Source organism: Streptomyces nigra, from assembly GCF_003074055.1.
Classification (GTDB): Bacteria; Actinomycetota; Actinomycetes; order Streptomycetales; family Streptomycetaceae; genus Streptomyces; species Streptomyces nigra.
In genome coordinates this window covers 2,281,591-2,741,517 of the sequence record NZ_CP029043.1, presented here as the reverse complement: position 1 = coordinate 2,741,517, position 459,927 = coordinate 2,281,591, and the positions used below count along the sequence as shown (strand labels likewise).

General features: G+C 71.9%; 399 protein-coding genes, 10 tRNA genes and 10 pseudogenes (2 of these 419 cut by a window edge). 213 read left to right on the top strand and 206 right to left on the bottom strand.

Going from position 1 to position 459,927, the window contains the following annotated elements; all coding sequences use genetic code 11:
- The 3 genes in view from DC008_RS12655 to DC008_RS12645 are tightly spaced (at most 2 nt apart) and all read left to right on the top strand, a layout consistent with a single transcriptional unit that may run on beyond the window.
- On the top strand, positions 1–345 hold the 3' portion of the coding sequence (locus tag DC008_RS12655; protein ID WP_108707073.1) for a helix-turn-helix domain-containing protein. Its footprint begins 1,812 nt before the window's first position; 345 of the gene's 2,157 nt are visible here — the last part of the coding sequence; its start codon lies beyond the left edge, outside the window; it ends in the stop codon at positions 343–345.
- A 2-nt stretch (positions 346–347) separates the two neighbouring features.
- Positions 348–1,337 carry a hypothetical protein gene (locus DC008_RS12650; protein WP_108707072.1) on the top strand — a complete coding sequence of 330 codons (990 nt, stop codon included), beginning with the start codon at positions 348–350 and terminating at the stop codon, positions 1,335–1,337.
- Position 1,338: 1 nt separating this feature from the next.
- A complete protein-coding gene (locus DC008_RS12645) occupies positions 1,339–2,217 on the top strand; it encodes a DUF6339 family protein (protein ID WP_108707071.1) in 879 nt (292 codons plus the stop codon).
- Positions 2,218–2,250: 33 nt separating this feature from the next.
- Here DC008_RS12645 and DC008_RS12640 read toward each other — a convergent pair whose 3' ends face one another.
- The 4 genes from DC008_RS12640 to DC008_RS12625 all read right to left on the bottom strand — a co-directional run bounded on the left by DC008_RS12640 (position 2,251) and on the right by DC008_RS12625 (position 6,161).
- Positions 2,251–3,612 carry a DNA cytosine methyltransferase gene (locus DC008_RS12640; RefSeq protein ID WP_108707070.1) on the bottom strand — a complete coding sequence of 454 codons (1,362 nt, stop codon included), beginning with the start codon at positions 3,610–3,612 and terminating at the stop codon, positions 2,251–2,253.
- A gap of 11 nt (positions 3,613–3,623) precedes the next feature.
- Entirely contained in the window at positions 3,624–4,619 is a 996-nt protein-coding gene (locus DC008_RS12635) for a DNA cytosine methyltransferase (RefSeq protein ID WP_108707069.1), read from the bottom strand.
- Complete coding sequence (locus DC008_RS12630) at positions 4,616–5,017, bottom strand: very short patch repair endonuclease (protein ID WP_108707068.1); 402 nt, start codon at positions 5,015–5,017, stop codon at positions 4,616–4,618. The genes DC008_RS12635 and DC008_RS12630 overlap by 4 nt, the downstream gene beginning before the upstream one ends.
- Before the next feature lie 121 nt (positions 5,018–5,138).
- Positions 5,139–6,161: an SEC-C domain-containing protein gene (locus DC008_RS12625; protein WP_108707067.1), complete on the bottom strand. Its 1,023-nt coding sequence runs from the start codon at positions 6,159–6,161 to the stop codon at positions 5,139–5,141.
- A 131-nt stretch (positions 6,162–6,292) separates the two neighbouring features.
- Here DC008_RS12625 and DC008_RS12620 point away from each other — a divergent pair.
- Positions 6,293–7,086: pseudogene (locus DC008_RS12620) on the top strand (class E sortase); the annotation flags it as partial.
- Between the two features lie 22 nt (positions 7,087–7,108).
- Here the strand turns inward: DC008_RS12620 and DC008_RS12615 are convergent.
- The gene (locus DC008_RS12615; protein ID WP_108707066.1) at positions 7,109–8,530 is read right to left on the bottom strand and encodes an MFS transporter; all 1,422 of its coding nucleotides are present in this window, start codon (positions 8,528–8,530) and stop codon (positions 7,109–7,111) included.
- Positions 8,531–8,598: 68 nt separating this feature from the next.
- Between DC008_RS12615 and DC008_RS12610 the strand changes: the two genes are divergently transcribed.
- The 4 genes from DC008_RS12610 (at position 8,599) to DC008_RS12595 (ending at position 11,402) form a co-directional block, all read left to right on the top strand.
- Positions 8,599–9,126: a winged helix-turn-helix transcriptional regulator gene (locus DC008_RS12610; RefSeq protein WP_055623399.1), complete on the top strand. Its 528-nt coding sequence runs from the start codon at positions 8,599–8,601 to the stop codon at positions 9,124–9,126.
- A 104-nt stretch (positions 9,127–9,230) separates the two neighbouring features.
- A complete protein-coding gene (locus DC008_RS12605; protein WP_108707065.1) occupies positions 9,231–9,542 on the top strand; it encodes a DUF6412 domain-containing protein in 312 nt (103 codons plus the stop codon).
- A 119-nt stretch (positions 9,543–9,661) separates the two neighbouring features.
- Entirely contained in the window at positions 9,662–10,384 is a 723-nt protein-coding gene (locus tag DC008_RS12600; RefSeq protein ID WP_108707064.1) for a YidC/Oxa1 family membrane protein insertase, read from the top strand.
- Positions 10,385–10,544: 160 nt separating this feature from the next.
- Positions 10,545–11,402 (top strand): fumarylacetoacetate hydrolase family protein, encoded by an 858-nt coding sequence (locus tag DC008_RS12595; protein WP_108707063.1) that lies wholly within the window; start codon positions 10,545–10,547, stop codon positions 11,400–11,402.
- 46 nt (positions 11,403–11,448) lie between these two features.
- Here the strand turns inward: DC008_RS12595 and DC008_RS12590 are convergent, their stop codons facing one another.
- Both DC008_RS12590 and DC008_RS12585 read right to left on the bottom strand, forming a co-directional pair.
- Entirely contained in the window at positions 11,449–11,955 is a 507-nt protein-coding gene (locus tag DC008_RS12590; protein WP_108707062.1) for a heme-degrading domain-containing protein, read from the bottom strand.
- The gene (locus DC008_RS12585; RefSeq protein WP_108707061.1) at positions 11,952–13,025 is read right to left on the bottom strand and encodes a Gfo/Idh/MocA family oxidoreductase; all 1,074 of its coding nucleotides are present in this window, start codon (positions 13,023–13,025) and stop codon (positions 11,952–11,954) included. The genes DC008_RS12590 and DC008_RS12585 overlap by 4 nt, the downstream gene beginning before the upstream one ends.
- Positions 13,026–13,073: 48 nt before the next feature.
- Here DC008_RS12585 and DC008_RS12580 point away from each other — a divergent pair, with 48 nt between their 5' ends.
- The 6 genes from DC008_RS12580 to DC008_RS12555 all read left to right on the top strand — a co-directional run bounded on the left by DC008_RS12580 (position 13,074) and on the right by DC008_RS12555 (position 19,638).
- A complete protein-coding gene (locus DC008_RS12580; RefSeq protein ID WP_108707060.1) occupies positions 13,074–14,192 on the top strand; it encodes an ROK family transcriptional regulator in 1,119 nt (372 codons plus the stop codon).
- Between the two features lie 135 nt (positions 14,193–14,327).
- Entirely contained in the window at positions 14,328–15,146 is an 819-nt protein-coding gene (locus DC008_RS12575) for a hypothetical protein (RefSeq protein ID WP_267145968.1), read from the top strand.
- A gap of 1,175 nt (positions 15,147–16,321) precedes the next feature.
- Positions 16,322–17,101, top strand: coding sequence for an HAD-IIA family hydrolase (locus DC008_RS12570; protein ID WP_108707058.1), 780 nt, complete (start codon positions 16,322–16,324; stop codon positions 17,099–17,101).
- Positions 17,102–17,294: 193 nt separating this feature from the next.
- On the top strand, positions 17,295–17,858 hold the full coding sequence (locus DC008_RS12565; protein ID WP_108707057.1) for a hypothetical protein: 564 nt from the start codon (positions 17,295–17,297) through the stop codon (positions 17,856–17,858).
- 2 nt (positions 17,859–17,860) lie between these two features.
- Positions 17,861–18,529: a class F sortase gene (locus tag DC008_RS12560; protein WP_108707056.1), complete on the top strand. Its 669-nt coding sequence runs from the start codon at positions 17,861–17,863 to the stop codon at positions 18,527–18,529.
- Between the two features lie 77 nt (positions 18,530–18,606).
- Positions 18,607–19,638: a glycoside hydrolase family 6 protein gene (locus DC008_RS12555; RefSeq protein WP_108707055.1), complete on the top strand. Its 1,032-nt coding sequence runs from the start codon at positions 18,607–18,609 to the stop codon at positions 19,636–19,638.
- Positions 19,639–19,707: 69 nt separating this feature from the next.
- On the opposite strand, the gene glxA is transcribed toward DC008_RS12555, so the two are convergent.
- The 3 genes from glxA to DC008_RS12540 form a co-directional block, all read right to left on the bottom strand.
- Entirely contained in the window at positions 19,708–21,645 is a 1,938-nt protein-coding gene (gene glxA / locus DC008_RS12550; protein WP_108707054.1) for a radical copper oxidase GlxA, read from the bottom strand.
- On the bottom strand, positions 21,642–23,642 hold the full coding sequence (locus tag DC008_RS12545; protein ID WP_108707053.1) for a glycosyltransferase family 2 protein: 2,001 nt from the start codon (positions 23,640–23,642) through the stop codon (positions 21,642–21,644). The genes glxA and DC008_RS12545 overlap by 4 nt, the downstream gene beginning before the upstream one ends.
- Before the next feature lie 451 nt (positions 23,643–24,093).
- Positions 24,094–24,167: transfer RNA gene (locus tag DC008_RS12540), tRNA-Lys, on the bottom strand.
- A 196-nt stretch (positions 24,168–24,363) separates the two neighbouring features.
- On the opposite strand from DC008_RS12540, the gene DC008_RS12535 reads away from it, so the two are divergent.
- The 4 genes from DC008_RS12535 to DC008_RS12520 all read left to right on the top strand — a co-directional run bounded on the left by DC008_RS12535 (position 24,364) and on the right by DC008_RS12520 (position 28,339).
- Positions 24,364–25,791, top strand: coding sequence for a peptidoglycan-binding protein (locus tag DC008_RS12535; RefSeq protein WP_108707052.1), 1,428 nt, complete (start codon positions 24,364–24,366; stop codon positions 25,789–25,791).
- A 93-nt stretch (positions 25,792–25,884) separates the two neighbouring features.
- A complete protein-coding gene (locus DC008_RS12530) occupies positions 25,885–27,015 on the top strand; it encodes an SPFH domain-containing protein (protein WP_108707051.1) in 1,131 nt (376 codons plus the stop codon).
- A 119-nt stretch (positions 27,016–27,134) separates the two neighbouring features.
- Entirely contained in the window at positions 27,135–27,740 is a 606-nt protein-coding gene (locus tag DC008_RS12525) for a lytic polysaccharide monooxygenase auxiliary activity family 9 protein (RefSeq protein ID WP_108707050.1), read from the top strand.
- 95 nt (positions 27,741–27,835) lie between these two features.
- Positions 27,836–28,339 carry a DUF3592 domain-containing protein gene (locus tag DC008_RS12520; RefSeq protein ID WP_108707049.1) on the top strand — a complete coding sequence of 168 codons (504 nt, stop codon included), beginning with the start codon at positions 27,836–27,838 and terminating at the stop codon, positions 28,337–28,339.
- Positions 28,340–28,557: 218 nt separating this feature from the next.
- Here the strand turns inward: DC008_RS12520 and DC008_RS12515 are convergent.
- From DC008_RS12515 to ehuB, 6 genes are all read right to left on the bottom strand, one after another.
- Positions 28,558–28,631 (bottom strand) — tRNA-Lys (locus tag DC008_RS12515).
- Between the two features lie 107 nt (positions 28,632–28,738).
- A complete protein-coding gene (locus DC008_RS12510) occupies positions 28,739–29,497 on the bottom strand; it encodes an IclR family transcriptional regulator (protein ID WP_108707048.1) in 759 nt (252 codons plus the stop codon).
- A 169-nt stretch (positions 29,498–29,666) separates the two neighbouring features.
- A complete protein-coding gene (ehuA, locus tag DC008_RS12505; RefSeq protein WP_208645852.1) occupies positions 29,667–30,485 on the bottom strand; it encodes an ectoine/hydroxyectoine ABC transporter ATP-binding protein EhuA in 819 nt (272 codons plus the stop codon).
- Entirely contained in the window at positions 30,475–31,125 is a 651-nt protein-coding gene (gene ehuD, locus DC008_RS12500) for an ectoine/hydroxyectoine ABC transporter permease subunit EhuD (RefSeq protein ID WP_108707047.1), read from the bottom strand. Before ehuD ends, ehuA begins: the two co-directional genes overlap by 11 nt.
- Positions 31,122–31,826, bottom strand: a complete 705-nt coding sequence (gene ehuC / locus DC008_RS12495; protein ID WP_108710670.1) for an ectoine/hydroxyectoine ABC transporter permease subunit EhuC — start codon at positions 31,824–31,826, stop codon at positions 31,122–31,124. Before ehuC ends, ehuD begins: the two co-directional genes overlap by 4 nt.
- Entirely contained in the window at positions 31,823–32,728 is a 906-nt protein-coding gene (gene ehuB, locus DC008_RS12490; RefSeq protein WP_108707046.1) for an ectoine/hydroxyectoine ABC transporter substrate-binding protein EhuB, read from the bottom strand. The genes ehuC and ehuB overlap by 4 nt, the downstream gene beginning before the upstream one ends.
- Before the next feature lie 97 nt (positions 32,729–32,825).
- Here ehuB and DC008_RS12485 point away from each other — a divergent pair, with 97 nt between their 5' ends.
- Complete coding sequence (locus tag DC008_RS12485) at positions 32,826–33,320, top strand: DUF3830 family protein (RefSeq protein WP_164492299.1); 495 nt, start codon at positions 32,826–32,828, stop codon at positions 33,318–33,320.
- On the opposite strand, the gene DC008_RS12480 is transcribed toward DC008_RS12485, so the two are convergent.
- Positions 33,297–34,730 (bottom strand): amidase, encoded by a 1,434-nt coding sequence (locus tag DC008_RS12480; protein ID WP_108707044.1) that lies wholly within the window; start codon positions 34,728–34,730, stop codon positions 33,297–33,299. The two genes, DC008_RS12485 and DC008_RS12480, sit on opposite strands and share 24 nt — an antisense overlap.
- Positions 34,731–34,760: 30 nt before the next feature.
- Entirely contained in the window at positions 34,761–35,729 is a 969-nt protein-coding gene (locus DC008_RS12475) for a D-2-hydroxyacid dehydrogenase (protein WP_108707043.1), read from the bottom strand.
- 195 nt (positions 35,730–35,924) lie between these two features.
- Between DC008_RS12475 and DC008_RS12470 the strand changes: the two genes are divergently transcribed.
- From DC008_RS12470 to DC008_RS12460, 3 genes are all read left to right on the top strand, one after another.
- The gene (locus tag DC008_RS12470; protein ID WP_108710669.1) at positions 35,925–36,725 is read left to right on the top strand and encodes a maleate cis-trans isomerase family protein; all 801 of its coding nucleotides are present in this window, start codon (positions 35,925–35,927) and stop codon (positions 36,723–36,725) included.
- Positions 36,726–36,761: 36 nt separating this feature from the next.
- Positions 36,762–37,493 (top strand): maleate cis-trans isomerase family protein, encoded by a 732-nt coding sequence (locus DC008_RS12465; protein ID WP_108707042.1) that lies wholly within the window; start codon positions 36,762–36,764, stop codon positions 37,491–37,493.
- 120 nt (positions 37,494–37,613) lie between these two features.
- Entirely contained in the window at positions 37,614–38,717 is a 1,104-nt protein-coding gene (locus DC008_RS12460; protein ID WP_108707041.1) for an LLM class flavin-dependent oxidoreductase, read from the top strand.
- A 10-nt stretch (positions 38,718–38,727) separates the two neighbouring features.
- Here the strand turns inward: DC008_RS12460 and DC008_RS12455 are convergent, their stop codons facing one another.
- A complete protein-coding gene (locus DC008_RS12455) occupies positions 38,728–40,590 on the bottom strand; it encodes a putative bifunctional diguanylate cyclase/phosphodiesterase (RefSeq protein WP_108707040.1) in 1,863 nt (620 codons plus the stop codon).
- A gap of 303 nt (positions 40,591–40,893) precedes the next feature.
- Between DC008_RS12455 and DC008_RS12450 the strand changes: the two genes are divergently transcribed.
- Positions 40,894–42,258 (top strand): M6 family metalloprotease domain-containing protein, encoded by a 1,365-nt coding sequence (locus tag DC008_RS12450; RefSeq protein ID WP_208645851.1) that lies wholly within the window; start codon positions 40,894–40,896, stop codon positions 42,256–42,258.
- A 151-nt stretch (positions 42,259–42,409) separates the two neighbouring features.
- Here the strand turns inward: DC008_RS12450 and DC008_RS12445 are convergent.
- The 7 genes from DC008_RS12445 to DC008_RS12415 form a co-directional block, all read right to left on the bottom strand.
- Positions 42,410–42,483: transfer RNA gene (locus tag DC008_RS12445), tRNA-Lys, on the bottom strand.
- Positions 42,474–43,076 carry a bifunctional DNA primase/polymerase gene (locus tag DC008_RS12440; RefSeq protein ID WP_108707038.1) on the bottom strand — a complete coding sequence of 201 codons (603 nt, stop codon included), beginning with the start codon at positions 43,074–43,076 and terminating at the stop codon, positions 42,474–42,476. The genes DC008_RS12445 and DC008_RS12440 overlap by 10 nt, the downstream gene beginning before the upstream one ends.
- 148 nt (positions 43,077–43,224) lie before the next feature.
- A complete protein-coding gene (locus DC008_RS12435; protein WP_108707037.1) occupies positions 43,225–43,590 on the bottom strand; it encodes a hypothetical protein in 366 nt (121 codons plus the stop codon).
- 550 nt (positions 43,591–44,140) lie between these two features.
- Positions 44,141–45,475: an AAA domain-containing protein gene (locus DC008_RS12430; RefSeq protein WP_108707036.1), complete on the bottom strand. Its 1,335-nt coding sequence runs from the start codon at positions 45,473–45,475 to the stop codon at positions 44,141–44,143.
- Positions 45,472–47,079 carry a hypothetical protein gene (locus DC008_RS12425; protein WP_108707035.1) on the bottom strand — a complete coding sequence of 536 codons (1,608 nt, stop codon included), beginning with the start codon at positions 47,077–47,079 and terminating at the stop codon, positions 45,472–45,474. Before DC008_RS12425 ends, DC008_RS12430 begins: the two co-directional genes overlap by 4 nt.
- The gene (locus tag DC008_RS12420; protein ID WP_108707034.1) at positions 47,070–48,215 is read right to left on the bottom strand and encodes a hypothetical protein; all 1,146 of its coding nucleotides are present in this window, start codon (positions 48,213–48,215) and stop codon (positions 47,070–47,072) included. The genes DC008_RS12425 and DC008_RS12420 overlap by 10 nt, the downstream gene beginning before the upstream one ends.
- Entirely contained in the window at positions 48,166–49,143 is a 978-nt protein-coding gene (locus tag DC008_RS12415; RefSeq protein WP_108707033.1) for a phosphatase PAP2 family protein, read from the bottom strand. The genes DC008_RS12420 and DC008_RS12415 overlap by 50 nt, the downstream gene beginning before the upstream one ends.
- A 188-nt stretch (positions 49,144–49,331) precedes the next feature.
- Between DC008_RS12415 and DC008_RS12410 the strand changes: the two genes are divergently transcribed.
- The gene (locus DC008_RS12410; RefSeq protein WP_108707032.1) at positions 49,332–49,928 is read left to right on the top strand and encodes a histidine phosphatase family protein; all 597 of its coding nucleotides are present in this window, start codon (positions 49,332–49,334) and stop codon (positions 49,926–49,928) included.
- 22 nt (positions 49,929–49,950) lie between these two features.
- On the opposite strand, the gene DC008_RS12405 is transcribed toward DC008_RS12410, so the two are convergent.
- Positions 49,951–51,429 carry an NsdA family TPR-like regulatory protein gene (locus tag DC008_RS12405; protein ID WP_108707031.1) on the bottom strand — a complete coding sequence of 493 codons (1,479 nt, stop codon included), beginning with the start codon at positions 51,427–51,429 and terminating at the stop codon, positions 49,951–49,953.
- 281 nt (positions 51,430–51,710) lie between these two features.
- Here DC008_RS12405 and DC008_RS12400 point away from each other — a divergent pair, with 281 nt between their 5' ends.
- Both DC008_RS12400 and DC008_RS12395 read left to right on the top strand, forming a co-directional pair.
- Positions 51,711–52,163 carry a hypothetical protein gene (locus DC008_RS12400; protein WP_374207379.1) on the top strand — a complete coding sequence of 151 codons (453 nt, stop codon included), beginning with the start codon at positions 51,711–51,713 and terminating at the stop codon, positions 52,161–52,163.
- Between the two features lie 46 nt (positions 52,164–52,209).
- Positions 52,210–53,076: a spermidine synthase gene (locus DC008_RS12395; RefSeq protein ID WP_108707029.1), complete on the top strand. Its 867-nt coding sequence runs from the start codon at positions 52,210–52,212 to the stop codon at positions 53,074–53,076.
- Positions 53,077–53,111: 35 nt separating this feature from the next.
- Here the strand turns inward: DC008_RS12395 and DC008_RS12390 are convergent, their stop codons facing one another.
- From DC008_RS12390 to DC008_RS12375, 4 genes are all read right to left on the bottom strand, one after another.
- On the bottom strand, positions 53,112–53,609 hold the full coding sequence (locus tag DC008_RS12390) for a type VII secretion target (RefSeq protein WP_108707028.1): 498 nt from the start codon (positions 53,607–53,609) through the stop codon (positions 53,112–53,114).
- A 20-nt stretch (positions 53,610–53,629) separates the two neighbouring features.
- Positions 53,630–54,100 (bottom strand): hypothetical protein, encoded by a 471-nt coding sequence (locus DC008_RS12385; protein WP_108707027.1) that lies wholly within the window; start codon positions 54,098–54,100, stop codon positions 53,630–53,632.
- Between the two features lie 58 nt (positions 54,101–54,158).
- On the bottom strand, positions 54,159–55,889 hold the full coding sequence (locus DC008_RS12380) for an alpha/beta hydrolase (RefSeq protein WP_123954002.1): 1,731 nt from the start codon (positions 55,887–55,889) through the stop codon (positions 54,159–54,161).
- A gap of 102 nt (positions 55,890–55,991) precedes the next feature.
- Positions 55,992–56,519 (bottom strand): hypothetical protein, encoded by a 528-nt coding sequence (locus tag DC008_RS12375; RefSeq protein ID WP_108707025.1) that lies wholly within the window; start codon positions 56,517–56,519, stop codon positions 55,992–55,994.
- A gap of 110 nt (positions 56,520–56,629) precedes the next feature.
- On the opposite strand from DC008_RS12375, the gene DC008_RS12370 reads away from it, so the two are divergent.
- The 3 genes from DC008_RS12370 (at position 56,630) to DC008_RS12360 (ending at position 60,344) form a co-directional block, all read left to right on the top strand.
- A complete protein-coding gene (locus DC008_RS12370; RefSeq protein WP_108707024.1) occupies positions 56,630–57,361 on the top strand; it encodes a response regulator transcription factor in 732 nt (243 codons plus the stop codon).
- Positions 57,358–58,761, top strand: a complete 1,404-nt coding sequence (locus tag DC008_RS12365) for a sensor histidine kinase (RefSeq protein WP_108707023.1) — start codon at positions 57,358–57,360, stop codon at positions 58,759–58,761. Before DC008_RS12370 ends, DC008_RS12365 begins: the two co-directional genes overlap by 4 nt.
- 113 nt (positions 58,762–58,874) lie before the next feature.
- Positions 58,875–60,344, top strand: a complete 1,470-nt coding sequence (locus DC008_RS12360; protein WP_108707022.1) for a glycoside hydrolase family 18 protein — start codon at positions 58,875–58,877, stop codon at positions 60,342–60,344.
- 222 nt (positions 60,345–60,566) lie between these two features.
- Here the strand turns inward: DC008_RS12360 and DC008_RS12355 are convergent, their stop codons facing one another.
- The 4 genes from DC008_RS12355 to DC008_RS12340 all read right to left on the bottom strand — a co-directional run bounded on the left by DC008_RS12355 (position 60,567) and on the right by DC008_RS12340 (position 65,365).
- Positions 60,567–61,985 (bottom strand): GH1 family beta-glucosidase, encoded by a 1,419-nt coding sequence (locus DC008_RS12355; RefSeq protein WP_374207380.1) that lies wholly within the window; start codon positions 61,983–61,985, stop codon positions 60,567–60,569.
- 130 nt (positions 61,986–62,115) lie between these two features.
- Positions 62,116–63,018 carry a carbohydrate ABC transporter permease gene (locus tag DC008_RS12350; RefSeq protein WP_164492297.1) on the bottom strand — a complete coding sequence of 301 codons (903 nt, stop codon included), beginning with the start codon at positions 63,016–63,018 and terminating at the stop codon, positions 62,116–62,118.
- Positions 63,015–64,043, bottom strand: coding sequence for a carbohydrate ABC transporter permease (locus DC008_RS12345; protein WP_108707020.1), 1,029 nt, complete (start codon positions 64,041–64,043; stop codon positions 63,015–63,017). Before DC008_RS12345 ends, DC008_RS12350 begins: the two co-directional genes overlap by 4 nt.
- Complete coding sequence (locus tag DC008_RS12340) at positions 64,040–65,365, bottom strand: ABC transporter substrate-binding protein (RefSeq protein WP_108707019.1); 1,326 nt, start codon at positions 65,363–65,365, stop codon at positions 64,040–64,042. Before DC008_RS12340 ends, DC008_RS12345 begins: the two co-directional genes overlap by 4 nt.
- A 378-nt stretch (positions 65,366–65,743) precedes the next feature.
- Between DC008_RS12340 and DC008_RS12335 the strand changes: the two genes are divergently transcribed.
- Entirely contained in the window at positions 65,744–66,802 is a 1,059-nt protein-coding gene (locus tag DC008_RS12335; protein ID WP_108707018.1) for a LacI family DNA-binding transcriptional regulator, read from the top strand.
- Positions 66,803–66,869: 67 nt separating this feature from the next.
- Here DC008_RS12335 and DC008_RS12330 read toward each other — a convergent pair.
- The 4 genes from DC008_RS12330 to DC008_RS12315 all read right to left on the bottom strand — a co-directional run bounded on the left by DC008_RS12330 (position 66,870) and on the right by DC008_RS12315 (position 69,693).
- A tRNA-His gene (locus DC008_RS12330) sits at positions 66,870–66,942 on the bottom strand.
- Positions 66,943–67,049: 107 nt separating this feature from the next.
- The gene (orn, locus tag DC008_RS12325; protein WP_108707017.1) at positions 67,050–67,652 is read right to left on the bottom strand and encodes an oligoribonuclease; all 603 of its coding nucleotides are present in this window, start codon (positions 67,650–67,652) and stop codon (positions 67,050–67,052) included.
- A gap of 117 nt (positions 67,653–67,769) precedes the next feature.
- On the bottom strand, positions 67,770–68,999 hold the full coding sequence (locus tag DC008_RS12320) for a helix-turn-helix domain-containing protein (protein WP_108707016.1): 1,230 nt from the start codon (positions 68,997–68,999) through the stop codon (positions 67,770–67,772).
- A 376-nt stretch (positions 69,000–69,375) separates the two neighbouring features.
- The gene (locus DC008_RS12315) at positions 69,376–69,693 is read right to left on the bottom strand and encodes a hypothetical protein (protein ID WP_055623447.1); all 318 of its coding nucleotides are present in this window, start codon (positions 69,691–69,693) and stop codon (positions 69,376–69,378) included.
- 346 nt (positions 69,694–70,039) lie between these two features.
- On the opposite strand from DC008_RS12315, the gene DC008_RS12310 reads away from it, so the two are divergent.
- A complete protein-coding gene (locus DC008_RS12310; protein ID WP_055623448.1) occupies positions 70,040–70,567 on the top strand; it encodes a universal stress protein in 528 nt (175 codons plus the stop codon).
- Positions 70,568–70,676: 109 nt separating this feature from the next.
- On the opposite strand, the gene glmS is transcribed toward DC008_RS12310, so the two are convergent.
- The 3 genes from glmS to DC008_RS12295 all read right to left on the bottom strand — a co-directional run bounded on the left by glmS (position 70,677) and on the right by DC008_RS12295 (position 73,709).
- Positions 70,677–72,494 (bottom strand): glutamine--fructose-6-phosphate transaminase (isomerizing), encoded by a 1,818-nt coding sequence (gene glmS, locus DC008_RS12305; protein WP_055623449.1) that lies wholly within the window; start codon positions 72,492–72,494, stop codon positions 70,677–70,679.
- A 14-nt stretch (positions 72,495–72,508) separates the two neighbouring features.
- Positions 72,509–72,766 carry a hypothetical protein gene (locus tag DC008_RS12300; RefSeq protein WP_055623450.1) on the bottom strand — a complete coding sequence of 86 codons (258 nt, stop codon included), beginning with the start codon at positions 72,764–72,766 and terminating at the stop codon, positions 72,509–72,511.
- Positions 72,767–72,851: 85 nt separating this feature from the next.
- Positions 72,852–73,709, bottom strand: a complete 858-nt coding sequence (locus tag DC008_RS12295) for a DUF4429 domain-containing protein (RefSeq protein ID WP_108707015.1) — start codon at positions 73,707–73,709, stop codon at positions 72,852–72,854.
- 129 nt (positions 73,710–73,838) lie between these two features.
- On the opposite strand from DC008_RS12295, the gene DC008_RS12290 reads away from it, so the two are divergent.
- Positions 73,839–75,371: a beta-N-acetylhexosaminidase gene (locus DC008_RS12290; protein WP_108707014.1), complete on the top strand. Its 1,533-nt coding sequence runs from the start codon at positions 73,839–73,841 to the stop codon at positions 75,369–75,371.
- Positions 75,372–75,428: 57 nt separating this feature from the next.
- Here the strand turns inward: DC008_RS12290 and DC008_RS12285 are convergent, their stop codons facing one another.
- The 10 genes from DC008_RS12285 to DC008_RS12240 form a co-directional block, all read right to left on the bottom strand.
- On the bottom strand, positions 75,429–77,201 hold the full coding sequence (locus tag DC008_RS12285; protein ID WP_108707013.1) for an IucA/IucC family protein: 1,773 nt from the start codon (positions 77,199–77,201) through the stop codon (positions 75,429–75,431).
- Complete coding sequence (locus tag DC008_RS12280) at positions 77,198–77,740, bottom strand: GNAT family N-acetyltransferase (protein WP_108707012.1); 543 nt, start codon at positions 77,738–77,740, stop codon at positions 77,198–77,200. Before DC008_RS12280 ends, DC008_RS12285 begins: the two co-directional genes overlap by 4 nt.
- On the bottom strand, positions 77,737–79,020 hold the full coding sequence (locus DC008_RS12275; RefSeq protein ID WP_108707011.1) for a lysine N(6)-hydroxylase/L-ornithine N(5)-oxygenase family protein: 1,284 nt from the start codon (positions 79,018–79,020) through the stop codon (positions 77,737–77,739). The genes DC008_RS12280 and DC008_RS12275 overlap by 4 nt, the downstream gene beginning before the upstream one ends.
- Positions 79,004–80,446 carry a lysine decarboxylase DesA gene (desA, locus tag DC008_RS12270; protein WP_108707010.1) on the bottom strand — a complete coding sequence of 481 codons (1,443 nt, stop codon included), beginning with the start codon at positions 80,444–80,446 and terminating at the stop codon, positions 79,004–79,006. Before desA ends, DC008_RS12275 begins: the two co-directional genes overlap by 17 nt.
- A 138-nt stretch (positions 80,447–80,584) precedes the next feature.
- Positions 80,585–81,418: a siderophore-interacting protein gene (locus DC008_RS12265; protein WP_108707009.1), complete on the bottom strand. Its 834-nt coding sequence runs from the start codon at positions 81,416–81,418 to the stop codon at positions 80,585–80,587.
- Positions 81,419–81,559: 141 nt separating this feature from the next.
- The gene (locus DC008_RS12260; protein WP_108707008.1) at positions 81,560–82,606 is read right to left on the bottom strand and encodes an ABC transporter substrate-binding protein; all 1,047 of its coding nucleotides are present in this window, start codon (positions 82,604–82,606) and stop codon (positions 81,560–81,562) included.
- Positions 82,607–82,803: 197 nt separating this feature from the next.
- The gene (locus DC008_RS12255; RefSeq protein WP_108707007.1) at positions 82,804–83,964 is read right to left on the bottom strand and encodes an acyl-CoA dehydrogenase family protein; all 1,161 of its coding nucleotides are present in this window, start codon (positions 83,962–83,964) and stop codon (positions 82,804–82,806) included.
- Positions 83,965–83,970: 6 nt separating this feature from the next.
- Positions 83,971–84,906, bottom strand: a complete 936-nt coding sequence (locus DC008_RS12250) for a hydroxymethylglutaryl-CoA lyase (RefSeq protein WP_108707006.1) — start codon at positions 84,904–84,906, stop codon at positions 83,971–83,973.
- Positions 84,906–86,831, bottom strand: a complete 1,926-nt coding sequence (locus DC008_RS12245) for an acetyl-CoA carboxylase biotin carboxylase subunit (RefSeq protein ID WP_108707005.1) — start codon at positions 86,829–86,831, stop codon at positions 84,906–84,908. The genes DC008_RS12250 and DC008_RS12245 overlap by 1 nt, the downstream gene beginning before the upstream one ends.
- Positions 86,832–86,839: 8 nt before the next feature.
- Positions 86,840–88,456, bottom strand: a complete 1,617-nt coding sequence (locus DC008_RS12240; protein ID WP_055623462.1) for a carboxyl transferase domain-containing protein — start codon at positions 88,454–88,456, stop codon at positions 86,840–86,842.
- An 87-nt stretch (positions 88,457–88,543) separates the two neighbouring features.
- Between DC008_RS12240 and DC008_RS12235 the strand changes: the two genes are divergently transcribed.
- From DC008_RS12235 to DC008_RS12225, 3 genes are all read left to right on the top strand, one after another.
- Complete coding sequence (locus DC008_RS12235; RefSeq protein ID WP_055623463.1) at positions 88,544–89,158, top strand: SACE_7040 family transcriptional regulator; 615 nt, start codon at positions 88,544–88,546, stop codon at positions 89,156–89,158.
- Positions 89,159–89,254: 96 nt separating this feature from the next.
- Positions 89,255–90,412 carry an acyl-CoA dehydrogenase family protein gene (locus tag DC008_RS12230; RefSeq protein ID WP_108710668.1) on the top strand — a complete coding sequence of 386 codons (1,158 nt, stop codon included), beginning with the start codon at positions 89,255–89,257 and terminating at the stop codon, positions 90,410–90,412.
- Positions 90,413–90,447: 35 nt separating this feature from the next.
- Positions 90,448–91,320 (top strand): acyl-CoA thioesterase, encoded by an 873-nt coding sequence (locus DC008_RS12225; protein WP_108707004.1) that lies wholly within the window; start codon positions 90,448–90,450, stop codon positions 91,318–91,320.
- Positions 91,321–91,337: 17 nt separating this feature from the next.
- On the opposite strand, the gene DC008_RS12220 is transcribed toward DC008_RS12225, so the two are convergent.
- The 3 genes from DC008_RS12220 to DC008_RS12210 form a co-directional block, all read right to left on the bottom strand.
- Complete coding sequence (locus tag DC008_RS12220; RefSeq protein ID WP_108707003.1) at positions 91,338–91,721, bottom strand: nuclear transport factor 2 family protein; 384 nt, start codon at positions 91,719–91,721, stop codon at positions 91,338–91,340.
- A gap of 74 nt (positions 91,722–91,795) precedes the next feature.
- Entirely contained in the window at positions 91,796–92,590 is a 795-nt protein-coding gene (locus DC008_RS12215) for a phosphatase (RefSeq protein ID WP_108710667.1), read from the bottom strand.
- A 62-nt stretch (positions 92,591–92,652) separates the two neighbouring features.
- The gene (locus DC008_RS12210) at positions 92,653–94,134 is read right to left on the bottom strand and encodes a PucR family transcriptional regulator (RefSeq protein ID WP_108707002.1); all 1,482 of its coding nucleotides are present in this window, start codon (positions 94,132–94,134) and stop codon (positions 92,653–92,655) included.
- A 224-nt stretch (positions 94,135–94,358) separates the two neighbouring features.
- Here DC008_RS12210 and DC008_RS12205 point away from each other — a divergent pair, with 224 nt between their 5' ends.
- From DC008_RS12205 to DC008_RS12195, 3 genes are read left to right on the top strand one after another with little or no spacing between them, the layout of a single operon-like run.
- The gene (locus DC008_RS12205; protein ID WP_108707001.1) at positions 94,359–95,819 is read left to right on the top strand and encodes a sodium:solute symporter family protein; all 1,461 of its coding nucleotides are present in this window, start codon (positions 94,359–94,361) and stop codon (positions 95,817–95,819) included.
- A 57-nt stretch (positions 95,820–95,876) separates the two neighbouring features.
- The gene (gene speB, locus DC008_RS12200) at positions 95,877–96,857 is read left to right on the top strand and encodes an agmatinase (RefSeq protein ID WP_108707000.1); all 981 of its coding nucleotides are present in this window, start codon (positions 95,877–95,879) and stop codon (positions 96,855–96,857) included.
- On the top strand, positions 96,854–98,545 hold the full coding sequence (locus DC008_RS12195) for a thiamine pyrophosphate-binding protein (protein WP_108706999.1): 1,692 nt from the start codon (positions 96,854–96,856) through the stop codon (positions 98,543–98,545). Before speB ends, DC008_RS12195 begins: the two co-directional genes overlap by 4 nt.
- Positions 98,546–98,569: 24 nt before the next feature.
- Here the strand turns inward: DC008_RS12195 and DC008_RS12190 are convergent, their stop codons facing one another.
- Complete coding sequence (locus DC008_RS12190; protein ID WP_108706998.1) at positions 98,570–99,376, bottom strand: endonuclease I family protein; 807 nt, start codon at positions 99,374–99,376, stop codon at positions 98,570–98,572.
- Positions 99,377–99,590: 214 nt separating this feature from the next.
- Here DC008_RS12190 and DC008_RS12185 point away from each other — a divergent pair, with 214 nt between their 5' ends.
- The 3 genes from DC008_RS12185 to DC008_RS12175 all read left to right on the top strand — a co-directional run bounded on the left by DC008_RS12185 (position 99,591) and on the right by DC008_RS12175 (position 104,806).
- The gene (locus DC008_RS12185) at positions 99,591–100,466 is read left to right on the top strand and encodes a serine hydrolase (protein ID WP_108706997.1); all 876 of its coding nucleotides are present in this window, start codon (positions 99,591–99,593) and stop codon (positions 100,464–100,466) included.
- 98 nt (positions 100,467–100,564) lie between these two features.
- Positions 100,565–104,284: an ABC transporter ATP-binding protein gene (locus DC008_RS12180; protein WP_108706996.1), complete on the top strand. Its 3,720-nt coding sequence runs from the start codon at positions 100,565–100,567 to the stop codon at positions 104,282–104,284.
- A gap of 132 nt (positions 104,285–104,416) precedes the next feature.
- A complete protein-coding gene (locus tag DC008_RS12175) occupies positions 104,417–104,806 on the top strand; it encodes a hypothetical protein (RefSeq protein WP_055623472.1) in 390 nt (129 codons plus the stop codon).
- A 16-nt stretch (positions 104,807–104,822) separates the two neighbouring features.
- Here DC008_RS12175 and DC008_RS12170 read toward each other — a convergent pair whose 3' ends face one another.
- From DC008_RS12170 to DC008_RS12150, 5 genes are all read right to left on the bottom strand, one after another.
- Complete coding sequence (locus tag DC008_RS12170; RefSeq protein WP_108706995.1) at positions 104,823–105,461, bottom strand: hypothetical protein; 639 nt, start codon at positions 105,459–105,461, stop codon at positions 104,823–104,825.
- A 139-nt stretch (positions 105,462–105,600) separates the two neighbouring features.
- Positions 105,601–107,436: a glycoside hydrolase family 3 protein gene (locus DC008_RS12165; protein ID WP_108706994.1), complete on the bottom strand. Its 1,836-nt coding sequence runs from the start codon at positions 107,434–107,436 to the stop codon at positions 105,601–105,603.
- A 322-nt stretch (positions 107,437–107,758) separates the two neighbouring features.
- A complete protein-coding gene (locus tag DC008_RS12160; protein WP_108706993.1) occupies positions 107,759–108,994 on the bottom strand; it encodes an MFS transporter in 1,236 nt (411 codons plus the stop codon).
- A 135-nt stretch (positions 108,995–109,129) separates the two neighbouring features.
- Positions 109,130–109,930, bottom strand: a complete 801-nt coding sequence (locus tag DC008_RS12155) for a sugar phosphate isomerase/epimerase family protein (protein ID WP_108706992.1) — start codon at positions 109,928–109,930, stop codon at positions 109,130–109,132.
- Between the two features lie 58 nt (positions 109,931–109,988).
- Positions 109,989–111,035 (bottom strand): LacI family DNA-binding transcriptional regulator, encoded by a 1,047-nt coding sequence (locus DC008_RS12150; RefSeq protein WP_108706991.1) that lies wholly within the window; start codon positions 111,033–111,035, stop codon positions 109,989–109,991.
- Between the two features lie 321 nt (positions 111,036–111,356).
- Here DC008_RS12150 and DC008_RS12145 point away from each other — a divergent pair.
- The 3 genes and pseudogenes from DC008_RS12145 to DC008_RS12135 all read left to right on the top strand — a co-directional run bounded on the left by DC008_RS12145 (position 111,357) and on the right by DC008_RS12135 (position 114,492).
- Positions 111,357–112,508, top strand: a pseudogene (locus DC008_RS12145) (Gfo/Idh/MocA family protein).
- Positions 112,505–113,662 (top strand): dihydrodipicolinate synthase family protein, encoded by a 1,158-nt coding sequence (locus DC008_RS12140; RefSeq protein WP_108706990.1) that lies wholly within the window; start codon positions 112,505–112,507, stop codon positions 113,660–113,662. The pseudogene DC008_RS12145 and the gene DC008_RS12140 overlap by 4 nt, the downstream one beginning before the upstream one ends.
- Positions 113,663–113,694: 32 nt before the next feature.
- Entirely contained in the window at positions 113,695–114,492 is a 798-nt protein-coding gene (locus tag DC008_RS12135) for a sugar phosphate isomerase/epimerase family protein (protein ID WP_108710666.1), read from the top strand.
- A gap of 122 nt (positions 114,493–114,614) precedes the next feature.
- Here the strand turns inward: DC008_RS12135 and DC008_RS12130 are convergent, their stop codons facing one another.
- The 7 genes from DC008_RS12130 to DC008_RS12100 form a co-directional block, all read right to left on the bottom strand.
- The gene (locus DC008_RS12130) at positions 114,615–115,001 is read right to left on the bottom strand and encodes a DUF937 domain-containing protein (RefSeq protein ID WP_108706989.1); all 387 of its coding nucleotides are present in this window, start codon (positions 114,999–115,001) and stop codon (positions 114,615–114,617) included.
- 241 nt (positions 115,002–115,242) lie between these two features.
- Positions 115,243–115,632, bottom strand: coding sequence for a D-ribose pyranase (gene rbsD, locus DC008_RS12125; protein ID WP_055623479.1), 390 nt, complete (start codon positions 115,630–115,632; stop codon positions 115,243–115,245).
- On the bottom strand, positions 115,629–116,531 hold the full coding sequence (locus tag DC008_RS12120) for a ribokinase (RefSeq protein WP_108706988.1): 903 nt from the start codon (positions 116,529–116,531) through the stop codon (positions 115,629–115,631). The genes rbsD and DC008_RS12120 overlap by 4 nt, the downstream gene beginning before the upstream one ends.
- A gap of 174 nt (positions 116,532–116,705) precedes the next feature.
- Positions 116,706–118,658: an ABC transporter permease/substrate-binding protein gene (locus DC008_RS12115; protein WP_108706987.1), complete on the bottom strand. Its 1,953-nt coding sequence runs from the start codon at positions 118,656–118,658 to the stop codon at positions 116,706–116,708.
- Positions 118,648–120,168, bottom strand: a complete 1,521-nt coding sequence (locus DC008_RS12110) for a sugar ABC transporter ATP-binding protein (protein WP_108706986.1) — start codon at positions 120,166–120,168, stop codon at positions 118,648–118,650. Before DC008_RS12110 ends, DC008_RS12115 begins: the two co-directional genes overlap by 11 nt.
- The gene (locus tag DC008_RS12105; RefSeq protein ID WP_108706985.1) at positions 120,165–121,184 is read right to left on the bottom strand and encodes a LacI family DNA-binding transcriptional regulator; all 1,020 of its coding nucleotides are present in this window, start codon (positions 121,182–121,184) and stop codon (positions 120,165–120,167) included. Before DC008_RS12105 ends, DC008_RS12110 begins: the two co-directional genes overlap by 4 nt.
- 182 nt (positions 121,185–121,366) lie before the next feature.
- Positions 121,367–121,933, bottom strand: a complete 567-nt coding sequence (locus DC008_RS12100; RefSeq protein ID WP_108706984.1) for a hypothetical protein — start codon at positions 121,931–121,933, stop codon at positions 121,367–121,369.
- 144 nt (positions 121,934–122,077) lie between these two features.
- On the opposite strand from DC008_RS12100, the gene DC008_RS12095 reads away from it, so the two are divergent.
- Entirely contained in the window at positions 122,078–122,674 is a 597-nt protein-coding gene (locus DC008_RS12095; RefSeq protein ID WP_108706983.1) for a TetR/AcrR family transcriptional regulator, read from the top strand.
- Here the strand turns inward: DC008_RS12095 and DC008_RS35420 are convergent.
- Positions 122,655–122,813, bottom strand: a complete 159-nt coding sequence (locus DC008_RS35420; RefSeq protein WP_164492296.1) for a hypothetical protein — start codon at positions 122,811–122,813, stop codon at positions 122,655–122,657. The genes DC008_RS12095 and DC008_RS35420 overlap by 20 nt on opposite strands.
- 78 nt (positions 122,814–122,891) lie before the next feature.
- Positions 122,892–123,302 (bottom strand): ATP-binding protein, encoded by a 411-nt coding sequence (locus DC008_RS12090; RefSeq protein ID WP_108706982.1) that lies wholly within the window; start codon positions 123,300–123,302, stop codon positions 122,892–122,894.
- A gap of 214 nt (positions 123,303–123,516) precedes the next feature.
- Here DC008_RS12090 and DC008_RS12085 point away from each other — a divergent pair, with 214 nt between their 5' ends.
- The 4 genes from DC008_RS12085 (at position 123,517) to DC008_RS12070 (ending at position 128,422) form a co-directional block, all read left to right on the top strand.
- A complete protein-coding gene (locus DC008_RS12085) occupies positions 123,517–124,353 on the top strand; it encodes a helix-turn-helix domain-containing protein (RefSeq protein ID WP_108706981.1) in 837 nt (278 codons plus the stop codon).
- 5 nt (positions 124,354–124,358) lie between these two features.
- On the top strand, positions 124,359–124,535 hold the full coding sequence (locus DC008_RS12080; protein ID WP_108706980.1) for a DUF397 domain-containing protein: 177 nt from the start codon (positions 124,359–124,361) through the stop codon (positions 124,533–124,535).
- A 39-nt stretch (positions 124,536–124,574) separates the two neighbouring features.
- Positions 124,575–126,866 (top strand): SF1B family DNA helicase RecD2, encoded by a 2,292-nt coding sequence (gene recD2, locus DC008_RS12075; protein ID WP_108706979.1) that lies wholly within the window; start codon positions 124,575–124,577, stop codon positions 126,864–126,866.
- 266 nt (positions 126,867–127,132) lie between these two features.
- A complete protein-coding gene (locus DC008_RS12070; RefSeq protein WP_055623491.1) occupies positions 127,133–128,422 on the top strand; it encodes a citrate synthase in 1,290 nt (429 codons plus the stop codon).
- A gap of 630 nt (positions 128,423–129,052) precedes the next feature.
- On the opposite strand, the gene DC008_RS12065 is transcribed toward DC008_RS12070, so the two are convergent.
- The 3 genes from DC008_RS12065 to DC008_RS12055 form a co-directional block, all read right to left on the bottom strand.
- Positions 129,053–131,371, bottom strand: coding sequence for a heavy metal translocating P-type ATPase (locus DC008_RS12065; RefSeq protein ID WP_425276538.1), 2,319 nt, complete (start codon positions 131,369–131,371; stop codon positions 129,053–129,055).
- Positions 131,372–131,378: 7 nt separating this feature from the next.
- Entirely contained in the window at positions 131,379–131,618 is a 240-nt protein-coding gene (locus DC008_RS12060; RefSeq protein ID WP_055623522.1) for a heavy-metal-associated domain-containing protein, read from the bottom strand.
- 162 nt (positions 131,619–131,780) lie between these two features.
- Complete coding sequence (locus tag DC008_RS12055; protein WP_244221489.1) at positions 131,781–132,386, bottom strand: TetR/AcrR family transcriptional regulator; 606 nt, start codon at positions 132,384–132,386, stop codon at positions 131,781–131,783.
- A gap of 322 nt (positions 132,387–132,708) precedes the next feature.
- Here DC008_RS12055 and DC008_RS12050 point away from each other — a divergent pair, with 322 nt between their 5' ends.
- Positions 132,709–134,970, top strand: a complete 2,262-nt coding sequence (locus DC008_RS12050) for an MMPL family transporter (protein ID WP_108706977.1) — start codon at positions 132,709–132,711, stop codon at positions 134,968–134,970.
- Between the two features lie 50 nt (positions 134,971–135,020).
- The gene (locus tag DC008_RS12045) at positions 135,021–136,073 is read left to right on the top strand and encodes a zinc-dependent alcohol dehydrogenase family protein (RefSeq protein ID WP_108706976.1); all 1,053 of its coding nucleotides are present in this window, start codon (positions 135,021–135,023) and stop codon (positions 136,071–136,073) included.
- Between the two features lie 227 nt (positions 136,074–136,300).
- Here DC008_RS12045 and DC008_RS12040 read toward each other — a convergent pair whose 3' ends face one another.
- Entirely contained in the window at positions 136,301–136,879 is a 579-nt protein-coding gene (locus DC008_RS12040) for a GNAT family N-acetyltransferase (RefSeq protein ID WP_108706975.1), read from the bottom strand.
- Between the two features lie 75 nt (positions 136,880–136,954).
- On the bottom strand, positions 136,955–137,155 hold the full coding sequence (locus tag DC008_RS12035; protein WP_055623495.1) for a helix-turn-helix transcriptional regulator: 201 nt from the start codon (positions 137,153–137,155) through the stop codon (positions 136,955–136,957).
- A 401-nt stretch (positions 137,156–137,556) separates the two neighbouring features.
- Here DC008_RS12035 and iolC point away from each other — a divergent pair, with 401 nt between their 5' ends.
- From iolC to DC008_RS11985, 10 genes and pseudogenes are all read left to right on the top strand, one after another.
- Positions 137,557–138,507: a 5-dehydro-2-deoxygluconokinase gene (gene iolC, locus DC008_RS12030; protein ID WP_108706974.1), complete on the top strand. Its 951-nt coding sequence runs from the start codon at positions 137,557–137,559 to the stop codon at positions 138,505–138,507.
- Positions 138,504–139,385: a Cgl0159 family (beta/alpha)8-fold protein gene (locus DC008_RS12025; RefSeq protein WP_108706973.1), complete on the top strand. Its 882-nt coding sequence runs from the start codon at positions 138,504–138,506 to the stop codon at positions 139,383–139,385. The genes iolC and DC008_RS12025 overlap by 4 nt, the downstream gene beginning before the upstream one ends.
- A 242-nt stretch (positions 139,386–139,627) precedes the next feature.
- Positions 139,628–139,813 (top strand): annotated as a pseudogene (locus DC008_RS35930) (hypothetical protein); the annotation flags it as partial.
- A gap of 14 nt (positions 139,814–139,827) precedes the next feature.
- Positions 139,828–141,330, top strand: coding sequence for a CoA-acylating methylmalonate-semialdehyde dehydrogenase (gene mmsA, locus DC008_RS12015; RefSeq protein WP_108706972.1), 1,503 nt, complete (start codon positions 139,828–139,830; stop codon positions 141,328–141,330).
- Between the two features lie 200 nt (positions 141,331–141,530).
- Positions 141,531–142,928 carry an APC family permease gene (locus DC008_RS12010; RefSeq protein ID WP_108706971.1) on the top strand — a complete coding sequence of 466 codons (1,398 nt, stop codon included), beginning with the start codon at positions 141,531–141,533 and terminating at the stop codon, positions 142,926–142,928.
- A gap of 125 nt (positions 142,929–143,053) precedes the next feature.
- On the top strand, positions 143,054–145,714 hold the full coding sequence (locus DC008_RS12005; protein WP_164492295.1) for an alpha/beta fold hydrolase: 2,661 nt from the start codon (positions 143,054–143,056) through the stop codon (positions 145,712–145,714).
- The gene (locus tag DC008_RS12000; protein WP_055623500.1) at positions 145,711–146,574 is read left to right on the top strand and encodes an ABC transporter permease; all 864 of its coding nucleotides are present in this window, start codon (positions 145,711–145,713) and stop codon (positions 146,572–146,574) included. The genes DC008_RS12005 and DC008_RS12000 overlap by 4 nt, the downstream gene beginning before the upstream one ends.
- A 215-nt stretch (positions 146,575–146,789) precedes the next feature.
- The gene (locus DC008_RS11995) at positions 146,790–148,331 is read left to right on the top strand and encodes a vWA domain-containing protein (RefSeq protein WP_108706970.1); all 1,542 of its coding nucleotides are present in this window, start codon (positions 146,790–146,792) and stop codon (positions 148,329–148,331) included.
- An 80-nt stretch (positions 148,332–148,411) separates the two neighbouring features.
- Positions 148,412–150,331: an AMP-dependent synthetase/ligase gene (locus DC008_RS11990; protein ID WP_108706969.1), complete on the top strand. Its 1,920-nt coding sequence runs from the start codon at positions 148,412–148,414 to the stop codon at positions 150,329–150,331.
- Between the two features lie 89 nt (positions 150,332–150,420).
- A complete protein-coding gene (locus tag DC008_RS11985; RefSeq protein ID WP_108706968.1) occupies positions 150,421–151,707 on the top strand; it encodes a glycoside hydrolase family 26 protein in 1,287 nt (428 codons plus the stop codon).
- On the opposite strand, the gene DC008_RS11980 is transcribed toward DC008_RS11985, so the two are convergent.
- Genes DC008_RS11980 through DC008_RS11945 form a run of 8 tightly spaced genes read right to left on the bottom strand, consistent with a single transcriptional unit; the run spans position 151,698 to position 161,063 of the window.
- Positions 151,698–152,807, bottom strand: coding sequence for a GNAT family N-acetyltransferase (locus DC008_RS11980; RefSeq protein ID WP_108706967.1), 1,110 nt, complete (start codon positions 152,805–152,807; stop codon positions 151,698–151,700). The two genes, DC008_RS11985 and DC008_RS11980, sit on opposite strands and share 10 nt — an antisense overlap.
- Positions 152,804–153,487, bottom strand: coding sequence for a YveK family protein (locus DC008_RS11975; RefSeq protein ID WP_108706966.1), 684 nt, complete (start codon positions 153,485–153,487; stop codon positions 152,804–152,806). The genes DC008_RS11980 and DC008_RS11975 overlap by 4 nt, the downstream gene beginning before the upstream one ends.
- Positions 153,484–154,626 carry a glycosyltransferase gene (locus DC008_RS11970; protein WP_108706965.1) on the bottom strand — a complete coding sequence of 381 codons (1,143 nt, stop codon included), beginning with the start codon at positions 154,624–154,626 and terminating at the stop codon, positions 153,484–153,486. The genes DC008_RS11975 and DC008_RS11970 overlap by 4 nt, the downstream gene beginning before the upstream one ends.
- Positions 154,623–155,414 (bottom strand): polysaccharide deacetylase family protein, encoded by a 792-nt coding sequence (locus DC008_RS11965; RefSeq protein WP_108706964.1) that lies wholly within the window; start codon positions 155,412–155,414, stop codon positions 154,623–154,625. Before DC008_RS11965 ends, DC008_RS11970 begins: the two co-directional genes overlap by 4 nt.
- Complete coding sequence (locus DC008_RS11960; protein WP_108706963.1) at positions 155,404–157,131, bottom strand: lipid II flippase MurJ; 1,728 nt, start codon at positions 157,129–157,131, stop codon at positions 155,404–155,406. Before DC008_RS11960 ends, DC008_RS11965 begins: the two co-directional genes overlap by 11 nt.
- Positions 157,128–158,462: an O-antigen ligase family protein gene (locus tag DC008_RS11955; protein WP_108706962.1), complete on the bottom strand. Its 1,335-nt coding sequence runs from the start codon at positions 158,460–158,462 to the stop codon at positions 157,128–157,130. The genes DC008_RS11960 and DC008_RS11955 overlap by 4 nt, the downstream gene beginning before the upstream one ends.
- Before the next feature lie 7 nt (positions 158,463–158,469).
- A complete protein-coding gene (locus DC008_RS11950) occupies positions 158,470–159,927 on the bottom strand; it encodes an exopolysaccharide biosynthesis polyprenyl glycosylphosphotransferase (RefSeq protein WP_108706961.1) in 1,458 nt (485 codons plus the stop codon).
- Positions 159,924–161,063, bottom strand: coding sequence for a glycosyltransferase (locus DC008_RS11945; protein ID WP_108706960.1), 1,140 nt, complete (start codon positions 161,061–161,063; stop codon positions 159,924–159,926). Before DC008_RS11945 ends, DC008_RS11950 begins: the two co-directional genes overlap by 4 nt.
- 370 nt (positions 161,064–161,433) lie before the next feature.
- Here DC008_RS11945 and DC008_RS11940 point away from each other — a divergent pair, with 370 nt between their 5' ends.
- Together DC008_RS11940 and DC008_RS11935 are read left to right on the top strand one after the other, a co-directional pair.
- Positions 161,434–162,102 carry a hypothetical protein gene (locus tag DC008_RS11940; protein WP_108706959.1) on the top strand — a complete coding sequence of 223 codons (669 nt, stop codon included), beginning with the start codon at positions 161,434–161,436 and terminating at the stop codon, positions 162,100–162,102.
- 163 nt (positions 162,103–162,265) lie between these two features.
- Positions 162,266–162,547, top strand: coding sequence for a hypothetical protein (locus DC008_RS11935; protein WP_108710663.1), 282 nt, complete (start codon positions 162,266–162,268; stop codon positions 162,545–162,547).
- Between the two features lie 155 nt (positions 162,548–162,702).
- Here the strand turns inward: DC008_RS11935 and DC008_RS11930 are convergent, their stop codons facing one another.
- The 4 genes from DC008_RS11930 to DC008_RS11915 all read right to left on the bottom strand — a co-directional run bounded on the left by DC008_RS11930 (position 162,703) and on the right by DC008_RS11915 (position 164,648).
- The gene (locus DC008_RS11930; protein WP_108706958.1) at positions 162,703–163,023 is read right to left on the bottom strand and encodes a hypothetical protein; all 321 of its coding nucleotides are present in this window, start codon (positions 163,021–163,023) and stop codon (positions 162,703–162,705) included.
- A gap of 60 nt (positions 163,024–163,083) precedes the next feature.
- The gene (locus DC008_RS11925) at positions 163,084–163,404 is read right to left on the bottom strand and encodes a hypothetical protein (protein WP_108706957.1); all 321 of its coding nucleotides are present in this window, start codon (positions 163,402–163,404) and stop codon (positions 163,084–163,086) included.
- A 61-nt stretch (positions 163,405–163,465) separates the two neighbouring features.
- The gene (locus tag DC008_RS11920) at positions 163,466–163,816 is read right to left on the bottom strand and encodes a hypothetical protein (protein WP_108706956.1); all 351 of its coding nucleotides are present in this window, start codon (positions 163,814–163,816) and stop codon (positions 163,466–163,468) included.
- A 442-nt stretch (positions 163,817–164,258) separates the two neighbouring features.
- On the bottom strand, positions 164,259–164,648 hold the full coding sequence (locus tag DC008_RS11915) for a hypothetical protein (protein ID WP_244221347.1): 390 nt from the start codon (positions 164,646–164,648) through the stop codon (positions 164,259–164,261).
- Positions 164,649–164,851: 203 nt separating this feature from the next.
- Here DC008_RS11915 and DC008_RS11910 point away from each other — a divergent pair, with 203 nt between their 5' ends.
- From DC008_RS11910 to DC008_RS11890, 5 genes are all read left to right on the top strand, one after another.
- The gene (locus DC008_RS11910) at positions 164,852–165,622 is read left to right on the top strand and encodes a LamG domain-containing protein (protein ID WP_235072874.1); all 771 of its coding nucleotides are present in this window, start codon (positions 164,852–164,854) and stop codon (positions 165,620–165,622) included.
- A 101-nt stretch (positions 165,623–165,723) separates the two neighbouring features.
- Positions 165,724–166,314, top strand: a complete 591-nt coding sequence (locus DC008_RS11905; protein ID WP_108706954.1) for a vitamin K epoxide reductase family protein — start codon at positions 165,724–165,726, stop codon at positions 166,312–166,314.
- A 108-nt stretch (positions 166,315–166,422) separates the two neighbouring features.
- Positions 166,423–166,911: a tyrosinase family oxidase copper chaperone gene (locus tag DC008_RS11900; protein WP_108706953.1), complete on the top strand. Its 489-nt coding sequence runs from the start codon at positions 166,423–166,425 to the stop codon at positions 166,909–166,911.
- Positions 166,895–167,755 carry a tyrosinase family protein gene (locus tag DC008_RS11895; protein ID WP_108706952.1) on the top strand — a complete coding sequence of 287 codons (861 nt, stop codon included), beginning with the start codon at positions 166,895–166,897 and terminating at the stop codon, positions 167,753–167,755. Before DC008_RS11900 ends, DC008_RS11895 begins: the two co-directional genes overlap by 17 nt.
- A gap of 59 nt (positions 167,756–167,814) precedes the next feature.
- Complete coding sequence (locus DC008_RS11890) at positions 167,815–168,405, top strand: DUF2087 domain-containing protein (RefSeq protein ID WP_108706951.1); 591 nt, start codon at positions 167,815–167,817, stop codon at positions 168,403–168,405.
- Here the strand turns inward: DC008_RS11890 and DC008_RS11885 are convergent.
- Entirely contained in the window at positions 168,369–169,328 is a 960-nt protein-coding gene (locus DC008_RS11885; protein ID WP_108706950.1) for a D-2-hydroxyacid dehydrogenase family protein, read from the bottom strand. The two genes, DC008_RS11890 and DC008_RS11885, sit on opposite strands and share 37 nt — an antisense overlap.
- Before the next feature lie 93 nt (positions 169,329–169,421).
- Between DC008_RS11885 and DC008_RS11880 the strand changes: the two genes are divergently transcribed.
- Complete coding sequence (locus DC008_RS11880; RefSeq protein WP_108706949.1) at positions 169,422–170,294, top strand: NAD-dependent epimerase/dehydratase family protein; 873 nt, start codon at positions 169,422–169,424, stop codon at positions 170,292–170,294.
- Positions 170,291–171,073: an SDR family NAD(P)-dependent oxidoreductase gene (locus DC008_RS11875; protein ID WP_164492294.1), complete on the top strand. Its 783-nt coding sequence runs from the start codon at positions 170,291–170,293 to the stop codon at positions 171,071–171,073. The genes DC008_RS11880 and DC008_RS11875 overlap by 4 nt, the downstream gene beginning before the upstream one ends.
- A 93-nt stretch (positions 171,074–171,166) precedes the next feature.
- On the opposite strand, the gene DC008_RS11870 is transcribed toward DC008_RS11875, so the two are convergent.
- The gene (locus tag DC008_RS11870; RefSeq protein WP_108706948.1) at positions 171,167–171,445 is read right to left on the bottom strand and encodes a hypothetical protein; all 279 of its coding nucleotides are present in this window, start codon (positions 171,443–171,445) and stop codon (positions 171,167–171,169) included.
- Positions 171,446–171,459: 14 nt separating this feature from the next.
- The gene (locus DC008_RS11865; protein WP_108706947.1) at positions 171,460–171,825 is read right to left on the bottom strand and encodes a hypothetical protein; all 366 of its coding nucleotides are present in this window, start codon (positions 171,823–171,825) and stop codon (positions 171,460–171,462) included.
- A 576-nt stretch (positions 171,826–172,401) separates the two neighbouring features.
- On the opposite strand from DC008_RS11865, the gene DC008_RS35925 reads away from it, so the two are divergent.
- Positions 172,402–172,842 (top strand): hypothetical protein, encoded by a 441-nt coding sequence (locus tag DC008_RS35925; RefSeq protein ID WP_244221346.1) that lies wholly within the window; start codon positions 172,402–172,404, stop codon positions 172,840–172,842.
- A 186-nt stretch (positions 172,843–173,028) separates the two neighbouring features.
- Here the strand turns inward: DC008_RS35925 and DC008_RS11855 are convergent.
- From DC008_RS11855 to DC008_RS11845, 3 genes are all read right to left on the bottom strand, one after another.
- Positions 173,029–173,096: transfer RNA gene (locus DC008_RS11855), tRNA-OTHER, on the bottom strand.
- Between the two features lie 85 nt (positions 173,097–173,181).
- The gene (locus tag DC008_RS11850; protein ID WP_108706945.1) at positions 173,182–173,379 is read right to left on the bottom strand and encodes a hypothetical protein; all 198 of its coding nucleotides are present in this window, start codon (positions 173,377–173,379) and stop codon (positions 173,182–173,184) included.
- Between the two features lie 50 nt (positions 173,380–173,429).
- Complete coding sequence (locus tag DC008_RS11845; RefSeq protein WP_108706944.1) at positions 173,430–174,185, bottom strand: GntR family transcriptional regulator; 756 nt, start codon at positions 174,183–174,185, stop codon at positions 173,430–173,432.
- Positions 174,186–174,264: 79 nt separating this feature from the next.
- Here DC008_RS11845 and DC008_RS35920 point away from each other — a divergent pair, with 79 nt between their 5' ends.
- The 4 genes from DC008_RS35920 (at position 174,265) to DC008_RS11815 (ending at position 176,330) form a co-directional block, all read left to right on the top strand.
- Positions 174,265–174,543: a hypothetical protein gene (locus tag DC008_RS35920; protein WP_108706943.1), complete on the top strand. Its 279-nt coding sequence runs from the start codon at positions 174,265–174,267 to the stop codon at positions 174,541–174,543.
- Between the two features lie 523 nt (positions 174,544–175,066).
- Positions 175,067–175,291 carry a hypothetical protein gene (locus DC008_RS11825; RefSeq protein WP_108706940.1) on the top strand — a complete coding sequence of 75 codons (225 nt, stop codon included), beginning with the start codon at positions 175,067–175,069 and terminating at the stop codon, positions 175,289–175,291.
- An 8-nt stretch (positions 175,292–175,299) separates the two neighbouring features.
- Positions 175,300–176,031 (top strand): GntR family transcriptional regulator, encoded by a 732-nt coding sequence (locus DC008_RS11820; RefSeq protein WP_208645850.1) that lies wholly within the window; start codon positions 175,300–175,302, stop codon positions 176,029–176,031.
- The gene (locus DC008_RS11815; protein WP_108706938.1) at positions 176,028–176,330 is read left to right on the top strand and encodes a hypothetical protein; all 303 of its coding nucleotides are present in this window, start codon (positions 176,028–176,030) and stop codon (positions 176,328–176,330) included. The genes DC008_RS11820 and DC008_RS11815 overlap by 4 nt, the downstream gene beginning before the upstream one ends.
- A gap of 267 nt (positions 176,331–176,597) precedes the next feature.
- On the opposite strand, the gene DC008_RS35220 is transcribed toward DC008_RS11815, so the two are convergent.
- The 7 genes and pseudogenes from DC008_RS35220 to DC008_RS35205 form a co-directional block, all read right to left on the bottom strand.
- Entirely contained in the window at positions 176,598–176,924 is a 327-nt protein-coding gene (locus DC008_RS35220) for a hypothetical protein (RefSeq protein ID WP_123954001.1), read from the bottom strand.
- A gap of 544 nt (positions 176,925–177,468) precedes the next feature.
- Positions 177,469–178,326, bottom strand: a complete 858-nt coding sequence (locus DC008_RS11810; RefSeq protein ID WP_108706937.1) for a hypothetical protein — start codon at positions 178,324–178,326, stop codon at positions 177,469–177,471.
- A gap of 208 nt (positions 178,327–178,534) precedes the next feature.
- Positions 178,535–179,113: a hypothetical protein gene (locus tag DC008_RS11805; RefSeq protein ID WP_108706936.1), complete on the bottom strand. Its 579-nt coding sequence runs from the start codon at positions 179,111–179,113 to the stop codon at positions 178,535–178,537.
- Between the two features lie 191 nt (positions 179,114–179,304).
- The gene (locus tag DC008_RS35215) at positions 179,305–179,772 is read right to left on the bottom strand and encodes a hypothetical protein (RefSeq protein WP_123954000.1); all 468 of its coding nucleotides are present in this window, start codon (positions 179,770–179,772) and stop codon (positions 179,305–179,307) included.
- Positions 179,773–179,965: 193 nt separating this feature from the next.
- Positions 179,966–180,305 (bottom strand): annotated as a pseudogene (locus DC008_RS11800) (helix-turn-helix domain-containing protein); the annotation flags it as partial.
- Positions 180,306–181,965: 1,660 nt separating this feature from the next.
- Positions 181,966–182,739, bottom strand: a complete 774-nt coding sequence (locus tag DC008_RS35210; RefSeq protein ID WP_123953999.1) for a hypothetical protein — start codon at positions 182,737–182,739, stop codon at positions 181,966–181,968.
- 100 nt (positions 182,740–182,839) lie between these two features.
- Positions 182,840–183,523 (bottom strand): hypothetical protein, encoded by a 684-nt coding sequence (locus DC008_RS35205; protein ID WP_123953998.1) that lies wholly within the window; start codon positions 183,521–183,523, stop codon positions 182,840–182,842.
- Between the two features lie 590 nt (positions 183,524–184,113).
- Between DC008_RS35205 and DC008_RS11785 the strand changes: the two genes are divergently transcribed.
- A complete protein-coding gene (locus DC008_RS11785; protein ID WP_244221345.1) occupies positions 184,114–184,503 on the top strand; it encodes a site-specific integrase in 390 nt (129 codons plus the stop codon).
- A gap of 182 nt (positions 184,504–184,685) precedes the next feature.
- On the opposite strand, the gene DC008_RS11780 is transcribed toward DC008_RS11785, so the two are convergent.
- Positions 184,686–184,758, bottom strand: a tRNA-Arg gene (locus tag DC008_RS11780).
- Between the two features lie 321 nt (positions 184,759–185,079).
- On the opposite strand from DC008_RS11780, the gene DC008_RS11775 reads away from it, so the two are divergent.
- From DC008_RS11775 to DC008_RS11760, 4 genes are all read left to right on the top strand, one after another.
- On the top strand, positions 185,080–186,687 hold the full coding sequence (locus DC008_RS11775) for a dynamin family protein (RefSeq protein ID WP_108706933.1): 1,608 nt from the start codon (positions 185,080–185,082) through the stop codon (positions 186,685–186,687).
- A 3-nt stretch (positions 186,688–186,690) separates the two neighbouring features.
- The gene (locus DC008_RS11770) at positions 186,691–188,853 is read left to right on the top strand and encodes a YfjP family GTPase (RefSeq protein WP_108706932.1); all 2,163 of its coding nucleotides are present in this window, start codon (positions 186,691–186,693) and stop codon (positions 188,851–188,853) included.
- A gap of 312 nt (positions 188,854–189,165) precedes the next feature.
- A complete protein-coding gene (locus tag DC008_RS11765) occupies positions 189,166–189,633 on the top strand; it encodes a single-stranded DNA-binding protein (RefSeq protein ID WP_108710660.1) in 468 nt (155 codons plus the stop codon).
- A gap of 274 nt (positions 189,634–189,907) precedes the next feature.
- Entirely contained in the window at positions 189,908–191,326 is a 1,419-nt protein-coding gene (locus tag DC008_RS11760; protein WP_108706931.1) for a Cys-Gln thioester bond-forming surface protein, read from the top strand.
- A 64-nt stretch (positions 191,327–191,390) separates the two neighbouring features.
- On the opposite strand, the pseudogene DC008_RS36460 reads toward DC008_RS11760, so the two are convergent.
- Positions 191,391–191,588 (bottom strand): annotated as a pseudogene (locus DC008_RS36460) (DUF5959 family protein); the annotation flags it as partial.
- Between the two features lie 409 nt (positions 191,589–191,997).
- Between DC008_RS36460 and ettA the strand changes: the two are divergent.
- From ettA to DC008_RS11745, 3 genes are read left to right on the top strand one after another with little or no spacing between them, the layout of a single operon-like run.
- Positions 191,998–193,662, top strand: a complete 1,665-nt coding sequence (ettA, locus tag DC008_RS11755) for an energy-dependent translational throttle protein EttA (protein WP_108706930.1) — start codon at positions 191,998–192,000, stop codon at positions 193,660–193,662.
- 6 nt (positions 193,663–193,668) lie between these two features.
- Positions 193,669–194,097 carry an acyl-CoA thioesterase gene (locus tag DC008_RS11750; protein ID WP_055623919.1) on the top strand — a complete coding sequence of 143 codons (429 nt, stop codon included), beginning with the start codon at positions 193,669–193,671 and terminating at the stop codon, positions 194,095–194,097.
- On the top strand, positions 194,094–194,786 hold the full coding sequence (locus DC008_RS11745; RefSeq protein WP_108706929.1) for a DUF8010 domain-containing protein: 693 nt from the start codon (positions 194,094–194,096) through the stop codon (positions 194,784–194,786). Before DC008_RS11750 ends, DC008_RS11745 begins: the two co-directional genes overlap by 4 nt.
- A gap of 21 nt (positions 194,787–194,807) precedes the next feature.
- On the opposite strand, the gene DC008_RS11740 is transcribed toward DC008_RS11745, so the two are convergent.
- The gene (locus tag DC008_RS11740; RefSeq protein ID WP_108706928.1) at positions 194,808–195,221 is read right to left on the bottom strand and encodes a globin; all 414 of its coding nucleotides are present in this window, start codon (positions 195,219–195,221) and stop codon (positions 194,808–194,810) included.
- Between the two features lie 99 nt (positions 195,222–195,320).
- On the opposite strand from DC008_RS11740, the gene DC008_RS11735 reads away from it, so the two are divergent.
- Positions 195,321–196,310, top strand: a complete 990-nt coding sequence (locus DC008_RS11735; protein ID WP_108706927.1) for a methyltransferase domain-containing protein — start codon at positions 195,321–195,323, stop codon at positions 196,308–196,310.
- Positions 196,311–196,405: 95 nt separating this feature from the next.
- Here DC008_RS11735 and DC008_RS11730 read toward each other — a convergent pair whose 3' ends face one another.
- From DC008_RS11730 to DC008_RS11715, 4 genes are all read right to left on the bottom strand, one after another.
- The gene (locus tag DC008_RS11730) at positions 196,406–197,797 is read right to left on the bottom strand and encodes an FHA domain-containing protein (protein WP_108706926.1); all 1,392 of its coding nucleotides are present in this window, start codon (positions 197,795–197,797) and stop codon (positions 196,406–196,408) included.
- 94 nt (positions 197,798–197,891) lie between these two features.
- The gene (locus DC008_RS11725) at positions 197,892–199,232 is read right to left on the bottom strand and encodes a vWA domain-containing protein (protein WP_108706925.1); all 1,341 of its coding nucleotides are present in this window, start codon (positions 199,230–199,232) and stop codon (positions 197,892–197,894) included.
- Between the two features lie 96 nt (positions 199,233–199,328).
- Entirely contained in the window at positions 199,329–200,687 is a 1,359-nt protein-coding gene (locus DC008_RS11720) for a PP2C family protein-serine/threonine phosphatase (RefSeq protein ID WP_164492293.1), read from the bottom strand.
- Positions 200,688–202,880, bottom strand: a complete 2,193-nt coding sequence (locus DC008_RS11715; protein WP_425276537.1) for a serine/threonine-protein kinase — start codon at positions 202,878–202,880, stop codon at positions 200,688–200,690. It lies immediately after the preceding gene.
- 10 nt (positions 202,881–202,890) lie between these two features.
- Between DC008_RS11715 and DC008_RS36455 the strand changes: the two genes are divergently transcribed.
- Entirely contained in the window at positions 202,891–203,154 is a 264-nt protein-coding gene (locus DC008_RS36455; RefSeq protein ID WP_425276536.1) for a hypothetical protein, read from the top strand.
- Between the two features lie 39 nt (positions 203,155–203,193).
- On the opposite strand, the gene DC008_RS11710 is transcribed toward DC008_RS36455, so the two are convergent.
- The 11 genes from DC008_RS11710 to DC008_RS11660 form a co-directional block, all read right to left on the bottom strand.
- A complete protein-coding gene (locus DC008_RS11710) occupies positions 203,194–204,504 on the bottom strand; it encodes a coiled-coil domain-containing protein (RefSeq protein WP_108706923.1) in 1,311 nt (436 codons plus the stop codon).
- Between the two features lie 76 nt (positions 204,505–204,580).
- Positions 204,581–205,654, bottom strand: a complete 1,074-nt coding sequence (locus DC008_RS11705) for a glutamate ABC transporter substrate-binding protein (RefSeq protein WP_108706922.1) — start codon at positions 205,652–205,654, stop codon at positions 204,581–204,583.
- Positions 205,655–205,668: 14 nt separating this feature from the next.
- Positions 205,669–207,141 (bottom strand): hypothetical protein, encoded by a 1,473-nt coding sequence (locus DC008_RS11700; RefSeq protein ID WP_108710658.1) that lies wholly within the window; start codon positions 207,139–207,141, stop codon positions 205,669–205,671.
- A 220-nt stretch (positions 207,142–207,361) separates the two neighbouring features.
- Complete coding sequence (locus tag DC008_RS11695) at positions 207,362–208,327, bottom strand: N-acetylglucosamine kinase (RefSeq protein ID WP_208645849.1); 966 nt, start codon at positions 208,325–208,327, stop codon at positions 207,362–207,364.
- Entirely contained in the window at positions 208,324–209,589 is a 1,266-nt protein-coding gene (locus tag DC008_RS11690) for a 6-phospho-beta-glucosidase (RefSeq protein ID WP_108706920.1), read from the bottom strand. The genes DC008_RS11695 and DC008_RS11690 overlap by 4 nt, the downstream gene beginning before the upstream one ends.
- A gap of 7 nt (positions 209,590–209,596) precedes the next feature.
- Positions 209,597–210,487, bottom strand: coding sequence for a carbohydrate ABC transporter permease (locus DC008_RS11685; RefSeq protein ID WP_108706919.1), 891 nt, complete (start codon positions 210,485–210,487; stop codon positions 209,597–209,599).
- A gap of 2 nt (positions 210,488–210,489) precedes the next feature.
- Positions 210,490–211,431 (bottom strand): carbohydrate ABC transporter permease, encoded by a 942-nt coding sequence (locus DC008_RS11680; RefSeq protein ID WP_108706918.1) that lies wholly within the window; start codon positions 211,429–211,431, stop codon positions 210,490–210,492.
- Between the two features lie 6 nt (positions 211,432–211,437).
- Positions 211,438–212,766 (bottom strand): ABC transporter substrate-binding protein, encoded by a 1,329-nt coding sequence (locus DC008_RS11675; RefSeq protein ID WP_208645848.1) that lies wholly within the window; start codon positions 212,764–212,766, stop codon positions 211,438–211,440.
- Between the two features lie 94 nt (positions 212,767–212,860).
- Complete coding sequence (locus DC008_RS11670; RefSeq protein WP_108706917.1) at positions 212,861–214,072, bottom strand: ROK family transcriptional regulator; 1,212 nt, start codon at positions 214,070–214,072, stop codon at positions 212,861–212,863.
- A 170-nt stretch (positions 214,073–214,242) separates the two neighbouring features.
- A complete protein-coding gene (locus DC008_RS11665; RefSeq protein WP_108706916.1) occupies positions 214,243–215,508 on the bottom strand; it encodes an MFS transporter in 1,266 nt (421 codons plus the stop codon).
- A 108-nt stretch (positions 215,509–215,616) separates the two neighbouring features.
- Entirely contained in the window at positions 215,617–216,711 is a 1,095-nt protein-coding gene (locus DC008_RS11660; protein ID WP_164492292.1) for a mechanosensitive ion channel family protein, read from the bottom strand.
- A gap of 327 nt (positions 216,712–217,038) precedes the next feature.
- On the opposite strand from DC008_RS11660, the gene DC008_RS11655 reads away from it, so the two are divergent.
- The gene (locus DC008_RS11655; RefSeq protein ID WP_019760491.1) at positions 217,039–217,575 is read left to right on the top strand and encodes an HNH endonuclease; all 537 of its coding nucleotides are present in this window, start codon (positions 217,039–217,041) and stop codon (positions 217,573–217,575) included.
- A gap of 111 nt (positions 217,576–217,686) precedes the next feature.
- Here the strand turns inward: DC008_RS11655 and DC008_RS11650 are convergent, their stop codons facing one another.
- From DC008_RS11650 to DC008_RS11630, 5 genes are read right to left on the bottom strand one after another with little or no spacing between them, the layout of a single operon-like run.
- On the bottom strand, positions 217,687–218,286 hold the full coding sequence (locus DC008_RS11650) for a hypothetical protein (protein WP_108706914.1): 600 nt from the start codon (positions 218,284–218,286) through the stop codon (positions 217,687–217,689).
- On the bottom strand, positions 218,283–219,614 hold the full coding sequence (locus DC008_RS11645) for a hypothetical protein (protein ID WP_108706913.1): 1,332 nt from the start codon (positions 219,612–219,614) through the stop codon (positions 218,283–218,285). Before DC008_RS11645 ends, DC008_RS11650 begins: the two co-directional genes overlap by 4 nt.
- Positions 219,611–220,372, bottom strand: coding sequence for an ABC transporter ATP-binding protein (locus DC008_RS11640; RefSeq protein WP_235072823.1), 762 nt, complete (start codon positions 220,370–220,372; stop codon positions 219,611–219,613). The genes DC008_RS11645 and DC008_RS11640 overlap by 4 nt, the downstream gene beginning before the upstream one ends.
- A gap of 42 nt (positions 220,373–220,414) precedes the next feature.
- On the bottom strand, positions 220,415–221,323 hold the full coding sequence (locus tag DC008_RS11635) for a zf-HC2 domain-containing protein (protein ID WP_108706912.1): 909 nt from the start codon (positions 221,321–221,323) through the stop codon (positions 220,415–220,417).
- Positions 221,320–221,919 carry an RNA polymerase sigma factor gene (locus tag DC008_RS11630; RefSeq protein WP_108706911.1) on the bottom strand — a complete coding sequence of 200 codons (600 nt, stop codon included), beginning with the start codon at positions 221,917–221,919 and terminating at the stop codon, positions 221,320–221,322. Before DC008_RS11630 ends, DC008_RS11635 begins: the two co-directional genes overlap by 4 nt.
- Before the next feature lie 176 nt (positions 221,920–222,095).
- Here DC008_RS11630 and DC008_RS11625 point away from each other — a divergent pair, with 176 nt between their 5' ends.
- The 3 genes and pseudogenes from DC008_RS11625 to DC008_RS11615 all read left to right on the top strand — a co-directional run bounded on the left by DC008_RS11625 (position 222,096) and on the right by DC008_RS11615 (position 224,844).
- A complete protein-coding gene (locus DC008_RS11625) occupies positions 222,096–222,356 on the top strand; it encodes a hypothetical protein (protein ID WP_108706910.1) in 261 nt (86 codons plus the stop codon).
- Positions 222,357–224,464: pseudogene (gene malQ, locus DC008_RS11620) on the top strand (4-alpha-glucanotransferase). It begins immediately after the preceding gene.
- Positions 224,465–224,568: 104 nt separating this feature from the next.
- On the top strand, positions 224,569–224,844 hold the full coding sequence (locus tag DC008_RS11615) for a hypothetical protein (protein WP_055623897.1): 276 nt from the start codon (positions 224,569–224,571) through the stop codon (positions 224,842–224,844).
- A 115-nt stretch (positions 224,845–224,959) separates the two neighbouring features.
- Here DC008_RS11615 and DC008_RS11610 read toward each other — a convergent pair whose 3' ends face one another.
- Positions 224,960–225,538 (bottom strand): TetR/AcrR family transcriptional regulator, encoded by a 579-nt coding sequence (locus tag DC008_RS11610; RefSeq protein WP_108706909.1) that lies wholly within the window; start codon positions 225,536–225,538, stop codon positions 224,960–224,962.
- Positions 225,539–225,728: 190 nt separating this feature from the next.
- On the opposite strand from DC008_RS11610, the gene DC008_RS11605 reads away from it, so the two are divergent.
- On the top strand, positions 225,729–227,189 hold the full coding sequence (locus DC008_RS11605; RefSeq protein ID WP_108706908.1) for an FAD-dependent monooxygenase: 1,461 nt from the start codon (positions 225,729–225,731) through the stop codon (positions 227,187–227,189).
- Between the two features lie 17 nt (positions 227,190–227,206).
- On the opposite strand, the gene DC008_RS11600 is transcribed toward DC008_RS11605, so the two are convergent.
- The gene (locus DC008_RS11600; protein ID WP_108706907.1) at positions 227,207–227,695 is read right to left on the bottom strand and encodes a DUF1203 domain-containing protein; all 489 of its coding nucleotides are present in this window, start codon (positions 227,693–227,695) and stop codon (positions 227,207–227,209) included.
- Positions 227,696–227,807: 112 nt separating this feature from the next.
- Between DC008_RS11600 and pepN (DC008_RS11595) the strand changes: the two genes are divergently transcribed.
- Positions 227,808–230,387, top strand: a complete 2,580-nt coding sequence (gene pepN / locus DC008_RS11595) for an aminopeptidase N (RefSeq protein WP_108706906.1) — start codon at positions 227,808–227,810, stop codon at positions 230,385–230,387.
- A gap of 69 nt (positions 230,388–230,456) precedes the next feature.
- Here pepN (DC008_RS11595) and DC008_RS11590 read toward each other — a convergent pair whose 3' ends face one another.
- Positions 230,457–231,473 (bottom strand): aspartate-semialdehyde dehydrogenase, encoded by a 1,017-nt coding sequence (locus DC008_RS11590; protein ID WP_055623892.1) that lies wholly within the window; start codon positions 231,471–231,473, stop codon positions 230,457–230,459.
- Positions 231,474–231,812: 339 nt separating this feature from the next.
- Here DC008_RS11590 and DC008_RS11585 point away from each other — a divergent pair, with 339 nt between their 5' ends.
- On the top strand, positions 231,813–232,370 hold the full coding sequence (locus tag DC008_RS11585) for a sigma-70 family RNA polymerase sigma factor (RefSeq protein WP_370592164.1): 558 nt from the start codon (positions 231,813–231,815) through the stop codon (positions 232,368–232,370).
- 1 nt (position 232,371) lies between these two features.
- Positions 232,372–233,136: a hypothetical protein gene (locus DC008_RS11580; protein WP_108706905.1), complete on the top strand. Its 765-nt coding sequence runs from the start codon at positions 232,372–232,374 to the stop codon at positions 233,134–233,136.
- A gap of 50 nt (positions 233,137–233,186) precedes the next feature.
- On the opposite strand, the gene DC008_RS11575 is transcribed toward DC008_RS11580, so the two are convergent.
- The 3 genes from DC008_RS11575 to DC008_RS11565 form a co-directional block, all read right to left on the bottom strand.
- Entirely contained in the window at positions 233,187–236,474 is a 3,288-nt protein-coding gene (locus tag DC008_RS11575; protein WP_108706904.1) for a S8 family serine peptidase, read from the bottom strand.
- A 207-nt stretch (positions 236,475–236,681) separates the two neighbouring features.
- Positions 236,682–237,101 (bottom strand): hypothetical protein, encoded by a 420-nt coding sequence (locus tag DC008_RS11570; protein WP_108706903.1) that lies wholly within the window; start codon positions 237,099–237,101, stop codon positions 236,682–236,684.
- Positions 237,102–237,111: 10 nt separating this feature from the next.
- Complete coding sequence (locus tag DC008_RS11565) at positions 237,112–237,843, bottom strand: nucleotidyl cyclase domain-containing protein (protein WP_108706902.1); 732 nt, start codon at positions 237,841–237,843, stop codon at positions 237,112–237,114.
- Positions 237,844–238,079: 236 nt separating this feature from the next.
- Between DC008_RS11565 and DC008_RS11560 the strand changes: the two genes are divergently transcribed.
- The 4 genes from DC008_RS11560 to DC008_RS11545 all read left to right on the top strand — a co-directional run bounded on the left by DC008_RS11560 (position 238,080) and on the right by DC008_RS11545 (position 242,876).
- Positions 238,080–238,811, top strand: a complete 732-nt coding sequence (locus DC008_RS11560) for a Crp/Fnr family transcriptional regulator (protein ID WP_108706901.1) — start codon at positions 238,080–238,082, stop codon at positions 238,809–238,811.
- A gap of 167 nt (positions 238,812–238,978) precedes the next feature.
- Positions 238,979–241,339 carry an ATP-binding protein gene (locus DC008_RS11555; protein WP_108710655.1) on the top strand — a complete coding sequence of 787 codons (2,361 nt, stop codon included), beginning with the start codon at positions 238,979–238,981 and terminating at the stop codon, positions 241,337–241,339.
- Positions 241,340–241,357: 18 nt separating this feature from the next.
- Positions 241,358–241,573, top strand: a complete 216-nt coding sequence (locus DC008_RS11550; protein ID WP_108706900.1) for a hypothetical protein — start codon at positions 241,358–241,360, stop codon at positions 241,571–241,573.
- Positions 241,574–241,679: 106 nt separating this feature from the next.
- Positions 241,680–242,876 carry a serine hydrolase domain-containing protein gene (locus DC008_RS11545; RefSeq protein WP_208645847.1) on the top strand — a complete coding sequence of 399 codons (1,197 nt, stop codon included), beginning with the start codon at positions 241,680–241,682 and terminating at the stop codon, positions 242,874–242,876.
- Between the two features lie 79 nt (positions 242,877–242,955).
- On the opposite strand, the gene DC008_RS11540 is transcribed toward DC008_RS11545, so the two are convergent.
- On the bottom strand, positions 242,956–244,008 hold the full coding sequence (locus tag DC008_RS11540) for a hypothetical protein (RefSeq protein ID WP_108706899.1): 1,053 nt from the start codon (positions 244,006–244,008) through the stop codon (positions 242,956–242,958).
- 209 nt (positions 244,009–244,217) lie between these two features.
- Positions 244,218–246,800, bottom strand: coding sequence for an aminopeptidase N (gene pepN / locus DC008_RS11535; RefSeq protein ID WP_108706898.1), 2,583 nt, complete (start codon positions 246,798–246,800; stop codon positions 244,218–244,220).
- Between the two features lie 162 nt (positions 246,801–246,962).
- On the opposite strand from pepN (DC008_RS11535), the gene DC008_RS11530 reads away from it, so the two are divergent.
- Complete coding sequence (locus tag DC008_RS11530) at positions 246,963–247,601, top strand: mycothiol-dependent nitroreductase Rv2466c family protein (RefSeq protein WP_108706897.1); 639 nt, start codon at positions 246,963–246,965, stop codon at positions 247,599–247,601.
- Positions 247,602–247,604: 3 nt separating this feature from the next.
- On the opposite strand, the gene DC008_RS11525 is transcribed toward DC008_RS11530, so the two are convergent.
- Genes DC008_RS11525 through DC008_RS11480 form a run of 10 tightly spaced genes read right to left on the bottom strand, consistent with a single transcriptional unit; the run spans position 247,605 to position 257,507 of the window.
- The gene (locus DC008_RS11525) at positions 247,605–247,838 is read right to left on the bottom strand and encodes a hypothetical protein (RefSeq protein ID WP_108706896.1); all 234 of its coding nucleotides are present in this window, start codon (positions 247,836–247,838) and stop codon (positions 247,605–247,607) included.
- Positions 247,838–248,896, bottom strand: a complete 1,059-nt coding sequence (locus tag DC008_RS11520) for a glycerophosphodiester phosphodiesterase family protein (RefSeq protein WP_108706895.1) — start codon at positions 248,894–248,896, stop codon at positions 247,838–247,840. Before DC008_RS11520 ends, DC008_RS11525 begins: the two co-directional genes overlap by 1 nt.
- 50 nt (positions 248,897–248,946) lie before the next feature.
- Positions 248,947–250,371 (bottom strand): FGGY-family carbohydrate kinase, encoded by a 1,425-nt coding sequence (locus DC008_RS11515; RefSeq protein ID WP_108706894.1) that lies wholly within the window; start codon positions 250,369–250,371, stop codon positions 248,947–248,949.
- 20 nt (positions 250,372–250,391) lie between these two features.
- Positions 250,392–251,420 carry a 2-hydroxyacid dehydrogenase gene (locus DC008_RS11510; RefSeq protein WP_108706893.1) on the bottom strand — a complete coding sequence of 343 codons (1,029 nt, stop codon included), beginning with the start codon at positions 251,418–251,420 and terminating at the stop codon, positions 250,392–250,394.
- On the bottom strand, positions 251,417–252,496 hold the full coding sequence (locus tag DC008_RS11505) for an ABC transporter ATP-binding protein (RefSeq protein ID WP_108706892.1): 1,080 nt from the start codon (positions 252,494–252,496) through the stop codon (positions 251,417–251,419). The genes DC008_RS11510 and DC008_RS11505 overlap by 4 nt, the downstream gene beginning before the upstream one ends.
- Positions 252,474–253,298 (bottom strand): DeoR/GlpR family DNA-binding transcription regulator, encoded by an 825-nt coding sequence (locus tag DC008_RS11500; protein ID WP_108706891.1) that lies wholly within the window; start codon positions 253,296–253,298, stop codon positions 252,474–252,476. Before DC008_RS11500 ends, DC008_RS11505 begins: the two co-directional genes overlap by 23 nt.
- Positions 253,295–254,377 (bottom strand): ABC transporter ATP-binding protein, encoded by a 1,083-nt coding sequence (locus DC008_RS11495; RefSeq protein WP_108706890.1) that lies wholly within the window; start codon positions 254,375–254,377, stop codon positions 253,295–253,297. The genes DC008_RS11500 and DC008_RS11495 overlap by 4 nt, the downstream gene beginning before the upstream one ends.
- The gene (locus DC008_RS11490) at positions 254,374–255,204 is read right to left on the bottom strand and encodes a carbohydrate ABC transporter permease (RefSeq protein ID WP_108706889.1); all 831 of its coding nucleotides are present in this window, start codon (positions 255,202–255,204) and stop codon (positions 254,374–254,376) included. The genes DC008_RS11495 and DC008_RS11490 overlap by 4 nt, the downstream gene beginning before the upstream one ends.
- Positions 255,201–256,082 carry a carbohydrate ABC transporter permease gene (locus DC008_RS11485; protein ID WP_108706888.1) on the bottom strand — a complete coding sequence of 294 codons (882 nt, stop codon included), beginning with the start codon at positions 256,080–256,082 and terminating at the stop codon, positions 255,201–255,203. Before DC008_RS11485 ends, DC008_RS11490 begins: the two co-directional genes overlap by 4 nt.
- 3 nt (positions 256,083–256,085) lie before the next feature.
- Positions 256,086–257,507 carry an ABC transporter substrate-binding protein gene (locus DC008_RS11480; RefSeq protein ID WP_108706887.1) on the bottom strand — a complete coding sequence of 474 codons (1,422 nt, stop codon included), beginning with the start codon at positions 257,505–257,507 and terminating at the stop codon, positions 256,086–256,088.
- A 171-nt stretch (positions 257,508–257,678) separates the two neighbouring features.
- Between DC008_RS11480 and DC008_RS11475 the strand changes: the two genes are divergently transcribed.
- From DC008_RS11475 to DC008_RS35915, 3 genes and pseudogenes are all read left to right on the top strand, one after another.
- Positions 257,679–259,145 carry an FGGY-family carbohydrate kinase gene (locus DC008_RS11475; protein ID WP_108706886.1) on the top strand — a complete coding sequence of 489 codons (1,467 nt, stop codon included), beginning with the start codon at positions 257,679–257,681 and terminating at the stop codon, positions 259,143–259,145.
- Entirely contained in the window at positions 259,142–259,792 is a 651-nt protein-coding gene (locus DC008_RS11470) for a histidine phosphatase family protein (RefSeq protein ID WP_108706885.1), read from the top strand. Before DC008_RS11475 ends, DC008_RS11470 begins: the two co-directional genes overlap by 4 nt.
- A gap of 79 nt (positions 259,793–259,871) precedes the next feature.
- A pseudogene (locus DC008_RS35915) lies at positions 259,872–259,964 on the top strand (SAM-dependent methyltransferase); the annotation flags it as partial.
- A gap of 175 nt (positions 259,965–260,139) precedes the next feature.
- Here DC008_RS35915 and DC008_RS11460 read toward each other — a convergent pair.
- From DC008_RS11460 to DC008_RS11425, 8 genes are all read right to left on the bottom strand, one after another.
- Complete coding sequence (locus DC008_RS11460) at positions 260,140–260,781, bottom strand: superoxide dismutase (protein WP_108706884.1); 642 nt, start codon at positions 260,779–260,781, stop codon at positions 260,140–260,142.
- Between the two features lie 105 nt (positions 260,782–260,886).
- A complete protein-coding gene (locus DC008_RS11455) occupies positions 260,887–262,278 on the bottom strand; it encodes an amino acid permease (protein WP_108706883.1) in 1,392 nt (463 codons plus the stop codon).
- A 121-nt stretch (positions 262,279–262,399) separates the two neighbouring features.
- Positions 262,400–263,296, bottom strand: a complete 897-nt coding sequence (locus tag DC008_RS11450; protein ID WP_108706882.1) for a TauD/TfdA dioxygenase family protein — start codon at positions 263,294–263,296, stop codon at positions 262,400–262,402.
- A gap of 80 nt (positions 263,297–263,376) precedes the next feature.
- Positions 263,377–264,717, bottom strand: a complete 1,341-nt coding sequence (locus DC008_RS11445; RefSeq protein ID WP_108706881.1) for an LLM class flavin-dependent oxidoreductase — start codon at positions 264,715–264,717, stop codon at positions 263,377–263,379.
- A 50-nt stretch (positions 264,718–264,767) separates the two neighbouring features.
- A complete protein-coding gene (locus tag DC008_RS11440) occupies positions 264,768–265,481 on the bottom strand; it encodes an ABC transporter ATP-binding protein (protein ID WP_108706880.1) in 714 nt (237 codons plus the stop codon).
- Complete coding sequence (locus DC008_RS11435; RefSeq protein ID WP_108710653.1) at positions 265,457–266,305, bottom strand: ABC transporter permease; 849 nt, start codon at positions 266,303–266,305, stop codon at positions 265,457–265,459. The genes DC008_RS11440 and DC008_RS11435 overlap by 25 nt, the downstream gene beginning before the upstream one ends.
- Positions 266,306–266,310: 5 nt before the next feature.
- Positions 266,311–267,375 (bottom strand): ABC transporter substrate-binding protein, encoded by a 1,065-nt coding sequence (locus DC008_RS11430; RefSeq protein ID WP_108706879.1) that lies wholly within the window; start codon positions 267,373–267,375, stop codon positions 266,311–266,313.
- A 225-nt stretch (positions 267,376–267,600) separates the two neighbouring features.
- Entirely contained in the window at positions 267,601–268,839 is a 1,239-nt protein-coding gene (locus tag DC008_RS11425) for an ROK family transcriptional regulator (RefSeq protein ID WP_108706878.1), read from the bottom strand.
- 464 nt (positions 268,840–269,303) lie between these two features.
- Here DC008_RS11425 and DC008_RS11420 point away from each other — a divergent pair, with 464 nt between their 5' ends.
- Complete coding sequence (locus DC008_RS11420) at positions 269,304–269,885, top strand: biotin transporter BioY (protein ID WP_055623863.1); 582 nt, start codon at positions 269,304–269,306, stop codon at positions 269,883–269,885.
- A 77-nt stretch (positions 269,886–269,962) separates the two neighbouring features.
- On the opposite strand, the gene DC008_RS11415 is transcribed toward DC008_RS11420, so the two are convergent.
- Positions 269,963–270,682 (bottom strand): hypothetical protein, encoded by a 720-nt coding sequence (locus DC008_RS11415; RefSeq protein WP_108706877.1) that lies wholly within the window; start codon positions 270,680–270,682, stop codon positions 269,963–269,965.
- Between the two features lie 111 nt (positions 270,683–270,793).
- On the opposite strand from DC008_RS11415, the pseudogene DC008_RS11410 reads away from it, so the two are divergent.
- Together DC008_RS11410 and DC008_RS11405 are read left to right on the top strand one after the other, a co-directional pair.
- Positions 270,794–271,597: pseudogene (locus DC008_RS11410) on the top strand (serine/threonine-protein kinase); the annotation flags it as partial.
- Between the two features lie 1,204 nt (positions 271,598–272,801).
- Positions 272,802–273,440, top strand: a complete 639-nt coding sequence (locus DC008_RS11405) for a hypothetical protein (RefSeq protein ID WP_108706876.1) — start codon at positions 272,802–272,804, stop codon at positions 273,438–273,440.
- Between the two features lie 74 nt (positions 273,441–273,514).
- On the opposite strand, the gene DC008_RS11400 is transcribed toward DC008_RS11405, so the two are convergent.
- Positions 273,515–274,999 (bottom strand): amino acid permease, encoded by a 1,485-nt coding sequence (locus tag DC008_RS11400; RefSeq protein WP_108706875.1) that lies wholly within the window; start codon positions 274,997–274,999, stop codon positions 273,515–273,517.
- A gap of 220 nt (positions 275,000–275,219) precedes the next feature.
- Between DC008_RS11400 and DC008_RS11395 the strand changes: the two genes are divergently transcribed.
- Positions 275,220–275,711 carry a ribose-5-phosphate isomerase gene (locus DC008_RS11395; RefSeq protein ID WP_055623859.1) on the top strand — a complete coding sequence of 164 codons (492 nt, stop codon included), beginning with the start codon at positions 275,220–275,222 and terminating at the stop codon, positions 275,709–275,711.
- Positions 275,712–275,789: 78 nt separating this feature from the next.
- Positions 275,790–276,599, top strand: a complete 810-nt coding sequence (locus DC008_RS11390; protein WP_108706874.1) for an Fpg/Nei family DNA glycosylase — start codon at positions 275,790–275,792, stop codon at positions 276,597–276,599.
- A gap of 16 nt (positions 276,600–276,615) precedes the next feature.
- Here the strand turns inward: DC008_RS11390 and DC008_RS11385 are convergent, their stop codons facing one another.
- Positions 276,616–277,872 (bottom strand): GNAT family N-acetyltransferase, encoded by a 1,257-nt coding sequence (locus DC008_RS11385; protein ID WP_108706873.1) that lies wholly within the window; start codon positions 277,870–277,872, stop codon positions 276,616–276,618.
- Between the two features lie 162 nt (positions 277,873–278,034).
- Here DC008_RS11385 and DC008_RS11380 point away from each other — a divergent pair, with 162 nt between their 5' ends.
- Entirely contained in the window at positions 278,035–279,213 is a 1,179-nt protein-coding gene (locus DC008_RS11380) for a PP2C family protein-serine/threonine phosphatase (protein WP_055623856.1), read from the top strand.
- A 16-nt stretch (positions 279,214–279,229) separates the two neighbouring features.
- A complete protein-coding gene (locus tag DC008_RS11375; RefSeq protein ID WP_108706872.1) occupies positions 279,230–279,706 on the top strand; it encodes an HD domain-containing protein in 477 nt (158 codons plus the stop codon).
- A 15-nt stretch (positions 279,707–279,721) separates the two neighbouring features.
- Here the strand turns inward: DC008_RS11375 and DC008_RS11370 are convergent, their stop codons facing one another.
- Positions 279,722–280,924 carry an acyltransferase family protein gene (locus DC008_RS11370; protein ID WP_108706871.1) on the bottom strand — a complete coding sequence of 401 codons (1,203 nt, stop codon included), beginning with the start codon at positions 280,922–280,924 and terminating at the stop codon, positions 279,722–279,724.
- A 553-nt stretch (positions 280,925–281,477) separates the two neighbouring features.
- On the opposite strand from DC008_RS11370, the gene DC008_RS11365 reads away from it, so the two are divergent.
- The 4 genes from DC008_RS11365 to DC008_RS11350 all read left to right on the top strand — a co-directional run bounded on the left by DC008_RS11365 (position 281,478) and on the right by DC008_RS11350 (position 285,147).
- The gene (locus DC008_RS11365; RefSeq protein ID WP_004001285.1) at positions 281,478–281,672 is read left to right on the top strand and encodes a hypothetical protein; all 195 of its coding nucleotides are present in this window, start codon (positions 281,478–281,480) and stop codon (positions 281,670–281,672) included.
- 88 nt (positions 281,673–281,760) lie between these two features.
- Positions 281,761–283,896: a serine/threonine-protein kinase gene (locus DC008_RS11360; protein WP_108706870.1), complete on the top strand. Its 2,136-nt coding sequence runs from the start codon at positions 281,761–281,763 to the stop codon at positions 283,894–283,896.
- A gap of 16 nt (positions 283,897–283,912) precedes the next feature.
- Entirely contained in the window at positions 283,913–284,704 is a 792-nt protein-coding gene (locus DC008_RS11355; RefSeq protein WP_108706869.1) for an alpha/beta fold hydrolase, read from the top strand.
- A gap of 32 nt (positions 284,705–284,736) precedes the next feature.
- Positions 284,737–285,147, top strand: coding sequence for a VOC family protein (locus tag DC008_RS11350; RefSeq protein WP_108706868.1), 411 nt, complete (start codon positions 284,737–284,739; stop codon positions 285,145–285,147).
- A 237-nt stretch (positions 285,148–285,384) separates the two neighbouring features.
- Here the strand turns inward: DC008_RS11350 and DC008_RS36450 are convergent, their stop codons facing one another.
- Positions 285,385–285,642: a DUF7660 family protein gene (locus DC008_RS36450; RefSeq protein WP_108710652.1), complete on the bottom strand. Its 258-nt coding sequence runs from the start codon at positions 285,640–285,642 to the stop codon at positions 285,385–285,387.
- Positions 285,643–286,128: 486 nt separating this feature from the next.
- Between DC008_RS36450 and DC008_RS11340 the strand changes: the two genes are divergently transcribed.
- Both DC008_RS11340 and DC008_RS11335 read left to right on the top strand, forming a co-directional pair.
- Entirely contained in the window at positions 286,129–287,349 is a 1,221-nt protein-coding gene (locus DC008_RS11340; protein WP_164492291.1) for an outer membrane protein assembly factor BamB family protein, read from the top strand.
- A gap of 164 nt (positions 287,350–287,513) precedes the next feature.
- Complete coding sequence (locus DC008_RS11335) at positions 287,514–288,458, top strand: tyrosine-type recombinase/integrase (protein ID WP_123953996.1); 945 nt, start codon at positions 287,514–287,516, stop codon at positions 288,456–288,458.
- A 69-nt stretch (positions 288,459–288,527) separates the two neighbouring features.
- Here DC008_RS11335 and DC008_RS11330 read toward each other — a convergent pair.
- A tRNA-Gly gene (locus tag DC008_RS11330) sits at positions 288,528–288,598 on the bottom strand.
- 131 nt (positions 288,599–288,729) lie between these two features.
- On the opposite strand from DC008_RS11330, the gene DC008_RS11325 reads away from it, so the two are divergent.
- From DC008_RS11325 to clpX, 5 genes are all read left to right on the top strand, one after another.
- Positions 288,730–288,806, top strand: a tRNA-Pro gene (locus DC008_RS11325).
- 206 nt (positions 288,807–289,012) lie between these two features.
- Entirely contained in the window at positions 289,013–290,407 is a 1,395-nt protein-coding gene (gene tig / locus DC008_RS11320; RefSeq protein WP_108706865.1) for a trigger factor, read from the top strand.
- Positions 290,408–290,660: 253 nt separating this feature from the next.
- Positions 290,661–291,269, top strand: a complete 609-nt coding sequence (locus tag DC008_RS11315) for an ATP-dependent Clp protease proteolytic subunit (protein WP_164492443.1) — start codon at positions 290,661–290,663, stop codon at positions 291,267–291,269.
- Positions 291,270–291,319: 50 nt separating this feature from the next.
- Positions 291,320–292,000 (top strand): ATP-dependent Clp protease proteolytic subunit, encoded by a 681-nt coding sequence (locus DC008_RS11310; protein WP_108706863.1) that lies wholly within the window; start codon positions 291,320–291,322, stop codon positions 291,998–292,000.
- Between the two features lie 177 nt (positions 292,001–292,177).
- Positions 292,178–293,461: an ATP-dependent Clp protease ATP-binding subunit ClpX gene (clpX, locus tag DC008_RS11305; protein WP_062669900.1), complete on the top strand. Its 1,284-nt coding sequence runs from the start codon at positions 292,178–292,180 to the stop codon at positions 293,459–293,461.
- A 69-nt stretch (positions 293,462–293,530) separates the two neighbouring features.
- On the opposite strand, the gene DC008_RS11300 is transcribed toward clpX, so the two are convergent.
- A complete protein-coding gene (locus tag DC008_RS11300; RefSeq protein ID WP_055623848.1) occupies positions 293,531–294,472 on the bottom strand; it encodes a hypothetical protein in 942 nt (313 codons plus the stop codon).
- Positions 294,473–294,608: 136 nt separating this feature from the next.
- Here DC008_RS11300 and DC008_RS11295 point away from each other — a divergent pair, with 136 nt between their 5' ends.
- From DC008_RS11295 to DC008_RS11235, 13 genes and pseudogenes are all read left to right on the top strand, one after another.
- On the top strand, positions 294,609–297,233 hold the full coding sequence (locus DC008_RS11295; RefSeq protein WP_108706862.1) for a valine--tRNA ligase: 2,625 nt from the start codon (positions 294,609–294,611) through the stop codon (positions 297,231–297,233).
- An 88-nt stretch (positions 297,234–297,321) separates the two neighbouring features.
- Positions 297,322–298,824: a bifunctional tetrahydrofolate synthase/dihydrofolate synthase gene (gene folC, locus DC008_RS11290; RefSeq protein ID WP_108706861.1), complete on the top strand. Its 1,503-nt coding sequence runs from the start codon at positions 297,322–297,324 to the stop codon at positions 298,822–298,824.
- A gap of 6 nt (positions 298,825–298,830) precedes the next feature.
- Positions 298,831–299,187 carry a DUF4233 domain-containing protein gene (locus DC008_RS11285; RefSeq protein ID WP_108706860.1) on the top strand — a complete coding sequence of 119 codons (357 nt, stop codon included), beginning with the start codon at positions 298,831–298,833 and terminating at the stop codon, positions 299,185–299,187.
- Positions 299,188–299,258: 71 nt separating this feature from the next.
- The gene (gene ndk, locus DC008_RS11280) at positions 299,259–299,672 is read left to right on the top strand and encodes a nucleoside-diphosphate kinase (protein ID WP_019756227.1); all 414 of its coding nucleotides are present in this window, start codon (positions 299,259–299,261) and stop codon (positions 299,670–299,672) included.
- Between the two features lie 267 nt (positions 299,673–299,939).
- Positions 299,940–300,959 carry a rod shape-determining protein gene (locus DC008_RS11275; RefSeq protein WP_004001297.1) on the top strand — a complete coding sequence of 340 codons (1,020 nt, stop codon included), beginning with the start codon at positions 299,940–299,942 and terminating at the stop codon, positions 300,957–300,959.
- Between the two features lie 147 nt (positions 300,960–301,106).
- Positions 301,107–302,129, top strand: a complete 1,023-nt coding sequence (gene mreC / locus DC008_RS11270; protein WP_108706859.1) for a rod shape-determining protein MreC — start codon at positions 301,107–301,109, stop codon at positions 302,127–302,129.
- 9 nt (positions 302,130–302,138) lie between these two features.
- On the top strand, positions 302,139–302,810 hold the full coding sequence (gene mreD, locus DC008_RS11265) for a rod shape-determining protein MreD (RefSeq protein WP_108706858.1): 672 nt from the start codon (positions 302,139–302,141) through the stop codon (positions 302,808–302,810).
- A gap of 181 nt (positions 302,811–302,991) precedes the next feature.
- On the top strand, positions 302,992–305,250 hold the full coding sequence (gene mrdA / locus DC008_RS11260) for a penicillin-binding protein 2 (protein WP_108706857.1): 2,259 nt from the start codon (positions 302,992–302,994) through the stop codon (positions 305,248–305,250).
- Positions 305,247–306,446 carry a rod shape-determining protein RodA gene (rodA, locus tag DC008_RS11255; protein WP_108706856.1) on the top strand — a complete coding sequence of 400 codons (1,200 nt, stop codon included), beginning with the start codon at positions 305,247–305,249 and terminating at the stop codon, positions 306,444–306,446. Before mrdA ends, rodA begins: the two co-directional genes overlap by 4 nt.
- A 72-nt stretch (positions 306,447–306,518) precedes the next feature.
- On the top strand, positions 306,519–308,021 hold the full coding sequence (locus tag DC008_RS11250) for a CYTH and CHAD domain-containing protein (RefSeq protein ID WP_108706855.1): 1,503 nt from the start codon (positions 306,519–306,521) through the stop codon (positions 308,019–308,021).
- 88 nt (positions 308,022–308,109) lie between these two features.
- Entirely contained in the window at positions 308,110–310,083 is a 1,974-nt protein-coding gene (locus tag DC008_RS11245; protein ID WP_108706854.1) for a TIGR03960 family B12-binding radical SAM protein, read from the top strand.
- Positions 310,084–310,220: 137 nt separating this feature from the next.
- Positions 310,221–310,370, top strand: a pseudogene (locus DC008_RS36445) (TerD family protein); the annotation flags it as partial.
- 53 nt (positions 310,371–310,423) lie between these two features.
- Complete coding sequence (locus tag DC008_RS11235) at positions 310,424–310,864, top strand: hypothetical protein (RefSeq protein WP_108706852.1); 441 nt, start codon at positions 310,424–310,426, stop codon at positions 310,862–310,864.
- Positions 310,865–310,871: 7 nt separating this feature from the next.
- Here the strand turns inward: DC008_RS11235 and DC008_RS11230 are convergent, their stop codons facing one another.
- On the bottom strand, positions 310,872–311,444 hold the full coding sequence (locus DC008_RS11230) for a hypothetical protein (RefSeq protein ID WP_108706851.1): 573 nt from the start codon (positions 311,442–311,444) through the stop codon (positions 310,872–310,874).
- A 331-nt stretch (positions 311,445–311,775) separates the two neighbouring features.
- Between DC008_RS11230 and DC008_RS11225 the strand changes: the two genes are divergently transcribed.
- The 13 genes from DC008_RS11225 (at position 311,776) to DC008_RS11165 (ending at position 331,484) form a co-directional block, all read left to right on the top strand.
- On the top strand, positions 311,776–312,177 hold the full coding sequence (locus tag DC008_RS11225) for a hypothetical protein (protein WP_244221344.1): 402 nt from the start codon (positions 311,776–311,778) through the stop codon (positions 312,175–312,177).
- Positions 312,178–312,234: 57 nt separating this feature from the next.
- Positions 312,235–313,305 carry a phage tail tape measure protein gene (locus DC008_RS11220; RefSeq protein WP_108706850.1) on the top strand — a complete coding sequence of 357 codons (1,071 nt, stop codon included), beginning with the start codon at positions 312,235–312,237 and terminating at the stop codon, positions 313,303–313,305.
- A gap of 48 nt (positions 313,306–313,353) precedes the next feature.
- Positions 313,354–314,136: a TIGR03936 family radical SAM-associated protein gene (locus DC008_RS11215; protein ID WP_108706849.1), complete on the top strand. Its 783-nt coding sequence runs from the start codon at positions 313,354–313,356 to the stop codon at positions 314,134–314,136.
- 259 nt (positions 314,137–314,395) lie between these two features.
- Positions 314,396–318,403, top strand: a complete 4,008-nt coding sequence (locus DC008_RS11210; protein WP_108706848.1) for an Rne/Rng family ribonuclease — start codon at positions 314,396–314,398, stop codon at positions 318,401–318,403.
- Between the two features lie 246 nt (positions 318,404–318,649).
- Positions 318,650–318,970: a 50S ribosomal protein L21 gene (rplU, locus tag DC008_RS11205; RefSeq protein ID WP_003990208.1), complete on the top strand. Its 321-nt coding sequence runs from the start codon at positions 318,650–318,652 to the stop codon at positions 318,968–318,970.
- A 14-nt stretch (positions 318,971–318,984) separates the two neighbouring features.
- Complete coding sequence (rpmA, locus tag DC008_RS11200; protein WP_055620927.1) at positions 318,985–319,239, top strand: 50S ribosomal protein L27; 255 nt, start codon at positions 318,985–318,987, stop codon at positions 319,237–319,239.
- Between the two features lie 139 nt (positions 319,240–319,378).
- The gene (obgE, locus tag DC008_RS11195) at positions 319,379–320,815 is read left to right on the top strand and encodes a GTPase ObgE (RefSeq protein WP_108706847.1); all 1,437 of its coding nucleotides are present in this window, start codon (positions 319,379–319,381) and stop codon (positions 320,813–320,815) included.
- A 232-nt stretch (positions 320,816–321,047) separates the two neighbouring features.
- A complete protein-coding gene (locus DC008_RS11190) occupies positions 321,048–322,565 on the top strand; it encodes an FG-GAP-like repeat-containing protein (RefSeq protein ID WP_164492290.1) in 1,518 nt (505 codons plus the stop codon).
- Between the two features lie 42 nt (positions 322,566–322,607).
- The gene (locus tag DC008_RS11185; protein WP_108706845.1) at positions 322,608–324,095 is read left to right on the top strand and encodes an FG-GAP-like repeat-containing protein; all 1,488 of its coding nucleotides are present in this window, start codon (positions 322,608–322,610) and stop codon (positions 324,093–324,095) included.
- Positions 324,096–324,312: 217 nt separating this feature from the next.
- On the top strand, positions 324,313–325,872 hold the full coding sequence (locus tag DC008_RS11180) for an alkaline phosphatase D family protein (RefSeq protein WP_208645846.1): 1,560 nt from the start codon (positions 324,313–324,315) through the stop codon (positions 325,870–325,872).
- A 480-nt stretch (positions 325,873–326,352) separates the two neighbouring features.
- On the top strand, positions 326,353–327,852 hold the full coding sequence (locus DC008_RS11175; protein WP_108706844.1) for a bifunctional cytidylyltransferase/SDR family oxidoreductase: 1,500 nt from the start codon (positions 326,353–326,355) through the stop codon (positions 327,850–327,852).
- Between the two features lie 146 nt (positions 327,853–327,998).
- Positions 327,999–330,038 carry a hypothetical protein gene (locus DC008_RS11170; RefSeq protein WP_108706843.1) on the top strand — a complete coding sequence of 680 codons (2,040 nt, stop codon included), beginning with the start codon at positions 327,999–328,001 and terminating at the stop codon, positions 330,036–330,038.
- Between the two features lie 228 nt (positions 330,039–330,266).
- The gene (locus DC008_RS11165; protein ID WP_425276535.1) at positions 330,267–331,484 is read left to right on the top strand and encodes a glycosyltransferase family 2 protein; all 1,218 of its coding nucleotides are present in this window, start codon (positions 330,267–330,269) and stop codon (positions 331,482–331,484) included.
- On the opposite strand, the gene DC008_RS11160 is transcribed toward DC008_RS11165, so the two are convergent.
- Together DC008_RS11160 and DC008_RS11155 are read right to left on the bottom strand one after the other, a co-directional pair.
- Positions 331,456–333,498, bottom strand: coding sequence for a hypothetical protein (locus DC008_RS11160; protein WP_108710649.1), 2,043 nt, complete (start codon positions 333,496–333,498; stop codon positions 331,456–331,458). The genes DC008_RS11165 and DC008_RS11160 overlap by 29 nt on opposite strands.
- A gap of 125 nt (positions 333,499–333,623) precedes the next feature.
- Positions 333,624–334,958, bottom strand: coding sequence for a polysaccharide pyruvyl transferase family protein (locus DC008_RS11155; protein WP_244221343.1), 1,335 nt, complete (start codon positions 334,956–334,958; stop codon positions 333,624–333,626).
- 266 nt (positions 334,959–335,224) lie between these two features.
- Here DC008_RS11155 and proB point away from each other — a divergent pair, with 266 nt between their 5' ends.
- The 5 genes from proB (at position 335,225) to DC008_RS11130 (ending at position 340,661) form a co-directional block, all read left to right on the top strand.
- Positions 335,225–336,352, top strand: a complete 1,128-nt coding sequence (proB, locus tag DC008_RS11150) for a glutamate 5-kinase (protein WP_108706841.1) — start codon at positions 335,225–335,227, stop codon at positions 336,350–336,352.
- Positions 336,353–336,886: 534 nt separating this feature from the next.
- Positions 336,887–337,342 (top strand): hypothetical protein, encoded by a 456-nt coding sequence (locus DC008_RS11145; RefSeq protein WP_055620919.1) that lies wholly within the window; start codon positions 336,887–336,889, stop codon positions 337,340–337,342.
- Positions 337,343–337,422: 80 nt separating this feature from the next.
- Entirely contained in the window at positions 337,423–338,709 is a 1,287-nt protein-coding gene (locus DC008_RS11140; RefSeq protein WP_108706840.1) for a glutamate-5-semialdehyde dehydrogenase, read from the top strand.
- A 186-nt stretch (positions 338,710–338,895) separates the two neighbouring features.
- The gene (locus DC008_RS11135; protein ID WP_483027318.1) at positions 338,896–339,465 is read left to right on the top strand and encodes an SCO2584 family spore wall biosynthesis protein; all 570 of its coding nucleotides are present in this window, start codon (positions 338,896–338,898) and stop codon (positions 339,463–339,465) included.
- Positions 339,466–339,578: 113 nt separating this feature from the next.
- Positions 339,579–340,661, top strand: a complete 1,083-nt coding sequence (locus DC008_RS11130; RefSeq protein ID WP_108706838.1) for an SCO2583 family membrane protein — start codon at positions 339,579–339,581, stop codon at positions 340,659–340,661.
- A 21-nt stretch (positions 340,662–340,682) separates the two neighbouring features.
- Here DC008_RS11130 and DC008_RS11125 read toward each other — a convergent pair whose 3' ends face one another.
- Positions 340,683–341,792, bottom strand: a complete 1,110-nt coding sequence (locus DC008_RS11125) for a M48 family metallopeptidase (RefSeq protein ID WP_108706837.1) — start codon at positions 341,790–341,792, stop codon at positions 340,683–340,685.
- A gap of 126 nt (positions 341,793–341,918) precedes the next feature.
- Here DC008_RS11125 and DC008_RS35415 point away from each other — a divergent pair, with 126 nt between their 5' ends.
- The 10 genes from DC008_RS35415 (at position 341,919) to DC008_RS11080 (ending at position 347,156) form a co-directional block, all read left to right on the top strand.
- Positions 341,919–342,080, top strand: coding sequence for a hypothetical protein (locus DC008_RS35415; RefSeq protein ID WP_164492289.1), 162 nt, complete (start codon positions 341,919–341,921; stop codon positions 342,078–342,080).
- 129 nt (positions 342,081–342,209) lie between these two features.
- Positions 342,210–342,374 carry a hypothetical protein gene (locus DC008_RS11120; RefSeq protein ID WP_107096706.1) on the top strand — a complete coding sequence of 55 codons (165 nt, stop codon included), beginning with the start codon at positions 342,210–342,212 and terminating at the stop codon, positions 342,372–342,374.
- A gap of 76 nt (positions 342,375–342,450) precedes the next feature.
- Positions 342,451–343,089 carry a nicotinate-nucleotide adenylyltransferase gene (gene nadD, locus DC008_RS11115; protein ID WP_108706836.1) on the top strand — a complete coding sequence of 213 codons (639 nt, stop codon included), beginning with the start codon at positions 342,451–342,453 and terminating at the stop codon, positions 343,087–343,089.
- A gap of 25 nt (positions 343,090–343,114) precedes the next feature.
- Positions 343,115–344,779, top strand: coding sequence for an LCP family protein (locus tag DC008_RS11110; protein ID WP_108706835.1), 1,665 nt, complete (start codon positions 343,115–343,117; stop codon positions 344,777–344,779).
- Positions 344,780–344,875: 96 nt separating this feature from the next.
- Positions 344,876–345,322 carry a ribosome silencing factor gene (rsfS, locus tag DC008_RS11105; protein WP_108706834.1) on the top strand — a complete coding sequence of 149 codons (447 nt, stop codon included), beginning with the start codon at positions 344,876–344,878 and terminating at the stop codon, positions 345,320–345,322.
- Positions 345,319–345,990: a histidine phosphatase family protein gene (locus DC008_RS11100; RefSeq protein WP_108710647.1), complete on the top strand. Its 672-nt coding sequence runs from the start codon at positions 345,319–345,321 to the stop codon at positions 345,988–345,990. Before rsfS ends, DC008_RS11100 begins: the two co-directional genes overlap by 4 nt.
- 121 nt (positions 345,991–346,111) lie before the next feature.
- Positions 346,112–346,184: transfer RNA gene (locus tag DC008_RS11095), tRNA-Ala, on the top strand.
- Positions 346,185–346,510: 326 nt separating this feature from the next.
- Entirely contained in the window at positions 346,511–346,684 is a 174-nt protein-coding gene (locus DC008_RS11090; protein WP_107096705.1) for a hypothetical protein, read from the top strand.
- 3 nt (positions 346,685–346,687) lie between these two features.
- Positions 346,688–346,921, top strand: coding sequence for a hypothetical protein (locus DC008_RS11085; RefSeq protein WP_003976229.1), 234 nt, complete (start codon positions 346,688–346,690; stop codon positions 346,919–346,921).
- 162 nt (positions 346,922–347,083) lie between these two features.
- Positions 347,084–347,156, top strand: a tRNA-Ala gene (locus tag DC008_RS11080).
- A 153-nt stretch (positions 347,157–347,309) separates the two neighbouring features.
- Here DC008_RS11080 and DC008_RS11075 read toward each other — a convergent pair.
- Both DC008_RS11075 and DC008_RS11070 read right to left on the bottom strand, forming a co-directional pair.
- Positions 347,310–348,932 (bottom strand): NADH-quinone oxidoreductase subunit NuoF family protein, encoded by a 1,623-nt coding sequence (locus DC008_RS11075; RefSeq protein WP_108706833.1) that lies wholly within the window; start codon positions 348,930–348,932, stop codon positions 347,310–347,312.
- Positions 348,929–350,254, bottom strand: a complete 1,326-nt coding sequence (locus tag DC008_RS11070) for a ferric reductase-like transmembrane domain-containing protein (RefSeq protein ID WP_108706832.1) — start codon at positions 350,252–350,254, stop codon at positions 348,929–348,931. The genes DC008_RS11075 and DC008_RS11070 overlap by 4 nt, the downstream gene beginning before the upstream one ends.
- A gap of 446 nt (positions 350,255–350,700) precedes the next feature.
- Here DC008_RS11070 and leuS point away from each other — a divergent pair, with 446 nt between their 5' ends.
- The 9 genes from leuS (at position 350,701) to DC008_RS11020 (ending at position 362,119) form a co-directional block, all read left to right on the top strand.
- The gene (gene leuS / locus DC008_RS11060; RefSeq protein WP_108706831.1) at positions 350,701–353,574 is read left to right on the top strand and encodes a leucine--tRNA ligase; all 2,874 of its coding nucleotides are present in this window, start codon (positions 350,701–350,703) and stop codon (positions 353,572–353,574) included.
- A gap of 175 nt (positions 353,575–353,749) precedes the next feature.
- Positions 353,750–354,562, top strand: coding sequence for a hypothetical protein (locus tag DC008_RS11055; protein WP_108706830.1), 813 nt, complete (start codon positions 353,750–353,752; stop codon positions 354,560–354,562).
- 92 nt (positions 354,563–354,654) lie between these two features.
- A complete protein-coding gene (locus DC008_RS11050; protein ID WP_108706829.1) occupies positions 354,655–355,500 on the top strand; it encodes a DegV family protein in 846 nt (281 codons plus the stop codon).
- A gap of 161 nt (positions 355,501–355,661) precedes the next feature.
- Positions 355,662–356,711 (top strand): ComEA family DNA-binding protein, encoded by a 1,050-nt coding sequence (locus tag DC008_RS11045; protein WP_108706828.1) that lies wholly within the window; start codon positions 355,662–355,664, stop codon positions 356,709–356,711.
- Complete coding sequence (locus DC008_RS11040; RefSeq protein ID WP_108706827.1) at positions 356,708–359,332, top strand: ComEC/Rec2 family competence protein; 2,625 nt, start codon at positions 356,708–356,710, stop codon at positions 359,330–359,332. The genes DC008_RS11045 and DC008_RS11040 overlap by 4 nt, the downstream gene beginning before the upstream one ends.
- Positions 359,333–359,336: 4 nt before the next feature.
- Positions 359,337–360,164: an arylamine N-acetyltransferase family protein gene (locus tag DC008_RS11035; protein WP_108706826.1), complete on the top strand. Its 828-nt coding sequence runs from the start codon at positions 359,337–359,339 to the stop codon at positions 360,162–360,164.
- Positions 360,165–360,275: 111 nt separating this feature from the next.
- Entirely contained in the window at positions 360,276–360,521 is a 246-nt protein-coding gene (locus DC008_RS11030; RefSeq protein WP_108706825.1) for a hypothetical protein, read from the top strand.
- A gap of 96 nt (positions 360,522–360,617) precedes the next feature.
- Entirely contained in the window at positions 360,618–361,607 is a 990-nt protein-coding gene (gene holA / locus DC008_RS11025; protein ID WP_208645844.1) for a DNA polymerase III subunit delta, read from the top strand.
- 113 nt (positions 361,608–361,720) lie between these two features.
- Positions 361,721–362,119, top strand: coding sequence for a nuclear transport factor 2 family protein (locus DC008_RS11020; RefSeq protein WP_108710646.1), 399 nt, complete (start codon positions 361,721–361,723; stop codon positions 362,117–362,119).
- Positions 362,120–362,428: 309 nt separating this feature from the next.
- Here the strand turns inward: DC008_RS11020 and rpsT are convergent, their stop codons facing one another.
- Positions 362,429–362,695 (bottom strand): 30S ribosomal protein S20, encoded by a 267-nt coding sequence (rpsT, locus tag DC008_RS11015; RefSeq protein WP_053750780.1) that lies wholly within the window; start codon positions 362,693–362,695, stop codon positions 362,429–362,431.
- Positions 362,696–362,934: 239 nt separating this feature from the next.
- On the opposite strand from rpsT, the gene lepA reads away from it, so the two are divergent.
- Both lepA and DC008_RS11005 read left to right on the top strand, forming a co-directional pair.
- The gene (lepA, locus tag DC008_RS11010; protein ID WP_108706823.1) at positions 362,935–364,803 is read left to right on the top strand and encodes a translation elongation factor 4; all 1,869 of its coding nucleotides are present in this window, start codon (positions 362,935–362,937) and stop codon (positions 364,801–364,803) included.
- 238 nt (positions 364,804–365,041) lie between these two features.
- Positions 365,042–366,916, top strand: a complete 1,875-nt coding sequence (locus DC008_RS11005; protein ID WP_108706822.1) for an AMP-dependent synthetase/ligase — start codon at positions 365,042–365,044, stop codon at positions 366,914–366,916.
- Between the two features lie 30 nt (positions 366,917–366,946).
- Here the strand turns inward: DC008_RS11005 and DC008_RS11000 are convergent, their stop codons facing one another.
- Both DC008_RS11000 and DC008_RS10995 read right to left on the bottom strand, forming a co-directional pair.
- Positions 366,947–367,522: a response regulator gene (locus tag DC008_RS11000; protein ID WP_108706821.1), complete on the bottom strand. Its 576-nt coding sequence runs from the start codon at positions 367,520–367,522 to the stop codon at positions 366,947–366,949.
- A gap of 11 nt (positions 367,523–367,533) precedes the next feature.
- Positions 367,534–371,616: a HAMP domain-containing protein gene (locus DC008_RS10995; protein ID WP_208645843.1), complete on the bottom strand. Its 4,083-nt coding sequence runs from the start codon at positions 371,614–371,616 to the stop codon at positions 367,534–367,536.
- Positions 371,617–371,718: 102 nt separating this feature from the next.
- Between DC008_RS10995 and DC008_RS10990 the strand changes: the two genes are divergently transcribed.
- Both DC008_RS10990 and hemW read left to right on the top strand, forming a co-directional pair.
- A complete protein-coding gene (locus tag DC008_RS10990; protein WP_108706819.1) occupies positions 371,719–373,893 on the top strand; it encodes an ATP-binding SpoIIE family protein phosphatase in 2,175 nt (724 codons plus the stop codon).
- Positions 373,894–373,920: 27 nt separating this feature from the next.
- Entirely contained in the window at positions 373,921–375,153 is a 1,233-nt protein-coding gene (hemW, locus tag DC008_RS10985) for a radical SAM family heme chaperone HemW (protein ID WP_108706818.1), read from the top strand.
- A 28-nt stretch (positions 375,154–375,181) separates the two neighbouring features.
- Here the strand turns inward: hemW and DC008_RS10980 are convergent, their stop codons facing one another.
- Both DC008_RS10980 and DC008_RS10975 read right to left on the bottom strand, forming a co-directional pair.
- A complete protein-coding gene (locus tag DC008_RS10980; RefSeq protein ID WP_108706817.1) occupies positions 375,182–375,994 on the bottom strand; it encodes a DUF3097 domain-containing protein in 813 nt (270 codons plus the stop codon).
- A 31-nt stretch (positions 375,995–376,025) separates the two neighbouring features.
- Positions 376,026–376,769: an MBL fold metallo-hydrolase gene (locus DC008_RS10975; RefSeq protein ID WP_108706816.1), complete on the bottom strand. Its 744-nt coding sequence runs from the start codon at positions 376,767–376,769 to the stop codon at positions 376,026–376,028.
- Between the two features lie 166 nt (positions 376,770–376,935).
- Here DC008_RS10975 and hrcA point away from each other — a divergent pair, with 166 nt between their 5' ends.
- The 8 genes from hrcA (at position 376,936) to DC008_RS10935 (ending at position 386,323) form a co-directional block, all read left to right on the top strand.
- Positions 376,936–377,952, top strand: coding sequence for a heat-inducible transcriptional repressor HrcA (gene hrcA, locus DC008_RS10970; RefSeq protein WP_055620965.1), 1,017 nt, complete (start codon positions 376,936–376,938; stop codon positions 377,950–377,952).
- Positions 377,953–379,089 (top strand): molecular chaperone DnaJ, encoded by a 1,137-nt coding sequence (gene dnaJ / locus DC008_RS10965; protein WP_108706815.1) that lies wholly within the window; start codon positions 377,953–377,955, stop codon positions 379,087–379,089. It begins immediately after the preceding gene.
- A 78-nt stretch (positions 379,090–379,167) separates the two neighbouring features.
- Positions 379,168–380,295, top strand: a complete 1,128-nt coding sequence (locus DC008_RS10960) for a nitronate monooxygenase (RefSeq protein WP_108706814.1) — start codon at positions 379,168–379,170, stop codon at positions 380,293–380,295.
- Positions 380,292–381,047: a 16S rRNA (uracil(1498)-N(3))-methyltransferase gene (locus DC008_RS10955; RefSeq protein ID WP_108706813.1), complete on the top strand. Its 756-nt coding sequence runs from the start codon at positions 380,292–380,294 to the stop codon at positions 381,045–381,047. The genes DC008_RS10960 and DC008_RS10955 overlap by 4 nt, the downstream gene beginning before the upstream one ends.
- A gap of 85 nt (positions 381,048–381,132) precedes the next feature.
- A complete protein-coding gene (locus tag DC008_RS10950) occupies positions 381,133–381,669 on the top strand; it encodes a hypothetical protein (RefSeq protein ID WP_108706812.1) in 537 nt (178 codons plus the stop codon).
- Between the two features lie 75 nt (positions 381,670–381,744).
- Positions 381,745–384,960: a S41 family peptidase gene (locus DC008_RS10945; RefSeq protein ID WP_108706811.1), complete on the top strand. Its 3,216-nt coding sequence runs from the start codon at positions 381,745–381,747 to the stop codon at positions 384,958–384,960.
- A gap of 91 nt (positions 384,961–385,051) precedes the next feature.
- A complete protein-coding gene (locus DC008_RS10940) occupies positions 385,052–385,405 on the top strand; it encodes a histidine triad nucleotide-binding protein (RefSeq protein ID WP_108706810.1) in 354 nt (117 codons plus the stop codon).
- Positions 385,406–385,411: 6 nt separating this feature from the next.
- Positions 385,412–386,323, top strand: coding sequence for a ribonuclease Z (locus DC008_RS10935; protein WP_108706809.1), 912 nt, complete (start codon positions 385,412–385,414; stop codon positions 386,321–386,323).
- A 4-nt stretch (positions 386,324–386,327) separates the two neighbouring features.
- On the opposite strand, the gene DC008_RS10930 is transcribed toward DC008_RS10935, so the two are convergent.
- Together DC008_RS10930 and DC008_RS10925 are read right to left on the bottom strand one after the other, a co-directional pair.
- Positions 386,328–387,596 (bottom strand): MFS transporter, encoded by a 1,269-nt coding sequence (locus DC008_RS10930; protein ID WP_108706808.1) that lies wholly within the window; start codon positions 387,594–387,596, stop codon positions 386,328–386,330.
- A gap of 199 nt (positions 387,597–387,795) precedes the next feature.
- Positions 387,796–388,584, bottom strand: coding sequence for an IclR family transcriptional regulator (locus DC008_RS10925; protein WP_108706807.1), 789 nt, complete (start codon positions 388,582–388,584; stop codon positions 387,796–387,798).
- 98 nt (positions 388,585–388,682) lie between these two features.
- Between DC008_RS10925 and DC008_RS10920 the strand changes: the two genes are divergently transcribed.
- Together DC008_RS10920 and DC008_RS10915 are read left to right on the top strand one after the other, a co-directional pair.
- Positions 388,683–389,645: a 5-dehydro-4-deoxyglucarate dehydratase gene (locus DC008_RS10920; protein WP_108706806.1), complete on the top strand. Its 963-nt coding sequence runs from the start codon at positions 388,683–388,685 to the stop codon at positions 389,643–389,645.
- Between the two features lie 87 nt (positions 389,646–389,732).
- Complete coding sequence (locus DC008_RS10915; RefSeq protein WP_374207421.1) at positions 389,733–390,890, top strand: carbohydrate kinase family protein; 1,158 nt, start codon at positions 389,733–389,735, stop codon at positions 390,888–390,890.
- A gap of 6 nt (positions 390,891–390,896) precedes the next feature.
- On the opposite strand, the gene DC008_RS10910 is transcribed toward DC008_RS10915, so the two are convergent.
- From DC008_RS10910 to DC008_RS10900, 3 genes are all read right to left on the bottom strand, one after another.
- Positions 390,897–391,703 carry a VOC family protein gene (locus tag DC008_RS10910; RefSeq protein ID WP_108706805.1) on the bottom strand — a complete coding sequence of 269 codons (807 nt, stop codon included), beginning with the start codon at positions 391,701–391,703 and terminating at the stop codon, positions 390,897–390,899.
- A gap of 82 nt (positions 391,704–391,785) precedes the next feature.
- Positions 391,786–392,139: a cytidine/deoxycytidylate deaminase family protein gene (locus DC008_RS10905; RefSeq protein WP_108706804.1), complete on the bottom strand. Its 354-nt coding sequence runs from the start codon at positions 392,137–392,139 to the stop codon at positions 391,786–391,788.
- A gap of 28 nt (positions 392,140–392,167) precedes the next feature.
- Positions 392,168–392,989, bottom strand: a complete 822-nt coding sequence (locus tag DC008_RS10900; protein ID WP_164492441.1) for a helix-turn-helix transcriptional regulator — start codon at positions 392,987–392,989, stop codon at positions 392,168–392,170.
- A gap of 205 nt (positions 392,990–393,194) precedes the next feature.
- Between DC008_RS10900 and DC008_RS10895 the strand changes: the two genes are divergently transcribed.
- Entirely contained in the window at positions 393,195–394,589 is a 1,395-nt protein-coding gene (locus DC008_RS10895) for an MFS transporter (RefSeq protein ID WP_108706803.1), read from the top strand.
- Here the strand turns inward: DC008_RS10895 and DC008_RS10890 are convergent.
- The 5 genes from DC008_RS10890 to era all read right to left on the bottom strand — a co-directional run bounded on the left by DC008_RS10890 (position 394,551) and on the right by era (position 398,906).
- The gene (locus DC008_RS10890) at positions 394,551–394,910 is read right to left on the bottom strand and encodes an MmcQ/YjbR family DNA-binding protein (protein ID WP_108706802.1); all 360 of its coding nucleotides are present in this window, start codon (positions 394,908–394,910) and stop codon (positions 394,551–394,553) included. The two genes, DC008_RS10895 and DC008_RS10890, sit on opposite strands and share 39 nt — an antisense overlap.
- Positions 394,907–396,214 carry a hemolysin family protein gene (locus DC008_RS10885; protein WP_108706801.1) on the bottom strand — a complete coding sequence of 436 codons (1,308 nt, stop codon included), beginning with the start codon at positions 396,212–396,214 and terminating at the stop codon, positions 394,907–394,909. Before DC008_RS10885 ends, DC008_RS10890 begins: the two co-directional genes overlap by 4 nt.
- Entirely contained in the window at positions 396,211–396,708 is a 498-nt protein-coding gene (ybeY, locus tag DC008_RS10880) for an rRNA maturation RNase YbeY (RefSeq protein ID WP_055620879.1), read from the bottom strand. The genes DC008_RS10885 and ybeY overlap by 4 nt, the downstream gene beginning before the upstream one ends.
- 13 nt (positions 396,709–396,721) lie before the next feature.
- Positions 396,722–397,795, bottom strand: coding sequence for a PhoH family protein (locus DC008_RS10875; protein ID WP_108706800.1), 1,074 nt, complete (start codon positions 397,793–397,795; stop codon positions 396,722–396,724).
- Between the two features lie 142 nt (positions 397,796–397,937).
- Positions 397,938–398,906, bottom strand: coding sequence for a GTPase Era (gene era, locus DC008_RS10870; RefSeq protein ID WP_108706799.1), 969 nt, complete (start codon positions 398,904–398,906; stop codon positions 397,938–397,940).
- A gap of 104 nt (positions 398,907–399,010) precedes the next feature.
- Between era and DC008_RS10865 the strand changes: the two genes are divergently transcribed.
- The gene (locus DC008_RS10865) at positions 399,011–399,349 is read left to right on the top strand and encodes a P-II family nitrogen regulator (RefSeq protein ID WP_108706798.1); all 339 of its coding nucleotides are present in this window, start codon (positions 399,011–399,013) and stop codon (positions 399,347–399,349) included.
- Positions 399,350–399,381: 32 nt separating this feature from the next.
- Here DC008_RS10865 and DC008_RS10860 read toward each other — a convergent pair whose 3' ends face one another.
- On the bottom strand, positions 399,382–399,858 hold the full coding sequence (locus DC008_RS10860; protein ID WP_108706797.1) for a hypothetical protein: 477 nt from the start codon (positions 399,856–399,858) through the stop codon (positions 399,382–399,384).
- 172 nt (positions 399,859–400,030) lie between these two features.
- Positions 400,031–400,876 carry a helix-turn-helix transcriptional regulator gene (locus DC008_RS10855; RefSeq protein ID WP_108706796.1) on the bottom strand — a complete coding sequence of 282 codons (846 nt, stop codon included), beginning with the start codon at positions 400,874–400,876 and terminating at the stop codon, positions 400,031–400,033.
- A 119-nt stretch (positions 400,877–400,995) separates the two neighbouring features.
- Here DC008_RS10855 and DC008_RS10850 point away from each other — a divergent pair, with 119 nt between their 5' ends.
- Positions 400,996–401,850, top strand: coding sequence for an NAD-dependent epimerase/dehydratase family protein (locus DC008_RS10850; protein ID WP_108706795.1), 855 nt, complete (start codon positions 400,996–400,998; stop codon positions 401,848–401,850).
- Positions 401,851–401,866: 16 nt separating this feature from the next.
- On the opposite strand, the gene DC008_RS10845 is transcribed toward DC008_RS10850, so the two are convergent.
- The 3 genes from DC008_RS10845 to DC008_RS10835 are packed head-to-tail and all read right to left on the bottom strand — an operon-like array spanning position 401,867 to position 404,624.
- Entirely contained in the window at positions 401,867–403,222 is a 1,356-nt protein-coding gene (locus DC008_RS10845) for a GH1 family beta-glucosidase (RefSeq protein WP_164492287.1), read from the bottom strand.
- Between the two features lie 44 nt (positions 403,223–403,266).
- A complete protein-coding gene (locus tag DC008_RS10840) occupies positions 403,267–403,533 on the bottom strand; it encodes a protealysin inhibitor emfourin (RefSeq protein WP_108706793.1) in 267 nt (88 codons plus the stop codon).
- Positions 403,534–403,553: 20 nt separating this feature from the next.
- On the bottom strand, positions 403,554–404,624 hold the full coding sequence (locus tag DC008_RS10835; RefSeq protein WP_108706792.1) for a M4 family metallopeptidase: 1,071 nt from the start codon (positions 404,622–404,624) through the stop codon (positions 403,554–403,556).
- A gap of 348 nt (positions 404,625–404,972) precedes the next feature.
- On the opposite strand from DC008_RS10835, the gene leuA reads away from it, so the two are divergent.
- From leuA to DC008_RS10805, 5 genes are all read left to right on the top strand, one after another.
- On the top strand, positions 404,973–406,694 hold the full coding sequence (leuA, locus tag DC008_RS10825) for a 2-isopropylmalate synthase (protein ID WP_108706791.1): 1,722 nt from the start codon (positions 404,973–404,975) through the stop codon (positions 406,692–406,694).
- Positions 406,695–406,880: 186 nt separating this feature from the next.
- Entirely contained in the window at positions 406,881–407,579 is a 699-nt protein-coding gene (locus DC008_RS10820) for a TerB family tellurite resistance protein (RefSeq protein WP_108706790.1), read from the top strand.
- Positions 407,580–407,667: 88 nt separating this feature from the next.
- The gene (locus DC008_RS10815) at positions 407,668–408,078 is read left to right on the top strand and encodes a VOC family protein (RefSeq protein ID WP_108710643.1); all 411 of its coding nucleotides are present in this window, start codon (positions 407,668–407,670) and stop codon (positions 408,076–408,078) included.
- Positions 408,079–408,131: 53 nt separating this feature from the next.
- A complete protein-coding gene (locus DC008_RS10810) occupies positions 408,132–410,495 on the top strand; it encodes an ATP-binding cassette domain-containing protein (protein WP_108706789.1) in 2,364 nt (787 codons plus the stop codon).
- A gap of 180 nt (positions 410,496–410,675) precedes the next feature.
- Positions 410,676–411,092 carry a helix-turn-helix transcriptional regulator gene (locus DC008_RS10805; RefSeq protein WP_108710642.1) on the top strand — a complete coding sequence of 139 codons (417 nt, stop codon included), beginning with the start codon at positions 410,676–410,678 and terminating at the stop codon, positions 411,090–411,092.
- A 58-nt stretch (positions 411,093–411,150) separates the two neighbouring features.
- On the opposite strand, the gene DC008_RS35410 is transcribed toward DC008_RS10805, so the two are convergent.
- On the bottom strand, positions 411,151–412,080 hold the full coding sequence (locus DC008_RS35410) for a hypothetical protein (RefSeq protein ID WP_164492286.1): 930 nt from the start codon (positions 412,078–412,080) through the stop codon (positions 411,151–411,153).
- On the bottom strand, positions 412,077–412,601 hold the full coding sequence (locus DC008_RS10795) for a SigE family RNA polymerase sigma factor (RefSeq protein WP_108706788.1): 525 nt from the start codon (positions 412,599–412,601) through the stop codon (positions 412,077–412,079). The genes DC008_RS35410 and DC008_RS10795 overlap by 4 nt, the downstream gene beginning before the upstream one ends.
- Positions 412,602–412,682: 81 nt before the next feature.
- Between DC008_RS10795 and DC008_RS10790 the strand changes: the two genes are divergently transcribed.
- Positions 412,683–413,120 carry a phosphatase domain-containing protein gene (locus DC008_RS10790; protein WP_108706787.1) on the top strand — a complete coding sequence of 146 codons (438 nt, stop codon included), beginning with the start codon at positions 412,683–412,685 and terminating at the stop codon, positions 413,118–413,120.
- Here DC008_RS10790 and bla read toward each other — a convergent pair.
- Together bla and DC008_RS10780 are read right to left on the bottom strand one after the other, a co-directional pair.
- Positions 413,113–413,994: a class A beta-lactamase gene (gene bla, locus DC008_RS10785; protein WP_108706786.1), complete on the bottom strand. Its 882-nt coding sequence runs from the start codon at positions 413,992–413,994 to the stop codon at positions 413,113–413,115. The two genes, DC008_RS10790 and bla, sit on opposite strands and share 8 nt — an antisense overlap.
- A gap of 118 nt (positions 413,995–414,112) precedes the next feature.
- Positions 414,113–414,679, bottom strand: a complete 567-nt coding sequence (locus DC008_RS10780; protein ID WP_108706785.1) for a GNAT family N-acetyltransferase — start codon at positions 414,677–414,679, stop codon at positions 414,113–414,115.
- 180 nt (positions 414,680–414,859) lie between these two features.
- Here DC008_RS10780 and DC008_RS10775 point away from each other — a divergent pair, with 180 nt between their 5' ends.
- The 6 genes from DC008_RS10775 (at position 414,860) to DC008_RS10750 (ending at position 421,431) form a co-directional block, all read left to right on the top strand.
- Positions 414,860–415,654 (top strand): SCO2525 family SAM-dependent methyltransferase, encoded by a 795-nt coding sequence (locus DC008_RS10775; RefSeq protein WP_244221342.1) that lies wholly within the window; start codon positions 414,860–414,862, stop codon positions 415,652–415,654.
- A 72-nt stretch (positions 415,655–415,726) separates the two neighbouring features.
- Positions 415,727–417,577, top strand: coding sequence for an SCO2524 family protein (locus DC008_RS10770; protein WP_108706783.1), 1,851 nt, complete (start codon positions 415,727–415,729; stop codon positions 417,575–417,577).
- Between the two features lie 3 nt (positions 417,578–417,580).
- Entirely contained in the window at positions 417,581–418,498 is a 918-nt protein-coding gene (locus tag DC008_RS10765; RefSeq protein WP_108706782.1) for an SCO2523 family variant P-loop protein, read from the top strand.
- Complete coding sequence (locus DC008_RS10760; RefSeq protein WP_108706781.1) at positions 418,495–419,475, top strand: SCO2522 family protein; 981 nt, start codon at positions 418,495–418,497, stop codon at positions 419,473–419,475. Before DC008_RS10765 ends, DC008_RS10760 begins: the two co-directional genes overlap by 4 nt.
- 1 nt (position 419,476) lies before the next feature.
- Complete coding sequence (locus DC008_RS10755) at positions 419,477–420,451, top strand: SCO2521 family protein (protein WP_108706780.1); 975 nt, start codon at positions 419,477–419,479, stop codon at positions 420,449–420,451.
- A gap of 44 nt (positions 420,452–420,495) precedes the next feature.
- Positions 420,496–421,431 carry a DUF6879 family protein gene (locus tag DC008_RS10750; RefSeq protein WP_208645841.1) on the top strand — a complete coding sequence of 312 codons (936 nt, stop codon included), beginning with the start codon at positions 420,496–420,498 and terminating at the stop codon, positions 421,429–421,431.
- On the opposite strand, the gene DC008_RS10745 is transcribed toward DC008_RS10750, so the two are convergent.
- Both DC008_RS10745 and DC008_RS10740 read right to left on the bottom strand, forming a co-directional pair.
- Complete coding sequence (locus DC008_RS10745) at positions 421,415–421,609, bottom strand: DUF397 domain-containing protein (protein ID WP_055620859.1); 195 nt, start codon at positions 421,607–421,609, stop codon at positions 421,415–421,417. The two genes, DC008_RS10750 and DC008_RS10745, sit on opposite strands and share 17 nt — an antisense overlap.
- On the bottom strand, positions 421,591–422,421 hold the full coding sequence (locus DC008_RS10740) for a helix-turn-helix domain-containing protein (RefSeq protein WP_108706779.1): 831 nt from the start codon (positions 422,419–422,421) through the stop codon (positions 421,591–421,593). The genes DC008_RS10745 and DC008_RS10740 overlap by 19 nt, the downstream gene beginning before the upstream one ends.
- Before the next feature lie 86 nt (positions 422,422–422,507).
- Here DC008_RS10740 and DC008_RS10735 point away from each other — a divergent pair, with 86 nt between their 5' ends.
- The 4 genes from DC008_RS10735 to DC008_RS10720 all read left to right on the top strand — a co-directional run bounded on the left by DC008_RS10735 (position 422,508) and on the right by DC008_RS10720 (position 424,678).
- A complete protein-coding gene (locus DC008_RS10735) occupies positions 422,508–422,741 on the top strand; it encodes a hypothetical protein (protein ID WP_374207422.1) in 234 nt (77 codons plus the stop codon).
- Complete coding sequence (locus DC008_RS10730) at positions 422,738–422,953, top strand: hypothetical protein (protein ID WP_108706778.1); 216 nt, start codon at positions 422,738–422,740, stop codon at positions 422,951–422,953. Before DC008_RS10735 ends, DC008_RS10730 begins: the two co-directional genes overlap by 4 nt.
- 110 nt (positions 422,954–423,063) lie before the next feature.
- A complete protein-coding gene (recO, locus tag DC008_RS10725; RefSeq protein ID WP_055620856.1) occupies positions 423,064–423,810 on the top strand; it encodes a DNA repair protein RecO in 747 nt (248 codons plus the stop codon).
- Positions 423,811–423,838: 28 nt separating this feature from the next.
- Positions 423,839–424,678 carry an isoprenyl transferase gene (locus DC008_RS10720; RefSeq protein ID WP_055620855.1) on the top strand — a complete coding sequence of 280 codons (840 nt, stop codon included), beginning with the start codon at positions 423,839–423,841 and terminating at the stop codon, positions 424,676–424,678.
- Between the two features lie 138 nt (positions 424,679–424,816).
- Here DC008_RS10720 and DC008_RS10715 read toward each other — a convergent pair whose 3' ends face one another.
- From DC008_RS10715 to DC008_RS10700, 4 genes are read right to left on the bottom strand one after another with little or no spacing between them, the layout of a single operon-like run.
- On the bottom strand, positions 424,817–425,233 hold the full coding sequence (locus tag DC008_RS10715; RefSeq protein ID WP_055620854.1) for a Fur family transcriptional regulator: 417 nt from the start codon (positions 425,231–425,233) through the stop codon (positions 424,817–424,819).
- A 60-nt stretch (positions 425,234–425,293) separates the two neighbouring features.
- Positions 425,294–426,196 (bottom strand): metal ABC transporter permease, encoded by a 903-nt coding sequence (locus DC008_RS10710; RefSeq protein ID WP_108706777.1) that lies wholly within the window; start codon positions 426,194–426,196, stop codon positions 425,294–425,296.
- A complete protein-coding gene (locus tag DC008_RS10705) occupies positions 426,196–426,963 on the bottom strand; it encodes a metal ABC transporter ATP-binding protein (RefSeq protein ID WP_055620957.1) in 768 nt (255 codons plus the stop codon). Before DC008_RS10705 ends, DC008_RS10710 begins: the two co-directional genes overlap by 1 nt.
- A gap of 20 nt (positions 426,964–426,983) precedes the next feature.
- Positions 426,984–427,934 (bottom strand): metal ABC transporter substrate-binding protein, encoded by a 951-nt coding sequence (locus DC008_RS10700; RefSeq protein ID WP_108706776.1) that lies wholly within the window; start codon positions 427,932–427,934, stop codon positions 426,984–426,986.
- 163 nt (positions 427,935–428,097) lie between these two features.
- Between DC008_RS10700 and DC008_RS10695 the strand changes: the two genes are divergently transcribed.
- From DC008_RS10695 to DC008_RS10685, 3 genes are all read left to right on the top strand, one after another.
- Complete coding sequence (locus DC008_RS10695; RefSeq protein ID WP_108706775.1) at positions 428,098–429,480, top strand: glycine--tRNA ligase; 1,383 nt, start codon at positions 428,098–428,100, stop codon at positions 429,478–429,480.
- Between the two features lie 94 nt (positions 429,481–429,574).
- Positions 429,575–430,240, top strand: a complete 666-nt coding sequence (locus tag DC008_RS10690) for a maltokinase N-terminal cap-like domain-containing protein (RefSeq protein WP_108706774.1) — start codon at positions 429,575–429,577, stop codon at positions 430,238–430,240.
- Positions 430,241–430,247: 7 nt separating this feature from the next.
- Positions 430,248–430,760 (top strand): GNAT family N-acetyltransferase, encoded by a 513-nt coding sequence (locus tag DC008_RS10685; RefSeq protein ID WP_108706773.1) that lies wholly within the window; start codon positions 430,248–430,250, stop codon positions 430,758–430,760.
- Here DC008_RS10685 and DC008_RS10680 read toward each other — a convergent pair whose 3' ends face one another.
- Entirely contained in the window at positions 430,761–431,807 is a 1,047-nt protein-coding gene (locus DC008_RS10680; RefSeq protein ID WP_108706772.1) for a chitinase, read from the bottom strand.
- A gap of 162 nt (positions 431,808–431,969) precedes the next feature.
- Here DC008_RS10680 and DC008_RS10675 point away from each other — a divergent pair, with 162 nt between their 5' ends.
- Both DC008_RS10675 and DC008_RS10670 read left to right on the top strand, forming a co-directional pair.
- The gene (locus DC008_RS10675; protein ID WP_108710640.1) at positions 431,970–432,977 is read left to right on the top strand and encodes an aldo/keto reductase; all 1,008 of its coding nucleotides are present in this window, start codon (positions 431,970–431,972) and stop codon (positions 432,975–432,977) included.
- Between the two features lie 41 nt (positions 432,978–433,018).
- On the top strand, positions 433,019–433,618 hold the full coding sequence (locus DC008_RS10670; RefSeq protein WP_108706771.1) for a TetR/AcrR family transcriptional regulator: 600 nt from the start codon (positions 433,019–433,021) through the stop codon (positions 433,616–433,618).
- 4 nt (positions 433,619–433,622) lie between these two features.
- On the opposite strand, the gene DC008_RS10665 is transcribed toward DC008_RS10670, so the two are convergent.
- The 5 genes from DC008_RS10665 to DC008_RS10645 form a co-directional block, all read right to left on the bottom strand.
- Complete coding sequence (locus DC008_RS10665) at positions 433,623–434,246, bottom strand: GNAT family N-acetyltransferase (protein WP_108706770.1); 624 nt, start codon at positions 434,244–434,246, stop codon at positions 433,623–433,625.
- Positions 434,243–434,458: a hypothetical protein gene (locus DC008_RS10660; protein ID WP_108706769.1), complete on the bottom strand. Its 216-nt coding sequence runs from the start codon at positions 434,456–434,458 to the stop codon at positions 434,243–434,245. The genes DC008_RS10665 and DC008_RS10660 overlap by 4 nt, the downstream gene beginning before the upstream one ends.
- A 94-nt stretch (positions 434,459–434,552) precedes the next feature.
- The gene (locus DC008_RS10655) at positions 434,553–436,820 is read right to left on the bottom strand and encodes an ABC transporter permease family protein (RefSeq protein WP_108706768.1); all 2,268 of its coding nucleotides are present in this window, start codon (positions 436,818–436,820) and stop codon (positions 434,553–434,555) included.
- Positions 436,817–437,434 carry an ABC transporter ATP-binding protein gene (locus DC008_RS10650; RefSeq protein WP_235074183.1) on the bottom strand — a complete coding sequence of 206 codons (618 nt, stop codon included), beginning with the start codon at positions 437,432–437,434 and terminating at the stop codon, positions 436,817–436,819. Before DC008_RS10650 ends, DC008_RS10655 begins: the two co-directional genes overlap by 4 nt.
- 232 nt (positions 437,435–437,666) lie before the next feature.
- Positions 437,667–439,112 carry an MFS transporter gene (locus DC008_RS10645; RefSeq protein WP_108706767.1) on the bottom strand — a complete coding sequence of 482 codons (1,446 nt, stop codon included), beginning with the start codon at positions 439,110–439,112 and terminating at the stop codon, positions 437,667–437,669.
- A gap of 89 nt (positions 439,113–439,201) precedes the next feature.
- Between DC008_RS10645 and dusB the strand changes: the two genes are divergently transcribed.
- Entirely contained in the window at positions 439,202–440,344 is a 1,143-nt protein-coding gene (dusB, locus tag DC008_RS10640) for a tRNA dihydrouridine synthase DusB (RefSeq protein ID WP_108706766.1), read from the top strand.
- Positions 440,345–440,358: 14 nt separating this feature from the next.
- Here dusB and DC008_RS10635 read toward each other — a convergent pair whose 3' ends face one another.
- The 3 genes from DC008_RS10635 to DC008_RS10625 all read right to left on the bottom strand — a co-directional run bounded on the left by DC008_RS10635 (position 440,359) and on the right by DC008_RS10625 (position 445,711).
- A complete protein-coding gene (locus DC008_RS10635; protein ID WP_108706765.1) occupies positions 440,359–442,125 on the bottom strand; it encodes an alkaline phosphatase family protein in 1,767 nt (588 codons plus the stop codon).
- Between the two features lie 206 nt (positions 442,126–442,331).
- Positions 442,332–444,272 carry an amylo-alpha-1,6-glucosidase gene (locus DC008_RS10630; RefSeq protein ID WP_108706764.1) on the bottom strand — a complete coding sequence of 647 codons (1,941 nt, stop codon included), beginning with the start codon at positions 444,270–444,272 and terminating at the stop codon, positions 442,332–442,334.
- Positions 444,269–445,711, bottom strand: coding sequence for an MGH1-like glycoside hydrolase domain-containing protein (locus DC008_RS10625; RefSeq protein ID WP_108706763.1), 1,443 nt, complete (start codon positions 445,709–445,711; stop codon positions 444,269–444,271). The genes DC008_RS10630 and DC008_RS10625 overlap by 4 nt, the downstream gene beginning before the upstream one ends.
- Before the next feature lie 121 nt (positions 445,712–445,832).
- Between DC008_RS10625 and DC008_RS10620 the strand changes: the two genes are divergently transcribed.
- Positions 445,833–447,029 (top strand): ROK family transcriptional regulator, encoded by a 1,197-nt coding sequence (locus DC008_RS10620; RefSeq protein ID WP_108706762.1) that lies wholly within the window; start codon positions 445,833–445,835, stop codon positions 447,027–447,029.
- Positions 447,030–447,480: 451 nt separating this feature from the next.
- Entirely contained in the window at positions 447,481–450,201 is a 2,721-nt protein-coding gene (gene ppdK, locus DC008_RS10615; protein WP_108706761.1) for a pyruvate, phosphate dikinase, read from the top strand.
- A gap of 884 nt (positions 450,202–451,085) precedes the next feature.
- On the opposite strand, the gene DC008_RS10605 is transcribed toward ppdK, so the two are convergent.
- Positions 451,086–452,243 (bottom strand): alkaline phosphatase PhoX, encoded by a 1,158-nt coding sequence (locus DC008_RS10605; RefSeq protein WP_108706759.1) that lies wholly within the window; start codon positions 452,241–452,243, stop codon positions 451,086–451,088.
- Between the two features lie 390 nt (positions 452,244–452,633).
- Between DC008_RS10605 and DC008_RS10600 the strand changes: the two genes are divergently transcribed.
- Both DC008_RS10600 and DC008_RS10595 read left to right on the top strand, forming a co-directional pair.
- Positions 452,634–453,083, top strand: coding sequence for an excalibur calcium-binding domain-containing protein (locus DC008_RS10600; RefSeq protein ID WP_108706758.1), 450 nt, complete (start codon positions 452,634–452,636; stop codon positions 453,081–453,083).
- A 76-nt stretch (positions 453,084–453,159) separates the two neighbouring features.
- Complete coding sequence (locus DC008_RS10595; RefSeq protein WP_108706757.1) at positions 453,160–454,128, top strand: oxidoreductase; 969 nt, start codon at positions 453,160–453,162, stop codon at positions 454,126–454,128.
- Between the two features lie 74 nt (positions 454,129–454,202).
- Here DC008_RS10595 and nirD read toward each other — a convergent pair whose 3' ends face one another.
- From nirD to DC008_RS10580, 3 genes are read right to left on the bottom strand one after another with little or no spacing between them, the layout of a single operon-like run.
- Positions 454,203–454,553, bottom strand: coding sequence for a nitrite reductase small subunit NirD (gene nirD, locus DC008_RS10590; protein ID WP_108706756.1), 351 nt, complete (start codon positions 454,551–454,553; stop codon positions 454,203–454,205).
- Positions 454,550–457,162: a nitrite reductase large subunit NirB gene (gene nirB, locus DC008_RS10585; protein WP_108706755.1), complete on the bottom strand. Its 2,613-nt coding sequence runs from the start codon at positions 457,160–457,162 to the stop codon at positions 454,550–454,552. Before nirB ends, nirD begins: the two co-directional genes overlap by 4 nt.
- On the bottom strand, positions 457,162–458,373 hold the full coding sequence (locus DC008_RS10580; protein WP_108706754.1) for an NAD(P)/FAD-dependent oxidoreductase: 1,212 nt from the start codon (positions 458,371–458,373) through the stop codon (positions 457,162–457,164). The genes nirB and DC008_RS10580 overlap by 1 nt, the downstream gene beginning before the upstream one ends.
- A gap of 210 nt (positions 458,374–458,583) precedes the next feature.
- On the opposite strand from DC008_RS10580, the gene DC008_RS10575 reads away from it, so the two are divergent.
- Positions 458,584–459,366, top strand: a complete 783-nt coding sequence (locus tag DC008_RS10575) for a sulfite exporter TauE/SafE family protein (protein ID WP_055620828.1) — start codon at positions 458,584–458,586, stop codon at positions 459,364–459,366.
- 15 nt (positions 459,367–459,381) lie between these two features.
- Here DC008_RS10575 and DC008_RS10570 read toward each other — a convergent pair.
- A pseudogene (locus tag DC008_RS10570) lies at positions 459,382–459,927 on the bottom strand (class F sortase); it runs 83 nt beyond the window's last position.

Below are 459,927 nucleotides of genomic sequence, written 5' to 3'. Positions count from 1 at the left end.
AAGGCGCCCGGCGGTCCGGTCGTCCCCGTACTGGACGGGCTCGACGCGACGATCGGCGACGGCGGCGAGTGGCAGATCACCGCTGAGGTGAGCATCCCGCGCGGCGACGAGATCGTTCCGATGGTTCCGGTGGCGCAGCTGGACGTGCGTTCCGGCGGTCGCCCCCGACTGGACTGGGCGGAGCTCGTGGCCCTGGAGGGCTGCGAGGTGGAGGACGGCATCCTGCGCTTCCCGCCGGGCACCCGACGCGCCAAGTTCCGCGGCAGCACCGACGTCACCAGCCACCCGGTCCGGACCACGCTCACCCGTCTCGTCGTCGAACTCCGTGCCGGCAAGGGGGAGTGACCGTGAAGATCTACCCGTACAAGAGGCTCAACCGGCCGATCACGGTCAGGGTGACGTCGGTGTCCCTCAAGCTCTCCGACGGCACCCGCGACCAGCTGGAGACCACGGCGTACTCGACCCAGCAGCAGGCGGTGGCTCTCGGGATCGCCGGCCACACCGACTGGGTGAGCGCCACGATCGGGCTCTCCGCCACGCTGCCGCCCGGAGCGACCGCCGAGGAAGCGGCCTGGTCCGATCTGCGGGTCCTGGCGGTGCTGACGGACGGAGAGACCAACATCCGCACGGCCACGGACCTGACCCGGGACACGGGAGACGGTCGGGACTGGTCGGGCTCGGTGGAGGTGCTGCGCGACAACCACCTGAGCCGGGCGTCGCTCGCCGTGCACGCCGTCGGGACCGTGGACGGGGTGCGCGGGCGGTCGATCGCGGAGACGGACCGGAGCTGGATCGTCGACACGGTCTCCGAGGAACCGGTCCGCGGACTCCAGTTGGACGTGCAGAAGGCCTCGTTCAGCAGGAGCTCCCGGGACTGGCTGCGCGCCTATGCCGACGTGCCCTGGATCGTCGACACCTCGGCCCGGGTCCCCACCGTGTTCGTGAACACCGACATCGAGGGGTTCTTCGGGCTGCTGGACAGCAGCGGCTCGGGCGTGGACAGCAAGGTGCGCGACCTCCTGGTCGCCCAGATGGCCACCGACGTGTGGACGGCCGTGTTCCACGGTGCCATCGGCGACCTGGAGGTGGAGCCGGGAGGCGGACCCGTCTTCCCGACCGACTGGCAGGGCGAGGTGCTGCGGGAGATGCTCCCGGACGTCGTCCCCGGTGTGCACGTCGAGGAGGCCCTGAGGCAGGTACACCGCCGCCGCACCGGCGACTCGGGCTGGGTGGAGCTCCAGACCCGCATCCACTACGCGGCCGCACGTCGTGCCGATGCCACCAAGGCGCTCGCGTACGCCATCCGTGGTCTGGAACAGATGAACCGGGAGAAATGACGTGATCAGCAAGCCCAACCACGTTCCGGATCGCCTGGCGTTGCTCGCGGCCTCGGCCGTCGACCCGTTCCTGACCGAGGAGTTGCTCAAGGCCGAACAGGTCCATGGGGGCATCGACCTCGCCAAGGTCGTCGAGGAACTTCCCGAGGACGACATCAGATGGTCGGCCGAACCGATCCGGAGCCTCGTCGACGACGCCATGTACGCGTTCCGCGACGACCGCACCCGAGCCGACGCCTGGCTCGCGCCCCGGCTGCACGCCACGCTCCGGCTGACCCGGCGGGAGGCGGCGGACAGGCGCCTGTGGAACCACATCGCCCTGGCGATCGCCCCCGACTACGTGGTCTGGCGCCACTTGTCCGAGGCGACGGCGAACAGGCCGGTGCGACGGGTCTCCGCGGACCGCTTCCGGGGGCCGGCGGACCGGCAGTGCTTCTCGCGTCTGTGGTGGGCGGCGGAACTGTTCCGCAACGGACCGGACTACGCACCTGTCGAGATCGCGTGCGGCAACCAGGACCTCATCCACACGGTCCTGCGCATGGAAGTGATCGACCACCGCCCCACGGCCCAGGCGCTGGTACGCCTGCTGAAGAGCGGCCGGGTCACCACCGGACGGGAGATCAACGGTCTGAGCATGGCGATCAGCACGGCGGGCGCGACCCTGACCTACGACGTCCTCGGGCCGGACGAGCCCAGGGACCCCGTTCCGCTGCGGGAGTGGATCGCCGAGGCGAGCACTGCGCCCCCGGTCGCCCGACACGGGCTGCCGGAGGGACCGGACGAGGACCCCGTCCCGGAGGAGTCCGTAGACGCGCTCACGGACTACTTCATGGAACTGTTCGAGACCGCGCCGATCAGGGGCCGACGAAGCGGCGACTGACCGGGAACGCCGACGGCGCCGACGTCTCGGTGCCTAGTCCGCCTCCGACTTCGCGCGAGCACCGGCGGAGGAACGGGCCGGGGCCTGGTCCGCGGGGTCCGGGCAGCGGGCGGTGCAGGAGTCGGCGAGACCGCAGCCGTGACTGCGCAGCTTGGCCTGCTCCTCCTTCGTGGCCGGCACCCACGGCCGGCGCAGGACGTCCGGGTCCGGCACGGGAAGCCCGAGGGCGGCGCTCAGCAGGTGCGCACCGAACAGGGGCGGTACGGCGTTGCCCACCTGCTGGGCCTGTGCCGTACCGGACCACGGGTAGTCCGGGGGGAAGCTCTGCAGCATCCCCGCCTCGTTCATGCTGAACCGCGCGCCCTCGCGGACCACGTGCTCGTCGAGGTGCTCGAAGACCACGAACCGGGAGATCCGGCCGGTGACCGTGGCGGCGGGCTGCCGGTCGGTCCGCACACCACGCCTCCCGGGCAGCCCGGAACTGCCGTAGTTCGAGCGCACGAGGAACGGCGTGCGCCGACCCGGATGACCGCCCACCGGGTCGGCCAGGGTCTCGCCCATCGACCTCCAGGGCGCGAGGCCGCTGTCACCGCTGTCCGTGGGGTCCGAGTCCAGCGGCTCGATGTCCTGGTCGTCGAGGGTCGGTTGCAGGACCGCGTTCGCGGCCTCCGCGGCTTCCCGGTTCCAGGCCTTCGCCTCGTACGCGCGGTGGGTCGGCGGCGGCAGGGACGGCCGGCCGAGGCCCACGCGTCGAGCGATCAGCACCGCACGGGACCGTGTCTGCGGCACGCCGTACGTCTCGGTGGCGAGGACGTCGACGACGACCTCGTACTTGGTGCCGTCCGGAAGACCCGTCTCCCGCAACACCTTGGCGTAGTGGTTCCACACGGCCACCACGGCGGGGACCTGTTCCAGGACGATCACGTCGTACGGACGCCGGTCGCGGTTGGCGCTCCTGGTCGCCTGGATGGCATAGCGGAGGGGTTCGAGGACCAGCGCCGTGCGCGGGTCGGTCAGCTGCTCCAGGTCCGCGTCGATCTCGTCGTCGGGGTCACCGGCCATCAGGCGTTCGATGTAGCCCTTGACCTCCTCGAGCGCCTTGCGGCCCGCGCCCTTGCCGGCCACCGAGTACGTCTGGCACGGAGGTCCGCCGGCCAGGATGTTGATCTCCGGCGGCAGGGACTCGAAGGCGTCCCTGCGGACGGCGCTCACATCGGCGTGCAGGGTGTCCAACCCGGCCGCATAGCGCGTCAGGCAGGCGCTTCGGTCCCACTCGATGCCGAGGCTCGGGACATCGAGCGCGTGTCCGGCGACGTCCAGACCTCCGGGTCCCGCGAAGAGATCAAGGACAAAGGGCTTGTCGAGGATGGACTGGTGTGGCGCCGCGCTGGTCATGTGGCGGAAGTCTAGCCGGCGTGGACGGTCGCGGAATCCCCGTCCAGCGCTTCGACGAAGGCACGGCCCAGTGCCTCGCCGACCGGAGGGGGCGTCGCATGCCCGATCTGCCGGTAGCGGGCGGTCTTGCGCCCGGTCACGGCCCAGGAGTCGGGGAAGCCCTGGAGCAGCGCCGCCTGCTCGACTGTGATCCTCACCATGTGGTCCCGGCCGAGCGCAGGGTTCCAGACGAAGTCCGGGCCGGGAGTCTCGTCCCCCAGGCTGCCGGCGTTGACGCCCAGGGTCGCCCAGGTGCGCTTGGCCCCGGTGGGCCCCAGGTCGGCTCCGCCCCGGTTCTTCGAGCCCCCGACGAGGGTCGGCGCCGGTCGGTCGGCCTGCGCGGCCCAGCGGTCGGCGTCCGGCCAACCGCGCGCGGCCATGGACGCCTTCAGGGCGGCACCCACCGTCGCCGGCTCCGACACGGTCGGCGTCGGCGGGAGGAACGCACCGGCCCGATCGCGGTCGACCGCCACCAGGACGCCCTGTTTGCGGCTCTGGGGCACGCCGAAGTCGACGGCGTTGGTGACGAACCAGTTGAACTCGTATCCCAGGTGGGCCAGTTCCGCGTGGGCGAAGTCGCGGATCGGCCGGTACTCGTCGGCGTGGGCGAGTCCGGGGACGTTCTCGATGAGCACGGCCCGAGGCCGTATGGCGTGCACCAGGTAGACGGCGGCCTTCAGCAGGCGCTCCTCCGTGTGCGAGTCCGCCCGACCGACGGTCGCACTCGATCTGACCCGGGGCAGGCCCGCGGCCAGGAGATCCACGTCATGGCTGACGGGATGCTCGGCCGGGTCGAAGTCCAACAGATCGGTCTGCAGCACGTTCCAGTGCGGTCTGTTGTGGCGGAGGGTCCGGCATGCGTCGGCGTCCTCGTCCAGCAGCAGGACCGACCGGAACCCCGCGCGCTCCAATCCCAGCGCGAGCCCACCGCCCCCCGAGCACACGTCGACGAAGGTCGGAGCGGTCATCGATGTCTCCCCCGGATCGGTTCGGCACGGCGACGCTCCACGGTCGCCGCCACAGCCACCACCACGTCCTCCGGGGACTCGTGCTCCCAGAACCGGAGCACCTCCCAGCCGGCTGCCGTGAGATGCGCGGTGGTCTCCGCGTCACGCGCCATGTTGCGGTCGAGCTTCTGCCGCCACCACTCGGCGTTCGACTTGGGCTGTGTCGCGTGCACCGGGCAGCCGTGCCAGAAGCAGCCGTCGATCAGGACGGCGACCTTGACCGAGGTGAACGCGATGTCGATACGTCGACGCGCCATCCCCGGCACCGGGTACTCCACGCGATAGCGCAGTCCCGCCGCGTGCAGGAGGCGCCGTACCGCCAACTCGGCGGCCGTGTCCTTGCTGCTCTGTCTGCTCATCCGAGCCGACACGGCGGGGGAGGAGGGGATGGCACCGGACACAACAGCATTCTGCCGGCGCGCCGGGGGTGTGGGGCCGCCTTCCTCGGACGGCCGCCCCGCACGCGGATCCGGGCCGGCGTCAGCCCGTCGTGTCCGTCCCATGGCACTCCCCATACACCCGCCCCGACCCGCACCAGCAAGCCGCCCCCCGCTGCGGGGGCCAGGCGATGGCTCGGCCTCGGGCGGCCAGGGTGGTCGCGTACTGGGGGAGGAGGGTCGGGTCGTCCGGGGAGGAGAGTTCGGAGGCGGCGAAGGCCTCGTAGGAAGGGACCGTGCCGGTGACGATGCCCAGGTTCGGGGTGCCGGAGGCGGACAGTTCGCGCAGGGACGTCTCTATCGTCGCCAGGTGCTCGTCGTGCGAGGGGTACTCGGCGGACAGTGACGGGTACGCCGTCAGCAGTTCCGTCAGCTCGTCCGCCGGCCAGCGCAGCATCGCCACGGGGAACGGGCGCGACAGGGCCTCCCGGTAGGCGCCGAGCTCGGCGCGCAGGCGGGAGATCTCCGCCTCCAGCTCCGCCGGGTTGTCCGAGCCCAGGGACCAGACCCGCTTGGGGTCGTGCAGCTCGTCCAGGGACACCGGCATCGAGTGCAGGGTGTCCGCCAGCGCGTCCCACTCGTCGTGGGCCAGGCCCAGCATGCGGCGGACCCGGTGGCGCCCGAACAGCAGCGGATGCGTCGCGTACGGCGGTTCCTCGACGTCCCTCAGCAGCAGGCGGGCCGCCTCCGTGAACGTCTCCTGCGCCTGCTCCAGTTCGTCGTGCGCCTCCAGCGACTCCGCGACGATCACCCAGGGGGCCGGGTCCCGCGGCGCGGACGCGCGGACGCCGTCGATGATCGCCCTGGCCTCGGCCTCGTGGCCGTACTCCCAGAGGTTGGACGCCTTGAGGGCCCGTACCAGATGGGGGTTCTCCAAGGGAGCCGACGACGCGAGCAGGCGGTCGTAGAGGGCGGTCGCGGCGGGGCGGTCGCCGGACAGTTCCAAGTGGGCCGCGGCGCGCAGGAGCAGGGCCTCGGCGTCCTCGGGGTAGATACCGGCGGTTCGCTCCAGGCGTGCCGCCTCGGCGGTGTGGTCGACGTTTTCGGCAGGCGTGTCGGGGCGCATGGGGGACACCGTACTGCGCGTGGATGTCCGTGGAGAGGACGGAGGGGGGAGGAAAAGGGTCCCGAAGGGGCTGGGAACCGCGCGCCGTCGGCCCTATCGTGCGGGCGGCTTCGGCGGAGGGGGCGGCTGTGATGGCGGAGCGGGTGCGCGTCGTGCGGCACGGCCGGCTGCGGCGGCGTGCCGTGGCGCGGCGGGTGGTGTGGAGCGCGGGGGAGGTCCTCGTCACCGTGGGCGCCGTGCTCGCGCTCCTGGTCGTGCACCAGGTGTGGTGGACGAACCGCGAGGCCCGGGCGAGCGCGGAGCGCGAGGTGCGCGCCCTCGAGCGGGACTGGGGGATCAAAAAGACGGCGGGGATCAAAGAGACGGCGGGGATCAAAGAGACGGGCCACATACGCGTGGCCCTACCGCCGCGAGCGACGGTTCCCGTACGACCGTCCCGTCGGCCCCCGCCGACCCCCGCACCCCCTCCACCAAGGCCACCCGCACCCGCCCCCACGCCGTCCTCTCCATCCCCCGTCTCCATCTCCGCGTCCCCGTCGCCGAAGGCGTCGCCCGGCGTGGGGCGCTCGATCAGGGGTGGGTCGGGCACTATCCGCGCACCCAGCAGCCGGGGGAGGCCGGGAACGTCGGGCTCGCCGGGCATCGGAACACGCATGGGGAGCCGTTCCGGCGTCTCGACCGGCTCGGGGCCGGGGACGTGGTGCGGATCGAGACGCGGGCGGCCGTCCACACGTACGCCGTGGACCGGGTGCTGCCGCGGACCACGCCCGGGGACGGCGGTGTCCTCGCGCCCGTCCCACGTTCCGGCGTCGTGCCCGGGTACGGCTATACGACGCCGGGGCACTACCTCACCCTCACCACCTGCACCCCGCAGTTCACGTCGACGTACCGCCTGGTGGTGTGGGCGAAGCTCGTCTCCGTCCGGGGGGCGCTGACCCGCGGGGCGGTCAGGCCGTCCGCTCCCGGAGGGCCGCCACGGCCGCCGCCGCGACCAGGGCCAGGACCGCCGAGACGACCAGGGCGATGTCGCCGCCGTGGGCCAGGCCGCCCTTCGTCGAGGTGACGACGGCGATGGTCAGGGCCACACCGGCGCACGAGCCGATGTACCGGAAGGTCTGCTGGGCGCCCGAGCCCATCGCGGCCCGCTGAGGCGGCACCGACTCCACGGAGAGCAGGGGCAGCGCGGCGTTCAGCAGACCGCTGCCCACCCCGGCGACGATCAGGCCGGGCAGCAGCCGGGTCCAGGTGCCGGAGCCGAGCGCGCCCAGCAGGGCCAGGGCGCCGGCCGCGTGCAGCGCGAAGCCGAGGGCGAGCTGGAGGCGCGGTGCCATCCGGCCCGCCAGTCTGCGGGCCTGCAGGGCCACGGCGAAGGACAGGCCGGACCACAGCAGGAACAGCCAGGCCGTGTCCATCGCGGACAGGCCGAGCGTCTGCTGGAGCAGCGTCGGCAGAAGGCTGAACAGGCCGATCACCGCGAAGCCGGTGAACAGTCCGCCGGTGGAGGAGGCCAGGAAGCCGGGGCGGCGGAGCAGGCCCAGGTCGATCATCGGGGTCGCCGTGCGCCGCTCCACGACGGCGAACAGGCCGAGGAGGAGCACCGTCGCGAGGAGGAGCAGCGCGACGGGGGCGCGCAGCCAGCCGTCGCGACCCAGGGTCAGCGCCGCGACCAGGGAGACCAGCGCCAGGCCGAAGGTGACGGCGCCGGCCAGGTCGGGGCGGCCGCCGCGCGGGGCGCGGGACTCGGTGAGGGCGCGACGGGACAGGCCGGCCACGACGAGCGCGGCCGCGCCCAGGACGGCGTAGGTGACCCGCCAGTCGGGCATCGCCCCGGCGACGAGGGGGCCCACGGCGATGCCGCCGCTGACGAACGCGCCCCATACGCCGGTGGCGTGCAGCCGGCCGCGCGGGCTCGGGAAGGCGTGCACGATCAGGCCGAGGCTGCTGGCGAGAAGGGCCGCGCTCGCGCCGCCCTGCGCGACCCGGGCCAGCGTGAACAGCCAGGTCGAGCTGGTCAGCGCGCCCAGCGCGGTGGTGACGCCCAGCGCCAGGGTGCCCGCGACGAAGATCCGGCGCCGCCCGTAGTCGTCGGCGAGGCTGCCCGCCACCAGGAGGACGGCGGCGAGGCCCAGCGGGGTGCCGTTCAGGAGCCACGCCTGGGCGGAGAGCGGGGTGTGCAGATCGGCGGCGGTCTCGGGGAGCGTGACCATCGGGGCCGTGTACGTCATCAGGGCCACGGCGGTGGCGGCGCTGGTCAGCGCGAGGGTGGCCCGGCCCGAGCGGGGCGAGGCCTCCTCGGCGGGCGGCGAGGTCGCGACGGCGGTCGGCCCGGGGGCCGCGGCGACGTCGGTTCGTTCAGTGAACTTGGGCATGCGTCACACCGTAGCATCGTCGGTCTGTTCACCGAACCAAGGAGGTGGAAAGCTGTACAGTGGACGTCATGGCACTGGGCAAGGACTACGCGACGCAGGACTGCTCGATCGCCCGCGCGCTGGAGGTCGTCGGCGAGCGGTGGACGCTCCTCGTCGTCCGCGACGCGCTCTACGGCGTCCGGCGCTACAACGACTTCCTCGTCCACCTCGGCATCCCGCGCGCCGTCCTGGCCGCCCGCCTCCAGACGCTCACCACGGAGGGCGTCCTCGCCAAACGCCGCTACCAGGAGTCCCCGCCGCGCGACGAGTACGTCCTCACCGACCGCGGTGTCGCCCTGTGGCCGACCCTGCGGGCGCTCGGCATGTGGGGCCGCGAGCACTTCGGCGACCGGCCGCTGCGCGTCTTCCGGCACGCCCCCTGCGGGACCGGGCTCGGGGCGTACGGCGAATGCCCCGCCTGCGGGATCGTCGTACCCGCCGCCGACGTCGAGATGCTGCCGGGACCCGGGCTCGACCCGGAGCCGGCGGATCCGGTCAGCCGGGCCCTGCTGCGGCCCAAGCGGCTGCTGGAACCCCTCGAACTCGAGCCCGCCTGACGGCCGTCCCCAGGCTGGGCGGAACGAACCCCTCCCGTCGGACGTCCTGTATAACGAACGAACGAACGCGAGCAAGCGCCAGCAGCACCAGAGGGGGGCAGCCGATGATCCGCATCGCCGCGCGCCTGCGCCCCGCCGCCCTCCTGGTCGTCCTCTTCCTGGAGATCACGCTGCTCGACACGGGCAGCCTCTCCGCGACCGTCGCGCTCGCCGCCACCGCCGCCGCGAGCTCCGCGTTCGCCGCCTGTTCGCTGCTCGCCTCGCGCGCCGCGCCCGCCGTACCGCCCACACGCGTACGGACGGCCATCCGTGACCGGGCCCGCCGTACGGCCTTCCTGCCCCAACGCGACCCCGACGCCTCCGGCCGGCCACGGCCCCGCGCGCCCGGGCACGCCCTCCCGGCGACCACCGCGTAGGGCACGCACTCCCGACCGTCCGTCCTGACCGTGTGACCCGACGCGGGTCGTCATGCCGCCATGCCGTTCACCGGCATCCGCCCCACTCCGGCACGACGAGACCCACGGAGGGCTCACCCATGTCCGTTTTCGCCGACCTCGTTCAGCGGCTCGCCGATCTGCTCACCCCGCTGTTCGGTGCCACCGCGGCCGCCGCCGCGATCGTCCTGTTCACCGCGCTCGTACGACTGCTCGTGCACCCCCTGTCCCGGGCCGCCGCGCGCGGGCAGAAGGCGCGCACCGAGCTCCAGCCGAAGATCGCCGAGCTGCGCAAGCGGCACGGGAAGAACCCCGAGCGGCTCCAACGGGCCATCGTCGAACTGCACACCAAGGAGAAGGTGTCCCCGCTGGCCGGCTGTCTGCCGGGCCTGTTCCAGCTGCCCGCCTTCTTCCTCCTCTACCACCTCTTCTCCAACACCACGATCGGCGGTCACGCCAACGAGCTGCTGTCCCACGCGCTGTTCGCCGCGCCCCTCGGCGACCGCTGGGCCGACGCGCTCGGCGCCGGTGGGGCCCTCGGCCCGGCCGGGCTGGTCTACCTCGCGCTGTTCCTGCTGGTCGCCGTGGTCGCCGTCTTCAACTACCGGCGTACGAAGCGGATGATGGCCGCCAACCCGGTGGCGCCCGTGGCCGACGGGCAGGCCGTGCCCGGCATGGGGGCGATGGGCGCGATGACGAAGGTCATGCCGTTCATGTCCTTCCTCACCCTCTTCACCGTCGCCGTGGTGCCGCTGGCCGCCGCCCTCTACGTGGTGACCAGCACCACCTGGAGCGCCATCGAGCGCGCCGCCCTCTACCGATGACCCGATGACCCGATGCCCCGATGGCCACCGATGACTCCGAGGCCTTGGTCCAGTACGTGAACCGGGTCTTGCGGACTGGCTGTGCAGCTTGGAGGATCGACCAGTCCTCCGATGGCTGCACCCGTCGGAGGGCGCCCCACGATCGAGGGAGATTGTGACCATGAAGCTGCTGCGCGTCGGTACGGCCGGATCGGAGCGGCCCGCGCTGCTCGACGCCGAGGGGATCCTGCGGGACCTGTCGGGCCTCGTCCCGGACATCGACGGACCGCTGCTCGCCGACCCCGCGGCGCTCGGCCGCGTCCGCGCCGCCGCCGGCACGGGCGAGCTGCCCGCGCTGGACCCGGAGGGGCTGCGGATCGGGCCGCCGCTCGCGCGGATCGGCAAGATCGTGTGCATCGGCCTCAACTACCACGACCACGCCCGCGAGACCGGCGCCGAGCCGCCGTCCGAGCCGGTCGTCTTCTTCAAGGCGCCGGACACGGTCGTCGGCCCCGACGACACCGTGCTGGTGCCGCGCGGGTCGGCCAAGACGGACTGGGAGGTGGAGCTGGCGGTCGTCATCGGCCGTACGGCCCGCTATCTGGAGTCCGCCGAGGAGGGGCTCGCGCATGTCGCCGGGTACGCGGTGGCGCACGACGTGTCCGAACGGGAGTTCCAGATCGAGCGGGGCGGCACCTGGGACAAGGGCAAGAACTGCGAGACGTTCAACCCGCTCGGGCCGTGGCTGGTGACCGCCGACGAGGTGCCCGACCCGCAGGACCTGGCGCTGCGGCTGTGGGTCAACGGCGAGCTGAAGCAGGACGGCACGACCGCCGAGCAGATCTTCCCGGTGGGGGAGGTCGTGCGGTACGTCAGCCACTTCATGACCCTGTACCCCGGGGACGTCATCAACACGGGGACCCCGGCGGGCGTCGCGCTGGGGCGGCCCGAGCCGAAGCCGTATCTGCGGGCCGGGGACGTGGTGGAGCTGGAGATCGAGGGGCTGGGCCGGCAGCGGCAGGAGTTCGAGCAGGCGTGAGGGGCCGGGACCGCGTGCCCGATCACGCCACGCGGTCCCGCACCTCCTACTGCTTCGCCAGGAAGGTCTCCAGCGCCTCCACCACCATCCGGTGGTCTGCCAGCTGCGGCAGTCCGCTCACCGTGACCGCGCCGACCACGCCGACGCCCTCGACGGTGATCGGGAACGAGCCGCCGTGGGCCGCGTAGACGTCGGGGTCCAGCCGCGAGGAGTCCTCGAACGTCGTCCCCTTGGCGCGGCACCGGGCGCCCACCAGGTACGAGGAGGCGCCGTAGCGCTCCACGACCCGGCGCTTACGGGCGATCCAGGCGTCGTTGTCGGGCGTCGAGCCCGGCAGCGCGGCGTGGAAGAGCTGCTGGCCGGCGCGGTGGATGTCGACGGCGACCGGGGCCTGCCGCTCCCGGGCCAGCTCCACCAGCAGGGAGCCCAGCGCCCAGGCGTCCTCATAGGTGAACCGGGGGAAGACCAGGCGCCGTTCCTGGGCCTCCAGCTCCTCCAGGGAGGGCGTCAGCTCGGGCTGGAACTTCGGGGTCGGTCCGCTCGTGTGCGTCACAGGGTCACCGTCACTCCGTCACGGGCGGAGCGTCGCGCCGCCTCCAGTACGTCCAGGGCGGCGGCCGCCTCCAGGGCGGTCACCGGGTTGGGGCCGCCGTCGCGCAGGGCCGCCGCGACGGCCGCGTAGTACGCGGGGTAGTCGCCGGGCACGGTCGGTACGGGACTGCCGCCGCCCGTGACCGGGGACTCGCCGGCGCCCAGCCGGCCGTACAGCTCCTCGGGCTCGGTGCCCCAGTCGGCGCCGTCGCCGGGACGCCGGCCCTCGCGCAGCGCCGCCTCCTGCGGGTCCAGGCCGTGCTTGACGTACCCGGCCTTCGAGCCCAGCACCCGGAAGCGGGGGCCGAGCTGGGCGGTCGTGGCGGAGACGTACAGGTGGGAGCGGACGCCGCCGGCGTGCGTCAGGGCGAGGAAGGTGTCGTCGTCGGTCTCGGCGCCGGGGCGGCGGACGTCGGCCTCGGCGTACACCTGGGTGACCGGGCCGAAGAGGACGAGGGCCTGGTCGACGACATGGCTGCCGAGGTCGTAGAGCAGACCTCCGATCTCTGCGGGGTCGCCGGACTCCCGCCAGCCGCCCTTGGTCTGCGGGCGCCAGCGCTCGAAGCGCGACTCGAAGCGCCAGACGTCGCCCAGCTCGCCGTCCTCGAGAAGTCGGCGCAGGGTGAGGAAGTCGTTGTCCCAGCGGCGGTTCTGGAAGACGGAGAGCAGCAGGCCGCGCTCCTCGGCCAGCGCCGCCAGCTCGCGGGCCTCGGCCGCGGTGCCGGCGAGCGGCTTGTCCACGACGACCGGCAGGCCCGCCTTCAGGGCGGCGGTGGCGAGCGGGACGTGCGTCTTGTTCGGGGACGCGACGACGAGCAGGTCGAGGTCGCCGGCGCGGGCGAGCAGCTCGTCCGGCGAGGCGGCGACGCGCACGTCCGGGTGCTCGGCGCGGGCCTGCCGCTGCCGCTCGGGGTTCGAGGTGACCACCGTGTCGAGGGTGAGCCCCTCGGTGGTGGCGATCAGCGGGGCGTGGAAGACCGAGCCGGCCAGGCCGTAGCCGACGAGGCCCACGCGGAGGGGAGTAGCACTCATACGCCCCACTTTCGCAACGCTGTTGCCAAAGTGCAAGCGCCAGGGACAATGGGAGGCGTGAACAGGACGGAAAGCGGGGCCGGCGGGGTGAACCTGGGCGCCCTGCGCAGCCACAACACCGCGCTCGTGCTCGATCTGCTGCGCACGGCCGGCCCCGACGGCATCAGCCGACTCGAACTCGCCGAGCGCACCGGGCTCACCCCGCAGGCGGTCAGCAAGATCACGGCCCGGCTGCGGGAGGACGGCCTCGCGGCGGAGGCCGGCCGCCGGGCCTCCACCGGCGGCAAGCCGCGCACCGTGCTGCGGCTCGTCCCCGACGCCGGGCACGCGGTCGGCGTCCACCTCGACCGGGACGAGCTGACCGTGGTGCTCTGCGATCTGACCGGCGCCGTCGTGGCCCGGCGCGCCGCCCCGCTGGACCTCGGCGCCGACGCGGACTCGGTCGTCGACCGGCTGGTGGCCGAGGTGAACGGGCTGGTGTCCGGGGCCGCCCGGCCGGGCCCGGTGCTCGGTGTCGGCGTAGCGCTGCCCGGGCCGCTCGACCACCGGCGCGGCGTCCTGCACCGCGTCACCGGGTTCCCGGAGTGGAACGGCTTCCCGCTGCGCAGCGTGCTGCTGCGCCGCCTGTCGCTGCCCGTCGTCGTGGACAAGGACACCAACGCCGCCGCCCTCGCCCTCGCCGTCGGCCCCCCGGAGACGGCCGGCACCTCGTTCGCCTATCTGCACTTCGGGGCCGGCCTCGGCGGCGGGCTGGTCATCGGCGGCACCGTGCACCGGGGCACCCGCACGGGCGCCGGGGAGTTCGGGCACCAGGTGGTCCAGCTGGACGGCCCGCCCTGCGGCTGCGGCAACCGCGGCTGCGTCGAGGCCCTGTGCCTGGCCGCCGTCGCCCGGGGCGACACCGCGGAGGCGGCCCGCGTCCTCGGCACGGCCGCCGGCAACCTCGTCGCACTTCTCGACGTCGACCTCGTCCTTCTCGGCGGCCGTACGGTCGCCGCCGCCCCGGACACCTTCGTCGACGGCGTCACCGCAGTCCTCGACGCCCGCGCCGCCCGAGCCGGCGAGGAAGCGATCCCGGTCCGCCTGGCCCCGACGGCGGCCGACGCAGTGGCAGAGGGCGCGGCCCAACTTCTGCTCGCCCCACTGTTCGGCCGCGCGGAGGGGTGACCTGGGCGGGGGCCCGCCCCTGCTCGAATGGCTCACCCCCGCCCGGGTGCCCATCCGCCGATCGGGCGGACCCGCGTAGCCATCCCGGGGCGGCGTCGCCCGAAAGGCCCTCCCGTCCGGCATGGTCATGTGTTCATGCGACTGCACACACCCGTACCCCTCTGCCTCGCAGCGGCAGCCGTCCTCGCCGTCGCACCTCCGGTGCGGGCGGAACCCGTCGCGCCCGGCTGCGCCGGTGACGGCCGCTCCTTCCCGCTGGCCACCCGGCTGCACGGCGGACCGGAGTCCTACACGGCCGGTGGCGGGTTCGGCACCTGGTACCTGGACCTGGAGAACAGAACCGGGCGCACCTGCACCGGTATCCACCCGGTCGTCGTGCTCGTCGACGCCGGGCGCAGCCTGACGCCGTCCCAGCCGCGCCTGGAGTTCTACCCGGGCGGCCGGGACGACCGGCCACGCCCCGTCCGCTTCGAGACCACCGACCAGGACGAGCTCGTCGGCGCCTTCGACGGCTTCCCCGGGTTCACCGTCGGCCCCCGCAAGACCGTCTCCGTGAAGGTCCGGCTCGCCCTCACCTCCGACGCCGCGCCCAACGAGGTCACCGCCAACGCGGCCGTCGTCCAGCGCCACGACGGCGACGGCGACTGGGTCGGCCAGTCCAACGACTACCGGTTCAAGGTGGAGGCGGCCCCCACCGACGGGGACGATCCGTCCGCGGCGCCGGACCGGGACGGAACGGACGACCCGACCGGCCCCGCCGAGCAGGACGCCTCTGCCCCGCCCGCCGACCCGGACGCCTCCCCGTCCCCCAGCGAGCCCCCTCAGGAGCGCCTCACCCTCGCCGACGAACTGGCCCGTACCGGCCTCACCTCGCCGCCCGGCGTCACCTTCACCACCACCGTGGCCCTGCTGCTCGCCGGCGCCACCCTCCTGATCGCCCGCAGGCGCCGCTGAGCCACGCCGGACGCCGGGTACGCGGCATGCGCCCCTGGCGGCGGCCGGCTGATCGCCACCCGCCGTCGAGCCGCGCCGGACCCCGGGTATGCGGCACGGGCCTTCCCCCCCCCCCCCCCCCCCGGTGCGGCGGCCGGCCGACCGCCGAGCGCTGCCGGGCCGCCCCGGACCTCGGGCGCGTGGCACGGCCGGCGCCACCCTCCTGATCGCCCGCAGGCGCCGCTGAGCCACGCCGGACGCCGGGTACGCGGCATGCGCCCCTGGCGGCGGCCGGCTGATCGCCACCCGCCGTTGAGCCACGCCGGACCCCGGGTATGCGGCACGGGCCTTCCCCCCCCGGTGCGGCGGCCGGCCGACCGCCGAGCGCTGCCGGGCCGCCCCGGACCTCGGGCGCGTGGCACGGCCGGCGCCACCCTCCTGATCGCCCGCAGGCGCCCCTGAGCCACGCCGGACGCCGGGCGCGCGGCACCTTCCCCCGGTGGCGGCCGGTTGATCGCCGAGCGCCGCTGAGCTGCCCGGCCCCTGGACCCGCGGCGCGGGCCCCCGGGCGGCAGCCGAGCGCCGCTGAGCCGCGCCGGATCCCGGGCGCGCGGCATGGGCCTTCCCTCGGCGGCCGGTCGATCGCCCAGCGCCGTTGAGCTGCCCGGCTCCTGGACCCGCGGCGCGGGCCCCATGCGGCAGCCGGCCGATCGCCAAGCGCCAAGCGCCGATCGCCGATCGCCAAGCGCCGTTGAGCCGCACCGGACCCGGCGCGTGGCACGGGCCTCCCCGGCGGCAGCCAGTTGATCGCCGAGCGCCGCTGAGCTGCCCGGCCCCTGGACACGCGGCACGGGCCCCCGGCGGTAGCCGAGCGATCGCCGAGCGCCGCTGAGCCGTGCCGGACACCGGGTATGCGGCACGAGCTTCCCCCGGCGCCGGCCGGCCGATCGCCCAGCGCCGCTGAGCCGCCCCGAACCCGGGTACCCGGCACGGGCCCCAGTGGCAGCCGGCCGATCGCAAGCGCCGCTCAGCCGCACCCGGCCGCCCGGCACGGCCCTTCCCCCGGCGGCCGCCCGTCGCGCATGATCGGCGGGGTCGGGATCGGTCGGTCCTGGCTACGCTGGAGCCGCCGGGACGGCGTGGTTCCGGCGTCCGCAGCCCGTTCTTCGCACGCAGGCCAGGAGAGTCCCATCACCATGGCAGACCGCAAGCCCATCGAGTCCTGGCTCACCGACATGGACGGCGTCCTCATCCACGAGGGCGTCCCGATCCCCGGCGCCGACGCGTTCATCACCAAGCTCCGCGACTCCGGCAGGCCCTTCCTCGTCCTCACCAACAACTCGATCTACACCCCGCGCGACCTGCACGCCCGCCTGAACCGCATGGGCCTGAACGTGCCGCTGGAGAACATCTGGACGTCCGCGCTGGCCACCGCCCAGTTCCTGGACGACCAGCGGCCCGGCGGCTCGGCGTACGTCATCGGCGAGGCCGGTCTGACCACCGCGCTGCACGACATCGGGTACATCCTCACCGACCACGAGCCGGACTACGTCGTCCTCGGCGAGACCCGCACCTACTCCTTCGAGGCCATGACCAAGGCGGTCCGGCTCATCAACGCCGGCGCCCGCTTCATCTGCACCAACCCCGACGAGACCGGGCCCTCCGCCGAAGGCCCGCTGCCCGCGACCGGCGCGGTCGCCGCGCTGATCACCAAGGCGACCGGCAAGCAGCCGTACTTCGCGGGCAAGCCCAACCCGTTGATGATGCGGACCGGCCTCAACGCCATCGGCGCCCACTCCGAGACCAGCGCCATGATCGGCGACCGGATGGACACCGACGTCCTGGCCGGCATGGAGGCCGGCATGCAGACGTTCCTGGTGCTCACCGGGCTGACCCGGCCCGAGCAGGTGGAGCACTTCCCGTACCGGCCGTCCCAGGTCGTCGACTCCATCGCGGACCTGGTCGAGCGGATCTGAGACCGCCGGATCCCGACCCGCGGGATCTGAGACCGCCGGATCTGAGAAGCCGGATCCCGAACCGCCGGATCTGAGACCGCCGGATCCGAAACCCCGTACGGCCCTGATCCGACCCGTTCGGAGCAATGCGGGCCCCGCCCAGGATGCGGGGCCCGCCCCAGCGGGGGAGCCTCCCTGTATCTGGAGGTTCACGATGGGATCACTGCGCGTCACCCTGAGTGCTGTCGCCGTCCTCGGGGCGGTGAGCGCCGTTCCGGCGGCCCACGCGGCGGACGGGGGTGTCTCGGTCGGCCCGTCGACCGCCGCCCCCGGCGACGACGTCGCCCTCCGGGTGAGCGGATGCCCGGGCCGGACCGCCACCGCCGTCTCCAAGGCGTTCGTCGCCGACGCGCGGCTGACCGTCGGCGAGGACGGCGCCCTCCGCGGCGAGAGCCGCGTCCGGTCCACGCTGAAGGACGGCCGCTACGGCGTGCGGGTCGGCTGTGGGGACACCACCCGCACGGGCTCCGTCAGCGTCGCGCGCCGGGCGGCCCGGCCCTCCACCGCGCAGCGCCACGGGGCTCTGCCCTCGCCGGCCGCCGCCGGCCCGACCGCCCCCGTCCGGGCCGGCGGAGGCGGCGCCACCCGCCTCGCCATGATCGACGCCCGCGAGGACGGCCCCGGCACCGCGCACACCGTGACCGGCCTTGTCCTCGCCGGCGTCGCCGCCACCGCCGTGGCGCTGCGCAGCGCCCGCCGGAGCAGGCGCCCACGCTGACCGTGACCGCGCAACACGGACGCACCGGCCTCGGCGGCCGCGTGCTGACCGGCACGGTCTGGGCGGCGCTGCTGCTCGGGCTGTGGCTGTGGGGCTGGGAGGTCACCGACGTCCGGCCGCGCCCGTCCGCCCCGCCCACGGCCGGCACCCTCATCCCCGCCGGCCCGCCGCCCCACGTACGGCTGCCGCCCGCCGCGCGGCCGCTCGGCGACGCCGTGCCGCAGCGGATCGAGATCCCGTCGCTCGGCGTGCGCGCCCCCGTCGTCGCCCGCGGCCTGGACGCGCACGGCGCGATCGACCCGCCCCCGTACCGGCAGGCGGCCGCCGTCGGCTGGTACGCGGCCGGTACGGCGCCCGGGGCGGCCGGGCCCGCGCTGATGGTCGGGCACGCCGACACCGAGACCCGCCCGGCCGTCTTCCACCGGCTCGCCGCGCTCCGGCCGGGCGCCCGGGTGCGGGTGCTGCGCGCAGACGGCGAGGTCGCCGAGTTCACCGTGGACGACGTCCGCGTGGTGGAGCGCGACCGGTTCGACGCCCGGCAGGCGTACGGACCACACCACCCGGGCCGCCCCGAACTGCGGCTGCTCAGCTGCGCCGGGGTCTTCGACCGGGCCACCCGCACGTACGCGGCGAACGTGGTCGTCTCCGCCTATCTCACCGGCCGCGGATAGGGGCGGCGACCTCGACTCGCCCGCCACCGGGTATGTCAGGATTGAGCCTCGGAAGAGTGCACCCGAGGGGGAGCTGGATGTACCAGAAGAGGGGGGCCTGGGGAGTCGCTCGCGCGCGGACGTCCGCGGTGCTGCTGGGGGCGGCACTGCTGATCGCGGGGTGTTCCTCCGGGGACGACGGCGACACACCGGACGGCGAGAACGCCGCGGGGATCAGCCAACAGCCCAAGGAGAAGAACCCGTTCTGGGTGAACCCGGACGGGAACGCGGCCCAGCAGGTGGCCGCCTACGAGAAGGACGGCAAGAAGGAGGACGCCGAGCAGATCCGCAAGATCGCGGAGCAGCCGACCGGCGAGTGGATCGGCCCGGAGAAGCCGGAGGACGAGGCCCGCGGCTACACCACGGCCGCCGCCAAGGCGGACCGCACCGCGCTGCTGGTCCTCTACAACATCCCGCACCGCGACTGCGGCCAGTACTCCCAGGGCGGCGCCGCCGACGGCGACACCTACCGGGAGTGGATCGACGGGGTCGCCAAGGGCATCGGCGACCGGGGCGCCACGGTCGTACTGGAGCCGGACGCCGTGCTGCACCTGGTGGACGGCTGCACCCCGGACGAGTTCCACGAGGAGCGCTACGACCTGCTCAAGGGCGCCATCGCCAAGCTGAAGTCCCTGAAGAACACGAAGGTCTACCTGGACGCCGGCAACGCCGGCTGGGGGCACCCGGACCAGATCTTCGAGCCGCTGAAGTGGGCGGGCATCGACCAGGCCGACGGCTTCGCGGTGAACGTCTCGAACTTCTACACGACCAAGGACTCCATCGCGTACGGCAAGGAGCTCTCCGCACGCGTGGGCGACAAGCCGTTCGTCGTGGACACCAGCCGCAACGGCAACGGCCCCTACACGGGCGGTGATCCGAACGAGCGCTGGTGCAACCCGCCGGGCCGCGCGCTCGGCGAGGCCCCGACGACGAAGACGCCGGACCCGCTGGTCGACGCCTTCGTCTGGGTCAAGCGGCCCGGGGAGTCGGACGGCGAGTGCAAGGGCGGACCGAAGGCCGGCGAGTGGTGGGCGAAGTACGCGCTCACGCTGGCCAAGGCCAGCAAGTGACCCGCTGAAGGCGACGGCCCCGCACCTCCTCGGAGATGCGGGGCCGTCGTCCGCGCGGCCACGGGGGCGCTACGGCACCCGGACCCACTGCGCCTTGGACGGCGTGCCCTGGTCGTCCGTCACGAACAGCATGTACCAGCCCGACGGCACCAGATTGCGGTTCGTCGGCACGGTCACCGTGAGCTTGTCGCCCGACGCCTGGAAGTCCAGCTTCACCGACCGCTGATCGACGTCCGTGACGTGCGTGGACGCGCTCGGCCGGATCAGCCGTACGTTCTTCACGGCCGCCGCGTGCTGCGAGGTGAAGGTGCCCTTCCCACCGCGCTTGATGGTCTGCGGGCCGCCCGAAAGCGTCGGCTGCGCGTCCCGGTACAGATACGGCGGCGTGTAGATCTCGATGCGCTGCTCGAACTTGCCCGGCTTGGTGTTGGCCTTGTCCGCGTAGAGCGAGTCGGAGCCGAAGAACATCACGCGGCCGTCGGGCAGCAGGATCGAGCCCGAGTGGTAGTTGCGGCCCACCAGCGGATCGGCGACCCGGTCGAGCTCGTTCGCGCCCGGCCGGTACAGATGCGCCTGGAGGATGTCGGAGTCGCCGCGGCCCCGGTAGTCCTCCGAACCGCCCGACACCAGCACGGAGTCGTCCGGCAGCACCGAGGTCTGCGGATAGCGCGTGCCCTTCTCCAGCGACGGCCCGTCCACGAACCGCGGGCTGTCGTCCTTCAGGTCGATCAGCCGGGTCTTCTCGCTGGACTCCTTGGACTCGCCGACGCCACCGCCGCCGACCACCATGTACTTCTCGTCCTGCGCCGGCGGCAGCAGCACCGTGCCGGACGTCTCCATCAGCTTGGCGTCGCTCAGGCCGGGCAGCTTGGTGAACTTGTTGGTCTCCACGTCCCAGATGCCCGGGTCACGGCCCACGTCGTCGGGACCGTAACCGGCGTTCGACCCCGAGTAGAAGATCTTGCCGTTCAACATCGGGAAGAGCGCCGGGTACGTCGGGAACTGCCGGAGCTTGTCGAGGTACGTCCACTTCTTGGTCTTCGGGTCGTACACCTCGTTCTTGCCCGGCACCAGCTGCCCGATGTCGTCGAGGCCGGAGACGCTGAGGATCTTGCCGTCGCTCAGGGTGGTGAGCGTCGGGTACCAGCGGGCCTCGTGCATCGGGTCGACCTTGATGTACTTCTCGGCGACCGGGTCGAACTCGTAGGCGTCCCGGATGCCCTGGAAGTCCTTCTTGTCGAGGGCGAGCTTCTGCGCGATGCCGTACGTGTTGCGCGCGTCCGCGCCCGACAGGCCCTGGATGCGGTAGTTGTCCTGCGTGCCCGTCTCGTACTTGGCGCCGGACTTCTGCGCCTCGACGTAGATCCGGCCGAGACCGGGGTCGTTGCGCAGGAACTCGCCGGTCGCCTTGTCGAACACCTTCTTGGCGCGCGGCACCAGCACCGGGTCCTTGGAGACGAACGTCTTGCCGTTCGCCTTGCCGGTGAACTTGGTGCCCGCGGGCAGCGTGATGGGCTTGTCCGGGTTCTCGTTGTGGACGATCATCAGGCCGCCGGCCTTGGTGACGTCACCCTTGAGCTTCTCGTACCGCTTGGTGCCGCCCGCGATCAGCAGATTGCCGTTCGCGAGCTGCGTGTGGCCGGTGCAGAACAGGTCGTTCGGCGTCGGCACCTTCTTGATGGTGCCCTTGACCGGGTCCCAGATCCGGGTGTCGTACTGCTTCGCGTCGAAGTTGTCCTGGTTGTTGCCCGAGCCGGCGATGAGCAGCACCTTGCCGGTGTGCAGGAGCGCCGCGTGGATGGTGTTCTGGCGGTACTCCTCGGGAAATTCGACGATCTCCCACTTGCCGTTCTCGGCCTTATATTCGGGTCTGTTGATCTGGTACTGGTGGTATTTCTCGGTACCGACGCGATAGAGCCACGGCCCGTTCATTCCGGCCAGCGCGAGCACCACCGCCGTGCCTATCGCGAGTCGACGGGCGCGGCGGCGGCCTGCACGGTCGTTCATTCCTTACGTCCCCCAAGTCCACCAAGGGCGATCTGCATCGTCTGGTCGTTACCACCACTGCCCGACGCGGCCCACGTCGGTTTCTGCTGGCCGTGGGGCGCGTGCGGCGTGGCGTGCGCCGGCAGCGGCTGCGGCTGGTACGGGACCGCCGGGCCGGCCGCCGGTGCCGCGTCCTGCTGTCCGCCGGGCGGGGCAGCGTGCGCGGCGGGCTTCTTCTTCTCCTGCCGCAGCATGTAGCGCCAGGCGAAGATCGGCGTCGCGGTGATCAGCATGGCGAACGTCGCCCAGATGATCATCGCCGGGTGGGAGTGTCCGTAGACGAATCCCGCCGTGATCGAGGCGCCGAAGATCGCGATGAAGTACCAGTGGTACCGGAAGGTGCCGAACCAGCGGTCGGGGCTCGCGGAGTCGCCCTTGGGCGTGACCACGAACTTGCTCTTCTTCCGCAGCATCGAGTCGATCAGGGCCTTGGCGTACAGCGGAGCCGACAGCGCGGACATCACCATGCCGGCCACACCGCCGGAGCCCTCCGGCTCGTGCGGCGAGACGTTGTGGCGGCGGTTCCAGACGTACAGGCCGATCTGGAGGGCCGAGGCGTTGCCGTACAGCATCAGCCAGATCGTGGGGTCGATGTTCACACCCGAGGCGCCAAGACCCAGGAACAGCGCGCAGCTCAGCGCGGCCAGGATCCAGTTGAGGGCCGACATCGGGTAGAAGATGATCATCATCGTGTAGTTGAAGAGCTTGCTCGGCGGCAGCGAGTACCAGCCCTTCCAGTACTGCTTGAGGATCGTCTCGTACGTCCCTCGCGACCAGCGCATCTGCTGGGTGAAGAAGTCCGTCCAGGCGCTCGGGCCCTCACCGACGGCGAGTACGTCCGGGGTGTAGACCGAGCGCCACTTGCGGCCCGTGGCCGGGTTCTTGTGGCGGTGGATCTCGAAGCCGGTCGCCATGTCCTCGGTGATCGAGTCGTACAGACCGCCGATCTGCTTCAGCGCCTTGATGCGTACGGCGTTCGACGTACCCACGAACATCGGCGAGCCGTACTTGTTGCCCGCGCGCTGGATGAGGGCGTGGAAGAGGAACTGCTGGGACTCGGCGGCCTTGGTGACGAAGTTGTCGTAGTTGCCGTAGACCTGCGGGCCGATGACGAAGCCGACGTCCGGGTCGCGGAAGAAGCCGAGCATCCGCTCCAGGTAGTTGGGCAGGGGCACGTGGTCGGTGTCGACGGACGCGAAGAAGTCGTAGTCGTCGCCGTGGGCGTCGAGCCAGGCGTTGTAGTTGCCGTGCTTGGTCTTGGCGCGGTGCGGGCCCTTGGCCTGGTTCCACTTGGCGATGCCCTTGCGGGAGAAGTGGCGCACACCGAGGCGGGCGCACACCTCCTTGACCTCGGGGTCGTCACCCTCGTCGAGCAGCCAGACGTGCATGAGACCCCGGTGGCGCAGCTTGACGGCCGCCTCCAGGGTCTTGGTCACCATCTCCAGCGGCTCCTTGCCGGGCACGAAGGAGGTGAGGAAGGCGACTCTCGTCCCGGTCTCCGGCACCACCGGGATCGGGTCGCGGGCGACCAGCGTGGCGTGCGCGTTGGAGAGGACGTTCATGCAGCGGAAGAACTCGATCAGGCCGATCGAGACGAGCATGACGATGTCGAGCGCCGGCAGCCAGTCGAAGGCGGGGTAGTCCCGCTCGGTCCAGTGCTCGGGCTGCAGCAGCCAGAAGAGCAGGACCAGCGAGAGCACCGGGGCCGCGGCCAGCATCAGGGCGACCCGGATGCGGTGCGGCTCCTGCGAGATCAACGAGCGGTACTGGACCCGGTACGGCTTGTTCGGGTCGGGCTGGGTGAGGGGACCGGCCAGCCGGCTGTAGTGCTCGTAGTCGTACTTCGGCAGCGTCTTCTTTATCCGGCGAAAGGCCCCGGTCCGGTGCGTTGGCACCCTCAACTGGGTCGTTTGTGACGGGTCGAAGTCCCGCCGGGCGCCCGTCGGCGTCGACGTCATGAGTCATCCCCCCACACGCAGGTCACCGCGTGTCTGTCGGTTCCGTTTACGACTGTGCCGATCCCCCTCGACCTTCACAGGCGTATCAGTGGCGGGCCGCGGTCACCACATCTTCCACACGTTAGACATGGAAACGCGACCTTCCGGTTGCATCATGCCCCCCTCGGCATGCGGTCGTGAAACGGGGCCCCCTGCTCCCCGGAAAACCGGCAACCGGCTCCTTGCCCCCCAACTGCCGCGTATGCGCAGCATCGTGAAAAACCCCACCCCAGGGTTCTACGCGGGTCCGCATGATCGCAAGATGCGAAACGCGGTGTTTACCGGTCATACGCGCTCATTGTGGCAGCTGTGGAGGTCCTGTGTGGCTGTCGTGGGCACATCCGTCGTGGGCGTATGGGGGTCGGAAACGCCGGAAGCCCCTCGCGCGAGCGAAGGGCTTCCGGACCGTCTGTGCGCCGCCAGGGACTCGAACCCCGGACCCGCTGATTAAGAGTCAGCTGCTCTAACCAACTGAGCTAGCGGCGCCTGCTGACACCGCCACTCTACATGACCTTCGCGCGTGCTCCCGACCACCCGCCGCGGGGCGCCGGGGGCGGGGGAGGGCCGGCCAGGGGGCCCTGTAAACCATTCGGACCGTCAACATGCGGGTCCGGAGGACAGTTGGGAAACTGACCGGGTGCACAGCCGAGGAATGCTCCGTCCGGAGTGTGAAGGGAATCGCATGGAAACTCGGACCCCGGTGTTCGAGGAATTCGATCCGGCGAGTGACTGCGACTGCCCGGGATGCGTCCACTGGCGGCGCGTCCTGCCGTATTCCACGACCGGCCGCCACCCGGCGGCCTACCGGGCCCTGGTGCTCGCCGCCGCCGCGTCCACCACGCTCGCCGCCGGGCACGCCGCGGCCGCGGCCGCCCCCCAGGCACCCGACCGGCCGGGCGTTCCCGCAGGTGACGAGCCTGGTACCCCTCAGGGCCAGAAGGCCCCGCTGCACGGTCCGGGCGGTACGCCCGCCGCTCCGACGTCCGCGGCCGAGACACCCTCCACCACCCGGAAGGAGATCATCGACCGGGCGAAGAAATGGGTCGCGGCGAAGGTGCCGTACAGCATGTACAAATTCTGGTCGGACGGATACCGGCAGGACTGTTCCGGATTCGTCTCGATGGCCTGGAGCCTGCCCGGGAACGAATGGACGGGCAGCCTCGCCCAGTACGGCGTCCGCATCACCAAGAAGGATCTCCAGCCGGGCGACATCCTGCTGTTCCACAATCCGGCGGACCCCCAGAAGGGGTCGCACGTCGTCCTTTTCGGCGGCTGGGCGGACGACACCCACTCCTCCTACGTCGCCTATGAGTCGGCGCCCCCGCACGCACGCCGGCAGACCACCCCGTACGCCTACTGGAACCACTCCGACCGCTATCTCGCCTACCGGTACAAGGGACTGGTGAAAGGGGCGACGGGCACGAAGGCGGACACGAAGGCGGATACAGCCGGGCCGGAGCCGGATAAATCGGTCGAGCCGGCGAAGCCGGTGGAACCGGTGGAGCCAGACGGACCGGCGAAGCCAGAGGGACCGGAGAAGGCGCAGCCGCCGCGGGCGGCGGGGTCGGCCGGTGGGGCCGCCTACCCCGGGCGGGCCTACTTCGAGCCCGGCGCCAACAACAAGCACGTCACCCGGCTGGGCCGGATGCTCCTCGAGCGCGGCGCCGGCCCGTACCACACCTCGGGCCCGGGATCGCGCTGGACGGACGCCGACCGCCGTGCGACCCGGGCGTTCCAGCAGGCGCAGGGCTGGCGGGGCCAGGACGCGGACGGGCTGCCCGGCCCGGCGACCTGGAAGCTGCTGGTCACCGGTACGGGCAAGGACGTCCGGGCAGGGGCGGGCGGGCCGGAGCGGCCCGCGTCGCACGGGGTGCCCGGCTATCCGGGGCGGGCCGCGTTCCGGCCGGGCGCCGACAACGAGTACGTCACCCGGCTCGGCGAGCGGCTGGTGAGGAAAGGGTTCGGCAGGTACTACACGTCGGGTCCGGGGCCCCGGTGGGGCGAGGCCGACCGACGGGCCGTCGAGGCCTTCCAGCGCGCCCAGGGGTGGCGGGGCGGCGCGGCGGACGGCTACCCGGGGCCGGAGACCTGGCGGCGGCTGTTCGCGTGAGACCGCACCGGACCGAGGGGCGGTCCGGGCACCGGGTGCGTCCGCACCCCCCTATCCCTGTGACGCATCTGGCGCGGAGGCTGGAGGCAGCGCATGACCACGACCACTTCCCACACCCCTGAGCCCGACGGGCTCGAGGGGCCGGCCGAGGCGCCCGTGCGGCCCGCACGGCTGATCCAGAACGAGGTGACCACCGAGATCCCCGTCCATCTGCTCTTCCGCGACGAACCGGACCCGGTGGCGGTGCCGCTGCGCCCGACCGTCGTCGCCCGCCGGCAGGGGACGGGGGAGCAGCCCCGGGTGCGCAGGCCCGTGCAGACCAAGCCCCGGCCCGAACTCCGGGTGGACCCGGAGCTGGTGGAGCGGCCCGCCCGGGTGCTGCCGGGCGCGGTCGGGCTGATCGCGGGGATGTGCGCGGCTGCCGGGGCGCTGGTGACCTCGTGGTGGGCGGGGGTGCTGCCCCCGGCGGCCGCGCACGCGCTCGGGTTCCCGGCGGTGGCCGGCGCGGGGCTCGGGCCGGCGCAGTGGGCGGCGTACACCGGTGCCGGGGCGCTCGGCCTGTTCGGCTTCGGCGGGCTGGCGCGCGGGCGGACCGGCGGGGCCTGGGTGCTGGGGATGTTCGGCCGGTACCGGGGGACCGTGCGGCGCACCGGTCTGCTGTGGGTCAACCCGTTGCTGCTGCGCCGCCGGGTCGACGTACGGCTGCGGCACTGGCGCAGTGAGCCGATGCAGGCGGCCGACGGCAGCGGGGTCGCGTTGCGGGCGGTCGTGCTGGTGGTGTGGCGGGTGCGGGACACCGCGCGGGCCACGCTCGCCGTGGACGATCACGAGTCGTACCTGCGGGAGTGCGTGGAGGCGGCGCTGGCCCGGGTACCGGTGGAGACGCCGGGTGCGTCTCGGGGCGCGGTGGAGGCGTCCGGGGACGCGCTGACCCGGCTGGTGCTGCGGGACGCCGGGGCGGTGGGGCTCGAGGTGTTCTCGGTACGGCCGTTGCGGGTGGAGTACGCGCCGGAGGTGGCCGCAGCGATGAACCGGCGCCGGATCGCGGTGCTGGACGCGCAGAACCGGGCGACCGTGCTGACGTCGGTCGTGGACTCGGTGGAGGACACGGTGACCCGGCTGACCACGCGGGGGCTGGTCGATCTGGACGACTACGAGCGCAAGGCGCTGGTGAAGGACCTGACGGTGGCGTTCTGCTCGGGGCGGGGTGACACAGCCGGCTGACGGGGTGTCGAACAGGGTCCGTTATTGGTATGGACATGTTCAAGCGTCAGCAATAATCTGGGACTTGGTCTAGACCTGCAAGCTCACCGAACCTCCCCCACGTTCCCAGGAGCAGCAGCATGCGCAGAAGGACCAAGCTGTACGCCGCCGCGCTCGGACTCACCACGGCCGGAGCCCTCGCCCTGTCCACCCAGGGCGCGAGCGGGCACGGGTACACCGACCTCCCCATCAGCCGCCAGAAGCTCTGTCAGAACGGCAGCGTCGCCAACTGCGGTTCCATCCAGTGGGAGCCGCAGAGCGTCGAGGGCCCGAAGGGCTTCCCGGGCGGCGGACCGGCCGACGGGCAGATCTGCAACGCCGGACTCGGTCAGTTCAGCCAGCTCAGCGCGCCGAAGACGCCGTCCGGTGCGGCGTGGCCCACGACCAGGGTCACGGGCGGTCAGAACTACACGTTCCGATGGCAGTTCACCGCCATGCACGCCACGACGGACTTCCGGTACTACGTGACGAAGCAGGGCTGGAACGAGAACCACAACCTGTCCCGCTCCGACCTCAACCTGACGCCGTTCTTCACGGTGCCGTACAACGGGCAGCGCCCGCCGTCCACGCTCTCCCACAGCGGGCGGCTGCCCACCGGGCTGAGCGGCCACCACGTGATCCTCGCGGTGTGGACGATCGCGGACACCGGCAACGCGTTCTACGCGTGCTCGGACGTCACGTTCTGAGGTTCCCTTGAGTCGAGGTCCCGGCCGGCGTGGGTAGGTTCCCGACCACGCCGGCCGTTCGAGGCCGGCGCCGTTGACCACGGGGGACCATCATCATGGACGCACTTTTCTACGTCGTGCCCTGCCTGATTCTGGCGGGCGTGCTCTTCGTCGGGTACCGCGTGACGCGGCGCTCGGGGGAGATCCGCGCCGCCTGGAACAGCGGGCTGACGGCCGAGGGCCGCTGCCTGCGCACGTTCACGACCACGCACGGCGGCGGGAACGACACCTCGGTGCACACCACGCTGCACCATGTGTACGAGTTCACCGCCCGCGACGGCCGCGTCGTCCGCTTCGAGGAGGAGGGCGGCCAGGCGACGACGGTCGAGGGCGACATCGTCACCGTCCACTACACCGAGGGCGCCCGGATCGTCGCCACGGCCCGCAGGCCCTCCCGAGCCGGCCTCGCGGCATCCACGGTCGGCGTCCTGGCCATCCTCGGCGTGGTCGCCGCGATCTGCGTCGGCTTCATGATCACCTACCACGACATGTCCTCGGAGTTCCCCTTCGGAGACGACACGACCGACACGGGCGAGTCGGTGATCATCGAGGGCAGCTGACGCGGCAAGGACCCGAGGGCACCCGCCGACAATTCACGCACCGCCCGATGGCCGGCTCGTGGCGCTGTGCGTGCCGTGGCCGGCCGGGTGCACCGAAGGTGCTCGGTGGTGGTGGGGGTGCCGTGCCGGCGGGGTGGGCCGACGGCCTCGGCGGCGCCGAGGTGGCGTCTTCGGGCATGCCGAAGGGCCCCTCGCTCCCACGAGAGGCCCTTCTTGGGTGCGCCGCCAGGGACTCGAACCCCGGACCCGCTGATTAAGAGTCAGCTGCTCTAACCAACTGAGCTAGCGGCGCATGACTCACGCCGACCGCGTTTGCACTGCTCTCGCGGCTGGCGACGAAGAAAATAATACCCGGTTCTCAGGGGTGCTCCGAACACCCCGCCCGGACCACCGGCCGGCCTAGATCGCCAGGGAAAGGAGGACCGGGGCCGCGTTGCGGTTCAGGGCGTCGGCCGCCTGGCGCAGGCGGTGGGCGTGGCGGACCGGGAGCGACAGGGCCAGGCAGCCCACGGAGGAGCCGGCCGTGATCGGGACGGCCGCGCAGACCGTGCCCACCGCGTACTCCTGCAGGTCGAGGTGCGGGACCGTCGGCGGCTGGGACTCCAGGCGGGACAGCAGCACCTTGTCGCTGGTGATCGTGCGCGAGGTGAGCCGGGCCATCTTGTGCCGGGAGAGGTGGTCGCGGCGGCCGTTGTGGTCGAGCTGCCCGAGCAGGCTCTTGCCGATCGCCGTGGCGTGCGCCGAGTAGCGGAAGTCGACCCACTCGTTGACCACCGGGGTGGCCGGACCGGCCGCGAACTGGTCGATCCGGATCTCCCCGTCCACGTACCGGCTGACGTACACAGCCGCGCCGACCGAGTCGCGCAGCCGGTCCAGGGTGCGCTGGAGGTTCTCCCGCAGCGCCCGCTCCCGGCTCTCGGCGGAACCGAGGCGGGCCAGCGCCTCCCCGGCGACGTACGCGCCGTCCGTCACCTGCTCGACGTACCCCTCCCGGCGCAGCATCCGCAGGAGGCCGGTCAGGCGCTCCTGCTCGATGCCGGTCTGCCGGGCGAGCTCGGTGCCGGTGACGCCGGTGCCGTGCCGGACCACGGTCTCCAGGACGCGCAGGGCGTCCTGTGCCGAGTGGTACGGCGTCGTCGGCTCGTGCTGAAGCGCCACGGTCCCCCCTGCGGTCGCACATTGCTTCCCGATGCGGGTTCTGGTCAGCCGGTCCCCTTCACGATAGCGGCCAAGGGGGCCGTGGCGAGCGGCCGTTGACGAGATTCCGGCCCCCTCAACTGCGGCATCGCACTCTGGCACATGCCACCGTCATGGGACCGGCACGACGTCACAGCACAGCGCCGAGGAACTCCCGGGTGCGCTCGTTCTCGGGGTCGTTGAAGATCTTCTCCGGGCTGCCGGACTCGATCACCCGGCCGGAGTCGAACATCAGGACCCGGTCCGAGATGTCCCGGGCGAAGTTCATCTCGTGCGTCACACAGAGCATCGTGATGTCCGTGCTGCGCGCGATGTCCCGCAGCACGTCGAGGACGCCCGCGACCAGCTCCGGGTCCAGTGCCGAGGTGACCTCGTCCAGCAGGAGCACCTGCGGGCGCATCGCCAGCGCCCGCGCGATCGCCACCCGCTGCTGCTGTCCGCCGGACAGCTGGGTCGGGCGGGCGTCGCACTTGTCGGTCAGGCCCACCATCTCCAGCAGCTCCCGGGCCCGCACCTCCGCCTCGTCCTTGGACATGCCGAGGACGGTGACCGGGGCCTCGGTGATGTTCCGCAGCACGCTCATGTTCGGGAAGAGGTTGAACTGCTGGAAGACCATCCCGATCTTCTTGCGGATCTCCCGGACCTGCTTCTCGGGGGCCGGGTACAGCTGCTCCCCGTCGACGGTGATCCGCCCCTCGTCCGGCTTCAGCAGGGTCATCAGCAGCCGCAGGATCGTCGTCTTGCCCGAGCCGGACGGGCCGATGAGGGTGACGTGCTTGCCGGCGTCCACGGAGAAGTCCAGGTTGTCCAGGACGGTGTGGTCGCCGAACCGCTTGGTGACCCGCTCCAGACGGATCAGCTCGCCGGTGCTGCGCGGGGCCGCGGCGTCGCCGGTGCCCTCGGGCTTCTCGGGCTTCTTCTCGAACGGGGCGTGGGTATCAGTGGACAAGGCGTCGCTCCAGGGCTCGCAGGGCAAGGGAGGCCAGGTAGGAGATGACGATGAAGGCAACGCCGATCACCGTCACCGGCTCGGTGAACTGGAAGTTCTGCTGGGCGAACAGCCGTGCCTCGCCGAGCATCTCCAGCACGGTGATCGCCATCAGCAGGGGCGTGTCCTTCAGCATCGAGATGACGTAGTTGCCGAGCGCCGGCACGACCCGGCGGACGGCCTGCGGCAGGATCACCACGGCCCACGTCCGGTGCATGGGCAGGTTCAGCGCCGTCGCCGCCTCCCACTGGCCCACCGGCACGGCCTCGATCCCGGCCCGGTAGACCTGCATGGTGTACGTCGAGTAGTGCAGCCCGATGGCGAAGACGCCGGTGGTCAGCGCCGAGGCGGTGACCCCCCACTCGGGCAGCACGTAGAAGAGGAAGAACAGCTGCACCAGCAGCGGGGTGTTGCGGACGAACTCCGTGACGGCGCCCACCGGCCAGGTCACCCAGCGCGTGGGCACCCGCATCAGCAGCGCCCACACCAGTCCCAGCGCGAACGAGATCAGCGAGCCCAGGACCAGGATCTGCAGGGTGACCAGCAGCCCGTCCCAGAAGTACGGCATGAAGTCGGAGACGGCGCTCCAGTCCCACTTCACGAGACACCACTTCCCTCGGGCGCGCGCACGGCGGCGACGGTCTCCTTCATCGGCGCCTTGCCGACCCCGGCCTTCAGCCGCTTCTCCAGGCCGCGCATCACGCGGGTCAGCAGGAAGGCGATCACGAAGTAGATGAGCAGGATGTACGTGTAGATCTCGGCGCTCTCCTGGAGTGCGAGGCGCACCAGGTTGGCGCTGAACGCCAGGTCACCCATGCCCATGATCGAAACGAGGGCGGTGCCCTTCAGCAGTTCCACGAGCAGGTTGGAGAACGGCGGGATCATCTCCGGCACGGCCTGCGGCAGCAGGATGAGCCTCATTCGCTGCCAGGGCGTGAAGCTGAGCGCGATGCCGCCCTCACGCTGGGCCGGGTCGACCGCGGCGAGGGCGCCGCGCACGATCTCCGAGCCGTAGGCGCCGTAGGTCAGGCCGAGGGCGAGCGTGCCCGCCCACAGCGGCACCAGCTGCCAGCCGAAGGCCGTCGGCAGCACGAAGAACACCCAGAAGATCATCACCAGCGCCGAGGTCCCGCGGAACACCTCGGTGTAGAAGCCCGCGAGGAAGCGGACGAATTTCAGCCGGTGGGTGCGCGCGACGCCGACCACGAAGGACACGGCGGTGGCGAGCAGCGCGCTGAGGACGAGCAGCTGGATCGTGACCCAGACGCCCTTGAGTACGAGTTCCCAGAGTCCCGATGTCATCCGCCGCACAGCTCCTTCGCGGTCAGATCCGTCATCTCGTCCTCGGTGAACCCGAAGGGCTGCAGGATGCGCAGCAGTTCGCCGCTCTTCTTGAGTTCGGCCAGTTCCTCGTTGAAGGCGTCCCGGAGCCGGGTCTCGGTGGGCCGGAACGCGAACGCGCCGCCGTCGACGTGCGGTTGCCCGTCGACGAGCGGCTTGAAGGGTTCCGTGGACTCCGCCTTGGCGGACTTCTTGACGACCTCGCGGGTGGTCAGCGCGGTCCCGGCGAAGACGTCGACCCGTCCCGCCTCGACGGCGTTCAGGCCGGCGACCTGGTCGGGCACGATCAGGATGTCGCTCTCCTTGTACCCGGCCTCGACGGCGTACGCGATCTCGGCGTACCCGGTGCCGGTGGCGAACTTCGCCTTCTTCTCCACGACGTCCTTGTAGTCGCGCAGACCCATCGGATTGCCCTTGCGCACGATGAAGGAGTCGAGCATCTGGTAGTCGGGGTCGGAGAAGATGACCTGCTCGCAGCGCTCGGGGTTGACGTACATCCCGGCCGCGACGACGTCGAACTGCTGCGAGTTCAGGCCGGGTATGAGCGAGCCGAACTCCGTGGGCACCGGCTGGACCCGGTCCACGCCCAGCCGTTTGAAGATGACCCGAGCCAACTCGGGTGCCTCGCCGGTGAGTTCACCGTCCTTGTCGATGTATCCGAAGGGGATCTCACCCGCGATGCCCAGCCGGACCACGCCCGCGGCACGCAGCCGTTCGAGCAGGTCGCCGCCGTCCTTCGTCGACGCCGTGGCCACACGCGAGCAGCCCGCGGCCCCCAGCACACCGAGCGCCGCCACCCCCGCGAGCAGCGACCGGCGTGTGGTCCCTGATGTGTCTCTGTCGTTCCCATTAGGTGGAGCCATGGCGGCGCGGCTACCCGAAGCGATGCGAGTTATTCCGGCCACTTTCGGCCCCATTCGGCGGTCGGGCGGTCTTGACCGGCGCGGGACCATGGAGGGCATGGCCGACCGATACCTCGAGATCTCCCTGGTCAAGCGTGGAATCAGCTGTACGGCCCGACTCCTCGACGACCGGGCGCCGATCACGTGTGAAGCCGTCTGGAATTCCCTCCCGCTGTCCGGCGACGTCTATCACGCCAAGTACGCCCGCAACGAGATCTATGCCCTGTTCCCGCCCTTCGCGGAGAACGAGCCACCCCTGGAGAATCCGACCGTCACTCCCATTCCGGGTGATCTCTGCTATTTCTCCTTCGCCGGCGCCGAACTCGGCACCCGTGCCTACGGCTACGACCGCGAGGTCCACCCCGGCACGACCGTGGTGGACCTCGCCCTCTTCTACGAGCGCAACAACCTGCTCCTCAACGGTGACGTCGGCTGGGTGCCCGGCATCGTCTGGGGCCAGGTCGTGGACGGTCTGGAGGCGATGGCCGAGGGCTGCAACGACCTGTGGCGGACGGGTGCCGCCGGGGAGTCACTGCGCTTCCGCGGGCTCTGACCGGCCGGGCGCGGCGGGCGGCGCGGGCACACCGGCGACCCCCGCCTCGTACAGGGCGTGCGCCGCGCGCAGCACCAGGTCGTCCCGGTGCCGGGCGGCCACGAGTTGCAGCCCCACCGGCAGGCCTTCGGCGTCGGTGCCGACCGGGACCGACGCGGCGGGCTGCTGGGTCATGTTGATGGGGTAGGTGAACGGCGTCCAGCCCGTCCACCGCCGGTGCCCGGACCCCTTCGGCACCTCCGCGCCCGCCTCGAACGCCGTGACCGGCAGGGTGGGTGTGACCAGCAGGTCGTACGTCGTGTGGAAGCGGCCCATCCGGCGGCCGAGGTCCCGGCGCACATCCATCGCGGTCAGATAGTCGAGCGCGCTGTACCGGGCGCCGAGGGCGCAGATCTCCCGCAGCCCGGGGTCCAGGAGGGCGCGCTCGCGCGGTCCGAGGCGCTGCACGACCCGGGCCGCCCCCGAGAACCACAGGGTGTGGAACGCCTCCACCGGATCGGTGAAGTCCGGGTCCCGCTCCTCCACGTACGCCCCGAGGTGCGCCAGCCGCTCCACCGCCCGCCGCACCGCCGTCGCCACCGCCGGACGCACCGCCACCTGACCGCCCAGGGACGGCGAGTACGCGACCCGCAGGCCCCGCACCCCGCCCTCCAGAGCCGCCACGAAGGAGCCGGGCGCCGCCGGGAGCGCCGACCCGTCACGGGGGTCGGGCACCCCGATGGCGTCGAGCATCAGCGCCGCGTCGGCCGCGTCCCGGGTCAGCGGGCCGACGTGCGCGAGCGAGCCGAAGGCGCTCGCCGGGTACAGCGGGACCCTCCCGTACGTCGGTTTCAGCCCGAAGACACCGCAGAAGGCCGCCGGGATACGGACGCTGCCGCCGCCGTCGGTGCCCAGGGCGAGCGGCCCCGCGCCCAGCGCCACGGCCGCGGCGGCGCCCCCGCTGGAACCGCCCGCCGTCCGGGACAGGTCGTAGGGGTTGCGGGTGACGCCGGACAGCGGCGAGTCGGTGACGCCCTTCCAGCCGAACTCGGGCGTCGTCGTCTTGCCGAGGAACACCGCGCCCCGCTCCCGCAGCCGGGCCACGGACGGCGCGTCCTCGTCCCAGCGGCCGTGCTCCTGCACGGTCCGGGAACCCCGCAGCGTCGGCACGCCCCGCGTCAGCAGGATGTCCTTCACCGTGACCGGCACCCCGTCGAGCGGCCCGGCCGGGGTGCCGCGCCGCCACCGCAGCGCGGACTCCCCGGCCCGCGCGAGGGCCTCCTCGGCGGTCAGCCGGACGAACGCGTTGACCCGTGGCTGAATCCGCTCGGCCCGCTCCAGCGCCGCGCGGGTGGCGTCCACCGGGTCGAACCGCCCGGTCCGGTATCCGTCGAGCAGTTGTGCGGCGGTCAGTCCGGCGAGATCCGTCATACGCCCTCCAGGCCCGAGTCCGTGCGCGGTTCAGCGTCCGGGTACGTACCCGCGCTGTTTGTCCACCACGTTCAGCAGCGGTCTGCCCGCCTCCCAGCGCTCGTACAACTCCACGAACTGGGTGCCGAGCCGATCGCGCCAGCCGACCGTGTCCCCGCTCATGTGCGGGGACACGAGCAGCCCCGGCACCTCCCACAACGGGCTGTCGGGGCCCAGCGGTTCGTGCTCGAAGACGTCGAGCACCGCCCCCGCGATCCAGCGCCGGCGCAGCGCCTCGGCCAGCGCCTCCGTGACGACGAGCTGCCCGCGCCCGACGTTGATGAACCGGGCCGACGGCTGCATGACCCCGAAACGCCGCAGGTCGAACATCCCGCGGGTCCGCTCGGTCAGCGGCGCCGCCGCGATCACCCAGTCGGCGCGCGCGATCAGCCGGTCGAGGTCGTCGGGGCCGTGGATACCGGTCCGCGGGACCCGGCCCACCAGCGCGGTCGTCACGTCCAGGGCCTTCAGGGTGCGGGTGATCGCCCGGCCGATGGGGCCGGAACCGACGACACACGCGCGGGTGCCCGCCACCTGCTGCCCCTCGCGGTGCCGCCACTCCCGGGCGCGCTGAAGGTCCAGGGTGTGCGGCAGGTCCTTCGCCATCGCCAGCACCAGCGCGGCGACGTACTCGGCGATCGGCTGGTCGAAGACGCCGCGCGCGTTGGTGACCACCGTGTCGGACGCGGTGAGCTCCGGGCACATCAGATGGTCCACGCCCGCGCTCGCCGTGTGCACCCAGCGCGGCCGGGGCCCCTCGCCGGGCCACGCCTGGCGCACGGCGTGCGAGGTGAAGTCCCAGACGAGCAGGACGTCGGCGTCCGGCAGCCGGGCGGCGAGCGTGGTCTCGTCCGCGTGCTCGACCCGGACACGTCCGGTGAGACGGCCCAGGCGGGGGAGGGGGTCGGCGTCGAGGACGAGGAGCGTGGGCCGGGACGCGGGCGGGACGGGTGGCGTCATACGGGGTCGCTTCTTCTGGAGGTGTGGGGCGGCTGGCCGGGGCCGGGGGGCGGAGTCCGTTCGGTGGGTACGGGCCGTCTGACATGCGAGGTTTGACCACGCTCGCACCCGAACCTACCTTCGTCAACACGGGCGCACGCACGGTCCGTTGCTCAGCCGTATCTCGTAGTGAGGACGGTGCCCGCCATGGACGCCATGGACATCTCCTTCCTCGGCGGACCCCGCCCGCAGCGCGGTGTCGGTGTCGTCGCCCCCTTCGACTTCGCGCTGGACCGGGAGCTGTGGCGGTGGGTCCCGGACGAGGTCTCCCTGCATCTGACGCGGACGCCCTTCGTGCCGGTCGAGGTCGGCCTCGATCTGGCCCGGCTGGTCAGCGAGCACGAGACGCTGGGCGACGGGGTGCGTACCCTGACCGCCATCAGTCCCGAAGTCGTCGCCTACGCCTGCACCTCGGGCAGTTTCGTCGGCGGCGTCGCGGGCGAGCGCGCGCTGTGCGAGGCCATGACCCGGGCCGGCGCGGTGCCGGCGGTGACCACCTCCGGGGCGCTGCTGGAGGCGCTGGCCGAGCTGGGGGTCCGGCGCGTCGCGCTGGTGACGCCGTACACCGAGTCGGTGACCCGGTCGCTGGAGGAGTACGTGGCCGAGGCCGGGGTCGCCGTCACGGGCTGCGCCTACATGGGGCTGACCCGGCACATCTGGAAGGTGCCGTACCGGGAGGTGGCCGACATGGCCCGCCGGGCCGTGCGCACCGCGGCCGAGGCGCTCTTCATCAGCTGCACCAACCTGCCCACCTACGACGTGCTCCCGCAGCTGGAGGCGGAGCTGCGCATACCGGTGATCTCGGCCAACCAGGTGACGATGTGGGCTGCGCTGCGCCGGTTGGGTACCCGCGCGGTGGGACCGTATCAGGCGCTGATCGATCCGGCGGCGCGTGGCGGTCGGGTCCTCCCGGACGTGCCGGGCGTGCCGGACGTGCCCGAACAGGAACAGCAATAGCAGCCGACGTGAGCAGCGACCAGCAGAAAGGGCGACATGACCGCACTGGGATTCCTCTATCCGGGCCACTCCGCCGAGGACGACTACCCGCGCATCGAGCAGCTGCTCGCCGCCGACATCCGGCTCGACCTGGTGCACACCGACATCGGTGAGGACGCGCACCGGGTGGAGGCGCTGCGGCGGATGGGCTCGCCCGAACAGCTGGCGACGGGCATCGAGGAGCTGCGGCTGACCGGCGCCGAGGCGGTCGTGTGGGCGTGCACCAGCGGCAGCTTCGTGTACGGCTGGGAGGGCGCCCATGAGCAGGTGCGCTCGCTGGCCCAGGCGGCGGGCATGCCGGCGTCCTCGACGTCCTTCGCCTTCGTGCACGCGATGCGGGAGATCGGGGTGCGCCGGGTGGCGGTCGGCGCGACCTACCCGGACGACGTGGCCGGGCTCTTCGCGGAGTTCCTGCGGGCCGGCGGCGCGGACGTCGTCGGGGTGCGCGGCGCCGGGATCGTCACCGCCGCCGAGGTCGGCACCTGGGGGGAGAAGGAGCTGTTCGCCCTGGCGCGGGACGCCGACGACGCCGGCGCCGAGGCGGTCCTCCTCCCGGACACCGCCCTGCACACCGCCTCCCACATCCCGGCCCTGGAGGAGGCCCTCGGCAAGCCGGTCCTCACCGCCAACCAGGTCACCGTCTGGGAGGGGCTGCGGCTCGCGGACCGCCGGGTGAACGCTCCGGCGCTCGGCGCGCTCTTCACCCGGGAACCGGTCGTCCAGGTGTGACCCGCCCGACGGCCCGGCAGCGGCCCCGGCCCCGGCCCCGGCCCGGTCCGGGAATAAAGCGGAGACCCCCTCCTGTTACCGCCCTACGCACACCGCACGGCGATTCAGCAGGAGGAAGACGTGGCCGCAGACGACACCGGGGCCGACGGGATCCGGGGCACCGCACACGGCACGGCACCGACCCCGCTGTCCGTGCTGGACCTCGTCACGGTCAGTGCGGGCCACACCGCCACGGACGCGCTGCGCACCAGCGTCGAGCTGTCCCGGCTGGCCGAGGCGCGCGGCTTCCACCGCTACTGGGTCGCCGAGCACCACTCCATGCCGGGCGTGGCCTCCTCGTCCCCGGCCGTGATCCTCGCGCACCTCGCCGCCCACACCGAGCGCATCCGCCTCGGCTCCGGCGGCGTGATGCTCCCCAACCACGCGCCGCTCGTCATCGCCGAGCAGTTCGGCACCCTGGAGGCGCTGGCGCCGGGGCGCGTCGACCTCGGCCTCGGGCGCGCGCCCGGCACCGACGGCGCCACCGCGGCCGCCCTGCGCCGCACCGACCACCTCAACGAGGGCGCCGACGACTTCCCCGAGCAGCTCGCGGAACTGATCCGCTTCCTCGACGACGACTTCCCCGACGGGCACCCCTACCGCAGGATCCACGCGGTCCCCGGCCCGGTGCAGGGCACCTCGCCCGGCGGCGTCCAGTCCGTCCACCGGCCGCCCGTCTGGCTGCTCGGCTCCTCCGGGTTCAGCGCCCGGCTGGCCGGTGTCCTCGGACTGCCGTTCGCCTTCGCGCACCACTTCTCGGCGCGCAACACCGTCCCCGCGCTCGACCTCTACCGGGAGACCTTCCGCCCCTCCGCCGTCCTCGACCGCCCGTACGCCCTCATCGGCGTCGGCACCCTCGCCACCGAGGACGAGAAGGAGGCCCGGCGGCAGCTCAAGGCCGCCGCGCTCAGCATGATCCGGCTCCGCACCGGCCGCCCCGGCCTCGTCCCGTCCGTGGAGGAGGCCGAGGCCTACGAGTTCAGCGAGATGGAACGCGACTTCGCCGACTCCTGGAACGCCAACGTCGTCCACGGCACGCCCGACGAGGTCCGCGCCGGACTGGACGACCTCCAGAAGCGCACCGGCGCCGACGAGTTGATGCTCACCAGCAACGCCCCCGGCATGGACGTCAGGCTGCGCTCGTACGAACTCATCGCCGACGCCTACGGGTTGCCCACCGCCTGAATCCGGTCCGTCAGACCTTGACGCCGAGCAGCTCGGAGATGCGATCCGGGGACACCGGCCGGGAGTACAGCCACCCCTGGCCGGTGTCACAGCCGATCCGGCGCAGCCGGGAAGCCTGCGCCAGCGTCTCCACGCACTCCGCGGTGACCGTCAGGCCCAGCCGGTGGGCGAGCTGGATCATCGCCTCGACCACCACCTCGTCCGCCGGGTTCGGCGTCACCGCCGCCGTGTCGTCGCCCTCGTACTGGAAGCCCCGGACGAAGGCGCCGTCCAGCTTCAGCACGGACACCGGCAGCCGGCTCAGATACGCCAGGTTCGAATAGCCGGTGCCGAAGTCGTCGATGGCGATCCGGACGCCCATGTCGCTGAGCGCCTGGAGGTCCTGCAGCGGCCGTCCCGCCGAGCCCATCACGGCCGACTCGGTCAGTTCCAGCTGGAGCAACCGGGGTTCGAGGCGCGTCTCCTCCAGGATCCGGGCCACGTCCGTCACCAGGTCGGAGTCCCAGACCTGGCGGACGGCCACGTTCACGCTCACGAAGATCGGTGGCTCGCCGGGGTGCGCGGCCTGCCAGTCGACGGCCTGCCGGCAGGCCGTCGCGAGGATCCAGCGGCCCAGCGGCACGATCGAGCCGTCCTCCTCCGCCAGTCCGATGAACCGATTCGGCGCCAGGACGCCGAACTGCGGGTGGTTCCAGCGCACCAGCGCCTCCACCCCGCGCAGCCGTCCGTCCTCCATGCTGACCAGCGGCTGGTACTCCAGCGCGAACTCCCCGCGCTCGATGGCCGGCCGGAGCGTGGCCGCGAGTGCCTGACGGGTGATCAGGTGCGCGCTGCGCTCCGGGTCGAAGAGCGTCCAGCGGTCCTTGCCGTCGGCCTTCGCCCAGTACAGCGTGGTGTCGGCGGCCTGCATCAGGGCGGTCGGGGTGGTGCCGGCCGCGTGCCGCTCGACCACGCCGATCGACGCCGACACCGAAAGCCGCCGCCCGGGCAGGTCGAACGGTTCCCGGACGGCCTCCAGCAACGACTCGGCCAGGTCGGCCAGTTGCTCGGTGCCGGTCGAGTCCTCGACGAGCAGCGCGAACTCGTCCCCGCCGAGCCGCGCCACCAGCGGCGGGACGGACCGGGCGCGGCCCGCCTCCTCGGCGCACCGGGTGAGCCGTTCGGCGACGGCGGCCAGCAGCTTGTCGCCGATGCGGTGGCCGAGGGTGTCGTTGATCGCCTTGAAACCGTCGAGGTCCAGGTAGCACAGGCCGATCCGTCCGGTGCTGCCGCTCTCGTCGTACGACTCCACCTCCAGGGCGGCCGACAGCCGTTCGAAGAAGAGGGTGCGGTTGGGCAGCCGGGTCACCGGGTCGTGCATCTGCAAGTGCCGCAGCCGCGCCTGGAGTTCACGGTGGGCGCTGATGTCGGCGACGGACAGCAGGACCCGGTCCGACTCCTCGCCGGGCAGCCGCGCGACCGTGACCCGGGCCCACAGCGAGTGCCCGTCCGGGTGCTTGAGGCGGCGTGTACAGCGCAGTTCGGGCTGCCGGCCGCGCAGCACCTCCCGGTACGCGTGCCAGGTGCGCGCGTCGGAGGCGAGGTCCACCAGGTCGGCGGCGACCGACCCCGCCAGCTCGTCGTGACCCGTGCCGAGCAGGTCGGCGAAGCTCGGGTTGGCCCCGGTCACCAGGCCCTCGCGGTCGACCACCGCCATCGCCAGCGGGGCGGCCCGGAAGACTGCCGCATAGGGCTGCCGGCCGGTACCCCGGGATGGCTGTTCACCACTCTCTGTGACGGCCGGCCCGATGAGGTCTGCCGCGGGCGCCGGCCCTTCGGACGTTCCGCTCACCGCTCGCTCCCGCAGTGCACTCGATCTTCGGATGGGTCTCATCGGAATGGGTGGCCGGGTGGCGATCCGGTCGCCGGGCCGTGTCCGTGCAGGAAAGTGTCAGGAAAGTGTGCCGATCATAGAGGCTGGCCCAGGGCCCTTCCACTTACTGCTCAGTCTTCCCACGCGGTCCGCGCGTGCGCCAGATCGTTTCTGCCCGCACCTGGACGCCTTCTTTGGGCCCCCGACCAGTTGTGACGTTCCGTGAGCGATCCGGGGTGTCGCCCTGGCGGTTCCTGAGCACTCTCACCCGTCCGGTGCAGCTGAACAGGACGTAGTACGACAATCCGACACAGGCTGGGTGCGGTGTCCCGCGAACCGTTCCCGGAGGTCGTCGTGCCGCGTCAGTTCCCCCTGCTCCGTGGGACGGGCCTGCCGCGGGACCGGCGCCGACTGCGCAGTACGACAGCGGTGTTCACCACCATGTCGGCGCTCGCGGCCACCTGTCTGATCGCGAGCCCCTCGTCCGCCGAACCCTTCGATGCGGCACCCTGCGCCCTCGCCCGCACCGACGCCCACCACTCCGAGGGCGTGGACACCTGGAACGCCGCCTATCCGCGTCCGACCCGGGCGCTGGACGCGGTCATGGTGTTCCTGTCCTTCCCGGACTCGCCGCCGCAGACCACCCCCGCCGAACTGGCCGCCGACCACTTCCCGGCCACCAGCCACTTCTTCGAGCGTGCCTCCTACGGCCGGTTCAGCCTGCGCGCCCATCCGATGGGGCACTGGCTGCGCATGCCGAAGCCGTCGACGGCGTACGCCATACAGCGTGACTGGCGGGCCGCCGACCGGGCCGCCTATCTGCGGGACGCACTCGCCGTGACCGACCCGGAGGTGGACTTCTCCCAGTACGACATCGTGTACTTCGTCGCCGACCCGGACGCGCCCGGCGTCGACTCCGACGCCACGAAGGTCGTCAATCTGGAGACACCGCTGCAGGCCGACGGAGCGGACATCCGGCGGGTGGTCACCGTCTTCGAGAACCATCCGCCGGACCGCCTGGTCCTCGCCCATGAGACCGGCCATGTCTTCGACCTGCCCGACCTCTACCACCGCCCGGTGGACGGCAAGGGCGACTGGGACACCTATGTCGGGGACTGGGACCTGATGGGCAGCCAGTTCGGGATGGCGCCCGATCTGTTCGCCTGGCACAAGTGGAAGCTCGGCTGGCTGGAGCCCCGGCAGGTGGTGTGCGTACGGGGCCTGGGCGCCCGTCCCACCCGGCTCACCCTGGAGCCGCTCGCGGCCGGCGCGGGCGTCCCGGTGCCGGTGGGCGCCGCCGGGGCGCCGGGCTTCTCCGGCACGCCCGGCACCGTGCCGGGTTTCGGGCTGGGCAACGGCACCAAGCTCGCCGTCGTGCCCACCGGCGCCGAGAGCGCGCTGGCCTTCGAGGTGCGCAGTCCGGCGGGGAACGACGTCCAGGCCTGCCGGGAGGGCGTGCTCGTCTACCGGGTGCGCAGCCAGACCGAGTCCGGCGGCGGGCCCATGGAGGTGCTCGACGCCCATCCGGGCACCGAGGCCTGCTGGGAGGAGTCGGTCTATCCGCCGCTCGCCGACGCGCCGGTCGGGCTCGGTGAGAGCTTCACCGTGCCGGAGGACGGGGTGCGGGTGGAGGTGGAGGGGAGGACCGTCTCGGGGGCGTGGACGGTGAAGATCACGACGGTGGGGTAGCGCCCGCGCTCACTCCGGGGTCGCGCGAGCGGACCATGAACGCGCCGCGTGGGGCGGTGCGCCCGGTTGCGGAAGGGGCGGCGCTCTGCAACGGCGCCGCCGGACCCATACGAAAAGCCCCCCGCTCGCGCGAGGGGCTTCTCACTGTCTGTGCGCCGCCAGGGACTCGAACCCCGGACCCGCTGATTAAGAGTCAGCTGCTCTAACCAACTGAGCTAGCGGCGCCTGCTGACGTCGTAGACCTTAGCACCCTGATCGGCGTGGGGAAAAATCGATATCCGCACGGCCGCCCGAGCCGCCCGGACGGCCGCCCACAGCACCACCTCCGGGCCCGGTAACCAGGGATTACGTGTGTCCGGCGCCACCAGCCAGCGGGAGTCGCGCGGGGTGCGGGCGGCCGTCTGCGCGTCGGTCGCGGCGGGGACCGTCACGGCGTCCCCGGCGCCGTGGCACAGCAGCGGCGGGATGCCTTCGGTGCGGCCGAAATCCTCCCATCGCAGGAGGGACGGCAACCGCTGGGCGGTGCCCGGCGCGGCGAACATCAGCAGCCGGCCGCGGTGGGCGGCGACCGGGCCGGAGCCCGGGCCCTCGTCCCACAGCCGGTCGAGCATCCGGCGCCCGAAGACGGCGGGCGCGCTGACGACGTCGAAGACCGAGCCGCAGGGCAGGACCACGGGGGCCTCGGGGCGCTCCCGCCACAGGGCGAGCGTGCTGCGCGGATACGTTCCTGCGGAGGCGAGCCAGGCGGCGCCGTCGCGGGTGACCCCGGTGACGTCGCAGCGGTCGTCCTGGATGAGTACGTCCCGTGTGCTGCTCATGACGTCTACATCTACCGACGGTGAGCGCCGGATGCCGCTGTGTTGCCGAAAGGCGGGACAGGCGCGGACGCGACCGGGTATCGTGCCCGCCCGCCTGGCATATGCCGGTCGCCCGGTCACATGGTCGCCCGGTCAGCCGGTCGCCCGGTCACACGGGGTCGACGGTGCCCGCTCCCTCGACGCCCCGCAGCAGATCCCTGCCGAACTCGACCATCTTCTTGGCGTAGTCCTCGGTCCACTCCGCCCGCTCGGCGATGTCCGCGGCCGTCAGCCGGTCGAACCGCCGGGGGTCCGCGAGCTGGGCCGCCGCCATGGCCTGGAACTCCATCGCGCGGTCCGTCGCCGCCCGGAACGCCTGCGTCAGCTCCGTCGCCCGGGCCAGCAGCGCCCGCGGGTCGTCGATCGACTCCAGATCGAAGAAGTGCTCCGGGTCGGCCGCCGCCTGGGTGGGCTCGAAGAGCAGGGGCGCGGGGCGTAGCCGCGGTTCGTTCCTGCGCGGCGTGGGCTCCGCCATGTCGTGTCCTCCTCGTACGTCACCGATCCCCGGTACCGATACCCACCCTCGCGGGCGCGCACCGCGGCGAACCGGTCCATCGTCCATTGTCCCGCGCCCACGCAAGAGGGCACGGGGTCGCCCGGCCCGCCGATCCCCAGGATTTCCAAGGCACCCGGGCTCGCGGATGTTCCGCCCGGAGGACCGGGCTGGGGGTGACGTACCTCCCATGCGTTGACGCGTGCGCGGGCTTCAGGGCGAGAGGGCGCCGGGCGGGGCGGGGGTGTGCCATGGCCGTGTCGCGCCGGGCCGGCCGGGGTGTGTCGGGGCCGAGCGGCCGGGGTGTGTCAGGGCCCGTGGGGGACGCGGTGTTGGGCCAGGCGGGCCAGGACTGCGTGGTTGGCTTTCCAGCCGTCCGGGGCTGAGCCCTTCTACGGCCGCCTCCGGCGGCGTGCCGGACTCCGTCCGGCGGCCGGGCGGGGCGGTGGCGCCTGCTGGCCGGGCGGACGCGTCTCATTGCCGTGCCGGTCAGGCGGGGCGCGGTGTGTCGGGGCCGGGCGGCCGGGGTGTGTCAGGGCTGCCAGGGCACGCGGTGTTCGGCCAGGCGGGCCAGGACTGCGTGGTTGGCTTCCCAGCCGTCCGGGAACTTCACCAGGGTGCCGAGCTGGACCGGTTCCGTGGACGGGTAGTCGTCCAGGAGTTCTCCGACGCCTGCCCGGCACACCACGATGCAGGCGTGCCGGTGGCGGGAGGTCAGGACGCACAGGCGGCCCGTCTCCAGGTGGAACGCCGTCGCGTCGGGGCGGCCGGACAGCGGGTGCAGGACCACCGTCACGTCGTACTCCCGGCCCTGGAGCCGGTTCGCGGTGTCGACCGTGACGTCCGTCACCCCCAGCTCGGTCAGGGCCGCGCGGACCGCCGCCGCCTGGTCCCGGTGCGCGGTGCCGACCGCGATCCGGGCGGCCGTCAGCGGCACCGGGTAGGGGGAGCGCTCCGAGACGGCCGCGCCGCCCCGGTCCAGCAGACGTCGTACCACCAGCGCGACCGCACGCACCGCCTCCGGGTCCGTGCGCGGGGTGTGCCGCGCGGGGAGCTCCAGCAGCCCCCAGCCCGACTCGGCCGCCTCGTCGATCACCCGGTCCGGGCCGGAGCCGTCCGACGCCACGCCGAAGGAGAGCCGGCGGTCGCCGGGACCGGTGCCGCTGCGGAACGGCGTGTACGGGTAGAACGCGTCGGACACCAGGGGCGCCGCCGACGCGGGAAGCCGCCATGACACCGGGAGCCGGTGCTGGGGCAGCTCGGGGTTGTGGGCCAGCAGCGTGGTCACGGCGGACGCCGACGGGTCGTACGCCAGGCCCGCCCACTGCTCGCTGCCCACGATGGAGAACGGGTCCAGCTGCCCCGGGTCGCCGACGAACAGCGCCCGCTCGAACAGCCCGGCCACGGCGAGCAGCGCGTCCGAGCGCATCTGGTACGCCTCGTCGACGATCGCGTGCGGCCAGGGCTCGTCGGTCTTCACGTGCCCCCACTTGGCCGCCGTGGAGACGACGACCGGCAGCCCCGCCAGATCGCCCGCCTTCGCGGAGGTGCGGACCTGCGGCAGCTCGTCCAGCTTCTTGTCGTAGGCGTCGGCGTCACTGCTGTGCAGACGGCCCACGGGCAGCTCGGGACTCTTCGCGGCGAGCGACTGCACCAGGTCGTCCACCTGCGCGTTCGTCTGCGCCACGATCATCAACGGCCGCCCCGCCTCGACGAGTTCCAGCGCGGCGCGCACCACGAGCGTCGACTTGCCGGCGCCGGGCGGGGAGTCGACCACCACACCGCGCGCGGTGCCGTGCAGGGTGTCGTGGAGGATCGCGCCGGTGGCCTCGGCCGCCGCGGCACCCGGGTCGAACGTGACGGTCACAGGACGTCCTCCTCGGTCAGCGGATCGGCGGCCTCGGGCGCGTGCTCCCCGGGCGGGCCGCCGTGCGTCCACGGTGTCTGCTCCGGGTCGGGCAGCTTCGCCCCGCCCCGCTGCTCGTGCTCGAACAGCGTGAAGCACACCCGGTCGCCCTTCTGCGGCACCGAGCCCTCCTCCGGCTCCTTGCCGCGGCCCATCTTGTCCAGCACCCGCAGCACCACCAGGAGATCGCCGTCCGCGTCCGCCTCTCCCTCGTAGCCGACGAACTCGGCCGACTGCGGCTTGCCGCCCAGCGAGCGGAACACCTTGGCGCGCTCGCCCAGATGCGGCCGGTCCTCGGTGCGGACGGTGACCAGCGGCCGCGGGCTGGGCCGCTTGCCCTCGCTGTACGCCATCACGACATCGACGACCTCACCGGCGAACGCCTCCCCGGCCAGCCGCCGCCCCGCCATCACCAGCGGGTCGTCCAGCGCCTCCTGCGCCTCCAGGCGGGCCTGCTCGCGCTCGCGCGCGGCGAGTTTGTTCGCGGCGGTCACCGCGTCGTCGTGCCGCGGCTGCGGGGGCTCCCCGGCGAGCACCCGGTCCCGGTGACCGGTGAACGACCAGCGGTCGCGCGTCCACCGCTCCTCGACCCGGGAGCCCTCCGGCAGCTCCCGCACCAGGTCGAGGCCCCGCCACACCGCGTCCCAGGTGGGCCGGGTCCGGCTCTCGACGAGGGCGCGGATCTCCCGCTCGGCGGTGGTGAGGTCGCCGAGCCGGGCGTCGGCCTCCAGCCCGTCCTCGGCGGCGGCGAGGGTTGTCCGCGCGCGGTCGTAGCGCTCGATGGCCGGGGCCAGCAGCTTGTTGTCGAACGCCGGGTCGGTGGCGGGGCCGGCCGGCGGGCACAGCAGCTGCCCGTCCCGGTCCCGGGCCAGCTCCGCGAGCAGGGCCGCCTCCGCGCCGGACTCGGCCTCGGGCGGGTCGATCCAGGCGAGGAGCGCGCCCAGGTGCTGGTCCTCCAGAGTGGACTGGCCGGTCGCCCAGTGCCGGGTCAGGACGTCCGTCATGGCCAGCAGCAGCGAGGAGCCGGGCACCCGGGCCCGCTCGCCGAAGTGCGTCAGCCACCGCCCGAGCAGCGGCACGCGCGGGGGCGCCGGATAGGGCGTCTCCGGGTCCTGCTCGGCCGTCCGGCGGAACCGCATCGAGCGGCCCAGCAGCCGGACGAACTCGATGCCCGCGCGGCTCGGCACGATCAGCTGCGGGGCGTCCGCGCACAGGTCGACCTCGACCTTGACGCGCTTGCCGGTCTCCGGGTCGGTCTCGGTGCGCTCGGCCGCCTCCACCGCCTCGGCGTGCGCGTCGACGTACGGCAGCACGACGTCCGCCAGCTCGGCCAGGAAGGCGAACCGCAGGTCCCGGTCGCGCGGCTGCGGCACGACCAGCAGATGCGGGGCGTCCCGGTCGGTGCCGACCAGCGCGCCGAGCGGGGCGCCGGCCTCGCCCGCGGTGGTGAGCGGCACGAAGACCAGCGGACGGTCGGACAGATGCCGGTGCCGCACGGTCGCGGCGGGCTGGGCGCGGCCGGACTCGACGGCCTCCAGCCGGGCCAGCGTGGAGATCAGGGACACGGAGCCGCCTCCTTCGCCGCGAGGGCCTCGGCGCGCAGCCGGGCCGCCCGGCGCAGGGCCGCGACCGCCGGGTCGTCGGGGTCGCCGGAGGTGCCGCGGGCCGCCGACAGGACGTCCTCCACGGTGGTGAGGGCGCCGAGCTCGGCCCGCACCGAACGGCCCAGCGAGGTCACCGCGCCGGACGCGCGGGAGCGGGCCCGGCAGTGGAACGCCAGCTCGCACGCGGACAGGCACTCCGGCGCGTAGCTCGCCGGGACGGACTCCACGGCGGCCGTCAGCTCGGGGGCGGGCAGCTCGGGCGAGAAGCAGGTGCCCTCGGGCAGGGCGGCCGCGATGTCCTCGATCCGGGTCAGCCGGGCCAGCTGCCGGGCGGTCACCGCGCGCTGCTTGCGGATGTCCACGGCCGCGGCGGTGGGCAGGTTGGAGAAGTCCTTCGGGCAGACGAGCAGGACGCGGTGGCGCACCCGCGGGGCCGGGAGCCCGCCCGCGGCGAGGCGGCCGGCGGCCTCCTCGAGGGCGAGCACGTACACGGCCGCCTGCCGGGCCGCGGCGCCGACCTTCGCCGGGTCCGCCGAGCCGTCAAGCATCGGGAACGACTTGATCTCCACGACGGTCCAGCCGCCGTCCGGGTGCACGACGACCGCGTCCGGCTCCAGGTACGCGGGTGATCCGGCCACGTCCAGCGCGAGCATCGGGTGGTCGAGCAGGGTCCACTCGCCGGGCGCCTCGACGGCCTCGCGCAGCTCCAGCTCCGTACGGGCCGTCCGCCCCTCAGGGCCGGTCGCGGCCAGCTCGGGCACCCGCGCGCGGGTGGGCGGCTCGGCCCGGCGGTCCAGCCGCTCGTGCACCAGCCGCAGCAGCTCCGCGCCGCCGTCCGCCTTGACCTTGGCCTCGAAGGCGTTCCCCCGGGTGAAGGCGAACTGCGACTGGCCGAAGGCCGACGGGGCGCCCAGCGCACCGGCGAGCGCCGCCTTGTTCACCCCGGCGCCGTCCAGCAGGGCGCGCCGTCTGCAGCCCGGGTTGGCGGCGAGGGCCGCCAGGGCCCGGGCGTCCAGCGCCTTCGCGGGGACGTCGGGACCGCGCAGCTCAGCGAGCCGGTGCCGGAGCGCCGTCCCCCGCGTCCTGGGGGGCGGCACTCGGCTCGGCTCCGGATCCGAACCGGGACTCGCGCTGCCGTGGAATTCGCTCACCCGCGGAAGTCTGGCATCCGGCACTGACAACCGGGGCGGGGGCGTCGCCCGGGACCGCCGTGGCGGCGGCGCCGGACGCGGCGGAGGTGACCGCGCGCCGTGTGGCGTACCGGGCGCGGACCCGCTCGGCGGTGCGCAGCACGAACGGCGTCAGCAGCAGGCCGACGCCCATGACGGCCGCGCCCGCGACCGCGTCCAGGAAGTAGTGGTTGGCGGTGCCCATGACCACGATCGTGGTGATCAGCGGGTAGGCGACGGCGGCCGTCTTCGCGAGGCGCGTGCCGCCGTAGCGCCACAGCATGACCCCGCACCACAGCGACCAGCCGACGTGCAGGCTCGGCATGGCGGCGTACTGGTTGGTCATGCCGCCCATGCCGCGCGGGGCGCTCGCCTCGCCGCCCCACCAGCCGTACGAGCTGTACTGCGCCATCGTGTCCACGAACCCGTAACTCTCGGCGAGCAGCCGGGGCGGGCAGGTGGGGAGCAGCGTGAAGCCGATCAGGCCGATGAAGGTCGACGTCATCAGCCAGGTGCGGGCCGCGCGGTAGCGCACGGCACGGGACCGGAACAGCCACACCAGGATCACGGGTGTCACCAGGTAGTGCAGCGACGCGTACCAGAAGTCGGCCGGGATCCCGATCCACGGCTCGCGCGTGAAGAGCCGGTTGAGGGGGTGCTCCGCGTTGAGGAACAGCGCCTTCTCGATGTCCAGGATCGCCACGCCGTGGTCGACGGCGGTACTGACGTCGCCCCGGGCGAGCAGACGGCCCGCCGAGTAGCAGGCGTACACCAGCAGGATCAGCGGCAGCTCGGTCCACCAGCGCAGGCGGGTTCGAGGCGTCGCCTCCACGCCAGCTATGTCGGCGTGCGGCATCCGATCGCCTCCCCCTTCTCGTCACGGCGTCCGGTGGACAGGTCGTGACACTTTACGGTGTGCGCGGGCGCGCCGGTCGGGCGCCCTGAGCCACTAGACGCAGAGATCGCCCCGCGGGTTGCCCCGGCCGACCGTACGCGATGATGGACGGGTTCCACCGCTCGTAGCTCCCGGAAGGTCCCCCGCACATGGCACCGCGCATGCTGCTGGCCCGGCACGGACAGACGTCCTGGTCGCTGGCCGGAAAGCACACCGGAAGGACCGATGTCCCGCTGCTGGAGGAGGGCCGCCGGGGCGCGAAACTGCTGGGCGAGCGCCTGCACCGCGCGCCCTTCGACGGGCTGGCGGACGTCGAGGTGCGCACCAGCCCGCTCTCCCGCGCGCGGGAGACGTGCGACCTCGCCGGGTTCGGCGAGAGCGCGCGGGACTGGGACATGCTCATGGAGTGGGACTACGGCGACTACGAGGGCATGACGCCGGCGGAGATCCAGGCCGTCCGGCCCGGCTGGCTCATCTGGCGCGACGGCGTGCCCGGCGGCGAGAGCCTGGCCGAGGTCACCGCCCGCGCCGACGAGGTCGTCGCCTGGGCGCGCGAGGCGGACCGGGACGTGCTGGTCTTCGCGCACGGGCACGTCCTGAGGTCCATAGGGGCGCGCTGGCTGGGGCTGCCGCTGGACTTCGGGTCCCGGCTCCGGCTGAACCCCACCGCGCTGTCGGTGCTGGGCTGGGCCTACGGCGAGCCCGCGATCGAGAGCTGGAACGACCTGGGGCACCTCAGCCCCTGACGTCCGCCGTCCGTGGTGTTCCTCACGCCGTGCGCGGCAGCGACGCGTGCCGGTCGAGGAACGCCGACACCCCGCTCGCGCGCCGGTGCGGCAGCAGCACCCGGGCCGTGCCGGCCAGCATGGTCTGCACCCGCGACGACTGGACCTGGTCCAGCAGGTCCAGTACCCGCATCCCGGCCGCGGCCGCCTCGTCCGGGCTGCCGCCGCGGGCCAGGTCGTCCGCCAGCTCCGCAGTGTAGAGCGCGATGTTGCGGCTGAAGTGGGGGTCCTGCAGGTGCGCCGCGCGCCCCGCGTGCCGTGCCGCGCGCCGCCAGTTGCCCAGCGTCGACCAGCACTGCGCCTCCAGGATCTCCAACTCGGCCTCCCCGTAGAAGCTCATCCACTCGGGATCGGCCTCGGAGGGGCCCCGCTCGTAGAGGGCCTGCGCGCGTACGAGGGCCTGCTCGCAGCCGGTGCGGTCGGCGAGCCCGGCCCAGCCGCCCGCCTCGCGCAGCGACAGCAGGCTCAGCAGCCGGGACGAGCCCAGGGAGCGCGCCACGCGCTGCGCGGCCTGGGCGGCGCGGACCGCTTCCCGGGGCCGGCCCGCGTCACGGGCGAGGAAGGAGGTGTTGCAGAAGGCGTGCGCCTCCAGGGCCGGGTCCCCGGCCATCCGGGCGGTCGCCAGGGCCTCCGCGTAGTGCGAGCGCGCGTCGTCGAAACGGCCGGAGTCATGGGCCAGCCAGCCCACCGAGATGGCCAGTTCCCCCGCGCCGGAGTGCAGCCGGTCACCGGCCGCCTGCCGGGCCGTACCGGCGTCGAGCAGTTCGTACGCGGCCCGCAGCGGAGCGGCCGCGCGCCGGTAGAGGCCGTCGGCGCCGTGCCGGTCGTCCAGCAGCCGGATCCGGCGTACGGCGTCCTCGAGCGCGCCGGCCTCGCGGACCCCGACCCTTCTGTACGGGCGGTCCGTGGCAGCGGCGTCGTGGGCGAGGCCCAGGGGGCCCAGCGAGGCGGCGGCCACCGTGGCGCCCCCACCGGTCATGAATGCGCGACGCAGCACGTCGCTCTCCTCGTGGTTCTCGTGGTTCTGCGCGGTGCCGAACGGCACGTGCGCGGCGTACGGATCCTGCGGGTTCATACGGTCGTACGGCGCGTGGGCCCCTCTCGTCTCACCGGTGGCGTGTGCCGGGCGCGGGGTGTGTGCGCCGGGCGCCTCTTCGTCCGCGCGCGCCCGGCGTCCGCGTACGGACGAGCGGGGCGCGAAGCCGAGGTCGGTGAGCGTGCGGCCGGGGAACATGTGCAGGAACACCCGTTCGTACGCGTAGTTGGGGCAGCGGATCTCGCCGGCCTCCACCCGCCCGATGTAGCGCGCGTCGCAGCTCACGCGCTCACCGATCTCGCGACCCGCCCGGCGGACCGCCGCGGCGAACTCGGCCGGCGAGTGCTGCCCGCGCAGCTGCCGGAAGGCGGTGTTCGGCCGCGATGGCCTGGGGGGCTGGGACGAGGTCAGATCTGACGACGCCATGGCCGGGTCCTCTCGTGCGAACCGTCGAACCATGCCGGGGCGCGGGACGGGACGGACCGTGATCCGGTGATGCGTGAGCCGTGATCTCCGGTCCAGGAGACGGCCTTGTCCCCGGCGGGCATGAACGTACCTGCTGTAGCGAAGCCGCCACGCAGTGTTTAGCTACAAAACGGATATCTCATCCGTGATCTGCCATGAACTGCCATCCTTTGCGGCGGACTTCCGCCGTAGCCGTTGACGCCGTCCCGCGTTGAACTCTTCGGATCTGCTGAAAGGGTTCCGTGGTGGAGGTCGGGATGGAGACCAGCCGGAGCAGCGTTTCCCGGGCCGTGTCGACGGCGGCGGGACACACGCCGACCGGGGAGTGCAGTGAGCCGCCGGGCGCGGGGTGCGACGTGGTCACCGTCCCGGCGCGCCAGGGCCTCGAGGCGGTCGACATCCTGCGGCGCGGCGCCGGGGACGGGGTCGGGCCCGTCCTGCACGACGACGGCTGCGACACCCTCGGCTTCGTCGTCCCGCCCGGCACGGCCGCCGCCTGGGACGTTCCAGGCAGCACCTGTACCGAGACGGACGGCCGGGGTCTGAGCCTGGACGCGCACCCCCAGCCGCCCGTCGACGGCTCGGACTGGCTGCTGCCGCCCGGCGAGGCGGACCTCGCGACCGACCCCGCGGTGCTGCGGGCGGCACTGGGCGAGGCCGCCCGCCTGATCCGCGCGGCCGACGATTGCAGGTAGCCGCCGTCCGAGCCGTGGGGGCGGCGAGGGTCGCGATAATGGCCGCATGGCAAAGTCGAGGAAGTCCCGGCGCGGAGCCCCCGCGGCCTCCGTCGCCGAGACGGTCGACGGCGGGCTTGCGGAGCTCATACCCGACCCGGACCGGGCGCGGGCCTGGACGCTGCTCCTCGACGGGGCGCCCCAGTCGCACGTCGACCTGGACGACCCCGCCTTCCTCTCCTTCGAGTACCAGCGCCGGCTCGGCCATGTCATCGACCTCGTCGCCCCGCCCGGCAGGCCCGTACGGACCGTGCACCTCGGCGGGGGCGCGCTGACCCTCGCGCGCTACGTCGCCGCCACCCGGCCCCGCTCCACCCAGCAGGTCGTCGAGCGGGACGCGCCCCTCGTCGAGCTGGTCCGCCGGGAACTCCCGCTGGACCGGAACGCCCGCATCCGGGTGCGCTCCACCGACGCGCGCGAAGGGCTCGCCAAGGTGCCGGACGGCTGGGCCGACCTGGTCGTCGCCGACGTCTTCAGCGGTGCCCGCACCCCGGCCCACCTCACCTCGACGGAGTTCCTCGACGAGGTCCGCCGGGCGCTCGCGCCGGGCGGCTGGTACGCGGCCAACCTCGCCGACGGCCCTCCGCTCACACATCTACGCGGCCAGATCGCCACGGCCGCCGCCCGGTTCGCCGAACTGGCCCTGGTCGCCGACCCCACGGTCCTGCGCGGCCGGCGCTTCGGCAACGCGGTCCTCGTCGCCGCCGACCAGCCCCTCCCGGTCGCCGACCTCACCCGCCGCGCCGCCTCCGACCCCCACCCGGGCCGCGTCGAACACGGCCGCGCGTTGCGGGACTTCACGGGTGGCGCGACTCCGGTGACGGACGCGTCGGCGGTGGACTCCCCGGCCCCTCCGGCATCGGCCTTCACCTAGCCGGACGTCATCTGGTCAGAGCCGCCGCCGGGGCATCAGCCGAAGTCGTTCGTGCCGGGCGTGGGGCGGGTACTGACCGGCTCCTCGTAGGTCGGCATGGTGGTGCCGTATGAGGTGCGCGGGTCCAGGGGGCGGTCGCCGGGGCCGCGTTGCAGCGGCTGGGACACCGGGGGGCCGGCCGGGCTCGGGCGCAGGGCCGCGGGCATCACGCCGGGGGTGGCCTGGGTCGCGGTGTCCGTCTTCTCGAAGTCCTGGGAGGCCCGCTGGTCGTTCCACTCGTGGCCGTCAGCGGACGACCTCAGGTTGTCCCGGCCGGCCTCGATGCGGGCGTGCAGTCCGTCGAGGGCGGGCTTCCAGCTGGTGGCGATCTCCGTCAGGGCGGGGCCGAGGGACCAGCCGGTGAGGGAAGCGGCCGCCGTCCTCGACTCCTTGACGGCCTTGTCGGCCGGTGTCTTCAGGGTGCGTGCGATGCCGTCGCAGGCGCCGGCGGACGCGCGCAGTTCGGCCGGGTCGACGTCGGTGGTCCGGGACACGTTCGGCTCCTCTCAGCCGGTCAGAACTGCTGCTGCTTCACGCCGGGCGGGAGCATGCAGGGGGTGCGTACGGAGAAGGAGAGGGCTTGAGGCTTCGTCTTCCCGGATCCGACGGTTTCGGCCGTGACCCGATAGAAGTTCTTCTTGTTATTGGCCCTGAACACAGCAGACTCGTACGCGTCCTTGAACTCCCGGTACCCGGTGACCTCGTACCCCTGCTGGGTGAGTTTCTGGCGGAGAGTCCTCACGACGCGGGTGTGCTCCGAGACGGGCGCTGGGGAATCGACGTAGTAGTAGAGGCTGTACCGGCCATCCTCGGCAACCTCGTCGTTGACCCCGAGGCAGTTCTCGAAGTGCACAGTGGCCGTTGAGGGAGTGAGCTCGACATCGGTGATCTTGGCCATGTACGCGGTGTAGTCCTTGGCCCATTGCAGCGCATCGTTCTTTTCCATCCGCGGCAGCGGGGTGTTCGCGTCGTCACCCTGGGACACGCAACCTCCAGTTGAGAGCAGGATCGCCGAGACAGCGAGCAGCATTCGCAGAACGGGCCTAGAGGCCGGGGACGATGTAGCCCTCAGGCGGCAACTCGGAGCCCTCCTTCGGAGCCTCTGTGGGCTGCCTGCCCGCAATGATCGCTCCCTGGTTGTCGAGGGACTCGCTGGGTCCGTACGGCCCTCTGTCCCAGTAGCCGCTATGGCCATGGGTGTCGACGCTGAAGTTGTTGCCACCGAAGCCTCCCAGCGTCGGGTCGCGGCCAAGGGTGTAACCGGAGGTGTTGTTGGCGACCGCGTCGTCCTCGGCGGTACCAACCCACACGTGCTCAGGATCCATCTGTAGATCCTCGGCCTCATCGACGGTCATGCCGGGACTGCCAACCGCGATCACGTCGTCCGCGCCCAGGCCGGAGCCCTCGGCTGCTGCCGCCCCCACGACTGTGGAGCCGTAACTGTGCCCGATCACGGTGGTGTGACTCGGCGATCCGTCGTGTGCGGCATGTGTTCCTGCTACGAACTGGCGCAGGTCGGGGGCGGCGTCCTCGGCTCGCCCGGTCCCACCGACGCTGTTGAAGTCGGTCGTGGACGCCTCAGGGGCGTCGTAGCCGAGCCAGGTGATCATGGCGACGCTCTCACCATGGGATCGGCCCTGCGCAGCGGACTGCAGCCTATCGATACGCTCGAGCTGACCGGGGACGGCGTCCATCTTGGTATTGGTTCCCGGCACTAGAATGCCGGTGTGCGCCGCGGTGTCCGGGTTGCCCATCGCGATGATGGCCCGGCCGTCGTCCTTGGAGTCGTAGCCGAGAAGGTAGAGCTCCTTGCCCTCGGGGGCGCTGTCCGACGCTTCGAGCCGGTCATTGAGCATCAGCAGGTTGTCGAGGCGTTTGTTGACCGTCTCGTCGCTGTCCCCGGGGAACCCCTCGTCCCAGTTGCCTTCCTGGATCAGATTGAGTTCTTGGCCGAGCGCCGTGCGGTTGGCGTCGTCCCGTACGTCCGTCGGCAGGCCGTCGGTCGCTCCGATCTGCTTCGGATAGAGGGTGGTGTAGGCTTGGCGCTCCTCCGGGCTGAGGGCCTTCCACCACTCGGCGGCGGCCTTCGGATCGTCCGAGGGGATCTGCGGGGCCTGGACGCCCACGGCCTTCATCGCGTTCTTGACGTCCTGGGCGGACTCCGCCGCCGCGTCATGGCTGAGCGGGTCGGTGAGGATGTCGCCGTTCAGCTCCCCGAGGGCCCGGGCGCCGTCGTTGCTCGCCTCGTGCGCGGCGGTCAGGGCGTCGTCCATGGCGGCACGGTGCTCCGTGAGCAGCCTGTTGCGTTCGGCGATGAGCTGTTGGGCGTCAGGGTCCTGGCGGGGGAGGTCCGACGCCGTCCGGTCGCTCACCCAGCCGTCCTCGTCGACGTCGAAGCCGTCCTGCTCCGCCCGCCGCACCGCGTTGCGCAGATCGGTCTGGGCCTGCTCCATCCAGAACCGGGTGGTGTCGAGGACCTCGGCGATGGCCATGGCCTCCGTCTCGACCACAGCGATGCGCGACTCGACGTCCTCCAGGTAGAACAGGGCCGCGTCGGCGTCGTCGCCTTTCCAGGACTGGTGCAGCGGCCCGGTCACCTGCCGGCGGTGGCGGTCGGTGAGCGAGTCCGTGGTCGTCGACAGCCCGCGCCAGACCTTGACGGCGGCCTCGAGATCGGAGAAGTCCTGCTTCATCAGCCGCGAGAAAGTCAGAAGCCATATCGGCTCCCACCTCGTCGGCCGGAGCCTTCCCCGGAACATGGCAGAACGGCCCAACTGGCCATGAGGCAACCCCCGTTGCTACTCATTCATGAGTTCGAAGCACTCAGCGTAGCCGATGCGTTGCCGGGGACTCTCGGGGGTGCCGGGACGGATGGGTCAGTAGGTCCCGATCTCCACCCGCGGCGGCCCGTCGTGCCAGGTGCAGAACACCGACACCCGGTCCGCGCCCGCGCTGAACTCGATGCGGATCCACGACTCCGTCTTCCACACCTGCATCGACCAGCCGGCGCCGGGCGCTGCCGAGACGAGGGACGCCGAGGACGTGCCGATGTCGAAGACGACCCGTCCGCCCTCGGTGTCGTAGCTCTTGACCTGGCCCGAGGTGTCCGGGGAGGAGGCGGGGCTGGAGGTCTTCGGCGGTGGGGTCGAGGGGGCGGAAGTGCTGGGCTCGCGGGTGGGCTTGGGGGAGCGGGGCGACGGACTCGGCGACGGCGTCGGCCGGTTGGTGGACGACGCCAGCGGCTCGGAGTCCCTCGTCGTCACGTCCGCCGCCGTGATGGGCAGGGCGCGCGGCCGGTCGTAGACCGTCCCGGCCATGACCGTGTGGACGCCCCACCACGACAGCGTGACCGCCGCGCCCGTGGCGAGCGACCACGCGAGTACGTGTACGACTCCTCTGTGCATCGCGGGCCATACTGCCTCACGCGCCCCACGGGTGTCGCGTCCCCGTCCACAGAGGCCGAGTTGTCCACAGGCCCGGACCGGTCTCACCGGCATGGCGTACGGTGCGGCGCATGGCAAGTGTGCTCGTGGTCGAGGACGACCAGTTCGTGCGCTCGGCGCTCATCCGGGACCTGACCGACGCCGCCCACACGGTGCGCAGCGTCGGCACCGCGCTGGAGGCGCTGCGCGAGGTCGCCCATTTCCGTTTCGACGTGGTCGTCCTGGACCTCGGACTGCCCGATCTGGACGGCTCCGAGGCCCTGAAGATGCTGCGCGGCATCACCGACGTCCCGGTGATCATCGCGACGGCACGGGACGACGAGGCGGAGATCGTCCGGCTGCTGAACGCGGGCGCGGACGACTATCTGACCAAGCCCTTCTCCGTCGAGCATCTGTCGGCGCGGATGGCGGCCGTGCTCCGCCGGGCCCGGGCCGCCGGGGTGGAGGCGGCCCCCTCCAGCGTGCTGCGCGTCGGCGGGCTGACCGTCGACCCGCTGCGCCGCCAGGCCGAGTTGGACGGGGTGCGCCTCGACCTGACCCGGCGCGAGTTCGACCTGCTCGCCTTCCTCGCCGGACGCCCCGGCGTGGTCGTCCCCCGCAAGGAGCTGCTCGCCGAGGTGTGGCAGCAGTCCTACGGCGACGACCAGACCATCGACGTCCATCTGTCCTGGCTGCGCCGGAAACTGGGCGAGACGGCGGCCAGCCCGCGCTATCTGCACACCCTCAGGGGCGTCGGCGTGAAGCTGGAGCCACCGGCCGAGCGGTCCGTCGGCGCGGAGAGCGCGGGGGAGCCGCCACGATGAGATGGGCACTGGTCAAGGTCTCCCTGGCGGTCACCACCATGGTGGTGCTCGCCTTCGCCGTCCCGCTCGGACTCGTCATCCGCGAGATGGCCCGCGACCGCGCCTTCTCCAACGCCGAGCGCCAGGCCGCCGCCGTCGCCCCGGCGCTGTCCATCACCACCGACCGGGACCAGCTGGAGCGCGTCGTCGCCTCCGCCGGGTCCGACTCCGGCATGGCCGTCCACATCCCGGCGTCGGGGAAGACCGCCGCCGTCGACCTCGGCCGGCGGCGGGCCGCCGAAGGCGACATCGCGACCGTGCGCCGACTGGGCCGCGCCTCCACCACCGAGGTCCCCGGCGGGTCCACGCTGCTCCAGCCGGTCGCGCTGAGCACCGGCGAGATCGCCGTCGTCGAGGTGTACGTCCCCGACTCCGAGGTCACCAACGGCCTCGCCACCGCCTGGGCCGTCCTGGCCGGTGTCGGCATCGCCCTGATCGTCGGCTCGGTCGCCGTCGCCGATCGGCTCGGTGTCCGTATGGTGCGGCCCGCCCAGCGCCTGGTCGAGGGCGCGCACGAACTGGGCGAGGGCAAGCTCGGCGCCCGCGTCCCAGAGGAGGGCCCGACCGAACTGCGGCTCGCGGCGGTCGCGTTCAACGCGATGGCCGACCAGGTCGTCCAGCTCCTCGCGAATGAACGGGAGCTGGCCGCCGACCTGTCCCACCGGCTGCGCACCCCGCTGACCGTGCTGCGGCTGAACGCCGCCTCCCTCGGCGACGGCCCGGCGGCCGAGCAGACCCGGGCCGCCGTGGCCCAGCTGGAGGGCGAGGTCGACACCATCATCCGCACGGCACGCGAGGCCAAGCCGCAGACGGTCGCGGCCGGGCCCGGCGCGGGATGCGACGCGGCCGAAGTGGTGCGCGAGCGGATGGCGTTCTGGTCGGCGCTCGCCGAGGACGAGAGCCGCAAGGTACGCGTGGCCGGCGTGGACCGGCCGGTGCGGATACCCGTGGCCCGGGCGGACCTGGCGGCCGCACTGGACGCCCTGCTCGGCAACGTCTTCCGGCACACCCCCGAGGGCACCGCCTTCGCGGTCGACGTGCACAACGGCGAGGACGCCGTGATCGTGCTCGTCTCCGACGCCGGGCCCGGCATCGCCGACCCCGAGGCCGCCATGGCGCGCGGCCAGGGCTCGGGGAGCGCCGGCTCGACCGGCCTCGGCCTGGACATCGTGCGCCGGCTCGCGGAGTCCACAGGCGGTGACGTACGGATCGGCTCGTCGGTGCTCGGCGGGACCGAAGTACGCCTGTGGATACAGCTCGACGGCCGGGCACCGGTCCGCCGAGGGCACCGCGGGACCGTACGGCGCCGCAGGCCCGGCCGATTGGTCTCGACCTTTAACCGCTCCCGATCCCTTCCTTAAGCGCACCCTAAGGTCCCCGGCCATCGCCCGGATCAGGACCTTTGTCCGAATTCCGATCGCTAGCGTGCTGCCGCACCCACCCCCCACTCCCGAACAGCGAAGGCAGACACGCGATGAGCACCCACCGGCGCAGGATCAGCGGCAGGAACAAGGCGATCGGCGGTCTCGTCGCCGCGGCCGTGGTCGGCGGCGGCGCGCTCGTGGTCACCGGGACCGCCCAGGCGGCCGGCGCCGGCGCCGTCTACACGAGGACCAGCGACTGGTCGACCGGCTACACCGCGCAGTACGTCGTCACCAACGACACCGGCGAGGTGAAGAAGGACTGGACGCTGGAGTTCGACCTTCCGTCCGGCTCGAGGCTCAGCTCCCTGTGGAACGCCGAGTCGAGCGTCCGCGACGGCCATGTCACGGTCACCCCGCCGAAGTGGGACACCGACGGCCTCCAGCCCGGCGAGTCCGTCACCGTCGGCTTCGTCGTCAACGGCACCGCGTCGCCCAAGAGCTGTCTCATCGACGGCGCCAAGTGCTCCACGGACGACACCGCGACGCCCGAGCCCAGCGGCCGTCCCACCGAGTCCGCGACCCCGGAGCCGACCCCCACGGCGACGGCACCCGAGCCCACCGCGACCCCCTCCGGTTCCGCCACCCCCACCGGCAAGCCCTCCCAGAGCCCGGGCACCGGCACCAAGGCATCCGCCGGCTTCGCCCCGTTCGTCGACACCTCGCTGTACCCGGCGTTCGACCTGGCCGCGAGCGCGGCGGCGACCGGCGTGAAGGACTACAACCTCGCCTTCGTCACCGACGGCGGCGGCTGCACCCCGAAGTGGGGCGGCGTCACCGACATCGGCGCCGACGCGGTGGCCGCCCAGATCGGCGATTTGCGCGCCAAGGGCGGCGACGTCCGTATCTCCTTCGGCGGCGCGGCCGGCAGCGAACTCGCCACCACCTGCTCCTCGGCGGACGCGCTGGCGGCGGCGTACGGCAAGGTCGTGGACGCCTACCAGCTCACCAAGGCCGACTTCGACGTCGAGGGCGGCGCACTGCCCGACAAGGCGGCCAACACCCGGCGGGCACAGGCGATCGCCAAGCTCCAGAAGCAGCACCCCGACCTGGACGTCTCCTTCACCCTCCCGGTCATGCCGGAGGGCCTCACCCAGCCCGGCGTCGACGTCCTCGCCGACGCCGAGCGGAACGGCGTGCGGATCGGCGCCGTCAACATCATGGCGATGGACTACGGCCCGGCGTACAGCGGCGACATGGGCGACTACGCCGAGCAGGCGGCCACCGCCACCCAGGCGCAGATCAAGGGCGTGCTCGGGCTGTCCGACGACGCCGCCTGGAAGACGGTCGCGGTCACGCCGATGATCGGCGTCAACGACGTCGTCACGGAGATCTTCAAGGTGGACGACGCCAGGCAGCTGGTGGACTTCGCCAAGTCCAAGGGCCTGGGCTGGCTGTCGATGTGGTCGGCGACCCGGGACCAGCAGTGCGCGGGCGGCGAGAAGCCGGCCGCCGACGCCACCTGCAGCTCGATCCTCCAGGACAAGTTCGCCTTCTCGAAGGCCTTCGCCGCCTACAACTGACGGTCTGCGACTGTCCCTCAGTAGATGACGGCGTTCAACCGAAGGCCTGCCACCGACGTCGCCGGGCTCACGCCCGGCGACGCGCGGCCCGCGCGCGACCGAGCGGGCCGCGCCACCCACGGGGGGCGCGCCCCGGCCGGCCTTCCCCCCATCCGGCCGGGGCGCGGCGCGTCCCCTATCCGCGCCGCGCCCCGCCCCCCGCTCCCGGCCCGAAGGACCGGTCTAGAAGACCTCGTCGACCTCGGGCAGCGTGCCCGTGCGGGCGGCCTTGCCGTACCAGTGGGCGCTCGACTTCGGCGTCCGCTCGAGCGTCGTGTAGTCCACGTACACCGCGCCGAAGCGCTTCTCGTAGCCGTACGCCCACTCGAAGTTGTCCAGCAGGGACCACAGGTAGTAGCCCCGGACGTCCGCGCCGTCGGCGATCGCGCGGCGGACCTCCGCGAGATGGCCGTGCAGATAGGCGATGCGCTCCGGGTCGTGCACCCGGCCCTCGGCGTCGGGCTTGTCGTCGTAGGCGGCGCCGTTCTCCGTGATGTAGAGCGGCAGGCCCGGCACCTCGCGCTCGTACCGCATGATCAGGTCGTACAGCCCGGTCGGGTCGATCGACCAGCCCATCGCCGTACGGTCGCCGGGCGGCTGGTGGAACAGCACGTCGTCCGCGGCGGGCCACGGCGAGTGCTCGCTCGCCCCGTGCCCGTCGGCGCGCGGCCCGGAGTGGTCGGGGCCGGCCGCGGAGACCAGCGCGGGGGTGTAGTAGTTCAGGCCCAGCGCGTCGAGCGGCTGGTTGATCGTGGCGAGGTCGCCGTCCTGGACGTACGACCAGTCGGTGAGCTGCCGGGTCGCGGTGAACAGGCTCTCCGGGTAGGCGCCGTGCAGGATCGGGCCGTGGAAGATCCCGTTGGCCAGGTCGTCGATCTTGCGGGCCGCCGCCAGGTCCGCGGCGTCCTGCGTCAGCGGGCGCACGGTGGAGGAGTTCAGGCTCAGCGCCACCGTGTTGCGGGCGGGCATCACCGAGCGCAGCGCCTTGGCGCCGAGGCCGTGCGCGAGGTTGAGGTGGTGGGCGGCGCGCAGCGTGGCGACCGGCTCGGTGCGGCCCGGCGCGTGCACACCGGAGCCGTAGCCCAGGAAGGCGCTGCACCACGGCTCGTTGAGCGTGATCCACTGCTCCACCCGGTCGCCGAGCGCCTCGCCGACGATCTGCGCGTACTCGGCGAAGCGGTAGGCGGTGTCGCGCTCCGGCCAGCCGCCCGCGTCCTCCAGCTCCTGCGGCAGGTCCCAGTGGTAGAGGGTGACGGCCGGCTTGATGTCCTTGGCGAGCAGCTCGTCCACGAGCCGGCGGTAGAAGTCCAGGCCCCGCTGGACCGCGGGCCCGCGCCCCGTGGGCTGCACCCGGGACCAGGAGATCGAGAAGCGGTACGCGCCCAGACCGAGGCCGGCCATCAGCGCCACGTCGTCGCGGTAGCGGTGGTAGTGGTCGACGGCCACGTCACCGTGATCGCCGCCGGCCGTCTTGCCCGGGGTGTGGGCGAAGGTGTCCCAGATCGACGGTGTGCGTCCGTCCTCCCGCACCGCCCCTTCGATCTGGTACGCCGAGGTGGCGGCGCCCCAGAGGAAGGTGGAGGGGAAGGACACGGGGGACATGGGCTCAGGCATGGAAGCGCTCCCATAGGAGGTCGTGGAGACCGACGAGTACGGGTGGAGGGAGGAGGGGGATGGGCCGGGGGCCGGGCGACGGTGACGCGGCCCCCGGGTGGCCGACGGGGAAGCGGCGTCAGCCCTTGACCGCGCCCTGCATGATGCCGCCGACGATCTGCTTGCCGAACAGCAGGAAGGCGATCAGCAGGGGCAGCGTGCCGAGCAGGGCGCCCGCCATGATCACCGCCTGGTCCGGGACATAGCCGGTGCCCAGCGAGTTGAGCGCGACCTGCACGGTCGGGTTCTCCTGGTTCAGGGCGATGATCGGCCACAGGAAGTCGTTCCAGGCGAACACGAAGGTCAGCAGGCCGAGGACGGCCATGGCGGGTCGGGCCGCCGGGAACACCACGTGCCACACGACCCGCAGACTGCTCGCGCCGTCCACCCGCGCCGCCTCGATCAGCTCCGTCGGCAGCGCCTGGAGCAGGTACTGCCGCATGAAGAACGTGCCGAAGGCGGTGCACAGGGTCGGCAGGATGACCGTCTGGAGCTGGTTCGACCAGCCGAGGTCCGCCATCCACAGATACAGCGGCACGACCGCCAGCTGCGGCGGGATCATCATGGTGCCGATCGTCAGCAGCAGCAGGACGCCGGAGAACCGGAAGCGGAGCTTGGCGAAGGCGAAGCCGGCGAGCGTGGAGAACAGCACCGTGCTGATGGTGATCATGCTCGCCACGAAGATCGTGTTGAACATGGCCGTGCCGAGGCCGCCCTCCTCCCAGGCCCGCTCCATGTTCTTGAAGAGGTTCCCGCCGAACCACAGCGGCGGCGGTGTCTCGGCGAGGCGCTGGTTGGTGCGCGAGGCCGCGATGGCCGTCCACACCAGCGGCGCCAGCGAGATCAGCGCGAACAGCGAGAGCACGACATAGGTGAGCGGTCCGGCGTGCAGCTGCTTGCCGGCACCCATCACCCGGGGCCGCTCACGGCGGGTCTTCGCGGGCTCCTCGGCCCGAGAGGGCGTGAGTTCTGTCGCGGTCATTGGGACTTCCTCAGCCGTCGGGAGATCAGCAGCTGGATCACGGCGACTATCAGCAGGATCAGGAACATCGACCAGGCGATCGCGGACGCCTTGCCGAGGTTGCCGATGATCCAGCCCTGGTCGTACATGTACAGACCGAGCGTCTGGTACTGGTGCTCGGAGCCGCCCTTGGAACCGGAGACGCCGCCGAACAGCAGGGGCTCGCCGAAGAGCTGGGTCGCGCCGATCGTGGAGACGACCACGGTGAACAGGATCGTCGGCCGCAGCTGCGGGATCGTCACATGGATGAACTGCTGCCAGCGGTTGGCGCCGTCGATCGCCGCGGACTCGTACAGGTCGACCGGGATCGCCTGCATCGCGGCCAGATAGATCAGCGCGTTGTAGCCGGTCCAGCGCCAGATCACGATGGAGGACACCGCGAACTGCGAACCCCAGTCGGACTCCCGCCAGTTGACCGGGTCGATGCCGACGAAGTCGAGCAGCCAGTTGATCATGCCGCCGTCCCACGAGTACAGCAGGACGAAGACCAGCGTCGCCGCCGCCACCGAGGTGGCGTACGGGGTGAGCATCACGACCCGCCACACGGTCGAGCCGCGCAGCTTGTAGTTGAGCAGATGGGCCATGCCGATGGCCATGACCAGCTGCGGCACCGTGGAGATCACACCGATGGTGAAGGTGTTCCACAGCGCGTTCCAGAAGAAGTCCGAGGACAGCAGGTTCTCGTAGTTCTTCAGGCCGGCCCAGGTCTGGCCGTCGAGGTTGGCCAGCTGCACGTCGTGCAGCGAGTACCAGGCCGTGTACAGCAGCGGGACGAGCGAGAACGCCCCGAAGACGATGAAGAAGGGGGCGATGAACGCGTACGGCGACGCCTTCATGTCCCAGCGGTACAGCCGGCTGCGCCAGGAGTCGTTCCCCGGAGGCGGCGTACCGCGACCGTGAGCGCGGGGCGCCGCGCCCGGCTGATCACCGGGCGCGGCGTCGGCGCTCGACGCGGGATGCGCGAGGGCCTGCTTGGGACTGCTCACTGGCCGAGCACGTCCTTGATCTCCGCGGTGGCGGCGTCCCAGCCCTGCGCCGGGGACTTGCCCTTCTGCTCGACCTGGAGGATGCCGACGTCGGTGATCGCGGTGCCGATCGGCTGGTCCTTGGTGCCCAGGTACTGGGTCGGGATCGTCTTGGCGGAGTCCGAGAAGATCTGGGTGATCGGCGCGCCGGAGAAGTACTCCTGGGTGGCGGCCGCCGGCTTCAGGCTCCCGTACGCCGACGGGGTCGACGGGAAGCTGGCCTGCTTGGCGAAGACCTTGGCCTGCTGCTCGGGCGCGGTCAGCCACTTCGCCAGCTCGACGGCCTCCTTCTGGTGCTTGCTCGCCGTCGGCACGCCGATGAACGAACCGCCCCAGTTGGCCGCGGTCGGCGCCGCCGCCACGTCCCACTTGCCCTTGCCGGCCTCACCGGACTTCTCCTGGATGTAGCCGATCATCCAGGCGGGGCAGGCCACGGTGGCGAAGGTGCCGTTCGCGTAGCCCTGGTCCCACGGCTTGTCGAACTGCTTCAGCTTGGCGGACATGTCGCTGGTCGCCACGTCCATGGCGACGTTCCAGGCCTTCTTCACGCCGGCCGACTTGTCCCAGACGACGTTGCCGTCCTTGTCGTAGTACCGCTCGACCTCGCCGCCGAGGGCCGCGTTGTAGACGGAGGACGCGGAGTCCACGAACTTGGTGCCGCTCGGCGCCTTCTTCATGTACTTCTTGCCGAGGTCGACGTACTTGCCCCAGTCGCCCTTCCACTGCTCGGCGAGCTTGGTGCGGTCGGTCTCGAGGCCGGCCTTCTCGAAGAGGTCCTTGCGGTAGCAGATCGCCATCGGGCCGATGTCGGTGCCGAGACCGATGAGCTTGCCGTCCTTGGTGGTGGCCTGGGTGTTCTTCCAGTCCAGCCACTGGGACTTGTCGACCTCCTTGCCGAGGTCGACGAACTTGTCGGCCTGGGTCTGGACGGCCTCGGTGATGTTGCCGACCTCGATCGCCTGGATGTCGTCGGTGCCGGCGCCGGCCTGGAGCCGGGTCAGGGTCTTGGGCCAGTAGACGTCGGTCCGCGTGGTGACGTTCTCCTTGATGGAGATGTCGGGGTGCGACTTCATGTACTCGTCGTAGAGGCCGGCCTGCTTGTAGCCGAAGACACCGAAGGTGCCGATGGTCAGCGTGGTCTTGCCCCCGCCGCCGTTGCCACCGCCCTCGTTCGAAGAGCCGTCGTCCGAGTCCTCGGCGCAGCCGGCGAGCAGCCCTGTCGTCAGCGCGGCTATGGCCGCGAGGGCCATCAGCCGGCGGGACCCGCGGGTACTCGTGCGCATTGCGTCCTCCTGTTGCCTGACGTGCCGACCCCCCGGCCAACTGCACTGTTGGGCCCGTTCATCTTGCTAGCTGCGGCTCGGGCGGGGAACGTGCGGGACATGTATGTGTCAGGTACTGTGGGAGCGCTCCCACAGGTGATGAGTTGAAGGGTCGTCGGTCGGAGCGGGGGTGTCAAGGGACCGGACACGCACTTCTGCGTTCAGTTATCGGCCTGTTAACAAACGCCACCGCCCGGGGGCTCGGGGAGTCAAATCGGCCGATTTCGACGGCACTTGGCCGATGGGGGGAAGTCGATCACTGCCCCCCGCACCCGGCTCCGTCCCCGACGGGGCTGTTAAATTCCAGGCCGACGACACGGTCAACGGGAGGCGGAGCCCATGGCAACCCACGGAACGCGGGGCCGCAGCGGCGGCCGGCCCACCCTTGAAGAGGTGGCGGCCCGGGCCGGCGTGGGCCGTGGCACCGTCTCCCGCGTGATCAACGGCTCGCCGCGGGTCAGCGACGCCACCCGCGCCGCGGTGCAGGCGGCGGTCGCGGAGCTGGGGTACGTCCCCAACACGGCGGCCCGCGCCCTGGCGGCGAACCGCACGGACGCGATCGCGCTCGTCGTGCCCGAGCCGGAGACGCGCTTCTTCGCCGAGCCGTACTTCTCGGACATGCTCAAGGGTGTCGGCGCCGAGCTGTCCGACACCGAGATGCAGCTCCTGCTGATCTTCGCGGGCAGCGACAAGGAGCGGCGCCGGCTCGCCCAGTACCTGGCCGCGCACCGCGTGGACGGCGTCCTGCTGGTCTCGGTCCACGCCGACGACCCGCTGCCCGACATGCTGGCCCAGCTGGAGATCCCCGCGGTGATCAGCGGCCCGCGCTCCGCCGCGGAGACCCTGACCTCGGTCGACTCCGACAACTACGGCGGCGCCCGCTCCGCCGTCGAGCACCTGGTGTCCCACGGCCGGAGCCGGATCGCGCACATCACCGGGCGCCTCGACGTCTACGGCGCCCAGCGCCGCGTCGACGGCTACCGCGACGCCCTGCGGGACGCCGGCCGCCCGGCCGACGAGCTGCTGATCGAGGCGGGCGACTTCACCGAGGAGGGCGGGGTCCGGGCGATGCGGGCGCTGCTCGAGCGCTGCCCCGACCTGGACGCCGTCTTCGCCGCCTCGGACGTGACGGCCGCGGGCGCCCGGCAGGTGCTGCGCGAGGCGGGCCGCCGCATCCCGGACGACGTCGCGCTCGTCGGCTACGACGACTCCGCCATCGCCCGTCATATGGAACCGCCCCTCACCAGCGTCCGTCAGCCCATCGAGGAGATGGGCCGCAAGATGATAGATCTCCTGCTCACGGAGATCGCCGACCGGCGGCCCGCGGTCTCCCGGGGCCTGACGGAGCGGACGCAGGTGGTGCTGGCCACGGAGCTGGTGACCCGCGCCTCGTCATGAGCGCGCCACACGGAGCGGGAAAGCGATCAGCCGGTGACCTCCACGAGGTCACCGGCTGATCGGTGAGGGTGAGTGACGGGACTCGAACCCGCGGCATCCTGGACCACAACCAGGTGCTCTACCAGCTGAGCTACACCCACCATGACCGGCTCTGGGTTTCCCCGACCGGCCGAGAAAAAGTGTACAGGGTCCGAAGGGGTGCTCGCGCACACATTCCGCGGCGCCCCCCTGGACCCCCCTCACACCCCTACTGATCAGGCAGGACGTGCTTGGCGGCGATCGCCTTCGCGGTGTCCGAGTCGGGCCCCGGCTGCGGTACGAAGACGGCCTCGCGGTAGTAGCGCAGCTCTGCGATCGACTCGCGGATGTCGGCGAGGGCGCGGTGGTTGCCGTTCTTCTCGGGACTGTTGAAGTAGGCGCGCGGGTACCAGCGGCGGGCCAGCTCCTTGATCGAGGAGACGTCCACGATCCGGTAGTGGAGGTAGTCCTCCAGCGTCGGCATGTCGCGCAGCAGGAAGCCCCGGTCGGTGCCGACGGAGTTGCCGCACAGCGGGGCCTTGCCCGGTTCCTTCACATGCTCGCGGACATAGGCGAGGACCCGCTCCTCGGCGTCGGCGAGCGTCGTGCCGCCGGGGAGTTCGTCGAGGAGACCGGACGCGGTGTGCATCTGACGCACCACCTCCGGCATCGTCTCCAGCGCCGCGTCCGGCGGGCGGATGACGATGTCGACCCCCTCGCCGAGAATGTTCAGCTCGGAGTCGGTGACGAGGGCGGCAACCTCGATGAGCGCGTCGTCGGACAGCGAGAGGCCGGTCATCTCGCAGTCGATCCACACCATGCGATCGTTCATGCGACCACCCTAAAGCGGGCTCCCCCTTTTGGGAGGCCCGGCGTCCCTGCAGGCGCATCCGGCAAGCGGCGCCGGGACACCGGGCGGGCGGCGGTGCGCCCGCCCGGCGTCACGAGGTCATGCTCCGCTGCGCTGCCCGGGCAGGCTCGCCCGGCCGCCGACGTACAGCTCACGCCCGTGGTCGGCGGGTGAGGGCGACCCCACGGGAGCGGGGGTGCGCCGGGTCTGCAGCGGGACCGGTCCGCCCTCCGGGTACGGGCTGGGCGGCGGGCCCTGCGGTGTGTGCCCGGTGCCGACCGCGGGCTCCGGCTCGGTGGGCCGGTCGCCCTGCGGGCGCCGGGCGCGGTACGCCGCCCGGTACGCGGCCGGCGAGGAGCCGAGCTGGCGGCGGAAGTGCCCGCGCAGCGCCACCGGCGAGCGGAAGCCGCAGCGTCCGGCGACCTCGTCGACCGAGTAGTCGGACGTCTCCAGCAGGCGCTGCGCCTGGAGGACCCGCTGGGTGATCAGCCACTGCAACGGGGCGCTGCCGGTCAGCGAGCGGAAGCGGCGGTCGAAGGTGCGGCGGCTCATGTACGCGCGGGCCGCCAGCGTCTCGACGTCGAACTGCTCGTGCAGGTGCTCCAGCGCCCAGGCGACGACCTCGGCGAGCGGGTCGGCGCCGATCTCCTCCGGTAAAGACCGGTCGAGGTAGCGCTCCTGACCGCCGGTCCGGCGCGGCGGGACCACCAGACGGCGGGCGAGCGCTCCGGCCGCCTCGTTGCCGTGGTCCGTCCGCACGATGTGGAGACAGAGATCGATTCCGGCCGCGGTGCCGGCCGACGTCAGCACGTCGCCGTCGTCGACGAACAGCTCCCGCGGATCGACGTGGACCGACGGATAGCGCTTGGCCAGTGTCGGCGCGTACATCCAGTGGGTCGTCGCCGGACGGCCGTCCAGCAGGCCGGCCGCCGCGAGGACGAAGGCGCCGGTGCACAGCCCGACGATGCGGGCGCCCTCCTCGTGGGCCCGGCGCAGCGCGTCGAGCGCCTCCTCCGGTGGTGGTGAGGTGATCGAACGCCAGGCCGGCACGACGACCGTGCCCGCCCGTGAGATCGCCTCCAGTCCGTGTGGCGCGGTGAGTTCCAGGCCCCCTGTGGTCCGCAGTGGGCCTTCCTCGCCGCCGCACACCAGCAGTCGGTAGCGCGGCACGCCGGCGTCCTGGCGGTCTATACCGAACACCGACAGCGGTATGGAACTCTCGAAGATGGGGCCGCCGCTGAACAGCAGCACCGCGACGATCTCCTTGCGGCGTCGCCCGGAGAGTTTCCGGGCCGCGGCTTCCGGCGCGGCAGTGGAGTCGTGGCTCATCCTGCTAAGCCCCCCTCGGTGGTCGCGGCTCCTCGGTTGTGTCGCTCCTGCACGTTTCCCCTCGGTCCTGCACGAGTCCCCCGCCGTAACAGTCAAGATCGAATCTACTGTGTCGCGCGGTGCCGCAGTGGCCGGTTCGGCACTCGGCACATTGTCGACTTGGCAACTTGGCGTGAAGCATTCGATCACGAAGCGTTGCACTCACGGGCCGTGCAGGGAAGTACGCCTTGTGGCAGTGGCCGATCCCCATACGGTGCCCGGGGGCTTCCAGACCCTTTCCGTGCAGGTGGGGCGGGGGTTGGGGGGTGTGAACGGCCAGGGATGCCCGCGCTGCGGAAGTTGGCTGAAAAGCGACGTACGCGTGCGCGGAAACCGGTCAGCCGCCCGGTGTAATCCGCCCGGTGTGCCGTCCGCCCCGGTGCGCGCCGGTCCCGGTGCGATGGTGACGGCCGCGGCGGCGCGGCGAAGGGCCGGTGCGCTCCATGTCCCGCTCGCGGACCGCGCCCCGCTCCGACTGGCGCAGCAGCAGCCGGCAGGCGGCGGTGACGGCCGCGAGACCGAGGGCGGTGCCGGCGGCGCCGGCGAACGAGGTGCCGTACCAGAGGAGCACGACGGGGACCAGGACACAGCTGAAGGCCGCCCAGCGGACCACCTCGGTCACGCTGTCCTCGGAGGGGGTGCGGGGTCCGGTCATGCGTGCGTGTGCTCCTGGGCTCCCTGGGGTACGGCTCGTGGTGATCAACGCCGGGGAGGGGCGGTCGGTCACTGGTGGACGGCCGGCTTCTCGGCGGCGGAACGTGCATCCTGTGCAAACCGCCTGTACACCGCAGCAACCATTGCGTTACGGGCGCCCCCTCGTGCATGCTCCCTGGAACCCGTACGGACCTCGCGCGGGTATCTGGGCGAAGGAGGCGTGCCGCCGTACCCTTGGGGTATGGGCTTGGGAAGACCATTCCCGGACACCGCCACGCGCAGACCGCCGCATCCGACGAGCTCCGCTCGCGAGCCCATCCATAAAGGATCACAACGCCGAGACAGCCATGGCCGGTCACGAATTCTTCGAACCAGCGGACCGCAAGCGGCCCGTCGCCGATCCCACGGCGGCCGATCCCCTCGCGGCGGAAGAGTCACGCCACTCCTGCGATCCCGCCTTCAAGCACGGTGTCGTGGTGGGCTTCGACGGTTCCACGTCCAGTGAGCGCGCCCTCGCCTACGCCATCGGCATGGCCCATCGCTCCGGGGCGGGCCTGATCATCGTCCATGTCGCCAACCGGCTGCCCACCACGGTGTGGGCGGGCTGTGAGCCGCCGGTCTTCGTCGACGTCCCGGACCACCGCACCGAGGTGCTCGGCCTCGAACTGGCCTGCGCCGACTACCTCGCCGAAGTTCCCTGGATCCTGGTCGAGCGCGGCGGCGACATCTGCCACGAACTCGAGGAGGTCGGGGTGGAGTACGAGGCGGACGCGATCGTGGTCGGCTCCACGCACGGCCTCGTCGGCCGGCTCTTCGGCTCCGTCGCCGGGCGGCTCGCCAAGCGCGCCAAGCGCCCGGTCGTCGTCATCCCCTGACGCGGCCCCTCCCCGACGCGCCCTCGCGCGCCGGGCGTTCACCCCGTCCGACACGCACGAACCCCCCGCGCGCCGAAGCGTCACGAGGGGTCCGCGGGGGTCGCGCCGCCTACTCGACGGTGACCGACTTGGCCAGGTTGCGCGGCTTGTCGATGTCCCGGCCCAGCGCCAACGCCGTGTGGTAGGCGAGGAGCTGGAGCGGGATGCCCATGAGGATCGGGTCGAGCTCGTCCTCGTTCTTCGGGACCACGATCGTCTGGTCCGCCTTCTCCTGCGGCTGGTGTGCGACCGCGAGGATCTTGCCGCTGCGGGCCTTGATCTCCTCCATCGCGGCGCGGTTCTTCTCCAGCAGGTCGTCGTCGGGGACGATCGCGACCGTGGGGAGCGCGGGCTCGATCAGGGCCAGCGGGCCGTGCTTGAGCTCGGAGGCCGGGTAGGCCTCGGCGTGGATGTACGAGACCTCCTTGAGCTTCAGGGAGGCCTCACGGGCGACCGGGTAGCCCCGGACGCGGCCGATGAAGAGCATCGAGCGGGCGTCGGCGAACTGCTTCGCCAGCGCCTCGATCTCCGCCTCCTGCTCCATGATCTCGGCGATCTGGGCGGGCAGCTTGCGCAGGCCCTCGATGATCCGCTTGCCGTCGCGCACGGACAGGTCGCGGGTGCGGCCGAGGTGCAGGGCGAGCAGCGCGAAGGCCACCGTGGTGTTGGTGAAGCACTTCGTGGAGACCACGCAGACCTCGGGGCCGGCGTGGACGTAGACGCCGCCGTCGGCCTCGCGGGCGATCGCGGAGCCCACCACGTTCACGACGCCCAGCACCCGGGCGCCCTTGCGCTTGAGCTCCTGGACGGCCGCGAGGACGTCGTAGGTCTCGCCGGACTGGGAGACGGCGATGTAGAGGGTGTCGGGGTCCACGACCGCGTTGCGGTAGCGGAACTCGGAGGCCGGCTCGGCGTCGGCGGGGATCCGGGCCAGCTCCTCGATCATCTGCGCGCCGATCTGGCCCGCGTGGTACGAGGTGCCGCAGCCGAGGATCTTCACCCGGCGGATCTGCCGGGCCTCCCGGGCGTCCAGGTTGAGGCCGCCGAGGTGCACGGTGGAGAAGCGGTCGTCGATCCGGCCGCGCAGCACGCGGTCCACGGCCTCGGCCTGCTCGTGGATCTCCTTGTGCATGTACGTGTCGTGGCCGCCCATGTCGTAGGAGGCTGCCTCCCACTCGACGGTGGTCGGCTCGGCCGTGGTGCGGGTGCCCTCGGTCGTGTACGTGCGGAAGTCGTCGGCCTTGAGGGTGGCCATCTCGCCGTCGTCCAGGGTGACTATCTGGCGCGTGTGGGCGACCAGCGCGGCGATGTCCGAGGCGACGAACATCTCCTTCTCGCCGATGCCGAGGACGACCGGGGAGCCGTTGCGGGCCACGACGATGCGGTCCGGGAAGTCGGCGTGCAGGACGGCGATGCCGTAGGTGCCCTCGATGAGCCGGACGGTCTCGCGGACCTTGTCCTCGAGCTTCTCGGCCTCGGAGCGGGCGATGAGGTGGACGAGGACCTCGGTGTCGGTCTCGGAGAGGAACTCGACGCCGTCCGCCTCCAGTTTGCGGCGCAGGTCGCCGGCGTTGTCGATGATGCCGTTGTGGACGACGGCGACCTTGCCCTCGGCGTCCAGGTGCGGGTGGGCGTTCACGTCGGAGGGGGCGCCGTGGGTGGCCCAGCGGGTGTGGGCGATACCGGTGGTGCCCTTGAAGCGCGCCGGGACCTTGGCCTCCAGGTCGCGGACCCGGCCCTTGGCCTTCACGGTCTTCAGGCCGGCGGTCTTCGGGGAGGTGACGGCGATGCCCGCCGAGTCGTACCCGCGGTACTCCAGGCGCTGCAGGCCCTCCAGGAGCAGGGGTGCGACGTCACGCTTCCCGATGTATCCGACGATTCCGCACATATGAAGAGGTACCCCTAGCCGTAGACGATCCGGCGCAGCTGCCGGAGCGAGAGCTCCGGCGGTGCCACCGCCCGGTATTTCAGGTCCGCCTCGATCCGTTCGAAGATCGTCGCGTTCACCAGGCCCTGGGCCTGGAGCTCGCGGTGGCGGCGACGGACGAACTGCTCGGTCGTCTCGTCGAAGTAGGCGAGCACGTCCTGGATCACCCTCAGCGCCTCGCCCCGGTTCAGGGGCGTGCTGCGAGTCAGATGATCAACGAGGTCGTCGTGCACGGACTAGATCCTGGGGTATGCGAGATCCCTTCGCAAGAATTCTGCCCGATATCGGGCAGGCGGCCACCGATGGTGGGGTTCTCTGCTACATCCGCTTCAGAACGGCCTGCTTGGCCGCCGCGAACTCCTCGTCCGTCAGGACGCCCGTGCGATGCGGATCGCCCAGTTCGCGCAGCCGCCGCAGCAGGACGTCGTGGTCCTCGGGTTCCGGCTGCCGCGGGATCGCCTGTTCGGGTGCGGGGGCGGCCGGATGGGGGATGCGGGCCTGCACCGCCGCCGCGACCAGCGCCATCAGCGGGTCCTTCTTGAACCCCCACAGCTCCACCGCGTGCGGGTCGTACTTGGGCGGGGTCGTGGCGGACCCATGGCGCACGACGAAACGGAGGTGGCCGTTCTCCAGGCCGACGGCCGGCTGCCACTCCACCGCGCGGACGTCCGAGACATGGATGCTGCGCGGCCCGCCCGCGGCCTTGGCCTCCTCCGTCTTCCAGTTCCACTCCAGCCGCACCTGCTCGCCGTCGAAGCCGGCCGTGCCGTCCCCGGCGGAGAAGGACAGCGGCACCGAGGGGCCCGGCAGCAGATACCGGTCGACGGGGTCGGCCGGGACCTCGTCCAGCAGCAGCGCGTTGCGGACCTCGTCCACCAGGTACTCCGCGACGCCGTACCGGTCGGGCTCCACGACGAGCTGGTACGGGTCATGGGGCTCGGTGAGCCGCCCCCCGGTGGCCAGCAGCAGCGGGTCGGCGCCGTCGCGCAGCCGCAGCCTGAGCCGCCCGGACCGCTTGCCCTGCTCGAACGAGATCCCGGCCAACGCCCCCAGCGGCACCACGAGTTCGCCCAGCGTCGCGCGGAGCACACCGACGCTCTTGTCGCGGCCGGGGATCAGCCGCAGGGCGTCGCCGTCGAAGATCCACGTGCCGTCCCTCTGGATGATTTCCGCCATGGGGTGGATTGTTCCATCCGGGTCGCGAGAGAGTGGTCCAGACCTCTTGGAGCGTCAACGGCTCATCGAAGGGACGGTTTTGTGAAACACAGAACGCTGCGCCTTCTCGGTTCCCTGTTACTGGTCGCCATGGGCGTCTCGGTGACCGGGGCCGCGCCCGCCTCCCGCCCGACGGCACCCACCCCGCTCGACCGCGTCATCCCCGCGCCCGCGTCCGTCACACCGGGCAAGAGCCCGTACCGGATCACCCGCGGCACCCATATCCGGGTCGACGGCTCCCGTGAGACCCGCCGCGTCGGCGAGTACCTCGCCGACATCCTGCGCCCCTCCACCGGCTACCGTCTGCCGGTCACCGACCGCGGCGCCGGAGGCATCCGGCTGCGGCTGGAGCGGGGCCCGTCCGGCGCCGAGGGCTACCGCCTGGACAGCGGACCCGGCGGCGTCACCATCACCGCCGCGGCCCCCGCCGGCCTCTTCCACGGTGTGCAGAGCCTGCGCCAACTGCTCCCGGCCGCCGTCGAGAAGGACTCCGTGCAGCCCGGCCCCTGGCTGGTCGCGGGCGGCACCATCGAGGACACCCCGCGCTACGGCTGGCGCGGCGCGATGCTGGACGTCTCCCGGCACTTCTTCACCGTCGAGCAGGTCAAGCGCTACATCGACCAGCTCGCCCTCTACAAGATCAACAAGCTGCATCTGCATCTCAGCGACGACCAGGGCTGGCGCATCGCCATCGAATCCTGGCCCCGCCTGGCGACCTACGGCGGCTCCACCCAGGTCGGCGGCGGCCCCGGCGGCCACTACACCAAGGCCGACTACAAGGAGATCGTCCGGTACGCGTCCTCCCGGTATCTGGAGGTCGTCCCCGAGATCGACATGCCCGGGCACACCAACGCCGCGCTGGCCTCGTACGCCGAGCTGAACTGCGACGGCGTCGCGCCCCCGCTCTACACGGGCACCGCGGTCGGGTTCAGCTCGCTGTGCGTCGGCAAGGACATCACCTACGACTTCGTGGACGACGTGATCCGCGAGCTGGCCGCGCTCACCCCCGGCCGCTATCTCCACATCGGCGGCGACGAGGCGCACTCCACCAGCCACGAGGACTATGTGGCGTTCATGGAGCGCGTGCAGCCGGTCGTCGCCCGGTACGGCAAGACCGTGGTGGGCTGGCACCAGCTGACCGGGGCCACCCCGGCCAAGGGCGCGCTCGCCCAGTACTGGGGCCTGGACGGCACGAGCGCCCAGGAGAAGGAGCGGGTCGCCGCGGCCGCGCGCAACGGCACCGGGATCGTCCTGTCGCCCGCCGACCGGATCTACCTCGACATGAAGTACACCGCCGACACCCCGCTCGGGCTGGACTGGGCGGGCCTGGTCGAGGTGCGCCGGTCCTACGACTGGGACCCGGGCGCGTATCTGCCCGGGGCGCCCGCGTCGGCGATCCGCGGCGTCGAGGCACCGTTGTGGTCGGAGACGCTGACCAATTCCGACGAGATCGAGTACATGGCGTTCCCGCGGCTCCCCGGGGTCGCCGAGCTCGGCTGGTCGCCGGCCTCGACGCACGACTGGGACGCCTACAAGGTGCGGCTCGCCGCGCAGGCGGAGCGGTGGGAGGCGCTGGGCGTCGACTTCTACCGGTCACCGCAGGTGCCCTGGCCCACGGCCTGACACATATGACGACGGGCGCCCCCGGAGGACCGTCTCCGGGGGCGCCCGCGTATCCCCCTAGAACCCGGCGATGGGGTTCTTCAGGGTGCCGACGAGCTGGAGGGCGCCCGCCGGGTCCGTGAGGTCCACCATCTGCCGGTTGTTGCGCAGCTGGAGGCGGTTGAGGCAGGACAGCGCGAACTCCGGGACGAAGATGTCGTACCGCTCGAACTTCTCCGCGAGCTCCGGCACCGACCGCTGGTAGTCCCGGGTCACCTCGGCGACCGTCCGCCAGAAGGCGTCCTCGTCGAGGATGCCCTCGGTGGCCAGGTCGGCCGCGAGGAAGCGGAAGAAGCAGTCGAAGACGTCCGTGAAGACCGACAGCAGCTTGGTGTCCTCGGGCACGTCCACCCGCACCCGCTCGACCGCGGGCGGCAGCACCGCGTCCGGGTCCATGACGGCGATCTCCTCGGCGATGTCCTTGTAGATCGCGCGTCGCACCACCCCGTCCTTGAGGACGAGGATGACGTTCTCGCCGTGCGGCATGTACACCAGGTCGTAGGCGTAGAAGCTGTGCAGAAGCGGCACGAAGTAGGCCCGCAGATAGTGCCGCAGCCACTCCGCCGGGTCCAGCCCAGACCGCTCGATCAGGGCACCCGCGAAGGACGCGCCCTCGTGGTCGACGTGCACGAGCGAGGCCATGGTGGCCAGCGTCTCGCCGTCCTCGAGCCGGGACACCGGGCTCTCGCGCCACAGCGCCGCCAGCATCTTGCGGTACGGCGAGTAGCGGTCCGTCGCCGCCTCGTACTCCAGATGCCGGTAGCCGACGGCGGCCCGCTCCCGGATGATCGACAGGCCCGTCGACCGCAGCACCGGGTCGCCCTCGACGAGCTGGGCGAGCCAGTCGTTGATGGCGGGCGTGGCCTCCATGTAGGCGGCCGACAGACCCCGCATGAAGCCCATGTTGAGGACGGACAGGGCCGTCTTCACATAGTGCTTCTCGGGGCTCGTGCTGTTGAAGAACGTCCGGATGGACTGCTGGGCCAGATACTCGTCGTCGCCCTCGCCCAGCACGACCAGGTGCTCGCGGGCGACCTCGGCGGCGAAGGTGACGGCCAGCTTGTTCCACCACTGCCAGGGGTGCACCGGGATGAAGAGGTAGTCGCCGGGGTCGAGGTCCCGTGCGCGCAGCACCCCGTGGAAGCGGTCCACCGTCTCCGAGCCCAGCTCCTCGCGCAGGAACGACTCGTACTCCACGCCGACGCCGGCCGTGAACGCGGCACGCGAGCGGTGGGCCGCCAGCCACACCAGCCGGACCGGACGCGCGGCCTCCGGGGCGTACTCCAGGTACTCGTGGACGCCGAAGCCGAGCCGCCCGTTGTTCGCGACGAAGCAGGGGTGGCCCTCGGTCATCCCGGCCTCGATCGCCTGGAAGCCCGACCGGGCCAGCTCGGCGGCCGGGACCTGCGGCCTGGTCAGCTTGTAGCAGGTGCCCGAGAGGGTGGAGGAGATCTCCTCCAGGTACACGGGCAGGATCTCGTCGCTCAGCCCCAGGGACTTCTGCAGCTCGACGAAGAAGTCGAGTGCTTCGAGCGGGAGTTCGGTGTCGTCGCGGTGACGGGCGATCGAGTCGGCGTCGATCTGCCAGTGGTCCAGGGCGCGGCGCACGGCGGTGAAGGTGTACCGGGTGCGCCCGTCGTCGCTGCGGACGGTGTGGCGGCCGTCGCCGGTCGCCTCGGGGATGAGCAGGCGCTCGTGGGCGAACTCGGCGAGCGCCTTGCGGATCAGAAGGCGGTTGGCCCGCGCCCAGCGGTGGGGGGACAGATGCGCCACGGCCTCGGACAGGGTCATACGGCTGCTCCTCGGGCTGCCTCGAACTGCTCACGGGTGCAGAAGCTCAGCAGCGCCTTCTTCTCGGGCTTCTGGATCTCGCGCTCGGGCACGAATCCCACGGCCGCGTTCAGGGCGTGGACGGCGGTGTTGGCGACGTCCGGTTCCACGACGACCCGCCGGACCGCCGGGTCCTCGAAGAGGTGCTCCATCACGGCGGTGATCACGGCCCGGGTGAAGCCGTGCACGGGGCGGTCGGTCGGCGGCGTCAGGAAGTGCATGCCGACGTCCCCCGGCTCCGGGTCGTACAGGCCGGTCAGCTCCCGGTGCGCGGGGTCGTACCTCTCCATCAGGAAGGCGGGCGCCCCGCGCTCGTCGAGGCCGAGCAGGGCGTGGTGGTGCTCGTCGGCCGCGATCTCCATGTAGGCGCGCTCGACGTCCTCCAGCTTCGCGTCCTGCATCATCCAGAACGCGGCCTTGGGGTGGGTCACCCAGGAGTGCAGGAGCTCTGCGTCCCTCAGCGGGTCGAGGGGGCGGAAGGTGAAGGCGGGGCTGGTCATACGGAGAACTCCTGGAACGCGATGGTCTTCTCGACCGGGTAGTACTCGGTGCCGAGCAGCTCGCGGATGATGTACGCGTTCCGGTACGGCCCCATGCCCAGGTCGGGGCTGGTGATGCTGTGCGTGTGGACACCGGCGTTCTGCAGGAACACCCCGCGGCCGGTGACGTCGACGGCGTAGTTGCGGGCGACGTCGAAGTTGCCCCGGCCGTCGTAGACCAGACGGTCGCGGACCGGGCGCAGGAACTCGGGCTCGGCGTACCTGTAGCCGGTCGCGAGGACCAGGCCCTGCGACTCCAGCGTGAAGTCCCTGCCCTGCTCCTCCTGGCGGAAGGACAGCGTGTACGTGCCGTCGTCGTACCGGGCGCCGGTGAGGGCGGAGTTGGTGAGCAGCCGGGTGGGGACCGGGCCGCCGAGGCTCTTCTGGTAGAGCAGGTCGAAGATCTCGTTGATCAGATCGCCGTCGATCCCCTTGAACAGGCCCTTCTGCTCGGCGGTCAGCCGGTAGCGGGTGTCCTCCGGCAGCTCCCGGTAGTAGTCGACGTACTCCGGGGACGTCATCTCCAGGGTGAGCTTGGTGTACTCCAGCGGGAAGAACCGCGGGGAGCGGGTGACCCAGTTCAGCCGGTAGCCGTGGACGTCGATCTCGCTCAGCAGGTCGTAGTAGATCTCGGCGGCGGACTGCCCGGAGCCGACCAGCGTGATGGAGTCCTTCTTCTGCAGCTCCGCCTTGTGCGGCAGATAGCGGGAGTTGTGCAGGAAGTCGCCGCCCAGGCCCTGGCACGCCTCGGGTATGTGCGGCGGGGTGCCGGTGCCGAGGACGAGATGGCGGGCCCGGTAGAGGTCGCCGGCCTCGGTGCGCACGGCGTAGACCCCGTCCGCCTCCTCGTACGTCACCTCGGTGACCGTCGTGTTGAACCGGATGCTGCTCAGCCGGTTCGCGGCCCAGCGGCAGTAGTCGTCGTACTCGACGCGCAGCGGGTAGAAGTTCTCCCGGATGTAGAACGAGTACAGCCGGCCCTTCTCCTTCAGATAGTTCAGGAAGGAGTACGGCGAGGTCGGGTCGGCGAGAGTCACCAGGTCCGACATGAACGGCGTCTGGAGGTGGGCGCCGTCCAGGAACATGCCCGCGTGCCACTCGAAGTCGGGCTTCGACTCCAGGAACACGCCGTCGAGTTCGGCGATGGGCTCGGTCAGACAGGCGAGGCCCAGGTTGAACGGGCCGAGCCCGATGCCCACGAAGTCGTGGATCACGGACGGGTTGTCAGGACGCGCGGTCAAGGGAGTCTCCCAGGTACTGCTCGGCGTGGCCGGCGATCAGGTCGAGGACGGCGGCGATGTCTTCGGTCGTCGTCTCGGGGTTGAGCAGGGTGAACTTCAGATAGTGGCGGCCCTGGACCTTGGTGCCCGCGACCACGGCGTCGCCGGAGGCGAACAGGGCCTTGCGGGCGTACAGGTTGGCCCGGTCGATCTCGGCCGGGTCGGTCACGGAGGCCGGGACGTAGCGGAAGACGAGGGTGGACAGGGTGGGCTCCACGACCACGTCGAAGCGGGGGTCGGCGGCCAGCAGCCGCCAGCCCGCCGATGCCAGGTCGCACACCTCGTCGAAGAGCTGCCCGATGCCGTCGGCACCCATGGTGCGCAGGGTCATCCACAGCTTGAGCGCGTCGAAGCGGCGGGTGGTCTGCAGGGACTTGTCGACCTGGTTGGGGATGCGCTCCTGGACCATCCGGCGCGGGTTGAGGTACTCGGCGTGGTAGGTGGCGTGCCGCAGGGTCGCGGCGTCGCGGACCAGCACGGCGGACGAACTGACCGGCTGGAAGAAGGACTTGTGGTAGTCGACGGTGACGGAGTCGGCGCGCTCGATGCCGTCGATGCGGTCCCGGTACTTCACCGAGGCCAGCAGCCCGCAGCCGTAGGCGGCGTCGACGTGCATCCAGGTGCCGTACTGCGCGCACAGCTCGGCGATCTCGGGCAGCGGGTCGATGGAGCCGAAGTCGGTGGTGCCTGCGGTGGCGACGACGGCCATCGGGACCAGACCGTCCCGGACGCAGCGCTCCAGCTCGCGGGCGAGCGCGACGGTCCGCATGCGCTTGTCGTGGTCGACGGGGATGGTCACCACGGCGTCCGGGCCGAGCCCGAGGAGCTTCGCGGACTTCTGCACGCTGAAGTGGCCCGCCTCGGAGGCGAAGATCCGCAGGTCGCCCAGCCGGTCGGTCTTGGCCTCCTCGCGGGCCAGCAGCAGCGCCTGGAGGTTGGACTGGGAACCGCCGGAGGTGAACACGCCGTCGGCGGCCGGACCGAGGCCGACGCGGGCGGCCGTCCAGTCGATCAGTTTGCGCTCGATCAGGGTGCCGCCGGCCGACTGGTCCCAGGTGTCCAGGGAGGAGTTGACGGCGGACAGGACCGCCTCGCCGAGCACCGCCGGTATGACGACGGGGCAGTTGAGGTGGGCGAGGTAGCGCGGGTGGTGGAAGTAGATGGCGTCCCGGAGGTATACGTCCTCCAGCTCGTCGAGCACGGCGGCGGTGTCGTGCAGCGGGCGGTCCAGGTCGATCGCGTCCACGGCGGGGGCCAGGGCGTCGACCGTGACCCCGGTGAACGGCCGGTCGGTGGCGGCGAGTTTGGCGGCCACCCGCTCGATACCTTCGGTCACGGAGCGGCGGTACTGCTCCGCGGTCGTGTCGTTGAGCAGGTGCGAGCGCATGGGGAGGTCCTCCGGTGGGGACGGGGCTCTGGGACGAGGAGCTTGATTAACTTAGGTTAGCCTAACCTAAGTTGACATTGCTCGTGCCCCGGTGGGGACGTGACCGCGATCACGGAGGGCGCCATCGGGCGCCGGACGTCACGCCGTCGCGCGCAGTTGTTCCTCGCTCATGCCGTGGCGCCAGTAGCCCACGAAGGTGACCCGCCGCCGGTCCAGGCCGCGCTCGGTGACGAAGTGCCGCCGCAGCGCCTTCACGCTGCCCGACTCGCCCGCGAGCCAGACGTACGGCCGGTCGGCGGCGGGGAGATGGGCGGCCCGAAGGGAGTCCAGGGCCAGGGGGGTCCCCTCGGGACAGGCCCCGTCGCGGATCAGCCAGGTGATCTCGGCGTCGGCGGAGGTCGGCAGGTCCTGGACGTCCCCGGCGTCGCGCACCTCCAGCCAGACCTGGGCGGGGGTGCCGGCCGGCAGCGTCTCCAGGACGGCGGCGACGGCGGGTACGGCGGTCTCGTCGCCCCACAGGACGACCTGCCCGGTGTCGGCGGGCGGCCGGAAGCGGATCGCCCGGTTGTCCGCGATCGCGGGGCCGAGCACCAGCACCCGGTCGCCCGCGGCGGCCCGCGCGGCCCAGGAGGACGCCGGGCCGGCCGGGGTGTGCAGCACGAAGTCGATGTCGATCTCGCCGGGGTCGCGACGCAGCGCGCGCAGTGTGTACGACCGCATCACCGCCCGTACGTCGTCGGGCAGTTCGCGCCAGGCCTGCCACCAGCCGTCGCCCAGCTCCACGGGCACTCGGGGTTCGCTCTGCCCCGGATGCGGCAGGAACAGCGACAGGGACTGGTCGCACCCGTCGGAGTGGAAGTGCTCCAGGTCCGTGCCGCCGAAGGTGACCCGGACCAGGGACGGGCCGAGCCGTCGGGTCCGTACGACATGGAGGGCGAAGAAGCGGAAGGGGGCGGCGACGGCGGTGGTCATGGGGGCGACTCCCGGATCGGCGTCAGATGTGCCTGCTCGTGTCTGCTGTGGGCCGTACGGACACGGCCCTGGGGGTGCGGGGCGCCGCCCGGCCGGTCACCGCCGGTCCGCGGCCGCCCCGCGACCCCATGTGACCGCCGGTCAGGCGACCTTCTTGGCCTTCTCGATGGCCTCGGCCAGGTTCGTCAGCAGCGGGGTGCACTTGGCGTAGGACAGGATCGGCTCGGGGGAGCGCGGGATGACCTGCCCAGCCTTCACGGCGGGCAGCTTCTTCCAGGTGCCCTCGCTGATGTCGGCGGGCTGGATGGTCTGGGAGCGGTCGTCCATCATGATGATGTCCGCGGGGTACTTGTCGACGTTCTCCCAGCTCAGGCTCTCGTACCAGCCGCCGCCCTCCTTCTTGGCGCTCTCCGGCGGCTCCACGAAGTTCACGCCGAGGGCCTTGAAGTACTCCAGGTCGATGGAGAGGTTGGTGCCGGAGACGTAGAAGATGTCCTGGCTGGCGGAGCCGGCCATGACCTTGATCTCCGGGCGGGCCTTGGCGGCCTTGCGCAGGCGCTCGGCGGCGGCCTCGAACTCCTTCTTGTCCTGGGCGGCCTTGCCGCTCTTCAGGTCGGCGCCGAGGGACTCGGCCAGCGCCCACACCCGCTCCAGCGGCTGGGTCAGCTGACGGTCGTAGACGGAAACGGCCACGCTCGGGGCGAGCTTGGCGATCTTGTCCTTGGACGCCTCGGGGACGTACCAGAGGGTGCCGGCGCTGTCGAAGGTCGTGGAGATGAGGACCTCGGGGGCGAACGCGGCGTACTTCTCGACGCTGAACTGGTCCCAGACGTTGCCGAACACCGTCAGCTTGCTGACGTCCATGTCGCCGGCCTGGACGTCGGCCTTGCCGTCCTTGGTCTTGGTCGGGCCGAAGACGCCCTTGACCTCGATGCCGTAGTCGTACAGGGCGGCGGCCACGCCGACGAAGGCGACGATCTTCGTGGGGACCTTGTCCAGCTTCACGGTGGTGCCGCGGTCGTCCTTGAACGTCCAGGGGCCGGACTTGCCCGCGCCCGCGGCCTCGTTCGACCCACCGCTCTTGGCGTCGTCGTCCCCGCAGGCCGCGAGCACGGCCCCGAGGCCGAGGGCGCCGCCGACGGCGAGGATGCCGCGACGGGTGAGGTGGGTGGCTCTGGCGTTGGACATGGCTTCGCTGCTTTCGAACAGGGCTGATCACCGCTGGACAGTTCGAAGGTAGGTTAGCCTAACCTGAGCTGTTGTCCAGGGGTGGGGCGCTGTGATCGATCTCGCGCCCGGCCCGTGAGGCGGGCCCGGTACGGCACGAGGCCCAACGCCCCGGGGACTCCAGGACGTTGAGCCTCGTTCGGATCGTGCGCGGCGGGTCAGCCCGCCAGGCCCAGCTCCCGCGCGATCAGCATCCGCTGCACCTCGCTGGTGCCCTCGCCGATCTCCAGGATCTTGGAGTCCCGCCACATCCGGGCCACCGGGTACTCGTTCATGAAGCCGTAGCCGCCATGGATCTGCGTGGCGTCCCGGGCGTTGTCCACCGCGACCGTCGACGAGTACAGCTTCGCCAGCGCCGCCTCCTTCTTGAACGGCTCCCCGGCCACCAGCCGCGACGCCGCGTCACGCCAGGCGAGGCGGGCGGTGTGCGCCTTCATCTCCATGTCGGCGATCTTGAACTGGATGGCCTGGTTGGCGCCGATCGGACGGCCGAACGCGTGCCGCTCCTTGGCGTACTTCACCGACTCGTCCACACAGCCCTGCGCCAGACCCGTGCCCAGCGCGGCGATCGCGATGCGGCCCTCGTCGAGGATGCGCAGGAACTGCGCGTAGCCGCGGCCCTCCTCGCCCAGCAGATTGGCCGCCGGGACCCGGACGTCCACGAAGGACAGCTCGCGGGTGTCGGAGGCGTTCCAGCCGACCTTGGAGTAGGGGGCGGCGACCGTGAAGCCCGGGGTGCCGGCGGGCACGATGATCGAGGAGATGAGCGGCTTGCCGTCCGGCTTGCGGCCCGTCACCGCGGTCACCGTCACCAGACCCGTGATGTCGGTACCGGAGTTGGTGATGAAGCACTTGGTGCCGTTGATGACCCACTCGCCGGTCGCCTCGTCCAGGCGGGCCGTCGTCCGGGTCGCGCCCGCGTCGGAGCCGCCGTCCGGCTCGGTCAGACCGAAGGCGCCGAGGATCTCACCGGAGCACAGCTTCGGCAGCCAGGTGCGCTTCTGCTCCTCGGTGCCGAACAGATGGATCGGCATGGCGCCCAGCGAGACACCCGCCTCCAGCGTGATGGCCACCGAGGAGTCGACCCGGGCCAGCTCCTCCAGGGCGATGCCCAGCGCCAGGTAGTCGCCGCCCATGCCGCCGTGCTCCTCGGGGAACGGCAGGCCGAACAGCCCCATACGGCCCATCTCCCGCACGATCTCGTACGGGAACTCATGACGCTCGTAGAAGTCGCCGATCTTCGGCGCGACGACGTCGTGGGCGAACTCCTCCACCGTGCGGCGGAGGTCCTCCAGTTCGGGGGAGAGACGGTGGTCCATGGCGGTTCACTGCTCCTTGTGGGAGAGGGCTCGTACGGTGCGGGAGGGGCTGGGCCGTCCCAGGTGGCCGGCCATCCACGCGCTCGTGGCGACGAGGTGGCCGAGGTCGACCCCGGTGTCGATGCCGAGGCCGCGCAGCATCCACACGAGGTCCTCTGTGGCGAGGTTGCCGGTCGCGGACTTGGCGTACGGGCAGCCGCCCAGACCGCCCGCGGAGGCGTCGACGGTGGTGACACCGTGCTGCAGTGCGGCGTAGGTGTTGGCGAGGGCCTGCCCGTAGGTGTCGTGGAAGTGCACGCCGATGACGTCGGTCGGCACGCCCTCCTCGTTCAGCTCGGAGAGCAGCGCGCGGACGTGGCCGGGTGTGGCCACGCCGATGGTGTCGCCGAGGCTCAGCTCGTCGCAGCCCATCGCGACGAGCGCCTTGCAGACCCGGACGACCTGGGGGAGCGGCACGGCACCCTCCCAGGGGTCGCCGAAGCACATCGAGACGTACCCGCGCACCTGGGCGCCCTCGTCCTTGGCGCGTGGCACCACCGGCTCGAACACCGCGAGGGACTCGTCGAGCGTCCGGTTGAGGTTGGCCTTGGCGAAGGACTCGGTGGCGCTGGCGAACACCGCGATACGCCGGGCGCCCAGGGCAAGCGCCCGGTCCAGGCCGCGGTCGTTGGGGACCAGGACCGGCAGCTCGACGCCCTGGAGGTCGGAGACGAGCGGGAACAGCTGCTCGGCGTCCGCGAGTTGGGGCACCCACTTCGGGTGGACGAAGCTCGTCGCCTCGATCGTCGTCAGACCGGCCGCGGCGAGCCGGCGGATGAACTCGGCCTTGACCTCGGTGGGCACGGTCGACTTCTCGTTCTGCAGGCCGTCGCGCGCGCCGACCTCGTGGATGCGCACCCGGGCCGGCAGACCCGGCGCCGGGACGGTCATGGGCAGCGTCATCAGTCCTCCTCCGCCGGGGTGACGACCGCCAGGACCTGGTCCATGGCGACCGTCGTGCCGGGTGTGACGTCGAGTTCGGCGACGGTGCCGGCGTGCGGGGCGGAGATGACGTGCTCCATCTTCATCGCCTCCACCACGAGCAGGCTCTGGCCCGCCGTCACCTCGTCGCCGACGGCGACCTTCACGACCGTCACCGTCCCGGGCATGGGCGCGGTGAGCGAGTCGGCGCCCGCGTGGGCGGCGCCGGTGAGCGAGGCGGCCACCGGGTCGTGGTCGCGTACGTGCCAGGCGTCGCCGTCGCGGCCCAGCCAGTCGGCGGCCCGCCGGAAGGTGTGCCGGACGCCGTCGAGGGTCACGGACACCTCTTCGCCGGTGACGGTCGCGGAGCCGCGCGGGGTGTACTCCACGGGCTCCTGCACCCGCAGATGGAAGCTCACGGGCCGAGGCGTGCCGCCGAGCCGCCAGCCGCTCGGCACCGCGAACGGGTCCGTCCAGCCGTCGCCCCGGGGGCGCAGCGCGTCGAGGCGGACGGCCGCCGCCGCCTCGTACACCTCCTCGGGCACCTCGGTGGAGACCAGGTCGTCCACCACCCGCTCGACCAGGCCGGTGTCCAGTTCGCCCGCCACGACCGCCGGATGCGCCAGCAGCCGCCGCAGGAACCCCGCGTTGGTCGGCACGCCCAGCGTGACCGTCTCCGCCAGAGCCGCCCGGAGCCTGCGGAGCGCGGTCGCGCGGTCGGGGCCGTACGCGATCACCTTGGACAGCATCGGGTCGTACAGGCTGCCGACCTCGGTGCCCTCGCTGAGCCCGGAGTCGGTGCGCACCCCGTCGCCCTGCGGCTCCCGCAGCCTCAGGACGGTGCCGCCGGACGGCAGGAAGCCGCGCGCCGGGTCCTCGGCGCAGACGCGGGCCTCGACGGCGTGCCCGGTGAGCCGGATGTCGTCCTGCCCGAAGGCCAGCCGCTCCCCGGCCGCCACCCGCAGCTGCCACTCCACCAGGTCGATCCCGGTGATGAGCTCGGTGACCGGGTGCTCCACCTGGAGCCGGGTGTTCATCTCCATGAAGTAGTACGAGGACGGGTCGCCGCCCGGCACGATGAACTCGACCGTGCCCGCGCCCCGGTAGCCGCAGGAGCGGGCCGCCTGCACGGCCGCCTCGCCCATCCCCGCGCGCGTGGCCTCGTCGAGGAGCACGCTGGGCGCCTCCTCGATGATCTTCTGGTGCCGGCGCTGCAGCGAGCACTCGCGCTCGCCGAGGTGCACGACGTTCCCGTGCCCGTCGGCCAGGACCTGGATCTCGATGTGCCGGGGCCGGTCGATCCATCGCTCGACGAGGAGGGTGTCGTCGCCGAAGGAGGCGCGGGCCTCGCGGCGGGCGGCGGCGATCTCGTCCGCCAGCAGCGCCGCGTCACGCACCAGCCGCATGCCCTTGCCGCCGCCGCCCGCCGACGGCTTGAGCAGCACGGGCATGCCGATCTCGCGGGCGGCCTCGGCCAGTTCGGCGTCGGTGAGGCCGCTGCCGCTGGAGCCCGGCACCACCGGGACTCCGGCCGCCTTCACGGTCTCCTTGGCGCGGATCTTGTCGCCCATCAGGGAGATGGCGTCGGCGGGCGGCCCGATGAAGACCAGCCCGGCGTCGGCGCAGGCGCGCGCGAAGCCGGCGTTCTCCGCGAGGAAGCCGTAGCCGGGGTGGACGGCCTGGGCGCCGGTGCGGGCGGCGGCCTCCAGCAGCCGCTCCACGGACAGATAGCTCTCGGCCGCCGGCGCCGGGCCGATCCGCACCGCCGTGTCGGCCTCGCGGACATGGCGGGCGTCGGCGTCCGCGTCGGAGAAGACGGCCACGGAGCGCACGCCCAGCGCGCGCAGCGTCCGGACGACCCGGACGGCGATCTCACCCCGGTTGGCCACGAGCACGGTGTCGAACATGGTCCCCCTCACATCCGGAAGACGCCGAACTGGGGGTCACCCAGGGGCGCGTTGGCACAGGCGGTCAGGGCCAGACCCAGCACCTGGCGGGTCTCCAGGGGGTCGATGACCCCGTCGTCCCAGAGCCGGGCGGTGGCGTAGTAGGCGTTGCCCTGGCGCTCGTACTGCTCGCGGACGGGCGCCTTGAACGCCTCCTCGTCCTCGGCGGGCCACGACTCGCCGCGCGCCTCCAGCTGGTCGCGCTTGACGGTCGCGAGGACCGAGGCGGCCTGCTCGCCGCCCATGACGGAGATCTTGGCGTTCGGCCACATCCACAGGAAGCGCGGCGAATACGCCCGGCCGCACATCGAGTAGTTGCCCGCGCCGTACGACCCGCCGACCACGACCGTCAGCTTCGGTACCCGGGTGGAGGCGACCGCCGTCACCATCTTGGCGCCGTGCTTGGCGATGCCGCCGGCCTCGTAGTCCTTGCCGACCATGAACCCGGAGATGTTCTGCAGGAACACCAGCGGGATGCCGCGCTGGTCGCACAGCTCGATGAAATGGGCGCCCTTCTGGGCGGACTCGGAGAACAGGATGCCGTTGTTGGCGATGACGCCGACCGGGTGCCCGTGGATCCGGGCGAAGCCGGTGACCAGGGTCTGCCCGAACTCGGACTTGAACTCCGCGAACCGGGAGCCGTCGACCACGCGCGCGATGATCTCGCGGACGTCGTACGGCGTGCGGGAGTCGACCGGCACGGCCCCGTACAGCCCGGCCGGGTCGACCTTGGGCTCGACGGCGGCGGTGACCTCCCAGGGGAGGTCGCGGCGGGCGGGGAGGGTCGCGACGATGTTCCGCACGATGCGCAGCGCGTGCGCGTCGTCCTCCGCGAGATGGTCGGTCACGCCGGACACCCGGGAGTGGACCTCGCCGCCGCCGAGCTCCTCCGCGGTGACGACCTCGCCGGTCGCGGCCTTCACCAGCGGGGGCCCGCCGAGGAAGATCGTGCCCTGGCCGCGCACGATCACGGCCTCGTCGCTCATCGCGGGGACATAGGCGCCGCCGGCCGTGCAGGAGCCGAGGACCGCGGCGATCTGGGGGATGCCCGCGCCGGACATCCGGGCCTGGTTGTAGAAGATCCGCCCGAAGTGGTCGCGGTCCGGGAAGACCTCGTCCTGCATCGGCAGGAAGGCGCCGCCGGAGTCGACCAGGTACAGGCAGGGCAGCCGGTTCTCCAGGGCCACCTCCTGCGCGCGCAGGTGCTTCTTGACGGTCATCGGGTAGTAGGTGCCGCCCTTGACCGTGGCGTCGTTGGCGACGATCACGCACTCACGGCCGCTGACCCGCCCGATCCCGGCGATCACGCCGGCCGCCGGGGCCTGTCCGTCGTACATCCCGTCGGCGGCGAGGGGGGCGAGCTCCAGGAAGGGCGAGCCCGGGTCGAGCAGGGTGTCGACCCGGTCGCGGGGCAGCAGCTTGCCGCGCGCGGTGTGCCGGGCGCGGGCCTTCTCACCCCCGCCGAGCCGCACCGCGGCCAGCCTGGCGCGCAGTTCCTCCCCGAGTGCCCGGTGGGCCTCCTCGTTGGCCCGCCAGGTCTCCGACGCGGGATCCGCCGCGCTCTGGAGCTCCGGTGCCTCGTGCATCCTCGCGGTCCCCTCACCTTGTTAATGAGCGTTAACGCATTTCCAACAGGTTAACGACCGCTAACCTCCCTGTCTAGAATCGTTCCCATGGCCACCAGAACCGACGCCCCCACCCGCCGCGAACAGATCCTCAAGGAGGCCGCGCGGCTCTTCGCCGAGCGCGGCTTCCACGGCGTCGGTGTCGACGAGATAGGCGCCGCCGTCGGCATCAGCGGCCCCGGTCTCTACCGGCACTTCGCCGGCAAGGACGCGATGCTCGCCGAGCTGCTGGTCGGGATCAGCGGCCGGCTGCTGACGGGCGCGAAGCGGCGCCTGGCGGAGGCGGACGGGGTGCCGGCGGAGGAGGTCCTCGACTCCCTGATCGAGGGCCACATCGACTTCGCCCTCGACGACCGCCCCCTGATCACCCTGCACGACCGCGAGCTGGACCGCCTGCGCGACAGCGACCGCAAGCTCGTGCGCCAGCTCCAGCGGCAGTACGTCGAGCTGTGGGTGGAGGTGGTGCGCCGGGTCTATCCGGAGCTCACCGAGCCGACCGCCCGCTCGGCCGTCCACTCGGTCTTCGGCCTGCTGAACTCCACCCCGCACCTCGGCCGTCCGGGTGCCCTGCCGGGGCGCGGGACGACCGCGGGGCTGCTGCACCGGATGGCCCGGGGTGCCTTCGGTGCGGCCGGGGACGGGGCGCGCCCGCCGGGGGAGTGACGAGCGTTACGGTCGTTCCACCCTGGACGTTCTTCGCTACTCGCCGGTACCTTTGATGAGCAAGCGCTTAGACATGTACCGGTGGAGGTGGACGGCGTGCGCCGTACTGTGTTCAACGAGGACCACGAGGCGTTCCGGGAGACCATCCGCGCCTTCATCGAGGCCGAGGTCGTACCCGTGTACGACGAGTGGTTCGCGGCGGGCCAGGCGCCCCGCGACTTCTACTACAAGCTCGCCGAGCTCGGCGTCTTCGGCATCCGCGTCGACGAGGAGTACGGCGGCGCCGGCATCGACTCGTACAAGTTCGAGGCGATCATGTACGAGGAGACCGCCCGCGCCGGTGTGCAGTTCGGCGGCTCCGGTGTGCACGTGCTGCTCGGCCTGCCGTACATCAAGATGCTCGCCACCGACGAGCAGAAGAAGCGCTACCTGCCGAAGTTCGTCTCCGGCGAGGAGATGTGGGCGCTGGCGATGACCGAGCCGGGCACCGGCTCCGACCTCGCGGGCATGAAGACCACCGCCAAGCTCTCCGAGGACGGCACGCACTACGTCCTCAACGGCGCCAAGACCTTCATCACCGGCGGTGTGCACGCCGACCGTGTGATCGTCTGCGCCCGCACGGCGGCGCCCACCGCCGAGGACCGCCGCCACGGCATCTCGCTGTTCGCCGTGGACACCAAGTCCGAGGGCTACTCCGTCGGCCGCAAGCTGGACAAGCTGGGCCTGCGCACCTCCGACACCGCCGAGCTGGCCTTCGTCGACGTCAAGGTCCCCGTCGAGGACCTGCTCGGCGAGGAGAACAAGGGCTTCTACTACCTCGGCCACAACCTCGCCTCCGAGCGCTGGGGCATCGCCTTCGGTGCCTACGCCCAGGCCAAGGCCGCCGTCCGGTTCGCCAAGCAGTACGTCCAGGACCGCACCGTCTTCGGCAAGCCGGTCGCCGCGTTCCAGAACACCAAGTTCGAGCTGGCCGCCTGCCAGGCCGAGGTGGACGCCGCCGAGGCCGTCGCCGACCGCGCCCTGGAGGCCCTGGACGCCGGTGAGCTGACGCCCGCCGAGGCCGCCTCCGCGAAGCTGTTCTGCACCGAGGTCGCCCACCGGGTGATCGACCGCTGCCTCCAGCTGCACGGCGGCTACGGCTTCATGAACGAGTACCCGATCGCGCGTCTGTACGCGGACAACCGCGTCAACCGCATCTACGGCGGGACCAGCGAGATCATGAAGACGATCATCGCGAAGGACATGGGCCTGTAAGGCTCCTGACATTCCCTGCCAGTAGAAAAGGTGCCATGAACGAGGCACTTCAGAGCCTCCTCGATCTGCTCGACCTGGAGCAGATCGAGGTGGACATCTTCCGCGGCCGGTCCCAGTCCGCCGTGGTCCCGCGCGTCTTCGGCGGACAGGTCGCGGCCCAGGCGCTCGTGGCCGCCGGCCGCACGGTGCCCGCGGACCGGCCCGCCCACTCCCTCCACGCGTACTTCCTGCGTATGGGGGACCCGGGCGCGCCCATCGTCTACAACGTCGACCGCATGCGCGACGGGCGTTCCTTCACCACCCGCCGGGTGGTCGCCGTCCAGCACGGCAAGCCGATCTTCGCGCTGTCGGCGTCCTTCCAGACGTACGAGGAGGGCCTGGACCACCAGGCCCCGATGCCGTCCTCGCCCGACCCGGCCTCGCTGCCCACCTCCGAGGAGCGGCTGCGCGGCTACGGGCACCTCGACCCGGCGGTCGTCGAGCGGTTCCTGGAGGCGCGCCGGGCCGTCGATCTGCGCTATGTCGACGAGCCGCCGTACGGCCGCTTCGGCGAGCCGCGCGAACCGCACTCCCAGGTGTGGTTCCGCACCAACGGCAAGCTCGCCGACGACCCCCTGCTGCACGTCGTGCTGGCGACCTACGTCTCCGACATGACCCTGCTCGACTCGGTGCTGCTCGCGCACGGGCGCGGCGGCTGGGCGGTCGGCGACGTCGTCGGGGCCTCCCTGGACCACGCCATGTGGTTCCACCGTCCGTTCCGCGCCGACGAGTGGCTCCTGTACGACCAGGAGTCCCCGTCGGCCCACGGCGGCCGCGGCCTCGGCCAGGCCCGCATCTACACCCAGGACGGCCGCCTCGCGGTCTCGGTCATCCAGGAGGGCGTGGTCCGCGTCCCGCGCGCGGACTGACCCCCGTGCGGGCGCGGTCAGGCGCCCGCCGCGGCGGGTTCGATGTCTCCCGCGAAGACGATCATCTGGTCGATCAGGCCCCGCCGCAGATGGACGACGTCCGTCCCGGCCAGACGCGGCCCGCCGCCGGGTGTGGTGAAGACCCACCGGTAGCGGGCCCACTCGTCGGGCATGTCCACCCCCGAGCTGCGCACCATGGTGCCGGGCCCGGCCGGGTGGCGTCGCAGCTCCAGCACGAACCGCTCGACCGCCTCCACGCCCTCGCTGCGTCCCAGCGGTCCCCAGAAGACCACGTCGGACGTGAGGGCCTGGGCCAGCAGTTCGGTCACGTGCCGGTCGTCCGGGACGTTGAAGGCGGACAGGAACATGTCGATCGCCGACTCGGCGGCTGCTTCCTCCATGCCCTCAGTCATATCAGCCGCCGCGTGCCGCCCGGCCCGAACGGGCGGGTGCCGTGCGCCGGTTCGGGCACGCCTCAGGCGTCGCCCAGGCCCGCCTCCGACAGGAGGTACGCCGTCATCGGGTCGTAGTGGCGGGGGCTGACCACGTGGTCGTCTAGGGGGACGACGACCTGGACCGTGCCCTCGGACTCGGCCAGGAACAGGGCCGGGTCGTTGCAGTCGGCGTAGCCGACGGAGTCCACGCCGTGCTGTCCGGCGTATCCCGCCCAGCCGTGGTCGGCGACGACCAGGTCGGGCAGCGGGCGGCCCTCGCGCTCCAGGCCGGTGAGGATCGCCTTCATCGGGTCGCCGGAGTGCGTGTGCCACAGGGAGGCGCCGTGCTCCAGGACGGCCACGTCGGCGAACTGCATGACGTAGCCCTCGTCGGTCTGCAGGCCCTCGGGGATCACGACGATCTCGCAGCCGGCGGCGCGCAGCGCGGCGGCCGTGGCGCGGTGCACGTCCAGCAGGCCCCCGGGGTGCCCGGTCGCGAACAGGACCCGCTGGGTGCCGTCGGCCGCCTTGCGCAGCCGGGCCGCCATACGCTCCAGCGCGGCCACCGTCAGCTCCGGGTCGATGGTGTCCTGGCCGTGCCGGTGCTCGGCGTCGTCGTTCACGCCGACCCGCTCCGCCATCACCGCCAGGACGTCCTGCTCGTCGGTCCAGCGGTCGCCGAGCTCCAGGCCCAGCCAGTAGTGGCGGTTGCCGTTCGCCAGCTGGCGGTAGTGGGAGAGGTTGTTCTCGCGGGGGGTCGCGACGTCGCCCGCGATGCGGGTGCGGACGAGGTGGTCGACGAGCTCGGCGCGGCTGGGTGTCCCGGGTATCGGCATGGTTCCCATTGTGAGGCAGACGACGGGCCCGGTGGCCTGCTCCGGAGCGCGTGCGACGCGGGTCACTGGCCCGAATCGGACGGTTCGGCATGGCGCAGGGCGAACCACAGCTCCATCCGGACGTCCGCGTCGTCCAGGTCCGCCTCCAGCAGCGCCGCGCACCGGGCGATCCGCTGGCGGACGGTGTTGCGGTGCACGGCCAGCGCCACCGCCGTACGGTCCCAGCTGCCGTGCAGCGACAGCCAGGTGCGCAGGGTCTCCGCGAGGGTGCCGGTCAGCGGCGCGAGCAGGGCGCGCGCGTGCGCGCGTGCCGTGTCGCCGGGGACCAGGTCGGCCAGGGCCGGGCGGTGTGCGCCGTGCCGGGCCAGGGGCGTGCGGGTGGCCCGCGCCCGTGCCAGCGCCCGGGCCGCCTGGGTGTCCGCCACGGGCCACTCCCCGGCCGGCACCGGGGAGCTCACCCCGAGCGTCCAGCCGGTCTGGGCGTCCGGCGCCCGGTCCGCCGGGACGAGGACGCGGACGACGTCCTGCCCCAGGTCGACCAGGGGCGAGCCGAGGGCCGCGCCCAGCGCGGACGCCGCCACCGGGTCGCACGGAGGCGTGTCCGGCGCCGCGTGCACCACGAGCCAGGTCTCGGCGCCGAGCAGCGGGGCCACCGTGTGCGGTTCGGCCCCGAGCAGCAGCCGTACGAGGGCGGAGGAGCGGGCCGCCCCCGAGCCGCTCTGGTGCTCGCCGGTGAGCAGGGACAGCAGGACGGCGGCCACCGAGGCGACGGTGTGGTCCCCGGACCGGTGCTGCTCGGCGGCCACCCCGAGGACGAAGCCGTGCCCGGCGCCCAGCGCGTAGGCGGCCAGCCTCGTGTCGCCGGCCGTGTCGGCGGCGGAGGTGGGCGTGCCGGACCCCGTGGGCCGGACGACCTCCGCGAGCGCGGCCAGCGCCCGCCCGGCCGCCGGTTCCACCGCCCGGCCCGCAGCCGCGACCCGGGTCCCCTCGGGGCCGTAGAGGACGGCGTGCCCGCCCACCCGCTGGGCCAGCTGCCGCAGCACCGCCCGCACCGGGTCGGGGCGCGCGGCGGCCGCCGCCAGGCTCTGCTGGGCCTCCGTCACCCGCCGCAGCTCCGCGAGCCTGGCCTGTGCCATGAGCTGCCACACCGCGCGCGCCACCCCGGAGAACGTGGTGCGCGGCGGCACCTCGAGCAGCGGCAGCCCGTGGGCGTCGCAGGCCTCGACGAGGGCGCGCGGCACGGTGTCGTGCACGGGGGCCAGCCCGAAGCCCAGGGCGGCGCCGCCGGCCGCGACGATCCGCCCCACGTAGTCGTCGAAGTACGTCCCGGTGCCGGCCGCCTCCGGGACGTGCACGCCCGCCGACAGCAGCAGCTCGCCGCCCAGCAGATAGGGATAGGGATCGGCCATCTCCGAGGTGTGCGCCCAGTGGATCACCGTGTCCGCGTCCACGGGCCCGGCGATCTGGCGCAGACCCAGGTCCTCGCGGGCCAGCAGGGCCGCCAGCGGCACGGGCGGCGTCGGCGGAACGGCGTGGTCCGGCATGGATGCTTCCTCCACTCGCGGCGTTCCGAATGGATGAAACGTACACTTCGCAGCCACTTTCCGGCCACCTACTGTCGTTCCAGTCCGGCAGCCGCGGATGGGGGTCCCCCCGCGCGAGCGGGTTCGAGCGTGGGGGAGGGCGGTTGTCCCCGCGGTCCGCTGCCGGCCGTCCCCACCCCATCTGCACGACACGCCACCGGGATGTGCGCGAAGGAGGCCCCACCATGGCCGTCGACTACACAGTGATCGTCGTCTATCTGGCCGGCATGCTGGCCATGGGCTGGTGGGGCATGCGCCGCGCCAAGTCCAAGAGCGAGTTCCTGGTGGCCGGGCGCCGCCTCGGCCCCGCGATGTACTCCGGCACCATGGCGGCGATCGTCCTCGGCGGCGCGTCCACCATCGGAGGCGTCGGCCTCGGCTACCAGTACGGCCTCTCCGGCGCCTGGATGGTCTTCACCATCGGTCTCGGCCTGCTCGCCCTCTCGATCTTCTTCTCCGCGCGGATCGCCCGGCTGAAGGTCTACACCGTCTCCGAGATGCTGGACCTGCGCTACGGCGGCCGGGCCGGCGTGATCTCCGGTGTCGTCATGTGGGCGTACACCCTGATGCTCGCGGTCACCTCGACCATCGCCTACGCCACGATCTTCGACGTGCTGTTCGACATGAACCGCACCCTCGCGATCGTCCTCGGCGGCTCGATCGTCGTCGCCTACTCGACGCTCGGCGGCATGTGGTCGATCACCCTGACCGACATGGTGCAGTTCGTCGTCAAGACGATCGGCGTGCTGCTGCTCCTGCTGCCCATCGCCGTCGTCAAGGCCGGTGGGTTCAGCGAGATGAAGGCGACGCTGCCGACCGAGTACTTCGACCCGCTGGGCATCGGCGGCGAGACGATCTTCACCTACGTCCTGATCTACACGTTCGGCATGCTCATCGGGCAGGACATCTGGCAGCGCGTGTTCACCGCCCGCAGCGACACCACCGCCAAGTGGGGCGGCACCGTCGCCGGCACCTACTGCCTCGCCTACGCCCTGGCCGGCGCCGTCATCGGCACCGCGGCCAAGGTGCTGTACCCGAACCTCGCCAGCGCCGACGACGCCTTCGCGACCATCGTCAAGGACGAGCTGCCCATGGGGGTGCGCGGCCTGGTGCTGGCCGCCGCCCTGGCCGCCGTGATGTCGACCTCCTCCGGCGCGCTCATCGCCTGCGCGACCGTCGCCAACAACGACATCTGGTCGCGGCTGCGCGGGGTGGTCCGCCCGGACGGGGAGGCGCACGACGAGGTGAAGGGCAACCGCTTCTTCATCCTGCTGATGGGTGTCGCCGTGATCGCCACGGCCATCGCGCTGAACAACGTCGTCGAGGCCCTGACCGTCGCCTACAACCTGCTCGTCGGCGGGCTGCTCGTGCCGATCCTCGGCGGACTGCTGTGGCGCCGCGGGACCGCGCAGGGCGCCCTCGCCTCGGTCGTGGTCGGCGGTGTCGCGGTGATCACCCTGATGGCGACCTACGGCATCCTCGCCAACGAGCCCGTCTACTACGGCCTGCTGTCCTCCCTCGTCGCGTACGTCGCCGTCTCGCTCCTGACGACGCCCACCGACGCGGCCGTCCTCGCCGCCTGGCGCGAGCGCCTGGCCGGACGGGATCCCGAACTCGTGTCCGAGCCGGTGCCGGCCGGCCAGTAGAGTCATTGGCACATATCCCGCATACGCCATGCAGCGTAGGAAAGAAGGCATTTCCCCATGACCAGCAACGAGACGCCCCGCGGCCCCGTCGACTCCTCCCGCGTCCCGCGGTACGCGGGCCCCGCGACCTTCGCCCGGCTCCCGCGCCTCGACGAGGTCGGCCGCGCCGACGTCGCCGTGGTCGGTGTGCCGTTCGACTCGGGCGTCTCGTACCGGCCGGGCGCCCGCTTCGGCGGCAACGCCATCCGCGAGGCGTCCCGGCTGCTGCGTCCCTACAACCCCGCGCAGGACGCCTCCCCGTTCGCCCTCGCGCAGGTCGCGGACGGCGGCGACATCGCCGTGAACCCGTTCGACATCAACGAGGCCGTCGACACGATCGAGGCCGCCGCCGACGACCTCCTCGGCACCGGCGCCCGTCTGATGACCCTCGGCGGCGACCACACCATCGCGCTGCCGCTGCTGAGGAGCGTCGCGAAGAAGCACGGCCCGGTCGCCCTCCTCCACTTCGACGCGCACCTCGACACCTGGGACACGTACTTCGGCGCCGAGTACACCCACGGCACCCCGTTCCGCCGGGCCGTCGAGGAGGGCATCCTCGACACCTCCGCCCTGTCCCACGTCGGCACCCGCGGCCCGCTCTATGGCAAGCAGGACCTCACCGACGACGAGAAGATGGGCTTCGGCATCGTCACCTCCGCGGACGTCTACCGCCGCGGCGCCGACGAGGTCGCCGACCAGCTGCGCCAGCGCATCGGCGACCGCCCGCTGTACATCTCCATCGACATCGACTGCCTCGACCCGGCCCACGCGCCCGGCACCGGCACCCCCGAGGCGGGCGGCATGACCTCCCGCGAGCTGCTGGAGATCCTGCGCGGCCTGGCATCCTGCAACCTGGTGTCGGCCGACGTCGTCGAGGTGGCCCCCGCGTACGACCACGCGGAGATCACGTCGGTGGCCGCGTCCCACACGGCGTACGAACTGACCACGATCATGTCCCGCCAGATCGCGGCGGCGCGCAAGGAGGACGAGGGCAAGTGACCCACGACCACGACCTGGTACTCCGTCCGACGCAGGAGCAGATCACCGCCGCCCTGAACCCGCCGGCCGGCCGCAACGGCGGAGACCTGGTCGTGGAGACGCTGGCCGGGCTCGGCGCGACGACCGTGTTCGGACTGCCCGGCCAGCACGCGCTCGGCATGTTCGACGCGCTGCGCCGCAGCGACCTGCGCTATGTCGGGCTGCGCGTGGAGAACAACGCCGGGTTCGCCGCCGACGCCTACGGCCGGATCACCGGCGAGGCGGCCCCGCTGCTGCTGTCGACGGGACCGGGCGCGCTGACCTCGCTCGCCGCGCTCCAGGAGGCGGCGGCGGCCTCGGCCCCGGTGCTGGCGATCAGCAGCCAGATCCCGACGGCGGGCCTCGGCGGCGGCCGCCACGGCTATCTGCACGAACTCCCGGACCAGGCCGCCTCGTTCCGGGGCGTCGTGAAGTCGGTCCACACCGTGCGCACCCAGTCCCAGATCCCCTCCGCGATCGAGGCGGCCTGGAAGTCCGCGCTGACCGCCCCGCACGGCCCGGTGTGGGTGGAGATCCCGCAGGACGTGCTGCTCGCCGAGACGTCGATCCCGGTCGTCAGCGGCGGCGACGCCTTCCCCGAAGAAGTGGTGCCGCGCCCCGAACTGACGGCGGTGGCGGCCCACTTGCTGTCCGGCGCCGAGCGCCCGGCGATCATCGCGGGCGGCGGAGTGGTCCGCTCGGACGCCTCCGGGAAGCTGCTCCGGCTGGCGGAGACCCTTAAAGCGCCGGTCGTCACCACCCCCGGCGGCAAGGGCGCGTTCCCCTGGGAGCACCCGCTGTCGCTCCAGTCGTGGATCGAGGACCGGCACACCACCGACTTCCTGGAGGACGCCGACGTCCTGCTGGTCGTCGGCTCCGGTCTCGGTGAACTCTCCTCGAACTACCACACGTTCAGGCCGCGCGGCCGGGTCGTCCAGATCGAGGCCGACCTCGGCAAGCTGGAGTCCAACCACCCGGCGCTGGGCATCCACGCGGACGCCCGGCTGGCCCTGCAGGCGCTCCTGGAGACCGTGTCCGAGCGGCAGGACGAGAGCGCCCCCGAGCGGGTGCGCGAGGTGCTCGCCAAGGTCGCCGCCCGGATCGCCGGCCAGGAACTCACCCTGGAGCAGGAGGTGCTGGCGTCGGTGCGGCGGGCGCTGCCCGCCGACTCCCCGTCCTTCTGGGACATGACGATCCTGGCGTACTGGGCCTGGTCGGCGTTCGACGCCAAGGGTCCCAACCGGATGCACTCCGCCCAGGGCGCCGGCGGCCTCGGCTACGGCTTCCCGGCGGCGCTCGGCGCGGCGGCCGCCGACCCGACCCGCCCGGCGCTCGCGGTGTCCGGCGACGGCGGCGCGCTCTACTCGATCGCCGAGCTCGCCACGGCCCGGCAGTACGGGCTCAACGTCACCTGGCTCATCGTCGACGACGGCGGCTACGGCATCCTGCGCGAGTACATGAACGACGCCTTCGGCGAGGCCACGGCGACCGAACTGACGCGTCCGGACTACGTGGCGCTCGCCGAGTCCTTCGGCGTCCCCGGGGTCAGGACGACCCCGGAGACCCTGGAGGCGGACCTGGCCAAGGCCCTGTCCGAGCCCGGCCCCTCGGTGGTCGTGCTCCCGGCGCTGCTGCGCATGTTCGCCCCGACGCACCTCGGAACGGAGTGATCCGAGGGGCCGCCGGCCGGAGGGCTACCAGATCGACTCGACCCACTCCGGGTGGTCGATGAACGGGTTCCGGTTGCCCTGGTAGGACGAGTGGATGACGTCGTTGCGGCGCTGCTCGACGGCGTCCGGCGGGTCCTCGTCGTTCCACTGCTTCAGCACGGACAGTCGCCCGTGGTACGGGACGCTGCCGTTGATGGAGTCGTTGGCCTCCAGGTCGGGCCGGCCGTCGTCGCCCTCGTAGCGGACGGCCATGTAGAGGATCATGCGGGCCACGTCGCCCTTGACGGCGTCGCGGGGCTCGAAGGAGTTCGAGTCGGTCAGGCTGCCACCGGAGTTGGTGAAGCTGCTGCCGCCGTTGTCGAAGTCCTTGTTGCCGCGCGTGGAGTTGACCTGGACGTCCTCGGGCCGCAGATGGTGCAGATCGGTACCCGGCCCGGCCGAGGTGCCGAAGTCGCCGTGGGACTGGGCCCACACGTGCTCGCGGTTCCAGTTGCCGGTGTTGCCGCCGTTCAGCGCCTTGCTGCGGGAGATGCCGCTGTAGAGCAGCTTGACGTTGTTGCTGTTGGCCGGGTCCTGGTCGGTGACCTTCAGGGCGTCCCAGACGGCCGAGTAGGACAGCTTCGTCTGGTCGCTGATGATGTCGTGGAGGGCGTCCTTCAGCGCGGGCCCGGTCTTGCCGAGCGCGGCGGCGTAGTACGTGTCGTCGTACGCCGTCGTGGTCGCGGCGGCCGGGGCGGCGGTCAGGGCCGGGGCGGTGAGCCCGGCCAGGAGGGCGGCCGTGGTCAGGGCCACGGAGGTCCAGCGGCGCTGATGTGGGGATGTCGCCGGCATGGGGGGTCTCCTCTCGCGTGTGTCTACGCGGGTTGAGCGAAGGCGGCATCCGGAGCGTGACATGGGCATGAAGGCGTGTCGAGATCCTCCGTGTGTCCATCAGGTGAAGGAGCGTCTCAATTCGGGACGAACACGGGCGAGTTGCGCTCGTGTGGCGTCAACTCCGAGCCCGTACCCGTACAACCATTCCCGCGTCCTCGTTGGTCAACAGACCATGACTCACGGGACAGCGAGCGAGAACTCCAAGGGCGCCGCCGGGCGCGCGCGAGCGGTCGTCGCGGCGGGCCTCGGCGCCGGCCTCGTCATAGCGCCCCTCGCCGCCGCCGCACCGGCCGCCGCGGCGACCCCCGCCGTCAGCTGCACCTCGGCCAAGGCGGGGCTGGCCGACAAGCTGAAGCGGGACATCACCGCCGCACTGGCCGACCGCAAGGGCACCGTCGCGGTCGGCCTCTACGACCGCTCCACGAAGACGACCTGCACGCTCCGGGCCTCCAGCGCCTTCGACTCGGCCAGCGTCGTCAAGGTCACCGTGCTGGCCACGCTGCTGTGGGACGCCAAGAAGCACAACCGCTACCTCACCGACCGTGAGGCGTCCCTCTCCAAAGCCATGATCACCAAGTCCGACAACGCGGCCACCACCACCCTGTGGAAGCAGCTCGGCATGACCAAGATCAAGGGCTTCCTCGCAGCCGCCGGCATGACCCAGACCAAGCCGGGCGCCAACGGCTACTGGGGCCTGACCCAGATCACCGTCACCGACGAGCAGAAGCTGCTCAAGCTCGTCACCGCGAAGAACGGCGTGCTCAGCGACAACTCCCGCGCCTACATCCTCAAGCTCATGGGCCAGGTCGTCTCCTCGCAGCGCTGGGGGACCCCCTACGGCGCGTCCGGCGTCTCCGTGGCCGTGAAGAACGGCTGGCTGCAGCGCGCCACCCACGGCTGGCGGGTGCACAGCGTCGGCGCCTTCAAGGGCGGCGGCCACGACTACATGATCACGGTGCTCAGCCACGGCAACAGCACCATGAACTACGGCATCACCACCATCCAGGCCGTCGCCAAGGTGATCCACAAGGACCTCAAGGCGAGCTGACCGCCCTCACGCGCCGCCGGATTGTTGCGGCGGGATGAAATCCGAGCTCACCGGCGTTGGTGCCTTCCGGTAGACCAGGACCAACGGGAGGCATCGGCGTGGCAGCGCAGCCAGGATGGGCACGACGACTGTGGGGCTACGCCTGGCGCCACCCGAAGGACGTGGTCCTCGCCCTGGGCTCCTCCCTCGCCGGCATGGCCGTCATGGCGCTCGTCCCGCTGATCACCAAGGTGATCATCGACGACGTGATCGGTGCCGACACCCGCAGCATGGGCGTCTGGGCCGGAGCGCTGATCGCCGCCGCCGTCGCCGTCTACGTCCTCACCTTCCTGCGCCGCTACTACGGCGGCCGGGTCGCCCTCGACGTCCAGCACGACCTGCGGACCGAGATGTTCGAGACGATCACCCGGCTCGACGGGCGCCGACAGGACGAGCTGTCCACCGGGCAGGTCGTCGGCCGGGCCACCAGTGACCTCCAGCTGATCCAGGGCCTGCTCTTCATGCTCCCGATGACCATCGGGAACTTCATGCTCTTCCTGATCTCGCTCGGCATCATGGTCTGGCTGTCGCCGCCGCTGACCCTGGTCGCCCTCGCGGTCGCCCCCGCCCTGTGGTGGATCGCCCGGCGCAGCCGCAGCAGACTGCACCCCTCCACCTGGTACGCCCAGGCCCAGGCCGCCGCCGTGGCCGGCGTGGTCGACGGCGCGGTCAGCGGAGTGCGCGTGGTCAAGGGCTTCGGGCAGGAGGAGCAGGAGACCGGCAAGCTCCGCGAGGTCGGCCGGCGGCTCTACGCGGGACGGCTGCGCACCATCCGCTTCAACGCCCGCTACACCCCCGCCCTCCAGGCCGTCCCGGCGCTCGGCCAGGTCGCCATGCTCGCCTTCGGTGGCTGGCTCGCCGTGCGCGGGCACATCACGCTCGGCACCTTCGTCGCCTTCTCCGCCTACCTCGCCCAGCTCGTCGGCCCGGTCCGGATGCTCGCCATGGTCCTCACCGTCGCCCAGCAGGCCCGCGCGAGCAGCGAACGCGTCCTGGAGCTGATCGACACCGAGCCCTCGATCAAGGACGGCACCAAGACCCTCCCGGCCGACGCCCCCGTCACCGTCGAGTTCGACGACGTCTCCTTCGGCTACGACGAGGAGCGCCCCGTCCTCGACGGGCTCAGCCTGGAGATCCGCGCCGGCGAGACCCTCGCCGTGGTCGGCTCGTCCGGCTCCGGCAAGTCCACCGTCTCCCTGCTGCTCCCGCGCTTCTACGACGTCACCCACGGCGCCGTCCTGGTCGGCGGCCACGATGTGCGCGACCTGACCCTGGACTCGCTGCGCGCCGCGATCGGGCTGGTCCCCGAGGACTCGTTCCTCTTCTCCGACACCGTCCGCGCCAACATCGCCTACGGCCGCCCCGACGCCACCGACGAGCAGATCGAGGCCGCCGCCCGCGCCGCCCAGGCCGACCGCTTCGTCGCCGACCTGCCCGAGGGCTACGACACCAAGGTCGGCGAGCACGGCCTGACCCTCTCCGGCGGCCAGCGCCAGCGGATCGCCCTGGCCCGCGCGATCCTCGCCGACCCCCGTCTCCTCGTCCTCGACGACGCCACCTCGGCGGTGGACGCCCGCGTCGAGCACGAGATCCACGAGGCGCTCAAGCACGTCATGGAGGGCCGCACCACCCTCCTCATCGCCCACCGCCGCTCCACCCTCGGCCTCGCCGACCGCATCGCGGTCCTGGACGCCGGCCGGCTCGCCGCCATCGGCACCCACGAGGAACTCCAGGCAAGCTCCGCCCTCTACCGCCGGCTGCTCACCGACCCCGACGAGCTGGGCGGCGTCTCGCCCGGCCACACCCAGCCGTCCTGTCCCCAGGAGGACACCTCCGTCCGGGACGAGCTGGACGCCGAGTTCGACGCCGAGCGCGGGGTGACACCCCGGCTGTGGACCGGCGACCGCGAGCCCAAGGACCTCGCGCTCGCCCAGTCGCCCGCCACCCCGGAACTCCTCGCCCAGGTCGAGGCCCTGCCCCCGGCGCTCGACGTCCCCGACGTCGACGAGGCGAGCGCGGTCCGCCCGGAGCGGTCGTACGGGCTGCGGCGGCTGCTGCGCGGCTTCGGACGGCCGCTGCTGATCAGCCTCGCCCTGGTCGCCGTGGACGCGGGCATGGGCCTGCTGCTGCCCATCCTGATCCGGCACGGAATCGACTCGGGCGTCGGCCGGGCAGCGCTGGGGGCGGTGTGGGCGGCGGCCCTGCTGGGGCTGCTCGCGGTCACCGTCCAGTGGGCCGCGCAGGTCGGCGAGACCCGGATGACCGGGCGCACCGGCGAGCGGGTGCTGTACGCGCTGCGGCTGAAGATCTTCGCCCAGCTCCAGCGGCTCGGCCTGGACTACTACGAGCGCGAGCTGACCGGCCGGATCATGACCCGGATGACGACGGACGTGGACGCGCTGTCCACGTTCCTGCAGACCGGCCTGGTCACCGCGTTCGTCTCGGTCGTCACCTTCTTCGGCATCATGGGCGCCCTGCTGGTTCTCGACGTCGAGCTGGCGCTGGTGGTCTTCGCGACGCTGCCGCCGCTGATCGTCGCGACGTACTTCTTCCGCCGGGCCAGCGTGAAGGCGTACGAACTGGCCCGCGAGCGGGTGTCGGTGGTCAACGCCGACCTCCAGGAGTCGGTCGCGGGCCTGCGGATCGTGCAGGCGTTCCGGCGCGAGCGCGACGGCGGCGCCCGGTTCGCGGAGCGCAGCGACAGCTACCGACAGGCCCGGATCCGCGGCCAGTGGCTCATCTCGATCTACTTCCCGTTCGTGCAGTTCCTGGCGTCGGCGGCGGCCGCGGCCGTGCTGATCGTGGGCGGGGTGCGGATCGACGCGGCCACGCTGACGACCGGCGCGCTGGTGGCGTACCTGCTCTACATCGACCTGTTCTTCGCGCCGGTCCAGCAGCTCTCCCAGGTCTTCGACGGCTACCAGCAGGCCACGGTCTCGCTCGGCCGCATCCAGGAGCTGCTGCGCGAGCCGACGTCCACGCGGGCCGCCGAGGAGCCGCGCGAGGTGCGCGAGCTGCGTGGCGAGATCGCCTTCGAGGACGTGCGCTTCGCCTACGGCGACGACGAGGAGGCGCTGAGCGGCATCGACCTGCGCGTCCCGGCCGGGCAGACGGTCGCGTTCGTCGGCGAGACCGGCGCGGGCAAGTCGACGCTGGTGAAGCTGGTCGCCCGGTTCTACGACCCGAGCGGGGGCCGGGTCACCGTCGACGGCACCGATCTGCGGGAGCTGGACCTCACCTCCTACCGGCACCGGCTCGGCGTCGTCCCGCAGGAGGCGTACCTCTTCCCCGGCACGGTCCGGGACGCCATCGCCTACGGGCGGCCCGACGCCACCGACGCCGAGGTCGAGGCGGCGGCACGGGCGGTGGGCGCGCACGAGATGATCGCGACCCTCGACGGCGGCTACCTCCACGAGGTCGCCGAGCGCGGCCGCAACCTCTCCGCCGGGCAGCGCCAGCTCATCGCGCTGGCCCGTGCCGAGCTCGTCGACCCCGACATCCTGCTCCTGGACGAGGCGACCGCCGCCCTGGACCTGGCCACCGAGGCACAGGTCAACCAGGCCACGGACCGGATCGCGGGCCGCCGTACGACCCTGGTGGTGGCCCACCGGCTGACGACGGCCGCGCGGGCCGACCGGGTCGTGCTCATGGACCACGGCCGGGTCGCCGAGGACGGCACGCACGACGAACTCCTCGCGCGCGGCGGACGGTACGCCGAGCTGTGGCGGACCTTCCTCGGGGAGGCCGAGCCGGAGGAGAAGGTCGGAGTGGCGCGCTGAGGGGCGGCCCGCTCAGAGGCCGTCCGCCGAGGGGCGCTCCCGCGCCGGCGTGACGGCCGTGCAACCATCCGGCATACGCCAGGCGTCCGTACACCAGTACGCTCATCGCCGGTGTACGGGGAGGACTTCACAGTGGACAAGGGTGGGATACGCCGACGACTGGCCGTCTGCCTGGCGCTCGTGACCGCGTCCGGGCTGCTCGCGATCGCCGTGCCGGCGCAGGCGCACGCCGCGCCGACCCGCTGCGAGGGACGCAAGGTCAGGACGTACTCGTTCTCCACCGGGACGCTGCACGTGTACAAGAAGGGCGGCTACGTCTGTGCCGTCACCTACGCCAAGAACCCCGGGCGCAAGCAGCGGATGATGGTCAGCGTGCGGGCGTACCGGGCCACCGCGGTCACCGACGAGGGCCGCTACAGCCGCCGCGCCGGACCGGTCACCGTCCACGCCGGACACCGCTGTGTGTGGGTGAAGGGCCAGGTGGGCGGCGGCTCGGTCAGCAAGGGCTGGATCCTCTGCTGACCCGCGCGGGCCGCCGTCACAGCCGCCGGGCGCAGCCGACCGGCTTCTCGCCGCCGACGTCGACGTAGAGGGCCGTCGACGAGGGGCACTGGGACCGCCGGTCCACGATCCGCGTCACCCGGTAGCCCGGCTCGTGCCCGCCCGCGCCGTCGCAGGCCGTCTCCCGGACCTGGCCGTCGCCCGAGCCGTACACGCAGTCGCCGACGATCGTGCGCGGGCCGCCCCCGCCGCCCGGGTCGCCGGGGTGGGGCGGCGTGAGGTTGCGCATACAGGCGTAGCCCTGCGGGACCGCGCCGTCGCCGTCCTCGTCGGAGGTCCGGTTCTGGGCGCTGATGTGCAGCACGAAGTCCGTGGTCCCCGGGCAGGGCGGGCCGTCGCGGACCGTGCCGTCGTGCCGGGCCACGACCCGCGCGGCCGCCCGCTCGCTCGCGCACGGCACCTCGGTGAAACTGGTCCTGCCGAACGAACTGCACTCGTCCACGTCGAGGAACACCGCGCCGTGCCCGCCGGGCAGCGACGCGCCGGCCGGCTTCCCGCCCGCGCTCGTGGACGGGCTCTCCTCCGGGGTCCCCGACAGGCCCTGGCACCCCGTCAGCAGTGCGGCGAGCAGCACCGGCACCGCGCACACGGCCGCCCCACCCCGTACTCCACGCATCGCACCCCCCCCGTACACCCCCGCCCAGCGTGACCCGCGACCGCGGGTACACGCCAGACATACGGGGTCCTTTGCGCCGGTCGGTGGTGAGTGCGCCCGTTGTGTGGCGTACGGGCGCTACGTCCGATGCGTCAGGAGGTCAGCCGCGGCGGTACGACAGGCCATGGCCGACCGGGAACAGCACCTGGGCGGGGTCGTCCGCCCGCTGCACCGGCACCGGCAGGCTGCCGCGCGGCGCCACCCGCCCGGCGATCACCCGGGCCGCCGCCCGCAGTTCGACGTCCGTCCAGGAGTAGGCGGCCACGAAGGCCCGCACGCCCGGAAGATGGGCCACGTCGTAGGGGTTGCGGACGGCCACCGCCACCACCGACCTCCCCGTCGCGAGCAACTGCTCGACCAGGGTCTTCTGCGCGCTGCCCGCCGTGACGTTGTACGTCCCGACCACCACCGCGTCCGCCTCGCGTGCCGCCTCCACGGCCCGGGCGATCGTCGCCGCGGAAGGCGCCGTCCCGGTCGACAGGGCGGTCGCCGTGAAGCCCAGCTCGGTCAGGGCCGCGGCGAGCACCCCGGTCGGCGGGCCCGTCGTGCCGGACGGGGAGGCCGGATCGGCCCCGACGACCAGCACCTTGCGGTGCGACCGGCGCGAGAGCGGCAGCAGCGACCCCTCGTTGACCAGCAGGGTCGTGGTGCGCTCGGCGATACGGTCGGCGGCCCGCAGATGCGCGGGCGTGCCGACGGAGTCGTCCACGCCGGACTGGCTGACGTACGGGTCGTCGAACAGGCCGAGCCTCGCCTTCAGCCGCAGAATGCGCAGGATCGATTCGTCGAGCCGCGCCTCGGTCAGCTCGCCGTCCTGTACGGCCTTCAGGACCGCGTTCCAGGCCACGTCGAGGTTCGGCGGGTTCAGCAGCTGGTCCACGCCCGCCTTGAGCGCGAGGACCGGGACCCGGTCGTCGCCGTACTTGGTGCGGACGCCCTCCATGCCGAGCGAGTCGGTCACCACCACCCCGTCGTAGCCCAGCTCCTCGCGCAGGATGCCGGTGAGGATCGGGTGGGAGAGGGTGGCCGGGTCGCCGGAGTCGTCCAGGGCCGGGACCATCAGGTGCGCGGTCATGATCGAGTCGATGCCGGCCCGGATCGCGGCCCGGAACGGCGGCGCGTCCAGCTTCTCCCACTGCTCCCGGGTGTGCGTGATGACCGGGAAGCCGGTGTGGCTGTCGACGGCGGTGTCGCCGTGGCCGGGGAAGTGCTTGGCGGTCGCCGCGACCTGCCGCGCGTGCTGGTACCCGGCCACCTCGGCGGCGACCAGGCCGGCCACCGCGTCCGGCTCGGAGCCGAAGGAGCGCACGCCGATCACCGGGTTGGCCGGGTTGACGTTGACGTCGGCGACCGGGGAGTAGTTCTGCCGGATGCCGAGGGCGCGCAGCTCCTGCCCGGCGAGCCGGCCGAGGGTGCGGGCGTCGGAGCGGGAGCCCCCGGCGCCGAGGGCCATGGCACCCGGGAAGAGCGTGGCGGGCTCGCCGACCCGGCACACGATGCCGTGCTCCTGGTCGGTGGAGATGAGCACGGGCAGGCCGCGCGGCTGGGCGAGCGACGCTTTCTGGATGCCGTTCGACAGGCCGGCGATCTGGTGCGGGTCGCGGGTGTTGTGGGCCCAGGTGAAGTAGATGATGCCGCCCACCCGGTACTTCGCGAGCAGGTCGGCGGCCGTGCGGACGCCGATCTCCTTGAGGTTGGCGTCGATGTCCGCCTGGTCCGGGGCGGTCGCGGAGTGGCCGTAGACCCGCATGACGAAGAGCTGGCCGACCTTCTCGGGCAGCGTCATCCGGTCGATGAGGGCGCGCAGCCTCCTGTCGTCGTGCGGGGCGGCGTGCGCGGTGCCGCCGAGGGCCAGGGCGCCGGTGAGACCGGCGGTGGCCGCGAGGACCGAGCGTCTTGAAGGCGATGCGGTGCTTCCCGTGCTGGTGTCGGGCACGTGCGCTCCTTCCGGAGGTGGCGCTGTGAAGGAAACTTCCGAGGAGTCACCAATATCCGGGAAGTTTCTGCCAGTCAAGGGAATGGACCGTAACCGAAGAGGGCCGCCATCGGCGCAGTTGGAGGGGGGCGCGCCGATGACGGCGTGCTGCCGGCCGTGGCACGGCTGGAGAGGGTGGTCAGCGATCGCAGCCAGCAGCGAGGGCCGACACCGAGCCACGGTGACTCTCCGGCAGCTTGCGCTTTGGACGACCGGGGGAGGGGCTGGGTTCCCGGCAGCGGGCACCGGACGCGAAGTCGGGACGGGGGTGACGGGTGGGGTCCTACTGGTCCTCCGTGGGAGTGCCGTCCCGCAGTTCCGGTGTGGTCGTGCCGACGTACGTCACCGCGAGGACGCACAGCAGGCCGCCGAGGACGAGGGCGGTCGCCCCGGACGTCCAGCCCGCGACCAGTCCGCCGCGCAGATTGCCGAGGTGCGGGCCGCCCTGACCGACGATCTGCTCGGCGGCGGTGACCCTGCCCAGCAGGGCGTCCGGGGTCCGCGTCTGGACGATCGTGACCCGGGAGACCACCGACAGGGAGTCGGCGCCGCCCGCCACCGCCAGCAGCGCGAGCCCCGTCCACGGGTCGCTCACCAGGCCGAACAGGGTCAGCGCCACACCCCACGTGCCGGCCCCGCACAGCATCACCAGGCCCGGCCGGCCCAGCCGCGTGACCGGACCCGACAGTGCCGTCGCCGTGACCCCGCCGAGCGCCAAGGCCGACATGAACAGGCCGAGGGTGCGCGGATCGCCGCCGAACCGCTCCGCGTTGACGAGCGGGAAGAGGCTGACCGGCATCGCCAGCACCGTGGCGGCCAGATCCGTGATGAGGGCGCCGCGCACCACACGGTGCCCGGTCAGAAAGCGCACCCCGTCCAGGACGCCCCGCACACCGGCCCGCGACGGCTCGCCCTCCGGCGGCAGCGCGGGCAGCCCGAAGGCCCCGTAGAAGGCGCAAGCGAAGGTCAGCGCGTCGAGCAGATAGCAGGCGCCGACGCCGAACCAGCCGAGGAACAGCCCGCCGAGGGCCGGGCCGAGCAGCATCATCGCCTGGCCGGACACCTGGTTGAGGGCGAGCCCCGCGGCCACCTGCTCCTTCGGCAGCAGCCGCGGTACGAACACCCCGGCCGCCGGGCCGCCGATCGCCCCGAAGCAGGAGCTCGCCGCGACGAGCACGAGGACCCCGGCCACCGGCACCCCGCCGGTGAAGCCCTGCACCGCCAGCAGCAGCGCGCAGACCGCCTGGCCGACGGTGGCGATCAGATAGATCCGGCGCCGGTCGCCCCGGTCCACCCACGATCCGGCGAGCAGCCCCACCATGACCATGGGGATGACCTGCGCGAGACCGACCGCGCCGCTCCAGACCGCGCTGTGGGTCATGTCCCAGACCTGGTACAGCACCGTGACCATGGTCATGAAGCCGCCGAGCACGGACACCGTCCGCCCGATCCACAGCCGCCGGAAGACGGGCGAGCCGCGCAGCGGCCCCACGTCGATCAGGGCACGCGTGAGGCTCATGACGGCGGGACGGGGTGGGGGGCGGGTTCAGGCACGAGGGGGTACGTTATAGCGCCCCTCGAAGCCCGGCCACCGAATATCGCGGTCGGTGCCGTATCGGGCCCGTGCCGTATCAGGGCCCGGCGCCCGTCCCGCCTACGCGGACTCGTTCAGCAGCCGCGACAGATGCTCCCGGCCGCCGTCGAGCAGGCCTTCCAGCGGGGCGGCGTCCTCGTACCAGCGCTTCTCGTACTCCCAGCACAGCCAGCCGTCCCAGCCGTGCCGGGACAGGACCTCGACGCACTCGGCGAGCGGCAGCACCCCGGCGCCGAGCGGCAGCGGCGTGGTGTCGTCGGCGCCGGCGATGTCCTTGACCTGGACGTAGCCCAGATGGGGTGCGAGCGCCGCGTAGCTCTCCGCGGGCTGCTCACCGGCCAGCCAGGTGTGCATGACGTCCCACAGCGCCCCGACGTTGCGGTGCCCCACCAGGCCCAGCACGCGCATCGCGTCGGCGGCCGCCCGGTGCGAGTCGTGGGTCTCCAGCAGGACGCCGACCCCCATGTCCGCGGCGTACTCAGCCGCCGTGCCGAGCCGCCGCGCGGCGATCGCGTCGGTGGCCTCGGACGTCTGCTCGGGGTCGGCGCCGGGGAAGATCCGCACGTAGGGCGCGCCGATGTCGTGGGCGAGGTCGACGAGTGTGCGCACCTCCTCGATGACCGGCCCGTCGTCGCCGGGCGCGGCGATCCTCGTGTACCCGGCGACGCCCAGCGGCTCCACGCCGGCCGCCTTGAACTCGGCGGCCACGTCCCTCCGTTCGCCGGGGCCGAGGCCCGGATGCACCGGCTCCTCGGGGTGGGCGCGCAGCTCCACGCCGTGGTAGCCGTGCGCGCTCGCGAGCCGCAGCACGTCGGGGAGGGGGAGACCGGGGACGCCGAGGGTGGAGAACGCCAGCTTCATGTACCTCACCTTGCCAGGGAAACGAGGTCCACACATCCGGCCGCACGCCGGGTGGGTCTCAGCCCCGGGGCACCCCCGAGGACCCCCGGACCATCAGCTCGCCCCGGATGGTCGCCATGCCGCCGGGCGGCGGCTCCTCGCGGCCCATGGCGATCCGGCCCGCGCGGGCGCCCGCCTCGGAGAGCGGGAGGCGGACCGTCGTGAGGGAGGGCGCAGCGTCGATGCCGAACGGCAGGTCGTCGAAGCCGGCCACCGAGACGTCGTCCGGGGTGCGCAGACCCGCGTCGCGCAGCGCCGCGCAGGCGCCCAGCGCGACGGAGTCGTTCGCGGCGACCACGGCCGTCAGGGACGGGTCGCGCCGCAGCAGTTCCAGCGTGGCCTCGTAGCCGGACTGCCGGTCGTAGCGGCCGTGCACGGTCAGCCGGTCGTCCACCGGTATGCCGTGCGCCTCCAGCGCGGCCCGGTGCCCCTCCAGCCGGTGCCGGGTGGTCGTGCGCTCCTGCGGTCCCGCGATGTACCCGAGCCGCCGGTGCCCGAGTCCGACCAGATGTTCCGTCAGCTCGCGGGCGCCCCCGCGGTTGTCGAAGGCCAGCGCGATCGCCCCGGTGTCCGGTGCGGGCGGCCGTCCGCACAGCACCACCCGGGTCCCGGCGTCCGACAGCTTGCGCAGCTTCGCCGCGACGGCCTCGGCGTGCGGCGCGCTCTCCACGGCACCGCCGGTCAGCACCACCGCGGCCGCCCGTTGCCGCTGCAGCAGGGTGAGATAGGTCAGTTCGCGTTCCGGCGAGCCGCCCGTGTTGCAGACGACCGCGAGCCGCTCGCCGCCGGCCCGGCCGCCGGGGCCGCCGATCTCCGACTGGATGGCGCTGGCCATGATCCCGAAGAACGGGTCGGCGATGTCGTTGACGAGGATGCCGACGAGGTCGGAGGTGGCGGCGGCCAGCGAGCTGGCGGGGCCGTTCAGCACGTAGTCCAGCTCGTCCACCGCGCGCAGCACCCGTTCCCGGGTCGAGGCGGCGACGGGATAGTTGCCGTTCAGTACGCGCGACACCGTCGCGGGCGAGACCTGGGCGCGGGCCGCCACGTCCGCCAGGGTCACCGTCATCTCGTCGTCCTCCGGTCGCGCATGTGTCGTGGAACCCCCCTGGGGCCGCCCGTGCCCGGGCCGCCCCCTCGTAGACAGGCCGATCGCGGCCGCGGTTCCGTGTGTGTCGAGCAGACCTTAAGGCCAACCACCCCCGTTGTTCGTCCCCTCGAACAACTCAACCCCGTCACGGTCTTGTCTCCGGTGCTGCTCGGGGGCTAGCTTCAGCCTCGTGTAGAAAGCGCTTGCAGTGACGCTCCGAGAGGGGCGGTGTACGCAGCGCGCGCACCCGCGCGAGGAACGCGTACGGACGCCGTGTTCGGCACCTACGAAGGGAACGACGTGACACGCAAGACGGTGCGTATCGCCATGAACGGTGTGACCGGGCGGATGGGTCACCGCCAGCACCTGGTCCGCTCGATCCTGGCCCTCCGCGAACAGGGCGGCCTCGACCTGGGCGACGGCACCGTGCTGTGGCCGGAACCGGTCCTGGTCGGCCGCCGCGAGCACGCCCTGAAAGCGCTCGCCGAACAGCACGGACTGGAGCACTGGTCCACCGACCTCGACGCGGTCCTCGCGGACCCGACCGTCGACATCTACTTCGACGCCCAGGCGACCTCCGCCCGTGAGGAGGCCCTGCGCAAGGCCATCGCCGCGGGCAAGCACCTCTACACCGAGAAGCCGACCGCCACCGGGCTCGCGGGCGCCCTGGAACTCGCCCGGCTCGCGACCGCCGCCGGCGTCCGGCACGGCGTCGTCCAGGACAAGCTCTTCCTGCCGGGCCTGCGCAAACTCAAGCGCCTCGTCGACGGCGGCTTCTTCGGCCGGATCCTGTCCGTGCGCGGCGAGTTCGGCTACTGGGTCTTCGAGGGCGACTGGCAGGACGCGCAGCGCCCGTCCTGGAACTACCGCGCCGAGGACGGCGGCGGCATCGTCACCGACATGTTCCCGCACTGGGAGTACGTGCTCCACGAGCTCTTCGGCCGGGTCACCAGCGTGCAGGCCCTCGCCACCACCCACGTCCCGCAGCGCTGGGACGAGAACGGCAAGCCCTACGACGCCACCGCCGACGACGCCGCCTACGGCATCTTCGAACTGGAGGGCGGCGCGATCGCCCAGATCAACTCCTCCTGGGCGGTCCGCGTCCACCGCGACGAGCTGGTCGAGTTCCAGGTCGACGGCACCGAGGGCTCCGCCGTCGCAGGACTGCGCAACTGCCGCGTCCAGCACCGCTCCGCCACCCCCAAGCCGGTCTGGAACCCGGACATCCCCGCCACCGAGGTGTTCCGCGACCAGTGGCAGGAGGTCCCGGACAACGCCGAGTTCGACAACGGCTTCAAGGCCCAGTAGGAGCTGTTCCTCAAGCACGTCCACGCCGGCGCCCCCTACCACTGGGACCTCCTCGCCGGCGCCCGTGGCGTCCAGCTCGCCGAACTGGGCCTCAAGTCCTCCGCCGAGGGCCGCCGTCTCGACGTACCGGAGATCGCCCTGTGACCCTCCGCCTGCCCGACGCGCACGGCGCCCTGCGCGCCTACGAACCCCGCACCGAGCCCCTCACCCTCACGCCCGGCGCCCCCTTCACCTCCCGTACGGTCTTCTCCGCAGCCCACGTCGTCGCCGACCCGTACGCCGACACCACCCCCGACTCGCCCGCGGCCGTCGACTGGGACGCCACCCTCGCCTTCCGCCGCCATCTCTGGGCGCACGGGCTCGGCGTCGCCGAGGCGATGGACACCGCCCAGCGCGGCATGGGCCTGGACTGGGCGGGCGCGGCCGAGCTGATCCGCCGCAGCGCCGCCGAGGCGAAGGCGTCCGGCGGCCGGATCGCCTGCGGGGTGGGCACCGACCAGCTCACCGGGGGTCCGGCGACCCTTGCCGAGGTCCGCGCCGCGTACGAGGAGCAGCTCGCGGTCGTCGAGGAGTCAGGGGCGCAGGCCATCCTCATGGCGTCCCGCGCCCTCGCCGCCACCGCGCGCGGCCCCGAGGACCACCTGGAGGTCTACGGGCATCTGCTCCGCCAGGCCGCCGAGCCGGTGATCCTCCACTGGCTCGGCCCCATGTTCGATCCGACTCTGGAGGGCTACTGGGGCTCGTCCGACCTGGACGCCGCCACGGACACCTTCCTCGACGTCATCGCCGCCCATCCCGACAAGGTCGACGGCATCAAGGTCTCGCTGCTCGAAGCGCGGCGCGAGGTCGAGATCCGCCGCCGCCTCCCGAAGGGCGTGCGCTGCTACACCGGCGACGACTTCCACTACCCCGAGCTGATCGCAGGCGACGAGCAGGGCTTCAGCCACGCCCTGCTCGGCATCTTCGACCCGCTCGGCCCGCTGGCCGCGCAGGCGGTGCGGATCCTGGACACCGGGGACCACGAGGGCTTCCGCGCCCTCCTCGACCCGACGGTCGAACTCTCCCGCCACCTCTTCCAGGCGCCCACCCGCTTCTACAAGACCGGCGTGGTCTTCCTGGCCTGGCTCGCGGGCCACCAGAGCCACTTCACGATGGTCGGCGGGCTCCAGTCGGCGCGCTCCCTGCCGCACTTCGCCCGCGCCTACGAACTCGCCGACACCCTGGGCCTGTTCCCGGACCCGAAACTCGCGGAGGAACGGATGAGGAACCTGCTGAGCCTGTACGGGGTGCACCGGTGACCGGGGACCTCGCGCGCTTCTCCCTCAACCAGATGACCGTCAGGCAGCTCCCGCTCCCCGACCTCGTCGCCGCCTGTGCCGACCTGGGTGTCCCGGCCGTCGGCCTGTGGCGCGAGCCCGTCCAGGAGTACGGCGTGGAGGCCGCCGCCAAGCTCGTGCGGGACGCCGGACTGGCGGTCACCACGCTGTGCCGGGGCGGCTTCCTCACCGCCATCGACCCGGCCGAGCGGGCCCGCGCCCTGGACGACAACCGGCGGGCCGTCGACGAGGCGGCCACGCTCGGCACCGACGTCCTGGTGCTGGTCTCCGGCGGACTGCCCGCCGGCTCCCGGGACCTGCGGGGCGCCCGGGAGCGGATCGCCGACGCGCTGGCCGAGCTCGGGCCGTATGCCGAGGCGCACGGCGTACGGCTCGCCGTCGAGCCGCTGCACCCGATGTTCGCCGCCGACCGCTGTGTGGTGTCGACGCTGGCCCAGGCCCTTGACCTCGCGGAACGCTTCCCGGCCCGGCAGGTCGGCGTCGCCGTCGACACGTACCACGTGTGGTGGGACGACGACGCGCCCGCGCAGATCGCCCGGGCCGGCGCGGGCGGCCGGATCCACACCTTCCAGCTCGCCGACTGGGTCACCCCGCTGCCCGCCGGCGTCCTCAACGGCCGGGGCCAGCTCGGTGACGGCGCGATCGACCTGCGGGAGTGGCGGGCCCATGTGGAGGCGGCCGGCTACACCGGGCCCATCGAGGTGGAGCTGTTCAACGACGCCCTGTGGGCCCGCGACGGCCATGAGGTACTGGCGGAGACCGTGGACCGCTTCAACGGGCACGCCCTCTGAGACAGGCACGCTCTCCGAGACACAGGCACGCCCTCTGAGGCACAGCCCCGTCCTTCGAGGCACACGTACGCCCCTGACGTCGGCACCGGCCGTCCGGTGCCGGCGTCGCGCGGGACCGCGGCCTACCGCCTCGCCGCCCGCCGGTTCAGCGCCGTCAGGACCGCCGGGACCACCGCGCCCACCGTCCGGGACACGGCCGGCCGGGGCAGCCCCGTCCTGGCGGCCACCGCGGTGGTCAGCGGGCCCGCCTCCGCGGCGAGCAGGCCGGCCATCAGACCGCCGGTCGCGGGACCGCCCACGGTGGCCACCCCGGTCAGCGGGGCGTCGTGCGGGGTGGCGACCGTCTCCGCCTCGTCGGACAGCGCCGCGACCGTCGTGCAGATCACCTGCCGCGCCCCGGTCTCGTCCGTCCCCAGCAGTCTCGCGATGTCCCCGACCGCCTCGTCGCCGAGCTCGTCGAGCACGTCGTCCTGGAGGGACACGAGGGGGTTCTCGTCCAGCTCCTGCATATCTCAAACGCTACGTCCGCCCAGGTGGAACGGCATGCCGAGGGCGGGCCCGGAAGACGGCGAAAAAAATATCGGCGAGCCGTGCAACCCTCCCCGCACCTCGCGGGTCGTACTTCGCGTCAGGACCTTTGGAGGGGGATCTGGGGGGATCGCGGGGGTTCTGACGGGAGGGACGCGAGGGGCCCGGTCGACGGACCGGGCCCCTCGAAACGTCTCCGCAGCCGAATCAGCGGTCGCCGCTTCAGAAAAAGACGCCGCAGCGCAGCAGCACGTTCGCGTACGGCCGGGCCTCGCCGGTCCGCACCACCAGCCGCGCGCCCGCCGACAGCTCCTTGAGCCGCTCGTGCGGGACCAGCTCCAGCGCGGGACACGTCCGGTCGAGCAGGGCCGCCGCCTCGGGGTTCGCGTCCCGGACCTCCTTGGCCGCCGTCGCGCCCTCCACCACCAGCTCTTCCAGCAGCCCGTCCAGCACCTCGGCGAACGACGGCACCCCGGCCCGGAACGCCAGGTCCACGACCCGCGGCCCGTCCGGGATCGGCATCCCCACGTCACAGACGAGGACCCCGTCGCCATGGCCCAGCTCGGCCAGCGCGCCCGCGAGATGGCGGTTCAGTATTCCGGCCCGCTTCACAGCGCCTCGACCTCCGCCGCCGTCGGGAACGACTCCTGCGCGCCCTCCCGGGTCACCGCCGCCGCGCCGACCCGGGCCGCGTACGCCGCCGCCTCGGCCAGGGTGGCGCCCGTGCCCAGCCGCCAGGCCAGCGCCGCCGTGAACGCGTCGCCCGCGCCGGTCGTGTCCACCGCGTCCACCGCCACCGACGGCACGCGCGTGACCCCCTCGGCGGAGGCCACCAGCGCGCCCTCGGCGCCGAGCGTCACGACGACCGAGCGGGGTCCCTTGGCGAGCAGGATCCGCGCCCAGTCCTCGGGGGAGTCGCCGACCGCCGCGTCCCCGAGGATCACCCGCGCCTCGTGCTCGTTGACGATGAGCGGGTCGCATGCCGCCAGGATGTCCGCCGGAAGCGGCTGCGGCGGGGACGGGTTGAGCACGAACCGGCTGCCGTCGGCGAGGTCGCGCACCACCTCCGCCACCGTCTCCAGCGGGATCTCCAGCTGCGTCGAGACCACCCGCGACGCCTGGAACAGGCTCGCGGCGGCCCGGACGTCGGCCGGGGTGAGCCGCCCGTTGGCGCCGGGCGAGACAACGATGCTGTTGTCGCCGGACGGGTCCACGGTGATCAGCGCGACGCCGGTCGGCGCCCCGCCCACCAGCACGCCCACCGTGTCCACGCCGGCCGCGCGCTGCGAGTCCAGCAGCAGCCGGCCGTACGCGTCGTCGCCGACCCGCGCGAGCAGGGCCGTACGGGCGCCGAGGCGGGCCGCCGCGACGGCCTGGTTGGCGCCCTTGCCGCCCGGGTGGACGGCGAGATCGGTGCCGAGCACGGTCTCGCCGGCGCCGGGCCGGCGCTCCACACCGATCACCAGGTCGGCGTTGGCCGACCCCACGACCAGCAGGTCGTAGTCGTACATGAGGTTGCTCCCCTGAATCCGGTCCCCGTGTGCTTCCGGTCCCCGTGTGCCCGTGGTCCCCGTGTGCTTCCGGTCCCCGTGTGCTCCGGTCTCCGTGATGACGCCGGGACGGGCGGCCGCCACCGGATCCATGCTCCGGCAACGACCGCCCACCCGTGGGCCGTTCGGCCGATGTCAGCCCTTGAAGCCGGCCACGTTGTCCTTCGTGACCACCTTCACCGGGACCTTCACCGTCTGCTGGACCTTGTCGCCGTCGAGGGCCTTGAGGGCGTTGTCCACGGCGATCTTCCCGAGCTGGCTCGGCTGCTGGGCGACGGACGCGTACAGCGACCCGTTCTCGACGGCCTTCAGCCCGTCCGGGGTGCCGTCGAAGCCGACCACCGACACCGACTTCCCGGCCTTCGACCCCAGCGCCTTGATCGCGCCGAGCGCCATCTCGTCGTTGGCGGCGATGACGCCCTGGACGTCCGGGTGCGCCTGGAGCAGGTTCGACATCACGTCGAGGCCCTTGGTGCGGTCGAAGTCGGCGGGCTGCTGGGCGACGACCTTGATGCCGGGGAAGGCCTTGAGGCCCTGGGCGAAGCCCTGGGCGCGCTCACGGGCGGCGGAGGTGCCGGCCTGGCCCTGCAGGATCACGATCCTGCCCTCGCCGCCCAGCTTCTCGGCGATCGACTTGGCGGCCAGCTCACCGCCGGCCACGTTGTCCGAGGCGACCAGCGTGGCGGTCTTCGCGTTGTTGACCCCGCGGTCGACGGCGACGACCGGGATGCCGGCCTTGTCGGCGGCGTTCACGGAGTTGCTCGCCGCGTCGGAGTCCACCGGGTTGACGACGATCGCCCCGACGCCCGAACTGGTGAAGTTCTGCAGCTGGTTGGCCTGCTGCGAGGCGTCGTTCTGGGCGTCCGTCACGGTGAGGTCCACGCCCAGCTTCTTCGCCTCGGCCTGGGCACCGGCCCGGATCTGCACGAAGAACGGGTTGTTGAGCGTCGACAGCGACAGCCCGATCCGCTGGTCCGACGCCTTCGAGCCGTCGTGCAGGAACGAGGTCGCGCCGACGATCGCCACGGTGACGACGGCCGCGAGCGCGTACGTCCCCGCCTGCTTGCCCTTTCCGCCGCCCGAGCCGGTGCCCGCGGCGAGCGGGGTGGCGCCCGCCTTGCGGCGCAGCGTGTCGAAGAGCACGGCCAGCGCGATGACGACACCGATGACGACCTGCTGCCAGAACGCGGAGACGTTCAGCAGGTTCAGGCCGTTGCGCAGCACGGCCAGGATCAGCGCGCCGATCAGGGTGCCGGACGCCTTGCCGGTGCCGCCCGCGAGGGAGGCGCCGCCGATGACGACCGCGGCGATCGCGTCCAGCTCGTAGCCGTCGGCTGCCTGCGGCTGCGCGGACGACAGCCGCGAGGCCAGTACGACACCGGCGACGGCGGCGAACACGCCGGACAGCGCGTAGATGGCGAGCTTCTGCTTCTTCACCCGCAGGCCGGACAGGCGCGCGGCCTCCTCGTTGCCGCCGATGGCGTACATCGAGCGGCCGATGTAGGTGCGGCCCAGCACGAACGCGGCGATCAGACCCATGACGATCATCACGAGGACCGGCACCGGCAGCCAGCCGCCGAGCGTGTCACCGAGGTGCGAGACCGAGTCCGGGAACGGGATCGGCGAGCCCTCGGAGATCACCAGCGACAGACCGCGGGCCACCGACAGCATCGCGAGCGTCGCGATGAACGGCGGGAGTTTGCCGTAGGCGATGAGGAAGCCGTTGACGAGTCCGGCCGCGATACCGGTGGCCACCGCCAGGAGCACCGCTATGACGACCGGCACCCCGTGCGAGGTGGCGGACCAGGCCAGCACGGTGGCCGACAGGGCCGCCACCGATCCCACGGACAGGTCGATGCCGGCCGAGACGATGACGAAGGTGACGCCGAAGGCGAGGACGGCGGTCACCGCCGCCTGCACACCGACGTTGAGCAGGTTGTCGGTGGTCAGGAAGTCGCCCGACAGCGCCGACATGGCGATGACCAGGACGATCAGCGCGGTGAGCGCGCCGTTGTCGAGGAGCAGGCGGCGCAGCCCGCCGGTCGCGCCACCGGCGCCCGGGTTCCTCTTGAGCGTGTCAGTGGCCACGAGCGGCCTCCTTGTCGGTCGTGGGGTTGCTGACGGCGAGTGCCATCACGGAGTCCTGGGTGGCCTCGTCGGCGGACAGTTCGCCCGCGATCCGGCCCTGGGCCATCACCAGCACCCGGTCGCTCATGCCGAGCACCTCCGGGAGGTCGCTGGAGATCATGAGGACGGCGGCGCCGTTCGCGGTGAGTTCGTTGATGAGCTGGTAGATCTCGACCTTGGCGCCGACGTCGATCCCGCGCGTGGGCTCGTCGAGGATCAGCACCTTGGTGTCGGCGAGCAGCCACTTGCCGATGACGACCTTCTGCTGGTTGCCGCCGGACAGGGTGCGCACATGCTGGCCGAGCCCGGCCATCCGCACGCCCAGCTGCTTCGCGATCCGCGCGGCCGCCTCCTGCTGGCCCTTGCGGTCGACGAGCCCCGCGCGCGTGGCGGCCCGCAGGGTCACCAGGCCGAGGTTCTCCTCCACGGACTGGTCGAGGACCAGCCCCTGGCCCTTGCGGTCCTCCGGGATCAGCCCGATCCCGGCCGCCATGGCGGCGTTCACGTCGTGCCCCTTCAGGGCCGCGCCCGCCACCTTCACGGTGCCCTTGTCGTACGGGTCCGCCCCGAAGACGGCCCGGACGACCTCGGTACGGCCCGCGCCGACCAGCCCGGCGATGCCGACCACCTCTCCGGCGCGCACCTCGAAGCCGACGTCGTGGAAGACGCCGTCCCGGGTGAGCCCCTCGACGGTGAGCAGCGCGGGTCCGGCGTCGGCCCGTTCGCGCGGGTACTGCTGCTCGATGGAGCGGCCCACCATCAGCCGCACGAGCTCGTCCTGCGGGGTGGAGGCGGGCACCTGCCCGACGCTCTTCCCGTCCCGGATGACGGTGACCCGGTCGCCGAGGGCGGCGATCTCCTCCAGGTGGTGGGTGATGAAGACGATGCCGACGCCGTCCTCGCGCAGCCGGCGCACGATCGCGAACAGCGTCTCGACCTCCTCGGAGGTCAGCACGGCGGTCGGCTCGTCCATGATGAGCACGCGCGCGTCCAGGCTGAGCGCCTTGGCGATCTCGACCATCTGGAGCCGGGCGATGCCCAGTTCACGCACCCGCGCGCGGGGCGACACGCTGAGGCCGACCCGCTTCAGCAGGACCTCGGCGTCGGCCTCCATCCGGCCCCGGTCGATCATCCCGAACCGACGCGGCTGCCGCCCCAGGAAGATGTTCTCGGCGACCGTCAGATCGGGGACCAGGTTGAACTCCTGGTAGATCGTGGCGATCCCGAGGCGCTCGGAGTCCTGCGCCCCGTGGATGCGCACCTCCTCGCCGCCGGCCAGGATCCGCCCGGCGTCGGGCGTGTACGCGCCGGAGAGCATCTTGATGAGGGTGCTCTTCCCGGCGCCGTTCTCACCGAGGAGCACATGGACCTCGCCCCGGCGCAGGTCGAAGTCGACGCCGTCCAGCGCGACCACGCCCGGGAAGGTCTTCCGGATGCCCTCGATGCGCAGCAACTCCTCGGGGTCGCTCACGACGTGCTCCTTTGCACTGCGGTGGGGTGCGCGCCGCAGGAGCGGCGCACCACGAGTCGGGCGGGCAGGGTGACGGACGCGCCGGCCCGGCCCTCGACCCGGTCGATCAGGGCCCGTACGGCGGCCCGGCCCAGCTCGCCGGTCGGCTGGGCGATGGCGGTGATCGGCGGATCGGTGTGCACGAACCAGCGGATGTCGTCGAACGCCGCGAGCGCGATGTCGTCGGGCACGCGAAGGCCCCGCGCGCGTACGGCGTCCAGCGCGCCGAGCACCATCAGGTTGTCGGCGGCGAAGACGACCTCGGGCGGCTCGGGCAGGTCGAGGAAGCCCTCGGTGACCCGGCGCCCGCTCTCGGCCTGGAAGTCGCCCTGCCCTATGTAGACGTCGGGGAGTTCGAGCCCGAAGTCGGCCAGCGCCTCACGGAAGGCGTCCACGCGCTCGCGGCCGGTGGTGGTGGCCGCGGGGCCCGCGATGATCGCGAGCCGGCGGTGCCCGAGCGCGTGCAGATGGGCCACGAGGTCCCGCACGGCCTCCCGTCCGTCGGCGCGCACGACCGGCACGTCCACGCCCGGGATCCACCGGTCCACGAAGACCATCGGCGTCCCCGCGCGCGCGGCGTCCAGCATCAGCGGGGAGCCGCCGTCGGTGGGGGAGACGAGGAGCCCGTCGATACGGCGGTCCAGCAGGGTCCGTACGTGGTGGTCCTGGAGGTCGGGGCGCTCGTCGGCGTTGCCGATGATCACGCTGTACCCGAGGGCCCGGGCCTCCTCCTCGACGGAGCGGGCGAGTTCGGTGAAGTAGGGGTTCAGCACATCGCTGATGACCAGGCCGAGCGTGCGGGTCTGGTCGGTGCGCAGGGACCGGGCGACGGCGTTCGGGCGGTAGCCCAGGGCCGTCACGGCGGCGGTCACGCGCCGGCGGGCGTCCTCGCTGACGGAGGGATGCCCGTTCAGGACGCGCGACACCGTGGCGACGGATACGCCTGCCTCGGCGGCGACGTCCTTGATGCTCGCCATGACCGTTCCACCTCCTCGTGGAATCGATTACACGGAGGAATTGGAATCGATTACACGAGCAGAAGCAAGAGTCGATGGTTGGCCGAAACCAAAGCTTTACCGGCGGGTGGCCGACCCGAGAGCCGGGCCGGCCGCGCGCGTGGGGCGGTGGGTCGGGTATGTCGGGCGGCGGGCGCGCCGCGTCAGGCGGTCGGCCGGGTACGGCCCAGGCGCAGGGCGGAGACGAGGAAGAACACCCCGCCGAGGAAGGCGTATCCGGCGAGGGCGCCCAGAGCGGGATCGGCCTGACCGGCCTGCCCGAAGAACGACGCACCGGCGAGGGTCGAGATCCCGCCACTGGCGATCATGGCCCACTGCCCGCCCATCCGGCGCCGAGAGACCCCCACGAGCAACTGGACCAGCCCGGCGGTGATCGCCCATACGCCCCAGACGCGCAGCACGGCCGGGATGCCGGAGGTGGCGGCTACGGCGAGGCCGATCGCGGTGAGGCTGCTGAGCGCGATGTTCACGTAGAGCTGCCGTACGGGGCCGTCGGCCGCGCGGGCGGAGCGCAGATCGACGACGGCGCAGGCGACGTCGAAGAGGGGGTAGATCACGAGGAGCGCGGCGGAGGCGGGGGACAGCTCACCGGCGGTCGCGAAGAGCGCGGCGGCCCAGATGGCGGCGAAGGCGAAGCGGAGGAGGTAGAGGCGGCGGAGGTCGGCGGTGGCGGTGGCTGTGGGTGATGTGCCGAGGGCGGTGGTGTCCATGGCAGGGCCTTTCGGGGGCTCGCGGGAGTGGGGCGGCGAGAGGTGAGGGAGAACGTTCGGTCTCTTTGGCTCTCATCCAAGGCCCGGCCGGGGGTGGCTGTCAAGACCGAACGTTCTCCCTCATCGCTTGGTAGCCTCGGAGCCATGAGTCAGGGCACAGCGAAACGGGGCACGTCGGGTGGCGTGTCGGAGGCGCGGGCGCGGCTGCTCGGCACGGCGACGAAAATCTTCTACGCCGAGGGCATCCACTCGGTCGGGGTCGACCGGATCATCGCCGAGGCGCAGGTGACCCGAGCGACCCTCTACCGGCACTTCACGGGCAAGGAGGAACTGGTCCTCGCCTACCTGGGCGTGGCCGACGAGGGCATCCGGGCGCAGGTGGCGAAGGCGCGCGAGGGCGCGGGGTCCCCGGCGGACGAGGTCCGGGCGGTGGCCGGCGCGATCGCCGACGGCATCCGCTCGCCCGGCTTCCGGGGGTGCGCCTTCCTCAACGCGGTGGCGGAGTACCCGGATCCGGCGCACCCGGTCCACCAGGCGGTGCTGGCCCACCGGCAGTGGTTCCTGGAGACGATGACGGAGCTGCTGGCGCGGGCCGGCCACGAGCCGGCCGACGAGGCGGGGCGCCATGTCGTGATGCTGCGGGACGGGGCGATGGCGGCAGGGTGCCTGTTCGACCCGGAGCTGGTGTGTGCGACGTTCCTGCAAGGTGTGGAGGGCGTCCTCAGCCGGCGAGCCGGATAAGGCCGTTGCCCCAGTTCCCGTCGGGCAGTGCCGGTTCGGGGTCGGCCCCGCCCTCCACCAACTCCCCGGCGAAGGCGGAGTCGAACGCGGCGATGGCCGCGCACAGCTCCTGGACGGCGTCCACCAGCTGTCGGCTCAAGCGGCTCTCCCTCGTGTGAGACGAAACGCCGAGCATCGGCCGCGTTGCGGCGCCGGGCACCTGGTTTTCGTACGGGGGTCAGCCCGCCGCCGGCTCGCACCAGACGTACTTGCCCCGGTTGCCGTCCCGGGCGGAGGGCTGCCACCCCCACACATCGGCGCAGGCCCGCACGAGGGCGAGACCGCGCCCGTCCTCGTCGTCGGTGGTGTACGCGAACGCGCGTGGGGGCCGCGGAGGTTCGGGGTCGGCGTCCCAGGCCGCGAGGCGGAGGGTGCCGGGCGGCGCCCAGCGGACGCGGAGGGCGGCGGGGCCCTTGGTGTGCCGTACGGCGTTGGAGACCAGCTCGGCGGCGAGCAGTTCGGCGACGTCCACGAGTCCGATGAGCCCGTGCATGGTCAGGATCAGCCGCAGGGTGCGACGACTGACGGTGACGGCACGGAGGTCGTTGGGGAGGTGGAGGGAGTACTCCCAGGGGGCACTTTCGGGCATGCGGAAGTCCGTCTCGGTGAGGGGTGGTCGGGGGCGAGCCCCGGTGTCATTGCCGCACCCGTCAGGGCATGACGGGGCGGTGCGCTTCCGGAGCGCAGCGTGGCTGTTACGTCACTGAAGGTAGGCCTTAAAGTTTCGGCGCGACAAGTCGGTCGCGTAATCTGACCCCGAACGAGTCGCGTCGCCGGGCGCGTTGGGAGTCGAGGAGCGTTCCATGCCAACGAGGCGCGAACCGACGGCGCGGCAGCTTCGCCTTGCGACGGAGCTGCGGAAACTCCGCGAGGCGGCGGGTCTCACGGCCCGGCAGGCCGCGGCCATGCTGGGCGTGAGCAACGTCCAGATCAGCCAGATCGAGTCGGGCCTGTCAGGCGTGAGCGAGCAGCGGCTACGCCGGCTGGCCGCGCACTACGCCTGCACGGACGAGGAGTTCGTAGACGCACTGGTGGCGATGGCGACGGACCGAACACGGGGCTGGTGGGAGGAGTACCGCGGACTCCTGCCGACGTCGTTCCTGGATCTGTCGGAGCTGGAGCATCATGCTTGCTTCCTCCGCCATGTGGCCATCCTGTACGTGCCAGGACTTCTGCAGACCGAGGACTACTCGCGCGCAGTCTTCTCGTCCCGGCTCCCCGAACTGACGCCCGAGGAACTGGAGCTGCGCATCGAGCACCGGAAGGCGCGCCAGCAGTTCGACATCCCCTACGAGGCGGTGATCCATGAGGCGGCACTCCGCATCCGAGTCAGCGACAGGGCGACCTCAAGAGCACAACTCGCCCGCCTTCTGGAGCTGTCGGAGGCACCGCACATCACCTTGCGTGCCATCCCGTTCGACTTGGACGGCTTCGCCATGGCGTCCAGCACGATGACGTACGCGGGAGGGCCGTTGCCCAAGCTGGACACCGTGGTTCGCGACGCCCTGCATGGCTCCAACTTCATCGATTCCGAGGCTCAACTCAACACCTATCGAACGAGCTTCCATAAGGTGGAAGGTGCGTCGCTCGCCCCTGGGCGGACACGTGACCTGATCCACGCTCTCGCGAAGGAGCTGTAGACCCCATGGACAACTGGCACAAGTCGTCCTACTCAGGCCCGGGCGACGGCAACGAGTGCGTGGAGATCGCCAACTCACCCACACATGTGGCCGTCCGCGACTCCAAGGCCCCCCACCGGGCCACCCTCACCTTCCCCAGCACCGCATTCTCCGCGTTCGTCGAAGACCTCAAGCGGCGCTGAGGTGCCCCCACTGTCACACCCCACCGGTACCGTCGGATCATGGCCAACCAGTCCGGACCGGACGCCGGGGAGCGGCGGCTTGCCACGCTCGAAGGTGTGCTGGAGCGCATCACCTACGCCAACGAGGAGAACGGCTACACGGTCGCCCGTGTCGACACCGGCCGCGGCGCCGGTGACCTGCTGACCGTCGTCGGGGCGCTGCTCGGCGCGCAGGTGGGGGAGTCCCTGCGGATGGAGGGCCGCTGGGGCTCGCACCCGCAGTACGGCAAGCAGTTCCACGTCGAGAACTACACGACCGTGCTGCCCGCCACCGTGCAGGGCATCCGGCGCTACCTCGGCTCGGGGCTGGTGAAGGGCATCGGGCCCGTCTTCGCCGACCGGATCACCCAGCACTTCGGCGTGGACACGCTGCGGATCATCGAGGAGGAGCCCAAGCGGCTCATCGAGGTCCCCGGGCTCGGGCCCAAGCGGACGAAGAAGATCGCCGAGGCCTGGGAGGAGCAGAAGGCGATCAAGGAGGTCATGCTGTTCCTCCAGACCGTGGAGGTGTCCACCTCCATCGCCGTGCGGATCTACAAGAAGTACGGGGACGCCTCCATCTCCGTCGTGAAGAACGAGCCGTACCGCCTCGCCGCCGACGTCTGGGGCATCGGCTTCCTCACCGCCGACCGGATCGCCCAGTCCGTCGGCATTCCGCACGACAGCCCGGAGCGGGTCAAGGCCGGTCTGCAGTACGCCCTGTCCCAGGCCACCGACCAGGGCAACTGCTACCTCCCCGAGGAGCAGCTGATCAAGGACGCGGTCAAGCTCCTCCAGGTCGACACCGGCCTCGTCATCGACTGCCTGGCCGAGCTCGCGCAGATCCCCGAGGACGGCTCCGACCCCGGTGTCGTACGGGAGAGGGTGCCGGGCCCCGACGGCGCCGACGAGCCCGTGACGGCCGTCTACCTGGTGCCGTTCCACCGGGCGGAACTGTCCCTGTCCGCGCAGCTGTTGCGGCTGCTGCGGACCGACGAGGACCGGATGCCGGGGTTCGGGGACGTGGACTGGGACAAGGCGCTGGGCTGGCTCAGAAGCCGTACCGGCGCCGACCTCGCCCCCGAGCAGGAGGCCGCCGTGAAGCTGGCCCTGACCCGGAAGGTCGCCGTCCTGACCGGCGGCCCGGGCTGCGGCAAGTCCTTCACGGTCCGCTCGATCGTGGAGCTGGCCCGCGCCAGGAAGGCGAAGGTGGTGCTCGCCGCGCCGACCGGCCGCGCGGCCAAGCGCCTCGCCGAGCTGACCGGCGCCGAGGCGTCCACCGTCCACCGGCTCCTGGAGCTCAAGCCGGGCGGCGACGCGGCGTACGACCGGGACCGCCCGCTGGACGCCGATCTGGTCGTCGTCGACGAGGCGTCCATGCTGGACCTGCTGCTGGCGAACAAGCTGGTCAAGGCCGTACCGCCGGGCGCCCACCTGCTGTTCGTCGGGGACGTCGACCAGCTCCCCAGCGTCGGCGCCGGCGAGGTGCTCAGGGATCTCCTCGCCGACGGCGGCCCCGTCCCGGCCGTGCGCCTCACGCGCGTGTTCCGACAGGCCCAGCAGTCAGGCGTGGTGACCAACGCGCACCGGATCAACGCCGGGCAGCACCCGGTCACCGACGGCATGAAGGACTTCTTCCTCTTCGTGGAGGACGACACCGAGGAGGCCGGCCGGCTCACCGTGGACGTGGCGGCCCGCCGCATCCCGGCCAAGTTCGGCCTCGACCCGCGCCGGGACGTGCAGGTGCTGGCGCCCATGCACCGCGGCCCGGCCGGCGCCGGCACGCTCAACGGCCTGCTCCAGCAGGCGGTCACACCCGGCCGCCCCGACCTGCCGGAGAAGCGCTTCGGCGGTCGCGTCTTCCGTGTCGGCGACAAGGTCACGCAGATCCGCAACAATTACGAGAAGGGGGAGAACGGCGTCTTCAACGGCACCGTGGGCGTGGTCACCTCGCTCGACCCGGTCGACCAGCGCCTGACGGTGCTGACGGACGAGGACGAGGAGGTGCCGTACGACTTCGACGAGCTGGACGAGCTGGCGCACGCGTACGCGGTCACGATCCACCGCTCCCAGGGCAGCGAGTATCCCGCCGTCGTGATCCCCGTCACGACCGGAGCATGGATGATGCTCCAGCGGAACCTGCTGTACACGGCGGTGACCCGCGCCAAGCGTCTGGTCGTCCTCGTGGGTTCGCGCAAGGCGATCGGCCAGGCGGTGCGCACGGTGTCGGCGGGACGCCGCTGCACGGCCCTCGACTTCCGCCTCGCGGGCGGGACGGCGGGCGGACCCGCGAGCGGACTCACGGGTGGCTGAACCCCGCCGTCCGGCCCCCGCACACAGCCCCCCGTGACCAGGACTTTCGTCAGCTCGCGAAAAAAATGATCGATCAAATGAGTCGCGAAGGTCACAGACCACTTCCAGATGGGCAAGACAGGGGGCAGGATGGCAGGTTGGCGGCACTCAGTGCCGCCAATAGGCCCAATGGTCGACCCCGAGTGCACTCTCCTGAGCCGAATGGGGGAGGGTAGAGACAGTCAGGGCAACCTCGAAGATGAGGCACAACGTCGGTGAGGGAAGACGTGAGCGACAACTCTGTAGTAGTGCGGTACGGCGACGGCGAGTACACCTACCCGGTGATCGACAGCACCGTCGGCGACAAGGGCTTCGACATCGGCAAGCTCCGCGCCCAGACCGGTCTGGTGACGCTGGACAGCGGCTACGGCAACACGGCCGCGTATAAATCCGCCATCACCTACCTCGACGGCGAGGCGGGCATCCTCCGCTACCGCGGCTACCCGATCGAGCAGCTGGCCGAGCGCTCCACCTTCCTGGAGGTCGCCTACCTGCTCATCAACGGCGAACTGCCGACGGTCGACGAGCTCTCGTCGTTCAAGAACGACATCACGCAGCACACCCTGCTGCACGAGGACGTCAAGAACTTCTACAAGGGCTTCCCGCGCGACGCCCACCCGATGGCCATGCTGTCCTCGGTCGTCTCCGCGCTGTCCACCTTCTACCAGGACAGCCACAACCCGTTCGACGAGACGCAGCGCAACCTCTCCACGATCCGGCTGCTCGCCAAGCTTCCGACGATCGCCGCGTACGCGTACAAGAAGTCGATCGGCCACCCGTTCGTCTACCCGCGCAACGACCTCGGCTACGTCGAGAACTTCCTGCGTATGACGTTCTCGGTGCCGGCGCAGGAGTTCGAGCTCGACCCGGTCGTCGTGGCCGCCCTCGACAAGCTGCTGATCCTGCACGCGGACCACGAGCAGAACTGCTCGACGTCCACGGTCCGCCTGGTCGGCTCGTCGCAGGCGAACATGTTCGCGTCGATCTCCGCCGGTATCTCCGCGCTCTGGGGCCCGCTGCACGGCGGCGCCAACCAGTCCGTGCTGGAGATGCTGGAGGGCATCCAGGCGTCCGGCGGGGATGTCGACTCCTTCATCCGCAAGGTGAAGAACAAGGAGGACGGCGTCCGCCTGATGGGCTTCGGCCACCGGGTCTACAAGAACTTCGACCCGCGCGCCAAGATCATCAAGGCCGCCGCGCACGACGTCCTCTCCGCTCTCGGCAAGTCCGACGAGCTGCTGGACATCGCGCTCAAGCTGGAGGAGCACGCGCTCTCCGACGACTACTTCGTCTCGCGCAGCCTCTACCCGAACGTGGACTTCTACACCGGCCTGATCTATCGGGCCATGGGCTTCCCGACCGAGATGTTCACGGTCCTGTTCGCCCTCGGCCGGCTGCCGGGCTGGATCGCCCAGTGGCACGAGATGATCAAGGAGCCGGGTTCCCGTATCGGCCGCCCGCGCCAGATCTACACGGGCGTCGTCGAGCGCGACTTCGTCCCGGTCGAGGAGCGCTGAGCCGCCCCCACCGCGTCCTGGAGCCCCGTGTCCGACCGAGCAGGTCGGGTGCGGGGCTTCCGTGCGTCATGGAAGACACGTACGCGTTCCGGAAGAACACGGATGAGGGCATAGAAGAAGGCGCCCTGGCGGCGGTCCCCCCACGGGCCGACGTCCAGGGCGCCTTCCCATGTCCCGGTGCGGATTCCCCCCACGGGATCCGGCCGGGCGTCTGTGAGGACAGCGCCTGAATCGCTGTTGAGCACAATGAGCAGAACTCGACGTACTCATCTATGCGGTTGTTCTGTGCGGTCTGCCGGGACAGCGCACACTCGGGAGGGCCGCTCAAAGCTTCCCGAGATGCGTGCCCCGGCAACGCAACTCTGAGGAAGTCCCCCAAGACATCCTCAGATGCCAGTGGGCGCCCCCCAAGACGCCGCCTGACATCGTCAACTTAGACCTTCGAACCCCTTCGATGGTTACGTTCACATCACTGTGATCTGCGTCTCTTGCATATGTCCGTTAGGTGCGCAAGAGACCCGATACGGCGACCGGGGCTCCAGCGTAAGGATGATGCGTGAGCCTTGTGAAGAGCTTATGTGAGCCCGGCGCAGGACTCCAGGGGGGTCCGGGGGGGTTCTTCCTACGAATTCACCGGAACGTCCGCAGACGCAGGCTGTTGGTCACCACGAACACGGACGAGAAGGCCATGGCGGCCCCCGCGATCATCGGGTTCAGCAGCCCCGCCGCGGCCAGCGGCAGCGCGGCGACGTTGTACCCGAAGGCCCACACCAGATTGCCCTTGATGACGGCCAGCGTCCGCCGGGACAGCCGGATCGCGTCCGCGGCCACCCGAAGATCACCTCGCACCAGCGTCAGATCGCTCGCCTCGATCGCCGCGTCCGTGCCCGTCCCCATCGCGAGCCCCAGATCGGCGGTGGCGAGCGCCGCCGCGTCGTTGACGCCGTCGCCGACCACGGCCACCGAACGCCCCTCGCGCCGCAACCGCCGTACGGCCTCCACCTTCTCCTCGGGCAGGACCTCCGCGATCACCTGATCGATACCGACCGAGTGCGCCACCGCCTCGGCCACCCGCCGGTTGTCGCCCGTCAGCAGGATCGGGGTGAGCCCCAGCGCGCGCAGCCAGCGGACCGCCTCGGCGCTGCTCTCCTTCACCGTGTCCGCGACGGCGAGGACGCCCCGCGCCCACCCGTCCCAGCCGACCACGACGGCCGTACGGCCCTCCCGCTCGGCCTTCTCGGCGGCGCGGGCCAGCTCCTGGGGCAGGACGGCGGTGTTCTCGGCGAGGCGGCCCACGGCGACGTCATGGCCCTCCACACGGCCGCGTACGCCCTTCCCGGGCACGTTCGCGAAGTCTTCGACGGCGGGCAGTCGTCCGGCCCGCTCCTCGGCACCGGCGGCGACCGCACGGGCCACCGGGTGCTCGGAGGCGTGCTCCACGGCGCCCGCGAGCCGCAGCAGCGTCCCCTCGTCCACTCCGTCGGCGGGGTAGACGCCCTGAAGCGTCATCCGGCCCGTGGTGACCGTGCCGGTCTTGTCCAGCAGGACGGTGTCGACCCGGCGCGTGGACTCCAGCACTTCGGGGCCCTTGATGAGAATGCCGAGCTGCGCGCCGCGCCCCGTGCCGACCATCAGGGCCGTGGGCGTGGCCAGGCCCAGCGCGCACGGGCAGGCGATGATCAGGACCGCGACGGCGGCGGTGAACGCCGCGGCCGTGTCGTCGGTGACGCCGAGCCAGGCGCCGAAGGTGGCGACCGCGAGGACGATGACCACGGGCACGAAGACGGCGGAGATCCGGTCGGCGAGCCGCTGCACCTCGGCCTTGCCGTTCTGCGCCTCCTCCACGAGCTTCGCCATGCGGGCCAGCCGGGTGTCCTCCCCGACCCGGGTCGCCTCCACGACGAGCCGGCCGCCCGCGTTGACCGTGGCCCCGGTGACGGCGTCCCCGACGCCCACGTCCACCGGCGCCGACTCCCCGGTCAGCAGGGCGGCGTCCACGGCGGAGGCGCCCTCGACGACGGTGCCGTCGGTGGCGATCTTCTCGCCGGGCCGTACGACGAACCGGTCCCCGACGGCCAGTTCGCCGACCGGCACCCGGACCTCGCGCCCGTCCCGCAGGACGCCGACGTCCTTCACGCCCAGCTCCATCAGGGCGCGCAGCGCGTCGCCCGCGCGGCGCTTGGCGCGTGCCTCCAGATGGCGGCCGAGGAGGATGAAGGTGACCACCCCGGAGGCGACCTCCAGGTAGATCTGCGAGGCGCTCTCCCCGCGGGACACCGTGAACGAGAAGCCGTCGCGCATCCCGCTCATCCCGGCGTCGCCGAGGAACAGCGCCCACAGCGACCAGCCGAACGCCGCCAGCGTGCCCATCGAGACCAGCGTGTCCATGGTGGCGGCGCCATGCCGGGCGTTGGTGAACGCGGCCCGGTGGAAGGGCCGGCCGCCCCACACCACGACCGGGGCGGCGAGGGTGAGCGCGAGCCACTGCCAGGAGTCGAACTGCAGGGCCGGGACCATCGACATGAGGATCACCGGCACGGTGAGCAGCGCGGAGACGGTCAGGCGCTGCCGGTAGGAGTCCGGCCCGGTGTCCCCGGTGTTCTCCGGGGTTGCGCCTGGCTCCTCGGGTGCGGGCCGGGGCGGCTCCGGCTCGCGCGCGGTGTACCCCGTCCGCTCCACGACGGCGATCAGATCGGCGACCGAGACCTCGGCGGGCCGGCTGACCTTCGCCTTCTCGGTCGCGTAGTTCACCGAGGCGGTCACGCCGTCCATGCGGTTGAGCTTCTTCTCGACGCGGGCCGCGCAGGACGCGCAGGTCATCCCGCCGATGAGCAGCTCGACCTCGGAAGCGGCGGCCGCCTCGGAAGCAGCGGCTCCCTCGGGGGCGACGGCCGCCTCGGGGGAGGCCGGGGCCTCGGCTATCGCCGGATCGCCGGTGGTGCGGGGCACGGCGGGATCAGATCCGGCCGACCAGTTCGAAACCGGCCTCGTCGACGGCCTCGCGCACGGCGGCCTCCTCCAGCGGGGCGGCCGAGACCACGGTGACCTCGCCGGTCGAGGCGACTGCCTTCACCGAGCTGACGCCGGGCAGCTCGGAGATCTCGCCGGAGACGGCACCCTCGCAGTGCCCGCAGCTCATGCCGCTCACCTTGTAGACGGCGGTGACGGAACCGGTCGTGTCGGTCTGGGCGGTCATGTCGTTCTCCTCGTCGAGGCGTGTGGGGCCGAGGGGGCCCAGGGGGACCCCATCACGTTCAACCGTATACCCCTATGGGGTACTGCTCCAAGAGAGGTCGGCCCTGTCGGCACAGCACGCCTGTTCGGCGGGTACCGCGCCCACGCGCCCCGATGCGGGGTGTCACACGCCGGGCAGGGGACCCGCGGCCTCCGCGTGGCCCATCCGGTCGCCCACCAGCGGCGCGAGATAGCGGATCAGGACGTTCTTCAGCTCCCGCACATAGGCCTCGCGCTCGGCGCCCTCATGGGCGAGCACCAGCTCCAGGCCCGCCTTGTACAGGCCCAGGCACATCTGGGCGGTGCGGGTGAGGTCGGCCGGGGCGGCGTCGGGGAGCAGGGACGACAGCAGCGCCTCGATGCGACTCAGCAGGGTCGCGTGCAGGGCGTCGTGGTCCTCCGCGATCCGGCCGGGGACGTCGGGGCCGTGCATCAGTGTGAAGAACACCGGGTGGTCGCAGTTGAACGTGATGAACCGGTCGACGGCCGCGGTGACCGCCTCCTCCAGGGAGGTCGTGGGGTCCACCGGGGCCAGCGCCTCGCCGTACGTCTCGCGCATCTGCCGCATGAGACGCCCGCCGAGCTCGATGGCGATCGCCTCCTTGTTCGGGAAGAACTGGTACAGCGTGCCGGGCGAGACGCCGGCCTCACGGGCGATGGCGTTGGTGCTGGCGGCCGAGTAGCCGGTGGTCGTGAAGACGGCGGCCGCGGCCTCCAGCAGCTGGGCGATACGGCGCTCGCCGCGGGCCTGGCGGCGGCGCGGCTGCTCCTTCTCGCGACCGTCCTGGCCGCCCGGACCTTCCCGGCCGCCTCGGCCGTCCTGACCCTCCCGGCCGTCCTGGCTGTCGCGGTCTTCCTGGCTCTGTGGGCTGTCCTTCTCCCGGTTGGCGGACACGCGTATCCCCAGCTTCCTGAACGCGATTGACAAACGCGAGTCACCGCTCGCATTCTTGAAACGCGAGCGGTCGCTCGTGTTTGCCAGTCTATGGCAGTGACGCTTCCATGCTGCCCTCCTTGCGCACAGCCGGATCAGGGTGAAGGGGACCCGCACCATGAAAGACGCCGACAGCTCACCCCGCGTCGGAGGCTGGACCCGTTTCGTGACGGCACGCCCCCGGCTCTCCCTGCTCGTGGCCCTGGTGATCACCGCGCTCGCCGTGCTGGCGGGCAGCGGGGTCGCCGACCGCCTGGGCAGCGGCGGCTGGGAGGACCCGGACGCCGAGTCCACCTACGCCACCCGGGCCCTGGAGCGGGCGTTCCCCGCCTCCCAGCCCAACCTGCTGCTCCTGGTGGACGCCGGTGAGGCCTCAGTGGACGACCCGGGTGTCGCCGCGGAGGCCGAGAAGCTCACCGCGCGCCTGGCCCGCGAGAAGGGCGTCGTCGGCGTCGGCTCCTACTGGCGGGCGGACGCCGCCTCGGCCCCCGCCCTGCGCGCCGAGGACGGGCACGAGGCGCTGATCGCCGCCCGTATCACCGGCGACGAGACGCGGATGGGCGAGACGCTGGACCGCATCGCGCCGGAGCTGCGGGGCGCCCACGGCCCGGTGCAGGTCTCCGTCGGCGGCCCCGTCGCCGTACGGCACGAGATGCAGACGACCATCCAGGAGGACCTGATCCGGGCCGAGGTGATCGCCCTGCCGGTCACCCTGGTGCTGCTCGTCATGGTCTTCGGCAGCGCGGTGGCGGCCCTGCTGCCCCTCGGCATCGGCATCGTGGCGATCCTCGGCACCAACGCGGTGCTGCGCGGACTGACCGAGTTCACCGACGTGTCGGTCTTCGCCATGAACCTCACCACGGCCCTCGGCCTCGGGCTCGCGGTGGACTACGCCCTGTTCATCGTCCGCCGCTTCCGCGAGGAGCTGACGGCCGGAGCGGAGCCGCTGACCGCGGTCGGCACCACCCTGCGCACCGCCGGGCGCACAGTCCTGTTCTCGGCGCTCACCGTCGCCGTCTCCCTCGCGGCGATGCTGCTCTTCCCGCAGTACTTCCTGCGGTCCTTCGCCTACGCCGGTATCGCGGTCGTCCTGCTGGCGGCGGCCGCCGCGCTGATCCTGCTGCCCGCGGCCCTCATCCTGCTCGGGCACCGGGTCAACGCGCTCGACCTGCGCCGGCTGTTCCGGCGCGGACGGAGGCCCGAGGCCGCGGGGGCCGACGAGACCGCCGGGGACCCCGCGCGGACCCAGGGCGGGGCATGGGCCGGCACCGCGCGGATCGTCATGCGCCGCGCCCCCTTCTTCGCCCTCGGCACCACCGCGGTGCTGGTCCTGCTCGGGCTGCCCTTCCTGGGCGTGAAGTTCGGCACCGCCGACGACCGGCAGCTGCCGTCGAGCGCCGAGTCCCATGTCGTCCAGCAGCACATCCGGGACGGCTTCCCGGGCAGCCCCGGCGGCGGCCTGGAGGTGCTCGCCGAGGGCCGCGCCACCCCGGCCGAGTACACCGCGTACAAGGAGCGGGTCTCCGCGCTGCCGCAGGTACTCCGGGTCGACGGGCCCCTGGTGCGGGGCGAGTCGGCATACTTCACCGTGCTCCCCAGGGGCGAGGCGGTGGACGACCCGGCCCAGGCCCTCGTGCACGAGCTGCGCGCCGCACCGGCACCGTTCGACACCAAGGTGACCGGCGCCGCGGCGGTCCTCGTCGACTCCAAGGACGCCATAGCCGAGCGCCTGCCGGCGGCCGTCGCCTTCATCGCCGTCGTCACCCTGCTGCTGGTGTTCCTGCTGACCGGCAGCGTGCTGATCCCGCTCCAGGCCGTGGTGCTCAACGCGCTCAGTCTGACGGCGATGTTCGGCGCGGTGGTCTGGGTCTTCCAGGACGGGCACCTGTCCGGGCTGCTGGGCTTCACCAGCCCGGGCTCGATCGAGACGACCCTGCCGGTGCTGATGTTCTGCGTCGCCTTCGGACTCTCCATGGACTACGGCGTGTTCCTGCTGTCCCGCATCAAGGAGGAGTACGACGCGACGGGTGACCACGAGCAGGCGGTCCGGCACGGGCTGCAGCGCACCGGCGGACTGATCACCGCCGCCGCCGTGATCCTCGCCGTGGTGATGGTCGCGATCGGCACGTCCCGGGTGACCAACACCAAGATGCTGGGCCTCGGGATCGCGCTGGCCGTGCTGATGGACGCGATGATCGTCCGCAGTCTGCTCGTCCCGGCGGTCATGCGGCTCACGGGCCGGGCGACCTGGTGGGCGCCGGGGCCGCTGCGACGGTTCCACGAGCGCTTCGGTGTCAGCGAGTCCGACGGTGCACCCGCGGGCGAGACGGGCGCCGGGAAGCAGGACCCGGCCCGGGACAAGGTGACCGCACGCGGATAGCGTGACGCGGGCCCGCCGGGGAGCGGGGGCCGAGGTCAGGAGGAGTCGGGATGCGCGCTGTGGTGTTCGAGCGGTTCGGTGAGCCGGCGCGGGTGCGGGACGTGCCGGACCCGGTTCCCGCGCCGCACGGCGTGACCGTGCGGGTCGAGGCGACCGGCCTGTGCCGCAGCGACTGGCACGGCTGGCAGGGACACGACCCGGACATCGTGCTGCCGCATGTTCCGGGGCATGAACTGGCCGGGGTGGTCGAGGCCGTCGGCGACCGGGTCACCGGCTGGCGGCCCGGCGACCGGGTCACGGTGCCGTTCGTCTGCGCGTGCGGCGCCTGCGGGGCGTGTGCGGCGGGCGACCAGCAGGTGTGCGAGCGGCAGACCCAGCCCGGCTTCACCCACTGGGGCTCCTTCGCCCAGTACGTGGCCCTGGACCACGCCGATGTGAACCTCGTCGCGGTGCCCGAGGAGATGTCCTTCGCGACGGCGGCCTCCCTGGGCTGCCGGTTCGCCACAGCGTTCCGGGCGGTCGTGCAGCAGGGCCGGGTGGCGGCGGGGGAGTGGGTCGCCGTGCACGGCTGCGGCGGGGTCGGTCTGTCCGCCGTGATGATCGCGGCCGCGTCGGGCGCCCGGGTCGTCGCGGTCGACGTGTCACCGCAGGCCCTGGACCTCGCGCGGAAGTTCGGGGCGGCGGAGTGCCTGGACGCGTCCGCCGTACCCGACACGGCGGCGGCGGTCCGCGACCTCACCGGCGGCGGCGCGCACCTCTCCCTGGACGCCCTCGGATCGCCAGTCACCTGCGCCGCCTCCATCGGTGGCCTGCGCCGCCGCGGGCGGCATGTCCAGGTGGGCCTGCTGCCCTCCGAGTCCGGCACGACCCCGGTCCCCATGGCCCGCGCGATCGCGCTGGAGCTGGAGATCCTCGGCAGCCACGGCATGGCGGCCCACACCTACCCGCCGATGCTGGAGCTGGTGCGGGCCGGCGTGCTGCGGCCGGATCTGCTGGTGACGTCGTCGATACCGCTGGACGACGTGCCGGCCGCTATGGAGGCGATGGGCTCGGCGCCGGGCGCCGGGGTGACGGTCGTCGAGCCGTGGGGCCGGGACAGCTGACGTCCGCGCGGCCCGCCAAGCGAGTACAGGCCGCAAGCCGACCGACCCACACGCCGGCAGCCGACCCACACGCCGGCAGCCGACCCACACGCCGGCAGCCGAGCCGCAAGCCCACGGGGCCGACCGACACGCCGGCGGCCGAGCCGCAATCCCACGGGGCCGAGCCGCAAGCCTGCAGCCGAGCCGCAAGCCCACGGGGCCGAGCCGCAGGCCACCTGCGCCACCCGCTAGACGGGATCCAAGCGGGGGTGCCCCCGATGCCCCGCCCACTCCCGCTCGAGCATCGCCATCAGCACCCAGTCCCGCCAGATGCCGTCCCGGAGGTCGGCCTCTCGTCGGACGCCCTCCCGGACGAAGCCGACCTTCTCGTACACGCGCAGGGCACGGGCGTTGTGGCCGTACGCCTCCAGCTGGATCCGGTGCAGGCCGAGCTGCTCGAAGCCGTACCCGGCGATGAGCCGGGTGGCCTCGGTGCCGAGCCCCCGCCCGCGCCCCCGGGGTCCGATGAGCGTGCGGAACGTACAGCCGCGGGCGTGCGCGTCCCACTCGAACAGCACGACCTCGCCGACGAGTTCGCCGGTGGTCCGGTCGGTGACGGCGAGGTCGAGACGGTCGGTCTGCTCGGACCGTGAGCCGTACCAGGAGCGCAGCCGTTCCTCCGTCAGTTCGGCGGAGGGCTCGCCGGTGAAGCGGACGACGTCGGGGTCCTCGATGATCTCCGCCATCACGGTGGCGTCGGCCTCGGTGAACGGCCGCAGCACGGTCCGTTCGCCGGTCAGTACGGGTTTGACGGAGAAATCGCTCATGGGGACGACTGTGCCCCACGGGTCAGGTGGGGCACAGGTGGTTTTCCGGGTGGCCGTCCGTCCGTAACCCGGGGGTCAGTCCGGCCGCAGACCCCGATTGCGGGGCCGTGACGCCACCCAGGCGCGGACGGTGTCGGGGTGCCAGAAGGGTTTGCCGTTCTCGACATGGTCGGGTGGGGGCAGCAGTCCGTGTTTGCGGTAGGAGCGCACGGTGTCGGGCTGCACCTTGATGTGCGCCGCGATCTCCTTGTACGACCAGAGCCTTCGGTCGGTCATCGGTGGCACCTCCTCGCGCGCCCGGTGGCGACCGGGAGCGGTCGTCGGGGGGACCGGGCGCTGTGTCGGCGATCACAAGCCTGTGTCCGGTCAACGACGCAGCGTGACCATGGGCAGGGCCTGTGCGTCGGGTGTGACGCAGGTCGCGCGGACCTGCGACACCCGTGACACGGAGGTGGTCTTTGTGACGCGTGTGCAGCAAAGGCGCACGCGGGCGTATCGGCGCGGCGCGTTGACGGAGGGGTCGATCACCGGCGCACGGCCGACACCTCCTCACCACACCCTCGTTCGAATGTCTGGACAAAACATTGACATGCTCCCCCGGGCGGGCTACAAAGCCGTGGAGGGCCGTGCCTCACCGCCGGCCCGAGGACTCGTGACGAGGGAGACCGAGGGCACCGATGGCGTACGACGTGATCACCATGGGCCGGATCGGGGTGGACCTCTACCCGCTGCAGACGGGGGTCCCGCTGTCCCAGGTCACGTCCTTCGGCAAGTTCCTCGGCGGCTCGGCGACCAATGTCGCGGTCGCCGCGGCCCGTCTCGGGCGCCGGACCGCCGTGATCACCCGCACCGGCGACGACCCCTTCGGCGCCTACCTCCACGAGGCCCTCCAGGGCTTCGGCGTCGACGACCGCTGGGTCACCCCGGTCCCCGGACTGCCCACCCCGGTCACCTTCTGCGAGGTCTTCCCGCCGGACGACTTCCCGCTGTACTTCTACCGCCGCCCCAAGGCCCCCGACCTGGAGATCGACGCGCACGAGCTCGACCTCGACGCCATCCGGGACGCCCGCGTCTTCTGGGTCACCGGCACCGGCCTCAGCGAGGAGCCGAGCCGTACGGCGACGCTCGCGGCCCTCGCCCACCGCGCGAAGTCCGGCGTCACGGTCTTCGACCTCGACTGGCGCCCCATGTTCTGGCAGGACCCCGACGAGGCCCGCCCCTTCTATGCCGAGGCGCTGAAGCACACCACGGTCGCCGTCGGGAACCTCGACGAGGTGGAGGTGGCGACCGGCGTCCGCGAACCCCATGCCGCAGCCCGGGCGTTGCTGGACGCCGGGGTCGAACTGGCCGTCGTCAAACAGGGCCCCAAGGGCGTCCTCGCCGTCGACCGGGACGGGCGCGTGGCGGAGGTGTCACCGCTGCCCGTCACGGTCCTCAACGGCCTCGGCGCGGGCGACGCCTTCGGCGGTTCCCTCTGCCACGGCCTGCTCGAGGGCTGGGACCTGGAGACGGTCATGCGGCACGCCAACGCGGCCGGCGCCATCGTCGCCTCCCGCCTGGAGTGCTCCTCCGCCATGCCGACACCCGGCGAGATCGAGGCCGCGCTCGCCGCCGGGGCGGTCCGGTGAACGTCGACGTCGCGGAGCTGGTCCGGCTGCGCGCCCGGCACCCGCAGGCCGTCGCGGAGGCGGCGGAGCGCCGTACCCGCAGGCCGCTGCTCGGCGACTCCGGCCGGCTGATGATCGTGGCCGCCGACCACCCGGCCCGAGGAGCCCTCGGCGTCGGTGGCCGGGGACTCGCGATGGCCGACCGCGCCGACCTGCTGGGCCGCCTCCGCCTCGCGCTGTCCCGGCCCGGCGTGGACGGGGTCCTCGCCACCGCCGACATCCTGGACGACCTGCTGCTGCTCGGCGCGCTCGACGGCAAGGTCGTCATGGGCTCACTGAACCGCGGCGGTCTGGCCGGGGCGTCGTTCGAGATGGACGACCGCTTCACCGGCCACCGGCCCGAGGACCTCGAACGCCTCCGCTTCGACGCCGGGAAGCTGCTGCTGCGCGTCGACTACGCCGACCCGGGCTCCCTGGCCACGCTGGAGTCGGCCGCACGAGCCGTCGACGCGATGGCCGCCCGTGAACTGCCGGTGTTCGTCGAGCCGTTCATCAGCCGGCGGACCCCCGGCGGCACGATCGCCAACGACCTGTCCGCCGAGGCGGTCACCCGGTCCATCGCCATAGCCTCGGGCCTCGGCGGCACCTCCGCCTACACCTGGCTCAAGCTGCCGGTCACCGACGACCCCGACCACATGGCCGAGGTCCTGGAGACCTCCACGCTGCCCGTCGTCCTGCTCGGCGGCGAGGTCGGCGCCGACCAGGACCGGGCATACGAGAAGTGGCGGGGCGCCCTGCGTCTGCCCACCGTGCGCGGCCTGGTGGCCGGCCGGTCGCTGCTCCACCCGGCCGACGGCGATGTGGCCGCCGCCGTGGACACCGCGGTGGGACTGCTGTGAGCCCGCCATGACGACGTGCCGGACGCCCCGCCCCGCGCCCCCGCGGACCCACGGCCCCCGTCCGGCCCGGCACGACCCCGCCGGCCCGCCCAGCGCGGCCCCGGCGACCCGAACGCCTCCGGCGCGGGAGGCCGCTTTGCTTTGGCAGGAGCGAAGAGCGAGCGATGACTCCCCGCCCGCTACGGCCCCGCGCCGGAGGTCCCCGCACAGCCCGGTCGTCCCGCACCATGGAACTGTGCCGGGTGCTCGCCGCCGACACTCCCACATGTGTCTACGACGGGACCGAAACGGCCGACACTGTGTCGGGCCCGTCGCCCGCGCCGGCCTGGTGGGATGTACCTGTGGCCGAGACCGCGACCGGAGCGTCTGCGGTCAGGGGCCGAGAGCTGTACGAACGGCACGTGTCCTCCCGACGCCGCCATCTGTGAAGGAGTAACCGGGCATGACGAAGATCGTCAACCACTGGATCGGCGGGAAGACCGCCGAAGGCGCGTCGGGCAATCACGGGCCGGTCACCGACCCGGCCACCGGCGCGGTCACCACGAAGGTCGCCTTCGCCTCGGTCGAGGAGGTGGACACGGCGGTAGCCGCCGCCAAGGAGGCGTTCCTGACCTGGGGCCAGTCCTCGCTGGCGCAGCGCACCTCGATCCTGTTCAAGTTCCGCGCGCTGCTGGACGCCAACCGTGACGCGATCGCCGAGCTGATCACCGCCGAGCACGGCAAGGTGCACTCCGACGCCCTCGGCGAGGTGGCGCGCGGCCTGGAGATCGTGGACCTCGCGTGCGGCATCACCGTGCAGCTCAAGGGCGAGCTGTCCACGCAGGTCGCCAGCCGCGTCGACGTGTCGTCGATCCGGCAGCCGCTGGGTGTCGTCGCCGGCATCACGCCGTTCAACTTCCCGGCGATGGTCCCGATGTGGATGTTCCCGATCGCCATCGCGTGCGGCAACACCTTCGTGCTCAAGCCGTCCGAGAAGGACCCCTCGGCGTCCATCAAGATCGCCGAGCTGCTCGCCGAGGCCGGTCTGCCCGACGGCGTCTTCAACGTCGTCCACGGCGACAAGGTGGCCGTCGACCGGCTCCTCGAGCACCCGGACGTCAAGGCCGTCTCCTTCGTCGGCTCCACGCCGATCGCCCGCTACATCCACACCACCGCCTCCGCCAACGGCAAGCGCGTACAGGCGCTGGGCGGCGCCAAGAACCACATGCTGGTCCTGCCGGACGCCGACCTGGACGCGGCGGCGGACGCGGCCGTGAGCGCCGCCTACGGCTCCGCGGGCGAGCGCTGCATGGCCATCTCCGCGGTGGTCGCCGTCGGCGCGATCGGCGACGAGCTGGTGGACAAGATCCGTGAGCGCGCCGAGAAGATCAAGATCGGCCCCGGCGACGACCCGGCCTCCGAGATGGGCCCGCTCATCACCGCCGTGCACCGTGACAAGGTGGCGTCCTATGTGAAGGGCGCCGCCGACGAGGGCTGCGAGGTCGTCCTCGACGGCACCGGCTACACCGTCGACGGGTACGAGGACGGGCACTGGATCGGCATCTCGCTGCTCGACAAGGTGCCCACGTCCGCGAAGGCCTACCAGGACGAGATCTTCGGCCCCGTCCTGTGCGTGCTGCGCGCCGAGACGTACGAGGAGGCCCTGGCCCTCATCAACGCCTCGCCGTTCGGCAACGGCACCGCGATCTTCACCCGGGACGGCGGCGCGGCCCGCCGCTTCCAGCTGGAGGTCGAGGCCGGCATGGTCGGCGTGAACGTCCCGATCCCGGTCCCGGTCGGCTACCACTCCTTCGGTGGCTGGAAGGACAGCCTCTTCGGCGACCACCACATCTACGGCAACGACGGCACGCACTTCTACACCCGCGGCAAGGTCGTCACCACCCGCTGGCCCGACCCGGCCGACGCCCCCACCGGCGTCGACCTGGGCTTCCCGCGCAACCACTGACGCTGGCCAGGAGGGGGCCGTCCGCATCGCGGACGGCCCCCTTTTTTCGCGCGCGCCCACTGCGGTTCCCGCAGCTGCGAAATCCTTACGGGGATGGGCCGCAATGCGACGTCAACGCGCGAAATCAAGATCGCTGACAACGAATTCCGTAGGGAAACACCCATTGACGTGATGGTTTCCGTCGATGTTGCATCCCCCTCGTGACCGACACCCTCACCCCCGCCGAGGCCCCCGCCGTCGAGGCGTCGGACAGTCCCCGGCAGCTCAAGCGCTCCATCGGCGTGGTCGGCGGCACGCTGCTCACGCTCTCCTGCGTGACGCCCGCCTCCACGCTCTTCGTGGTCGTCCCCGACCTGTTCGGCTCGCTCGGCACCGCCACCGCCCTCACGATCGCCGTCGGCTCCCTGCTCTGCGTCGCCGTCGCCTTCTGCTACTCGGAGCTCGGCACCCTCGTCCCGAGCGCCGGCGGCGAGTACGCGATGGTGTCCACGCTCGCCGGACGGGTCGCGGGCTGGCTGGTGTTCGTGCTGTCCCTGCTGGTCGTCATGGTCGTACCGCCGGTGATCGCGATGGGCACCGCCGACTACCTCGCCCCGATCGTCCACCTCGACCCCGCCCTCACCGGCGCCGGCGTCATGCTGCTCGCCACCCTCGCCGGCCTGCTCGACCTGCGCGCCAACGCCTGGATCACCGGGATCTTCCTGGTCCTCGAGGTCATCGCGGCGGCCGTCGTGGCCGTGCTGGGCTTCGCCCACGCCGAGCGCGGCCCCGCGAGCCTGGTCTCCCTCGAGGTGGCCGGCGCCGACGGCCGTACCGACACGGTGACGGCGCTGCTGGTCGTCTCCGGGCTCGCCATCGCGCTGTTCATCACCCAGGGCTTCTCGACCGCCGTCTACCTCTCCGAGGAGCTGGAGAACCCGCGCCGCAACGTCGCCCGCACGGTCCTGGCCACCCTCGCCCTCTCCACCGTCATCATCCTGGTGCCGGTCGTCGCCCTCACCCTGGGTGCCTCGGACGTCGCCGAACTCACGGGCGGCGATCTGTCCGCCATGGTCACCGCCTGGTCGAACTCCGCCGTCGGCACCTTCGTGAGCCTCTGCGTGGCGCTGGCGATCGTGAACGCGGGGATCGTCATGGTCATCCAGAACTCCCGCGTCCTGTTCGCCTCGGCCCGCGACAAGGCGTGGCCCCGGCCGGTCAACGACGTCCTCTCCCGGCTCGGCCGCTTCGGCTCCCCGTGGGTCGCCACGCTCGCCGTCGGCGTGCCCGGCGCCGCCCTGTGCTTCGTCGACCTGGACACCCTGTACGGCGTCACGGGCGTCTCGGTCACCGGTATGTATCTGCTCGTCGCGGTCGCCGCCCTGCTCGCCCGGCGCGGCCCGCACCGCCGCACCGCGGCCTGGCGGATGCCGCTGTGGCCCGCCGTGCCGGTGCTGCTGATCCTGGTCCTCGGCTACATCCGCACCCAGCAGGAACCCGCGCATCTGCTGTGGACCGGCGGCATCACCGCCGTAGCCACCCTCTACTGGGCCCTGTATCTGCGCCCGCGCCGCGCCACCCGCTGGCTGGTGACCCTGCCGGAGGACGCCCGGGACTGATCGGCCGGCCCGCCCGCGTACCGCGCCTGGTGTACGCGGGCGGCACGGCGTACCTCCAGAGGAGGTGACGGAGTTCGGTCCCCGGTCGACAACGGACCGACAGCTTCGACCCGTACCGTTGACGCATGGATCTTCGACTGCCCGGACGGGCCGCACTGCGCGCGCTGCGCGGGCCGCGACGGCTGACGGCCGCCGCGGCCGCCGTCGTGGTGCTGGCCGGCGCCGGGACCTGGACCGCCGCCGCCTCCGGCGACGACGCCCCGAAGGTGCGGCGCGCCGACCGGGTCATGGCGATGGACGGCGGAGTGCGCGTCGACACCTCGTTCTTCACCACGCCGGGCGGCGGGCGGCGCCCCGCCGTCCTCCTCGGGCACGGCTTCGGCGGCAGCAAGGACGACGTACGGCAGCAGGCCGAGGACCTCGCGCGGGACGGGTACGCCGTCCTCACCTGGTCCGCACGCGGCTTCGGCAGGTCGACCGGCGCGATCGGCCTCAACGACCCCGAGAGCGAGGTCGCCGACGTCTCCCGGCTGCTGGACTGGCTCGCCGAGCAGCCCCAGGTCCGGCTCGACAAGCCCGGCGACCCGCGCGCCGGCATGGCGGGCGGCTCCTACGGTGGCGCCATCGCCCTGCTGGCCGCCGGACACGACGACCGGGTCGACGCCATCGCCCCGGCCATCACCTACTGGAACCTCGCGGACGCCCTCTTCCCGAACGGCGTCTTCAAGAAGCTGTGGGCCGGCATCTTCGTCAACTCCGGCGGCGGCTGCGCGAAGTTCGAGCCGGCGCTCTGCGCGATGTACGAGCGGGTGGCCGAGTCCGGTGTCCCCGACGCCGAGGCCCGCGCCCTGCTGGAGAAGCGCTCCCCGTCCGCCGTCGGCGACCGGATCAAGGTGCCCACCCTGCTGTTCCAGGGCCAGTCCGACTCCCTCTTCCCGCTCGGCCAGGCCGACGATGCGGCCCGCGCGATCCGCGCCAACGGCGCGCCCGTGGACGTCGACTGGATCGCCGGCGGACACGACGGCGGCGACATGGAGACGTCCCGTCTCCAGACCCGCACCACCGCCTGGTTCGACCGGTACCTCAAGGGCGACAAGGGCGCCGACACCGGCCCCGCCTTCCGCGTCACCCGCACCGGGGGCATCGACACCACCGATGGCGAGGCCCAGCTGCGCGGCGCGAGCGCCGACACCTACCCCGGACTCGGCAGCGGCATACGCCGGGTGCCGCTCACCGGCGGCGAGCAGTCCGTCGCCAACCCGGCCGGCGCCAGCCCGCCCGCCGTCTCCGCGCTGCCCGGCCTCGGCGGCTCCGGCGGCCTCGCCCAGCTGTCCTCGCTCGGCGTCGGCGTCTCGCTGGACTTCCCCGGCCAGTTCGCCCGCTTCGAGTCCGCGCCCGTCGCGGACAACCTGCACATCACCGGCTCCCCGACGGCCACCGTGCACGTCCGCTCCAGCGACGGGGACGCGGTCCTCTTCGCCAAGGTCTACGACGTCGGCCCCGGCGGCCGGCAGCAGGTCCTGCCCTCCCAGCTGGTCACCCCGCTGCGGGTGACGGACGCCAAGTCCGGCAAGGACGTGCGGATCACCCTCCCGGCCGTCGACCACGACATCGAGAAGGGCCACCGGCTGCGTCTGGTGCTCTCCTCCACCGACCTCGGCTACGCCTCCCCGGCCGCCCCGGCGACGTACACCGTCTCCCTGAAGAGCGCGCTGTCCGTGCCGACCGCCCCCGGTGTCAGCAGCGCCGCCGCCCCCCTGCCGTCCTGGGTGTGGTGGCTGCCCGCCACCGGCGCGGCCGTCGCCCTGGCCCTGCTGCTGACGGCCCGCCGCCGCACCGTCGCCCCCGCGCCCGACCCCGGACTGGCCGAGGTCCCGCTGGAGATCACCGGCCTGAGCAAGCGGTACGCCCGCGCCCAGGACCGGTACGCGGTGCGCGAGCTGTCGTTCCGGGTCGAGAAGGGGCAGGTGCTCGGCCTCCTCGGACCCAACGGCGCCGGCAAGACGACGACCCTGCGCATGCTGATGGGCCTGATCAAGCCCGACGCCGGGGAGATCCGCGTCTTCGGGCACGCCATCCGCCCCGGCGCCCCGGTCCTGTCCCGGGTCGGCGCCTTCGTGGAGGGCGCCGGCTTCCTGCCGCACCTGTCCGGCCGGGAGAACCTGGAGCTGTACTGGAAGGCCACCGGCCGCCCGCCGGAGGACGCCCACCTGGACGAGGCCCTGGAGATCGCCGGTCTCGGCGACGCCCTGGCCCGCGCCGTGCGCACCTACTCCCAGGGGATGCGCCAGCGCCTCGCCATCGCCCAGGCCATGCTCGGGCTGCCGGACCTGCTCATCCTCGACGAGCCGACCAACGGCCTCGACCCGCCGCAGATCCGCGAGATGCGCGAGGTGATGATCCGGTACGCGGCCGCGGGGCGCACGGTGATCGTCTCCAGCCATCTCCTCGCGGAGGTCGAGCAGTCCTGCACCCATCTCGTGGTCATGGACCGCGGCCGGCTGGTGCAGGCCGGCCCGGTCGCCGAGATCATCGGCTCCGGCGACACCCTCCTGGTCGGCACGGCCACGGTCCCGGACGGACCCGTCGTCGAGAAGGTCGCCGCGCTGCCCGGGGTGGTCTCGGCCGTCCCCACCGACGACGGGCTCCTGGTGCGGCTCGACGCCGACGGCAGCGCCGAGCACCTGGTCGCCGAACTCGTCCGGCTGGAGGTGCCCGTCCGCTCGGTCGGCCCGCACCGCCGGCTGGAGGACGCCTTCCTCACCCTGATCGGAGGTTCCGCATGAGCACGCTCACCGAGCGCACCGAGGTCGCCTCCGGCTACCGGGCGGGCCGCACCCTGCCCGTGCGGGTCGAACTGCTCCGCCAGCTCAAGCGACGCCGGACGCTGGTCATGTTCGGCATCCTCGCCGTGCTGCCGTTCGTGCTCGTCGCCGCCTTCGCGATCGGCGGCGAGCCGGACGGCCGCGGCGACCGCATCACCCTGATGGACACGGCCACCGCGTCCGGCGCCAACTTCGCCGCCGTGAACCTCTTCGTGTCGGCGGGCTTCCTGCTGGTCATCCCGGTCGCCCTGTTCTGCGGGGACACCGTCGCCTCGGAGGCCGGCTGGTCCTCGCTGCGCTATCTCCTCGCCGCCCCCGTGCCGAGGGTCCGGCTGCTGTGGTCCAAGCTCGTCGTCGGCCTCGGGCTCAGCCTGGCCGCGATGGTGCTGCTGCCGGTGGTCGCGCTGGCCGTCGGCACGGCCGCGTACGGCTGGGGGCCGCTGCAGATCCCCACCGGGGGCTCGCTCGGCACGGGCACGGCGGCCCAGCGCCTGCTGATCGTCGTCGCGTACGTCTTCGTGTCCCAACTGGTCACCGCGGGACTGGCGTTCTGGCTGTCGACCCGGACGGACGCCCCGCTGGGCGCGGTGGGCGGCGCGGTCGGCCTCACCATCGTCGGCAACGTCCTGGACGCCGTCACCGCCCTCGGCGACTGGCGCCACTTCCTGCCCGCGCACTGGCAGTTCGCCTGGGCGGACGCCGTCCAGCCGCGCCCCGAGTGGTCCGGCATGATCCAGGGCGCCGCGGTCTCCGTGACCTACGCGCTGGTCCTGTTCGCGCTGGCCTTCCGGGGTTTCACCCGCAAGGACATCGTGTCGTAGGGGCGTCTTGTCGATCGGGCCGGATCAGCGACGTCGGGAGCCCGGCGTGATCGGCAAGACACCCCTAGGTCAACGGAGGGTCACCCACCGGTCTCGGCGGGGGCCCGCCGTGCCCGCTTCGAGACCCATCCGCAACACTTCGTCACGCACGTTCCGGCCCCCTGGCCCGTCACAGTCACAGAAGTCGACGTCAACGGACCAAGGGGGAACGGACGATGGAGCGACACCACGTGCGACGGCTGAGGGGCGCGCTGCTCGCACTCACGGCGGGCGGCCTGCTGCTCACCGGCTGCAGCGCACAGGACGGCGGCATGTCGAAGGCGGACCGGAGCACCGACGAGAGGGGCTTCCCGGCCGCCCCCGAGTACGACGGCGACAGCGGTCCGGACGAGCAGAAGAACGGCGACGACAGCCGCGAGTTCGCGCCCGAGCCCGACCTGCTCTCCACCTTCGCCCTGGACGTCGACACCGCCTCCTACGGCTACGCCCGCCGCACGCTCGCCGAGGGCCGCCTTCCCGACCCGTCCACGGTCCGCCCCGAGGAGTTCGTCAACAGCTTCCGCCAGGACTACGACCGCCCCGACGGTGACGGGTTCACGGTCACCGTCGACGGTGCCCGCACCGCGCGCGAGGACTGGTCCCTGGTCCGGGTGGGGCTCGCGACCCGGCCGGCCGAGGACTCCGGCGAACGCCCGCCCGCCGCCCTCACCTTCGTCGTCGACATCTCCGGATCCATGGCCGAACCGGGCCGTCTGGACCTCGCCAAGGACTCCCTCGGCGTGATGACGGACCGGCTGCGCGACGACGACTCGGTCGCCCTGGTCACCTTCAGCGACGAGGCCGAGCGGGTGCTGAGGCCGACCCGGGTCGGCGGGCACCGGGACGAGATCCACGACGCCATCGACAGCCTGGAGCCCACCGACTCCACGAACCTCGGCGCCGGTGTGGAGACCGGCTACGAGACCGCCGAGGACGGCCTGCGCAAGGGCGCCACCAACCGGGTCGTGCTGGTCTCCGACGCCCTGGCCAACACGGGCGACACCGACGCCGACACCATCCTGGAACGCGTCGCCTCCGAGCGCCGCGAGCACGGCATCACCCTGTTCGGGGTGGGCGTCGGCAGCGACTACGGCGACGCCCTGATGGAGCGCCTCGCCGACAAGGGCGACGGCCACACCGTGTACGTCTCCGGGGAGCGCGAGGCGCACAAGGTCTTCAGCCAGGACCTGCCCCGCAACGTCGACCTGACCGCCCGCGACGCCAAGGCCCAGGTCGCCTTCGACCCGAAGACGGTCAAGGAGTTCCGGCTGATCGGCTACGACAACCGGCAGGTCGCCGACGAGGACTTCCGCGACGACCGCGTCGACGGCGGCGAGGTCGGCCCCGGCCACACCGTCACCGCCCTGTACGCCGTGCGCACCGCACCGGACGCCGACGGCCACCTGGCGACGGCGAGCGTCCGCTGGCTCGACCCGCGCACCCGCGCCCCGCACGAGAAGTCGGGCGACATCGAGACCGGCGCCCTGGAGGACTCGGTGTGGAGCGCGAGCCCCCGCTTCCAGGTCACGGCGACGGCGGCCTACTTCGCCGACACCCTGCGCGGGAGCGGCGACGGCCGTACGACCCTGCCGGGCCGGGTCCGGCTCGGGGAACTGGCCGAGCGGGCGGACGAGTTGGCCTCCACCACCGAGGACGGGGACGTCTCCCGGCTCGCGGAGGCGATCCGGCGGGCGAGCCGCCTCACCGACCGGGACTGAGTCGTGCCGGACCCATTGACGTCTACTTACGCTTGAGTAAGTTTACTCTCCAGTAAGTACGACGGGCACCGGGAGCCGACATGGGCGTACGCAGGGATCTGAAGCGGGCCGCGCAGCGAACCGAACTGCTGGAACGCGGCGAGGTCGAGGTCGTGAAGGACGCCGGGGGCGTGGTCCGCGAGGCCCGCACCCCGGCGCTCGTGCCCCGCCCGGCGACCGGCAGCATCGCCGACCTGCCCCACACCAACGCGGCCGAGGCGCCCGACGCCGTCGTCCTGCGCCGGCACACCGGCGACGGCTGGCGGCCGATGACGGCGGCGGAGTTCGCCCGCGAGGTCACCGCCGTCGCCAAGGGGCTGATCGCCGCCGGACTGGAACCCGGCGGCCGGGTCGCCGTCATGTCCCGCACCCGCTACGAGTGGACCGTGCTGGACTTCGCGATCTGGGCGGCCGGCGGGCAGAGCGTGCCGGTGTACGCCACCTCGTCCGCCGACCAGATCGAGTGGATCGTCCGCGACTCCGGCGCCCGGCACGTCGTCACCGAGACCGCGCAGAACACCGCCACGGTCACGACGGGCACCGCCGGGCACGAACAGCCCCCGCACATCTGGGAGCTGGACGACGACGCCCTCGGCACGCTCACCGCGCTCGGCCGCCACCTGTCCGACGAGGAGGTCGTCAAGCGCCGTGCCGCCCTCACCCCCGACACGGTCGCGACGATCTGCTACACCTCCGGCACCACCGGCCGGCCCAAGGGCTGCGTCCTCACCCACGGCAATCTGCACGCCGAGGCGGCCAACACCGTGGAACTGCTGCACCCCGTCTTCCAGGCGGTCACCGGCCAGACCGCCTCCACCCTGCTCTTCCTCCCGCTCGCCCACATCCTCGGCCGCACCATCCAGATCGCCTGCCTGATGGGCCGAATCGAGATCGGCCACTGGCCCAGCATCAAACCCGACGAACTGCGCCCCGCGCTCCGGGAGTTCCGGCCCACCTTCCTCGTCGGCGTCCCCTACCTCTTCGAGAAGATCCACGACACCGGCCGGGCCACCGCCGAGAAGCTGGGCCGCGGCGCCTCCTTCGACCGCGCCCACCGCATCGCCGTCCGCTTCGCCGAGGCCCATCTGAGCCGTTTCCTCGGCACCGGCAAGGGCCCCGGCATCGGACTGTGGGCCGCCTGGGCCCTGTACGACCTGCTGGTCTACCGCCGGGTCCGCAAGGAGCTCGGCGGCCGGCTGCGCTACGCCATCAGCGGCGGCTCCCCGCTCGACCGCGACCTCAACCTGTTCTTCTACGCCGCCGGCATCCTCGTCTACGAGGGCTACGGCCTGACCGAGACCACCGCCGCCGCCACCATCGTCCCGCCGCTCAGGCCCCGCCCCGGCACGGTCGGCCGGCCCGTCCCCGGCACCGCCGTCCGTATCGCCGACGACGGCGAGGTGCTCATCGAGGGCGGCATCGTCTTCGGGGCCTACCGCAACGACCCGGCCGCCACCGACGCCGTGCTGCGCGACGGCTGGTTCGCCACCGGCGACCTCGGCGCCCTCGACGAGGACGGCTACCTCACCATCACCGGCCGCAAGAAGGACATCCTCGTCACCTCCGGCGGCAAGAACGTCTCCCCGGCCGTCCTGGAGGACCGGCTGCGCAGCCGCCCGCCCGTCGGCCAGTGCCTCGTCGTCGGGGACGGGCGCCCCTTCGTCGGCGCCCTCATCACCCTCGAACCCGACGCGGTGGCGCACTGGCTCGCCGTCCGCAAGATGCCCGCCGGCACCCCGATGTCCGAGGTCGTCCAGGACCCCCGGATGCTCGCCGACGTCCAGAAGGCGGTCGACCACGCCAACGCGGCCGTCTCACGCGCCGAGTCGATCCGCGCCTTCCGGCTCGTCGAGGGGGAGTGGACCGAGGACAACGGCCTGCTCACCCCGTCGCTGAAGGTCAAGCGGCAGGCCGTCACCCAGGTGTACGCGGCCGACATCGAGGAGCTGTACGGCAGCTGATGGCCCGTTCGGCGGCGCTCCGATGGTGCCGTCCCGGCGGATATGACTTCCTGTCACCTACAGGGGAGGTGCCCCGCCGAGGAGGACGCATGGCCCGTGACCGCCGACGGTCCGCCCTGAGAGGACCGGCGCTGATCACCGCCGCCGTGATCGCCGCGGCGGCCCTGACACCGGGCCCGGCCCTCGCGGCGGACTCCGCCTCCCACCCCGACCCGGCCCGCCCGGTGCCCGTGGCCCAGCCCACGTCGCCGCCCGCCGCACCGCAGTCGTCCGGGGGTGCGCACGCCCCGGCCGGAGTGCCCGCGCACGCGCCCGCGTTCGGGGCCTATCTGCACTACGGGCCCGCCGGAGTGCAGCGGATGAAGCAGCTCAGCCGGTGGCTCGGCGGCCAGGAGCCCCGCGTGGGGCACACCTATCTGCCGGGCGATCTGTGGACCAACATCGAGGGCGGCCACGGCTTCCTCGACAGCTGGGCCGCCTGGCGGCGCGCCAAGTCCGACCGGATGCTCGTGCTCAACGTACCGATGATGGAACGCAACGAGCGGGGTCTCCCCGACACCGCCGTCCGCACCCTGCTGCGCCGCGCCGCGTCCGGCGCCTTCGACGAGCACTTCGAGGCGCTCGCCGAACGCCTGGTCGACCTGGGCATCCCGGACACGGTGATCGTGCTCGGCTGGGAGATGAACGGCATCACCTACACGCATCGCTGCGGCCCCGACCCGGAGAGCTGGAAGCAGTACTGGCGCCGGATCGTCCGGGTGATGCGCGCGGTCGACGGGCAGCGCTTCCGCTTCGACTTCGCCCCCAGCCGCGGCGTGGACGCCATCCCCTGGCCCGAGTGCTACCCCGGCGACGACGTCGTCGACATCATCGGCATGGACGCCTACGACCAGCCGCGCGGCCTGAGCTTCGACGAGCAGGTCTCCGAGCCGTACGGCCTGCAGTACCACGTGGACTTCGCCCGCCGGCACGGCAAGCCGATCTCGTACCCGGAGTGGGGCCTGTTCCGCAACGGCGACAACATCACGTACATGCTGCGGATGCTGGCCTGGATGGACCAGCACAAGCCGCTCTACAACACCATCACCGACTACTGCCCGCACGGCGTGTGGCTGTGCTCCGACAACCCCCGCGCCTCCGCCCTGTACCGCCTCCTGCTGTCCGCCCCGCTGTACTCCCGCCCCCGGCCGGTCCCCTCGCTGCCGGAGGCGACCGCGTCCCCCGCGCCGGAGCCGGCCGCCGCGGCGACACCGGCCCCGGCGCCCAGCCCCGCGCAGGCCCCGCACTGCACCCTGCTGGACCTGGAGAAGTGGCTGGAGCAGCAGATCGGCGGCCGGCTCTCCGCGTGCCTGCAGTGGGCGGAGCGCTACCGCTGAGCCGCCGGTTCGGCCTCCCTGCGCAGCATCTCCTTGGCGCGCCGCCGTGCCGCCGCCTCCGCGAGCGCGGCCCCCAGCAGCGGCGCGGTGCGGTTCCGGGCCAGCAGGTACCGCTGGTTGACGACGGTCGTCGGCAGCCAGCGGTACTTGTACGGCTCCGCGCCCCGCAGCAGGCTCAGCGTGCGCAGCCCGCCCGAGCCGAGGTGCCCGGTCGCGCCGTGCAGCAGCATCGTCGCCACGTCCACCCGGCGCTGCCGCAGCTCCGGGTCGAAGCCGTACAGGTACATGCCGGCCAGCGCGCCCGACAGCAGCGAGATGTTGACCGCCACCACCGAGCCGTCCAGCACGAACTCCGTCGTCGCCGCCTCCCCGGAGCGGGCCAGCGGGACCGCCGCGCGCACCAGGTGCTCCATGAACCGCGGCCGCAGATGCTCGGGTGACACCTGCCGGCCCTGCCACTGCAGCCGGTGCAGTTCCAGGAGCCGGCGCAGCGCGGCCTCCGTCTCCTCGTGCGGCACGACCCGCCACTGCACGCCCAGCCGGGACAGCTGGTTGACCTTGCTGCGGATCCGCCGGGCCCGGCCCGTCGGCAGCCGCCCGACCAGGTCCTCCAGGGGCAGCGCGGGCAGTTCCAGGCAGAGCGAGTCCCGCAGCCGCCGCCGCGGACCGCGCCAGCACAGGAACACCCGCTCCATCGCACCGCCCGGCCGCACCTCGCGGAAGTCGACCAGCGCGGTGCGGGCCAGGTCGGCCAGGGCGTCCGCGAGCGCCGCCGCGGCCGGCACCCCCGCCGACTCGTCGACCAGCACATCGCAGAAGTCGGTGATGGCACCGCCGAGCGGCACCAGCGCGGGCAGCGGGCCGTGCACCCGCATCAGCGGCGCCGCCGCCACCAGTTCACCGCCTCGGCGCACCAGGACCAGGCGGAGCCGGCCCGGTGTGCCGTACGACAGCCACCAGGAGTGCAGCCAGGCGTGGCTCTGGAACGCCGTCGCCGACGGGCACGCCCGGTGCAGGCGCCCCCACGGCTCGGCCAGCCCCGCGAAGGTGTGCTCGTCGGTGCACACCTCCACCGTGAGCCTTCGGGCGGACGCGGTCATCCGCGGGTCTCCTGGGCGTCGGCGGCACCGGCGGGCCCGGGAACGGAGGCCCGTCCCAGGTCGTCGTCCTCGCCCGGCCCACCGGGCCGCCGGCGCGGCCGGGCCAGCAGCGCGAGCCCCCCGAGCAGCCCGCCGGCGCTCGCGCCCACCAGCGCGGTCAGCCCCGGCGACGCCGACGACGGCTCGCTCGGCCGCAGCGCACGGGAGAGGTTCTCCAGGCGGATACCGGTGCGCTCCTTGGCGTAGCCGGCCTCGTTGACGAGCGCGCGGGTCACCGCGTTCGCGATGTCGACGGCCTGTCCGGGGCTGGCCGCCGTCGCCGACACCGCGACCATCGGCGCGTCCGGCGAGGTGGCCACCTCCACGCTGTCCCGCAGCGTCGACACCGGGACGCCCGCCCACATCTGGGCGTCCCCGAGCACCGCGAGCTGCGTGGCGACCCGGCCGTACGCCTGGGCGAACCCGAGCGCGTCGGTGCAGTCGGCCTCGGTCGTGCCGTTCGGCACGGCGACGACGGAACTGGTCGCCGTGTACTGCGCGGGCTTCACCAGCCCGTACGCGCCGCCGGCCAGGGCACCGGTCAGTGCGGCGGCGGGCACCAGCGCCCACACGGGCAGCCGTCCGAGCCGGGTCCGGGCCCGGTCCCACAGCGGAGCGCGCTCGGCGGGGTTGTCTGTCATGAGGAACTCGCTTCCAGGTTCGAGCCGGCCGAAGCGGCCGTGTACAGGTCCATCAGCTGCCGCGCGGTGCGCGCGATGTCGTAGTGCCGCACGACGTCCGGGGCGCACCGCTCGCCCGGCCCGGCCGCCCGCAGCCGCAGCAGTTCCCGCGCGTACTCCCCGGCCCCGCCGGTGACCCGCCGAGCGCCGGGCACCGCCCGCGCCGGCAGGTCCTCGACGGCCGGGCAGCTCGCGTACAGCACGGGCAGCCCAGCCGCCAGCGCCTCCAGCACCGCCAGCCCGAAGGACTCCTCGGGCGACGGTGAGGCGAGCACGTCCATCGCGCAGAGCAGACCGGGCAGATCGGGCGCCCCGTCGTACGGATCGGGCAGACAGGGCCGCTCACCGGTGAGCACCAGCCGGTCCTCCACGCCCAGTTCGCGGGCGGCCCGGCGCAGCGCCGCCTCCTCGGGCCCGCCACCGACCAGCAACAGCCGTACGTCGTCCGGGAGCTGGGCCAGCGCGGCCACGAGCAGACCGAACCGCTTGCCGGGCGCCAGGCGCCCCACACCGCCGACGACGTAGGCGTCCTCGGGCAGCCCGTAGTAGGCCCGCGCCTCCTTGCGGCGCACCTCGTCGTAGCGGAACCGGGGCGCGTCGATGCCGTTCGGGATGACCCGGATGCGCTGCCCCGGCACCCCCCAGCGCCGCAGCCGGTGGGCCACCGTCGGGGAGACGGCGACCGTCACCTGCCCGAGCCGCTCGCCCGCCAGATACAGCGCCCGCACCCCGGCGCTGTGCGGGCGCCCCTCCAGACGGGTCGCGCCGATCGAGTGCTCGGTGGCCACGACGGCCCGCACCCCGGCGAGCCGCGCGGCGAGCCGCCCGTACAGACAGGCCCGGTACAGATGCGTGTGCACCAGGTCGTAGCCGCCGCCCCGGATCAGCCGGGTCAGCCGCGGCAGGGCCTCCAGGTCCCGGTTGCCGCCCATCCCCAGATGGGCGACCCGCACCCCGTCGGCGGCCAGACCGGCGGCCACCGGACCGGGGTTGGTCAGGGTCACCACGTCGCAGCGCGCCGGGAGGTGCCGCAGCAGCAGCCGCAGCTGCTGTTCCGCGCCGCCGACGCCGAGGCCGGTGATGACGTGCAGGACCCTCACGCCGCCTCCAGCGCCCGGCCGTAGACGCGGGCCAGCCGTCGCTTCAGCTCCAGCCGGAGCGAGCCGTCCGCCTGCCCCATGTGGATACGGGGGAGCACCAGGTCGCCACGGCCCAGCGGGGAGGGCGCGATCGCGCAGGCGTAGCGGTACCCGGCCATGCGCACGGCGTCGACGGCCCGCTCGTCGTGGTGACCGTACGGGTAGCAGAACCCGGCGACGTCCTCGCCGAGCAGGTCGGCGAGGACGTGCCGGCTCCCGGCCACCTCATGCCGGAGCACGTCGTCCGGGGCCTGGGTCAGATCGAGGTGCGTCATCCCGTGCGAGGCGACCTCCATCCCGGCCGCGGCGGCCCGCCGCACCCCGTCCTCGTCCAGCAGCGGTTTACGGGGGCCGGTCCGCTCCCACACGTTCGCGCCGCCGAGCAGCCCGGGCAGCACGAACACCGTCGCCGTGAAGCCGTGGCGGCGCAGCACGGGCACCGCCTCGGTGACGAAGTCGGTGTAGCCGTCGTCGAACGTCAGCCCGACCAGGCCGCGTTCGGTGCCCCGGTCCCGGGCCTCGAGCAGCTCGCGCACGCTCACCCCGCGCAGCCCGCGCCCGGCCAGCCAGCCGAGCTGCCGCTCCAGCCGGGCCGGGGTCACGGTCACGTCGTACGGGTCGTCGGGGCAGGTGGAGACCGAGTGGTACATGGCCACCCAGGCGGCGGAGTCCCGCCTGCGGCGGCCCTCGACGGCGGTCTGGGGCACGGGTTCGGCCACGCGGGGCGCGGCGGAGATGTCAGCGACCATGGCGGAGCTTTCGTGTGAGGGGGCTGCGGACGGAATGCGGAACGGGAAACGGCAGGGACCGGACGCCCGCCGCGTTCAGGAGCCACGCCAGCGCCAGGAACACGACGCTCGCGCAGGCGCAGCCGGCGGCGGTGGACGCCGCGGGCCCGTCGGCCAGACCGGCGCCGGCCAGCCCGGCCGCGGTGGCGCCCACGGCGGCGGCCACCGGGCGGGCCAGCGCGCCGGCGACCCGGGGGATCCGCACGGGCACGGACTGCGGGCCGAGGCCGAGCAGCAGGAGCAGCGCGGTCAGGGTGATGCCGGCCGCGTTGGCGCCGGCGATCCCGCGCGCCCCCCAGGGCCCCACGGCCCAGGCGCTCAGCCCGATGGTGGCGACCACGCCGATGCCCATGACGGCCGGCGGGTACCAACTGGCGCGGCCCGTCGAGAAGTACGACCGCACGAGCGCGCCCACCAGGGTGTGCCCGAGCAGCCCGAGCGCGTACACCCGCATCACGGCGGCGGTCGCGGCGGTGTCCCCGGCGGTGAACGCGCCCCGCTGGAAGAGCAGTTGCACGATCCCCGGCGCGCAGGCCACCACCACGCTCGTGCCGAGCAGCACCAGGCAGGCCATCAGCGCCAGGTCCCGCTCGACCCGGTCCCGGGCCCGCCGGACGTCGCCCTCGGCGATCGCCCGCGCCACCACCGGGAAGGTCACGACGCACACCATCATCGCGAGCGACATCGGCAACTGGGCCACCTTCTGCGCGTAGTTGAGGTGCGAGATGGCCCCGGCCGGCAGTCCGGACGCGAAGTACCGCTCGATGAGGACCTGCGACTGCCGGCCCACCGCGAACAGCAGCACCGCGCAGACCAGCCCCACCGTGAACGCCCGCCCGCCGTCCCGGTCGGCACCCGCCGCCCGCGTGACGCCGGGCCCGCCGTCCCGGCCCGCACCCGCCGCCTGCGGGACACCGCTCCCGCCGGGCCGCCGCGCCAGGCGCCGCCACAGCGAGGGCGCCTGCGCGAGCGCCATGGCGCAGCCGCCGAGCGCGACCCCGAGCGCCGCCGCCCGTACCCCCCAGCGCGCGGCGAGCACGACCATCGTCGCGATGATGACCGCGTTGTACGCGATGTAGATGGCGCCCGGCGCCAGATAGCTGCGGTGCGCGCGCAGCGCCGCGCTGCAGTACCCGGCCAGCCCGAAGCTCAGCACACAGGTCGCCGTCAGCCGGGTGCAGGCCACCGCCAGGGACGGGTCGGACAGCCCCGGCGCGAGGAACGCGACCAGCAGCGGCGCCCCGAGCACGAGCAGCGCGGCCGCCCCGGCGAGCGCCAGACACAGCCGCGGCAGCGAGGCGGCCACCAGGGCGCGCACCGGGTCGGGCCCCGGCGTCCCGCGCCCCCGCCGCGCCAGCGCCAGGCTGAACGCCGGCACCAGCACGAACGCCATGCCGTCCTCGATCAGCAGCGTCGACGCCATCTCCGGCACCGTCCAGGCCACCAGGAACGCGTCGGTCTCCGCGCCCGCGCCGAACAGATGGGCGAGCGCCTGGTCCCGGCCCAGGCCGAGCACCGCGGCGGCCATCGACAGGGCGGCCGACAGCAGCGTCGCCCGCGCGAGGAAGCGGCCCGAGACGGCACCGGGGGAGCGGGGCGCCCCGGCCGGGGCGGGAACAGCGGGACGCGGGCCGCTCCCGGCCGCCGTGTCCGCCTGCTCCGTCGCGCCCGACCTCACCGGGCCCCCGCTTCCCGGGCCGCGTCCCCGGACAGCGCCCACCACGCGGCCAGCCCGAGGCAGACCGCCGTCAGCACGGTCGAGGGCCCGCCGATGTCGGCGTACAGGAAGTTGACGAGCTGCCACATCAGCAGCCCGCAGGCCGCCAGCGCGCAGTCCCGGACGGGCCCGGCGCCGCGCCGCAGCCGGCGCAGCGCGCACACCAGCAGCGCCAGCCAGCCGCCCGCCACCGTGACCACGCCCACCAGCCCCTGCTCGCTGAGCAGCAGGAGGTACATGTTGTGCGGCGACAGCAGCGGCTGCCGTACGAACGCCTGCCCGGCGCCCTCGGTGTCGCTGCCCGACGACAGCGCCAGCGAGGCGTGCCCGTCGCGGTGCGCCGGAAAGCCCTTCAGACCCACACCGGTCAGCGGATCCGCGCTCCACATGTCCGCCGCGGCCGCCCACATCGTGTACCGGTCGACGACCGACTGGTCCGGCGCGTCCGTGACCCGCGTGATGCTGGTCAGCCGCTCCTCCAGCTGCGCCGCGCCCACCCCGAACCCGCCCACCAGCACCACGGCCGCCGCCACCACCGCGGCGAACACCCCGGCCGCCCGACGCACCCCCGCCAGCAGCAGCACCATCCCGCAGGTCACCGCCGTCGCGATCCAGGCGCCCCGGCTGAACGACACCGCGAGCGGCACCAGCAGCACCGCCGCGCACCCGACCGCCACCAGCCGCTGCCGCGCCGACCGGGTGCCGAGCGCGAGACCGGTCGCCGCCACGATGCCGAGCGCCACGACGTTCGCCATCCCCATCACGTCGGAAGGCCCGAACGTCCCCACCGCCCGGACGAACGCCCCCTGGTACGACGCCCCCGTCCCGGTCAGGTACTGCTTGACGCCGATCCCGCCCTGCCACAGCGCCAGGCCGACCAGCGACCACAGCACCAGCCGCGCCCCGCGCCGGTCCCGTACCAGCAGCGTCACCGCGACCGGGATCAGCACGAACACCTGGAGGTGCCGGGCCAGTCCGGTCAGCGCGTCCCCCGGGGTCGCCGCGCCCGTCGAGGCCAGCGCGATCCCCACCACGGGCAGTCCGAGCACCAGCACGGCCGTCCGGGGCAGCCGCCGCCCGCGCAGCACCGCCTGTCCGAGCGCGCACAGCACGGCCAGCGCCGACGCCGCGTCCGCGGGCGTGACGGAACCGCCCGCCCGGACCGGCAGACCGAGCAGCACGACGATCGCCACCACCGGCAGCACGGGCAGCAGGGGCAGGACCGGGCGCAGCCGGGGCGGCACCGGCCGCGCGGGGGTGGTCCGGGTCAGGACGGCGGGGGACGTGGTCATCGGTGCCTCAGCTCCCCGTCGGCCGGACGAACTGGGCCGCCGTGCGCAGCAGGACGCAGACGTCCTGCCACAGCGACCAGTCGTCGATGTAGGCGTTGTCGTAGCGGGCCCGGTCCTCGATCGAGGTGTCGCCGCGCAGCCCGTTGATCTGCGCCAGCCCGGTGATCCCGGTGCGCATCCGGTGCCGCTCCGGATAGCCGGGGTGCGCCTGGCTGAACTGCGCCACGAAGTAAGGCCGTTCGGGCCGCGGACCGACCAGGCTCATGTCTCCGCGGAAGACGTTCCACAACTGGAGCAGCTCGTCCAGCGAGGTACGCCGCAGGAAGTGGCAGAACCGGCTCATGTCCTGCTGGTTCGCCACGCTCCAGCGGGTCGCCGCCTCGTGCTCGCTGGCGGGCCGGTGCGTGCGCAGCTTCAGCATCGTGAACGGCCGCCCGTCCCGCCCGATCCGCTCCTGCCGGAAGACGACACCGGGCCCGTCCATGAACCGCAGCGCCAGCGCGCACCCCAGCAGCACAGGGCCGGTCAGCACCAGCAGCGCACCGGACAGCGCCACGTCCAGCAGCCGCTTCAGGCCCGCGCCGGGCTTCCGCCCGTCCTCCCGCCGCAGCGGCCGGCGCGGGAACCCGGCCAGATGCCCGGCCCGGCCACCCACCGTGTACGGCCCCCGGTCGGCGTCCAGCTCCCACAGCGCACAGCCGGACGCGGCCAGCCCTCGCAGCACCGACGCCCGCTCCACGCGGGTTGCGGCCCCCACGACCAGAACCGCCCCGACCCCGTCGCGGCCCACGGCCCGGCGCGCCTCCAGCGCCGTCGTGAACACCGGCAGCCCCGTCTCGTCGGCCATCTCATCGAGCGCGTCCGGGCCTTCGGCGACCAGCCCGACCGGCCGCACCCCGCACTCGGGGCGGCGCAGCAGCGCGGCGGCCACCTGCCGGGCCGTCACCACCGGGCCGACGACCAGCGCCGGACAGGGCCGCCGGCGCAGCGCGCGGCGCCGCAGCCCCAGCACCACCGCCCGGCCCGCGCACGCCGCCGCACAGTGCGCGGCGACCACGGTGAGCAGCACCGACGGCGGCACCGACCGCAGCGGCGACAGCGCCGCCGCCACCGCCCAGCCGACGGCGATCCGGCCGCAGACCGCCGGCACGTCGTCCAGCGCCCCCGGCATGAGAGAGACGTCGTACAGCGAGGCCCGCCGGTTCAGCGCGAACACCCCGAGCGCCAGCAGGGCCAGGACCAGCGGATGCCGGTGCGCGGCGGGCAGCGCCAGCGCCCCCACGAGGACCGCGCCGCCGTCGGCGAGCCACAGCGGCAGCCGCGCGTCCGGCCGCCTGCGGCGCGGCCCGCGCCCGGCGGCCGGACCGTGCCCGCCCGGGAGCCCACCGGGGGCCGGAACGGAGAGGGCGCCCTCGGGCGCCCGGTGCTGCCCCGCGGGCGAGGCGACGAAGCTTTCCGCGGTCATGTGGTGATGCACTTCCTGCCCTCGTAAGGTCCGACGACCGGCGCGGTGGGACCACCGAGCAGTTCGCGGTACACGTCGGTCACGGCGTCCGTGGCGCGCCGCAGATCGTGGGCGGCGAGCGTGTGCGCCCGGGCCCGCGCGCCGAGCTCCGAGCGCAGCGGCGCATCGAGCAGCAGCGCCGTGAGTGCCCGGCCCAGCGCACCGGGGTCGTCCGGCGGCACCAGGCACGCCGCGCGGGACTCGGGCGGCAGGCTCTCGCGGGCCCCGTCCACGTCCGTCACCACGACCGGCCGCCCGCACGCCATGGCCTCCAGCGGCGCCAGCGCCATGCCCTCCCAGCGCGACGGCAGCACCACGACATCGGCGGCCCGGTACCAGGGCGCGGCGTCCGCCACGGCCCCCGCGAACCGCACCGACGCGGGCGCGGCGAGCCGCAGCCGCTCCCCGTCCGGCCCGTCACCGACCAGCACCAGCCGGGCCCCAGGCACACTTCTCGCGACCTCCGGCCACGCCCCGAGGAGCACGTCCTGCCCCTTCTGACGGCACAGCCGGCCCACGCACACCACCAGCGGTGCGCCTTCCACGTCCGCACGCGAGCCCTCCGGCCGGAACCTGGCGGTGTCCACGCCGTTGGGGACCACTCGCCACACCGCCCGGACACCACGCCGCTCACCGGTGCGCCGTTCGCCCTCGCTCACGCACACCACCCGCGCCGCCCACCGCGCCCCGAACCGCTCCCAGCCCAGCGCCGCCCGGTTCACCACGGGACCCGCGGCCTCGAACGACCAGGCGTGCGGCTGGAACACGGTCGGCAGGGCGCCCCGCACCGCCAGACGTGCCGCCAGCCCCGCCTTCGCGCTGTGCGCGTGCACCAGATCGGGCCGCACCTCGCGCACCAGCCGCGCCAGCCGCCGCACCTCACCGGGCAGCCGCGCCCCCGGGGCCCGCGTCGTGTCCCACGGCCGTACGGCACACCCGAGCGAGGTCAGAGAGTCCGTGAGGGTGCCGCCGGGCGGCGCGGCAACGGTCACCCGTAGTCCGGAGCGGAGCTGAGCCGCCACCAGGTCCGTCACGACCCGCGCGACCCCGCCCTCGACGGGCTGGGCGACATGCAGGATGTGCGGCACCACGCGCATGACCGAGGCTGCCCTTCCGCAGAAAAGAGTCCGAACCAGTAACACGACGATGTGTGGCGCGTCCCGCTGTACGATTCCGCAGCTGTTCACCGGACTGCGTGGTCCAAACGGCTTTCCGGACACATGAGATGAACAGCGCCAGCCACTTATCCATATTTATCGCCGATAGGGTCGGCGATGGTGGAGCAGACCCGTTTCCCGAGTTGTTTCCCGCGCGGACCACCCGTTTGGAGCCGTAGTACGGAGTGGTTTCCGGTGTCCACCCGATCAGCAGGTCCCGTGCCCTGTTCGGGGCCGCCGAATTCGACAGCCGGGTCCCCGGCGGAGACGGTGGGCGCACGACCCCGAAATCTCGCCGGAGGGAAATCCCTTGCCTGCTCCGACCACCCGTCGCATCGCCACCTCGGCCCTGTGCGCGGCACTCCTCCTGGGTGCGGTGGCGCCGGCCCTCGCCGCCGGCCCCGACGACACCCGTCCCGCCTCCCGTACGGCCGCCGACAGGCGGGCGGCGCTGCGTGACCAGACCGACGCGCTGGCCGGCCTCGGCACCGTCCTGACCCCCGTGACCCGGCTGCTGGACTCCGCCCTCGCCGCGGACGACGACCCGCTCACCGCGGCGGAGGCGAAGAAGCTCGCCGCCGCGGCCCGGGAGGCCGTCGCCCAGGCCCGCGAGGAGGCCCTCGCCGAGGCCGCGCAGGAGGTGGCGGCCGCCCGCGCGGAGGCCGAAGAGGCCCGCAGGGAAGCCGCGGCGGACCGCGAGGAGGCGCTCACCGACGCCGCCGACGCCGCCGACGCCACTGACACGACCGACACGACCGACACCACCGGCCTCACGTCGGGCGCCCTCGACGCGCTCGGCAAGGCCGTGGACGGCCTCCTGGCCGCTCTGCTGGCGGACAAGGGCGAGCAGGTGGACCCGGCGGCCGACAACGTGGTGAAGAAGCTCGTGGACGTCTCCGTCGCCACCCTGCTCGACCGCGGCCTGCCCGCCGCGCGACTGCCCGGCCTGCCGTCCGCCGAGACCGGGACCGGTGCCTGAGGCGAAGCAGCCGCCGATCTCACGGCCCGTCGGACCGGCCCCCGCCGGCCCGACGGGTCTTTTCGTATGAGTTCCGGGAACTTGACGACTGCGGGGTTTCCGCCGAGTTCCCGTGTCGTTAGCCCGGGAGAACCACGAACGGATTCACCTGGAAAGGCACATGATGAAGAACCTGAAGGCTGCTGCCGTGGTCGCCGGATCGCTCGCGATCGCCGGCGCCGCTGTTCCCGCCTCCGCCGTGAACATGCCCGGGAGCGGCCTGGTCGACAACGGCTCGGCGGTCACCCGGAGCCTTCCCTCCGCCACGAAGGGCGTGCAGCGCACGGCGGAGAAGGTGAAGTCCAACGTCAAGGACTCCGGCGTCGTGAAGACGCCGGTCTTCGGCGGCACGCTGCCGAACCCGGTCGACGGCAAGCTGCTCGGCGGGCTCCCGCTCAACAGGTGACCTCGGCGCGTCGTCCGGCGCGTCGCGAAGGGCCGGCTCCGTACCCACGGAGCCGGCCCTTCGGCATGTGGCACAACGTCCCCCGGACATGCCGAGGGCGGCCCACCGGAGAACCGGGGACCGCCTCGGAAGAAGCTGTGCTCAGAACGGACCGCTCAGAACAGCAGGCCGCCGACGTGCACCGACTCGCGGCCCTGCTCGACCTTGCCGGTGTTGCAGCCGACGTACTTCGAGTTGGGGGCGATGACGGCGCCGAGGACGGCACCGTTCGACCACGGGGCGATGCAACGACCGTCGATCAGGGTGCCGTTGACGACGGCCAGGCCCTGCTGCGCGTCGTTCACGACGACCGGGGAGGAGGAGAAACCGCTACCGCCCTTGACGGTGGTGGAGTCGTTGTCCGCCGCGGCGGAGCCGCCGGTCGCGAGAACGATGCCCGCGGCGATGGCCGAAATGGCCGTAACCTTGTTACGCATGTACTGAGCCTTTCCGGGCTGCGTGTGGGTTTACCTGCTGCGAAATGCTCGGAGCAGGGGTCAGAAAAGGATTCCGCCCTTGTGGTACGAGCCGCGGCCCTGCTCGACGGTGCCGGTGTTGCAGCCGACGTACTTCGAGTTGGGGGCGATGACGGCGGCGAGGACGGCACCGTTGGACCAGGGGGCGATGCAACGGCCGTCGACGGCGGTGCCGTTGAGGACGATGACGCCCTGCTGCGGCTCGTTCACGACGACCGGGGAGGAGGAGAAACCGCTACCGCCCTTGACGGTGGTGGTGTCGTTGTCGGCCGCGGCCGAGCCGGCGGTCGCGAGGACGATGCCCGCGGCGACCGCGGAAATGGCCGTAACCTTGTTGCGCATGTGCTGAGCCTTTCCTGGCTGCGTTGTGGTGTTGCCTGCTACGACGCGGTCGGAGCAGGAGTCAGAAGAGCAGGCCGCCGCCGCGGACGGCCTTGCGGCCCTGCTCGACCTTGCCGGTGTTGCAGCCGACGTAGTGCGAGTTGGGCGCGACGACACCGCCGAGGACGGCGCCGTTGGACCACGGCACGGCGCAGCGAAGGTCGACGAGGGTGCCGTTGGCGATCAGAACGCCCTGCTGCGGCGCGTTCACGACGACCGGCGACGAGGAGAAGCCGCTCCCGCCCTTGACGGTGGTGCTGGAGCTGCTCTTGGACCCGTCGCCGCCGTAGGAGCCGCCGGCGGAGGCGATGCCGGCGCTGCCGACGACGGTGCTGAGGGCGAGGGCCGTGATGACCGCGAACTTCCTGGGCAACTCGGTTCCTTCCTGAATTCACGGTTGCGCACGCTTACGAAAAGGAAACCCGTATATGCATGCATAAGTCACGGCGAGAACAATCAAACGCGCAGAGATTCCTTCGGATGGCGCAATGAGCGCGCCGGTGCTCGCAGTCCGCTTTAGGCTCATTCCGGGGTCGTCTGCGCTATTGCCGCCGGAGCCCGAAAAGTCCTTCGTTCACGGCCGCCGGGGCACATGCGTCCGGCCCACCGGCAAGGGGAGGGCCGGTGGGCCGGAGAGTTGGTTCACGGGGTGCCGGTCGGCCGGCGGGCCCGACGTCCACGGAGCCGGAATTCTGCCTCCGGATCCGGCGTCCGGGCCTGCCCGCCGCACGTCGGCCGCCGGGAACCGGATCAGAGTCGCAGAATTCCGGAGCCGGCTTTCGCCGGGCCTGCCGACGGGTGAGTAGGCCGGGCCGTCACTTCTTGGGCAGCAGGCTGCCGAGTCCGGCGGAGGTGGGCGCCTTCAGCGGGTGGACCTCGACGGAGCCGCTGCCCGCCGGGTTCTTCACCGGGATGGTGGGCCGCTTGGCGGCGTTCGGGTCCATGCCGTCCAGGTAGATGCCGGACACCGAGCCGGACTTCTGGTCGAACGCGGTGCCGTTGGCGACCTTGCCCTCCTTGGCCAGCCGCGTCACGACATCGGTGGCCGGCAGGACCGCCGGGGAGACCTTGGTGGGGGACATCAGCCCGAGCGGCCCGGCCGTCGAGCCGGAACCCCCGCCGACGGCCGAAGCCGCGACGGCCGCACCGCCCACAAGACCCGCACCGATAGCCAACGCCGCAGTGGTGAAAACTGCCTTCTTCATGATTCACCTCGCATGAAAGTACCTCTGATCCAACGGTTGGAGAACATAGCAGCCCCCATGCGGCAAAAATGCGGCCCGTTGCTCCATACGCGTGAAATCGGTCGGGGTGAAGAATGCAATACGCAGAGGCATTCGGAGGGATTGGCATCTGGTCCGCGAATCAATTCATCGTATGGTGCCCCTAGTTCTGGTACACCACCTGTATGATCGGAAAGCTGAATTTCAGCGCGCTCGCCACCATGATCACCGAGGGTGTCAAGTTCACGGCGCCCCGGAACTCCGCCCGGAACCCCGCCCGGACCCTCGTCTGGGCGGAGGAGTTCGACGCCCCGATCGACTGGGGCCGTCGATGGGTCGGCGACCGCACGAGCGCCTACCGCTACTGCGACCACAACCCCGACGACAACAAGCTCGACTGGCTCGACCCGCACTGCGTCACCGTCTGCGACTCGGTGGCGACGTTCGCCGCCGCGCCCTGCGGCCGCACCCTGGAGAACGGCCTGCCCGCCTGGCGCACCGGCCTGCTCACCACCGAGTACTCCGCCGAGGGCTTCCAGGTCCGCACCGGCGACCACATCGAGACCCGCGTCCTGCTGCCCTCCGCCACGGGGGCCTGGCCGGCCCTGTGGACCTGGAAGGACGGCGCCAACGAGGTGGACTCCTTCGAGTACCACCCCGACAACCCGCACCTGCTGGAGCTGTCCAACCACGTGCTCGGCGCGACGAGTTACCACACCGACGGCGGTGCCATCGCCCCGGACACCTGGGTCACCGTCGGCACGACCTACGGCGAGCGGTGCGTCGAGTGGTTCGTCAACGGCGAGCGCGTCTACGCCGACGACACGGGCGTCGGCCGCGACTGGTCGGCGTATCTGATCCTCAACCTGTCGCTGTGCGCGGGGGAGCACCACCCGGCGCCCCGCGGCCCGGCCCCCATCACCTTCGGCGTCGACTACGTGCGCGTCCACCGCTGACCCCGCCGGGCATCGCTCGATCGGGCGGCCGGCCCGCACCGGGTCGGCCGGTCGGGTGACCACGGGCCGGACCGGCGCCGGGCCGTCGATAGGGTCGCGCGATGGCCACCGACTCGAGGGCGCGCGGCAGCCGCCCGTTCGCCCTGCTGCTCGTCATGTGCGGAGCGGCCGGGCTGCTCGCCTCCTGGGTCATCACCCTCGACAAGTTCAAGCTGCTCGAGGACCCGGACTTCGTGCCCGGCTGCAGCCTCAACCCGGTGCTGTCCTGCGGCAGCGTGATGGAGAGCGACCAGGCCGAGGTCTTCGGCTTCCCCAACCCGATGCTCGGCCTGGTGACCTACGGCGTCGTCGTCTGCGTCGGCATGAGCCTGCTCGCGGGCGCCGCCTTCCCGCGCTGGTACTGGCTGGCGTTCGAGGCGGGCTGCCTCTTCGGGGTCGGGTTCGTCTCCTGGCTGCAGTTCGAGTCCCTGTACCGGATCAACGCGCTGTGCCTGTGGTGCTGCCTGGCGTGGATCGCCACCATCACCCTCTTCTGGTACGTCACGTCCTTCGTCGTCCGCGCCGGCCTGCTGCCCGCGCCCGCGGCCGTGCGGTCGTTCCTGGACGACTTCACCTGGGTCCTGCCGGTCCTGCACATCGGGGTCGTCGGCATGCTCGTGCTCACCCGCTGGTGGGATTTCTGGACAAGCTGACCATTGCTGCACCCGGGGCGACACGGCCCGCCTCGGGCGCCGGAGGTGACCGCGCGACGACCCGGACTGTTACTCGTACGAACAGCCGAACCGTACGAGGGGTGAGCCATGGAGTTCAGCGCGGGCCAGGAGCCGTCGAAGGCGCGGCGGACGGACACCTCCGCGACCGGTGAACCGGTGCCACGCACCCGCAGAGAGGCCGCCCGCTGGCTGCTCACCTCCGCCGTCGTGACGCTGGCCCCCCTCATCACCGCCTCCCGCCCGCACCCCACCCCGGAAGAGGGCACCGGCACCCCCTTCGACGAGACCTATCTGGGCCGCCGTATCCGCGGCGCCCCGGTCGCCCTCGGCGGCCCCGCCGCCTCCGCCGTGGAATGGCGGGTGACCGTCGACGGCCGCCCCCTGCATCTGATGCGCCGCGCCGACGGCTCCTGGCTGAGCATGGTCGACCACTACGGCTGGTACCGGACCCCGCTGGAGGCGACCCGCGCGGCCGTCGACGAACTGGGCCCGCGCGGACAACTCCGCGACCTCGCCCCCGGCCCCCTCCACGGCGGGCACCCGCACAGGGAGGCGCAGCATGGCGTACGTGCGTAAGGACGTCAGCCGGCTGACCCGCACCGAGCGCCGGCGCTTCGTCGAGGCGCTCCTGGAGGTGAAGCGGCGCGGTGTGTACGACGAGTTCGTACGGCTGCACATCGCGCACTTCGTCGGCGACGGCGACCGGGGCCTGCGCGCCGCGCACATGGCGCCGTCCTTCCTCCCCTGGCACCGCCGCTTCCTGCTCGACCTGGAGAACGCGCTGCGCCGCGTCGACTCCTCCGTGACCGTGCCGTACTGGGACTGGACGCGCGACCGCCGGGCCACCGGCGTGCCCTGGACCGACGACCTGCTGGGCGGCAACGGCCGGCCCGGCGACCGGCAGGTGATGACCGGTCCGTTCGCCTACCGCGGCGGCAACTGGACGATCCGGGCGGGAGTCTCGGACGGCGTGTTCCTCACCCGCGACCTGGGCCGCTCCCGCGGCCCCATCGACCTGCCCACGAAGAGCGACCTCCAGCAGGCACTGGACGATCCGGTCTACGACGTCGCCCCCTGGAACTCCACCTCCTCGCGCGGCTTCCGCAACAAGCTGGAGGGCTGGGGCCGCGGCCGGGACTCATGGCGCAACCACAACCGCGTGCACCGCTGGGTCGGCGGCCACATGGTCGGCGGCGCGTCCGTCAACGACCCCGTCTTCTGGCTGGTCCACGCCTTCATCGACCTGCAGTGGCAGCGCTGGCAGCAGCGCCACCGCAAGCACCGCTACCTGCCCGCGCGACCGCCCGGCCGGGACAGCGACCAGTACCGGCGGATCGTCGCCCGGCACCAGAAGCTACCGCCGTGGGACGTGACGCCGGACGACCTGGAGGACGTCTCGAAGATCTACCGTTACGCGTAGCCGTGGCGGCGCCGGAAAATCGCTCGGCGGGGCGAGCCGGTCCGCACTAGCCTCCCCCCATGCCTACGGAACCCGCACCCCGTACCCCGGACGAACTGATCCGGCTGTTCGCCGAGGAGAGCCGGGCCCGCGCCTTCGCCGCCGTGGCGCTGGGCGCCGGGAGCCCCGAGGAGGTCGGCGAGGCCGCCGGCCTGTCCCCGAGGGACACGGCCCAGGCCCTGCGCCGCCTACGGGAACAGGGCGCGCTGACCAGAGGCGAGGACGGGAACCTCAGGGTGGCCTACGAGACGTTCCGCGCACGCGCGCGGGGCTCGGAGCGGAGGGACCCGGACCCAGGCGGAACTGGCCGGACGGACATGGTGCTGCGCACCTTCGTACGGGACGGCCGGCTCGTACGGCTGCCCGCCCGATGGGCCCGCAAGAAGCTGGTCCTCCAGTACATCGCCGAGCAGACGTTCGAGCCGGGGGTGGAGTACCCCGAGCGCACGGTCGACGCGAAGCTGCGCGCCTGGTGCGAGGACAGCGATCGGATCGACCATGTGACTCTGCGCCGCTATCTGGTGGACCTGCACCATCTGCACCGGAGCGAGGGCGTCTACCGGCGCCCCGCCCCTCAGGGCAGCCGCCGCACCGGCGAACCGGCCAGGTAGGCCTGGATGTTCTCCACGGCCTGCCCGTAGTACGTCGTGTAGTTGGCCTGCGAGACATACCCCAGGTGGGGTGTGGCGAGCAGCCGGGGAGCCGTGCGCATCGGGTGGTCGGCGGGCAGAGGCTCGACATCGAAGACGTCCACACCGGCGCCCGCGATACGGCCCTCGTGCAGCGCGGCGAGCAGGGCGTCCTGGTCGACGATCGCCGCACGCGAGGTGTTGATCAGATACGCCGTCGGCTTCAGCAGGGCGAGCTCGGGCGCGCCGAGCAGCCCCCGGGTGCGGTCGCTGAGCGCGAGATGCACGGACACGAAGTCGCTGTCGGCCAGCAACTCCTCCTTGCTGGCAGCCAGATGGACGCCCACCTCGTCGGCGTACTCCTTGGTGAGGTTCTGGCTCCACGCGGTGACCCGCATCCCGAAGGCCGGCCCGACCTGGGCCACCCGGCTGCCGATCTTGCCGAGCCCCAGCAGGCCGAGGCGGCGCCCGTGCAGATCGGCGCCGACCGTGCTCTGCCACGGACCGCCGGTCCGCAGCGCCCGGCTCTCCTCGACGATCCCGCGCGCCAGCCCCAGCAGCAGCGCCCACGTCAGCTCGACCGGCGGGGTCGAGGAACTGGCCGTACCGCAGACCGTGACGCCGTGCGCCTCGGCCGCGGCGTAGTCGATGACCGAGTTGCGCATGCCGGACGCGATCAGCAGCTTCAGCCGGGGGAGCCGGGCGAGGAGGGAGGCGGGGAAGGGGACACGTTCGCGCAGGGTGACCACGATGTCGAAGTCGGCCAGCGCCGCCGCGAGTGTGTCCTCGTCCGGGAAGTGCGTGGTGAACGGCACGAGTTCGACGTCGTCGGCGAGCGGCGACCAGTCGACGACGCCGGTGGCCACGTCCTGGAAGTCGTCGAGCAGGGCACAGCGCAGACGCACGGGATCACTCCTCCGTCGGTTCCGATGAGGGGACTCTACGGAACGGGGGCGACGTCGCCCGTGGTTGTACGGTGATCGCCTGGGAGGGTCACCTTGTCACGACGCGTACTCGTCACCGGAGGCAGCGGTTTCGTGGGCGGCCATGTCGCGACGGCGCTGCGGGAGTCGAGCGCGCCTGTCCATGTGCGCCTCGTCCTCCGCGAGACAGGGCACGTAGGCCTGGAGACCGAGACGGTACTGGCGGACCTGACCGACCCGTCGACCCTGCGCGGTGTCTGCGACGGCGTGGACGTGGTCCTGCACTGCGCGTCCCATGTGGGCTCCGACGAACGCCTCACGACGGCCGTCAACGACCACGGCACGCAGGCCCTGGTCGAGGAGGCGGTGCGTGCCGGGGTCGGCCGGATCGTGTACGTGAGCACGGCGGCCGTGTACGGCCGGGGCCCCTTCACCCGAGCCCTCCCGTCCGAACTGCCGCTCGCCCCGGCATCCCCGACCAGCCGCGCCCGAGCCGCCGCCGAACGGCATGTCCTGGATGCGGGCGGCATCGTCCTGCGCCCCCACCTCGTACTCGGCCCCGGCGACCGCTGGGTGGAACCGGGCCTGGCGGCCCTGCTCAGGGCGCTGTCGGCGGGCCTGAAGGACTGCGAGGCCCGGCACTCGTACGTGGAGGTGACGGCACTGGCGAGGGCGGTGGTGGCGATGGGCCTCTCGGACAAGACCTGGACAGGCGCCCACAACGTGAACCGGACGTGCCCCGCCCGGACTTCGGAGTTGCTGCAGAGGGCGTCGAGGCTGGTGCCCCACCCCCTGCCGGGCGCTCCACTCACGGTGGAGGAGGCTCGGGTGAGACTGCGGGACCAGCCGCGTCTCCTGCACCACCTGGACATGCTGGCGGTGGACCACTGGTTCGTGGACGAGGTGGTGGACGAGGACTTCTGGACCCGGCACGTGGAGTCTCGGTGACAGCCGAACGCCCCCTGGCGGGCAAGGTGGCGCTGGTGACGGGCGCGGGCCGGGGCATCGGCGCGGCGATCGCCAGGCGCCTGGCCCGCGACGGGGCGCTGGTCGCGGTGCACTACGGGCACAGCGAGGACGCCGCGGGGAAGGTCGTGGCGGAGATCCGGGAGGCGGGCGGGCGCGCGTTCGCGGTGGGGGCGCGGCTCGGGGTACCGGGGGACGCGGAGGCGGTGTTCTCGGCGTTCGACGCCGGCCTGGAAGAGGAACTCGGAAGGCCCGGGGCGGCCGTACTGGACATCCTGGTGAACAACGCGGGAACGAGCGGTTCGGGCCCGCTGGAGAAGGCGACGTCCGACATCTTCGACCGCATGATGGCGGTGAACGCGAAGGCGCCGTTCTTCCTGGTGCAACAGGCGCTGCCGCGGCTGCGGGAGGGCGGCCGCATCATCAACATCTCATCGCTGGCCTCCCGCCGGGCCTTCCCGGAATCACTGGCGTACGCGATGTCCAAGGGCGCGCTGGACACGATGACCCTGGGCCTGGCGAAGGAACTGGCCCCGCGCGGCATCACGGTCAACGCGATCGGCCCCGGCTTCATCGAAACGGACATGAACGCCCGTCGTCGTACGACCCCGGAGGCCCGAGCCGCTCTGGCGGCGCGCTCGGCCTTCGCTCGCATCGGCGCGCCTGCCGACGTGGCCGACGTGGTGGCGTTCCTGGCGTCGGAGGACTCGCGCTGGATGACGGGGCAGTACGTGGAGGTGAGCGGCGGGACGGACCTGTGAGACGAGCCGCCGGCCGGCTGTCACAGGTCCTCGAAGGCGTCCTCGCCGGGCCGCCAGGCCATGAAGCGGGGATCCTTGAAGCCGCTGGTGCCGTCAGACGTCGGTATCGACGGCCCGCTCGAGCAGGCCCAGGGCGTGGTTGTGGAGGCGGCGTTCGGCGTCACGGCATGGGGCAGCGAAGAAGGCCCGCTGAGCTTCGGCGAGGCCGCAGTTCAGCAGGTTCATGGTCACGACCACGGCTTCCACTCCGTCACACCCGTGGTCCTTGAGGATCTGCTGGAGTGCGTCGGTGTCGCCGGTCGCCTCCCAGAAGGGCCGGGCGGTCTCCTGCATGACAGCGACACGCGCTGCCCGTTCCGCGTCGAACCCCACGGGACCGCCCCCTCCTACTCCAGGCCCGCAGGCGTGCCGGCGTTCGCTTCTCGACGCCGGAACGCCCGTCGGGTGCCGCGCATGAACAGGATGAAGACCGCCCTGAAGACCATGAACACAGTGGTGAGGGCGAACGCACGGGCAAGCATGTCGATGATCGTCGTCCAGGAATCGGACAGCTCGAGAAGGATCGACAGCTCCCCGAGCGCCGTGGCCACGCCGAACATGAACGGCAGCCATTCCCAGTGAGTCCGCGAGCCCCGCCTGACTGCTGTCGCCCGCTTGTGCCGTCTGCGACGAGTCACCGAGCCGAGGACGACGCTCAGGACGATCATCGAAGCGGGCACCCACAGATCCGACCAATGCACCGTGAGCTCCACGGCTCCGCCCCCTTGCTGCCTCAGCCCTGCCATACGGGCGGCGAGCCTACCGCTCGGCCGGCGACGGCCTCCGACCCCATCACCTGCAGTGGACCGCTCTGGATTTGCTGAGAAATCCTCCTGCCGCCGAGAACAGCGCCGTCGGAGACACGAAACGCCCTGGAGGGGAGAGCCCCTCTTTGCGACGGCCGGACGCGGGCCACGGGAGCCGGTGCCGGGTGCCGGCGGTCCCTGTACTTCATTGCTGTACCGATGACCTCGAATCCGCTGCCATGCGTATAGGGATCGCGTCGGCGTGCCGAGCAGGCGACGATCTGTCGCGTGACGGATACAGCAGGCTCGGGCGTCGACGACGATAACGGGTGGACAGAGCGTTTGACGTGGGCTTACGGCTTGATAGCACCGGACTCCGCCGAACGTGCCTCTGCCCTTGCTCGCCTGGTCCGTGCAAGAGAAGAGGCCGAGTCTGCTCGTCTCCGGGTCGACGAGACTCGGCTCCCGAGCCCTCGGTTGCGGGTCACGGCGCGGGACCGGGCAGCTGCCCAAAAGGCATACAGCGAGGCAGCAAGTCGCTGTATGCCCGAAGCCCTGTGGAGTGGGCCGGCCTCCAGGGACATCAACACGTGGGCGGGGCTGCCCTTCGCCATGCTGTTCCTGGAATGGGAGGCCCGGTACCCACAGGAGTGGACACAGCACGCGAAGGCGTGGGGCACGAAGCAATCCTTGATACGGCAGCTGGCCACCGCCAACCACGACGGCCAGGTGAGAACGAAGCTGGTCGAACTGGTCGACCTCGCTGTCCAGCGGCCCTATCGGTGCAAGGACCGTGAGTACGTGCGTGTGGCCCGGGCGGTAGACGGAGGCGAACTGCGCGGCAGGCTCCACAGGGCTTATCGCTCGGAGAACCCGTGGGCACAGCTCCACGCGGGCTACGTTCTCTGGCTCCTGGATCATCCCGAGGTGCCGAACACCCGACATGTCTGGAGGACGTGGCTTTCCGACACCCACACCTCCTGATCCAGGCGCACGCCTTCCAACCATCATGAACATCCACGCGCACGCCGACATGACGGAGAAACGGGCCGCTCTGGATCGGCTGGGGAGCCTGCTGGCCGTCGAGTGACGGGGACGTTGCCGTCAGCGCTGCCGTCAGAGACACGAAACGCCCTGGAGGGAAGATCCCCTCTGGGGCGTTTTGGCGGGTGGCGCCCCCGGCAGGACTCGAACCTGCGGCCAAGCGCTTAGAAGGCGCTAGGTGTGTCCCCCGGGGGTCGGTCACTGACCAGGGCAGTTACCCCTCCCCCTGACAGCTCGCCACCTGCCGTCGACACACATTCGACACGGCTCGGAGCCGGTTCACGGTCGCCGGTAGGCCGATGGGTCGACACCCGCTTCTGGCGTCCTGCTGATGGACACGTAGGCGGGGTACTCAGGGTCCCCAACCTGAATGAGGGCGAAGAGATCAAGGTCATGGTTCGCGAACCTGTGGAGGTACTGGAGGAACAGCTCCAACTCCTCGTCCGACAGCCGCTCGTCGTGCCGCTCGTTGCGCATGCGGTCACGATACGAGCGGAGGAGCAACGACCTGACGCGGAGGGGTCCTGCTAGCGGTTGATGGGGATCTCGTAGACGATCTCGCAGTGAGCGGCGGGCACCACGATGTCCGCCGTCTCCACGGGCCGCCCCTGGTCGCTGTAGTACGTCCGCCGGATGTGCGTCACGAGTGCGGCCTTCTGGATACCGAGAAGTGACGCCTCCTCGGCGGTCGCCTGCCTCGGCTCCGGCTGCTCCACGGCATGGCTGACGGTGACGCCGATCGCGGCCATGCGGTTCACGACTCCCGCCCCGGCGTGGGGCCCTCCCTCGGGGAGGACGACGAGCGTGCCGGCGGTGAGGTCGTACGGTTCCCAACTCGTCGACAGCTGCACCGGCCTGCCGTCGGCCAGGAACTCGTACGTGGTCCGGACGCACAGGTCGCCCTCGTCGATGCCGAGCCGTGCAGCGATGTCCGCCGGAGCCAGCACCTTGGCCTCGGTCCGGCTCTCCCAATCCCCTTGCCTGCCCACGGCTTTCATGTCCGCCCGGAACGGTGACGCGTCGGGCCGCTCCCGCGCTGACGACCGGACCACCCGCACCCTCTTCCGGGGCTCCGCGACGTAAGTGCCCGATCCGGCGCGGCCCTCCAGCACCCCTTGGGAGATCAGCAGCTCCTGCGCCCGACGGACCACGTTCTCGCCCACCCCGCACTCCTGGCCGATCTGGGCGCGGGAAGGCAGGCGGTCCCCGGGTTCCCACACGTGCTCCGCGATCCGCCGCCGGAGTTCGTCAGCGATGCGGAGGTAAGGCGGCTGCTCAGACATATGGAAAATCTAGTCCACTAGCTCTAATCTAGTTAACTAGCTTTACTCAAAGTGATCGCCGGTTAACGGAGGCTGCCCTGTGCCCGCTTCGGGAGTTAGCGCGGCGGCCATCGCTGCCCGGCTGTCCGACATCGGACTTCCCGCGCGCGTGGAGGAGCACGACCGGTACGCGTCGGTCCAAGCGGAGGTGCCGGAGTCGCTCCCCGCCGACTTATGGCGGGAGGTCCTGGAAGTGGTGGCCGAGGCCGATCGGTTCGGGCTCCTCGCCACCAGCCTGAACGACCGCACTCTTTGGGCGGTCGTACACAAAGCGGTCCCCACGACGGGCGATGTCGGGGGACCGAGCCATCAGCGATAGGAGCTGAGCAGCATGCTCAACCGTATCCGCCGTGCCGCCTCGCTCACCAGAGCGCGGTACTTCGCCAAGGGAAGGCACCGCCGCCCCTTACGGCCCTCCCGGTCGACGGCCGCCCTCGTTGTCCCTGCGCTCGCTGACGCGTCGACGGCCGTCCTGGGCCGGACCCTCGATACCGCGAACCACTGGCACCGGCTCGCGGGGGAGGAGAACGCGCTCATCCGCCCGTACCTGCTGGCTTGGGAGCGACGAGCACGACCGCGCGCGGTGGTAGTCGCTCCTCAGTTGCCCGCTGAAGCGTGGTCGTTCCTCGCGGGGGTGCGCTGATGCCTTCTCGCCAACAGCCCCACACCGTCGAGGTCTCGGCCGTTCGCTACCGGTCGACCGCCTGCCGTATCGGCACACACCCTGCTTGCAAAGAGTCCTCCCCGGTCCCCGCACCGGTAGACGCACCGATTGTCTACGAGACATGCGCCTGCCCGTGTCACTCGGCGTCCCACCACTCCACGCCCACGGAGGCAGAGCGGTGAGCGGCTGGGCACCAGGCGGCGCGCTGGCATCCAACGTCGAGGTCACCGCGGCAACCGTGCAGCGCGGCGACATCATCCAACTCGGCGGCCAAGCATGCCGGGTGAGCGACCTCATCCAGCTTCCCCAAGGCGCCAAGCAACTCCTCTTCGAGTCGGGCGAGCTGCTGACCATGCACGCGCGAACCCGGCTCGCTGCCGTTCGCATGCAAAGAAGGCGGTGATCCCGTCCATGCCTTCACGCCATCACGAGATCGCCGACGATCTGCGGCACGAGATCACGAACGGGCGCATAGAGCCCGGCGAACGCCTGCCCTCCGAGGCCGGCCTCGCCGACCGATACAAGGTCAGCACGGTGACCTTGCGGAGGGCTCTCGCGGTCCTCCAGGGCGAAGGCCTCGTCGAGAAGATCCACGGCAAGGGCAACTTTGTCCGCCGCCCACTCCGGAAGATCGTGTACGTCGGGGGATGGGGAACGCTGGACCCGTGGACCGCCGCTGAAACGGCCTTGCGCGTCACGGTTCGCACCAACACGGTTCCGGCAGAGGGACATCTGACGACCTTGCTGAAGGTGCCGACAGGCAGCCCTCTCGCCGAGTTCTTCTGCATCAGCCACGAGGGAGAGTCACCGCACGGGCTGGCCCGCATCTACATCCCGCGCGACCTGGCACCGGCCGGAGTGCTGGACGACGAGTCCTCGTGGCGGGAGACAGCTACGCGATTCGCCGTCCTGAGCTCGCCGCCGCCAACTGTCCGGGAGACGGTAAGCGCCCGCCCGCCGACACCGGACGAAGCCTCGACCCTCCGGCTCCGCTCCGCCGTGGCAGTCCTCGCCGTCACACGCCTTGCGACCGACGCCACCGGGCGCGTCGTTGAGGCCGCGCTTCTGGTCTTTCCGGGGCACCGCGTCGACGCGGTCTTCACCACCCACCACATGACCGATGAGAGGCAGACGCAAGAATGACGGCACCGAACAGACTGCGACTCCTCCCATGGTCGGGACCGGAGGGCAAGCCCTGCTACCTGAGCACCGACGACGGGGAGGGCTACATGTCCCGCTTGGCGGACAACATCGAGGCCGTGCAGTTGGGAACGGCCGCCGAGCTGCTGGAGCAAGCCTCAAACAAGCTCGACGACCTGGCCACGGACTCGGAGGACATGCGACGGCTGGCCAAGGACCTGACCGGGTCCTTGCGCGATGTGCTCCGCGTTGCAACCAGCCGCGGTGACCTCCTAGCGGTGAGCGACCCTCACTGCTTCTGAAGAGATGGCTGCGTTTTAGCGGCCAGCAACGACCTTCCGTTCCTTGCCGACGGGGGGAGGAGCCCGGTTTCGCACCGGGCTCCTCCCCCCGCTTCTCTGTGCCTACGCCGAGAGAGGCACCCTCAGAACGATCGACCGACGTAAGGCGGCTCGCCCAGCACAACAGTGATGGCACTTCGGCCCGGATCCGAGGCGCTCCGCCTCGTGCATCGGCGCCCCAGGTGGGATTCGAAGCTGCGCGCACAGAGCCGTTGACACCCCGCCTCATCACGGCTCTTCGAGGCGCACGGCTTCGCCCAGCTCGTCGACCGCGTTCCAGTAGACATCGAGGGCTGAGTGGAACGCTGAGGCGTCAGTGACACCCTCCGCGATATCGCCCAGCGCCATATACACCGTTTTGGACGCGGCAAAGACGCGGTCGCATGCCCTTCTCGCCTCAGCACTCAAGGCGTGGACGGTGGCAACCTGACAAGTGTGGCGGAAGGGACCGAAGGCTTCACGTAAGCGTGCTCGGTGTTCTTCGAGGCGTGCCCGGCGCTGCTCCGGGTCCTCAGCGCTCAGGATGTCTGGAGTCTGGCGATACTCGACACCCATGAGGTGTGCTTGCTCGAGGAAGGCAAGGTAAGAAGATCGCCGAACTTCCCGCCGACGTATCCCCTCCTGAGCTGACGCTGAAATCTCAGCCTGTAATCGGGCAGCTCGCGTATGTCCGCGGCTCGTAACCCAGCTGGCGAGCACCGCCGTGGCAGCTGTCAGCACTGCAACCCATAGTCCGCTGTCCCCCACGTCATGCGAGTGTGGGGCTTAGCCCTCTGTAGGAACAACCCCTACCGACAAAAAGGCCGCCGCCTAACCTATGTCTCCACTGTGGAGGGCTGTGGTTGACCGGCTTACAGACCTGCGACTCTGTAAGCGATCAACGCGGTGACCTGCTGCGAGGCCGTCACGGTTGTCCAGATTGAGCAGGCCGAGCACGGGCACCACGAGCAGGAGCAGGCCGTGCCCGAGCAGAGGGCCGGCGGCACCTGGCTCTCCCGTTTCCGCAGCTGACCCGGCAGGCCTGCCCGTCCGTGGCGGCTGCAAGAGGCATCTGGCCCGCAGTACCGCACAGGCGTGACAATTAAGAGGGAACACGCCCCTAGTTACGCTGGTTCGACTCCTGAGGCTTGAGGTTGTCGTACGCCCTGGGATGGGTGCGCAACTGCCCTTTGAGGTAGCGCCGATCACGCAGGTTAGTCATGACAGCGTCGTAGTGAGCCTGCTCAGCGGCCCAGTCTCGGTCGAGGTGGGGCATCGCCTCGTCCGACATCTCGCGGGCGAGGTCATACAGATTTCTTCGCCAGGCCGGGTCGATGGCCCGCTCGTTGACAACCGCGTTACGGAAGGCGAAGCACGCGAAGAGTGCTGTGGATGCGAGCAGACTGACCGCTTGTCGACAGGCCTCTTCGTCGAATGCGGTCGCCGAGTTCAGGAAGAAATGATCTTCCTCTACCGTGAACTGCCCCATGCAAGACTCGGCCGTCGGGTGGGCCCAAGCCGAAGCTTCCGCGTAAAAGTTCTTGTACTTTTCAACCTCATGCGCGGAGTCCCCTCGTACGTCGCTGAGCCACTGTCGTACACGCACGTCAGGGAACCACTTGCCGTCACGAAGCCACTGATCGGCCATCTTGGGGTCCTTGGCCAACACTCTGGCAAGGCCGGCAGACTCATACACCGAACGTAGCAAGTTGCGCATCTCTGCTAGAAAGCCGTGGCTCGTGACCACCCAAGCCGCCCGCAGCTGGGTGAAGCTTCGAGCCAGCGCCGCTGCGGCAGCGAGATCATTCTCGAAGGTCTCCTCGAACGGAAAGCGATCAACGCGGTACGTGCCGAAGTGAAGGAGAGCCATGGCGCGCCCGAACCAGGCGCTCTCAGGCCAGGCGGACGAGGCTTCGAAGAAGCGCCCCATGTGTATTACGTCATCGGGGAGTTCGCCCAGATCGTACTCTTCTGTCATGCGCCTATGGTGCTCGCCTGTACTCAGTGGTGCCACAACTTTTGCCGGACGCTGCAACGGCTCCGGAGTGAATGCATGAATCCGGGCACGCACAGCCTCTGACCTGCGGTGGAGATGGTCTTGGGATCAGCTCTGACCGCGACTGTGTCGGAGGTGTGTCGGGCACGTTCTTCCGGATCCAAGATCCTTTGGCCGCTCGCTTCTGGAACTACAGCCAGCCGATGCGACGCAGGACGGGCACAATGCGAGTCACCGCATAGAACACCGCGTGAGCTCCCTCGTCGCAGTCGGGCTCGAACAGAGCGCAGAGCTCGCCCTTGCCCGGCCGGTCGTGCGTGATGACCTCTCCTTTGGGCCCTATATCGGCGATGCCGAGTCGGCAGGCTGCTTCGATTAGGTCAGGGTCGCACGCGGCGTCAAGGGCGTCCAGGTTGGGCTGTTGCTGGTGCAGGGGCCAGCCGTCTTCTTGGAAGGTGATGGTCCGAGCAGTCATCCAGGTGTGGTGACCGTGGTTGCAGTAGTAGACGCCCGCGCGCCGGCGCTCGTAGAACTTGGCCATTTCGCGGGGCATTTCGGGAAGCTGTTCGGGCAGGATCGTGCGAATGTCGCGCTCCCCGACCTCCCATGTGATGTCTCGAACGGTGATGCTGGGGCGACCTTTGAGGGAGAGCATCCAGTCTGTAGCGATGCCCTGAGAGTGTTCCTTCGTGAAGGTCCGCCCCTGAACGGTGAACGGTTCCTCGGGAGGTGCGAGGGCTATGCCCTTGCCAAGCTCGATCTCTGACAACGGGGTCCTTTCCTCGCGGGTGCGGGTGTTACTGCCTTCCGGGAAAAAAATACTGGCCTCGTAGGGATGTCCTGCTGATACGTGCCGTCATAGGCCCGACTGGACAGCCGGATGCCTAGAACTCTGAGTGGCACCTAGGCCAGTCGCGGAAAGTGCAAGCCAACGTAGAGACAACGAGATGGACCTACGAGCTAGATGGGGCCGCCTGGGTTTGGCGTCGATGGCGGTGCGGGTGTTGAGCCCAGCGGAGTAGCCGAGTTCAGGACCGACTGATGCGCCCGAGCAACAACTCGCATTTGTGCTGCGTCATTGCGGCGCAGCACGAAGACCGATGCCAGGGCAATCACGCTAGGGCCAGACAGGATGCCTGCGAGAACAGGTTGGTTGTTGCTTCCCACTATCACGGCACCGACCAGCATTCCGATGGTCACCATGAAACCGGCGATGAGACCACACAAGTACAAGCGATGAGTGCGCGCGGCATCGGCTTCTTGGGCCGCAAGGCGCATGTGTTCCATCTGTGCTTCGTGTTCCCTCTGAAGCTGCGGTTCGAGTGCTTCCAGGGCGACTTTCAGGTGCTCTGCTGGCAACTCAGCCCACTGTTTCGCGATGCCGAACCCGGTCGGATCTTGCTTCCAGTCTCTCCAGCCGGTTGTCATCGGGCTCCGCCCCCGTCCTTCGAGCCAACAGGCTGAGGTGTGGAGAGAGAGTCAGGTGGCGGCCCAAGTCGCTGGAAGAGAGCCTCCAAACCATCAGCGATGCCCGACGAAACAGGTGCGGCATCGGCAGTTGAGCCACCATCCGGCGTAACTGATGCTCGCTTGGCCCTTCTCCTGTGCCTGAGCGGAGCCTCTGCTGTAGAGAGCGCAGCACGGGCCTGGGAGATTCGCATGGCCTCCATGGCCGTGTCGTGGCGCGTCGCCGCGCGGCTCCAGGCACGCTCGGCGAGCTCCCACATCGTCGTCAAGTGGATGGGATTGGTCCCGGTGATCTCGGCTAAGGCGGTGACCGCCCCCTTGGGCGCGAGGAGCCGACCGTTGAGATAGCGTTCCCAGGAGGTCCTGCTATAGCCCGTGCGGTCGGCCACCGCAGCGATGCTGAGTCCGCTGCGGTCCACGAGCCGGCGCAGTTGGCTCGCGAACTCCCGTACTTGCGGATCAAGTTCGTCGGGCAGGTCTCTCCAACGAGGCATTCCCCCACCTCTCCCCCCCACATGTCGTGGTCGCCATGTTGATGGCGCGGAAGGGCGCTGTGCCCTGATTCTCCATCGTTCGTGCCCAAGCTGTTATCGGCGCGGCCGCATCACTCTGTGTAGATCACCTTGGATGGCGTGTGGAGGGGAGATGGCTCCGGAGCACAATCAGAATTGAACTTGCCAATGGGCTCTGACCAGCAGATTCCTTGATCGAGGAGGCGCGCGGTGCCCTCCTGTATCGCAGATAGTGCGTGCTAGGCAGGAAGCGGGTTCGTAGTGGGGCTACAACGTGCCTTCGTCCAAGCGTCAGAGGCGTCGTTTCCTCGGATGACAGAGCAGATCGGAAGTCGCCTTCGGCTCCTACACCTACAGAAGAGGCCGGCGTCCCTGATGGGCTATCTCAACCCCACGGGGTGAAGGCCCGTCAGCGACCGGACAACCAGGACACGTTCACACCCGCAGTTCTCGCGGCTGGGTACCGGGCCGGCATCTCCGGGGGAGGGGCTGGTGAGAAGCACCCCATCTTGCCGGATCGCCACCCCTGGGGGGAAACGGGTATAGGCAGGGTACTCTGACCTGCTGGTTCGCGGTTGGCGGCTGTCGGTCAACTGTCGCTGCCGGTCGTCGTTGGTTGGCCTCGGGGAGTCTCGGACGGCCCAGAGACGGCCCAGCGGCCGCAGCACCGCGCGACATTCAGCCCCATGGTGGGACACTGCTGCCGTGTCTGACCCTGCAGCTTCAGCGCTAGCTAAGATCCTCGCTTCGGTAGCCGACAGGATGCTTGCCGACTTCAAGGCCAGCGGCATCGCTAAGCACCGGGGCTCGAAGGGGACCGTCCGCGAGGCTCAACTCCTGAGCAACTTCCTCCGAAAGTACCTCCCCCGCACTGTCATCGCGGAGCACAGCGGCGAGGTAATGAGTCCGCCAAGACGAGGATGCGCGGACCGAGCAGGAGCGTGTATGTCTCGGCCGCGATATCGATCAACGCCGTGACCTGCTGCCGACCTGCCGGTTTCAATCAGCGCTCCATCCTGCCCTAGAGCCCTGCGGCTGGGTAGTCCACAGTGGCGCATGCAAGTCTGCTGCCGTCCGGCGGCGTTGATGTCAGCTGTGGATGTCAACTTGGGCTAGCGCTTCTTGCGTATCTTGCGCTTCTTCGCCTGGGCTTCCTTCTCCTTGCGCTGGGCCACACCGTATGCCGACCACGGCCCCTGATGCACTGGGCAGCGGGACGTGCCTGACACAACCTGCCTCTGACACCGACCGCCTGTCTTGGTGCGCGCGCCGCACTTCGCCATGCCGTCTCCCCCTAGCCGCTGCTCGGTCCGCCACAGTTCTAGGCACGGTGGCGCGGTTCCCTCCAACGGTGAAGGCGTGAACCTGCTCGTGCGGAGTGCGCGGGCGCACGCTTCAGAGTGAAGACTCGGTCCAGCGAACTTCCCGAACCGGCGCACACAGGCATCAACCTGAGGCAGAATGGCCCTACTTGGCAACAGCGCCGGCTCCCTGCATCCGCCGCCCCGAGTGGGCACGACCTTGTGAGGGAGTCCGCAATGGAACCGATTTCTCTGCTTCTTATGGCAATCATTCTCATGATTGCTAGAGAACGGAGTTAGTCGATATGCCCAGGGCCGGGGGCCTCGTGAGGCCCCCGGTTTTATTTCCCTATCGCGTCACTGGCCGCAGAAATCAACGTTCCGACCGTGGCCAGCGAAGCGATTGGGATGCCGATAGCGGCGATCTTTTCCCCTACGGACAGCCTGGACCACCATGTCCCATCGGCTACGGCAGAATTGATGCGGAGCTGTGCCCGGAGAGACCTCCTCTTCAAGAACTGAAATAGAGTGAAGAGGATTCCGAATGAAAGGAGAGCCCCCATGATGATGTTGAATGTGCGCTGATTCTCCTTCGACTCCTCCGCCTTTTGCATGCATTCTTCAACCGACTCCTTTCCGAGGTCGCCGAATGCCCAAAGTGCTCCTATGCCGATGAAGAAAACTGCAAAAACCACTGAAATTGTTGCTTCATATCTGGGGGAATTTCGGACCGCTCCGTGTGCCCCAAGGAAAGATTCCATGCGGGCGGACTGACCGTATACCCACGTAGAGTCGGAGCCGGAAAAGTTGAACTCGGTCCGCTCGGTGTCGATGGAAATGGCGACCGAGCGTTCCATGGAGGAGTTCTTTGCCTCCATGGAGATGTTCGTCCACTTGCCACTGGTTTCCGGAGTGTTAGCTTGAAGCGTTGCGATAAGGTCGGCTAGGTTCGAATTCCAAAACCGAGTGCTCCCGACTACCGTCGAGATCTGAACGTCTGGTGAAGATATCCCTTCGCATGCAACGTCGAAAATGCGCTCTAGTTCACCTTGGCCAAGGCGGCACTGGTAATAAACCTTGCGGACGTCTGTCTGCTGATTTGGTGTGGTGGCCATGCGGAAATGCTGGACCTTTCGGCTTGTCGGTCTATCTGGTCGGAGTAGGTGAGCTGTGCAACTCCTCGCCGTGATCCATGGGATGGTCGCCCCGCTACCGCTACCGCTTCCAGCCCATGTAAAAGGTCAATGCCGCCACAGCTGCGCCGCCCAAAAAACTGAGCACTCCGGCGATAATCAAATTCTGCTGCGTCAGCCGCTCTTCTCGTTGCTCGCGTGGGAGGAGAGGCACCACTTCGGCGCGTCCGTCGATCACCCTGTTCATCAGGGCGATAGCGCCCAAAAGAATTAGATAGGGAAGGATGCCAAATGCCAAGCTTTTGTAAGCATTGATGAGAGCGATGGTGGCGGCGATCCCGGACAGTGTCATTAGTGCAGTGGCGGCCTGCACTAGGCGACGGTGTCGAACGCCAAAAGACATTCGAGGTCTTAGCATTTCTTCTACGGCATCCACTAGGCTCAGGGCCGCCTGGCTTTGCTCCGTAGTGCGTACGACTGGCGACTCTCCTAAGGCCACGACAATTTCGGGTCTGACGGTGATTAGCCGCACTGTTCGAAGTTCTCGTTTGCTCGCATCTCTGAGGTCATCAACGCTTTCTGCTGTCGCGTCTCCGGCCTGGATTATCACGGCCTCGGCGTCACGTTCCAGCAATCTCTTGACATCGGAAATATCGCTCAGGAAAAGCCGCATCTTAGGTAGTGCTTTGCGGTATTCATGTGGCTCCGGGCTGGCAGTTGGAGGCACGTCGCGTCTCAAGGCACACACGAAGTGATCGTACTGCATGAAATTCTGCACAATCCAGAGTTCTGATGAATCGGGAAGCGGGATCGGCTGCCACCGCTGCGGTGTCCACGAGGTCGGCGCAACGACTTTGGCCGGGAGCTGCTTTGGCGCGAGTGATCATGGCCCGTAAGCTTCCGGCGCGTCGGGCAGTCTGTGGACCTGCCCGCTAAAGCACGACGTTGGGGCCATGATCTTCGAGGCTCGCGCCAAAGTGGCTGGCTAAAGTCGTGGAGCCGACCGCCCCAGCCATAGAGGGTGTCTCCCACTTCACTGCCCGCAGCTCGCTAGCGCGCCGCCTGGCGCGGCCAGCCGGGGCGCAGACAGGAGGCAGGCCGCGCCGCAGAGGCGGCGCCCGCGCTGTGCGCGGGCCTTGATGAAGTAGGGAAAGTCTTATCCCTCGGGCTGCGACCACTCGGCTCGGTGCTCGTCCCGCAGGCAAAAAACAGCTCGACCACCAGGGTGCTGGCGTCTTCGGCCTCGCGCTCGATCTTTGCGGCCCACCCGGCGGAGCTGTTGCGCCCGAGCCGCTGCCGTAGTCACTCGGTGAACGGTCCTTGAACCGGTTGGCTCCACACGGAGACACGCGTACCGTGCCGGGTCATCCCGCCCTCACTCGCATCCTGCGACAGCACATCGAGGACGAAGGACTCAAGCCGGATGATCTTCTGTTCCAGGGGGAGAACGGCGGCATCCTCGCGGGTTCCGTCATTCGCCGGGCCTGGCGTGGCGCTCGTAAGGCAGCACTGCCTCCCCACCTCTTCGAGTCGCCGACCGGTAAGCGGGGGTACGACAACCGGCACACCCGCCTGACCAAGTGGCTCAACGACGGGGTCCCGCCCGCTCAGGTGGCCGAGTGGGCCGGGAACAGCGTGCCTGTGCTGCTCGCCACCTACGCACGATGCGTCGAAGGGCAGCTGCCGGACCTGAAGAGGCGGCTCGAAGCCGCAGGGGATCTGCCCGACCTGTCCGACGCCGACTGAGCCGTCCGCCGGCGTAAGACTTCGACACGTATTCGACACAGCGACCCGCAGAAACCCGGTGACAGCCGGACAGCCCCGGAGTCTCCCCATGATCGGCAGGGGAGTGCCCGGGGCTTCGTCGTGTCGGGTGGCACCCGCCCTGAACAGCAAAAACGCCCTCCCGAGGGAGGGCGGAGACTGGGCGCCCCCGGCAGGACTCGAACCTGCGGCCAAGCGCTTAGAAGGCGCCTGCTCTATCCACTGAGCTACGGGGGCCGGGTGTGGTGGCCTCGTTCGTGGTGCCCGGGTGTGGGCCGTTCCGTGACGTTGCCGGGGACAAGGATAGGGCTCCCGCATCCGTGTCCCTGTCGCTTCGCCTCCGTGGCTCGATGTGGAGGTTCGGTGAAGCGGTCCTGATAATCGCAGGCAGGTACGAATCGTGCACTGCTTTTGGCCTCTCGCGCACCGGGTGTTGTGCACTCGTTATGCCTGGACTATGCCTCTGTCCCGGTCGTCCCTTCCGTCCCTTGTGTCCTATCGGCACGCAGACATGGCCATATGCTTCAGAAATCCCCTAAAATTGGGCATTCTTCGCATGTGGTGACCTTGGACGTACGGCCTCAGCTGCTCGACGCACTTTCCGCCCTGCGCGACCGTGTCGCGGCCGCACGCTTCCCGCTGCCCCTGGCAGGGGCGCCACGCGCGCGTGCCAACCGTGACGAACTGCTCGCCCAGCTCGACGACTATCTGGTGCCCCGCCTCAAAGAGCCCGAAGCGCCGCTCCTGGCCGTCGTGGGCGGGTCCACCGGCGCCGGCAAGTCGACGCTCGTCAACTCGCTCGTGGGCCGGCGCGTGACCGAAGCGGGGGTGTTGCGACCCACGACACGCACCCCGGTGCTGGTCTGCCATCCGGACGACCATCACTGGTTCAGCGGGATGCGTGTCCTACCCGACCTCACGCGCGTGTGGGCGCCCGAACAGGACCCAGCCGAGGATCTGATGCTGCCCGGTGAGGAGACCGAGCGCGTCCTGCGGATCGAGACCGCGGACACGCTCCCCACCGGACTCGCCCTCCTCGACGCGCCCGACATCGACTCCCTGATCGCGGACAACCGCGCCCTCGCCGCGGAGCTCATCTGCGCCGCCGACATCTGGATCATGGTGACGACGGCCGCCCGGTACGCCGACGCCGTGCCGTGGCATCTGCTGCGCACCGCCAAGGAGTACGACGCCAGCCTCGTGACCGTCCTGGACCGGGTCCCCCACCAGGTCGTCTCCGAGGTGTCCCGGCAGTACGGCGCGCTGCTCACCAAGGCGGGCCTCGGCGAGGTGCCCCGCTTCACCGTCCCGGAACTGCCCGAGTCGGCCTGGGGCGGCGGACTGCTCCCGGCCACCGCCGTGGCGCCGCTGCGCACCTGGCTCGCCCATCAGGTCCAGGACCCCGCGGCCCGGGCCCACGCCGTGGCCCGTACCGCCAACGGCCTGCTCGACTCCCTCAAGGCCCGTATGCCCGAGCTGGCCGGGGCCGCCGCCGCCCAGTACGCCGCCGCGCTCCGGCTCACGGGTGCGGTCGACGCGGCGTACGACAGCGAGTACGCACGCGTGCGTGGCCGGCTCCAGGCCGGTGCCGTGCTCGCCGGTGACGCACTCAAACGGTGGCGTGCCTTCCCCCTCGACTGCACCGCCGGGGAACTCCTCGACTCGCTGGTCGAGAGCCTGAGCACCCTCCTCCTGTGCGCCGTCACGGCCGCCGACGAGCGCGTCGACGACGCCTGGCGGCGCGAACCGGCCGCCGCCGCGCCCGAACTGACGGCCCGGGACCCGCTGCCGGAGAGCGTGGAACACCGCATCGGCGTGGCGGTACGGCGGTGGCGCCGGGAGCTGGAGGAGTACGCCGAGGACGAGGTCACCGACCTCGAGCGGACCGCGCCCCCGGATCCCGAGGTCGTCACCGCGCTCGTCGCCACGGCGCTGCTCGGCGGGCGCCGGGCCCGTTCCGCCGGGGAGGGGCTCGCCGAGCGGATCGGGGCCCATGGCGCGCTGCGGCTGCGCGACCGGGCCGGACGGCTCCTCAACGAGCACCTGGACCGCGTCATGTACAGCGAACGCGAGCGCCGGCTCGCCCCGCTCGACGCGCTGGAGGTCCACCCGGACCCCCAGGCCGAACTCATCGCCGCGTTGTCCGTACTGCAGAAGGAGAGGTGACCGGTGACTGCCGTCACTGACCAGGACCACACGGAACACGCCGATCAGCAGGAGGACGGCGGGCACGGGGCCCCCGAGGAGGCCCTGCCCGGCCCGGTCGGGGCCGACGCCCAGGAGCCGGAGCGGCGCAAGCTCTGGAGGAAGCCCGTGAACAGGGAAGCGGTCGCGGGGGGCGCGCCCGCCGACGACGGCCACGCGCGCGCGGAGCGTACGGCGGCGGACGGTGACACGCCGGTCCGCGACGGCGCTCCCGGCGACCTCGACGGCCACGCACACGCGCGTGCCGATGTGTCCGAGTCCGGAGGCCGTCAGGAGGACGGGGAGGGGGCGGATGGAGGCGGGGGCGCGTCGTCCCCTCGTGCATCGGCCGCTTCATCGGCTGGTTCCGCGTCGTCGTCCGACGGCTCCGGCGCGCATGCCCCGTCCGAGTCGTCGTCCTCCGGTACGGCGGAGTCCTCGACCCCCTGGGACGACGGGCTGATCGCGCGGCGCGTCAACGAGACGACCACCGCTGCCGAGCAGTCCGCGATCGTGGAGCCCCGGGTGTCCGTGTCGCCGCACGCCGTGACGCCGCTCGCCTACGACGGGCCGTTGCGGTCGCGGCTCGACGCGCTGCGTGAGCTCGTCGGGTTGTCGCGTACGCGGCTCGACAACCGCACGCTCTCCGAGGCCGGACGGGTCCTCGACGAGGCGGCCGCCCGTCGCAGGCTGTCCGGGCAGCACACGGTCGTCGCCATCGCGGGGGCCACGGGAAGCGGCAAGTCGCAGCTGTTCAACGCGCTCGCCGGCGTCACCATCTCCGAGACCGGCGTACGGCGGCCGACGACCTCCTCGCCGCTCGCGTGCAGCTGGAGCGACGGCGCGGCCGGGCTCATCGACCGCCTCGGCATCCCGCCCCGGCTGCGCCGCCGCCCCGCGCAGAACGCGGCGTCGGACGGGCAGCTGCGCGGGCTCGTCCTGGTCGACCTGCCGGACCACGACTCGGCGGCCGTCCAGCACCGCGAGCAGGTCGACCGGGTACTGGGGCTCGTCGACGCGGTCATCTGGGTCGTCGACCCGGAGAAGTACGCCGACGCGATCCTGCACGAGCGCTATCTGCGACCCATGGCCGGGCACGCCGAGATCATGTTCGTCGTCCTGAACCAGGTCGACCGGTTGCCCGGGGAGGCCACCGACCAGGTCCTCGACGATCTGCGGCGGCTGCTGGACGAGGACGGCATCGCGCTGGGCGAGCACGGTGAGCCAGGTGCCGTCGTGCTGGCCCTGTCGGCTTTGACCGGGGAAGGCGTCGGGGACCTGCGGGAGGCGCTCGGGCAGTTCGTGGCGGAGCGGGGTGCCGCGGCGCGCCGGATCGCCGCCGACGTGGACGCCGCCGGGTGGCGGCTGCGGCCGGTGTACGCGGCCAGCAGGCGGACGGGGCTGAGCGAGGAGGCGCGGGACGAGTTCTCCGCCCGGCTCGCGGACGCCATCGGCGCCACCGCGGCCGGGGAGGCCGCCGAACGGGCCTGGCTGCGCAACGCCAACCGCGCCTGCGGGACGCCCTGGCTGCGGCTGTGGCGGTGGTACCAGGACCGCGGCGAGTCGACGACCGGACGGCTGTCCCCGCGCGTCCAGGCGGACGAGGAGGCCACCGCGCGCCAGCGTGTCGAGCAGGCGGTGCGGACGGTCGCGGAGCAGGCCTCGGCCGGGCTTCCGACGCCGTGGGCGCAGGCGGTGCGCGAGGCGGCCGTGAAGGGCGCCCAAGGGCTGCCCGAGGCGCTGGACGATCTCGGGGCGCGGGCCGGACTGCCGCCCGGGCGGCCGCCGCGGCCCGGCTGGTGGCCGGCGGCCGTGCTGGTGCAGGCGTCCATGACGATCCTCCAGGTCGTCGGCGGGCTCTGGCTGGCCGCGCAGATCATCGGCGTCATGACGCCCAACCTGGGCGTGCCGGTGCTGCTGATGGTGGCCGGCATCATCGGCGGGCCGCTCGTCGAGTGGGGCTGCCGGATGGCGGCCCGCGGACCGGCACGCCGCTACGGCCAGGAGGCGGAACGGCGGCTGCGGGAGGCGGCGGCCGGGTGCGGCCGGGCCCGGGTGCTGGATCCGGTGGCGGCGGAGCTGCTGCGGTACCGGGAGGTTCGGGAGCAGTACGGGAGGGTGATGGGGGTGGGGTCGCCGGCGCGGTGAGTCGGGCTGATCCGCAAGCCGGGATCGGTCCCGTCGGGGCGGGCCGGTTGCCCCGATGGGCGGACCGGTCACCCACACGAGCGGCGGAGATATCCACAGACCTGACCCTGGTCCACAGGGCTCAGCGGGCTCGGCCCGACGGAGGCAGTCTGGCTTCGCGGCGATCGCGACGGACGTGATCGGCCGCGGTGCCGGTGACGCACCCCGGACGTACCGGGGGGCGTGGCCGGCAGGCCGGACGCAGTCGTACGGGACGGGCCCGTACGCGTGTCGGCCCGGCGGCAGGGCGGCCGGGCCGGGGAGGGGTTCGAGATGAACGAGACGATCATCTGCGCGGTGGGCAACGTGGCGACGCAGCCGGTGTACCGGGAGCTGCCGACGGGGCCGTCCGCGCGGTTCAGGCTGGCGGTGACCTCGCGGTACCTGGACCGCGCGAAGAACGAGTGGACCGACGGGCACACCAACTTCTTCACGGTGTGGGCGAATCGGCAGCTCGCCACGAACGCGGCGGCCTCGCTGAACGTGGGCGACCCGGTCGTGGTGCAGGGCCGGCTGAAGGTGCGGTCGGACGTGCGCGACGGGCAGAGCTGGATGTCGGCGGACCTCGAGGCGACGTCGATCGGCCACGATCTCGCGCGCGGCACCTCGGCGTTCCGGCGCGCGTCCAGGCCGGAGCAGGGCACCGCCGCCGCGAGTGCGCAGCCCGAACCGGAGTGGGAGACACCTCCGCCCACGGCCTCGCAGGCACAACAGGCGGAAGAACCAGCCATGGTGACGTGACGTCAGTCACAGACGTGGGCTGCTGACCGGACTGTGGCTTATCGGCTAATGCGTTCCGAACGACCCGGTGGATTTGTCGATAAGCCCTGCCCGCGAAGGGCCCGCAAAGGATCTTGGCGATAACGATTACGAGTCGGATCGGCCGTCCGGCGGGATCCCGGGGAAGCGTGGTGCGCCGCGTACCTAGGATGCCGGGCATAGCTCACGGGGCTTCTGATTCTGCTGGTGGGACCGTACCCCCCACGTCAACGGGTCCTGCTCGAAGGGGAATTTAGTGTTTGCTGCGTTCTCCGCGCTGTCGTTGCGCGGGCGAGGGGCGGCCCGTTTCGCCGCCGCGTCCCTGGTGTCCGGACTGGTCGCCGCCTCCGTGGCGGTCGGCGCCGGCACGGCCGCGGCCGACGGAGCGACGCCGAGCCAGGGCGGGGCGACCGCCACCATAGGCGGGCTGAAGACGTACGGTGCCGCGGTCGTGCACACCGACACCGGCGACCAGCAGCTCTCGGCCGGTCTGTTCGAGATGTCGGTCGACGGCGGTGGCGCCCTCCAGACGTACTGCGTCGACATCCACAACCCCACGCAGCGCGACGCGAGATACCGCGAGACCCCGTGGAGCGCCACCTCGCTCGGCGCCAACAAGGACGCGGGCAAGATTCGCTGGATCCTCCAGAACTCCTACCCGCAGGTGAACGACCTGGCCGCGCTCGCCGGCCGGGCAGGGGTCGACGGCGTCCTCACCCAGCAGGACGCGGCGGCCGGTACGCAGGTGGCCATCTGGCGGTACTCCGACGGTGTGGACGTCGAGGCCGTCGACCCGCAGGCCGAGCGGCTCGCGGACTACCTGGAGGAGAACGCGCGGAACACGGCCGAACCCCGGGCGTCCCTGACGCTCGACCCGCCCGCGGTCTCCGGCCACCCCGGTGAGCGGCTCGGTCCGGTGACGGTGCGCACGGACGCGGACAGCGTGACCGTGACGCCGCCGGCGGATGCCGCGACCAGCGGGGTGCGGATCGTGGACCGGGACGGCCGGGCCGTCACGTCGGCGGTGGACGGCAGCCAGCTGTTCTTCGACGTCCCCGAGAAAGCTGCGGACGGCCAGGCCGAGCTGACCGTGCAGGCCTCGACGACCGTGCCGGTGGGACGCGCCCTGGCGGCGGACAGCCGCAGCCAGACGCAGATCCTCGCCGGTTCCAGCGAGTCGACGGTCTCGGCGACGGCGAGTGCCACCTGGGCGAAGTCCGGGGCCATACCGGCACTGTCGGCGGTGGAGAACTGCGACAAGGGCGGCGTGGACATCACCGCGTCGAACAAGGGCACCGAGGCGTTCACCTTCGAACTGCTCGGGATCGAGCACACCATCGCGGCCGGCGAGTCGCGCACGGTGACCGTCCCGCTGCAGGAGGACCAGGCGTACGACTTCACGATCCAGGGGCCGGGCGGCTTCCAGAAGCGGTTCGCGGGGGTGCTGGACTGCATGACGCGGGCCGGTGAGGCCGACGCGTCGGGCAGTACGACGCAGACCCTGAGCGAGCCGACCCCGGTCACGGTCGGCTCCCCGCCCGACGACACCAACCTCGCCGCGACCGGTGGCTCCGACATGACCCCGCTCATCGCCGGCCTGGCGATCGGCCTGGTCGTGATCGGCGGCACGGTCCTGGTGGTCCTCCGCAAGCGGGAAGCCCGGACGCAGGGCTGAGGCCGCCTGACCGCTGCTCGCGTCGTGCTGTGCGGCAGGACCCCGCGGTGACGGCCGCACAGCCTCAGGACTGCCCGTACACCTCGCGCACCCGCCGCAGACGGATCTCATGCTCCTCGATCCACTGCGGCGGAGGTTCGAGCCCGAGGGCCACCGTCAGCTGGTCGGGATCATGGACGGAGAGGGAGAGCCGGCCGCTGTCGCCGGGGTGGAAGCAGAGCCGCAGCCCCCTGCCGCCCTGCGCCCAGCCCGCGCCCTCACCGGCACCGAGAGCGCCAGCGCCTCCTCCGACACGTCGAGGAGATCAGGCCCTGCGTCCACGTCTCCATGGCGTCAGTGGTGCGGAGGACGGCGTACGCCCGTGCGTTGCCCATGCGCCCCACCTTCGCAGGCAGCGGTGGGGATACTCAGGGGAGGGCGAAGCCCATCAGTTACTGATCAATATCCCGAGCCGCCAGCGGGGCGAACGAACGGCTCGGCCGTCCCTGGGCCGTCCGAGGGTCTGCGAGGGCGACCGATCGTGACCGACAGCGACAGGTCTGCCGTACAGCGTGGCGGGAAAGCGCAGGTCGGAGGCGCAGCGGGATACGCGTTTCCGCACAGGGGTGGCGGTGCGGCAAGATGGGGTGTATCTGCCCACTGCCTGATTTCAAGCTGCCGGACGGTTTCTCTTGGCTGAGTTCATTTACACCATGCGCAAGGCGCGCAAAGCGCACGGCGACAAGGTGATCCTCGACGACGTCACCCTGAACTTCCTCCCTGGTGCGAAGATCGGCGTCGTCGGCCCGAACGGCGCCGGCAAGTCGACGGTTCTGAAGATCATGGCGGGCCTCGAGCAGCCGTCGAACGGTGACGCGTTCCTGTCTCCCGGCTACAGCGTCGGCATCCTGCTGCAGGAGCCCCCGCTGAACGAGGAGAAGAACGTCCTGGAGAACGTCCAGGAGGGTGTCGCCGAGATCAAGGGCAAGCTCGACCGGTTCAACGAGATCGCCGAGCAGATGGCGACCGACTACTCGGACGCGCTGCTGGACGAGATGGGCAAGCTCCAGGAGGAGCTCGACCACGCCAACGCCTGGGACCTCGACGCGCAGCTCGAGCAGGCCATGGACGCCCTGGGCTGCCCGCCCGGCGACTGGCCCGTCACCACGCTCTCCGGTGGTGAGCGCCGCCGTGTCGCGCTGTGCAAGCTGCTGCTGGAGGCGCCCGACCTGCTGCTCCTCGACGAGCCCACCAACCACCTCGACGCCGAGTCGGTGAACTGGCTGGAGCAGCACCTCGCCAAGTACGCGGGCACCGTCGTGGCCATCACCCACGACCGGTACTTCCTCGACAACGTCGCCGAGTGGATCCTCGAGCTCGACCGCGGGCGCGCCTATCCCTACGAGGGCAACTACTCCACGTACCTCGAGACCAAGCAGACCCGTCTCAAGGTCGAGGGCCAGAAGGACGCCAAGCGCGCCAAGCGGCTCAAGGAAGAGCTCGAGTGGGTGCGGTCCAACGCCAAGGGGCGGCAGGCCAAGTCCAAGGCGCGTCTGGCCCGCTACGAGGAGATGGCCGCCGAGGCCGACAAGATGCGGAAGCTGGACTTCGAGGAGATCCAGATCCCGCCGGGCCCGCGCCTGGGCAACATCGTCGTCGAGGTCAACAACCTCACCAAGGGCTTCGGCGAGAAGCTGCTCATCGACGACCTGAGCTTCACGCTGCCGCGCAACGGCATCGTCGGTGTCATCGGCCCGAACGGCGCCGGCAAGACCACGCTGTTCAAGATGATCCAGGGTCTGGAGACGCCGGACTCCGGTTCCATCAAGGTCGGCGACACCGTCAAGATCTCGTACGTGGACCAGAGCCGCGAGAACATCGACCCGAAGAAGACGCTGTGGGCCGTCGTCTCCGACGAGCTGGACTACATCAACGTCGGTCAGGTCGAGATGCCGAGCCGGGCGTACGTGTCCGCGTTCGGGTTCAAGGGTCCGGACCAGCAGAAGCCGGCCGGTGTGCTCTCCGGCGGTGAGCGCAACCGGCTGAACCTCGCGCTCACCCTCAAGCAGGGCGGCAACCTGCTGCTCCTCGACGAGCCGACCAACGACCTCGACGTCGAGACCCTCTCCAGCCTCGAGAACGCGCTGCTGGAGTTCCCCGGGTGCGCCGTGGTCGTCTCCCACGACCGGTGGTTCCTGGACCGGGTGGCCACGCACATCCTCGCCTACGAGGGTGACTCCAAGTGGTTCTGGTTCGAGGGCAACTTCGAGTCGTACGAGAAGAACAAGATCGAGCGGCTCGGACCGGACGCCGCCCGTCCGCACCGTGCCACCTACAAGAAGCTGACCCGGGGCTGATCGATCTTGCGGCACCTCTACCGCTGCCCACTGCGCTGGGCGGACATGGACGCGTACGGCCACGTCAACAACGTGGTGTTCCTCCGCTATCTGGAGGAGGCCCGTATCGACTTCCTGTTCCGCCCGGAGAAGGACTTCCAGCAGGGGTCCGTGGTGGCACGCCACGAGATCGACTACAAGCGGCAGCTCGTCCACCGGCACACCCCGGTGGACATCGAGCTGTGGGTCACGCAGATCAGGGCCGCGTCCTTCACCATCACCTACGAGGTGAAGGACGGTGACGTGGTCTACGTCCGGGCGTCGACGGTGATCGTGCCGTTCGACTTCGAGGCCCAGCGGCCGCGCCGGATCACCGCGGAGGAGCGGGAGTTCCTCCAGGAGTACACGGACGACGGCCGCGAGCAGGCCGGCGAGGAGGAGGCCGTCGCCGCATGACGGTGCTCCAGCTCGCCGACGAGGGGGAGGCGGCGGATCTCGCGGCCTTCCTCTCCCGGCTGCTGCACTACGACCGCGGCGCCGCCGTCCGCCTCCAGGCCGCCGGTACGGCCCTCGCCGTGTTCGGGCGGCCGCCCTCCTTCGAGGTGCTGGCGATCCGCGCGGTGCGGCTGGCCAAGCCGTACGAGAACGGCCTTGACGTCACGCTGGACGTGACCGTCTCCGCCGGTGAACTGCTGGAGTCCGTCGACGAGGCGGCGACCACGGCCGTCGTCCCGGCGGCGGTCACCGGACCGCCGTGGGCCGGCGTGCTGCCCCCGCGCGGCGGCTGGCGGCGCGAGCCGGGCCTGCCGGCGCCGGACGCGCTGCGCGCCCTGGTGGACGCGGTGGTCGCCGAGTTCCGCACCCGCACCGGGGAGTTGCCGCCCGAGCGGCGCAGCCGGCCCGAACTCGACCGGATAGGGCGGGAGATCTGGTCCCGCACGGTCGGCGACACCGGGCTGCCGGTGCGGGCCGTGCACGCCGCCCAGTCGCTGGGCTTCCTGCGCGGCCGCGCGGGCGCACCGGCGCAGGACCAGCCGCCGGTGGGGCTCTTCTCGTCGGGCGCCTGGCTCCGGCTGCGCACGCCCTTCGGGTCGACAGCCGTACGCCGGGCCGGGCTCGGGGCTCTGGACGTCAGCGTCCGCTGACCGCGGCGCCCCCGGGCGGGCTCAGCCCGCCGTGTTGACCATGGACGCCGCCGCGTACGTCAGATAGCTCCACAGCGTCCGCTCGTGCTCCTCGGAGAGGCCGAGCTCGTCCACGGCGTCCCGCATGTGCTTCAGCCAGGCGTCATGGGCCGCGCGGTCGACGGTGAACGGGGCGTGGCGCATCCGCAGCCGGGGGTGGCCGCGCTTCTCGCCGTACGTGGAGGGTCCGCCCCAGTACTGGATCAGGAAGAGGGCCAGGCGCTCTTCGGCGGGGCCGAGGTCCTCCTCGGGGTACATGGGCCGCAGGATCGGGTCCTCCGCCACCCCCTCGTAGAAGCGGTGGACGAGGCGGCGGAAGGTCTCCTCCCCGCCGACCTGCTCGTAGAAGGTCTGCTCCTGAAGCGTGCCGCGCCGAATCTCATTCACATCGTCCATGGTCTCAGACGCGGGGACGGAGGACTCCAGGCTTAGGACCACCCCCTCGTCAGGCGGGGGAGGGTCGCCCCGCGGCGGCTTCCGCAGGACAGTGGACGTATGAGCGCGCAGGTTCCCGACGAGGACCTCGAGGAGCTCGCCGCCTCGGCGCGGGCCGCGCTGGTGCGCGAGATCGACCGCACCGGGGCGTGGGCCGACGACCCGGTGTGGCGGGACGCCTTCGAGCAGGTGCCGAGGCACCTCTTCGTGCCGTACTACTACGTCGGCGTCGGCGGCGGCTACGAGCGGCGCTGGGGCGAGAGCCCGGACCCGGCCGCGCGGGCGCGCTGGATGAGCGGGGCGTACGCCGACATCCCGCTGGCCACCCGGCTGCGCGACGGCGAACTGCTCTCCTCCAGCAGCCAGCCGTCCCTGATGGCGATGATGCTGGTCGCGCTGGAGGTGGCGGACGGCCACCGGGTGCTGGAGATCGGCACCGGCACCGGCTACAACGCGGCCCTGCTCGCGCACCGGCTCGGCGACGACGACCTCGTCACCACCATCGACCTGGAACCCGAGATCACCGAGTCGGCGCGACGGCATCTGGAGGCCGCCGGGCACTGGCCCGTCGTGGTGACGGGCGACGGGGCGCGCGGGGTGCCCGAGCGCGCCCCCTTCGACCGGATCATCGCGACCTGCACCCTGCCGTCGATCCCGCGGGCCTGGCTGGCCCAGTGCCGCCCCGGCGCGCGCATTCTGACGCCGTTCGCCACCGGACTGGTCGCGCTGACCGTGACGGACGTCGGGCACGCCGAGGGGCGGTTCCTGGCGACGCCCGCCTACTTCGTGCCGCTGCGCGGGGTGTCCCGGTCGGAACCGGAGTCCGTCCAGGTGGGCGGGCTGCCACGCGGGGCCAGGGACGACGAGCTGTTCCGCTTCCTGCTGGCGCTCACCCGGGCCGGCCTCGACCCGCAGGAGGCGTACACGCTCTGGGAGCGGGAGGACCGGCCCCGGCGGGAGCGGTACGGGATCACCGTGAGCGGCGAGCGGGCGTGGGCCTGGCTGGACGACCCCGAGGGGCCGTACGTCTGGCAGCTCCCCGGCGGCTGAGCAGGCGCCGGGCAGCCCGTGCGTACGACGGAGGGGCGGCCGTACCGGCGCCTGCACACCGTACGACCGCCCCTCCGTGAGCCGGGGTGCGGAAGTTATCCGCGCCGGATCGTGATCGTCGTCCACGCCCCGACGTGCACCCGGTCGCCGTCCTGGAGCGGGACGGGGACGAAGGGCTGGATCGGGTCCTCGGAGTTGTTCACCGTGGTGCCGTTCGTCGAGTTCTGGTCGACGACGGCCCAGGTGCCGTCCGGCTGCTGGACCAGCACCGCGTGCTGGTGCGAGACACCCGGGTCCTCCGGCGGCACCGACAGGTCGATGTCGGGGGACTCGCCGGTGGAGTGCCGGCGGCGGCCGATGGTGACCTGGTTGCCGGTGAGCGTGCGCTGCTGCTCGGGCGAGTACGCGGGCAGGTTCAGGCCCGCGGCCTCCGGGCCGGAGCGCTGCATCATCGCCATGAAGTACTCACGGTCCGGACCGATGGTCGCGGTCCAGGTCGCCGGCTGCTGCCCGTAGCCGGGGCCGGGCGGCGGTGCCTGGCCGGGGCCCTGCTGCGGGTAGCCGTAGCCGCCCTGTCCGGGACCGCCCGGCGCACCCTGGCCGGGGCCCGAGGACGGGGGCGAGATCACCCAGTCGTCCCCGCCGCCGCCGAAGGACGGGCCGCCCTGCTGCGGGCGGTTGCCCTCCTGCGGGTAGCCGGAGGGGGCCTGCGGGGCCGACGGGCCGGGGCCGGCCGGGTGGAAGGCCTGCGGTGCGCCACCGCCCGCGCCGGGGCCGGGCTGCGTGGGGGCGGGCGGCGGGGGAGCCTGCCGCGAGGGGTCGCCGAAGCCGCCGGGTCCGCCAGGACCGCCACCGGGACCGCCGGGGCCGCCGCCGAAGCCACCCGGGCCGCCGTGACCGCCAGGTCCACCGTGACCACCCGGTCCGCCATGACCGCCGCGGCCGCCCTGGCCCTGCGGGTCCGCGCCGAACGGCGGGATCGGCTCGGCCGGGCGGTTCACCTGGGACGGGCGCGAGCCCTGGTAGTCGTAGGAGTCACCGCCGCCGAACGACGGCGGGGGACCCGACTGCTGCTGGAAGTGCGAGGGCAGGCCGGGGCCGCCGGGCGCCGGGGGGCGCGGGGCGGCCGGCGTGTACGAGGTCGCCGTGTTCGTCAGGAAGTTCCACCGGCACTCCTCGCAGAACGGCGCACCGCCCTCACGGGGCGTGCGGCACTGCGGGCAGAGCTCGGGCTCACGGCCGCCGGGCATGGGCGGACGGCCACCCTGCTGACCGGGGTTCGGGCCACCGGGGCCACCATGACCACCGGGGCCACCGGGACCGCCATGGCCGCCCGGACCACCGGGGCCGCCGGGCGGCGGGAAGCCGTAGCCGCCGGCGGGCGGGGGCGGCGGCGGGGGCGGAGGTACGGCACCGGCCATGCGGTGACCGCAGACCTCGCACCAGTCGTCGGAACCCGACTGGTGTCCGTTCGGGCAGGTCGGCATGTCGGCGCTTCCCCCTCTCCTTTCCGGTCGTTCTCGACCGGATTTCTTCCCACCCCGAGGGGCCAGGCTCGATGCTTCTACAAGGTCCTGCTGGTCACTTCTTTACACGAACAGTCTTTGTCGACCGTGTCTCGAGTGTCATCTCGTCGGCCTCCGCGACCTTCGCCTTCAGTCGCACAGTACCCGTCGCGGCATCGACCACGTCCACCACCTTCGCAAGGAGTTTCGCGGTATCCGCGTTTCCGGAGGCGCCGGCGAGCTGAACGGCGCGGCCCAGTTTGGCCGTTGCTCCATCGATATCGCCCGCTTTGCGGAGATCGAGCCCTTCTTGGATGGCCTGCGCCAGTTCGGCCTGGCCGGTGTAGTGGGCGACTTGGGGGTTGATCGACGTCGAAGCGGTCATGTCGTCGGTCCATACGGCCCGTACGAGACCTTGTGCGCCCAGGTTCTGAGCACTTCCGTCCGGTTGGGGCACGACCAGGGAGACCCGGGCGGCGAGCATCTCCTGGCCCAGTCCGGCGGCCGGAACCTCCACGCATACGTGGTAGTCACGGGACTCGTCGCCCCAGGAGCCCGTGGGGTAGTCGCCGGCGCGCGGTCCGGCCTCGGTACGGCGGCCGGTCAGCTCCTCGACCGTGGGCGCGACCTGCTTGACGAACCTGATCGTGGTGCCGACCGGTGTCCACACCCGCAGGGCGACGTCCGCGACCTCCTTGCCCATCGCGGTCTCCATCATCCGCGTGAAGTCGGCGGCCAGACCGGCCGGGTCGGCGACGATGTCGGCGCTGCCGAGGAGGGCGGAGGCGATGGATGTGACTTCTTTCACTTCCCAGTCGGTGCCCACGCCCCGGGCGTCACAGGTGAACCGCCCGGCACAGGCGTCCAGCGCCGCCTTCAGGTCCTCGGCCGACTCGTGCTCGTTGCGGCCGTCGGTGAGCAGGATGCCGTGCCGGATGGCGACGTCGGCGGACGAGAGCAGCCGGTCGGCGAGGCGCAGCCAGGTGCCGATGGCGGTGCCGCCGCCCGCGCTCAGCCTGCGCAGCGCCTGTTTGGCCTGCTCGCGGGTGCCGGCGTCGGCGACCGCGAGGCGGCCGCCGCCCGGGTAGACCTCCTTGGCCACGTGGGTGCCGCCGATCACCGCGAAGTGGACGCCGTCGCGCAGGGTGTCGACGGCGGCGGCCGTGGCGTCGCGGGCGTTGCGCATCTTGGTCGGCGGATAGTCCATCGAGCCGGAACAGTCGACCATCAGCGCGACGGCCGCGCCCGCGTCCGGTCCCGCCGGGCGGGGTGCGGTGGCCGCCCCGGCGAGGGTGCCGCCACCCGTGGAGGTGACGGTGACGATCGCGTCGACCTCGCGGCCACCCTCCGGCAGGTACTCGTTCTGGTACACGTCCACCGAGAACCGCGGCACGCTCGGTTTCGAAAAGTTGGCCATTTCTGATCAAATCCCCCTGAGGGACCCCGTGCTGGGGTCATGGCAGTCGACGGACCGGTCCCCTCCGGTCCGTTGAGGCCGTCCCCGCGTCAGGCCTCAGCCCGATCCTGCCCCCGTCGGCGGTGCCGGGAACGGCAGGACGGCCACTGTTACGTTGTCGTGGCCGCCGCCGTCGAGGGCGTGGCCCACGAGCACCCGGGCGGCGTGCAGGGGGCGCGTGGCCGCGTCGGCCGGGACGATCTCCGCCATGTGCTCGGCGGCCTCGGCGTAGTTCCACAGGCCGTCCGTGCACACGACGACGACGCCCGGGCGGTCCGGCTTGAAGGACGCGGTGTGCGGCTCCAGTTCGTAGGCGTCCGCGCCGAGCCAGCCCGTGATGGCGTGGGCGCGCTCGTCGGCGTACGCCTCGGCCTCGTTCATCAGGCCCGCCGCGACCATCTGCGCGGCCCAGGAGTCGTCCTCGGTGAGCCGGGCCGGGGCGGTGGAGCGGTCGGCCGGGACCCAGTAGACGCGGCTGTCCCCGACCCAGCCGACGACCAGCAGGTCGGGGGTGACGACGGAGCCGACGATCGTGCAGGCCGGCGCGTTCTGGTGCGGGGCCTGCTCGCGGGCCGTGGCCGGTTCGGCGGCGAGCGCGTTGACCGCGTTGGAGGCGGCGACGATCGCCTCGTGCAGGGCCTGCTGCGGATGGGTGCCGCGGGGCAGCGCGGCCAGCAGCGACTCGGCGGAGGCGCGGGCCGCCGCGAGGGAGGCGTCGTCGGGGCGGGTCGCCGAGGACACCCCGTCGCAGACCATCGCCAGAGTCGCCGGGCGCCCGTCCGGCAGGGTCGTGCAGGCGACGGCGAACGCGTCCTCGTTGCGGTGGTGGCGCAGGCCGCGGTCGCTGACGGCGGCGATCGGGCCGGCCTCCTGCTCCATGTGGTCCCGTTCGCGGGGCTGGGCGTGCCCGCAGTTCTCGCAGTAACCGTCCCGGTCGACGCGGCCCGCGCGGCAGGCGACGCACACCTTGGTGCCCTCCGGCGGGGTCGGCGGCCCGGCGCTCACCCGGGGGTCCGGGGCCTGCAGGGCGTACTCGTCGGGCCGGTCCGGACGGTCCAGGCGCACTCCGGAGGAGCCCGCCTCGGGTGACTCGGTCGGTACGGGGACGCCGTCCGGCACGGTGGGCGTGCGCGGGGTCGCGGGGTCGCTCTCGCCGGCCTGCGCCGGGAACGGCGGCGGGGCGGGCGCGGCGGGGGCCGGGACGCCGGGCGGCGGCACCGGCGGCGGGGGAGGGGTGCCCGGGGGCAGATCGTGACCGCCGGCGGCCGAGCCGTTCAGGGTGATGGTGGGATGGTCGTCCGGCCGTGCGGGCACGGCGGACAGGTCGTATCCGCACGCACCGCAGAAACGGTCACCCGAGTCGAGCGGCCAGGCGCAGCTCGGGCAGGCGGACAACTGGGGCATCTGCGACATCAACTACACCCACGTCCGGGGGCGGTAACGGTTGGCACGTTCCACCAGGTCGATCCTCTCCTCGCCGCCCCGGGCCAGCCGGGCCAGCATGCGGTACGAGCGCTCCAGGCCGAACCGCAGTCCCCGCTCGTCCAGGCCACTGCCGAGCAGCGTCCGTCCTTGGGGGGCGGACGGGGCGGAACCCTGGCCACCGGAGAGTATCCAGTCCAGCGCCGCACCGAGCACTTCCGCCGACAACTCCTCCCGGCGCGCCGGGTCCAGGCCGTACGCGTCCAGCGCCTCCACCTGGCCCGCCGCGGCGGTCAGGTCGTCCAGGAACGGTACGTCCCCGGCGGCCGCCGTGCGTTGACGCAGCCGGGCCCGGACCGCCGCGACACGGGCCGCCGTGTAGTGGATCGAGCTCTCCGGGACGGACTCCAGGGTCGCCACGGCCTCCCGGCGGTCGCCCGTGGCGAGCTGGACGCGGGCCAGGCCGAACGCGGCGCTGACATGGCTGGGGTCGGTGGTCCACACGAGGTGGTAGTACTCGGCGGCGTTGTCCAACTGGCCCAGCACCTCCGCGCACAGGCCCAGGGCCAGCTTCGGGGCGAGTTCCCCGGGGAAGGCGTCGTAGACCGCGTCGAAGGCGAGCGCGGCGCCCTCGTGGTCCCTGGTGACGAGCGCGGCAACCCCCCGATACCAGACGACCCGCCAGTCGTCGGGGCGTTCGTCCTCCAGCTTCAGCAGGGCCTCGTGCGCGGTGCCCGTGTCCCCGCTCTCCAGCCGGGCGCGGACCTGCCGCAGCCGGGACTCCGTGGACGGCGCCGGCACCGCGGCGAGCGCGCCGAGCAGCTCGGCCGGGCCGGTGGTCGACAGACCCGCGAGGAAACCGGCGTTCGGGTCCGCGGGGTCGACCCGGGGGACCGGCAGCGCCAGCGCGGCGGCGGGGGCGTCGGCCTCCTTGACGATCCGTCCGCCGGCCGGCGCGGGCACGGCCGGCGTCCGGCGGGCGGGCACCGGGCGCGCCCCCAGCCGGGAGACCTCCCCGGCCGGCTCCGGGAACAGGACCGTGTCGGTGACCCGCACCTCCGGCCCGAACAGCGTGGACAGCGCGGGCCTCGCCCGGCCCGTCTGGAGCGAGACGACCTCGCGCAGCACCCCCGTCAGCTGCTCGGTCATCTCCTGCGCGGAGGCGAACCGGCGGGCCGGGTCGGGGTCGGTGGCGCGGACCAGGAGCCGGTAGAAGGACTCGTACCGGCGGAAGACCTCGATGTGGTCGGGGTCGGGCAGCGAGTCGGCGTAGACGTTCGTGTAGCCCTGGAAGTCGAAGGTCAGCACGGCGAGCGTACGGGCGACCGTGTACAGGTCGGAGGCGACCGACGGACCGACCTCGGCGACCTCCGGGGCCTGGTAGCCGACCGTGCCGTAGACGGCCGACTCGTCGTCGTCCATCCGGCGGACCGCGCCCATGTCGATCAGCTTGAGCTGGTCCTCGGTCTGGATGGCGTTGTCGACCTTGAAGTCGCAGTACAGCAGATTGCGGCTGTGCAGATGGCCGAGGGCCTCCAGCGCCTCGATGCCGTACGCGCACGCCTGCTCCACCGGCAGCGGGTCGCGGCGGCCCGCCTCCGTACGGCGGGCGTTGGCTATCTCCTTCAGCGACTTGCCGCCGACGTACTCCATCACGATGTAGCCGTCGAGGGAGCCGGTGCGCTGGTCGAGGTGCTCGACGAAGTTGTAGATCCGCACGATGTTGGCGTGCTCGATCTCCGCGAGGAAGCGCCGCTCGGATATCGCCGCCGCCATCGCGTCCTGGTCACCGGTGTCGAGCAGGCCCTTCAGCACCACCCAGCGGTCGGAGACCGCCCGGTCCACGGCCAGATAGATCCAGCCCAGCCCGCCGTGCGCCAGACAGCCCGCGACCTCGTACTGGCCGTGCACGATGTCCCCGGCGCGCAGCTTGGGCACGAACGAGTACGGGTGCCCGCACTTCGTGCAGAACCCCTCGGTGCGGCCCGGCCGGTCGCCGCGGGCCCGGCCGACGGGCGCGCCGCAGTCGGAGCGGGAGCAGAACCGCTTGCGCTCCGGCACCTCCGCCTTCTCCAGCACCATCGCGCGCGGGTCCGGACGCGGCACGTCCGGCACCTGCACCAGCCCGGCGCCGAGCCGGCCCCGGCCGCTGGAACCGGACGTCGAACCGGAGCTGCGCACCGACACCGAACGGCCCGTGGACCGCCCCGCCACCGAGCGCGACAACCGCCCCGACACCGACCGCCGGGACCTCGAGGACTGCGACGACGTACGCGAGCTGCCCCGGCCCGTGGGACGCGAACCGCCGCTGCCCGAGGTGCCCTTGGCACCCGCCGCGACCCCGGTGGGCGGCGAGCCGATCGTGCCGGTCGCCGAGACGACCGGGGCCAGGCCGCAGGTGTCGCAGTACAGCTCACCGCCGCCCATGTCCTCGTACGACCCGGTGCAGTCCGGGCGCTGACAGGTCTGCCCCGCCTGGCTCATGTCTCCCCCCTGCCCCTCATGTCCCGCCTCCCGCACCGTCCTCCGGGGTGCGCGGACCCGGGATACGGCCCCCTCCGAGCAGCTCGGCCGCCGCCTGCTGATAGCGCAGGACCGCCTGCTCCGCGACGCGCAGATCGCAGGGCGCGCTCCACAGCATGCGGCGCGCCGCGTCGTAGCGCTCGATGAGCAGCGGGTCCTCCGCGAGGCCGTGCCGGGCCACCTTCGCCTTGTACGCGTCGAGCCGGCCGCGCAGCTCGGCGCGGACCGCCAGGGGCGCGGTGACCGCCGTCAACGACTCGCGGGCCCGCAGCAGTTCGTCCTCGGCCTTCTGCTCCAGGGACTCCAGCAGCGGCGACAGGCGGTGCCACTGGGCATGACGGCGGTACTCGGCGGCCGTCGCCAGCTGCTCCTGGAGCACCGTCGGAGGACCGCTGACCACCGGGACCTCGGTGGCGGCGATCTTCGCCAGCACCTCGCCGCGCGCGGTGCGGGCCTCGGCGAGCGTGCGGTCCGCGCGGGACAGCACGTCCCGCAGCCGCACCAGGCGCTTCTCGGCGTCCTGGCGGACCGTCAGGACCGCGTCGATCTCCCGGCGCACATCCTCCAGGGCGCGCGCCTCACGGTCGTACACCGTGGTGTCCGGGCGGCCGCCGCCCGGCGCCGAACTGCCCTTGGCCGGCACCCAGTGCGCCAGCGGGTCCGACACCACCTCGGCGCGCAGCCGGGTCAGGGTGCGGGTGATCCGCTCGAGGTCGTCCCCGGCCGGATGCTCGCCGGGGCGCACCCCGACGGAGTGCGCGAGCCGGCGGGTGCGCTGGAGCTCGGCGGCGAGTAGATCGATCCGGGCGGGCAGCGCGGACCAGACCGCGTCGGCGGCCACGACCATGTCCAGCGAAGTCGCGTACAGCTCGTTCATCCGGTCCACCAGCGCGGCCAGCGAGTACCGCTCGCTCAGCCGGCCCGGACCGCCCGGCAGGGACGGCGAGTCGGGCACCGTCACACACTCGCCGCGCAGCAGCTCGGTCAGCTCCACCAGGTCCTCGCGGCTGGACCAGCGGCGCCGGGACCGGATCTCCCGGGCCGAGCGCAACGCGCCGGTGTAGGCGTCGAAGTACGCCCACAGCAGCGTGATCGACGCCTCCACGGACGTCCAGCGCTCCTTGGTCACGCCGGTCAGCTCGGCCCCTTCGAGGAGTCTGCGGCCCGCGTGGTCCTGGAGGGCGAGCAGCGAGGTCTCGATCGCCTCGTGCTCCTGGCCGAGCCGCGCCAGCGCACGGTCCACCTCGTCCCGGTCCATCACCGGCCCGGCGGGGTCCGTGACGCCCATCGATCACCTCTCGCTGCGTTGAGTTCCGTCAGTGGGTCGTGCGTGCCGTGCGTGCCGTCCCGCGGTCGCGGTCCGCTCACGCGTAGTCGGCCTCGGGCGGGGTCGCCGACGCCGACTTCCTGCCGTCCGTGTCCATGGTGGGGTGCAGCCACTTCTCGTACGACTCCGCCCAGCCACCGTCCTCGACGTAGTCCTCCAGGATCCGGTTGACCCGGCGGACCAGATCGTCGGATCCCCTTTTCATCGCCACTCCGTAGTACTCGTCCGTGAACAGCCCGCCCTTGAGCTCGATCGCCGGGTCCTGCGCCGCCTGGCTCGCCGCGAGCGCGCCGTCCGTGACGACCGCGTCGACCTCCCCCAGTTGCAGCTTGACCAGGCAGTCCAGCTGGTTGGGGACGGTGGTGCGGATGTCGGTGGAGTCGGGCAGGACGCCTTCCTTCCTGCCCGCTTCGAGGTTGTCGTACGCGGTGGATCCCCGAGCCGAGCACACCTTGCGGTCCGCGAGGGACTTGTCGAACCCGGTGACCTGCGACGTCTTGGGTGCGAGGACCTGCTGGCCGGTGACGAAGTAGGGCGCGGAGAACGCGACTTGCTCCAGCCGGTCACAGGTGATCGTCATGGTGCGCACCACCATGTCGACCTCGCCCTTCTGGATCGCCTCGATACGGCGGCTGGTCGGGATGGCCTTGAACCGCACGGCGTCGCGGTCGCCCAGCAGGTCCTCGGCTATCCGGTGGACCAGGTCGATGTCGAACCCCTCCAGATCGCCCGAGGGGTTGTTCGGGTCGAGGTAGCCCCAGCGATAGCTGTTGGTGTCGACGCCGACGACCAGACGCCGGTCCTCGCGGGCCTTGACGGCGTCGATCGTCGGCGTCCTCCCGTCGCCGCCGGACGGCGGCAGGCTGCGGTCCTGCGGGTCCTTACAGTCGTCGGCCCTGGCCTGCACGGCACGGGTCACGCCGTGCCCGGCCGGGGTGCCGTCGCCGGCGGGCTGGGACAGGGGGAGGAGCAGCGCGGCGCTGACCGCCAGGGCGCAGACCAGCGCCATCGCGCCGACGCCGCCCCAGCCGCGCAGGCCCGCCCGCAGACGCCGCCACCAGTGGGCGGAGCCGCCGTCCCGGACGCGGGGCGCCCCGGCGTGTGCGTTCATCGTCCTGCCCCCTCTCACCGGTACTCCGACAGCCTGCGGCCGATGCCGAGGACCGCGCCCGCCGCGCCCAGCACCGCGAGGACGGCGGCGCCCGCGGGGACGCCGGTCAGCGCGTCGAGGCCGCCGCCCGCGGCCCGCCGGAACTCGCCCTGCTCATGGGTGAGCGCGGCCGCCAGCGCCTTGTCGACGTTGTCGAAGCAGACGCTCGTCGGGTCCTTCGCGGTGCCGATGACCCGGTCGCGGGCCGCCTGGTAGTTCCCGGAGTCGTTGTCGGCGCGGGCGAGGTCGTGGCGCTGCTTCCAGACCTTCATGAAGCCGTTCGCGTCCCGTACGGGCTCGGCACCCGCCTTGTCGTCGGCGAGGTCGGCGGCCCGCGCGAGCGCCGTGCGCAGGGCGTCGATCTGCCGGTCGTAGCCCCACTCGTAGGTGTCGACGACGGTGCCGTCGTCCAGGGCGCGGGTGTCGGCGCCGCGGCGGACCAGGGTGAGGTTCTCGTCGCTGCGGGCGGTCAGGGAGGCGATCCGGGCCTCGTGGAGCACCGTCAGGGAGCGCACGCCGTGCTCATGGGAGTCGTCCAGGCCTGCGCGGGCCACGGTGTGGCTGACCGTGAGCCACAGCAGGGCGATCGTGGCGGCGGCCGTGGCGGTGACGAGGCCGTGGTTGAGGACGCGGTTGGTGCGCCGGTAGGTGCGGTGCTGGGCCCACAGCAGGGCGGCCAGCGCGAGGACGCCGAGGCCGAGCGAGGCCCACGGGAAGGACCGGGCGTCGGCGTAGTCGGCGCCCAGACGGCGGTTCTCCGTGCGGTACAGCTTCTCGGCGGCCGGCAGCATCCGCTGCTGCATCATCTCGTTGGCGGCCCGCAGATAGGCGCCGCCGACCGGGTAGCCCTGCCGGTTGTTGGCCCGCGCGGTCTCGACCAGGCCCTTGTACTCGGGCAGCAGCCGGCTCAGCGAGGCGATCGTCCGGGCGGAGGGGGAGCCCGGCTCGGAGTTGGCGGCGGCGGTGACGAGCTTGGCGGCGGCCGTGCGGATGTCCTTCTCGTAGCCCGCGCGCATCGCCGGCTTCTCGTGCAGGCCCGCGAGATAGCCGCTGGCCGCCGCCGTGTTGGCGTCGGCCAGGGAGCGGTAGATGTCGGCCGCGTCGGAGCTGAGCGGCTGGCTGCGGTGCAGGACGTCGTCGGCGGCGGCCGTACGCTCCGTCATCTGCCAGGCGGCGACCGAGCCGAACGCGACGACGAGCAGCGCGAGGACGGCACCGAGGATCCGCAGCCGGCCCGGCTCGGTCGTGGCGGTCGCCCTGAGCTGGTCGAAGCCCTCCGCGAACGCGGTGCGGCGGGGCCGCGGCACCGGCGGCGGGGCGGCGGAGGCGGGCGCCGACTCCGGTGCGGGCGGCCCGGGTTGGGGCGGCAGGGACGGCAGCGTCGGCGCAGCCTGGACCGGGTCCCGGCTCGGTGGTGGCGGCGCGCTGCCGCCCGGTGTCCCTGTCATGCCGACCTCCCCCATGGCCATCCGTCGCGGGCCAGTATCGCCGTCCGCACCGGCGTCCGCACCGGCCTTCACCCGATCCTGGTCCGGTCACGGCGGCCGTCCGGCACCCGGCACCGCCGGACACGCCCCCGCACCACCCCCTGCCCATGAGAACGCCGTGGGAATCGGTTCGGTTCCACCTGGTCACCCCTGAACACGGGCGAAACGCGGCGGACATGACCTACGGCTCGAAATGCCGCCGCAGCCGGGCGTGCGCCTCCTCCGGGGCGCCCACCGCGTCCAGCCCCAGCAGCGCCGCGCCCAGCACCGGGCGCGCGGCCACCACCCGCGGTACGGCCTTGGGGGCGCGCACCGCCAGCAGGTCCCGTACGCCGTCGTCCAACTGGGGATGGCGGGCCGCCAGGACGCTGCCCCCGAGCAGGACCGGCGTCTCCTCCTCCAGCAGCCCCAGCCGGGTCAGGGCGACCGTCGCCATGGTGGCCACCTCGTCGGCCTGCCGGTCGACCAGGGAGCGCGCCACCGGATCGCCGGCCGCCGCGGTCGCGAACAGCACCGGGACCAGTTCGTGCCGGCGGCCCTCCGCGAGGTGCCCCAGGTGCAGGGCCTCGATCAGCGCGTACATCGAGGGCAGCCCGAAGTGCGCGGGCAGCGACTCGGCGAGGGCGGTCGGCGCGCCCCGCCCGTCCTCCGCCCGCGCCGCGTGCCACAGGGCCTCCTCCGCGAGGCCCCCGCCCCCGCCCCAGTCCCCGGAGACCCGGCCGAGCGCGGGGAAGCGGGCGGTGCGCCCGTCGGGGCGCATGCCCACGCAGTTGATGCCGGCACCGCAGACGACGGCCACCCCGCGGGGCTCGGCGACTCCGGCGCGCAGGATCGCGAAGGTGTCGTTGCGGACCTCGACGCGTGTGCCCCACGCGCGCGCGTGCAGCGCGGCCGCCAGGGTCTCCTCCTCCACCGGCAGGTCGGCGTTGGCCAGGCACGCCGAGACATGGTCGGCGGAGGTCACGCCGGCGGCCGTGAACGCCTCCCGAACGGCCCCGGCGAGCGTGTCCATCGCCTCCTCGACGCCCACGGCGGGCGGCCGGAAGCCTCCCGCTCGGGCCGTGGCCAGGACGGTGCCGTCGGCGGCCACGACCGCCACGTCGGTCTTGCTGTTGCCCGCGTCTACGGCGAGGACACGTGCGGTCATGCCCACGCGAGATGCTCCCGGTTGTGTGCGATCAGCTCGTCGGTGAGCTTCTCGGCGTACTCGAACTGGCCGACGAGGGGGTGGGCGAGGAGCGCCCGGAACACCCGGTCGCGGCCGCCGTGCAGGGCCGCCCCGAGCGCCAGGTCCTCGTACGCCGTCACCTGGGCCATCAGGCCCGCGTACAGCGGGTCGACATGGGGGACGGGCAGCGGGGCGGCGCCGTCCCGCCCGACGGCCGCCTGCACCTCGATCACCGCGTCGTCGGGGAGGAAGGGCAGCGTGCCCCGGTTCAGGGTGTTCACCACCTGGAAGGGGCTGCCGGCGCCGGTCAGCAGGGCCGCCGCGAGATCGACGGCCGCCTCCGAGTAGTACGCCCCGCCCCGCTTGGACAACAGCTCCGGCTTCTCGTCGAGCGCCGGGTCGGCGTACAGCGCGAGCAGTTGCCGTTCCATCTCGGCGACCTCGGCTGCGCGGGACGGCTTGGTGCGCATCTCCCGTACGACCTCGTCGTGGGCGTAGAAGTAGCGCAGGTAGTACGACGGGACCACGCCCAGCCGGTCCAGCAGGACGCGGGGCAGACGCAGGTCGCCGGCGAGGGCGTCGCCGTGCTCGGCGAGCAGCTTCGGCAGGACGTCCGCGCCCTCGGGGCCGCCCAGGCGCACCCCGGTCTCCCAGGTGAGGTGGTTGAGGCCCACGTGGTCGAGGTGGACCTCGGCGGGGCGGACGCCGAGCAGGGCGGCGAACTTGCGCTGGAAGCCGATCGCCACGTTGCACAGGCCGACCGCCCGGTGCCCCTCCTGGAGCAGGGCGCGGGTGACGATGCCGACCGGGTTGGTGAAGTCGATGATCCAGGCGCCCGGGTTGGCGCGCCGGACCCGCTCGGCGATGTCCAGGACGACCGGCACGGTCCGCAGGGCCTTCGCGAGGCCGCCGGCGCCCGTGGTCTCCTGGCCGACGCAGCCGCACTCCAGGGGCCACGTCTCGTCCTGCTGCCTGGCCGCCTGGCCGCCGACGCGCAACTGCAGCAGGACGGCGTCGGCGCCGTCGACGGCCGCGTCCAGGTCGGTCGTCGTGGTGATCCGCCCGTCGTGGGCCTGGCGGGCGAAGATCCGGCGGGCGAGGCCGCCGACCAGCTCCAGACGGTCCGTCGCCGGGTCGGTGAGGACCAGTTCCTCGATGGGCAGGGTGTCGCGGAGGCGCGCGAAGCCGTCGACGAGTTCCGGCGTGTAGGTCGAGCCTCCGCCGACCACGGTGAGTTTCACTTGAGATTCAGCCCTTTACTCCGGTGAGCGTGACGCCCTCTACGAACGCTTTCTGGGCGAAGAAGAACACGAGGATCACGGGGGCCATGACCAGCACGGTCGCGGCCATCGTCAGATTCCAGTCGGTGTGGTGCGCCCCCTTGAACGACTCCAGTCCGTACGACAGGGTCCACGCGCCCGGGTTCTCGGACGCGTAGATCTGCGGCCCGAAGTAGTCGTTCCAGGCGTAGAAGAACTGGAACAGGGCCACAGCGGCGATACCCGGTTTCGCCATGGGCAGCACCACCCGCAGCAGTGTGCGCAGTTCGCCGCAGCCGTCGACCCTGGCCGCGTCCAGGTACTCGTCGGGGCTGGTGGTGAGGAACTGGCGCAGCAGGAAGATCGAGAAGGCGTCGCCGAACGCCATCGGGATGATCAGCGGCCACAGGGTGCCCGACAGGTCCAGCTGCTTCGCCCAGAACAGGTACATGGGGATGATGACGACCTGTGGCGGCAGCATCATCATCGAGATGACCAGCATGAGCGTCAGATTCCGGCCCCGGAAGCGGAACTTGGCGAGCGCGTACGCGACCGGCACGGACGACACCACGGTGAGGACCGTGCCCAGGCCGGCGTAGAGCAGTGTGTTGCGCCACCAGGTCAGAAAGCCGGGGGTGTCGAACACCTGGGCGTAGTTGCCCCACTCCCAGGTCCGGGGAATCAGGTCCCGGGTCAGGGCCTGCTGGTCGCTCATCAGCGAGGTCAGCACGACGAACACGAAGGGCAGTGTGAAGAACAGGGCGGCTGCGACGCCCAGGGAGTGCACGGCGATCCACTCCAGCACCGCCCTGCGGCGGGCGGTGCGTTCGGCGACGGTCGGGGCGCCCGTGTCCACGGGCCGCTCCAGCACCTGGGTCATGGTCAGTCACCTGCCTGGACGAGTCCGCCCCGGCGCCGCATCAGCAGCGCGGTGAACGCCATGGCGAGGGCGAACAGGACGAGCGCGACCACACAGGCGGAGCCGTAGTCGAAGCGCTGGAAGCCGAGGTTGTAGACGAGCTGGGGGAGGGTCAGCGTCGACTTGTCGGGGTAGCCCGGCTCGAACTGCTGGCCGGAGCCGCCGATGATGCCGGAGGCGACCTTCCCGGCGACCAGCGGCTGTGTGTAGTACTGCATGGTCTGGATGACGCCCGTGACGACGGCGAACATCACGATCGGCGAGATGTTCGGCAGGGTGACATAGCGGAACCGCTGCCAGGCCGAGGCGCCGTCGAGTTCGGCGGCCTCGTACTGCTCCTTCGGCACGTCCAGCAGGGCGGCCATGAAGATGACCATGACGTCGCCCACCCCCCAGAGCGCGAGCGCGGTGAGGGCGGGCTTGGACCATGCGGGGTCGGTGAACCAGCCGGGCGTGGGCAGACCGAGCCCGTCGAGCACGGAGTTGACGGGTCCGGTGCCGGGGTTGAGCAGGAAGACGAAGGCGAGCGTCGCGGCGACCGGCGGGGCGAGGTAGGGCAGATAGAACAGGGTGCGGAAGACACCCGTCCCCGTCCTGATCTTCGTGATGAGCAGTCCGACGCCCAGCCCGAACACCACCCGGCAGGTCACCATCACCAGCACGAGCCACAGCGTGTTGCGCAGCGCCGGCCAGAACAGCGGGTAGTCCTGGAAGACGTAGAGCCAGTTGTCCAGGCCGCGGAAGACGGGGGTGCCGAAGCCGTCGTACTTCATGAGGGAGAAGTAGCCGGTGGACACCAGCGGATAGGCGAAGAAGACACCGAACCCGATGAGCCACGGTGACAGGAAGGCCACCGTCCGAAGCGCCGACCTGCGGCGCTTCGCGCGGAGTGTGTGCGTCGCCATCGGAGGCTACTTCGCCTGCTCGATGTCGGTGTCGATCTGCTGCGCGGTCTTCTCCAGACCGGCCTTCAGGTCCTTCACCTTGCCGGACTCGTACTGGTAGCCGAAGTCCTGGAGCGTGGTCTGGTAGGTGGAGCCGTTGACGGACGCGGGCGGGGTGTTCGAGTCCGGGTGCTGCGCGATGTCCAGGAACGTCTTGAACCCGGCGTCCACCTTCAGGTCGGGGGACTTCAGGGCCTCGAAGGTGGACGGCACGTTGTGGATGGCGTTGGCGAAGGACACGACGGCCCCGGTGTCCGTCGTCAGGTACTTCACCAGCTCCCAGGCCGCGTTCTGCTTCTCGCTCCGCGGGGCGATCCCGATGACCGTGCCGGAGAGGAAGCCCTTGCCGTACTCGTCCACCTCGTCGTCGGCCACGGGCATCGGCGCGGTGCCGATCTCGAAGTCGGCCCCGGCGTCCTTCGCCATCCCCAGCCGCCACTCGCCGTCGAGCTGCATGGCCACCTGGCCGGTGTGGAACGGGTGCTTGGCGCCCCACTCGTCGCCGAAGGTGTTGCGGTACCTCTCCAGCTTCGCGAAGCCGCCGAGGTCGTCGATCAGCTTCTTCTGGTACGTGAACATCTCGGCGAAGGCGGGGTCCTCGGCGATGTTCGACTTGCCGTCCTGGTCGAAGTAGGCGTGGTCCCACTGGGACATGTAGTGGTCCACGACCGTCTCGTAGCCGTGGTACGTCGGCATGAAGCCGAGCTGCTCGTAGCTGTCCCCCTTGCTGACTGTCAGCTTCTTGGCGACCTTCGCGAATTCCGACCAGGTCTTCGGCGGCGCGGTGATGCCGGCCTTCTCGAAGGCGTCCTTGTTGTAGTAGAGGCCGTAGGCGTCGCCGAGCAGGGGCAGGGCGCAGCGGGTGCCCTCGAACTGGGTGTAGTCCAGCATCGGCTTCGGGATCAGCTTGTCGAGGTCCAGCTTGGACTTCTCGATGAAGGGCTTGAGGTCGAGGAAGGCGCCCGAGGAGCAGAACTTGCCGATGTTGGAGGTCGTGAACGACGACACCACGTCGGGGCCGTTCGAACCGCCCGCGCGCAGCGCCTGGTTGAGCTTGTCGTCGTTGATGTTGCCGACGACCTTCACCGTGATGTTCGGGTGCGCCTTCTCGAACGCGTCGACGTTCGCCTGGATCGCCTTCACCTCGGCGGGCGCGCTCCAGCCGTGCCAGAAGGTGATCGTGGTCCGCGCGTTCGGGTCGTCGTTCGCGCCGGCCTCCGACGAGCCCGTACAGGCCGTGGCGAGCAGCGCCAGGGAGGCGGACGCGGCGAGGGCGGCGGCGGTCCGGCGGGGCATCGAGGGTATGACGTTCCTGGACTTTCCGGGCATGACGGGGTCTCCCAAGGGCGGGAAGGGGTGGGTGTGGGTGTGCGGGTGGGTGGGACGCGGGTCAGCGCGAGGTGTCGAAGACCTCGTCGCGGGTGGCCGCGAGGGCGCTCTCCAGCGCGCCCCGCAGCACGGGGTGTTCACGGACCTCGCCGACCACGAGCCGGGGCCTGGCGGCGGCCAGTTCCTCCAGCTCGTCCTGGACGAGGGTGCGCAGGGTGTCCCCGCCCGCGGTCAGCGAGGCGCCGCTGAGGACGACCAGCTCCGGGTCGAGGACGGAGACCAGGGAGGCCAGACCGGTGGCCAGCCGGGTCGCGTAGGTCTCCAGGAGCTGCCGGTGGGGACCGTCGTGGTGGGCGGCCGCCCGCTCGACGAGGGTGGCGGCCACCTCCGCGTACGGCCCCGACGGGATGTCCGGGACGCCGAGTTCACGGGCGAGGCGGGGGACGGCCTGGGATCCGGCCAGTTCCTGGTAGCCGCCGCTGTTGGCCTTGGTCACCTGGCGGACGAGGGGGGTGCCCGGCACCGGCAGGAAGCCGACCTCGCCCGCGCCGCCGGTCCAGCCGCGGTGCAGCCGGCCGCCGAGGACCAGGGCGGCGCCGAGACCGCCCTCGCTCCACAGCAGGACGAAGTCCTCGTGGCCGCGTGCGGCGCCGAGCCGCTGCTCGGCCACCGCCGCGAGGTTGACGTCGTTCTCGTACTCGACCGGCATCGGCAGGGCCGCCGCGAGCTCGCCGAGCAGCTCGGGGGAGTGCCAGCCGGGCAGATGGGAGGCGTAGCGCAGCCGGCCCGTGTTCGGGTCGAAGGCGCCGGGCGTGCCGATGACGAGCCGGTGGACGTCGGACCGGGTCAGGCCCGCCGCCTTCACCGCCCCGTCGAGGGCGTCGGTGACCTGCCGTACGACCGGCTGGGCCGGACGTCTGCCGGGGGTGGGCAGGGCGTACGACCCGACGGTGCGGCCGGTGATGTCGGCCACGGCGGCGAGGATGCGCTCCGGGGTGACGTCGAGGCCCGCGGCGTATCCGGCCCTCGGGTCGACCTCGTAGAGCTGGGCGTTGGGGCCGGGCCTGCCCTCCGTGGTGCCGGTGGCCAGGACGAGGCCGGCGGCCTCCAGGCGGGCCAGCAGCTGGGAGGCGGTCGGCTTGGACAGACCGGTCAGCTTGCCGATCCGGGTGCGCGACAGCGGCCCGTGCTCCAGGAGGAGGTCCAGCGCGGCGCGGTCGTTCATGGCGCGCAGGACGCGCGGGGTGCCCGGCGTACCGGCGGTTCCTGCCATGGGGTTCGACACCTGCCTCTCGGCTGCCCAGCTTCCCAGTGATCTCCGGGCGAAGTCCATCCCGGGACGCCCTCGCGAAGACTGTTAGGAAGGTTTCCTGTCTTCTGCGGAGGAAGCTAAGCCCGAGGGGAAGACGGCGTCAAGGGATTCCGTCCGGCGAAACCCGCTCGTCACCTGGGCAGGTCCGGCTGCGGCGCGCCAGGCGCCTGAGCACCGGGGTGCGGCTCCCGCGCACGCTCGCGCCAGGGCAGCAGCAGCGGTGTCGCCAGCAGCAGCACACCGGCGACCGCGATCGCGGCCCGCGGGCCCGTCGCCATCGCCAGTACGCCCCAGAGCGCGGTCATGGCGGCCGTCACCGTCTTGCTGGTGATCGACCACGCCGTCAGCGTCCGGGTCACCCGGTCCTGTGGGGTCCGCTCCAGGCGCTGGGTGGCGAGGACCGGGGTGAACACCGCGGAACAGGTGATCAGGCCGAACTCCACGGCCATGACGAGGACCAGTCCGGCCGTGCCAGGGCCCACGAAGGCCAGGCCGATCGACCAGCAGGCGCGCAGCGTGCCGGAGGCCAGCAGGATCCGGCGCTGCCCGTGGCGGGCGACCAGCCGCCGCGCGAACCGGGAGCCCAGCAGGCCGCCCAGGCACGGCAGGGCGAACGCGAGCCCGTACTGCCAGGGCGTGAAGCCGAGCCGGCCCAGCATCAGGACCGCCAGCAGCGGCGACGACACCATGATCAGCGCGTTCACCAGGACCGTGTTGAAGAACAGCGGCCGCAGCACCGCGTCACCGAGGACGAACCGCCAGCCCGCCCGCAGATCGCCCCGCCGGGGTCCTCGCCCGGCTTCGGGACGCGCCGGACGCTTCTCCGTGCCGCCCACGGCCCGCAGCCCCAGCGCCGACAGCAGATAGCTCGCCGCGTCCGCCAGGACCGTCGCCACCGGCCCGAACACCCCGATCGCCACCCCGCCCAGCGGCGGGCCCAGCGCGGTGGCCGTCCAGGCCGTCGCCTCGAACCGGCCGTTGGCCGCGAGCAGGTCCTCCGGCGGCAGCAGGGACTTCAGGAACGCGCCGCTCGCCGCGCCGAACGTGATGTCCGCCGCGGCGGTCACCACCGACACCACCAGCAGCTGGCCCAGGCTCAGCGCGTCCAGCGCGAACGCCACGGGCACGCTCAGCAGCGCCGCGCAGCGCAGCAGATCCGCCGTGACCATCACCGGCCGCTTCGGGCGGAACTCCACCCAGGCGCCCAGCGGCACCGCGAGCACCGCGCCCACGGCGAGTCCCGATGCCGCCAGCAGCGCCACCTCGGTCGGCCCGGCGTGCAGCGCGAGGACCGCGATCAGCGCGAACGCGTCGAAGGCGAGCCGGGTGCCGAACGTGCTCACCGCGTACGCGGCCCACAGCCAGCGGAAACGCCGCCCCAGGGACCGCTCGCCCACCGTAGTCACCGTCCCCGCCCGCCCTCCGTCGCCCCCGGCATCCAAGCCAGTCCGGGCCGCCCGGGCAAACCGGCGGGCGCCGTCGCGGCGGGACCGGGCCGGCGGCCGCTACTTGGTCACGCTGGGCGGGGTCAGCGGGGTGGCCGCCTGGGACTGCGGGGAGGTGGCGCTGGCGTAGGCCGAGGGGGCCGCCACCGCGGCGGTGGGGTCGGGTGCGGGCGTGTCGTCCGCGGCCGGCGCCGGGCGGCCGATGATCGGGATGTCGGCGGCGTCGAAGGCGCGCTTGACCCGCCAGCGCAGCTCGCGCTCCACGGTCAGGGACTTGCCCGGCATGGTCTTCGCGGACAACCGGACCACCATCGAGTCCAGCGACACGCTGTCCAGGCCCAGCACCTCGATCGGGCCCCAGAGGAGCTCGTTCCACGGCTCCTCCTTGGTCATCTTCTCGGCGACCTCGTCGAGGGTGGCCTTGATCTTGTCGAGGTCCTCGTCGGCGGCGACCGTGACGTCCACCCCGGCCGTCGACCAGCCCTGCGAGAGGTTGCCGATGCGCTTGACCTCGCCGTTGCGGACGTACCAGATCTCGCCGCCCTCGCCGCGCAGCTTCGTCACCCGCAGACCGACCTCGATGACCTCGCCGGAGGCCACGCCCGCGTCGATCGTGTCGCCGACGCCGTACTGGTCCTCCAGGATCATGAAGACGCCGGACAGGAAGTCGGTGACCAGGTTGCGGGCGCCGAAGCCGATCGCGACGCCCGCGACACCGGCGGACGCCAGCAGCGGGGCCAGATTGATCTCGAAGGTGCCCAGGACCATCAGGGCGGCCGTGCCGATGATCAGGAAGCTGGCCACCGAGCGCAGCACCGAGCCGATCGCCTGCGACCGCTGCCGCCGGCGCTCGGCGTTGACCAGCAGACCGCCCAGGGCCGTGCCGTCGACCGCCGACGCGGTGCGGCTCATCCGGTCTATGAGCTTGGTGATCGCGCGGCGCACGAAGACTCTCAGGATCGCCGCTATGACCACGATCAGCAGGACGCGCAGACCGATCGCCAGCCAGGTCGACCAGTTCTGCTCGACCCAGGTGGCGGCCTCGGCCGCGCTCTCGTGGGCGTCCCGGATGGTGGGGACCGCCGGGGTCGTCGTCTCGGAGGGGACCGGCGACGGGGTCGTGTCGGCGGCCGGCAGGACGGCGGGCAGGGTCACAGCGGGTACCTCCAGTGCAGCGGTCCGCCCCACCGGCAGGTGCTCAAGGTCGGTCAAGGTCACGAAAAGGTCACCGGCGGGGCAGACCCACCACACTATCGGGGCATCGTGTGCACATCGTCCCCATGTTCGGGGGAGGAACCGGCCCCACGTGGGGATGAACTGGTGGGATGAAGAGTTCATCTTCCTGGGGATGCATCAGATGTGGTCGAAAACACTCCCAGCCCGTTACCGGGACATGGTGGCGCCATCACCAGGCATGAGGGGAAACTGACTACAGATCGTCCCGGCGCGAGCCACGCGCCGCCGACGCCCAAGGAGGCATCCGTGCCGCATGTCCTGGTCCTCAACGCGTCGTACGAGCCGCTCGGCGTCGTACCGCTCCGCCGCGCGCTCGTCCTCGTCCTCGAGAACAAGGCCGTATGCCTCGAGGAGTCCGGCGCCTATCTGCACAGCGCGACCGTCACCGTCCCCGCCCCCAGCGTGGTCCGGCTCAAGCGATTCGTGCGCGTCCCCTACCGGGGGCCCGTTCCTCTCACCCGCAGGGCGCTCTTCGCGCGCGACGGGGGCCGGTGCATGTACTGCGGTGGCGTCGCAACCAGCGTCGACCACGTCATCCCGCGCAGCCGCGGGGGCAAGCACGTCTGGGACAACGTGGTGGCGTCCTGCCGCCGCTGCAACCACGTGAAGGCCGACCGCCATCTGTTCGAGATCGGCTGGCGGCTGCGGCACAAACCGGCTCCGCCGACCGGTCTGGCCTGGCGCATCATCGGCACCGGGCATCGTGACCCGCGCTGGTTGCCGTACTTGCAACCGTATGGGGCGGACGACGCCTTGGCCCGGATCGACGGCATTTCCGCCTGACGTTCCGGGCCTTCGCGTATCGCGGTGCGGGGTGCCCCGCACACGGGTGCTGGGGGCGCGGCTCCCTGGGGCATTCGCCCTCAGGGGTCCCGCTCTCAGGGGCTTCCGCTCTCAGGGAGTCCCGCGCGCCCCCTTCACCGCGTACGCGCCGCCCCCCACGGTGAACAGCACCGCGGCCGTCGCCCACGCGCCCGGGCCGGCACCGGGCTCCAGCAGCCATGCCCAGGCGGGCAGCGCGGTGCCCCGCAGGCCCGAGATCCCCAGGTACATCGCACTGACGTAGGCGAACACCGGCAGCCAGCTCAGCCGTGCGCCCAGGAGCACCGCCGCGCCCGCCGTCAGGCCGACGCAGCCCAGGACGTTGCGGACCATGGCGGGCGCGCCGAAGGTCTGCGCGCCGGACAGGACCGCCAGCGGCAGCAGGGCTCCGGCCAGGGAGCTCAGGGCGAGCAGATGGATCAGCCTGCGGCGCCACCAGGGGCGCACCGCCGTGCGGTCCAGTTCGTCGGAGGCCGAGTGCAGGCCGGTGCCGATCGCCGTGGCGGCCACCAGCGGGGCCAGGGCCACCACCGGCACCCTGCGCTCCGGGTCGAGATAGGAGTCCAGGGCGTGGGCGGCCCAGACGGCGAGCAGGGTGGTCGCGGCGAGCGCGGCGACCGTCTGCGGAAGGGCGCGGGAGCGGGCGTAGAGGACGGGTCCGGTGGCGCTCACAGGGCGGGCACCCCCTTCGGGTCGCAGTCGGCCGCCGTCTCGAAGTACTCCGACAGCCAGGCCCGGCGCTCGTCCTCGGCCATCGCCAGCAGCCGGGCGCGGGCCCACTTCCGGGCCTTCAGTTCGGCGCGGTGGGCCTCGTCCCCCCTGGCGTCCAGCTCGTCGAAGTGCTTCTCCACCGGGCTCGGCGCCAGATAGTGCTCCACGGCCGCGTCCGTGCGGTCGACGAGGGGGTCCGTGTCGTCGCATTCGATACGGCTGAGCAGGGCCATCCCCGCCTCCCACGCGTACTGCCCCGGATCGGCGAGCTTCCCGCGTACGACGGACCAGCCGAGCGGGGTGACCCCCGGGAGCTCGACCTCGCCGGCGCGGGGGCGGCCCGGGTGGTCCTCGAAGCGGACGGGGAGGTTGTCCACGCCCTCCAGGCGGCCCGTCAGCCCGGACAGGGCCTCGGTGATCTGCGGCAGCAGCCTCTCGTACCGCTCGTTCACGCACACCTGCGGGGTCGTGGTGGTGTCGCAGACCTGCCGCTGGGCCACCGGATTGGGGCGGGTCAGGCCATCGGTCTGGACGAGAGCGACCGCGGCGGCCGTCGCGCAGGCCAGCGGCACCAGGGCGGTGGCCCGGCGGCGGGCGGTGAGAGCCGGCACCGCGGCCAGGGCGAGCCCGCCCACCCACACCACCGACACCCAGGGCTGCCACCACACGGTGACCCTGGTGACGGAGGTGTCGATCAGTGGGGAGAGCCGCGCGTAGGCCTCGGCGCGGTCGTAGGACAGGAAGCCGAGGACGGCGTACGCGCCCGTCGCCAGCAGCGGCGCCGCCAGTCGCCAGCGCACGGCACGGCCCACCGCGTGGCCCGCGAGCGCCGCGCTGCCGAGGAGGAGGGAGTCGGCCAGCGGCACGGCCGGGTAGGGGCTGTCGCCGGTGGCGCAGTACCAGGTGGCCAGCAGCACGCACCCGGCGGCGGCCAGCTGCCCGACGGCCACCCACAGGGCGACGGGAACCGCCGACGCGAGGAAGCGGGGGAGCGCGCCGCGTACGGCGGTCTCCAGCAGGTCGCCGGTACCGCGCCGGCGCTCCCGCCCGCCCTGCCAGCAGCCCGCGGCCAGCGCCAGCGGGATACCGAGCAGGACCGCGGCGGCATGCGTCCGGTCCCGGGTCTCCGCCCAGCCGCCCTGCCAGCTGTCGGCCGGTACGGCCAGGGCGACCAGCAGCGTGAGCAGGATCGCGGCACCGGCGAGCGGGGCGAAACCGCGCAGGAACTCGGGGCGGAGCGGGCTGCCCCCGGTGGTGGTCGTGGGCTTCCGTTCGGCGAGGAGCGTCATCGGGCCGCCACCTCGCGGTGGGCGCGCAGGGCGGCCGTGTAGCCGCGCTCGATGGGGTGGTCACCGACGCCGTCCGCGGTGGCGCCGAGGGCGGTCAGCGCCTCGGGGGTGCCGCGGTAGGCGAGCCGGCCCCCGGCGATGAGCGTGACCTCCGTGCAGGCCGCGGCCACGTCCTCCACGAGATGCGTGGAGACCACGACCGTGGCGTGGGCGCCGAGTTCGCGCAGCAGCTCGCGGAACTCCACGCGCTGCTCCGGGTCGAGGCCCGCGGTCGGCTCGTCCAGGAGCAGGACGGCGGGGTCGTTGACGACGGCCTGCGCGATGCCGACCCGGCGGACCATGCCCCCGGACAGCGTCTTGATCTTCGCGTCGATCCGGTCGGCGAGACCGACCCGGGCCACGGCACGCTCCACGGCGGCCGGGGTCACGGCGGCCGGCATCTCCTTCAGCCAGGCCATGTAGGCGACGAACTCGCGCACGGTGAAGCCCGGGTAGTAGCCGAACTCCTGCGGCAGATAGCCGAGCCTGCGGCGGACCTCGGTGCGTCCGCGCGGGTCGGCGACGTCCTCGCCGAGCATCCGCACCCGGCCGCCGCTCGGCGCGGCCACCGTGGCGAGCACACGGATCAGCGAGGTCTTGCCCGCGCCGTTCGGGCCGAGCAGCCCGTGCACACCCCGGCCGAGGTCGAGGTCGAGGGAGTGCAGGGCGACGGTCTTGCGGTGCCGGACATGCAGACCGGCCACCTGGATGGTGGTCAAGGAGACTCCAGTACGTACGTACTTACCGGGAAGTGGTGTCTGTCAGAAGCGTTCGAGGCGGTCGTACGCCGTGCGCCGGGCCGCCACCAGGAGCGCGCACAGGGCCGCTGCCGCCGCCCAGCCGCCCTGGGTGGCGGCGCCGCCCACGTAGGCGGAGAGCTGGTCCGAGAGATGCCGGGCGACCGCGCCGTCGGGGGACGCGAGCGCCGGGGCCAGGACGGCGCACAGCCAGCCGCCGCCGGTCACCGCCGTCGCCGTGCGCAGCCCCAGCCAGCCGCCGAGGGCCAGCGCGGCCAGCGTCAGGGTGAGTCCGGGCAGCAGCCAGGCGACGGCACCCGGCGCGCCCGGGGACGGCAGCACCAGCCCGGCGAGGGTCAGCAGCGGCAGGCTCACCGCCAGCACGACCGCGGTGCGGGTCAGCACCAGGCGCAGCCCCGCCGACGGGGTGGACGCGGCCAGTTCGTGCAGCGGGTCGGCGTGCCGGCCGTAGGACAGGGCCACCCCGGCGACCGGGACGACCGGCGCGACGGCCAGCAGCAGGGGGCGGGCCCCCGAGAAGCCAGCGACATGCGCGAGCAGGACGGCGGAGAGCACGACGAGCAGGACGGCGGGCAGCCAGGCGCCGCGCACGGCCGGGGCGGCGGCCCACAGGAGACGGGGGGTGCGCAGCGGCGGGGCTTCGGGCGGTGCGGGTGTGGCGGCGGCCAGGACGGCATCGCGCAGGTCCTGTGGGGCGGCCTCGGCCGGTGCGGGTGCGGCGGCGGCCAGGACGGCATCGCGGACGTCCGCCAGTACCGTCCCCGCCGACGTGGCCCGCACCGCCCCCGAGACCCGGCCCGCGCAGGAGGTGCAGGACTCCAGGTGCTTCTCCAGGGACCAGGCGTCGGCGTCGGGCAGCGACCCGTCGGCGTAGCGCGCGATCAGCGTCTCGGGTGCGTGCCAGCCGGTCATGCCGGGCCTCCCATCGGGGACGGGGCCAACTGGGCGAGCGCGGCGCGCAGTTCGGCGCGGGCACGCCTCGCCCGGGTCTTGACGGTGCCCTCCGGGATGCCGAGCAGCCGGGCCGTCTCACGGGTGGTCAGCCCGTCGACGACCGTGGCGCGCAGCACCTCCCGCAGCTCCGGGGAGATCCGGTCCAGGGCGGTGCCGACATCGCCGTACTCCAGCCCCGCCAGCACCCTCTCCTCCGCGGAGGGCGCTGACGGGGTTGTTCCGGTGCCGGTCCTGGTCGTGTCGATCGGGGTGGTCTCCAGTCGCCCGGACCGCTCCTGGGCGCGGCGCGCGTCGATCAGCCGGCGGGCCGCGATCGTCCACAGCCAGCCGCCCGCCTCCTCGCCCCGGTGCGCCCCCGCCGACCGCCACACGGTGACGAAGGTGTCCTGGAGGACCTCACGCACCACCTCGGGGTCCGCGCAGCGCCGCGTCAGCCGGGCGTGCAGCCAGCCCGCGTGCCGGTCGTACAGGGTGCCCATCGCCGCCGGGTCACCGGCCGCGACGGCCCGGAGCAGGGCGGCGTCCCCCTCGTCCTTCTCCCGCTGGCCCCCCATGGGGCGGAACAGTCTCACACCCCGTCTATCGACGGCCCCGGCGGTTCCGGTTCACCGTGCGACCGTCCGAACCGAATGTGACGCAGGGCACGTTGTCGGACCGAAGACGTCTGCCCTCCCGCCCTTTGGGTAGGGCTGCGGTAATCCGCCGTCGACCGAGACCCGAGGAGAAGCCCGTGCCCATCGCATCGGCCCCGTCCAAACCTGAGGCGCCCTTCGATCACGAGACGTACGCCTGCGTCTTCAGCGCGGAGGGCGCCTGCGCCGCCTCCCCCCTCACCAGCGAACCCCCGCTCCCCGACGCCGAACCCCTCACGAGCGAGCCGCCGCTCGCCGACGCCGTGCCCCTGACGAGTGAGGCCGCCTACTGGGACATGGACGTGGATCCGGGTATGCACACCGGTATGGACATGGACATGAGCGCCCCGAGGCCGTAGATGACACAGACGCGGTCGGCCGACACCCCTGCCGAAGGGTCCGAGCAGCCCCAGGACCCGCCCTCCGACGATCTGTCCCGGCTCGCCGCCCTGCACGGCGTCGCCGTCTCCTACCGGCCGTCCCCCGACCGTGCGGTCACGGCCTCGGCCACCGCCCTCACCCGCGCGCTGACCGCCCTCGGCGTCGACGCGAGTACGCCCGCCGCGGTCGCCGCCGCCCTGACCGCCCGCGAACGCGAACTGCGCGAGCGTCTGCTCCCCCCGACCGTCGTCTCCTGGTCCGGCGAGCCCCCGGGCACCGCCCTCGCCGCGCTGCCGCCCGGCACCCGGCTGACCGTCACCACCGAGGACGGCGAGACCCGCGACGGCACCGCCCGGCTGCCCCCGGCGTGCACCGGCTGACCGCGGCCGCGCCCGACGGCCGCACCGCCCACAGCCACCTCGTCGTCGCCCCGCCCCGGCTGCCCGCACCCCCCGGACGGACGTACGGGCTCCTCGTCCAGCTCTACTCCCTGCTGTCCCGGCGCTCCTGGGGCATGGGCGACCTCGGTGACCTGGCCGGCCTGGCCGACTGGGCCGGACGCACGCTCGGCGCCGGGTTCGTGCAGGTCAACCCGCTGCACGCGGCCGTACCCGGGCCGCCCACCGACCCGTCCCCCTACCGGCCCTCCTCCCGGCGCTTCCCCGACCCCGTCCATCTGCGGGTCGAGGACGTCCCCGAGTTCGCCCGGGTCGAGGACCGCGCACGCCTGGACGCCCTGCTGGAGCGGGCGGCGCGGCTGCGCGAAGGGGTCCTGGAGAAGGGCGCGCTGATCGACCGGGACACCGTCTGGGAGGCCAAGCGCGCGGCGCTGGAACTCGTCCTGGAGGTGCCGCTCGACCCCGCCCGCCGGGCCGCGTACGACGCCTTCCTCGAACGCGAGGGGCGGGCGCTGGAGGACCACGCCACCTGGTGCGCGCTGGCCGAGGTCCACGGACCGGCCTGGCGGCGCTGGCCGCAGGGGCTGCGGGACCCGAGGTCCGAGGAGACCGCCCGCGCGCGCCACGCGCTGCGCGGCCGTGTCGACCTCCACCGCAGGCTCGCCTGGCTCACCGACACCCAGCTGACCGCCGCGCAGCGGACCGCGCGGGAGGCGGGGATGCCCGTCGGGATCGTCCACGACCTGGCCGTCGGGGTGCACCCGGACGGCGCGGACGCCTGGGCGCAGCAGGAGTTCTTCGCGGCCGGGATGTCGGTCGGCGCGCCCCCGGACGCCTTCAACGCGCGCGGCCAGGACTGGGGGCTGCCGCCGTGGCGCCCGGACCGGCTGGCCGCGTCCGGCTACGCGCCCTACCGGATGCTGCTGCGGGCCCTGTTCGGCTACGCGGGCGCCCTGCGCATCGACCACGTCATGGGCCTGTTCCGGCTGTGGTGGGTGCCCGAGGGCCGGCCCCCGACCGAGGGGACGTACGTCCGCTACGACGCCGAGGCGATGCTCGCCGTCCTGGTGCTGGAGGCGTCCCGGGCCGGGGCCGTGGTGATCGGCGAGGACCTCGGCACCGTCGAGCCCGGCGTACGGGAGCGGCTGCGGGCGCGCGGGGTGCTCGGCACCTCCGTGCTGTGGTTCGAGCGGGACTGGGACGGAGACGGCCGCCCGCTGCCCCCGCAGTCCTGGCGCGCCGACTGCCTGGCCACCGCCACCACCCACGATCTGCCGCCCACCGCGGCCCGCCTCACCGGCGAGCACGTCGAACTGCGCGACCGGCTCGGCCTGTCCACCCGCCCGCTGGCCGAGGAGCGCGCGGAGGCCGCGGCCGACACCGCCGAGTGGCGGGACGTGCTGTCCGGGCTCGGGGTGACGGACGGCGAGGGCGGCGAGGAGGCCGACATCCGGGCCGTGCACCGCTTCCTGCTGCGCACCCCGGCCCGGATGGTGGGCGTCTGGCTGCCGGACGGTGTGGGCGACCGGCGCCCGCAGAACCTGCCGGGGACCTCCGACGAGTACCCCAACTGGCGGCTGCCCGTCGCGGACGCGGACGGGCGGCCGGTGACGCTGGAGGAGCTGACGGCCTCGCCCCGGGTCCGCGCGCTGCTGGAGGTGCTCCGGGAGGAGACGGCCCGTTCCTGACGGTACCCCCGTTCCTGACGGCACCCCCGGGTCCTGACGTGGCCCGCGGTCCTGACGGCACCCCGGGCGCGCGGCGCCCGGCGGGGTTCGGTACTTTTGGGCCCGTGGACAAGAAGAACGCCCTGCGCGCCGGCGCCCTGGCCTCCGGTACGACGCTGATGATGCTGCTGATGTCGTCCCCCGCCCTCGCGCTCACGCGCGACGACGGCGACGACCCCGGTCAGGGCCTGAGCGTCATCGAGACGCTCTCCCTGTACGTGATCGCCCCGATCGTGATCTTCGCGGTCATCGCGGGCCTGGTCATGGTGCTGGACAAGTCGCACAAGAAGAAGGACCCGACCAGCTCCAACATCACCACCAAGGCCGACGCGAAGGCCTGACGCGAGCTCTTCCGAGTCCGCCGCGCGCTGTCGAGGGCGCCGGTCCCGTTCCGTGTACGCGTGTGCGTAGCCCGGCGGGGCCGGCGCCCTCGTGCGTGCGCCGGTGGCTCCGCTTCTACGCCGGGTGCGGCGCGGTGAGATACCGCTGCACCGTCGGCGCCAGCCACGCCACGATCTCCTCGGGGGCCAGCGCCACCGCGGGCGGGAAGCGCAGCACATAGCGGGTGAGGGCCAGGCCGAGCAGCTGTGAGGACGCCAGCGCGGCCCGGGCCGGAGCCTGTTCGGGGTCGGGGCACACCCGCAGGGCCAGCGGAAGCAGCTGGTCCGCGAAGATGCCCTGCATCCGCTCGGCGCCCGCCTCGTTGGTCGCGCCGACCCGCAGCAGGGCCGTGAGCACCTCGTTCTGCTCCCACATCGTCAGGAAGTGGGTCACCAGGGCCTGCCCGGCCCGGTCGGGGCTCAGGGACGCCGGGTCCGGCAGCTTCAGGTCGATCGCCACCGCCGCCGCGAAGAGGCCTTCCTTGTTGCCGTAGTAGCGCATCACCATCGAGGGGTCGATGTTCGCGTCGCGGGCGATGGCGCGAATGGTGGCGCGGTCGTAGCCGTCGGCCGCGAAGCGCTCGCGGGCCGCGTCGAGGATCGCCGTGCGGGTGGCGTCGGAGCGGCGGGGGGTGCGGGGCCTGCTCTGGTTCATATCAACAACCGTAGGCCAACATGCGTGGGCCAACAAGCATTGGCCAACGAGCGATGGCCAACAAGCGTTGACATTTCATCGGGCTCGGTCCTACCGTTGCCAACAAGCGTTGACCAACAGTTGTTGACCTGAGGCTGTTGACCTACAGATGTTGGCCAACGATCGTTGACATCGTTCGGGAGGGTCTCTCATGAGCGGCAACCGCACCGACAGCACCCGCGACACCGTGATCGTCGTCGGCTCCGGTCCCACCGGCCTGCTCCTCGCCGGCGACCTCGCCGGCGCCGGCGTCCCCGTCACCGTCCTGGAGCGGCGCCCGCACACGATCAGCAACCTCTCCCGCGCCTTCGGCGTCCACGCCCGCACCCTGGAGCAGCTCGACGCCCGCGGCCTCGCCGACGACCTGATCGCCACCGGCACCACCATCACCGGCCTGCGCCTCTTCCGCCGGCTCACCCTCGACCTCGGCACCCTCCCGTCCCGCTTCCCCTTCCTCCTCGTCACCCCGCAGTACGAGGTCGAGCGGCTGCTGGAGCGGCGGGCCCGCGACCTCGGCGTCGACTTCCGGTACGAGCACGAGGTCACGGGGCTGCGGCAGGACGCGACCGGCATCGACGTGGACGTGCGCACCCCGGACGGCACCGCCGCCACCCTCCGCGCCGCCTACGTCGTCGGCACCGACGGGCACCGCAGCGCCGTGCGCCGCGCGCTCGGCCTGCCCTTCCCCGGCACCTCCGTCATCAAGTCCCTCTTCCTCGCCGACGTCCGCCTCGCCCAGCCGCCCGCGGGTGTGCTCACCGTCGACGGCACCGGCGGCACCTTCGCGATGATCGCCTCCTTCGGCGACGGCTGGTACCGCGTCATGGGCTGGGACCGCCGGCACGAGGTGCCCGACGACGTCCCGCTCGACCTGGAGGAGGTCAGGGAGGTCACCCGGCGGGCGCTCGGCACCGACCACGGTATGCACGACGCCCGCTGGCTCTCCCGGTTCCACAGCGACGAACGGCAGGTCCCCCAGTACCGGGTGGGGCGGGTCTTCCTCGCCGGCGACGCCGCGCACGTGCACTCGCCGGCCGGCGGCCAGGGCATGAACACCGGTCTCCAGGACGCCGCGAACCTCAGCTGGAAGCTGGCGGCGGCCGTGCGGGGGCGGGCGCCCGAGGGGCTGCTCGACAGCTACCACGCCGAGCGCCACCCGGTCGGCGAGGCCGTGCTGCGCAGCAGCGGCGGACTGGTCCGGCTCGCCCGTGCCCAGACCCCGGCGCTGCGGGTCGTGCGGGCCGTGGTCTCCGCCGTCGGCCGTGCCGTCCGCCCGGTCCGCGCCAAGGCCCTGGCCCAGATCTCGGGCATCGGCTACCGCTACCCCGCCCCGCGCGGCGCCCACCCGCTGACCGGCGACCGGGTGCCGGACGCGGCCCTCCTCGGCGGCGGCCGCCTCTACGAGGCCCTGCGCGACCGGGGGTTCGTCCTGGTCACCCCGGCGGCCGGAGAGCGGACGGACACCGGGCGGGACGGCCTGGTGCGCCGCGAGCAGTGGGCGGACGGCAGCCGCACCACCGTTCTGGTCCGGCCCGACGGATACGCGGCCTGGGCGGCGGACGACGCCGACCCGGCGGCCGTCGAGGCGGCCCTCAAGGCCCACCTGGGCTGACCGTGCCCGCCACCGGCTCAGCCCCGGCGCACCTCGTACAGGAAGCAGCCGTACTCCACGGCCCGCACATGGACGAACTCCACGGCCGGATCGGCGAACGCCTGCGCGAACGCCGCGTCGAGGCCCCCCGGCTCCACCAGCCGGCCGCCGAGGATCCCCCCGTCCGCCGAGTAGCGGCGCACCACCCGGTGCGCCCCGTCGAAGGGCGGGCCGTCGAGGGGCGGGCCGTCGCCGGCCGGGCCGTCGCACTCCTCGGCGTGCACGAACACCGGGCCCTGTTCGTCGTAGGCCCCCGGATCGACACCCGCGCCCGCCGCCCAGCGGCGCAGCGGGGCGTACGAGACGAGGGCGACGCGCTCACCGGGCTCGCCACGGCGCAGGCAGCAGCGCAGCGGCGCCCCGCCCTCGTCGTCCGTCACGGGAACCATCCGGCGTCCCGCGTCGTCGGTGGAGCGCAACTCCTTCAGGACCGCCGGACCGATGGCATGTACGAGATGGGTCGTCATGGGCCCAGCCTCGCGCGCGCGGACCCCGCCCACCGGCGGGTATTGGACATCGCGTTCCGGTCAGGTCCCATGGAAGGATGACCGAACCCACACATATCGAGGAGATGACCGCGTGCCTGGCACAAACCTGACCCGCGAAGAGGCACAGCAGCGGGCGAAGCTGCTCACCGTGGACTCGTACGAGATCGATCTCGACCTCTCCGGGGCGCCAGAGGGCGGCACGTACCGGTCCGTCACGACGGTGCGCTTCGACGTCGCGGAGAACGGCGCCGACTCCTTCATCGACCTCGTGGCACCGACCGTCCACGAGGTGACCCTGAACGGAGACCAGCTCGACCCGGGCGAGGTCTTCGAGGACTCCCGCATCACCCTGCCGGGCCTGCTCCAGGGACGCAACGTCCTGCGCGTCGTCGCCGACTGCGCGTACACCAACACCGGCGAGGGCCTGCACCGCTTCGTCGACCCCGTCGACCAGCAGGTCTACCTGTACACCCAGTTCGAGGTGCCCGACGCCCGGCGCGTGTTCGCGTCGTTCGAGCAGCCCGACCTGAAGGCCACCTTCCAGTTCACCGTGAAGGCGCCCGAGGGCTGGACGGTCGTCTCCAACTCGCCGACGCCCGAACCGAAGGACAACGTCTGGACGTTCGCGCCGACGCCCCGGATCTCGACGTACATCACCGCGCTGATCGCCGGCCCGTACCACTCGGTGCACAGCGTGTACGAGAAGGACGGGCAGTCCGTGCCGCTCGGCATCTACTGCCGCCCGTCCCTCGCCGAGTACCTCGACGCGGACGCCATCTTCGAGGTGACCCGGCAGGGCTTCGACTGGTTCCAGGAGAAGTTCGACTACGCGTACCCGTTCGAGAAGTACGACCAGCTGTTCGTCCCCGAGTTCAATGCGGGCGCCATGGAGAACGCGGGCGCGGTGACCATCCGCGACCAGTACGTCTTCCGCTCCAAGGTGACCGACGCGGCGTACCTGAGCCGCGCCGAGACCATCCTGCACGAGCTGGCCCACATGTGGTTCGGCGACCTGGTCACCATGGAGTGGTGGAACGACCTGTGGCTGAACGAGTCGTTCGCCACCTACACCTCCATCGCCTGCCAGGCGCACGCCCCCGGCACCCGCTGGCCGCACGCGTGGACGACGTTCGCCAACCAGATGAAGACCTGGGCGTACCGGCAGGACCAGCTGCCCTCCACGCACCCGATCATGGCCGAGATCCGCGACCTGGACGACGTCCTCGTCAACTTCGACGGCATCACCTACGCCAAGGGCGCCTCCGTCCTCAAGCAGCTCGTCTCCTACGTCGGGCAGGACGAGTTCTTCCGGGGCGTGCAGGCGTACTTCAAGCGGCACGCGTTCGGCAACACCCGGCTGTCCGACCTGCTCGGCGCCCTGGAGGAGACCTCCGGCCGCGATCTGAAGACCTGGTCGAAGGCGTGGCTGGAGACCGCCGGCATCAACGTCCTGCGCCCCGAGATCGAGACCGACGACAGCGGCACGATCACCTCTTTCGCCATCCGCCAGGACGCCCCCGCGCTGCCCGCGGGCGCCAAGGGCGAGCCCACCCTGCGCCCGCACCGCATCGCGGTCGGCCTCTACAACCTGGACGAGGCCACCGGCAAGCTCCGCCGCGACCAGCGCCTCGAGCTGGACGTCGACGGCGAGCTGACCGCCGTGCCGCAGCTCACCGGCACGCCCCGCCCGCAGGTCGTCCTGCTCAACGACGACGACCTGTCGTACGCCAAGGTCCGCCTGGACGAGCAGTCCCTCGGCTTCGTCACCGAACACCTCGGCGACTTCGACTCCTCGCTGTCCCGCGCCCTGTGCTGGGCGTCCTCCTGGGACATGACCCGTGACGGCGAGCTCGCCACCCGCGACTACCTGTCCCTGGTCCTGTCGGGCATCGGCAAGGAGTCCGACATCGGTGTCGTGCAGTCGCTGCAGCGCCAGGTCAAGCTGGCCATCGACCTGTACGCCGCCCCGGCCGCCCGCGAGGCGCTGCTCAACCGCTGGACGGACGCCACGCTGGCCCATCTGCGCGCGGCCGAGCCGGGCAGCGACCACCAGCTGGCCTGGGCGCGCGCCTTCGCGGCCACCGCCCGCACCCCGGAGCAGCTGGACCTGCTGGAGGCCCTGCTGGACGGCTCCCAGACCATCGAGGGCCTGACCGTCGACACGGAGCTGCGCTGGGCGTTCGTGGAGCGTCTGGCCGCCGTGGGCCGCTACGACGAGTCGGAGATCGCCGCCGAGTACGAGCGGGACCGTACGGCCGCCGGCGAGCGCCACGCCGCCACCGCCCGCGCCGCCCGCCCGAGCGCCGAGGCCAAGGCCGAGGCGTGGGCGTCCGTCATCGAGTCCGACAAGCTTCCGAACGCCGTCCAGGAGTCGGTCATCGCGGGCTTCGTCCAGACCGACCAGCGCGAGCTGCTCGCCCCGTACACGGAGCGGTACTTCGAGGTCGTCAAGGACATCTGGGAGTCCCGTTCGCACGAGATCGCCCAGCAGATCGCGGTCGGCCTCTACCCGGCGCTCCAGGTCTCCGAGGAGACCCTGCGCCGCACCGACGCCTGGCTGGCGGAGGCGCAGCCCAACGCGGCGCTGCGCCGTCTGGTCTCGGAGTCCCGTTCCGGTGTGGAGCGGGCGCTGAAGGCCCAGGCCGCGGACGCGGCGGCCGAGCAGGGGTAACCGCTCCCGACGACGACGAAGGGGCGCCCACCGAACCGGTGGGCGCCCCTTTCCGCTTCCGCGCGGCGGTCAGGCCTTCAGCTCGGCCGCCACCAGCTCCGCGATCTGCACCGCGTTCAGCGCGGCGCCCTTGCGGAGGTTGTCGTTGGACAGGAACAGCGCGAGACCGTGCTCGACCGTCTCGTCCTGCCGGATCCGGCCGACGTACGACGGGTCCTGGCCGGCCGCCTGCAGCGGCGTGGGGACGTCGGTGAGGGCCACGCCGGGCGCGCCCGCCAGCAGCTCCTTGGCGCGCTCCACGCTGATCGGGCGCTCGAAGCGGGCGTTGACCTGCAGCGAGTGGCCGGAGAAGACCGGGACGCGCACACAGGTGCCGGAGACCTTCAGCTCGGGGATCTCCAGGATCTTGCGGGACTCGTGGCGGAGCTTCTGCTCCTCGTCGGTCTCGTTCAGGCCGTCGTCGACGATCGAGCCGGCCATCGGCAGCACGTTGTACGCGATCGGCGCCACGTACTTGTTCGGCGCGGGGAACTCCGCCGCCGAACCGTCGTGGGTGAGCTTCGGGGCGTCGTCGCCGACCTTCTTGACCTGCTCGAACAGCTCGTCCACGCCGGCGAGACCGGAACCGGACACCGCCTGGTAGGTGGCGACCACCAGGGCCGTCAGGCCCGCCTCGGCGTGCAGCGGCCGCAGCACGGGCATCGCGGCCATCGTGGTGCAGTTCGGGTTGGCGATGATGCCCTTGGGGCGGTCCGCGATGGCGTGCGGGTTCACCTCGGAGACGACCAGCGGGACCTCGGGGTCACGGCGCCACGCGGAGGAGTTGTCGATCACCACGGCGCCCTGGGAGGCGACCTTCGGCGCGAGCGCCTTCGAGGTCGAGCCGCCCGCCGAGAACAGCACGATGTCCAGGCCGGAGTAGTCGGCCGTCGCCGCGTCCTCCACCGTCACGCCGTCCAGGACCGTCCCCGCCGAACGGGCCGAGGCGAACAGGCGCAGCTCCGTGACCGGGAAGTCGCGCTCCTTGAGGATGCTGCGCATGACCGTGCCGACCTGACCGGTGGCTCCGACGATTCCGACCCTCACGGCGACTCCTTCTGAGTGGCTTGTCTGTCTCTGCTGCATGGCCGAGGCCTTTCCATCATGCGTCCGACCTCGGGCGACCTGTCCAATTCTTTGCCCAGGATGCCCACGACATGGGACGCCGCGGGACCGCCGCCCGGCTCCAGTTGTTCCGCTCACACCCGTGCTGAGCTGGAAGAACCGGCCCGGAGGCGGCCCCGCGCCGCAAGCTCGCCTGCCCACCGCCCCCTCCGCTACGCGAAGGTGTGACGTACGCCTCTGTTCGGTGCGGGGAAAACGGGGGACCGCGCCGAACGTTTCGGCGCCTCCCCGCGTCATAGGCACCACACGGCGAGGGGAGGGGTGGCTGTGCTGCGCAGAAAGGCCCGCCGCGGACAGGGGGGCGGTGCCGTCCGGGACGTCGACGTCCTGGACGACCCGCTGGACGCGGCCCAGGAACGCCGGGTGCGGGCGGTGCTCGCACTGGGCGGGGTGCCGCAGGCGGACCTGCCGGACGGGGTGCAGCAGGTCCGTCTGCGGCTGCTGGAGCGGGCCGCCGGCGGCCAGGAGGCGCCGCGCGACGTGTCCGCGTGGGCGGCGGTCGTCGCCTCCAACCTGGCCATGGACTGGCACCGGGCCCGCAAGCGGCAGGAACGCCTGGGCGAGCGGCTCTCCGCGCTGCGCCAGCCCGTGGCGCACCCCTCCGGCGAGGAGACCAGCGTGCTCTCCCTCGCCGTCGCCCGGGGCCTGGACGAGCTGCCCGACATCCTGCGCCAGGTGGTCGTCCTGCGCTTCTACGCCGATCTGCCGGTGCGCGGGATCGCCGAGGAGCTCGGCATCCCCGAGGGCACGGTCAAGAGCAGGCTGCACACGGCGGTCCGGACGCTGCGGACCCGCCTGCACGAGGACGAGGTGGTGTGACGTGTCCGCCGAACACGACGGGGCCGACGCCCTGATGACCGCGATCACCGGCGAACCGCTGCCGCCCGGCGCCCACGAGGACGCCGCCTTCCTGGCCGAGCACCGGGCCGCCGAGGCCGACCTGGCGGTGCTGCGCGAACAGCTCGGCGTCATCGGCCACGCCCTCGCCGAGCCGCCCCCCGCGACCCCCGCCCCCGAACCCGCGCGGTCCGTCCGCCCGTCCCCCCGGCCGAGGCGCCGGGCGTTCTCCCTGGCCCTCGGCGGCCTCGCGGTGGCCGCCGCGGCCTCCGTGATGGCCGGCATGGGATGGCTGATGTCCGGCGGCGGGACCGGTGCCGCCGACAGCTCCGGCCTGGACGCCGGCTCGTCCGCCGAGAAGCAGTCCGACGCCCGCGGCGTGGCCTTCGGCAGCGCCCGCTATCTGGCCTGCTCCCGGCTGGTCGCCGAGGGCGAGACCACGGTCGTCGAACGGCTCCCCGGGACGACCACACTGCGGATCACCCTGCACCTGACCCGCGTCCACCTCCCGGAAGTCCCGGAAGCCCCGGAAGAGGGCGCGAAGGGGAGCAAGCCCGACAAGGAGCAGGTCTTCGTGGTGGACGAGAACGTCGTCCCCGGCATCCGCGCCGGCGACCCCGTGCTCGTCGGCGTCCCGCGCGGAGCGGACCAGCCGGACTTCTGGGCGGTCGGTGAGCGCCAGATCGCGCTCGAGCGGGCGATGGTCACGGCCTCGCTGCCCGAGGCCCGCAAGCTGACCTGTGGATGACGAAGGGGCGGGCGCCCGACCGGACGCCCGCCCCATGGTCCCGCCCGTGGCTACGGGGTGACCTTCTCGATCTTCACGCTGGCCACGCCCGCGGCGGTGCCGCGCGCGTTCAGCAGCTGGACCTGGCCGAAGAACTCACGGCCGGCCGGGGCCTCGGCGGCCGCGGTGACCGTGGCGTCGACCGTGACCGACTCGCCCGTCGCGAGCTTCACCGGCGCCGACTCGTCCACCTTGACGGTGCCGAGGGAGGCGGAGAAGAACACGTCCAGGTAGTCGTACGCCGTCGTGCCGCTCGGCACCGAGTAGCCGTCCACCTCGATGGTGTACGTGCCGGCGGCCGGCTTCGGGACGGAGACGGCCTCCTCGGAGTCGCCGTCCGCGGAGCTGGCGACCTTGGTGCCGGACGCGTCGTAGACGGCCAGGTCGAGGTCGGCGGCCGTGTCGGAGACGTTGCCGATGGAGACGTCCAGCGACGCGGCGCCCTCGGGCACGTCGACCGTGGTGGTCTGCGTGACGCCCTCGGTGATCGACGGACGCGCCGACTTCGAGGAGCCCAGCGGACCGCCGGCCAGCTTTCCGTCGATCGCGGCGTACTTGTTCGTCACCTTCCAGGAGGCGGCGGCCGGCGTGCCGACCTTGGCCTCGGGGACGGTCACGGTCTCCGGGTCGAAGGCCGCGCCGAGGACGGTGACGTCCAGCTTGTACGGGTTGTCGAGCAGCGGCGAGGTACGGCGCGCCTCGACCTCGATCTCCCAGACGCCGGGCTGCGGGTCGGCGTACGCGCGAACGTCCGGCTTGCAGCCGTTGCCGTCGAGGTAGTTGTTGTAGCAGTACGGGGTGCCGGTGTTGTCCGCCGGGACGCCGTAGGGGTGGATGGCGATGAACCGGGTCTGGCTCTTGTCCTTCAGGCCGCTCATCGCGACCTCCAGCGACTTGGCGCCCTCGGGCACGGTCACGAAGTAGGACGCGGTGCTGTTGCGCTGCACCGAACCGGACGCCGCGTGCGTGTACTTCAGCGGGGCCGAGACCACGACCGTGTTGAGGACCAGCTTGTCGATGCCCTCGGTGCGCGGGTCGTCGACCTCGAGGATCGCGCTCTTCAGGCCGGCCGAGGACGGCTTGGCGGAGATCTTCACGGTGACCGGCTTGTTCAGGCCGAGACGGATCTCGTCCGAACCGACGATCTCGAAGGTGCCCCCGGCGTTGTTCTCCAGGTGCAGCTCGTGGCGGATCGCCTTGTCCGCGCCGGACGTCCGGGTGATCGTGACGTCGTACGTCTTCTTCTGCCCGGCCTTGAGGCCGCCCTCGCGGTCGTAGATGCCGGTGCCGTGGCCCGGCGTCTTCAGGAACTGGTCGATCGCGGTGTCGACCGGCGCCTTCACCGTGTACTCGTGGGCGGTGGCGCCCTTACGGATCGACTTCCAGGCGTCCACGATGTTGATGAGGCCGGCACCCTCCTCGTACGCCTGCACACCCTTGATGTGGTCGGCGGTCGAGGTCAGCGCGGTGCGCAGCTTCGCGGGCGTCAGGTCGATGCCCTTCTGCTTCGCGGCGCTCAGCAGCAGCGCGGACGCGCCGGCGGCCTGCGGGGAGGCCATCGAGGTGCCCTGCAGCATGCCGTAGCCGGCCGGCAGCTTGTAGCCCGCCTCGGCGACCGGGGCGCCCGGCAGCCAGGTCTGGATGGTGTTGATCGCCGCGCCCGGCGCGGAGAGCGTCGGGGTGAAGCCGCCGTCCTCACGCGGGCCGCGCGAGGAGAACGGCATCATCGCGTACTTCTTCTCCACGACCGAGCCGTAGTTGGCGGCCCAGGTGTCCTTGGAGACGGTCGCGCCGACCGAGATGACCTTGTCGGCCAGACCCGGGTCGCCGATGGTGTTCGCGCCGGGGCCGGAGTTGCCCGCGGAGATCACCAGCTGGACGCCGTAGGTGTCGATGAGGCGCGTGTAGAGCTCGGCGCGCGCGTTGTTGCCGTCGTTCAGCGCCGGCAGGCCGCCGATGGACATGTTGACGATGTCGACGCCGCGGTTGACGACGAGGTCGATCATGCCCTCGGTGAGCGCCACGTTGGTGCAGCCGCCGGTCCAGGTGCAGGCACGGGAGGCGACCAGCTTGGCGCCGGGCGCCGCGCCGTTCATCTTGCCGCCGAACAGGCCGTTCGCGGCGGTGATGCCGGCGACGTGCGTGCCGTGCTCCGACTCGATGACACCGATGTTGACGAAGTCGACCTTCTTGCCGACCCAGTCGCCGCCGTACGGGTCCATCGGCACGTCCTTGCGGATCTGCACGACGAACGGTTGGCGCTCCACCACGTCCGTGGACGGGTTGTCGGTGCCGAAGTACCCGATCTGGTAGCCGTCCTTGTACGGCTTCATCGGGGTGTCGTCACCGAAGTCGCCGTTGTTGTTCAGGTCGACGCGGACCGTGCCGTTCGCGGCGTCGTACAGGACGCCCCAGACGTCGGTCGTGTCGCCGTCGCGGTTGGCGTCGCCCGCCGCGTCACCGCCGGTGGTGTACGACTCCGCGAAGGTGCTCACCTGGTACGAACCGGCGGGCGCCTTCCAGGTCTTGCCGCCGTAGGTGAAGGAGGGGCCGGAGACGGAGGTCGTCATCGGGCGCCAGGTGCGGTCGCTGTCGACGATCGGGTCGGTGGCGGTGACCCAGTCGACGATCTTGCGCTCGCCGGTGGTGGTCTTCTGCAGCGCGGGGTGGCCCAGGTCGATGCCCGAGTCCAGGATGCCGATGGTGATGCCGCGGCCGTCCGCCTTCGGGTTCTTCTTCACGAAGTCGACGGCGCCCGTCTCGAAGGACGGGTTGTAGGGGTTCTCCGCGGGGGTCTTCTTCGAGGGACCGGAGTACGTGGTCGCCGAGGCCGTCGACTTCTTCGTCGAGACGGCCGGGTCGTCCAGGGGGATCTCCTCGCGCAGGTCGATACCGTGCACGGAGGAGAGCTTGGTCGCGGCCGAGATGGCCGCGTCCGCCTTGCGGGTGGGAACCGTCGCCCGGACGTAGCCGAGCTTGTCGTAGCTCTGGCCGACGGAGCCGACCGCGTCCAGCTCCGCGGCGACCTTCTCGGTCTGGCCGGGGGCGGTCGCGACCATCATGGTGACGTACTTCTCGCCGCTCGCCTTGGCCTCGGCGAGGCGGTCGGCGTCGTCCGAACCGAGCTTGTCGTGCGCGGACTTCACACTAGGGTCCGCCGTCGCGGGAGCGCTGTCCGCAGCGACGGCCGCGGGTATCGGCCCTGCCGCGGAGAGCGCGGCGACCAGGCCGGCGGCCACGGCTATGCGCGCCGCGCGTCTCGCGCCCGGCTTCGGTTCGCGCTGGGGGCTGTTGATCATCGGCATCCCTTGGAGGTAAAGGAGCATCGGGGTCCGGAATGTGATCCCGGACGATCGCACAGCCTTATGCAAGGGAAGGGCGATAGGGAAGAGTTGACCGAATCGAAATGGACTGATGGGGAAAACCCCCTACGACTTTGCGGGAGATCAGCCCTGAATCGGGGCAAGCCGCACCGCGGGGTCCAGGCCCCTTCCACGGGCCCCGCGTCAGCCCTCGGCGGCCTGCTTGTCCGGGGCGTTGACGTGCAGTGTCCCCTGCTGCACGGCGTACACCGTCCCCCGGTCCCGGGCGGTGTTCGTCTGCCGCGCCGGACGGTCCCCGGGAGCGCGGGCCGGCAGGTCGACGGCCAGCCCGGCGAGGGCGGCCCGGCACGACGGGTCCTGCCGCAGCAGCGCCGCCAGCTCCTGCGCCCAGTAGCCGTACAGCGCCCGGCGCACCTCGTCGGGGACGGCGGAGTCCCGGACCAGCTCTGCCCCTCCGTCGAGCTGGGTGGCCACCGCGGACCGGCGGCCCCGGCGGAACAGCCCGGCGACGGTGTCCCGGGTCTCCTGCCACGCGTCGGTGGCCATCGCCGTGACCAGCGCGGCGGCGCCGGCCTGGGCCAGCAGGGTCAACTCGTCGCTCATGACCGCTCCTTCACGGGTGCCTGGTGATCCGGACGTGCAGGTCGCCGTTCTGCGCGGCGTTGATCACGCCGTTGCCCGACGCCTTGTTGCGCATGGTGACGGCGCCGGGCGCGGCACGGTCGCGGGTGCGCGCCCTCCTCTTCGGCTCCCGTGGGGGTGTCCACCCGGGGGTGTGCAGCCAGGCGTCCGCGGTGAGCTCCTTCACGGTGAAGCCCACCTCGTGGAAGGTGTCCGCCTCGATGCCCTCGTAGCCGTGCCGGACCGTGTCGTCGTACACGTGCCGCGACATCAGCAGCGCGAGCGGCACGGACCGCGGGGCCTGCTCCAACGCGGTGCGCAGCGGCGGGGCGTCCAGCAGCCGGGCCAGCGTCTCCAGGGGCGCCCCGACCACATCACCGTCCGCCGTGAGACCGACCTCCCCGGCGTGCAGCGCCATCCGGACCCGGATGCGCGTCGCCGGGTCCCGGTCCCCGGCGTTGTGGGCACGCAGCAGCCCCGCCAGCTCGGCCACCAGCGGGTGCACCAGCGGGGCCTTGCGCGTCCCGGCGGGCGCCGTCACCCGCAGGCCGTCGCCCAGGTCGTGCCGGGCGCACGCCTCCCAGTCGACACCGCTGCGGCCGAACGCCGTCCGCAGCAGCTCCCGCAGCGTCGCGCGGTTGCTCACCAGCGCCGTGTTCCCCCGCCCGGACGACTTCTCGATGTCGACGGCCAGGACGGCCCGGTACTCCCACTGCGTCTCCATACGGCCCTTCCTCGCGTACGACGGCGGGGTGGCGCGGCGCGGAACACGGCGGTGGAGCTCCGCGCCGCGCCGGCTCCCCTCGCACCACTGTGCCCGCTGCGCCGCGCGGACAACGCGTAGGAATACAGGGTTCGGTGGGAACCGTGTGAGCACCGGGTCCGAGTGGCCCGCGCCGCCGGGTCCGCCGCAGCACACTGGACCCGGGCGACGGGGCCGGAGCGGGGAGAGGTGGGGTCATGGGGAGCAGCGGGACGGGCCGCGCGCGGAACGGGCACCGGCGGTCCGGCGCGGGCGAGTGGCCGGCGACCAGCCCGGTGGGCCGGCTCGGACCGGCCGACCGCGCCCATCTGCTCGCCCTCGGCGTCCCGGTGCGGCACCCCGCCGACCGGGTGCTCGTGCGGGAGGCCGAGCGCACCGACCATGTGCTGATCCTGCTCGACGGCCTGGTCAAGGTCACCGGTCACGCCGACGACGACCGGGCCGCTCTGCTGGCCGTCCGGATGCGCGGTGATCTGCTCGGCGAACTCGCCGCCCTGGACGGCCAACCCCGCTCGGCCACGGTGACCACGTGCGGGCCCGTCGAGACCCGGACCGTGTCCCGCGCGGAGTTTCTGCGCTGCCTGCGGGAGCGGCCCGGGATCGCGCACGCGGTCCACCAGTCCGTCGTGGCCAAACTGCGCGCCGCCAACACCCATCGCGTCAACTTCGTGGGCTGCGACGCGGCCACCCGGCTCGCCCGGGTCCTGCACCACCTCGTGATGACGTACGGCGAACGGGACGGGGACGGGGCGGTGCTGCGCTGGCCGATCACCCAGCCCGAACTCGCCACGCTGGCCGGCGCCTCCGAGCCGAGTGTGCAGAAGGCGCTGCGCCGGCTGCGGAACGACGGGGTCATCACCACGGGCTACCGCTCGATCCGCGTCGACTCGCTCGCACGCCTGACCGCCTTCACTCACCCGAACGAGTGAGGCAACTCGCTTGTGAGACAGGTGAGTTGAGTCCGGATGTGTGCGACGGGTGGTGAAGATGGAGGAGCCCTTCGCAAAACCGTAATTGGACGGTGAGCCGGTCCGCCGCCCTGGTTAGCGTGACGCCCGCACCGACGGACACGATCACGAGAGACCACGGGGTGACCATGGCGGACACGGGCGAGGACGGCGGGACACGGACCGGGAACCGCGTCGACATCGACGGGGACGCCACGGGACCGGTGATCGCCGGCAACTACAACGTCGTCGTCGACGCACAGCACGGCTCCACGGTGACCGTCCTCATGGACGGCCAACGGCCCCGCCCCAGACGCCGGGACCGCATCCGGCTGCTCCCACGCCGGCAGGGCACGCCCCTCGGCCGGGACGCCGACCTCGCCGCGATCGCGGCCGCGCTGCACGCGGGTGAATCCGTCCAGCTGTGGGGGCCGCCCGGCGTCGGCAAGTCCGCGCTGCTGCGGCACGCGGCCCGCACCCTGGACGCCGGCGGCGACGGGGTGGTGTTCCTCGACGCCGCGCGCCGTGAACCCGAGGACCTGGCGCAGGACATCTTCGAGGCCTGCCACAGCACCGGCGGCTACGCCCCCTCCCGGGGCGAGCTGCCGCAGCTCATGGAGGGCGTCGAGGCGACCGTCTACGTCGACAACGCCGACTACACCGCGGAGCAGCTGCGCGCCGTCATGGACGCGGCCCCCGACGCGCTGTTCGTCTTCGCCGGCCGCGAGGAGGTACTGCAGGGCACCGACGGCAGGGCGCACCGCGTCGAGGGCATCACCCGGGACGCCGCCGCCGAGCTGCTGACCCGCGAACTGGGCGGGGCCGGCGACCCCGACCTCGTCACCGCCCTGTGGGAGGCCGCCGCCGGCGCACCGCTGCTGCTGCTCCGCGCGGCCGCCGTCGCCCGGCTGGACCCCGCGGCCGGACTGCCCCGGCCCGGAGCGGTACGGGAACTCCTCCACCCCCTGTTCGACCGGCTCGACGAGCCCTCGCTGCGCGCCCTGCATCTGCTCGGCACCTTCCGCGACGCCGAACTGGACCCCGAGCACATCGGCGCCCTGAGCGGGACCCCGGACGCCGCCGCGCTCTGCGCGGGCCTCGCGGGACTCGGACTGGCCGAGGAGACGGAGCTGGGGTACCGCGTGGCGGACGGTGTCGTCGCGGCGCTGCGGGAACGCCGGGGCCTTCGGCCGTACGCGCTGGAGCGGCTGTGCGGGTACTTCGCCGACTGGGCCGCCCGGCCGGAGACCCCGGCGGCCCAGGTCGCCGGGCACGCCCGGGCGCTGGAGGTGCTGGCCGAGCTGGCCGAGCGGTCGGGGCGGGCGGACCTCGCCGTCCGGGTCGTCCGCGCGGCCTCACCGGCCCTCGCCCGGTCGCTCCGCTTCGGTGTCTGGGGGCGACTCCTCGACCAGGGGCTGCCGGCCGCGCAGCGGGCGGGGGACCGGCAGGCCGAGGCCTACTTCACGCACGAGCGCGGCGTCCGCGCCGTCCTCACCGGCAACCGGGTCGTCGCCGCGGTCCTGCTCGCGGAGGCGGACATCCTGTGGCGCCAACTGGGCGACACCCAGGGCGCGGACGCGGCGGCGAACGCCCAGCAGTACGTTCCGCAGGAGCCGGGGCCCGAGGCCGGGTCGCCCGACGCCGGGTCGCCCGACGGGCCGGGGGAGGTGAACGCTCCCGAGGGTGGCGGCTCGGACGTCGGCTCGTCCAGTACGGATCCGACGCCCCTCCAGGACCCGACCGCCGGCACCGCTCCCAGCGCACCTTCACCAGAACCGGCTCCGCCGCCGGAGACGGGCGCCTCCATGCCCACCGACCCCGGAGCCACCGCGCCCGACATGCCGACGGTGCCGTCGGATCCCGGCATGTCCGGAGGCGGTATGCCGGTCGACCCGGGAACGGCCGCGTCGCCCGCCACGGGTGTTCCACCGACGGGAATCGGGGAGGCCGGTGGCGCCGTCGCCGCGTCCGCCGGGGCCGGTGGAGCCGGAGCCGCGATCGCCCTCAAGGTCGCCGCGGTCATCGCCGCCGTCGTCATCGGAGCCGTCGCCGTGGAGCAGAACCGGAGCTCGTCGGAGTCCGCTTCGGACACCCCCGCCGTCAGCGCCCCCACGCCGACCGTGGAATTCACCGCCCCGGCGGATCCTGTGGACGCGACCACCGACGAGCCGGAGCCGGAGCCGACCGGCCTGGCGGGTACGTGGAACGGCAGCGACGGCGGGACGTACGTGTTCACGGACGCAGGGCTCGGGACCTACACGATGGCCGACGAGGACGGCTGCGGTAACCCGACCTCGACGGAGTTCACCGGCAGCGGTGACACCTACAGTGCCACGGCCCCGGGATACGCCCGTGAACCGTGCGACCTCGTCCTGGGCCAGATCCGCACCACGATCACCCTCGGCGAGGACGGGGACACAGCCGAGGTCACCCAGGAGGTGGTGTCCGTCGTGGACCGGTCGGCGCGATGCACCACCTGCCAGTCCTTCACCCTGACCCGCGCCTCCTAGCCGGACCCCGGAGCCCTCATGCCGAACACACCCCCCAGCCACAACGAGATCCACATCGGCCACAACGCCTCCGGCCCCGTCGTGGCCGGGGACAACAATCACGTCAAGGTCACCGGCCCCGCCGAGCCGACCCAGACCAACACCGCCCGGGACGACGGCACCGTCTACGCCGCAGCCAACGGTGACATCCACGTCCACCACGACACCGCGGACGAGGAGCCGGCGGAGGACTGACTGACCGAAACACGCCCAACCCCCGTCACCCGGGTCAACTTCCGCCGCATCCGCCCGGTCTCTCCCCCCGACCGCGCTCGACGTGAGCGCACGAAGGGGGAGAGACATGAACGTACGGACGACCCGCGCGGCCCTCGTGGCGGCCACGGCGGTGGCCCTGTCGGCCGCCCTCGTCGCACCGGCCGTCGCGGCGCCGCCCACCACCGGGCACGAGGCCACCCGGGTGGCCGCCGAGGCCGCGGTCGAGGCGGGGGTGCCCGGCGTGACCGTCCGGGCGAGGGACCAGCACGGCACCTGGTCGGCGACGCCGGGCGTGGGCCGGATCGGCACGGACAAGCCGCGTTCGGCGGACGACCGTTACCGGGTCGGCAGCATCACCAAGTCGTTCGTCGCGACCGTGCTGCTCCAGCTGGAGGCCGAGGGCCGGCTGTCGCTGGACGACACGGTGGACGCGTGGCTGCCGGGCCTGGTCCGGGGCAGCGGCCACGACGGACGCCGCATCACCCTTCGCCAACTGCTCAACCACACCAGCGGCGTCTACGACTACACCGCCGACCCCGGCTTCGTACGCGACCACTTCGCCAAGGACGGCTTCTTCGAGCACCGCTACGACACGAAGAAGCCGACGGAGCTGGTCGCCGTCGCCATGACGCACGAGCCCACGTTCGCGCCCGGCACGTCCTGGAGTTACTCCAACACCAACTACGTCCTCGCGGGCCTGGTCATCGAGAAGGTCACGGGCCGCCCGTACGGCAAGGAGATCGACCGGCGCATCATCCGCCCGCTCAAGCTGACGGCCACCTCCGTCCCCGGCACCCGCGCCACGATGCCCCGGCCCAGCAGCCGGGCGTACTCCAAGCTGGCGGACACGGCGACGGGACCGACGTACGACGTCACCGAACTCAACCCGTCGATCGCCCACGCGGCGGGCGAGATGATCTCCGACAACAAGGACCTCGACCGCTTCTACACGGCCCTGTTGCGCGGCCGGCTCCTCCCGCGCGAGCAGCTGAACGAGATGACCACGACCGTGCCCGCCGCCCAGGGCATCGGGTACGGGCTGGGCCTGATGAGCATCGAGCTGTCCTGCGGTGTCACGGTCTGGGGCCACGGCGGCGGCATCCACGGCTCGACGTCCCAGGCGGCCGTCACCCGGGACGGCCGGCACGCGCTGACCCTCAACCTCAACGGCGACTGGGTGGGCGACCCGGGGGCGCTCACCGAGGCCGAGTTCTGCGGCAAGGACACCGGCAAGGACACCGGTACGGCGTCCGCCACCCGGCGGGGCCCCGCCCTGCGCTGACCCGCCGAGGAGGGGCCGCCGACGCCGCGCGGCCCCTCTGTTCCCCCCGACACCCCCTGATCCGCGTCCCGGTGCGTCGCTACCGGGGCAGGACCACGACGTACGCGGCCGGGTCGCGGTCGACCGCCGCCATCAGGGCCGTACGGACCACCGCCGCCTGCTGCTCCATGCCGTGCCGCAGCTTCTTCGGGGTGATGTGGACGACGGTGATGCCCAGGCGTTCCAGCGTCTCCCGCTTGCGGGCGTACTCGGACCACTGGGAGTCGTCGTCGCTCCGGTCGCCCTGGCGGGGCGCGCGGGTGTCCAGCTCGACCGCCACCGAGTGCTCCGGCCAGAACGCGTCGAGCCCGCCGAGGTGGGGGCCGCCGGGCAGCCGCAGGTCCACGTTCCACACCGGGTCGGGCAGGCCGTGCTCGCGGACCATCCGGTAGAGCAGGTCCTCCGCGCGGGCCCGCCCCTCGGCCAGCAGCGAGTCCACGGCGTCCACGACGTGCGGACGGTTCAGCAGCTTCGCCTGCGTCAGCTCCCGCACCACCGCGGCCGGTTCGCAGCGCCCGCCGCGCACGGCCTCGGTGAGCAGCCGGCGGACCGTGCGGCCGTCCTTCAGCTCCGCCACCGCGTCCGCCAGCGCGCGCGGCACCGGCGCCACCGGCAGCCCCGTCACCTGCTGCGGCGTGGGCAGCGCGGCGGTGCGCACGATGCGGGCGCAGCCCGTGGAGCGCAGCCGGCGCATCCGTGGCACCAGGACGTCGACGGTGTCCAGCGCGGTGAGCGGCGAGGTCGCCGAGAAGCCGTGCAGGGTCAGCGCCGCGAGCCCGGTGATCATCGCCTCGGCGTACGCGGGCGGGGCGGGCGCCTCGCTCCCGCCGGGCTGGGCGGGCACCCCGGGCGACCGCTCCCGCGCGGCGTACATCAGCACCGCGTGCAGCCGCTCCTCGCTGGTGGGCGGCCCGGGGTGCAGCAGGTAGACGCCGGGCAGCAGCTGCTGCCAGGGGCCGCCGGGCCGGCACTGCTCGTTCGTCTCGGCGGCGGAGACCCCGTGGGCCTTGAGGCGGGCGGCCGTCATGACCCGGCGGTGGACCTCGGAGAGGTGGTGCAGGGGGCGGGGGGAGAGGGGGGTGTTGTGGTTCATGACCCGGAGGCTTCCGCGTCCGATGAGCGCTTTAACCGCTGTTACACGCCCGTCGACAAATGCGGACAACGCCGCACTAAAGGACGGGTGTTCGGATGCCGAATAGAGACGGAAAACCCCTGGTCCGTTCGGGTGGGACCAGGGGTTACGGCTGTGATTGCCTGAATTCCGTAACGGTCACGGACCGCCGTGATCGTTGGCCAAAGGTGTCAGTCGGTTGACGCCGTCGCGTCGCACTCCTGCGCCCGCAGCGCCCGCGCCAGATCGTCCCGCGACTCCAGCACCAGCCGCCGCAGCGCCGGCGCCGCGTCCACGTGGGCCGCGAGCCACGCGTCCGTCGCGTCCAGCGTGGCCCGCGACTGCTGGAGCGCCGGGAACAGGCCCCGGACCACGTCCATGCCGATCTGGATGGACCGCTCCCGCCAGACCCGGTCGATCGCGGCGAAGTACTTCTCCGTGTACGGCGCGAGCAGCTCCCGCTGCGACGCCTGCGCGAACCCGCCGATGGTCGCCTCGACCAGCGCGTTGGACAGCGCGTCCGACTCCACGACCTGCGCCCACGCCTGCGCCTTGACCGCCTCCGACGGCCGCGCCGCCAGACAGCGCACCTGATGGCGCTTGCCGGACGCCGTGTCGTCGCGGGCGAGTTCGTCCGCCAGCTCCGACTCGCCGACCACACCGTGCGCGGCCAGCGGCTCCAGGAACGCCCAGCGCAGCTCCTGGTCCACCACGAGACCCTCGACGGTCGCCTTGCCGTCCAGCAGACCCGACAGCAGCTCCAGGCCCTGCTCGTCCGTCACCCGGGCGAAGAACCGCGCCCACGCCAGCTGCTGCTCGCTGCCCGGCCCGGCCGCGTACAGCTGCTCCGAGGCGCCCTCGGTCAGCAGCCGCGCACCGCGCTCGCGCCACTCGGGCGCCACGTAGTGCGTCAGCGCCGAGTCGGCCCACGCGTGCAGCATCTGCAGCACGCCGATGTCCGACTCACGGCCACCGAAGCGCAGCACCAGGCCGATGAACTCCCGGGCCGGCAGCAGCGCGTCCCGCGTCATGTTCCACAGCGCCGACCAGCACAGGGCGCGCGCCAGCGGGTCGGTCAGCTCGCCCAGCGCCTCCCGCAGCGTGGCCAGCGACGTCTCGTCGAACCGGGTCTTGCAGTACGTCAGGTCGTCGTCGTTGACCAGCACCAGGTCCGGCGCCTCCGCACCGGCCAGCTCCGCCACCACCGTCCGCGGCCCGTCGACGTCCGCCTCGGCGCGCGCGTACCGCTCCAGCGCGCCGTCCGCGCCCCGCCGGTACAGGCCCACCGCCACCCGGTGCGGCCGCAGCTCCGGGTGCGACTCGGCGGCCTCCTGCAGCACGGCCAGCTCGTCGATCCGGCCCTCGGCGTCCAGCAGCACCTGCGGAGTCAGCGCGTTCACGCCCGCCGTCTGCAGCCAGGAGCGCGCCCAGGCGCCCATGTCCCGCCCGCTGGTCTCCTCCAGCACCGCCAGCAGATCGCCGAGCCGCGTGTTGCCGTACGCGTGCCGCTTGAAGTAGCGGCGGGCGCCCTCCAGGAAGGCGTCCTGGCCGACGTACGCCACGAGCTGCTTGAGCACGCTCGCGCCCTTGGCGTACGTGATGCCGTCGAAGTTGAGCTTGGCGTCCTCCAGGTCACGGATGTCGGCCGTGATCGGGTGCGTGGAGGGCAGCTGGTCCGCGCGGTACGCCCACGCCTTGCGGCGGTTGGCGAAGGTGATCCAGGCGTCCTTGAAGCGGGTCGCGCCGACGTTGGCGAACGCGCCCATGAAGTCCGCGAAGGACTCCTTCAGCCACAGGTCGTCCCACCACTCCATGGTGACCAGGTCGCCGAACCACATGTGTGCCATCTCGTGCAGGATCGTGTTGGCGCGGCCCTCGTACGACGCCCGGGTCACCTTCCCGCGGAAGATGTACTCCTCCCGGAAGGTCACCAGGCCGGGGTTCTCCATCGCGCCCAGGTTGTACTCGGGCACGAACGCCTGGTCGTACTTCCCGAACGGGTACGGGTAGTCGAAGTGGTCGTGGAAGAAGTCCAGCCCCTGCTTGGTGATCAGGAAGACGTCGTCGGCGTCGAAGTGCGGGGCGAGGCCCTTGCGGCACATGGCGCCCAGCGGGATCTCCAGCCGGCCGCCGTCGGCCAGCTCACGCGTGTAGGAGTCCGTCACATAGTGGTACGGGCCCGCCACCACGCACGTGATGTACGTCGAGATCGGCTTGGTCTCCGCGAACCGCCAGACGCCGTCCGCCCGTTCACCGGCGCCGTTGCTCCACACCGTCCACTGCTCGGGCGCCCGCACCTCGAACCGGAACGGCGCCTTGAGGTCCGGCTGCTCGAAGTTGGCGAAGACACGGCGCGAGTCGGCCGGCTCGTACTGCGTGTAGAGGTAGACCTCGCCGTCCTCCGGGTCGACGAAGCGGTGCAGGCCCTCGCCGGTGCGGGAGTACGCGCACTGGGCGTCGACGACCAGCTCGTTCTCGGCGGCCAGGTCCTCCAGGGCGATCCGCGAGCCGTCGAAGACCTCGCTCGGGTCCAGGTCCCGCCCGTTGAGGGAGACGGACGTCACACTCGGCGCGATCAGGTCCGCGAAGCTCGACGCGCCGGGCTCGGCGCAGCGGAAACGGATCGTGGTGACCGAGCGGAAGGTGCGCGGCTCACCGTCCCCGGGCCCCTCGCCGAGGGCGGACCGCACGTCGAGGGACACCTCGTACCCGTCGACGGCCAGCAGGGCGGCCCGCTCCCGGGCCTCGTCGCGGGACAGATTCTCACCGGGCACGCGTGGCACTCCCTTGTGTCGTGGATACGGCCGCACCGGATACGGCTACGGCTCCGGCTGAACAGGACCGATCCTGCCATGCGCCCCTGACGCGGGGCAGCCGGGAATGGGCGGGCGGACCGGGGTTGTTCCCGTGGAAAACGTTTCCTCCTGAGGAGAGACATGTCGGACAAGACCCCCGTCGACTTCTGGTTCGACCCGCTGTGCCCCTGGGCCTGGATGACCTCCCGCTGGGTCCTGGAGGTGGAGAAGGTCCGCGACATCGAGGTCCGCTGGCATGTGATGAGCCTCGCGGTGCTCAACGAGGACAAGCTCGACGAGCTGCCCGAGGAGTACCGCGACATGCTCGCCACCAAGGCGTGGGGTCCCGTCCGCGTCGTCATCGCCGCCCAGGAGGAGCACGGCCCCGACGTCCTCGGCGACCTCTACACGGCGCTCGGCACCCGCATCCACAACAAGGGCGAGGGCCCCGGCCGGGAGACCGTCGCCGCCGCCCTGAAGGACGCCGGGCTGCCGGACTCCCTCCTGGAGCACTGGGACGACACCCCCTACGAGCCGCAGCTGCGCGCCTCCCACAAGGAGGGCATCGACAAGGTCGGCCAGGAGGTCGGCACCCCGGTCATCGCCGTCCCCGGCGACGACGGCGAGCAGATCGCCTTCTTCGGTCCCGTCGTCACCCCCGCCCCGAAGGGCGAGGACGCCGCCAAGCTGTGGGACGGCACCCTCGCCGTGGCCTCCGTGCCGGGCTTCTACGAGATCAAGCGGACCCGTACGAAGGGCCCGGACTTCAGCAACCTGTAGGGCTCACCCGTCGGCGGCGGTCTCCTCCTCGATGAACTTCTCGGGGAGGCGGCCGTACCCGCCCTTGTTCATGTGCGGGTAGTACGTCAGACAGCCCTTGGCGGTGCACCGCCACAGGTTGTCCACGTAGAAGTCCGGCCCCTCCTTCTCCCGCACCCACGCCTTCTCGTCCTTCTCGAGGAACCGGAAGATCTGCATGGTGCCGCAGGTCGGGCAGTCCAGTCTGCGGGTCCTCATCAACCCCTCCTCGCCATCACCGCCAGATCCGGGAAGTCGGTCACCACCGCGTCGACCCCCTGCCCGTAGTACAGCGCGTACTCGGCGAACGCGTCCCCGAAATCGCTCGGTCCGGTACCCCGCCTCAGCTCCGCCGGCAGGAACTGGTTCTCCGCGCGGAAGGTGTACGCCCCGACCCGCAGCCCCGCCGCGTGCGCGTCCGCGAGCAGGGGCGTCCCCACCAGCGAGGACTTGTCGGGCCCGATCCAGCGGGCGTACTCGGCGATTCTGGCCAGCCCGGCCGGCGTCATCATGTCCCGGTACGTCGTCGGGTCCCCGGCCGACACCAGGTCGTACGGCCCGCCCGTGGTGCCCAGCGCCTGCCACAGCTCCAGCCCCAGCCGCTCGGCGGCCACCCGCTTCAGGCTCGTCGGCTCGAAGGACTGCACCACGCACTCGCGCCGGCCCAGCCGGTTGCGCCGCACCGCCTCCACCAGCTTCGGCTCCAGCGGCAGCCCGATCGAGCGGAAGTAGGTCGGGTGCTTGGTCTCCGGGAAGACGGCGATCGTCCGGCCGTGCTCCTTCGACAGGCGGCGCGCCAGGTCCACCACCTCCTGGAAGGTCGGCACCTGCTCGCGCCCGTCGAAGACGGTGTTGCGGTTGCGGACCTGCGGCAGCCGCTCGACCGCCCGCAGCGTCTTCAGCTCCGCCAGTGTGAAGTCCTCCGTGAACCAGCCGGTCACCGCCCGCCCGTCCACCGTCTTCGTCGTCCGGCGGTCCGCGAACTCCGGGTGCGCGGCCACGTCCGTGGTCCCGGAGATCTCGTTCTCGTGCCGGACCACCAGCACATGGTCCTTCGTCGGCACCAGATCCGGCTCGATCCAGTCGGCCCCCGCTCGCACGGCGTACGTGTACGAGGCCGCCGTGTGCTCGGGACGCCACCCGGCCGCACCGCGATGGCCGATGACGAGGGGGCCGCGCGGGTGCGCCGGTGCGGCGGAGGCGGCTTGTGCGGGCACGGCGGCCACCGCGGGGCCGGCGGCCGCGGCGAGCAGCAGCGATCGACGTCTCACAGGCATGGGAGAGCCCTTTCCTGGTAGGGGAGTTGCCGAGCTGTTGAAAAGAAGAGTCAGGCGCGCGCCCGCTGCCGGGCCCGCTCCAGCCGTTCCAGGTGGTCCCCGTAGGCCCGCGCGTAGTACGCGGCGCGGTCCGCGTCGGGTTCGACGACCGCCGTGGGCCGGGTCCAGGCCGCCGTGTCCAGCGGCACCCCGCACCGCCCGGCCGCCGCGAGCACCGCGCCCCGCGCGCCCACCTCGCCCTCGACGACCCGCAGCGGCCGCCCGAGGACGTCCGCCAGCAGCCGCATCCAGGCGGGACTCCGGGTGCCGCCGCCGCAGACGGCCAGCGTGCCGGTGAGCCCGGCCGCCGCCAGACAGTGCCGGGCCGCGAAGCCGATGCCCTCACAGGTCGCCCGGATCAGATCGGCGGGTGTCGACTCCAGGGAGACACCGGTCAGTTCGGCGCGCAGCCGGGGCTCGACGAACGGCGCCCGCTCGCCCGACGGCGCGAAGTACGGCAGGACCCGCACACCGTGCGCCCCGGGCGGGGTCGCGGCCAGCAGCCCGTCGACCTCGTCGTGCCGCACCCCGGTCGTCGTCAGCACCCAGTCCAGGGCCGCCGTGCCGACCATCGCCGGCATCGCCCGCAGCCAGTGCCCGGGCCGGTCGGTGCCGATGTACAGACCGGCCGGTTCACCGGCGAGATCCAGTTCGGTGGTGGCGACCAGCGCGGCCAGACATGTCCCGACGATCAGCAGACCGTCGCCGGGCGCGGTCGCCCCCGCCCCCAGCGCACAGGCCGGCAGGTCGTACGGCCCGTTCACGACCCGGGTCCCGGCGGGCAGCCCCTCGCCGCGCGCCGTTGCCGTCGCCACCGGGTCGCTGACCGGGGCGAGCAGACGGCGCCGGTGGCTGAGCCCGAGCAGCTCCACCACCTTGTCGTCGTACCCGCGGGTCAGCGGGTCGAGGAACGGCATCGACGCGTCCGACACGTCCGTCGTCGCCGCCGCGCCCGTGAGCCGCCGGAACACCATGTCCTTGCAGTAGAGGGCGACGGCCGCCGCGTCCAGGGACTCCGGCTCATGGGCGTCCAGCCAGGCCAGCAGCGGCCCCGGGGAGCCCGGGAACATCGCGCCGCCGGTACGCCGGAACACCGCCTCGACGGTGCCGTCCGCCAGCCAGCGGTCGACCAGTTCGTGCGCCCGGCCGTCCATCCAGGAGGCCGCCTGCCGCACCGGCCGCCCCTGCCCGTCGACCAGCCACACCCCGTCGCCCTGACCGGTGAGCCCCGCCAGCTCGACCGGCTCCGCGACCTGGGCGGTCACCTCGTCCAGGACGGCGACGACCGCCCCGTACACCTCGTCCATGTCCTGCTCGACGACCCCGTCCCGCAGGGAGAGGCCCACCGGGCGGGAGGCGACCGCCCGTTCGCGTCCCGTCCCGTCGAAGGCCGCCGCCTTCACCATGGACGTGCCCACATCGATACCGACGTACATGCCGACCTCCTCGCGTCCCGTCACGTCAGGCAGTGCGCGAGCGGCTCGCCGCGCACCCAGCGCCCCACCTCCGCCGCGGCGATCGCCGCCGCCTTCTCCGCCACCGCCCGGGACGCGCCGCCCAGATGCGGGGTGAGCACCACCCGGTCGGTGAGCGCGCGCAGCCGGGACCCGGCGGGCAGCGGCTCGGTCGCGTACGTGTCCAGGGCCGCCGCCGACACCTGGCCGCTCTCCAGCGCGTCGCACAGCGCGTCCTCGTCCAGGAGCGGGCCGCGCGCCGCGTTCACCACGACCGCCCCCCGGGGCAGCAGAGCCAGCTCGCGGGCGCCGAGCAGCCCGCGGGTCTCGTCGGTCAGCCGGGCGTGCAGGGTGATCGCCCGTGAGGCGCGCAGCAGCTCGTCGAGCGAGGCGACCCGCAGACCGTGGATCTCGCCCCGCACATACGGGTCGTGGACCAGCACCCGGGCGCCGAACGCGCACAGCGCCCGGGCCACCCGGCTGCCGACCGCCCCGTAGCCGACCAGACCGACCGGCAGGTCCTCCAGCTCCAGACCGCTGTGCGCGTACGTGTAGTAGGTCGCCCCCTCCCAGCTGCCCCGCCGGGCGAGCAGGTCGTGGGCCTGAGGGATGCGGCGCAGCGCGGACAGCAGCAGGCCGACGGTGAACTCGGCGGTGGCGGCGGCGTTGCGGCCCGGCGCGTAGCAGACGCGGACGTCGTGCCGTTTCGCCGCGTCCAGGTTGACGTTCACCGGGCCGCCCCGGCACACCACCACCAGCCGCAGGGCCGGGCAGGCGGCCAGGACCCGTTCGGTCACCGGGCCCATCTGGGTGACCAGCACCTCGGCGCCGGCGAGCGCGGCGATCAGCTCGTCCTCGGCGTCGCTGGCCTCCGTCACCTCGGCCACCGGGCCGAACGGCTCCAGCGGCCAGCCGAGGGTCAGTTCGGCCGTCTCGCAGTCGGCCTCCCGGGCGAGGGCCTCGCGGATCAGGGACGGCAGGATGAAGTGGTCGCCGGCGGCCACCACACGCACACGGTTCCCGTGGGTCATCGCAGGGAGTCTCCTGTCTCGGCGTCGAAGACATGGGTGAGGCCGGGATCGGCGGTGACATGGACGCGGTCGTCGTGGGCGAGCCGCACCTCGGGCCCGGTGAGGACCACCAGGGGCTGCTCGACGCCGTCGAGGGCGAGGGTGGCGAGGCCCGACTCCAGCAGCGGTTCATGGGCGACGACCCGGGCGGCGAGGCCGTCCTCGCCGCCGAGCGCCAGGTCCTCCGGGCGGATGCCGACCACCACCTCGCGGCCCGCCTCGACCGGCACCGGCAGCGCGATCCGGGCGGTGTCCGACAGCCGGGCACGGCCGTCGGCCGTCACCGTGCCGGGCAGCAGGTTGATGGCGGGTTCGCCCACGAAGTCCGCGACGAAGACGGTGGCGGGGCTGTCGTAGATCTCGTACGGGGTGCCGAGCTGCTGGATCACGCCGTCCTTCATCACGGCGATCCGGTCGGCCAGCGACAGGGCCTCCTCCTGGTCGTGGGTGACGAGGATGGTCGTATGACCCAGATCCCGCTGGATGCGCTTGAGTTCCCGGCGGGTGGTGTCGCGCTGGGCGGCGTCCAGGTGCGAGAGCGGCTCGTCCAGGAGCAGCACGTCCGGCTCGCGGATCAGCGCGCGGGCCAGGGACACCCGCTGTTTCTGGCCGCTGGACAGCCAGGCCGGGCGGGCGTCGAGCACCCCGGTCAGATCGACGCGCTCGGCGATCTCCTTCACCCTGCGGGCCACGTCCGCCCGGTCGGCGCCCTTGCGGGCCCGCAGCCCGAACGCGAGGTTCTCCGCGACCGTCAGGGGCGGGTACAGCGCGTAGTTCTCGAAGGCGACCCCGATGTTGCGCCGCCGCGCCGGGAGGCCGGCCACCGAGACGCCGCCGACCATGATGTCCCCGCCGGTCACCGTCTCCAGGCCGGCGATCATCCGCAGCGTCGTGGACTTCCCGCAGCCCGACGGGCCGAGCAGGCCGAGGAGTTCACCGGAGCGCAGGGCCAGGTCGATGCCGCGGACGGCGTCCACGGGCGGACGGCCCCGCGCCCGGTAGGTCTTGCGCAGATCACGTAGCTCCAGCTCGGTCATCGCCGCCCCTCGTCGCGGGTGAAGTGCACACCTCGTAGCGGACCTTGTGCTCGTCCAGGTCCCGCAGGGCCTCCGGCGACGCCCCGTCGTCCACCAGCAGCAGGTCGAAGCGGGACAGCGGGACCACCCGGTGCAGGGCGGCGCGGGCGAGCTTGGTGTGGTCGATCAGCAGGACGTTGCGCGCGGCCGCGCCGAGCATGGCGCGCTTCACCGACACGATGTGCTGCTCCTGGTGGTAGGCGTAGCCGCCGCGCACGGCCGACGTGGACGCGAAGCAGACGTCGACGCGCAGCTGCTCGATCGCCTCGACGCAGGACACGCCGAGGAACGACGAGTGCAGCGGGTCGTAGTCGCCGCCGAGGGCCATCAGCCGGATGCCCCGCTGGTCGGCCAGCAGGTTGATGGCCTCCAGGAAGTTGGTGACGACCGTCAGCGGGGTGATCTCGCCCAGCCGCAGCCCGCGGGCTATCTCCAGGGTGGTCGTGGAGTCGTCCAGCATGATCGCCATGCCGGGCTCGACGAGCCGCAGGGCCCGGTCGGCGACGGCGGCCTTCTCGGCGCGCATGGTCTTCAGCCGGTACTGCACATTGGACTCGAACACGCCGGAGGGCTGCGCGGTGACGCCGCCCCGGAACTTGCGGACGATGCCCTGCCGTTCGAGTTCGTCCAGGTCCCGGTGGATGGTCATCAGGCTCACCCCGAACCGCTCGGCCAGGTCGGCGGCGGTCGCCGACCCGTCGGCGAGGACCTGCTCGGCCATCGCGGCCTGGCGGGCGGCGGGGCCCTGCTGTGCGTGGTTCATGGTCCGATCCTTCGTCCTGGACGCTCCGGCCGGTCGGCCTCGAACAGCAGCAGGTTCTCAGGCCGGACCGACAGTCGTACCGGATCGTCGGGCCGCAGACCGGCCGCCTCGCCGCGTGGGACGACGAGCGCCACATGCTGTGCGCCGAGCCGCACGGTGACCTCCACCGACCGGCCCAGCACCTCGGTGACGTACACCGTGCCGGTGAGCGTGTGACCGGGGCCTTCGCCCAGCGTCAGGTCGCGGGGCCGGGCACCGACCAGCACGTCGGTGCCCGGCGCCGCCCGCGCCCCCAGGTCCAGCTCGACCGCCCCGTCCGCCGACCGGAAGCCGCCGGGCGTCACCGTGCCCGGCAGCAGATTGATCCGGGGCCGGCCGAACGCCCGCGCGACCTCCGTGTCATGGGGCCGGTACCAGATCTCCTCCCGGGTCCCGGTCTGCACGATCCGCCCGTCCCGGATCACCCCGATCCGGTCGCCCAGCGCCAGGGCCTCCACCGAGTCGTGGGTCACGTACAGGGTGGTGGTGCGGCGCACCGACCCGATCGCCTTCAGCTCGGCCCGCATCTGCTGGCGCAGCTTGGCGTCGAGGTGGGAGAGCGGCTCGTCCAGCAGGAAGGCGCGGGCGGGGCGGACCAGGACCCGGCCGAGCGCGACCCGCTGGCGCTGCCCGTTGGACAGCTGCCCGACCGACCGGTCCAGCAGGCCCGCGATGCCCAGGAGCTCGGCCACCTCCCCGATCCGCTCGCGCGCGCGGGACGCGGGGAGGCGGTGGCGCGGCGAGCGGAGCGGGAAGGCGAGGTTGTCGTACACCGACTTGTGCGGGTACAGGGCGTAGCTCTCGAAGCACATGGCCACGCCCCGGTCGTACGGCTCGACCCCGCGCTGGTCCTTCCCGTCGAGCTCGACGGTCCCGGCGTCGGGAACCTCCAGCCCGGCGACGGTCTTCAGCGTGGTGGTCTTCCCGGCGCCGGACGGGCCGAGCAGACAGAAGAACTCGCCCTCCCGCACGTCCAGGTCGAGCCCGTCGAGCGCACGGACGGCGCCGAACGCCTTGGAGACACCGCGCAGCCGGATCACGACTTCACCGCCCCGAACGACAGCCCCCGCACCAGATACCGCTGGATGGTCAGCGCGAGCAGCAGCGGCGGTACGACGGAGACGAGCGCGGCGGCGGCCGTCAGGTTGTACTTGGGCCGGTCGCCGCCGAGGAAGGACAGCGCGCCGACGGTCACCGTCTGGGCCTCGCTGGAGGTCAGGATGAGCGGGAAGACGAAGTTGTTCCAGGCGAAGATGAACGCCAGCAGCGACACCGCCGCCACTCCCGGCTTGACCAGCGGCAGTGCCACCTTCACGAACGCCTGCTTACGGCTGTAGCCGTCGAGCAGGGCCGCCTGTTCCAGCTCGGGCGTGAGGTCGGCGAAGTACGAGCGCATGATCCACACGATCAGCGGCAGGGTGACGAGCTGGAGCACCCACACCATGCCGACGTACGTGTCGAACAGGCCGAGCTTCTGGTAGAGCACGAACAGCGGGATGATCACGGTGAGTTCGGGCGCGAACCGGAACGACAGCAGCGTGAACATCAGGTTCTCGGACCCCTTGAACCGCCAGCGCGCCGACGCGTACGCCGCCGGGAGGCCGACGAGCAGCGACAGGAGCACCGCGCCCACCGACACCACCAGGCTGTTGACGAAGAACCGCACGAACGGGATGCCCTCGCTGTCGCCGAGGACCGTGCGGTAGCCGTCGAGGGTGGGGGAGAAGGAGAAGTAGGTGGAGAACAGCTGGTTCGCCGGCTTCAGCGAAAGGATCACCATCCAGGCGATCGGGAACAGCGCGAAGACGAAGTAGAGGACGAGGGCGGCGTCGGCCAGCCACCCCAACAGGCGCTTCTGCACGGTCATTTCACCTCCGCCGCCTTCCGCTGGATCTTCCCGAGGTGCTTCACCAGCACCATCGCCGCGAGGTACACCACGGCCCACAGCACGATCGTGTAGCTGATGCCGAACGAGTAGCGCTGGAAGCGGATCGCCTCCAGATAGGCCCGGATCTGCAGGACGACGGTGGAGTCGCCCGGACCGCCCTCCGTGAGGGCGTAGATGATGTCGAACACCTTCAGCGAGTCCATGAACCGGAAGATCACCGCGACCAGGACGTACGGCCACAGCATCGGCAGGGTCAGCCGGCGGAAGGTGTACCACCAGCCGGCCCCGTCGACGGCCGCCGCCTCGAACGGCGAGGTGGGCAGCGACCGCAGCCCGGCGAGCGCGAGGATCGCCACGAACGGGGTGTAGACCCACACGTCCACGGCGATGGACGACAGCAGGGCCCCGGTCGGGGTGTCCGTCCACTGGACCCCGCCCAGCCCGAAGGGCCGCAGCAGATGGTTCACCACCCCGACCGACGGCTGGAGCATCAGCTTCCAGATGATCGCCGCGATCACCGGGGCGATCATCAGCGGCAGGATCAGGATCTTCTCCAGCACCCGCCCGATGACCGACGACCGGTGCAGCAGCAGGGCGACGGACACCCCGAGGACCGTCTCGACGACGGCGGCGCCGACCGCGTACAGGACCGTCACCCAGGCGGAGTTCCAGAACGCCTCCTGGGTGAAGACGGTCGTGTAGTTCTCCAGCCGCACCAGGTCCGGCTGCGGCTTGCTCGCCGAGAAGTCGAACAGCGTGTAGTACAGGCCGAGCCCGAACGGGTACAGGATTCCGCAGGTCAGCAGCAGGGCGGGGACGATCAGGAGGTACGGGCGCAGGGCGGGCCGCCATCCCATCGGCTAGCCCACCTTGTCGGCGAGGTCGCCCGCCAGGCCGTTCAGCACCGACTTGGCGTTCTCGCCGCCGTAGATCTCCTGCAGGGCCGCCGCCCAGCTGGTGGTGGCGTCGAAGAACTGCTCCTGCGGGGTGAACTGGATCTTCGTCTGGTCGACGACCGTCTCGAACGTCTCGATGAAGCCGGGCAGGTGCCTCATCTTGTCCTTGTACGCCGGGTCGTCGGCGATCGACCTGCGCACCGGGTCGATGTGGTTGTGGGTGATCGCGCTCCTGCGCAGATGCTCCTTGCCGGTCGCCCACTGCAGAAAGAGCCAACTGGCGCTCTTTCGCTTGCTCCTGGCGTTCATGCCGAGCGACCAGATCCACATGTTGGTGGCCAGCGAGCCGTCCGGCCCCTTCGGACCGGGGTGGAAGGCGATCTTCCCGGAGGCCGGGCTGGCGCCCTCGACCGCTTGGAAGTAGGCGGCGGTGTCCGCGTCGAACAGCATCCCGGCCTTCTTCGCGCCCAGATCGCTGGAGCACTGGTACCAGGTGTACGACGTCCACGACGGCGGCCCGCCCTGCTTGACCATGCCGGCCCAGTCCCGGGTGAACGCGACGGCCTCGGGGCTGTTCATCGCCGGGGTGAGCCTGCCGCCCTCGACCGTGAAGTCCTTCAGGCCGTTGCGGGCGTACATCGTCATGAAGCCGGGGTGGATCGTCGCCCAGCTCCGTGAGCCGCGCACGGCGATCCCGTACATGCCGTCGAATCCGGCGCCCGGCGCCTTGCGCTTGATGGTCCCGGCGATGTCCCGCAGCTCGTCGAAGGTCTCGGCGGGCCTGAGGCCCAGCTTCTTGAAGACCTCCGTGTTGTAGGCGACGACGTTGGTCTCCCAGCCCCACGGCAGCGCGTACTGCCCGCCCTGCCCGAGCGGGGCGCCCGCCTTCAGGGACCACTGGTCGGCCTGGAGGAGGTTGGGGAAGAAGTCGGCCTGGTCCCATTCGGCGGCCGTGGCCGAGGAGTTGCGCATCCAGGGGCCGAGGTCCTCCAGCCAGCCGGGCGGCCCGTACTGCCACACCATGTACGCGCCCAGCATGAAGACGTCGTAGGAGGCGCGTCCGCTGGACAGGTCGACGGTGAGCTTGTCGAAGTAGTTGTCCTCGGGGAAGACGTCGTACTCGACCTTGATCCCCGTCTTCTCGGTGAACGACTTCAGGTCGGCGATCAGGGCGTCCGTGTACGGGTGCTTGTTCAGCAGTGCCTTGACGGTCGTGCCCTTCTCCCGCTTCCAGTCGAAGGAGCCGGTGACGTCGTCCGCCGCCGAGCCGTCGCTCTTGTCGTCCCCGCCGCCGAAACCGGTCCCGCAGGCGCTCAGCAGCGGGGTGGCGGCCAGGGCGGCGCCCAGCGCCAGGAAGCGCCGGCGGTCGTGCGCGTGCGTGTCCATCCGTGACCTCCACGTGGGGGCTCGGGCCATCCGGGTGCGAGGGGTTGCAACACGGCGAGTCGACTCGTTAACAGAGGGTGGAACCAAGGAAGTTGGGCGTCAATCCCTCGCGCACGGGAAAATATCGGTGCAGAGTGAGAAGTTAACGTTTCCAACTGTGCGGGAGACCGGATGGCGCACCGGGACGAGGCGACCTGGCTCGGGATCGACCTGGGCACCCAGAGCGTGCGCGCCCTGCTGGTCACCGGGGACGGCACGGTCCTCGGCAGCGGCTCGGCGCCGCTGGCCGGCCGGCGCGACGGCGTACGGCACGAACAGGATCCGGCCTCCTGGTGGGACGGCCTGTGCGTCGCCACCCGTGCCGCACTGCGCGGCCGGTCCGGCACCCCGATCGGCGGGCTCGCGCTCTGCGGGACCTCCGGCACCGTGCTGCTCACCGACGGCGCCGGCCACCCGACGAGCCCCGCGCTCATGTACGACGACGCCCGCGCGACGCAGCAGGCGGCGCGGGCGCGCGGCGCCGGGCTCGCCGTGCAGGACACCTGGGCGTTGCCCAAGGCGCTGTGGCTGACCGAGGCCCACGGGCCGGGCCGCATCACCCACCAGCCGGACCTGATGGTCCTGCTCCTCACCGGCGCGCTGCCCCCGGCCGACTCCAGCCACGCCCTGAAGACCGGCTACGACCTGGAGCGCGACGCCTGGCCGGACGCGCTGGCCCGGCTCGGGCTGCCCGACGAGGCGGTCCCGGACGTCGTGCCGCCCGGCACCCGGCTCGGCGAGGTGTCCGTGTCCGCCGCCGACGCCACCGGCATCCCCGCCGGCACCCCCGTCGTCGCCGGCATGACCGACGGCTGCGCGGCCCAGATCGCCTCCGCCGCGCTGCGCCCCGGCGCCTGGAACTCGGTGCTCGGCACGACGCTCGTCCTCAAGGGGGCCTCCCTCACCCCGGTCCGCGACCCGTCCGGCGTGGTCTACAACCACCGCGCCCCCGACGGCAGCTGGCTGCCCGGCGGCGCCTCCAGCGTGGGCGCGGGCGTCCTCACCGCCGCGTTCCCCGGCGCCGACCCCGCCGTCATGGACGAGCGGGCCGCCGCCCACGAGCCCTCCGGCGCCGTCACCTACCCGCTGGTGTCACCCGGCGAGCGGTTCCCGTTCCTGGCTCCCGGCGCCACCTCCCTCGTCCTCGGCGAACCGGAGTCCGACGCCGACCTGTGGGCCGGGCTCCTCCAGGGCGTCGCCTTCGCCGAACGCCTCTGCCTGGACTATCTGCACCACCTCGGCGCCCCCGTCGACGGCCCGCTCACCTTCACCGGCGGCGCCGCCCGCAGCCCGTACTGGAACCAGCTGCGCGCCGACGTCCTCGGCCGGCCTGCCCGGGTGCCCCGGCAGACCGAACCGGCCCTGGGCATGGCCGCGCTGGCGGCGTACGGCACGGGCGCGGCACCGGCACTCACGGACGCCGCGGAGGCCATGGTCCGACTCGGCCCGCCCGTCGAGCCCCGCCCCGCCCACACCGCCCGCTTCGCCGAGCCCTACGCCCGCCTGGTCGACGAACTCATGGCCCGCGGCTGGCTCCCCCCACCGGTCGCGGCGCACGCACACGCCCGCCTCGACGACGGGGATACTGCCGACTCATGACGACGAGCACGAGCACGACGCTGCTCCTGTCCCGGCACGGGCAGACGATCTGGCACGCCGAGAACCGCTACGCCGGGGTCAGCGACGTGCCCCTCACCGACACCGGGCGGGCCCAGGCCGAGGCGCTGGGCCGATGGGCCGCCGCGCACCCGGTCGACGCCGTCTGGACCTCGCCGCTGTCCCGGGCCGTCGTCACGGCCGAGCCCGCCTGCCGTGCCCTCGGCCTGACCCCGCGCCGCGAACCGGGCCTGCGCGAATGCGACTTCGGCGTACTGGAGGGCCGTACGCTCGCCGAGTTCGCCGCCGAGAACCCGGCCGCCGCGGAGGCGTACCGCGCCGACCCGGTGGCGCATCCGTTCCCGGACGCCGAGGACCCGACGGCCGCCGCCCGTCGCGGAGTCACCGCCCTGCGGGAGATCGCCACCGCCCACCCCGGCGAACGGGTGCTCGTCGTCGCCCACAACACCCTGCTGAGGCTGGTCCTGTGCACCCTGCTCTCGATCCCGCCCCGCGAGTACCGCCGTGTACTCCCACGCCTGCGCAACACGGCCCTCACCGAACTCCGCCTGAGTGCCGGTGGACAGGCGGCACTTCTCTCCCTGAACGTCCCCTGCGAACCGGACCCGCGTAGCACGATGACCCCATGACGGAGATCGACACCTCGGGACCGCGTTCCACCCGCATCTGGAACTAGGGGGGGTGTCTTGTCGGCAAGGACGACTACCCTCCCGCACCCTCGATCTCTCCCGGCCCACGGCCCTGATCCTCAGCAACATCCTCGGCCATGTCGACGGCCACGACCGGGCCCGCGACCTGGTCGGCGGCTGGCCCGGCGAGGAGGATGCTCGGCCGGTCGGGCAGCACGGGGGCTGGGGCGCAACCCCTGACGACACCGGAGGCCCCCGCGAGTCACGTCCTCGCGGGGGCCTCCGTTCTTCCGCCTGCCGGGCGTGAGCGGTGAGAAGACGATCACGAGGCAGGACGACTCACGGGATCAAGGGGCCAGCAGCAGCGCGTCCGTGCGGGAGCGGGCGGCCGTGTAGCGGGCGGCGACGTCCTGCCAGTTCACGACCTGCCACATCGCCTCGATGAAGTCCACCTTCTGGTTGCGGTACTGCAGGTAGAAAGCGTGCTCCCAGGCGTCGAAGACCAGGATCGGGGTGGCGCCCTGGCCGACGTTGCCCTGGTGGTCGTAGACCTGCTCGACGATCAGCCGGCCGCTCAGCGGCTCGTACGCGAGCACACCCCAGCCCGAACCCTGCGTGGTCGCGGCCGCCTTGGACAGCTGCGCCTTGAAGTGGGCGAAGGAGCCGAAGGACTCGGCGAGGGCGTCGGCGAACTCGCCCACACCGTCCTTGTCCAGCGGCTCGCCGCCGCCGTCGCCGGACATGTTCCGCCAGTAGATGCTGTGCAGGATGTGCCCGGACAGATGGAAGGCCAGGCTCTTCTCCAGCCCGTTGATCGACCCCCACGCCTCCTTGTCCCGCGCCTCGGCCAGCTGCTCCAGCGTGTCGTTGGCTCCCTTGACGTAGGCCGCGTGGTGCTTGTCGTGATGCAGCTCGATGATCTCGGGGCTGATCACGGGCGCGAGCGCGGCGTAGTCGTAGGGCAGGTCAGGGAGTGTGTAGACGGGCATGGAGGTCCCCTCGGCTCTCTTGTTGCAAGTAGCTTGCAATAACAAGCTAACAGCAAAAAGCCCCCGTGTGGATCACACGGGGGCTTCGCCGGGGGAGCGGACCGGTCAGCTCCGGGCGCGCGAGCGCTGCCAGGCGTAGCCGACGGCCGCCAGGAACAGGGTCATCGCACCCGTCGAGTACAGCTGCACCCGCGTGTCGGCCTCGCGGGCCATCAGCACGAAGATCGCGGCCATCCCGGCCAGCGCCACCCACGTCAGCACCGGGAACGCCCACATCCGCACGACCAGCTTCTCCGGCGCCTCGCGCTCCAGACGCCGGCGCAGCCGCAGCTGCGAGGCCGCGATGAAGATCCAGACGACCAGGATCACCGCGCCGATCATGTTCAGCAGCCACGGGAAGACGTCGTCGGGACGCCAGTACGACAGGACGACGCACACGAAGCCGAAGACGGACGACGCGAGGACCGCGACCCTCGGCACACCGCCCGCGACCTTGCCCAGCGCCGCCGGGCCCTGGCCCCGCTGCACGAGGGAGTAGGCGATCCGCGAGGAGCCGTAGATGTTGGCGTTCATGGCGCTCAGCAGGGCGACCAGGACCACCACGTTCATCAGCTGCCCGGCACCGGGGATGCCGAGCCGGTCGAGGGTGGCCACGTACGGGCCCTTCTCGACGACCGCCGCGGAGTCCCAGGGGACCAGGGTGACCACGACTGCCATCGAGCCGATGTAGAACAGGGCGATCCGCCACATGGCCGTGCGCACCGCGCGCGCCACCCCGCTGACCGGGTCCTCCGACTCGGCGGCGGCGATGGTGACCGTCTCCATGCCGCCGTAGGCGAAGACCGACGCCAGCAGGCCGATGATCAGTCCCTCGGTGCCGTTCGGGAGAAAGCCGCCCTCACCGGTGAGGTGCGCGGTCCCGGGCGCGTCCGTGCCGGGCAGCAGACCGGCGATGGCCAGCCCGCCCAGCACCAGGAACAGCGCGATCGCGCCGACCTTCAGCGCGGCGAACCAGAACTCGAACTCACCGAAGTTCTTCACCGCGGCCAGGTTCGCGCCGCAGAACACCACCATGAACAGGGCCACCCACGCCCACTCCGGGGTGCCGGGCAGCCAGCCGGTGACGATCTTCGCCGCGCCGATGCCCTCCAGCCCGACGGCCGTGCACAGCAGGACCCAGAAGGACCAGCCGGCGGTGAACCCCGCCCAGGGGCCGATCGCCCGCTCGGCGTGCGCGGAGAAGGAACCGGAGGAGGGATACGCGGCCGACATCTCGCCGAGCATCCGCATCACCAGCATCACGAGGAGGCCGGAGACGACATAGGCGACGACGATCGACGGTCCGGCGGCGGCGATGCCCGCACCGGACCCGACGAACAGCCCGGCGCCGATGACACCGCCGAGGGCGATCATCGACAGATGGCGCTGTTTGAGGCCGTGGGACAGGGGGGCGTCGGCCGCCTTCGCGGGCGTCGACTCGGTGGTGCTGTTCTGCATGGGCGCGGCTCGTCCAATGCGTGAGAGGGCAAAAAACCCCCACAGCATGGGCAGCCTCTCCGCTCAGGAGGAGAGGCTGCCCACTATGCGGACACCGGCCGCACCCTGTGTGATCCCTGTGTCACGCGGCGACCGGCGTGTAGTGCGACGCGTCCCCCTCGATCGAGTAGCTCTCCTTGCCCTCGATACCGGCGGGCACGTCACCGGCGACGGTCACCCGGTGCAGCCGGCGAGGCAGGCCGTCGTAGTTGTCGACCGCGTAGTGCTGGGTGATGCGGTTGTCGAAGACGACCAGCTGGTTCTCCGACCAGCGGTGGCGCAGGATGTTCTCCGGCCGGGTGACGTACGCCTGCAGCAGGTCGAGGATCCTGCGGGACTCGCCCGGCGACAGACCCACGATCCGCTGCGCGAACCCGCCGATGAACAGACCGCGCTCCCCGGTCAGCGGGTGGACGCGCACGACCGGGTGGACCGTGCGGTACGTGATCGACGTGAACTGGGCGCGCTGGGCGGCCTGCCGCTCGTCGATCTCCTCGTCCGGCACCGCGTAGTCGTAGTCGTTGGTGTGCTCCGCCCACAGGCTGTCCGCCAGATTTCGGAGCGGCTCGGGCAGCTGGCGGTAGGCGGCCGCCGCGTTGGCGATCAGCGTCTCGCCGCCGTACGGCGGGAGGGTGATGCTGCGCAGGGTCGTGGCCTGCGGCGGGTTGAGGACGAACGTCACGTCGGTGTGCCAGTGGTTGGCGGCACGGCCCCGCTCGCTGTCCACCGGAAGCACGTTGGGGGCGCCGGCGATCGAGGAGACCGTCGGATGGGCGGTGGTGACGTCGCCGAAGTGACGGACGAAGTCCTGGTGGGTGGCGTCGTCCAGGTTCACGTCCTCGAACACGAGCGCCTTGTGGGCGTTGAGGGCCTCGCGCAGCGCGGCGACGGTCTCCCCGTCGAGCGGCCGGGAGATGTCGACGCCGGACACCCGGGCGCCGATGTGCGCGGTGATCTTCTGGATCTCGATGCCTGACACGGGCGGGTCCTTTCGGTAGGGCTGACTCAGGTGACTCAGGTGACTCAGGTGACTCAGGTGACTCAGGTGACTCAGGTGGCTCAGACGAGGGCGTTCTCGCGGACGGTGTACTGGTTGGCGGGGCGCGGCAGGCCGTAGCGCTCGCGCAGCGTCCGGCGCGGCCCGTACGCGGTGCGCAGCAGACCGCGCCGGCGCAGGATCGGCACCACGTGGTCGACGAAGGCGTCCAGACCGGAGGGGAGCACCGGCGGCATGATGTTGAAGCCGTCGGCCGCTCCTTGCGTGAACCACGTCTCGATGGCGTCGGCGATCTGCTCCGGGGTGCCGGCGAAGGTGAGGTGGCCGCGACCGCCGCCTAGCCGCCCGATCAGCTGCCGGACCGTGAGGCGTTCGCGTCGGGCCAGCTCCACGACCAGCGTGTACCGGCTCTTGGCGCCCTCGACGGCGTCCTCGGACGGCAGGTCGGCGGGGAGCGGGCCGTCCAGCTCCAGGGTGCCGGGCGCCAGCTGCAGCAGGCTCTCCAGCCGGGCCACCCCGTGCGTGTGCACGATGTGGTCCTCCAGCACCTGCTCGGCGGCCCGCGCCTCGGCCTCCGTGGAACCGATCACCGGGACGATGCCCGGCAGCACCTTGATGTGGTCGGGGTCCCGGCCCGCCTCGGCCGTACGGGCCTTCAGGTCGGCGTAGAACGAACGCGCGTCCTCGATGGTCTGCTGCGCGGTGAACACGGCCTCCGCGTACCGCGCGGCGAAGCGCTTGCCGTCCTCGCTCGACCCGGCCTGCACGAGCAGCGGGTGGCCCTGCGGGGTGCGCGGCACATTGAGCGCCCCCTCGACCCGGAAGTACGTCCCCCGGTGCCGCGGCGGATGGATCTTCGCGTCGTCGCCCCACACACCGGCCGCCTTGTCGGCGACGATCGCGTCGTCCTCCCAGCTGTCCCACAGCTTCCGGGCGACGTCCACGAACTCGGCGGCCCGGGCGTAGCGCTCGGCGTGCGCGGGCTCCGCGTCCAGGCCGAAGTTCCGGGCGGCCTCGGCACCGGCGGTGGTGACGATGTTCCAGCCGGCCCGGCCGCCGCTGACGATGTCCAGCGAGGCGAACTTGCGGGCCAGGTTGTACGGCGAGTTGTAGGACGTCGACGCGGTGGCGATCAGCCCGATGTGCTCGGTGGCCGTCGCCAGCGCGGTCAGCAGCGTCAGCGGCTCCAGGGCGCCGGCGGGCCGCTGCGCGAGATTGCTCCACAGCTGCGGGCCGTCGGCGAGGAACAGCGAGTCGAAGGTGCCGCGCTCGGCGGTCCGCGCCAGCCGTACGTAGTGCGCGAGATCGACGTGCGCGTACGGATCGCTCTCCGGGAGCCGCCAGGAGGCCTCGTGGTGGCCGGTGTTCATGAGGAAGGCGTTCAGATGGAGCTGTCGGGTCATGGGAGTCCTCGGTCGGGGGGAGTAGGGGGCGCGATCGTGGGGACCGGTGGTCACCTCGAGTCCTCGGTGACGCCGAGCGCCGCGAGCAGCCGTTCCCGGTACGCCGACCGGGGTGTGTCGCGGTCGATCGTGACGTCGAGCGCGATCCGGCCGTGCTCCAGGACGAGCACCCGGTCGGCGAGCACGATCGCCTCGTCGACGTCGTGGGTGACGAGCAGGACGGACGGGCGGTGGCGCTCCCACAGCTCCCGCAGCAGGTTGTGCATCTTGATCCGGGTCAGCGCGTCCAGCGCCCCGAACGGCTCGTCCGCGAGCAGCAGTTCGGGTTCGCGCACCAGGGACCGGGCGAGCGCGGCCCTCTGTGCCTCACCGCCGGACAACTCGTTCGGCCAGGCCCGCTCCCTGCCCTCCAGGCCGACCTCGGCGAGGGCTTGGCGGCCCCGCTCCGCCGCGTCCTTGCCGTCGAGGCCGAGGAGGACGTTGTCCAGGACCCGGCGCCAGGGCAGCAGCCGGGAGTCCTGGAAGACCACGGACACCCGCTCGGGGGCCGTGAGTTGCCCGCTGCCGGTGACTTCGCGGTCCAGGCCCGCGACGGCCCGCAGCAACGTGCTCTTCCCGGAGCCGCTGTGCCCGAGCAGCGCCGTGAACTGGCCGGCGGGCAGATCGAGGTCGATGCCGTCGAGGACCGTCCGTCCTTCGAACGACCGGGTCAGGCCGCGCAGTTGCACGGCGGGACGGGTCAGCTGCTCAGTGTGCGGCGCCACGTCAGCACCCTCCGTTCGATGAGGCGGACAGCGGTGTCGGAGACCAGGCCGAAGACGCCGTAGACGACGAGCCCGACGAGAATGACGTCGGTCTGGCCGTAGTTCTGCGCCTGGAACATCAGATAGCCGAGGCCGCTGGTGGCGTTGATCTGCTCCAGCACCACCAGGCCCAGCCAGGACCCGGTCACGCCGAGCCGCAGCCCGACGAAGAAGCCGGGCAGCGCGCCCGGGACGACGATCTGCCGGATGAAGCGGAGCCGGTTCAGGCCCTGCACCTCGGCGGGTTCCACGAAGCGGCTGTCGATGCCGGACAGCGCGGCATGGGTGTTCAGATAGATCGGGATGTAGACGACGATGGCGATGATCGCGATCTTGAAGGTCTCGCCGATGCCCAGCCACAGGATGAACAGCGGGATGAGACCCAGCGTCGGGATGGCCCGGTTGAGGTTGACCGTCCCGTCGATCAGCGCCTCCCCGGTCCGGGTCAGCCCCGACGCCAGTGCCAGGACGACCCCGGCGGTGAGCCCGATGACGAACCCGGTCGCCGCCCGCTGCAACGACGTCAGCACGTCGTCCGGCAGGGTCCCGTCCGTCCACAGATGGGCGCCGGTCTCGACGACCGTCCAGGGCGCCGGGATCGCGCCGGGGTCGAGGGCTCCGGCGGCGGAGGCGGCGGCCCACAGCACGACGAGCAGTAGAGGGCCGGCGAGCCGGGCGGCGGGAAGGCGGCGGCCGGGGGTCAGGGGGCGGCGCCGGCGGACGCGGCGGTCCGGCCCGGCGAGGGGTGGTGCCTCGGGAACGGTCGTGGTGGTCGTGGTCGTCATGGCGGTCACCTCCGGTATTCCGCGGACACGGCCTTGGCCGCGATGCCCTCGAAGCGGTGGTCGAAGAGTTCGCCGACGTCGAACTTCTTCACGAAGCCGCCCTCCGCGAGCAGATCGGCGGTCTCCTGCTCCCACTCGATGGCCTCGCGCCAGCTCGGCGGGAACAGCGGCTTGTTGGCGAGCTCCGTGATCGCCTCGGCCTGCGCCAGGCTCAGGTTCTGCGTCTTGACGTAGAACTCTCGGTTCCAGACGTCCGGGTGCTCGTACGCCCACACCTGGCCCTTGGCCCAGTACGGGATGTAGGCGGCGACCGCGGCGGCCTTCGCCTTGTCGTTCAGCACCGAGACCGGCGCCCACAGCAGGCTGAGCAGGTCGACGACGTCCGTGGGGATGGTGCGGGCGCCCTTGCCCTCGTACTGCGTCAGATACGCGGGGGCCTGGCTGTTGGCGAGCGGGGCGATGTCGACCTGGCCGGACTGCAGGGCGGTGAGGAACTGGTTGCTGGTGAGCGGCACCAGCTCCACGTCGTCGTACTTCAGGCCCGCCTTCTTCAGCGCCCGCAGCAGGACGACGCCCTGCGCCTGGCCCTGTGAGAACGCCAGCCGCCTGCCCTTGAAGTCCGCGACCGTGCGGATGTCGCTGCCGGGCTTGGTGGCGAAGAGGTAGTTCGGCTTGCGGGTGATGTTGATCGCCACGATCTTGGCGTCGAAGCCCTGGTAGTACGCCTGGATCGGCGGGATCCCCGCGTTGTTGGCCAGGTCCAGCGAGCCGGAGCGGAAGGCGTTGATGACGTCGGGGCCGGCGCCGATGTTCAGCCAACTGCTCACCTCGAACGGTGGATCCCCCAACTTCGCGAGCCTGAGCTGCAGTTGCTGGGCGTTCTGGTACGAGGCGATCTTCAGCGAGGTGCCCGCGGGCACCTTGGCGGCGAGCGGGGCGGTCGAGGCGCCCTCACTGCCGGCGGCCGCGCTGCCGGCGCAGCCGCTGAGTCCCGCGACACCGGCCACGGCACCGAGCGCCGAGGTCAGGAAGAGCCGCCGGTCGACACCGGACACGGAGGAGGAAGGCATGGGAGGACTCCACAGGGAGATGGAAGGGAAACCAGGGAAAAGAGCATGCGGAATTCAGGGAGCGGGCCGGGAAATGGCCGGGAAAAGAGAATTCACGCAGGGGAGGATGAGCGCCTCACACGCGGCGACGTGTCAGCAACAGTGGGTGCGACAGCTCACGAAAAGGCTCATGACCAGCATGTTCCCGGTCGCGGGTGATCGCTGTCAATATTCGGAGTTTCTGAATTAAATAGCCTCAGGTGAAACGCTCGAGGACACACCCAGAGGGTCCCGGTACAGCACGTCCAGAGCCACCGAACCGCCCGCCACCGCCAGCACGGAATCCGGGAAACTCGACGGCACGACCGACGCCGCGCGCCCGTCGCCCACGGCCACGCGCAGCGCCCCGAGACAGTCCTCACGGCTGAGGACACCGATCTCCGTGACGACGACGGTCTCCGGGTTGAGCACGTCGAGCAGCAGCCCCACCGCCCGGCCGGTCGTCCGCGCCCGCTCGGTCAGCAGCCGTACGGCCGTCGCGTCCCCGTCCCGTGCCGCGCGCACCACGTGCCGGGGGTTCCAGCCGCCGATGACCCCGGCCGCCCGCGCCCGGCGGCACAGCGTCCGCTCGCTCAACTCGGCCTGGAGGCAGCCGGTCCGGCCGCAGGCGCACCGCTCCGTGCCGCCGGGCACAGGCAGATGGGCGATCGCGCCGGCCTGCGACCGGGGACCGTGATGCACCTCGTCGTTCGTCGCGAACGCCGCGTCGACCACGTTGCCGACGAACAGGTGCAGCACACTGCGGCTGCCGCGCGCCCGCCCGAACAGCCGCTCCGCGTTCACCAGCGCCCGTGCGTGCCCGTCCACATGGACCGGCAGTCCGGTACGCGCTTCGAGCACCTCGCGCACCGGCACCTCCCGCCAGCCCAGCAGCGGATGCTCGACGACCACCCCCGAGGCCCGGTCCACCCAGCCTCCGGCCGCGAAGCCGACCCCGAGCGGCCGGGCCCCCGGCCGCTCGCCGAGCAGCGCGGCCAGCGTCCCGGCGGCCCGGTCCAGCACGTCGTACGGATCGGCCGGACCGGAGTGCGGGATCTCCCGGTGCGCCACGACCCGGCCGCGCGGATCGAGCAGCGCCACCGTGGTGTACGGCACCGCCACATGCACCCCGCCGACGACGAGCCGTGAGTCGTCCAGGTCGACCGGTACGTGCGGGCGTCCGACCCCGCCGGACGGCCGGGGTGCCGCCGCCTCACGGATCAGGCCCAGCCCGGCGAGCCGGGCGCAGTGGCCGGTCACCGACGCCGGGGACAGTCCGGTCAGCCGGGCGATGGTGCTGCGCGCCACGGGCCCGTGCTCCAGCACGGAACGCAGGACGACACTCGCGCTGGTCCGCCGCCGGTCCGGGTCGGCGATCCGGGGAATCGGGGACGAGGAGGGGGTGGTCGAGGGGGACGTCAGGATGGGTGCCGCGGTACGGGGCATGGGGGAACTTTCTCGGGATCCGGTCCGACACTGCGCCGTGGAGAACGGCGAGCCGGGCCGGGTCACCCGGGCCGGCTCACCCCGGACGGCGACAGGCGGCGGCACCCACGCGTCGCAGGTCGACATGGCGACGCGACGTGAAGTTCCGGGACTGGGCGACCATGCGTTCGAAGCTAGCAAAGCGCGCCGGTGCTGCCCAGACGGCGACCGACGGGCGAGACGGTTCTTCATACGCGGGCAACATGATTGGTGGAACCCTACAGACGGCCCGGACCCCCGGCCTGTGAGCCGAACGTCCCTGCCTCAGTGACCGGCATCACCCCGGACGGTGTGTACGGCACCTCCTTTGTCCGGAGCCCACCAAGCCCATGATCCCGCCTTTGTCGACCACTGACGGTGAGGGAGCGGAACACCCTGGGATAGCGTCACAGCGTCCCGTACCGCCCTCACCTCGCGGAGTCCCCATGAGCACCGCCGCCGCAGCCCCCGCACGCACCGGACAGGTCCTCGCCGACCTGCTCCCCGCCTCCCGCGTCCGCGACATCGCGCTCGTCGCCGGCGGTGCCGCCCTCACCGGCCTGGCCGCCCAGATCTCCGTGCCCGTGCCGGGCTCCCCGGTGCCGGTGACCGGCCAGACCCTCGCCGTGCTGCTGGTCGGCACCGCGCTCGGCGCCGGCCGCGGCTTCCTCTCGCTCGCGCTGTACGCGCTGGCCGGCATGGCGGGCGTGCCGTGGTTCGCGCAGGGCACCTCGGGAGCCACCGCCCCGTCCTTCGGCTACATCCTCGGCATGATCCTCGCCGCCACCGTCGTCGGCGCCCTGGCCCGTCGCGGCGCCGACCGCACCGCACTGCGCACCGTCGGCGCGATGCTGCTCGGCGAGGCGATCATCTACGCCGTCGGCGTCCCCTACCTCGCCCTCGCCACCGGCATGTCGGCGTCCGCCGCGATCGCGGCCGGTCTGGTGCCGTTCCTCGTGGGCGACGCGGTGAAGGCGGCGCTGGCGATGGGCGCGCTGCCCACGGCCTGGAAGCTGCTCGACCGCTGACGCGGCATCACCCAGAGCGAGAGGCTCGCCGGTCGCACACGCGACCGACGAGCCTCTCGTCCTTTCCGTTCCGCCTGTCAGTCCTGCGGGGTCCGCCGGAACTGCGACCACCACAGGCCCGCCGCGCCTGCGGTCAGCAGGGCCGCCCCGGCCGCGCCCAGCGGCAGGACGTCACGGGCGAGGCCGGTCTTGGGCAGTTCGTCGGCGCCCGGCGCCACCGGCTTGTTGTCCGTGCCGAGCAGCAGCGGTGTGGCCGGGGCGTCCGGTGACGGATTGGTCGTGCCGAACGGCACCGGGCCCTGCTGCCAGTACGTCTTCTTGCCGTCCCCGGTCTGGACGGGCAGGCAGATCTTGCCCTCCTTGCGTACGTCGAACGTCGCGTCCACGGCGTACGACTTCGAGCCACCCGCGGGGAGATTGTCGAGCGGGCAGGCGAAACCGCTGTTCGAGCCCTCGGGGAGGGCGGCCTTGTCGATGGCCGAGCAGCCCTCGACATTCTTGACCGTCAGGCCGTCGAACCCGACGACCAATAGCTGGATCTTTCCGCTGTCCTTGGTCCCTTCGTTCTTGACGGTGGCAGTGATCCCGGTTTTCTGCGAACTGTTGTCCACCGAGATTTTCTCGGGCAGTTCGGTGGTGAGCCTCACTCCCGCCGGTGCCTCGTCGATGACCTTTCCCCCCTTGCTGCTGCCGGGCCCCTGGTCATCCGCACTGGCGGTGAACGAGAAGATCATCACTGCCGAGAAAGATGTCGCGACCAGCGATCCCGCGATGGCCGTCGTGTGACGAGAACTCATGTTCGTCCCCCTTGCCTGCGCCTGAATTCGCAGTACTTGAAGAGCTACCACAAGATTTCTCCGCACTATGCTGGTACGGCCTGAAGTGTGACCATTGTGTTTCAATGGCGGATGTCCGATGCGGCATCGAGGGGGTGCAGCGGATTGCCGGGGAATACGAGAAGCGGTGGGGTTCCGGGTTTACTGGTGACGGGGCGCTATCGATTGGTCGAGAGTATCGGCCAGGGGGGAATGGGACGGGTGTGGCGGGCGGTCGACGAAATGCTCGACCGGCTGGTCGCCGTCAAGGAAATGCGGATAGACGGCCTCGATCCCGAGGACACCCGCACCCGCCGTGAACGCACCCTGCGCGAGGCGCGGGCGACGGCCCGGATCGACCACCCTCATGTCGTACGGGTCTACGACGTCGTCGACGAGGGTGAACACCTCTGGATCGTCATGGAGTTGGTGGCCGGCCGCTCCCTGGAGCGCATCATGGCGGAGGACGGCCCGCTGGGCCCCGCCGAGACCGCCAGGATCGGCCTCGGCCTGGTGGCGGCCCTGCGGCAGGTGCACGCGCGCGGTGTACTGCACCGGGACATCAAGCCGGGGAACGTCCTGGTCGAGACGGAGGCCGCGCGCGGGCGCGGGCGCGTGGTCCTGACGGACTTCGGCATCGCGGCCATCCAGGACGCCAAGGCGCTCACGATGGTCGGCATGCTGGTCGGCTCCCCGGACTACATGGCCCCCGAGCGCATCTCCGGGCGCCCTCAGGGGCCGCCGTCGGACGTCTGGTCCCTGGGCGCGACCCTGTGCGCGGCCCTGGCCGGCCGCTCCCCCTTCTCCCGCGACACGACACTGGCGACACTGCACGCGGTCCTCTACGAGGAGCCCCAACTCCCGCCCACTGCAGGCCCCTTGCACCCCATCCTGACGGCCCTCCTCCAGAAGGACCCGTCCGCCCGCCCAACCCTGGACACCCTGGAGTCCTCCCTGACCCCAGTGGCCTCCCCACCCCCCACCCCCACGATCCCGGTCCCCCACCCACTCCTCCCACCCCAGCCCCCGCCCCTCGCACCGACGGAGGGCTTCACCCCGACGCCACCTCCGCCCCGGAACAGACGCCCGGCGGGGACACCGAGACGGCAGCGCAAAACCACGGGGGCCGGGACCCCGAGCCCGCAGCGCGGAACCTCGGCCAGGACCCCGCGGCCGCCGCGCCGCCACCACCAAAAGGGCCGGCCCCCACGCCGCACCCGGCCCCGGAGCCGACCGGTGGCCCGGGCGCCGAGAGGGCGGCGCGGGCGGGCGCCGTCCCCGGACAGGGCCCGTCTGGCGCTGGACCACGGGCACCGGAGGGGTTCGCCTCCCCGCCCCGCCCGGCCCCGGAGCAGACCGGTGGCCTGGACGCCGGCACCTCGGCGGGGGAGGGCGCTGCCCCTGGGCACGGCTTGGCGGCCGTCGCGCAGCCGCCACGGGAGGGGTTCGCCCCCAGGCCCCGCCCGGCCCTGGAGCAGACCGGTGGCCTGGACGCCGGCACCTCGGCGGGGGAGGGCGCCGGCCCCGGACACAGCCCGGTGGGCGGCGCGCCGCCGGAGGCCGTACCTTCCGGCGCGCCGGACACTCCCGCTACGGCGCCGACCGGGGCCGGAGTCCCCGCGCCCGAGCCGGGTGCCGTTGCCGAAGCGCCTGTGCCGGGGCCGCTCGGTGCCGGGCCGGAGCCGGGCGGTCCAGCCGCCGGGCCCGCGTCAGGCGCTCCCGGCGCGGCAACCGCATCCGGCGTGGTCGCACCGGCACCGCCCACCCCGGACGCCCCCCGGGCCCCCGACCCCCGCCTGCCGAACGACGTGCACGACGCCATCCCGACCAGGCGCACGCCTGCATCCGGGGCGGACCACCAGGCCCCCGCCCCGATCAAGCGGACACCCGCCTCCGAGGCAGACCATCGGCCCCCCGCCGCCACCTCGCCCCCCGAAGCGATCACCACACCCCCATCCACCTCCCCCACCCCACAGCCCGCTCCTCGGCGCTCCACAGCCCCTCGCCGACCCCACTCCCCGAACCCCCGTCCGGCCGGACCACGAACCCCACCCCGAAGCCCCCCGGCGTCTCCCTCCTCCGCCCCGGGAGCCCCCTTCCGGTGAGCGAAACGCCAGCGCCCGCCCTCCGCCCCCGGCGCAACCGGCGCCGTATCGCCGCAGCCGTCGCGGTCACCGCCGTCCTCGCGGCCGCGATCGTCACCGGCGTCCTTCTCAACGGCACCGGCTCGCCCGGCGGCGACAAAGCCGAGGCCGGGCCCTCGGCGTCCCGAGCCGCGTCCTCGCCCACCGTGGAGGGCACCGCACGCCCGCAGAGCCTGCCGCCCGGCGCCCACCGGGAGGCGGGCGGGTTCGCCTGGGCGACCCCCGAGGGCTGGAAGCGCAACGTCAAGACCGGTGCCGAGGTGCACTACACCGCCCCCGACGGCAGCCAGGAACTCGCCGCCAAGTCGTCCCTCGCCCGCGGCGACCTCATGGACTCCTGGGAGAAGTCCGAGCAGGACGCCCGCCAGGGCGCCGACTACCGCAAGATCCGCCTGGAACGGACGACCTTCCGGGACCGCCCCGCGGTCGTCTGGGAGTACACCTTCACGCTCCAGGGGGAGTCCTGGCACGCCCGGCTGCTCGGCTTCACCGAGGACGGCAGGGCGTACCAGATCAACACCTGGTACCGCCCGGAGGCCGAGGAGCAGGCCCTGGAGACCTACGCCCGGGTCAGGGACAGCTTCACGGTGCTGTGACCACGAGGGCACGAAAAGGGGAGGGGCGGCGGGAACGTCCCGCCACCCCTCCCCAGGGCCCTACGAGCCGACCGTCAGCCGGTCTTGACCTTGCCCGGCGACGCGTCCTCCGCGTCCTCCACGTCGGGACCGGCCACCACGGCAGCGGTCCCGCGTCCGGCGCCCACCTTCTCCTTCACGAACGCCACGATCAGGACGAGCGCGGCCACGAGGAGCGACAGCAGCACGGTCTTGCGGCCGTCGTGCTCGGTGTCCGTGAGCATGTAGCCGAGGACGAAGACGATCAGCGCGGCCGTCGCCCAGGTCAGATACGGGTACAGCCACATCTTCACGACGAGCTTCTCCGGCGCCTCGCGCTGGATGATCCGGCGCATGCGCAGCTGCGAGAAGCAGATCACCAGCCACACGAACAGGGCGACCGCGCCGGAGGAGTTGACGAGGAAGAGGAAGACCGAGTCGGGGAACTTGTAGTTGAAGAACACGGCCACGAACCCGAACGCGACGGACGCGAGGATCGCCGTGCGCGGCACGCCGTTGCCGGTGGTGCGGCCGAAGCCCTTGGGCGCGTCCCCGCGCTGGCCCAGCGAGAAGGCCATGCGGGAGGCGGTGTAGAGGCCGGAGTTCAGACAGGACAGCACCGAGGTCAGCACGATGAAGTTCATGATCTGACCGGCGTGCGGGATGCTCAGCGAGTCCAGGGCGGCGACGTACGAGCCGTCCTCGGCGATCGCCTTGCTGTCCCAGGGGAGCAGCGACACCACGACGAGGATCGAGCCGAGGTAGAAGACGGCGACCCGCCAGATGATGCTGTTGGTGGCCTTCGTGACGGCCTTCTGCGGGTTCTCCGACTCACCGGCGGCCAGCGTGGCGATCTCGCTGCCCATGAAGGAGAAGACGACCAGCAGCACACCGGTGAGGATCGCCCCCGGACCGTTGGGCAGGAAGCCGCCGTGGCCGGTGAGGTTGCTGAGTCCCGCCTGGTCGCTGTCGACGCCCGGCAGCACGCCGAAGACCGCGAGCCCGCCGATCACGATGAACGCGGCGATCGCGACGACCTTGATGCCGGCGAACCAGAACTCGAACTCGCCGTACGACCCGACGGACACCAGGTTCGTCGCGGTCAGCACGATCATCACGATGAGGGCCCAGGCCCACTGCGGTACGGCCGGGATCCAGCCCTCCAGGATCACCGCGCCGGCGGTCGCCTCGACCGCCAGCACGACCACCCAGAAGAACCAGTACAGCCAGCCGATGGAGAAACCGGCCCAGCGCCCGAGGGCCCGGTCGGCGTGGGCGGAGAAGGAGCCGGAGGTCGGGTTGGCCGCGGACATCTCACCGAGCATGCGCATCACCAGCACCACGAGCGTGCCGACGAGCGCGTACGAGAGGAGGATGCCGGGTCCGGCCGTGGCGATACCGGAGCTGGACCCGACGAAGAGCCCGGCACCGATGACACCACCGATGGCGATCATCGAGAGATGGCGGTCCTTGAGCCCTGCCTGGAGGCCATGGCCGCCGACAGCCGGTGCGGCCGTCTTCTTTGTCGGCTGCGAAGTCATGGAACGGAATTTCCTTTGCGCCGTGGGGAGCGGTCCTCGTACGAAGCGGATCACGCCGGTGTACGAGCCGGACCAGTGAATCGGAGGAGAACCGATTCGGGAACCTTTGATTCGGGATTGTTACTTGAGGTTTCCTTGAGCTTCTATAGTCCACATCACAGTTTCCAAGGCGTGGCCACCCGACGCTGCTGCCCCACGGCCGCCGTGTCACACTCGTTGCATGCGCGTGTATCTCGGCTCCGACCATGCGGGCTTCGAACTCAAGAACCACCTCGTCGACTGGCTGAAGGCCGCCGGTCACGACCCGGTGGACTGCGGGCCCCACATCTACGACGCCCAGGACGACTACCCGCCCTTCTGCCTCCGCGCGGCGGAGCGGACGGCCGCGGACCCCGAGGCGCTCGGCATCGTGATCGGCGGCTCCGGCAACGGCGAGCAGATCGCGGCGAACAAGGTGAAGGGCGTCCGCGCGGCGCTCGCCTGGAGCGAGGAGACGGCGGCGCTCGGCCGTCAGCACAACAACGCCAACGTCGTGGCCGTCGGCGCGCGCATGCACACCACCGAGGAGGCGACGAAGTTCGTCGAGACCTTCCTCGGCACCCCGTACTCGGGTGAGGACCGTCACACCCGCCGGATCGAGATGCTCAGCGCCTACGAGACCACGGGCGAGCTCCCCCCGATCCCGGCCCACCACCCGCAGCAGGAGCAGTAACGCCGACCGGAGGCCGGGGGCACCGCCCCCCGGCCGGACCGCACGCACCGGTCCCCGGGAGACGACGAAGGAGCCACCGTGCCTGAGGGGCACACCATCCACCGGCTGGCCCAGGACTACGCCGCCGCCTTCCGCGGCACGTCACCCCGGGTCACCAGCCCCCAGGGCAAGTTCTCCGACGCCGCGGCCCTTCTGGACGGCGCCGAGCTCACCCGCACCGACGCCCACGGCAAGCACCTCTTCCTGGGCTTCCGCGACACCGACTGGGTCCACATCCACCTCGGCCTCTTCGGCAAGGTGAACTTCGGCCCCGCTCCCGCGCCGCCGCCCACGGACACCGTCCGGCTGCGCCTCGCGAACCCCACCGCCTACGTCGATCTGCGCGGACCCACCACCTGCGCCCTGATCACCGGCACGGAGAAGACGGCCGTCCACGACCGCCTCGGCCCTGACCCGCTGCGCCCCGACGCCGACCCGCAGCAGGCGTACCGGCGGATCTCCCGCAGCCGTACGTCCATCGCGGCTCTGCTCATGGACCAGAAGGTCGTCGCCGGCGTCGGCAACGTCTACCGGGCCGAGGTCCTCTTCCGGCACGGCATCGACCCCTACCGGGCCGGCCGGGACATCACCCCGGCCCAGTGGGACGCGATCTGGGCGGACCTCGTCGCGCTGATGCGCGAGGGAGTCCGCAAAAACCGCATCGACACCGTCCGCCCCGAGCACACCCCGGAGGCGATGGGCCGCCCGCCGCGCGTCGACGACCACGGCGGCGAGGTCTACGTCTACCGCAGGGCGAACCAGCCCTGTCACCTCTGCGGCGGCGAGATCCGCACCGCCGGCCTCGCCGCCCGCAACCTCTTCTGGTGCCCGGGCTGTCAGACGCCCTGACCGCGCGGGCCGCGCGTCAGAAGCCGTGCGGCAGCCAGGGCGCCACCGTGGACGCGAAGGCCGACGCCGCCTCCTCCAGCGCCCCCTGCCGCAGCTCCCGCACCCGTCCGGCCTCGCCCAGCGCCCGCAGGCCCACCCCGCCGAGATACGCCGACCCCAACTCCCGTACGGACAGGGCGAGATCGGCGGCGTCCGCCGTACGCTCGCACGACGCGCCCTTGCCGTCGCCGCTGAGCCGCCAACGCCCGCTGTTCCAGGGGCAGAAGGCGTCCTCGACCTCCAACACGACGTCCACCGGGGTCTGGTAGGTCCGCGCCTCCAGCGCCGCGCCCACGTCCACCAGCCGTATGTGCAGGGCGTCCTTCACCCGGAGCTCGCACCGCCGGATGTCCGAGACCTGGTACTGCCACGCCTCGTCCACCGGCCGCGACCGCGTCACCACCTTCGACGTCAGATCGAGGTCGAACAGGAACCGCCACAACGCCGCCTCCGCGGCCGGGCCCAGGCCGTAGAGGTCCCGCACCCGCACGATCCCGTCGGGCCCGCCGTGCCCCCACTCCGGCTGCACCGCGTAGCGCGCGAACCCGACGACCGCGCCGTCCCGCTCCGCCACCACGCACTGCAGCGGCGACGCGCCCCCGCGCTCGCCCTCCGGGTCCAGCAGCCCGACCCGCTCCCAGCCCGGCTGCCGTGCCAGCATCCCCGGCCGGCGCGGCACCTTCGCCGCGTACACCGCCTCGCACGCGTCGAGGACGTCGGCCGGTACGGCGTACCTCAGCCGTACGTCATCGGTGCCCGGCGGCACCGACAGCCGGACCCGGGACGTGTCGATCTCGGCGCTCGCGGCGAAGGTGCCGACGCCGTAGCCGAACCGGCCGTAGATCGCCGGTTCCGAGGCGGTCAGCACCGCCAGCGAACGGCCAGAGGCGCGGACGTCGTCGAGCTGGCGGCGCATCATCGACGTCAGCACACCGCGCCGCCGGTGCGTGGCGGCCACGCCGACCATCGTCACACCGGCCGCCGGCACGACCGCCCCGCCGGGCACGGCCATCCGGAAGCTGAACGCCCCGGCCGTGCCCACGCACGCGTCCCCGTCCCAGACACCGAGGGAGTGTTCGACCTCGGTCAGGGACCGGTAGAGTTCCCGCTCCTCGGCCGCCTCCGGGATCCCGCCGAAGGCACGCAGCAGGGTGTCGTACCAGATGTCCCACTCGTCCTGCCGCAACGGCCGTGGCCGAAGTCCGCCCGTGTCGCCCGCGCTCTCTTTCACCATGGACCATGCGTACCAGCGCGGTGCGGACGGGGCGAGGCAATTTCCCGGTGACGGCGACGAAGCGGCATTCCGTGAAGTTCACTGTGAAGTTGAACCTCGGACGGGGGACAAGTGGGACCTCCCGTGCCAAGCAGCTGGTCCGATGGATAGGGTCCCGAACTGATGGCAGCAGGACGAGAGCGGCGCACGGCGGCCGAGACGTTCACGGCCCGGTCGAAGATGCAGTGGCACCGGGTCCGAACCGCCCTGCGCAGAAGCGCCGTGGACTACTTCCGCGGCGACGGCTCGGACTGGGTCGCGCTCGCCGGACTGCTCGTGACCGTGCCCATGATCTGCGCCGCCACCATGGTGAACCCGGTGTGGTTCTCCCCGGCCGCGCTGGTCCTGCCGATCGTCGCGGGCGGTGTGCTGCTGCGCCCCGCGAGCCTGCTCGGGCTGTACGCGGCGGCGGCCACCGCGCTGATCGTCGAGTCCGTCCAGCTGGGCCCGTACACGGAAGGCCCTTCGCGCGTCACGCCGGGCGTCGTCCTCGTCGTCGCCGCGTGCGGGTTCTTCGGGCTGCTCATCGCGCAGTTCCGCAGCCGGGTCGGCGTGCCCTGGCGGCGCGGCGGCACCATGCTGTTCGACCTGCGCGAGCGCATCCGCGTACAGAGCAAGCTCCCGCAGCTGCCGCACGGCTGGCATCGCGAGATGGCCCTGCGCCCGGCCGGCGGCCAGTCCTTCTCCGGCGACTTCGTGGTCGCGGCCCGCACCAACGGCGGCCGCACCCTGGAGGTCGTCCTCACCGACGTCTCCGGCAAGGGCATGGACGCCGGTTCCCGCGCCCTGCTGCTGTCCGGCGCCTTCGGCGGTCTGCTGGGCAGCCTGCCCCCGCACGCGTTCCTGCCCGCCGCCAACGGCTATCTGCTGCGCCAGGACTGGGACGAGGGCTTCGCGACCTCCATCCACCTCGTCCTGGACCTCGACTCGGGCGACTACGAGCTCTACTCGGCCGGGCACCCGCCGGGCCTCCAACTCAGCGCGGGCAGCGGCCGCTGGGAGGAGAAGGCCGCCGAGGGACCCCTCCTCGGGGTGTACGACGGCGCCCAGTTCGACCCCGTGAAGGGCTCGTTGCGCCCCGGCGACGTCCTGATGCTGTTCACCGACGGCCTCGTCGAGACGTCCGACCGGGACATCGCCGAGGGCATCGACCGGCTCACCGGGGAGGCCGACCGGTATGTGGCGGGCGGGTTCCACGGGGCGGCCTGGCATCTCATCGAGGCGGTCGCGAAGGACGTCAACGACGACCGGGCGCTCCTGCTGATCTGCCGGGAGGGGCCGACGGCGTCGGTGGCGCCCTGAGCGGGACACTGTGGGGGTGACCGAGACACCGCGGGACACCCCGCCGCCGACGCTGTCCCTCGCCGACGTGGAGGCCGTCGCCCGCGCCGCCCACGCGGCTCAGACCGACAAGGCCGGGCGGCCGTACAGTGAGCATCTGAGCGCCGTCGCGGCGGGCGTCCGCGCGCGGGGCGGCGACGACGACCAGATCGCGGCGGCCTGGCTGCACGACGCCGTGGAGGACGACGCCCTGTCCGGGGAGTGGCTCGAGGGGGCCGCGCTGAGCCGGCGTACGAAGGACATCGTGCGGGCCGTCACCAAGCGGGCCGGGGAACCGCCCGAGGAGTACGCGGCCCGCATCCTCGCCACCCCCGGCGCCCTGCTGGTCAAAGAGGCCGATCTGGCGCACAACGCCGATCCGGCGCGGCTCGCGGTCCTGGACGAGGGGACCCGGAAACGACTGACCGAGAAGTACACGCGGATGCGCGCACTTCTCGGTCTCGTCGGCGGTTGAGCTCCCGGGTACGGCTCAGGCGTCGACCTTCTCGCGGGCGGTCGCGCCCTCGCGGCGCTCGCGGGCACGGGCCAGTTCGGCCGCGTCCCGCTTGAACGCCCACTCCATCTTCGGCTCCATCGCGAACCGGAAGACCCGGCGCACGGGCGCGGTGCACAGCAGCGTGACGCCGACGGCGGCGAGGACACTGACGAAGGCGACGCCCTCGGGGCGGTGCAGCCAGTCCGCCTCGAACCAGCCCTGGTAGTCACCGGCCTTCACGACGAAGCCGTGCAGCAGATAGCCGTAGAGCGTGCCGGCGCCGAGCGTGGTGAACCACATGTGACGGCGCGGCACCCAGGCGAAGAAGCAGGCCGTCAGCAGCAGCGAGCAGCCGAACATCGCCAGCACCATGACCGGGCCGGTCCACCAGGGTGCCTGCAGCTCCTGTGCGGCGTCGCGGTGGTAGAACCACGCGGTGTTCATGCGCGGCACCGCCCAGTAGGCGACGAGCAGCGTCACCACGCCGATCGGCACCGACAGCAGCCGCGTCGTGCGCGTGCGCACCATGTGGAAGTGCTCCGGCTTCATGATCAGACCGAGCACGAAGTACGGCAGGAACTGCAGGACCCGCTGGAGGTCCAGGTCGTCGCCGATCTCCGGGGTGACGGTCGCCATCATGGCGAGCCCGAGCGCGATGGGGAGCGGCCAGCGCACGACCTTCCACAGGGGTGTGGTCAGCCGCCAGATGAACAGCGCGCACAGGAACCAGGTCAGGTACCAGGGATCCAGGATGCTGACGTCCATGCCGGGGTCGTCGTCGATCCAGCGCTTGAAGAGCGGATAGGCCGTCTCGAACACGATGTACGGCACCGCGACACCGGTGATCAGCCGCTTCATCCGGCTGGGGCTGGCGTCGAAGCTGCGGGAGAAGAAGCCGGAGATGATGATGAACGCCGGCATGTGGAACGTGTACACGACCGTGTACAGCGTCTCCAGGGTCCGGCTGCCGCCCTTGATCGGCTCCCAGGCGTGTCCTATGGCGACGAGGACGATCGCCAGGTACTTCGCGTTGTCGAAGAACGCGTCGCGCTGTCTGGCGCCGCTCGACGCGGCTCTGGCGTTGCCCTGGGCCTTCCTGTTCTGCGGAGAGCGCGGACTCGGCACTCCGTCCGCCGGCTGCTGTGCCGGGGGGAGTGGCGCTCTGTTGTGGCCTTGCGGTCGCAGCGAGTCCGTCACAGACCCTCCCGACGAGAACCGGGGGAGAGGATCCCGGACCGCGCTGCGCATGCGGGGGACGAGGCAGCGTGGAACATCTGAGGCACCCTAGCGTTGTCTGAGTGATTTCGTAAAACCCGCGAGGTCATTAACGTTTATTGTGCGCGACCTCGCACGGGGGCGGCTAACGGACCCCTGGCAGACCCCTGTTGAACGCCCGGCTTGTCCGGATTCATGCCGACAAGGTGAGCCATATGGCCAGGAGATGCCGCCGATGAAATGATCAACCCTCCATGAATTCGAAATAGCTGCGAACACGTTGTGTGGCGATGGAAACGATCCCGTTGAATTCGCCGCGCGGGTGTCTCCTCGAAATGCTGTACGGGCGGGACGGGGGCGAGCGTTCACACCCCTGAGCGCACCCCGGCGCGGCCGCACCCCCGGCACAGCGGTGGCGAACGAAACGTCACGTGCCGCATAGGCGGGCCCGGTTGGTGGCACGATGGTTCTGGCGGGGTGCGCGGGGTCGCGTCCCCGGGCCGGGAGAGCGGACCGACCGAGGGTGTGATCTGTTGTGGCCATTTCGCTGTCAGTGGTACTGCTGTTGGCGATCGTGCTGGTGGTGCTGATCCGTGGCGGATCCCTGAAGGCCGGCCCCGCCGTCGTCGCCGTGCTGTTCGGCTTCTTCCTGGCCTCGACAGGCATGGCGGACGACATCCAGCGGTTCCTCAACTCGATAGCGGAGACCATCAACTCGATCCAGTTCTAGGCAGGTCCCGGGTCCGTCGGGACGCCCGGACACCTACGGATACCCTCGTTCGAGATCGTCGAACGGCACGGAACGGGGGACGTACGGCATGGCGCTGCGCGAGACCGACCCGGCGGAGGTGGGCGGTTACGCGATCGAGGACCGCCTCGGCGCCGGCGGCATGGGCGTCGTCTACCTCGCCCGCTCCGCCTCCGGCCGCCGGCTCGCCGTCAAGGTCGTACACGCCCAGTACGCCGACGACGACGAGTTCCGCACCCGCTTCCGCCGCGAGGTCGCCGCCGCCCGCCAGGTCAGCGGCGCCTTCACCGCCCCCGTCGTGGACGCCGACGCCGATGCGGCCCGCCCCTGGATGGCCACGCTCTACATCCCCGGCGCCGACCTCGGCACCCATGTCCGCCGCCACGGCCCGCTGTCCCCGCCGAGACTGCGCGAACTGGCCGCCGGCCTCTCCGAGGCGCTGCGCGACATCCACCGCGCCGGAATGGTCCACCGCGACCTGAAGCCGGCCAACGTGATGCTCGCCGAGGACGGACCCCGCGTCATCGACTTCGGCATCTCCCGCGCCACCGAGTTCGCCGCCTCCGACGTCCTCACCCAGACCGGCCGGGTCATGGGCACCCCGCCCTTCATGTCGCCCGAGCAGTTCTCCTCCCCGCAGGACGTCGGCCCCGCCGCCGACGTCTTCTCCCTCGGCTCCGTCCTCGTGTACGCCGCCACAGGGCACGGCCCGTTCGACAGTCCGAGCCCCTACGAGACGGCCCTGCGGGTCGTCGACGGCACCCCCGAACTCGACGGCGTACCAACCGAACTGCTCACCTTCGTCCGGCTCTGTCTGGAGAAGTCCCCCGCCGCCCGCCCCACCACCGGCGAACTCCTCGCCCTCCTGCGCGACGGCCGCCTGCCCGAGCCACGCGCCGGCGACGCGCCGACCGTGTCCCAGGACGCGCCCCCGCCCCGCCGCCGCAGACGCCCCTGGCTCGCTCCCGCCGCGGGCGCCCTGGCCCTGGCGGCCCTCGCCGCCCTGACCCTCACCCTGACCTCCGACGAAGCGAGACCCGGGAACCTCCCCGCCGGCTGGCAGCCCTGGCGCGGCAAGTCCAAGGACCCCGGCGTCGACAAGGAACCGACCACCCCCGACGGCCCGTTCACCCGCTGCGCGGCCACCGGCACCTCTCTGGTGTGCGCCGGCGACGACGTCATGGCGACCCGCTTCGCCCTCGCCGACGGCCGCAACACCTGGGCCCGCCCCGTCGACGGCACAGCCGACGAACTCGGCCTCGGCGACCAGGGCACCGTCCTCGCCGCCCGCCACGGCCGTGTCTTCGTCTACGGCTCCGACGACCGCACCGTCCGCGACGAGAACCACTACCGCTACACCGTCCAGGCCCTCGACGCCGGCACCGGCGAGGTGCTCTGGTCCACGGTCACCGGCGACGGCCCGGAGGCGTCCGAGCCCAACAGCGAGCTCGGGTACGCCGTCGCCGTCCCGGAGGGCATCGTCGCCGTCCACGGCCCGAAGGGACAGCAGTACGCCCTGCTCGGCGCCGACGACGGCGAGGTCCGCTGGAAGCACCCGCTCCCCGACCCCGACACCCGGATCTGCCTGCTGCGCGCCGCCGCCGGCCAGGCGTACCTGGTCTGCCAGAAGTGGTCCTTCGACGACGAGGACGCCGGCGGCACCAGCGTCGCCCAGCTCGACCTCGCCACCGGCCGGCCCCGCTGGACCGTGGACCTCGACGGGGAGATGGACATCGTCGGGCAGACCGGCGGCCGCCTGGTCCTGCTCCCCACGGCCGGCGCCCACCGCGCGGTGACGCTCATCGACGCCGACTCGCACATCGTGACGACCGTGGGCCTCGCCGAGCCCCAGCCCGAGACGTCGACGCCCACCCTGCTCCGCGGCCGGCTCTGCTACACCCGCCCCAGCGGCAGCGTCCGCGCCTTCGCACCCGAGGACGGGCGCCGCCTGTGGGAGAGCAACTCCACCGTGGAGTCCCCGGGCCCCCCGGTGGCCTCCGCCACCCACCTCTACCTTGCGTCCCCCAGCGGCCGCCTCGCCGCCCTCGACCTGCGCACCGGCCGGGTCACCGCCACCCTCCAGGGCCGCGACGACGGCGGCACCGCCGAGGCCGGCGCCGGCGCCCCCCTGACCCTCGTCGGCGACGCCCTCTACGTCCCGTACGGCATCCGCTCCGTCTACAGCGTGGACGTCCGCGCCCTGTGAGCGCAGGCTACGACCCATGGAGACGATCACACCCCCGGAGCCCGCCCGTGCGGCCCTGACCCTCGACGGCCGCCGCCTGTCCTACCTCGACTTCGGAGGCCCGGGACGCCCCCTGCTCGCCCTGCACGGCCACTTCAACGAGGGCCGCACCTTCGCCCCCCTCGCCCGGGCCCTCTTCCCGCACTGGCGGGTCGTCGCCCCGGACCAGCGCGGGCACGGCTTCTCCGACCGGGGCCCGGACTTCTCCCGCGAGGGCTACGTCGGCGACGCGGCCGCGCTCATCTCCCACCTCGGCCTGGAGCGGCCGGTGGTCCTCGGCCACTCGATGGGCGGCGTCAACGCCTACCAGCTCGCCGCCCGCCACCCCGGCCTGGTCCACGCGCTCGTCATCGAGGACATCGGCACCGAGATCGACGACGACCTGTCCTTCTGCCTGTCCTGGCCCCACCGAGCCCCGACCCGCACGGCCCTGATCGAACAGCTGGGGGACTCCGCCCGCTACCTCGGCGACGCCCTGCGCGAGTACCCAGACGGCTGGGGCCTCGCCTTCCGCCCCGAGGACATGGTCACCTCGGTCGGCCGGGTCAACGGCGACCACTGGGCCGACTGGCTCGCCACGGACTGCCCCGCCCTCCTGATCCACGGCACCCGCAGCGACACGCTCACCGAGGCCCACGCCAAGGAACTGGCGTCCCGCCGCCCCCACACCAGCCTCGCCCAGCTCCCCACCGGCCACACGGTCCACGAGACCGACCCCGAGGGCTTCGCGGCCACGGTGAGCGCCTTCCTGGACACCCTGAAGGGCTGACCGCGGCGGGGGCCCTGTGCCAAGATCACGGAATGCTGCGACTGACCGATTTCATCATCGACTGCCCGGACACGATGAAGCTGGCGGCCTTCTACTCCGAGGTGACCGGCCGTCCCATCAAAGAGGGCAGCACCGAGGAGTGGGCCGGCATCCGGTTCGGCGAGATCGAGCTGGCGTTCATCCGGGTGGACGACTACCGCGCCCCGCAGTGGCCCGACAGCGAGCACCCCAAGCAGTTCCACCTCGACTTCGAGGTGGACGAGATCGAGCCCGAGCAGCGCCGCGTCCTCGCCCTGGGCGCCACCCTGCGGCAGGACTTCATCGGCCCCGAGGGCTACGGCTGGCAGGTCTACACGGACCCGATCGGCCACCCCTTCTGCCTGTGCCGCAACAAGGGCGTCGTCTGGACCGAGGACGGCCCGACCTGGCCAGGCCGAGCCTGACCGGGACCGCCCCGGAAAACGACCAGGGCCAGGCGGAGGAGGAACCCTCCGGCCTGGCCCTGAGCCGTACAGAGCGGGCGACGGGAATCGAACCCGCGTAGCTAGTTTGGAAGATCGCGCATGTGGAGCCGGGCTGAGCTGGCAAGACGCTGACCTGCGCGTTCCCGGCTCGCCCCCCGCTGTTCCCCGAGGCTCCCCGCTACTTGCTGTCCCGTCGGGCACGTCGGGGGCACGGCCTCACTCGTAGATTTGGGCGGCATCCAGGGCGCGAGCGAAGAACGTCCAGTCGCCTTGGGGCGGTAGATCCTGCCCGTGGTTGCCGTACCACCCGGGCGCATCCGAGACCCAGGCTTCCAGAGCCTCCAAGAAGGCGTCTAGCGTCCCGTTCTCCCACGCCGCGCCATTCTCCGCATGGTCCGCTCGTAGACGCGCCAGAAAGGCGCTGAAGGCTTCTCGGTCGCCAACGTGGTCGGCTGCTGCAAGAGGGCTTGTCATGACCGTGACCCTTAGGGCGCCCACGCGCGCAGTCTGCTTCATCCTGTGACAGGCGAGACGACGGACATCTGGAGTTCCTCGACTTACGTTCGCGGATGAGCACCTGCGGCGGTGCCCAAGGCGCCGTCTCTGAGCAGGGGCAGAGCCGTCGACAACTGTCATCGTCTGTCGTCGTGGGCCGTCTTCGGGCGGCCCAGGGACGGCCTCAGGTAGTGCCGGATCACGGCCCTCGGCGCCAGAGCCCCGCATTAGGAGCGAGGTTGGGCGGTTGCCGGTGTGAGCTGCGGAGACCTGTACTCTTACGCGGCTCCTGAATGGGAGCTGAGCCACCCGGTCGGGGTGACAAGGGGCAGGGCCTGTGGGGGGGCTGTTGTGGTGCGACGGATGAATTTGCTGGGAGAACCAGGGGTGGGACTGTCGGGGGGATCGGGCAGGCCTGTTCCGAGCCAGGCAGACGTGCAGATGGCCCGCGGCTGGGTGTGGGGTGTGTACATCGTGCTGCTCCTCCTCGCGATCGGTGGGCTGGTGGACTGGTACGAGTCACGGGACGTGTTCACTGGAGCCCACGGCCCCTTTCCCGCCGCGTTCGCCGCCGAGGCCCCAGTCGCGCCTGAACACGTCATGCGCCGGGCGGGGGGTGAGCAGGCCTTGGTGCACGGACTGTCCCTACGGTGGACGGATTCCGGCATGGCGGCGCTGAACCTGCGGACCGGCAAGGAGTACTGGCGCTACGAGCGCCGGGACTCGAACAACCCTGCTGTGTGGTCGTTCGGGGTGTCGGAACGCACCGTGGTAGCCCGCTTCACCGACGGGAAGCTCGTAGCCATCGATCTGCGCACGGGCAAGCTGCTGTGGCATACCGAGATTCGAGCTGGCGACCGCTATCGGTCCGTGGAGCTCGTCGGCGGCCGGGCCGTCACCGAGGATCTCGGCGCCGTGCGCGCCTTCGACGAGCGTGGTGGCCGGAGTCTGTGGACGCTGAAGACGCCTGAGTCGTGTCCCGAGGTATTCCTCCATTCCGTGCACGCCCTGCCGAACCACCTGTACGCCGTCCACGTGATGTGCAATGCGTCGGGTCGCGACGACCGGGACGAGTACGGCCTTCTGTTCGGGGTCGACAACCGCACGGGCAAGATCCTCTGGCAGCAGCGCACCGTGGACCCCGAGCTGACGGCCTGGGGTGACGGGCACACGCTGATCGCCCCGGACCCGGACCGCCCGCAGACCATCCAGTTGCTTGACATGAACCGTCAAAGGATCTCTCCACGCGCCACGCTCCCCCTGGATGAGTGGGACGTGGTCGCCGCAGGCAGCGGCACCGTACTGTCCGCCACCGACCCGAAAGACGGCTCCGAAGACCACGACACACTCCTGCGCGCCTACAACACCCTGGACGGCCAACCTTCCTGGCAGCTGCGGGCGCCAACCGGCCAGGAGTACGGGTTCCCCAAGATCGCCGACGGCCGGGTATACGTCGTACGCCAGCCCTTCCTCACCGCGGCAGACGCAGGTCGCCGCGTGCATGCCGACCTGCTCATCCTCGACGCGGGCACTGGGCACCTGCTCCACACCCTGCGGCTGCCGGCCATGACCGCGCCGGACGAAACCGACGATTTCGAGAAACTCAACGTCCGCGACACCGCCGACGGCGCGGTGAGCATCAGCTGGCGAGACGGCAGCGGGGACCTATTGATCGCCACGGACTGACCCCCGTCCCCGCCATGTCATCGACTAACGGTGGACAAGCAACCGAGTTGCGGACGGTTGTCTGCTCGGTCGTGGCTGACTGGCTGACAACTGTCTGACGGCCCCGAGGCGGCCCCAGGGAAAGCCCCGGCGCCGCTGACGCTTCCCGTTGCTTGGCCCGCTCGATGCGAACTGTGGGCGCGGAGGTCGGTGAGGTCTCCCGGGCTGGCCAGGAGGACCTCAGCGCTCCGCGCGCGGTACCCAACGGCTCGCTGCTGCGGCACCACCTGGAGCCGACCTTCGGGAACGTCAACGTCACCGACATCTCGCCCCCGTTCGTGCGGCGCTGGCGTGCGGACAAGCTCGCCTCCGGGACCGGCCCGACGACGGTCGCCAAGGCGTACGCCCTGCTGAGGGCGATCCTGGGCACGGCGGTCGCCGACCAGATGATCCGGCGCAACCCGTGCACCATCCAGGGCGCCAGCACCGTGCACACTCCGGAGCGCCCCACCGCCACGGTTCAGGAGGTCTACGACCTGGCCGACGCGATCCAGCCGCGCTACCGGGTGCTCGTGCTGATGGCCGGGTTCCTCGGTCTGCGCTGGGGCGAGCTGATCGGGCTCCACCGCCGGGACCTCGACCTGGAGGCCGGCGCCCTGCGGGTCCGCCGCGCGGTCACCGAGCTGAACAATGGCGAGCGTGAGATCAAAGCGCCCAAGAGCGCTGCCGGAAAACGGACGGTTTCGATCCCGAGCGTCATCGTGCCGGACATCCGTGACCACCTGGAGCGCTACGCCGAGCCTGGAGCGGTCGGCCGCGTCTTCGTCGGGGCCAAGGGCGCGACCCCGCGTCGGAACCACTTCAACCGGCTGTGGCACAAGGCGTGCGAGTCGGCAGGGGTCAAGGGCCTGCACTTCCATGATCTTCGGCATACGGGCAACACCCTGGCGGCGTCCACGGGAGCCAGCACGCGTGAGCTGATGGCGCGAATGGGCCACAGCACCGCGCGGGCCGCGCTGATCTATCAGCACGCGAGCGCCGACCGTGACCGGCTGATCGCCGAGGCGCTGAGCGGCCTGGTCGACAGGGGGCGCAGACCGAAGGGGCACGCAGGGGGCACGGCGGGCTGAACACAGCCCCGCAAAACGACCAGGGCCAGGCGGAGGAGGAACCCTCCGGCCTGGCCCTGAGCCGTTCAGAGCGGGCGACGGGAATCGAACCCGCGTAGCTAGTTTGGAAGACTAGGGCTCTACCATTGAGCTACGCCCGCACAGCGACGCGCCGCAGGTCCGGGACCGCGGCACTGAAGGCATCGTAGCGGGTCGGCGCCCCTCGTCGCACACCCCGGGAATGCGGAGGCCACGCCGACTTCGGGCATGTACCCTACGTGTCGCACCAGCACGGGGTGTGGCGCAGCTTGGTAGCGCGTCCGCTTTGGGAGCGGAAGGCCGTGGGTTCAAATCCCGCCACCCCGACCACGACCGGTCACCGCCGGCCTCCGCACGGCCACCTCGTGCGATCACGGCCGATGATCGCCTTTGGGGCCGTGTCCTCGCTGCCGTTACTATGCAAGCTGCACGCCCGTGTGTCTCTCCGTAACCCACGAAGTCCTCCGGGCGGCGAATCCGCCGGACCGGTCTGGTGCCGGCAGAACCCGAGAAGTCAGCCACAAGGAGACCGAACCGTGAAGAGCGCCGTGGAGACCCTGAACCCGACCCGGGTTCGGCTCACTGTCGAGGTGCCCTTCGAGGAGCTCAAGGACAGCCTCGACGCGGCGTACAAGAAGATCAACCAGCAGGTCACGGTGAAGGGCTTCCGCAAGGGCAAGATCCCGGCCCGCGTCATCGACCAGCGGTTCGGCCGCGGCGCCGTGCTGGAGGAGGCCGTCAACGACGCGCTTCCGAAGTTCTACACCGAGGCCGTCAACGAGGCCGAGATCGACGTCCTGGGCCAGCCCGAGGTCGACATCACCGAGCTGAAGGACGGCGAGACGCTGAACTTCACCGCCGAGGTCGACGTCCGCCCCGCCATCGAGATCCCGGACTTCTCCGGCATCGAGGTCGAGGTCGACGCCGTCGAGGTCACCGACGAGGACGTCGAGAAGTCCGTCGAGCAGCTGCGCGAGCGCTTCGCCTCGACCTCCCCGGTCGAGCGCGCCGCCCAGGACGGCGACGTCGTCACCATCGACCTGGAGGCCAAGGTCGAGGGCGAGGTCCTCGAGGACGGCATCGCCGACGGTGTCTCGTACACCATCGGCTCCGGTGAGCTGCTGGAGGGCATCGACGACGCCGTGAAGGGCCTGGAGGCCGGTGGCGAGGCCACCTTCACCTCCGAGCTCAAGGGCGGCTCGGCGGCCGGCAAGGAGGCCGAGGTCACCGTCAAGGTCACCCAGGTCGCCGCCCGCGAACTGCCCGAGCTGGACGACGACTTCGCGCAGCTCGCCTCCGAGTTCGACACCCTCGACGAGCTCAAGGCGGACAGCCGCAAGCGCCTCGAGAACATGAAGCAGTACGACCAGGCCACGCAGGCCCAGGAGCGCGTCCTGGAGAAGCTGCTGGACATGGTCGAGGTGCCCGTCCCCGAGAAGCTCCTCGAGGACGAGATCAACACCCGTAAGCACAACCTCGAGCACCACCAGCTCGGCCAGATGGGCCTCGACCTCGCGAAGTACCTGGAGATCCAGGGCAAGACCGAGGAGGAGTTCGACGCCGAGACCAAGGAAGCCGCGGTCAAGGGCATCAAGACGCAGTTCGTCCTGGACGAGCTCGTCAAGCAGGAGAAGCTGAACGTCAACCAGGAGGAGCTCACCGAGCACCTCATGCGCCGCGCCGCCTCCTCCGGCATGTCCCCCGACCAGTTCGCCCAGGCGGTCGTCGAGGGCGGCCAGGTTCCGCTCCTGGTCGGCGAGGTCGCCCGCGGCAAGGCCCTGGCCGTCGTGGTCGAGAAGGCCACGGTCAAGGACACCAACGGCGAGATCGTGGACCTGGACGACGAGGACGAGGTCGAGCAGGCCACGGAGACCGTCGAGGCCGCCGAGGGCACCGCCGACGAGGCCGCCGAGGACAAGTCCGAGGCCTGAGCCGGCGCCGTAGCGGCCCAGCAGGACCCAGGGAGGGCCCGGAGGATCACCCGATCCCCCGGGCCCTTCCGCCTCTCCTCACCCGCCCGGCGCTACGCCCCCGGCGAACACCTGCCGCTCCGGGATTCCCCGAAGGGACCAGCGCGTTAGGGTCCATGAGTATGAGGGCAGGGGAGTCCCCGTTGCCCACGCAGGACACGTGAGACGGCCCGGCGCCGTCGTAAGACGAGCAGGTGGATACGTGACGAATCTGATGCCCTCCGCCGCCGGTGAGCCTTCCATCGGTGGTGGCCTCGGTGACCAGGTCTACAACCGGCTGCTCAACGAGCGGATCATCTTCCTCGGCCAGCCGGTCGACGACGACATCGCCAACAAGATCACTGCACAGCTGCTGCTCCTTGCCGCGGACCCCGACAAGGACATTTACCTGTACATCAACAGCCCCGGCGGCTCGATCACGGCCGGTATGGCGATCTACGACACCATGCAGTTCATCAAGAACGACGTCGTGACGATCGCCATGGGTCTCGCGGCCTCCATGGGGCAGTTCCTGCTCAGTGCGGGCACCCCGGGCAAGCGCTTCGCGCTCCCGAACGCCGAGATCCTGATCCACCAGCCGTCCGCCGGTCTGGCCGGTTCCGCCTCGGACATCAAGATCCACGCCGAGCGGCTGCTGCACACCAAGAAGCGCATGGCCGAACTCACCGCCCAGCACACGGGCCAGTCGATCGAGCAGATCACCCGCGACTCGGACCGTGACCGCTGGTTCGACGCCTTCGAGGCCAAGGAGTACGGCCTCATCGACGACGTCATCCCGACGGCCGCCGGGATGCCGGGCGGCGGCGGCACCGGGGCGGCCTGAGGCCCCCCGTACGCCCGTAGCCGACCGCCACAGCCCCTAGGAGACAGACAGTGAACGACTTCCCCGGCAGCGGCCTGTACGCCCGCACCGAGGCCGAGTACACCGGCCCGCGCGCCGAGTCCCGGTATGTGATCCCGCGGTTCGTCGAGCGCACCTCGCAGGGCATCCGCGAGTACGACCCGTACGCGAAGCTCTTCGAGGAGCGCGTGATCTTCCTCGGCGTCCAGATCGACGACGCCTCCGCCAACGACGTCATGGCGCAGCTGCTGTGCCTGGAGTCGATGGACCCCGACCGGGACATCTCGGTCTACATCAACAGCCCCGGTGGCTCCTTCACCGCGCTCACGGCGATCTACGACACGATGCAGTTCGTGAAGCCGGACGTCCAGACGGTCTGCATGGGCCAGGCGGCCTCCGCCGCGGCCATCCTGCTGGCCGCCGGTACGCCCGGCAAGCGCATGGCGCTGCCCAACGCCCGTGTGCTGATCCACCAGCCGTACAGCGAGACCGGCCGGGGTCAGGTCTCCGACCTGGAGATCGCCGCCAACGAGATCCTCCGGATGCGGGCGCAGCTGGAGGAGATGCTGGCCAAGCACTCCACCACGCCGATCGAGAAGATCCGCGAGGACATCGAGCGTGACAAGATCCTCACGGCCGAGGACGCGCTGTCGTACGGGCTGATCGACCAGATCATCTCCACCCGGAAGATGAACAACGCCGACGTTCGCTGACGCGGACCCGGTATTGTCTGCTGCCCCTTGGCACGGTTTGGGATGGTGCACGTCAAAGTGAACCGCGCCAAGGGGGGCCCGAACGGGGGCCCAGGCAAGGTACCGTCGACATAAGGCAGCACCAGGAGCCGCTGGACTCGATGTCCAGTCGTCTCCACGGCGAAGGGGAAGCACACCGTGGCACGCATCGGTGACGGCGGCGATCTGCTCAAGTGCTCGTTCTGCGGCAAGAGCCAGAAGCAGGTCAAGAAGCTCATCGCAGGCCCTGGTGTGTACATCTGCGACGAGTGCATCGATCTCTGCAACGAGATCATCGAGGAAGAGCTCGCGGAGACCAGTGAGGTCCGCTGGGAGGAACTCCCGAAGCCGCGCGAGATCTACGAGTTCCTCGAGGGGTACGTGGTCGGCCAGGAAGCGGCCAAGAAGGCCCTCTCGGTCGCCGTGTACAACCACTACAAGCGGGTCCAGGCAGGCGAGAACGGCGGCGGTCAGAACCGCGAGGACGCCATCGAGTTGGCGAAGTCCAACATCCTGCTGCTCGGCCCGACGGGCTCCGGCAAGACGCTGCTCGCGCAGACGCTGGCCCGCATGCTGAACGTCCCCTTCGCCATCGCCGACGCGACGGCGCTGACGGAGGCCGGCTACGTCGGCGAGGACGTCGAGAACATCCTGCTGAAGCTGATCCAGGCCGCCGACTACGACGTCAAGAAGGCCGAGACCGGGATCATCTACATCGACGAGATCGACAAGGTCGCGAGGAAGAGTGAAAACCCCTCCATCACGCGCGACGTGTCGGGCGAGGGCGTCCAGCAGGCCCTCCTGAAGATCCTCGAGGGCACCACGGCCTCGGTTCCGCCGCAGGGCGGCCGCAAGCACCCGCATCAGGAGTTCATCCAGATCGACACGACGAACGTCCTGTTCATCGTGGGCGGCGCGTTCGCCGGACTGGAGAAGATCATCGAGTCGCGGGCCGGCGCCAAGGGCATCGGCTTCGGCGCGACGATCCGCTCGAAGCGGGAGCTGGAGTCCAAGGACCAGTTCGAGGACGTCATGCCCGAGGACCTGGTGAAGTTCGGCATGATCCCCGAGTTCATCGGCCGTCTCCCCGTCATCACCTCGGTCCACAACCTGGACCGCGAGGCCCTGCTCCAGATCCTGGTCGAGCCGCGCAACGCGCTGGTGAAGCAGTACCAGCGCCTCTTCGAACTCGACGGCGTGGAGCTGGACTTCGAGCGTGAGGCCCTGGAGGCCATCGCCGACCAGGCCATCCTCCGCCAGACCGGCGCGCGCGGCCTGCGCGCCATCATGGAGGAGGTCCTGATGTCGGTGATGTACGAGGTCCCGTCCCGCAAGGACGTGGCCCGCGTCGTCATCACGGCGGACGTCGTCCACTCGAACGTGAACCCCACCCTGATCCCCCGCGACGCCCGCCGCGGCCCCGGGGAGCAGAAGTCGGCTTAACCGCCACCACGGACCAACAGGGAAGGGCCCGGTCGACCGACCGGGCCCTTCCGTCGTTCCGGTGCTGCGTCAGGCCTTGACGCGGATCTCCGACCGGACCTTCGACGTGATGTCCACGGCCACGTCCTTGGTGATGCCCTGGGTGGCGTCACCCGGTGACACCATCGCGATGGTGCTGTAGTCGGCCCAGGCGCAGAACCAGTCCGTCTTCTCCTTCTTGCTCACCAAGTCCGTGCCCTGGACGGCCTGGCACTTCATGACCGCGCCGTCGAGGTCGACGGACTCGGCCTCACCCACCAACTTGGACTTCCCCGCCTGGGACGAGGAGGAGCTGTCCTCGTCGGCCGACTTCTTGAAGTCGGCGAAGAACTTGTCCAGCGCCGCCTCGGGGTCCTCGATCTCGCCGTAGGCGCCGAAGTAGGTGATGCCCTTCGCGCTCGCGAGTTCGGTCAGGTCCGGCGCCGTGCTCGGGTCGCTGGGGTCGTAACCGCTCAGGTCCGCCGTGGAGTAGACGCCGACGACGCTCTTGCCGTTCTTGACGCCGCTCTTCTCCATGTCCTCGGCGGTGTCGGTGGAGCCGCCGAGGTTCTCGCCGGTCTTTGTCGCCCGCGTGTAGTCGCTGAGCAGCTTCTCCGGCGTCGCCAACTTGTGCGCGCCGTCGTCCTCCACGCCGGCCGCGCCGCCACCGCTGCCCAGCAGGAAGTACGCGCCCACGCCGATCGCCGCCACGACCGCCACCGCGCCCAGGATCAGGCCGGTCTTCTTGCCGCCGCCGGACGGCTGCGGGGGCTGGGGCATGCCGTACGGCTGCTGGCCGTAGGGGGGCTGCTGCGGGGGGACACCCTGGGGTGCCTGCGGGTAGCCGTAGCCCGGCTGGGCCGGCGGCGCCTGCTGGGGGTAGCCGTAGCCGGGCTGGGGTGCCTGCGGCTGCTGGCCGTACGGACCCGGCTGGCCGTACGGACCGGGCTGCTGGGGCTGCCCGCCGTACGGGCCCGGCTGGTTGTAGCTCATTTCTGGGTTCCCCTCCAGATGCTTATGTGTTCCTGACATCCTGGCGCAGAGTCGTCGGTCCCACGGCATCGGGGTCCCCACCGTTACAGAACAAAGGCGTTTCGGGACACGGCCGAGACACCCCTAAACTGAGCTCGTGACCGAGAACGCTCAGCAGCAGCCACCAGCGCCCGACACCGAACTGCCGACCCAGTACGCGCCGGCCGATGTAGAGGGGCCGCTGTACGAGCGCTGGGTGGAGCGCGGTTACTTCGAGGCGGACGAGAAGAGCGACAAGCCGCCGTACACCATCGTCATCCCGCCGCCGAACGTCACCGGCAGCCTGCACCTGGGCCACGCCTTCGAGCACACGCTGATCGACGCCCTCACCCGCCGCAAGCGCATGCAGGGCTACGAGACGCTGTGGCAGCCCGGCATGGACCACGCCGGCATCGCCACGCAGAACGTCGTCGAGCGCGAGCTCGGCAAGGAGGGCAAGTCCCGCCACGACCTCGGCCGTGAGGCGTTCGTCGAGCGCGTCTGGAAGTGGAAGGCCGAGTCCGGCGGCCAGATCTCCGGCCAGATGCGCCGCCTCGGCGACGGCGTCGCCTGGTCCCGTGAGCGCTTCACCATGGACGAGGGCCTCTCCCAGGCCGTCCAGACCATCTTCAAGCGGCTCTACGACGACGAGCTGATCTACCGCGCCGAGCGCATCATCAACTGGTGCCCGCGCTGTCTGACCGCGATCTCCGACATCGAGGTCGAGTACCAGGACGACGACGGCGAGCTCGTCTCCATGAAGTACGGCGAGGGGGACGACACCATCGTCGTCGCCACGACCCGCGCCGAGACGATGCTCGGCGACACCGCCGTCGCCGTCCACCCCGACGACGAGCGGTACAGGCACCTGGTCGGCAAGCTCATCAGGCTGCCGCTGACCGACCGCTCGATCCCGGTCGTCGCCGACACCCACGTCGACCCCGAGTTCGGCACCGGCGCGGTCAAGGTGACCCCGGCCCACGACCCGAACGACTTCGAGATCGGCCAGCGCCACGACCTGCCCGCCATCACGGTCATGGACGAGCACGCGGTCATCACCGCCCACGGCCCCTTCCAGGGCCTGGACCGGCTCGAGGCCCGCTCCGCCATCGTCGCCGCGCTGCGCGCCGAAGGCCGGATCGTCGCCGAGAAGCGGCCGTACGTCCACTCCGTCGGCCACTGCTCGCGCTGCAAGACCACCATCGAGCCGCGCCTGTCCATGCAGTGGTGGGTCAAGGTCGGCCCGCTCGCCAAGGCCGCCGGCGACGCGGTCCGCGACGGCAAGGTCAAGATCCACCCGCAGGAGATGGAGAAGCGGTACTTCGACTGGGTCGACAACCTCCACGACTGGTGCATCTCGCGGCAGTTGTGGTGGGGCCACCGCATCCCGGTCTGGTACGGCCCGAACGGCGAGGTCGTCTGCGTCGGACCGGACGAGGAGCCGCCGAGCGGCGAGGGCTGGCGTCAGGACACCGACGTCCTCGACACCTGGTTCTCCTCCGGCCTGTGGCCGTTCTCCACGCTCGGCTGGCCCGAACAGACCGAGTCGCTCGCGAAGTTCTACCCGAACTCCGTCCTGGTCACCGGCTACGACATCCTCTTCTTCTGGGTCGCCCGGATGATGATGTTCGGCCTGTACGCGATGGACGGCACCCCGCCGTTCCACACCATCGCCCTGCACGGCATGGTCCGCGACCAGTTCGGCAAGAAGATGTCGAAGTCCTTCGGCAACGCGGTCAACCCGCTGGACTGGATGGACAAGTACGGCTCCGACGCGCTCCGCTTCACCCTCGCGCGCGGCGCCAACCCCGGCGTCGACGTCCCGATCGGCGAGGACTGGGTCCAGGGCTCCCGCAACTTCGCCAACAAGATCTGGAACGCCACGCGCTTCGCGCTGATGAACGGCGCGACCGTCGAGGGCCCGCTGCCCGACGCGTCGAAGATGTCCTCGACGGACCGCTGGATCCTGTCCCGCCTGAACTCGGTCGTCGCCGAAGTCGACGCGTTCTACGACGACTTCCAGTTCGCCAAGCTGTCCGACGCCCTGTTCCACTTCGCGTGGGACGAGGTCTTCGACTGGTACGTCGAGCTGTCCAAGACGACGTTCCAGGCGGGCGGCGAGCCGGCCGAGGTCTCCAAGCGCGTCCTCGGCGAGGTCCTCGACGTCACGCTGAAGCTGCTGCACCCGGTGGTCCCGTTCGTCACCGAGACCCTGTGGACCACCCTGACCGGCGGCGAGTCCATCGTGATCGCCGACTGGCCCGCCGACAGCGGCTTCCGCGACCAGGACGCCGAGCGGGAGATCGAGTCGCTCCAGTCCGTCATCACCGAGGTCCGCCGCTTCCGCGCCGACCAGGGCCTCCAGCCCGGCCAGCGGGTCCCGGCCCGGCTCACCATGGACGGCACGGCCCTCGCCGCGCACGAGCCGGCCATCCGCCAGCTCCTCCGCCTCCAGCCGGAGGGCGACGCCTTCACGGCGACGGCGACGCTGCCGGTCGAGGGCGCGGAGGTCGCCCTCGACCTGTCCGGCGTGATCGACGTCGCGGCCGAGCGCAAGCGCCTGGCCAAGGACCTCGCCGCCGCCGAGAAGGAGAAGGCCCAGGCCACCGCCAAGCTCGGCAACGAGGCGTTCCTGGCGAAGGCCCCCGACCAGGTCGTGGAGAAGATCCGCGGCCGGCTCGCCAAGGCGGACGAGGACATCGCCCGCATCACGGCCCAGCTGGAGCGCCTGCCCCAGGCGTAGGCAGGACGACGGTCAGCAGGCCCCCGGTGCTCTCGGGCACCGGGGGCCTTCGCGTACGTCCACAGGTCCGCCTCCGTAGACTGGCCCCGTGAGCGACCAGAACGAGCCCGACCCCCTCGACTCCTTCGACGAGATCATCGCGGAGGAGACCGACCGCGACCCGGACCTCGCCGTCATCGAGGCCGGCAGCCGCACCCTGCGCACCCAGGGCGGGCCGCCGCAGGCCGACGTGCCCGCCCGCCCCGAGGACCCCGAGGTCGACAAGGCCCTGCGCGAGGTCGAGGCGGAGCTGGCGACCCGCTGGGGCGAGACCAAACTGGAGCCCTCGGTCGCCCGTATCGCCGCGCTCATGGACCTGCTGGGCGAGCCCCAGCGGTCGTACCCGTCGATCCACATCACGGGCACCAATGGCAAGACGTCGACGGCCCGCATGATCGAGGCCCTGCTCGGCGCCTTCGAGCTGCGCACCGGCCGCTACACCTCGCCGCACGTCCAGTCGATCACCGAGCGGATCAGCCTGGACGGCGCCCCGATCTCCGCCGAGCGCTTCATCGAGACGTACCAGGACATCAAGCCGTACATCGAGATGGTCGACTCCTCGCAGGAGTTCCGCCTGTCGTTCTTCGAGGTGCTCACGGGCATGGCGTACGCCGCCTTCGCGGACGCGCCCGTCGACGTCGCCGTCGTCGAGGTCGGCATGGGCGGCTCCTGGGACGCCACCAACGTGATCGACGGGGACGTCGCCGTCGTGACGCCGATCGACCTCGACCACACCGACCGGCTCGGTTCCACGCCCGGTGAGATCGCCGGGGAGAAGGGCGGCGTCGTCAAGCAGGGCGCCACCGTGATCATGGCCCAGCAGCCGGTGGACGCCGCGCAGGTGCTGCTGAAGAAGGCCGTGGAGGTCGACGCCACCGTGGCCCGCGAGGGTCTGGAGTTCGGGGTCGTCGCCCGTCAGGTCGCCGTCGGCGGCCAGCTCGTCACCCTGCGCGGCCTGGGCGGCGAGTACCCCGAGGTCTACCTCCCGCTGCACGGCGCCCACCAGGCGCACAACGCCGCCGTCGCCCTCGCCGCCGTCGAGGCGTTCTTCGGGGTGGGCGCCGCCCGCGCCGAACCGCTCGACATCGACGCCGTCCGCAAGGCGTTCGCCGCCGTCGCCTCCCCGGGCCGCATGGAGGTCGTCCGGCGCTCGCCGACCGTCGTCCTGGACGCCGCCCACAACCCGGCGGGCGCCCGGGTGACCGCCGAGGCGATCGGGGAGGCGTTCGACTTCAGCCGTCTGATCGGCGTCGTCGGCACCAGCGCCGACAAGAACGTCCGGGGCCTGCTGGAGGCGTTCGAGCCGATCTTCGCCGAGATCGTCGTCACCCAGAACACCTCGCACCGCGCCATGGACGCCGACGAACTCGCGGCCATCGCCGTCGAGGTGTTCGGCGACGAGCGCGTCCAGGTCGAGCCCCGGCTGCCGGACGCCCTGGAGGCCGCGATCACGCTGGCCGAGGAGGAGGGCGAGTTCACCGGCGGCGGTGTCCTCGTCACCGGGTCCGTCATCACGGTCGGCGAGGCCCGGCTGCTGCTCGGGAAGGGCTGAGTTCCGATGCGTACGCTCTGTTCCTCGACGCTGATCGGCGAGTTCTTCGTCATCGGCTTCGCCGGTCTGGTCGCCATGAAGGACCCGGACCTGTCGATGGCGACCGTGTGGACGGTCAGCGGCATCGCGATGTTCCTGTGCGTGCTGCTGTGCGGTCTGGTGACCCGCCCCGGCGGTGTCGCGCTGGGCTGGGCCCTGCAGGTCGCGCTCATCGCGTCCGGCCTCGTCGTGCCCATGATGTTCGTGCTCGGCGTCATCTTCGCGGCGCTGTGGTGGGCCTCGGTGCACTACGGCCGCAAGGTCGACGAGGCGAAGGCGAGATTCGCCGCGCAGGCCGACTCCTCCACACCTGACGCTGCGTAACGGGCGCCTGGACACGCCCTGTAACCTCTTCCCACCGCACCCCGCAGTACGCAGTAAGAAGGAGCCCTTCCGTGACCCAGCGCACCCTCGTCCTGCTCAAGCCCGACGCCGTCCGTCGAGGCCTGACCGGCGAGATCATCAGCCGTATCGAGCGCAAGGCCGGCTGGCAGATCACCGCGCTGGAGCTGCGCACCCTGGACCAGGACACGCTGGAGCAGCACTACGGCGAGCACAAGGGCAAGCCCTTCTACGAGCCGCTCGTGGAGTTCATGGCGTCCGGTCCGGTCGTCGCCCTGATCGTCGAGGGCGAGCGGGTCATCGAGGGGCTGCGCCAGCTCGCCGGACCCACCGACCCGATCGCCGCCGCGCCGGGCTCCATCCGCGGTGACTACGGTGTGATCGTGCGGGAGAACCTGATCCACGCCTCCGACTCCGAGGAGTCCGCCGAGCGCGAGGTCAAGATTTTCTTCCCGGGCCGAGCCTGACCCCACCGGCCGCTCCCCAAGAGGGGCGGCCGCAGGTAATCTGCCGCCTGTGGCATATGCCGGGCGATCGGGGGAACGAGTGCCCCCGATGGCCCGTCTCCACAAGCGGGGCGCCTCGCCATCTGCTGACAATGGCGGAGACCCTCCCGCAGTGTTCGTGCAGGCGCGTCTACGATGGAAGCCTTCACGTCACAGCACCCACTTCGCCGACCTGAAATGCCGTCAAACGCTCCCAGGAAGGCCAGACGAATCCTGATGGGGAACTCAATGTCGTTCATCGGCCGTGACATGGCTGTCGACCTCGGGACCGCCAACACGCTGGTGTACGTCAGGGGTCGCGGGATCGTACTCAACGAGCCGTCCGTCGTCGCGATCAACACCAACACCGGTGGCATCCTCGCGGTCGGCGCCGAGGCGAAGAAGATGATCGGGCGCACGCCGGGCAACATCGTGGCCGTGCGGCCGCTGAAGGACGGCGTCATCGCCGACTTCGAGATCACCGAGCGGATGCTCCGCTACTTCATCCTGAAGATCCACAAGCGGCGGTATCTGGCTCGTCCGCGGGTCGTCGTCTGTGTGCCCTCGGGCATCACCGGCGTCGAGCGCCGCGCCGTCATCGAGGCGTCGTCCCAGGCCGGCGCCCGCCAGGTGCACATCATCGAGGAGCCCATGGCCGCGGCCATCGGCTCCGGCCTGCCGGTCCACGAGGCCACGGGCAACATGGTGGTGGACATCGGCGGCGGCACCACGGAGGTCGCGGTCATCTCCCTCGGCGGCATCGTCACCGCCCAGTCCATCCGGGTCGCGGGCGACGAGCTGGACAACGCGATCATCCAGCACATCAAGAAGGAGTACTCGCTCCTGCTGGGTGAGCGCACGGCCGAACAGATCAAGATCACGATCGGCTCGGCGTACGACCTCGACTCCGACGAGCACACCGAAATCCGCGGCCGGGACCTCGTCTCCGGACTGCCGAAGACCGTCGTCATCTCCGCGGCCGAAGTACGCAAGGCCATCGAGGAACCGGTCAACGCCATCGTGGACGCCGTCAAGACGACCCTCGACAAGTGCCCGCCGGAGCTGTCCGGCGACATCATGGACCGGGGAATCGTCCTGACCGGCGGCGGCGCCCTGCTGCGCGGCCTCGACGAGCGGCTGCGCCGCGAGACGGGCATGCCGATCCACATCGCCGAGGACCCGCTGGACAGCGTGGCGCTCGGATCCGGCAAGTGCGTCGAGGAGTTCGAGGCGCTGCAGCAGGTGCTCGACGCCCAGCCGCGCAGATGACGTAACGCTTTCGTTCCGCCGTACGAGACGACCGCCTCTCGTGCGGCGGATCGTTGATTCGGAGGCTTAAGCTCGCGCATATGCCTCCCCACAGCTGAACACCCCAACCCCCGCACATTCCAATGAGGAAGGGCACGGCCGCCGCACGTGAGGGACACACGAGAGAGCCGGCTGCTCCTGGTGCTGCTGGTCGCCATCGCGTTCGCACTGATCACGGTGGACATCCGCGGCGGTGAGGACTCCCCGGTCGACGGTGCCCGCCAGGCCGCCGCCACCGTCTTCGGCCCGGTGGAGGACGGTGTGTCGTCCGCGGTGAACCCGGTCGGCAACGCGGTCGCCGCCATCCGCGACTCCGGCGAGCGCCACGACCGGCTCGCGCGCCTGGAGCAGGAGAACGCGGCCCTCAAGGCGAAGCTCGGCAGCGACGACCGCAACCGCAGCCGCCTCAAGCAGCTCGACAAGATGCTGAAGGTCGCCGGCGAGGGCCAGTACGGCATCAAGGGCGCCCAGGTCATCGCGATAGGAGCGGCCCAGGGCTTCTCCTGGACCATCACCATCGACGCCGGCGCCGAGGACGGCATCGAACGCGACATGACCGTCCTGAACGGCGACGGACTGGTCGGCCGCGTCACCACCGTCGGCCCCAACACCGCGACGGTCCTGCTCGCCAACGACCCCGACTTCACCGTCGGCACCCGTATGGAGTCCACCGACGAACTCGGCTTCGCCTCCGGCCAGGGTGACCGCCCGCTGCGGGTAGAACTCCTCAACGGCAAGGCCGAGGTGAAGAAGGGCGACCGGCTCGTCACCTTCGGCTCGCAGGCCGACAAGCCGTTCGTCCCCGGCGTCCCCGTCGGTGTCGTCTCCCGCGTCGACCCGTCCGGCGGCGGTCTGACCCGCACCCTGTACGTGACGCCGTACGTCGGCTTCTCCAAGCTCGACGTCGTGGGCGTCGTCGTCCAGGCGCCGAAGAAGGACCCGCGCGACACGGTGCTGCCCGACAAGCCCAAGCCGAAGCCCACGCCGACCGTCACGGTCACCGTGACGCCGGGCGCCGAGGTGCCGGAGGGCGACGGGCAGCAACAGCAGGGCGACACCCAGGACCAGCCCCTGGCCGGGGGCCTGCGGCCCCGCGCCGACGACCTGTACCAGTACGAGCAAGACCAGTAGGAGCTGCTCATGCGCGTCAACCGGATCCTGCTCTCCACCTCCCTGGTCGTCGTCGCCCTGGTCGTCCAGGTGAGCGTCCTCGCCCGGCTCCATCTGCCCGGCGCCGTCCCGGACCTGCTGCTCCTGACCGTCCTCGGCCTCGCCCTGGTCTACGGCCATGTCGGCGGCGCCCTCATCGGCTTCGGCGCCGGTCTGCTCGCCGACCTCGCCCCGCCCGCCGACCACGCCGCCGGCCGCTACGCGCTGGTGCTGTGCGTCATCGGTTATCTCGCCGGCCTGTTCAAACCGGACAACGGCAAGCTCAAGTCGGCCACCGGGCCCATGGTCGTCGTGGTCGTCGCCGCGCTCGGCACGACGCTGCTGTACGCGGGCGTCGGCGCGCTCGTCGGCGACACCACCGCCCGTCATGTGGGCCTCGGCAGCCTCCTGTTCACGGCGGCGCTCTACGACCTGCTGCTCGCGCCGTTCGTCGTCCCCGGGATCATGGCGCTGGCCCGGCGCGCGGAGAACGACCCGCTCGCCGAGACCAGCACCCAGGCGAAGAAGGCCGACATCTCCTCCGGCTGGCTCTCCGGCGGCACCGGTCTGCGGATCGGCGGCCAGCGGGGCGGCCTGAAGGTCCGCACGGTCCGGGCGCGCACGGCACGCGCCGGACGCATCAAGGGGGTCAAGCGCCTGTGAGGCCCGCGGAGTTCACCCGGACGGGTGAGCCGGAAGGGAACCCCGGCTCGCGGACGGGACGTTCCACACTCGTACACGCACAGCCATACGGACCATCCGCACAGACGTCCGTCATCGCGCCGTCCGACGCGCATCGGCCCACGCACACCGGCCCACACAGGGAGAGGGGGAGGCAGCCGCAGTGAGCAACATTCCCGAGACCGGCCGGACGCCCCGCGTCCAGATCCGGCTCGTCGTCATCCAGATCCTCGTCCTCTCCCTTCTGGGCACCCTCGGCGGACGCCTGTGGTACCTCCAGATCCGCGAGGGCGAGGCCTACGCCAAGGAGGCGTCGGGCAACCACGTCCAGCAGGTCGTCCAGCCCGCCGTCCGCGGCTCGATCCTGGACGCCCGCGGCGTGCCCCTCGCGGACAACGAGACCCGGCTCGTGGTCTCCGCCTCCCGCACCGACCTGCTGAAGATGCCCGACGACGGCAAGGCCGTCCTCGCCAAGCTGGCCGGCGTGCTCGGCATGAAGCCCGCCGAGGTCATGGAGAAGGTCCGCCTCTGCGACTCCAAGACCCCCCAGCCCTGCTGGAACGGCTCGCCCTACCAGCCGATCCCCATCACCGACGAGGCCACCCCCAAGCAGGCCCTCCAGATCCGCGAGCGCGCCGAGGACTTCCCCGGCATCACCGCCGAACCCCAGGCCCTGCGCCGGTACCCGAGCCCCGGCGGCGCCAACACCGCCCAGGTCCTCGGCTACCTCTCCCCGGTCACCGACGAGGAGCTCCAGCAGGCCCAGGACACCGACTCCCCGTATCTGCGCTCCGACCAGGTCGGCCGCTCCGGCCTCGAGCGGCAGTACGACAAGGCGCTGCGCGGCAAGGCCGGCGTCACCCGCTACGAGGTCGACAACCTCGGCCGGGTCATCGGCGAGGCCGAGGCGGACCCCGCCCAGCCCGGCGCCAACCTCGTCACCAGCATCGACGCCCGCGTCCAGCGGGTCGCCGAGTACGAGCTGAACGAGGCCATGAAGCAGGCCCGCAAGGAGTGGGACCGCAACACCAACGAGCCGTACAAGGCCGACTCGGGCGCGGTCGTGGTGATGGAGGCCAAGACCGGCCGCATCGTCGCGATGGCCTCCAACCCCACCTACGACCCCAACGCCTGGGTGGGCGGCATCTCCGCGAAGGACTACAAGCAGCTCACGGGCAAGTCCTCCAACTACCCGCTGCTCAACCGCGCCATCCAGGGCCAGTCGGCACCCGGCTCGATCTTCAAGGTCATCCCGACCGCTGCCGCGGTCAACGCCGGGTACTCCTTCGACGGCCCCTACGAATGCTCCAGCTCGTACTCGATCGGCGGCCAGGTCTTCAAGAACTTCGAGTCCCAGAGCTACGGCGGCATCAGCCTCGGCCGCGCCCTGGAGGTGTCCTGCGACACCGTCTTCTACCGGCTCTCCCACCAGGAGTGGAAGCGCGACGGCGGCACCAAGCCGAAGAAGAACGCCAAGGACTGGTTCTACAAGACCGCCCACCAGTTCGGCCTCGGCGCCGAGACCGGTATCGACCTGCCCAACGAGGTCACGGGCCGCGTCCCCGACCGCAAGTGGAAGCAGGACTACTGGAAGGCCAACAAGGACGCCTGGTGCAAGTACGGCAAGAAGGGCGGCTCCTACGCCGAGCAGATCGCCTACGAGAACTGCCTCGAAGGCAACCGGCTGCGCGCGGGTGACTCCGTCAACTACTCCATCGGCCAGGGCGACACCCTCGTCACCCCGATCCAGATGGCCACGATCTACGCGGCCATCTCCAACGGCGGCACGCTCTACGACCCCACCGTCGGCAAGGCCGTGCTCAGCGCCGACGGCAGGACCGTCGAGGAGCTGAAGCCCACGTCGCACGGCAAGCTGCCGATAAGCCGTAAGACGCTCGCCGAGATGGACGACGCCCTCGCCGGAGTCGCCACCCGCGGTACCGCCGCCTGGCGGTTCGCCGACGTCGGCTGGCCCCAGGACAAGATCCCCATGCACGCCAAGACCGGTACCGCCGAGGTCTACGGCAAGCAGACCACCTCGTGGTTCGCGACGTACACCAAGGACTACTCGGTCGTCATGACGATCTCCCAGGGTGGTACGGGTTCCGGCGCCTCCGGCCCCGCCGTCCGCAACATCTACGACGCCCTGTACGGCGTCGCCGACGACGGCACCATCGACAAGAAGAACGCGCTGCTGCCCAGCCCGCAGAAGAAGCTGCCGAAGGTCCGCACCGACGGCACCATCTCCTCGCCGAAGGTCTCCAAGGACCCGGCCAAGGAGCAGCGCGCCACCCAGAAGAACGAGACCGAACCGGACCCGCAGCTCGCCGGGACCGTGTCCACCCAGTCGCCCGAGAACCGTGACACCCGGCGCCGGCGGCGCAGGAACCGCAGGCGGGGAAGCCGGAGGATGCTCACATGACCGGCGCCAACAGCTTCCAGGTCTCCGGTTACGGGCCACAGCGGGCGGGCCTGTCCCGCCTGCTCGCCCGTGACTCGCTGGCCCGCCGACTGGACTGGCCGATACTGCTGGCCGGAATCGCCCTGTCGCTGATCGGCTGCGTCCTGGTCTACTCGGCGACCCGCAACCGCACCGAGCTCAACCAGGGCGACCCGTACTACTTCCTGGTCCGGCACCTGCTGAACACGGGGATCGGCCTCGCCCTCATGGTCGGGACCGTGTGGCTGGGCCACCGCGCCCTGCGCACGGCCGTGCCCATCCTCTACGGCCTGTCCGTCTTCCTGATCCTGCTGGTGCTCACCCCGCTCGGCTCCACCATCAACGGCGCCCACTCCTGGATCAAGCTCCCCGGCGGCTTCTCGCTGCAGCCCTCGGAGTTCGTCAAGGTCACGATCATCCTGGGCATGGCGATGCTGCTGGCCGCGCGCGTCGACGCGGGCGACAAGCAGTACCCCGACCACCGCACGGTCGTGCAGGCCCTCGGCCTGGCCGCCGTACCCATGCTGATCGTCCTGCTCATGCCCGACCTCGGCTCGGTCATGGTCATGGTCATCATCGTGCTCGGGGTGCTGCTCGCCTCCGGCGCCTCCAACCGCTGGGTATTCGGCCTCATCGGCGCGGGCACCAGCGGCGCTATCGCCGTCTGGCAGCTCGGCGTCCTCGACGACTACCAGATCGCCCGCTTCGCCGCCTTCGCCAACCCCGAGCTCGACCCGGCCGGCGTCGGCTACAACACCAACCAGGCGCGCATCGCGATCGGCTCCGGCGGGCTGACCGGGTCGGGGCTGTTCCACGGCTCGCAGACCACCGGCCAGTTCGTCCCCGAGCAGCAGACCGACTTCGTCTTCACGGTGGCGGGGGAGGAGCTCGGCTTCGTCGGCGGCGGACTGATCATCCTGCTGCTCGGCATCATCCTCTGGCGCGCCTGCCGTATCGCCCGCGAGACCACCGAGCTGTACGGCACGATCGTCGCGGCGGGCATCGTCGCCTGGTTCGCCTTCCAGTCCTTCGAGAACGTCGGGATGACCCTCGGAATCATGCCGGTCACCGGTCTGCCGCTGCCATTCGTGTCCTACGGAGGATCGTCGATGTTCGCCGTCTGGGTGGCGGTCGGACTGCTCCAGTCCATCCGGGTGCAACGCCCGATGTCGGCCTGAGCCGCCGTACACCGGGCGGTTCAGGGCCGGCAGAACCTGTCGCCGCACCCGGTCTCCGCTTACATTCGGTTCATGGCGGACACCAAGCGCGAGATCGAGCGGAAGTACGAGTCCGACGACAGCAGCCTGCCCGACCTGACCGGTGTCGCCGGGGTCGCGGCCGTGATCGACAAAGGGGTCGCGCACCTGGACGCCACCTACTACGACACCACCGACGAACGCCTCGCCGGAGCGTCGGTCACCCTCCGTCGCCGCACCGGCGGCTCCGACGCCGGCTGGCATCTGAAATTCCCCGTCGCCCCCGGCGTCCGGGACGAGATCCAGGCCCCGCTCTCCGACACACTTCCCGACGACCTCGCCGCCCTGGTCCGCTCACGGGTCCGTACCGCCCAACTCGTGCCGGTGATCCGGCTGCGGTCCGACCGCGACGCCCGTGACCTCGTGGACGCCGACGGACGGGTGCTCGCCGAGATCAGCGTCGACGCCGTCCGGGCCGAGCGGCTCACCGGAGGCGGCGGCCGCACCCAGTGGACCGAGATCGAGGTGGAACTGGCCGACGACGGCGACCCCGCCCTGCTCGACCAGGTCGAGAAGAAGCTGCGCAAGGCGGGCGTACGGCCGTCCGCGTCGCCGTCCAAGCTGGCCCGCGCCCTGGCCGAGACCGCTCCGAGGACACTCGCCGCCGCGTCGCCGGAGCCGTCGGGGACCGCGGGCGACCACGTCCTCGCCTATCTGCGCACCCAGCGCGACACGATCGTCGCCCTCGACCCCGCCGTGCGCCAGGACACCGAGGACTCCGTGCACAGCATGCGCGTCGCCACCCGCCGCACCCGAAGCGCCTTCAAGTCCTTCGGCAAGGTCCTCGACCGCTCCGTCACCGACCCGATCGCCGACGAGCTGAAATGGCTGGCCGGTGAGCTCGGCGTGGACCGGGACCGTGAAGTCCTGAACGAACGCCTCTCCGCCGCCCTCGCCGAGGTGCCGCCCTCCCTGGTCGCCGGGCCCGTCGCCGAGCGGCTGAGCAGCTGGGCGGGGGAGCGGCCCGGCGGCGCGAGCGCCCGGCTCATCGGCGTCCTCGACTCCCGCCGCTATCTGGCACTGCTCGACGCGCTCGACGGCGTGCTCGCCGACCCGCCACTGCTGAAGGCCGCCGGGAAGAAGCCGGCCAAGGTGCTCGGCAAGGCCGTACGCAAGGACTTCGGCAAGGTGGCCGCGCTGGTGCGGCAGGCACTGGACCTGGAGCCCGGCGCCGAGCGCGACGTGGCCATCCACGAGGCCCGCAAGAAGACCAAGCGGACCCGGTACGCGGCGGAGGCGGCCGTACCGGCCCTCGACGGCCCCGCCAAGGACCTGGTCAAGTCCATGAAGGCTCTGCAGAACCTGCTGGGCGAGCACCAGGACAGCGTCATGGCCCGCCAGACCCTGCGCGAGCTGGCCGCCGGCGCGCACGCCGCGGGCCACAGCGCCTTCACCTTCGGGCTGCTGTACGGACGGGAGGAGCAGCGGGCGGCCGCCGTGGAGGCCGGGCTGCCCGGATTCTGGGACGGGGTGAAGCACAGGGCGGACGCCCTGTGAGCCATCGGGCGTGCTGAGGGGGTCCGGCGCCGCGTTACGCTAGATGGTCACCCCTGTCAGTTCAGTCCAGCTCACGAAGGTTCGCGAGATGTCTGCCGAAACCGCTGCGGCCGCCGAGTCCGTGTTCCCGCAGCTCGAAGCTCTGCTCCCGCATGTGCAGAAGCCGATTCAGTACGTCGGCGGAGAACTCAACTCCACGGTCAAGCCGTGGGAGTCCTGCGACGTCCGCTGGGCGCTCATGTACCCCGACGCCTACGAGGTCGGGCTGCCCAACCAGGGCGTCATGATCCTCTACGAGGTCCTGAACGAGCAGGAGGGCGTCCTCGCCGAGCGCACCTACAGCGTGTGGCCGGACCTGGAGGCCCTGGTGCGGGAGCACCACGTCCCGCAGTTCACGGTGGACAGCCACCGCCCGGTGAAGGCCTTCGACGTGTTCGGCCTGTCCTTCTCCACCGAGCTCGGCTACACGAACATGCTGGCCGCCCTGGACCTCGCGGGCATCCCGCTGGAGTCCAAGGACCGCACGATCGACGACCCGATCGTGCTGGCCGGCGGACACGCCGCGTTCAACCCCGAGCCGATCGCCGACTTCATCGACGCCGCCGTCATCGGCGACGGCGAGCAGGCCGTCCTGGACATGACCCGCGTCATCCGCGAGTGGAAGGCCGAGGGCCGGCCCGGCGGCCGCGAGGAGGTCCTGTTCCGCCTGGCGAAGACCGGCGGTGTCTACATCCCGGCGTTCTACGACGTCGAGTACCTCCCCGACGGCCGGATCGCCCGCGTGGTCCCCAACAGGTCGGGCGTCCCGTGGCGGGTCTCCAAGCACACCGTCATGGACCTCGATGAGTGGCCCTATCCCAAGCAGCCCCTCGTGCCGCTGGCCGAGACCGTCCACGAGCGCATGTCCGTGGAGATCTTCCGCGGCTGCACCCGAGGATGCCGCTTCTGCCAGGCCGGCATGATCACCCGCCCGGTTCGTGAACGCTCCATCACCGGCATCGGTGACATGGTCGAAAAGGGCCTGAAGGCGACAGGCTTCGAAGAGGTGGGCCTGCTGTCCCTCTCCTCGGCCGACCACTCGGAGATCGGCGACATCGCGAAGGGCCTGGCGGACCGGTACGAGGAAGACAAGATCGGCCTCTCCCTCCCCTCCACCCGCGTGGACGCCTTCAACGTCGACCTGGCGAACGAGCTGACGCGCAACGGCCGCCGCTCCGGCCTCACCTTCGCCCCCGAGGGCGGCTCCGAGCGCATGCGCAAGGTCATCAACAAGATGGTCTCCGAGGACGACCTGATCCGCACGGTCGCCACCGCGTACGGCAACGGCTGGCGCCAGGTGAAGCTGTACTTCATGTGCGGCCTGCCGACGGAGACCGACGAGGACGTCCTGCAGATCGCAGACATGGCGACCAAGGTGATCGCGAAGGGCCGAGAGGTCTCGCGCTCCAACGACATCCGCTGCACGGTCTCCATCGGCGGCTTCGTCCCCAAGCCCCACACCCCCTTCCAGTGGGCCCCGCAGCTCTCGGCGGAGGAGACGGACGCCCGCCTGGAGAAGCTCCGCGACAAGATCCGCGGCGACAAGAAGTACGGCCGCTCCATCGGCTTCCGCTACCACGACGGCAAGCCCGGCATCGTCGAGGGCCTGCTCTCCCGCGGCGACCGCCGCATCGGCGCCGTCATCCGTGCGGTCTACGACGACGGCGGCCGCTTCGACGGCTGGCGCGAGCACTTCTCCTACGACCGCTGGATGGCCTGCGCGGACAAGGCGCTGGCCCCGTTCGGCGTCGACGTCGACTGGTACACGACGCGCGAGCGCACGTACGAGGAGGTCCTCCCTTGGGACCACCTGGACTCCGGCCTCGACAAGGACTGGCTCTGGGAGGACTGGCAGGACGCCCTCGACGAGACGGAGGTCGAGGACTGCCGCTGGACGCCGTGCTTCGATTGCGGCGTGTGTCCTCAGATGGACACCCACATCCAGATCGGCCCGACGGGCAAGAAGCTGCTGCCTCTGACGGTCAAGAACGCTGCGTCGGCGCCGAGCGGTCACTCTCACTGACCGCCCCCTCAGGGCGCCGGGTGGGCTGCTTCTGCCCTCGGCGGTCAAGGGCCTCCTGAGGGCTGTTGAACCCGTCCGCGCGGTTGCCGGGTCGTCGCCTTGGCCGCACGGTAGCGGTTCCCGACGCCCTGCGCGGGCTCTCGGACGGCCGTGCCGGGGAGACGGCCTTGGTGCTGGGCTCCTTCCGGCACCGGCCGAACGGTGACTGGGACTTCGTCCTCGGCGGAAAGGGCTACGCACGAGGTCTCGAAGAACTCCTCCAGGACTACGGCATCGAGGTGGAGTAGGGGCGTGTGACGGAGCCCTGGATCTTCCGGGTGCGCGCTGTTTGGATGTGGGTATGCGAAGCGTCCAGTTGTTGGTGGTCGGTGTCCTCTTCGGGGCCTGGGCCGCCGCCTCCTTCCTCAACGGGCGGCAGGGACGGCTGAGCGCTCGGCTCGTCGACGGGCGGCGCGTCGCGATTCCCTGCCGGATCAGCCCGGCGGGGTCCGATCGCTGGGTGCGCGGGTCCTTCGTGATCGCGGCGGGGACGTGGTCGTGGGAACGCCCTTCGTCGCGCCCCGAGGGGCCCGTGCTGCCGTCGGACGCGCGGATCGTGCGGATCCGGATGGCCGAGGGGCGTGAGAGGAACCGGCTCCACCACCGAGTCCTGGTGGTGGAGTGCGCCTCCGCCCACGGGGACGTCCGGCTCGCGGTGGTGCCCGGGCAGCTGGAGCATTTGGTGATGAAGCTCGCCCCGGCCGGATACGAGGTGCCTGGACCCGGCGCCGGCGTCCCATAGGCGCCCGTCAGGCGGGCATCGGTGGCGGGAAGCCCAGGAGGTTCAGGAGGGCCGTGAACAGGTCCTCGGCGAAGACCTCGTGGGAGCGGAGCAGGTGTTCGATGGCGGAGCGGTCGGCCGTGGGGTGGACGCCGGCCGCTCTGGCCCAGGAGAGGGCGCCCTCGGCGTCCTCCGGGACGGCCTCGTCGAGTTCGGCGAGCTTGAGCCGGACCGCCTCGTGGAACGCCGGTGTGTAGAGCCAGGTGATCGGGTCGTCCACGTCGTCGGGCTCCTCCACGAGCAGCCGGGCGACGGCGTCCAGGTTGAGCCACGCCTGCCAGCTCCGGCCGGTGGTGTCCAGCCCGGTGACCAGGGCCAGGTCGCTGTCGGAGACGTCGGCGACGCAGGCGGGGGCGCCGGACCGGTCGACGAGGGCGGGGAGGCGTTCGGCGTTCCAGGTGCCCTGCCGGAGCTGCACGGTCTGCCAGCCGCCGGGGCGCCGCCCCTCCGGTTCGACGATGTCCTCGACGCCCTCGAACAGAGGGCTCTCCCGCAGTGGACCGCTGCTGCGCGCGAAGACCAGATGCCCCGAGAACCCCATGGGTCCCCCTCCCACTCGTTGCGCGCACCCTACCGACCAGCACTGACATCGGCGCCCGGCCGTCGCCTGACTGGCCGCGCTCCGTTCGCCGTGGTGACCGCCGCTTCCTAGCTTGGCAACAGCCGTCGAGGAGGTGGTGCAGATGCTGGCGAACCAGCCGCCCGCGGGTGGTCCTCAGTGGGGTGATCGCGGAAGCGGGGCGGGTGGCCCCCAGTGGGGTGAGCGCGGCAACGGCCCGCCGCCTCCCGCCGGGTGGCCGCCGCCGTCCGGGCCGCCGCAGAAGAGGCGTCGTAGCCGCGGCTGTCTGTGGGGATGCGCGGGGGCATTGGTCGTGGTGGTCGCCATCGGAGTCGCCGTGGCCGTGGTGGCGGGGGACGACGGCGATGACTCCACGACGTCCGCGCCCACCGCGACGACGCCTCAGGGGGAGACCCGCAAGGGCAAGAGCGAGCGGGACGATCTCACCAGCTTCCAGGTCGACGACCGTTCGCAGGCCGGGATCAACGACATCTGGCTCACCTGGACGATCCGTAACAACAGCAGCGGGAAGTCGGACTACTCGTGGGAGTGGGAGGCCGTCGGCTCCGACGGCACACGGCTGGACAACGGGACCGAGATCGAGACGGCGGTCCAGCCCGGTCAGACCGCCAAGGGCGAGACCTTCACGACGCTCAAGACCGCTCAGGGCGTCAGGCTCAACATCACCGACTTCGACCGGACCGCCTCCTACTGACGCAGATCGTCGGCGCGAAAGTGCATCCGTCCAGGCCACCGCCGCGTCTACGCCGGTATGGATCTGGAGAAAGCGCCGCCGCCGCGCCAGGAGCCCGAAGGGTGCCTGGTGGTCGCGATCCGCATACCCGTGCGCATCGTCGTCCTTCTGCTGGTCGTGCCGGTGCGGATGGTGTGGGACGCGCTCGTCGTCGCCGGGCGCGTCCTGTGGGACGCCGTGCTGCGCCCCCTGGGGCGGGCCCTGTTCGTCTGGCCGTTCGTCGCCCTGTGGCGGTACGTCCTCGTGCCCCTCGGCCGGGGTCTCGCCTGGCTGGGGAACGTCCTGGTCGTCGTCCCCCTCGTCTGGCTGTACCGGTACGTGCTCACTCCGCTCGGGCACGCGTGCGCGTGGGTGGGCCGGGGGATGGCGGCCGGTCTGGTGTGGCTCTACACGCGCGTGCTCGCGCCCTTCTGGCGGGCGGTCATGTGGGTGCTGCGGGGGATCGGCGCGGTTCTCGCGGCGGCCGGGATCGGTGTCCTCGGGGCGCTGGCCTGGCTGGGGCGGTACCTCTTCGTCGTACCTGCCGTGTGGCTGTACACATGGGTCCTCGCGCCCGTCGGACGTGCGATCGCCTGGACCGTGCAGGCCGTCGCCACCGGCATCGGGGTCGGTCTGTACTGGATCTTCCGGGTTCTGTTCGTGCTGCCTGCGGTGGGACTGTGGCGCTGGGTGCTGACGCCGGTCGGGCGGGTGCTCGCCGTCGTCGGACGGGAGGTCGGGGACGCCATCGGGCACGCCTGGCGGATCGCGGGGCACATCTCGCGCGCGGTCGGGCGCTTTCTCGGGACCCTCTTCCGGTGGATCTTCGTGGAGCCGGTGCGCTGGGTGTACCGGACCGTGCTCACGCCGGTCGGACACGTCGTACGGGACGTCGTCCTGCGGCCCGCCGCCGAGGCCGCGCGCGCTGTGGGGCGGGCCACCCGGCAGGCCCTGGCGTCGGTCCGGGAGTCCGCCCGGCAGGCCCGCGCCGACATGCGCCGGATGCTCTTCGGAGAGCCGAAGCAGCGCGAGGTGGTGGCCCGGCGGGAACCTCCGGGCCGCGAGACACGTACTCTTGGTAGCAGTACGACCGCTCTCACGAAGGACTGAACGACACTGGGCAAGCGACAGCCCGAAGGCCCGCCGCCCGCACCCGCGGTGCAGCGCATCCGACTGCGTTACACCAAGCGCGGCCGCCTCCGGTTCACCAGCCACCGTGACTTCCAGCGCGCCTTCGAGCGTGCGCTGCGCCGTGCCGAGGTGCCGATGGCGTACTCGGCGGGGTTCACGCCGCATCCGAAGGTGTCGTATGCCAATGCCGCACCCACCGGCACGGGCAGTGAGGCGGAGTATCTGGAGATCGCGCTCACCGAGACGCGGGATCCGCAGCAGCTCAGGGCGCTGCTCGACGAGTCGCTGCCCGCCGGGCTCGATGTCGTGGACGCGGTCGAGGCCCGGACCTCCGGGCTCGCCGACCGGCTCACGGCGTCCGTCTGGGAGCTGCGTCTCGACGGGGTGGAGCCGGCCGAGGCCGTGCGAGCGGTCGCCGCGTTCCAGGCCGCCGAGACCGTCGAGGTCCAGCGCATGACCAAGAACGGCGTACGCACTTTCGACGCCCGTCCCGCGGTCGCCCATCTCGAGAGCGTCCAGAATCCGGAAACACACAGTTCGCAGGCTGATAGGCCGACGGACCGGCCCTGTGCGATACTGCGGCTGGTTGTTCGGCACGTGACGCCTGCCGTACGACCCGACGACGTCCTGTCCGGTCTCCGCGCCGTGGCCGACCTGGCGCCGCCGGTCCCCGCAGCGGTGACCAGGCTGGCGCAGGGGCTGTTCGATGAAGAGACCGGCACGGTGACCGACCCGCTCGCGCCCGACCGCGAGGCAGCGACGGCCCCAACCGAGGCCGGGACCGCTGCCGCCGCGACGGCGTCGGCGTAAGGAAGTTCCGTAGGGACGGACGTCGAAGCGCCGCCCTCGTACTCGGGAGCCACCTGGGTCGGGCAGCGCACCGACCAGAAGACTTTCGCCAGGCCGTGCGCATGAGGCGTACGGAACCGGCGAGACAGGACACAGAGAGCTCCCGTGCGGCGCCCGCGCCCCGGACGGCGGTTGTCGCGTATCGCGCGACCCGCGGACGTCACCGGCACACCACCGGACCAGGCGCGGCGCCCGGGAGCCTGACGGGAGAAACGCCCGCATGCTCGAACCGACCGAAGCCACAGAGTCCTCAACGGGCTCCGAACTGAACACACCGAGCGACACCCTGCCGCCGCGTCGTCGGCGCCGTGCCGCTTCCCGGCCGGCGGGACCGCCCGCCGCCACCGAGACGCAGCCCGCGGAGGTGGTCGAGCCGGCCATACCGCCCGCTGACGTAGAGAAGCTCGATCAGGAGCAGGCCGACCTCGAGGCGGAGACCGCCGAGGCCGAAGAGGCCGCCGAGGTCGAGGAGACCCCGGAGCCCGCGCCTCCGGCCCGCACGCGCCGCCGTGCCGTGCGCCGTGCGTCGGCACCCGCCGGTGCGCCCGCGGCCGAGGCGGCGGCCGAGACCGTGGTGCCCGTGACGGCCGCCGAGCCGGTCGCCGAGGAGCCCGCCCAGGCCGCCGCCGAGGCGTCCGAGGTGCCTGAGGTGTCCGAGGAGCCGGCCCCGCCGCGCGCCCGGCGCCGTGCCACCCGCCGGGTGACCGCACCTGCCGCGGCCCCCGCTCCGGCGCAGGACGCCGAGGCCACCGAGACCGCCGAGGGCGACGCCATGGACCACGAGGCCGCCGCCGTCGAGGAGACCCCCGAGCCCGCCCCGCGCCGTACGCGCCGCCGCGCCACCCGAACCGCCGCCGCGCCGGAGGCCGTGCAGGCCGCCCCGGCCGACGAGGAGCCGGTGACCGCCGAGGAACCCGCGCAGGCTGAGGCATCCACGGAGAGCGCCGAGGCCGAGGAGGCCGCCCCGCGTCGTACGCGTCGTCGCGCCACCCGTCGTACGGCCGCGCCGGCCGCCGTCGAGGAGGCCGCCGCGGAGACCGTCGAGGCCGCTCCCGAGGAGACCGCCGGGACGCCGGTGACCGCCGAGACCCCGGTGACCGAGGGTGTCGAGACCGAGAGCCCCGCCGCGACCGCTGCCGCCGCCGAGGACGACGCCGCTCCGCGCCGCCGGCGCCGCGCCGTCCGGCGTGCCGCCACCGGCTTCGCCGAGCCCGCGCGGTCCGCCTCCGGTGCGGCCGCCGACGAGGCGCCGCGTCCGTCGCGGCCCGCCGTGGCCGTCTTCCAGGCGCCCGTCTTCACCGAGCCGCAGTTCCAGACGCCGCAGCGCGCCGCCGCCGAGGCCGCAGCGGAGGCGGTGACCGAGGACGACGAGGAGCTCCGCGAGGAGCAGCCCGTCGCCCCGCGCCGCCGGCGCCGCCGCCGTGGCGAGGACCCCGAACCGCAGGCCGCCGTCGAGCCGGCCGCCGAGGACGAGTCCGACGAGACCGAGGACGGTGCCGAGGACTCCGCCGACGGCGACGAGTCCGAGGAGACCGGGTCGCGTCGGCGCCGCCGCCGCGGTGGCCGCCGCCGCCGTCGCGGTGACTCCGGCGAGCAGGACGCCGAGGGCGAGAGCGACAGCGAGGACACCGCCGCCGCGCAGGCCGAGCAGGACGCCGAGGACACCGCCGAGCAGGAGGAGGAGGACGCCGAGGAGGCGCACGACGACTCCAGTGGCTCCGGCTCCAGCAGCAGCCGCCGGCGCCGTCGCAGGCGCCGCCGCGCCGGTGACAGCTCCGTGGACGCCGAGCCGGGCGACGGCGACCCCGAGCGCACCGTCGTCAAGGTCCGCGAGCCCCGCCCGAAGTCCGAGCCGTCCGACGAGGTGCAGTCCATCAAGGGCTCCACGCGTCTGGAGGCCAAGAAGCAGCGCCGCCGCGAGGGCCGCGAGCAGGGCCGCCGTCGCGTCCCGATCATCACCGAGGCCGAGTTCCTGGCCCGCCGCGAGGCCGTCGAGCGCGTGATGGTGGTCCGCCAGCACGGCGACCGCACCCAGATCGGCGTCCTCGAGGACAACGTGCTCGTCGAGCACTACGTCAACAAGGAGCAGTCGACGTCGTACGTCGGCAACGTCTACCTGGGCAAGGTCCAGAACGTGCTGCCGTCGATGGAGGCCGCCTTCATCGACATCGGCAAGGGCCGCAACGCCGTGCTCTACGCCGGTGAGGTCAACTTCGAGGCGCTCGGCATGGCCAACGGGCCGCGCCGTATCGAGTCCGCCCTGAAGTCCGGCCAGTCCGTGCTCGTCCAGGTCACCAAGGACCCGATCGGGCACAAGGGCGCGCGTCTGACCAGCCAGGTCTCCCTGCCGGGCCGCTACCTCGTGTACGTGCCCGAGGGCTCGATGACCGGCATCAGCCGCAAGCTGCCCGACACCGAGCGTGCCCGGCTGAAGACCATCCTCAAGAAGATCGTCCCCGAGGACGCGGGCGTCATCGTGCGCACCGCCGCCGAGGGCGCGAGCGAGGACGAGCTGCGCCGCGACGTCGAACGGCTCCAGGGGCAGTGGGAGGAGATCCGGAAGAAGGCGAAGAGCGGCAACGCGCCGACGCTGCTCTACGGCGAGCCGGACATGACCGTCCGGGTCGTCCGCGACATCTTCAACGAGGACTTCTCCAAGGTCGTCGTCAGCGGTGACGAGGCGTGGGAGACCATCCACGGCTATGTCTCGCACGTGGCGCCCGACCTCGCCGAGCGGCTCCAGAGGTGGACCAGCGAGGTCGACGTCTTCGCCACGTACCGGATCGACGAGCAGCTCGCCAAGGCGCTGGACCGCAAGGTCTGGCTGCCCAGCGGCGGTTCGCTGGTCATCGACCGGACCGAGGCGATGGTCGTCGTCGACGTCAACACCGGCAAGTTCACGGGCCAGGGCGGCAACCTCGAGGAGACCGTCACCCGGAACAACCTGGAGGCGGCCGAGGAGATCGTGCGCCAGCTGCGGCTGCGCGACCTCGGCGGCATCATCGTCATCGACTTCATCGACATGGTGCTGGAGTCCAACCGGGACCTGGTGCTGCGGCGCCTCCTCGAGTGCCTGGGCCGGGACCGTACGAAGCACCAGGTCGCCGAGGTCACCTCGCTGGGCCTGGTCCAGATGACCCGTAAGCGGGTCGGCCAGGGCCTGCTGGAGTCCTTCTCCGAGACCTGTGTCCACTGCAACGGCCGCGGTGTCATCGTGCACATGGAGCAGCCCACGTCCGCCGGTGGCGGAGGTGGCGGCAAGCGCAAGAAGCGCGCGCGGGCCGGTGCCGGTCCCGAGCATGTGCACGAGGCGTCCGTCGCCACCGAGCCGGTCGAGACGGCCGAGGAGGAGGCGGAGTCGGAGGCCGAGGTCGCCGCCGAGGTCGCCGAGCCCACCGCGCTCGCGGAGCCCGCGTTCGCGCCCGACGAGGAGCTGTACAGCAGCGTCGCCGAGGCGGAGGCCGCCGCGCGCAGCGGTCGCTCCCGGCGTCGCGGTGGCCGGCGCGCGTCGGCCCCGGCCGGTGCGCCGCGCAAGGCCGAGGCGGTTCCCACCGCTCAGAACGTGACGGTCGCAGAGGAGATCGCCCGTCCGGTCCAGCCGGAGCCGGCCGCCGAGGCGACCGCCGAGCCGGCGGCCGTGGAGGACGCGGTCGTGCCGTCCGCGCCCGTCGTCGAGGAGCCCGCGGCTCCCGCCGAGGAGGCCGCGCCCAAGGGCCGTACACGGCGTCGCGCCACCCGCAAGGTGTCCGCGCCCGCCGGTTCGCCCGCGGGGGCCGAGGCCGCCGTGGTGACGGTCGCCGAGACCGCGCCGGAGCCCGTCGTGGAGCCGGCCGCCGAGGCGGTCGTCGCCGAGGCCCCGGCCGAGCAGGCCGAGGCGCCCGCCGAGCCGGCCGCGGAGAGCGCCGCCCCGGCCCGCCCGCGCCGCCGTGCGGTGCGCAAGGCCACCGCGCCGACCGCGTCGGAGGAGGCGGCCGTCGTGGTCGTCCCCGCCGCCGAGGCGGAGGCCGCGGCCGAGGAGGGCGCCGAGGGGGCCGCTCCGGCCAAGAAGACGGCGCGCAAGACGGCCAAGAAGGCCACCGCGAAGAAGGCCGCCACCAAGAAGACGGCGGCCAAGAAGACGGTGGCGAAGAAGACCACGGCCAAGAAGGCGGCCAAGACGACCGCCAAGACGGCCGCGGCCAAGTCGACGGCGAAGAAGACCACGGTCACCGCCACCACCGACGAGTGACACGTCCCGTGTGACACGACGTGCGGCCGGTCCTGTGACCGGCCGCACTCGTTCGGGGCCCGGCCCGGTTTGACCCCCTTGCCAACGGCCCCGTAACCTTGACCCTCGGTGTGTCCGTGGATATAGGACGCGCCACATCCCCGTAAACCTCGTCCTCCGACGCACCGGGTGCTTCGGAGAGGCTGTCCGCGTGCCGGGCGGCTGGACTGCGGGGGTGCCGTTCCCGAGCGAGAGAGTGAGATCCGCGTGTACGCCATCGTGCGCAGCGGTGGTCGCCAGCACAAGGTTGCAGTCGGCGACATCGTTGAGGTTGACAAGATTTCCACCGCCAAGGTTGGCGACACGGTCGAGCTCTCGACCCTGCTCGTTGTCGACGGCGACGCTGTGACCAGCGACCCGTGGGTGCTGGCCGGCATCAAGGTCCAGGCCGAGGTCGTGGACCACCACAAGGGGCAGAAGATCGACATTCTGCGCTACAAGAACAAGACCGGCTACCGCCGTCGTCAGGGCCACCGCCAGCAGTACACGGCGATCAAGGTCACTGAGATCCCCACGGCTGCGAAGTAAGGGACTGAGGAGACATGGCACACAAGAAGGGCGCATCGTCCACCCGGAACGGTCGCGACTCGAACGCCCAGCGGCTCGGCGTGAAGCGCTTCGGCGGTCAGGTCGTCAACGCGGGTGAGATCCTGGTCCGCCAGCGCGGCACCCACTTCCACCCCGGTGCGGGCGTCGGCCGTGGCGGCGACGACACGCTGTTCGCGCTGCAGGCCGGTGCGGTGGAGTTCGGCTCCAGCCGTGGCCGCAAGGTCGTCAACATCGTCCCGGTCGCCTGAGTCCTTCTGACTCACCGCCCTGCTCGCAGGGCGTCGACCGTACGATGCGCGAGGCGGACCTCACTTCCCGGTCGGGAAGGCGGGTCCGCCTTTCGCGTGTTATCGAAGAGACATCCCGTACTTTCTGGAGGCACTGACCATGACCACCTTCGTGGACCGCGTCGAACTGCATGTCGCCGCGGGTAACGGAGGCCACGGCTGTGCCTCCGTCCACCGTGAGAAGTTCAAGCCGCTCGGCGGACCCGACGGCGGCAACGGCGGACGCGGCGGGGACGTGATCCTCACCGTCGACCAGTCGGTCACCACGCTGCTCGACTACCACCACTCGCCGCACCGCAAGGCCACCAACGGCAAGCCCGGCGAGGGCGGCAACCGCTCCGGCAAGGACGGCCAGGACCTGATCCTGCCGGTGCCGGACGGCACGGTCGTGCTGGACAAGGCCGGCAACGTCCTGGCCGACCTGGTCGGGCACGGCACGTCCTTCGTCGCCGCGCAGGGCGGCCGGGGCGGCCTCGGCAACGCCGCGCTGGCCTCGGCCCGCCGCAAGGCGCCCGGCTTCGCGCTGCTCGGTGAGCCCGGCGACCTCCAGGACATCGTGCTGGAGCTGAAGACCGTCGCCGACGTGGCGCTGGTCGGGTACCCGAGCGCGGGCAAGTCCTCGCTGATCTCGGTGCTGAGCGCCGCCAAGCCGAAGATCGCGGACTACCCCTTCACCACGCTGGTGCCCAACCTCGGTGTGGTGACGGCCGGTTCGACCGTCTACACCATCGCCGACGTCCCCGGTCTGATCCCGGGCGCCAGCCAGGGCAAGGGCCTGGGCCTTGAGTTCCTGCGCCACGTCGAGCGGTGCAGCGTGCTCGTGCACGTCCTGGACACCGCGACGCTGGAGTCCGACCGAGACCCCGTCTCCGACCTGGACATCATCGAGGCGGAGCTGCGCGAGTACGGCGGCCTCGACAACCGTCCGCGGATCGTCGTCCTCAACAAGATCGACGTACCGGACGGCAAGGACCTCGCCGAGATGGTCCGGCCGGACCTGGAGGCCCGCGGCTACAAGGTCTTCGAGGTGTCCGCCGTCGCCCACATCGGTCTCAAGGAGCTGTCCTTCGCGCTCGCCGACCTCGTCGGCCGGGCGCGCGCCGCGAAGCCGAAGGAGGAGGCGACGCGGATCGTCATCCGGCCCAAGGCCGTGGACGACGCGGGCTTCACCGTCGTCCGCGAGGAGGACGGGCTGTACCGGGTGCGCGGCGAGAAGCCGGAGCGCTGGGTGCGGCAGACCGACTTCAACAACGACGAGGCCGTGGGCTATCTCGCGGACCGCCTCAACCGCCTCGGGGTGGAGGAGGAACTGATGAAGGCGGGCGCCCGCTCCGGCGACGGTGTCGCGATCGGCCCCGAGGACAACGCGGTCGTCTTCGACTGGGAGCCGACGGTGATGGCCGGCGCGGAGATGCTGGGCCGCCGTGGCGAGGACCACCGTCTGGAGGAGCCGCGTCCGGCCGCGCAGCGTCGGCGGGACCGGCAGGCCGAGCGGGACGAGGCGGCGCAGGAGTTCGACGACTTCAAGCCGTTCTGACAGACGCCACAGCGACACGGTGTGAGCGACGCCGGGGCCACCACGGGTGGTCCCGGCGTCGTCGTGTCCGCGCCCACCGGCCGGACGCCGTGGCTCGATCGGTGAACCGCCGGGAAACTCATGGGGTTTCCGAGGGCAACCCCCGGGTGCCCCGCTGAGTCGTACTGGGCGGCCCGCGCGGGATCTTGAACCTCGCCGGGCTTCGACCACCGTTCGGATCAACGGAGTTGCCGTGCCTTCGCGTTCCCACCGCCGTACCCCGATCTCGCGTCGCAGACGTCTGGGGCTCGCCACCGGTGTCGTGCTCGTCGCCGGGGCGATCGCCGTCCCCGCCGTGAACGCCGCCACGGAGTCCGCGGTCACCGCAAAGGCCGGCGCCGAGCGGCTGCACGACGACTTCAACGGGGACGGGTTCGCCGACGTGGCGATCGGCGCGCCCGGCACCACGGTGAACACCCAGGAGCGCGCCGGGTCGGTCAGCGTGCTCTACGGCTCCGCGAGCGGACTGGCGACCTCCCGCAAGCAGGTGCTCAAGGGCCCGGGCGTCAAGGACCCGGAGGGCTGGCGCGGCCTGTACGGCAGCCAACTGGAGAGCGGGGACCTCGACGGGGACGGCTACGCCGACCTGGTCTCGGTGATCCAGGACTACAAGGTCGACATCGACAACGGGCACACGGTCCAGGTCAACTGGGGCGGCCCGAGCGGGCTGTCGGACCAGCCGACCACGATCGTCTGGACGCCGCTGAAGTCCGCCACCACCGGGCTGTTCACGGTGGCCGACGTCGACGGCGACCAGCACCCGGACATCGTGACGCTCACCGACGACGACTGGCTGAGCGCGGCCCCGGAGAAGACCAATGGCGACGGCACCGTGTTCCACGGCCCGTTCGACCGTGAGGGGCACCCCGCCAAGAAGGACTACTTCACGATCGCGGGCAAGTCCCAGAGCTACCAGTCGCTCAGCGCCGGGGACGTCGACGGCGACGGCGCCGCCGACCTCGCCGTGCGCACCACGAAGGCCGACGGCAGCCGCGGGGTCGAACTGCTCCTCGGCGGCACCGGCGGCTTCACCCGCAAGGGCCTCCTCAAGGACGCGCAGGGCCGTGTCGTCCCCGGTGACGACGCCGCGATCGGCGACCTGAACAAGGACGGCCACGGCGACATCGTCATCGGCCACTCGGCGGAGAGCACCACCCAACTGCCCACCAGGGGCGGCGCCGTCGCCGTCGTCTACGGCGGCCCGAACGGCGTCTCCACCACCCGCACGCCGGTGTGGATCAACCAGGACACCGCCGGGGTGCCGGGCGCGGCCGAGAAGGGCGACGGCATGGGCACCGGGCTGTCCCTCGGCGACACCAACGGCGACGGCTACCTCGATGTGGCGACCGGCCTGCCCGGCGAGGACCTCGACACCGTCGCCGACGCGGGTGCCGTGCTCGTGCTGCGGGGCGGGGCGTCCGGTCTGACCGGCACCGGCAGCAAGGCGTTCACGCAGAGCACCGCCAAGGTGCCCGGCACCGCCGAGAAGGGTGACAAGTTCGGGGCGGCGACCGCGCTGGTCGACGCCGACGGCGACAAGAAGGACGGGCTCGTCGTGGGCGACCCGGACGAGAACGCCACCGACGGCTCCGTGTGGGTCTTCTCGACGACGTCGACCGGCATCACCGCCACCGGCTCCTTCTCGTTCGGGCCCACCACGATGGGCTTCACCGCGAGCAAGGCCCGCTTCGGCGCCGCCGTCTCCGACTGACGGCCTTCCCACCTCCCCCCACGCACAGAACTGGAGACCGAGATGCGCAGGCACGGACGGGCATGGCGGGTGGCCCTCGCGGTCGTGGCGGCCGCCACGGGCGCCGTCACTCTTCCCGTGGCCCACGCGGCGGCCGGCGGCGACGCCTCGGCCGGCGCCGGGATCAGGGCCGACTTCAACGGTGACGGCTACGCGGATCTCGCGGTGGCCGCGCCCGACGCGACCGTCGACGGCAAGACCGGCGCCGGGTACGTGGCCGTCGTCTACGGCTCGGCGACCGGTCTGAGGCCCGCGTCGAAGCAGGTCGTCAGCCAGAACACGCCCGGTGTCACCGACTCCGCCGAGACGGGTGACCACTTCGGCAGCGCGGTGAGCACCGCCGACCTCGACGGCGACGGCCACACCGACCTGGTCGTCGGCGTCACCGGCGAGGATTCCGTCGAGGGCGGCGCCGAGACCGGACTCCTCCAGGTCGTGTGGGGCGGGGCGGACGGGCTGTCCGGCGGGGCGCCGCTGGCGTACGGGCAGGACACGTACGACCGGCTGAGCGACCGCGGCAGGCTCGCCGTCGGCGATGTGGACGGCGACGGTGCCGCTGACCTGGTCGCCGTGCAGGGCAGCGCCGATCTGCGGGTGATCCGGGGGCCGTTCGGCCGGGACGGCGCCGGGCGGGGCGGCGAGGAGGTCGTCCGGGACGACTCCGACGCGCGGTTCCTGGACCTCGCGACGGGCGATGTGGACGGCGACGGCGTGGACGACGTCGTCGGCACCCTGAACCAGGGCGACGAGTACGACGCCCGCCACATCGTCTACTGGCAGGGCACGCCGGAGGGCCTCGCCGAGGGCACGGTCCCGCGCGACGCCCGCGGCCGGCAGCTGCAGGGCGGCGAGTTCGTCGACGTCGGCGATGTGAACGGCGACGGGTTCGAGGACATCGTCGTGGGCCGCTCCGTCGACGGGTACGACAGCGACCTCGACACCCCGATCCCGCTGGGCGGCAGGGTCGCGTTCGTCCCCGGCTCCGCGAACGGCCCGGTCGGCACGAAGGCGATGTACGTCAACCAGGACAGCGCCGGGGTGCCGGGTGCCGCCGAGCGCGGCGACGGGTTCGGCACCGATGTGACGGTGGCCGATGTGAACGGCGACGGCTACGCGGACGTCTCCGTGGGCGTGCCCGGCGAGGACTTCGACGGGCTGGGCAACGCCGGCGGGACCGTGGTCCTGCGCGGCGCCCGGAATGGTCTGACCGGGACCGGGGCGCAGGGCGTCAACCAGGACACCGCCGGGGTGCCGGGCGCGGCGGAGACGAACGACGTGTTCGGCGGCGCCACGCATCTCGTCGACGGTGACGGCGACGGACGTGCCGAACTCGTCGTCGGTGCGCCCGGCGAGAACGAGAACGCCGGGTCGGTGTGGGTCTTCCCCTCCTCGGCGTCCGGGATCACCCCGACCGGCTCGTCCACCTTCGGCGCCGGGACCCTCGGCACGGTCGCCGCGAAGGCGAGGCTGGCGGCCAACTTCGACGACTGATCCGGGCGGCCCGGCCACCGGCCGAAGACCGGGCCCGTCGCGGCGCGAGCACCGGCGCACCCCACCGACGCGCCGGAGCGCACCGCCGTGCCGTGACGGATCCACTGATGTCTCCCCATTTGTCATGCACGCGAAGCTCACTGTTCAGCGCCGGGTCCGCCCGGGAGCGCGAGCATCCGAAGTGTCCACGGAGCAAGCGAGGCAGGGGAGTTCACCGATGACCGGTGTGTCCGGATCCACGTCGCCCGACCGGCGCCGAGTGCTCACCGCGGGTGCCGCGATGCTCGGCGCGGCGGCCTCCGCGCAGCTGTGGCTGCCCGCGGCCGCCCGTGCCACCGAGAAGCCGCTGCCGGACGGGGTGTTCAGCCTCGGCGTCGCCTCGGGCGACCCGCTGCCCGACGGCGTCGTGCTGTGGACGCGGCTCGCCCCCGACCCGCTGAACGGCGGCGGGATGCCCGGCCGGGCCGTCCCCGTCGCCTGGGAGATCGCCGACGACGAGCGGTTCCGCAAGCCGGTGCGCCGGGGCACCGCCCAGGCCCGGCCCGAGCTGGGCCACAGCGTCCACGTCGACGTCCGCGGTCTGCGCCCCGGCCGGACGTACTGGTACCGCTTCCGCGCGGGCGGGCAGCTCTCGCCCACCGGCCGCACGCGCACCGCCCCGCACCCCGCGAGCTCCGGCGGCCGGCTGCGCATGGCCCTGGCCTCCTGCCAGAACTGGCAGCACGGCTACTTCACGCCGTACGCCGACATGGCGGCCCAGGACCCCGACGTCGTCCTGTTCGTCGGCGACTACATCTACGAGTCGACGCCGTCGTCCACCGGGGTGCGGCGGCACGAGGGCAGCGGTGAGCCGTACACCCTCGACCAGTACCGCAACCGGTACGCGCAGTACCGCACCGACCCCGACCTCGCGGCGATGCACGCGGCAGCGCCCTGGATCGTCACCTTCGACGACCACGAGATCGACAACGACTTCGCCGGCGAGATCCCGCAGGACCCGGACAAGCAGCCGCACGACGCGTTCGTGGCCCGGCTGACGGCCGGCTACCAGGCGTACTACGAGCACATGCCGGTCCGGGCGAGCGCCGTCCCCGACGGCCCGCGCATCCGGATGCACCGCCGTCTGGAGTTCGGTCGCCTCGCGCGGCTCAGCGTGCTGGACACCCGCCAGTACCGCAGCGACCAGGCCACCACGCAGGAGGGCGCCCAGGACGTGGCGCGCACCATGCTCGGCGCCGGGCAGAAGCGGTGGCTGCTCGACGGGCTGCGCCACTCGCCGGCCCGCTGGAACCTCATCGGCTCGCAGATCATGATGGCGGAGACCGACCTCCAGGTCGGCGAGGGCAAGCTCTGGTACTACGACGCCTGGGACGGCTACCAGGCCGAACGCAACGCTCTGCTGGAGGAGCTGAGGCACGTCCGCAACCCCGTCGTGCTGTCCGGCGACCGGCACCTCACGATGGTCAGCGACCTGAAGGAGGACTTCGCCGACCCGCGATCCGACGTGGTCGGCGCCGAGTTCGTCGGCACGTCCGTCTCCAGCAACGGCGACCAGGACCAGGACGCCTTCCACCGGGAGTGGGACCCGCGGATGCCGGACAACCCGCACTGGAAGCTGCTCGACGCCCACCGCGGCTACCACCTCTTCGACATCCGCCACGACGGCATCGACGCCCGGGTGCGGATCGTGGACACCGTCCGCCGGCCCACGGCGACCGCGAGCACGCTGGCCCGGCTGCGGGTCGAGGCGGGCCGGCCCGGCGTCGAGATGGTGTGACCCAGGTAACACCCGGCGGTGGCCCCGGAGTCGAAGCGGCTCCGGGGTCACCGCACTGGAACCGGATCGCTGCGAAACCTTGATGCGGAATTCCCCATTGCGGGCCGGCGGTGAATTGAGCGGCCGGGGCGACGGGTGAGGCGGAGCATTCCGTACGAAAGCGAAGAGACGCCCCCGGACGTGGCGGCCGCGGTACACCGCGGCCGCCACGTCGCGTACGGTTCGGGGGACATCGTCCAGGGATCCCGTGGGAACGCCCGGACATCACGGCCCGAAGCGCCCGCGCCAGGGCCGCGGTGAGCCTGTGCCGTTACTCACAGCAATTCCAGGGACCTTCGGAGTGCCTCTCGGCAAGGGCCATGGGTACAAGGTGAATGACAGGTTGCGCGCACATATGCGGCCGAGGACGCTCACCTTGCACTGCGGTAACCCCAAGTGGGACCATTTCGAAGTTCCCAGTCGCCACAAGGTAGGTCACCTGTGTCCCAGCACATAGCCAAGCCCCGTACCACCGCAGTGATCCTGGCCGGTGGAACCGGTCAGCGCGTGGGTCTGTCGATCCCCAAGCAGCTGCTGAAGATCGCCGGCAAGGCCGTCATCGAGCACACCCTGACCACCTTCGAGAAGGCCGACTCGATCGACGACGTCATCGTGCTGATGGCACCCGGATACGTCCCGGACATCGAGAAGATCGTCGCCAAGGCCGGGTTCACGAAGGTCAAGAAGATCATCGAGGGCGGCGCGACCCGCAACGAGACCACCGAGCGCGCCATCCAGGCCCTCGGCGAGGGCCTGGCCGAGGGCGAAGACCGCAACGTCCTCTTCCACGACGCCGTGCGCCCCCTGCTCTCGCAGCGCGTCATCGACGACTGCGTCGTCGCTCTGGAGCGCTTCCAGGCCGTCGACGTCGCCATCCCGTCCGCGGACACCATCATCGTCACGCGCACGCACGGTGAGGACGGCGAGTTCATCACCGAGATCCCGGACCGCTCCCGCCTGCGCCGCGGCCAGACCCCGCAGGCCTTCAAGCTGTCCACGATCAAGCGCGCCTACGAGGTCGCCGCCGAGGACCCCAACTTCCAGGCCACCGACGACTGCTCCGTCGTGCTCAAGTACCTGCCGGACGTGCCGATCCAGGTCGTCGCGGGTGACGAGTACAACATGAAGGTCACGCAGCCCGTCGACGTCTTCATCGCCGACAAGCTCTTCCAGCTGGCCTCCACCGCCGCTCCCGAGCAGGTGAGCGAGGAGGCCTACCGCGAGCTCCTCACCGGCAAGACGATCGTCGTCTTCGGCGGCTCGTACGGCATCGGCAAGGACATCGCCGAACTCGCCGAGTCCTACGGCGCGAACGTCTACGCGCTCGGCCGCTCCACCACCGGCACCCACGTGGAGAACCCGGAGGAGGTCGACGACGCGCTGTCCAAGGCGTACGGCGAGACCGGCCGCATCGACTACGTCGTCAACACCGCCGGTGTGCTGCGCATAGGCAAGCTCGCCGAGACCGACAACGCCACCATCGAGGAGGCGCTGAAGGTCAACTACCTGGCGCCGGTGCAGATCGCCCGCTCCTCGTACAAGTACCTGTCCGAGACCAAGGGTCAGCTGCTCCTCTACACCTCCAGCAGCTACACCCGCGGCCGCGCCGAGTACAGCCTCTACTCCTCCACCAAGGCCGCCATGGTGAACCTCACCCAGGCGCTGTCCGACGAGTGGGCCGGCGACGGCATCCGCGTGAACTGCATCAACCCCGAGCGGACCGCGACGCCGATGCGCACCAAGGCCTTCGGCCAGGAGCCCGCGGGCTCGCTGCTCTCCTCCGAGGCCGTCGCCCGCACGTCGCTCGACGTGCTGCTCTCCGAGCTGACCGGGCACGTCATCGACGTCCGCCAGCAGGACCCGACGGCGGCGGCCGGCAAGGCGTCCGGCTTCGAGCAGGCGCTGGCCAGTGTCCTGGACCGCCAGGACGGCGTGGCATAATCACCCTTCAATAGCCTTATGAATTCAGGCCTCTGCGATTCTTTGTTCACGAAGAATTCACAGGGGCCTGAGTCCTTCCCTCTTCAGACCGGCCCCTCTCCCTGAGCAGGTTCTCCGTGATATCCACCGCTATTCGCGTCGCCCGGGTGGGCAGCGCGGCCGAGCTGGCCGCGGCGGTCCTCATGATGCTGGGATTCCCGGCACTCATGCTGGCCGCGCTCGTACCGAGCATTCCCGCCTTCGCGGCGGCGGCCGCCGTGACGTACCTGGCGGACCACTATCTGCACCGCAAGGGCAGCTACCTGGTCAACCGCCTCAGCAAGGTCCGGGCCGGTCTGTCGATCCGCTTCCTGATCAGGGAGCTGCTGCTGCTCCTGCTGCTGGCGCGCCTGAGCCTCGCGGACAACCTGGTCTACTACGGCGCGGTCGCCTGCTTCATCGCCTTCTACGGCCTCCAGGCCCCGCACGGCGCGCTGGTCACCCTGATCCGCAACCGCCGCCGTATGCCGGTCGCCACCCGGAACGTCGACCTCGCCTCGCGCGTCCGCATCCCCGACGCCCCGCCGCGCGGGCTGCTGCACCGCTCCGCCGAGAAGATGCTGCACCTCGACCTCGCGGCCGTCGCCGGCATCCTCGTCTCCGCCTGGCTGGAGCACTCCGCCATCGGGTTCGTCGGCATCGGCCTCACGGTGGGCCTCGGCCTGCTCTACGTCCTCGCGCTCATGCCGTACGTCCGCGGACGGAAGATCCCGCCGAAGGCCGAGCTCGTCCTGGCCGCCGTCGACGACTGGCTGCGGGTGTACCGGCCCGAGACCGTGCTGTACTTCTCCGGCTCCAAGGACTCCGCGTACCAGGTCAACATGTGGCTGGAGACCATGGAGCAGCTGGACTCCAGGCCGCTGATCATCCTGCGCGAGCGCGCCATCCTGGCCAACCTGGCGCCCACCACGGTCCCCGTCGTCTGCGTGCCCGGCGGTGTGCACCTGATGAACCTGGACCTGAGCACCGTGCGGGTCGCCCTGTACGCCGCGAACGTAGGCAAGAACATCCACCTGCTGCGCGTGCCCACCATGAAGCACGTCTTCATCGGCCACGGCGACAGCGACAAGCTGGCCAGCGTCAACCCGTTCAGCAAGGTGTACGACGAGGTGTGGACCGCCGGCCGCGCGGGCCGCGACCGCTACGCCATAGCCGACGTGGGCGTGCGCGACGACGACATCGTGGAGGTCGGCCGCCCGCAGCTCGCCCCCATCCAGACCTGGCAGGGCGTCCCCGAGGGCCGTGTCCCGACCGTGCTGTACGCCCCCACCTGGGAGGGCTGGGACGGCAACCCCGGCAACACCTCGATCGTGCTCGCCGGCGAGAACATCGTGCGCAAGCTCGTCACCGCCGACCCGCCGGTCCGCGTGCTCTACAAGCCGCACCCCTTCACCGGCACCGTCAACAAGGAGGCCGGCGCCGCCCACCAGCGGATCACCGCCCTCGTCGAGCGTGCCGCCGCCGAGCGTGCCGCCGACCCGCGCTTCACCGCCGACACGGCCGCGCAGGCCGCCGCCAAGGCCGAGCTGGCCCGTATCGAGGCCCGGCTCGCCGAGCTGTCCGGCAAGGGCGGCAGCAGCGGCGACGAGGCCGAGGCCACCCGTGACGGCCTGCTCGACCCGGCCCGCCACGAGGAGGTCGCCCGGCTGCGCGCGGAGTGGAACGACGCCTACTGGCGCTCCTTCCCGGCCCACGAGCACCGTGTCATCACGGGCGCCGAGCCGCGCCTGTACGACTGCTTCAACGTCTCCGACGCGATGGTCTCCGACATCTCCAGCGTCGTCTCCGACTTCATCGCCAGCGGCAAGCCGTACGCCGTCACGGACTCCGCCGAGCTGGGCGTGGAGGAGTTCAAGCGGCAGAACACGGCCGTGCGCGCCGCGACGATCCTGTCGAACCGGGCGGAGCCGCTGGGAGAGCTGCTGGACGCGGTCCGCGACCCGTCCGCCGACCCGCTGGCCGCCGACCGCACCGAGCTGAAGCGCTACCTGCTCGGCCCGGACGAGCCGACGTCCATCGAGCAGTTCAACACGGCCGTGGCGGACCTCGCCATCAAGGCCGAGACCCGCAACGTCGGACAGGAGTCCCGCACGGCGGCCGTACCCGCCCAGCGGGTCGCGGCGGCGGGCGACGACGTGACGGCCTGACCCCGCGGCACCACACGAGGCGCGGCCCCCGAGGAGCACTTTCCTCGGGGGCCGCGCCGTTCGCATGCCTGTGATCTGCATGCGCGTGATCTGACCGCCTGCGCTCTGACCGTCTGTGATCTGACTCACCAAAACCTGCCCAGGAGGCAACCCCTGTTCACGCCTGGCCGTCTAGTAAGTAGTGAATGAGGCGATACGGGGGGAATATCCCATTGGCGAGGGGGAAACGTGACGCAGCCTGATGTGTCCGTGATCATCGGGGCGTACGAAGCGATGCCGTATCTGGTCGAGTGCCTCGCATCGGTCGAGGCACAGACCATCGACCCGGAGCGCATCGAGATCATCACCGTCGACGACGGCTCGACGGACGGCACGGGGGAGTACCTGGAGGAGTTCGCGGCCCGGGCGGCCATGCCGGTGACCGTGATCAGGCAGGAGAACTCGGGAGGCCCGAGCGGCCCGCGCAACGTCGGTCTGGGGAAGGCCACGGGGCGCTACGTCTTCTTCCTGGACGCCGACGACCGGCTCGGTCCCGAGGCGCTGGAACGCATGGTCGCGATGGCCGACCGGAACGGCACCGACGTGGTGCTCGGCCGGATCGAGGGCGTCAACCGCGGTGCGCCGAAGTCGATGTGGGGCCGGACGCTGGAGCGGACCGACGTCTTCTCCTCCAACATCCGGTACACGCTGAGCGCGCAGAAGCTGTTCCGCCGTGAGCTGCTGACCCGGCACGGCATGCGCTTCGACGAGTCGCTGTGGACCGGCGAGGACGCGCTGTTCACCATGGAGGCGTATCTGCGGGCCGACGGCGTCTCCGTGATCGCCGACTACACCTGCTACTACCTGGTGGGCCGCGACGACGGCAAGCATGTGACCAAGAGCGGCGGCTACGAACTGCGCTTCGACTCCGCGCGGGCCCTGATGCACCTGATCGCCGAGCACCTGCCGGCGGGCGAGCGCCGCGACCTGCTCATGACGCGCCCGTTAACCGTGACCCTGCTCCCGCAGTTCGGGCCCCGGTTCGCGAAGGACAGCGAAGAGGTCCGCCGGCGCAAGCTCGAACTGGCCAAGCCCCTCATGGACGCCTACTGGACCCCCGGCATCGCCCGCCGGCTCAAGGTCGAGGAGCGTCTGCGGCTGCACCTCGTGGCCGAGCAGCGGCCCGAACTCCTGGTGTCCGTCGCGAAGTTCCTCAAGGACAAGAAGCAGCCGGCGGCTCTCCTGGAGCGCGGCGGCCGCCGCCTCTACCTCGCCTACCCGCACTTCCGCGAGGCCGGGGCCGGCATCCCCGACTCCGTGTACCTCGCGGAACCGCGCGAGGCCCGCGCCTACCCCGGATACCGGGAGGGCGGCCCGGGCACCCTGCTGCGGAGAGCGGCGCGGAAGGCGGGGCGGATGCTGAGGTCCGCCGCCGCCGCTACGGGTGGGCGCGCTGCGGCGGTGTAGCGGACCGCCGCTGGTCGGGGATCTCGGTCGGGACCTCCTCCGCCAGCCGCTCCTCCATCCGGGCCCGGTGCGCCAGGGCCGCCGAACACAGCTCCCGTACCGCCCGGTTGAAGCGCTCCTGCGAGGTCGGCTCGTCCGGTCCCAGCAGGTGCCGCTTCAACTCGGCCCGGGCGTCGGCCAGTTCGTCCTTCTCGGGATGGCGTACGGCGTCCAGCAGCTCCGGCACCCCGGCCGCGTCCGGCGTCAGTACGGTCGCCGCGCGCACGGTCGGGAAGGTCTTGTGGAACACGTCCTCCGCCAGACCGCTGGTGTTCGCCACCGCGTACGGCTTCCCGCTCGCCAGGAAGTCGCTGATCACACTCGACACATCGCTGATCAGCAGGTCCGCCTGGTTGAAGCAGGAGTACAGGGTGGGCCGGGCGTCGACCACGATCTGGTGCTCGCCCTCCGGCAGCGACGCCCAGTACGCCTCCTCCCAGGCGGCCGTGGCCCGCGCCACCGCCTCGGCCCGCCCCGGCTCCGGCGCCGACTGCACGAGCATTCGCTCGACCTGGTCGGCGCCGGGCCGCCCGGCGAGCGCCGTGAGGCGGTCCAGCTCCCGGGTCAGCGCGTCGAGCCCACCGGTGTCGCGAGGGCGCGGCACGGCCCGCTCCCGGTTCGCGGCCCGGATCAGCTCCCGGATGCGCAGGTCGGCGGCCCCGGCCCGCGGGTCCACCGAACCGGTCAGGGGGTGCGGCTTGTACAGCACCCGCACCCCGGGATCGGCGAGCAGCGCCCGTACGACGTTCTCGCCGGCCTCGATCACCGAGGTGTTGCCCGGGTTGCCGTCCCAGCCCTCCCAGGTCGGCGCGTACAGCACCGTCGTCCAGGGCCCTGACGGCGGTCCCTGGTACGGCCGTACGCCGTCCAGCTGCGGGCGGCCGATCTCCACGACGTCCTTGTCCTCGACGCCGACCTCGGCGTACGCGTACCGCTCGCGGGCCGCCGGTCCGGCCACCCACACCTCGTCGTACGCCTTCGCGTAGGGGTTGCACGACGACAGCTTGTCGCTCTCCCCGTGGTTGACGAAGGTGTGCTTCAGCGTGGGGATGCGCAGGACCTGGGAGGTCTTCCCGGAGTTCGAGGGGTGGATGAGCACCTGGAGCGACGACTCCTCCAGGCGCATCAGGGTGGACACCTTCGGCAGGCACAGGATCGGCACGTCGGTCGGCGCGATCTTCTGCACCATGAACCGCTCGCGCAGCACGATCAGCGGCCGGCCCTCCAGCTTCGCCAGCGGCTCCAGCCACATGTTCGCCTGGTACGCCGAGGACACGCCGCCGGAGAAGTACAGCCCGGCCGTCGGCCGGTACTCCGCCAGCCAGGCGTCGAGCCACTCCAGGGCCTCCCGCTCGCCGACCGGGCGACGGCCCGGCAGCAGCCGCACCAGCAGGTCGGCCAGACCCAGGACGGCCAGCCCGAGGGACAGGGCGACCCCGAGGGCCGCGCAGCGCGGGTCACCGGTGGCCGCCGTGGTGAGCAGGCCCGCCGTGGCCGGCAGCCCGAACAGCACCAGCCGGGGGCCGGGGCGGCGCAGCAGCACCGGCGGCGCGGCGGACAGGCGCAGCGCGGAGGCGTCGATGTTGCGGGTGACCACCGGGAGGGTGCGCGTGCGGCGGACCAGCACCGACACCGCCTGGATCGCGCAGTGCAGGGCGTAGAAGGCGAGCAGGCCCCCGACGAGCGGGGTGTACAGCGGCTCCTGCTGCTCGCCGAGCCGCAGCAGGGCCACGACGAGCAGCAGGTCCCGCAGGACATGCCGCACGGTGATGTCGGCGTGCGCCTTGGCGAACGCGGTCAGCACCACGCGCTGCCAGCGGAACAGCACGCCCTCCACGGCCAGGGACACCACCGTCGCCGTGAGCAGCAGCGGGACGTGTGGGCGCAGCGCCGCGCCGGCCTGGACGCAGAAGGCGGCGGCCAGAAGGGCCGAGACGAGTGCTCCCGCCGGGATGCGGGACAGGGGTGCGGGCAACGCGGTCACTCCAAGGTCGGCGCGGGACGTCGTGCGTCCGGTTCAACGCGCGGCGCCCCGGCAACGACACGCCCGTGTCGTCAGGAGTGACCGTGTGCCCCGTGCTGGAGGGGTGTCTCCTCCCCCTACCGCCCCGACTGCAGGGCCCGGCGGATCGGGCCGCCCACCACGCGGCGCGCGCGCCGGTAGACCGACGTCGGGAGCGTTCCGCCGCTCTGGGTGGCCCGGCCCAGCTCGCGCCGCAACCGCTCGTTGTCCTTGCCCAGTTCGCCGACCCGGCGCTGCAGGAAGGCGAAGCGGCTGCTCAGCGAGGTGAGGTCGACCTCGTTCCAGGGGCCGATACCCGCCGGGAAGGTCAGCGAGCGCATGCGCTCCTCGAAGGCGGCGCCGCCGTCGCCGTGCGTGAAGGTGTTCTCCAGGCCGTTGCGGTCGAGGAACGCCGTGAACCGCTCGAAGCGCTCCTGGTGGCCGCTCATGAGGGGGCCGAAGTCGGCCTCCTCGTACAGCGCCGCCGGGTCCACCTCGCCCGTCAGCTTGTCGATCCGGCGGTGCGGGATGCCGAAGTACCGGCACAGCTCCAGCGTCCGCGAGTCACCGCACAGGACGGTCGCCGGGGTGCCCGCGAGCAGCGCGGCGATGTTGCCGTGGATGCGGGAGCCGAAGGAGAAGTCGAAGCCGCGCAGATCGTCGATCCAGGTGACCGGGTCGATGTAGACGCGGACCTTGTCCTCCCGGTACATCGGGTGCTCGGGATGCGTGGGCATCGCCGTGACCAGGGCGTTCGGGTCCGACAGGTCGCGCCAGTGGAGCTGCCGCGCGTCGCTGAGGTTCTGCCCGATGAAGCGCAGATGCGGGTAGCGGGCGTGCGCCCGGTCGATGACCCGGTCCAGACCCTGGGACTTCACGGCGCTGTGCGAGCCGTTGACCGCGATCCGGGAGCCGGCGCCGAGGGCGGGCTCCTTCTTGGTGACCGTGAGCTCCTTGCCGTACAGGAACAGCGACGGGCAGCCGATGACCTCGACGTCCCGGAAGCCGAGGTCGTTGAGGTACTTCTCGGTGAACTCGCCCCGCACGCCGATCGAGGCGCTGCGGTCCAGCACGGCGGAGACGAACGCGCGCACGGCGGGCTCGATGCCCTTCAGCCGGGCCGCGTTGTAGCCGAGCCCGGCCTGCGCGCCGACGCCGACGACGACCACGGGGATGCGCAGCTTCTCGATCAGCCGGGTCAGCCGCTTCAGCTGCGCCTCGAACGACGGCCGGAAGGCGTTCGCCAACGGGATGACGAAGGCGTCGAACTCCTCGTTGATCCGGCCGGCCGCCGAGACGTCCGTGCGGATGCCGTTGGAGACGACCTCCGTGCGCGGCGTCTCGAGGATCTTGTGCGTGGCGTCGCTGAAGATCAGGTTGCCGGAATTGGTGGCGATGACGTCCTGTTCGAGCGCCTCCTCGACGGGGACCACGTCGTACGGACTTTTGCCCGAACGAAGAAGAAGACGCTGCGTGCTGCGGGGATCCTGGGGAGCGTGTGACACGCTCGTCACCCTAGGTTTGCCGCATCTTTAATTTCCATAGGCAACCAACGCAACCTTTTCACCGTACGCGTGGCGTGAGCAAGCGGTTACCACCCGCCTGTGTCCCGGGGGCTGGAACGCCCGCGCGCCGCACGATCCCCTTCGCGTAGATTGCCGGGAGAGGCTTTCGGCGGACACGAGGGAAAAGAGCAGAGGTGGCAGGGGCAAGGCAGGCCGTGCACGAGGCCCGCAGGATCGTCGTCAAGGTGGGCTCTTCCTCGCTGACCACCGCGTCCGGCGGCCTGGACGCCGACCGCGTGGACGCGCTGGTCGACGTCCTCGCCAAGAGCCGCAGCGGCGGGGAGCGGGAGATCGTCCTCGTCTCCTCCGGCGCCATCGCGGCCGGGCTCGCCCCGCTGGGGCTGCGCCGCCGCCCCCGTGACCTGGCCCGGCAGCAGGCCGCCGCAAGCGTCGGCCAGGGCCTGCTCGTCGCCCGCTACACCGCCTCGTTCGCGCGCTACGGCGTCCGCGCCGGCCAGGTGCTGCTGACCAGCGACGACATGAGCCGCCGCGCCCACCACCGCAACGCCTCACGCACCCTGGACAAGCTGCTGGCGATGGGCGCCTTCCCGATCGTCAACGAGAACGACACCGTCGCCACCGACGAGATCCGCTTCGGCGACAACGACCGGCTCGCCGCCCTCGTCGCCCACCTCGTCCACGCCGACCTGCTGGTGCTGCTGTCCGACGTCGACGGCGTGTACGACGGCGACCCCAGCACGCCGGGGACCTCGCGGATAGCGGAGGTGCGCGGCCCGCAGGACCTCGCCCACGTCGAGATCGGCAGCGCCGGCAAGGCGGGCGTCGGCACGGGCGGCATGGTCACCAAGGTCGAGGCGGCCCGCATCGCCGCCGCGGCCGGCATCCCCGTGGTCCTGACCAGCGCGGTCCACGCCGCCGAGGCGCTCTCCGGCCGCGACACCGGTACGTACTTCCACGCCACCGGCAAGCGCTCCGCCGACCGTCTGCTGTGGCTCCAGCACGCCTCCACCCCGCAGGGCTCGCTGACCCTGGACGACGGCGCGGTCCGCGCGGTCGTGGAGCGCCGCAAGTCGCTGCTGCCCGCCGGGATCGCCGCCGTCGAGGGCGAGTTCAGCGCCGGCGACCCTGTCGAACTGCGGGACGGCGCCGGCCGCGCGGTCGCCCGCGGTCTCGTCAACTTCGACGCCAAGGAGATCCCCCAGCTCCTCGGCCGCTCGACCCGCGAACTCGCCCGTGAACTGGGCGCCGAGTACGAACGGGAGGTCGTCCACCGCGACGACCTGGTGCTGCTCACCCCCTGAGGGCTGTCCCGTCATTCCCGGTGGATCGGCGCGCGGCGTCGGATGCGGTGCATCGCAAGGCGGAGGGCCGTCCGCATCCTGGATGTATGCGGACGACCCGACAACGCGGCGAGGTGCCGTAGCTGTCGCCGCGCGCCCGCCGGGAATTACGGGACAGCCCTTAGGGTCACCGCCGGCGCAGCCGCTTGTCGGTGAGCGCACCCCCGCCGACGATCCGGAGACCCTGGGCGTCGGGACCGCGGACCCCGGCTCACCATCCGGGGAACGCCTGAAGCCGCTGGCCGCCTGGGCCGTGTCGGCACCGAGGCCTCGGACGCCCGTCGGCCGTGACCCGTCTGTTCGGCCCCACCCGTGCCCCCGCGTCACGGCGAAAAGCCGAAAACGGGGGGAACACCCCGTTGTGAACGTCGTCATGAGGTGGACGTTCCGCAAAATCGCCCCGCGAGCCCTTGCGGCCTGCTCAACTTTGTCTCACGGACACATTCCGCCGACCGTCCGGTCGGTCACTGCGTGAAGGAGGCCGTCGTGAGACGAGTGCGCCCTGGGACGGCGCCCCGCAGTGCCGGTGGGGGCTCGTCCCGCGCGGCCGGTGAGGAGCGCGCCTTGACGAGCGTCGCGGCCGGCGACCGGTTCGAGCAGCCGGAGGAGCTGCCCCGCCTGTGGCACGTCACCCTCAGCGTCTCCGGCAAGGAGGCCCCGCTGAAGGACGTCCGGCGCGCGCTCGAACAGCTGGCCCACGACCACCCCTTTCTGCTGACGAGCCGGTACGCGAACGACCACGCGGAGATCCGCTACTGGGAGGAGGCCCGCGATCTGCACGACGCGGCCGCCGTCGCCCTGCGGCTGTGGGGCGAGCACCGCCAGACCGCGGGCCTTCCGCCCTGGGAGATCGTCGGCCTGGAGGTCATCGACCGGGAGACCTACCACCAGCGCGTCGCGGAGGGGTACGGGCCGCTGCCGGCCACGCCGGTGGGCGTCCACCCCTTCTGACCGCCGCGCACGCCCCGGGCCCGTCTCGCGGTGCGGAATGCGCGCTGGAACGATACGGCGGGCGCACTACCCTTCGTGGTATGACCTCGCTCTCCCCGTACGACGCCATGACCCCGGTCACCCAGGCCGCCTACCGCGCCAAGGCCGCCGCGGCCGACCTGGCCCCCCTGCCGCGGGCCGAGAAGGACGACGCGCTGCTGGCCATCGCGGACGCCCTGGAGGTCCGCACCAGCGAGATCGTCGAGGCGAACGCCAAGGACATCGCCAAGGCCCGCGAGGCCGGCACCAGCGAGGCGATCGTCGACCGGCTGACCCTCACCCCCGAGCGGGTCCGGGCCATCGCCTCCGACGTACGGGACGTCGTCGCCCTGCCCGACCCGGTCGGCGAGGTCGTCCGCGGCTCGACCCTGCCCAACGGCATCGACCTGCGCCAGGTCCGCGTCCCGCTGGGTGTCGTCGGGATCATCTACGAGGCCCGCCCGAACGTCACCGTGGACGCCGCCGCCCTCTGCCTGAAGTCCGGCAACGCCGTGCTGCTGCGCGGCTCGGCCTCCGCGTACGAGTCGAACTCCGCGCTGGTCCGAGTGATCCGGGACGCCGTCGGCGGCGCCGGGCTGCCCGCCGACGCCGTGCAGCTGGTGCCGGGCGAGAGCCGCGAGAGCGTGCGCGAGCTGATGCGCGCCCGCGGCCTGGTCGACGTGCTGATCCCGCGCGGCGGCGCCTCCCTGATCCAGACGGTCGTCGCCGAGTCCACGGTCCCGGTGATCGAGACCGGCACCGGCAACTGCCACGTCTACGTCGACGCCCACGCCGACCTCGACATGGCCATCGACATCCTGATCAACTCCAAGGCCCAGCGCGTCAGCGTCTGCAACGCCGCCGAGACCCTCCTGGTCCACCAGGACATCGCGCCCGAGTTCCTGCCGCGCGCCCTGGACGCCCTCGCGGAGGCCGGCGTGACCGTGCACGCCGACGACCGGGTGATGGCGTACGCCGAGGACTCCAAGGCCACCGTCGTCGAGGCGACCGCCGAGGACTGGGAGACCGAGTACCTGTCGTACGACATCGCCGCCGCGGTCGTGGACTCGCTGGAGCGGGCGGTCGAGCACATCCGCCTGTGGACCTCCGGTCACACCGAGGCCATCGTGACCACCTCGCAGCAGGCCGCCCGCCGCTTCACCCAACTGGTCGACTCCACCACGGTCGCCGTGAACGCCTCCACCCGGTTCACCGACGGCGGCCAGTTCGGCTTCGGCGCGGAGATCGGCATCTCCACCCAGAAGCTGCACGCGCGCGGCCCGATGGGCCTGCCCGAGCTGACCAGCACGAAGTACATCGTCACAGGCGACGGGCACATCCGGCGCTGATCCGGGGCCGCTGCGGCCCGGCTCACGGGCGCCCGCGAGAAGCCTCGGGGCGCCCGGCGCACAGCCGGGGCATATGCGTCCGACACGCGCTCCCGCAGGCGTCCGCGCCCCGGGCGGGTGTCTCAGCAGACGGATGAATTTCCATACGGTCTGCCCAAAATGACCCCCCAGGTCTACTCTGGGTCCGTGCCGGAGGACGTGGGGGGCACGCCGTTCCCTGACGGCTGGGAGCCCGACGACGACCACGACCACGGGGTGTCGGACGAAGAGTTCGCCTCCGTGGTCTTCGACGAGGCATTCGTACGCGCGGCCGTGGTGCACGAGCCGACCGCCGTCGAGCGCCTCCTGGCCGCCGCGCAGGCGAGAGCCGAGGCCTCCGAGGCGGAGGCCCGCCGGGCCCATGGCCGCGGCGACCGGTTCGACGAGGCCTACGGCGAGCTCACCGGCTTCGGCCACGACCCCGACTTCGACGACCTGGACGACCGGGGCCTCCTCGAGGACGGCTACGGCGGCTCCGGGGCGTTCGGCAAGCAGGTCCGCTGGCATCGTCCGGTCGCCTGGGTCCTCGCCGTGGTGATGGGCGTCGGCATGGTCGCGCTGGCCTTCGCCGCCGTCTACCGGGGCGCCTCCTCCAGCAGCGGCGACCAGGCTCCCGTGCCGGCCACCACCGGATTGGAGCAGGGCGGGGGACCGGTGCCGTCGGCCTCCGCCGACTACTCCCGGCCGACCGTCTCGGCGATCCCGCGCACGCCCTGACCCCGGAGCGCCGGACAACCCCTGGGCCGACCGGTCAAAACTGGTGAGAACCTGTCAGAAGTTGTCCTGTGGACGGGCGTTTACCCGGGCTCCGCGAGACCTACCCTGAAGATATGGGAGGGTCAGCGGACCCACCTGAGGGGACACCCGAAGGCGGCCCCGGAGGTGGCGAGGACGAATACCGGTCCGTCGTCTTCGACGAATCGTTCGTGCGGGCTGCCCGTCTCCAGGAGTTCTCCGCACAGGAGCGCATCACCGATCACGCTCCCGCCGTCCGCAGCCTCCCGCCGCTGCGCAAAGGGCTGTCCCGGCAGGCCCTGATCCTGGTCCTGCTGATGGCCCTCGCGTTCGGCACCGCGATCTACATGGGCGTACGCCACCCCTACCAGGCCCCCGACGGCTCCGGACCGCCCGCCGAGCCGCTGCGCATGACCGTCATCCCGCTCTCCCCCCGGGGCGAGGTGCCCGGAGCGGCCGACACCGACCTGCTGTACGCCCGCAGCCCCGCCGCGCAGTTCCGCATCGGCGCCGAGGGCGTCCCGCTGCCCGCCGCCCGGCGCACCGCGCACTTCTCGGACAGCCAGGTCACGGGCGCGCTGTCCATCGCCAAGGACTACATCGTGCGGTCCGCCCTCTACCCCGAGGTGCTGACCGGCGACCAGACCCGCCCCGTGCGGATGCTGCTCGATCCCGAGCAGCTCGACCAGTTCGACCGCAGCTTCAGCCACCCCGCCCCGGACGGACGGCACGCGCCCACCGGCTGGCTGGTGCGCTTCGACCCCTCCCAGGCGGAGCTCGCCGACCGCAGGATCCGGGTGCAGGGCACCCTCCAGGCCGCCGAGAGCGACGCCGGCACGCTGGAGGTCACCGCCGACCACACCTTCGTCTACGCGCTGCGCCCCGCGCGCGAGGACGCGGGCGGGGACAAGGCCGACGCGTCGCTGTTCACGGTGCGCCGAGAGCTGCAGTTCCGGTTCGACCGCGAGGATCTGCGGCTGCACCAGGCCCAGCTGGTCGTCTCCTACGTCCAGGCCGGACCGCTGTCCTGCGCCGAGGACTCCGTGAACCGGCTGCACCCGCTGCTGGCCGGCCAGACCGCCAAGGAGGGCGGACCGGCCGGGACCGACCCATACGCCACCGGCGGGGCCACGGCCCTGTGCGGCTCGCTGGCGCCGGGATCCCAGCCGAAGGTCTGAGCAGCCCGTCCGAGACCCGCCTCAGGCCGTGCTGCCGGAGGCCCCGTCGCCGTCCTCGCGCGCGGGCCCGTCCTTCGGCGTCGAGCCCGACCCCGACCCCGAGCCCGCGCCCGTGAAGCCGCCGAAGCCCCTGCGCACCCGGCCGCCCAGGTCGCCCGCGCCCCCGGCGATGTCCGTGACCAGCTTCATCAGCGGGTCCTTGGACGACTTCACATGGCCGGCGTAGTGGGACGCCGACTCACGGAACGAGTCGGTCACCGAGGTGTCCTTGTCCTCGGAGCGGCGCGGGTAGTGGCCGTCCATGATCCGCTGGAAGTCGCGGGACTCCGCCCACCGCTTGAGCTCGGCCGCGCGGACCGTGGTGAAGGGGTGCGAGCGGGGCAGGACGTTCAGGATCTTCAGGACCGAGTCGCGCAGGTCGCCGCCCGCCTCGTACTCCTCGGCCTGCTTCAGGAAGGCGTCGACGTTCATCTCGTGCAGATGGTGGCCGCCGGCGAGCTTCATCAGGCCGCGCATCGACGCCTGGAGGTCCTGGCCGACGAGCAGCCCCGCGCGGTCCGCGGACAGCTCCGACTTGCGGAACCACTCCCGCAGGGCCGTCACGATCGCCATGATCGCCAGATTTCCCAGCGGGATCCAGGCGACCCGGACGGCGAGGCTGGTCAGGAAGAGCAGGATCGTGCGGTACACCGAGTGGCCCGAGAGGGCGTGGCCCACCTCGTGGCCGACGACGGCCCGCATCTCCTCCTCGTCGAGCAGCTCCAGCAGCCCCGTCGTGACGACGATGATCGGCTCGTCCAGGCCGATGCACATGGCGTTGGGCACCGGGTCCTGGTTGACGTACATCGGGGGGACCTTCTCCAGGTCCAGGATGTAGCAGGCGTCCCGCAGCATGTCGTTGAGGTGCGCGAACTGCTCGTCGGAGACCCGGACCGAGTCCGACAGGAACAGCAGCCGCAGACTGCGCTCGGGGAGCAGGCCGCTGAGCGCCTTGAAGACCGTGTCGAAGCCGGTGAGCTTGCGCAGGGCCACCAGGGCGGAGCGGTCCGCGGGGTGCTCGTAGGCGCGGGAGGAGATCCCGGGGAAACGCGTGCGCCGCCTGCTCGGCACCTGCTCGTGGCCATCGGACATGTCTTTCCCCCATGTGCGTGAGTGTGGCCTTTGCGGACCCTTGTGCGGCCCTTTGCGTCCCCGAGGCTGGGCTCAGCCTAGGCGCAGTTACCGTGGACGGGCACTACAGCGAAGGAGTTCGGCGTCATGGAGCACATCACCGCGGCCGCCTGGTTCGCCGAGGCCGCGGGCGCGGCCGAGGAGCCGGTGTCGGGCAATCTGCTCAGGATCGTGCTGATCGTGGTGGTCGTGGGCGCTGTGCTGACCGCGTGGTTGCTGCTGCGGGGCTACAGGCAGAAGGACGACTGAGCCGCGGGGAAGGTTCCCCGGGCGGACCGGAGCGCCACCAACGGTGGAGTCGGCGTGATCGCCGTCATGGTGGCCGCATACGATGAGCCGACGTCTTTATCCCGCCCACACCGATAGGTCACGCCGAAGATGAGCTTCCACAGCGCAGCTGCCCAGTTGGTCACTCTCGCCGCCGAGGGCGAGCAGCACGGGGGCAACCACGACAGCATCAGCCCGTGGCTCACCGGCGGCGGTGCCTTCGTCATCCTCCTGCTGCTGCTGTGGGTCACCACCCGCTTCAACCGCGACCGCTGATCCCGGCCGGCCTCGAGGCTCCGCCCGCGCGACCGCCGGCCGGAGCCCTCGGACGGGGCCGGTAGGGTCTGCACGCATGGGAGAGCAGGACATGCCTACCGGCCCCGGAAACGGACCGACGAACTCCGGCAAGCGCCGTCTCGGCGTCATGGGCGGGACGTTCGACCCGATCCACCACGGGCACCTCGTCGCGGCCAGCGAGGTCGCCGCGCGGTTCCACCTGGACGAGGTCGTGTTCGTGCCGACCGGCCAGCCGTGGCAGAAGAGCCACCGGCACGTCTCCCCGGCCGAGGACCGCTATCTGATGACGGTCATCGCCACGGCGGAGAACCCCCAGTTCTCCGTCAGCCGCATCGACATAGACCGGGGCGGCCCCACCTACACCGTGGACACGCTGCGCGATCTGCGCGCGCTGAATCCCGACACGGACCTCTTCTTCATCACCGGAGCCGACGCCCTCGGTCAGATCCTGACCTGGCGCGACTCCGAGGAGCTGTTCTCCCTCGCGCACTTCGTCGGGGTCACCCGGCCCGGCCACCAGCTCGACGACGCCGGCCTGCCGGAGGGCGGCGTCTCGCTGGTCGAGGTCCCGGCGCTGGCCATCTCGTCCACCGATTGCCGTGCGAGAGTCGCGAAGAAGGACCCCATCTGGTATCTGGTGCCGGACGGAGTCGTGCGCTACATCGACAAGCGCGAGCTGTACCGCGGCGAGTGAGGCGAGTGAGCCGAGAGGGGCTACGGTGAACGACCGATACGACGCGGGCTACGGGGACGTCCCCTACGAACTGGTCGGCTACGACGAGTACGGGCAGCCGGTGTACCGGCAGATCCCGGCGCAGCAGCAGCCCCAGCAGCACTACGATCCCTACGCTCAGCAAGGCTACGGATACGACCCGTACGCGACCGGCACCCAGCCGCAGACACCGCCGTACGACCCCTTCGGCGACACCGGTCCGCAGGAGCCCGCCCCCGCCTCCTACGACCCGTACGGCGCCGGCACGCACGCCCAGTACGACCCCTACGGGCAGACCGCCGCCGGCGGCCGGCAGCCCCGCGTCGCCGAGCAGACCGCCTACATCCCGCAGCAGGCCGGCCCGGCCGAGGAGCCGGAGACCGGCGAGCGGGCCGACCGGGACTACCGCACCGAGCAGTTCGCCTTCGTCGAGGAGCCCGACCAGGACTCCGAGGACGTCATCGACTGGCTGAAGTTCACCGAGAACCGCACCGAGCGGCGCGAGGAGGCCCGGCGCCGGGCACGCGCGCGCGTGATCGCGCTCGTCGTCGTCCTCGCCCTCGTCGCGGCGGGCGGCGTCGGCTACCTCTGGTACGCCGGGAAGCTGCCCGGCCTCGGCTCGTCGGACGGCAAGACGAACACCGCGACGCCGGTCGGCGCGCAGAAGCGCGACGTGATCGTCGTCCATCTGCACAACACCGCCAAGGGCGGCACCTCCACCGCCCTGCTCGTCGACAACACCACCACCCAGCAGGGCACCACCGTCCTGCTGCCCAACTCCCTCGCCGTGGCCTCCGACGACGGCTCCACGACCACCCTGGCCAAGTCCGTCGACGACGACGGCTCGGCCGGCACCCGCGACGCCATCGACACCGTCCTCGGCACCGAGATCCAGGGCACCTGGCGGCTGGACACCCCCTATCTGCAGAACCTCGTCGACCTGATCGGCAACATCGAGGTCGACACCGACGTGGACGTCCCGGACCCGTCCGCCAAGTCCAAGGGCGCCGCACCCCTCGTCCGCAAGGGCAAGGACCAGACCCTCAGCGGCAAGACGGCCGTCGCCTACGCCACCTACCAGGGCTCCGGCGAGGCCCAGAACGCCCAGCTCCAGCGGTTCGGGCAGGTCATGCAGGCCGTGCTGCGCAAGCTGACCTCGGACAGCGGCGGCGCGACCACCACCGTGCAGACCCTCGGCATGATCATCGAGCCGCCGCTGACCGAGAAGGACCTCGGTGCCTTCCTCGCCCGGCTCGCCGACCTGGCCAAGGGCGGCGACTACAAGACGGCCCTGCTGCCCGTGCAGGACGACGGCACGCTGAGTCAGCAGGCCAGCGCCAGCGTGGTCAAGGACGTCCTCGGCGGCACCGCCAAGAGCCCCGACAAGGACGCCGCCGTCCGCGTGTCCGTCCGCAACGCCAGCGGCGTCAAGGACAACTCCGGCAAGGCGCGCGTGGTGCTGCTCAACGGCGGCTTCACCTTCCTGGAGGGCGGCACCGCGTCCGCCGCGGCGACCTCTTCGGTCCGCTACTCCGACGCCGCCGACAAGGCCGACGCCACCGAGGTCGCCAAGACCCTGGGGCTGCCCGCCGACGCGGTCGTCAAGGGCGAGGTGTCCGCCAACGCGGATGTCACGGTGGTCCTCGGACAGGACTACGACCCGAAGTCGTGAAGCCCGGCACCCCACGTACGCCACCCATCACGTGGGGTGCTGTCACCGGTCCGTGAGACCCTTGGAGACAAGTGTCCACCGACCGAAAGCCTTGTAGTGACCGCTACCGACCGTTCGACCGAGCTCGTCCGCACCGCCGCCCAGGCGGCCGCCGACAAGCTCGCGCACGACATCATCGCCTATGACGTGAGCGACGTCCTGTCGATCACCGACGCCTTCCTGCTCGCCTCCGCGCCCAACGACCGCCAGGTCAAGTCGATCGTCGACGAGATCGAGGAGCGGCTCCTCAAGGAGCTCGGCGCCAAGCCGGTGCGCCGCGAGGGCGACCGCGAGGCCCGCTGGGTGCTGCTGGACTACGTCGACATCGTCGTCCACGTCCAGCACTCCGAGGAGCGCGTCTTCTACGCCCTGGAGCGCCTGTGGAAGGACTGCCCCGAGCTCGACCTTCCCGACGACGCCAAGGCCACCCGCGGCAAGGCGGCCGAGCACGCCAAGCTCCAGGCCGCGGAGGAGGCCGCCGAGCTGGACGGTGAGTGGCGGTGAGCGCCACCGGTGAGGTGACCGCCGGTCGTCCCGGCCGGGGGCGCCGCCTCATCCTGTGGCGGCACGGCCAGACCTCGTGGAACGTGGAGCGCCGCTTCCAGGGCTCCACGGACGTCGACCTCACCGAGGTCGGCGTCTCCCAGGCCCGCCGTGCCGCCCGGCTGCTCGCCGGCCTCAAGCCGGACGCGATCATCGCCTCCGACCTGATGCGCGCCGCCCGCACCGCCGCCGAGCTGGCGGTGCTCACCGGCCTTGACGTCACCCACGACGAGTCCCTGCGCGAGACCTACGCGGGTGTCTGGCAGGGGCTGACGCACGAGGAGATCATCGCCCGGTACGGCGAGGAGTACGCCGCGTGGAAGCGCGGTGAGCCGGTCCGCCGCGGCGGCGGCGAGCTGGAGACCGAGGTGGCCGACCGCGCCGCCCCGGTCGTGCTGCGCCACGCCGAGAAGCTCCCCGCGGACGGCACGCTCGTCGTGGTCAGCCACGGCGGCACGCTCCGTACGACCATCGGCCGCCTCCTGGGGCTCGAGCCGCACCACTGGGAGAGCCTGGGCGGGCTGTCGAACTGCTGCTGGTCCGTCCTCGGAGAGGGCGCCCGCGGCTGGCGTCTGCTGGAGCACAACGCCGGCACCCTGCCGGAGCCGGTGCTCGGCGACGACGACTGACGCCGAGGACGGACGCCGACGGTCCCGGCCGGGGCGGCCCGGGACCCGGATTTCACTTTCCGGCAGGTCGCAGGCTAAAGTTCTTCTTGTTCGCCCCGCTGAGCGGGAAGAACAGCGACAAGGGGCTATAGCTCAGTTGGTAGAGCGCCTGCATGGCATGCAGGAGGTCAGGAGTTCAATTCTCCTTAGCTCCACAGCGAGACAACAAGATCCCGCCGATCGATCCGATCGGCGGGATCTTCTGGTATCCGGCACGGGTGCCCGGACCAACGTCCTCCGGCGCGGGGCCGGTTCGCACGGGACGAGATCCCGCGGGAACTGTTCCGGTCCGGCTTGAGTGACTTGGGCCCCGCAGGCGTATACCTCTGAGGAGGCGTCCAGGCGCGGTGGACGCGCGGTCCCGTACGCCGACGGGGCCGCCGTGTCCGGACTGGTACTGAGGCGTCGCTGACCGTATTGGCCCGGCCGTGGCAGAATCAGACGGCCGGAAGGGGGCGCGTCCCGACGGGAGGGAGCAGTGATGCCTGCGAGCATCCTCGGAGAGGTCGGTCACCTCTTCGAGACGGCATTGGCACGGGACACCATCATCCGCCTCAGCTGCCCTTCCTGCGGTTCCGGCCACGTCGCCCAGCTTCTCGGGGACAACGGCGGAATCTCCTACGTGTGCACGGCCTGCGGCCACAGCTGGAGCTGATCGATGGGTGCACACAGGCGAAAGTGCGACTGGTGTGGCAGCGGAACGCCGATCGTCCGTGACATGGAACCGGTGAACCCCGACTACCAGTACTGGTGCGAGGAATGCGCGCGGGCGCTGATCATAAAAGGCGACCCCATCGAGACCTACCGTGAGCTCGAAGGGGAGCCGATCTACGGGCGTCTGCTCGAGGAGCACTGCACGCTCAAGCGCTTCTACTCCTTCGTCACGGCGTGACGGTGGTGCCCTGCTTCCAGGGGTCCGTCCTGGGGGTCCCTCAACTGTCAGGTAATCCGACATGGGTGGACATATCGGGCAGGAGGGTAATGGATTTGGTGGAGCGCCCCGTCGACCGGTAATGTTGGCGTCGCCGCCGGGGAGATCGGGCGGACCGAGCAAGGGGCTATAGCTCAGTTGGTAGAGCGCCTGCATGGCATGCAGGAGGTCAGGAGTTCAATTCTCCTTAGCTCCACAGTGAGATCCCCCGGGTCGATGAGACCCGGGGGATCTTTTTCATGTGCGCGTGGTGCGGGCGTCGTTGCCCGGGAGGCGCGGGAGACGCACGAAGGGGCCGTCCGGATCGGACGGCCCCTCCACACGCGTTCCACGGCCCCTCTAAGGCCCTTCAGCGGCCCAGTGCGCGCCGGCCCCGGCCCTCGCGGCCCTGGGACAGCACCGGCAGGTTGTTGCGCGACGGGGCCTGCCCCCGGGTGTCCTCCTCGATCCGCAGGGCGAGCGCCGGGCAACGCCGCACCGCCCGCAGGGCCTTGGCCTCCGCGTAGCGCGGCACCATGGCCTGGGCGACGGTCGGGAAGCCGTCGGCGCCGAGCTGGAAGACCTCCGGGAGGATGTCCGCGCACAGGCCGTGGCCCCGGCACAGCGTCCAGTCGACGTAGATCTTCTGACGGCTGGGACCGTTCTCCTCGGACTCGCCGCCGCCCGGGATGCCCGTCGGCGCTTTGCCGCCCTCGAAGAGCGGCAGAACGCCCTCCACGGGCCGTCCGCAGCCGTTGCCGAGGACATGGGCGGCCAGGTCGTCCGTGAACGCCTTGATGGTCGACTCGAGGAACATCGCCGAGCCGTCCGGGTGCGAGCACGCCCCGCGCCGCTTCACGTTCTTGGCGACCTGCTTCAGCGCCTCCAGGGCGGCCGGGCCGCCGCCGTTGATGATGTCCTCCATGCCGCGCGCCGCGGCCGGCAGTCCCAGGTAGCAGGGCCCGCACTGACCGGCGCTCTCCTCGGCCAGCCACTGCGCCACTCGCAGCGACTCGCCCAGCGGGCAGGTCTCCTGACTGATCGGCAGGATCGCGCCGGCGCCCAGCGAACCGCCCACCGCGTCCAGCGAGTTGCGGGAGACGATCGCCTCGTTCACGGTCGCCGCGTCGATCCACTTGCCGTGGTAGCCGCCGGTCAGCACGCCCTGCGGGATCGGCGGCGCCCCGGCGAGCTGGAGGACGTAGCGCAGCGGCACGCCCGTGGGGACCTCGATGACCATGGGGCGCGCCACCGCGCCGGAGACCGTCAGCATGACGGTGCCCGGCTCGTCGTACAGACCGGTGTTGCCGTAGCGCTCGGGGCCGATGCGGGCGGCGATGGCCAGCTGCGCGAACGTCTCGGCGTTCGACAGCAGGGTCGGCGCGCCGCCCACGCCGTTCTGCGAGGCGCTGACCTTGCGGCCGGGCGGGATCGCCGGGCCGCCGTCGATGGAGCGGATCAGGGACGCCGCCGCGCCGGTGACCATGCGCACCGGATTGCGCTGCACGAACGCGCGTAGCGCCGAGCGGCGGCTGTTGCTCAGACCGCGCTCGGCCAGCGCGGCCTCCATGGACCGCTGGGTCGACTCCCGGGTGACCCCCACCACGAGCGTGCGGGCACCCAGGGCCTCGGCGACCAGCAGCGCGCCGTCCAGGATGAGGTGCGGGGCACGGTTGATCATCACCGTGTCCTTGCGGCAGGCCGGTTCGTCCTCACTGCCGTTGACGACGACGACCGGCCGCACACCGCGCTTGATCGCGGACTCGGCGACCGAGCGCAGCTTCTTGTGGAAGGGGAAGCCCGCGCCGCCGCGCCCCTTGAGGTTGATGTTCTCGGCGAGCTTCGCGAGCTGCTCGCCGCCCATCGGTTCGAGCGGCCCGTGCACCTTGAGGTGCATGGGCAGGTCCAGTCGTTCCACAAGGTCGAAGCCCGACGTGAGCTGGGGAAGGCCGACCACGCGGACTTCGGGGACGTCGGGCAGGGCCTCGTTCACTTAAAGCCTCCGGAAGGCGTGTTCCAAGGTTCGCCCGGACCCGGTGCGTCGAAGTCGTAGGAAGCACCGGGCATCGTTTCAGTGGCGGGACCGCTGTTGTACGTGTCGTTCTGGTTGTACGTACCGAAGACGGCGTTTGTCTCGGAGGTGTCGTACACATCACTCGACCCGTAGCCGGCGGCGCCGCCTCCGTAGCCCGCGGCGCCCGTGGTGCCGTAGGCGGGGATGTTGTTGAAGCCGGTGTCGTTGAGCGGGTCGTAGGCCGAGGGGGGTGCCTCGCCGACCGGCGGCGGGGAGGGGATCGGCCAGCTGCCCGTGCCGCCGTCCGCGCGCGGGACGGCCTGGGTGGGCTGGGTGTCGAACGGCAGGTCCATCCGGGCCGTGCGGTCGGCCGCGTACGACTCCTGGCCGCCACCGGAGCGTGGGGAGACGGCCCGGTAGGCGGCGGCGAAGCCGGCGGTGGTCTCGGCGGCCGACGGGGGCTGCGCCGGCATGCCGGGCAGGGGACCGGGCCGGCCGTCGCGGGACGCGCGCTTCTCGGAGCGCGGGGCGTCGAAACCCGCCGACCCGGAGGCGGCCCGGGCGCGGCTCTCCTCGAGGCCCTCGCGGACCCCAGGCTCGTTCCCGACGATCTGGGCGATCCGGTCGGCGAACCGGCGCTTGACCGGGCGCGGCGCGGCGCGCAGGGCGAGGGCGGCGGCGACGCCGACCACGCACAGCTCGTAGCTGACCATGAAGAAGGTCTTCGCCGGGCGCCCGGCGAACAGGCCGTGGATCAGGGCGGCGCACCAGGCCGGGTAGGCCAGCATGTGCATCGCGCGCCAGCGGGCGGCGACCGGCGCGGGGGAGGCGAACTGGTTGCGCAGCGCGCCGGTGACGCCGACGAAGATCATGAGCAGCGCGGCCATGGAGCCCAGGCCGATCAGGAAGGCGCTGCCCGGGATCTCGTCGCCGCCGAAGAAGACGAGGCTGAACGGGATGATCGCGGCCATCGGGCTCGCGTGGTCCAGGGCGAGTTTGACGCCGATGTGCACCAGAAGGAACGCGATCGAGGCGACGGCGGTCACCCGGTGGACGCCCTGCGCGATGATCCGCTGGCGGGTGTCGAGGATCATCCGGTCCTGGGCGACCAGACCCCAGATCACGGAGCAGGTGAGACAGACGAGGGACAGGACGCCGGCACCGAAGTTGAGGAACTCCTGGAGCCAGCTGCCGCCGAGGAAGACGACCAGGGGTATGAGCAGCAGGACGGCGGCCGTCGCGACCCCGTAGGCCGACCGGCCCGGTTGGGGGAGCGAACTGTTACTACGACGAGGGTTCATGGGGGCAACTCCGAGCGGTTCGGGAAGGCGGTCCCGGTGCCGCACTCTAAGTGGCTCCATACCGGGGGGTACGGCGTTTGAGTTATTGCGTTGTTATCTACGGGCCGCGCGTGGCGCCCGATGTCCCTTAGCGTCTGTTACGCCAGGTAACAATTGAACCTTGTTCAGCTTTTCGATGTCTTCACATTCCTCAGGTACGCAGCAGGGGGCGCCGATGTTCACGCGCGCGCCCGTCGAAAGCCCGTCGCTCCGCGCTCCGGCGCTGCGGTACCCTGACGCCATGCGTGCCGTACGCCTTCTGCTTAGCGAGCCGCGCTGATCACTCCCGACCACCGGGCGATTCGGATGGTCGGCATCGGCGCGGCGTCCCCTCCTGTGCGAGGGGATTTTTCGTTTTTCGACAATCGCAGCCGCGGGCAGAGACGATCGATGGAGCTTTGAGGATCATGAGCGAGACGAACCCCGCTGCCGCCGCCGAGGTGGCCGCGCCGCACCGCTACACGGCTGCCCTGGCGGCCGACATCGAGGCACGCTGGCAGGACTTCTGGGACGCCGAGGGCACGTACGCGGCTCCCAACCCCAAGGGCGACCTGGCGGGCGACCCCGAGCTGGTCGCCCGGCCCAAGAAGTTCATCATGGACATGTTCCCGTACCCGTCGGGCGCGGGCCTGCACGTCGGTCACCCGCTGGGGTACATCGCCACCGACGTCTTCGCCCGCTTCCAGCGCATGACCGGGCACAACGTCCTGCACACCCTGGGCTTCGACGCCTTCGGCCTGCCCGCCGAGCAGTACGCGGTGCAGACGGGCACCCACCCGCGTGTCTCCACCGAGGCCAACATCAAGAACATGCAGATCCAGCTGCGCCGGCTGGGCCTGGGCCACGACAAGCGCCGGTCGTTCGCCACGATCGACCCGGACTACTACAAGTGGACGCAGTGGATCTTCCTGCAGATCTTCAACTCCTGGTACGACGACGAGGCGAAGAAGGCCCGGCCGATCTCCGAGCTGGTCGCCGAGTTCGAGTCCGGTGAGCGGCCCGTACCCGGCCACACGCGCGCGTGGAGCGAGCTGAACGCCGCCGAGCGCGCCGACGTCCTGGGCGAGTACCGGCTGGCCTACGCCTCCGACGCGCCGGTCAACTGGTGCCCCGGGCTGGGCACCGTGCTGGCCAACGAGGAGGTCACCGCCGACGGCCGCTCCGAGCGCGGCAACTTCCCCGTCTTCAAGGCCAAGCTGCGCCAGTGGAACATGCGCATCACCGCCTACGCCGACCGGCTGCTGGACGACCTGGACGCCCTGGACTGGCCCGAGGCCATCAAGCTGCAGCAGCGCAACTGGATCGGCCGCTCCGAGGGCGCCCGCGTCGACTTCCCGATCGACGGCGAGAACATCACCGTCTTCACCACGCGCCCCGACACCCTGTTCGGCGCGACCTACATGGTGCTGGCGCCCGAGCACCCGCTGGTCGAGAAGTTCACCCCGGACGCCTGGCCCGAGGGCACCCACGAGGTGTGGACCGGCGGCCACGCCACCCCCGCCGAGGCCGTCGCCGCCTACCGCGCGCAGGCCGCCTCCAAGTCCGACGTCGAGCGCCAGGCCGAGGCCAAGGACAAGACCGGCGTCTTCACCGGCTCGTACGCGACCAACCCGGTCAACGGCGAGAAGGTCCCCGTCTTCATCGCCGACTACGTCCTGATGGGCTACGGCACCGGCGCGATCATGGCCGTCCCGGCCCACGACTCGCGCGACTTCGCGTTCGCGCGCGCCTTCGAACTGCCCGTCGTCTGCGTGGTCGAGCCCACCGACGGCCGCGGCACCGACCCGGCGACGTGGGACGACGCCTTCGTCTCCTACGACGCGAAGATCGTCAACTCCTCCGGCGAGGGCGTCTCCCTGGACGGCCTGGGCGTCGTCGAGGCCAAGGCGCGCATCACCGAGTGGCTGGAGCGCGAGGGCCGCGGCGAGGGCACCGTCAACTTCCGGCTGCGCGACTGGCTGTTCAGCCGCCAGCGCTACTGGGGCGAGCCCTTCCCGATCGTCTACGACGAGGACGGCATCGCCCACCCGCTGCCCGAGTCGATGCTGCCGCTGGAGCTGCCCGAGGTCGAGGACTACAGCCCGCGCACCTTCGACCCGGACGACGCCGACACCCAGCCCGAGACGCCGCTGTCGCGCAACGAGGACTGGGTCAACGTCACCCTGGACCTGGGCGACGGCCCCAAGCGCTACCGGCGCGAGACCAACACCATGCCCAACTGGGCGGGTTCCTGCTGGTACGAGCTGCGCTACCTGGACCCGCACAACTCCGAGAAGCTGGTCGACCCCGAGATCGAGCAGTACTGGATGGGCCCGCGCGAGGGCATGCCGCACGGTGGTGTCGACCTGTACGTCGGCGGCGCCGAGCACGCCGTGCTGCACCTGCTGTACGCCCGCTTCTGGTCCAAGGTCCTGTACGACCTGGGGCACGTCTCGTCCGCCGAGCCGTTCCACAAGCTGTTCAACCAGGGCATGATCCAGGCCTACGTCTACCGCGACAGCCGGGGCATCGCCGTGCCCGCCGCCGAGGTCGAGGAGCGCGACGGCACCTACTGGTACCAGGGCGAGCGGGTCACCCGGCTGCTGGGCAAGATGGGCAAGTCCCTGAAGAACGCCGTCACTCCGGACGAGATCTGCGCCGAGTACGGCGCCGACACCCTGCGCCTGTACGAGATGGCGATGGGCCCGCTGGACGTGTCCCGGCCGTGGGACACGCGCGCGGTCGTCGGCCAGTTCCGGCTTCTGCAGCGCCTGTGGCGCAACGTCGTCGACGAGACCACCGGCGAGGTGACCGTCGTCGACGCCGAGCCCGATGAGGAGACGCTGCGCGCCCTGCACAAGGCGATCGACGGCGTGCGCGGCGACCTGGAGAACATGCGGTTCAACACCGCCATCGCCAAGGTCACCGAGCTGAACAACCACCTGACCAAGGCCGGCGGCGCGGTCTCCCGCTCCGTCGCCGAGGCCCTGGTGCTGATGGTCGCGCCGCTGGCCCCGCACATCGCCGAGGAGCTCTGGCGCAGACTGGGCCACGAGGACTCCGTCGTGCACCGGGACTTCCCGGTCGCCGACCAGGCGTACCTGGTGGATGAGACCGTCACCTGCGTCGTCCAGATCAAGGGCAAGGTCAAGGCCCGCCTGGAGGTCTCGCCCTCGATCTCCGAGGACGACCTGGAGAAGACCGCGCTGGCCGACGAGAAGGTCGTCGCCGCGCTGGGCGGGGCCGGCATCCGCAAGGTCATCGTGCGGGCGCCGAAGCTGGTGAACATCGTTCCGGCGTAGGCGCCGATGCGGCGGCCGGTCGAGGTGATCTTGCCTCGGCGGTCCCGCAGCCGGGTTCAGGGTGATCCCCTACGGGCAGGTTCGGGGTTCCGTCGGAACTACGGGCCTGCCCGTTGCGTTTACCGTGGAGAGGCGGCCTGGCGCAGGTCGCGCCAGGCAGGAGGAGGAGGAGCCCGTGGCAGAAGTGATCGCAGTCATCGCCCTGCTCTTCGTGCTCTTCGTCGCGCTCGGCGTGTTCGCCACCGTCAAGGTGGTGGGCGCCGCCAAGCGCAGCGCCGACAAGCACATCACCCAGGCCCGCCGCACCGTCGAGGACCACACCCTCAAGGCCAAGGCGCTCGGCCGCCCCGGCCCGGCCGGGGAGGTCGCCCAGCTCCGCCTCACGCTGCGCACCTCCATGCGGGCCACCCAGGAGGCGCTGGAGGCCCTCGCCGCCGAGGACGCGTCCGTCAAGGAGTCCCTCGGCCTCTTCCAGCGGCTCAGCGCCCACGGCCATGAACTGGACGCCGAGCTGCGCCGCCTGGAGTCCGAGCCGGACCGCGCCACCCTCGCCGCACGCCTGCCCGACCTGCGCGAACGCACCGAGCGCATCGCGCACTCCGCCGACTCGCTGCGCTGGGCGGCCCGCGACCGCGCCCGCCGCTTCGCCGACGACGACCTGGACTCGCTGAGCACCCAGATCGACATGGAGGCCGGCGCCCTGCGGCACTGGCAGACCGCCGAGTCCGAGCCCTCTCCCACGGCATCCTCCGCGCCCTCCGCCAGGGCAGCCTCCGAGCCCGCGCGGGCCGCCGAGGCTCCCGAGCGCCCCGCGCCGCCGTGGCCCGAGGCCCCCGCCACCGAGCCCGGTACGGCACCCGAGCAGACCTGGCCGGACACGCCCCGGACCCGGCAGGCCGAGGAGCCGACCAGGCCCGCGATCAGCCCGGCGGCACCCCGTCCCACCTATCCGTGGCAGAAGAAACCCCGCCCGGAGAGCACGACTTGAGCCCCCGCGGCACGATCCGTTCCGGTCACGACGGCACCGGCTGAGCGGGGTCGGGCTGCCGCCCGGGCACTACGCCAGGTAACCTCCAGCTCATGTCCCGCCATGTCGCGATCGTCACCGATTCAACGGCCTACCTGCCGCTCCGGACGATGCAGCGCCACGGCATCACAGCGGTCCCCCTGACCGTGGTCCTCGGCGACCAGGCGCTCCTCGAGGGCACCGAGATCTCGACCCGTTCCCTCGCGCAGGCGTTGCAGAAGCGACGCCCCGTCACCACCTCGCGGCCCAGCCCGCAGGTCTTCGCCGAGCACTACCGCAAGGTCGCCGAGTCCGGCGCCACGGGCATCGTGTCCCTGCACCTTTCCGCCGAACTCTCCGGCACCTACGACGCCGCGGTCCTCGCCGCGCGCGAGGCGCCGGTGCCGGTACGGGTCGTGGACACCGGGATGGTCGCCATGGCCCTCGGGTTCAGTGCGCTGGCCGCCGCCGAGACGGCGGAGGCGGGCGGCACGGTGGACGAGGCCGTCACCGCCGCGGAGAAGCGGGCCGGGGGCACCGCCGCCTACTTCTACGTCGACACGCTCGAATACCTGCGCCGTGGCGGCCGGATCGGCGCGGCGCAGGCGCTGCTGGGCTCCGCGCTGGCGGTGAAGCCTCTGCTGCAGCTGAACGGGGGCCGGATCGACCTCCTGGAGAAGGTGCGGACGGCGTCGAAGGCGATCGCCCGGCTGGAGGAGATCGCGGCCGAGCGGGCGGGCGGCGCACAGGTCGACATCGCGGTCCACCATCTCGCGGCCCCCGAACGGGCGTCGGCGCTCGCGGACCGGCTGCGCACCCGGGTGCCGGGGCTGGCCGATCTGCATGTCAGTGAGGTGGGGGCGGTGATCGGGGCGCATACCGGGCCCGGGTTGCTGGGGGTTGTGGTTTCGCCTCGGTGACCCCGGGGCGGCATCGCTCGGGCCGCGGGTCGCGGGTCGTCGCGCGGGTCGTCAGCCGGGTCGTCACTCGTTGGGGTGGCGTGGTTTTCCACAAGTGTGCCGTGGTCCACGGAAATTGAGCATGATCATCGCGAATGCGACGGGTGCCGGATGCTCGTCGCATGGCACTTCGATCACGCACATCCACATCTCCCCGGGTTCGCTCCACGAGGGTCACCAGCGGCCCGGGACGCGGACCCGCCTCCGACGGCCGGGCACGCCATCGGCGGGGCACGCACAGCGACGGCCGAGGCAGGACGGGGCAGCGGCGGGCCTCGGCCGAGGAGCTGCGCCGCCGGGCGGAGCTGATCTTCGCCGAACGGGGCGGGGACCGGCGGGAGTCGGGGAACGGCCCACCAGGAGTCGCTGAGCCAGTCGTCCAGCCAGTCGTCCGGCCAGTCGTCGAGACGGAGCCGGCTCGGCGTCCGGATCCCGGCGCACGGGGGCTGCGCGGGCGGCTCGGGCCGGCGTTGCGGGAGCGGCTGCCGGTGTGGGTGCAGGCGCGGTGCGGTCTGGAGCGGCGCAGTGTGATCGCGCTCGTCGCCGTGCTCGTCCTCGCGGCCGCCCTGGCGGTGCAGCACTTCTGGGCCGGGCGCGTGGAGCCCGTACGGGCACCCGACGTGGTGCGCGCGGTCGCCTCCCACGGTGACGGAGCGCGTGGCGGGATGGCAGAGCCCGGCGCCTTGACCTCCGCCGGGCCGGGTGCCGCGGGCTCGCCCGGTGCCGAGATCGTGGTGGACGTGGGCGGCAAGGTCCGTGAACCGGGCGTCCACCGGTTGCCCGCCGGATCGCGGGTCGCCGACGCCCTGCGCGCGGCCGGCGGGGTGCGGCCCGGCACGGACACCGACGGTCTGAACCAGGCCCGCTTCCTGGTGGACGGCGAGCAGGTCATCGTCGGCGCCCCGCCCGGCGTCGCCGGACCGGCCCCGGCCCCGGCTGCCGGAACGGGCGGCGTGTCCGGTCCCGGGGGCACGCCCACCGCCCCGGTGTCGCTCAACACGGCCACGCTGGAACAGCTGGACACCCTGCCGGGCGTGGGACCGGTGCTGGCGCAGCACATCATCGACCACCGCACCCGGCACGGCGGCTTCCGCTCGGTGGACGAACTGCGCGACGTGAACGGCATCGGCGACCGCCGCTTCGCCGACCTGCGGAACCTCGTACGGCCATGAGGGAGGAGGGGGACGACGACCGGCGGGACGAGGGGCGGCGCGACACCCGGAAGGCCGTGCACGCCGCGTCCGGCGGGCGGCTCGGGGCGGCCCATCCGCGGCAGGAGGGACCGGCCGATCTACGGCTGGTGCCGCCCGCGCTGGCCGCCTGGGCGACCTCGGCGGTGATGCTGGACGCCGCACCGGCGTGGGTGACCGGCACGGCGGTCGGGTGCCTGGCCGCGGCCGGCGTGCTGATGACCCTGGGGGTGTGCCGGGTGAGCCGGGTGAGGCGGACGGGTCGGGTGAGCTGGGCGCGTCGGGTGCCCGGGGTGATGACGGGCGGCCGGTCCGGCTGGCCTGCCGTCACCGCCGCGGCCGTCCTGGTCTGTGTGGCGGCGGCCGCCGTCTCGGCCGGGCTGCACGGGGCGGACCTGCGGCGCGGGCCGCTGCCGGGGCTCGCCGAGCGGTACGCCACGGTCATCGCCGAGGCGGAGATCACCTCGGACCCCCGGCTCGTCCGGCCCCGGGTGAGAGGCCCGGCACCGGCGCCGACCGCCGTGCTGTTCGAGGCTGACGTACGGCGCGTGGAGACGCGGGACGGCGCGACCGTGGTGACCCGGACCCCGGTGCTGATGGTGGTCGACGTCGAGAGACGGCGTTCTTCTTCCGACTCTTTCGCCTCTTCCACCTCCTTCGCCGGGGACCGGCCGTCGCCGTGGCTCGCCCTGCTGCCCTCGACGCGGGTGCGGGTGACGGCCCGTGTGGTGCCGCCCGCGGACGGCGGGGACATCGCGGCGGTGCTGCGGGTGCGGGACTCAAAGGTGCCGGAGGTGGTGGGGGAGCCGTCGGCGGCGCAGCGGCTGGCGGGGCGGTTGCGGGCCGGGCTGCGGGAGGCGACCGACGGGCTGGCCCCGGACGCCCGGGCGTTGTTGCCCGGGCTGGTCGTCGGGGACACCGCGCGGATCACGCCGGAGCTGGACGAGGCGTTCAAGGAGACCGATCTGGCGCACACGCTGGCGGTGTCGGGGAGCAACCTCACGATCATCCTGGTCCTGCTCATCGGCCCGCCGGGGCTCGCCCAGCGCGTGGAGCGGCGTGGGCTCGCGCCGCGCCTCGGTATCTCCCTGCGGACGACCGCGCTGCTCGGTGGGGCTCTGACCTTCGGGTTCGTCATCGTGTGCCGGCCCGATCCGAGCGTCCTGCGGGCGGCGGCCTGTGGAGCGGTGGCGCTGCTCGCCCTGGCGACCGGGCGCCGCCGCTCGCTGATCCCGGCGCTGGCGACAGCCGTACTGCTGCTGGTGCTGTACGACCCGTGGCTGTCCCGCAGTTACGGCTTTCTGCTGTCCGTCCTGGCCACCGGGGCGCTGCTCACCCTGGCGCCCGGGTGGAGCGCGGCGCTGCGTGCACGCCGGGTTCCGCCGCGACTGGCCGAGGCGCTGGCCGCCGCTGCCGCCGCGCAGGCGCTGTGCGCACCGGTGGTGGCGGTGCTGTCGGCCCGGGTGAGCCTGGTGGCGGTGCCCTGCAATCTGCTCGTGGAGTTCGCGATCGCGCCGGCCACGGTGCTGGGGTTCGCCGCGCTGGCGACGGCACCCTGGGCGATGCCGGTGGCGAAGGTGCTGGCCTGGTGCGCGGGATGGCCCGCCGGGTGGATCGCGGACGTCGCCCGGACCGGCGCCGCGCTGCCCGGCGCGGGCGTCGACTGGCCGGGCAGCTGGACCGGGGCCGCGCTGCTCGCGCTCGCCACGGTGGCCCTGCTGCTCGCCGGGCGGCGACTGCTGCGGCACCCCTGGTGGTGCGGGGCGTGCGGGGTGCTGCTCCTGCTGGCCGTTTTGCAGCCGCCGCCGTTGACGCGGGTGGTGACGGGATGGCCGCCGCCGGCGTGGCGGTTCGCGATGTGCGACGTCGGGCAGGGCGACGCGACGGTGCTCGCGGCGGGCGCGGGGACGGGGGTGGTGGTGGACGCGGGACCCGATCCCGTGTTGGTCGACCGGTGCCTGCGCACCCTCGGCATCACGAGGATCCCCCTGGTCGTCCTGACGCACTTCCACGCCGACCATGTGGCGGGCCTGCCCGGCGTCCTGAGAGGCCGGCAGGTCGGCGCCATCGAGACGACGGCGTACCAGGAACCGTCGGATCAGGCGGAGTTCGTGCGGCGGGAGGCGGCCGCGCGGGGCGTTCCGGTGACGCGGGCCGCTGCCGGGGAGGAGCGCCGCACCGGTGGCCTGAGCTGGCGCGTGGTGTGGCCGCCGGGGGATCCCACCGTGGTGCCGGAAGGGCCGAACGACGCGAGTGTCGCCCTGCTCGTCCGCTCGGCGGGCCTGCGGCTCCTGCTCCTCGGCGACCTCGAACCACCGGCACAGCGCGCCCTGTTGAGATCACCGGCCGGGCCGCTGCTGGGCGGGGTGGACGTGTTGAAGGTCGCCCATCACGGCTCGGCTTATCAGGACCCCGGGCTCCTGATCCGGGCGGCGCCCCGGCTCGCGCTCATCTCCGCGGGCGCGGACAACACCTACGGGCATCCGGCACCCGGCACGGTCGCGGCGCTGCGGGCGATGGGCGCGGTGGTGCTCAGCACGGACCGGGACGGGGCGCTGGCGGTGACCGGGGAGGGTGCGGAGCTGGGTGTGGCGGGAGACTGAGGGCATGGATTCCGTGGAGATCGATGCCTACCTGAGCCGACTGGGAGCCGAGCGTCCGGTCCGGCCCACCGCCGAGGCCCTGCGCGACCTGCATCTGCGCCATCTGCGCACCGTGCCTTTCGAGAACCTGTCGATCCACCTCGGCGAGGAGATCGTCCTGGAGGAGAAGCGGCTGGTGGACAAGGTGGTGGGGGCGGGACGCGGCGGGTTCTGCTACGAACTGAACGGCGCGTTCGGGGCGTTGCTCGGCGCGCTCGGCTTCGAGGTGACGCTGCTCGCGGCGCGCGTGCACGGCAACGAGGGGAGACTCGGCATCCCCTACGACCACATGGCGCTGGAGGTCCGGACGGCGGACGGGGGCGCCTGGCTGGCGGACGTGGGCTTCGGGGCGCACAGCCACCACCCGCTGGCGCTCGGCACCGGGGAGGAGCAGGTGGATCCGGCGGGGGTGTTCCGGATCGTCGAGGCCGGGCCGGACGCGGCGGGGGTGCGCGGGGGCCAGGAGGCGGACCTGGATGTGGTGATGGACGGCAGGCCCGAGTACCGGCTGGAGCGGCGGCCCCGGGTGCTCGGGGACTTCGTGTCCGGCGCGTGGTGGCACAGCACCTCGCCCGCCTCGCACTTCACCCAGTCGCTGGTGTGCTCGCGGGTCACCGACGAGGGAGGGCGGATCACGCTCAGCGGCCGCACGTTCAAGGAGACGGCGGCCGACGGCACCCGTACGGAGCGGGAGCTGGCCACGGACGAGGAGGTGCTGGGGGTGTACCGGGACCGGTTCGGCATCGCGCTGGACCGGGTGCCGACGGTCCGGACACCGGGCGGGAACGGGTAAGGGGGCGGCACAAGCGGTGCCGCGGCCCCGGCACCCCCGGCACCCCCGGCACCGCCGGCACCCCCGGCACCCCCGGAACCGGGCATCCGCCCCGTGTCCGAGAATTGCCCCGTGAGCGATGTGAGACATGTGCTGGTGCTGCCCGACCGTGACGCGGCAGAGGAGGCGGCGGAGGCGCTGCGGGAGCGGTTCGGCGTCGACGAGGAGCCGCACCTGGTGCGGGACGCCCTCGCGGGCGAGGACGACGCCGAGGACGCGCAGTGGCTGCTGGTGCTGCGCGACGAGCAGGAGCGCCTCGACCCCGCGGAGCTCGACGCGTTCGCGGGGGAGTGGGAGGGCTGGCGGGAGGAGCCGTAGCCGCCGGGAAGTCTTCCGGCAGCGGCAGCGGCAGCGGCAGCGGCAGCGGTACGGCACCGGCCGGCGTTGTCGTACCCGCGTGCCATGCTGTACGCGATGGCCAGGAAGACTGCGAACGACGATCCCCTCGCCCCCGTGACCCTCGCCGTGGGTCAGGAGGAGCTGCTGCTCGACCGTGCCGTGCGGGAGGTGGTGGTCGCCGCGCGGGCCGCCGACGCCGACACGGACGTACGGGACCTCACCGCGGACCAGGTGCAGCCGGGCACGCTGGCGGAGCTGACCAGCCCGTCGCTGTTCGCCGAGCGCAAGGTCGTCGTGGTGCGGAACGCGCAGGACCTGTCGGCGGACACCATCAAGGACGTGACGGCGTATCTCTCCTCCCCGGCCGAGGAGATCACGCTGGTGCTGTTGCACGCCGGTGGCGTCAAGGGCAAGAAGCTGCTCGACGCCGCCCGCAAGGCGGGGGCACGCGAGGTGGCGTGCCCGAAGATGACCAAGCCGGCGGACCGGCTGGCGTTCGTCCGGCAGGAGTTCCGGGCGACCGGCAGATCCGCGACGCCCGAGGCGTGCCAGGCGCTGGTCGACGCCATCGGCAGTGATCTGCGGGAGCTGGCGTCCGCGGTGACCCAGCTGGTCGCGGATGTCGAGGGCACCATCGACGAGGCCGTCGTCGGGCGCTACTACACGGGCCGGGCCGAGGCGTCGAGCTTCACCGTCGCCGACCGGGCCGTGGAGGGCCGAGCGGCGGAGGCGCTGGAGGCGCTGCGGTGGTCGCTGGCGACCGGTGTCGCCCCCGTCCTGATCACCAGTGCGCTGGCGCAGGGCGTGCGGGCCATCGGCAAGCTGTCCTCCGCCCGCGGGGGCCGGCCCGCCGATCTGGCCCGGGAGCTGGGGATGCCGCCCTGGAAGATCGACCGGGTGCGCCAGCAGATGCGGGGTTGGACGCCGGACGGTGTCGCGGTCGCGTTGCGGGCGGTCGCCGAGGCCGACGCCGGGGTGAAGGGCGGCGGGGACGACCCGGAGTACGCCCTCGAGAAGGCGGTCGTGACGATCGCCCGCGCCGCCCGCTCCCGCGGCCGCGCCTGACGCCCGCCACCCACCCGCCCCCCGGCCCCCGATCCGAACGACAGGCGTCCCCAGGGCGAGGAGAATCGGACGTATCAGCTGTTGTCGCCGGACGGCGAAAGGTGGCGATCACGATGGCTGAGCACCCGCACGCTGCCCTCGTACGCAAGGGGTACACGGCGTTCCAGAACGGGGACATGGACACACTGCGCTCCCTGATGACCGGGGACTGCACACACCATGTGCCCGGTACGCATCCGCTGTCGGGGGACCACAAGGGGATCGACGCGATTCTCAGCGGCTACTACGGCCGGCTCCAGTCGGAGACGGGCGGCTCGTTCCGCGTGGAGCTGCGCGATGTGTTCGTCGACGGGCGTGGGCACGCCGTCTCCGTGCACCGCTTCACCGCCGACCGGGGCGACAAGCACATCGACGAGGACGGCGGCATCGTCTTCCGGATCGTCGGCGACAAGATCACCGATCTCGACGAGTGCGTCGCGGACCTCGACACGGCCGACGAATTCTGGAGCTGACCCGCCCCGAGAGCGTGCCGAAGCCGATTCTGGAGCTGACCCGCCCCGAGAGCGTGCCGAAGCCGATTCTGGAGCTGACCCGCCCCGAGAGCGTGCCGAAGCCGATTCTGGAGCTGACCCGCCCCGAGGGCATGCCGAAGGCCCCGGCACCCGCCCTGGGGAAGGGTGGGCGCCGGGGCCTCCGGGTTCAAGCTGCTGGATCCGCACCCGCGTGGCGAACGCAGGCCGCGTGCGGATCCGGGGGTGCCGGACGGGAGCGGATGAGAGAGGGCCCGCTCGAGTCCCTCCGGCGGTCAGATCAGAAAGGTGTCAGCCCTTGAGGGTCGCGACCTTCGAAGCAAGCGCCGACTTCTTGTTGGCGGCCTGGTTCTTGTGGATGACGCCCTTGGAGACGGCCTTGTCGAGCTGACGCGCGGCAGCGCGCTGGTACTCGGTGGCCTTCTCGACGTCACCCGCGGCAGCGGCCTCGCGGGCCTTGCGGATCGCGGTCTTGAGGGAGGACTTGACGGCCTTGTTGCGCAGCCGGGCCTTCTCGTTGGTCTTGATCCGCTTGATCTGGGACTTGATGTTCGCCACGAATGAGCCTTTTCAGGTTCAGGCACGGGCCTGGGGCCTCCCGAAGCGGAGACCGGTCCCGTACCAGGTGATTTCTTGAAGGTGTGCCTCGCGCTGAGAGGGCATGAGACACAGCCACCCAGACTACCAGTGGGCCGAAGAATGGCCCAAACCCGCTCCAGGTCGCCGCCCATGGGACCATGGAACCTACGTATCGATCCGACCCGAGGCATAAGGCGCCTCAAGAGACAGGACCCTGCGTGCCCGCGACCCCTAACAATGTGCCCGAGCCGAGCCGTACCGACCCGGCTCTGATCCGCAATTTCTGCATCATCGCGCACATCGACCACGGCAAGTCCACGCTCGCCGACCGGATGCTCCAGCTGACCGGTGTGGTCGAGCAGCGGCAGATGCGTGCTCAGTACCTCGACCGGATGGACATCGAGCGCGAGCGCGGCATCACGATCAAGTCCCAGGCGGTGCGGCTGCCGTGGGCTCCCACCCACGACCCCGGCAACACGCACATCCTCAACATGATCGACACCCCGGGGCACGTCGACTTCACCTACGAGGTCTCGCGGTCGCTCGCCGCCTGCGAGGGGACCATCCTCCTCGTCGACGCCGCCCAGGGCATCGAGGCCCAGACCCTCGCCAACCTCTACCTGGCGATGGAGAACGACCTCACGATCATCCCCGTGCTGAACAAGATCGACCTGCCGGCCGCGCAGCCCGAGAAGTTCGCCGAGGAGCTCGCCAACCTGGTCGGCTGCGACCCGAGCGACGTGCTCAAGGTGTCCGCGAAGACCGGGCTCGGTGTCGACGCGCTGCTCGACAAGGTCGTGGCCGAGGTGCCCGGCCCGGTGGGCGTCGCGGACGCCCCCGCCCGCGCGATGATCTTCGACTCGGTCTACGACTCCTACCGCGGTGTCGTGACGTACGTCCGTGTCATCGACGGCCAGCTCAACAAGCGCGAGCGCATCAAGATGATGTCGACCGGCGCCACCCACGAGCTGCTGGAGATCGGGACGAACTCACCCGAGATGCTCCCGGCCGACGGCCTGGGCGTCGGTGAGGTGGGCTACCTCATCACCGGTGTGAAGGACGTCCGCCAGTCCAAGGTCGGTGACACCGTCACCAGCCAGCACAAGGGGGCCACGGAGGCGCTCGGGGGCTACAAGGACCCCAAGCCCATGGTCTTCTCCGGCCTGTACCCGCTGGACGGCTCCGACTACCCGGAGCTGCGCGAGGCCCTGGACAAGCTGCAGCTCAACGACGCCGCGCTGGTCTACGAGCCGGAGACCTCCGCCGCCCTCGGCTTCGGTTTCCGCGTCGGCTTCCTCGGCCTGCTGCACCTGGACGTGATCCGGGAGAGGCTGGAGCGCGAGTTCGGCCTCGACCTGATCGCGACCGCGCCGAACGTGGTCTACCGGGTCGTGATGGAGGACGGCAGCGAGCACACCGTCACCAACCCGAGCGAGTTCCCCGAGGGCAAGATCAACGAGGTGTACGAGCCGGTCGTGCGCGCCACGATCCTCGCGCCCACCGAGTTCATCGGCTCGATCATGGAGCTGTGCCAGACCCGGCGCGGCACCCTGCTCGGCATGGACTACCTCTCCGAGGACCGGGTGGAGATCCGCTACACCCTGCCGCTCGCGGAGATCGTCTTCGACTTCTTCGACCAGCTGAAGTCCAAGACCCGCGGCTACGCCTCGCTGGACTACGAGCCCACGGGCGAGCAGACCTCCAGCCTGGTCAAGGTCGACATCCTGCTGCACGGCGACAAGGTGGACGCCTTCTCGGCGATCACCCACAAGGACGCCGCGTACGCGTACGGGGTGCGGCTCGTCGCCAAGCTGCGCGAGCTGATCCCGCGGCAGGCCTTCGAGGTGCCGATCCAGGCGGCCATCGGCTCCCGGGTGATCGCCCGCGAGACCATCCGCGCCATCCGCAAGGACGTCCTCGCCAAGTGCTACGGCGGTGACATCTCCCGGAAGCGCAAGCTGCTGGAGAAGCAGAAGGAAGGCAAGAAGCGGATGAAGATGGTGGGTTCCGTGGAGGTTCCCCAGGAGGCCTTCATCGCCGTGTTGAGCAGCGATGACAGCGCGGGGTCGGGCAAGGGCAAGAAGTAACCGCGGGTAACACTCCGTGACCCGGCAAATCGCCGCATGAAGGGTCCGTCGTGCGAAAGCACGGCGGGCCCTTTTGTGTGCGCGTCGTGCCCGTTCGGAGGAAGTGACAGGGCGCAGGCTCTTACGCAGGGGGCCGTCGACCTTTAACCTGATCCCTGCTCGATAGTTACTCGCGAGTTAAACAAGCGCGAGTGGAACGTGGAACCAGCCGCACCGTCGCGGGCCCCCGGAGGATGTCGTGAGCGACACACAGACACTGATCGAGAACCGTCCGCCGAGCGTGGCGACCCTCTTCCTGGAGCGCGTGGCCGCCACGCCGGATGCCGAGGCGTACCGCTATCCCACTCCGCCCGCGTCGGGGGAGGGCCCCGACGACTGGAAGTCGCTGACCTGGGCGCAGGCCGCCGAGCGGGTGCACGCCATCGCCGCCGGGCTCATCGAGCTGGGGGTCCAGCCCGAGCAGCGGGTCGCCCTCGCCTCCTCCACCCGGATCGAGTGGATCCTCGCCGACCTGGGCATCATGTGCGCCGGCGCCGCCACGACCACCGTCTATCCGCAGACCAACGCCGAGGAGTCGGCGTTCATCCTCGCGGACTCCGAGAGCCGGGTGCTGATCGCCGAGGACGCGGCACAGGTCGCCAAGGCGCGCGAGAAGCGCGCAGAGCTGCCGCAGCTCCTCCAGGTCGTGGTCGTCGACCCGGCCGGCGTCGAGACCGACGACTGGGTGATCGCCCTCTCCGAGCTGGAGGCGCGCGGCGCCGCCCGGCTGGAGAAGGAGCCCGGGCTGATCAAGCAGCGGGTCGGCGCGATCACCAAGGACCAGCTCGCCACCCTCATCTACACCTCCGGCACCACCGGTCGCCCCAAGGGGGTGCGCCTGCCGCACGACAACTGGTCGTACATGGCCAAGGCGATCGCCGCGACCGGCCTGGTCGGCGGGGACGACGTGCAGTACCTGTGGCTGCCGCTCGCCCACGTCTTCGGCAAGGTGCTCACCTCCGGCCAGATCGAGGTCGGCCATGTCACCGCAGTCGACGGCCGGGTCGACAAGATCATCGAGAATCTGCCGGTCGTGAAGCCGACCTACATGGCCGCCGTGCCGCGCATCTTCGAGAAGGTCTACAACGGCGTCGCCGCCAAGGCGAAGGCCGGCGGGGGCGCCAAGTACAAGATCTTCCGGTGGGCCGCGGGTGTCGCCCGTGAGTACGCCAAGGTCACCCAGGACAACTTCCGGCGCACCGGCACCGCGACCGCCCCGGCCGGACTGCGCGCCAAGCACGCCGTCGCCGACAAGCTCGTCTACGCCAAGATCCGCGAGGCCTTCGGCGGCAACCTGCGCGCCTGCGTCTCCGGCTCGGCCGCCCTCGCGCCCGAGATCGGCTACTTCTTCTCCGGCGCCGGCATCCACATCCTGGAGGGCTACGGCCTCACCGAGTCGTCCGCCGCGTCCTTCGTGAACCCGGGCGAGGCGTACCGCACCGGCACGGTCGGCAAGCCGCTGCCCGGCACCGAGGTCCGTATCGCCGACGACGGCGAGATCCTGCTGCGCGGCCCCGGCATCATGCAGGGCTACCACGGCCTGCCTGAGAAGACCGCCGAGGTCCTGGAGGCCGACGGCTGGTTCCACACCGGTGACATCGGCGAGCTGTCCCCGGACGGCTACCTGCGCATCACGGACCGCAAGAAGGACCTCATCAAGACGTCCGGCGGCAAGTACATCGCGCCCGCCGAGGTCGAGGGCCAGTTCAAGGCGGTCTGCCCGTACGTCTCGAACATCCTTGTGCACGGCGCCGACCGGAACTTCTGCACCGCGCTGATCGCGCTCGACGAGATCGCGCTCCAGCCGTGGGCCGAGGAGAACGGGCTGGCCGGCAAGCCGTACGCCGAGATCGTGGCCGCGCCGCAGACCGTCGCCATGGTCGACGCCTATGTGCAGCAGCTCAACGCCGGGCTGCAGAAGTGGCAGACGATCAAGAAGTTCCGGCTGCTGCCGCGCGACCTCGACGTCGAGCACGGTGAGATCACGCCGAGCCTCAAGCTCAAGCGGCCCGTCGTGGAGCGCGAGTACAAGGACCTCATCGAGGAGATGTACGCGGGCACGCGGGAGGCCTGACCCCTCCGGCGGGGGACCGCACGGCGCCCGTCAGGTGCCGTGCGGTCCGGTCGCCAGCTCCCGCAGCTCCCGGACCCGGTCGCGCAGCGTCGCGGTGTCCGGCGGGTCCTGCCGGTCCAGTTCCCGCTCCAGGGCGTCCAGGCGTATGAGGAACTCGGTGGCGCGCGGCGGCCTGCGCGCCAGCAGCCGGGCCAGCTGCTGGTTCTTGCGGTGCAGCTCCAGGAACACGCTGACCTTGGCGCGCAGCACCCATGGGTCGAACGGCTTCGTCACATAGTCGGCGGCCCCCGTGGCGTACCCGCGGAACGCGAAGCCCGGCTCGTCGTCCGCGCCGGTCAGGAAGATGATCGGGACGTCCTTGGTCTGGTCGAGCCGCTTGATGTTCGCGGCGGTCTCGAACCCGTCCATGCCCGGCATCCGCACATCGAGCAGCACCAGCGCGAACCGCTGCCGCAGCAGCGCCTTCATCGCCTCCTCACCCGACCGCGCCCGGACGAGAGGCTCGTTGAGGGACCCGAGCACGGCCTCCAGGGCGATCAGGTTGTCCTCCATGTCGTCGACCAGAAGGATGCCGGCGCGCTCGTCGGCCGTTGCCTCAGCGATCATGGGAAAAAGCCTCATTCGGTGATGGTGGACGGGACCTCTTCGGGGTCCAGGAGGTCGCAGACGACGGTGAGCAGCTGGTCCACGTCCACCGGTTTCGGTACGTAGTCGTTGGCGCCCCGCGCGATGGACTTCTCCCGGTCGCCGGGCATCGCCTTCGCGGTCAGGGCGACGATCGGCAGGTCCGCCCAGCGCGGGGTGCGGCGGATGGCGGAGATCGTCTCGTAGCCGTCCATCTCCGGCATCATGATGTCCATCAGGACCAGCTCGACGTCCGGTGCGCGCTCCAGCGTCTCGATGCCCTCACGGCCGTTCTCCGCGTACAGCACCGGCATGCCGACCCGGCCCAGGACATGGGTGAGCGCGAAGACGTTGCGGATGTCGTCGTCGACGATCAGCACCCTGCGGCCCGGCAGCACCCGGCCCGGGCGGCCGGTCTGCCAGGACTCCAGCTTGGCCGGCGCCGGCCAGGAGTCGTCCGGTTCGTGGAGCGCCGCGAACGGCTCCGCCGACAGCTGCTGCGGCACCGGTGGCAGCCGCTGCTCGCCCAGCGCGCCGGTCATGGAGTGCCCGGGACTGACGACCGGCACGTACAGGGTGAACGTGGAGCCCCGCCCCGGTTCGCTCTCGGCGACGATACGGCCGCCCAGCAGGCCCGCGATCTCCCGGCTGATGGACAGGCCGAGCCCGGTGCCGCCGTACTTGCGGTTGGTGGTGCCGTCGGCCTGCTGGAACGCCTCGAAGATCACCGGCAGCTTCTCGGGGGCGATGCCGATGCCGGTGTCCGTCACCGCGAACGCGATGATCTCCTCGCCGTCGGCATCGGGATCGCGTACCCGGCCGACCCGCAGCTCCACCTTGCCGGACGCGGTGAACTTGATCGCGTTGGACAGCAGGTTGCGCAGGATCTGCTGGAGGCGCTGCTCGTCGGAGTACATCTCGCGCGGCACGTCCTCGCCGACCCGCACCTCGAAGGCGAGCCCTCGGTCCAGGGTGAGCGGGCGGAACGTGGCGTGGACGTAGTCCAGCAGCTTGATCAGAGGCAGCCGCTTCGGGCGTACGTCCATCCGGCCCGCCTCGATCTTCGACAGGTCCAGGATGTCGTTGATCAGCTGGAGCAGATCCGAGCCGGAGCGGTGGATCGTCGTCGCGAACTGCACCTCCTGGTCGGACAGCCGCCCGTCCGGGTTGTCGGAGAGCAGCCGGGCGAGGATCAGCAGCGAGTTCAGTGGGGTGCGCAGCTCGTGCGACATGTTCGCCAGGAACTCCGACTTGTACTGCGAGCTGGTGGCCAGCAGGGCCGCCTTCTCCTCCAGTTCGGCGTTGGAGCGCTGGAGCTCCGCCTGCTGCATCTGCAGTTCGTCCGAGCGCTCCTGGAGCTGCCGGGCCAGCCGTTGGGACTCGCCGAGCAGCGACTCCGTACGGGAGTTGGCGATGATCGTGTTGATGGCGACCGCGATGGTGTTCACGAACTGGTCGAAGAACGCCAGGTGCACATCGGAGAAGCGGGAGAACGACGCCAGCTCGATCACCCCGAGGAGCTTGTCCTCGAACAGGATCGGGATGATGACGACGCTGGTGGGGGCGGCCTCGCCGAGCCCGCTCGCGATCCTGATGTAGTCCGGCGGGGCCTCCTCGACCAGGATCCGCTTCTTCTCCCGGGCCGCCTGCCGGACCAGCCCGTGCACCGGCAGGCCGCCGGTCTCGAGCGTGGTGCCCTGGGCGGAGCCGTACCCGGCGATGAACGCGAGCCCCTTGCCGGGCACGGTGGTGGGCAGCGCTGCGTCCTCCTCGTCCGGGTCGGCCAGGAAGAACGCCCCGTACTGGGCGTTGACCAGCGGCGTCAGTTCGCGCAGCAGCAGGTCGGCGACCTCCATCAGATCGCGGTGGCCCTGCATCAGCGCGGCGAGCCGGGCCAGGTTGGACTCCAGCCAGTCCTTGGCGCGGGTCGTCTCGCGCAGATTGGCCACCATCAGGTTGATGTTGTCCTTCAGCTCGGCGACCTCGCCGCGCGCCTCGACCGTGATCGACCGGGACATGTCGCCCTGCGCGACGGCGGAGGCCACCTCGGCGATCGCGCGGACCTGGGTGGTGAGGTTCGAGGCGAGCTCGTTGACGTTCGTCGTCAGCCGCTTCCAGGTGCCGTACACGCCCTCCACCCGGGCCTGCCCGCCGAGCTGTCCGGCCGAGCCGACCTCGCGGGCCACCCGCGTGACCTCGGAGGAGAAGGAGGAGAGGGTGTCGACCATCGTGTTGATGGCGGTCTTCAGCTCCAGGATCTCGCCGCGCGCGTCGACGTCGATCTTCTTCGACAGGTCGCCGTTGGCGACGGCGGTGGTGACCTGGGCGATGTTGCGGACCTGGGAGGTCAGGTTGTCCGCCATGGAGTTGACGTTGTCGGTGAGGTCCTTCCAGACGCCGGAGACCCCCAGCACCTGCGCCCGGCCGCCGAGCCGGCCGTCGGTGCCGACCTCACGGGCGACCCGGGTCACCTCGTCGGCGAAGGCCCGTAGCTGCTGCACCATCGTGTTGACGGTGTCCTTGAGTTCGAGGATCTCGCCGCGCGCGTCCACGGTGATCTTCTTCGACAGGTCGCCGTTGGCGACGGCCGTCGTCACCTGGGCGATGTTGCGGACCTGCGAGGTCAGGTTCAGCGCCATGAAGTTGACGTTGTCGGTGAGGTCCTTCCAGACGCCGGAGACGCCGCGGACCTGGGCCTGACCGCCGAGGTTGCCCTCGGTGCCGACCTCGCGGGCGACGCGGGTGACCTCGTCGGCGAACGCGGAGAGCTGGTCGACCATGGTGTTGATCGTCGACTTCAGCTCCAGGATCTCCCCCTTCGCCTCCACGGTGATCTTCTTGCCGAGGTCGCCCTGGGCGACGGCGGTGGACACCAGCGCGATGTTGCGGACCTGGGAAGTGAGGTTGTCCGCCATGAAGTTGACGTTGTCGGTGAGGTCCTTCCAGACGCCGGAGACGCCGCGGACCTGGGCCCGGCCGCCGAGGTTGCCCTCGGTGCCGACCTCGCGGGCGACGCGGGTGACCTCGTCGGCGAACGCGGAGAGCTGGTCGACCATGGTGTTGATCGTCGACTTCAGCTCCAGGATCTCGCCCTTGGCGTCGACGGTGATCTTCTGGCTGAGGTCGCCGTTGGCGACGGCGGTGGTGACCTGGGCGATGTTGCGGACCTGCGAGGTCAGGTTCGACGCCATGAAGTTGACGTTGTCGGTGAGGTCCTTCCAGACCCCGGAGACACCCCGGACCTGGGCCCGGCCGCCCAGTTGACCTTCGGTGCCGACCTCGCGGGCCACCCGGGTCACCTCGTCGGCGAACGCGGAGAGCTGCTCGACCATCGTGTTGACCGTCAGCTTCAGTTCCAGCAGCTCGCCCGTCGCCTCCACGGTGACCGTACGGGTCAGATCGCCCCGTGCCACCGCCGTCGTCACCAGCGCGATGTCCCGCACCTGGGCCGTCAGCCGGGATGCCATCGTGTTGACCGCCTCGGTGACGTCCCGCCAACTGCCCGACAATCGGCGGACCTTGGCGCGGCCGCCGAGCCGGCCCTCGGTGCCGACCTCGCGGGCCACCCGGGTCACCTCGCCGGTGAACAGGGAGAGCTGGTCGACCATCGTGTTCACGGCTCGGCCGAGGCGGCGCAGATCGCCGCGCAACTGGCGGCTGCCGTCGTGCAGGTCGACGCGCTGGGTGAGGTCGCCGCCCGCCACCGCGTCGAGCACCCGGGTCGCGTTGGCGGCCGGTGCCACGAGGGCGTCCAGGACGACGTTGACGTCGTCGACGCGGGTCGTCCAGTCGCCCTGGCCCGGGCTCGCCGAGAGCCGCTCGTCGAGCCGGCCGTAGCGCACCAGCTCCCGTTTGACCCGCTGCATCTCCCCGTTGAAGTGGGTGCTTCGGTCCATGATCTGGTTGAAGACGGCGGTCAGTTCGGCCACCATGCCGTCCCCGGTCTCGGGGAGCCTGCGGAATTCGCCGTCGCGCGCCGCGGTCATCGCGGCGAGCAGGGGGCGCAGCTCCGCCGCTCGAATTCGGCCGTCAATCGGTCCGTCTTCGAGCACAGGCGTAGCACGGTTCTCACTCATGGCGGCCCACTTCGGTAACTCGGTGCTTATGGGCGCGGCCAGTCTGTCACTCTGTCGGCGTCGTCCGAGGCGTATTCGTTCGAACTGCTCGGGGAGCTGTCGATGGGGGCCATTCCGGTGCAACGGGAGACCGTCACCCGTGCCTCTGATGCGCCCGCACACGGGGAGGACGCGCCCCCTCGCGCCCAGGACGCGCCCGCGCACGCCCCGAGCGCGCCTGCGCACGGAGGCCCGCGCGTCGGTGCGCCCGCGCACCCTACGGACGCGCCCGCGCACCGCACGGACGCCCCTGGGCATCGCACGGACGCCCCTGCACGCCCGACCGCCGCCCCCGCGCACCCCTTACCGACCGCCGAGACCCGCGCCACCCTCCCCGGCAGCCCCCTCTCCCCGGGCACCGCCCGCACCTTCCTGCGCTCCGCCCTGACCGAGTGGGCGTCCTCCGGCCTCCCCGGCGCGGACCGCATCCGCGAGCGCCAGACCCAGGACGCCGTCCTGGCCGTCAGCGAACTCGTCACCAACGCCGTCGTCCACGCCGGCACCGACGTCCAGCTCACCTGCCGGCTGGAGCCGGACACCGGCGCCCTGGTCGTCGAGGTCCAGGACCGCCACCCCTCGCGCGCCCCGCGCGACACGGAGCCCGACGGGCCGTACGACACCCCGGAGCACGGGCGCGGACTGCGTCTGGTGGCCCGGCTCGCCGAGTCCTGGGGCGTCACCTACCGCACCGGGGCCAAGACCGTGTGGGCCAGGCTGCCCCCCGAGGACCCCCTGGCGGATCGGGACGGCTCGCGCCCCGGCACGGGGGAGCACACGCCGGACGACGGGTTGCGTGTCGCCGAGATCCTCGCGCCGGAGCCGCCCCCGTCCGAACCGCCCGATCCGGCCGGCGACCACCCCGGGGGCCATCCGGGGGGCCATCCCGGGGAGCACCCCCATCGCGGGGAGCGGGAGCGGGACTGGCTCGACCGCGGCGCCCTGTCCTTTCTCGCCGAGGCGTCCGACCTGCTCGCCGGGCAGCTCGACGAGAACCTGGTCGCCGCGCTCGCCGGCCAGTTGATCGTGCCGCGGCTCGCCGACTGGTGCGCGGTGTGGCTGGAGGACGAGGTCGCCGGGCGCTGGGGCCACGGACACCCCGGCTCCGGCGGGAGCGGCCCGGTGGACGGCACCGGCCCCCGCCTCGCCCGCGTCTGGCACGCCTCGGAGAACCACATCGAGGAGCTGCGCCGCGCCCTGGAGAAGGAGCCCCCGTGCCCGGCGGACGACCACCGCACCGGGCCCGTCACCCACCCCTGGCCCGGCGTGGCACTCGGCGCCCGCGGCGCGCGGGGCACCGCACTCGCCTATCGCCTGATCGCCGGGGGCCGCCCGCTGGGCACGCTGGTCATCGGACGGGCCGGCGTGACGAGCTTCCCGGACGAGATCACCGGGCTCGTGGAGGACCTCGGCCGGCGGGTGGCCCTCGCCATCGGCGCGGCCCGCCAGTACGCGCGGCAGGCCACCATCAGCCGGGTGCTCCAGCGCGGGCTGCTGCCCGGCGCCGTCGCGAAGATCCCCGGCGTGGCCAGCGCGCTGGTCCACGAGCCGTGCGACAAGGGCGGCCCGAGCGGCGACTTCTACGACCTCTTCCCGGCCGGCGACGGCCGCTGGTGCTTCGCCATCGGCGACGTCCAGGGCAAGGGACCCGAGGCGGCCGTGGTGATCGGCATCGCCCGCCCCTGGCTGCGGCTGCTCGCCCGCGAGGGCTACCGCGTCGCCGATGTCCTCGACCGGCTCAACCAGCTGCTCCTGGACGACGCCACGGAGGCCGCCGACGCCGCCGCCCGCGCCCTCGTAGGACCCGTCGCGCCCGGCGACGGCCCGCAGACCCGCTTCCTGTCCCTGCTGTACGGCGAGCTCACCCCGTTCCAGGGCGGTGTCCGCTGCACGCTCGGCTCCGCCGGGCACCCGCTGCCCCTCCTCCTCGGCGCGGACGGCGAGGTCCACTCCGCCGCCCAGCCGCAGACCCTGCTCGGCGTCTTCGAGGACGCCACCTACACCAGCGAGACCTTCGAGCTGCGCTCCGGAGACACCCTGCTCTGTGTGACGGACGGGGTGACGGAGCGGCGCAGCGGCTCCCGCCAGTTCGACGACGGCGACGGCCTCGCGACCGCCCTGGCCGGCTGCGCGGGCCTGGACGCCGAGCTGATCGCGGAACGCATCCGCAGGCTGGTGCACGAGTTCGGCGGCCGCCCGCCGGACGACGATCTCGCCCTGCTGGTGCTGCAGGCCGAGTAGCGCGCGCGGTGCGGGACAATGGAGCCCATGCCCTCCGCACTCCCCGACGGCGAGCCCGTCCCCGCCGACGGCGCGCTGCCCGCGCACGCGCTCACCGGCGCGGCCGACCGCCCCCTCGGTTTCTATCTGCACGTCCCGTACTGCGCGACCCGCTGCGGCTACTGCGACTTCAACACCTACACGGCGACCGAGCTGCGCGGCAGCGGCGGCGTCCTGGCGTCCCGGGACAACTACGCCGAGACCCTCGTCGACGAGATCCGTCTGGCCCGCAAGGTGCTCGGCGACGACCCGCGCGAGGTCCGCACGGTCTTCGTCGGCGGCGGTACGCCCACCCTGCTGGCCGCCGGCGACCTCGTACGGATGCTGGGGGCGATCCGCGACGAGTTCGGGCTGGCGCCGGACGCGGAGATCACCACCGAGGCCAACCCGGAGTCGGTCGACCCGGCCTATCTGGCCACGCTCCGCGAGGGCGGCTTCAACCGGATCTCGTTCGGCATGCAGAGCGCCAGGCAGCACGTCCTGAAGATCCTCGACCGCACGCACACCCCCGGCCGCCCCGAGGCCTGTGTCGCCGAGGCCCGCGCGGCCGGCTTCGACCATGTGAACCTGGACCTGATCTACGGCACCCCGGGCGAGTCGGACGACGACTGGCGGGCGTCCCTGGAGGCGGCGATCGGCGCCGGGCCCGACCATGTGTCGGCGTACGCCCTGATCGTCGAGGAGGGCACCCAGCTGGCCCGGCGCATCCGCCGCGGCGAGGTCCCGATGACCGACGACGACGTCCACGCCGACCGCTATCTGATCGCCGAGTCCGTCCTGTCCGAGGCGGGCTACGCCTGGTACGAGGTCTCGAACTGGGCGACCTCCGAGGCGGGCCGCTGCCTGCACAACGAGTTGTACTGGCGCGGCGCCGACTGGTGGGGCGCGGGTCCGGGCGCCCACTCCCACGTAGGCGGCGTGCGCTGGTGGAACGTCAAGCACCCCGGCGCATACGCGGCCGCCCTGGCGGAGGGCCGCTCCCCGGGCGCCGGCCGCGAGCTGCTGTCCGAGGAGGACAGAAGGGTCGAAGGCATCCTCCTGGAACTGAGACTCCGCGAGGGCGCCCCCCTGGACCTGCTGCGCGAGCAGGGCCTGGCGGCTTCGCGGCGGGCGCTGAAGGAAGGGCTGCTGAAGGAAGAGCCGTACGCGGAGGGGCGGGCGGTCCTCACCCTGCGAGGACGGCTGCTGGCCGACGCGGTGGTCCGGGACCTGGTGGACTGACCCCTCCGGCGAGTTCCCGAACCCGGTGTCAGTCGCCGCCGCCCGCCGTGACGAAGTCGATCAGTTCCTCCACGCGGCCCAGCAGCTCCGGTTCCAGGTCCTTGTAGGAGCCGACCCGTTTCAGGATGGCCTGCCAGACCGCGCCGGTGTTGTCCGGCGGCCAGCCCAGGGCGCGGCAGACGCCCTTCTTCCAGTCCTGGCCGTGCGGGACCCGGGGCCAGGACTCGATGCCCAGGGACGAGGGCTTCACGGCCTCCCAGATGTCGATGTACGGGTGGCCGACGACCAGCGCGTGCTCGCTGGTCACCGCCTGTGCGATCCGCCACTCCTTCGAGCCCGGCTCCAGGGGGTCCACCAGGACGCCCAGCCGCGCGTCGGGGCCGGGCGCGAAGTCCGCCACGATCGACGGCAGGTCGTCGACGCCCTCCAGGTACTCCACGACCACGCCCTCGATGCGCAGGTCGTCGCCCCACACCTTCTCGACCAGCTCGGCGTCGTGCCGGCCCTCCACATAGATGCGCCCCGCCCGGGCCACCCGCGCCCGCGCGCCGGGGACCGCCACGGAGCCGGACGCCGTGCGTGCCGGGCGGGCCGGGCCCGCCGCCGGCCTCACCAGGGTGACCACGCGGTCCTCCAGCAGAAAGCCCCGGGGCTCCAGCGGGAACACCCGGTGCTTGCCGAAGCGGTCCTCCAGGGTGACCGTGCCCGCCTCGCAGCGGATCACCGCGCCGCAGAAGCCCGTACCGGGCTCCTCGACCACCAGGCCCGGCTCCGCCGGGACCTCGGGCACGGACGTGGGCTTCTTCCAGGGCGGGGTCAGGTCCGGGGAGTACTGGCGCATTCGCACGACGATAGGAGAAGCGGCCCCCCGCTCACCGCGACACGCCGAATCTGGCGGCCAGCCCGTCGCGCTGGCGCCGGACGAACTCCGCGTCCACCACCGCTCCGTGACCGGGTACGTACAGCGCGTCCTCACCGCCGAGGTCCAGCAGCCGGTCCAGCGCGGCCGGCCAGTGCGAGGGCACGGCGTCCGGGCCGGCCTGGGGTTCCCCCGACTCCTCCACCAGGTCGCCGCAGAACACCACCTCCGGGTCGCCGGGGAGCCGGCCCGGCACCAGCACCACCAGATCGTGCGCCGTGTGCGCCGGGCCCACGTTCGCCAGCAGGACCTGCCGCCCGCCGCCGAGGTCCAGCGTCCACTCGCCGCTCACCGGATGGCGGGGCACGACCAGCGCGTCCGCCGCCTCCTCGGCCGCCGCCGCGTCCAGGCCGTGGCGCACCGCGTCCGCGCGCAGCTCCTCGCGCGCGTGCCGCCCCTCCAGGACCGTCCCCATGCCCACCGGCCCGTAGACCTCCGCGCCCGCGAAGGCCGCGGCGCCGAAGACATGATCGAAGTGGGGGTGGGTCAGCGCGAGATGGGTCACACGGTGACCCGTGAGCCACTGCGCCTGCGTCCGCAGCCGCGCCCCCTCCGCGAGGCTCGACCCGGCGTCGACGGCCAGCGCGGCGCCGTCGCCCGCCACCAGCCCCACGGTGCAGTCCCACCCCGGCAGACGGCACCGGCCCACCCCGTCCGCCAACCGCTCCCACCCCAGGTCTTCCCAAGTCACCGTCATACCGCGACGCTAGCCAAGACACCCCCGCCGGGCACGGAGGTGAAACCGACCGGCCTTGCCCGGGGTGCACCCCACCGCCGTACACTGGCCGGGGACGGCTGGCACTCGGACGGACAGAGTGCCAGGAAGGGTGCCAAGAGGACCGACCGCTGGAGGTGTGCGCGAGATGCTGAGTGAACGCAGGCTCCAGGTGCTGCGCGCGATCGTCCAGGACTACGTCGGGACGGAGGAGCCGGTGGGCTCCAAGGCGCTCACCGAGCGGCACAACCTCGGCGTCTCCCCGGCGACCGTACGCAACGACATGGCGGCCCTGGAGGACGAGGGCTACATCGCGCAGCCGCACACCAGCGCCGGGCGCATCCCCACCGACAAGGGCTACCGCCTCTTCGTCGACAAGCTCGCCGGTGTGAAGCCGATGACCCCGCCCGAGCGGCGCGCCATCCAGAACTTCCTCGACGGCGCCGTCGACCTCGACGACGTCGTCGCCCGCACGGTGCGGCTGCTCGCGCAGCTCACCCGGCAGGTCGCCGTCGTCCAGTACCCGTCGCTGACCCGGTCCACCGTCCGGCACGTCGAGCTGCTCTCGCTCGCCCCCGCGCGCGTGATGCTCGTCCTGATCACGGACACCGGCCGGGTCGAGCAGCGGATGATCGACTGCCCGGCCCCCGTCGGCGAGGCCTCGCTCGCGGACCTGCGCGCCCGGCTGAACAGCCGGGTCGCCGGCCGGCGCTTCACCGACGTGCCCCGGCTCGTCGAGGACCTGCCCGAGGCCTTCGACGTCGAGGACCGCGGCACCGTCTCGACCGTGCTCTCCACCCTCCTGGAGACACTCGTCGAGGAGAACGAGGAGCGGCTGATGATCGGCGGCACCGCCAATCTGACCCGCTTCGGACATGACTTCCCCCTCACCATCCGGCCGGTCCTGGAAGCCCTGGAGGAGCAGGTCGTCCTCCTCAAGTTGCTTGGCGAGGCCGGGGATTCGGGCATGACCGTGCGGATCGGGCACGAGAACGCCTACGAGGGACTCAACTCCACGTCCGTGGTCTCGGTGGGCTACGGTTCGGGCGGCGAGGCAGTCGCCAAGCTCGGCGTGGTCGGACCGACCCGCATGGATTACCCGGGAACGATGGGAGCGGTACGCGCAGTGGCACGTTACGTCGGACAGATCCTGGCGGAGTCGTAGGTGGCCACGGACTACTACGCCGTGCTCGGCGTGCGTCGCGACGCGTCGCAGGAAGAGATCAAGAAGGCCTTCCGGCGGCTCGCCCGCGAGCTGCACCCGGACGTCAACCCGGACCCGAAGACCCAGGAGCGGTTCAAGGAGATCAACGCCGCCTACGAGGTGCTGTCGGACCCGCAGAAGAAGCAGGTCTACGACCTCGGCGGCGACCCGCTGTCCCAGGCGGGCGGCGGCGGCGCGGGCGGCTTCGGCGCCGGCGGCTTCGGCAACTTCTCCGACATCATGGACGCGTTCTTCGGCACGGCCTCCCAGCGGGGCCCGCGCTCGAGGACGCGGCGGGGCCAGGACGCGATGATCCGGCTGGAGGTCGAGCTCGACGAGGCGGCCTTCGGCACCACGAAGGACATCCAGGTCGACACCGCCGTCGTCTGCAACACCTGCAGCGGCGAGGGCGCCGCCCCCGGCACCTCCGCCCAGACCTGTGACATGTGCCGCGGTCGCGGCGAGGTGTCGCAGGTGACGCGGTCCTTCCTCGGCCAGGTCATGACCTCGCGCCCCTGCCCGCAGTGCCAGGGCTTCGGCACGGTCGTCCCGACGCCGTGCCCGGAGTGCGCGGGCGACGGACGTGTGCGGTCCCGCCGCACCCTCACCGTCAAGATCCCGGCCGGTGTCGACAACGGCACGCGGATCCAGCTCGCCGGTGAGGGCGAGGTCGGCCCCGGCGGCGGTCCCGCCGGCGACCTCTACGTCGAGATCCACGAGCTGCCGCACAGCACCTTCCAGCGGCGCGGCGACGACCTGCACTGCACCGTCACCATCCCGATGACGGCGGCGGCGCTCGGCACCAAGGTGCCGCTGGAGACGCTGGACGGCATGGAGGAGGTCGACATCCGGCCCGGCACCCAGTCCGGCCAGTCGATCCCGCTGCACGGCCGCGGTGTCACGCATCTGCGCGGCGGCGGCCGGGGCGACCTCGTCGTCCACGTCGAGGTGCAGACCCCGACCAAGCTCGACCCGGAGCAGGAGCGCCTGCTGCGCGAGCTGTCCAAGCTGCGCGGCGAGGAGCGGCCCCAGGGCCAGTTCCAGCCCGGTCAGCAGGGGCTGTTCTCGCGCCTGAAGGACGCCTTCAACGGACGCTGACCCGGACGGCCCGATCCCTTGCCCCGCAAGGGGAAGGGCCGATTCGGACTTGTTCGGGGGACGTGACAACATGCGGTCATGTCCTCCGCACTGACCGATCTCCTGCCTCACCCGATCGTGCAGGCACCCATGGCCGGCGGCGTCTCCCTGCCGCAGCTCGCCGCCGCCGTGTCCGAGGCCGGGGGGCTGGGCTTTCTCGCCGCCGGGTACAAGACGGCCGACGGGATGTACCAGGAGATCAAGCAGCTGCGGAGCCTGACCCAGCGCCCCTTCGGCGTCAACCTCTTCATGCCCCAGCCGGAGTATCCCGGTGCAAGCACCGGCTCCACCGGAGCGGCCGGCGCCGCACCCTCCAATGCGGCGGCCGTCGACGTCTACGCCCACCAGCTGGCCGGTGAGGCCGCCTGGTACGAGACCGAGCTGGGGGACCGTGACAGCGGCCGGGACGACGGCTACGACGCCAAGCTCGCCGTGCTGCTCGACAACCCGGTGCCGGTCGTCTCCTTCCACTTCGGCGTCCCCGGCGCCGACGTGCTGGAGTCCCTCCGGCGCGCCGGGACCTTCACGCTCGTCACGGCCACCACCCCGGACGAGGCCCTCGCCGTCGAGCGGGCCGGCGCGGACGCCGTGATCGCCCAGGGCGTCGAGGCCGGCGGCCACCAGGGCACCCATCGCGACAACCCGGAGGCCGAGTGCGCCGGGCTCGGCGTGCTGACCCTGGTCTCCCAGATCCGGGAGACCGTGAACATCCCCGTGGTCGCCGCCGGGGGCATCATGCGGGGCAGCCAGATCGCCGCCGTCCTCGCCGCCGGTGCCACGGCCGCCCAGCTCGGTACCGCCTTCCTGGCCACCCATGAGTCCGGCGCGAACGCCGTGCACAAGCAGGCGCTCACCAACCCGCTGTTCACCCGGACCGAGCTGACCCGCGCCTTCACCGGCCGCCCCGCCCGCGGCCTCGTCAACCGCTTCCTGCGCGAGCACGGCCCGTACGCCCCCGCGGCCTACCCCGAGGTGCACCACCTGACCGCGCCGCTGCGCAAGAAGGCCGCCGCCTCCGGCGACGCGCAGGGCATGGCGCTGTGGGCCGGGCAGGGCCACCGCCAGGCCCGGGAGCTGCCCGCGGGCCGGCTCGTGGAGGTCCTGGCCGTCGAGCTCGAGGCGGCCTCGACAGCGTTGTCCGCCCACCCGAAGGGACCCTCCCGATGACCGCGCCCGTCTTCGTCGTCGACACCCTGGAGCCCACCGGGGCCCCGCGCGGTCCGTACGTCCTCGACGGGCCCGAGGGGCGGCACGCCGTGTCCGTGAAGCGGCTGCGGCCCGGCGAGGCGGTCGTCCTCACCGACGGCCTGGGGCACTGGGCCGAGGGCGTCGTCACCGCCGCCGAGGGCAAGGACCGGCTCGTCGTCGACCTGGGCGCCGTCGCGGAGGAGCCCGCCCCCCGGCCGACGATCACCGTCGTGCAGGCGCTGCCCAAGGGCGACCGGGGCGAACTGGCCGTCGAGACCATGACCGAGACCGGCGTCGACCGGATCGTGCCGTGGGCGGCCTCGCGCTGCATCACCCAGTGGAAGGGCGAGCGCGGCGCGAAGGCCCTCGGCAAGTGGCGGGCCACCGCCCGCGAGGCCGGCAAGCAGTCGCGCCGGGTGCGCTTCCCCGAGGTCATGGACGCGGCGACGACCAAGCAGGTCGCCGGCCTTCTCGCGGAGGCCGCGTTCGCCGCCGTGCTGCACGAGGACCGGGACTACGGCAGCCGGCCGCTGGCGACCGCCGAACTGCCCGCCGACGGCGACCTGGTGCTCGTCGTCGGACCCGAAGGGGGCGTCTCCCCCGAGGAGCTGGCCCTGTTCGAGGCGGCGGGCGCGTCGGCGTACCGGCTCGGGCGGTCCGTGCTGCGCACCTCCACCGCCGGGACCGCCGCGACGGCCCTGCTGCTGGGCCGCACCGGCCGCTGGTCCTGACCGAGCGCGCCGCCGGGGGAGGGGAGCCCACAGTGGCCGTATGCGCCCTACCGCGCCGCGCGGGACAGTGGCAGGCTGCCCTCCCATGGGGGTATCGCACAGGATCCGGAGCCGTGCGGCACGAGGGATCGCCGTCACGGCGCTCGCCGTCCTCGGAGCCGGCGGCATCGCCGCCTGCGATCCGGGCGGACTGAGCGCCGCGTCCGTGGCGTTCACGACCGACCAGACCGTGACCAAGGAGCTGGAGCGGCAGAAGGCCGACGTCCAGTGGCTGAACTGCACCGGCTCCTACGACGGCGGAGGCGGCGGCAGTTCGCCGAAGGCCGGTGAGCGGACGGTCGTCAAGGTCGACTGCGAGGGCGAGACCTCCGACGGCAGGGACATCACCGTCACGGGCCGGATCACCCGCGCCGTCAGCGGCTCCTGCGTACGTGGCGATCTGGTCGCCGAGGTCGGCGGCAAGGAGTGGTTCCACGTCAACGGGCTCGGCCGGTGCGACAGCACCCCGTCCCCGGTGGGCCCCGGCGACGGAGGGCAGCAGCCCGGCCCGACCGTCACCGTCACCGTGACGAAGACCGTGTACTGCCAGGAGCGCCCGAACTGCTGGCCGGAGGGCAAGTGAGCGGTCGGCCACCGGACCGTGGGGAACTGTCCCGAAGCCCTGTCCCGAGCAGCCGCGCTTCCCTAGGGTGATCGCGTGACACAGCCCGCGACCTCCGCTCCGGCCCAGCCCGCCTACCTGCGGTACCCGCATCTGCACGGCGACCTCGTCGCGTTCACCGCGGAGGACGACGTCTGGCTCGCCCCGCTCGACGGCGGCCGCGCCTGGCGGGTCAGCGCCGACAACGTCCCCGTCACCTCGCCGCGCATCTCGCCCGACGGCACCACCGTCGCCTGGACGTCGACCCGCGACGGCGCCCCCGAGGTGCACATCGCGCCGGTCGACGGCGGCCCCTCGACCCGCCTCACCCACTGGGGCAGCCCGCGCACCCGGGTCCGGGGCTGGACCCCGGACGGCCGGGTCCTCGCCACCAGCACCTGGGGCCAGGCCGGCAGCCGCCGCACCTGGGCGCACGCCGTCCCGCTGGACGGCGGACCCGCCACCACCCTGCCGTACGGGCCCGTCGGCGACGTCGTGCACGGGCCGCGGCTGCTGCTCGCCTCCGCGCCGATGGGTCTGGAGGCCGCCCGCTGGAAGCGCTACCGGGGCGGCACCGCGGGCAAGCTGTGGATCGACCGCGACGGCGACGGCGCATTCGTCCGGCTGCACGAGGAGCTGGACGGGAACCTGGAGTGCCCCCTGTGGGTGGGCGACCGGGTCGCGTTCCTCTCCGACCACGAGGGCGTGGGCGCCCTGTACTCGTCCCTCGCCGACGGCACCGACCTGCGCCGCCACACGCCGATCGACGGCTTCTATGCCCGGCACGCCGCCGGGGACGGCTCCCGGGTCGTCCACGCGAGCGCCGGCGACCTGTGGCTGCTCGACGACCTGGACACGGCCGAGCCGCGGCGCCTCGCCGTCCGGCTCGGCGGACAGCGCACCGACCGGCGGCCGTACGTGCTGAACGCCGCCCGCTGGTTCGGCTCCGCGTCCCCCGACCACACCGCGCGCGGCAGCGCCGTCGCCGTCCGCGGCAGCGTCCACTGGGTCACCCACCGCTCCGGGCCCGCCCGCGCCCTCGCCGCCGAGCCCGGCGTCCGCGCCCGGCTGCCGCGCACCTTCCGCACGGACGGCGAGGAGTGGGTGGTGTGGGTGACGGACGCGGAGGGCGAGGACGCCCTCGAGTTCGCCCCGGCCACCGGTCTCGCGCCGGGCACCACCCCGCGCCGGCTCGCCGCCGGACGGCTCGGACGGGTGCTGGAGCTCGCCATGGCCCCCGACGGCAGCCGGGCCGCGGTCGCCGCGCACGACGGACGGCTCCTGCTCGTCGAACGGGACAGCGGCGAGGTCCGCGAGGTCGACCGCAGCGCCGACGGCAATGTCTCGGGGCTGGTCTTCTCGCCCGATTCGGCCTGGCTCGCCTGGGCGCATCCCGGCCCCGACCCGCTGTCCCAGCTGAAGCTCGCCAACACCACCGATCTGTCGGTGTCCGAGGCGACCCCGCTGCGGTTCCGGGACTACGCGCCCGCGTTCACCCACGACGGCAAGCACCTGGTGTTCCTGTCCACCCGGGCCTTCGACCCCGTCTACGACGAGCACGTCTTCGACCTCGCCTTCGTGGTGGGCTCCCGGCCGCATCTGATCACGCTCGCCGCGACCACCCCGTCGCCCTTCGGCCCGCAGCGGCACGGGCGCGCCTTCGACGCCCCGGACAAGGACGAGACGCCCGACAGCGAGGGCACCCCGGCCACCCGGATCGACCTGGAGGGCCTCGCCGACCGGATCGTGCCCTTCCCGGTCGAGGCCGCCCGCTACTCGCATCTGCGGGCCGCCAAGGACGGTGTGCTGTGGCTGCGGCATCCCGTGCAGGGCGCGCTCGGCGCGGCCCGGGCCAGCCTCGACGACCCCGAGCCGAAGACCGAGCTGGAGCGCTACGACCTCGTGCAGCGGCGGGTGGAGCATCTCGCCGACGACGCCGACCACTTCGAGGTCAGCGGCGACGGCCGGCGGGTGCTGCTGTGGACGGACCGGCGGCTCAAGGTCGTCCCGAGCGACCGGCGGGCCTCCGGCGACGAGGACGGCGACTCGAACATCACCGTGGACCTCGGCCGGGTCCGCCGGCGCGTCGACCCGGCGGCGGAGTGGCGCCAGATGTTCGAGGAGACCGGGCGCATCATGCGCGACCACTTCTGGCGGGCCGACATGAACGGCGTCGACTGGGCGGGCGTCCTCGACCGCTACCGGCCGCTGCTGGACAAGGTGGCCACCCACGACGACCTGGTCGACCTGCTGTGGGAGGTCCAGGGCGAGCTGGGCACCTCGCACGCGTACGTCGGCTCGCGCGGCTACGGCGGCGGGCCCCGGCAGGGCCTGCTCGGCGCGGACATCTCCCGCCATGAGGACGGCAGTTGGCGGATCGACCGGATCCTGCCGTCGGAGACCTCCGACCCGGAGGCACGGGCGCCGCTGGCCGCCCCGGGCGTCGCCGTGCGCCCCGGGGACGCGATCGCCGCGGTGGCCGGGATGCCGGTGGACCCGGTGACCGGGCCGGGACCGCTGCTGGTCGGCACCGCGGGCAAGCCGGTGGAGCTGACGATCGCGCCGGCCGGCGGCGGGGACGCCCGGCACACCGTCGTCGTCCCGGTCGCCGACGAGCAGCCGCTGCGCTACCACGCGTGGGTCGCGGACCGGCGGGCGTACGTCCACGAGCGGTCCGGCGGCCGGCTCGGCTATCTGCACGTGCCGGACATGCAGGCGCCCGGCTGGGCCCAGATCCACCGTGACCTGCGGGTCGAGGTGGCCCGCGAGGGCCTGGTCGTCGACGTGCGGGAGAACGGCGGCGGGCACACCTCGCAGCTGGTCGTGGAGAAGCTCGCCCGGCGCATCGTCGGCTGGGAGATGCCGCGCGGCATGCGGCCGAACAGCTATCCCATGGACGCGCCGCGCGGTCCGGTGGTGGCCGTGGCGAACGAGTTCTCCGGCTCCGACGGCGACATCGTCAACGCGGCGATCAAGGCGCTCGGCCTGGGCCCGGTCGTCGGCACCCGCACCTGGGGCGGGGTCATCGGCATCGACAGCCGCTACCACCTGGTCGACGGCACCCTGGTCACCCAGCCCAAGTACGCCATCTGGCTGGAGGGGTTCGGCTGGGACGTGGAGAACCACGGGGTCGACCCGGACGTCGAGGTGGTCCAGCGCCCGCAGGACTGGGTGGCGGGCCGGGACGCGCAGCTGGACGAGGCGATCCGCCTCGCGCTGGAGGCGCTGGAGACCCGTCCGGCGAAGACCCCGCCGGCCCTGCCGGAGCGCTGAGGGGCGCCGCGCGACCACTCCCCGCGCGGCGGCACCCGGCGACGATACGATGCCCCGGTCACACCATCGCCGTCCAACGCCCGGAGGGACCATGGCTGGGGAGCCGCAGGACGACTGCCTGTTCTGCAAGATCGTCGCTGGGCATGTGCCGGCGACGATCGTGCGGGAGACCGAGACGACCGTCGCCTTCCGCGACATCAACCCGCAGGCGCCCACCCATGTCCTGATCATCCCCAGGGCGCACCACAAGGACGCCGCCGCGCTCGCCACCGCCGAACCGGAGCTCGCCGCGGACCTCCTGCGCGAGGCGCAGGCCGTCGCCGACGACGAGAAGCTGGACAGCTACCGCATCGTGTTCAACACCGGTGCGGGTGCGGGCCAGACGGTCTTCCACACGCACGCCCACGTCCTCGGCGGCCGCGGCCTCGAGTGGCCCCCCGGATAAGTCGCCGTGTCCGTACGTGAACTGGTCGTCCTCGGCACCGCGAGCCAGGTCCCGACCCGGCACCGCAACCACAACGGCTATGTGCTGCGCTGGGACGGCGAGGGCATCCTGTTCGACCCGGGCGAGGGCACCCAGCGGCAGATGCTGCGGGCCGGGGTCGCCGCCCACGACCTGAACCGGATCTGCGTCACCCACTTCCACGGCGACCACTCGCTGGGCCTGGCCGGGGTGATCCAGAGGATCAACCTCGACCGGGTCCCGCACCCGGTCACCGCCCACTATCCGCGCTCCGGGCAGCGGTTCTTCGACCGGTTGCGGTACGCCACCGCCTACCGGGAGACCGCCGAGATCGCGCCGGCCCCGGTCGACTCCGACGGGGTCGTCGCCGACGCCGGCTCCTACACGCTGCACACCGCCCGGCTGTCCCACCCCGTCGAGTCGTACGGCTACCGCCTGGTCGAGCCCGACGGCCGCCGCATGCTGCCCGAGCGGCTCGCCGCGCACGGCATCGAGGGCCCGGACGTCGGCCGGCTCCAGCGGGATGGCGCGCTCGGCTCGGTCACGCTCGACGACGTGAGCGAGGTCCGGCGCGGGCAGCGGTTCGCGTTCGTCATGGACACCAGGCTGTGCGACGGCGTGTACGCCCTCGCCGACGGCTGCGACATGCTCGTCATCGAGTCCACCTTCCTGGACGAGGACGCCGCCCTCGCCGAGGAGCACGGCCATCTGACCGCGGGTCAGGCCGCCCGGGTCGCGCGGGACGCCGGGGTGGGCCATCTGGTCCTCACCCACTTCAGCCAGCGCTACACCGACCCGGGCGAGTTCGAGCGCCAGGCCCGGGCCGCCGGCTTCGAGGCGGACCTGACCGTGGCGCACGACCTGCTCCGGGTGCCCTTCCCGAAGCGCCGGCCCAACTGACCACCTAGGTCGCGGGGGCCAGGCGCTCCGGTGCGGCCGGGGCGGCCTCGGCGGTGTCCAGCGGGATCGAGACGACCTCGACGCCGTCCGCGGACCCGTCCGGCTCCGGCGTACGGCGGCCGAGCGCCACCACCGTCAGCGGTACGGCGACCAGCAGCAGCCCCGCCGCGAGGATCACGCCCATCATCGGGAAGCCCGCCCCGGCCGACAGCACGCTCCCGGTGAGCGGGCCCGCGGCCGTGCCCAGCGAGGAGGCCGAGCCGACGAGCACCGCCCAGCGGCCCCGCCCGTCGAGGGAGGCGGCCAGGCCGATGACGTACGACAGCACGATCGGGTACAGCGTGTTCCAGGCGATCTCGCCGGTCGCGAACGACGTCAGGTCCGTCGCGGAGGCGCTGAGCGCGATGCACACGGCGATGAGGACGGTGCCGCCGCCGACGGGCATCGCGCGGCCGAGCCGGGGGCCGAGCGCGCCCGCGCCGGTCACACCGAGCAGTCCGGCGCCGAGCGCCACGGCGAACACCGCGCCGACCGCGGCCTCCGTCATATGGGCCTGTTCCAGGCCGATCCGGCCGCTGACGCCCCACAGGGAGTTCTGCGCGAGGGACCACAGCAGCATGCAGCCGGCGAGCACGAGGCCGTGCCGGCGGTGGGGGAGCGGCGCCGCGGGCCGTGCCGCCGAGGTGCCGGACGTGGCCTCGGCGGCGGGGAGCCGGCCGGTGAGCGGCCACACCGCGAGCGCGGTGAGGGCGATCGCGGCCAGCGGCCGGTCGTGGCCGGCGCCGAGGTGCGGGACCGTCAGATAGAGGGCGCCCGCGAGGGCGGAGACGCCGAGCAGCCCGGCGGTGGTGACCCGGTGCGGGTCGGTGCGCCAGCTCCCGCGTCCGGTGCGGGGCGAGGACGCCCCGAGGGCGGCGATCCGGGTGGCGGCGACCGCGGTGACCGTGCCGGAGCCGAGGCCACCGGCCATGACACCGGCGACGACGGCCGGTACGGCGTGCGCGAGCGCGGCCCCGCCGTAGCCGAGCAGGGCCAGGAGCAGCCCGGTCCGGGCGAGCCGGCGGGCGCCCAGGCGCTCCACGCGGGAGGCCAGCAGGAAGCCCGCCGACGCCGAACTCAGCAGCAGGGCACTGCCGATGGCGCCGGCCTGGGTCGGGGTGAGCGGAAGCCCGGAGTCGAGGCGGCCGACGACGGTCGGCAGCAGATACGGGGCGAGGTACCCGGCCGTGAAAAGGGCGACGAGGGGCCAGGGGGTGGTGCGAGGGGCGAGCACGGGCGTTCCCAGGGCATGCGAAAGAGAGGCACGGAAAGGGGGAGGGGCGCAGGCCGTCGACGGACAGGAACGCGCGGGCAATTTGTATCAAGCACGGGGACGTGCGAAGAAGGCCGGGCGGTGTGATCTGAGGCACGTTCGGTTTGCAGGTGTCGAACAGGGGTAAAAGCGCTGCCTCACAGGGTGCTGAAAACCCCTCTCACCTGCGCCAGTGCACCGAACCGCCCGCCGCGCCGGGAGCCGTCGCCTCGATCTTCGTGCGGATCTCCCGCAGCACCGCGACGATCCGCTCCTCGTGCCGCGGCGACCAGCGGGCCACCGGCACGGAGCAGCTGATCGCGTCCTGCGCGGGGGTGTCGTAGCGCAGGGCGAAGCCGAGCCCGATGATGCCGGGGACGCTCTCCTCGCGGTCGACCGACCAGCCGCGCTCCCGCACCTCGGCGAGGTCCGCGGCCAGGGCGGCGCGGGTGGTGCGGGTGCGGGGCGTCAGCGTCGGATACGGGCCCTCGGGGAGGTCGGAGTCGGGGCGTTCGGCGAGCAGGGCCTTGCCCAGGGCGCCCGCGTGGGCGGGCAGACGCCGGCCGACCCGGCTGATGGTCCGCAGATACGCGTGCGACTCACGGGTGGCCAGATAGGCGACGTCCCGCCCGTCCAGCCGGGCCAGATGCACCGTCTCGCCGAGCGCCTGCGACGCCTCGTCCAGATACGGCCGTACGAGGCGGACGCGCGGGTCGGAGTCGAGATAGCTGGTGCCGGTCAGCAGGGCGTGGATGCCGATGCCGTAGAGCGAACCGGTGACGTCGGTGCGCACCCAGCCCCGCGAGATCAGGGTCTGCAACAGCGCGTACATGGAGCTGCGCGGGACGTCGAGGGTGTCCGCGAGTTCCTGGAGGCGGGCCGGGCGGTCCCCGCGCGCGGCGAGGAGCTCCAGCAGCTCGACCGTGCGCGCCGCGGACTTCACCTCGCGGACGCCGCCTGTGTCTGACATGGGGCGATCGTAATCCGGAGGGAGGGGCCGTTGACGCTCCACCGTTCACTCACCTAATCTCCATTCTCATACATGGACGATGTTCAGATGGGGAGATGATGGGCGTGGGCCTTGCCGCGACTACGGAAACAGCCGTGGACACCGCCGGGCGGCTGCGGGACGCCATGGCCCGGGGCGTGCTGTCCTTCCCGCTCACCAGCTTCCACACCGACGGCTCCCTGGACCTGGACGGCTTCCGCGCCCACCTGGCCGGTCAGCTCGCCACCGGTCCCGGCGCCGTGTTCCCCGCCTGCGGCACCGGCGAGTTCTTCTCGCTGGACGAGGACGAGTACCGCGCGGTCGTCACCGCCGCCGTCGAGGAGACCGCCGGACGGGTGCCCGTCGTGGCCGGCGTCGGCTACGGCTGGGCGCAGGCCGCCCGCTTCGCCCGGATCGCCGAGGAGGCCGGCGCCGATGCCCTCCTCGTCCTGCCGCACTATCTCGTCGCCGCCCCGCAGGACGGCCTCGTCGCCCAACTGGAGTCGATCGCCGCCCGGACCCGGCTGCCGCTCGTCGCCTACCAGCGTGGACAGGTCGCCTTCACCCCGGCCGCGCTGCGCCACGCCGCCCGCATCCCCACCCTCGTCGGCCTCAAGGACGGCCACGGCGACCTCGACCGCCTCCAGCGCCTCACCCTCGCCGCCCCCGACGGCTTTCTCTTCTTCAACGGCGCCTCCACCGCCGAACTCCAGGCCCGCGCCTACGCCGGGGTCGGCGTCCCCGCCTACTCCTCCGCCGTGCACGCCTTCGCCCCCGAGATCGCGAACGCCTTCTTCGCCGCGCTCCGGGACGGCGACGACGCCACCGTGACCCGCCTCCTGCGCGACTTCTACGCCCCGCTCGCCGAGATCCGCGACCGGGTGCCCGGCTACGCGGTGTCCCTGGTCAAGGCCGCGGCCCGGCTGCGCGGCCGCACCGTCGGCCCGGTCCGCGCCCCGCTGACCGACCCGTCCCCCGCCGACCTGGCCGATCTGCGCGGCCTCCTCACCACCGGACTCGCCCTGGTGGGGGCCGCCCTGTGACCTGAGGGCCCCCCGGCGGGGAACACATGGCGTTGTCCGTGGCGTGGTGCACACTGGCCAGATCAGGACCACGTCAGGGAGCGCACCGTGACCACGCCCACCGCGCCCACCGGGAAGGGACCCTCGCCCCAGGGGCCGCCACCCCTGTCCAAGGGGCCGTACCGGCGGGCGACGACCGACCCGCTCGCCGGGCTGCGCGAGCCCGGCGACCCGCCCTGGGACGTGTATCTGACCGGCACGGTCTTCCTCGACATCATTTTCACCGGCCTCGACTCCGCCCCGGTGCGCGGCACCGAGTCCTGGGCCCGCGGCATGGGCTCCAGCCCCGGCGGCGTGGCCAACATGGCGACGGCGCTCGCCCGCCTCGGCCTGAAGACGTCGCTCGCGGCGGCCTTCGGCGACGACCACTACGGCGACTACTGCTGGGACGCGCTGGAGCAGGGCGAGGGCATCGACCTCTCGCCCTCCCGCACCGTGCCCGGCTGGCACTCGCCGGTCACCGTCTCCATGGCCTACGAGGGCGAGCGCACCATGGTCTCCCACGGCCATGAGCCGCCCCCCGAGGAGCCCGCGCCGGACTGCCCGCCCCGCGCCCGGGCCGCCGTCGCCTCGTTGGTCCCGGGCACCAGGGCCCCCTGGATCGCACAGGCCGCGAGCAAGGGCACCCGGGTCTTCGCCGACGTCGGCTGGGACGACACCGGCGCCTGGGACCTGGCCGGCCTCGCCGACCTGGAGCACTGCGAGGCGTTCCTGCCGAACGCCGAGGAGGCCATGCGCTACACCCGCACCGGCTCCCCGCAGGAGGCCGCGCACGCCCTCACCGAGCATGTGCCGGTCGCCGTGGTGACCCTGGGCGCGGAGGGCGCGTACGCCGTCGACGGACGGACCGGCGAGACCGCCGTCGTCCCCGCGATCGCCGTGGAGGCGCTGGACCCCACCGGCGCGGGCGATGTCTTCGTGGCCGGGTTCGTCACCGGCACCCTCGCGGGCTGGCCGCTCGCCGACCGGCTCGCCTTCGCCGGGCTGACCGCCGCGCTGTCCGTCCAGGAGTTCGGCGGCTCCCTGTCGGCGCCCGGCTGGGCGGAGATCGGCGCCTGGTGGCGCCAGGTGCGGTCGCTGGCCGGCCAGGACCGGGAGGCCCTGCGCCGGTACGCCTTTCTCGCCGATCTGGTGCCGGAGGAGTCGGGGCGGCCGTGGCCGCTGCGCCGGGCCGTCCCGACGATCGGCTTCCGCCGCTCTGCCTGACCGCGCTCAGGCCGCCGGGGGCGGGGCCGGGGTCAGCAGGACGAAGTCGGCGTTCGACGGGTCGAGGCAGACCGCCAGCCGGCCGACGCCCTCCGCGTCCACCGGGCCCATCTGCACGGTGCCGCCGTGACCGGTGACCTGCGCGACCGCCGCGTCGCAGTCGGTGACGCCGAACACGGGGTGCCAGTACGGCCGTCCGTCCGCCGGCGCGAGGCTCTCCTTCGGCAGCTCCATCAGACCGCCCTGCATCCGCTCCTCGGGCAGCCCGGCGGGCCTGATCAGCGTGTACGCGCCCCCATCGCCCGGCAGTTCCATGTCGCTGTACTGCCAGCCGAAGACCCCGCCGTAGAACTCCTTCGAGGCCTCGGCGTCACTCGTGTAGAGCTCGGTCCACGCCAGGGCGCCCGGCGCGTCCGTCAGTTCGAAGCCCGCGTTGCTCCCGGGCTGCCAGACGGCGAACTGCCCGCCCAGCGGATCGGTGAACTGCGCCATGCGGCCCCAGTCCCCGAGATCCTTCGGCGCCACGCGCACCGAGCCCCCGGCGCTCTCGACGGCCCGCGTGGTGGCGTCGGCGTCCTCGACGGCGAAGTAGATCATCCAGGCCGACCGCGCCCCCTCCTCGGTGAGCGGGCCCAGCCCGGCGACGGCCTTGCCGTCCTTCTGGAACATCCCGCCGCCGGCGTCCTCGGCCTCACCCATGGGCGCGTACCGCCAGCCGAGCACCGCGCCGTAGAAGTCCGCCGCGGCCCGCACGTCCGGTGCACCGAGATCCAGCCAGCAGGGGGAGCCGGGGGCGGAGTCGGTGGTGATCATGACGATCCCCTTTCGCGGGTCCTCGGCACCAGCCTGACATCCCGCACCGGCGCCCGCCCGCCGCACACCCGGACCGGCGGGCTCAGCCCGCCCGCAACGTCGTACGGACCGTGCCGTCCGGGCCCGCCACCAGCACCGGCGTCCCGTCGCCGCCCAGGTCGCGCACGGCCGCGATGTCCTCGGCGCGGGCGCCCTCGTCCTCGGTCACGACCGCCGCCGCCTCCAGCGACTTCGCGCCGGAGGCCACCGCCATCGCCACCGCCGTGCGCAGCGCGCTCAGCTTCAGGGAGTCCAGGTCGACGGTCCCGGCGACATACGTACGGCCGGTCTCGTCCCGTACGGCCGCCCCCTCGGGCACGCCGTTGCGGGCCCGCGCGGAACGGGCCAGGGTGACGATCTTGCGGTCCTCGGGGTCGAGCGCGCTGCTGTCGGTCATGACCCGAGCATACGGAGCGCCGCCGGCCCTACCCGGCCACGGGGTACATCGCCCCGCGCCGCCCCTCGGGGGAGGCCAGCCACTCCAGCTTCGCCGCCGTGTTCGCCTCGTCCAGCGGGGTGTGCAGCACGATCGACAGATCGGGGCGCACCGGCATCTGCATCACGCTCGACTCCATGCACAGCAGCCCGACCAGCGGATGGTCCAGCTCCTTGCGGATCTGCCCCGCGTCCTCGATGTCCCGCCGCTCCCACAGCGCGGCGAACTCCGGGCTGCACGCCCGCGCCTCGGCCAGCACCTCCTGGAACCCCTCGTCGTCCGGATTGGCCGAGCACAGGGCGCGGAACTGGGCGACGACCGAGGAGGCGTTCGCCTCCCAACTCCGGGACCGGGAGCGGTACATGGGGTCGGTGAAGAAGTCGATCAGGCAGTTCCAGCGACGGCCCGGGGCCATGCCCAGCACGGTCGCGGCCGCCTCGTTGTACATCACGCCGTTGTAGTACCGGTCCATGATGTGCGCCGGATACGGCATCCACGCGTCGATCAGCCGCCGCAGCCCCTCGCACATCTCCCGCTTGTCCGGGGCGACTTCGGCGGCCGGCGGGTTCAGCCCGGCCAGCAGATACAGATGCCGGCGCTCGGCGTTGCTCAGCCGCAGCACCCGCGCCACCGCGTCCAGCACCTGCGGCGACACCGAGATGTCCCGCCCCTGCTCCAGCCACTGGTACCAGGAGGCGCCCACCCCCGCGAGCACGGCGACCTCCTCGCGCCGCAGCCCCGGAGTGCGGCGCCGCGCACCACCGTCCGGCAGTCCCGCCTCGCCCGGCGAGACCCGGGCCCTCCTGCTCATCAGGAACTCGCGCAGCTCGCGCCGCCGATGACTCTTCAGCGTGCCCCCGGACACGTGACGGATCCCCCCTGTCGCGTCGGCTGGTGGTGCCACCACCAGGACAACTGCCCGCTCCCCACGGCTATTCCGGGGACGGAAGGCTCAGGGCCATGGCGATCGACACCGACCTCACCCGCTCCAAGTCCCCAGCGCCCGGCACCCCCGGATGTCCCCGCGCGACAAGCTCGTCCTGTTCGTGCTGTGCGCCGCCCAGTTCATGGTGGCGCTCGACTTCTCCGTCCTGAACGTCGCCCTGCCCGTCCTCGGTGCCGACCTCGGCATGGACCGCTCGGCGCTCCAGTGGGCGGTCACCGCGTTCGCCCTGCCGTCCGGCGGCTTCCTGCTCCTGTTCGGCCGCATCGGCGACCTCTACGGCCGTCGACGGCTGTTCCTCGGCGGGCTCGCCCTGTTCGCCGCGGCCTCCGTGCTCGCGACCCTCGCCTGGGACCCGGCGTCCTTCCTCGCCGGGCGGGCCCTGCAGGGCCTCGGCGCCGCCGTCATCGTGCCCACCGGGATGTCACTGCTGACGACGACCTTCCCCGAGGGGCCCGCCCGCGACCGGGCGCTCGGCATCTCCGGGACCCTGCTCTCCCTCGGCTTCACCATCGGCGTGGTCGCCGGCGGCGTCCTCACCGACACCCTCGGCTGGCGCTCCACGATGGGCCTGCTCGCCCTCTTCGCGCTGCTCGTCCTGCCCCTCGCCCCCGGACTGCTGCCGGAGTCCCGCACGCCCGCCCGGCCGCACCTCGACGTGCCCGGCGCGGTCACCGTCACCGGCGGTCTGCTCTCCCTGATCTACGCCCTGACGACGGCCGCCGGCCACGGCTTCGCCCGCGCCGACGTCCTCACCACCCTCGTCCTCGGCCTCGTGCTGCTCACGGCCTTCGCGGTCGTCGAGTCCCGCACCTCCGCACCGCTGGTCTCCCTGCCGATGCTGCGCCGCCGCACGGTGGCCTGGGGGAACCTGGGCGGCCTGGTGACCTTCTCGATGATGTCGACGGTCGTCTTCGTGCTCACCCTGTATCTGCAGGACGTCCTGCGGCTGTCCGCCTGGGAGACCGGGCTCGTCTTCGGCGCCCAGGGCATCGCCTCGGTGCTCGCCGGATCGGTCACGCCGCGCCTCGTCGGCCGGCTCGGGGCGCGCCGCACCCTGGTCCTCTCCCTCGCCGGGCAGGGCGTCTTCACCGGCGGCCTGCTGTTCCTGGACGCGCACTCCTGGTCCGTCTGGCTCGCGACGGCCGCCGTGTCGCTGGCCAGCATGTTCCACCTGGGGGCGATCATCTCCTACGGCCTGACGGTGACCTCGGGCGTCCCCGACGGGGAGCAGGGCCTGGCCACCGGCCTGGTCACCTCGACCCAGCAGGTCGGCATCACCGTCGGCATCCCGCTGCTCGGCGTCCTCGCCACCACCTCCGGCGACCTGCTCGCCGGCACCCGCACGGTCATGGCGCTGGACACCGGCATCGTCTTGGCCGCCGCCGCCCTCGTCGCCGTCGGGCTGCGCACCGGCCGGGCGGCCGCCTCAGGGCCGGTCGAGACGGAGCCGCTCGGCACGCGGTAGACCGGCCACGACCAGGTCGTACGAGTCCTCGACGAGCTCCCGGACCAGCCGGTCCGGGAGCCCGCCGTCCACCGTCACCGTGTTCCAGTGCCGCTTGTTCATGTGGTAGCCGGGGACGACCAGGCCGGGGTGCTCGGTGCGCAGCCGCACCGCGTCCTCCGGGTCGCACTTCAGGTTGACCGTCAGGGGCCGGGCGTCCAGGTCCGTCAGCGCGAAGAGCTTGCCGACCACCTTGAAGACGGATGTCTGCGGGTTGAACGGGAAGTCCTCCACCACGGCATCGAACGACAGGCACAGCGCCCGCAGCTCCTGAGGTGTCACTCCCGGCCCGCCTCCTCCGCAGGGGGCGCCACCGGGCCCACCGGCTCCACCAGCACCGTCACGATCTTGTTCCGCCGGCCGGCCGCCGCCTCCGCCGTCAGCCGCAGCTCGCGCCCGTCGGGCAGCTCCACCGTCGACGACGCCCCGGCGATCGGGACCCGGCCCAGCGCCTTCGCGAGCAGCCCGCCGACCGTCTCCACGTCCTCGTCGTCGTACTCGTCGAGGTCGTACAGCTCGCCCAGATCGGTGATGTCCAGGCGGGCCGTCACCCGGTAGCGGTCCTCGCCGAGCACCTCCACCGGCGGCAGTTCGCGGTCGTACTCGTCGGTGATCTCGCCGACGATCTCCTCGAGGATGTCCTCGATGGTGACGATGCCGGCGGTGCCGCCGTACTCGTCGATCACGACGGCGACGTGATTGCGCTCCTTCTGCATCTCGCGCAGCAGATCACCGGCGTTCTTGGTGTCCGGCACGAAGACCGCCGGGCGCATCGCCGTGGACACCAGCTCGCTCTCCGCGTCCCGCGAGATGTGCGTCTTGCGGGCCAGATCCTTCAGATAGACGATCCCGACCACGTCGTCCTCGCTCTCCCCGACGACCGGGATCCGGGAGAACCCGGAGCGCAGGGCGAGCGTGAGGGCCTGGCGGATCGTCTTGTACCGCTCGATCACCACCAGGTCCGTGCGCGGGACCATCACCTCGCGCACCAGGGTGTCGCCGAGCTCGAACACCGAGTGCACCATCCGGCGCTCCTCGGCCTCGATCAGCGACTCCGCCTCCGCCAGGTCGACCAGCGCGCGCAGCTCCGCCTCGGAGGCGAAGGGGCCCCGGCGGAAGCCCTTGCCGGGTGTGAGGGCGTTGCCGACGAGGATCAGCAGCGACGGGATCGGGCCCATGATCCGCGCGAGCGGCAGCAGCACGTACGCCGCCACCGTCGCCGTGTTCAGCGGATGCTGCCGGCCGATGGTGCGTGGCGAGACCCCGACGGCGACGTACGACACGAGGACCATGACGCCGATCGCGACCAGCAGGGCCTGCGTCGTGCCCGGGAACTCCTGGAGGCAGGCGTACGTGACGATGGCCGCCGCGGCCATCTCGCAGGCGACGCGGACCAGCAGCGCCACATTGAGATACCGCGTCGGGTCGGCGGCGACCTGCGCCAGCTTCGCGCTGCCCCGCCGCCCGCTCCGCACGGCCTCGTCGGCACGGAACCGGGAGACACGCGCCAGGCCCGCCTCCGCGCAGGCGGCGAGCCAGGCGACGACGACCAGGGCGATCGCGCCGGCGACGAGAGCCGGACTCATGACACGGTCGGGGCGGGGGAGGGACCGGTGAGCCCCTTCTCCGCACGCCAGCCGTCCACGATGGCCGCCTGCAGACCGAACATCTCGGCCTTCTCGTCGGGCTCCTCGTGGTCGTAGCCGAGGAGGTGCAGCACACCGTGGACGGTGAGCAGCTGCAGCTCCTCGTCCATGCTGTGCTGCGTCGGGGCCTCGGCGCCCTGCTTGGCGGCGACCTCCGGGCACAGCACGATGTCCCCGAGCAGACCCTGCGGGGGCTCGTCGTCGTCCTTGGAGGGCGGCCGCAGCTCGTCCATGGGGAACGACATGACATCGGTGGGCCCGGGCAGGTCCATCCACTGGATGTGCAGCTGCTCCATGGCGGCGGCGTCCACCACGATCACCGAGAGCTCGGACAGCGGGTGGATGCGCATCCGCCCCAGGGCGTAGCGGGCGATGTCGAGGATCGCCTGCTCGTCGACCTCGGTACCGGACTCGTTGTTGACGTCGATCGACATGCTGGTGCTCGGTCTACTTCCCCTTGTGCCCGGACTTGCCCCGGCCCGGACCCTTGTGGGTGCCGTTCTGGGTGCCGTGCGTGGTGTCGTACTTCTCGTACGCGTCGACGATACGGCCGACCAGCTTGTGCCGGACGACATCCTGCGACGACAGACGCGAGAAGTGGACGTCGTCGACGCCGTCGAGGATGTCCTGCACCTGCCGCAGACCGGACTTCGTGCCGTCCGGGAGGTCGACCTGGGTGACGTCACCGGTGATGACGATCTTCGAGTCGAAACCGAGGCGGGTGAGGAACATCTTCATCTGTTCGGGGCTCGTGTTCTGGGCCTCGTCCAGGATGATGAAGGCGTCGTTCAGGGTGCGGCCACGCATGTAGGCGAGCGGCGCGACCTCGATCGTCCCGGCCGCCATGAGCCGCGGGATCGAGTCCGGGTCGAGCATGTCGTGCAGCGCGTCGTACAGCGGGCGCAGATAGGGGTCGATCTTCTCGTACAGCGTGCCCGGCAGGAAGCCCAGCCGCTCGCCGGCCTCGACCGCGGGCCGGGTCAGGATGATGCGGTTGACCTGCTTGGACTGCAGGGCCTGCACCGCCTTGGCCATGGCCAGATAGGTCTTGCCCGTACCGGCGGGGCCGATGCCGAAGACGATCGTGTGCTTGTCTATGGCGTCGACGTACCGCTTCTGGTTGAGCGTCTTGGGGCGGATGGTGCGGCCGCGCGAGGAGAGGATGTTCTGCGTGAGCACCTCGGCCGGGGTCTCCTGGCCGTCGCCCTCGCCGTTGTCACTCGCCCTGAGCATGGCGATCGAGCGTTCCACTGCGTCCTCCGTCATCGGCTGCCCGGTGCGGAGCACCAGCATCATCTCGTCGAACAGGCGCTGGATGAGGGCGACCTCCGCGGCGTCGCCGACCGCGCTGATCTCGTTGCCCCGGACATGGATGTCGGCCGCCGGGAAGGCCTTCTCGACCACGCGCAACAGGGAGTCGCCGGACCCCAGCACGGTCACCATGGGGTGCTGGGCGGGGACGGTGAAATGTGCTCTCGCCTGCCCCTGCGCGGGTGTGTGAGCTGTGGGTGTCTGAGTCATGGGCCGGCTCTGAAGGCCTTGCTCGTCCTCCTCGAAACGACTCGCCCGCCACATGGGCGGCCTGGCGTTTTCCAGGGTACGCCGCGGGACCGACAACGCCGTAGGGCTTTTCCCGGGCCGGCTCCCGGAGCCGGCGAGGGCCTCAGAACCCCAGCTTGCGCAGCTGGCGGGGGTCGCGCTGCCAGTCCTTGGCCACCTTGACGTGCAGGTCCAGGAAGACCGGCGTGCCCAGCAGGGCCTCGATCTGCTTGCGGGACTTGATGCCGACCTCCTTCAGGCGCTTGCCCTTGGGGCCGATGATGATGCCCTTCTGGCTGGGGCGCTCGATGTAGACGAAGGCGTGGATGTCCAGCAGCGGCTTGTCGGCGGGCCGGTCCTCGCGGGGCAGCATCTCCTCCACGACGACGGCGATGGAGTGCGGCAGCTCGTCGCGGACACCCTCCAGCGCGGCCTCGCGGATCAGCTCCGCGATCATGACCTGCTCGGGCTCGTCGGTGAGCTCGCCGTCCGGGTAGAGCGCGGGGCCCTCCGGCAGCAGCGGGACGATCAGGTCGGCCAGCAGCTCGACCTGATCGCCGGCGACCGCCGACACCGGCACGATCTCCGCCCACTCGAAGCCCAGCTCCTTGCCGAGCTGGTCGATCGCGATGAGCTGCTCGGCGAGCGTCTTGCCGTCCACCAGGTCGGTCTTCGTGACGATCGCGATCTTCGGCGTCTTCTTGATCGACGCCAGCTCCTTGGCGATGAAGCGGTCACCGGGACCGAGCTTCTCGTTCGCCGGCAGGCAGAAGCCGATCACGTCGACCTCGGCCCAGGTGGTGCGGACCACGTCGTTCAGCCGCTCGCCCAGCAGGGTGCGCGGCTTGTGCAGACCCGGGGTGTCGACCAGGATCAGCTGCGCGTCCGGCCGGTGCACGATGCCGCGCACGGTGTGCCGCGTGGTCTGCGGCTGGTTCGCGGTGATCGCCACCTTCTGGCCGACCAGAGCATTCGTCAGCGTGGACTTGCCCGCGTTGGGGCGGCCCACGAAGCAGGCGAAGCCCGCGCGGTGGGGGGCCTCGGACGACGCCGACGGCTCGGATGACTTGCTGCGAACGCTCATGCCGCCCATTCTCCCTGATCCCCGGAGCCCCGCCGTACACCAGGGCGGCCCGCGGAGCGCCTACGATCACGGGGCCCGTCCGTCCCCGCCGCCCGGAAGGCCACCCAGCAGGCATGAAGCTGATCACCGCGGTCGTCAAGCCGTACCGGCTCGACGAGGTCAAGGAAGCCCTCCGGCAGCTCGGTGTGCACGGTCTCACCGTGACGGAGGCGAGCGGCCACGGCCGGCAGCGCGGGCACACCGAGGTGTACCGGGGCGCCGAGTACCAGGTCGACCTGGTGCCCAAGGTGCGTCTCGAGGCGGTCGTCGAGGACGCGGTGGCCGACGACGCCGTGGAGGCCGTCGTGAAGGCCGCGCACACGGGGAAGATCGGCGACGGCAAGGTCTGGGTGCTGCCCGTGGAGACGGTCGTGCGCGTCCGCACGGGAGAGCGCGGCCCCGACGCGCTGTAGCGCCCGGACCGCGCCCGCGTACGCCGCGCCGGTCAGTCGAAGACGAACGGGCCCGGGGCCTGCGGTCCGGTCGCCGTGCAGGTGATCGTGATGCCGAAGACGGTCATCTCGAGCGAGCCGCCGAACGCCTCCAGGCTGTCCCCGGAGGCCACGGTGCCGCTGAGCGGGCCGACCTGGACGGGGTCGCCCGCGGCCATCGCCGGGTTCTCGGTGCCGCTGAAGACGACGGTGCCACCGCCCGCCTTCACCAGGGTGAGCGTCGAGGCGATGGAGTCCTCGCCGAGCGCGATCGGCGCGGTGATGGCGGAGGAGTCGACGGTGAGGGTGGCGGCGGTGCCGTCCTGCGCCGCCGTGAGCGTGGCCTCGCCGCCGCCGAAGCCGCCGCAGTCCGCGGTGATCGTCGCCTTGTCGGGGGTGACCGCCAGCGCGGCCGGCGCGAGGACCAGCCCGGTGACCGCGAGCGCCCCGGCCGCCAGGGCCGCACCTGCTCCGATACGCGTACGTCTCATGGGAATCGCTCCCTCTCGGGTGTGGGGGCGTGCATGTGGGGGGACGGCCCGGCGGACGGGTGCGGACATCTGCGGGCGGGCCGGATCTGACGGTCCGTCGGAACCGCCGTTCCCATTGATGCGCGTGGGACGGAGGCCGGCAAGGGTGAAAACCGGCCTCGGCGCCACCCGGCTATCCGCGGGTCGACATGTCCTGGAGGCCCACCACCCGCAGCAGCTGCAGGCGCTCATGGGCGTCCGTGCCGGGCCGGGCGGAGTGCACGACCAGGAGGTGCCGCTGCCGATGGCTGACCATGACCTCGCAGTCCAGCTCCAGCAGCCCCACCAGCGGGTGCAGGAAGCGCTTGGTCGCCTGGTCGCGCCGGGCCACCTCGTGCGCGTCCCACAGCCGGGCGAACTCCTCGCTGCCCGCGCGCAGTTCGGCGACCAGACCGGCCGGCTCCGGGTCGTCGGGGCGGGCCGCGGCCACCGCGCGCAGATTGGCCACCTGCGCCCGCGCGATCTCCTCGTGGTCCTCCGGCGGGAAGAGGGTGCGCGCGGCCGGGTCGAGGAAGAAGCCCCGGGTCAGATTGCGCTCCCGCCGCGGGCGGGACATCACGTCCCCGGACAGCGCCCGGGCCATCGCGTTCTGCGCCAGCATCTCGCCGCAGTCGGTCACCACCTGCGCCGGTGAGTCGTACAGCCGGTCCAGGATCAGCAGCAGCCCGGGGCGTACGTGTGCCGACGCCGTCTCGCGCCGCGGCGGCTCCTCGCCGGACAGATGGAAGAGGTGGTCGCGCTCGTCCTCCGTCAGGCGCAGCGCACGGGCCAGCGCGGTCAGCATCTGCCGCGAGGGGCGCGGGCCACGGGACTGCTCCAGACGCGTGTAGTAGTCCACGGACATCCCGGCCAGCTGCGCCACCTCCTCCCGGCGCAGGCCCGGCGTACGGCGCCGCGCCCCGGGGGTGAGACCCACGTCCGACGGGGCCAGCCGGGCGCGGCCGCGGCGCAGGAAGTCGGCGAGTTCGGCTCGGTTCACCCCTCCAGCCTGCGCCATCGCGCGCGCCGTAACCAGGGACCGCCGATCCCCCGATCGACGGGTCTCTCCCGCCCGCGCCGGTCCCCGCCGAGGGTGGTGGGAGACGAGAGGAGCAGATCATGCAGACACTGGTGACGGGTACGACGGGACAGGTCGGCCGGCGGCTCGTGCCGCGGCTGCTGACGCAGGCCGGGCCGGGGGACCGGATCAGGGTCCTGGTCCGGGACGCGGCGCGCGGCGAGCGGTTCGCGGAGCTGGGCGCCGAGGTCGTCGTCGGCGACCTGCGGGACGAGGAGGCGCTCGGCAAGGCGGTCGCCGGCGTCGACGCGGTCGTCAATGTCGCGGCGGCCTTCCGCGGGGTCCCCGACGAGGAGGCGTGGGCGGTCAACGGGGACGCCGCCCTGGCGCTCGGCCGGGCCGCGCGGACGGCCGGGGTGGAGCGGTTCGTGCAGATCAGCACGAACAACGTGTACGGCGCCGGCCGCGGACGCCCGCTGGTCGAGGAGGACGAGAGCAGGCCCGGCGGGCACATGTGGGGCGCCTACCCGGCCTCCAAGCTGGAGGCCGAGCGGGGGCTGCTGGCGATGGAGGGCCTGGACGTGCGCATCGCCCGGCTCCCGTTCGTCTACGGCGAGGGCGACCCGCATCTGGAGAACGCCATGGCGTGGGCCCCGCGCTGGGCTCCGCAGCAGCGGCTGCACATGGCCCACCACGCGGACGTCGGCCAGGCCCTGACCCGCCTGCTGTACACGCCCGGGATCGCGGGCCGCATCTACAACGTCGGCGACGACGCCCCCGTCACCACCGTCGAGCTGTACCAGCTCAGCGGCCTGGAGGTGCCCGCCGCGCTGTACGACAACACCGACCCCGACCCCTGGCACAACATCGTGGACACCCGGCGCATCCGCCGCGAGCTCGGCTTCCGGCCGATCTACCCGAGCGTGTGGACCGCCCGGGACGCCGGGGCGCTGTGACGCGGGGCCGGACCGGTCAGCCGGTCCGGGGCCCCGCCTGCCGCTGGTCCCGCAGCAGCTCGCGGAACCAGCGGTAGGAGGCCTTCGGCGTGCGCCGCTGCGTGGCGAAGTCGACGTGCACCAGCCCGAAGCGGCGCGCGTAGCCCTCCGCCCACTCGAAGTTGTCCAGCAGCGACCAGACGAAGTAGCCGCGCACGTCCACGCCCGCCTCCACCGCCCGGTGCAGCGCGCGGACATGGCCGTCCAGATAGGCGATGCGCTCCCGGTCGTCGACGCCCTCGTAGGAGCAGCCGTTCTCGGTGATGACGAACGGCGGGAGACGGTCGCCGTAGCGGTCCCGGAAGCCGGTGAGGAGTTCGGTCAGACCTTCCGGCACCACCGGCCAGCCGAAGTCGGTCGTCGGGACGCCCTCGATGTCCCGTACGGAGAAGGGCAGTTCGGCGGGCATGCTGACCCCGCCGAACTCGATCTCCGTGCCCTGCGGCGCCCCCACCCGGGTCGGCGCGTAGTAGTTGACGCCGTAGAAGTCGAGCGGCTGCGCGATGACCTTCAGGTCGGCCTCGACGTCTCCCGGCAGAAGCGCGTCGATGCCGTCGGGGTAGCGGCCGAGCAGCAGCGGGTCGGCGAACAGCCGGTTCAGCAGCAGGTCGTAGAAGTCGGCCGCCTCCAGGTCGGCCTGCTCCTGGGAGGCCGGCCAGGTCGGCCCGTGGGAGTTGGCGATCCCGACATCCGTCGCGCCGGCCGCGCGCAGCGCCTGCACGGCGAGCCCGTGGGCCAGCAACTGGTGGTGGGCGACCGGCAGGGCGTCGAACAGGAGTCGCCGGCCGGGCGCGTGGGTGCCCAGGGCGTGGCCCAGCAGCGTGTGCTCGGCCGGTTCGTTGAGGGTGATCCACGTGCCGACCCGGTCGCCGAGGCGGTCCGCGACCACGGACACGTACGCGGCGAACCGGTCGGCCGTGTCCCGCTCCAGCCAGTCCAGTTCGACCGGCAGGTCCCAGTGGAAGAGTGTCGGCACCGGGCGCACGCCCGCCGCGCACAGCTCGTCCACCAGACGGTCGTAGAAGTCCAGCCCCTGCGGGGAGTTCACCCGCGGCCAGGAGATGGAGAACCGGTACGCGTCCACGCCGAGACCGGAGAGCAGCGCCACGTCCTCGCGGTAGCGGTGGAAGTGGTCGCAGGCCACCTCGGCCGTCGACCCGTCCTTCACCCGCCCCGGCTCGGCCGTGAACGCGTCCCACACGGACCGCCCACGGGTGTCCGCCGCGCCCTCGATCTGGTGGGCGGAGGTGGACACCCCCCACAGGAAGCCGTCCGGGAATCGGGGTGTCGATGGGGTCGCGCCGCGCTCGTCGATCGCCATGCGCCGGATCATCGGCACCGGCGGAGGCATTAGTCAACGGCCCGACAGGACACGTCCTACGCACCCTCCTTCAGCACCCGTGAGATGAGCGCGCGCTGTTCGTCGGTGAGCCGGGGGTCGGAGCAGTACACCGTCCGGCCGTCCACGGTGATCTGATAGCTGAAGCCGTCCGGCACCCCGACGGGCGGCGTGCCCCGGCAAGACGCCAGCGCGCTCTCGGCCAGGGCGTGCCACTTCTCGGCGTCCGCCCGCCCGGAGGTGTCCACCTCGGCGTGCCGTTCGATGCCCGCGAACCCGCCCGTGCGCCGTACCTGAATACGCATGGGACCTGTCTATTACGCGGCTACGGAATCCGCACCCCGACCTGCTCCCAGGCCTTCGCCACGGCCCGGAACTCGTCACCCCCGTCGCCGAAGCGCTCCCGGGCCGCCTTCACGGTGAGGGACGCGAAGTCGGTGAACATCGCCCGGTCCGGCAGCTCACCGCCGGTGAGCACGTCGAACCAGATCTGCCCGGCCCGCTCCCAGGCGTGGCCGCCCAGCGCGGTCGCGGCCAGGTAGAAGGCGCGGTTGGGGATGCCGGAGTTGATGTGGACGCCGCCGTTGTCCCGGCCGGTGCGGACGTAGTCGTCCATCGTGGCGGGCTGCGGGTCCTTGCCGAGGACGTCGTCGTCGTACGCGCTGCCCGGCTCCTTCATCGAGCGCAGTGCCTTGCCGGAGACGCCGGGCGCGAGCAGGCCCGCGCCGATCAGCCAGTCGGCCTCGGTCGCGGTCTGGCCGAGCGTGTACTGCTTGATGAGGGCGCCGAAGACATCGGACATCGACTCGTTCAGCGCGCCGGGCTGTCCGTAGTAGGTGAGGTTGGCCGTGTACTGGGTGACGCCGTGGGCGAGCTCGTGCCCGATGACGTCGATCGGGATGGTGAAGTCGAGGAAGATCTCGCCGTCCCCGTCGCCGAACACCATCTGCTCGCCGTTCCAGAAGGCGTTGTTGTAGTCCTCGTCGTAGTGGACGGTGGCGTCCAGCGGCAGTCCGTCGCCGTCGATGGAGTGCCGGCCGTACGCCTTCAGGAACAGCTCGAAGGTGGCGCCGAGCCCCGAGAAGGCGCGGTTGACCGTGGCGTCCCGGCCGGGTTCGTCGCCCTCGCCGCGGACCTTGGTGCCGGGCAGGGCGGTGCCGTGCCCGGCGTCATGGATGGTGCGCAGCGGCTGGTCCGACGGCGCCTTGGCGAGCGGTGCCGCGGCGAGCGCGAACTCGGTGGTGACGCGGCGCCTGCCGCGCAGCTCGCTGTCGCGGACCAGGGTCCTGCGGGCCGGGCCGGAGAGCGCGGGGTCGTCGTTCTTGGCCAGCCGGTCCAGGACGTGCGGCGGTACGACGGTGCAGAAGACGGGCTCGAAGCCCCCGTTGGTCGTCATGTGCCGCACCATTGCACTGCGTGAGGGGGATGTCACGAGCAGCGACCATGATTGGTGAAATATGCGGATGCGGTCACGGTCCGTGGTCGCTCTGTGTTATGTGGCAGTGTCCGTCTTGTGGCTTTTCGCACATACTCTCGGGCTCCTTCATGAGCGCCCGGTCCCGCATACTGATATGGGCCGCCGCATACCGGAGAGCTCGGCTAGCATGCTTCGCATCATGCGTTTCGGGCTGCTTCTTCTTAGCTGCCGCGGCGAGGGCCTGTAGTCCAGGTCGACTCCCTCCCCGCGGAGCTTCGCGTTGCGTCGTCGGCCGTCCTTCCGGACATCCTGAGGAGCCCCGCAGACATGGCGAACCGCCAGCAGCCCAGCACCATGCCGATCCACAAGTACGGCCGCTACGAGCAGGTCGACATCCCCGACCGGACCTGGCCGGACCAGCGTGTCACCACCGCTCCCCGCTGGCTCTCCACCGACCTGCGCGACGGCAACCAGGCCCTGATCGACCCGATGTCGCCCGAGCGCAAGCGCCGGATGTTCGACCAGCTGGTCAAGATGGGCTACAAGGAGATCGAGGTCGGCTTCCCCGCCTCCGGCCAGACCGACTTCGATTTCGTACGGTCGATCATCGAGGACCCCGAGGCCATCCCGGACGACGTCACCATCTCCGTGCTGACCCAGGCCCGCGAGGACCTGATCGAGCGCACCGTGGAGTCCCTGAAGGGCGCCAAGCGGGCCACCGTCCACCTGTACAACGCCACCGCGCCCGTCTTCCGCCGCGTGGTCTTCCGCGGCTCCAAGGACGACATCAAGCAGATCGCCGTCGACGGCACCCGCCTGGTGATGGAGTACGCGGAGAAGCTGCTGGGCCCCGAGACCGAGTTCGGCTACCAGTACAGCCCCGAGATCTTCACCGACACCGAGCTGGACTTCGCGCTGGAGGTCTGTGAGGCGGTGATGGACGTCTACCAGCCCGGCCCCGGCCGCGAGATCATCCTCAACCTGCCCGCCACCGTGGAGCGTTCGACGCCGTCCACGCACGCGGACCGCTTCGAGTGGATGCACCGCAACCTGTCCCGCCGCGAGCACGTCTGCCTGTCCGTCCACCCGCACAACGACCGCGGCACCGCCGTCGCCGCCGCCGAGCTGGCGCTGATGGCCGGCGCCGACCGCATCGAGGGCTGTCTGTTCGGGCAGGGCGAGCGCACCGGCAACGTCGACCTGGTCACCCTGGGCATGAACCTCTTCTCCCAGGGCGTCGACCCGCAGATCGACTTCTCCGACATCGACGAGATCCGCCGTACGTGGGAGTACTGCAACCAGATGGAGGTCCACCCGCGCCACCCGTACGTGGGCGACCTGGTCTACACGTCCTTCTCCGGCTCCCACCAGGACGCCATCAAGAAGGGCTTCGACGCCATGGAGGCCGACGCCAAGGCGAAGGGCGTCACCGTCGACGACATCGAGTGGGCCGTCCCGTACCTGCCGATCGACCCGAAGGACGTCGGCCGCTCCTACGAGGCCGTCATCCGCGTCAACTCGCAGTCCGGCAAGGGCGGTATCGCGTACGTCCTGAAGAACGACCACAAGCTGGAGCTGCCGCGCCGGATGCAGATCGAGTTCTCGAAGATCATCCAGGCGAAGACGGACGCCGAGGGCGGCGAGGTCACCGGCTCCGACATCTGGGCGACCTTCCAGGACGAGTACCTGCCGAACCCGGAGAACCCCTGGGGCCGGCTGCAGGTCAAAAACGGCCAGTCGACCACCGACACCGACGGCGTCGACACCCTCAAGGTGGAGGCGACCGTCGACGGCGCCGACACCGTCCTGGAAGGCAGCGGCAACGGTCCGATCTCGGCCTTCTTCGACGCCCTGGCGAAGATCGGCATCGACGCGCGCCTGCTGGACTACCAGGAGCACACCATGAGCGAGGGCGCCTCCGCGCAGGCCGCCTCGTACATCGAGTGCGCCATCGACGGCAAGGTGCTGTGGGGCATCGGGATCGACGCCAACACCACCCGCGCCTCGCTGAAGGCCGTCGTGTCGGCCGTCAACCGGGCCGCCCGCTGACCGTCCCCCACACGGGGAGTCGAGGCCCCGTCCGCCGTGCTCCGGCGGGCGGGGCCCCGACTGTTTCCGGCCAGCCGAACGTGCAGGTCACGGAGAGGTCTCGTCCGGGGTACTGACTCCACGTCCAAGGTGTGGCTAACATCACGCAAGCGCGGCGATGTTGCCGTGGCGTTACGGAGGTGCGACGTGCTGCCAGGACGGGGACGAGACGACCGTGCCGCCAGGCCTGCGCGCCTCCTGGGCACCCGCGTCGTGTGGACGGCCGCCGGGGACGGCGAGTTCTTCTGCCCCGGGTGCGGAGGCGACCGCAACTACCAGCGGCTGACCGGCCGCCGCCGCTTCACCCTGCTCGGCGTCCCGGTGCTGCCGCGCGGCGAGACCGGCCCCGTCGTCGAGTGCGCGGCCTGCCGCCGCCACTTCGGCACCGACGCCCTGGACCACCCCACCACCACCCGCTTCTCCGCGATGCTCCGCGACGCCGTGCACACCGTCGCCCTCGCCGTGCTCTCCGCGGGCGGCACCTGCGCCCGCCCCGCCCTGGAGACCGCCGCGGCCACGGTCCGCGCGGCCGGCTTCGACGACTGCACCGAGGAACAGCTCAGCGCCCTGGTGGACGCGCTGGCCGCCGACACCGGCCGCGTCCTGTCCGAGCCCTGCGGCCCCGGGCTCGCCATAGAGCTCCACGAGGCCCTGGACCCGCTCGCCCCGCACCTCGCCCCCGCCGGCCGCGAGTCGATCCTCCTCCAGGGCGCCCGCATCGCCCTCGCCGACGGCCCCTACACCCCCGCCGAACGCGACACCCTCGCCACGGTCGGCGCCGCCCTCACCCTGTGCACGGAGGACGTGACGGGCCTCCTGGCAGCAGCGGCCCGAACGCCTTCCTGACGCGGTCCCGCCGGCCCCTTCCGGACTCCGGCGCGTGAGGTCAGGAATCGAGAAGCGCCGCCCTCCGCCCGCCGCTAGCGTGACGGGCATGGACATCAGCATTCACGCCAGCTTCCTCCCGCACGACGACCCGGAGGCCTCGCTGGCCTTCTACCGGGACGTCCTCGGCTTCGAGGTCCGCAACGACGTCGGGCAGGGCACGATGCGCTGGATCACCGTGGGACGGCCCGGGCAGCCCGGCACCTCGCTCCTGCTCGCGCCGCCCGCCGCCGACCCCGGTGTCACCGACGACGAGCGGCGGGTCATCGCCGAGATGATGGCCAAGGGCACCTACGGCTGGCTGCTGCTGGCCACCGCCGACGTCGACGAGACCTTCGAGAAGGTGCAGGCCGCCGGCGCCGAGGTCGTGCAGGAGCCGACCGACCAGCCGTACGGCATCCGCGACTGCGCCTTCCGCGACCCCGCGGGCAACCTCATCCGCATCCAGGCCCGGGGCTGACCCCGCCCCACCGGACGACGACCCCCGACCCAGTCGCAGATGGAGACCTCACGATGACCGAGCCGCACGTCGCCGACACCCACGATCTGATCCGTGTGTACGGGGCGCGGGAGAACAACCTCAGGGACGTCAGCATAGAGATCCCGAAACGCCGGCTGACGGTGTTCACCGGGGTCTCCGGCTCCGGCAAGAGCTCGCTGGTGTTCGACACCATCGCCGCCGAGTCGCAGCGGCTGATCAACGAGACCTACAGCGCGTTCGTCCAGGGCTTCATGCCGAACCTGGCCCGCCCCGAGGTCGACGTCCTCGACGGACTGACCACCGCCATCACCGTCGACCAGCAGCGCATGGGCTCCGACCCGCGCTCCACCGTCGGCACCGCCACCGACGCCAACGCGATGCTGCGCATCCTCTTCAGCCGGCTCGCCGAACCGCACATCGGGCCGCCCTCCGCCTACTCCTTCAACGTCGCCTCCGTCTCGGCGAGCGGCGGCCTCACCGTGGACCGGGGCGCCGACCGGACCAAGACCGAGAAGGTCACCTTCAGCCGTACCGGCGGCATGTGCACCCACTGCGAGGGCCGGGGCCGGGTCTCCGACATCGACCTCACCCAGCTCTACGACGACTCCAAGTCGCTCGCGGAGGATCCCTTCACCATCCCCACCTACACGGGAGACGGGTGGGTCGTGCGGGTGATCGCCGAGTCCGGCTTCTTCGACAAGAACAAGCCGATCCGCGAGTACACCAAGAAGGAACGGCACGACTTCCTCTACCGCGAGCCGACCAAGGTCAAGATCAACGGCGTCAATCTGACGTACGAGGGCCTGATCCCCAAGCTGCAGAAGTCGTTCCTGTCCAAGGACCGCGAGTCGATGCAGCCGCACATCCGGGCCTTCGTGGACCGGGCCGTCACCTTCGCCGTCTGCCCCGAGTGCGACGGCACCCGGCTCAGCGCGCCGGCCCGCTCGTCGAAGATCGACGGAGTGAGCATCGCCGACGCCTGCGCCATGGAGATCCGCGACCTCGCCGAGTGGGTCCGCGGCCTGGACGCCCCGTCGGCCGCCCCGCTGCTCGACAAACTCCGGCACAGCCTCGACTCGTTCGAGGAGATCGGCCTCGGCTATCTCTCCCTCGACCGGGCCTCCGGCACCCTCTCCGGCGGTGAGGCGCAGCGCATCAAGATGGTCCGCCACCTCGGCTCCTCGCTCACCGACGTCACCTACGTCTTCGACGAGCCCACCGTCGGACTGCACCCGCACGACATCCAGCGGATGAACAACCTGCTGCTGCGCCTGCGGGACAAGGGCAACACCGTCCTCGTCGTGGAGCACAAGCCGGAGACCATCGCGATCGCCGACCACGTCGTCGACCTCGGCCCGGGCGCCGGCGCGGCCGGCGGCACCGTCTGCTTCGAGGGCACCGTGGAGGACCTGCGCGGGTCCGACACCGTCACCGGCCGCCACCTCGACGACCGGGCCAAGCTCAAGGACACCGTCCGCACCTCCACCGGCACCCTGGAGATCCGCGGCGCCGGTGCCAACAACCTCCAGAACGTCGACGTCGACATCCCGCTCGGCGTGCTCTGCGTCGTCACCGGCGTCGCCGGCTCCGGCAAGAGCTCCCTCGTGCACGGCTCCATCCCGGCACCCGAAGGCGTCGTCTCCGTCGACCAGACGCCGATCCGCGGTTCGCGCCGCAGCAACCCGGCCACCTACACCGGGCTGCTGGAGCCGGTCCGCAAGGCGTTCGCCAAGGCCAACGGCGTCAAGCCGGCCCTGTTCAGCGCCAACTCCGAGGGCGCCTGCCCCACCTGCAACGGCGCCGGCGTCGTCTACACCGACCTGGCGATCATGCAGAGCGTCGCCACCACCTGCGAGGACTGCGGCGGCAAGCGGTTCGACGCCTCCGTCCTGGAGTACCGCCTCGGCGGGCGGGACATCAGCGAGGTCCTCGCGATGCCGGTCACCGAGGCCGAGGAGTTCTTCCGCGAGGGCGAGGCCCGTATCCCGGCCGCCCACCGGATCGTCCAGCGGATGGCGGAGGTCGGGCTGGGCTACCTCACCCTCGGCCAGCCGCTGACCACCCTGTCCGGCGGTGAGCGCCAGCGCCTCAAGCTGGCCGTGCACATGGCCGACAAGGGCGGCGTCTACGTCCTCGACGAGCCGACGACCGGTCTGCACCTCGCCGACGTCGAGCAGTTGCTCGGCCTGCTGGACCGGCTGGTGGACTCCGGCAAGTCCGTCATCGTCATCGAGCACCACCAGGCCGTCATGGCCCACGCCGACTGGATCATCGACCTCGGTCCCGGCGCCGGTCACGACGGCGGCCGGATCGTCTTCGAGGGCACCCCCGCCGAGCTGGTCGCGTCCCGCTCCACCCTCACCGGTCAGCACCTCGCGGCCTACGTGGGCGGCTGAGCGCCGATGTGCCTGACCGGATCACCGGCCAGGGCCCTGCTGACGTCCCGCTCCCGCCTGCTGCGGGAGTGGACGTCCGAGGAGGCCCCCGGCGAAGATGTGGGGGTGACGTCCCACCGCTCGACCCCCGACGAACAGCGGCTGCGCACCCTGGTCGCGCTGCGCCGCGTCCGCGACCGGATGGACCGGGAGTACGCGCGGCCCCTCGACGTGGAGGCCCTCGCCCGCGGCGTCCACATGTCGGCGGGCCATCTCAGCCGCGAGTTCCGGGCCGCCTACGGCGAGTCGCCCTACGGCTATCTGATGACGCGGCGCATCGAGCGGGCGATGGCCCTGCTGCGCCGCGGCGACCTCAGCGTCACGGAGGTCTGCTTCGAGGTCGGCTGCTCGTCCCTGGGCACCTTCAGCACCCGTTTCACGGAGCTGGTCGGGATGTCGCCGAGCGCCTACCGGCGCCAGGAGACCGGTGCGGTGGCCGGCATCCCGTCCTGTGTGGCGAAGCAGGTGACCCGGCCGATGCGCAACCGTGAGGCGCCGTTCGGCCTGGCCGCCGCCGTCAACGGCACGGCACCGGCGGGCGCCCGCGCGAGAACGTGACGGCGGGCCGGGGGCGCCCTCCCCGGTGGGGCGCCCCCGGCCCGCCTCGCGGTATGTCCTACGGCAGGGTCTTCTCCCAGTACTTGTCGTCGTCGGAGTCGTAGATCAGCTCGCCCCCGGCGTCGTAGCCCTTGATGTGCGGGGTCCGCGTGACCTGCTCGTTGAGCACGCCGGACGCGACGAAGCGGCCCTTGCCGACGGTGGCCTCCGCGCGGGAGTCGCCGTAGGAGACCGTCACCCGGGCCACCGACGGCTTGACGCTGCCGACGACCGCCCAGCGGAACGGCAGCCGCCAGCGGCCGTGGTCCAGGACCGTCTGCTTGAAGAGCCGGTTGCCGTTGGGGTTCACCAGCACCGCGCCCTCGTCCGGGATGGCCTCGCTGTCGTCGGTGAACGCGGTGATGCCCTGCGTCACACCGTCCTCGAGCCGGCAGATCAGCGAGGACCGTTCCTCGTCGTCGGCCTGCGCGACCACGAAGACGCCGTCGCCCCCCGTGTTGGAGTCGCCGGTGCTGCGCATCGCCAGCACGATCGTGTACTCGTCCGCCGGGGCCAGACCCGGCCGGCCCGGCCCGGAGCGGGTGAACTCCGAGTCCAGGCAGTTCTCCAGACCGTCCCCGGCCTGGTCCCAGGTGACGCCGTCGAACAGCGCCGCCCTCGCGCGGTCCGGCTGCGCGCTCGGCGACGGGGACGCCTTCCCGGAAGCCGAAGCAGAGGCCGGGGCCGACGGTGTCGGGGCCGCCGCCGTGCTGCCCTGCGCGCTCCCCGCCCCCAGGCCGTACACCCCGGCCGGTACCGCCACCAGCGTCGCCAGGGCCGCGCCCGCCAGCGCCACCCGGCGCCGCCGCTCCGCCACACCCTGCCGCCTGATCTGCGGATAGGGCGCCGCGGACGGCCGGATCGTATAGGCGTCCTCCGCGAGCAGTTCCCTCAGTTCCTCCTCGAAGTCCCGTTCTCCGTCGCCCATGTGCCGCCTGTCGTCGTTCACCGGTTGCCTCCCTGACCGGACGGGGTCATCCGGGAGAGCCCCGGACATGTACGCAGCTTCGCCAGTCCCTTGGACGCCTGGCTCTTGACCGTCCCCACGGAGCAGCCGAGCAGCTCGGCCACCTCCGCCTCGGACAGGTCCTCCCAGTACCGCATGACCACCACCGCCCGCTGTTTGGGCGGCAGTTGGGCCAGCGCGCCGAGGAGCGCCCCGCGCTCGTCGACGCCCGCGTAGCCCTCGTCGCGTCCCGCGCGGTCCGGCGGGGCGTCGGTCAGCGACTCCCGGACCCGCCGCTTGCGGAACCGGTCGCTGTTGCAGCTGACCAGCATCCGTCGGACGTACGCCTCCGGGCTGTCGGCGCGCGACACCCGCCGCCATGCGCGGTACGCCTTCGCCAGAGCCGTCTGGGTCAGGTCCTCCGCGTGGTGCGCGTCCCCGGTGAGGAGATACGCGGTCCTGACGAGGTGCGACCATCGCGCTCTGACGAATTCCTGGAACTGGGCCTCTAGTTCGGCCTGCATCAAGCACCCTCCCTCGCCCACCAGACCACCACCGTGCCGGAATCGGTTGCCCGGAGTGCGGCGCCCGGTTCGAATGGGACGGTGGAGACCGAGAAGCAGTGGCACGAGAGCGATCCGGGAGTCCTGAGGCTGCCGTCCGGACGGCTGGTGCGCGGCCGCGCCCTGCGCCGCCGCCTCGACCCGGCGGCACCCCCGCCCACCTACGGCGTCTATCTCCTCGGCCGCAGGCCGCCCGCGACCGAGTGGGAGGCCCACTGGATCCGCTGGCCCGACTTCCGCCTCCCCGCCGACCGCGCCGCCGCCCGCGCTGCACTCACCGCCGCCTGGGAACGGGCCCCGTACGAGCGCGTCGAGATCGCCTGCGGCGGCGGACGCGGCCGTACGGGGACGGCGCTGGCGTGTCTCGCGGTCCTGGACGGCGTACCGGCCGGGGAGGCCGTGGACTTCGTGCGGCGGCACTACGACCGGCACGCCGTGGAGACGCCGTGGCAGCGGCGTTACGTGCGGACGTTCAGCTGAGCGTGTCCGCCACGAGTCTCGTCGCCTCGACGATCAGCGCGTGGTCGTACGCCGCGTCCTGCTCGGGCCGGGTCGTCATGACGGCGAGGACGAGCGGGACGCCCTCCTCGGTCCAGACGACTCCCGCGTCGTTGTTCGCGCCGTAGCTGCCGCCGCCGGTCTTGTCGGCGACCGTCCACGGCGGCGGCAGGGCCGCGCGGAAGCGGTTGACGCTGGTGGTGTTGTGCAGCAGCCAGTGTGTCAGCCGGGCCCGGTCGCGGGCGTCGAGGGCTTCCCCGAGGACCAGCCGGGCGTAACTGCCGCCGATGGCGCGCGGGCTCGTGGTGTCGGTGACCCGCCACGGCTCCGCCGAGTTCAGCTCGGTCTCCCAGCGGTCCAGCCGGGTCACCCGGTCGCCGATCGAGCGGGCGAACCGGGTGACCGCCGTGGGCCCGCCGATCTGGCGCAGCAGCAGGTTCCCGGCCGTGTTGTCGCTGAACCGGATGGCCGCGTCCGCGAGTTCGGCGACCGTCATGCCGGTCTCCAGATGCGCCCGCGTGACGTCGGAGTTGGCCACCAGATCGGCCTCGGTGTAGTGGATCCGCCGGGCCAGCACCTCGCCGTCGCGGTCCAGGTCGCGCAGCACGGCCGCGACGGCGAGCGGCTTGAACAGCGAGCAGACCGGGAAGCGCTCGTCGGCGCGGTGCGTGAGGGTCCGGCCGGTGACCACGTTGTGGGCGTACACACCGAGCCGGGCGCCATGGCCGCGCTCGAGCTCGCGCAGCCGGGCCCGGACGTCACCGCCGGCCGTGGCATGGGCGGGTCCGGCGGCCGGCGCGGCGGCCACGGCGCCCGCCGTGACGAGCAGCGCACGGCGGCTCATCCGCGAAGACATCGGAGGCGTGGGGGAGGTGGGGGAGGGAATCGTGCTCTCCTTCGTTCGAGGGACGTCGACGATCTACTGATGATCGACGCCCTCGCCCCTCCCTTGGTTGCGACGCCGTGGACACCCCCTACGGGCGGTACGGGTCCTGCCAGGGCTCCGCACGGTCAGGGCCCATCTCCAGCACCATGATGAGCCGGTCCTCGCCGGGTCCCAGGTAGTCGCGGTGGACTCTGCCGTCGGTGGAGAAGCCCAGGGTGCGGTACAGCGCGATGGCCGCCGCGTTCGTCGGCTCCACGGTCAGCCGCACCTCGTGCACCCGCTCCCGGCGCAGCTGCCGCAGCACCTCCAGCATCAGCCGCCGGCCCAGGCCCCGGCCCCGCTGGTCGGCGCTGACGGCGAGGCTGAGGACCCAGCAGACATAGCCGTCCGACGTCGTCACGAACAGCACATAGCCGTGCAGGCACTCCCCGTCGTCCAGGACGAGGATGCGGTCCCCGTGGACGTCGATGTGCTGGCGGAGCACGAAGTAGGGGTACGGATCCTCGGGGAAGACCTCCCGGTCCACGCGCAGAAGCTCGGGCAGATCGGCCTCGGTGACCCCCCGCATGGTCAGCGGCCGGTCGTCGCGGTCGGCGAAGAACGCCTGGTCGGTGTGGTGTCCCCGGAAAGGGAAACGTTCCTCCGGTAGCGCCATCGGCCGCCCCCTGTGTGATGGAATGCCGTCACTCGTGCAGGTGAGTACCCGTGCCCGCCGTTGCCGGTGCCCACCGAGGTCCGCCCCATCTTGAGCAGCGGCGTTCCCGCTGGACAAGACCGCACTGTGCCTATGCCCCAACGCGCTCCCGGTGCGCCTCCTTTTGGTACCGTTGGTGGAATGACCCAGAGATCGTCGGGGGGCGTCCAGGTGATGAATGCCGATGTGCCATGGGACGCGGCATTCGACTCGATCGCCTACCTTGATCACAATTACCGCGCCTTACAGGCGGAGGACGCGGAGATCCTGCACATCATCCGGGACCATTTCGGCGACCATTTCCGGAAACAGGGCGTCGGGCCGGTCAGCGGGATCGACGTGGGGGCGGGGGTGAACCTGTACCCGGCCCTCGCGATGCTGCCCTGGTGCGACGAGATCACGCTCTTCGAGCGCTCCGCGTCCAACGTGGCCTACCTCAAGAGCCAGATCGACGGCTACGACGACAACTGGGACAAGTTCTGGGCCGCCCTGTGCCGCAAGGACGCCTACCGCACCATGGACATGGACCCGCGTGAGCGCTTCCGCAAGGTCGTCCAGGTCGAGCAGGGCGACATCTTCGACCTCCGCGACGAGGGGCGCTGGTCCGTCGGCACGATGTTCTTCGTCGCCGAGTCGATGACCGCCGTGCACGCCGAGTTCGAGCTCGGCGTCGAGCGGTTCATGCGCGCCCTGGCCCCGGGCGCCCCCTTCGCCACCGCCTTCATGGAACATTCGAAGGGCTATCACGCCGGTGAGCATTTCTTCCCGGCGTGTGACGTGGGAGAATCCGAGGTGCGCGCGAGTCTCGAGGCTTTCGCGGGCGACTTCAAGGTGCAACGACTCGAATCCGCGGCAGCCGTACGCGACGGATATTCGGGAATGATCGTGGCCTACGGCTGGCGGGCGAATTCGGATTCGCCCATTCCGGTCGGCTGATCGACAAGGCTTCACAACAGCACAGAGATATTCCTCAAGTGATGGCAGTGCGGCCTGTGTGAGGGGCATGGGATGCAGATCAAGCCACGCCAGCATCTGCTGGACATCTGGCAGGCGATTGCCCGCCACTCTTTCGACGGGGGGGAGTGGCAATGGGGCGACTGGGGCAAGGAGAGCAGCGTCGCCGACGCCGAGCGGCTCCTGTGCCTGCTCTATCCCGCCACCGAGATCCCCGCCTTCCGGCTCGACGACCCGGACACCACACAGGAGGACGTCCAGCAGGTCCTGAAGAAGGCCGGAGGACGACTGGACATCCCGGCCAATCTCGTGACCGCCGCCGCCGACTTCATGCGGACGCACACCGGTGAGGACAAGCGGCCCACCTTCGCGGGCGGCTACTACTTCGGCTCCCAGGACAAGACGAGGGAACTCACGGAGGAACAGCGCCGGTTAGGCGTGGTCGACTCCTACTCCATGTCGATCACGCTGTGTCTCGCCCTGCTGGGCTTCCTCAAGGTCTACGAGACCAGGACCCGGCGCAGCGACATCAAGGAGACCATCGCCGAACTCCGCGCGGCCACCAGCAACCGCCTCACCGCCGCCATGGTGAGCCTGCTGCGCTCCTTCGTCGTCAACGTCTTCGACACCGACTCCTCCCAGGGCCAGACCCTCACCGAACTCCTCGGCCAGCAGCGGCTGTCGCAGCGCCAGGTGCTGAACAAGTTCCAGAACCGCTTCCGCGCCCTGCGCGCCGCGATCAACGAGAGCGTGTTCCTCGGCATCGACGTCCAGGAAGGCCTCAAGGACGAGAACCAGCTCTTCGAGTGCGGCTTCTCCTGGACCATGGTCAAGGACGCCCCCGAGGTCGAGACCAGCGAACCCATCGGACCGCAGCCCGACGGCGTCGCCAACCCGGTGCCCTACCTGTACTTCACCGTGGTCGCCCTCGACGGTATCCAGGACCTGTTCTCCGACCGCACGCTCACCCTCGGCCTGCTCAACACCGAGCAGCAGAGACTCGCCGAGTCGCTGCGTCTGCGGTGGGAGCTGACCCAGCAGTACTGGTCCGGCATCGCCCGCTTCAACGCCGACCGCTGGCCCCTGGAGGACATCCCCTGGCGTACGACGGGACAGAAGCTGGAGTCCGAGTACTTCTCCCTCTCCGTCGCCGCCATCCTCGTGCACGACCTGATGCGCCGCCGGGCCACCGACGACGACCTGACCCGCACCGTCGGCGTCATGGAGCGGCTCGCCGAACGCGGCCGCATCACCAGCCGCATGGTCCGCGACGACCCGATCGTCCACGCCCTGCACAACGTCGGCGTCGCCCTGCCGCTCCAGGGCAGCGAACGCCTCGGCCCGCCCATGACCTGGGCCATGACCGACTTCTCGGCCCAGCTCCTCAAGCGGACCGTCCAGTTGTGCACCCTCTCCCGCAACCTCGCCTCCCACGACCGGCTGCTCCGCCTCGCCGAGGACGTCTTCGACCACATGTGGCGCCGGCGCATCCGCGACGGCGAGGGCGTCGGCCTCTGGGACAACATCCACGCCGCCTACCCGGACGCCGAGATCCACCAGCGGCGTGTCCCGGTCTCCTGGAGCATCACCGAGCGGGTCACCGAGGTCATGGTGCAGGCCAACGTCATGTACCGGCAGCCCCCGATCCGCAGCAACGAACTGAGCGAACTGGCGAAGGCGTTGCTCAGCGAGTCCGCCCACCTCCTGGGCAACGAGCAGATGGAGCCCGCCCCCGCCGACGCCGGCCGGCACGGCATGCAGTTGCGCAACATCGAGGTGAAGCTGCGCCGCGCCCGCAGCCTCGTCGAGGAACAGCCCGGCACCGCCTACGCCCTCACGCTCGACGTCCTCGGACAGCTCGACTCGCTCGCCCGCGCCCGCGAGGCCGCGGACCGGGGAGTGTGAGACGTGCTGATCTTCTCCGCCTCCGACAAGGGAGGCACCGGCCGCTCGGTGACGAGCGCCAACCTGGCCTACCACCGCGCCCTGGCCGGTGACGACGTCTGCTACCTGGACTTCGACTTCGGCTCGCCCACCGCGGCGGCCGTCTTCGACGTGGCCGACGCCCGTCAGGCCACCGAGGACCACGGTCTGCACGCCTACCTGATAGGAGAGGTCGGCGAACCGGCCCGCATCGACGTCTGGGCCGAGACCGAGCACCAGGTGCTGCGCTTCCCGCCGCCCGGCTGCGGCCGGCTCGTGCTGATGCCCGGCGACGTCAGCGGCGGCGAGTTCGCCACCAGCGAGGAGAACCTCCACCGCTGCGTCGACCTCCTGATGAACCTGTACTACGAGTTCGACCTGGTCATCGTGGACCTCAGCGCCGGCCGCTCGTACGCGGTCGACATGGTCCTGGAGGCCACCGCCCAGCCCGAGATGAGCGAGGTCACCGCCCGCTGGCTGGTCTTCCACCGCTGGACCCGCCAGCATGTCGCGGCCGCCGCCAGCCTGGTCTTCGGCAAGCGCGGCATCCTCGCGGGCGGCGTCGAACGCGGACACGGCGAGGAGGAGCTGCGCAACGCCATCCGCTTCGTCCGGGCCGCCGTCCCCGACCCCGAGTCACCGCTGTGGTCCCAGGTGTCGCCCACCCAGTCGGCGTGGATGCGCAAGACCGACGGCGACCTCAAGCAGCTCGCCTCCACCCACGGCATCGGCTACAGCCAGGTCCTCGGCTCCGTGCCGCTCGAACCGGTCCTGCAGTGGCGCGAGCAGCTCATCACCGACGAGGACGTGCTCGACAGCCAGATCGCCAACCAGGAGACCTGGCAGGCGCTCAGCCGGCTCGCCGAGCGCCTCACCGACGACAAGTTCTGGGAGACGGCATGAGCGACGCCGTCTTCCAGGAGACCACCGCCCAGCCGCGCACCCAGTCCGTGCCGCTGGCCCATCTCTCCCTGGAGCTCGGCCACCTCTACATGGAGGACTACGAAGCCGGGCCCAAGCGGTTGGCCGAGCACTTCGCCGAGGTCCGGGTCTGGGCGGACGCCGTACGGGCCTCCGCCGCCCGGCGCGGCCGGCGCCCCCGGATCAGCACCTGCTTCCTGATCGACGACTACTTCAGCCGCTTCTCCACCCCGGCCGAACTCGTCCCCATGGTGCTCAAGGAGGCCGAGAAGGCGGGCCTGGTCATCGACTATCTGGCCCGCGAGTCGGCCTGCGCGGTCGCCGACCGGGTCGAGCTCGCCGAGTCCGTCATGCACCGCCTCGTCGAGTCGCCGCCACCCGGCAGCCACGGCTCGCGCCCGCCCGTCAGCCGTACCGGCTGGCTGGCCAACGGCGAGCGCAGCCCCGCCACCTCCCGCAGTGCGCTCGGCGCGGTCAAGGGCTGGCAGCCGCCGCAGGAGACGGCCGCCCGCAACCACTCCATCTTCATGGACGTCGAGCTGTGGTCGGAGAAGGACGGCCGGCGCCTGTGGTCCTGCCCCTTCCTGGCCGCCGTGTGGCAGCTCGCCCGGCTCGGCCTCCTGCGGCACCTCGGCGAGCCGGTGCTGGTGCCCACCGTGTGGGAGGGCGCGGACTTCCCGCAGGAGTGGGACCGGCTGCCACCCGTGGTCAAGCTCAGCGACACGGGCGCGGCCTTCAGCGCCTACCGCACCTGCAGCCTGATGCCGAACCGCTTCATCGCCGTCGAGGACGCCGTACGGCTCATCCTCGACCAGATAGACGTCGACGCGGGGGCGCTGCGGCAGGTCGCCGAGCGGTCGGCGGCCGAGCGGGTGCCGGTGCCCCCCGCGGTCGCCCAGCGCGCCACGTACGTCTTCTACGAGGAGCCCGGCGACTCCGCCGAGGCCGAGGAGACCTGAGATGACGGCGGCCCCGGTCCACCCGGCGCGTCCGGTCCTCGCCTGCGGCGAGGTCCGCACCTGTCTGCTGCCGTCGCTCCAGGCCCTCGACAGCCGGGCCGCCGCCCAACTGCTCCGGCTCCGCGCCGACGAACCCGTACGGATCTCCGAGCGGCCCTCCATGCACGCGCTGTCCCCCGAGGTGCTGACCGGGGTGGACTGCCGGCTGCCCGCCTCCAACGGCAGCAAGGTCCGCGGCGTCGGCACGGTCGCCGCGCGTGCCGCCCTGACCGAGGGGCGGCTCCTCCAGGCGACCGCCTGGTTCGGCGTCCCGGCCGCAGGCCCCGATCTGCGCCGCCCCTGGGGCCAGTACCTGGTACGGCCCGGCCTCGTCGAACCGTTCGGCAAACTGCCCGAACAGGCCACCGCCGAGGGCGTGTTGCGCGGCGCCGGACGCGGCGAGCTCGACCTCGGCGTGATCGCCGAGGGGCTCCTCGCCCAGCTGCGGCGGCACGCGCTGCTCGACCGCCGGGTGCCGTTCAAGTCCAGCCCCACCCGACTGCGCTGGGTGGCCCGGCGGGAACCGGCGGGGGAGCGGGCCTCACTGACGAGTTTCACCGTCGCCGAGGGCGGGCTGCGCACCATGGAGCTGTCCCTCCCGGCCGACGTCCCGGCCGCGTCCGCCGCCGGTCTGTGCGAGGATCTCGCCCTGCACGACTGGCTTTTGACGACGGTTCAGCACATGCTGGACAACAGCAGACTCGGTACGGCGGGTGGCCCGCCGGTGATCGAGACGCTGCAACCGGTCGTCGTCCATCTGCTGCATCTGTGGATGCCGCGGGCCCACGTGGATCCCGCTCTGGCCCACCTGTGGGACGTACTGGAACAGCGACCGGGGTTCTCCCGGCAGTGGGAGAACCTCAGCCGGCGCATCAGGGACCGACTGGCCCTCCAGGCCGTGGCGACGCCGCGGCAGGCGCTCAGCGACGCGCGCTGAGGGGCAGCACCGCACGACAACCGCAACCTGACGGGGGATGACAGATGAGCACGACGTCATTAGGGAACGGCAACGGCGGCAGGAACCAGCCGCAGACACAGAGCGCGGGGCGGCACAAGGTCCTGCTGAGAGTGCTGGTCGCGGGCGTGGCCGGCGCCGCGACCTTCCTGCTGAGCGGTCTGCTGAACCAGGAGGACGACAATCTGTGGGAGTGGACGATGTCCATCTCCCTCGGCTGCGCGGTGCTGATCGTGCAGTACCTGGTCGACTTCGGCGAGCGGTTCGAGAAGGTCGACCAGGGCTTCGCCGAGATCCTCTCCGCCACGGAGCTGTTCAGCCAGGTCGACGGCTCGGTGCTGCGCTCCGAGGAGGTGACCCGGCTCGTCCTCGGCTACACCCGGGTCCGGGAGCAGGGCGGCGACATCATGCAGGCCTTCGCCGAGAAGGAACTCGGGCGGCTCGCCCGGATGATGGAGGGCCTCGGCAGCGGCACCGCGGACTGTCCGGGCGAGAACCACGAGTGGCTGATCGACCTCACCGACTGCACCAAGATGACCCTGGACGCCACCAGCACCTCGGTGGACCGGGAGTTCTGGTACAGCGGACCGGCCGAGCGCTACCTCGCGGCGCAGGAGAAGGCGATCCGCAGGAGGGGCGTGGAGATCCGCCGCCTGTTCATCGTCCGGACCGAGGACGAGGTGACACCGGAGCTGCGGTCGCTGTGCGACGACCACCGCAGGCGCGGCATCGACGCGCGCATCGCGGTGCGCTCGCTGATGGAGGCCAACCCGAGGGTGAGCGACTTCATCGTCTTCGACGGCGAGCTGTGCCACGAGACCAAGCCGGACCAGGAGAACAACCCGGACAGCACCCTGCTGAGCGCCGACCCGGACCACATCGAGGACCACATCACCCAGTTCACGGACCTGTGGGCCGAGGCGGAGCGCCAGCAGACGCCCCGGGTCACCTCAGAGACCTGAGGAACCCCTCCCAGGCATGAGCGGGGAACAGCAGCACGGGACCGTCCGAGGCGAGCTTGGAGTCCCGGACGGGAACGGTGTGGGGGACTCCGTCGGCCACCTCGACGCAGTTGCCTCCGTCGCCGTTGCTGTGGCTGCTCCTGCGCCAGCGAGCGCCGCTCAGGTCGTCCGTGTGCATCGTCTGAAGTCCTCAGCTGCCGACTCGATCAGGGCCAGGGACGCGTCCGGAGACAGCGCGGCGCCCCTGATGAGATCGTAGGCGCGGCTCGCACGCTTCACCACCGCCGGGTCGTCCAGGACGCTGCCTGAAAACGACGTCTCGGTATAGGCAGTTGGCGGTGCGTCGTCGAACTCCATCAGGCGCAGCGAGCCGTTGTTCGCCGTGGCGCCCGCCGAGTACGGCAGCACCTGGAGCAGCACCTTGCGGCTGCGGGCCGCCTCCGCCAGGTGCGTCAGCGCCTGCGCCGCGACCTGCCGGCCGCCGACCGGCACGCGCAGCACCGTCTCGTGCACGATCGCGCAGTACTCCGGCCGCGTCGCGTCCTCCAGGATCGCCGCGCGCTCGGCGCGGGCCGTGACCCGCTCCTCGACGAGTTCGTCGGCCGCGAACGGCTGTGTGGCCAGGACGAGTGCCCGCGTGTACGCCGGTGTCTGCAGCAGCCCCGGGACGACGGAGGGCTCCCAGTCGCAGATCCTTGTCGCCAGCCGCTCCAGCTCGGCCGTCCTCGCGAAGTAATCCGCGTACCGCCGGTCCCTGATGAGCTTCTGCCAGAGGCGCTCGAAAATACCGTCGGTTTGCAGGGCGTCGTCAATCCTCTGAGCGATATCCAGCTGAGGCTTTCGGATCGCCTGTTCGAACTGGCCGATGTAACCACCCGACACGAAAACCCGCGCACCCAGTTCCGTCTGCGTAATACCGGCGTTCTCACGCCGTCTCTTCAGCTCCGCCCCGAAGAACTCCCAAGCCGCCTGACGTGAACCGTTGGCCATGACAACCTCCCTGCACAGCGGGGCACTTGTAGTGCACAGACTGCCGCCGAGTGTAGGCGCCACGGGTCACCATGGAGTGGGAATGCGTGAAACCCGAATTCGAGGGGAGCAAGGTGGCGGAACGACACTCGGCGCACTGCGTCGAAGAAGCGGAGGAAGTGGTGAAGGAATTGCGGGCCGCGCTGGAGAACGCAGGAATTACGCTCCCGACACTCCGGATCGATCCGGCGAGTCTCGCGCGTGAAGCGCCATGCCCGCTGGTCGAATTGGGCCGCTGCTCCGTGGACACCGCGCGGCGGCTCGCGGCGGTGCTGCGATGAAGCCGTCCATCGGGTCGTATGTCTATGACACTCTTTCGGGTCGAATCGGGGTGGTGATGGGCCACGAGGGCCCGTACGTCCAGCTGCGGCCGCACGGCGGCGGCAAGGAGTGGGACGCCGACCCGGCGTCGGTGCGGCCCGCCACCTCGGCCGAGCGGTTGCGCGCGGCGACGGCGTACGCGAACGCGCGCAGCAGGGGAGAGGTGCCCTGAGGGCGTACCCACGCCACCCAGTGCCACCGCCCCTGCACGGTCCGCAGTGCGGGGGCGGTGGGTGACCCCGGCCGCACCCGCCTGTCACCGGCGTACGCGACAATGAGGTCATGAGTCTGTTCCGCGACGACGGCATCGTGCTGCGCACCCAGAAGCTGGGTGAGGCGGACCGGATCATCACCCTGCTCACCCGCGGGCACGGGAGGGTGCGGGCCGTGGCGCGCGGCGTACGGCGCACGAAGTCGAAGTTCGGGGCGCGGCTGGAGCCGTTCTCCCATGTCGACGTGCAGTTCTTCGCGCGGGGGAGCGAGCTGATCGGACGCGGACTGCCGCTGTGCACACAGAGCGAGACGATCGCTCCGTACGGCGGCGGCATCGTCACGGACTACGCCCGCTACACCGCAGGGACGGCCATGCTGGAGACCGCCGAGCGGTTCACCGACCACGAGGGCGAGCCGGCCGTCCAGCAGTATCTGCTCCTGGTGGGGGCGCTGCGCACCCTCTCCCGCGGCGAGCACGAGCCGCACCTCGTGCTCGACGCCTTCCTGCTGCGGTCCCTCGCCGTCAACGGCTACGCCCCGAGCTTCGGGGACTGTGCGAAATGCGGCATGCCGGGACCGAACCGCTTCTTCTCCGTGGCCTCGGGGGGCTCGGTCTGTGTCGACTGCCGGGTGCCCGGTAGCGTCGTACCGTCGCCGCAGACCCTGGACCTGCTGGGCGCGCTGCTCACCGGTGACTGGGAGACCGCGGACGCGTGCGAGCCGCGGTACGTCCGGGAGGGCAGCGGACTGGTGTCCGCGTATCTGCACTGGCACCTGGAGCGCGGACTGCGCTCGCTCCGGTACGTCGAGAAGTAGAAGAAAGCCAAAGGGAGACGAGAGACACATGGCCGTGAGTGGGTTCCTGGGGCGCCGGCGCCGTGAGTACAGGACGCCGGAGCCGCACCCGTCCGGTGCCCGCCCGCCCAAGCTCCCGGGCGAGCTGGTCCCGAACCATGTGGCGATCGTCATGGACGGCAACGGCCGCTGGGCCAAGGAGCGGGGCCTGCCGCGCACCGAGGGCCACAAGGTCGGCGCGGAGCGCGTGCTGGACGTCCTGCAGGGCGCGATCGAGATGGGCGTCGGCGCGATCTCGCTGTACGCCTTCTCCACCGAGAACTGGAAGCGCTCGCCCGACGAGGTGCGCTTCCTGATGAACTTCAACCGCGACTTCATCCGCAAGACCCGCGACCAGCTCGACGAGCTGGGGGTGCGGGTGCGGTGGGTCGGCCGGATGCCCAAGCTGTGGAAGTCGGTCGCCCGGGAGCTGGAGATCTCCCAGGAGCAGACCAAGGACAACGACAAGCTCACCCTGTACTTCTGCATGAACTACGGCGGGCGGGCCGAGATCGCGGACGCCGCGCAGGCGCTCGCCGAGGACGTGCGCGCCGGGCGGCTCGACCCGGCCAAGGTCACCGAGAAGACGTTCGCGAGGTACCTGTACTACCCGGACATGCCGGACGTCGACCTGTTCCTGCGGCCCAGCGGCGAGCAGCGCACCTCCAACTATCTGCTGTGGCAGAGCGCGTACGCCGAGATGGTCTTCCAGGACGTGCTGTGGCCGGACTTCGACCGGCGTGACCTGTGGCGCGCCTGCCTGGAGTACGCCTCCCGCGACCGCCGCTTCGGCGGCGCCATCCCGAACGAGGAGCTCCTGGCCATGGAGGGCCGCTCCGAGGAGAGCTGATCGCACGGGAACGGCCCCGTCCCACCTCGGTGGGACGGGGCCGTTCGCGGCTGTGGGACCTCAGCGGTCGTTGAGATACCGGTGGCCGTTGCACCAGCCGGTTCCGCTCCACTCGACGCCGGGCACGTTGCCCCGAGCTCAGCAGTTGGCGGATGCGCAGTCGGCGCAGGTGCCGAAGATCTCCACCGTGTGCGCCACGTTCACATAGCCGTGCTCGGCCGCGATGGCGTCCGCCCACTTCTCCACGGCAGGGCCCTCGACCTCGACGGCCTTGCCGCAGACCCGGCACACCAGATGGTGGTGGTGCTCGCCGCTGGAGCAGCGGCGGTAGACGGACTCGCCCTCGGAGGTGCGCAGGACGTCGACCTCGCCGGCCTCGGCGAGGGACTGCAGGGTGCGGTAGACGGTGGTGAGCCCGACCGAGTCGCCCTTGTGCTTGAGCATGTCGTGCAGGTCCTGGGCGCTGCGGAACTCGTCGACCTCGTCGAGGGCCGCCGCCACGGCGGCGCGCTGCCGGGTGGCCCGGCCCTTCACGGGCGGTCCTGCCGTCGTCACCGTTGCCTCCTCACGTCTGCGCCTTGCCCGCGCCATTGTGCCAGTCCGACCCGAGCCCGGTCAGACGCCGACCTTGCCCGCGGCGCCCCCGTCGTCCGGAACCGCGCACTCCACGGGGTCCCCGGCCGGCTGCGCCGCCGCCAGGGCCCGAGCGCGTCGCCGGGCCAGCGGGGTCGCCAGCGCGGTCAGCACGATGAACGCGCCGATGGTCAGCAGCACGATGGTCGCGCCGGGCGGGACGTCGTTGTAGTACGAGGTGACCGTGCCCCCGATCGTCACCGTCACACCGATCGCCACGGCGATCGCGAAGGTCGCCGCGAAACTGCGGGACAGCTGCTGGGCGGCCGCCACCGGCACCACCATCAGCGCGCTCACCAGCAGCAGCCCGACGACCCGCATCGCGACCGTCACCGTGACGGCGGCCGTGACCGCCGTGAGCAGGTTCAGCGCGCGCACCGGAAGGCCCGTGACCCGCGCGAACTCCTCGTCCTGGCTGACCGCGAACAGCTGGCGGCGCAGCAGCACCGTGATGAGGACCACGAACGCCGCGAGCACGCAGATCGCCGTCACATCCGACTCGGACACCGTGGACAGCGACCCGAACAGGAAGGACAGCAGGTTGGCGTTGGCGCCGCCGGGCGCGAGGTTGATCAGCAGCACACCGCCGGCCATACCGCCGTAGAAGAGCATCGCCAGGGCGATGTCGCCGCGGGTCTTGCCGTACCAGCGGATCAGCTCCATGAGCACCGCGCCGAACACCGCGACCAGGGTGGCGGTCCACACCGGCGACCAGGACAGCAGGAAGCCGAGGCCGACGCCGGTCATGGCGACATGGCCGATGCCGTCGCCCATCAGCGCCTGGCGGCGCTGCACGAGGTAGATGCCGATGGCCGGCGCGGTGATGCCCACGAGGATCGCGGCGAGCAGCGCCCGCTGCATGAAGTCGGCGTTCAGGATTTCCATCAGCTCAGCAGTCCCGTCCGGATCGGTTCGGCGTCGTGAGCCGCGTGCGGGTGTACATGGTCGTGGCCGGGCAGCGCGTGCTGGCCGACCGCCTTCGGGGGCGGGCCGTCGTGCAGCACACAGCCGTCGCGCAGGACGACCGCCCGGTCGATCAAGGGCTCCAGCGGGCCCAGTTCGTGCAGGACGAGCAGGACCGTGGCACCGGCCGCGACCTGCTCGCGCAGGGTGTGGGCCAGGACCTCCTGGCTGGCCAGGTCGACGCCCGCCATCGGCTCGTCCATGATCAGCAGTTCCGGCTCGGCGGCCAGGGCGCGGGCGATGAGCACCCGCTGGTGCTGGCCGCCGGACAGCGCGTCGACCGAGTCCTTGGCGCGGTCCGCCATGCCGACGAGCTCCAGGGCGTGCCGGACGGCCTCGCGGTCGGCCTTGCGGAAGAGCCCGAAGCGGGTGCGCGAGAGCCGGCCCGAGGAGACGATCTCGCCGACCGTGGCGGGCACGCCGCCCGCCGCCGTCGTGCGCTGCGGGACGTATCCGACCCGCGCCCAGTCGCGGAACCGGGCCCGCGGGGTGCCGAACAGCTCGATCTCACCGGCGCTGACCGGCACCTGGCCGATGACGCTGCGCACGGCCGTCGACTTGCCGGAGCCGTTGGCGCCGAGCAGCGCGACGACCTCGCCGCGGCGCACGGTGAGGTCGATGCCGCGCAGGACCGGGCGGGCGCCCAGCTCGGCGCGGACGCCGCGCAGGGAAATGACGGACTCGCTCATGCCGTCCTCCAGGGAGTGGGTCACCGGGCGCCCAGCGCCTTCTTCAGGGCCGTGAGGTTGGCCTCCATGACCGCGAAGTAGTCGTCCCCCTTGGAACGGTCGGTGAGGCCCTCGAGCGGGTCGAGGACGTCCGTCCGCAGGCCCGCGTCGTCGGCGAGGGTCTTCGCGGTCTTGCCGGACACCAGGGTCTCGTAGAACACGGTGGTCACCCCGTCCGCCCGGGCCTCGTCGCGCAGTTCCTTGATCCGGGCCGGGCTCGGCTCGCTCTCCGGGTCGACGCCGGAGATGGCCTCCTGGGTCAGCCCGTAGCGCTCGGCGAAGTAGCCGAAGGAGGCGTGGTTGGTGAAGAAGACCTTGGTCTTCGTGTTCTTGAGCCCGTCGCGGAACTCGGTGTCCAGCGCGTGCAGCCGGTCGACCAGCGCGTCGGCGTTCTTCCGGTAGTCGGCCGCGTGGTCCGGGTCCGCCTTCGCGAACGCGGTCCCGACGCCCTCGGCGATCTCCGCGTACTTCACGGGGTCGAGCCAGACGTGCGGGTCGAGGCTGTGCTCCTCCTCCTCGGGGTGCTCCTCGCCTCCGTGGTCGTGCTCGACGTCGCCGTGGTCCTCCAGCTTGGTGAGGTCCGCGGCGTCGATCTTCGTCTTCAGGGCCGCCTGGTCGATGGCCTCGTCGACGGACGGCTGGAGTCCGCTGAGGTACAGCGCCGCGTCGGACTCCTCCAGCTCGGCCCGCTGGCGGAGGCTGAGCTCCAGCTCGTGCGGTTCCTGGCCGGGTTCGGTGAGCGTGGTCACGTGCACATGGTCCCCGCCGATCCGCTCGGCGAGGAACTGCATCGGATAGAACGAGGCGACGACGTCGAACCTGCCGCCGCCTGCGGCCGCGCTGTCCGTCGAGCAGGCGGACAGGGAGCCGATCCCGAGGACGGCGACGGCCGCGAGGGCGGCCCCGGATATGTGAGGTCGTCGTACGTTCATGACAGTCATTTTCAACTGCACTGGAAACCATTGTCAACAAGCGTGTTCAGGCGTCCACGGAGCGCTACCGATTTGATTGGAGGGCAGCCCCCGCCGGTACCCTGAAGCATTCGCTGTAGAAGCGCCTCGCTTCGTCGCCCGTCGTCGTAATGAAGAGAGCACCGTGGCCGCCGACAAGATCGACACCATCGTCAGCCTGAGCAAGCGCCGTGGCTTCGTATTCCCCAGTAGTGAGATCTACGGCGGCACGAAGGCCGCCTGGGACTACGGACCGCTGGGTGTCGAGCTCAAGGAGAACCTCAAGCGCCAGTGGTGGCGTTACATGGTGACCTCCCGCGAGGACGTCGTCGGTATCGACTCGTCCGTGATCCTCGCCCCCGAGGTGTGGGTCGCCTCCGGTCACGTCGCCACCTTCACGGACCCGCTGACCGAGTGCACCTCCTGCCACAAGCGGTTCCGCGCGGACCACCTGGAGGAGGCGTACGAGGCCAAGAAGGGCCACGCCCCCGAGCACGGCCTCGCCGACATCAACTGCCCGAACTGCGGCAACAAGGGCCAGTTCACCGAGCCCAAGCAGTTCTCGGGTCTGCTGTCGACGCACCTCGGCCCGACCCAGGACTCCGGCTCCGTCGCCTACCTGCGTCCCGAGACCGCCCAGGGCATCTTCACCAACTTCGCCCAGGTGCAGACCACCTCGCGCCGCAAGCCGCCGTTCGGCATCGCCCAGATGGGCAAGTCCTTCCGCAACGAGATCACGCCCGGCAACTTCATCTTCCGCACCCGCGAGTTCGAGCAGATGGAGATGGAGTTCTTCGTCAAGCCGGGCGAGGACGAGAAGTGGCAGGAGTACTGGATGGAGCAGCGCTGGAACTGGTACACCGGTCTCGGCCTGCGCGAGGAGAACATGCGGTGGTACGAGCACCCGAAGGAGAAGCTCTCCCACTACTCCAAGCGCACCGCTGACATCGAGTACCGCTTCCAGTTCGGCGGCAACGAGTGGGGCGAGCTGGAGGGTGTCGCCAACCGCACCGACTACGACCTCTCCGCCCACGCCAAGGCCTCCGGCCAGGACCTCTCCTACTTCGACCAGGAGGCCGGCGAGCGCTGGACGCCGTACGTCATCGAGCCGGCGGCCGGTGTCGGCCGCGCGATGCTGGCGTTCCTGCTCGACGCCTACATCGAGGACGAGGCGCCCAACGCCAAGGGCAAGCTGGAGAAGCGCACCGTGCTGCGGCTCGACCCGCGCCTCGCGCCGGTGAAGGTGGCCGTGCTGCCGCTCTCCCGCAACGCCGAGCTGTCCCCGAAGGCCAAGGGCCTCGCCCAGGCCCTGCGCCGCAACTGGAACATCGAGTTCGACGACGCCGGCGCCATCGGCCGCCGCTACCGCCGTCAGGACGAGATCGGCACGCCGTTCTGCGTCACCGTCGACTTCGACACCCTCGAGGACAACGCGGTGACCGTCCGTGAGCGCGACACCATGAAGCAGGAGCGCGTCTCCCTCGACCAGATCGAGGGCTACCTGGCCAGCCGCCTCATCGGCGCCTGACCGCCCGGAACACCGTCACGGGGTCCCCGTCGTCCATTCCTGGACGGCAGGGGCCCCGCGTCGTGTCCACCGGCCGTCCGTGAGAATCTGCGGCATGGCCATCATCCACCGCACCACCCTCACGCCGACGAAGCTGGAACTGCTCGCCACCTGGCTGCCGTCGCGCCCCTGGTACGCCGGTTCCGGTGCGTCCCGGCCGGAGAAGGCCGGCGGCTTCCGGCTGGACGACCCCAACGGCGAGGTCGGCATCGAGTTCATGGTGATCACCGACGCGTCGACGCCGGGAGCGGCCGGGTATCTCGTCCCGATGACGTACCGCGGCGCTCCTCTCGACGGCGCCGAGGAGGCCCTGATCGGCACCACCGAGCACGGCGTCCTGGGCCGGCGCTGGGTGTACGACGGCTGCCAGGACCCGGTGCTGGTCGCCGAGTTGCTCGCCCTGATCGACGGGCGGGTGGAGGCGCAGGCGCAGAGCGTCTCCGACGCCGTCGACCGGGACGTCACCCGCTCCCGTACCGGCGCCGCCCTCCGGGGCGAGCAGTCCGGCCTGCCGCTCGCCGAGGACTCCGCGCACGGCACCCGGATCGCCACGGCCGACGGCCCGCTCCTGCTGCACCGCGTGCTGACCCCCGCCCCCGCGGGCGCCCCGGCGCTTCCCGAGGGCGCCCGCGGACACGTCGGCGGTGTCTGGACCCTGGCGGACGGCACCCGCGCCCACGGCCTCTTCGTCACCCTGCACACCGGAACGGGCCAGGACTGAGGGCCGTATGGAGAGGCCCCTCTCCGACGGGACGGTCACTCTGTCCCCGCTCGGACCGGACGACGGCCCGGCCCATCTCGCGGGCGAGGACGAGCAGTTGATCCGCTGGCTCAGCGGCGGCCCCGGCACCCCCGAGGGCGTCGCGGCGTATCTGCGGCACTGCGCCGCGCAGTGGGCCGAGGGCGGCTCCCTGCGGGCCTTCGGCATCCGCGTGGAGCACGGCCGGACGCTCGCGGGCACGATCGACCTGCGGTCCGAGGCCGAGGGTCTCACCCGGGGGCAGGTCAACGTCGCCTACGGCCTCTACCCGGCCTGGCGGGGGCGGGGCCTCGCCACCCGGGCCGTCCTGCTGGTCTGCCGGTACGCGGCGGACGTGGGCGCGCGGGCGGCCGTGATCCAGGTCGAGCCGGGCAACGCGGCGTCCGTCGCCGTGGCCCGCCGGGCGGGGTTCACACCCGGCGGGCAGCGGTTCGCGGACGACGGGACGCTGTTCGACCGGTACGTCAGGGAGCTGTCCTGATCAACGGCCTTGCAGGGCCTTGACGTTGTCGCCGAAGGTCCAGTTCTTCGAGCCGTCCCAGTTCAGCGACCAGGTCATCAGGCCCTTGAGCGCACCGCCGTAGTGCCGCCAGGCCTCGCCGACCTGGGACGGCGACATGTGGCCGCCGCCCGCGCCGGGCTGCGCGGGCAGGCCCGGCACCTGCTTGTCGTAGGGGACCCTGATCGTCGTGCCCTGCACTACAAGGCCCTTGTCGAGACAGTCGGTCTGGGCGACGAAGCCCTGGACGGTGCCGGCCTGGTAGGAGTCGCCGGAGCAGCCGTACATGCTGCCGTTGTAGTACTGCATGTTCAGCCACCACAGGCGCCCGTTGTCGGCGTACTTCTTGATGATGGGCAGATAGGCGCCCCAGATCGAGCCGTAGACGACGCTGCCGCCCGTGACGTACGCCGTCTCCGGGGCCATCGTCAGGCCGAAGCCGGACGGCATCCGGGCCAGGATTCCGTCGATGATCCGGATGAGGTTGGCCTGCGAGGCCGACAGCTGCCCGATGTTCCCGCTGCCGGTCAGGCCCGTCTCGATGTCGATGTCGATGCCGTCGAAGTTGTACCGCTTGAGGATCGGGCCGATCGTGTCGACGAACCGGTCCGCCACCGCCGTCGAGTTGAGGTCGATACCGGCGGTGGCGCCGCCGATCGACATCAGGATCGTGGCGCCGGCGGCCTTGGCCGCGCACATCTCCGCGGGGGTGGCCACCTTCACGCCGCTGTCCATGCCGTCCTCCCACAGCGCCGTGCCGTCGGAGCGGATGACGGGGAACGCCGCGTTGATCACGTTGTAGCCGTGCCGCGCGATACGGGAGTCGGTGATCGGGGTCCAGCCGAACGGCGGGTGGACGCCGTTGGCGGCGCCGTCCCAGTTCTCCCAGTAGCCCTGGAGCACCTTGCCGGCCGGTTTCGGCTTCACGGCACAGGTGTCGGCGGCGGACGCCGGGGCGGCGACGGGGAGTTGGGCGAGCGCGGCGGTCGTCAGCGCTGCGGCGAGGACGCGCAGGGCGCGGCGGAGCATACGGGCCTCCCGGTGGGGGGTGCGGTGAGGTGTCGTAGGCATGACAGTGCTCGTGGTCCAGACCTTTCGTCAAGAGGTCTGGACCAGTGCGCTTGAGATCGGCCGACAAGTAACAGCTGACAGATATTGAAATCTGTCAGCTGTTAGGGCACAGTGGAGGACATGACGATGCGAACCCGACCCCTAGGAACCACCGGCCCCCAGGTCTCCGCCCTCGGCCTCGGCTGCATGGGCATGTCGGCGCTCTACGGCGACGCGGACCGGACCGAGTCGATCGCCACGATCCACGCCGCCCTGGACGCCGGCGTCACCCTGCTCGACACGGGCGACTTCTACGGCATGGGCCACAACGAACTCCTGATCGGCGAGGCCCTGCGCACGGCACCCGCACAGCTGCGCGAGAAGGCGCAGGTCAGCGTGAAGTTCGGCGCGCTGCGCGGCCCCGACGGCGAATGGAGCGGCTTCGACGGCCGGCCCGCCGCCGTGAAGAACTTCGCCGCGTACTCCCTGCAGCGCCTCGGCGTCGACCACATCGACGTCTACCGGATCTCCCGGCTCGACCCCGAGGTCCCCATCGAGGAGACGGTGGGCGCCATCGCCGAACTGATCGAGAAGGGCCACGTCCGGCACGTCGGCCTCAGCGAGGTCGGCGCCGAGACGATCCGCCGCGCCGCCGCCACCGCGCCCGTCACCGACCTCCAGATCGAGTACTCCCTGATCTCCCGCGGCATCGAGAAGGAGATCCTGCCCACCACCCGTGAGCTGGGCATCTCCATCACCGCCTACGGTGTGCTCTCCCGCGGCCTGATCTCCGGGCACTTCACCCGCGACCGGCAGCTCGCCGCACAGGACTTCCGGGCGCACTCGCCCCGCTTCCAGGGCGACAACCTCCGGCACAACCTCGACCTCGTCGACGCGCTGCGGAAGATCGCCGAGCGCAAGGGCGTATCCGTCGCCCAGATCGCCATCGCCTGGGTGCTCTCCCGGGGCGAGGACATCGTGCCCCTCGTCGGCGCCCGCACCCGCGAGCGGCTCACCGAGTCCCTGGGCGCGCTCGACGTCACCCTGGACGAGGCGGACCTCACGGCGATCGAGGAGGCGGTGCCGCCGGGCGCCGCGGCCGGCGACCGCTACCCCGCCCCGCAGATGGCCCACCTGGGGACCGAGTAGTGCCTGCGGCGCCGTCCGGCACGCCGGGTACCGTCTAGGACATGCCGTCGACGTCCCCGACCCTGACCGCCGAGCGCATCCTCGAAGCGACCGAGGAGGTGCTGCGCCGCCACGGCCCGGCCAAGGCCACCGTGGTCGACGTCGCCCGCGCGCTCGGCGTCAGCCATGGCAGCGTCTACCGGCACTTCCGCACCAAGGCGGCACTGCGGGAGGCCGTCACCAAGCGCTGGCTGGACCGGACGACGGGACTGCTGGCGGACATCGCGGGCGCGCCCGGCCGCGACGCGGAGGTCCGGTTGCGGGAATGGCTCGCGGCGCTGTTCGCCGCCAAGCGCCGCAAGGCGTTCGACGACCCCGAGCTGTTCGCCACGTACTCGGTGCTGACCACGGAGACCGCCGAGACGGTGGTGAGCGAGCACATCGCCGACCTCACCGGGCAGCTCACCGCGATCGTCCGGGACGGCGTCGAGTCCGGTGTCTTCACCGCCGCGGACCCGGCCGTCGCGGCCGTCGCCGTCTTCCGTGCGACCGACCGCTTCCACGACCCGCACTACGCCCGCGAGTGGGAACAGCCCGGGGTGCAGGACGACTTCGACGCCCTGGTGGGCCTGCTGCTCCGGGGCCTGCGGGCGCGCGACTGAGCCGTCAGACGGCCCCGGTGGTCTCCGTCGTCCGCCCGAGATAGGTCACCGGACCGGCATCCGGCACCGGTATCTCGTGGAAGCCGAGCCGGTCGTAAAAGGCGCGCGCGGCGGTGTTGGCCGTGACCATGCACAGATGGACGGCCGGGACGCCGCGCTCCCGCAGGGCCCGGAACAGCGTGTGCATGAGCACCCGCCCGTACCCCTTTCCCTGCCAGCCGGGCAGCAGATCGATGTGCAGATGCGCGGGATATCCGGCCACCTCCGGCACCAGCATGCGCTCCGGGGTGTGCAGCAGCCGGGCGATCTCCTCGTCCGGCGTGCGGGGTTCGACCGGATCCGGATAGCGCCCGGCGATCCGCGGCAGCCACGCGGCCCGGTACTCCTTCACGAACCGTGCGGTGTCCGCCGTCCCCACGACATAGCCGACGGCCCGCCCCCGCCCGTCGTCCACCACGAAGGCCAACTCCGGCTCCAGCACGACATACGGCAGCGCGAAGGCCGCCGGGAACACCCCGGGGTCCTCGTAGTACGGCCGGCTGTCCCCGCCCACATGGGCCGTACGCACACAGATGTCCTCGACCGCCGCGCGGTCACCGGGCTGGTACAGGCGGACATGGCTCGTCATCCGTGCTGCGTCTCCGTCGGGTCCACGGTGGCCTGGTGGGCCTCCGCCAGGTGCTCCTCCGCCTTCAGCCACGGCAGGAACTGCGCCGCTCTGCGCCACCCGCAGGTCTCGCATCTCAGCGTTCGCTGCGGCCCTTTGCGCACGACATGCACGACATGCACCCGCCCGTGCTGGTCCCAGCGGCTCACCTTGCTCGTGTTGATCTCCAGCATGACGCCTCCAGCGTCCGGGGACAACGGGCCCGTGGGGCGGACCGCGCAGCAAGGAGTGTGCAGCAACGCCCCACGCGGCCGATACCCCTCCTGGTCAGTCCCGGCGGATCGCCTCGGGGTCGATGCGCCGGCCCGTCAGAGGAAGCGTGCCGACGGCGGCGGCGACCAGGACGCCGAGCGCGGAGACCACCAGCACCGGAACGCCCGCGCCGTCCCAGAGGACCTCGCCGCCGCCCGTCACCAGATAGGCGGTCTCCGCGAGCTTCCCCGCGACCAGGGCCAGGACGAGACCGACCGTGAGCGGCAGGACGACCTGGAGGCACTGGACCGTGCGCAGGACTCGGGGCCGGGCGCCGAGCAGCGCCAGCGCCGTGACCTGCGAACGGCGTTCCACGGCACGGTCCGTCACCGACACCAGGAACGCGGCGACCCCGATCACCAGGCCCATGACCATGCCCGCCACGAGGAGCGTCTTGATGACCGTGAGCTGCTGGAGCGCCTCGATGTTGACGCCCGCCGGGTCCACCTCGGCGGTCGGCGCGATCCCGCCGATGGCGTCCAGCACCGCGCGGACCGTCGACGGGTCCGAGGACGACGCCAGGACGAGGGTCGCGGACACCGGGACGGCACCCGGCGGCAGCTTGCCGGGCGGGACCAGGAGGGCGGCGTTGGACACGTGCGTCACCCCCGGCCCCGTGTACCGCACGGTGTCCTCCGGCACCGGCACCCGCAGGGACAGCGGCCGGCCGTCCTTCCTCAGTGCGAACGTGGAGGTCCCGAACGGCTCGTCCCCGGTGTTCGGATCGGACAGGCGCATGACCTCGCCGTCCACGCAGCCCTCCACCCGCCGGGTCAGCGCGGTCAGTTGGGCGCAGGTGGCGACCAGGGCGTCGGCCTGGTCGTCGTCGCTGTCGCTGTCCAGGTCGTCGTCGAAGGCCATGACGACGGCGGACGTGTCCACGCCGGGGGTCTCCCGGAGCCGCCGCTGCTGGTCCCCGCTCAGCTGTGCCGTCGGCAGTCCGTACTCCTGGGTGGGCGAGGTGGTGCGTGAGACCTGGTTCAGCTCCACCAGGACGCCCTGGGCGAGGGACGCCGAGAACACCAGCAGGACCAGACCGGAGACCACGCGCAGGGCGCTGCCCGGCTCGACCTCGTTGCGGCGCATGGCCAGGCTGAGGGCGAGATTCCCGGACCGCGCGAGGCGTCGGGCGGGCAGATACGACAGCAGGGGCAGCGCGAGCACCAGACCGAGGCCGGTCATCAGGATCCCGGCCGGCATCAGCAGGGCGTTGAGCCCGTCGCTGCGCGCCGGGTGCTCGCGGAGGCCGGTGGCCGCGTAACCGGCGGTGACGCCGAGGCCGGTGACGAACAGCAGGCCCCAGCGGGCCCGGGGCGCCCGGGGGACCGCCGTCCGGCGGGTCGCGAGCGGGGCGCGAGCGGCCGCGCGGGCGCTCGCCCGGCCGACGAACCAGGCCAGCGCCGGGCAGCCGAGGAGGCACAGGGCGGCCGTCCCCGCCGACACCGCGCCGTCGGCGGCATACCACTTCAGACCGGGCAGTCCGGTCCGGGCGACGATCTGGTTGAGCAGCCAGAACTCGCCGAGGCCCAGGGCGGCTCCGAGCAGGGCCGCCACGACGGTCTCGGCGGCGTTGACCCGCTGGGTTCCCTTCGTGCTGAGGCCCAGCAGCCGCAGGGCGGCGAGCCGGCGGTTGCGGCTGGCCGCGGAGAGCTTGGCGCACACCGACAGGAAGACGGCGAGGGGCAGCAGGACGAGGGTGGCCAGGGTGAAGCGGAGGGCCTCCAGCGTGGAGGGGTCGACCACGCGCGAGGGCGGATAGCCCTTCCCGAAGCCCTTCAACGCCCTTGCTTCCGCACCGAGCTGGTGCCGGGTCGCACCGACGTAGGCGTACAGCTCGTCGGGGTCGGTCAGACCGGCCGCGCCGATCAGGCCCTTCTCCGTGCCCGGCACCAGGCCGCTCAGCCCGGGCTCGCGCCGCAGTTGCTCGTGCAGGGCGGGGGAGACGTACACCTCGCCGGGGCGGGGCAGCCGGTCGAGGCCCGGCGGCGGCTCGGGGGTGTCCGCACCACCGATGGCGACGAAGACGCGGCCGAACGGCCGGGAGCCGTGCGGGTCCCGGAACTCCCGCACCCAGGTCCGTCCGGGCTCCGGCTTCCCGATGTGCAGGCGGGGCGAGCGGGCGGCGGCCCGGCCGTCGTGGGCGTCGAGGATCGCCGGGATCGTGAGCACCAGGGCGAGGCAGCACACGCCGAGCGAGCCGCCCAGCGTCATCAACGCGAACCGGACGCGGTTGCCCCGGCCGGAACCGAGCAGCAGCCGCAGTCCGAGCAGGAACTCCCTCATGCCGACCCCTCGGGGGCGAGCACGCCGTCGGTCATGACGTAGCGGCTGTCGGCGCGGGCGGCCACCGACGCGTCGTGGGTCACCAGCAGCACGGCGGTGCCCTGCGAGCGGGCCAGCTGGAGGAACTCCTCGAGGACCGTGCCGGCGTTGGCGCTGTCGAGGGCGCCGGTCGGCTCGTCCGCGAACACCACGGCGGGCCGGTGCACCAGGGCCCGGGCGACGGCGACCCGCTGGTTCTGGCCGCCCGACACCTGGGAGGGCCGCCGCTCCCGCAGATCGGCGATCCCGAGCCGGTCGAGCACCTCGACGGCGGCCTGCAGCGCCGGCCGCTTGCGCCGGCCCGCGAGCCGCAGGGGCAGGGCGGTGTTCTCCTCGATGGTCAGCTCGGGCAGCAACTCGCCGTACTGGAAGACGAACCCGAACCGCTCCCGGCGCAGCGCGCTGATCCCGTCGTCGTCCAGCTCCGCGAACGACCGCCCCTCGAAGCTGATCGTGCCCCGGTCCACGGGCAGCACCCCGGCGAGGCAGTAGAGCAACGACGACTTCCCGGACCCACTGGCCCCGGTGATCGCCGCGACCTCCCCTCGCGCGAGCGCGAGATCCGCCTCCCGCACGGCCGGCGTGGAGCCATAGGCCAGGGCTATGTCCCGGGCGTGCAGGACGGGCGCCGACCGAGGTGTGGAATTGGGCGCGTGGCTGTTGATCGTGTCCCCCGAAGGCCGTAGTGCCCCGGCTGGTCGGACCGGGGTCCCGGGTCGTGCGACGATCTCGTGATCATCGGCAGCGCGGAACAGTAACAGCCCCTGCACATCCGGTCATTGAGGCTTCAATCGGGCGCGATGAACGCTATGCCTCGGCCCGGGCGGACTCCCGCGTCTCCGGGGTCTCCAGCGAATCCGCCGTACGGGCCGCCGTCGTACGGGCCCAAGTGCCCGTCGTCAGGAGGCCCACCAGGAGAACCAGGGCGCCGCAGGCCGCGACGATCCACCAGGCGGGGCGGGCCGCCGTGACGAAGGCGGTGCGGTAGGCGGCCGTGCCGATGCCGGAGGCGAGGACCGCGCCGATCACGGCGACGCCGAGGGCCTGGCCGAGCTGGCGGCTGGTGGAGGCGACGGCGGCGGCGACGCCCGCCTGGGCGCGGGGCATGCCGGACACCGCCGTGTTGGTGATCGGGGCGTTCACGAAGCCGAAGCCGAGCCCGAAGAGGATGTAGCCGAGGACGAGGGTGACGTTGGAGGTCTCCGCCTCGAACGCCGCGAAGAGGACGCCGGACGCCGTCATCGACGCCCCGGCCATCAGCAGCGGCAGCCGTGGACCCCGGTTGCCGACCACCCGCCCGGCCAGCGGCGCGCACACGAAGCACAGTGCGGCCATCGGGAGCATCCACAGGCCCGCGTGCAGGGCGTCCAGGCCGCGGACGTTCTGCAGATACAGCGTCGACAGGAACAGGAAGCCGCCGAGCGCGGCGAACGCGCTGACCGCGATCACCGTCGCCCCGCTGAACGGCGCCGAGCGGAAGAACCGCAGATCGATCAGCGGCTCGGCGCGGCGGGGTTCATGGACGAGGAGGCCGACCAGGGCCGCCAGGGCCAGACCGCCGAAGACCAGGACCTCGGCGGCCGGAGCGGTCGGCGCCTCGATGATCGCGTAGGTCAGCGAGCCGAACAGCAGCATGACCAGCACCTGCCCGACCGGGTCCGCGCGGCGTGCCTTCGCGGCCCGGGACTCGGGCACGAAGCGCAGCGTCAGCAGCAGCGCCGCGAGCCCCACCGGCAGATTGACCCAGAAGATCGCCCGCCAGCCGACCGTCTCCACGAGCAGGCCCCCGATCAGCGGTCCGGCCGCCATGGAGATGCCGACCACCGCGCCCCACACCCCGATGGCCCGCGCCCGCTCACGCGGGTTGGTGAAGGTGTTGGTGATGATCGACATGGCGACCGGGTTGAGCATCGACCCGCCCACGGCCTGCACCATCCGGAAGACGATCAGCGAGTTCAGGCCGGGCGCCAGCGAGCACAGGGCCGAGCCGATCGTGAAGACGACCAGACCCGCCATGAAGACCCGCTTGCGGCCGATCCGGTCCGCCGTCGAGCCCGCCAGCATCAGCAGCGAGGCGAGTACGAGGGTGTACGCGTCGATCGTCCACTGCAGGCCCGAGGTGCTCGCGTGGAGATCGCTCTGGAGCGCGGGGAGGGCGACGTTGAGCGCCGTGTTGTCGAGGCTCACGATCAGCAGGCTCATACAGCAGATCGCGAGGATCAGCAGGCGTCGGCGGTGGGACGGCTCGGGCATGCGGACCAGCGTACGCCGATTTCAATAGTGCGTCTAACTAATGACCAGGGCATCCATCCGCACCCTCCGGCGTACGCGACAATGGGTGGATGCCCACGACCGCCCCGCCCGTGCAGATCGGCCCGCACACCGTCCAGCCGCCCGTCGTCCTGGCCCCCATGGCCGGGATCACCAACGCGCCCTTCCGTACCCTGTGCAGGGAGTTCTCCGGCGGCAAAGGGCTGTTCGTCAGCGAGATGATCACCACCCGGGCGCTGGTCGAGCGCAACGAGAAGACCATGCAGCTGATCCACTTCGACGAGAGTGAGAAGCCGCGGTCGATCCAGTTGTACGGCGTCGACCCCGCCACCGTCGGCAAGGCCGTCCGCATGATCGCGGAGGAGGACCTCGCCGACCACATCGACCTGAACTTCGGGTGCCCCGTGCCGAAGGTGACCCGCAAGGGCGGCGGCTCCGCGCTGCCGTACAAGCGGAACCTGCTGCGCGCCATCCTGCGGGAGGCCGTCAGCGGGGCCGGTGACCTGCCCGTCACCATGAAGATGCGCAAGGGCATCGACGACGACCACATCACCTACCTCGACGCCGGCCGGATCGCCGTCGAGGAGGGCGTCACCGCGATCGCCCTGCACGGCCGCACCGCCGCCCAGCACTACGGCGGCACCGCCGACTGGGACGCCATCGCCCGGCTGAAGGAGCACGTCCCGGAGATCCCCGTCCTCGGCAACGGCGACATCTGGTCCGCCGAGGACGCGCTGCGGATGGTGCGCGAGACCGGTTGCGACGGCGTCGTGGTGGGGCGCGGATGCCTGGGGCGGCCGTGGCTCTTCGCCGACCTGGTCGCCGCCTTCGAGGGCCGCACCGAGGACATCGCCCGCCCGTCCCTGCGCGAGGTCGCCGACGTCATGGTCCGGCACGCCACTCTCCTCGGCGAGTGGATCGGGGAGGAGTCGCGGGGCGTCATCGACTTCCGCAAGCACGTCGCCTGGTACCTCAAGGGCTTCGCCGTCGGCTCCGAGATGCGCAAGCGCCTCGCTATCACCTCCTCGCTGGCCGAGCTGCGCGCGGGCCTGGACGAGCTGGACCTGGACCAGCCCTGGCCCACCGGCGCCGACGGCCCCCGCGGCCGTACGTCCGGCAACAACCGGGTGGTCCTGCCGGACGGCTGGCTGAAGGACCCGTACGACTGCGCGGGCGTGGGCGAGGACGCCGAGCTGGACACCTCCGGCGGCTGACCGGCCCCTCGGGGTCAGCCCTTCGACGGGTGCGGGGTCGAGCCGAACGCCGTCAGGAAGCGGTCTCGGAAGGCGTCCATCCGCCACACCGGGGCGTCCTTCGCGGGCTTCAGACCCTCCGTCCAGCGCCAGCCGTCGATCTTCTCCAGCACCTCGGGGTCCTTCGCCACCACCGAGATCGGCACATCACGGCTGGCCCGCTCGCCGCTGACCCGGGCGATCGGCTGGTGGTCGCCGAGGAAGACCAGCACGGTGTCCTTGGTCCCGTAGCGCTCCAGCCACTGCGTCAGGCTGGTGACCGAGTACTGGATCGACCGGCCGTACTCCTTCCGGGATTCAGTGGTGTTCGTGAGGATGTCCGCCGGTCTGCGGCCCGCCTTCTCGATCGGCCCGAACACCGAGCCGTCGCCGACGTCCTCCCAATCGACCATCCTCGGGATCGGCGCCCACGGCTGATGGCTGGACGTCAGGATGACGAACGACATCAGCGGCCGGTCGTGCGGACGGCCGTGCACCTTCCGCTCGAACGCCTCCAGGGCGTACTGGTCGGGCATGGTCGACCAGCTGAACTTGGGCCCGCGATACCCGAGATCGAACGCGTCGTACACCCGGTCCAGGCCGTACCACTCCGCCTCCGGCCAGCCCTTCTGCACACCCGGCATCACCCCGACCGTGTCCCAGGCGCCGGACTTCTGGAAGGCGCGGGTCAGCGTGAGATGGTCGCCCGCGGTCACCGTGCGATAGCGCCGCTGGTTGTCGATCCACAGGCCCGACATGGTCGTGGAGTGCCCGAGCCAGCTGCTGCCGCCGTACGTCGCCGACGTCAGCCAGCCGCTGCGGGCCCGGTAGCCGGCCGCCGCCAGCGCCTCGGCGCGCTTGTCGAGGGTCCGGCCCACGCCGGGCGCCATGGCCGGGTCCTCCAGGGCGCTGCGGCCGTAGCTCTCGACGAACGCGAAGACCACGTCCTTGCCGCGCAGCGCGGGCAGCAACTGGTCGGGCGGCGTGTTCCCGAACGTGTCCGCCTTGGCCGTCTCGGCGAACGCGGCCTCGTCCCGCAGCGACTGCACCGTACGCATCGTGTGGACCTTGAGCGCCCCGGCCGCCCGGTCGGAGGCCACCGGCAGGCCCGCCAGCTGCAGGCCGAGCGCGGTGCAGAGGACCCACACCGCGCCGGCGACGAGCGCGCCCCGGCCGGCCCGGACCCGGTGCCGGGCCAGCAGATTCGCCAGCCGGACCGTCGCCGCCGACAGCACCGCCATCAGCAGCAGCGCCAGGACGGCGGTGCCGACCGCGGCACCGGTCGCCACACCGCTGCCGAGCGTGTCGGCGACATACGCCTTGGCGTCGGGCAGCAGGTCCCAGTCCAGCGCGGCGTTGAAGCCCCGCCCCAGGTATTCGTTGAACCCCATGTCGAGCAGGTTCAGCAGGGTCACCACGGCCAGCCCCACCCCGTACACGACCGCCGCCACCAGCCGTGGCCGCCGGGGCAGGAGGACCAGCACCGCGACACCGAGGATCGCCTCCGCCGGGATCCGGACGAACCGGTCCGGCCGCAGCCCGGGCAGCGTGTTCGGCAGAAGCAGCGCGCCGATCACGAGCAGCGCGGCGAGCGCGGTGAGCGACCGGCTCAGGCCCTGGGCGGCCAGGGGGTACCGGGTGCGCCAGGCACCGAGCCGGGCGAGCCGGGAGACGGCACCGGGGGCGTCCTCTCCGGCCGCCCCCACCGGCTCGGTCTCGTCGTCGGGGCGGTGCGGTCGGCCACGGCGTATGAAGACGGGCACCCGAAGGTCCTTCCGTACGAAACCCGGTGGGGTGGCGGACCCGGCGTGGGGGTCCGGATCCGCCGTCGTTCCGTACGGGCGGGTGGGCGGCTCCGTTCAGACGACCGGGCCCCGACCCGGCGAACAGCGCGTGAACCGCGTCCTACGCGCTGCCGACCGCCTTGAGCAGAGCCAACGGGGTCCCTGCGAAGAGCGCGTGAACGCGCCTACGCGCCGCCGACCGCCGTGAGCAGAGCCAGCGGGGCCGCCGCCGACCGGGATTCGCGGACACACGCGTGCGGGTACGGCACCGGGCCCGCCGGGTGCGTGTCGCGGCCGTAGCCCGCGATCACCTCCGGCAGCCGGTGACCGGTCGCCGTCGCCGCGTCCACGAGCCCGTGCGCGACCGTGCGGGCCTCGTCGTGCAGCCCGTAGCGGGCCAGCCCCAGGGCGATCAGCGCGTTGTCGTGCGGCCAGACCGAACCCCGGTGGTAGGAGAGCGGATGGTAGGCCGCCTGGCCCGCGGCCAGCGTGCGCACCCCCCAGCCCGAGAAGAAGTCCGGCTCCAGCAGCCGCCGGCCCACCGCCTCCCCGTACTCCTTGTCCAGCAGCCCCGACCACAGCAGATGCCCGGCGTCCGAGGCCAGCGCGTCCAGCGGGTTGCCGTCGCCGTCGAGGGCCAGTGCCGGGAAGTCGTGCTCCCGCATCCAGAAGTCCCGCTGGAAGCGGTCCCGCAGATCACCGGCCGCCTGCTCCAGCAGCGCCGCGTACGTCTCGTCGGCCCACACCGTGCGCGCGAGGACCGCCGTACGGCGCAGGGCGTCGTACGCGTAGCCCTGGGCGCCCGCCGCCATCACCGGGCCGCCGGGCCGGGTCCCGTCGGCGGAACAGATGGCGCCGGGGGAGTCCTTCCAGTTCTGGTTGGCGAGGCCGCCCCGGTCCGCCCGGTACACCAGATAGCCGCGCGAGGTCAGCCCGCCGTGGTCCAGCATCCAGCCGACCGCCGCGCGGGCGTGCGGCTCCAGACGCCGGGCCAGCGCGATGTCCCCGGTCTGCTCCACATACGCGCCGAGGACGACCAGGAAGAGGGGCGTGGCGTCGACCGAACCGTAGTAACGGGCGTACGGGACCTGCCCGAAGTGGGCCAGCTCGCCGTGCCGCACCTCGTGCACGATCTTGCCGGGCTGCGCCACGGACTCGGCGTCGGTCGTCGTCGCCTGCGTCGCGGCCAGGACGGACAGCACGGCGGCCGCCGGACGCGGGTGGTACGGCAGTGCGAACAGCGAGGTCAGCAGGGCGTCCCGGCCCAGCAGCGTCAGGAACCAGGGGGCACCGGCCGCGGGCACCCGCAGCTCCTCCCCGTCGAGGCCGGTCGCCGGGACCTGGAGCGCGGCCAGGTCCCCGAGGCCCCGCGCACAGGCGGCGGCCAGCTCGGGCCAGCCGGTCGGGAAGGCCACGCCCTCCACGAACTCGTTCTCCCGCTCGAGGAGTTGACCGGCGAGCGCGGCGGGGGAGCGGGGCACGCGCAGCGCCCGCCGGTCCCCGTGCGGTCGGGCGATCACCCGCAGGGTCAGCTCGCTCGTGCCGTGCGGCTCCAGGTCCAGCGCCCACACCAGGCGGCGGGCGCCGGTCCCGGTCTCCTCGACGGCGTCCGGGTCCGGGTCGGCCGACACGGTCGTCGACGACTTCCAGGCGCCGCGCCGGTAGCCGAACTCCACGCCGTGGTCGAGGACTCGGCGGGACCGGGTGAGGCCGGACTTCACATACGTGCGGTGGTCGGAGCGCAGTTCGAACTGGTCGGCGAAGTCGGCGTCCGCGGTGACCGCCAGATGGATCGTCGTCGGCACGGGACGGTTGCTGGTCACGCGCAGGCACTCGACGAACGAGCCGTCCCCGACGGCCTGTTCACGGAAGACCGTGTACGCGGGCGGCTCGGACCGCCCACCGCGCGGGACCAGGACACAGCGCGCGGTGTCCCCCTCCGCGACCGGGCTCAGCGCCTCGGGCACGGCCCCGTCCACAGTCAGCTGCCAGCGGCTGAGATGCCGGGCGTCGCGGACGAACAAGCCGTCCGGGGACCCGGTGCTCCGTACCCCGCTGATGTCCCCGCCGTCGCCGACGGCGGCGAACGTCCCCCCGTACACGAGCAGATGATGCCGGTCCGTCATCCCCGGTCCCCTCCCTTGACTCCCTTGAACTCCTCGATGTCCCCGGCCTCCCCGACGGCGACGTCCCCGGCAGGGGGCGTGTCGTCGTGCAGCAGGTCGAGGGTGAGCGCGGCCGTCCAGCCGAAGCCGGTGGCCCCGCAGGCCGCGCCGGTGTACGGGTCGACGTACTCGGCGAAGTCGGAGGCGACGGCCAGCTCCAGCAGCGCGGCGCGCAGCGCGCCGGCCCGCTGATGCTCGCCGTGTACACGCAGGCCGCGCTCCAGCAGCCAGCCGGTGTTGAACCAGGCCGGGCCGCGCCAGTAGCGGTGCGGGTCGAAGGCCTCGCCGAGGAGGTCGTAGGACGGGGCGAGGCGGGTGGTGCCGCCGAGACCGAAGTGCGGGCCGTGGGCCGTGCGCACCAGACGGCCGGCGATGTCCCGGGGCAGCGTGGGCAGCAGCAGGGGGATCAGCCCGGACACACAGCGCTCGGGGATCAGCTCGCCGCCGCGCACATCGCGGCAGAGGAAGATCCCGCGGGCCGGGTCCCAGGTCCGCTCGATCAGGGCCGCCGTCAGCCGCTCGGCGCGCGCCTGCCGGGCCGAACCGGTCGCGCCCAGCTCCCGCGCGATCCGGGCGAGCGCCTGCTCGGAGGCGATCAGCAGGGCGTTGAACGCCGGGTCCTCGACGGCGAACTCCCCGCCCCCGTCGGCGTATCCGCCGTCCCGGTAGTCGGCGGCCAGCCGTACGTACCGCCCGTAGTCCAGGTCCGTCGGACGGTCCTCGGGCGAGCCGTGGTCGAGGTCGGCGCGGCGGAACGTACGGGACGGGGCCGGGGTGACCCGGGCGAGCGGGGCGTCCCAGGCCGGGCTGTTGTCCATGCCCTGCTCCCAGGGGTGGACGACGGACGCGAGCCCGCCGCCGCCCAGGTCGCGGCGGTGCAGCAGATAGCGGTGCCAGGCGGCCAGCCGGGGATACACCCGGGTGAGGAAGCCGCGCGCCCGGGACAGCCCGGGGTCCGCGCGGTGCACCAGCCAGGCCGCGAGGGCGTGCACCGGTGGTTGCACGATGCCGGAGGTCTGTACGGTGCGCGGGGCGCCCGCCGCGCGCCCCGCGGTGGAGGAGCGCCAGAAGTCGGGGCTCGGGAAGTACGCGTCGAGCGGGACGGAGGGGTTGAACACGATGTGCGGGATCCGCCCGTCGCCCCACTGGGCGCCGAGCAGCGTCTCCAGCTCGGTCTGCGCCCGTAACGGCGAGACGTGCCGCAGCCCGATCGCGATGAACGCCGAGTCCCAGGACCACTGGTGGGGATACAGACTGCGGGCGGGCACCGTGGAGCCGCCGGTCCAGTTGTCCGCGAGCACACGAGCGGCCCTGACGTGCGCGGAGGCCGCGTCGGGGGGTGGATCGTATGCGATGTCAGGTGCCGCGCGCAGCGCGGTGAGTTGGGCGGTGCGATCCACTCGGGACTCCCCGAAAGACGTCCGGCCGACCGGGTTCGGTCAGGGCCACCGTAGAGTTACGTCTATTTAACACGCAAAACTCAATATGTAATGCAAGCTTGAGAAACACAAGGGGGTGTGCATGAGCGCACGGGGTCAGGTGAGCGCCGGGGAGCTGCTCCAGCTGGTGCGGAGCGGACGGGCCGTCACACGCGGTGCGCTCCAGCAGGCCACCGGTCTGTCCCGGGCCACCGTCGGACAGCGCCTCGACCGGCTGTTCCGGGCGGGCTGGCTGCGCGAGGGCGCCGGGGGCCCGGTGGGCTCCCCGCTCGGCGGACGCCCGTCCATCACCCTGGAGTTCGACGACTCCCACGCGGTCGTGCTCGCCGCCGACCTGGAGACCCGGCACGCCCGCGCCGCCGTCCTGTCGCTGACCGGCGAGATCCTCGCCGAGCACAGCGGCACCCTCGTCGTGGAGGACGGGCCGGACGCGGTGCTGGGCGACCTGGGCCACTGGTTCGGCGAACTGCTGGAGAAGGCCGGCCACCGGGCCGAGGAGGTCTGCGGCATCGGGCTCGCCGTCCCCGGCCCCGTCGACACCGTGTCCGGCCGGGTCGTCCAGCCGCCGATCATGCCCGGCTGGGACGGCTACGACATCAGAGGACGGCTCGCCCGGGCCTTCACCGAGGCCACCGGCGCCCCACCGGTCCCGGTCCTGGTCGACAACGACGCCAACCTCATGGCGTACGGCGAACAGCGCACCGGCTTCCCGGACTGCTCGGCGTTCGTGCTGGTCAAGGTCTCCACCGGTATCGGCGCCGGGGTCGTCGTCGACGGCTCGCTCTTCCGGGGCATCGACGGGGGCGCGGGCGACATCGGGCACATCCGGGTGGGCGCCGAGGCGCTGTGCCGCTGCGGCTCGTACGGCTGTCTGGCCGCCGTCGCGAGCGGTGGCGCCGTGGCCCGGCGGCTGGCGGAGGACGGCGTGCCCGCCGCCTCGGGCTCGGACGTGCGGGACCTGCTGGCGGCCGGGCACCCGGCGGCGTCCGCGCTGGCCCGGGAGGCCGGACGGCAGGTCGGGGACGTCCTGGCGACCGTGGTGACGCTGCTGAACCCCGGGGTGCTGATGATCGCCGGGGACCTCGCCGGCACCGCCTTCCTCACCGGCGTACGGGAGCTGCTGTACCAGCGGGCGCTGCCGCGCTCCACCGCTCATCTGCACGTGGTGACCTCGCGGCTGGGGGAGCGGGCCGGTCTCGTCGGCGCCGGGGCGCTGGTCGTGGAGCACCTGTACGCGCCGGAGCGGGTGGAGGAACGGCTGGTGGCGCTGGGGGTGTGAGGCCTGGTGGCGCCGGGTGTGACGCCTGGCGCCGGCGGGTGTGTGACACCCGCGTTTCGGTCGCGCGACACGTCCGCATGGTGAAATCCGGGTCCCTGTGGCAGCGTGATTCTCGCCACCCTTGATAAGGGCGACGCTCAGATGAGCGGATCTTGAGCGGCTGCACTTCTCCAAGGGGTGGCACTGGGTGCCACCCCTTGATCGTTCATCGATCGAACTCAGACGTGCGGTAAGTCCGCTCATGTGAGCGGTGGACGCCTCTTCCGTGGGGCGATGCGTTCAAGAAGTGAAAACATAACCCCGTCCTGGCTTGCCAAGCTTTGACTTTCGATCCACTGGCGGACGGGTGGTTACAGGCGTATGACGCGTCGGTGGACGTACCCAGGCGCCTTCGATCTGGGTATGTTCCTGGCCGTCAGGGCAGCCACCACGTCCTCGAGGGAGTCGAGCCGTGTCGGAAAACAAAGATCCTCACGTAACGAAGTTCGTTTACGACTTCACCGAGGGAAACAAAGACCTCAAGGACCTCCTGGGTGGCAAGGGCGCCAACCTCGCCGAGATGACCAACCTGGGACTTCCGGTTCCCCCCGGCTTCACCATCACCACCGAAGCCTGCAAGGTCTACCTCGACAGCGGCGAGGAGCCGGCGGCACTGCGTGACGAGGTGAGTGCGCACCTCGACGCCCTCGAGCAGAAGATGGGCAAGAGGCTCGGCCAGGCCGACGACCCGCTGCTCGTCTCGGTCCGCTCCGGCGCGAAGTTCTCGATGCCCGGCATGATGGACACCGTCCTCAACATCGGTCTCTCCGACAAGTCGGTGCAGGGCCTCGCCAAGCAGGCCGGCGACGACCGCTTCGCGTGGGACTCCTACCGCCGTCTCATCCAGATGTTCGGCAAGACCGTCCTCGGCGTCGACGGCGACCTCTTCGAGGAGGCGCTGGAGAAGGCCAAGGAGGTCAAGAAGGTCACGGTCGACACCGACCTGGAGGCCGCCGACCTCAAGAAGCTGGTCACCGCCTTCAAGAAGATCGTCAAGAAGGAGGCCGGCCGGGACTTCCCGCAGGACCCGCGCGAGCAGATGGACCTCGCCATCAAGGCGGTCTTCGACTCGTGGAACGGCGACCGCGCGAAGCTCTACCGCCGCCAGGAGCGCATCCCGCACGACCTCGGCACCGCCGTCAACGTCTGCTCGATGGTCTTCGGCAACCTCGGCCCCGACTCCGGCACCGGCGTCGCCTTCACCCGCGACCCCGCCTCCGGCCACCAGGGCGTCTACGGCGACTACCTGCAGAACGCGCAGGGCGAGGACGTCGTCGCGGGCATCCGCAACACCGTGCCGCTCGCCGAGCTGGAGACGATCGACAAGAAGTCGTACGACCAGCTGATGCAGATCATGGAGACGCTGGAGAACCACTACAAGGACCTCTGCGACATCGAGTTCACGATCGAGCGCGGTCAGCTGTGGATGCTCCAGACCCGGGTCGGCAAGCGCACCGCGGGCGCCGCGTTCCGGATCGCCACGCAGCTCGTCGACCAGGGCCTGATCGACGAGGCCGAGGCGCTCCAGCGCGTCAACGGCGCCCAGCTCGCCCAGCTGATGTTCCCCCGCTTCGACGAGACCGCGAAGGTCGAGCAGGTCGGCCGCGGCATCGCGGCGTCGCCGGGCGCGGCGGTCGGCAAGGCGGTCTTCGACTCGTACACGGCCGTGAAGTGGTCGCGTTCGGGCGAGAAGGTCATCCTGGTCCGCCGGGAGACCAACCCCGACGACCTGGACGGCATGATCGCCGCCGAGGGCATCCTCACCTCCCGCGGCGGCAAGACCTCCCACGCGGCCGTCGTCGCGCGCGGCATGGGCAAGACCTGTGTCTGCGGCGCGGAGGAGCTGGAGGTCGACACCAAGCGCCGCCGGATGACGGTGCCGGGCGGTCACGTCGTCGAGGAAGGCGACGTGATCTCCATCGACGGCTCCAGCGGCAAGGTCTACCTGGGCGAGGTCCCGGTGGTCCCGTCCCCGGTCGTGGAGTACTTCGAGGGCCGGATGCACGCCGGCGCCGACGACGCCGACGAGCTCGTCCAGGCCGTGCACCGGATCATGGCGTTCGCCGACCGCAAGCGCAGCCTGCGGGTGCGCGCCAACGCCGACAACGCCGAGGACGCGCTGCGCGCCCGCCGGTTCGGCGCCCAGGGCATCGGCCTGTGCCGCACCGAGCACATGTTCCTCGGTGACCGCCGCGAGCTGGTCGAGCGCCTGATCCTCGCGGACACGCAGGAGGACCGCGAGGCCGCCCTCGCGGAGCTGCTGCCGCTGCAGAAGAAGGACTTCGTCGAACTGTTCTCGGCGATGGACGGCCTGCCGGTGACGGTCCGTCTGCTCGACCCGCCGCTGCACGAGTTCCTGCCGGACATCACCGAGCTGTCGGTCCGCGTGGCCCTGGCGGAGTCCCGCCAGGAACCGCACGAGAACGAACTGCGCCTCCTCCAGGCGGTGCACCGCCTGCACGAGCAGAACCCGATGCTGGGCCTGCGCGGCGTACGCCTCGGCCTGGTCATCCCCGGCCTGTTCACCATGCAGGTCCGCGCGATCGCGGAGGCGGCCGCCGAGCGCAAGAACGCCAAGGGCGACCCGCGCGCCGAGATCATGATCCCGCTCGTCGGCACGGTCCAGGAGCTGGAGATCGTCCGCGAGGAGGCCGACCAGGTCATCGCGGAGGTCGAGGCGGCGACGGGCACGAAGCTCAAGCTGTCGATCGGCACGATGATCGAACTCCCGCGCGCCGCGCTCACCGCCGGTCAGATCGCGGAGGCCGCGGAGTTCTTCTCCTTCGGCACGAACGACCTCACCCAGACGGTGTGGGGCTTCAGCCGCGACGACGTGGAGGCCTCCTTCTTCACGGCGTACCTGGAGAAGGGCATCTTCGGCGTCAGCCCCTTCGAGACGATCGACAAGGACGGCGTCGGCTCCCTGGTCGCCGCCGCCGCGAAGGCCGGCCGCGCCACCCGCCCCGACCTCAAGCTCGGCGTCTGCGGCGAACACGGCGGCGACCCGGAGTCGGTCCACTTCTTCCACGAGGTGGGTCTGGACTACGTCTCCTGCTCCCCGTTCCGCATCCCGGTGGCCCGCCTGGAGGCCGGCCGCGCGGCAACCCAGTCGGAGGGCAGCGACCACCGCTGACCCACCCCCGAACCCGGAGTCGCCGTCCGTCCCCGACCCTCAGTACCGATGGGCGGCGACTCCGGAGCACGAAGAAGGGCGGCACCCTGTGCGGGGGTGCCGCCCTCCCGTGCATACGAGGTTTGCTCGCCCCAGCATCCGTCGCCGACCGTGGTTTACCGCGATGCACCGCATCCGACGCCGCGCGCTGTTCCACCGCGGATTACGGGACAGCCCTTAGCTGTTCCGCGTCCGGCTTCAGCGGCCACATCAGGCGCAGTGTGGATGCACATGTGGTTGGCGTCGGCGGCCAGCTCGTTCGTACCGGGCGCCGTCAGGTTGTTCGCCGAGCGCGACCGCAGTCTGCTCGCCCGCGCAGTCATCGTCGGCGGCACGACCACCCGCGGGCCACCCCGTCTGCTGATCACCGCCGACGCGGGCGGCGCCAACGGCTACCGCACCCGCGCCTGGAGGAGCGAACTCGGCGCGCGTATCTGTCACCTGCCGCCCGGCAGTCGACCTTCTGTGTACGGTCCTCGTGTGCGGCCGCTGTGTTGCGCACGCAGCGAGCTGAGTTATGGATGAGTGGCGTCTGTTCTGGACCGGGTCGGCGGTTCCCCGACTGGCGGTCGAGACGATGTGCTGGGCACCTGGGGCGACTTGGCTGAGCGGGAGCGATTGCTCAGGGGCCGGCCCGGACAGCCGATCCTTCTCGCACAGGACGGCCGCGTCGATCCCGGGTGAGCGCGGTCTTCCGGCATCGGGACTTCGCCAGGAAGGCCGAGGGCACCAAGGAGACGTACGCACGGGAGTAACGGCTGTTCTTCACCTATCTCTGGCGCCGCGGACAGTCATGTTGCCGCCGGCCGGGGTATCGACCAGCCGGCGGCCTGGCGCGTGCGGGGCTACGCGCGGAACGGGCCCCTCACCTCGTAGGTGATGCCGCCCGAGGAACTGCCGGTGGTGCCCCGCTGGCTGGAGAAGTACAGGCGGGTGCCGTCCGGGGAGAAGGCGGGGCCCGTGATCTCCGAGGAGGACTGGCCGTCGACGCGCAGGAACGGGGCGACCACGTCGTCCGGTGTGATCACGCAGATCTCCATGGTGCCGCCGTCCTCGGCGACGAACAGGTCTCCGGAGGCGGAGCCGGTGATGTTGTCGACGCCGGTGAGCGGGGCCGTGCCGCTGACGAGGGAGTCGTCGTAGGCCAGCTCGTACGTGCTGCTGAGGAGGTTCAGCTGCCAGACGCGGTTGTCGCCCTTGGTGGTGAACCAGACCTTGTCGTCCGCGTAGTGGCAGCCCTCCCCGCCGTTGAAGGACTTCGAGCCGGAGACCTGGGAGCGGGTCACGGTGGGGGAGCCGTCCGGGTCGGGGACGTCGGCCCAGGTGAAGGAGCCGGACGTGCCGGTGCCCGCGACCATCACCTGGAGCGTGCCGGCGGACAGGTCGCCCCATGCCGTCGGCACGAAACGGTAGAAGCGGCCGTTCGTCTCGTCCTCGGTCAGGTAGATCACCCTGCGCACCGGGTCGGCGGCGGCCGCCTCGTGCTTGAAGCGGCCCATCGCCGCTCGCCGCACCGCCGCCTTCGTCCCCCACGGGTCGGTCTCGTACACGTATCCCAACGACACCTCCTCGCAGGACAGCCAGGTGTTCCACGGCGTCTTCCCGCCCGCGCAGTTCTGCCGGGTGGAGGAGAGGATGCGGTACGCGGCCGTGATCGAGCCCGTCGCCGAGAAGCGCACCGCGCTCGCGCCGCCCGAGGGGTTGATCTCCGAGTTGGAGACGTAGATCCAGCCGCTGCCGTCGGCGTAACACGCCCCGCCGTCGGGGGCGTTGTGCCAGGTGTACGACGTTCCCGGGACCGTCTGGCCGGAGCGGGCGATGACCCGGCTGGTGAAGCCGGCGGGGAGTCTGATGCCGTTGGTGTCGGGGGCGCCCAGTGATCCGTAGGGTCCGGTGCCGGGCTGGGCCGGGGCCGCGTGGGCGGCGCCGCGCCACAGGGAGCCGCCGAAGGCGGCGGTCGAACCGCCGAGGACGGCCGCACGCAGAAGGCTACGACGTTCCACTCTCACTCCAAGAGATGCCGTACCGCCCCGCCGCCGGTCGACGACGGGGGCCGTGCGAGGGAGCGGCACCGACCGTAGGGGGCGGGGATGGACGGGATGTGGCCGTGGCGTGGCTGCCGGGCGGCGGGCCGGGGCCTTCGGTTCCGGCGCCGAGTCGGCGGACTCGCCGCGTCAGTCGTGGACCCGTGATCCATGCGGAGAGCTACCGTGCGGTCACGTCACGTTAGGGTCACGGGTCCCCCATATCCCCCCGTCGCATCCGCGGCCCCTGGCTAGGTTCGTCACCTCGTGAACCACCTCTCGGATGCGTTCGCACCACGTGAACCCCGGCACGCCGCTCGGACCACCTCTGTCACGCGCGCCGTCCGAGTCATCAGGGAAGGACCCGCCGTGAACCCGCTCCGTACCCCCGGCGCCCTCGTCGCCGCGCTGGCAGTGGCCGCGCTGCCCGCCACCGCCGTCGCCCATGACGGGAACCACCCGTTCACGAACTGCGCCGAGGCGTACGCGAGCGGGTACTCCGACATTCCCCGCGGCGACCGGCACTACGGCTCCCACCTGGACCGGGACGGCGACGGCCTCGGCTGCGACAGCCCTCCCGCCGGCTTCGTCCCGGCGGCCGACGACAAGACTGACGAGAAGGCGTCCGACGACACGGCGTCCGACGACAAAGAGACCGGGGTCGGTGCCGCCGCGGACGACACCGGCCAGAGCGACACCGACCTCGCCGAGACCGGCGGCTCCGACAGCACGCCGTACATCGCGGCGGGCGGTCTGGTCGCCGTGCTCGCCGGGGGCACGGTGATGCTGGCGGTCCAGCGGCGGCGCGCGAACCGCTGACATGCGGCGAGCCGGTCCGGCCGCTCATAGGCTGGGACCGGCGCCCACGCGGCGACCCGCGCGGAAGGAGCCCCGCATGGCCCGCACGCCCCGCCTGCCCTCCACTCCCCGCCTGCCCGGCACATCCGGCTGGAGCACCCGCGACATCCCCGCCCTCGACGGCCGGACCGCCGTCGTCACCGGGGCCAACGGCGGCATCGGCCTCGCCACCGCACGGGAGCTGGCGGCACACGGGGCGCGCGTGGTGCTCGCCTGCCGCAGCGAGGCCCGGGGCGCGGCGGCGAAGGACCGGCTGTCCGGCGAGGTCCCCGGCGCACGGCTCGAGGTGCGGCGGCTGGACCTCGCCGACCTCGGCTCGGTGCGCGAGTTCGCCGCCACGCTGCCGTACGACCGGCTCGATCTGCTGGTGAACAACGCCGGGGTGATGGCCCTGCCGTACGGGACGACGGCCGACGGGTTCGAGACGCAGTTCGGCGTCAACCACCTGGGGCACTTCGCGCTCACCGGCCTGCTGCTGCCCGCCCTGCTGGCGGCGCCCGGCGCCCGGGTGGTGGCCCTCTCGAGCCCGGCGCACCTGATGGGCAACGTCGATCTTCGCGACCTGAACAGTGAGCGCCGGTACCGGAAATGGACCGCCTACGCGCGGTCCAAGTCGGCCAATCTGCTCTTCGTCCACGAGCTGGTGCGACGGCTGGCGGCGCGGGACGCGGACGTGGTGGCGGCCGCGGCCCATCCCGGGTACGCGGACACCGGGCTCCAGGCCGCCGGGCCGCGGATGGCGGGCAGCCGTACCGGCGAACGCCTCGCGCACCTCGCCAACCGCGTCTTCGCACAGCCGGCGACGGCGGGCGCGCTGCCGGTCCTGTACGCGGCCACCGCCCCCGGCGTACGGCCCGACTCCTTCACGGGCCCGGCGCTCCTGAACTGGCGCGGCGCGCCCGCCCCGGCCTGGCGGGCCCCCTGGACCCTCGACGACCGGGCGAGCGCCCTCCTCTGGGACGCCTCGGCCCGCCTGACCGGAGTGCCCTACGAGGCCCTACGGTGACCGGAGTGCACTACGAGGCCCTACGGTGACCGGAGTGCACTACGAGGCCCTACGGCCCTGACCGCAGACCCCCGTCACCCCGCCCGCACCTCGTACGTCCCCACCCGTACCTCCTCGTCGTCCAGGCACTGTCCCGTCTCCAGGTCGAACCGCTGCTTCAGCAGCGGGGAGCCGACGAACGGGCGGCCCCGGTGGGTGCCGGTGAGGCCGCGGGAGAGGACCGCCGCGCCGCCGAACGGGTCGCGGTTGTCGATGGCGTACAGCCGGCCGGCGCGGTCGCGGAACAGGGCGACCTGACCGCCGTCCGGGAGCAGGGCCGCCACGCCCCGGCCGGGCAGCAGCCGGGCCAGGTCGCACACCGGGAGCCAGTGGCCGCCCACCCGGACGTGGACCTTCACATCGGTGATCTCGGGAGCCAGGGTCATCGCTGGGCGCTTCCTTCCAGGACGTCTTCGGCGCGGGGACGCAGGCCGATGGACAGCAGGGGCAGGTCGGGCTTGATCTGGTCGCGCTCCGGGACGAAGCCGACGACCGGGTCGGGGGTGTCGGGAGCGTTCACGAAGGACACGAACCGGGCGAGCTTCTCGGGGTCGTTGATGGTCTCGGCCCACTCGTCGCGGTAGTGCGAGACATGCGCCGCCATCAGGGACTCCAGCTCCTCGCAGATGCCGAGGGAGTCCTCCACGACGACGTCGCGGACGTGGTCCAGGCCGCCCGGGATCCGCTCCAGCCAGACGCTGGTGCGCTCCAGACGGTCCGCGGTGCGGATGTAGAACATCAGGAACCGGTCGATGAGCCGGATCAGTTCGCCGTCGGAGAGGTCCTGGGCGAGCAGGTCCGCGTGGCGCGGGGTGGCGCCGCCGTTGCCGCCGACGTAGAGGTTCCAGCCGTTGGCGGTGGCGATGACGCCGAAGTCCTTGGACTGGGCCTCCGCGCACTCGCGCTGGCAGCCGGAGACCGCCGACTTCAGCTTGTGCGGCGACCGGAGCCCCCGGTAGCGCAGCTCCAGGTCGATCGCCATGCGGACCGAGTCCTGGACGCCGTACCGGCACCAGGTCTGCCCGACGCAGGACTTCACCGTGCGCAGCGACTTGCCGTAGGCGTGGCCGGACTCGAAGCCGGCGTCGACCAGCCGGGCCCAGACCAGGGGCAGTTGCTCGACGCGGGCGCCGAACATGTCGATCCGCTGACCGCCGGTGATCTTCGTGTAGAGGCCGAAGTCCCGGGCGATCTCGCCGATCACGATGAGCCCCTCCGGGGTGATCTCACCGCCGGGGATGCGCGGGACGACCGAGTACGAGCCGTTCTTCTGCAGGTTGGCGAGGAAGTGGTCGTTGCTGTCCTGCAGGGCCGCCTGCTCGCCGTCGAGGACATAGCCGCTGGCGCCGATCGTGGGGGCGAGGGACGCGATGATCGACGCGACCGTCGGCTTGCAGATCTCGCAGCCGTCGCCGCCCCGTGCGCCGTCCCGGCCGTAGCGGTCGAGCAGGTCCTGGTGGGTGGTGATGCGCAGGGCGAGGACGATCTCGTACAGCTCCTCGCGGGTCTGCCCGAAGCAGCCGCACAGGCCCTTGTCGACCTCGACGCCGGACGCCTCCAGCTCGGCGGTGACCAGCTGGCCGAGGACCTTGACGCAACTGCCGCAGCCCGTACCGGCCTTGGTGCACTTCTTCACCTCGGGGACGGTGGTGCAGCTGTGCTCGGTGACCGCGCCGCGGATCGTGCCCTTCGTGACGTTGTGGCACGAGCAGATGACGGCGTCGTCGGGCAGGGCCGACGGGCCGAGTTGCGCCGGGGCGCCCGCGCCGGCCGGCAGCACCAGCGACTCGGGGGAGACCGGCGGGACCGAGCCGGTGAAGGCGCGCAGCGTGCCGTACGCCTCCGCGTCCCCGACCAGGATGCCGCCGAGCAGGGTGCCGTCCCGGCCGACGACCAGCTTCTTGTACAGACCCGCGCGGGAGTCGGAGTAGACGACGTCCAGGCAGTCCTCGGCGGTGCCGTGCGCGTCGCCGAACGAGGCCACGTCCACGCCGAGCAGCTTCAGCTTGGTGGAGAGGTCGGCGCCGGTGAAGGACGCCTCGTCCTCGGCGATCGTCGCGGCGGCCGTCTCGGCCTGCTCGTAGCCGGGCGCCACCAGGCCGTACACCCGGCCGTCGGAGGCCAGGGCGCACTCGCCGATCGCGAAGACGTGCGGGTCGGAGACCGTGCGGCACTGCTCGTCGACGGCGATGCCGCCGCGCTCGCCGACCGTCAGACCGCAGTCGCGGGCCAGCTGGTCGCGGGGGCGGACACCGGCGGAGAACACCACCATGTCGGCGGCGAGTTCGGAGCCGTCGGACAGCTTCATCCCGGTCACGGCACCGGCGGCGTCGACCACGATCTCCTGGGTGCCGACCCCCGTGTGCACGCTGAGGCCCATGTCCTCGATGGTGCGCAGCAGGGCCGCGCCGCCGCCCTCGTCGACCTGCACCGGCATCAGCCGGGGCGCGAACTCCACGATGTGCGCCTGCACGCCGAGGCCCTTGAGCGCGCCGGCCGCCTCCAGGCCGAGCAGACCGCCGCCGACCACGGCACCGACGGTGGCGCGGGACTTCGCGTACTCCTCGATCGCGAGCAGGTCCTCGATCGTGCGGTAGACGAAGCAGCCGTCGGCGTCCTTGTTCGGCACGGGCGGCACGAACGGGTACGAGCCGGTGGCGAGGACCAGCGTGTCGTAGCCGAAGACCTCACCGGACCGGGCGGTGACCTTGCGGGCCTCGCGGTCGACGGCGACCGCCGGGTCGCCGACGTACAGCTCGATGCCGTGCGTCTCGATGAACTCCATGTCGGTCATCGACAGGTCCTCGGGCGTCCTGCCCGAGAAGTAGGAGGTGAGCGCCACACGGTCGTACGCCGGACGCGGCTCCTCACAGAGCACGACCACGCGGTGCGTGGCGGTCAGGCCGCGCTCGGCGAGCGCCTCGAGGAAGCGCTGGCCGACCATGCCGTGGCCGACGAGCACGATCGTGGGGGTCGCCCCGGGGGTGGCCGTCATCAGGAGCCTCCATCGTTGGTGAGCAGGTGCAGCAGAGGGGCGTCGCCGGGGAGCGGCTCGGCGCCCTCCCAGGCGCGGGCGAGCGCGCCGACGGTGCCGAGTTCGCCGACGAGGACCCCGCCGACCAGGCGGTCGTCGCGGACGACGACCTTGCGGTAGGTGCCGCGCGTGGCGTCGGTCAGCTGGACGACGTCGTCCCCGGGCAGGGGTTCGGTCTCGCCGAACGCGGCGAGGTCGAAGAAGCCCTCTCCGGCGAGCGTCAGCCGGGTCAGCGCGCGGGTGCCCAGGTAGCGGGCGGTGCCGTCCCCGGCCAGCGCCTCGGCGAGCACGTCGGCCTGTTCCAGCGCGGGCGCGGCGAGCCCGTACACCGTCCCGGCGTGCTGGGCGCAGTCGCCGACGGCCCGGATGTGCGGGTCGGAGGTGCGCAGCTCGTCGTCGACGACGACGCCCTTGCGGACCTCCAGGCCGGCGGCCTTGGCGAGCCCCACCCGGGGGTGCACACCGCAGGCCAGGACGACCAGGTCCGCGTCGAGCGCGTAGCCGTCGGCCATCTCCACCGAGCGGACCGCGCCGCCGACGCAGCGCACGTCCCGGACCCGCAGCTCGGTGTGGACCTCGACGCCGAGGCCGGTCAGATGCCGCCGGACCAGCGCGGAGGCGGCCGGGTCGAGCTGGCGCTCCATCAGCCGCTCGGACTGCTGGGCGAGCACGACCTGGGCGCCGCGCAGCGCCAGTGCCCGGGCGGCGGAGACCCCGAGGAGCCCGCCGCCGATCACGACGGCCCGCACGCCCGGCCGGACCGCCTTGGACAGGCCGAGGCAGTCGTCGAGGGTGCGGAAGGCGTGGACGCCCTCCGGCAGCTCGTGGTCGGGGGTGAACAGGCCGCGCAGCGGCGGGAGCACCGGGTTGGAGCCGGTGGCCAGCACGAGGGTGCCGTATCCGATCGACTGCCCGTCCGCGAGGTGCACGGTGCGGGCCGCGCGGTCGACGCCGGTGACCCGGCCGCGGACCAGCCCGGCGGGCTCGGGCAGCGCGATGACGTCCGGGCTGTAGCGGCCGGCCAGCACCTCCGCGAGCAGGACGCGGTTGTACGGGCGGTGCTCCTCGTCGCCGACGAGCGTCACGTCCGTGCCGAGCTCGCCGAGGCGCCGGGCGAGCCGTACGCCCGCGAGGCCGGCGCCGATCACCACCACACGCGTATTCGAGGTCATGCGAACGAGCCTGCGGGCCGGGTGTTTCCCGGCAGCATCCCTTCTGTTTCCCGTGCGGAACGCTGCCCTCAGCAGGGGCGGGGTGCGGATGTGAGGGTTCGACGGGGCAGGTGAGGGGCCGTTGTGAGGGGGACGGGGCGGGGCGCTCGAAGCTCAGAAGTCCCTCATGTGCGTGGACTGTGCACACATCGGCTGTCTAGGGTCTCGACCATGCCCGACATATCGCTGACCATGGTCGCCGTCCTGTGCCTCGCGGCCCTCGCGGCCGGATGGATCGACGCCGTGGTCGGCGGTGGGGGTCTCCTGCTGCTGCCCGCCCTGCTGCTCGGCCTGCCCGCGAGCACCCCGGCCGCGTACGCGCTCGGCACCAACAAGGCGGTGGCGATCGTCGGCACGACGGGCGCCGCCGTCACCTACGTCCGCAAGGCCCCCGTCGACGTACGGCTCGCCGTCCGCATCGGTCTCGCGGCGCTCGCCGGCTCCAGCGGCGGCGCCTTCTTCGCGGCCGGGATGTCCACCGAGGTCCTCAAGCCCGTGATCATGGTGGTGCTGCTGGCGGTCGGCGCCTTCGTCATCCTGCGCCCCGCGTTCGGCACGGCCCCGGCGCCGGGCCCGGTGTCGCCGCGCCGCGTCCTCGCCGCGATCGGCCTCGCGGGCCTCGGCATCGGCTTCTACGACGGCCTCATCGGCCCCGGCACCGGCACGTTCCTGGTGCTGGCGCTCACCGCCGTGCTGCACCTCGACCTCGTCACGGCGTCCGCCACCGCCAAGATCGTCAACTGCTGCACCAACGCCGGGGCGCTGGCGACCTTCGCCTGGCAGGGCACGGTCCTGTGGCAGCTGGCCGCCGTGATGGCCGTGTTCAACCTGGCGGGCGGCACGCTGGGGGCGCGCACCGCCCTGAAGAAGGGCAGCGGCTTCGTCCGGGTCGTGCTGCTGACGGTGGTCTTCGCGCTGGTGGCGAAGCTGGCGTACGAGCAGTGGCTCGCCTGACCCGCCGGAAGGTTCTCAGCGGCTGCCCGTGAGATGGGCGAAGACGACCACGTTGCCCCGGTAGCCGGTCGCCCGGGAGTAGCCGCCGCCGCAGGTGATCACCCGGAGCTCGGGGCGGGCCGCCGGGCCGTACACCTTCTCGTCCGGGAAGTCCTTCGCGTCGTACACCTCGACGGCGTCCACGGTGAACACGGCCGTGCCGCCGTCGCGGCGGTCCACCTCGATGGTGCCGCCCTTGCGCAGGGCGCCGAGCCGGTAGAAGACGGCCGGCCCGTCGGCGTTGTCGACATGGCCCGCGACGATCGCGGTGCCCTTCTCACCGGGCGTCGTCCCCGACTCGTACCAGCCGGCGAGGCCCGGGCGCTCGGGCGGCGGGACGTCGAGGCTGCCCGAGGACGTCAGCCCCAGACCGGTCAGCGGCGCGTCGACACGGATGGCGGGGATGCGGATGCGGTCGGGCGGGGAAGGGGGAGGGCCCGTGCCGCGGTGCCCGCGGCCCGCGCCCCGGCGCCCGGCCCGTCCGGGAGGGCGGCCTGCGCCGCCGACGGCTGCGGCGGGGCG

What these genes read in the sequence shown, in the direction of transcription:
- DC008_RS12640 (WP_108707070.1), bottom strand. Translation starts at nt 3,612, where the DNA reads ATGACCAGCGCGGCGCCACACCAGTCCATCCTCGACAAGCCCTTTGTC.
- DC008_RS12635 (WP_108707069.1), bottom strand. Translation starts at nt 4,619, where the DNA reads ATGACCGCTCCGACCTTCGTCGACGTGTGCTCGGGGGGCGGTGGGCTC.
- DC008_RS12630 (WP_108707068.1), bottom strand. Translation starts at nt 5,017, where the DNA reads ATGAGCAGACAGAGCAGCAAGGACACGGCCGCCGAGTTGGCGGTACGG.
- DC008_RS12625 (WP_108707067.1), bottom strand. Translation starts at nt 6,161, where the DNA reads ATGCGCCCCGACACGCCTGCCGAAAACGTCGACCACACCGCCGAGGCG.
- DC008_RS12615 (WP_108707066.1), bottom strand. Translation starts at nt 8,530, where the DNA reads ATGCCCAAGTTCACTGAACGAACCGACGTCGCCGCGGCCCCCGGGCCG.
- DC008_RS12610 (WP_055623399.1), top strand. Translation starts at nt 8,599, where the DNA reads ATGGCACTGGGCAAGGACTACGCGACGCAGGACTGCTCGATCGCCCGC.
- DC008_RS12605 (WP_108707065.1), top strand. Translation starts at nt 9,231, where the DNA reads ATGATCCGCATCGCCGCGCGCCTGCGCCCCGCCGCCCTCCTGGTCGTC.
- DC008_RS12600 (WP_108707064.1), top strand. Translation starts at nt 9,662, where the DNA reads ATGTCCGTTTTCGCCGACCTCGTTCAGCGGCTCGCCGATCTGCTCACC.
- DC008_RS12595 (WP_108707063.1), top strand. Translation starts at nt 10,545, where the DNA reads ATGAAGCTGCTGCGCGTCGGTACGGCCGGATCGGAGCGGCCCGCGCTG.
- DC008_RS12585 (WP_108707061.1), bottom strand. Translation starts at nt 13,025, where the DNA reads ATGAGTGCTACTCCCCTCCGCGTGGGCCTCGTCGGCTACGGCCTGGCC.
- DC008_RS12580 (WP_108707060.1), top strand. Translation starts at nt 13,074, where the DNA reads ATGGGAGGCGTGAACAGGACGGAAAGCGGGGCCGGCGGGGTGAACCTG.
- DC008_RS12575 (WP_267145968.1), top strand. Translation starts at nt 14,328, where the DNA reads ATGCGACTGCACACACCCGTACCCCTCTGCCTCGCAGCGGCAGCCGTC.
- DC008_RS12570 (WP_108707058.1), top strand. Translation starts at nt 16,322, where the DNA reads ATGGCAGACCGCAAGCCCATCGAGTCCTGGCTCACCGACATGGACGGC.
- DC008_RS12565 (WP_108707057.1), top strand. Translation starts at nt 17,295, where the DNA reads ATGGGATCACTGCGCGTCACCCTGAGTGCTGTCGCCGTCCTCGGGGCG.
- DC008_RS12555 (WP_108707055.1), top strand. Translation starts at nt 18,607, where the DNA reads ATGTACCAGAAGAGGGGGGCCTGGGGAGTCGCTCGCGCGCGGACGTCC.
- glxA (WP_108707054.1), bottom strand. Translation starts at nt 21,645, where the DNA reads ATGAACGACCGTGCAGGCCGCCGCCGCGCCCGTCGACTCGCGATAGGC.
- DC008_RS12545 (WP_108707053.1), bottom strand. Translation starts at nt 23,642, where the DNA reads ATGACGTCGACGCCGACGGGCGCCCGGCGGGACTTCGACCCGTCACAA.
- DC008_RS12535 (WP_108707052.1), top strand. Translation starts at nt 24,364, where the DNA reads ATGGAAACTCGGACCCCGGTGTTCGAGGAATTCGATCCGGCGAGTGAC.
- DC008_RS12530 (WP_108707051.1), top strand. Translation starts at nt 25,885, where the DNA reads ATGACCACGACCACTTCCCACACCCCTGAGCCCGACGGGCTCGAGGGG.
- DC008_RS12525 (WP_108707050.1), top strand. Translation starts at nt 27,135, where the DNA reads ATGCGCAGAAGGACCAAGCTGTACGCCGCCGCGCTCGGACTCACCACG.
- DC008_RS12520 (WP_108707049.1), top strand. Translation starts at nt 27,836, where the DNA reads ATGGACGCACTTTTCTACGTCGTGCCCTGCCTGATTCTGGCGGGCGTG.
- ehuC (WP_108710670.1), bottom strand. Translation starts at nt 31,826, where the DNA reads ATGACATCGGGACTCTGGGAACTCGTACTCAAGGGCGTCTGGGTCACG.
- ehuB (WP_108707046.1), bottom strand. Translation starts at nt 32,728, where the DNA reads ATGGCTCCACCTAATGGGAACGACAGAGACACATCAGGGACCACACGC.
- DC008_RS12485 (WP_164492299.1), top strand. Translation starts at nt 32,826, where the DNA reads ATGGCCGACCGATACCTCGAGATCTCCCTGGTCAAGCGTGGAATCAGC.
- DC008_RS12480 (WP_108707044.1), bottom strand. Translation starts at nt 34,730, where the DNA reads ATGACGGATCTCGCCGGACTGACCGCCGCACAACTGCTCGACGGATAC.
- DC008_RS12475 (WP_108707043.1), bottom strand. Translation starts at nt 35,729, where the DNA reads ATGACGCCACCCGTCCCGCCCGCGTCCCGGCCCACGCTCCTCGTCCTC.
- DC008_RS12470 (WP_108710669.1), top strand. Translation starts at nt 35,925, where the DNA reads ATGGACATCTCCTTCCTCGGCGGACCCCGCCCGCAGCGCGGTGTCGGT.
- DC008_RS12465 (WP_108707042.1), top strand. Translation starts at nt 36,762, where the DNA reads ATGACCGCACTGGGATTCCTCTATCCGGGCCACTCCGCCGAGGACGAC.
- DC008_RS12455 (WP_108707040.1), bottom strand. Translation starts at nt 40,590, where the DNA reads ATGAGACCCATCCGAAGATCGAGTGCACTGCGGGAGCGAGCGGTGAGC.
- DC008_RS12440 (WP_108707038.1), bottom strand. Translation starts at nt 43,076, where the DNA reads ATGAGCAGCACACGGGACGTACTCATCCAGGACGACCGCTGCGACGTC.
- DC008_RS12435 (WP_108707037.1), bottom strand. Translation starts at nt 43,590, where the DNA reads ATGGCGGAGCCCACGCCGCGCAGGAACGAACCGCGGCTACGCCCCGCG.
- DC008_RS12415 (WP_108707033.1), bottom strand. Translation starts at nt 49,143, where the DNA reads ATGCCGCACGCCGACATAGCTGGCGTGGAGGCGACGCCTCGAACCCGC.
- DC008_RS12410 (WP_108707032.1), top strand. Translation starts at nt 49,332, where the DNA reads ATGGCACCGCGCATGCTGCTGGCCCGGCACGGACAGACGTCCTGGTCG.
- DC008_RS12405 (WP_108707031.1), bottom strand. Translation starts at nt 51,429, where the DNA reads ATGGCGTCGTCAGATCTGACCTCGTCCCAGCCCCCCAGGCCATCGCGG.
- DC008_RS12395 (WP_108707029.1), top strand. Translation starts at nt 52,210, where the DNA reads ATGGCAAAGTCGAGGAAGTCCCGGCGCGGAGCCCCCGCGGCCTCCGTC.
- DC008_RS12375 (WP_108707025.1), bottom strand. Translation starts at nt 56,519, where the DNA reads ATGCACAGAGGAGTCGTACACGTACTCGCGTGGTCGCTCGCCACGGGC.
- DC008_RS12370 (WP_108707024.1), top strand. Translation starts at nt 56,630, where the DNA reads ATGGCAAGTGTGCTCGTGGTCGAGGACGACCAGTTCGTGCGCTCGGCG.
- DC008_RS12365 (WP_108707023.1), top strand. Translation starts at nt 57,358, where the DNA reads ATGAGATGGGCACTGGTCAAGGTCTCCCTGGCGGTCACCACCATGGTG.
- DC008_RS12360 (WP_108707022.1), top strand. Translation starts at nt 58,875, where the DNA reads ATGAGCACCCACCGGCGCAGGATCAGCGGCAGGAACAAGGCGATCGGC.
- DC008_RS12355 (WP_374207380.1), bottom strand. Translation starts at nt 61,985, where the DNA reads ATGTCCCCCGTGTCCTTCCCCTCCACCTTCCTCTGGGGCGCCGCCACC.
- DC008_RS12350 (WP_164492297.1), bottom strand. Translation starts at nt 63,018, where the DNA reads ATGACCGCGACAGAACTCACGCCCTCTCGGGCCGAGGAGCCCGCGAAG.
- DC008_RS12340 (WP_108707019.1), bottom strand. Translation starts at nt 65,365, where the DNA reads ATGCGCACGAGTACCCGCGGGTCCCGCCGGCTGATGGCCCTCGCGGCC.
- DC008_RS12335 (WP_108707018.1), top strand. Translation starts at nt 65,744, where the DNA reads ATGGCAACCCACGGAACGCGGGGCCGCAGCGGCGGCCGGCCCACCCTT.
- orn (WP_108707017.1), bottom strand. Translation starts at nt 67,652, where the DNA reads ATGAACGATCGCATGGTGTGGATCGACTGCGAGATGACCGGCCTCTCG.
- DC008_RS12320 (WP_108707016.1), bottom strand. Translation starts at nt 68,999, where the DNA reads ATGAGCCACGACTCCACTGCCGCGCCGGAAGCCGCGGCCCGGAAACTC.
- DC008_RS12315 (WP_055623447.1), bottom strand. Translation starts at nt 69,693, where the DNA reads ATGACCGGACCCCGCACCCCCTCCGAGGACAGCGTGACCGAGGTGGTC.
- DC008_RS12310 (WP_055623448.1), top strand. Translation starts at nt 70,040, where the DNA reads ATGGCCGGTCACGAATTCTTCGAACCAGCGGACCGCAAGCGGCCCGTC.
- glmS (WP_055623449.1), bottom strand. Translation starts at nt 72,494, where the DNA reads ATGTGCGGAATCGTCGGATACATCGGGAAGCGTGACGTCGCACCCCTG.
- DC008_RS12295 (WP_108707015.1), bottom strand. Translation starts at nt 73,709, where the DNA reads ATGGCGGAAATCATCCAGAGGGACGGCACGTGGATCTTCGACGGCGAC.
- DC008_RS12290 (WP_108707014.1), top strand. Translation starts at nt 73,839, where the DNA reads ATGGGCGTCTCGGTGACCGGGGCCGCGCCCGCCTCCCGCCCGACGGCA.
- DC008_RS12285 (WP_108707013.1), bottom strand. Translation starts at nt 77,201, where the DNA reads ATGACCCTGTCCGAGGCCGTGGCGCATCTGTCCCCCCACCGCTGGGCG.
- DC008_RS12280 (WP_108707012.1), bottom strand. Translation starts at nt 77,740, where the DNA reads ATGACCAGCCCCGCCTTCACCTTCCGCCCCCTCGACCCGCTGAGGGAC.
- desA (WP_108707010.1), bottom strand. Translation starts at nt 80,446, where the DNA reads ATGCGCTCGCACCTGCTCAACGACACGACCGCGGAGCAGTACCGCCGC.
- DC008_RS12265 (WP_108707009.1), bottom strand. Translation starts at nt 81,418, where the DNA reads ATGACCACCGCCGTCGCCGCCCCCTTCCGCTTCTTCGCCCTCCATGTC.
- DC008_RS12260 (WP_108707008.1), bottom strand. Translation starts at nt 82,606, where the DNA reads ATGTCCAACGCCAGAGCCACCCACCTCACCCGTCGCGGCATCCTCGCC.
- DC008_RS12255 (WP_108707007.1), bottom strand. Translation starts at nt 83,964, where the DNA reads ATGGACCACCGTCTCTCCCCCGAACTGGAGGACCTCCGCCGCACGGTG.
- DC008_RS12250 (WP_108707006.1), bottom strand. Translation starts at nt 84,906, where the DNA reads ATGACGCTGCCCATGACCGTCCCGGCGCCGGGTCTGCCGGCCCGGGTG.
- DC008_RS12245 (WP_108707005.1), bottom strand. Translation starts at nt 86,831, where the DNA reads ATGTTCGACACCGTGCTCGTGGCCAACCGGGGTGAGATCGCCGTCCGG.
- DC008_RS12240 (WP_055623462.1), bottom strand. Translation starts at nt 88,456, where the DNA reads ATGCACGAGGCACCGGAGCTCCAGAGCGCGGCGGATCCCGCGTCGGAG.
- DC008_RS12235 (WP_055623463.1), top strand. Translation starts at nt 88,544, where the DNA reads ATGGCCACCAGAACCGACGCCCCCACCCGCCGCGAACAGATCCTCAAG.
- DC008_RS12225 (WP_108707004.1), top strand. Translation starts at nt 90,448, where the DNA reads ATGAACGAGGCACTTCAGAGCCTCCTCGATCTGCTCGACCTGGAGCAG.
- DC008_RS12220 (WP_108707003.1), bottom strand. Translation starts at nt 91,721, where the DNA reads ATGGAGGAAGCAGCCGCCGAGTCGGCGATCGACATGTTCCTGTCCGCC.
- DC008_RS12215 (WP_108710667.1), bottom strand. Translation starts at nt 92,590, where the DNA reads ATGCCGATACCCGGGACACCCAGCCGCGCCGAGCTCGTCGACCACCTC.
- DC008_RS12210 (WP_108707002.1), bottom strand. Translation starts at nt 94,134, where the DNA reads ATGCCGGACCACGCCGTTCCGCCGACGCCGCCCGTGCCGCTGGCGGCC.
- DC008_RS12205 (WP_108707001.1), top strand. Translation starts at nt 94,359, where the DNA reads ATGGCCGTCGACTACACAGTGATCGTCGTCTATCTGGCCGGCATGCTG.
- speB (WP_108707000.1), top strand. Translation starts at nt 95,877, where the DNA reads ATGACCAGCAACGAGACGCCCCGCGGCCCCGTCGACTCCTCCCGCGTC.
- DC008_RS12190 (WP_108706998.1), bottom strand. Translation starts at nt 99,376, where the DNA reads ATGCCGGCGACATCCCCACATCAGCGCCGCTGGACCTCCGTGGCCCTG.
- DC008_RS12185 (WP_108706997.1), top strand. Translation starts at nt 99,591, where the DNA reads ATGACTCACGGGACAGCGAGCGAGAACTCCAAGGGCGCCGCCGGGCGC.
- DC008_RS12170 (WP_108706995.1), bottom strand. Translation starts at nt 105,461, where the DNA reads ATGCGTGGAGTACGGGGTGGGGCGGCCGTGTGCGCGGTGCCGGTGCTG.
- DC008_RS12160 (WP_108706993.1), bottom strand. Translation starts at nt 108,994, where the DNA reads ATGAGCCTCACGCGTGCCCTGATCGACGTGGGGCCGCTGCGCGGCTCG.
- DC008_RS12155 (WP_108706992.1), bottom strand. Translation starts at nt 109,930, where the DNA reads ATGAAGCTGGCGTTCTCCACCCTCGGCGTCCCCGGTCTCCCCCTCCCC.
- DC008_RS12150 (WP_108706991.1), bottom strand. Translation starts at nt 111,035, where the DNA reads ATGACGGTGACCCTGGCGGACGTGGCGGCCCGCGCCCAGGTCTCGCCC.
- DC008_RS12135 (WP_108710666.1), top strand. Translation starts at nt 113,695, where the DNA reads ATGACCGTCAGGCAGCTCCCGCTCCCCGACCTCGTCGCCGCCTGTGCC.
- DC008_RS12130 (WP_108706989.1), bottom strand. Translation starts at nt 115,001, where the DNA reads ATGCAGGAGCTGGACGAGAACCCCCTCGTGTCCCTCCAGGACGACGTG.
- DC008_RS12120 (WP_108706988.1), bottom strand. Translation starts at nt 116,531, where the DNA reads ATGTACGACTACGACCTGCTGGTCGTGGGGTCGGCCAACGCCGACCTG.
- DC008_RS12105 (WP_108706985.1), bottom strand. Translation starts at nt 121,184, where the DNA reads ATGGCGAGCATCAAGGACGTCGCCGCCGAGGCAGGCGTATCCGTCGCC.
- DC008_RS12100 (WP_108706984.1), bottom strand. Translation starts at nt 121,933, where the DNA reads ATGGACACCACCGCCCTCGGCACATCACCCACAGCCACCGCCACCGCC.
- DC008_RS12095 (WP_108706983.1), top strand. Translation starts at nt 122,078, where the DNA reads ATGAGTCAGGGCACAGCGAAACGGGGCACGTCGGGTGGCGTGTCGGAG.
- DC008_RS12090 (WP_108706982.1), bottom strand. Translation starts at nt 123,302, where the DNA reads ATGCCCGAAAGTGCCCCCTGGGAGTACTCCCTCCACCTCCCCAACGAC.
- DC008_RS12085 (WP_108706981.1), top strand. Translation starts at nt 123,517, where the DNA reads ATGCCAACGAGGCGCGAACCGACGGCGCGGCAGCTTCGCCTTGCGACG.
- DC008_RS12080 (WP_108706980.1), top strand. Translation starts at nt 124,359, where the DNA reads ATGGACAACTGGCACAAGTCGTCCTACTCAGGCCCGGGCGACGGCAAC.
- recD2 (WP_108706979.1), top strand. Translation starts at nt 124,575, where the DNA reads ATGGCCAACCAGTCCGGACCGGACGCCGGGGAGCGGCGGCTTGCCACG.
- DC008_RS12060 (WP_055623522.1), bottom strand. Translation starts at nt 131,618, where the DNA reads ATGACCGCCCAGACCGACACGACCGGTTCCGTCACCGCCGTCTACAAG.
- DC008_RS12050 (WP_108706977.1), top strand. Translation starts at nt 132,709, where the DNA reads ATGAAAGACGCCGACAGCTCACCCCGCGTCGGAGGCTGGACCCGTTTC.
- DC008_RS12045 (WP_108706976.1), top strand. Translation starts at nt 135,021, where the DNA reads ATGCGCGCTGTGGTGTTCGAGCGGTTCGGTGAGCCGGCGCGGGTGCGG.
- DC008_RS12040 (WP_108706975.1), bottom strand. Translation starts at nt 136,879, where the DNA reads ATGAGCGATTTCTCCGTCAAACCCGTACTGACCGGCGAACGGACCGTG.
- DC008_RS12035 (WP_055623495.1), bottom strand. Translation starts at nt 137,155, where the DNA reads ATGACCGACCGAAGGCTCTGGTCGTACAAGGAGATCGCGGCGCACATC.
- iolC (WP_108706974.1), top strand. Translation starts at nt 137,557, where the DNA reads ATGGCGTACGACGTGATCACCATGGGCCGGATCGGGGTGGACCTCTAC.
- mmsA (WP_108706972.1), top strand. Translation starts at nt 139,828, where the DNA reads ATGACGAAGATCGTCAACCACTGGATCGGCGGGAAGACCGCCGAAGGC.
- DC008_RS12005 (WP_164492295.1), top strand. Translation starts at nt 143,054, where the DNA reads ATGGATCTTCGACTGCCCGGACGGGCCGCACTGCGCGCGCTGCGCGGG.
- DC008_RS12000 (WP_055623500.1), top strand. Translation starts at nt 145,711, where the DNA reads ATGAGCACGCTCACCGAGCGCACCGAGGTCGCCTCCGGCTACCGGGCG.
- DC008_RS11995 (WP_108706970.1), top strand. Translation starts at nt 146,790, where the DNA reads ATGGAGCGACACCACGTGCGACGGCTGAGGGGCGCGCTGCTCGCACTC.
- DC008_RS11990 (WP_108706969.1), top strand. Translation starts at nt 148,412, where the DNA reads ATGGGCGTACGCAGGGATCTGAAGCGGGCCGCGCAGCGAACCGAACTG.
- DC008_RS11985 (WP_108706968.1), top strand. Translation starts at nt 150,421, where the DNA reads ATGGCCCGTGACCGCCGACGGTCCGCCCTGAGAGGACCGGCGCTGATC.
- DC008_RS11980 (WP_108706967.1), bottom strand. Translation starts at nt 152,807, where the DNA reads ATGACCGCGTCCGCCCGAAGGCTCACGGTGGAGGTGTGCACCGACGAG.
- DC008_RS11975 (WP_108706966.1), bottom strand. Translation starts at nt 153,487, where the DNA reads ATGACAGACAACCCCGCCGAGCGCGCTCCGCTGTGGGACCGGGCCCGG.
- DC008_RS11965 (WP_108706964.1), bottom strand. Translation starts at nt 155,414, where the DNA reads ATGGTCGCTGACATCTCCGCCGCGCCCCGCGTGGCCGAACCCGTGCCC.
- DC008_RS11955 (WP_108706962.1), bottom strand. Translation starts at nt 158,462, where the DNA reads ATGACCACGTCCCCCGCCGTCCTGACCCGGACCACCCCCGCGCGGCCG.
- DC008_RS11950 (WP_108706961.1), bottom strand. Translation starts at nt 159,927, where the DNA reads ATGACCGCGGAAAGCTTCGTCGCCTCGCCCGCGGGGCAGCACCGGGCG.
- DC008_RS11945 (WP_108706960.1), bottom strand. Translation starts at nt 161,063, where the DNA reads ATGCGCGTGGTGCCGCACATCCTGCATGTCGCCCAGCCCGTCGAGGGC.
- DC008_RS11935 (WP_108710663.1), top strand. Translation starts at nt 162,266, where the DNA reads ATGAAGAACCTGAAGGCTGCTGCCGTGGTCGCCGGATCGCTCGCGATC.
- DC008_RS11930 (WP_108706958.1), bottom strand. Translation starts at nt 163,023, where the DNA reads ATGCGTAACAAGGTTACGGCCATTTCGGCCATCGCCGCGGGCATCGTT.
- DC008_RS11925 (WP_108706957.1), bottom strand. Translation starts at nt 163,404, where the DNA reads ATGCGCAACAAGGTTACGGCCATTTCCGCGGTCGCCGCGGGCATCGTC.
- DC008_RS11915 (WP_244221347.1), bottom strand. Translation starts at nt 164,648, where the DNA reads ATGAAGAAGGCAGTTTTCACCACTGCGGCGTTGGCTATCGGTGCGGGT.
- DC008_RS11910 (WP_235072874.1), top strand. Translation starts at nt 164,852, where the DNA reads ATGATCGGAAAGCTGAATTTCAGCGCGCTCGCCACCATGATCACCGAG.
- DC008_RS11905 (WP_108706954.1), top strand. Translation starts at nt 165,724, where the DNA reads ATGGCCACCGACTCGAGGGCGCGCGGCAGCCGCCCGTTCGCCCTGCTG.
- DC008_RS11900 (WP_108706953.1), top strand. Translation starts at nt 166,423, where the DNA reads ATGGAGTTCAGCGCGGGCCAGGAGCCGTCGAAGGCGCGGCGGACGGAC.
- DC008_RS11895 (WP_108706952.1), top strand. Translation starts at nt 166,895, where the DNA reads ATGGCGTACGTGCGTAAGGACGTCAGCCGGCTGACCCGCACCGAGCGC.
- DC008_RS11890 (WP_108706951.1), top strand. Translation starts at nt 167,815, where the DNA reads ATGCCTACGGAACCCGCACCCCGTACCCCGGACGAACTGATCCGGCTG.
- DC008_RS35925 (WP_244221346.1), top strand. Translation starts at nt 172,402, where the DNA reads ATGCCCGAAGCCCTGTGGAGTGGGCCGGCCTCCAGGGACATCAACACG.
- DC008_RS11850 (WP_108706945.1), bottom strand. Translation starts at nt 173,379, where the DNA reads ATGCGCAACGAGCGGCACGACGAGCGGCTGTCGGACGAGGAGTTGGAG.
- DC008_RS11845 (WP_108706944.1), bottom strand. Translation starts at nt 174,185, where the DNA reads ATGTCTGAGCAGCCGCCTTACCTCCGCATCGCTGACGAACTCCGGCGG.
- DC008_RS11820 (WP_208645850.1), top strand. Translation starts at nt 175,300, where the DNA reads ATGCCTTCACGCCATCACGAGATCGCCGACGATCTGCGGCACGAGATC.
- DC008_RS11815 (WP_108706938.1), top strand. Translation starts at nt 176,028, where the DNA reads ATGACGGCACCGAACAGACTGCGACTCCTCCCATGGTCGGGACCGGAG.
- DC008_RS35220 (WP_123954001.1), bottom strand. Translation starts at nt 176,924, where the DNA reads ATGGGTGTCGAGTATCGCCAGACTCCAGACATCCTGAGCGCTGAGGAC.
- DC008_RS11810 (WP_108706937.1), bottom strand. Translation starts at nt 178,326, where the DNA reads ATGACAGAAGAGTACGATCTGGGCGAACTCCCCGATGACGTAATACAC.
- DC008_RS35215 (WP_123954000.1), bottom strand. Translation starts at nt 179,772, where the DNA reads ATGACAACCGGCTGGAGAGACTGGAAGCAAGATCCGACCGGGTTCGGC.
- DC008_RS35210 (WP_123953999.1), bottom strand. Translation starts at nt 182,739, where the DNA reads ATGGCCACCACACCAAATCAGCAGACAGACGTCCGCAAGGTTTATTAC.
- DC008_RS35205 (WP_123953998.1), bottom strand. Translation starts at nt 183,523, where the DNA reads ATGCAGTACGATCACTTCGTGTGTGCCTTGAGACGCGACGTGCCTCCA.
- DC008_RS11765 (WP_108710660.1), top strand. Translation starts at nt 189,166, where the DNA reads ATGAACGAGACGATCATCTGCGCGGTGGGCAACGTGGCGACGCAGCCG.
- DC008_RS11745 (WP_108706929.1), top strand. Translation starts at nt 194,094, where the DNA reads ATGACGGTGCTCCAGCTCGCCGACGAGGGGGAGGCGGCGGATCTCGCG.
- DC008_RS11740 (WP_108706928.1), bottom strand. Translation starts at nt 195,221, where the DNA reads ATGGACGATGTGAATGAGATTCGGCGCGGCACGCTTCAGGAGCAGACC.
- DC008_RS11735 (WP_108706927.1), top strand. Translation starts at nt 195,321, where the DNA reads ATGAGCGCGCAGGTTCCCGACGAGGACCTCGAGGAGCTCGCCGCCTCG.
- DC008_RS11730 (WP_108706926.1), bottom strand. Translation starts at nt 197,797, where the DNA reads ATGCCGACCTGCCCGAACGGACACCAGTCGGGTTCCGACGACTGGTGC.
- DC008_RS11725 (WP_108706925.1), bottom strand. Translation starts at nt 199,232, where the DNA reads ATGGCCAACTTTTCGAAACCGAGCGTGCCGCGGTTCTCGGTGGACGTG.
- DC008_RS11710 (WP_108706923.1), bottom strand. Translation starts at nt 204,504, where the DNA reads ATGGGCGTCACGGACCCCGCCGGGCCGGTGATGGACCGGGACGAGGTG.
- DC008_RS11705 (WP_108706922.1), bottom strand. Translation starts at nt 205,654, where the DNA reads ATGAACGCACACGCCGGGGCGCCCCGCGTCCGGGACGGCGGCTCCGCC.
- DC008_RS11700 (WP_108710658.1), bottom strand. Translation starts at nt 207,141, where the DNA reads ATGACAGGGACACCGGGCGGCAGCGCGCCGCCACCACCGAGCCGGGAC.
- DC008_RS11695 (WP_208645849.1), bottom strand. Translation starts at nt 208,327, where the DNA reads ATGACCGCACGTGTCCTCGCCGTAGACGCGGGCAACAGCAAGACCGAC.
- DC008_RS11685 (WP_108706919.1), bottom strand. Translation starts at nt 210,487, where the DNA reads ATGACCCAGGTGCTGGAGCGGCCCGTGGACACGGGCGCCCCGACCGTC.
- DC008_RS11680 (WP_108706918.1), bottom strand. Translation starts at nt 211,431, where the DNA reads ATGGCGACGCACACACTCCGCGCGAAGCGCCGCAGGTCGGCGCTTCGG.
- DC008_RS11675 (WP_208645848.1), bottom strand. Translation starts at nt 212,766, where the DNA reads ATGCCCCGCCGGACCGCCGCCGCCCTCGCCGCGTCCGCCTCCCTGGCG.
- DC008_RS11670 (WP_108706917.1), bottom strand. Translation starts at nt 214,072, where the DNA reads ATGGCAGGAACCGCCGGTACGCCGGGCACCCCGCGCGTCCTGCGCGCC.
- DC008_RS11645 (WP_108706913.1), bottom strand. Translation starts at nt 219,614, where the DNA reads ATGACGCTCCTCGCCGAACGGAAGCCCACGACCACCACCGGGGGCAGC.
- DC008_RS11635 (WP_108706912.1), bottom strand. Translation starts at nt 221,323, where the DNA reads ATGACCGGCTGGCACGCACCCGAGACGCTGATCGCGCGCTACGCCGAC.
- DC008_RS11630 (WP_108706911.1), bottom strand. Translation starts at nt 221,919, where the DNA reads ATGGGGGGCCAGCGGGAGAAGGACGAGGGGGACGCCGCCCTGCTCCGG.
- DC008_RS11610 (WP_108706909.1), bottom strand. Translation starts at nt 225,538, where the DNA reads ATGAACCAGAGCAGGCCCCGCACCCCCCGCCGCTCCGACGCCACCCGC.
- DC008_RS11605 (WP_108706908.1), top strand. Translation starts at nt 225,729, where the DNA reads ATGAGCGGCAACCGCACCGACAGCACCCGCGACACCGTGATCGTCGTC.
- DC008_RS11600 (WP_108706907.1), bottom strand. Translation starts at nt 227,695, where the DNA reads ATGACGACCCATCTCGTACATGCCATCGGTCCGGCGGTCCTGAAGGAG.
- DC008_RS11575 (WP_108706904.1), bottom strand. Translation starts at nt 236,474, where the DNA reads ATGATCAACAGCCCCCAGCGCGAACCGAAGCCGGGCGCGAGACGCGCG.
- DC008_RS11570 (WP_108706903.1), bottom strand. Translation starts at nt 237,101, where the DNA reads ATGAGCGACGAGTTGACCCTGCTGGCCCAGGCCGGCGCCGCCGCGCTG.
- DC008_RS11565 (WP_108706902.1), bottom strand. Translation starts at nt 237,843, where the DNA reads ATGGAGACGCAGTGGGAGTACCGGGCCGTCCTGGCCGTCGACATCGAG.
- DC008_RS11560 (WP_108706901.1), top strand. Translation starts at nt 238,080, where the DNA reads ATGGGGAGCAGCGGGACGGGCCGCGCGCGGAACGGGCACCGGCGGTCC.
- DC008_RS11555 (WP_108710655.1), top strand. Translation starts at nt 238,979, where the DNA reads ATGGCGGACACGGGCGAGGACGGCGGGACACGGACCGGGAACCGCGTC.
- DC008_RS11550 (WP_108706900.1), top strand. Translation starts at nt 241,358, where the DNA reads ATGCCGAACACACCCCCCAGCCACAACGAGATCCACATCGGCCACAAC.
- DC008_RS11545 (WP_208645847.1), top strand. Translation starts at nt 241,680, where the DNA reads ATGAACGTACGGACGACCCGCGCGGCCCTCGTGGCGGCCACGGCGGTG.
- DC008_RS11540 (WP_108706899.1), bottom strand. Translation starts at nt 244,008, where the DNA reads ATGAACCACAACACCCCCCTCTCCCCCCGCCCCCTGCACCACCTCTCC.
- DC008_RS11530 (WP_108706897.1), top strand. Translation starts at nt 246,963, where the DNA reads ATGTCGGACAAGACCCCCGTCGACTTCTGGTTCGACCCGCTGTGCCCC.
- DC008_RS11525 (WP_108706896.1), bottom strand. Translation starts at nt 247,838, where the DNA reads ATGAGGACCCGCAGACTGGACTGCCCGACCTGCGGCACCATGCAGATC.
- DC008_RS11520 (WP_108706895.1), bottom strand. Translation starts at nt 248,896, where the DNA reads ATGCCTGTGAGACGTCGATCGCTGCTGCTCGCCGCGGCCGCCGGCCCC.
- DC008_RS11515 (WP_108706894.1), bottom strand. Translation starts at nt 250,371, where the DNA reads ATGTACGTCGGTATCGATGTGGGCACGTCCATGGTGAAGGCGGCGGCC.
- DC008_RS11510 (WP_108706893.1), bottom strand. Translation starts at nt 251,420, where the DNA reads ATGACCCACGGGAACCGTGTGCGTGTGGTGGCCGCCGGCGACCACTTC.
- DC008_RS11505 (WP_108706892.1), bottom strand. Translation starts at nt 252,496, where the DNA reads ATGACCGAGCTGGAGCTACGTGATCTGCGCAAGACCTACCGGGCGCGG.
- DC008_RS11500 (WP_108706891.1), bottom strand. Translation starts at nt 253,298, where the DNA reads ATGAACCACGCACAGCAGGGCCCCGCCGCCCGCCAGGCCGCGATGGCC.
- DC008_RS11490 (WP_108706889.1), bottom strand. Translation starts at nt 255,204, where the DNA reads ATGACCGTGCAGAAGCGCCTGTTGGGGTGGCTGGCCGACGCCGCCCTC.
- DC008_RS11485 (WP_108706888.1), bottom strand. Translation starts at nt 256,082, where the DNA reads ATGGGATGGCGGCCCGCCCTGCGCCCGTACCTCCTGATCGTCCCCGCC.
- DC008_RS11480 (WP_108706887.1), bottom strand. Translation starts at nt 257,507, where the DNA reads ATGGACACGCACGCGCACGACCGCCGGCGCTTCCTGGCGCTGGGCGCC.
- DC008_RS11475 (WP_108706886.1), top strand. Translation starts at nt 257,679, where the DNA reads ATGGCGCACCGGGACGAGGCGACCTGGCTCGGGATCGACCTGGGCACC.
- DC008_RS11470 (WP_108706885.1), top strand. Translation starts at nt 259,142, where the DNA reads ATGACGACGAGCACGAGCACGACGCTGCTCCTGTCCCGGCACGGGCAG.
- DC008_RS11460 (WP_108706884.1), bottom strand. Translation starts at nt 260,781, where the DNA reads ATGCCCGTCTACACACTCCCTGACCTGCCCTACGACTACGCCGCGCTC.
- DC008_RS11455 (WP_108706883.1), bottom strand. Translation starts at nt 262,278, where the DNA reads ATGCAGAACAGCACCACCGAGTCGACGCCCGCGAAGGCGGCCGACGCC.
- DC008_RS11445 (WP_108706881.1), bottom strand. Translation starts at nt 264,717, where the DNA reads ATGACCCGACAGCTCCATCTGAACGCCTTCCTCATGAACACCGGCCAC.
- DC008_RS11435 (WP_108710653.1), bottom strand. Translation starts at nt 266,305, where the DNA reads ATGACGACCACGACCACCACGACCGTTCCCGAGGCACCACCCCTCGCC.
- DC008_RS11430 (WP_108706879.1), bottom strand. Translation starts at nt 267,375, where the DNA reads ATGCCTTCCTCCTCCGTGTCCGGTGTCGACCGGCGGCTCTTCCTGACC.
- DC008_RS11425 (WP_108706878.1), bottom strand. Translation starts at nt 268,839, where the DNA reads ATGCCCCGTACCGCGGCACCCATCCTGACGTCCCCCTCGACCACCCCC.
- DC008_RS11420 (WP_055623863.1), top strand. Translation starts at nt 269,304, where the DNA reads ATGAGCACCGCCGCCGCAGCCCCCGCACGCACCGGACAGGTCCTCGCC.
- DC008_RS11415 (WP_108706877.1), bottom strand. Translation starts at nt 270,682, where the DNA reads ATGAGTTCTCGTCACACGACGGCCATCGCGGGATCGCTGGTCGCGACA.
- DC008_RS11400 (WP_108706875.1), bottom strand. Translation starts at nt 274,999, where the DNA reads ATGACTTCGCAGCCGACAAAGAAGACGGCCGCACCGGCTGTCGGCGGC.
- DC008_RS11395 (WP_055623859.1), top strand. Translation starts at nt 275,220, where the DNA reads ATGCGCGTGTATCTCGGCTCCGACCATGCGGGCTTCGAACTCAAGAAC.
- DC008_RS11385 (WP_108706873.1), bottom strand. Translation starts at nt 277,872, where the DNA reads ATGGTGAAAGAGAGCGCGGGCGACACGGGCGGACTTCGGCCACGGCCG.
- DC008_RS11380 (WP_055623856.1), top strand. Translation starts at nt 278,035, where the DNA reads ATGGCAGCAGGACGAGAGCGGCGCACGGCGGCCGAGACGTTCACGGCC.
- DC008_RS11360 (WP_108706870.1), top strand. Translation starts at nt 281,761, where the DNA reads ATGGCGCTGCGCGAGACCGACCCGGCGGAGGTGGGCGGTTACGCGATC.
- DC008_RS11355 (WP_108706869.1), top strand. Translation starts at nt 283,913, where the DNA reads ATGGAGACGATCACACCCCCGGAGCCCGCCCGTGCGGCCCTGACCCTC.
- DC008_RS11350 (WP_108706868.1), top strand. Translation starts at nt 284,737, where the DNA reads ATGCTGCGACTGACCGATTTCATCATCGACTGCCCGGACACGATGAAG.
- DC008_RS36450 (WP_108710652.1), bottom strand. Translation starts at nt 285,642, where the DNA reads ATGACAAGCCCTCTTGCAGCAGCCGACCACGTTGGCGACCGAGAAGCC.
- DC008_RS11335 (WP_123953996.1), top strand. Translation starts at nt 287,514, where the DNA reads ATGCGAACTGTGGGCGCGGAGGTCGGTGAGGTCTCCCGGGCTGGCCAG.
- DC008_RS11315 (WP_164492443.1), top strand. Translation starts at nt 290,661, where the DNA reads ATGCCCTCCGCCGCCGGTGAGCCTTCCATCGGTGGTGGCCTCGGTGAC.
- DC008_RS11300 (WP_055623848.1), bottom strand. Translation starts at nt 294,472, where the DNA reads ATGAGCTACAACCAGCCGGGCCCGTACGGCGGGCAGCCCCAGCAGCCC.
- DC008_RS11285 (WP_108706860.1), top strand. Translation starts at nt 298,831, where the DNA reads ATGCGTACGCTCTGTTCCTCGACGCTGATCGGCGAGTTCTTCGTCATC.
- DC008_RS11275 (WP_004001297.1), top strand. Translation starts at nt 299,940, where the DNA reads ATGTCGTTCATCGGCCGTGACATGGCTGTCGACCTCGGGACCGCCAAC.
- mreD (WP_108706858.1), top strand. Translation starts at nt 302,139, where the DNA reads ATGCGCGTCAACCGGATCCTGCTCTCCACCTCCCTGGTCGTCGTCGCC.
- rodA (WP_108706856.1), top strand. Translation starts at nt 305,247, where the DNA reads ATGACCGGCGCCAACAGCTTCCAGGTCTCCGGTTACGGGCCACAGCGG.
- DC008_RS11250 (WP_108706855.1), top strand. Translation starts at nt 306,519, where the DNA reads ATGGCGGACACCAAGCGCGAGATCGAGCGGAAGTACGAGTCCGACGAC.
- DC008_RS11245 (WP_108706854.1), top strand. Translation starts at nt 308,110, where the DNA reads ATGTCTGCCGAAACCGCTGCGGCCGCCGAGTCCGTGTTCCCGCAGCTC.
- DC008_RS11235 (WP_108706852.1), top strand. Translation starts at nt 310,424, where the DNA reads ATGCGAAGCGTCCAGTTGTTGGTGGTCGGTGTCCTCTTCGGGGCCTGG.
- DC008_RS11230 (WP_108706851.1), bottom strand. Translation starts at nt 311,444, where the DNA reads ATGGGGTTCTCGGGGCATCTGGTCTTCGCGCGCAGCAGCGGTCCACTG.
- DC008_RS11220 (WP_108706850.1), top strand. Translation starts at nt 312,235, where the DNA reads ATGGATCTGGAGAAAGCGCCGCCGCCGCGCCAGGAGCCCGAAGGGTGC.
- DC008_RS11210 (WP_108706848.1), top strand. Translation starts at nt 314,396, where the DNA reads ATGCTCGAACCGACCGAAGCCACAGAGTCCTCAACGGGCTCCGAACTG.
- rpmA (WP_055620927.1), top strand. Translation starts at nt 318,985, where the DNA reads ATGGCACACAAGAAGGGCGCATCGTCCACCCGGAACGGTCGCGACTCG.
- obgE (WP_108706847.1), top strand. Translation starts at nt 319,379, where the DNA reads ATGACCACCTTCGTGGACCGCGTCGAACTGCATGTCGCCGCGGGTAAC.
- DC008_RS11185 (WP_108706845.1), top strand. Translation starts at nt 322,608, where the DNA reads ATGCGCAGGCACGGACGGGCATGGCGGGTGGCCCTCGCGGTCGTGGCG.
- DC008_RS11180 (WP_208645846.1), top strand. Translation starts at nt 324,313, where the DNA reads ATGACCGGTGTGTCCGGATCCACGTCGCCCGACCGGCGCCGAGTGCTC.
- DC008_RS11140 (WP_108706840.1), top strand. Translation starts at nt 337,423, where the DNA reads ATGACCTCGCTCTCCCCGTACGACGCCATGACCCCGGTCACCCAGGCC.
- DC008_RS11130 (WP_108706838.1), top strand. Translation starts at nt 339,579, where the DNA reads ATGGGAGGGTCAGCGGACCCACCTGAGGGGACACCCGAAGGCGGCCCC.
- DC008_RS11125 (WP_108706837.1), bottom strand. Translation starts at nt 341,792, where the DNA reads ATGTCCGATGGCCACGAGCAGGTGCCGAGCAGGCGGCGCACGCGTTTC.
- DC008_RS35415 (WP_164492289.1), top strand. Translation starts at nt 341,919, where the DNA reads ATGGAGCACATCACCGCGGCCGCCTGGTTCGCCGAGGCCGCGGGCGCG.
- DC008_RS11120 (WP_107096706.1), top strand. Translation starts at nt 342,210, where the DNA reads ATGAGCTTCCACAGCGCAGCTGCCCAGTTGGTCACTCTCGCCGCCGAG.
- nadD (WP_108706836.1), top strand. Translation starts at nt 342,451, where the DNA reads ATGGGAGAGCAGGACATGCCTACCGGCCCCGGAAACGGACCGACGAAC.
- DC008_RS11090 (WP_107096705.1), top strand. Translation starts at nt 346,511, where the DNA reads ATGCCTGCGAGCATCCTCGGAGAGGTCGGTCACCTCTTCGAGACGGCA.
- DC008_RS11085 (WP_003976229.1), top strand. Translation starts at nt 346,688, where the DNA reads ATGGGTGCACACAGGCGAAAGTGCGACTGGTGTGGCAGCGGAACGCCG.
- DC008_RS11070 (WP_108706832.1), bottom strand. Translation starts at nt 350,254, where the DNA reads ATGAACCCTCGTCGTAGTAACAGTTCGCTCCCCCAACCGGGCCGGTCG.
- leuS (WP_108706831.1), top strand. Translation starts at nt 350,701, where the DNA reads ATGAGCGAGACGAACCCCGCTGCCGCCGCCGAGGTGGCCGCGCCGCAC.
- DC008_RS11050 (WP_108706829.1), top strand. Translation starts at nt 354,655, where the DNA reads ATGTCCCGCCATGTCGCGATCGTCACCGATTCAACGGCCTACCTGCCG.
- DC008_RS11045 (WP_108706828.1), top strand. Translation starts at nt 355,662, where the DNA reads ATGGCACTTCGATCACGCACATCCACATCTCCCCGGGTTCGCTCCACG.
- DC008_RS11040 (WP_108706827.1), top strand. Translation starts at nt 356,708, where the DNA reads ATGAGGGAGGAGGGGGACGACGACCGGCGGGACGAGGGGCGGCGCGAC.
- DC008_RS11035 (WP_108706826.1), top strand. Translation starts at nt 359,337, where the DNA reads ATGGATTCCGTGGAGATCGATGCCTACCTGAGCCGACTGGGAGCCGAG.
- holA (WP_208645844.1), top strand. Translation starts at nt 360,618, where the DNA reads ATGGCCAGGAAGACTGCGAACGACGATCCCCTCGCCCCCGTGACCCTC.
- DC008_RS11020 (WP_108710646.1), top strand. Translation starts at nt 361,721, where the DNA reads ATGGCTGAGCACCCGCACGCTGCCCTCGTACGCAAGGGGTACACGGCG.
- DC008_RS11000 (WP_108706821.1), bottom strand. Translation starts at nt 367,522, where the DNA reads ATGATCGCTGAGGCAACGGCCGACGAGCGCGCCGGCATCCTTCTGGTC.
- DC008_RS10995 (WP_208645843.1), bottom strand. Translation starts at nt 371,616, where the DNA reads ATGAGTGAGAACCGTGCTACGCCTGTGCTCGAAGACGGACCGATTGAC.
- DC008_RS10990 (WP_108706819.1), top strand. Translation starts at nt 371,719, where the DNA reads ATGGGGGCCATTCCGGTGCAACGGGAGACCGTCACCCGTGCCTCTGAT.
- hemW (WP_108706818.1), top strand. Translation starts at nt 373,921, where the DNA reads ATGCCCTCCGCACTCCCCGACGGCGAGCCCGTCCCCGCCGACGGCGCG.
- DC008_RS10980 (WP_108706817.1), bottom strand. Translation starts at nt 375,994, where the DNA reads ATGCGCCAGTACTCCCCGGACCTGACCCCGCCCTGGAAGAAGCCCACG.
- DC008_RS10975 (WP_108706816.1), bottom strand. Translation starts at nt 376,769, where the DNA reads ATGACGGTGACTTGGGAAGACCTGGGGTGGGAGCGGTTGGCGGACGGG.
- hrcA (WP_055620965.1), top strand. Translation starts at nt 376,936, where the DNA reads ATGCTGAGTGAACGCAGGCTCCAGGTGCTGCGCGCGATCGTCCAGGAC.
- DC008_RS10960 (WP_108706814.1), top strand. Translation starts at nt 379,168, where the DNA reads ATGTCCTCCGCACTGACCGATCTCCTGCCTCACCCGATCGTGCAGGCA.
- DC008_RS10955 (WP_108706813.1), top strand. Translation starts at nt 380,292, where the DNA reads ATGACCGCGCCCGTCTTCGTCGTCGACACCCTGGAGCCCACCGGGGCC.
- DC008_RS10950 (WP_108706812.1), top strand. Translation starts at nt 381,133, where the DNA reads ATGGGGGTATCGCACAGGATCCGGAGCCGTGCGGCACGAGGGATCGCC.
- DC008_RS10940 (WP_108706810.1), top strand. Translation starts at nt 385,052, where the DNA reads ATGGCTGGGGAGCCGCAGGACGACTGCCTGTTCTGCAAGATCGTCGCT.
- DC008_RS10925 (WP_108706807.1), bottom strand. Translation starts at nt 388,584, where the DNA reads ATGTCAGACACAGGCGGCGTCCGCGAGGTGAAGTCCGCGGCGCGCACG.
- DC008_RS10920 (WP_108706806.1), top strand. Translation starts at nt 388,683, where the DNA reads ATGGGCGTGGGCCTTGCCGCGACTACGGAAACAGCCGTGGACACCGCC.
- DC008_RS10910 (WP_108706805.1), bottom strand. Translation starts at nt 391,703, where the DNA reads ATGATCACCACCGACTCCGCCCCCGGCTCCCCCTGCTGGCTGGATCTC.
- DC008_RS10905 (WP_108706804.1), bottom strand. Translation starts at nt 392,139, where the DNA reads ATGACCGACAGCAGCGCGCTCGACCCCGAGGACCGCAAGATCGTCACC.
- DC008_RS10900 (WP_164492441.1), bottom strand. Translation starts at nt 392,989, where the DNA reads ATGAGCAGGAGGGCCCGGGTCTCGCCGGGCGAGGCGGGACTGCCGGAC.
- DC008_RS10895 (WP_108706803.1), top strand. Translation starts at nt 393,195, where the DNA reads ATGTCCCCGCGCGACAAGCTCGTCCTGTTCGTGCTGTGCGCCGCCCAG.
- DC008_RS10885 (WP_108706801.1), bottom strand. Translation starts at nt 396,214, where the DNA reads ATGAGTCCGGCTCTCGTCGCCGGCGCGATCGCCCTGGTCGTCGTCGCC.
- ybeY (WP_055620879.1), bottom strand. Translation starts at nt 396,708, where the DNA reads ATGTCGATCGACGTCAACAACGAGTCCGGTACCGAGGTCGACGAGCAG.
- DC008_RS10875 (WP_108706800.1), bottom strand. Translation starts at nt 397,795, where the DNA reads ATGACTCAGACACCCACAGCTCACACACCCGCGCAGGGGCAGGCGAGA.
- era (WP_108706799.1), bottom strand. Translation starts at nt 398,906, where the DNA reads ATGGGCGGCATGAGCGTTCGCAGCAAGTCATCCGAGCCGTCGGCGTCG.
- DC008_RS10865 (WP_108706798.1), top strand. Translation starts at nt 399,011, where the DNA reads ATGAAGCTGATCACCGCGGTCGTCAAGCCGTACCGGCTCGACGAGGTC.
- DC008_RS10860 (WP_108706797.1), bottom strand. Translation starts at nt 399,858, where the DNA reads ATGAGACGTACGCGTATCGGAGCAGGTGCGGCCCTGGCGGCCGGGGCG.
- DC008_RS10850 (WP_108706795.1), top strand. Translation starts at nt 400,996, where the DNA reads ATGCAGACACTGGTGACGGGTACGACGGGACAGGTCGGCCGGCGGCTC.
- DC008_RS10845 (WP_164492287.1), bottom strand. Translation starts at nt 403,222, where the DNA reads ATGATCCGGCGCATGGCGATCGACGAGCGCGGCGCGACCCCATCGACA.
- DC008_RS10840 (WP_108706793.1), bottom strand. Translation starts at nt 403,533, where the DNA reads ATGCGTATTCAGGTACGGCGCACGGGCGGGTTCGCGGGCATCGAACGG.
- DC008_RS10835 (WP_108706792.1), bottom strand. Translation starts at nt 404,624, where the DNA reads ATGACGACCAACGGGGGCTTCGAGCCCGTCTTCTGCACCGTCGTACCG.
- leuA (WP_108706791.1), top strand. Translation starts at nt 404,973, where the DNA reads ATGGCGAACCGCCAGCAGCCCAGCACCATGCCGATCCACAAGTACGGC.
- DC008_RS10815 (WP_108710643.1), top strand. Translation starts at nt 407,668, where the DNA reads ATGGACATCAGCATTCACGCCAGCTTCCTCCCGCACGACGACCCGGAG.
- DC008_RS10810 (WP_108706789.1), top strand. Translation starts at nt 408,132, where the DNA reads ATGACCGAGCCGCACGTCGCCGACACCCACGATCTGATCCGTGTGTAC.
- DC008_RS10805 (WP_108710642.1), top strand. Translation starts at nt 410,676, where the DNA reads ATGGACCGGGAGTACGCGCGGCCCCTCGACGTGGAGGCCCTCGCCCGC.
- DC008_RS10795 (WP_108706788.1), bottom strand. Translation starts at nt 412,601, where the DNA reads ATGCAGGCCGAACTAGAGGCCCAGTTCCAGGAATTCGTCAGAGCGCGA.
- bla (WP_108706786.1), bottom strand. Translation starts at nt 413,994, where the DNA reads ATGTCTTCGCGGATGAGCCGCCGTGCGCTGCTCGTCACGGCGGGCGCC.
- DC008_RS10780 (WP_108706785.1), bottom strand. Translation starts at nt 414,679, where the DNA reads ATGGCGCTACCGGAGGAACGTTTCCCTTTCCGGGGACACCACACCGAC.
- DC008_RS10775 (WP_244221342.1), top strand. Translation starts at nt 414,860, where the DNA reads ATGACCCAGAGATCGTCGGGGGGCGTCCAGGTGATGAATGCCGATGTG.
- DC008_RS10770 (WP_108706783.1), top strand. Translation starts at nt 415,727, where the DNA reads ATGCAGATCAAGCCACGCCAGCATCTGCTGGACATCTGGCAGGCGATT.
- DC008_RS10760 (WP_108706781.1), top strand. Translation starts at nt 418,495, where the DNA reads ATGAGCGACGCCGTCTTCCAGGAGACCACCGCCCAGCCGCGCACCCAG.
- DC008_RS10755 (WP_108706780.1), top strand. Translation starts at nt 419,477, where the DNA reads ATGACGGCGGCCCCGGTCCACCCGGCGCGTCCGGTCCTCGCCTGCGGC.
- DC008_RS10750 (WP_208645841.1), top strand. Translation starts at nt 420,496, where the DNA reads ATGAGCACGACGTCATTAGGGAACGGCAACGGCGGCAGGAACCAGCCG.
- DC008_RS10745 (WP_055620859.1), bottom strand. Translation starts at nt 421,609, where the DNA reads ATGCACACGGACGACCTGAGCGGCGCTCGCTGGCGCAGGAGCAGCCAC.
- DC008_RS10740 (WP_108706779.1), bottom strand. Translation starts at nt 422,421, where the DNA reads ATGGCCAACGGTTCACGTCAGGCGGCTTGGGAGTTCTTCGGGGCGGAG.
- DC008_RS10730 (WP_108706778.1), top strand. Translation starts at nt 422,738, where the DNA reads ATGAAGCCGTCCATCGGGTCGTATGTCTATGACACTCTTTCGGGTCGA.
- recO (WP_055620856.1), top strand. Translation starts at nt 423,064, where the DNA reads ATGAGTCTGTTCCGCGACGACGGCATCGTGCTGCGCACCCAGAAGCTG.
- DC008_RS10720 (WP_055620855.1), top strand. Translation starts at nt 423,839, where the DNA reads ATGGCCGTGAGTGGGTTCCTGGGGCGCCGGCGCCGTGAGTACAGGACG.
- DC008_RS10710 (WP_108706777.1), bottom strand. Translation starts at nt 426,196, where the DNA reads ATGGAAATCCTGAACGCCGACTTCATGCAGCGGGCGCTGCTCGCCGCG.
- DC008_RS10705 (WP_055620957.1), bottom strand. Translation starts at nt 426,963, where the DNA reads ATGAGCGAGTCCGTCATTTCCCTGCGCGGCGTCCGCGCCGAGCTGGGC.
- DC008_RS10700 (WP_108706776.1), bottom strand. Translation starts at nt 427,934, where the DNA reads ATGAACGTACGACGACCTCACATATCCGGGGCCGCCCTCGCGGCCGTC.
- DC008_RS10690 (WP_108706774.1), top strand. Translation starts at nt 429,575, where the DNA reads ATGGCCATCATCCACCGCACCACCCTCACGCCGACGAAGCTGGAACTG.
- DC008_RS10685 (WP_108706773.1), top strand. Translation starts at nt 430,248, where the DNA reads ATGGAGAGGCCCCTCTCCGACGGGACGGTCACTCTGTCCCCGCTCGGA.
- DC008_RS10680 (WP_108706772.1), bottom strand. Translation starts at nt 431,807, where the DNA reads ATGCTCCGCCGCGCCCTGCGCGTCCTCGCCGCAGCGCTGACGACCGCC.
- DC008_RS10675 (WP_108710640.1), top strand. Translation starts at nt 431,970, where the DNA reads ATGACGATGCGAACCCGACCCCTAGGAACCACCGGCCCCCAGGTCTCC.
- DC008_RS10670 (WP_108706771.1), top strand. Translation starts at nt 433,019, where the DNA reads ATGCCGTCGACGTCCCCGACCCTGACCGCCGAGCGCATCCTCGAAGCG.
- DC008_RS10665 (WP_108706770.1), bottom strand. Translation starts at nt 434,246, where the DNA reads ATGACGAGCCATGTCCGCCTGTACCAGCCCGGTGACCGCGCGGCGGTC.
- DC008_RS10660 (WP_108706769.1), bottom strand. Translation starts at nt 434,458, where the DNA reads ATGCTGGAGATCAACACGAGCAAGGTGAGCCGCTGGGACCAGCACGGG.
- DC008_RS10655 (WP_108706768.1), bottom strand. Translation starts at nt 436,820, where the DNA reads ATGAGGGAGTTCCTGCTCGGACTGCGGCTGCTGCTCGGTTCCGGCCGG.
- DC008_RS10645 (WP_108706767.1), bottom strand. Translation starts at nt 439,112, where the DNA reads ATGCCCGAGCCGTCCCACCGCCGACGCCTGCTGATCCTCGCGATCTGC.
- dusB (WP_108706766.1), top strand. Translation starts at nt 439,202, where the DNA reads ATGCCCACGACCGCCCCGCCCGTGCAGATCGGCCCGCACACCGTCCAG.
- DC008_RS10630 (WP_108706764.1), bottom strand. Translation starts at nt 444,272, where the DNA reads ATGACGGACCGGCATCATCTGCTCGTGTACGGGGGGACGTTCGCCGCC.
- DC008_RS10620 (WP_108706762.1), top strand. Translation starts at nt 445,833, where the DNA reads ATGAGCGCACGGGGTCAGGTGAGCGCCGGGGAGCTGCTCCAGCTGGTG.
- DC008_RS10595 (WP_108706757.1), top strand. Translation starts at nt 453,160, where the DNA reads ATGGCCCGCACGCCCCGCCTGCCCTCCACTCCCCGCCTGCCCGGCACA.
- nirD (WP_108706756.1), bottom strand. Translation starts at nt 454,553, where the DNA reads ATGACCCTGGCTCCCGAGATCACCGATGTGAAGGTCCACGTCCGGGTG.
- nirB (WP_108706755.1), bottom strand. Translation starts at nt 457,162, where the DNA reads ATGACGGCCACCCCCGGGGCGACCCCCACGATCGTGCTCGTCGGCCAC.
- DC008_RS10580 (WP_108706754.1), bottom strand. Translation starts at nt 458,373, where the DNA reads ATGACCTCGAATACGCGTGTGGTGGTGATCGGCGCCGGCCTCGCGGGC.
- DC008_RS10575 (WP_055620828.1), top strand. Translation starts at nt 458,584, where the DNA reads ATGCCCGACATATCGCTGACCATGGTCGCCGTCCTGTGCCTCGCGGCC.